This window comes from Paraburkholderia guartelaensis, from assembly GCF_004353905.1.
Classification (GTDB): Bacteria; Pseudomonadota; Gammaproteobacteria; order Burkholderiales; family Burkholderiaceae; genus Paraburkholderia; species Paraburkholderia guartelaensis.
On sequence record NZ_SMOD01000001.1, the window covers coordinates 1 to 461,373 of the forward strand.

Annotated in this window: 402 protein-coding genes and 3 pseudogenes (1 of these 405 only partly in view); 234 read left to right on the forward strand and 171 right to left on the reverse strand. The window is 63.9% G+C overall.

Going from position 1 to position 461,373, the window contains the following annotated elements; genetic code table 11:
• Nucleotides 1–85: 85 nt before the first annotated feature.
• From E1N52_RS00005 to E1N52_RS00030, 6 genes are read right to left on the reverse strand one after another with little or no spacing between them, the layout of a single operon-like run.
• Complete coding sequence (locus E1N52_RS00005) at nt 86–1,609, reverse strand: ATP-binding response regulator (RefSeq protein WP_133179022.1); 1,524 nt, start codon at nt 1,607–1,609, stop codon at nt 86–88.
• Nucleotides 1,606–3,015: a sensor histidine kinase gene (locus tag E1N52_RS00010; RefSeq protein ID WP_133179023.1), complete on the reverse strand. Its 1,410-nt coding sequence runs from the start codon at nt 3,013–3,015 to the stop codon at nt 1,606–1,608. Before E1N52_RS00010 ends, E1N52_RS00005 begins: the two co-directional genes overlap by 4 nt.
• Nucleotides 3,008–4,132 carry an ATP-binding protein gene (locus tag E1N52_RS00015; protein ID WP_133179024.1) on the reverse strand — a complete coding sequence of 375 codons (1,125 nt, stop codon included), beginning with the start codon at nt 4,130–4,132 and terminating at the stop codon, nt 3,008–3,010. Before E1N52_RS00015 ends, E1N52_RS00010 begins: the two co-directional genes overlap by 8 nt.
• Nucleotides 4,117–4,542, reverse strand: coding sequence for an anti-sigma regulatory factor (locus E1N52_RS00020; RefSeq protein WP_133179025.1), 426 nt, complete (start codon nt 4,540–4,542; stop codon nt 4,117–4,119). The genes E1N52_RS00015 and E1N52_RS00020 overlap by 16 nt, the downstream gene beginning before the upstream one ends.
• 42 nt (nt 4,543–4,584) lie before the next feature.
• Entirely contained in the window at nt 4,585–4,944 is a 360-nt protein-coding gene (locus tag E1N52_RS00025) for an STAS domain-containing protein (protein ID WP_133179026.1), read from the reverse strand.
• A 39-nt stretch (nt 4,945–4,983) separates the two neighbouring features.
• On the reverse strand, nt 4,984–5,850 hold the full coding sequence (locus E1N52_RS00030; protein ID WP_133179027.1) for an STAS domain-containing protein: 867 nt from the start codon (nt 5,848–5,850) through the stop codon (nt 4,984–4,986).
• Nucleotides 5,851–6,212: 362 nt separating this feature from the next.
• Between E1N52_RS00030 and E1N52_RS00035 the strand changes: the two genes are divergently transcribed.
• The 5 genes from E1N52_RS00035 (at nt 6,213) to E1N52_RS00055 (ending at nt 10,800) form a co-directional block, all read left to right on the forward strand.
• Nucleotides 6,213–6,443 (forward strand): hypothetical protein, encoded by a 231-nt coding sequence (locus E1N52_RS00035; protein ID WP_133179029.1) that lies wholly within the window; start codon nt 6,213–6,215, stop codon nt 6,441–6,443.
• Between the two features lie 153 nt (nt 6,444–6,596).
• The gene (locus E1N52_RS00040; protein ID WP_246088892.1) at nt 6,597–7,229 is read left to right on the forward strand and encodes an MlaC/ttg2D family ABC transporter substrate-binding protein; all 633 of its coding nucleotides are present in this window, start codon (nt 6,597–6,599) and stop codon (nt 7,227–7,229) included.
• 173 nt (nt 7,230–7,402) lie between these two features.
• A complete protein-coding gene (locus E1N52_RS00045) occupies nt 7,403–9,358 on the forward strand; it encodes an AI-2E family transporter (RefSeq protein WP_133179033.1) in 1,956 nt (651 codons plus the stop codon).
• Between the two features lie 84 nt (nt 9,359–9,442).
• On the forward strand, nt 9,443–9,694 hold the full coding sequence (locus E1N52_RS00050; protein WP_165979300.1) for a hypothetical protein: 252 nt from the start codon (nt 9,443–9,445) through the stop codon (nt 9,692–9,694).
• Between the two features lie 365 nt (nt 9,695–10,059).
• Nucleotides 10,060–10,800 (forward strand): 3-ketoacyl-ACP reductase, encoded by a 741-nt coding sequence (locus E1N52_RS00055; protein ID WP_133179035.1) that lies wholly within the window; start codon nt 10,060–10,062, stop codon nt 10,798–10,800.
• Nucleotides 10,801–10,896: 96 nt separating this feature from the next.
• On the opposite strand, the gene E1N52_RS00060 is transcribed toward E1N52_RS00055, so the two are convergent.
• Both E1N52_RS00060 and E1N52_RS00065 read right to left on the reverse strand, forming a co-directional pair.
• Nucleotides 10,897–11,961 carry an ATP-binding protein gene (locus tag E1N52_RS00060; protein ID WP_133179037.1) on the reverse strand — a complete coding sequence of 355 codons (1,065 nt, stop codon included), beginning with the start codon at nt 11,959–11,961 and terminating at the stop codon, nt 10,897–10,899.
• A complete protein-coding gene (locus E1N52_RS00065; protein ID WP_133179039.1) occupies nt 11,958–12,650 on the reverse strand; it encodes a response regulator in 693 nt (230 codons plus the stop codon). The genes E1N52_RS00060 and E1N52_RS00065 overlap by 4 nt, the downstream gene beginning before the upstream one ends.
• A gap of 158 nt (nt 12,651–12,808) precedes the next feature.
• Between E1N52_RS00065 and E1N52_RS00070 the strand changes: the two genes are divergently transcribed.
• The 5 genes from E1N52_RS00070 (at nt 12,809) to E1N52_RS00090 (ending at nt 19,863) form a co-directional block, all read left to right on the forward strand.
• Complete coding sequence (locus E1N52_RS00070; protein ID WP_133179041.1) at nt 12,809–13,024, forward strand: hypothetical protein; 216 nt, start codon at nt 12,809–12,811, stop codon at nt 13,022–13,024.
• Between the two features lie 97 nt (nt 13,025–13,121).
• Complete coding sequence (locus E1N52_RS00075; protein ID WP_133179043.1) at nt 13,122–14,327, forward strand: efflux RND transporter periplasmic adaptor subunit; 1,206 nt, start codon at nt 13,122–13,124, stop codon at nt 14,325–14,327.
• A gap of 3 nt (nt 14,328–14,330) precedes the next feature.
• A complete protein-coding gene (locus E1N52_RS00080; RefSeq protein WP_133179045.1) occupies nt 14,331–17,453 on the forward strand; it encodes an efflux RND transporter permease subunit in 3,123 nt (1,040 codons plus the stop codon).
• Between the two features lie 44 nt (nt 17,454–17,497).
• Complete coding sequence (locus E1N52_RS00085; protein WP_133179047.1) at nt 17,498–19,030, forward strand: efflux transporter outer membrane subunit; 1,533 nt, start codon at nt 17,498–17,500, stop codon at nt 19,028–19,030.
• A gap of 8 nt (nt 19,031–19,038) precedes the next feature.
• Entirely contained in the window at nt 19,039–19,863 is an 825-nt protein-coding gene (locus E1N52_RS00090) for an alpha/beta hydrolase (RefSeq protein ID WP_246088893.1), read from the forward strand.
• 69 nt (nt 19,864–19,932) lie between these two features.
• On the opposite strand, the gene E1N52_RS00095 is transcribed toward E1N52_RS00090, so the two are convergent.
• Together E1N52_RS00095 and E1N52_RS00100 are read right to left on the reverse strand one after the other, a co-directional pair.
• A complete protein-coding gene (locus E1N52_RS00095) occupies nt 19,933–20,856 on the reverse strand; it encodes a VirK/YbjX family protein (protein WP_133179049.1) in 924 nt (307 codons plus the stop codon).
• Between the two features lie 380 nt (nt 20,857–21,236).
• Entirely contained in the window at nt 21,237–21,722 is a 486-nt protein-coding gene (locus E1N52_RS00100) for an anthrone oxygenase family protein (protein ID WP_133179051.1), read from the reverse strand.
• A 148-nt stretch (nt 21,723–21,870) separates the two neighbouring features.
• Here E1N52_RS00100 and E1N52_RS00105 point away from each other — a divergent pair, with 148 nt between their 5' ends.
• Nucleotides 21,871–22,530 (forward strand): TetR/AcrR family transcriptional regulator, encoded by a 660-nt coding sequence (locus tag E1N52_RS00105; RefSeq protein ID WP_133179053.1) that lies wholly within the window; start codon nt 21,871–21,873, stop codon nt 22,528–22,530.
• Between the two features lie 31 nt (nt 22,531–22,561).
• On the opposite strand, the gene E1N52_RS00110 is transcribed toward E1N52_RS00105, so the two are convergent.
• Nucleotides 22,562–23,296 carry an alpha/beta fold hydrolase gene (locus tag E1N52_RS00110; RefSeq protein WP_246088894.1) on the reverse strand — a complete coding sequence of 245 codons (735 nt, stop codon included), beginning with the start codon at nt 23,294–23,296 and terminating at the stop codon, nt 22,562–22,564.
• A gap of 277 nt (nt 23,297–23,573) precedes the next feature.
• Between E1N52_RS00110 and E1N52_RS00115 the strand changes: the two genes are divergently transcribed.
• Nucleotides 23,574–23,945, forward strand: a complete 372-nt coding sequence (locus E1N52_RS00115; RefSeq protein ID WP_133179057.1) for a winged helix-turn-helix transcriptional regulator — start codon at nt 23,574–23,576, stop codon at nt 23,943–23,945.
• Between the two features lie 98 nt (nt 23,946–24,043).
• Here E1N52_RS00115 and E1N52_RS00120 read toward each other — a convergent pair whose 3' ends face one another.
• Nucleotides 24,044–24,655, reverse strand: coding sequence for an NIPSNAP family protein (locus E1N52_RS00120; protein ID WP_133179059.1), 612 nt, complete (start codon nt 24,653–24,655; stop codon nt 24,044–24,046).
• Nucleotides 24,656–24,771: 116 nt separating this feature from the next.
• Here E1N52_RS00120 and E1N52_RS00125 point away from each other — a divergent pair, with 116 nt between their 5' ends.
• A complete protein-coding gene (locus tag E1N52_RS00125) occupies nt 24,772–25,722 on the forward strand; it encodes a LysR family transcriptional regulator (protein ID WP_133179061.1) in 951 nt (316 codons plus the stop codon).
• Here the strand turns inward: E1N52_RS00125 and E1N52_RS00130 are convergent.
• Both E1N52_RS00130 and E1N52_RS00135 read right to left on the reverse strand, forming a co-directional pair.
• Nucleotides 25,653–26,513, reverse strand: a complete 861-nt coding sequence (locus E1N52_RS00130; RefSeq protein ID WP_133179063.1) for a class I SAM-dependent methyltransferase — start codon at nt 26,511–26,513, stop codon at nt 25,653–25,655. The two genes, E1N52_RS00125 and E1N52_RS00130, sit on opposite strands and share 70 nt — an antisense overlap.
• 34 nt (nt 26,514–26,547) lie before the next feature.
• Complete coding sequence (locus E1N52_RS00135; protein ID WP_133179065.1) at nt 26,548–27,531, reverse strand: LysR substrate-binding domain-containing protein; 984 nt, start codon at nt 27,529–27,531, stop codon at nt 26,548–26,550.
• Nucleotides 27,532–27,697: 166 nt separating this feature from the next.
• On the opposite strand from E1N52_RS00135, the gene E1N52_RS00140 reads away from it, so the two are divergent.
• The 7 genes from E1N52_RS00140 (at nt 27,698) to araH (ending at nt 36,549) form a co-directional block, all read left to right on the forward strand.
• Nucleotides 27,698–29,449: an IlvD/Edd family dehydratase gene (locus E1N52_RS00140; protein ID WP_133179067.1), complete on the forward strand. Its 1,752-nt coding sequence runs from the start codon at nt 27,698–27,700 to the stop codon at nt 29,447–29,449.
• Between the two features lie 95 nt (nt 29,450–29,544).
• Nucleotides 29,545–30,900, forward strand: a complete 1,356-nt coding sequence (locus E1N52_RS00145) for an MFS transporter (protein WP_133179069.1) — start codon at nt 29,545–29,547, stop codon at nt 30,898–30,900.
• 40 nt (nt 30,901–30,940) lie between these two features.
• Nucleotides 30,941–31,870, forward strand: coding sequence for a dihydrodipicolinate synthase family protein (locus tag E1N52_RS00150; RefSeq protein WP_133179071.1), 930 nt, complete (start codon nt 30,941–30,943; stop codon nt 31,868–31,870).
• Between the two features lie 56 nt (nt 31,871–31,926).
• A complete protein-coding gene (locus E1N52_RS00155; protein WP_133179073.1) occupies nt 31,927–32,856 on the forward strand; it encodes a Gfo/Idh/MocA family protein in 930 nt (309 codons plus the stop codon).
• A 56-nt stretch (nt 32,857–32,912) separates the two neighbouring features.
• Nucleotides 32,913–33,917, forward strand: coding sequence for an arabinose ABC transporter substrate-binding protein (locus tag E1N52_RS00160; RefSeq protein WP_133179075.1), 1,005 nt, complete (start codon nt 32,913–32,915; stop codon nt 33,915–33,917).
• 55 nt (nt 33,918–33,972) lie between these two features.
• A complete protein-coding gene (gene araG / locus E1N52_RS00165) occupies nt 33,973–35,511 on the forward strand; it encodes an L-arabinose ABC transporter ATP-binding protein AraG (protein WP_133179077.1) in 1,539 nt (512 codons plus the stop codon).
• Nucleotides 35,512–35,538: 27 nt separating this feature from the next.
• A complete protein-coding gene (araH, locus tag E1N52_RS00170) occupies nt 35,539–36,549 on the forward strand; it encodes an L-arabinose ABC transporter permease AraH (protein WP_133179079.1) in 1,011 nt (336 codons plus the stop codon).
• A gap of 63 nt (nt 36,550–36,612) precedes the next feature.
• Here the strand turns inward: araH and E1N52_RS00175 are convergent, their stop codons facing one another.
• From E1N52_RS00175 to E1N52_RS00210, 8 genes are all read right to left on the reverse strand, one after another.
• A complete protein-coding gene (locus tag E1N52_RS00175) occupies nt 36,613–37,338 on the reverse strand; it encodes a FadR/GntR family transcriptional regulator (protein ID WP_133179081.1) in 726 nt (241 codons plus the stop codon).
• Nucleotides 37,339–37,393: 55 nt separating this feature from the next.
• The gene (locus tag E1N52_RS00180; RefSeq protein WP_133179083.1) at nt 37,394–38,203 is read right to left on the reverse strand and encodes an ATP-binding cassette domain-containing protein; all 810 of its coding nucleotides are present in this window, start codon (nt 38,201–38,203) and stop codon (nt 37,394–37,396) included.
• Nucleotides 38,203–39,216, reverse strand: a complete 1,014-nt coding sequence (locus E1N52_RS00185) for an ABC transporter permease (protein ID WP_133179085.1) — start codon at nt 39,214–39,216, stop codon at nt 38,203–38,205. Before E1N52_RS00185 ends, E1N52_RS00180 begins: the two co-directional genes overlap by 1 nt.
• A 13-nt stretch (nt 39,217–39,229) precedes the next feature.
• Nucleotides 39,230–40,333: a sugar ABC transporter substrate-binding protein gene (locus E1N52_RS00190; RefSeq protein ID WP_133179087.1), complete on the reverse strand. Its 1,104-nt coding sequence runs from the start codon at nt 40,331–40,333 to the stop codon at nt 39,230–39,232.
• A 233-nt stretch (nt 40,334–40,566) separates the two neighbouring features.
• The gene (yjfF, locus tag E1N52_RS00195; RefSeq protein ID WP_133179089.1) at nt 40,567–41,706 is read right to left on the reverse strand and encodes a galactofuranose ABC transporter, permease protein YjfF; all 1,140 of its coding nucleotides are present in this window, start codon (nt 41,704–41,706) and stop codon (nt 40,567–40,569) included.
• 34 nt (nt 41,707–41,740) lie between these two features.
• The gene (locus E1N52_RS00200; RefSeq protein WP_133179091.1) at nt 41,741–42,778 is read right to left on the reverse strand and encodes an ABC transporter permease; all 1,038 of its coding nucleotides are present in this window, start codon (nt 42,776–42,778) and stop codon (nt 41,741–41,743) included.
• Nucleotides 42,775–44,298 (reverse strand): sugar ABC transporter ATP-binding protein, encoded by a 1,524-nt coding sequence (locus tag E1N52_RS00205; RefSeq protein WP_133179092.1) that lies wholly within the window; start codon nt 44,296–44,298, stop codon nt 42,775–42,777. The genes E1N52_RS00200 and E1N52_RS00205 overlap by 4 nt, the downstream gene beginning before the upstream one ends.
• 97 nt (nt 44,299–44,395) lie before the next feature.
• A complete protein-coding gene (locus tag E1N52_RS00210) occupies nt 44,396–45,364 on the reverse strand; it encodes an ABC transporter substrate-binding protein (protein ID WP_133179094.1) in 969 nt (322 codons plus the stop codon).
• A gap of 269 nt (nt 45,365–45,633) precedes the next feature.
• Between E1N52_RS00210 and E1N52_RS00215 the strand changes: the two genes are divergently transcribed.
• Nucleotides 45,634–47,376 (forward strand): IlvD/Edd family dehydratase, encoded by a 1,743-nt coding sequence (locus E1N52_RS00215; protein ID WP_133179096.1) that lies wholly within the window; start codon nt 45,634–45,636, stop codon nt 47,374–47,376.
• A gap of 46 nt (nt 47,377–47,422) precedes the next feature.
• Here the strand turns inward: E1N52_RS00215 and E1N52_RS00220 are convergent, their stop codons facing one another.
• Entirely contained in the window at nt 47,423–48,430 is a 1,008-nt protein-coding gene (locus E1N52_RS00220; RefSeq protein ID WP_133179098.1) for an NAD-dependent epimerase/dehydratase family protein, read from the reverse strand.
• A 130-nt stretch (nt 48,431–48,560) separates the two neighbouring features.
• On the opposite strand from E1N52_RS00220, the gene E1N52_RS00225 reads away from it, so the two are divergent.
• Entirely contained in the window at nt 48,561–49,463 is a 903-nt protein-coding gene (locus tag E1N52_RS00225) for a LysR family transcriptional regulator (RefSeq protein WP_133179100.1), read from the forward strand.
• Between the two features lie 8 nt (nt 49,464–49,471).
• Here E1N52_RS00225 and E1N52_RS00230 read toward each other — a convergent pair whose 3' ends face one another.
• Nucleotides 49,472–50,395, reverse strand: coding sequence for a LysR family transcriptional regulator (locus tag E1N52_RS00230; RefSeq protein ID WP_133179102.1), 924 nt, complete (start codon nt 50,393–50,395; stop codon nt 49,472–49,474).
• 133 nt (nt 50,396–50,528) lie between these two features.
• Between E1N52_RS00230 and E1N52_RS00235 the strand changes: the two genes are divergently transcribed.
• Both E1N52_RS00235 and E1N52_RS00240 read left to right on the forward strand, forming a co-directional pair.
• Nucleotides 50,529–51,299: a transporter substrate-binding domain-containing protein gene (locus E1N52_RS00235; RefSeq protein WP_133179104.1), complete on the forward strand. Its 771-nt coding sequence runs from the start codon at nt 50,529–50,531 to the stop codon at nt 51,297–51,299.
• Nucleotides 51,300–51,345: 46 nt separating this feature from the next.
• Entirely contained in the window at nt 51,346–52,464 is a 1,119-nt protein-coding gene (locus tag E1N52_RS00240; protein ID WP_133179106.1) for a succinylglutamate desuccinylase/aspartoacylase family protein, read from the forward strand.
• A 15-nt stretch (nt 52,465–52,479) separates the two neighbouring features.
• Here the strand turns inward: E1N52_RS00240 and E1N52_RS00245 are convergent, their stop codons facing one another.
• From E1N52_RS00245 to E1N52_RS00270, 6 genes are all read right to left on the reverse strand, one after another.
• Nucleotides 52,480–53,721: a sensor histidine kinase gene (locus E1N52_RS00245; protein ID WP_133179108.1), complete on the reverse strand. Its 1,242-nt coding sequence runs from the start codon at nt 53,719–53,721 to the stop codon at nt 52,480–52,482.
• A 324-nt stretch (nt 53,722–54,045) separates the two neighbouring features.
• Nucleotides 54,046–55,380, reverse strand: a complete 1,335-nt coding sequence (locus tag E1N52_RS00250) for an epoxide hydrolase family protein (RefSeq protein WP_133179110.1) — start codon at nt 55,378–55,380, stop codon at nt 54,046–54,048.
• A 145-nt stretch (nt 55,381–55,525) separates the two neighbouring features.
• Nucleotides 55,526–55,993: a MarR family winged helix-turn-helix transcriptional regulator gene (locus E1N52_RS00255; protein ID WP_028202370.1), complete on the reverse strand. Its 468-nt coding sequence runs from the start codon at nt 55,991–55,993 to the stop codon at nt 55,526–55,528.
• A 139-nt stretch (nt 55,994–56,132) separates the two neighbouring features.
• Nucleotides 56,133–56,402 carry a hypothetical protein gene (locus E1N52_RS00260; protein WP_133179112.1) on the reverse strand — a complete coding sequence of 90 codons (270 nt, stop codon included), beginning with the start codon at nt 56,400–56,402 and terminating at the stop codon, nt 56,133–56,135.
• Nucleotides 56,403–56,464: 62 nt separating this feature from the next.
• Nucleotides 56,465–56,911 carry an Ohr family peroxiredoxin gene (locus E1N52_RS00265; protein ID WP_133179114.1) on the reverse strand — a complete coding sequence of 149 codons (447 nt, stop codon included), beginning with the start codon at nt 56,909–56,911 and terminating at the stop codon, nt 56,465–56,467.
• Nucleotides 56,912–57,171: 260 nt separating this feature from the next.
• The gene (locus E1N52_RS00270; protein WP_133179116.1) at nt 57,172–57,645 is read right to left on the reverse strand and encodes an OsmC family protein; all 474 of its coding nucleotides are present in this window, start codon (nt 57,643–57,645) and stop codon (nt 57,172–57,174) included.
• A 118-nt stretch (nt 57,646–57,763) separates the two neighbouring features.
• Between E1N52_RS00270 and E1N52_RS00275 the strand changes: the two genes are divergently transcribed.
• Nucleotides 57,764–58,420: a GntR family transcriptional regulator gene (locus E1N52_RS00275; protein ID WP_133179118.1), complete on the forward strand. Its 657-nt coding sequence runs from the start codon at nt 57,764–57,766 to the stop codon at nt 58,418–58,420.
• 111 nt (nt 58,421–58,531) lie between these two features.
• Nucleotides 58,532–59,170: a GNAT family N-acetyltransferase gene (locus tag E1N52_RS00280; RefSeq protein WP_133179119.1), complete on the forward strand. Its 639-nt coding sequence runs from the start codon at nt 58,532–58,534 to the stop codon at nt 59,168–59,170.
• Between the two features lie 13 nt (nt 59,171–59,183).
• Here E1N52_RS00280 and E1N52_RS00285 read toward each other — a convergent pair whose 3' ends face one another.
• From E1N52_RS00285 to E1N52_RS00295, 3 genes are all read right to left on the reverse strand, one after another.
• Nucleotides 59,184–60,758 carry an EAL domain-containing protein gene (locus tag E1N52_RS00285; RefSeq protein WP_133179121.1) on the reverse strand — a complete coding sequence of 525 codons (1,575 nt, stop codon included), beginning with the start codon at nt 60,756–60,758 and terminating at the stop codon, nt 59,184–59,186.
• Nucleotides 60,759–60,917: 159 nt separating this feature from the next.
• Nucleotides 60,918–62,702 (reverse strand): diguanylate cyclase, encoded by a 1,785-nt coding sequence (locus E1N52_RS00290; RefSeq protein WP_165979301.1) that lies wholly within the window; start codon nt 62,700–62,702, stop codon nt 60,918–60,920.
• A 149-nt stretch (nt 62,703–62,851) separates the two neighbouring features.
• Nucleotides 62,852–63,493: an HD domain-containing protein gene (locus E1N52_RS00295; RefSeq protein WP_133179125.1), complete on the reverse strand. Its 642-nt coding sequence runs from the start codon at nt 63,491–63,493 to the stop codon at nt 62,852–62,854.
• Between the two features lie 336 nt (nt 63,494–63,829).
• Here E1N52_RS00295 and E1N52_RS00300 point away from each other — a divergent pair, with 336 nt between their 5' ends.
• A complete protein-coding gene (locus E1N52_RS00300; protein ID WP_133179127.1) occupies nt 63,830–65,317 on the forward strand; it encodes a sensor histidine kinase in 1,488 nt (495 codons plus the stop codon).
• Between the two features lie 24 nt (nt 65,318–65,341).
• On the opposite strand, the gene E1N52_RS00305 is transcribed toward E1N52_RS00300, so the two are convergent.
• Nucleotides 65,342–65,839 (reverse strand): acyl-CoA thioesterase, encoded by a 498-nt coding sequence (locus tag E1N52_RS00305; RefSeq protein WP_069265858.1) that lies wholly within the window; start codon nt 65,837–65,839, stop codon nt 65,342–65,344.
• Nucleotides 65,840–66,136: 297 nt separating this feature from the next.
• On the opposite strand from E1N52_RS00305, the gene E1N52_RS00310 reads away from it, so the two are divergent.
• Nucleotides 66,137–67,120 (forward strand): response regulator, encoded by a 984-nt coding sequence (locus E1N52_RS00310; RefSeq protein WP_133179128.1) that lies wholly within the window; start codon nt 66,137–66,139, stop codon nt 67,118–67,120.
• 18 nt (nt 67,121–67,138) lie between these two features.
• Here the strand turns inward: E1N52_RS00310 and E1N52_RS00315 are convergent, their stop codons facing one another.
• Both E1N52_RS00315 and E1N52_RS00320 read right to left on the reverse strand, forming a co-directional pair.
• A complete protein-coding gene (locus E1N52_RS00315; protein WP_133179130.1) occupies nt 67,139–68,920 on the reverse strand; it encodes a methyl-accepting chemotaxis protein in 1,782 nt (593 codons plus the stop codon).
• Nucleotides 68,921–69,070: 150 nt separating this feature from the next.
• On the reverse strand, nt 69,071–70,102 hold the full coding sequence (locus tag E1N52_RS00320) for a LacI family DNA-binding transcriptional regulator (protein WP_133179132.1): 1,032 nt from the start codon (nt 70,100–70,102) through the stop codon (nt 69,071–69,073).
• 202 nt (nt 70,103–70,304) lie between these two features.
• Between E1N52_RS00320 and E1N52_RS00325 the strand changes: the two genes are divergently transcribed.
• The 7 genes from E1N52_RS00325 to E1N52_RS00355 all read left to right on the forward strand — a co-directional run bounded on the left by E1N52_RS00325 (nt 70,305) and on the right by E1N52_RS00355 (nt 78,278).
• Nucleotides 70,305–71,477, forward strand: a complete 1,173-nt coding sequence (locus E1N52_RS00325; protein WP_133179134.1) for an ABC transporter ATP-binding protein — start codon at nt 70,305–70,307, stop codon at nt 71,475–71,477.
• Nucleotides 71,478–71,500: 23 nt separating this feature from the next.
• Nucleotides 71,501–73,501, forward strand: coding sequence for a beta-galactosidase (locus E1N52_RS00330; protein ID WP_133179757.1), 2,001 nt, complete (start codon nt 71,501–71,503; stop codon nt 73,499–73,501).
• A gap of 71 nt (nt 73,502–73,572) precedes the next feature.
• Nucleotides 73,573–74,835 carry an ABC transporter substrate-binding protein gene (locus tag E1N52_RS00335; protein ID WP_133179136.1) on the forward strand — a complete coding sequence of 421 codons (1,263 nt, stop codon included), beginning with the start codon at nt 73,573–73,575 and terminating at the stop codon, nt 74,833–74,835.
• 142 nt (nt 74,836–74,977) lie between these two features.
• The gene (locus E1N52_RS00340; RefSeq protein WP_205965554.1) at nt 74,978–75,877 is read left to right on the forward strand and encodes a carbohydrate ABC transporter permease; all 900 of its coding nucleotides are present in this window, start codon (nt 74,978–74,980) and stop codon (nt 75,875–75,877) included.
• A 21-nt stretch (nt 75,878–75,898) separates the two neighbouring features.
• On the forward strand, nt 75,899–76,750 hold the full coding sequence (locus E1N52_RS00345; protein WP_133179140.1) for a carbohydrate ABC transporter permease: 852 nt from the start codon (nt 75,899–75,901) through the stop codon (nt 76,748–76,750).
• A gap of 95 nt (nt 76,751–76,845) precedes the next feature.
• On the forward strand, nt 76,846–77,349 hold the full coding sequence (locus tag E1N52_RS00350) for a pyridoxamine 5'-phosphate oxidase family protein (protein WP_133179141.1): 504 nt from the start codon (nt 76,846–76,848) through the stop codon (nt 77,347–77,349).
• A gap of 125 nt (nt 77,350–77,474) precedes the next feature.
• Nucleotides 77,475–78,278 (forward strand): FRG domain-containing protein, encoded by an 804-nt coding sequence (locus E1N52_RS00355; protein WP_133179143.1) that lies wholly within the window; start codon nt 77,475–77,477, stop codon nt 78,276–78,278.
• Between the two features lie 27 nt (nt 78,279–78,305).
• Here E1N52_RS00355 and E1N52_RS00360 read toward each other — a convergent pair whose 3' ends face one another.
• Together E1N52_RS00360 and E1N52_RS00365 are read right to left on the reverse strand one after the other, a co-directional pair.
• Nucleotides 78,306–78,602, reverse strand: a complete 297-nt coding sequence (locus E1N52_RS00360) for a YciI family protein (protein ID WP_133179145.1) — start codon at nt 78,600–78,602, stop codon at nt 78,306–78,308.
• Nucleotides 78,603–78,637: 35 nt separating this feature from the next.
• Entirely contained in the window at nt 78,638–79,225 is a 588-nt protein-coding gene (locus tag E1N52_RS00365; protein WP_133179147.1) for an NUDIX domain-containing protein, read from the reverse strand.
• Between the two features lie 110 nt (nt 79,226–79,335).
• On the opposite strand from E1N52_RS00365, the gene E1N52_RS00370 reads away from it, so the two are divergent.
• Entirely contained in the window at nt 79,336–80,091 is a 756-nt protein-coding gene (locus tag E1N52_RS00370) for a DeoR/GlpR family DNA-binding transcription regulator (protein WP_133179149.1), read from the forward strand.
• A gap of 21 nt (nt 80,092–80,112) precedes the next feature.
• Here E1N52_RS00370 and E1N52_RS00375 read toward each other — a convergent pair whose 3' ends face one another.
• A complete protein-coding gene (locus tag E1N52_RS00375) occupies nt 80,113–81,249 on the reverse strand; it encodes a peptidyl-alpha-hydroxyglycine alpha-amidating lyase family protein (RefSeq protein ID WP_133179151.1) in 1,137 nt (378 codons plus the stop codon).
• Between the two features lie 220 nt (nt 81,250–81,469).
• Here E1N52_RS00375 and E1N52_RS00380 point away from each other — a divergent pair, with 220 nt between their 5' ends.
• The 3 genes from E1N52_RS00380 to E1N52_RS00390 all read left to right on the forward strand — a co-directional run bounded on the left by E1N52_RS00380 (nt 81,470) and on the right by E1N52_RS00390 (nt 84,687).
• Entirely contained in the window at nt 81,470–82,498 is a 1,029-nt protein-coding gene (locus E1N52_RS00380; RefSeq protein WP_133179152.1) for a helix-turn-helix domain-containing protein, read from the forward strand.
• Between the two features lie 31 nt (nt 82,499–82,529).
• The gene (locus E1N52_RS00385) at nt 82,530–82,958 is read left to right on the forward strand and encodes a hypothetical protein (protein WP_246088895.1); all 429 of its coding nucleotides are present in this window, start codon (nt 82,530–82,532) and stop codon (nt 82,956–82,958) included.
• Between the two features lie 181 nt (nt 82,959–83,139).
• Entirely contained in the window at nt 83,140–84,687 is a 1,548-nt protein-coding gene (locus tag E1N52_RS00390) for a hypothetical protein (protein ID WP_133179154.1), read from the forward strand.
• Between the two features lie 55 nt (nt 84,688–84,742).
• Here E1N52_RS00390 and E1N52_RS00395 read toward each other — a convergent pair whose 3' ends face one another.
• The 4 genes from E1N52_RS00395 to E1N52_RS00410 all read right to left on the reverse strand — a co-directional run bounded on the left by E1N52_RS00395 (nt 84,743) and on the right by E1N52_RS00410 (nt 90,001).
• Nucleotides 84,743–86,290: a methyl-accepting chemotaxis protein gene (locus tag E1N52_RS00395; RefSeq protein WP_246088896.1), complete on the reverse strand. Its 1,548-nt coding sequence runs from the start codon at nt 86,288–86,290 to the stop codon at nt 84,743–84,745.
• A 175-nt stretch (nt 86,291–86,465) separates the two neighbouring features.
• Nucleotides 86,466–87,722 (reverse strand): citrate synthase, encoded by a 1,257-nt coding sequence (locus E1N52_RS00400; protein ID WP_133179158.1) that lies wholly within the window; start codon nt 87,720–87,722, stop codon nt 86,466–86,468.
• Nucleotides 87,723–87,827: 105 nt separating this feature from the next.
• On the reverse strand, nt 87,828–89,165 hold the full coding sequence (locus tag E1N52_RS00405; RefSeq protein ID WP_133179160.1) for an MFS transporter: 1,338 nt from the start codon (nt 89,163–89,165) through the stop codon (nt 87,828–87,830).
• 77 nt (nt 89,166–89,242) lie between these two features.
• The gene (locus E1N52_RS00410; protein ID WP_133179162.1) at nt 89,243–90,001 is read right to left on the reverse strand and encodes an SDR family oxidoreductase; all 759 of its coding nucleotides are present in this window, start codon (nt 89,999–90,001) and stop codon (nt 89,243–89,245) included.
• A gap of 286 nt (nt 90,002–90,287) precedes the next feature.
• On the opposite strand from E1N52_RS00410, the gene E1N52_RS00415 reads away from it, so the two are divergent.
• Nucleotides 90,288–91,250, forward strand: coding sequence for a 2-hydroxyacid dehydrogenase (locus tag E1N52_RS00415; protein WP_133179164.1), 963 nt, complete (start codon nt 90,288–90,290; stop codon nt 91,248–91,250).
• A 21-nt stretch (nt 91,251–91,271) separates the two neighbouring features.
• Here the strand turns inward: E1N52_RS00415 and E1N52_RS00420 are convergent, their stop codons facing one another.
• Together E1N52_RS00420 and E1N52_RS00425 are read right to left on the reverse strand one after the other, a co-directional pair.
• The gene (locus E1N52_RS00420) at nt 91,272–91,541 is read right to left on the reverse strand and encodes a hypothetical protein (protein ID WP_133179166.1); all 270 of its coding nucleotides are present in this window, start codon (nt 91,539–91,541) and stop codon (nt 91,272–91,274) included.
• A gap of 332 nt (nt 91,542–91,873) precedes the next feature.
• A complete protein-coding gene (locus E1N52_RS00425; protein ID WP_133179168.1) occupies nt 91,874–92,725 on the reverse strand; it encodes an intradiol ring-cleavage dioxygenase in 852 nt (283 codons plus the stop codon).
• A 141-nt stretch (nt 92,726–92,866) separates the two neighbouring features.
• On the opposite strand from E1N52_RS00425, the gene E1N52_RS00430 reads away from it, so the two are divergent.
• Entirely contained in the window at nt 92,867–93,991 is a 1,125-nt protein-coding gene (locus tag E1N52_RS00430; protein ID WP_133179170.1) for an aromatic ring-hydroxylating dioxygenase subunit alpha, read from the forward strand.
• A 79-nt stretch (nt 93,992–94,070) separates the two neighbouring features.
• Here the strand turns inward: E1N52_RS00430 and E1N52_RS00435 are convergent, their stop codons facing one another.
• The 4 genes from E1N52_RS00435 to E1N52_RS00450 all read right to left on the reverse strand — a co-directional run bounded on the left by E1N52_RS00435 (nt 94,071) and on the right by E1N52_RS00450 (nt 98,578).
• A complete protein-coding gene (locus E1N52_RS00435) occupies nt 94,071–94,529 on the reverse strand; it encodes a PRC-barrel domain-containing protein (protein ID WP_246088897.1) in 459 nt (152 codons plus the stop codon).
• A 234-nt stretch (nt 94,530–94,763) separates the two neighbouring features.
• Nucleotides 94,764–95,702: a flagellar motor protein MotB gene (motB, locus tag E1N52_RS00440; protein ID WP_133179172.1), complete on the reverse strand. Its 939-nt coding sequence runs from the start codon at nt 95,700–95,702 to the stop codon at nt 94,764–94,766.
• A 10-nt stretch (nt 95,703–95,712) separates the two neighbouring features.
• Nucleotides 95,713–96,582 carry a flagellar motor stator protein MotA gene (gene motA / locus E1N52_RS00445; protein ID WP_133179174.1) on the reverse strand — a complete coding sequence of 290 codons (870 nt, stop codon included), beginning with the start codon at nt 96,580–96,582 and terminating at the stop codon, nt 95,713–95,715.
• Nucleotides 96,583–96,625: 43 nt separating this feature from the next.
• Nucleotides 96,626–98,578 carry a putative bifunctional diguanylate cyclase/phosphodiesterase gene (locus E1N52_RS00450; protein ID WP_165979302.1) on the reverse strand — a complete coding sequence of 651 codons (1,953 nt, stop codon included), beginning with the start codon at nt 98,576–98,578 and terminating at the stop codon, nt 96,626–96,628.
• A gap of 693 nt (nt 98,579–99,271) precedes the next feature.
• On the opposite strand from E1N52_RS00450, the gene E1N52_RS00455 reads away from it, so the two are divergent.
• From E1N52_RS00455 to E1N52_RS00495, 9 genes are all read left to right on the forward strand, one after another.
• Nucleotides 99,272–101,179, forward strand: coding sequence for a PAS domain S-box protein (locus E1N52_RS00455; protein ID WP_133179178.1), 1,908 nt, complete (start codon nt 99,272–99,274; stop codon nt 101,177–101,179).
• Between the two features lie 361 nt (nt 101,180–101,540).
• Nucleotides 101,541–102,482, forward strand: a complete 942-nt coding sequence (locus E1N52_RS00460) for a MurR/RpiR family transcriptional regulator (protein ID WP_133179180.1) — start codon at nt 101,541–101,543, stop codon at nt 102,480–102,482.
• The gene (locus E1N52_RS00465; protein WP_133179182.1) at nt 102,479–103,474 is read left to right on the forward strand and encodes an isoaspartyl peptidase/L-asparaginase family protein; all 996 of its coding nucleotides are present in this window, start codon (nt 102,479–102,481) and stop codon (nt 103,472–103,474) included. Before E1N52_RS00460 ends, E1N52_RS00465 begins: the two co-directional genes overlap by 4 nt.
• A gap of 47 nt (nt 103,475–103,521) precedes the next feature.
• Entirely contained in the window at nt 103,522–105,423 is a 1,902-nt protein-coding gene (locus E1N52_RS00470) for a dipeptide ABC transporter ATP-binding protein (RefSeq protein ID WP_133179763.1), read from the forward strand.
• A gap of 87 nt (nt 105,424–105,510) precedes the next feature.
• On the forward strand, nt 105,511–107,055 hold the full coding sequence (gsiB, locus tag E1N52_RS00475; protein ID WP_133179183.1) for a glutathione ABC transporter substrate-binding protein GsiB: 1,545 nt from the start codon (nt 105,511–105,513) through the stop codon (nt 107,053–107,055).
• A gap of 69 nt (nt 107,056–107,124) precedes the next feature.
• Nucleotides 107,125–108,045: a glutathione ABC transporter permease GsiC gene (gene gsiC / locus E1N52_RS00480; protein WP_133179185.1), complete on the forward strand. Its 921-nt coding sequence runs from the start codon at nt 107,125–107,127 to the stop codon at nt 108,043–108,045.
• A gap of 7 nt (nt 108,046–108,052) precedes the next feature.
• Nucleotides 108,053–108,946, forward strand: a complete 894-nt coding sequence (gene gsiD, locus E1N52_RS00485) for a glutathione ABC transporter permease GsiD (protein WP_133179187.1) — start codon at nt 108,053–108,055, stop codon at nt 108,944–108,946.
• Complete coding sequence (locus E1N52_RS00490) at nt 108,943–110,019, forward strand: DmpA family aminopeptidase (protein WP_133179189.1); 1,077 nt, start codon at nt 108,943–108,945, stop codon at nt 110,017–110,019. The genes gsiD and E1N52_RS00490 overlap by 4 nt, the downstream gene beginning before the upstream one ends.
• Nucleotides 110,016–110,849: a M55 family metallopeptidase gene (locus E1N52_RS00495; protein ID WP_133179191.1), complete on the forward strand. Its 834-nt coding sequence runs from the start codon at nt 110,016–110,018 to the stop codon at nt 110,847–110,849. The genes E1N52_RS00490 and E1N52_RS00495 overlap by 4 nt, the downstream gene beginning before the upstream one ends.
• Before the next feature lie 102 nt (nt 110,850–110,951).
• Here the strand turns inward: E1N52_RS00495 and glgX are convergent, their stop codons facing one another.
• The 4 genes from glgX to E1N52_RS00515 all read right to left on the reverse strand — a co-directional run bounded on the left by glgX (nt 110,952) and on the right by E1N52_RS00515 (nt 115,899).
• Nucleotides 110,952–113,129 (reverse strand): glycogen debranching protein GlgX, encoded by a 2,178-nt coding sequence (glgX, locus tag E1N52_RS00500; protein WP_133179193.1) that lies wholly within the window; start codon nt 113,127–113,129, stop codon nt 110,952–110,954.
• Nucleotides 113,130–113,354: 225 nt separating this feature from the next.
• On the reverse strand, nt 113,355–113,678 hold the full coding sequence (gene hmuQ / locus E1N52_RS00505; protein WP_133179195.1) for a heme-degrading protein HmuQ: 324 nt from the start codon (nt 113,676–113,678) through the stop codon (nt 113,355–113,357).
• 125 nt (nt 113,679–113,803) lie between these two features.
• The gene (locus E1N52_RS45225; RefSeq protein ID WP_133179197.1) at nt 113,804–115,339 is read right to left on the reverse strand and encodes a methyl-accepting chemotaxis protein; all 1,536 of its coding nucleotides are present in this window, start codon (nt 115,337–115,339) and stop codon (nt 113,804–113,806) included.
• Nucleotides 115,340–115,491: 152 nt separating this feature from the next.
• Complete coding sequence (locus tag E1N52_RS00515; protein ID WP_133179199.1) at nt 115,492–115,899, reverse strand: DUF6632 domain-containing protein; 408 nt, start codon at nt 115,897–115,899, stop codon at nt 115,492–115,494.
• 317 nt (nt 115,900–116,216) lie between these two features.
• Here E1N52_RS00515 and E1N52_RS00520 point away from each other — a divergent pair, with 317 nt between their 5' ends.
• The gene (locus E1N52_RS00520; RefSeq protein ID WP_246088918.1) at nt 116,217–118,343 is read left to right on the forward strand and encodes a TonB-dependent receptor; all 2,127 of its coding nucleotides are present in this window, start codon (nt 116,217–116,219) and stop codon (nt 118,341–118,343) included.
• Between the two features lie 25 nt (nt 118,344–118,368).
• On the opposite strand, the gene E1N52_RS00525 is transcribed toward E1N52_RS00520, so the two are convergent.
• The 4 genes from E1N52_RS00525 to E1N52_RS00540 are packed head-to-tail and all read right to left on the reverse strand — an operon-like array spanning nt 118,369 to nt 121,840.
• On the reverse strand, nt 118,369–119,538 hold the full coding sequence (locus E1N52_RS00525; RefSeq protein WP_133179201.1) for an osmoprotectant ABC transporter ATP-binding protein OsmV: 1,170 nt from the start codon (nt 119,536–119,538) through the stop codon (nt 118,369–118,371).
• A complete protein-coding gene (locus tag E1N52_RS00530) occupies nt 119,535–120,188 on the reverse strand; it encodes an ABC transporter permease (protein ID WP_069265903.1) in 654 nt (217 codons plus the stop codon). Before E1N52_RS00530 ends, E1N52_RS00525 begins: the two co-directional genes overlap by 4 nt.
• Before the next feature lie 15 nt (nt 120,189–120,203).
• On the reverse strand, nt 120,204–121,124 hold the full coding sequence (locus E1N52_RS00535; RefSeq protein WP_133179767.1) for a glycine betaine ABC transporter substrate-binding protein: 921 nt from the start codon (nt 121,122–121,124) through the stop codon (nt 120,204–120,206).
• Complete coding sequence (locus E1N52_RS00540; protein ID WP_133179203.1) at nt 121,124–121,840, reverse strand: ABC transporter permease; 717 nt, start codon at nt 121,838–121,840, stop codon at nt 121,124–121,126. The genes E1N52_RS00535 and E1N52_RS00540 overlap by 1 nt, the downstream gene beginning before the upstream one ends.
• Here E1N52_RS00540 and E1N52_RS45230 point away from each other — a divergent pair.
• From E1N52_RS45230 to E1N52_RS00570, 7 genes are all read left to right on the forward strand, one after another.
• Nucleotides 121,839–121,967, forward strand: a complete 129-nt coding sequence (locus E1N52_RS45230) for a hypothetical protein (RefSeq protein ID WP_281282590.1) — start codon at nt 121,839–121,841, stop codon at nt 121,965–121,967. The genes E1N52_RS00540 and E1N52_RS45230 overlap by 2 nt on opposite strands.
• Nucleotides 121,968–122,751: 784 nt before the next feature.
• Nucleotides 122,752–123,771, forward strand: coding sequence for a peptidoglycan DD-metalloendopeptidase family protein (locus tag E1N52_RS00545; RefSeq protein WP_246088899.1), 1,020 nt, complete (start codon nt 122,752–122,754; stop codon nt 123,769–123,771).
• 170 nt (nt 123,772–123,941) lie between these two features.
• Nucleotides 123,942–125,378 carry an ethanolamine permease gene (eat, locus tag E1N52_RS00550; RefSeq protein WP_133179206.1) on the forward strand — a complete coding sequence of 479 codons (1,437 nt, stop codon included), beginning with the start codon at nt 123,942–123,944 and terminating at the stop codon, nt 125,376–125,378.
• Between the two features lie 20 nt (nt 125,379–125,398).
• Nucleotides 125,399–126,796 carry an ethanolamine ammonia-lyase subunit EutB gene (locus E1N52_RS00555; RefSeq protein WP_133179208.1) on the forward strand — a complete coding sequence of 466 codons (1,398 nt, stop codon included), beginning with the start codon at nt 125,399–125,401 and terminating at the stop codon, nt 126,794–126,796.
• Entirely contained in the window at nt 126,793–127,593 is an 801-nt protein-coding gene (eutC, locus tag E1N52_RS00560) for an ethanolamine ammonia-lyase subunit EutC (protein ID WP_133179210.1), read from the forward strand. Before E1N52_RS00555 ends, eutC begins: the two co-directional genes overlap by 4 nt.
• 227 nt (nt 127,594–127,820) lie before the next feature.
• Entirely contained in the window at nt 127,821–128,837 is a 1,017-nt protein-coding gene (locus E1N52_RS00565; RefSeq protein WP_133179212.1) for a helix-turn-helix domain-containing protein, read from the forward strand.
• A 16-nt stretch (nt 128,838–128,853) separates the two neighbouring features.
• Nucleotides 128,854–129,624, forward strand: coding sequence for an alpha/beta fold hydrolase (locus tag E1N52_RS00570; RefSeq protein ID WP_133179214.1), 771 nt, complete (start codon nt 128,854–128,856; stop codon nt 129,622–129,624).
• Nucleotides 129,625–129,667: 43 nt separating this feature from the next.
• On the opposite strand, the gene E1N52_RS00575 is transcribed toward E1N52_RS00570, so the two are convergent.
• Together E1N52_RS00575 and E1N52_RS00580 are read right to left on the reverse strand one after the other, a co-directional pair.
• The gene (locus E1N52_RS00575; protein WP_133179216.1) at nt 129,668–130,204 is read right to left on the reverse strand and encodes a GNAT family N-acetyltransferase; all 537 of its coding nucleotides are present in this window, start codon (nt 130,202–130,204) and stop codon (nt 129,668–129,670) included.
• 19 nt (nt 130,205–130,223) lie between these two features.
• Nucleotides 130,224–130,796 carry a helix-turn-helix domain-containing protein gene (locus E1N52_RS00580; RefSeq protein WP_133179218.1) on the reverse strand — a complete coding sequence of 191 codons (573 nt, stop codon included), beginning with the start codon at nt 130,794–130,796 and terminating at the stop codon, nt 130,224–130,226.
• 253 nt (nt 130,797–131,049) lie between these two features.
• Between E1N52_RS00580 and E1N52_RS00585 the strand changes: the two genes are divergently transcribed.
• Genes E1N52_RS00585 through E1N52_RS00595 form a run of 3 tightly spaced genes read left to right on the forward strand, consistent with a single transcriptional unit; the run spans nt 131,050 to nt 135,599 of the window.
• Nucleotides 131,050–133,593, forward strand: a complete 2,544-nt coding sequence (locus E1N52_RS00585) for an EAL domain-containing protein (protein WP_133179220.1) — start codon at nt 131,050–131,052, stop codon at nt 133,591–133,593.
• A 47-nt stretch (nt 133,594–133,640) separates the two neighbouring features.
• Nucleotides 133,641–133,949: a hypothetical protein gene (locus E1N52_RS00590; protein ID WP_133179222.1), complete on the forward strand. Its 309-nt coding sequence runs from the start codon at nt 133,641–133,643 to the stop codon at nt 133,947–133,949.
• A 15-nt stretch (nt 133,950–133,964) separates the two neighbouring features.
• The gene (locus tag E1N52_RS00595; RefSeq protein ID WP_133179224.1) at nt 133,965–135,599 is read left to right on the forward strand and encodes a methyl-accepting chemotaxis protein; all 1,635 of its coding nucleotides are present in this window, start codon (nt 133,965–133,967) and stop codon (nt 135,597–135,599) included.
• 4 nt (nt 135,600–135,603) lie between these two features.
• On the opposite strand, the gene E1N52_RS00600 is transcribed toward E1N52_RS00595, so the two are convergent.
• On the reverse strand, nt 135,604–136,347 hold the full coding sequence (locus tag E1N52_RS00600) for a FadR/GntR family transcriptional regulator (RefSeq protein ID WP_133179226.1): 744 nt from the start codon (nt 136,345–136,347) through the stop codon (nt 135,604–135,606).
• 390 nt (nt 136,348–136,737) lie between these two features.
• Between E1N52_RS00600 and E1N52_RS00605 the strand changes: the two genes are divergently transcribed.
• The 4 genes from E1N52_RS00605 to E1N52_RS00620 are packed head-to-tail and all read left to right on the forward strand — an operon-like array spanning nt 136,738 to nt 141,431.
• Nucleotides 136,738–137,865 carry a sugar ABC transporter substrate-binding protein gene (locus tag E1N52_RS00605; RefSeq protein ID WP_133179228.1) on the forward strand — a complete coding sequence of 376 codons (1,128 nt, stop codon included), beginning with the start codon at nt 136,738–136,740 and terminating at the stop codon, nt 137,863–137,865.
• Between the two features lie 37 nt (nt 137,866–137,902).
• Nucleotides 137,903–139,471 carry a sugar ABC transporter ATP-binding protein gene (locus tag E1N52_RS00610; RefSeq protein ID WP_133179230.1) on the forward strand — a complete coding sequence of 523 codons (1,569 nt, stop codon included), beginning with the start codon at nt 137,903–137,905 and terminating at the stop codon, nt 139,469–139,471.
• A complete protein-coding gene (locus E1N52_RS00615; protein ID WP_133179232.1) occupies nt 139,468–140,448 on the forward strand; it encodes an ABC transporter permease in 981 nt (326 codons plus the stop codon). The genes E1N52_RS00610 and E1N52_RS00615 overlap by 4 nt, the downstream gene beginning before the upstream one ends.
• Nucleotides 140,445–141,431, forward strand: coding sequence for an ABC transporter permease (locus tag E1N52_RS00620; protein WP_133179233.1), 987 nt, complete (start codon nt 140,445–140,447; stop codon nt 141,429–141,431). The genes E1N52_RS00615 and E1N52_RS00620 overlap by 4 nt, the downstream gene beginning before the upstream one ends.
• Before the next feature lie 53 nt (nt 141,432–141,484).
• Here the strand turns inward: E1N52_RS00620 and E1N52_RS00625 are convergent, their stop codons facing one another.
• Complete coding sequence (locus tag E1N52_RS00625) at nt 141,485–142,288, reverse strand: SDR family NAD(P)-dependent oxidoreductase (RefSeq protein ID WP_133179235.1); 804 nt, start codon at nt 142,286–142,288, stop codon at nt 141,485–141,487.
• Nucleotides 142,289–142,430: 142 nt separating this feature from the next.
• Here E1N52_RS00625 and E1N52_RS00630 point away from each other — a divergent pair, with 142 nt between their 5' ends.
• Entirely contained in the window at nt 142,431–143,384 is a 954-nt protein-coding gene (locus E1N52_RS00630; RefSeq protein ID WP_133179769.1) for a GlxA family transcriptional regulator, read from the forward strand.
• Between the two features lie 14 nt (nt 143,385–143,398).
• Here the strand turns inward: E1N52_RS00630 and E1N52_RS00635 are convergent, their stop codons facing one another.
• Both E1N52_RS00635 and E1N52_RS00640 read right to left on the reverse strand, forming a co-directional pair.
• Nucleotides 143,399–144,394 (reverse strand): GlxA family transcriptional regulator, encoded by a 996-nt coding sequence (locus tag E1N52_RS00635; RefSeq protein ID WP_133179237.1) that lies wholly within the window; start codon nt 144,392–144,394, stop codon nt 143,399–143,401.
• A 39-nt stretch (nt 144,395–144,433) separates the two neighbouring features.
• A complete protein-coding gene (locus tag E1N52_RS00640; protein WP_133179239.1) occupies nt 144,434–145,831 on the reverse strand; it encodes an MFS transporter in 1,398 nt (465 codons plus the stop codon).
• A gap of 161 nt (nt 145,832–145,992) precedes the next feature.
• On the opposite strand from E1N52_RS00640, the gene E1N52_RS00645 reads away from it, so the two are divergent.
• Entirely contained in the window at nt 145,993–146,280 is a 288-nt protein-coding gene (locus tag E1N52_RS00645) for a hypothetical protein (protein WP_205965557.1), read from the forward strand.
• 20 nt (nt 146,281–146,300) lie between these two features.
• Here E1N52_RS00645 and E1N52_RS00650 read toward each other — a convergent pair whose 3' ends face one another.
• The 3 genes from E1N52_RS00650 to E1N52_RS00660 are packed head-to-tail and all read right to left on the reverse strand — an operon-like array spanning nt 146,301 to nt 150,360.
• Complete coding sequence (locus tag E1N52_RS00650; RefSeq protein WP_246088900.1) at nt 146,301–148,595, reverse strand: xanthine dehydrogenase family protein molybdopterin-binding subunit; 2,295 nt, start codon at nt 148,593–148,595, stop codon at nt 146,301–146,303.
• Complete coding sequence (locus E1N52_RS00655) at nt 148,592–149,053, reverse strand: (2Fe-2S)-binding protein (RefSeq protein ID WP_133179241.1); 462 nt, start codon at nt 149,051–149,053, stop codon at nt 148,592–148,594. Before E1N52_RS00655 ends, E1N52_RS00650 begins: the two co-directional genes overlap by 4 nt.
• Complete coding sequence (locus E1N52_RS00660) at nt 149,050–150,360, reverse strand: cytochrome c (protein ID WP_133179243.1); 1,311 nt, start codon at nt 150,358–150,360, stop codon at nt 149,050–149,052. The genes E1N52_RS00655 and E1N52_RS00660 overlap by 4 nt, the downstream gene beginning before the upstream one ends.
• A 138-nt stretch (nt 150,361–150,498) precedes the next feature.
• On the opposite strand from E1N52_RS00660, the gene E1N52_RS00665 reads away from it, so the two are divergent.
• The 13 genes from E1N52_RS00665 to yicI all read left to right on the forward strand — a co-directional run bounded on the left by E1N52_RS00665 (nt 150,499) and on the right by yicI (nt 164,857).
• Nucleotides 150,499–151,398, forward strand: coding sequence for a LysR family transcriptional regulator (locus E1N52_RS00665; RefSeq protein WP_133179245.1), 900 nt, complete (start codon nt 150,499–150,501; stop codon nt 151,396–151,398).
• 169 nt (nt 151,399–151,567) lie between these two features.
• On the forward strand, nt 151,568–152,896 hold the full coding sequence (locus E1N52_RS00670) for an MFS transporter (RefSeq protein WP_133179247.1): 1,329 nt from the start codon (nt 151,568–151,570) through the stop codon (nt 152,894–152,896).
• A gap of 34 nt (nt 152,897–152,930) precedes the next feature.
• Nucleotides 152,931–153,971: an amidohydrolase family protein gene (locus E1N52_RS00675; protein WP_133179249.1), complete on the forward strand. Its 1,041-nt coding sequence runs from the start codon at nt 152,931–152,933 to the stop codon at nt 153,969–153,971.
• Entirely contained in the window at nt 153,968–154,639 is a 672-nt protein-coding gene (locus E1N52_RS00680; RefSeq protein ID WP_133179251.1) for an RraA family protein, read from the forward strand. The genes E1N52_RS00675 and E1N52_RS00680 overlap by 4 nt, the downstream gene beginning before the upstream one ends.
• 80 nt (nt 154,640–154,719) lie before the next feature.
• Nucleotides 154,720–155,112: a hypothetical protein gene (locus E1N52_RS00685; RefSeq protein ID WP_133179253.1), complete on the forward strand. Its 393-nt coding sequence runs from the start codon at nt 154,720–154,722 to the stop codon at nt 155,110–155,112.
• 105 nt (nt 155,113–155,217) lie between these two features.
• A complete protein-coding gene (locus tag E1N52_RS44540) occupies nt 155,218–155,433 on the forward strand; it encodes a hypothetical protein (RefSeq protein WP_133179255.1) in 216 nt (71 codons plus the stop codon).
• 304 nt (nt 155,434–155,737) lie between these two features.
• A complete protein-coding gene (locus tag E1N52_RS00695; protein WP_133179257.1) occupies nt 155,738–156,883 on the forward strand; it encodes a YncE family protein in 1,146 nt (381 codons plus the stop codon).
• A 165-nt stretch (nt 156,884–157,048) separates the two neighbouring features.
• Nucleotides 157,049–158,095, forward strand: coding sequence for a substrate-binding domain-containing protein (locus tag E1N52_RS00700; RefSeq protein WP_133179259.1), 1,047 nt, complete (start codon nt 157,049–157,051; stop codon nt 158,093–158,095).
• A 210-nt stretch (nt 158,096–158,305) separates the two neighbouring features.
• Nucleotides 158,306–159,517, forward strand: coding sequence for an ABC transporter substrate-binding protein (locus E1N52_RS00705; protein WP_133179261.1), 1,212 nt, complete (start codon nt 158,306–158,308; stop codon nt 159,515–159,517).
• Nucleotides 159,518–159,603: 86 nt separating this feature from the next.
• Nucleotides 159,604–160,542 carry a carbohydrate ABC transporter permease gene (locus tag E1N52_RS00710; protein WP_133179263.1) on the forward strand — a complete coding sequence of 313 codons (939 nt, stop codon included), beginning with the start codon at nt 159,604–159,606 and terminating at the stop codon, nt 160,540–160,542.
• 19 nt (nt 160,543–160,561) lie between these two features.
• Nucleotides 160,562–161,374 carry a carbohydrate ABC transporter permease gene (locus tag E1N52_RS00715; protein ID WP_133179265.1) on the forward strand — a complete coding sequence of 271 codons (813 nt, stop codon included), beginning with the start codon at nt 160,562–160,564 and terminating at the stop codon, nt 161,372–161,374.
• A gap of 18 nt (nt 161,375–161,392) precedes the next feature.
• Entirely contained in the window at nt 161,393–162,472 is a 1,080-nt protein-coding gene (locus tag E1N52_RS00720) for an ABC transporter ATP-binding protein (protein ID WP_205965544.1), read from the forward strand.
• Between the two features lie 54 nt (nt 162,473–162,526).
• On the forward strand, nt 162,527–164,857 hold the full coding sequence (gene yicI / locus E1N52_RS00725) for an alpha-xylosidase (RefSeq protein ID WP_133179268.1): 2,331 nt from the start codon (nt 162,527–162,529) through the stop codon (nt 164,855–164,857).
• A gap of 129 nt (nt 164,858–164,986) precedes the next feature.
• Here the strand turns inward: yicI and E1N52_RS00730 are convergent, their stop codons facing one another.
• On the reverse strand, nt 164,987–165,253 hold the full coding sequence (locus E1N52_RS00730; RefSeq protein ID WP_069265932.1) for a DUF4148 domain-containing protein: 267 nt from the start codon (nt 165,251–165,253) through the stop codon (nt 164,987–164,989).
• A gap of 191 nt (nt 165,254–165,444) precedes the next feature.
• Nucleotides 165,445–166,521, reverse strand: a complete 1,077-nt coding sequence (locus tag E1N52_RS00735) for a GGDEF domain-containing protein (protein ID WP_133179270.1) — start codon at nt 166,519–166,521, stop codon at nt 165,445–165,447.
• A gap of 212 nt (nt 166,522–166,733) precedes the next feature.
• Between E1N52_RS00735 and E1N52_RS00740 the strand changes: the two genes are divergently transcribed.
• The 4 genes from E1N52_RS00740 (at nt 166,734) to E1N52_RS00755 (ending at nt 170,768) form a co-directional block, all read left to right on the forward strand.
• A complete protein-coding gene (locus E1N52_RS00740; protein ID WP_133179272.1) occupies nt 166,734–167,987 on the forward strand; it encodes a serine hydrolase domain-containing protein in 1,254 nt (417 codons plus the stop codon).
• Between the two features lie 201 nt (nt 167,988–168,188).
• Nucleotides 168,189–168,977 carry an acetoacetate decarboxylase gene (locus E1N52_RS00745; protein ID WP_425467982.1) on the forward strand — a complete coding sequence of 263 codons (789 nt, stop codon included), beginning with the start codon at nt 168,189–168,191 and terminating at the stop codon, nt 168,975–168,977.
• A gap of 31 nt (nt 168,978–169,008) precedes the next feature.
• The gene (locus E1N52_RS00750; RefSeq protein WP_133179274.1) at nt 169,009–170,292 is read left to right on the forward strand and encodes a DUF3734 domain-containing protein; all 1,284 of its coding nucleotides are present in this window, start codon (nt 169,009–169,011) and stop codon (nt 170,290–170,292) included.
• On the forward strand, nt 170,289–170,768 hold the full coding sequence (locus E1N52_RS00755; protein WP_133179276.1) for a hypothetical protein: 480 nt from the start codon (nt 170,289–170,291) through the stop codon (nt 170,766–170,768). The genes E1N52_RS00750 and E1N52_RS00755 overlap by 4 nt, the downstream gene beginning before the upstream one ends.
• A gap of 58 nt (nt 170,769–170,826) precedes the next feature.
• Here the strand turns inward: E1N52_RS00755 and E1N52_RS00760 are convergent, their stop codons facing one another.
• The 5 genes from E1N52_RS00760 to E1N52_RS00780 all read right to left on the reverse strand — a co-directional run bounded on the left by E1N52_RS00760 (nt 170,827) and on the right by E1N52_RS00780 (nt 173,925).
• Nucleotides 170,827–171,513, reverse strand: coding sequence for a type 1 glutamine amidotransferase domain-containing protein (locus tag E1N52_RS00760; RefSeq protein WP_133179278.1), 687 nt, complete (start codon nt 171,511–171,513; stop codon nt 170,827–170,829).
• A gap of 92 nt (nt 171,514–171,605) precedes the next feature.
• Entirely contained in the window at nt 171,606–172,121 is a 516-nt protein-coding gene (locus tag E1N52_RS00765) for a DUF3331 domain-containing protein (protein WP_133179280.1), read from the reverse strand.
• Nucleotides 172,122–172,208: 87 nt separating this feature from the next.
• Nucleotides 172,209–172,442 carry a tautomerase family protein gene (locus tag E1N52_RS00770; RefSeq protein ID WP_069265934.1) on the reverse strand — a complete coding sequence of 78 codons (234 nt, stop codon included), beginning with the start codon at nt 172,440–172,442 and terminating at the stop codon, nt 172,209–172,211.
• Between the two features lie 90 nt (nt 172,443–172,532).
• Nucleotides 172,533–173,243, reverse strand: coding sequence for an SDR family NAD(P)-dependent oxidoreductase (locus tag E1N52_RS00775; protein WP_133179282.1), 711 nt, complete (start codon nt 173,241–173,243; stop codon nt 172,533–172,535).
• Nucleotides 173,244–173,502: 259 nt separating this feature from the next.
• Nucleotides 173,503–173,925, reverse strand: a complete 423-nt coding sequence (locus E1N52_RS00780) for a VOC family protein (protein WP_133179283.1) — start codon at nt 173,923–173,925, stop codon at nt 173,503–173,505.
• A gap of 254 nt (nt 173,926–174,179) precedes the next feature.
• On the opposite strand from E1N52_RS00780, the gene E1N52_RS00785 reads away from it, so the two are divergent.
• The 5 genes from E1N52_RS00785 (at nt 174,180) to E1N52_RS00805 (ending at nt 179,729) form a co-directional block, all read left to right on the forward strand.
• A complete protein-coding gene (locus E1N52_RS00785; RefSeq protein WP_133179285.1) occupies nt 174,180–174,617 on the forward strand; it encodes a MarR family winged helix-turn-helix transcriptional regulator in 438 nt (145 codons plus the stop codon).
• A gap of 87 nt (nt 174,618–174,704) precedes the next feature.
• On the forward strand, nt 174,705–176,267 hold the full coding sequence (locus E1N52_RS00790; RefSeq protein WP_133179287.1) for a DHA2 family efflux MFS transporter permease subunit: 1,563 nt from the start codon (nt 174,705–174,707) through the stop codon (nt 176,265–176,267).
• A 114-nt stretch (nt 176,268–176,381) separates the two neighbouring features.
• A complete protein-coding gene (locus tag E1N52_RS00795) occupies nt 176,382–176,819 on the forward strand; it encodes a MarR family winged helix-turn-helix transcriptional regulator (RefSeq protein WP_133179289.1) in 438 nt (145 codons plus the stop codon).
• A gap of 56 nt (nt 176,820–176,875) precedes the next feature.
• A complete protein-coding gene (locus E1N52_RS00800) occupies nt 176,876–178,399 on the forward strand; it encodes an efflux transporter outer membrane subunit (protein WP_133179291.1) in 1,524 nt (507 codons plus the stop codon).
• Nucleotides 178,400–178,433: 34 nt separating this feature from the next.
• Entirely contained in the window at nt 178,434–179,729 is a 1,296-nt protein-coding gene (locus E1N52_RS00805; protein WP_133179293.1) for an HlyD/EmrA/EmrK family protein, read from the forward strand.
• Here E1N52_RS00805 and E1N52_RS00810 read toward each other — a convergent pair.
• Genes E1N52_RS00810 through E1N52_RS00825 form a run of 4 tightly spaced genes read right to left on the reverse strand, consistent with a single transcriptional unit; the run spans nt 179,726 to nt 184,468 of the window.
• Nucleotides 179,726–180,670, reverse strand: a complete 945-nt coding sequence (locus tag E1N52_RS00810; protein WP_133179295.1) for a LysR family transcriptional regulator — start codon at nt 180,668–180,670, stop codon at nt 179,726–179,728. The two genes, E1N52_RS00805 and E1N52_RS00810, sit on opposite strands and share 4 nt — an antisense overlap.
• A gap of 59 nt (nt 180,671–180,729) precedes the next feature.
• On the reverse strand, nt 180,730–181,029 hold the full coding sequence (locus E1N52_RS00815; RefSeq protein WP_133179297.1) for an ArsR/SmtB family transcription factor: 300 nt from the start codon (nt 181,027–181,029) through the stop codon (nt 180,730–180,732).
• A 28-nt stretch (nt 181,030–181,057) separates the two neighbouring features.
• Nucleotides 181,058–181,636: a GlxA family transcriptional regulator gene (locus E1N52_RS00820; RefSeq protein ID WP_133179299.1), complete on the reverse strand. Its 579-nt coding sequence runs from the start codon at nt 181,634–181,636 to the stop codon at nt 181,058–181,060.
• A 6-nt stretch (nt 181,637–181,642) separates the two neighbouring features.
• Entirely contained in the window at nt 181,643–184,468 is a 2,826-nt protein-coding gene (locus E1N52_RS00825) for a 2-oxoglutarate dehydrogenase E1 component (protein WP_133179301.1), read from the reverse strand.
• Between the two features lie 312 nt (nt 184,469–184,780).
• Here E1N52_RS00825 and E1N52_RS00830 point away from each other — a divergent pair, with 312 nt between their 5' ends.
• Together E1N52_RS00830 and mug are read left to right on the forward strand one after the other, a co-directional pair.
• Complete coding sequence (locus E1N52_RS00830; protein ID WP_133179303.1) at nt 184,781–185,746, forward strand: GlxA family transcriptional regulator; 966 nt, start codon at nt 184,781–184,783, stop codon at nt 185,744–185,746.
• Nucleotides 185,739–186,299 (forward strand): G/U mismatch-specific DNA glycosylase, encoded by a 561-nt coding sequence (gene mug, locus E1N52_RS00835; protein ID WP_133179305.1) that lies wholly within the window; start codon nt 185,739–185,741, stop codon nt 186,297–186,299. The genes E1N52_RS00830 and mug overlap by 8 nt, the downstream gene beginning before the upstream one ends.
• Here the strand turns inward: mug and E1N52_RS00840 are convergent.
• Complete coding sequence (locus E1N52_RS00840) at nt 186,257–187,300, reverse strand: LysR family transcriptional regulator (protein WP_133179307.1); 1,044 nt, start codon at nt 187,298–187,300, stop codon at nt 186,257–186,259. The genes mug and E1N52_RS00840 overlap by 43 nt on opposite strands.
• Before the next feature lie 503 nt (nt 187,301–187,803).
• On the opposite strand from E1N52_RS00840, the gene E1N52_RS00845 reads away from it, so the two are divergent.
• The 6 genes from E1N52_RS00845 (at nt 187,804) to E1N52_RS00870 (ending at nt 200,517) form a co-directional block, all read left to right on the forward strand.
• The gene (locus tag E1N52_RS00845; RefSeq protein WP_133179308.1) at nt 187,804–189,429 is read left to right on the forward strand and encodes an MFS transporter; all 1,626 of its coding nucleotides are present in this window, start codon (nt 187,804–187,806) and stop codon (nt 189,427–189,429) included.
• A 12-nt stretch (nt 189,430–189,441) separates the two neighbouring features.
• Nucleotides 189,442–190,530, forward strand: coding sequence for an HlyD family secretion protein (locus E1N52_RS00850; RefSeq protein ID WP_133179310.1), 1,089 nt, complete (start codon nt 189,442–189,444; stop codon nt 190,528–190,530).
• Complete coding sequence (locus E1N52_RS00855) at nt 190,527–192,050, forward strand: efflux transporter outer membrane subunit (protein ID WP_133179312.1); 1,524 nt, start codon at nt 190,527–190,529, stop codon at nt 192,048–192,050. The genes E1N52_RS00850 and E1N52_RS00855 overlap by 4 nt, the downstream gene beginning before the upstream one ends.
• Nucleotides 192,051–192,116: 66 nt before the next feature.
• Entirely contained in the window at nt 192,117–193,064 is a 948-nt protein-coding gene (locus E1N52_RS00860; RefSeq protein WP_165979303.1) for a LysR family transcriptional regulator, read from the forward strand.
• Between the two features lie 159 nt (nt 193,065–193,223).
• Nucleotides 193,224–198,734, forward strand: coding sequence for an ATP-binding sensor histidine kinase (locus E1N52_RS00865; RefSeq protein ID WP_133179316.1), 5,511 nt, complete (start codon nt 193,224–193,226; stop codon nt 198,732–198,734).
• Nucleotides 198,735–198,999: 265 nt separating this feature from the next.
• Nucleotides 199,000–200,517, forward strand: a complete 1,518-nt coding sequence (locus E1N52_RS00870; protein WP_133179318.1) for a CoA-acylating methylmalonate-semialdehyde dehydrogenase — start codon at nt 199,000–199,002, stop codon at nt 200,515–200,517.
• Nucleotides 200,518–200,575: 58 nt separating this feature from the next.
• Here E1N52_RS00870 and E1N52_RS00875 read toward each other — a convergent pair whose 3' ends face one another.
• The 5 genes from E1N52_RS00875 to E1N52_RS00895 form a co-directional block, all read right to left on the reverse strand.
• Entirely contained in the window at nt 200,576–201,826 is a 1,251-nt protein-coding gene (locus E1N52_RS00875; RefSeq protein WP_133179320.1) for a hypothetical protein, read from the reverse strand.
• A 241-nt stretch (nt 201,827–202,067) separates the two neighbouring features.
• Nucleotides 202,068–202,457 (reverse strand): nuclear transport factor 2 family protein, encoded by a 390-nt coding sequence (locus E1N52_RS00880; RefSeq protein ID WP_133179322.1) that lies wholly within the window; start codon nt 202,455–202,457, stop codon nt 202,068–202,070.
• Nucleotides 202,435–203,469: an LLM class oxidoreductase gene (locus E1N52_RS00885; RefSeq protein ID WP_133179324.1), complete on the reverse strand. Its 1,035-nt coding sequence runs from the start codon at nt 203,467–203,469 to the stop codon at nt 202,435–202,437. Before E1N52_RS00885 ends, E1N52_RS00880 begins: the two co-directional genes overlap by 23 nt.
• A 115-nt stretch (nt 203,470–203,584) precedes the next feature.
• Nucleotides 203,585–204,484: a LysR family transcriptional regulator gene (locus E1N52_RS00890; RefSeq protein WP_133179325.1), complete on the reverse strand. Its 900-nt coding sequence runs from the start codon at nt 204,482–204,484 to the stop codon at nt 203,585–203,587.
• A 93-nt stretch (nt 204,485–204,577) separates the two neighbouring features.
• Nucleotides 204,578–205,498 (reverse strand): LysR family transcriptional regulator, encoded by a 921-nt coding sequence (locus E1N52_RS00895; RefSeq protein ID WP_133179327.1) that lies wholly within the window; start codon nt 205,496–205,498, stop codon nt 204,578–204,580.
• A gap of 142 nt (nt 205,499–205,640) precedes the next feature.
• Between E1N52_RS00895 and E1N52_RS00900 the strand changes: the two genes are divergently transcribed.
• The 9 genes from E1N52_RS00900 (at nt 205,641) to E1N52_RS00940 (ending at nt 218,317) form a co-directional block, all read left to right on the forward strand.
• Nucleotides 205,641–206,870 carry an MFS transporter gene (locus E1N52_RS00900; RefSeq protein WP_133179329.1) on the forward strand — a complete coding sequence of 410 codons (1,230 nt, stop codon included), beginning with the start codon at nt 205,641–205,643 and terminating at the stop codon, nt 206,868–206,870.
• A gap of 75 nt (nt 206,871–206,945) precedes the next feature.
• Nucleotides 206,946–210,134 carry an efflux RND transporter permease subunit gene (locus tag E1N52_RS00905; protein ID WP_133179331.1) on the forward strand — a complete coding sequence of 1,063 codons (3,189 nt, stop codon included), beginning with the start codon at nt 206,946–206,948 and terminating at the stop codon, nt 210,132–210,134.
• Nucleotides 210,124–211,302, forward strand: coding sequence for an efflux RND transporter periplasmic adaptor subunit (locus E1N52_RS00910; RefSeq protein ID WP_133179333.1), 1,179 nt, complete (start codon nt 210,124–210,126; stop codon nt 211,300–211,302). Before E1N52_RS00905 ends, E1N52_RS00910 begins: the two co-directional genes overlap by 11 nt.
• The gene (locus E1N52_RS00915) at nt 211,295–212,719 is read left to right on the forward strand and encodes an efflux transporter outer membrane subunit (protein WP_133179335.1); all 1,425 of its coding nucleotides are present in this window, start codon (nt 211,295–211,297) and stop codon (nt 212,717–212,719) included. Before E1N52_RS00910 ends, E1N52_RS00915 begins: the two co-directional genes overlap by 8 nt.
• Nucleotides 212,720–212,746: 27 nt before the next feature.
• Entirely contained in the window at nt 212,747–214,540 is a 1,794-nt protein-coding gene (gene dxs, locus E1N52_RS00920) for a 1-deoxy-D-xylulose-5-phosphate synthase (RefSeq protein WP_133179337.1), read from the forward strand.
• A gap of 123 nt (nt 214,541–214,663) precedes the next feature.
• Nucleotides 214,664–214,864, forward strand: coding sequence for a hypothetical protein (locus E1N52_RS00925; protein ID WP_069265958.1), 201 nt, complete (start codon nt 214,664–214,666; stop codon nt 214,862–214,864).
• A gap of 296 nt (nt 214,865–215,160) precedes the next feature.
• Entirely contained in the window at nt 215,161–217,026 is a 1,866-nt protein-coding gene (gene ilvB, locus E1N52_RS00930) for a biosynthetic-type acetolactate synthase large subunit (RefSeq protein WP_133179339.1), read from the forward strand.
• 129 nt (nt 217,027–217,155) lie between these two features.
• On the forward strand, nt 217,156–217,854 hold the full coding sequence (locus tag E1N52_RS00935; RefSeq protein WP_342777814.1) for a DsbA family protein: 699 nt from the start codon (nt 217,156–217,158) through the stop codon (nt 217,852–217,854).
• A gap of 100 nt (nt 217,855–217,954) precedes the next feature.
• The gene (locus E1N52_RS00940) at nt 217,955–218,317 is read left to right on the forward strand and encodes a nuclear transport factor 2 family protein (protein ID WP_133179340.1); all 363 of its coding nucleotides are present in this window, start codon (nt 217,955–217,957) and stop codon (nt 218,315–218,317) included.
• A gap of 66 nt (nt 218,318–218,383) precedes the next feature.
• Here the strand turns inward: E1N52_RS00940 and E1N52_RS00945 are convergent, their stop codons facing one another.
• Together E1N52_RS00945 and E1N52_RS00950 are read right to left on the reverse strand one after the other, a co-directional pair.
• A complete protein-coding gene (locus tag E1N52_RS00945; protein ID WP_133179342.1) occupies nt 218,384–219,091 on the reverse strand; it encodes an SDR family NAD(P)-dependent oxidoreductase in 708 nt (235 codons plus the stop codon).
• Between the two features lie 172 nt (nt 219,092–219,263).
• Nucleotides 219,264–220,226 carry a GlxA family transcriptional regulator gene (locus tag E1N52_RS00950; RefSeq protein ID WP_133179344.1) on the reverse strand — a complete coding sequence of 321 codons (963 nt, stop codon included), beginning with the start codon at nt 220,224–220,226 and terminating at the stop codon, nt 219,264–219,266.
• A 329-nt stretch (nt 220,227–220,555) separates the two neighbouring features.
• On the opposite strand from E1N52_RS00950, the gene E1N52_RS00955 reads away from it, so the two are divergent.
• From E1N52_RS00955 to E1N52_RS00965, 3 genes are all read left to right on the forward strand, one after another.
• On the forward strand, nt 220,556–221,215 hold the full coding sequence (locus E1N52_RS00955; RefSeq protein ID WP_133179346.1) for a response regulator transcription factor: 660 nt from the start codon (nt 220,556–220,558) through the stop codon (nt 221,213–221,215).
• Nucleotides 221,216–221,218: 3 nt separating this feature from the next.
• On the forward strand, nt 221,219–221,767 hold the full coding sequence (locus E1N52_RS00960) for a response regulator (RefSeq protein WP_133179348.1): 549 nt from the start codon (nt 221,219–221,221) through the stop codon (nt 221,765–221,767).
• 216 nt (nt 221,768–221,983) lie between these two features.
• On the forward strand, nt 221,984–222,943 hold the full coding sequence (locus E1N52_RS00965) for a LysR family transcriptional regulator (protein ID WP_246088920.1): 960 nt from the start codon (nt 221,984–221,986) through the stop codon (nt 222,941–222,943).
• 571 nt (nt 222,944–223,514) lie between these two features.
• Here E1N52_RS00965 and E1N52_RS00975 read toward each other — a convergent pair.
• On the reverse strand, nt 223,515–224,966 hold the full coding sequence (locus E1N52_RS00975) for an aminotransferase-like domain-containing protein (RefSeq protein WP_133179354.1): 1,452 nt from the start codon (nt 224,964–224,966) through the stop codon (nt 223,515–223,517).
• 435 nt (nt 224,967–225,401) lie between these two features.
• On the opposite strand from E1N52_RS00975, the gene E1N52_RS00980 reads away from it, so the two are divergent.
• The 7 genes from E1N52_RS00980 (at nt 225,402) to E1N52_RS01000 (ending at nt 229,962) form a co-directional block, all read left to right on the forward strand.
• Nucleotides 225,402–225,605, forward strand: a complete 204-nt coding sequence (locus E1N52_RS00980) for a DUF2970 domain-containing protein (protein ID WP_133179356.1) — start codon at nt 225,402–225,404, stop codon at nt 225,603–225,605.
• 187 nt (nt 225,606–225,792) lie between these two features.
• Nucleotides 225,793–225,957 carry a hypothetical protein gene (locus E1N52_RS43950; protein ID WP_165979304.1) on the forward strand — a complete coding sequence of 55 codons (165 nt, stop codon included), beginning with the start codon at nt 225,793–225,795 and terminating at the stop codon, nt 225,955–225,957.
• 61 nt (nt 225,958–226,018) lie between these two features.
• Nucleotides 226,019–226,174 (forward strand): hypothetical protein, encoded by a 156-nt coding sequence (locus tag E1N52_RS43955; RefSeq protein WP_165979305.1) that lies wholly within the window; start codon nt 226,019–226,021, stop codon nt 226,172–226,174.
• A gap of 190 nt (nt 226,175–226,364) precedes the next feature.
• The gene (locus E1N52_RS00985; RefSeq protein WP_133179357.1) at nt 226,365–226,676 is read left to right on the forward strand and encodes a DUF485 domain-containing protein; all 312 of its coding nucleotides are present in this window, start codon (nt 226,365–226,367) and stop codon (nt 226,674–226,676) included.
• Nucleotides 226,673–228,343 carry a cation/acetate symporter ActP gene (gene actP, locus E1N52_RS00990; protein ID WP_133179359.1) on the forward strand — a complete coding sequence of 557 codons (1,671 nt, stop codon included), beginning with the start codon at nt 226,673–226,675 and terminating at the stop codon, nt 228,341–228,343. The genes E1N52_RS00985 and actP overlap by 4 nt, the downstream gene beginning before the upstream one ends.
• 23 nt (nt 228,344–228,366) lie before the next feature.
• Nucleotides 228,367–228,921 carry a cytochrome b gene (locus E1N52_RS00995; RefSeq protein ID WP_133179360.1) on the forward strand — a complete coding sequence of 185 codons (555 nt, stop codon included), beginning with the start codon at nt 228,367–228,369 and terminating at the stop codon, nt 228,919–228,921.
• Nucleotides 228,922–228,924: 3 nt separating this feature from the next.
• Nucleotides 228,925–229,962: an NAD(P)H-dependent flavin oxidoreductase gene (locus tag E1N52_RS01000; RefSeq protein ID WP_133179362.1), complete on the forward strand. Its 1,038-nt coding sequence runs from the start codon at nt 228,925–228,927 to the stop codon at nt 229,960–229,962.
• Nucleotides 229,963–229,986: 24 nt separating this feature from the next.
• Here the strand turns inward: E1N52_RS01000 and E1N52_RS01005 are convergent, their stop codons facing one another.
• A complete protein-coding gene (locus E1N52_RS01005; protein ID WP_133179364.1) occupies nt 229,987–230,937 on the reverse strand; it encodes a LysR family transcriptional regulator in 951 nt (316 codons plus the stop codon).
• A gap of 113 nt (nt 230,938–231,050) precedes the next feature.
• Between E1N52_RS01005 and E1N52_RS01010 the strand changes: the two genes are divergently transcribed.
• The 3 genes from E1N52_RS01010 (at nt 231,051) to E1N52_RS01020 (ending at nt 233,489) form a co-directional block, all read left to right on the forward strand.
• Nucleotides 231,051–231,716: an MOSC domain-containing protein gene (locus E1N52_RS01010; RefSeq protein ID WP_133179777.1), complete on the forward strand. Its 666-nt coding sequence runs from the start codon at nt 231,051–231,053 to the stop codon at nt 231,714–231,716.
• Between the two features lie 82 nt (nt 231,717–231,798).
• On the forward strand, nt 231,799–232,251 hold the full coding sequence (locus E1N52_RS01015) for a MarR family winged helix-turn-helix transcriptional regulator (RefSeq protein ID WP_133179366.1): 453 nt from the start codon (nt 231,799–231,801) through the stop codon (nt 232,249–232,251).
• Nucleotides 232,252–232,265: 14 nt separating this feature from the next.
• Nucleotides 232,266–233,489 carry an MFS transporter gene (locus E1N52_RS01020; protein ID WP_133179368.1) on the forward strand — a complete coding sequence of 408 codons (1,224 nt, stop codon included), beginning with the start codon at nt 232,266–232,268 and terminating at the stop codon, nt 233,487–233,489.
• Between the two features lie 33 nt (nt 233,490–233,522).
• Here the strand turns inward: E1N52_RS01020 and E1N52_RS01025 are convergent, their stop codons facing one another.
• Nucleotides 233,523–234,878: an MFS transporter gene (locus tag E1N52_RS01025; RefSeq protein WP_133179369.1), complete on the reverse strand. Its 1,356-nt coding sequence runs from the start codon at nt 234,876–234,878 to the stop codon at nt 233,523–233,525.
• A gap of 418 nt (nt 234,879–235,296) precedes the next feature.
• Between E1N52_RS01025 and E1N52_RS01030 the strand changes: the two genes are divergently transcribed.
• Both E1N52_RS01030 and E1N52_RS01035 read left to right on the forward strand, forming a co-directional pair.
• The gene (locus E1N52_RS01030) at nt 235,297–236,856 is read left to right on the forward strand and encodes a methyl-accepting chemotaxis protein (RefSeq protein WP_133179371.1); all 1,560 of its coding nucleotides are present in this window, start codon (nt 235,297–235,299) and stop codon (nt 236,854–236,856) included.
• A gap of 53 nt (nt 236,857–236,909) precedes the next feature.
• Nucleotides 236,910–238,007 (forward strand): lactonase family protein, encoded by a 1,098-nt coding sequence (locus E1N52_RS01035; protein WP_133179373.1) that lies wholly within the window; start codon nt 236,910–236,912, stop codon nt 238,005–238,007.
• A 25-nt stretch (nt 238,008–238,032) separates the two neighbouring features.
• Here the strand turns inward: E1N52_RS01035 and E1N52_RS01040 are convergent, their stop codons facing one another.
• The 4 genes from E1N52_RS01040 to E1N52_RS01055 form a co-directional block, all read right to left on the reverse strand.
• Nucleotides 238,033–239,328: an MFS transporter gene (locus E1N52_RS01040; protein WP_133179375.1), complete on the reverse strand. Its 1,296-nt coding sequence runs from the start codon at nt 239,326–239,328 to the stop codon at nt 238,033–238,035.
• 134 nt (nt 239,329–239,462) lie between these two features.
• Nucleotides 239,463–240,701 (reverse strand): MFS transporter, encoded by a 1,239-nt coding sequence (locus E1N52_RS01045; protein WP_246088901.1) that lies wholly within the window; start codon nt 240,699–240,701, stop codon nt 239,463–239,465.
• On the reverse strand, nt 240,674–241,465 hold the full coding sequence (locus E1N52_RS01050) for a DeoR/GlpR family DNA-binding transcription regulator (RefSeq protein ID WP_133179377.1): 792 nt from the start codon (nt 241,463–241,465) through the stop codon (nt 240,674–240,676). Before E1N52_RS01050 ends, E1N52_RS01045 begins: the two co-directional genes overlap by 28 nt.
• Nucleotides 241,466–241,592: 127 nt before the next feature.
• The gene (locus E1N52_RS01055; protein ID WP_133179379.1) at nt 241,593–242,627 is read right to left on the reverse strand and encodes a LacI family DNA-binding transcriptional regulator; all 1,035 of its coding nucleotides are present in this window, start codon (nt 242,625–242,627) and stop codon (nt 241,593–241,595) included.
• A 251-nt stretch (nt 242,628–242,878) separates the two neighbouring features.
• Here E1N52_RS01055 and E1N52_RS01060 point away from each other — a divergent pair, with 251 nt between their 5' ends.
• The 4 genes from E1N52_RS01060 to E1N52_RS01075 are packed head-to-tail and all read left to right on the forward strand — an operon-like array spanning nt 242,879 to nt 246,667.
• Nucleotides 242,879–243,937: a fatty acid desaturase gene (locus E1N52_RS01060; protein WP_133179381.1), complete on the forward strand. Its 1,059-nt coding sequence runs from the start codon at nt 242,879–242,881 to the stop codon at nt 243,935–243,937.
• A gap of 51 nt (nt 243,938–243,988) precedes the next feature.
• The gene (locus tag E1N52_RS01065) at nt 243,989–244,309 is read left to right on the forward strand and encodes a Rieske 2Fe-2S domain-containing protein (RefSeq protein ID WP_133179383.1); all 321 of its coding nucleotides are present in this window, start codon (nt 243,989–243,991) and stop codon (nt 244,307–244,309) included.
• 58 nt (nt 244,310–244,367) lie between these two features.
• Nucleotides 244,368–245,402 carry a sugar ABC transporter substrate-binding protein gene (locus E1N52_RS01070; RefSeq protein WP_133179385.1) on the forward strand — a complete coding sequence of 345 codons (1,035 nt, stop codon included), beginning with the start codon at nt 244,368–244,370 and terminating at the stop codon, nt 245,400–245,402.
• Between the two features lie 17 nt (nt 245,403–245,419).
• Nucleotides 245,420–246,667 carry an NAD(P)/FAD-dependent oxidoreductase gene (locus E1N52_RS01075; RefSeq protein ID WP_133179386.1) on the forward strand — a complete coding sequence of 416 codons (1,248 nt, stop codon included), beginning with the start codon at nt 245,420–245,422 and terminating at the stop codon, nt 246,665–246,667.
• Nucleotides 246,668–246,767: 100 nt separating this feature from the next.
• Here E1N52_RS01075 and E1N52_RS01080 read toward each other — a convergent pair whose 3' ends face one another.
• From E1N52_RS01080 to E1N52_RS01125, 10 genes are all read right to left on the reverse strand, one after another.
• Nucleotides 246,768–247,898: a patatin-like phospholipase family protein gene (locus E1N52_RS01080; protein ID WP_133179387.1), complete on the reverse strand. Its 1,131-nt coding sequence runs from the start codon at nt 247,896–247,898 to the stop codon at nt 246,768–246,770.
• Between the two features lie 143 nt (nt 247,899–248,041).
• Nucleotides 248,042–248,782, reverse strand: a complete 741-nt coding sequence (locus tag E1N52_RS01085) for a GGDEF domain-containing protein (protein ID WP_425467983.1) — start codon at nt 248,780–248,782, stop codon at nt 248,042–248,044.
• A gap of 22 nt (nt 248,783–248,804) precedes the next feature.
• Nucleotides 248,805–249,191 carry a DUF1987 domain-containing protein gene (locus E1N52_RS01090; RefSeq protein ID WP_133179388.1) on the reverse strand — a complete coding sequence of 129 codons (387 nt, stop codon included), beginning with the start codon at nt 249,189–249,191 and terminating at the stop codon, nt 248,805–248,807.
• 18 nt (nt 249,192–249,209) lie between these two features.
• Complete coding sequence (locus E1N52_RS01095; protein ID WP_133179389.1) at nt 249,210–249,773, reverse strand: SiaB family protein kinase; 564 nt, start codon at nt 249,771–249,773, stop codon at nt 249,210–249,212.
• Nucleotides 249,774–249,787: 14 nt separating this feature from the next.
• Nucleotides 249,788–250,903, reverse strand: coding sequence for a SpoIIE family protein phosphatase (locus E1N52_RS01100; RefSeq protein ID WP_133179781.1), 1,116 nt, complete (start codon nt 250,901–250,903; stop codon nt 249,788–249,790).
• 295 nt (nt 250,904–251,198) lie between these two features.
• Nucleotides 251,199–251,507 (reverse strand): non-heme iron oxygenase ferredoxin subunit, encoded by a 309-nt coding sequence (locus tag E1N52_RS01105; protein WP_133179390.1) that lies wholly within the window; start codon nt 251,505–251,507, stop codon nt 251,199–251,201.
• Nucleotides 251,508–251,550: 43 nt separating this feature from the next.
• Nucleotides 251,551–252,621: a fatty acid desaturase family protein gene (locus E1N52_RS01110; RefSeq protein ID WP_133179392.1), complete on the reverse strand. Its 1,071-nt coding sequence runs from the start codon at nt 252,619–252,621 to the stop codon at nt 251,551–251,553.
• A gap of 131 nt (nt 252,622–252,752) precedes the next feature.
• A complete protein-coding gene (alr, locus tag E1N52_RS01115; RefSeq protein WP_133179393.1) occupies nt 252,753–253,874 on the reverse strand; it encodes an alanine racemase in 1,122 nt (373 codons plus the stop codon).
• A 133-nt stretch (nt 253,875–254,007) separates the two neighbouring features.
• Nucleotides 254,008–254,610, reverse strand: a complete 603-nt coding sequence (locus E1N52_RS01120) for an alpha/beta fold hydrolase (RefSeq protein ID WP_133179394.1) — start codon at nt 254,608–254,610, stop codon at nt 254,008–254,010.
• A 37-nt stretch (nt 254,611–254,647) separates the two neighbouring features.
• On the reverse strand, nt 254,648–255,541 hold the full coding sequence (locus E1N52_RS01125; RefSeq protein WP_133179396.1) for a LysR family transcriptional regulator: 894 nt from the start codon (nt 255,539–255,541) through the stop codon (nt 254,648–254,650).
• Nucleotides 255,542–255,643: 102 nt separating this feature from the next.
• On the opposite strand from E1N52_RS01125, the gene E1N52_RS01130 reads away from it, so the two are divergent.
• Nucleotides 255,644–256,069 (forward strand): VOC family protein, encoded by a 426-nt coding sequence (locus tag E1N52_RS01130; RefSeq protein ID WP_069263638.1) that lies wholly within the window; start codon nt 255,644–255,646, stop codon nt 256,067–256,069.
• Nucleotides 256,070–256,090: 21 nt separating this feature from the next.
• On the opposite strand, the gene E1N52_RS01135 is transcribed toward E1N52_RS01130, so the two are convergent.
• Both E1N52_RS01135 and E1N52_RS01140 read right to left on the reverse strand, forming a co-directional pair.
• Nucleotides 256,091–257,206: a linear amide C-N hydrolase gene (locus tag E1N52_RS01135; RefSeq protein ID WP_133179398.1), complete on the reverse strand. Its 1,116-nt coding sequence runs from the start codon at nt 257,204–257,206 to the stop codon at nt 256,091–256,093.
• A 165-nt stretch (nt 257,207–257,371) separates the two neighbouring features.
• Nucleotides 257,372–257,656, reverse strand: coding sequence for a DUF4148 domain-containing protein (locus E1N52_RS01140; RefSeq protein ID WP_133179400.1), 285 nt, complete (start codon nt 257,654–257,656; stop codon nt 257,372–257,374).
• Between the two features lie 203 nt (nt 257,657–257,859).
• Here E1N52_RS01140 and E1N52_RS01145 point away from each other — a divergent pair, with 203 nt between their 5' ends.
• The gene (locus tag E1N52_RS01145) at nt 257,860–258,342 is read left to right on the forward strand and encodes a hypothetical protein (RefSeq protein WP_133179402.1); all 483 of its coding nucleotides are present in this window, start codon (nt 257,860–257,862) and stop codon (nt 258,340–258,342) included.
• Nucleotides 258,343–258,446: 104 nt separating this feature from the next.
• Here E1N52_RS01145 and E1N52_RS01150 read toward each other — a convergent pair whose 3' ends face one another.
• Complete coding sequence (locus E1N52_RS01150) at nt 258,447–258,752, reverse strand: hypothetical protein (RefSeq protein ID WP_133179403.1); 306 nt, start codon at nt 258,750–258,752, stop codon at nt 258,447–258,449.
• A gap of 353 nt (nt 258,753–259,105) precedes the next feature.
• Here E1N52_RS01150 and E1N52_RS01155 point away from each other — a divergent pair, with 353 nt between their 5' ends.
• Nucleotides 259,106–261,316: a TonB-dependent siderophore receptor gene (locus tag E1N52_RS01155; protein WP_205965547.1), complete on the forward strand. Its 2,211-nt coding sequence runs from the start codon at nt 259,106–259,108 to the stop codon at nt 261,314–261,316.
• Nucleotides 261,317–261,378: 62 nt separating this feature from the next.
• Here the strand turns inward: E1N52_RS01155 and E1N52_RS01160 are convergent, their stop codons facing one another.
• From E1N52_RS01160 to E1N52_RS01205, 10 genes are all read right to left on the reverse strand, one after another.
• Nucleotides 261,379–262,044 carry a DUF2278 family protein gene (locus E1N52_RS01160; protein WP_133179405.1) on the reverse strand — a complete coding sequence of 222 codons (666 nt, stop codon included), beginning with the start codon at nt 262,042–262,044 and terminating at the stop codon, nt 261,379–261,381.
• 158 nt (nt 262,045–262,202) lie between these two features.
• On the reverse strand, nt 262,203–262,556 hold the full coding sequence (locus tag E1N52_RS01165) for a RidA family protein (RefSeq protein WP_028202204.1): 354 nt from the start codon (nt 262,554–262,556) through the stop codon (nt 262,203–262,205).
• A gap of 55 nt (nt 262,557–262,611) precedes the next feature.
• A complete protein-coding gene (locus E1N52_RS01170; RefSeq protein ID WP_133179407.1) occupies nt 262,612–263,793 on the reverse strand; it encodes an NAD(P)/FAD-dependent oxidoreductase in 1,182 nt (393 codons plus the stop codon).
• Nucleotides 263,786–265,216: an FAD/NAD(P)-dependent oxidoreductase gene (locus E1N52_RS01175; protein ID WP_133179408.1), complete on the reverse strand. Its 1,431-nt coding sequence runs from the start codon at nt 265,214–265,216 to the stop codon at nt 263,786–263,788. Before E1N52_RS01175 ends, E1N52_RS01170 begins: the two co-directional genes overlap by 8 nt.
• Complete coding sequence (locus E1N52_RS01180) at nt 265,206–265,580, reverse strand: (2Fe-2S)-binding protein (RefSeq protein ID WP_133179410.1); 375 nt, start codon at nt 265,578–265,580, stop codon at nt 265,206–265,208. Before E1N52_RS01180 ends, E1N52_RS01175 begins: the two co-directional genes overlap by 11 nt.
• A 7-nt stretch (nt 265,581–265,587) precedes the next feature.
• Entirely contained in the window at nt 265,588–266,730 is a 1,143-nt protein-coding gene (locus E1N52_RS01185) for an NAD(P)/FAD-dependent oxidoreductase (protein ID WP_133179412.1), read from the reverse strand.
• A complete protein-coding gene (locus E1N52_RS01190) occupies nt 266,727–267,524 on the reverse strand; it encodes an ABC transporter permease (RefSeq protein ID WP_133179414.1) in 798 nt (265 codons plus the stop codon). The genes E1N52_RS01185 and E1N52_RS01190 overlap by 4 nt, the downstream gene beginning before the upstream one ends.
• A gap of 12 nt (nt 267,525–267,536) precedes the next feature.
• Nucleotides 267,537–268,409, reverse strand: a complete 873-nt coding sequence (locus E1N52_RS01195; RefSeq protein ID WP_133179416.1) for an ABC transporter permease — start codon at nt 268,407–268,409, stop codon at nt 267,537–267,539.
• Nucleotides 268,396–269,466: an ABC transporter ATP-binding protein gene (locus E1N52_RS01200; protein ID WP_133179418.1), complete on the reverse strand. Its 1,071-nt coding sequence runs from the start codon at nt 269,464–269,466 to the stop codon at nt 268,396–268,398. The genes E1N52_RS01195 and E1N52_RS01200 overlap by 14 nt, the downstream gene beginning before the upstream one ends.
• Before the next feature lie 49 nt (nt 269,467–269,515).
• Nucleotides 269,516–270,583 carry an ABC transporter substrate-binding protein gene (locus E1N52_RS01205; RefSeq protein WP_133179420.1) on the reverse strand — a complete coding sequence of 356 codons (1,068 nt, stop codon included), beginning with the start codon at nt 270,581–270,583 and terminating at the stop codon, nt 269,516–269,518.
• Nucleotides 270,584–270,774: 191 nt separating this feature from the next.
• Here E1N52_RS01205 and E1N52_RS01210 point away from each other — a divergent pair, with 191 nt between their 5' ends.
• On the forward strand, nt 270,775–271,722 hold the full coding sequence (locus E1N52_RS01210; RefSeq protein WP_133179421.1) for a LysR substrate-binding domain-containing protein: 948 nt from the start codon (nt 270,775–270,777) through the stop codon (nt 271,720–271,722).
• A 20-nt stretch (nt 271,723–271,742) separates the two neighbouring features.
• On the opposite strand, the gene E1N52_RS01215 is transcribed toward E1N52_RS01210, so the two are convergent.
• Complete coding sequence (locus E1N52_RS01215; protein ID WP_133179423.1) at nt 271,743–272,672, reverse strand: LysR family transcriptional regulator; 930 nt, start codon at nt 272,670–272,672, stop codon at nt 271,743–271,745.
• A 128-nt stretch (nt 272,673–272,800) separates the two neighbouring features.
• Here E1N52_RS01215 and E1N52_RS01220 point away from each other — a divergent pair, with 128 nt between their 5' ends.
• The 3 genes from E1N52_RS01220 (at nt 272,801) to E1N52_RS01230 (ending at nt 276,522) form a co-directional block, all read left to right on the forward strand.
• Nucleotides 272,801–273,751: a hydroxymethylglutaryl-CoA lyase gene (locus E1N52_RS01220; RefSeq protein WP_133179425.1), complete on the forward strand. Its 951-nt coding sequence runs from the start codon at nt 272,801–272,803 to the stop codon at nt 273,749–273,751.
• A 16-nt stretch (nt 273,752–273,767) separates the two neighbouring features.
• Nucleotides 273,768–274,919 (forward strand): CaiB/BaiF CoA transferase family protein, encoded by a 1,152-nt coding sequence (locus E1N52_RS01225; RefSeq protein WP_133179427.1) that lies wholly within the window; start codon nt 273,768–273,770, stop codon nt 274,917–274,919.
• A gap of 163 nt (nt 274,920–275,082) precedes the next feature.
• Complete coding sequence (locus E1N52_RS01230) at nt 275,083–276,522, forward strand: MFS transporter (RefSeq protein ID WP_133179429.1); 1,440 nt, start codon at nt 275,083–275,085, stop codon at nt 276,520–276,522.
• 49 nt (nt 276,523–276,571) lie between these two features.
• On the opposite strand, the gene E1N52_RS01235 is transcribed toward E1N52_RS01230, so the two are convergent.
• From E1N52_RS01235 to tssE, 7 genes are all read right to left on the reverse strand, one after another.
• Entirely contained in the window at nt 276,572–276,910 is a 339-nt protein-coding gene (locus E1N52_RS01235) for a DUF2322 family protein (protein ID WP_246088922.1), read from the reverse strand.
• A gap of 80 nt (nt 276,911–276,990) precedes the next feature.
• Nucleotides 276,991–278,373 (reverse strand): amidase, encoded by a 1,383-nt coding sequence (locus E1N52_RS01240; RefSeq protein WP_133179433.1) that lies wholly within the window; start codon nt 278,371–278,373, stop codon nt 276,991–276,993.
• 47 nt (nt 278,374–278,420) lie between these two features.
• Nucleotides 278,421–279,122: a DUF2848 domain-containing protein gene (locus tag E1N52_RS01245; protein ID WP_133179435.1), complete on the reverse strand. Its 702-nt coding sequence runs from the start codon at nt 279,120–279,122 to the stop codon at nt 278,421–278,423.
• A gap of 68 nt (nt 279,123–279,190) precedes the next feature.
• Nucleotides 279,191–280,498, reverse strand: a complete 1,308-nt coding sequence (locus E1N52_RS01250; RefSeq protein WP_425467984.1) for an MFS transporter — start codon at nt 280,496–280,498, stop codon at nt 279,191–279,193.
• A gap of 75 nt (nt 280,499–280,573) precedes the next feature.
• The gene (locus E1N52_RS01255; RefSeq protein ID WP_133179438.1) at nt 280,574–281,230 is read right to left on the reverse strand and encodes a DUF4286 family protein; all 657 of its coding nucleotides are present in this window, start codon (nt 281,228–281,230) and stop codon (nt 280,574–280,576) included.
• 100 nt (nt 281,231–281,330) lie between these two features.
• Nucleotides 281,331–282,401, reverse strand: coding sequence for a LysR family transcriptional regulator (locus tag E1N52_RS01260; RefSeq protein WP_133179440.1), 1,071 nt, complete (start codon nt 282,399–282,401; stop codon nt 281,331–281,333).
• Nucleotides 282,402–282,556: 155 nt separating this feature from the next.
• Nucleotides 282,557–282,988 (reverse strand): type VI secretion system baseplate subunit TssE, encoded by a 432-nt coding sequence (tssE, locus tag E1N52_RS01265; RefSeq protein ID WP_133179442.1) that lies wholly within the window; start codon nt 282,986–282,988, stop codon nt 282,557–282,559.
• Nucleotides 282,989–283,059: 71 nt separating this feature from the next.
• Between tssE and E1N52_RS01270 the strand changes: the two genes are divergently transcribed.
• From E1N52_RS01270 to tssJ, 5 genes are read left to right on the forward strand one after another with little or no spacing between them, the layout of a single operon-like run.
• Nucleotides 283,060–285,897: an ImcF-related family protein gene (locus E1N52_RS01270; protein ID WP_246088902.1), complete on the forward strand. Its 2,838-nt coding sequence runs from the start codon at nt 283,060–283,062 to the stop codon at nt 285,895–285,897.
• Nucleotides 285,894–287,477, forward strand: coding sequence for a type VI secretion system protein TssA (gene tssA, locus E1N52_RS01275; protein WP_133179446.1), 1,584 nt, complete (start codon nt 285,894–285,896; stop codon nt 287,475–287,477). Before E1N52_RS01270 ends, tssA begins: the two co-directional genes overlap by 4 nt.
• Before the next feature lie 19 nt (nt 287,478–287,496).
• Nucleotides 287,497–289,308 carry a type VI secretion system baseplate subunit TssF gene (gene tssF, locus E1N52_RS01280; RefSeq protein ID WP_133179448.1) on the forward strand — a complete coding sequence of 604 codons (1,812 nt, stop codon included), beginning with the start codon at nt 287,497–287,499 and terminating at the stop codon, nt 289,306–289,308.
• Nucleotides 289,305–290,414 carry a type VI secretion system baseplate subunit TssG gene (gene tssG, locus E1N52_RS01285; protein WP_133179450.1) on the forward strand — a complete coding sequence of 370 codons (1,110 nt, stop codon included), beginning with the start codon at nt 289,305–289,307 and terminating at the stop codon, nt 290,412–290,414. Before tssF ends, tssG begins: the two co-directional genes overlap by 4 nt.
• 13 nt (nt 290,415–290,427) lie before the next feature.
• Nucleotides 290,428–290,958: a type VI secretion system lipoprotein TssJ gene (tssJ, locus tag E1N52_RS01290; protein ID WP_133179452.1), complete on the forward strand. Its 531-nt coding sequence runs from the start codon at nt 290,428–290,430 to the stop codon at nt 290,956–290,958.
• Nucleotides 290,959–290,968: 10 nt separating this feature from the next.
• Here tssJ and E1N52_RS01295 read toward each other — a convergent pair whose 3' ends face one another.
• Nucleotides 290,969–292,435 carry an MFS transporter gene (locus E1N52_RS01295; protein WP_133179454.1) on the reverse strand — a complete coding sequence of 489 codons (1,467 nt, stop codon included), beginning with the start codon at nt 292,433–292,435 and terminating at the stop codon, nt 290,969–290,971.
• A 204-nt stretch (nt 292,436–292,639) separates the two neighbouring features.
• Here E1N52_RS01295 and E1N52_RS01300 point away from each other — a divergent pair, with 204 nt between their 5' ends.
• A complete protein-coding gene (locus E1N52_RS01300; protein WP_133179456.1) occupies nt 292,640–294,244 on the forward strand; it encodes an EAL domain-containing protein in 1,605 nt (534 codons plus the stop codon).
• A gap of 158 nt (nt 294,245–294,402) precedes the next feature.
• Here E1N52_RS01300 and E1N52_RS01305 read toward each other — a convergent pair whose 3' ends face one another.
• Both E1N52_RS01305 and E1N52_RS01310 read right to left on the reverse strand, forming a co-directional pair.
• On the reverse strand, nt 294,403–294,939 hold the full coding sequence (locus E1N52_RS01305; protein WP_133179458.1) for a hypothetical protein: 537 nt from the start codon (nt 294,937–294,939) through the stop codon (nt 294,403–294,405).
• A gap of 336 nt (nt 294,940–295,275) precedes the next feature.
• Entirely contained in the window at nt 295,276–296,703 is a 1,428-nt protein-coding gene (locus E1N52_RS01310) for an aminotransferase-like domain-containing protein (RefSeq protein ID WP_133179460.1), read from the reverse strand.
• A 366-nt stretch (nt 296,704–297,069) separates the two neighbouring features.
• On the opposite strand from E1N52_RS01310, the gene E1N52_RS01315 reads away from it, so the two are divergent.
• The 3 genes from E1N52_RS01315 (at nt 297,070) to E1N52_RS01325 (ending at nt 300,858) form a co-directional block, all read left to right on the forward strand.
• A complete protein-coding gene (locus E1N52_RS01315) occupies nt 297,070–298,401 on the forward strand; it encodes an amino acid permease (RefSeq protein ID WP_133179785.1) in 1,332 nt (443 codons plus the stop codon).
• Nucleotides 298,401–299,633 carry an NAD(P)/FAD-dependent oxidoreductase gene (locus tag E1N52_RS01320; protein WP_133179462.1) on the forward strand — a complete coding sequence of 411 codons (1,233 nt, stop codon included), beginning with the start codon at nt 298,401–298,403 and terminating at the stop codon, nt 299,631–299,633. The genes E1N52_RS01315 and E1N52_RS01320 overlap by 1 nt, the downstream gene beginning before the upstream one ends.
• A gap of 76 nt (nt 299,634–299,709) precedes the next feature.
• Nucleotides 299,710–300,858 (forward strand): branched-chain amino acid ABC transporter substrate-binding protein, encoded by a 1,149-nt coding sequence (locus E1N52_RS01325; protein WP_133179464.1) that lies wholly within the window; start codon nt 299,710–299,712, stop codon nt 300,856–300,858.
• An 18-nt stretch (nt 300,859–300,876) separates the two neighbouring features.
• On the opposite strand, the gene E1N52_RS01330 is transcribed toward E1N52_RS01325, so the two are convergent.
• Complete coding sequence (locus E1N52_RS01330; RefSeq protein ID WP_133179466.1) at nt 300,877–303,813, reverse strand: PAS domain-containing hybrid sensor histidine kinase/response regulator; 2,937 nt, start codon at nt 303,811–303,813, stop codon at nt 300,877–300,879.
• A 245-nt stretch (nt 303,814–304,058) separates the two neighbouring features.
• On the opposite strand from E1N52_RS01330, the gene ku reads away from it, so the two are divergent.
• From ku to E1N52_RS01390, 13 genes and pseudogenes are all read left to right on the forward strand, one after another.
• Nucleotides 304,059–304,928: a non-homologous end joining protein Ku gene (ku, locus tag E1N52_RS01335; RefSeq protein ID WP_133179468.1), complete on the forward strand. Its 870-nt coding sequence runs from the start codon at nt 304,059–304,061 to the stop codon at nt 304,926–304,928.
• Between the two features lie 41 nt (nt 304,929–304,969).
• Nucleotides 304,970–305,410, forward strand: a pseudogene (locus E1N52_RS45500) (DNA polymerase ligase N-terminal domain-containing protein); the annotation flags it as partial.
• 105 nt (nt 305,411–305,515) lie between these two features.
• Nucleotides 305,516–306,487 (forward strand): annotated as a pseudogene (ligD, locus tag E1N52_RS45505) (non-homologous end-joining DNA ligase); the annotation flags it as partial.
• Between the two features lie 262 nt (nt 306,488–306,749).
• Entirely contained in the window at nt 306,750–308,279 is a 1,530-nt protein-coding gene (locus E1N52_RS01345) for a methyl-accepting chemotaxis protein (RefSeq protein WP_133179472.1), read from the forward strand.
• A 90-nt stretch (nt 308,280–308,369) separates the two neighbouring features.
• Nucleotides 308,370–309,782, forward strand: a complete 1,413-nt coding sequence (gene ehuR / locus E1N52_RS01350; protein WP_205965549.1) for a MocR-like ectoine utilization transcription factor EhuR — start codon at nt 308,370–308,372, stop codon at nt 309,780–309,782.
• Nucleotides 309,783–309,891: 109 nt separating this feature from the next.
• A complete protein-coding gene (gene eutB, locus E1N52_RS01355) occupies nt 309,892–310,872 on the forward strand; it encodes a hydroxyectoine utilization dehydratase EutB (RefSeq protein ID WP_133179474.1) in 981 nt (326 codons plus the stop codon).
• A gap of 1 nt (nt 310,873) precedes the next feature.
• Complete coding sequence (locus E1N52_RS01360; RefSeq protein WP_133179476.1) at nt 310,874–311,899, forward strand: cyclodeaminase; 1,026 nt, start codon at nt 310,874–310,876, stop codon at nt 311,897–311,899.
• A gap of 9 nt (nt 311,900–311,908) precedes the next feature.
• Entirely contained in the window at nt 311,909–313,117 is a 1,209-nt protein-coding gene (gene doeA / locus E1N52_RS01365) for an ectoine hydrolase DoeA (protein ID WP_133179478.1), read from the forward strand.
• 5 nt (nt 313,118–313,122) lie between these two features.
• On the forward strand, nt 313,123–314,151 hold the full coding sequence (gene doeB / locus E1N52_RS01370) for a N(2)-acetyl-L-2,4-diaminobutanoate deacetylase DoeB (protein ID WP_133179480.1): 1,029 nt from the start codon (nt 313,123–313,125) through the stop codon (nt 314,149–314,151).
• A gap of 7 nt (nt 314,152–314,158) precedes the next feature.
• The gene (locus E1N52_RS01375) at nt 314,159–314,641 is read left to right on the forward strand and encodes an Lrp/AsnC family transcriptional regulator (protein ID WP_133179482.1); all 483 of its coding nucleotides are present in this window, start codon (nt 314,159–314,161) and stop codon (nt 314,639–314,641) included.
• A 129-nt stretch (nt 314,642–314,770) separates the two neighbouring features.
• Nucleotides 314,771–316,249: an NAD-dependent succinate-semialdehyde dehydrogenase gene (locus E1N52_RS01380; protein WP_133179484.1), complete on the forward strand. Its 1,479-nt coding sequence runs from the start codon at nt 314,771–314,773 to the stop codon at nt 316,247–316,249.
• 20 nt (nt 316,250–316,269) lie between these two features.
• On the forward strand, nt 316,270–317,664 hold the full coding sequence (locus E1N52_RS01385) for an aspartate aminotransferase family protein (RefSeq protein ID WP_133179486.1): 1,395 nt from the start codon (nt 316,270–316,272) through the stop codon (nt 317,662–317,664).
• A 263-nt stretch (nt 317,665–317,927) separates the two neighbouring features.
• A complete protein-coding gene (locus tag E1N52_RS01390; RefSeq protein WP_425467986.1) occupies nt 317,928–318,683 on the forward strand; it encodes a helix-turn-helix domain-containing protein in 756 nt (251 codons plus the stop codon).
• Nucleotides 318,684–318,763: 80 nt separating this feature from the next.
• On the opposite strand, the gene E1N52_RS01395 is transcribed toward E1N52_RS01390, so the two are convergent.
• Entirely contained in the window at nt 318,764–320,413 is a 1,650-nt protein-coding gene (locus tag E1N52_RS01395; RefSeq protein WP_133179490.1) for an alkaline phosphatase family protein, read from the reverse strand.
• 299 nt (nt 320,414–320,712) lie between these two features.
• Here E1N52_RS01395 and E1N52_RS01400 point away from each other — a divergent pair, with 299 nt between their 5' ends.
• On the forward strand, nt 320,713–321,708 hold the full coding sequence (locus E1N52_RS01400; protein WP_133179492.1) for a Gfo/Idh/MocA family protein: 996 nt from the start codon (nt 320,713–320,715) through the stop codon (nt 321,706–321,708).
• Between the two features lie 21 nt (nt 321,709–321,729).
• Here the strand turns inward: E1N52_RS01400 and E1N52_RS01405 are convergent, their stop codons facing one another.
• Entirely contained in the window at nt 321,730–322,665 is a 936-nt protein-coding gene (locus E1N52_RS01405; RefSeq protein ID WP_133179494.1) for a LysR family transcriptional regulator, read from the reverse strand.
• A gap of 138 nt (nt 322,666–322,803) precedes the next feature.
• On the opposite strand from E1N52_RS01405, the gene E1N52_RS01410 reads away from it, so the two are divergent.
• The 3 genes from E1N52_RS01410 to E1N52_RS01420 all read left to right on the forward strand — a co-directional run bounded on the left by E1N52_RS01410 (nt 322,804) and on the right by E1N52_RS01420 (nt 324,738).
• A complete protein-coding gene (locus E1N52_RS01410) occupies nt 322,804–323,640 on the forward strand; it encodes an MFS transporter (RefSeq protein ID WP_133179496.1) in 837 nt (278 codons plus the stop codon).
• A 49-nt stretch (nt 323,641–323,689) separates the two neighbouring features.
• Nucleotides 323,690–324,211, forward strand: a complete 522-nt coding sequence (locus tag E1N52_RS01415; protein ID WP_133179498.1) for a hypothetical protein — start codon at nt 323,690–323,692, stop codon at nt 324,209–324,211.
• A gap of 98 nt (nt 324,212–324,309) precedes the next feature.
• Entirely contained in the window at nt 324,310–324,738 is a 429-nt protein-coding gene (locus E1N52_RS01420) for a YybH family protein (protein WP_133179500.1), read from the forward strand.
• A gap of 79 nt (nt 324,739–324,817) precedes the next feature.
• On the opposite strand, the gene E1N52_RS01425 is transcribed toward E1N52_RS01420, so the two are convergent.
• Nucleotides 324,818–326,224: an MFS transporter gene (locus E1N52_RS01425; protein ID WP_133179502.1), complete on the reverse strand. Its 1,407-nt coding sequence runs from the start codon at nt 326,222–326,224 to the stop codon at nt 324,818–324,820.
• A gap of 483 nt (nt 326,225–326,707) precedes the next feature.
• Between E1N52_RS01425 and E1N52_RS01430 the strand changes: the two genes are divergently transcribed.
• The 6 genes from E1N52_RS01430 (at nt 326,708) to E1N52_RS01455 (ending at nt 333,482) form a co-directional block, all read left to right on the forward strand.
• Complete coding sequence (locus E1N52_RS01430) at nt 326,708–327,676, forward strand: AraC family transcriptional regulator (RefSeq protein ID WP_133179504.1); 969 nt, start codon at nt 326,708–326,710, stop codon at nt 327,674–327,676.
• Nucleotides 327,677–327,803: 127 nt separating this feature from the next.
• Nucleotides 327,804–328,862, forward strand: coding sequence for an ABC transporter substrate-binding protein (locus E1N52_RS01435; RefSeq protein WP_133179506.1), 1,059 nt, complete (start codon nt 327,804–327,806; stop codon nt 328,860–328,862).
• A gap of 60 nt (nt 328,863–328,922) precedes the next feature.
• Nucleotides 328,923–329,753, forward strand: coding sequence for an ATP-binding cassette domain-containing protein (locus E1N52_RS01440; RefSeq protein ID WP_133179508.1), 831 nt, complete (start codon nt 328,923–328,925; stop codon nt 329,751–329,753).
• 11 nt (nt 329,754–329,764) lie between these two features.
• Nucleotides 329,765–331,072 (forward strand): sugar ABC transporter permease, encoded by a 1,308-nt coding sequence (locus tag E1N52_RS01445; protein WP_133179510.1) that lies wholly within the window; start codon nt 329,765–329,767, stop codon nt 331,070–331,072.
• A gap of 34 nt (nt 331,073–331,106) precedes the next feature.
• Nucleotides 331,107–331,835: an SDR family oxidoreductase gene (locus tag E1N52_RS01450; protein ID WP_133179512.1), complete on the forward strand. Its 729-nt coding sequence runs from the start codon at nt 331,107–331,109 to the stop codon at nt 331,833–331,835.
• 18 nt (nt 331,836–331,853) lie between these two features.
• Nucleotides 331,854–333,482: an FGGY-family carbohydrate kinase gene (locus tag E1N52_RS01455; protein WP_133179514.1), complete on the forward strand. Its 1,629-nt coding sequence runs from the start codon at nt 331,854–331,856 to the stop codon at nt 333,480–333,482.
• A gap of 23 nt (nt 333,483–333,505) precedes the next feature.
• Here the strand turns inward: E1N52_RS01455 and E1N52_RS01460 are convergent, their stop codons facing one another.
• The gene (locus E1N52_RS01460) at nt 333,506–334,771 is read right to left on the reverse strand and encodes a multidrug effflux MFS transporter (RefSeq protein WP_133179516.1); all 1,266 of its coding nucleotides are present in this window, start codon (nt 334,769–334,771) and stop codon (nt 333,506–333,508) included.
• A 227-nt stretch (nt 334,772–334,998) separates the two neighbouring features.
• On the opposite strand from E1N52_RS01460, the gene E1N52_RS01465 reads away from it, so the two are divergent.
• Nucleotides 334,999–335,262: a DUF6723 family protein gene (locus E1N52_RS01465; protein WP_133179518.1), complete on the forward strand. Its 264-nt coding sequence runs from the start codon at nt 334,999–335,001 to the stop codon at nt 335,260–335,262.
• Between the two features lie 37 nt (nt 335,263–335,299).
• On the opposite strand, the gene E1N52_RS01470 is transcribed toward E1N52_RS01465, so the two are convergent.
• Entirely contained in the window at nt 335,300–336,412 is a 1,113-nt protein-coding gene (locus E1N52_RS01470; RefSeq protein ID WP_133179519.1) for a Kelch repeat-containing protein, read from the reverse strand.
• 316 nt (nt 336,413–336,728) lie between these two features.
• Between E1N52_RS01470 and E1N52_RS01475 the strand changes: the two are divergent.
• Nucleotides 336,729–337,886: pseudogene (locus tag E1N52_RS01475) on the forward strand (cysteine desulfurase family protein); the annotation flags it as partial.
• 64 nt (nt 337,887–337,950) lie between these two features.
• Nucleotides 337,951–338,757, forward strand: a complete 807-nt coding sequence (locus E1N52_RS01480; protein WP_133179523.1) for a sulfite exporter TauE/SafE family protein — start codon at nt 337,951–337,953, stop codon at nt 338,755–338,757.
• A 20-nt stretch (nt 338,758–338,777) separates the two neighbouring features.
• Here the strand turns inward: E1N52_RS01480 and gcvA are convergent, their stop codons facing one another.
• Nucleotides 338,778–339,686 (reverse strand): transcriptional regulator GcvA, encoded by a 909-nt coding sequence (gcvA, locus tag E1N52_RS01485; RefSeq protein ID WP_133179525.1) that lies wholly within the window; start codon nt 339,684–339,686, stop codon nt 338,778–338,780.
• Between the two features lie 178 nt (nt 339,687–339,864).
• Here gcvA and E1N52_RS01490 point away from each other — a divergent pair, with 178 nt between their 5' ends.
• The 3 genes from E1N52_RS01490 to E1N52_RS01500 all read left to right on the forward strand — a co-directional run bounded on the left by E1N52_RS01490 (nt 339,865) and on the right by E1N52_RS01500 (nt 342,278).
• Nucleotides 339,865–340,668 carry a hypothetical protein gene (locus E1N52_RS01490; RefSeq protein WP_133179527.1) on the forward strand — a complete coding sequence of 268 codons (804 nt, stop codon included), beginning with the start codon at nt 339,865–339,867 and terminating at the stop codon, nt 340,666–340,668.
• A 163-nt stretch (nt 340,669–340,831) separates the two neighbouring features.
• Entirely contained in the window at nt 340,832–341,101 is a 270-nt protein-coding gene (locus E1N52_RS01495; RefSeq protein ID WP_133179529.1) for a MoaD/ThiS family protein, read from the forward strand.
• Nucleotides 341,102–341,159: 58 nt separating this feature from the next.
• A complete protein-coding gene (locus tag E1N52_RS01500; RefSeq protein ID WP_133179531.1) occupies nt 341,160–342,278 on the forward strand; it encodes a WD40/YVTN/BNR-like repeat-containing protein in 1,119 nt (372 codons plus the stop codon).
• A 30-nt stretch (nt 342,279–342,308) separates the two neighbouring features.
• Here E1N52_RS01500 and E1N52_RS01505 read toward each other — a convergent pair whose 3' ends face one another.
• Nucleotides 342,309–343,664 (reverse strand): epoxide hydrolase family protein, encoded by a 1,356-nt coding sequence (locus E1N52_RS01505; RefSeq protein WP_133179533.1) that lies wholly within the window; start codon nt 343,662–343,664, stop codon nt 342,309–342,311.
• Nucleotides 343,665–344,100: 436 nt separating this feature from the next.
• On the opposite strand from E1N52_RS01505, the gene E1N52_RS01510 reads away from it, so the two are divergent.
• Complete coding sequence (locus E1N52_RS01510) at nt 344,101–345,153, forward strand: alpha/beta fold hydrolase (protein WP_133179535.1); 1,053 nt, start codon at nt 344,101–344,103, stop codon at nt 345,151–345,153.
• A 7-nt stretch (nt 345,154–345,160) separates the two neighbouring features.
• On the opposite strand, the gene E1N52_RS01515 is transcribed toward E1N52_RS01510, so the two are convergent.
• Nucleotides 345,161–346,078, reverse strand: a complete 918-nt coding sequence (locus tag E1N52_RS01515; RefSeq protein ID WP_133179537.1) for a LysR family transcriptional regulator — start codon at nt 346,076–346,078, stop codon at nt 345,161–345,163.
• A 131-nt stretch (nt 346,079–346,209) separates the two neighbouring features.
• Between E1N52_RS01515 and E1N52_RS01520 the strand changes: the two genes are divergently transcribed.
• The 6 genes from E1N52_RS01520 (at nt 346,210) to E1N52_RS01545 (ending at nt 352,941) form a co-directional block, all read left to right on the forward strand.
• Nucleotides 346,210–347,499, forward strand: coding sequence for an MFS transporter (locus E1N52_RS01520; RefSeq protein WP_133179539.1), 1,290 nt, complete (start codon nt 346,210–346,212; stop codon nt 347,497–347,499).
• 74 nt (nt 347,500–347,573) lie between these two features.
• Nucleotides 347,574–349,076, forward strand: coding sequence for a M81 family metallopeptidase (locus E1N52_RS01525; protein ID WP_133179541.1), 1,503 nt, complete (start codon nt 347,574–347,576; stop codon nt 349,074–349,076).
• Between the two features lie 208 nt (nt 349,077–349,284).
• On the forward strand, nt 349,285–349,605 hold the full coding sequence (locus tag E1N52_RS01530) for a DUF4148 domain-containing protein (protein WP_133179542.1): 321 nt from the start codon (nt 349,285–349,287) through the stop codon (nt 349,603–349,605).
• 123 nt (nt 349,606–349,728) lie between these two features.
• The gene (locus E1N52_RS01535) at nt 349,729–350,130 is read left to right on the forward strand and encodes a PPC domain-containing DNA-binding protein (RefSeq protein WP_133179544.1); all 402 of its coding nucleotides are present in this window, start codon (nt 349,729–349,731) and stop codon (nt 350,128–350,130) included.
• A 163-nt stretch (nt 350,131–350,293) separates the two neighbouring features.
• Nucleotides 350,294–350,737 (forward strand): hypothetical protein, encoded by a 444-nt coding sequence (locus E1N52_RS01540; RefSeq protein WP_133179546.1) that lies wholly within the window; start codon nt 350,294–350,296, stop codon nt 350,735–350,737.
• A gap of 89 nt (nt 350,738–350,826) precedes the next feature.
• Complete coding sequence (locus E1N52_RS01545) at nt 350,827–352,941, forward strand: phosphocholine-specific phospholipase C (protein ID WP_133179548.1); 2,115 nt, start codon at nt 350,827–350,829, stop codon at nt 352,939–352,941.
• A 426-nt stretch (nt 352,942–353,367) separates the two neighbouring features.
• Here the strand turns inward: E1N52_RS01545 and E1N52_RS01550 are convergent, their stop codons facing one another.
• Complete coding sequence (locus E1N52_RS01550) at nt 353,368–353,868, reverse strand: Spy/CpxP family protein refolding chaperone (protein WP_246088903.1); 501 nt, start codon at nt 353,866–353,868, stop codon at nt 353,368–353,370.
• A 291-nt stretch (nt 353,869–354,159) separates the two neighbouring features.
• Between E1N52_RS01550 and E1N52_RS01555 the strand changes: the two genes are divergently transcribed.
• The gene (locus tag E1N52_RS01555; RefSeq protein WP_246088904.1) at nt 354,160–355,392 is read left to right on the forward strand and encodes a phospholipase A; all 1,233 of its coding nucleotides are present in this window, start codon (nt 354,160–354,162) and stop codon (nt 355,390–355,392) included.
• A 53-nt stretch (nt 355,393–355,445) separates the two neighbouring features.
• Here E1N52_RS01555 and E1N52_RS01560 read toward each other — a convergent pair whose 3' ends face one another.
• Nucleotides 355,446–355,823, reverse strand: coding sequence for a VOC family protein (locus E1N52_RS01560; RefSeq protein ID WP_133179552.1), 378 nt, complete (start codon nt 355,821–355,823; stop codon nt 355,446–355,448).
• Nucleotides 355,824–355,976: 153 nt separating this feature from the next.
• Here E1N52_RS01560 and E1N52_RS01565 point away from each other — a divergent pair, with 153 nt between their 5' ends.
• Nucleotides 355,977–356,237, forward strand: coding sequence for a DUF2934 domain-containing protein (locus E1N52_RS01565; protein ID WP_133179554.1), 261 nt, complete (start codon nt 355,977–355,979; stop codon nt 356,235–356,237).
• 72 nt (nt 356,238–356,309) lie between these two features.
• Here E1N52_RS01565 and E1N52_RS01570 read toward each other — a convergent pair whose 3' ends face one another.
• On the reverse strand, nt 356,310–356,585 hold the full coding sequence (locus tag E1N52_RS01570) for a hypothetical protein (RefSeq protein WP_133179556.1): 276 nt from the start codon (nt 356,583–356,585) through the stop codon (nt 356,310–356,312).
• A 272-nt stretch (nt 356,586–356,857) separates the two neighbouring features.
• On the opposite strand from E1N52_RS01570, the gene E1N52_RS01575 reads away from it, so the two are divergent.
• On the forward strand, nt 356,858–357,646 hold the full coding sequence (locus tag E1N52_RS01575; RefSeq protein WP_133179558.1) for a COG4705 family protein: 789 nt from the start codon (nt 356,858–356,860) through the stop codon (nt 357,644–357,646).
• Nucleotides 357,647–357,656: 10 nt separating this feature from the next.
• Here E1N52_RS01575 and E1N52_RS01580 read toward each other — a convergent pair whose 3' ends face one another.
• From E1N52_RS01580 to E1N52_RS01600, 5 genes are all read right to left on the reverse strand, one after another.
• Nucleotides 357,657–359,327, reverse strand: a complete 1,671-nt coding sequence (locus E1N52_RS01580; RefSeq protein ID WP_133179560.1) for a tannase/feruloyl esterase family alpha/beta hydrolase — start codon at nt 359,325–359,327, stop codon at nt 357,657–357,659.
• Complete coding sequence (locus E1N52_RS01585; RefSeq protein WP_133179562.1) at nt 359,324–360,439, reverse strand: OpgC domain-containing protein; 1,116 nt, start codon at nt 360,437–360,439, stop codon at nt 359,324–359,326. The genes E1N52_RS01580 and E1N52_RS01585 overlap by 4 nt, the downstream gene beginning before the upstream one ends.
• A 245-nt stretch (nt 360,440–360,684) precedes the next feature.
• Nucleotides 360,685–361,161 (reverse strand): VOC family protein, encoded by a 477-nt coding sequence (locus E1N52_RS01590; protein WP_133179564.1) that lies wholly within the window; start codon nt 361,159–361,161, stop codon nt 360,685–360,687.
• Between the two features lie 99 nt (nt 361,162–361,260).
• Entirely contained in the window at nt 361,261–361,530 is a 270-nt protein-coding gene (locus E1N52_RS01595; protein ID WP_133179565.1) for a hypothetical protein, read from the reverse strand.
• Between the two features lie 124 nt (nt 361,531–361,654).
• Nucleotides 361,655–362,572, reverse strand: a complete 918-nt coding sequence (locus E1N52_RS01600) for an AraC family transcriptional regulator (RefSeq protein WP_133179790.1) — start codon at nt 362,570–362,572, stop codon at nt 361,655–361,657.
• A gap of 192 nt (nt 362,573–362,764) precedes the next feature.
• Here E1N52_RS01600 and E1N52_RS01605 point away from each other — a divergent pair, with 192 nt between their 5' ends.
• Nucleotides 362,765–363,664 (forward strand): DMT family transporter, encoded by a 900-nt coding sequence (locus E1N52_RS01605; RefSeq protein ID WP_133179567.1) that lies wholly within the window; start codon nt 362,765–362,767, stop codon nt 363,662–363,664.
• Nucleotides 363,665–363,671: 7 nt separating this feature from the next.
• Here the strand turns inward: E1N52_RS01605 and E1N52_RS01610 are convergent, their stop codons facing one another.
• Nucleotides 363,672–364,520, reverse strand: a complete 849-nt coding sequence (locus E1N52_RS01610; RefSeq protein WP_133179569.1) for a hypothetical protein — start codon at nt 364,518–364,520, stop codon at nt 363,672–363,674.
• A gap of 597 nt (nt 364,521–365,117) precedes the next feature.
• Here E1N52_RS01610 and E1N52_RS01615 point away from each other — a divergent pair.
• From E1N52_RS01615 to E1N52_RS01625, 3 genes are all read left to right on the forward strand, one after another.
• A complete protein-coding gene (locus E1N52_RS01615) occupies nt 365,118–365,507 on the forward strand; it encodes a hypothetical protein (RefSeq protein WP_133179571.1) in 390 nt (129 codons plus the stop codon).
• A 209-nt stretch (nt 365,508–365,716) separates the two neighbouring features.
• Nucleotides 365,717–366,220, forward strand: coding sequence for a DUF2844 domain-containing protein (locus tag E1N52_RS01620; RefSeq protein WP_133179573.1), 504 nt, complete (start codon nt 365,717–365,719; stop codon nt 366,218–366,220).
• A gap of 51 nt (nt 366,221–366,271) precedes the next feature.
• Entirely contained in the window at nt 366,272–367,582 is a 1,311-nt protein-coding gene (locus E1N52_RS01625; protein ID WP_133179575.1) for a DUF3443 family protein, read from the forward strand.
• Nucleotides 367,583–367,725: 143 nt separating this feature from the next.
• Here E1N52_RS01625 and E1N52_RS01630 read toward each other — a convergent pair whose 3' ends face one another.
• Entirely contained in the window at nt 367,726–368,598 is an 873-nt protein-coding gene (locus tag E1N52_RS01630) for a LysR family transcriptional regulator (RefSeq protein ID WP_133179577.1), read from the reverse strand.
• A 104-nt stretch (nt 368,599–368,702) separates the two neighbouring features.
• Between E1N52_RS01630 and E1N52_RS01635 the strand changes: the two genes are divergently transcribed.
• Entirely contained in the window at nt 368,703–369,776 is a 1,074-nt protein-coding gene (locus tag E1N52_RS01635) for an alkene reductase (protein WP_133179579.1), read from the forward strand.
• A gap of 79 nt (nt 369,777–369,855) precedes the next feature.
• Here E1N52_RS01635 and E1N52_RS01640 read toward each other — a convergent pair whose 3' ends face one another.
• The 7 genes from E1N52_RS01640 to E1N52_RS01670 form a co-directional block, all read right to left on the reverse strand.
• Nucleotides 369,856–371,031: an aromatic ring-hydroxylating oxygenase subunit alpha gene (locus tag E1N52_RS01640; RefSeq protein ID WP_133179581.1), complete on the reverse strand. Its 1,176-nt coding sequence runs from the start codon at nt 371,029–371,031 to the stop codon at nt 369,856–369,858.
• A gap of 9 nt (nt 371,032–371,040) precedes the next feature.
• Entirely contained in the window at nt 371,041–371,814 is a 774-nt protein-coding gene (locus E1N52_RS01645; RefSeq protein WP_133179583.1) for a siderophore ferric iron reductase, read from the reverse strand.
• Nucleotides 371,815–371,816: 2 nt separating this feature from the next.
• A complete protein-coding gene (locus tag E1N52_RS01650; protein ID WP_425467989.1) occupies nt 371,817–373,709 on the reverse strand; it encodes an IucA/IucC family protein in 1,893 nt (630 codons plus the stop codon).
• A gap of 30 nt (nt 373,710–373,739) precedes the next feature.
• Nucleotides 373,740–374,330: a GNAT family N-acetyltransferase gene (locus E1N52_RS01655; protein WP_246088905.1), complete on the reverse strand. Its 591-nt coding sequence runs from the start codon at nt 374,328–374,330 to the stop codon at nt 373,740–373,742.
• Nucleotides 374,320–375,543 carry an MFS transporter gene (locus E1N52_RS01660; protein ID WP_133179585.1) on the reverse strand — a complete coding sequence of 408 codons (1,224 nt, stop codon included), beginning with the start codon at nt 375,541–375,543 and terminating at the stop codon, nt 374,320–374,322. The genes E1N52_RS01655 and E1N52_RS01660 overlap by 11 nt, the downstream gene beginning before the upstream one ends.
• Complete coding sequence (locus tag E1N52_RS01665) at nt 375,540–376,895, reverse strand: lysine N(6)-hydroxylase/L-ornithine N(5)-oxygenase family protein (RefSeq protein WP_205965550.1); 1,356 nt, start codon at nt 376,893–376,895, stop codon at nt 375,540–375,542. The genes E1N52_RS01660 and E1N52_RS01665 overlap by 4 nt, the downstream gene beginning before the upstream one ends.
• A gap of 497 nt (nt 376,896–377,392) precedes the next feature.
• Nucleotides 377,393–377,860, reverse strand: coding sequence for a YaiI/YqxD family protein (locus tag E1N52_RS01670; RefSeq protein ID WP_133179588.1), 468 nt, complete (start codon nt 377,858–377,860; stop codon nt 377,393–377,395).
• Between the two features lie 198 nt (nt 377,861–378,058).
• Between E1N52_RS01670 and arcD the strand changes: the two genes are divergently transcribed.
• Nucleotides 378,059–379,522 (forward strand): arginine-ornithine antiporter, encoded by a 1,464-nt coding sequence (gene arcD, locus E1N52_RS01675; protein WP_133179590.1) that lies wholly within the window; start codon nt 378,059–378,061, stop codon nt 379,520–379,522.
• Between the two features lie 28 nt (nt 379,523–379,550).
• Here the strand turns inward: arcD and E1N52_RS01680 are convergent, their stop codons facing one another.
• Both E1N52_RS01680 and E1N52_RS01685 read right to left on the reverse strand, forming a co-directional pair.
• Complete coding sequence (locus E1N52_RS01680) at nt 379,551–380,141, reverse strand: dimethylsulfoniopropionate lyase (RefSeq protein ID WP_133179592.1); 591 nt, start codon at nt 380,139–380,141, stop codon at nt 379,551–379,553.
• A gap of 39 nt (nt 380,142–380,180) precedes the next feature.
• Nucleotides 380,181–381,110: a DMT family transporter gene (locus E1N52_RS01685; protein WP_133179594.1), complete on the reverse strand. Its 930-nt coding sequence runs from the start codon at nt 381,108–381,110 to the stop codon at nt 380,181–380,183.
• Between the two features lie 424 nt (nt 381,111–381,534).
• Here E1N52_RS01685 and E1N52_RS01690 point away from each other — a divergent pair, with 424 nt between their 5' ends.
• On the forward strand, nt 381,535–382,386 hold the full coding sequence (locus tag E1N52_RS01690; RefSeq protein ID WP_133179595.1) for an N-formylglutamate amidohydrolase: 852 nt from the start codon (nt 381,535–381,537) through the stop codon (nt 382,384–382,386).
• A gap of 77 nt (nt 382,387–382,463) precedes the next feature.
• Nucleotides 382,464–383,468 carry a LysR family transcriptional regulator gene (locus E1N52_RS01695; RefSeq protein ID WP_133179597.1) on the forward strand — a complete coding sequence of 335 codons (1,005 nt, stop codon included), beginning with the start codon at nt 382,464–382,466 and terminating at the stop codon, nt 383,466–383,468.
• 12 nt (nt 383,469–383,480) lie between these two features.
• On the opposite strand, the gene betI is transcribed toward E1N52_RS01695, so the two are convergent.
• Nucleotides 383,481–384,143 carry a transcriptional regulator BetI gene (betI, locus tag E1N52_RS01700; protein ID WP_133179599.1) on the reverse strand — a complete coding sequence of 221 codons (663 nt, stop codon included), beginning with the start codon at nt 384,141–384,143 and terminating at the stop codon, nt 383,481–383,483.
• A gap of 517 nt (nt 384,144–384,660) precedes the next feature.
• On the opposite strand from betI, the gene pruA reads away from it, so the two are divergent.
• The 6 genes from pruA to E1N52_RS01730 all read left to right on the forward strand — a co-directional run bounded on the left by pruA (nt 384,661) and on the right by E1N52_RS01730 (nt 394,532).
• Nucleotides 384,661–386,271 carry an L-glutamate gamma-semialdehyde dehydrogenase gene (gene pruA, locus E1N52_RS01705; RefSeq protein WP_133179601.1) on the forward strand — a complete coding sequence of 537 codons (1,611 nt, stop codon included), beginning with the start codon at nt 384,661–384,663 and terminating at the stop codon, nt 386,269–386,271.
• Between the two features lie 32 nt (nt 386,272–386,303).
• Nucleotides 386,304–387,380 carry an ABC transporter ATP-binding protein gene (locus tag E1N52_RS01710; protein ID WP_133179603.1) on the forward strand — a complete coding sequence of 359 codons (1,077 nt, stop codon included), beginning with the start codon at nt 386,304–386,306 and terminating at the stop codon, nt 387,378–387,380.
• A 153-nt stretch (nt 387,381–387,533) separates the two neighbouring features.
• Entirely contained in the window at nt 387,534–388,811 is a 1,278-nt protein-coding gene (locus E1N52_RS01715; RefSeq protein ID WP_205965551.1) for an ABC transporter permease, read from the forward strand.
• Nucleotides 388,812–388,815: 4 nt separating this feature from the next.
• Nucleotides 388,816–389,652 carry an ABC transporter permease gene (locus tag E1N52_RS01720; protein WP_133179605.1) on the forward strand — a complete coding sequence of 279 codons (837 nt, stop codon included), beginning with the start codon at nt 388,816–388,818 and terminating at the stop codon, nt 389,650–389,652.
• 77 nt (nt 389,653–389,729) lie between these two features.
• Nucleotides 389,730–393,509 (forward strand): bifunctional proline dehydrogenase/L-glutamate gamma-semialdehyde dehydrogenase PutA, encoded by a 3,780-nt coding sequence (gene putA / locus E1N52_RS01725; RefSeq protein ID WP_133179607.1) that lies wholly within the window; start codon nt 389,730–389,732, stop codon nt 393,507–393,509.
• A 33-nt stretch (nt 393,510–393,542) separates the two neighbouring features.
• Nucleotides 393,543–394,532 carry an Ldh family oxidoreductase gene (locus E1N52_RS01730; RefSeq protein WP_133179609.1) on the forward strand — a complete coding sequence of 330 codons (990 nt, stop codon included), beginning with the start codon at nt 393,543–393,545 and terminating at the stop codon, nt 394,530–394,532.
• Between the two features lie 75 nt (nt 394,533–394,607).
• On the opposite strand, the gene E1N52_RS01735 is transcribed toward E1N52_RS01730, so the two are convergent.
• A complete protein-coding gene (locus E1N52_RS01735; protein WP_246088907.1) occupies nt 394,608–395,672 on the reverse strand; it encodes a polyamine ABC transporter substrate-binding protein in 1,065 nt (354 codons plus the stop codon).
• Nucleotides 395,673–395,887: 215 nt separating this feature from the next.
• Between E1N52_RS01735 and hutG the strand changes: the two genes are divergently transcribed.
• Nucleotides 395,888–396,688, forward strand: coding sequence for an N-formylglutamate deformylase (hutG, locus tag E1N52_RS01740; protein WP_133179611.1), 801 nt, complete (start codon nt 395,888–395,890; stop codon nt 396,686–396,688).
• Nucleotides 396,689–396,816: 128 nt separating this feature from the next.
• Here hutG and E1N52_RS01745 read toward each other — a convergent pair whose 3' ends face one another.
• Genes E1N52_RS01745 through E1N52_RS01760 form a run of 4 tightly spaced genes read right to left on the reverse strand, consistent with a single transcriptional unit; the run spans nt 396,817 to nt 400,308 of the window.
• Nucleotides 396,817–397,746 carry an electron transfer flavoprotein subunit alpha/FixB family protein gene (locus E1N52_RS01745; protein WP_133179613.1) on the reverse strand — a complete coding sequence of 310 codons (930 nt, stop codon included), beginning with the start codon at nt 397,744–397,746 and terminating at the stop codon, nt 396,817–396,819.
• Nucleotides 397,747–398,496 (reverse strand): electron transfer flavoprotein subunit beta/FixA family protein, encoded by a 750-nt coding sequence (locus E1N52_RS01750; protein ID WP_133179615.1) that lies wholly within the window; start codon nt 398,494–398,496, stop codon nt 397,747–397,749.
• Between the two features lie 20 nt (nt 398,497–398,516).
• The gene (locus E1N52_RS01755) at nt 398,517–399,110 is read right to left on the reverse strand and encodes a HutD/Ves family protein (RefSeq protein WP_133179617.1); all 594 of its coding nucleotides are present in this window, start codon (nt 399,108–399,110) and stop codon (nt 398,517–398,519) included.
• A 10-nt stretch (nt 399,111–399,120) separates the two neighbouring features.
• Entirely contained in the window at nt 399,121–400,308 is a 1,188-nt protein-coding gene (locus tag E1N52_RS01760; RefSeq protein ID WP_133179619.1) for an NAD(P)/FAD-dependent oxidoreductase, read from the reverse strand.
• A 306-nt stretch (nt 400,309–400,614) separates the two neighbouring features.
• Between E1N52_RS01760 and E1N52_RS01765 the strand changes: the two genes are divergently transcribed.
• The 3 genes from E1N52_RS01765 to E1N52_RS01775 all read left to right on the forward strand — a co-directional run bounded on the left by E1N52_RS01765 (nt 400,615) and on the right by E1N52_RS01775 (nt 404,986).
• Nucleotides 400,615–402,288 carry an electron transfer flavoprotein-ubiquinone oxidoreductase gene (locus E1N52_RS01765; RefSeq protein WP_133179621.1) on the forward strand — a complete coding sequence of 558 codons (1,674 nt, stop codon included), beginning with the start codon at nt 400,615–400,617 and terminating at the stop codon, nt 402,286–402,288.
• 463 nt (nt 402,289–402,751) lie between these two features.
• On the forward strand, nt 402,752–403,828 hold the full coding sequence (locus E1N52_RS01770; protein WP_133179623.1) for an ABC transporter substrate-binding protein: 1,077 nt from the start codon (nt 402,752–402,754) through the stop codon (nt 403,826–403,828).
• 105 nt (nt 403,829–403,933) lie between these two features.
• Nucleotides 403,934–404,986 (forward strand): proline racemase family protein, encoded by a 1,053-nt coding sequence (locus E1N52_RS01775; protein ID WP_133179625.1) that lies wholly within the window; start codon nt 403,934–403,936, stop codon nt 404,984–404,986.
• Nucleotides 404,987–405,064: 78 nt separating this feature from the next.
• Here E1N52_RS01775 and E1N52_RS01780 read toward each other — a convergent pair whose 3' ends face one another.
• Nucleotides 405,065–405,991, reverse strand: a complete 927-nt coding sequence (locus tag E1N52_RS01780; protein WP_133179627.1) for a LysR substrate-binding domain-containing protein — start codon at nt 405,989–405,991, stop codon at nt 405,065–405,067.
• A gap of 268 nt (nt 405,992–406,259) precedes the next feature.
• Here E1N52_RS01780 and E1N52_RS01785 point away from each other — a divergent pair, with 268 nt between their 5' ends.
• The 13 genes from E1N52_RS01785 (at nt 406,260) to E1N52_RS01845 (ending at nt 422,216) form a co-directional block, all read left to right on the forward strand.
• On the forward strand, nt 406,260–407,519 hold the full coding sequence (locus tag E1N52_RS01785; RefSeq protein ID WP_133179629.1) for an aromatic ring-hydroxylating oxygenase subunit alpha: 1,260 nt from the start codon (nt 406,260–406,262) through the stop codon (nt 407,517–407,519).
• Between the two features lie 52 nt (nt 407,520–407,571).
• Nucleotides 407,572–408,672, forward strand: a complete 1,101-nt coding sequence (locus tag E1N52_RS01790) for an FAD-binding oxidoreductase (protein WP_165979310.1) — start codon at nt 407,572–407,574, stop codon at nt 408,670–408,672.
• Nucleotides 408,673–409,260: 588 nt separating this feature from the next.
• Nucleotides 409,261–410,550 (forward strand): quaternary amine ABC transporter ATP-binding protein, encoded by a 1,290-nt coding sequence (locus tag E1N52_RS01795; protein ID WP_133179632.1) that lies wholly within the window; start codon nt 409,261–409,263, stop codon nt 410,548–410,550.
• Nucleotides 410,547–411,428, forward strand: a complete 882-nt coding sequence (locus tag E1N52_RS01800; RefSeq protein ID WP_133179634.1) for an ABC transporter permease — start codon at nt 410,547–410,549, stop codon at nt 411,426–411,428. Before E1N52_RS01795 ends, E1N52_RS01800 begins: the two co-directional genes overlap by 4 nt.
• Nucleotides 411,429–411,508: 80 nt before the next feature.
• Nucleotides 411,509–412,390 carry a glycine betaine ABC transporter substrate-binding protein gene (locus tag E1N52_RS01805; protein WP_133179636.1) on the forward strand — a complete coding sequence of 294 codons (882 nt, stop codon included), beginning with the start codon at nt 411,509–411,511 and terminating at the stop codon, nt 412,388–412,390.
• Between the two features lie 102 nt (nt 412,391–412,492).
• Nucleotides 412,493–413,788: a serine hydroxymethyltransferase gene (glyA, locus tag E1N52_RS01810; protein ID WP_133179638.1), complete on the forward strand. Its 1,296-nt coding sequence runs from the start codon at nt 412,493–412,495 to the stop codon at nt 413,786–413,788.
• A 74-nt stretch (nt 413,789–413,862) separates the two neighbouring features.
• Nucleotides 413,863–414,750 (forward strand): dihydrodipicolinate synthase family protein, encoded by an 888-nt coding sequence (locus tag E1N52_RS01815; RefSeq protein ID WP_069263831.1) that lies wholly within the window; start codon nt 413,863–413,865, stop codon nt 414,748–414,750.
• A gap of 9 nt (nt 414,751–414,759) precedes the next feature.
• Nucleotides 414,760–416,091, forward strand: a complete 1,332-nt coding sequence (locus E1N52_RS01820; RefSeq protein ID WP_133179639.1) for an NAD(P)/FAD-dependent oxidoreductase — start codon at nt 414,760–414,762, stop codon at nt 416,089–416,091.
• A gap of 17 nt (nt 416,092–416,108) precedes the next feature.
• Entirely contained in the window at nt 416,109–417,602 is a 1,494-nt protein-coding gene (locus tag E1N52_RS01825) for an aldehyde dehydrogenase (protein WP_133179641.1), read from the forward strand.
• Between the two features lie 92 nt (nt 417,603–417,694).
• A complete protein-coding gene (locus E1N52_RS01830) occupies nt 417,695–418,465 on the forward strand; it encodes a pyrroline-5-carboxylate reductase (RefSeq protein ID WP_133179643.1) in 771 nt (256 codons plus the stop codon).
• Between the two features lie 172 nt (nt 418,466–418,637).
• A complete protein-coding gene (locus E1N52_RS01835) occupies nt 418,638–419,639 on the forward strand; it encodes a LysR substrate-binding domain-containing protein (RefSeq protein ID WP_133179644.1) in 1,002 nt (333 codons plus the stop codon).
• 76 nt (nt 419,640–419,715) lie between these two features.
• Nucleotides 419,716–420,831, forward strand: coding sequence for a GlxA family transcriptional regulator (locus tag E1N52_RS01840; RefSeq protein WP_133179646.1), 1,116 nt, complete (start codon nt 419,716–419,718; stop codon nt 420,829–420,831).
• Nucleotides 420,832–421,064: 233 nt separating this feature from the next.
• Nucleotides 421,065–422,216, forward strand: coding sequence for a porin (locus E1N52_RS01845; protein WP_133179648.1), 1,152 nt, complete (start codon nt 421,065–421,067; stop codon nt 422,214–422,216).
• Nucleotides 422,217–422,299: 83 nt separating this feature from the next.
• Here E1N52_RS01845 and E1N52_RS01850 read toward each other — a convergent pair whose 3' ends face one another.
• Both E1N52_RS01850 and E1N52_RS01855 read right to left on the reverse strand, forming a co-directional pair.
• Nucleotides 422,300–423,532 (reverse strand): M24 family metallopeptidase, encoded by a 1,233-nt coding sequence (locus E1N52_RS01850; protein WP_133179650.1) that lies wholly within the window; start codon nt 423,530–423,532, stop codon nt 422,300–422,302.
• Nucleotides 423,533–423,619: 87 nt separating this feature from the next.
• Complete coding sequence (locus tag E1N52_RS01855) at nt 423,620–424,747, reverse strand: FAD-binding oxidoreductase (RefSeq protein WP_133179652.1); 1,128 nt, start codon at nt 424,745–424,747, stop codon at nt 423,620–423,622.
• A gap of 531 nt (nt 424,748–425,278) precedes the next feature.
• On the opposite strand from E1N52_RS01855, the gene E1N52_RS01860 reads away from it, so the two are divergent.
• The 9 genes from E1N52_RS01860 (at nt 425,279) to E1N52_RS01900 (ending at nt 435,652) form a co-directional block, all read left to right on the forward strand.
• Nucleotides 425,279–425,998: a GntR family transcriptional regulator gene (locus E1N52_RS01860; RefSeq protein ID WP_246088909.1), complete on the forward strand. Its 720-nt coding sequence runs from the start codon at nt 425,279–425,281 to the stop codon at nt 425,996–425,998.
• A 256-nt stretch (nt 425,999–426,254) separates the two neighbouring features.
• On the forward strand, nt 426,255–427,148 hold the full coding sequence (locus E1N52_RS01865; protein ID WP_133179656.1) for a dihydrodipicolinate synthase family protein: 894 nt from the start codon (nt 426,255–426,257) through the stop codon (nt 427,146–427,148).
• An 18-nt stretch (nt 427,149–427,166) separates the two neighbouring features.
• Nucleotides 427,167–428,498, forward strand: a complete 1,332-nt coding sequence (locus E1N52_RS01870; protein WP_133179658.1) for an NAD(P)/FAD-dependent oxidoreductase — start codon at nt 427,167–427,169, stop codon at nt 428,496–428,498.
• Between the two features lie 24 nt (nt 428,499–428,522).
• Entirely contained in the window at nt 428,523–429,410 is an 888-nt protein-coding gene (locus tag E1N52_RS01875; RefSeq protein WP_133179660.1) for an ABC transporter permease, read from the forward strand.
• Nucleotides 429,367–430,518 carry a quaternary amine ABC transporter ATP-binding protein gene (locus tag E1N52_RS01880; RefSeq protein WP_246088910.1) on the forward strand — a complete coding sequence of 384 codons (1,152 nt, stop codon included), beginning with the start codon at nt 429,367–429,369 and terminating at the stop codon, nt 430,516–430,518. The genes E1N52_RS01875 and E1N52_RS01880 overlap by 44 nt, the downstream gene beginning before the upstream one ends.
• A 171-nt stretch (nt 430,519–430,689) precedes the next feature.
• Nucleotides 430,690–431,691, forward strand: coding sequence for a glycine betaine ABC transporter substrate-binding protein (locus tag E1N52_RS01885; RefSeq protein WP_133179662.1), 1,002 nt, complete (start codon nt 430,690–430,692; stop codon nt 431,689–431,691).
• A gap of 28 nt (nt 431,692–431,719) precedes the next feature.
• The gene (locus E1N52_RS01890) at nt 431,720–432,715 is read left to right on the forward strand and encodes a LysR substrate-binding domain-containing protein (protein ID WP_246088924.1); all 996 of its coding nucleotides are present in this window, start codon (nt 431,720–431,722) and stop codon (nt 432,713–432,715) included.
• Nucleotides 432,716–432,830: 115 nt separating this feature from the next.
• Nucleotides 432,831–434,087, forward strand: coding sequence for an aromatic ring-hydroxylating oxygenase subunit alpha (locus E1N52_RS01895; RefSeq protein WP_133179664.1), 1,257 nt, complete (start codon nt 432,831–432,833; stop codon nt 434,085–434,087).
• Between the two features lie 215 nt (nt 434,088–434,302).
• The gene (locus E1N52_RS01900; RefSeq protein WP_133179665.1) at nt 434,303–435,652 is read left to right on the forward strand and encodes an MFS transporter; all 1,350 of its coding nucleotides are present in this window, start codon (nt 434,303–434,305) and stop codon (nt 435,650–435,652) included.
• A 57-nt stretch (nt 435,653–435,709) separates the two neighbouring features.
• On the opposite strand, the gene fghA is transcribed toward E1N52_RS01900, so the two are convergent.
• The 4 genes from fghA to frmR are packed head-to-tail and all read right to left on the reverse strand — an operon-like array spanning nt 435,710 to nt 438,595.
• A complete protein-coding gene (gene fghA / locus E1N52_RS01905; RefSeq protein WP_133179667.1) occupies nt 435,710–436,540 on the reverse strand; it encodes an S-formylglutathione hydrolase in 831 nt (276 codons plus the stop codon).
• Nucleotides 436,541–436,547: 7 nt separating this feature from the next.
• Complete coding sequence (gene gfa, locus E1N52_RS01910; protein WP_133179669.1) at nt 436,548–437,123, reverse strand: S-(hydroxymethyl)glutathione synthase; 576 nt, start codon at nt 437,121–437,123, stop codon at nt 436,548–436,550.
• Nucleotides 437,124–437,156: 33 nt separating this feature from the next.
• Nucleotides 437,157–438,266, reverse strand: a complete 1,110-nt coding sequence (locus E1N52_RS01915; protein WP_133179671.1) for an S-(hydroxymethyl)glutathione dehydrogenase/class III alcohol dehydrogenase — start codon at nt 438,264–438,266, stop codon at nt 437,157–437,159.
• A gap of 56 nt (nt 438,267–438,322) precedes the next feature.
• Nucleotides 438,323–438,595: a formaldehyde-responsive transcriptional repressor FrmR gene (frmR, locus tag E1N52_RS01920; RefSeq protein ID WP_133179673.1), complete on the reverse strand. Its 273-nt coding sequence runs from the start codon at nt 438,593–438,595 to the stop codon at nt 438,323–438,325.
• 167 nt (nt 438,596–438,762) lie between these two features.
• Between frmR and E1N52_RS01925 the strand changes: the two genes are divergently transcribed.
• From E1N52_RS01925 to E1N52_RS01940, 4 genes are all read left to right on the forward strand, one after another.
• Nucleotides 438,763–442,170, forward strand: a complete 3,408-nt coding sequence (locus E1N52_RS01925) for an adenylate/guanylate cyclase domain-containing protein (RefSeq protein ID WP_133179675.1) — start codon at nt 438,763–438,765, stop codon at nt 442,168–442,170.
• A 48-nt stretch (nt 442,171–442,218) separates the two neighbouring features.
• Complete coding sequence (locus tag E1N52_RS01930; protein WP_133179677.1) at nt 442,219–443,280, forward strand: patatin-like phospholipase family protein; 1,062 nt, start codon at nt 442,219–442,221, stop codon at nt 443,278–443,280.
• Nucleotides 443,281–443,308: 28 nt separating this feature from the next.
• Nucleotides 443,309–443,932, forward strand: coding sequence for an HD domain-containing protein (locus tag E1N52_RS01935; protein ID WP_133179678.1), 624 nt, complete (start codon nt 443,309–443,311; stop codon nt 443,930–443,932).
• A gap of 173 nt (nt 443,933–444,105) precedes the next feature.
• Nucleotides 444,106–444,402: a hypothetical protein gene (locus E1N52_RS01940; protein WP_133179680.1), complete on the forward strand. Its 297-nt coding sequence runs from the start codon at nt 444,106–444,108 to the stop codon at nt 444,400–444,402.
• Here E1N52_RS01940 and E1N52_RS01945 read toward each other — a convergent pair whose 3' ends face one another.
• The gene (locus E1N52_RS01945; protein WP_133179682.1) at nt 444,403–446,265 is read right to left on the reverse strand and encodes a PAS domain S-box protein; all 1,863 of its coding nucleotides are present in this window, start codon (nt 446,263–446,265) and stop codon (nt 444,403–444,405) included.
• A complete protein-coding gene (locus tag E1N52_RS01950) occupies nt 446,265–447,386 on the reverse strand; it encodes an ABC transporter substrate-binding protein (protein ID WP_246088911.1) in 1,122 nt (373 codons plus the stop codon). Before E1N52_RS01950 ends, E1N52_RS01945 begins: the two co-directional genes overlap by 1 nt.
• Before the next feature lie 288 nt (nt 447,387–447,674).
• Between E1N52_RS01950 and E1N52_RS01955 the strand changes: the two genes are divergently transcribed.
• The 4 genes from E1N52_RS01955 (at nt 447,675) to E1N52_RS01970 (ending at nt 450,870) form a co-directional block, all read left to right on the forward strand.
• Nucleotides 447,675–448,007 (forward strand): hypothetical protein, encoded by a 333-nt coding sequence (locus E1N52_RS01955; protein ID WP_133179684.1) that lies wholly within the window; start codon nt 447,675–447,677, stop codon nt 448,005–448,007.
• Between the two features lie 113 nt (nt 448,008–448,120).
• Nucleotides 448,121–449,611, forward strand: a complete 1,491-nt coding sequence (locus E1N52_RS01960) for a response regulator (RefSeq protein WP_133179805.1) — start codon at nt 448,121–448,123, stop codon at nt 449,609–449,611.
• Nucleotides 449,608–450,240 carry a response regulator gene (locus tag E1N52_RS01965; protein WP_133179686.1) on the forward strand — a complete coding sequence of 211 codons (633 nt, stop codon included), beginning with the start codon at nt 449,608–449,610 and terminating at the stop codon, nt 450,238–450,240. Before E1N52_RS01960 ends, E1N52_RS01965 begins: the two co-directional genes overlap by 4 nt.
• Before the next feature lie 417 nt (nt 450,241–450,657).
• A complete protein-coding gene (locus E1N52_RS01970; protein ID WP_133179688.1) occupies nt 450,658–450,870 on the forward strand; it encodes a hypothetical protein in 213 nt (70 codons plus the stop codon).
• Between the two features lie 114 nt (nt 450,871–450,984).
• Here the strand turns inward: E1N52_RS01970 and E1N52_RS01975 are convergent, their stop codons facing one another.
• Nucleotides 450,985–452,016 (reverse strand): AraC family transcriptional regulator, encoded by a 1,032-nt coding sequence (locus tag E1N52_RS01975; protein WP_165979306.1) that lies wholly within the window; start codon nt 452,014–452,016, stop codon nt 450,985–450,987.
• 397 nt (nt 452,017–452,413) lie between these two features.
• Here E1N52_RS01975 and E1N52_RS01980 point away from each other — a divergent pair, with 397 nt between their 5' ends.
• From E1N52_RS01980 to E1N52_RS01995, 4 genes are all read left to right on the forward strand, one after another.
• On the forward strand, nt 452,414–454,738 hold the full coding sequence (locus E1N52_RS01980; RefSeq protein WP_246088913.1) for a beta-glucosidase family protein: 2,325 nt from the start codon (nt 452,414–452,416) through the stop codon (nt 454,736–454,738).
• 279 nt (nt 454,739–455,017) lie between these two features.
• Nucleotides 455,018–456,136, forward strand: coding sequence for an acyl-CoA dehydrogenase family protein (locus E1N52_RS01985; RefSeq protein ID WP_133179691.1), 1,119 nt, complete (start codon nt 455,018–455,020; stop codon nt 456,134–456,136).
• 16 nt (nt 456,137–456,152) lie between these two features.
• A complete protein-coding gene (locus tag E1N52_RS01990) occupies nt 456,153–457,028 on the forward strand; it encodes a phosphate/phosphite/phosphonate ABC transporter substrate-binding protein (RefSeq protein ID WP_133179692.1) in 876 nt (291 codons plus the stop codon).
• The gene (locus tag E1N52_RS01995) at nt 456,985–458,205 is read left to right on the forward strand and encodes a ferritin-like domain-containing protein (protein WP_133179693.1); all 1,221 of its coding nucleotides are present in this window, start codon (nt 456,985–456,987) and stop codon (nt 458,203–458,205) included. Before E1N52_RS01990 ends, E1N52_RS01995 begins: the two co-directional genes overlap by 44 nt.
• Nucleotides 458,206–458,222: 17 nt before the next feature.
• Here the strand turns inward: E1N52_RS01995 and E1N52_RS02000 are convergent, their stop codons facing one another.
• Nucleotides 458,223–459,182 (reverse strand): helix-turn-helix domain-containing protein, encoded by a 960-nt coding sequence (locus tag E1N52_RS02000; protein ID WP_133179694.1) that lies wholly within the window; start codon nt 459,180–459,182, stop codon nt 458,223–458,225.
• A gap of 97 nt (nt 459,183–459,279) precedes the next feature.
• On the opposite strand from E1N52_RS02000, the gene E1N52_RS02005 reads away from it, so the two are divergent.
• Together E1N52_RS02005 and E1N52_RS02010 are read left to right on the forward strand one after the other, a co-directional pair.
• On the forward strand, nt 459,280–460,524 hold the full coding sequence (locus tag E1N52_RS02005; RefSeq protein ID WP_133179695.1) for a DUF1479 domain-containing protein: 1,245 nt from the start codon (nt 459,280–459,282) through the stop codon (nt 460,522–460,524).
• A gap of 512 nt (nt 460,525–461,036) precedes the next feature.
• Nucleotides 461,037–461,373, forward strand: partial view of an ATP-binding cassette domain-containing protein gene (locus tag E1N52_RS02010; protein ID WP_133179696.1) — the 5' end (the start) only. Its footprint extends 485 nt past the window's final position; 337 of the gene's 822 nt are visible here — the first part of the coding sequence; the start codon lies at nt 461,037–461,039; its stop codon lies beyond the right edge, outside the window.

Genomic DNA, 461,373 nt, shown 5'->3' on the forward strand with positions numbered 1-461,373 from the left:
GGCGAGGGGGATGCGACGAAGCGAGGGGAAACGGGCGCGAACGGAGTTTGGGTGGCGCGAACGGTCGGCAGGCGGACCGCGCCACTCAACCCGTCGGCGCGCTTTCGATTTCCCGCAGGATCTCTTCGAACGGCGCCGGCTTGACCAGATGCCGGTCGAAGCCCGCCTCGCTCGCGGCCTGGCGGTCGCGCTCCTGGCCGTAGCCCGTGAGCGCGATCAATTGCGCGTGCGCAGTGGCCGGTTCGGCACGCAGCGCCTTCGCCAGCGCATGACCATCCATGCCGGGCAAACCGATGTCGAGAATCGCCACGTGAGGCAGGAAGCTCTGCGCGAGCGCGAGCGCGCTCGGGCCGTCGTGCGCCACACGCACCTCGTGGCCTTCGAGTTCCAGCAGCATGAGCAGCGAGGAAGCGGAATCGACGTTGTCGTCGGCGATCAGCACGCGGCGGCGCGGCGGGGCAGTTTGTTCCCCAGCGCTTTGCGTCTGATCTTGCGGCGCTTCACACTGCGGCGCCCGCGCGAGCGGCAGACGCACGACGAATTCCGAGCCGTGCCCAAGCCCGTCCGAATGCGCACTCACTGAGCCGCCATGCAGTTCCGCGAGTTCGCGCACGAGTGCGAGGCCGATGCCGAGACCGCCGTCGGCGCGCTTCACGGCTTCGCGCGACTGCATGAAAAGTTCGAACACGTAGGGCAGCTCGTCGGGTGCGATGCCGATGCCGTTGTCGCGCACGCGAATCAGGATCTCGTAGACGTCCGCTTCGAGCCGCAACGCGATCTGGCCGCCTTCGGCCGTGTACTTCGCGGCGTTGGAAAGCAGGTTGCTGATGATCTGGGCCACGCGTATCGCGTCGCCGGTTACATGGCACGGCTCGCAGTCGATCTCGACCGTGAGCGTTTGCGACTTCGCGTCGAGGAAGGGCCGGCTCGTTTCCACGGCGATCTGGACGATCTCGCGCAGGTCGAGCGTGCCCATCTGCAGCGCGATCTTGCCGTGCGAGATGCGCGAGACGTCGAGCAGGTCGTCGACGAGGCGGCCGAGATGCTCGACCTGGCGGCTCGCGATCTGCCGCGCGTCGGCGCGCATGGCGTCGTTCGCGCCGTGGCGCGGGTCGAGCAGTTCGATGGCGTTGCGAATCGGCGCGAGCGGATTGCGCAGTTCGTGCGCGAGCGTCGCGAGGAAGCGGTCCTTGCGGCGGTCGGCGTCGCGCAGCGCTTTTTCGGCCGCGTAGAGGCGCAGGAGCGCGCGCACGTTCGCCACCAGTTCGGCGGGCTCGACGGGCTCGGTGAGGTAGCTGTCGGCACCGCCGTCGAGCGCGAGAATCTTGTCGCGCGTCTGCACTGCGGCGGCGGAAGTTTGCAGTACGAGCGTGGAGTTTGTCTCCGGGTCCGCCTTGATGAGGCGGCACACCTCGATGCCGCTGATATCGGGCAGCTTCACGTCGAGCAGCACGATTGCAGGTGCCTGTTCGCGCACGGCTTCGAGCGCGGCCTGGCCTGTCGCGGCTTCGATCACGGCGTAGCCGGCGTGGCGCAGCACGCGCGACTTCACGTAGCGCGCGCCTTCGTTGTCGTCGACGTTGAGGATGAGCGTGGCGTGCGCGTTCATGGCGCCGCGTCCCCGGAGGTCTCGGGTTCGTCCTCGACGGACGTCGCGAGGCACACCGGCACGTTCAGGCGGAACGTCGAGCCCACGCCGGGCTCGCTTTCCACGCCCACTTCGCCGCCCAGCAGCGCCGCAAGCTTGCGGCACAGCGGCAGGCCAAGACCTGTTCCCTTCACACGCTGCTGGAGGCGGTTCTGCACCTGGCCGAACTCCTCGAAAATGATCTGGTGGTGTTCGGGAGCAATTCCGATGCCCGTGTCCGCAACGAAGAAGGTAATGCGCGCTTCGTCGCCGTCACCGGGCATGCACTGGGCGCCCACGCGAATCTGCCCGCGCTCGGTGTACTTGAGCGCGTTCGAGACGAAATTGCGCAGGATCTGCGTGAGTTTGGGTTCGTCGGTGTAAAGCTGCGGCAGACCTGCCGTGGAGCCGAATTCGAGCGTGACCTCCGGCGTGTCGAGCAGCGGCATGAGCATCGTGCGCAGCGCGGCGAAGAGGTCGGCGGGCTCGAACCACGCGGGCACGACTTCGGTCTTGCCGGCTTCGATCTTCGCGAGATCGAGCAGGTCGTTCACGGTTTCGCCCAGGCTTTCCGCAGACGAAAGAATCAGCTTGACCTGGCGCTCCTGCTCCACGCTCAGGTCGCCGTCGAGCCGGTTGAGCAGCAGGTTGGCGAGCGCGCGGATCGAACTGAGCGGCGTGCGCAGCTCGTGGCTCATGTTCGAGAGAAAGCGCGTTTTCATCATGTCGGCGCGGCGCAGTTCCTCGGCGCGCTCGTCGAGTTCCGCGTAGAGCGCCACCACGCCGCGGTTGGTCGCCTCCAGCTCCTGCGTGAGGCGCGAGAGTTCTTCCTGGCGTTCGCGCAGTTCGTCGAGCGCCGTCACGAGTTCGCGGTTCTGCTGCTGGAGTTCTTCGAGCGAGTCGCCGTGTGCGCCTTCCTGCGGACTGCGTGCGGCCAGTTCGCGCACGATGCGCTCGAGTTCCGGGCCGCTCGCCTCGCTGCGCTCGTGCGGCAAGTCGCGCGCCATGGTGACGATCGTGCCGCCCGTCGACGAGCGAATCTCGAAGCGGTCCATGAGGCGGCGGCTGCCCGTGATGCCGAGGCCCATGCCGCCCGGTGAGCGATAGGTGCCGTCGAGCACGGATTCGAGCTCGCGCACGCCGGGACCCCGATCGCTCACCTGCACGGCGAGCGCTTCGCGCGGCCGCTCGCCTTCCAGCGCGAAGGTGACTTCGCCGCCGCCCGCATATTCGAACGCGTTGCGGGCGATTTCGGAGACGGCGCTCGCAATGCGCGTCTGGTCGAGCGGCGAGAAGCCGAGGCCGGTGGCTAGCTCGCGCGCGCGGCGACGCGCGGCGACGACGTCCTGGGCGGTTTCAAGCCGGATGCGCAGCAGGGGCTTATTCATGATTCAACTGTACTCCGGGGCGTGCGCGCACGACGACGACGGTGGCGTCGTCGCGCCGGCGCGCGAAGTCTCGGTAGAGGACGGCCGCGATCACGACGGCGGGCTGATTGGCGAGTCCGGGCCAGGCGGCGAGGTCCCAGCGGGTGCCGATGCCGTCTGAGTGGAGGATGAGGAGCGCGTTTTCGCCCCACGTCAGCTCGAATTCCAGGGTGCCGCGCATCGTGTGGCCCACGATGCCGTTGCGCGAGACGAGTTGGTAACACTCGCGCGCGGAAGGTTCTGCGCTGGCGGGCCGATGCGCGTGGCCGGCTGAAGCGCGATTATCGATGGGGCGGCCCGCGCCATACGCGACGGCCGAGATATTGCCGGTGCCGCAGAACGCGAGTGCGCGGCGCGCGAGATCGATGCGCACGAGCGCGAGTGCCGCGCCGCGCGTGGGGCGCAGGGCCGCATGCGAGAGTTCCATGAGCGCGGCGGGCGCGAGACCGGCGCGGCGGCGCAGCACGTCGAGCGCGGCCACGGCGGCCACGTGGGCTTCGGCGCCGTGACCGAGGCCGTCGGCGAGTGCGAGCGTGAGGCCGCTCTGGTCGGCCTGCGCCTGCCAGCCGTCGCCGCTGACTTCCTCGCCTGGGTAAGGCACGCACACGGCGCCGATCTCGGGTCCGGTGAATGCCGCGTGCGCTGCGTTGCCGCCGCTCTTATGGACGAGCGCGCGCAACACCGTGCCCGCGCCCGGCTGCGAGTAAATGGCGAACTGGTTGGAGAGCCGCCGGATCGCGCCGAGCCCGGTGCCGGGCGTGCCGGTCGTGGAGTGGCCATCGGCCAGCGCAGCGCCCACGTCGGTCATACCGGGGCCGCCGTCGAGCGCGATCAGCTCCACTGCGCCGTCCAGTGCGCGCACGAGCAGCTCGCCGTGGCCGGCATGCTTCAGGATGTTGGTGGCGGCTTCTGTGAGCACGATCGCGAGGCGTCCCGCGTCGGTCTCGCTGAGCGCGGCGATGCGCGCGGCTTCGCTGGCGCCGCGGCGTGCAAAGGCGACGCTGCTGGCGTCGCCGATCTCGAAGGATCGGTGGGTGCCGCCGGCGTAACCGGCCGCGCCGTCTAGCGTACTTTCCATTTCGTGATGGTGACCGTCGTGCCGCCACCCGGAGTCGATTCGATCTTGAACTCGTCGCACAGGCGCCGCGAACCGCCGAGGCCCAGGCCGAGACCATTGCCGCTCGTGAAGCCGTCCTGCAGCGCGCGCTCGATATCAGCAATCCCCGGACCCTGATCGACGAACGAGAGCTGCAGTCCCACGCGCACGCCTTTCTCCAGCACTTCGAGGCGCGCATCGCCGCCGCCACCATGCTGCAGTGTGTTGCGTGCGAGTTCGCTTGCCGCCGTGACGAACTTGGTCTGCTCGATAAGCGAGAATCCTTGCGCGATGGCGGCGTCGCGCACGATCTGTCGCAGCCGGACGATTTCCTCGTCCGAACGCAGGCTCACTTGAGCCGCGAGCCTTCCGGTCGTGTCGTTGCTATTCATGATCGAACGCAAGAGACGTGCTAGCTAACGGAGTAAAGGGATTCATCGGAGCTGGCGCTGCTTGAGCAGCGCCATGCCTTTTTCGACATTCAGCGCGGTGCGCACGCCCGTGAGCGTGAGACCGAGTTCGACCAGCGTGATCGCCACGGACGGCTGCATGCCCACCACCACGGTCTGCGCGTCGAGCACCATCGCCATGGCGGCCGTGTTGCTGATCATGCGGCCGATGAACGAATCGACCACGTCGAGTGCCGAGATGTCGATCAGCACGCCCTTGGCCGACTCCTTCACGATGCGCTCGGTAAGGTCGTCCTGCAGTGTGATCGCGAGGCGATCGTGCATGTCCACCTGGATCGTGACGATCAGGCAGTCGCCGAGGCGCAGAATCGGAATGCGTTCCATCGTGTGCGGCTCCCGTGCGTCGCTTTGGCTCAATGGCGTTCAGGCCGAGGCCTTCGGCGTGGTGATGGTTGCGCCGATGCGCTGCAGCGCGATGACGAAGGCGTCGGCGAGCGTGGACTTGGTCGTGACGTTGCTGAGATCGACGCCCAGGTGCACGATGGTCTGCGCGATCTGCGGGCGGATGCCGCTGATGATGCAGTCCGCGCCCATGAGGCGCGCGGCGGCCACGGTCTTGAGCAGATGCTGCGCAACGAGCGTGTCGACGGTGGGCACGCCTGTGATGTCGATGATCGCGAGGCCCGCGCCCGTGTCGACGATCTTCTGCAGCAGGCTCTCCATGACGACCTGGGTGCGCGCGGAGTCGAGCGTGCCGATGAGCGGCAGCGCGAGGATGCCTTCCCAGAGCTGCACGACGGGCGTGGAAAGCTCCAGCAGCTCTTCCTGCTGGCGCGCGATGATCGCTTCGCGGCTCTTCTGGAAAATGTCGGTGGTATAGAGGCCGAAGCCGTCGAGCAGCAGGTTCACCTGCCAGCTCAGCTGGGCGAGTTCGGCGGGGTTGTGCGCATAGGCCGCGCGCAGGCGTGCGTAGAGCGGCTCCTTGAACGAGAACACGAAGGTGGCGGTCTCGACCGGCGTGTAGCCCTGACGCGCCCGATGCGCCGACATTTCCGCCAGGAAGGCGCGCACCGGCTCCCACTCCGGGCGGCCCGAATCGAAGGTTTCGGTGTTCGGCAGCGTGTCGAGGAAGACGTTGAGGAACGCAGAGAACTGCTCGCGAATTTCCCCTTCCATCGCGAGGCCGCGGCGCAGCGCGATCGGCAGATGCAGGCGCAGCCATTCGGCGAGCAGCGTGTCGCGATGCTGGCCGAGGATGTCCGCAATGCGAACCTGTTCCGGTGTGTTCATGCAATCTCCTGAGCGATGGGGGCGCGCCTCGTCGTCGAGACGAACCGCTGAACCTTACACCATCGTATCGATTCGATTCCAATTGAATCGATTACGCGGGCGTGCAAGGCGAGCGAACGGTCGGGCGTGCGGCTGCATGCTTTTTTCGTGCCCGGTTGCCTGTGCAACGGCTGCTGGGGCTGGCGTGCGCGGAATCCACCGCTTTGCCGTGACGCGCTTGTAGTTTTTACAGGCTGGAGGTGGGTGTTCGCGCGTGAGCGTTGCTGTGGGCGGGGCCGGGCACGATGGCCTGGCATGGTATGTGTCTTGCTTCACAGCTTGCGCCAATCACAGTCCGGTCCGCACCGAGGAGCACCGCAGCCATGGAGCCCGAATCCATTTCTCGCCAGCCATCGCCGTTATCGACGACGTCCGCGCCCTTGGGAGGCGCGCTCGCTTCTGGCGAGAGCGCGCTGGACGAGGGCGCCGACGATAGCGAAGGCGACCCGGTGCCGGCTGTGCTTTCGCGCCTTTCGTTTTGCGTGGCCTGGCTTTTCGGGCTCGAGGCGTTCCTCACCGAGTCAGATGCGCGGGCTCGCACGCCGCGCGCGTGAATGCACGAGCGGCACAACGATCCGACCTGAGTGCGCCTGACCCGCTAGACTGAGCGCTGGCGTGCGCTTGCGCGATGCGTGCGGCTTATCGATTTCGCGCCCGTGCGCCCCTCCCGCCATTGCCCAGAGATATCGATGACCAGGTTATTCCGCATGACCGCGCTTCTTGCGTGGTGTCTGTCGTTCCTGCCCGCTACGGCGGCGTTTGCTCAATCGGCCCAGGTGGACCAGTCGGACCCGCAGGCGCTCATCAAGACCGCCACGCAGCAGATCCTCGACGAAGTCCGCACGAAGGCCGTCGCGCCCGACGACATCGGGCGCATCCAGGATATCGTCAACCGCGACATTCTTCCGTACGTCGATTTTCGCCGCACCACGCGCCTCGCCATGGGGCCGCACTGGCGTACCACGACGCCTGAGCAGCAAGCGCAGATCGAGCAGCAGTTCCAGCTGCTGCTGATCCATCTCTACTCGGGAGCCATCGCGCAACTGAAGCCTGACCAGAAGATCGAGTACCCGCCCATGCGCAGCTCGCCAGGCGATACCGACGTGGTGGTGCGCACGCTCGCGCAAACCAGCAGCAATCCGATTGAAATCGATTACCGCCTGTACAAGACGCCGCAGGGCTGGCGCCTTTACGACCTGAACGTGCTCGGCGCGTGGCTGATCCAGACCTATCGCCAGCAGTTCAACGAGAAGATCCAGCAGGGTGGCGTGGACGGGCTCATCCAGTTCCTCACCGCGCGCAATCAGGAACTCGTGTCGGGCAAGACGCAAACGCAGTGACGCGTGGTTTTTGCGCCAGGCTCTCGCGACCTGCGAAAATCTGAGGCCGCGCCCGACACGCGCGGGCGCTGTACCATTTCGAGACGCGTCTCGTGCGCGTGGATGGGCCGCGCGCTTGCCCGAGCGAGCGCGGCCCGAGTGTTTCTTTTGTTTTTTCGCCGATCCGATCTGACATGAATTTCCCGCTGCCGCCGCAGGGCCGACGCAACCGGGTGTTTCCGCCAAGCCCGCCTACGCTGCACAGCCTCGCCTCCGTCATCACCGGCGTGGTCGTGGTGTGCGGCCTGTACTTCGGGCGTGCGGTGCTGATTCCCATTACGCTCTCGGTGCTGCTGAGCTTTCTGCTGGCGCCGCTCGTGACCACGCTGCGGCGCTTTCATTTGCCGCAGTTCCTCGCCATTCTCGTGGCGGTGCTGACCACCGTGCTCGCGCTCGCCGGCGTGGGCGCGCTGATCGCCGCGCAGATCTATCAGCTTTCGGCCTCCCTGCCGCAGTACCAGGAAGAGATCGAGCAGAAAGTGCAAACGGTGCAGGAAAAGACCGTGGGCCGCGCCGATTCACTCATGTCGCGCGCCGCCACCGCACTCCAACGCGTGACGCCCACGCCGCCGCCCGCGCCGCCGCAGCCGCGCGGGCGCGCGGCGCGCAACCAGCCGCAGCAGCCCATGCCGGTGGAGATCCACAATCCCGCGCCCACGCCGCTCACGCTCGCGCAAAAGGCGCTAGCCCCGGCGATCGCGCCGCTCGAGACGACCTTCATCGTGCTCGTGGTGACGATCTTCATCCTGTTCCAGCGCGAAGACCTGCGCGACCGGCTCATCAGCGTGTTCGGCTCCGACGACCTGCACCGCACGACGACCGCCATCAACGACGCCTCGCAGCGGCTCTCGCGCTACTTCGTCGCGCAGCTCGGTGTGAATGTGACGGTGGGCGGGGTGATCGCGCTGGGGCTGGCGGGCATCGGCGTGCCGGGCGCGCTGCTGTTCGGCGCGGTGGCGGCGCTCATGCGCTTCGTGCCGTACATCGGTATCTGGATCGCCGCGGCCATGGCGACGATCGTCGCCGCGGCCACGCAGCCGCAATGGACCATGGGCGTGACGACGCTGATCTTCTTCATCGTCGTGGATGTGGTGGCGGGGCAGTTCGCCGAGCCGATGCTCTATGGCAAGCGCTCGGGCCTCTCGCCGCTTGCCGTGGTGGTGGCGGCGATTTTCTGGAGCTGGCTGTGGGGGCCCGTGGGGCTCGTGCTTTCCACGCCGCTCACGCTGTGCATCGTCACGCTGGGCCGCTACGTGGACCGGCTGAACTTCCTCACGATCCTGCTCGGCGACCAGCCCGCGCTCACGCCCGCGCAGACCTGCTACCAGCGCCTGCTCGCCGACGATCCACATGAAGCGCTGCTGCAGGCGGACCGGCTGCTCACGAGCATGCCGCTCATCGACTACTACGAGCAGGTGGTGTTCGAGGGCCTGCGCTTCGCGCGCAACGACGCCATGCGCGGCGTGCTGCCCGGCGAGCAGGTCGCGCGCATCAACCAGGCGCTGCTCGATATCGTCGAGGATCTCGAATCCGTAGACGATTCGCGTCACGCCGCGCCCGCGGAGGAGAGCGCAAAGAGGTCCGTCGAGGGCGCCGACGAAGGCGCGAGGGTGATCGAGTTCACGCTCTCGCCGGACGCGGGCGAGGTGCTCTGCGTGCCAGGACGCGGCGCGTTCGACGACGTGGCGGTGGCGATCGTCGGCCAGTTGCTCATGCGGCGCAATATTCCCTGCACGGCCACCACCTACGACGAAGTGCGCGCCACGCGCGGCGCCATGATCGACGAGCGCTCGCCGGCCATCTGCGTGGTGTCGCTCGATGCGCCCGAGTCGGCGCCGTACCTGCGCAATCTCGTGCGGCGCCTGCGCGAGCGCGCGCCCGACGCGACCATCGTGGTGGGCATCGGCGCGGGGCTGCGTGACGATGGCGCGGGCATTGCCGACGACCCCGGCACGCTCTTCCCGATCTCGCTGCGCAACCTCGTGGAAGAATGCGGCGCGGCACTCGTGCCGGCACACGCGCCGCTTTCAGAAAAGAGGGAGCCAACGCCCGATATGCAAGATAAATATAGTGCGGGAGCGAAATTGTGACAGTCACGCCCGTGTCACATTGAACCTCGAATATATGCGGCCCTGTGCCCCTGGTTGCGGCATGAAAGTTACTGGGAGACGACATTGCTGAGCCCTAAGGAATTCGCCACGCTGATGCTGGTCCGCCATTCGCCGGATCAGATCGACATGAATCGCCAGGAACTGGACACGCTGCTCGAACGTCAGCTGGTTGCGCTCGAGCAATGGACGGAAGGTCACCGCCGGCTGTCGCTCACGATTGCCGGCCGCTCGCTGCTCGAAGCAGTCGGGCGGCTGGAGTATGTGACGGGTCTGCCCGAAGGGTTTGGCAACGAGCGCCTCGCTGCCGGCCTTTGATGCTTGTTTGATTCTTGCGCAGTGAGCCTGCGTGCGGCCCGGTTCTCCATGGAGCCGGGCCGTGTCTTTATGCGAAACACATTTGCCATGCATAAAATTATTGAGGCATGCCAGGCAATTGTGTGCTTTTGCCCACGTCTGAGGGCGTGATCGTCTTGTGTCCCCCAAAGGACGCTGATAGGCTGATTCAATTCTCCGGCGGCACCAAGCGAAGGCCGGTACACGCTGTCTTACGGAAGGATTGCGGCAGGCGTTTTCCTGTACGGGTATTTCCCCATCGCCCGGCTTGGTGGCGCTCGTCAAACTGACTCCATCCTCCAGAGTCTTTCCCAACTCACCTACCCCCTAAAGCAAAAGGAGGATCTATGGCAAAGCGTATTGCCTACGTGACCGGCGGCATGGGCGGCATTGGAACGGCCATCTGCCAGCGTCTGCACAAGGATGGCTACACGGTGGTCGCGGGCTGCGGCCCGAACTCGCAGCGCAAAACGCGCTGGCTGGACGAGCAGAAGGCGCTTGGCTACGAGTTCGTCGCGTCCGAAGGCAACGTGGCCGACTGGGATTCCACGGCCGCCGCGTTCGAGAAGGTGAAGAAGGATGTCGGCGAGATCGACATCCTGGTCAACAACGCCGGCATTACGCGCGACGTCGTCTTCCGCAAGATGACGCACGAGGACTGGGTCGCGGTGATCGACACCAATCTCACGAGCCTCTTCAACGTAACGAAGCAGGTCATCGACGGCATGATCGAGCGGGGCTTTGGGCGGGTGATCAACATTTCGTCGGTGAACGGGCAGAAAGGCCAGTTCGGTCAGACGAATTACTCCACGGCCAAGGCCGGCATTCACGGCTTCACCATGGCGCTCGCGCAGGAAGTGGCGACCAAGGGCGTGACGGTCAATACCGTTTCGCCCGGCTATATCGGCACGGACATGGTGAAGGCGGTGAAGCCCGAAGTGCTCTCGAAGATCGTCGACAGCATTCCGGTGCGGCGCCTCGGCGAGCCGCAGGAAATCGCCTCGATCGTGGCCTGGCTCGCGTCCGACGAAGCGGGCTTCTCGACCGGCGCGGACTTCTCGCTCAACGGCGGCCTGCACATGAGCTGAGTGTTGCCGCGGCTTCTCGCGCGGTGCTTGTGAGCACAACGAAGTGATCTGGCGGGAGTGGCGATATGCCGGCTCCCGCTTCGCATTTTGGGGCGCCTAATTCGGTAGTTCGATTTCAAAAATCGCCCCGCCTTCAGGCGATCGCTCATACCTGACGTCGCCCTGATGCGCCATCGCAATTGCCCGCACAACCGACAGGCCCAGCCCGGTCCCGCCTGATACCCGCGAGCGGGAGGCTTCCGCGCGCGTGAACGGATCGAACGCATGCGGCGCGAAGTCCTCGCTCAGTCCCGGGCCGGCATCCTCGATGCGAATCAGGACGCGCTCATCCGTCGTACGCACGGCAATCCGCAAATAGCCTGGCCTCGCATAGCGGCGCGCGTTGTCGAGCAGCGCGAGCACCGCCTGGCGGATGCGCGCCGCGTCGCAGTGCACGACGACCGGTGCAAGCGTCAACTCGAGTTCGAGATCCGCGCTTTCCAGCACGTTGCGCATCGACTCGACCGCGCGCCGGACCTCATGGCTCACGTCGGTCGGTGCGAGCAGCATGTCGAGCCGGCCGCTGTCCTGCAGCGTGACCACACGCAGATCGTCGACGAGGCGGCCCAGGCCTTCGACGTGCAGCAGCAGATTGCGCAACTGCGCTTCGTCCGGGGAGAACACGCCATCGATCATGCCTTGCAGGCGGCCTTGCAGGATCGTGAGCGGCGTGCGCAGTTCGTGCGCGATCGCCGCGTTCCACGCGGCCATATTCCCCACCATGTCTTCCAGCTTCATGGCCATCGAGTTGAAGTCGTCGACCATGCGCGCCGTCTCGCCGAGCGAGCGATCGCCCGGAATCGCGCGCGCCGTGAGGTCGCCCGTGGCGATGCGGCGCGCACCCTCTGCGAGCGAATTGAGCGGCGCGAGAATGCGGCGTGCGAGCCGCAATGCGATCAGTACAGCGACGATGAGTCCGCACAGCGCCACCACAGCGAAAATCAGATAGTCGGGTGCCTGGGGAAACAGCGAGTCGGGAGGTCCGGGTGTTGGTGGCGGATCGAACGCGAACATCAGGTCGTAGAAGATGAATGACCCGACGAACACGATCAGCGTCGTGATCACCGACACGAGGCCTGTCGTGAGTACGATCTGCTTGCCAAGCTTGCTACGGCGGCTCATTGCGCGTTCCCGAACCGGTAGCCGACGCCGCGGACCACCGTGATGGCGTCGCTCTTGCCAGCCTGCTCGAGTTTTTTGCGCAGGTTGCTCATGTGACTGTCAACGGTGCGCTCGAGCGCGTCGCTGCCGGGCAGACAGGCGTCCACGAGTTCGCTGCGACTGAACACCCGGTTGGGCGATTTCATCATGTGCGCGAGGATGCGGAACTCGGTCAGCGTGAGCGCAAGCGATGTGCTGCCGCCGCCCGTGTGGACACTTGCCTGGTAGCTTTCCGTGTCGATCTCGAGCGCGCCGGCGCGCAGTACACGTTGCGCACGCAGGCCGCTCGTGCGACGCAATACAGCGTGCACGCGCGCCACCACTTCGACGGGGTTGAAGGGCTTGACGATGTAGTCGTCTGCGCCGAGGCGAAGGCCCTGCAGGCGGTCGATGTCCTCGTCGAGCGCCGTCAGCATGATGACCGGCGTGTTGCCGCGGCGGCTCAGTTCGGCGAGTACCGCCCAGCCGTCACGGCGCGGCATCTTCACGTCGAGCAGCACGAGATCGGGCTTGATCGAGGGTTGAATGTCGATGGCGACCTGGCCATCGGCAGCCCGGTAGGTGCGGAACCCTTCGCGCACGAGATAGGCGTCTAGGATTTCGGCGATCTCAGGTTCGTCTTCGACGATCAGGATCAGCGCGTTCGTCATGGCAGCGATCTTGGGCAAACACATTTAAGCCAGCCATGTTCTCACATCCGCGCGGGCGGTCCGACAGTCTCCACGATATCTCCATGAATTCTCCATCTGGCGTGGAGGGCGATGGCGCACGATTTCGCGGTATCGACATTATTCCAGGGATATCTGGCATGCGTTTTCTGAAAAGAGGGGCCGCCGTCGAGGCGGAGCGCTGGTTCGGGCCCGGCGGGCATCCGCGCGTGGTGCTGCGCACTGACGGCTGGGCGGTTGCAACGCCAGAAGGCTGGCGCGAGGTCAAGTCCGGCGACTGGATCCTCACCGACGAAACCGGCAACTCGTGGCCGATGAGCGACACGCAGTTCAAGTCCCTCTACGCGCCGGCGTGAGCGCCGCCGCGCGACTGTGCGCCGTCCTCAGGCACGGCAACGCAACAGCGAGTCTGCCCGCGCGGCGGCTCGCCCGATATCAGGTGTGCAATCCACAATGAAGCATACGAGCATCGGTCTCGCGGTCGCGACCGCGATGATCCTGAGCGCCTGTGGCGCGAAGACAGAGACGCCGCGAAGCGAGGCCGCCGCCGGCCTGCCTGTGAGTGTGATCGCGCTGCGGGCCCAGGCGGTTCCCCTCACGAGCGAGCTGCCCGGCCGGGTCGTTGCGTCCGAGGAAGCGGAGGTGCGTCCGCAGGTGGGCGGCATCATCCAGCGCAGGCTGTTCGTCGAGGGCGGCGAGGTCAAAGCGGGCCAGCCGCTCTATCAACTCGACCCCGCGCCGTACCGCGCCGCGTACGACAGTGCGCGTGCGGCCCTGCAAAAGGCGCAGGCGGCAGTGCCGGGCGCCCGCGCGACGGCCGATCGCGACCGCGAGCTGGTCAAACTCAACGCGATCAGCAAGCAGGACTACGAATCGGCAATCGACACGCTCGCGCAGGCGCAGGCGAGCGTGGCCGCCGCGCAGGCCGCACTGGAGACGGCGCGCATCAACCTCGACTACACGACGATACGCGCGCCGATCTCGGGGCGTATCGACAAGTCCGCGCTCACGCCTGGCGCGCTGGTTACGGCCGGCCAGAGCACCGCGCTGACCACGATTCATCAGATCGACCCCGTCAACATCGACGTCACGCAGTCGAGCGCGAGCCTGCTCGACCTGCGCGCCGCGATCGCGTCGGGGCGCATTCATGCGGCCGGCGACCATATCCCGGTACGCGTGCGGCTCGAAAACGGCGCGCTGTATCCGCTCGCTGGACAACTGGCCTTCGCGGAGTCGAGCGTCAGTACGACCACCGGCACCTACACGATGCGCGCGATGCTGCGCAATCCGTCGAGCCTGTTGCTGCCCGGCATGTATGTGCGCGCAATCGTCGAGGAAGGGACCGTGCCGCACGGCTTTCTGATCCCGCAGCGTGCCGTGAGCCGCAACGCGCGCGGCGAGCCCACTGCGCTCTTCGTGGTCGGCAAGCGAGTGGTCGAGCGCACCTTTGCGGGCGCGCGTGAGGTTGGCAACGATTTGCTCGTGCCAGGCGGCGTGCAGGACGGCGATCTGCTGATCGTCGAGGGCAGCCAGCAGGTGCGTGCCGGCGATGCCGTGAGTGCCGTGCAGGTCGCGGTGAATCCGGCCACGGGCGAAGTCGCGCCCCAGGTGGATGCCGCCGCTAACGGCGCCAGTGCCGAAGCGCAGCACGGAGGCTGAGGCATGTCCGCATTTTTCATCAGGCGCCCCGTGTTCGCGTGGGTAATCGCCATCGTCGTGATGCTCGGCGGCCTGCTCGCGCTTCGCACGCTGCCCGTCGCGCAGTATCCCGAGATCGCACCGCCCACGATCTCGATCGCCGCAACCTATCCGGGCGCGGACGCCGCCACCGTCGAAAACTCGGTCACGCGCGTGATCGAGCAGGGCATGACCGGGCTCGACCATCTTCAGTACATGAACGCCTCGTCCGATTCGACGGGGCAGGTCGAGATCCGACTGACCTTCACCAACGCCGCGAATGCGGACGTCGCGCAGATGCAGGTGCAGAACAAGCTGCAGCTCGTCACTTCGCAACTGCCGTCGATCGTGCAGAGCACAGGCCTCACGGTCACGAAGTCATCGGCGAGCTTTCTGATGGTGATCGGTTTCGTCTCGACGGACGGACGTCTTTCCGCGACCGATCTCGACGACTACGTCGACAGCACGCTCAACGACGTGATCAAGCGGGTGCCGGGCGTGGGCAACACGCAGCTCTTCGGCTCAGGCTACGCCATGCGCATCTGGCTCGATCCGGACCGGCTCGCGCAGCACGCGCTGATGCCGGGCGATATCGAAACGGCGATCAAGGCGCAGAACACCCAGGTCTCGGCGGGCCAGCTCGGCGCGCAGCCCGCGCGCCCGGGCCAGCAGTTCAACGCGACGGTCACGGCGCAGAGCCGCCTGCGCACACCGGAGCAGTTCGGCGCGATCATCGTGAAGAGCGCGACCGATGGCGCGGTCGTGCGCCTGCGCGACGTCGCGCGCATCGAAACGGGCGCGCAGAGCTATACCGACGCGTCGGCGTACAACGGCATGCCCGCTTCGGGCCTGGGCCTGAACCTCGCCACGGGTGCGAACGCGATCGCCACCGCGAAGGCGGTGAGGGCAGCGATCGATCAGCTCGGCAGCACACTGCCGGCGGGCGTAAAGGTCGTCTATCCGTACGACACGACGCCGTTCGTGCAACTGTCGATTCACGAGGTGCTCAAGACGCTCGTCGAGGCGATCGTGCTCGTGTTCGTCGTGATGCTGGTGTTCCTGCAGAACTTGCGGGCGACGCTGATTCCCGCGCTCGCGATTCCGGTCGTGCTGCTCGGCACGCTCGGCGTGCTCGCGGTGTTCGGCTACTCGATCAACACGCTGACGATGTTTGCGATGGTGCTCGCGATCGGCCTGCTCGTCGACGATGCCATCGTCGTCGTGGAGAACGTCGAACGCGTCATGAACGAGGAAGGACTCTCGCCGCGCGAGGCGACCCTGCGCTCGATGAAGGAGATCACCGGCGCGTTGATCGGCATCGCGACCGTGCTTTCTGCCGTGTTCGTGCCGATGGCGTTTTTCTCGGGCTCGACCGGCGTGATCTATCGGCAGTTCTCGGTGACCATCGTGACGGCCATGCTGCTGTCGGTGCTGGTCGCGCTCGTGCTCACACCCGCGCTGTGTGCGACGCTGCTCAAGCCGTCTGCGGGCCACGCCGCGACGCGCGGTTTCTTCGGCTGGTTCAACCGCAATTTCGAGCGCGGCGCGCATGCGTATCGCGGCACCGTCGGGCATGTGCTCGTGCGCGGCAGACGCTTTCTCGTGCTGTTCGGCGTGCTCACGCTCGCGATGTTCTGGATGTTCGGCCGGCTGCCCAGCGCTTTCCTGCCGGACGAGGATCAGGGCATTCTGATCACGACCGTGCAGTTGCCGGCCGGCGCGATGCAGGACCGCACCGAACGCGTGCTCGCACAAGTGCAGGACTACTACCTGAAGCAGGAAGGCGACGCGGTGGAAGGCGTGATGACCGTGGCCGGATTCGGCTTCGGCGGCTCGGGGCAGAACGTGGGCATCGCCTTTGTCCGCCTCAAGGACTTCGATGAGCGGCGTGGCGAGCGTCTGGGTTCGGCGCAGGTGGCGGCCCGCGCCAACGCCGCGTTCGCGACGATCCGCGATGCGCAGGTCTACGCGCTGCAGCCGCCGGCGATCGAGGGCATGGGCACGTCCACCGGCTTCGACTTCTTCCTGGAAGATACGAACGGCGCGGGGCACGCGAGCCTGCTGGCGACGCGCGACCGTCTGCTGGCGGCCGCTGCGAAAAGCCCGACGCTCGCCAACACGCGCCCGAACGGTCAGGACGACACACCTCAGTACGCGGTCGATATCGATCAGGCCAAGGCCAGTGCACTCGGCATCACGCTCTCGGACATCAACACGACGCTGTCGGTCGCGTGGGCCAGCGACTATGTCAACGACTACATCGATCGCGGCCGCGTCAAGAAGGTTTATCTGCAGTCGGATGCGGATTTCCGCATGCAGCCGCGCGACCTCGAGCGCTGGCAGGTGCGCAACGCGAGCAGCACGATGGTGCCGTTCTCGTCGTTCGCGAGCGGCCACTGGACCTATGGGCCCGCCCGGCTCGAGCGCTACAACGGCATGGCCGCCGTCGAAATCCAGGGCGAGGCCGCGCCCGGCGTGAGCTCCGGCGCGGCCATGAGTGAGATCGACCGTCTCGTGACGGGTCTGCCGCGCGGCTATCACCACGAATGGACTGGACTCTCGTACCAGGAACGGCTCTCGGGCGATCAGGCCGCGGCGCTGTATGCGATCTCGGTGCTGGTGGTGTTCCTGTGCCTCGCCGCACTCTATGAAAGCTGGTCGATTCCGTTCGCGGTGATGCTCGCAGTGCCGATCGGCATTGTCGGCGCGCTGTTGGCGGCGCTGCTCGCGGGGCAAGCCAACGATGTCTATTTCAAGGTCGGCCTGCTGACGACCATCGGTCTCGCGGCCAAGAACGCCATCCTCATCGTCGAGTTCGCGCTGGAGCGCGAGGCGGCCGGCGCGAGCCTGCTGGAGGCGACGCTCGACGCCGCGAAGCAGCGTTTGCGGCCGATCCTCATGACCTCGTTCGCGTTCATCCTCGGCGTCGCACCGCTCGCGGCGGCGACCGGTGCGGGCTCGGGCGCGCAGAACGCGATCGGCATCGGCGTGATGGGCGGGATGATCGCCTCGACGGCGCTCGGCATCTTCTTCGTGCCGCTGCTGTTCGTGAGCGTGCGCGCGGCAGTCAAGGTGCGGCGGCGCGCCGTCGACGAGGACAGCCAGTGAGCGCGCGGGCACCCATACGCAGGGCAATCATGAACAGGCAGGCAATGAAGAATCGTAGGGATGAGGCGCACGCGCGCGGCGTCCAGTTGCGTGTCGGCGCGCAAGCGGTGCGCTCGGCGCTCGGGGCATTCGTCGCGAGCGCGTTGCTCGCCGGCTGCGCGGTCGGCCCGGACTATCACGCACCTTCGCTCGCGGTGCCGGCACGATGGTCCGCGGCGCCTGCGGATGAGCACAGCGCGGTCGTCGAATCGCCCGCGCAGCTCGCTCAATGGTGGCGGCGGCTCGGCGACCCGCAGCTCGACCGGCTGATCGACGAGGCAGTGGCGGGCAATCTTGACGTCGCGAGCGCGCGCGCGAAGCTGCGTGAGGCGCGCGCGAGCTACAGGCAGGCCGGCGCGGCGCTTTGGCCGTCATTGACTGGCTCGGGGTCCGCGAAACGCGCCGGCAGCGGCGCGCAGACGGCGAGTTCGAGTACGACGTCGGACAGCGCAACATCCAGTTCGACGCTGACGAGCGCGGGCAGCCCCTATTCGACCTTCCAGGCGGGCTTCGACGCAAGCTGGGAACTCGACCTGTTCGGCGCAAACCGGCGCGCCACCGAAGCCGCGAAGTACGGTCTCGACGCGGCAGGCTGGAATGTGCGCTCGACGCAGCTCACGCTGATCGGCGATGTCGCGACCTACTACGTGGCGGCACGCGGCTATCAGGCGCGGCTTGCACTGGCGCGCGACACGGCCGCTTCGCAGCAGGAGACGGCGCGGCTCACGCACGCGCGCTTCGAAGCGGGCGCTGCGTCGGCGCTCGACGCCGCGAATGCGCAGGGACTTGCGCAGACGACGCTCGCTACCATCCCGGCGCTCGAAAGCGCGTACGCGCAGGCGGTGCACAGCCTCTCCGTGCTGACGGGGCAGCCGCCAGACGCGTTGGATTCACGCATGGCGCAGGCCACACCGATTCCGGTGCCGCGCTTGCCGATTCCCGCCGGCGTACCCGCCGACGTGCTGCTTGCGCGTCCCGATGTCCGGCTCGCCGAGCGCCAGTACGCGCAGTACACCGCGAAAATCGGACAAGCCGAGGCGGCACGCTATCCGAGCGTGAGCCTGACCGGCAGCGTGGCGACCTCGGGCACGCAGTTCGGCGACCTCGGGCGGCGTTCGACGATCGGCTGGTCGATCGGGCCAACGCTTAGCCTGCCGCTCTTCAATGCGGGCAAGCTCAAGGCGGCGGTGGAGGTCGCCGAGGCCCAGCGCGACCAGTATTTCGTCGCCTACCGGCTCGCGGTTCTCAATGCGCTCAAGGACGTCGAGAACGCGAGCGTCGCGTTGTCGCGCGAGAGTGCGCGCGTCGAGGCGCTGCGTGCTTCCGCGGCCTCGTATCGCGAGGCATCGACGCTCGCGCACGCGCTGTATGGCGCGGGATCGACGGGCTTCCTCGACGTGCTGATCGCGGAGCGTTCGCTGTATTCGGCGCAGGACTCGCTGATTCAGAGCGAGGTGCTTGTCACGACCGAGTACGTCTCGCTGAACAAGGCGTTGGGCGGTGGTTGGGACGGCGCGGCCGACGTTGACGCGCAATGAGCATGATAGTGAATACGAACAGGGAAGCGATGCGAGACTTTACGGGCGACGAGGCCGTGCTCCTGGTTCACGGACTCGGTGGAACGCGCAACGATCTTGGCAACCTGAGAAGGAAGCTTGCGACTGAAGGCAGGCAGATCTACGACCTGCTTCTGCCCGGCCACGGTGGCAGGCCTGACGATCTGCGAGACATCGATTGCGAAGTCTGGATCGACGCCGTGCAGCGCAAGGTGTCGGAGTTGCGGCGCGACTACACGACCGTGCACGTTCTTGGCCTCTGCATGGGCGCGCTGCTCGCACTCGAAACGGCGAAGCGCGGCCTGATTGGTGCCAACGGGCGGGACCGGCTCGTGCTGCTTGCGCCGCCCGTCTTTCTCGACGGCTGGTCACTGCCCTGGTATCGGGCGATCCGGCATCTCGTCTATCGCATCCCGCTGCTTGCACAAGCGATCCGGATTCGCGAGTCATTTCCGTTCGGCGTCAAGAACCGGCGCGTGCGCGGCCTGGTGGAACGCAAGCTGCGGTGCGACGAGAGTTTCCACTATTCGTGGGTGCCCTTGCGCTCGATCCGCGAACTCGACCGGCTGCGTACGCGAGCGCTCGTCGATATCGAACGTGTCGCGTGCCCGACGCTGATCGTCCATTCAATCGATGATGAATTGACCAGCGTGCGATCGGCGCAAACGCTGCGCGACCGCATCAATAGCGGACGCAACGCACCGCCGGCACAGCTCCGGATTCTCTCGGACAGTTATCACATGATTTGCATCGACAATGAGCGCGATCACGTCGCTGGCCATGTCAAGGCGTTCCTCGCGCCAGTGCAGGCGTAAACGGGAGTCGGGCGAGGTTGGATGAATCGTGGCGGCATGCATGCCGCCCGGTTGTCCTGTATTCAGGGATTATCCGCGCCCGGATTCGCTCGACAGGACCCGTGCGATGTTGTGTTCGATTTGCCTGTTCATCTCTGCGATCAAGGCCTGGCGACGACGAAAGGCCGAGCGTTTGTTCGACGGGACTTCCGTGATTTCGCGGTGTCTTGGCGCGCGTGGCAACTCGAATAGGCCGTCGGCTTCGATCCCGCCGAGTTCACGCCAGAAGGCATCGTAATCTGCTACGAACACGTCGGCCTTGGCACTGGAGATGTGTGCGTGGCGGGCGATCGCTGTCAACCGCGCGATGCCCAGACAGCGACCTAGCGCGCAGACCGCTTCGATCACGGCTGCCTTGGGGCGTAAGCCATTGCCGGTGCGGGTTGCCGCGCGCACGCGTTCGCGCTGAGTCCCTGAAGGCCCTTGTAGCCCTCCGATAAACAGTTCAACGTGTGCGTTTGCTCGCTCGAGGAGCGTCACGGTTGCCCACGCGAGATCGATGCCGTCGGCGGCGTCGCGGAAAGCGACGGTCAGCAGGCCTTCGCGTCGACAGCGCGTGACCTTGCGCAACTCGACGCAGAACGTGTCGTGTTGTGCAAGCACGTAGGATTCCTCTTCGACATAGAGACGATGTAGAAACTGTGTGTCGAGCAAACGAGACGCGAGCGCGAAGTGGTCGCGAAGCGCCGCTGCACGCACGGTTGCGGACGCGCGTATATCGCCGAAGCTGTGAAACGGCAACTCTGCGACACGGCGGTCCCGTCGAACCAGGTCGGCGAGCAACGGATTGCCCGCGAGCGCAGCGAACCAGTGGCGTGCGGCGCGAGGATGCGCGACGGCGTAAAGCCAGATTCGAGTACGCCGAAAGTGCGCGCCAAAGCTGGAGCCCGGGATGGCTTCGCGCATCAGGGCCTGCATGAATTTGACGGTGCTGCTGGGTTCGAATGAGGCCAAGGTCGATCTTCCATGTACCCGCGACGCGCGTCTTGCTCATTGCGTCGCCACACGTGATTGCGCAACGATGGCTTTTTGATGAGCACAGCACGTGTGCCCGCGCCGCACAGGGAGAACGTCCGCGTAGCGGGGCAGCGGCTCGACGCGGCGCAGCCGGGTTGCGATGAGCAGGTGTGCAAGAGCAGAGAGGGGATTCGTCGCGCTGATGGCAGCACAGCGATCCACGTCGGGGATGGTGCAGCGAACGTCTCAAGCCTTTATCGAGATCTGGTTGAGATTCGATGGAGGCGTGAGCTGCAATTGCGATCGAGTTGATGTGGGCACAAGGACTCAGTGGTGCCCGGGCGCCGTCTTTTGCTTTTAAGTTGGGCTACGAGTCATTATCGCGTGGCGATGGCGGCAATGAGCAGTATGCACGCACTGGTAGACGCAACCGTTCGCACATGGTTCCAGACGGTCCAGTCCTGCACGTAGCGCGCCCACAGCGTGGCGCCCTCGGCACTTGAAGGGTCTACGTTTGCGAGTGCGTCATTGAGTGGCACATTGAAGACTAACGTGACCACGAACATGCCGACAACGTAGATCGCGCCGGCTGCCAGCATGGAAAACGTACCGGGTTGGCCTAAACGGAACAACGCGAGAATCACTAGCGCGACAGCGGTGAGCGTAGTGCCAAAGAAGACCGCCATGAACGGCGATTTCACGATCTGTGTATTGATCGCGTTCATCGCCGCGATGCCGGCTGCCGCCGGTATGCGTGCGAGCGACGCCATGACGAAAGTCGAAAAGGCGAAATACACGCCCGCGAGCATTCCGCAACCGATGGCCGAGAACCAGAGCAGGCCGGATGTGAGGACCTGTCTCATGACTCAGCCTTTCCACACGCCTGTTGCGACGATAAGAACGGGAAGCTCGGGCATGGGGGTCTCCTTCTCATAAATACGAGAAAGTCTCGTATTTTAAGAATACGATAGACTCTCGCATTTGGAAGGTCAAGGCATTTCTGGAGGCGGGATGGCAAAGGGAAAGGCCAGAACGGAAAGCAATGGGGACGTACCCGCCACCTCGGGCCTGGCGCGGCTCGTTCCGACTCAACAGCGCAGTCGTGAGCGCTTCGAGCGCGTGCTTGCCTGCGCCGCGGAAGTGATGGCGGAAAAAGGCAGCGAAGCTTTCCGGATGAGCGATATCGTCGACCGCACGGGTATTTCCTTCGGCTCGCTTTACCAGTACTTCCCCGACAAGACGGCGATCATCGGTACTCTGGCCGAGCGCTATAACGCGGTTGGGCATGACTGCGTGCGACGCGATCTGGCCACGATGAAGGGGATCGCAGACCTGCATGACACGCTATGCCGCATCACCGATAGCTACTATCAGATGTTCCTCGACGAGCCGCTGATGCGGGACATCTGGCATGCGACGCAGGCTGACCGCGTGCTGCAAAAGCTCGATGAAGAGGACAGCGCCATGCTTGCCGATATCTTCACCACTGCTTTGCGCGGTATTGAACCGGGTGTGCCGAAGGCAACGCTGTCCGCATTTTCGCAGTTGACGATGATCCTCATCGCGGCGGCGGTCCGCCACGCCATCACCTTGCGTCCAGCGGACGCACGTCGATTCCTCACGCTCTTCAAGAGAACGCTTCCGACCGATCTGTCGATTCTGGATGCCTAGTGCCGTCGGCCTGATCAACGTCCCGTAAGGATCACGGGGCGAGCGAATCGATCCATGTAGCCACGGCGGCATTCACGTCGTCCGTGCGGTCCTGCATGATCCAGTGCCCCGCGTTGGACCATGCGTGCACTCTCGACTTTGGGTGGGAAAACCATGGCCGCATGCGCTCGGCCTGGGCTGGGTCGACACACAGGTGATAGAAGGGGACCTGCAGGCTCGCGCAGAATTTCGCGCTCGCTTCTCCGATGCCAATCTGATCGAGGCCGAAGAACAAAGGGGCGAAGGATTCGCGAATGACGTGCAGCGGCATAGCGTTCAACCGGCTCGCATGCCGGCGCTTGTGAGCCGGATCGGTCCCGGGTCCGTAGACGCGCTCGAACAAGGCCGCAACGACCGCGCGCGGATCGGCCGCGTTCAGATCGCGCGCGGTTTCTTCGAAGACTTCAGCGGCATCGCTCGAAAAGCCGAGTGCCCCGTCAACGGAGACGACAGCGCTAACCAGGTCGGGCCGGCGCGCCGCGAGACGGGCTGCGATCTGGCCGCCCATCGAATGTCCCACGATGATGAATGGTTCGCTCGAGTAGCGCGTCGCTATTAGCGTCTCGATGTCGGCAACATAGTTCTCCGGCGCATAAGCACCGGACGGCGGGACGTCGGACGCTCCGTGTCCGCGCAGGTCGACGGCAACAACGTGATACCGGCTTTCGAAGAAAGGCAACTGCCCGCTCCAGTCCTGGGAGTCGCAGGTCCAGCCGTGCAGGAACATCACATTTTTCCCTGCGCCGCGGTCTGTTGAAGAAAGTCGTGCTGTGGATACGTCTGCTGGAATAGTGAAATCGGCTACGTCGAGTCCTGTCGAAATGCTCGGGCCTGCTTCCATTCTGTATTCTCCGTGGTGATCGAGCCGATCGAGCGCGTTGCGCGCCAGCAGCGGAATTCAGGCCTCGGGCTCGAAGCAATATGCGTGATACTCATGGTATACGTTGGAGATCTACGGTCAATTACGCACCACGAAGTGCGTAGATATACAGGAGGATATCTGCATGGCTTGCGAGGTTGACGCAGTATTCTTTGCGGACTGTGCCGCGCGTTCGTTTTTTGATCAGGTGGCCAACAAGTGGTCGGTGATGATCCTTACGCTGCTCACGGAGAAGCCGACACGGTTCAATGAAATCAAACGGCGGCTGGAAGGCATCACACACAAGGCGCTCACGCAGGCCCTGCGGCGTCTCGAACGTAATGGTTTGATCGCGCGCGAAGTGATCAATGCTTCGCCGGTGGCTGTCGAATATTCGATTACCGAATTAGGGCGCACGCTGCAGGTTCCGTTTGGCGCCGTATATGATTGGTCGATCAGGCATCTGGACGAGATCGAGCACGCCCGCGATGCCTACGACCAAAAAGAAGGCCGGTGACAAACTGGATCGCGAGGCGTACTTGCAGCTCCGGAGCATAGCCGGAGAACTCCGATTCAACAGGACTTCTAAAGGTCTCGGCAAGCCTGTGGACGATGTCAACGAAGCGGCGAATCGGCGGTCGGAATCCAGATCGTGGAAGTCGCTTCGTGGAATTGCTCCGGCCCGCCCTTCGGCGGCCAGATGCCGTCGGCATACGATTTAGCGCGAATCGCGATGCGCTCGTCGAGGCTGTTCCAGGGCCAGATATGCGTGATGCGCGGCGCACCATCGAGCGCATACATATTGAGCGTCAACGGCGAGCGTTTTGAGCGCTCGGGCATCGCCGCCTCCCATGCCTCGATGGTCGGCGTCAGTCCGCCTGGCTTGAGCCAGTAGGTGCGGAACTCGTAATATTTGCCGAAGATTCCCGGTTCGACGGCCGGGAGGAACGGAAAACCGGCGTAGCTCTCGCTCTCGAATGTACACGCACTGCTCGCGGCCCCAAACGGATCGGAATGGTGCAACGCGCGGTACCGCTCCCGCGCCAGTTCTTCCGCATCGGCGAAGCCGCGCAGAACGCGTACGCTTCCAAGCCGGCCGTTTTCCGAGGTCCAGATCCCGAGCCTGCGTCCCGTGGCCACCGGACGATTGAGCCACGTCTGCGCATTCGCGATCACCTGGGGAAGCTTCAAAATGTGCGACGACAGCGTAGTCAGTTCGTAAAGCATATCGAATCTCCTGAGTCCATGAACGCCCCTTCGGATGTCCATGACGAACGAGATTAGACTGGTCCCGTTCAGAAGCGAATTCCCTCTTTGCTCACACACTCTGTCTGGAAATAGCCATGTTCGATTGGCAGGATTTACGCTACTTTGACGTGCTCGCGCGCGTGGGGACACTCTCCGGCGCCGCGGGCGCGCTGTCGGTCGAACATGCGACCATCGGGCGGCGCGTCGCCTCGCTGGAGGCGGCGCTCGGGTTGAAACTCGTTTATCGCCTGCCTCGCAGCATTCGCCTGACCGAGGACGGCAAAGCGATCGCTGCACTTGCCGCGCCGATGGTCGAGGGCGCGCAAGCGATCGAGGCCTACGCGTTGCGTGCTTCCTCCTCGTTGTCCGGTACGGTGCGCATCAGCGTGCCGCCGACTCTCGGCAGCCATTGCATCGCGCAGCACATGCGCGCGTTCCGCGAAGCCAACCCGACTGTGAAGATCGTCATGGAAGGGGCCGCCGGCATCGCACCTTTGGATCGCGGCGTCGCCGACGTTGCCATCCGGATGGTCGAGCCGAAAGAGGGCAGTCTGGTCACGCGGCGGATCGGGGCGATCTGCTTCGGCTTGTATGCGAGCCATGACTACGCCACGCGGCCTGCAGGGCAATGGGAGTTCATCGCCAACGACGCGTCACTGGATCATGTGAGTCATCAGCGCTGGCTGCGCGCCTATCTCGACGGGCGGCCCATCGTATTCGAAACAGGCGATGTGATCGGCCAGCAGGCGGCGGCTCGAAACGGTGTAGGCGTCGCGCTCCTGCCGACCCTGATCGGCGACGGCGACACGGCGCTAGTCAGGATCGACCGGGAATCGGCCCCGCCGGAAACGCCGCTTTGGCTCGTGACCTATCCCGATCTGCGTCGCACGCCGGCAGTCAAGGCTGTCATGGCGTTTCTGGTGGAGTGTGTCGGCCGCGACCCGCACTTCTCGATGCCGGTCGATGCAGGCTCGGCTCAAACCGTCGCCACGAGAATCGACTCTCCGCTCGCAGGCCTTAGCCCATCGATACGGTCTGCGAAATAACGTGTGGTGAGATCCGCGGTCGATACATGACGCGCATCGCGCAACCCCGCCTCGCGCGCCAGCGCAAGCATCTCGTCGGGTGCGAAGAAGCTCACGAACGGCGTGCCCGCCGCCTTCGCGCGTTCATACACGGCGGCATGCTGCGAGCGCTCGGGCTCGTCGATGAGTTCGAGCGGCAGGAGGAAGGTCATGACGAGCGTCGAGCCCGGAGCGAGCTGCGCGATCTGCCGCAGCGTCGCGAGGTTCGCTTCGCGCGTGAGATACATGGAGACGCCCGTGGAGGCGATCACCGCCGGACTTGCGGCATCGAACCCAGCCGCGGCGAGCCGTTCCCACCACGCCTCACCGGCTTCGAAATCCACCGGCACGAAGTGTTGCCACGCCTGCTCGCGAAAGCCCAGCTCCATGAGCCGCTGACGCTTCCATGCCTGCGTGCCCGGCTTGTCCACTTCGTACACGTGCAGGCGCGAGGCGATTTCGGGGCGGCGCTGCGCGAACGTGTCGAGTCCCGCGCCGAGAATCACGTACTGCCGCGCAAGCCCTTTTGCGGTCTGTTCGGCCACGAGGTCTTCGACAAAGCGCGCCCGCCCGACGATCGAAGCCCGATAACCGCGCGTGCCTTCCGGGTGCATATCGGGCCGCTCGCGCCAGTTCGATTCCGGCGCGGCGATCTGCATGCCGGTTTCGTCTTCGAGCACGTGGGGCGCGTCGTCGGCCTGGACGTGCAGCGCACGCCACAGCGCGACGCGAATGGCGGTGCTGTCGGGAGCGGCGGGATGGCTGCCGGGCATGGTTCGGTCCTCTCGTGCGGGTTTCGTCGCACGATTATCGCGCGCCTTGCTCGCGGCTGTGCGTGCCGTAAATGTCGGCGCTCACCTGGCGCAACGCCTCGATCATCACGCTCGCCGCGGGCGTAAGGAGGCCATCCGCACGCGTGATGATGCCGAAGTCGTCCATCTGGCAATCCATCGGCACGGGCAGGATCGCGACCATGCCGTGCGCCGCGTAGTAGCGCGCCACGTCCTCGGTGAGCACGGCGATCATGTCGCTTTGCTCCAGCACGCGCGTGATGAAGAGCAGCGCGGGCGTTTCGACGACGTTCGAAGGGGGCGCGAGGCTCGCGCGCTGGAACATCAGCTCGAAGCGGTGGCGCAGCACGCTGCCGACCGGCGGCACGACCCAGGTGGCGCGCTCGATGTCGGCTAGCGCGATCGGTTGCGCTTTGTCCTGCGTCGCCCCGAGCATGGGATGCCCCGGCCGGACCACGGCGCATACGGGCTCGCCCGCGAGCGGTTCGTAACGCAGCTGGAGCTTGTCGTGCTCGGCGGAAAGGCGGCCCAGCACCACGTCGAGCTTGTCTTGCGCCAGGTGTTCGAGCAGCACGTTGCTGGCGTCGATCTCGACCGACACGCGCAGGTTCGCATGCGTGCGCTTGACCGCCGCGACGGCCGCCGGCAGCACGCGCACGCCCGGCGAGGTGATCGCGCCCACCGCCACGTGGCCGAGGCGCCCGGCCTTGAGCGCGCTCAGCTCCTCCTGCGCCTGGTCGAGGCTGCCGAGCACGGCGCGCGCGTGGCGGATCAGCGCGTCGCCATACAGCGTGGGCCGCATGCCGCGCGGCATGCGCTCGAACAACAGCGCGCCGAGCATGTCTTCGAGCTCCCGCAGAAGCTTCGAGGCGGCGGGCTGCGTCATGTTCAGCGCCGCCGCCGCGCGGTGAATGTTACCTTCCTCCGCCAGCGCGACGACGAGGAGCAATTGCCGCGTTTTTAGCCGCGTGCGCACGTACCAGGGGCTTGTATCCAGCATGTCTCCGCCTGATTTCCCAAATAGTTTTAGGTGTTTATACCAATGCCGATTTCGATATCGGAAGCGTCCATTATTTCATTAGAAGGTTATCAGACTTCTCCCTAGACTGTCCCGAATCCATCGCTCTATGCACTCGGCGAACTACTCGCTCTACACAACGAACACGATGTCGGATACCAAACCCAAACTGCGCTCCCAACAGTGGTTCGGCACCACGGACAAGAACGGCTTCATGTACCGAAGCTGGATGAAGAATCAAGGCATTCCCGATCACGAATTCGATGGTCGCCCGATCATCGGCATCTGCAACACCTGGTCGGAACTCACGCCCTGCAATGCGCATTTCCGCAAGCTCGCCGAGCACGTGAAGCGCGGCATTTATGAAGCGGGCGGCTTCCCGGTCGAATTCCCGGTGTTCTCGAACGGCGAATCGAACCTGCGTCCCTCGGCCATGCTCACGCGCAATCTCGCCTCCATGGACGTGGAAGAGGCGATTCGCGGCAACCCCATCGACGCCGTCGTGCTGCTCTGCGGCTGCGACAAGACCACGCCCGCGCTGCTGATGGGCGCGGCGAGCGTGGACGTGCCCGCCATCGTCGTGACCGGCGGCCCGATGCTCAACGGCAAGCACGAAGGCCGTGACATCGGCTCGGGCACGGTGGTCTGGAGACTGCATGAGGAGCTGAAGGCGGGCGAGATCAACCTGCACCAGTTTCTTTCGGCCGAAGCGGGCATGTCGCGCTCGGCGGGCACCTGCAACACCATGGGCACCGCCTCGACGATGGCCTGCATGGCCGAATCGCTCGGCGTTTCGCTGCCGCACAACGCGGCAATTCCCGCCGTCGACGCGCGCCGCTACGTGCTCGCGCACATGTCGGGCATCCGCATCGTGCAGATGGCACTGGAAGACCTGAAGCTCTCGAAGGTCCTCACGCGCGAAGCGTTCGAGAACGCCATCCGCACCAACGCGGCCATCGGCGGCTCGACCAACGCCGTGATTCACCTGAAGGCGATTGCCGGCCGCATCGGCGTGGATCTCGAACTGGAAGACTGGCAGCGCATTGGCCGCAACACGCCGACCATCGTCGATCTGCAGCCGTCGGGCCGCTTCCTGATGGAAGAGTTCTATTACGCGGGCGGTCTGCCGGCGGTGCTGCGCCGGCTCGGCGAAGCGAACCTGCTGCCGCATCCGAATGCGCTCACGGTCAACGGCAAGTCCATCTGGGACAACGTGCGCGAGGCGCCCAACTACAACGACGAAGTGATCCGTCAACTCGACAACCCATTGATCGCAGACGGCGGCATCTGTATCCTGCGCGGCAATCTCGCGCCGCGCGGCGCCGTGCTCAAGCCTTCGGCGGCCACGCCCGAGCTGCTCAAGCATCGTGGCCGCGCCGTGGTGTTCGAAAACTTCGACCATTACAAGGCGACGATCGGCGACGAGTCGCTCGATGTCGACAAGGACTCCATCCTCGTGATGAAGAACTGCGGCCCGCGCGGCTACCCCGGCATGGCCGAGGTCGGCAACATGGGCCTGCCGCCCAAGCTGCTGCGCCAGGGCGTGAAGGACATGGTGCGCATTTCCGATGCGCGCATGAGCGGCACGGCTTACGGCACGGTGGTCCTGCACGTGGCGCCCGAAGCGGCGGCGGGCGGCCCGCTCGCGGCGGTGCGCAACGGCGACTGGATCGAGCTGGATTGCGAATCGGGTCGCCTGCATCTGGACATCAGCGACGAGGAACTCGCGCGCCGTCTGAGCGATGTCGATCCGGCGGCCGCGCCTGGCGTGGCGGAGCAGCTGGGCAAGGGCGGCTATGCGCGCCTTTATGTCGATCACGTGCTGCAGGCCGACGAAGGTTGCGACCTCGACTTCCTCGTGGGCAAGCGTGGGGCGGCGGTGCCGCGGCATTCGCACTGAGCGGTTGATGCGATGAGTCAGGGCGCGCCGGCGCCCTGAGCGCGGCAAATACGAAGGGCGCACCGGTTGAGAGAAAAAACTAGCTTGGAGACACGATGACGAACCCGCAGGTGCTGGAACACGAAAGCCCCGCTGCACTGGTAAGCGCCAGCAGCGAGGAAAAGCACATCGTCGGCCATATCGCGCGCCGGCTTTTGCCTTTTCTCGCGCTGATCTACGTGGTGGCGTACGTCGATCGCACCGTGGTCGGATTCGCAAAGCTGCACATGAACGCGGCCGTGGGCCTGTCCGACGCCGCCTACGGCCTGGGCGCGGGCCTCTTCTTCATCGGCTATTTCCTCTGCGAAGTGCCGAGCAATCTCGCGCTCGCGCGCTTCGGCGCGCGCGTGTGGTTCGCACGCATCCTCTTCACGTGGGGCGTGATCACGATGCTGATGGCGCTCGTGAGCGGCCCGAAGAGCTTCTACGCGTTGCGCTTTCTGCTGGGCGCGGCGGAGGCCGGGCTCTATCCCGGCATTCTGTATTTCCTCACGCAGTGGTTTCCCATGCGCCACCGTGCGCGCGTGATCGGCCTGCTCGTGCTCGCGCAGCCCATCGCCGGCATTGTCACCGGGCCGATTGCGGGCGCGCTGCTCGAAACGCACGGCTTTTTCGGCATGTCGAACTGGCAGACGCTCTTCGTCGTGAGCGGTCTGCCCGCCGTGCTCCTGTGCATTCCCACGCTGCGTCTGTTGCCCGAATCGCCCGCGCACGCGCGCTGGCTCGACGACACCGAGCGCCACTGGATCGCGCGCGAACTCGCCGCCGACCAGCGCGCCTACCAGCTCGACACGCATCGCAACCCGTTCAGCGCGCTCAAGGACCGCCGGGTGCTGCTGCTTGCGCTGCTGTTCCTGCCCTTTCCGCTGTGCATCTATGGTTTGTCGCTCTGGTTGCCTACCATTATCAAGGCGTTCGGCGTGAGCGATTCCACGGCGGGCCTGCTTTCCGCGGTGCCGTATCTGTTCGCGGTAGTGGGCTTGCTGATCGTGCCGCGCCATTCGGACAAGCATCGCGAACGCTACGGCCACATTGTCGTGGTCTCGGGCGTCGCGGCGCTGACGATGGCCGCGAGCGCGTGGTTTCACGCGCCGGCGCTGCAATTGCTGTTCATCTGCCTGACCGCATTTTCGATCTACTCGATTCAGGCCGTGGTCTGGGCGCTGCCCGGCGAGTTCCTCACCGGCGCGAGCGCGGCCGTGGGGATCGCGACGATCAACTCGCTCGCGAATCTCGGCGGCTATCTCGGCCCCTATGGCATCGGGCTCATCAAGGACGCGACGGGCAGCCTGGCGGCCGGGCTTTACTTTCTCGCGGCCACGCTGGTGTTCGCGGTGCTCGTGACGTTCGCCGTGCGCGCGGTGCTGCGCACGCCTGGGCGCGGCACTGGAGAGCTGGCGAGCGAATCGTGAAGGCGCGGCCTGACACACTTTCTCAAGCAGGACTGAAGACATGACTACGAGCCGTACGCCCCGATTCCGGGGCATTTTCCCCGTCGTGCCGACCACGTTCACCGAAACGGGCGAACTGGATCTGGCCAGCCAGAAGCGCGCCGTCGATTTCATGATCGACGCGGGCTCGGACGGCCTGTGCATTCTCGCGAACTTCTCGGAGCAGTTCTCGCTCTCCGACGACGAGCGCGAAGTCATCACGCGCACCGTGCTCGAGCACGTGGCGGGCCGCGTGCCCGTGATCGTGACGACCACGCACTACGGCACGTCGATCGCCGCCGCGCGCAGCAAGCGCGCGCAGGAGCAGGGCGCGGCGATGGTGATGCTCATGCCGCCGTATCACGGCGCGACCTTCCGCGTGCCCGAGCAGCAGATTTACGACTTCTACGCGCGCGTGTCCGACGCGATCGACATTCCGATCATGATCCAGGATGCACCTGCGAGCGGCACGGTGCTCTCCGCCCCGTTCCTCGCACGCATGGCCCGCGAGATCGAGCAGGTCTCGTACTTCAAGATCGAAACGCCGGGCGCGGCAAACAAGCTGCGCGAGCTGATCAAGCTGGCGGGCGAGGCCGTCGAAGGCCCGTGGGACGGCGAAGAAGCCATTACGTTGCTCGCGGACCTGAACGCCGGCGCGACCGGCTCGATGACGGGCGGCGGCTTCCCGGACGGCATTCGTCCGATCATCGTAGCCCACCGCGAAGGCCGCACCGACGACGCATTCGCGCTTTACCAGAAGTGGCTGCCGCTCATCAATCACGAAAACCGCCAGGCGGGCATGCTCGCCTGCAAGTCGCTGATGAAGGAAGGCGGCGTGATCGAGTGCGAACTGCCGCGCCACCCGCTGCCCGCGATGAATCCCGCGACGCGCGCCGAGCTGATCGACATTGCGCGACGCCTCGATCCGCTCGTGCTGCGCTGGGGTAAGTAAATCATTCGTCATGCAGAATAAAAAATCTCCCTGAAAAGAAGGGGCGGAGATACGTCATGAAAGCGTCCTATACGTTGGGTATCGTCGGCGTCGGCAAGATTGCGCGCGACCAGCATCTGCCTGCCATCGCGGGCAATCCGGGCTTTGAACTCGTCGCGAGCGCGAGCCGCAACGCGCAGGTGGAGAACGTGCGCAACTACAAGGACATCGGTGCGCTGCTGGCCGCCGAGTCCGATCTCGACGCCGTGTCGCTGTGCGCGCCGCCGCAGGTGCGCTACGCGCAGGCGCGCGCCGCGCTCGAAGCGGGCAAGCACGTCATGCTCGAAAAGCCGCCTGGCGCGAGCGTGAGCGAAGTCGAGGCGCTGCGTGAACTCGCGCAAAAGCGCGGCCGCACGCTGTTCACCACGTGGCATTCGCGCTGCGCGAGCGCCGTCGAGCCCGCACGCATGTGGCTCGCCGAGCGCACCATTCGCGCCGTGCACGTGCGCTGGAAGGAAGACGTGCGCCGCTGGCATCCGGGCCAGCAGTGGATCTGGGAACCGGGCGGCCTCGGCGTGTTCGATCCGGGCATCAACGCGCTTTCCATCGTCACGCGCATCCTGCCGCGCGAAGTGCTGCTGCAGGGCGCGACGCTGCATGTGCCGAGCGATTGCTCGACGCCGATTGCAGCCGAACTCGATTGCATCGATACCGATGGCGTGCCCGTGCGCGCCGAGTTCGACTGGCGCCATGGTCCGGTCGAGCAATGGGAAATCGATGTGGAGACCACGGACGGCCTGCTCTCGATCGCGGAAGGCGGCAAGCGCCTCGCGATTGCGGGCGAGCCGGTCGCGCTCGAAGCGGAACGGGAATATGCGGCGCTCTATGAGCGTTTTCACTGGTTGATCGCCCACGGCACCGACGACGTGGACGTGCGCCCGCTGCGCCTCGTGGCGGACGCTTTCCTGCTCGGCAGGCACGTCGAAGTCGAGGCCTTCGGCCACTAAAGACGCTTCTTTCAAGCATTACACACGCAGCACACCACACCTGAGGAGACAGGAGCATGACCAGCAAGATCCGCCGTTTGACCCTTCGTGCCGCATTCGCGGCGATGTGCATCGCCCCGCTCGGCATGAACGTGGCGGCGCACGCCGACTCGCCCGTGAAGATCGGCTTCCTCGTGAAGATGCCGGAACAGGCATGGTTCATCAACGAGCAGAAGGCTGCCACGGCGCTCGGCCAGAAGGAGAACTTCTCGGTGGTGAACATCGGCACGCCGGACGGCGAGAAGGTGCTCGCCGCCATCGACAACCTCGGCGCGCAAGGCGCACAAGGCTTCGTGATCTGCGCGCCGGACGTGCGTCTCGGACCGGCCATTCAGGCGCGCGCCAAGCGCTACAACATGAAGTTCGTGACGGTGGACGACCAGCTCGTCGACTCGTCGGGCAAGCCGCTCGCCAGCGTGCCGCACCTCGGCATGTCGGCGCTCAAGATCGGCAATCAGGTCGGCCAGGCGATCACCGACGAAATGAAGCGCCGCGGCTGGAAGCCGGAAGAAGTGGGTGCGCTGCGTATCACCGACTATGAACTGCCCACGGCGAAGCTGCGCACGGACGGCGCGACGCAATCGCTGCTGGCTGGCGGCTTCAAGAAGGAAAACATCTTCGACGCCCCGCAAAAGACCACCGACGACGAAGGCGGCTTCAATGCGGCTTCGCCGGTGCTCGCGCAGCATCCGAACATCAAGAAGTGGGTGGTGTTCGCGCTCAACGAAGAAAGCGTGCTGGGCGCCGTGCGCGCGACCGAACAGCTGCACATCCCTTCGGCTGACGTGATCGGCGTGGGCATCAACGGCGCAGGCGAAGCGTTCGCCGAATTCCAGAAGAAGCAGCCTACGGGCTTCTACGGCACGATCGCTGTCAGCTCGACGAACCACGGCAAGGAAAGCGCCGAGAACCTCGTCGAGTGGATCCGCGACGGCAAGCAGCCGGCCGCCGACACGCAGACCACCGGCAAGCTGATGACGCGCGACAACTGGACGGCCGTGCGCAGCGAGCTGGGTATCTAAGGACTGCGTAGAAGACTGAGGCGAAGCAAAGGGCAGGGATGCAATGACTGAAACGATGACTGACTCGCAAGCGAACGCGAACGCGGTAAAGGGCGCTCAACAGGGGAATCGCGCGTATCTGGAGCTCGACGGCATTACTGTGAGCTTCCCGGGCGTGCGCGCGCTCGACCGCGTGGCGCTGGAAGTGCGTGCCGGCGAAGTGCACGGCTTGATGGGCGAGAACGGCGCGGGGAAATCCACGCTGCTCAAGGTGCTCTCGGGCGTGAACCAGCCGCAGGAGGGCACGCTCAAGCTGAATGGCGTGGAGCACCGCTTCACGACCACGAAGGCGGCGCTCGAAGCGGGTATCGCGATCATCTATCAGGAACTGCATCTCGTGCCCGAGCTGACGGTTGCGGAAAACCTGATGCTCGGGCAGTTGCCCAATCGCCTCGGCGTGCTCGATGAAGGCACGCTCGTCAAGCGCGCGATGGATGAACTCAAGCGGCTTGGCGAGCGCATCGATCCGCGCACGCCGGTGAAGAATCTCTCCATCGGCCAGCGCCAGATGATCGAAATCGGCAAGGCGCTCATGCGCGACGCGCGTGTGATCGCCTTCGACGAACCGACCAGCTCGCTCTCGGCGCGCGAGACGGAGAACCTCTTTCGCATCATCAACGCGCTGCGCGCGGATGGCCGCGCGATCATCTACGTCACGCACCGCATGGACGAAGTCTATGAGCTCTGTGACCGCGTGACGGTGTTCCGTGACGGCAAGCGCATCGAGACGTTCGATTCGGTGGCCGATCTCGACCGCAATCGCCTGATTGCGGCGATGGTGGGCCGCTCGATCGAGGACGTGTACGGCTATCGTCCGCGCCAGGCGGGAGATGTGCTGATCGAAGCGAAGGGCTTGATGGGGCCCGGCCTGGCCGAGCCGGTGTCGTTCACGGCGCGGCGCGGCGAGATCGTCGGCTTCTTCGGGCTCGTGGGCGCGGGGCGCTCGGAACTCATGAAGCTGATTTACGGCGCGACGCGCGCAAGCGCGGGCCACGTCGAACTCGACGGCAAGCGCGTCAATTTCGCAAGCCCGCGCGACGCCGTGCGCGCGGGCCTCGCGCTATGCCCCGAGGACCGCAAGCAGGAAGGCATCGTCGCGATCGCCTCGGTGGCCGACAACCTCAACATCAGCGCGCGCCGCCACTTCAGCCCCGCGCGCTTCCTGCTCGACGCGCGGCGCGAGCGCGATCTCGCGCAGGACTACATCAAGAAACTCGCGATCAAGACGCGCAACGGCGACACGGCCATCGGCACGCTGTCGGGCGGCAACCAGCAAAAGGTGATTCTGTCGCGCTGGCTCGCCGAACGCATCGAAGTGTTCCTGATGGACGAGCCCACGCGCGGCATCGACGTGGGCGCGCGCGCCGAGATCTACAACCTGCTGTACGAGCTCGCCGAAGCGGGCAAGACCGTGATCATGGTGTCGAGCGACCTGGCCGAAGTGATCGGCGTGTCGGACCGCATCATCGTCATGCGCGAAGGCCGGATTGCCGGCAGCCTGCCGAAGGCCGAAGCCTCGCCCGACGAACTGATCAAGATGGCGCTGCCGCGCTGAAATCCTTTTTGTAACGATGAACCAGAAATGAGTGAAGCCATGCAGCCACAGGGCACGCCTACCGTCAACGAAGCCGCCGCGCCGATTACCCCCCAGCGTGCGCGGGCCTGGGACATGATCAACAAATCGGGCATCGCGGTGGTGTTCGTGGTGCTGTTCGCGGTGCTATCCGCCACGGTGCCCGACTTCCTCACGACCCGCAACATTCAGGGCCTGCTGCTCTCCGTCACACTGATCGGCTCGATCGCCGTCACGATGATGTTCGTGCTCGCGCTCGGCGAGGTCGATCTTTCGGTCGCCTCGATCGTGGCGTTCGCGGGCGTGGTGGCCTCCACGGTCATCACGCAGTCGCATAGCGTGATGCTCGGCATTGCGGCGGGCGTGCTCGCGGGCGGGGCGGTCGGGCTCGTGAACGGCGTGCTGATCGCGCGCTTCAAGATCAACTCGCTGATCGCCACGCTCGCGATGATGGAAGCGGTGCGCGGCCTCGCGTTCCTCACCTCGAACGGCGACGCCGTGATGATCTCCGAAGAGCGCTTCTTCGATCTGGGCGGCGGCTCGTTCCTCGGCATCTCGTTCCCGATCTGGAGCAACATCATCGGCTTCGTGGTGTTCGGTTTCCTGCTCAAGAAGACGGTGTTCGGCAAGAACGTGCTCGCAGTGGGCGGCAATAGCGAAGCGGCGCGTCTCGCCGGCCTGCCGGTCACGCGCATCAAGATCACGGTGTTCGTGCTGCAAGGGCTCATTACGGGTTTTGCGGGCGTGATGCTGGCCTCGCGCATGAGCCTCGGCGACCCGAAGACCTCGGTGGGTCTCGAGCTCGGCGTGATCTCGGCTTGCGTGCTGGGCGGCGTGTCGCTCACGGGCGGCGTGGCGACGATCTCGGGCGTGCTGGTGGGCGTGCTCATCATGGGCTCGGTGCAGGACGCCATGAGCCTCATGAACGTGCCGACGTTCTATCAGTACCTGATTCGCGGCGGCATTCTTCTGCTCGCGGTGCTGTTCGACCAGTACCGTCGCAGCAAGCGGGCGGTGTGAGGAATGGGCACGCCGATGCGCCGCAATGCGTCTATAGCGCGGCGGCGTGTCGGTCTGCCCGCCTTAAGTCTCCAGCCCCGCCCCGCCCAGGATCGACTTGGCATCGGCGCGCGCATTGTCGAGCTGCACGACGCTCGCCTGGCGCGCCGCGAGCGCATCGCCGTGCTCGATCGCCGTGAGAATCGCCTTGTGGCGCGGCAACGAAAGTGCGTGGGTGTTGGGATGACGGCTCGTGAGCTTGATCGACTCGGAAAGCGCGAGCGAAAGCATGTTGCCGATGTATGCCAGCATGTTGTTATGCGTGGCCGCCATGATCGCGCGGTGGAATTCCAGATCGGGCTCGAGCAGGTCGGCGGCGGTCTGCGCCTGTTCCATGCGCGCGTAGGCCGCGGTGATGCGGGCGCGATCTTCGTCGTTTGCTGAAATCGCGGCGAGCGCCGCGGCGGCGGGCTCGATGATCTGCCGCACGGTCATGAGCGAGCGGAAGAACTCGCCTTCGGGAATGCTGTTGACGGTCCAGTACAGCACGTCGGGGTCGAGCATGTGCCATTCTTCGCGCGGGCGTACGACACTGCCCACGCGCGGCTTCGAAACCACGAGGCCCTTGGCGACCAGCACGCGGGTGGCCTCGCGCAGCACGGGGCGGCTCACGCCGTAGGTTTCGCACAGCGTGGGTTCGGCGGGCAGGCGTTGCCCGGGGGCGAGCGTGCCGCCCACGATCTGCATGCCGAGCTCCTGCACGATGCGCGCGTGCATGCTCTTGCGTTTCTCTAGATTGCGGTAATCCATGATTGTCCGGCCGGGGGCTACCCGATCGGAGCGTCCCCCCTGTTTGTAGGAACCATTACGCGCTGGTGGCGCGCATGGCCCGATATTCCCGCCGCACGATATCCATGAGTTCAGCCACCGATGTTTTGGCGCTGTGCTGCTCGTACGTCACGCGGCCTCGTTGCATCAACATGATGCGATCCGCAATATCGAGCGTCTGCGCATAGTTGTGCATGATCATGATAATCGATAGGCCGCCTTTTTCCTTCAAACGCATGATGAGATCGATGATGAGACCGGCTTCCCGCGCTCCCATCGCGGCGAGCGGCTCGTCGAGCAAGAGGATTTTTGCGTTCGAATGCACGGCGCGCGCCACCGCGATCGCCTGGCGCTGACCGCCCGAAAGCCGCTCCACAGGCAGGTCCACGGAGGGCACGTGCACGCCGATGTCGTCAAGCAGTTGCGCCGCGCGCTGGCGCATCTGCTTGTGATCGAGCAGTTTGAAAGGGCCGCGCCGCACGATCTCGCGGTTCAGGAACATGTTGTGGTAAATGCTCAGCGAATTGGCGAGCGCGAGGTCCTGATAAACGCATTCGATGCCGAGCGAGCGCGCATGGTCCACCGAGCGCAGCAGCGTTTCGCTGCCGTCGATCTGCAGCGTGCCGCTCGTTTGCTGATGAAAACCCGTGAGGATTTTCACGAGCGTGGACTTGCCCGCGCCGTTGTCGCCCAGGATGCCGAGGATTTCGCCGCGGCCGAGCGTGAGCGAAACGCCGTCGAGCGCCGTGACCGCGCCGAAGCGCTTGACGATGTTGTCGCCGCGCACCGCGAGCGGGGCGTCGGCCGTGGCGGTTGCGCCGCCAGGGGAGGCTTGCGATTCGTCCATCATCGGCTCCCTTTGCGGCGCAGGCGCCCAACGTGGATGTTGAAGACCATGGCGGCGAGAATCGCGGCGCCGAGGATGATATTGAAGGTGAACGCGTTGATGCCGATGAGCGTGAAGCCGTCGTTGAGAATGCCGAGCACCGCTGCGCCGATCAGGCCGCCCACGATCGTGCCCGAACCGCCCGTGAGCGGCGTGCCGCCGATCACGGCCGAAGCCACGGCGAGGAACATGATCTGGTTGCCGCCCGCCTGCGGGTCGATCGAGGTGATGCGAAAGCCTTCCAGAATGCCGGTGAAGCCCGCGAGCACGGCGGCAATGATGAAGTTGCCGAGGCGCAGCCGGTTCACGTGAATACCGGCCTCGCTCGCGCCTAGCGGATTCGCACCGGCCGCCTGCGTATGCAGGCCCCAGCGCGTGTGGCGCAGCAGCACGTGCATGGCAAACGCGATCACGATAGTCCAGAGGATCTCGCTATAGCCCCACGCGCCCATGAAGGCCGCGAATTCGGGCGAACCCGGCGTCTGCACCGGCGTGCCGCGCGAAATGGTGAGCGTGATGCCGTTGATGAGGAAGAGCGTGCCGAGCGTCGTGACGAACGAGGGCAGGCGCAGCCACACGGTCACGGCCCCGTTCACGAAGCCGACGATCGCCGCCGCCACGAGCCCCGCAATCACGGCGAGCCACATGGGCGCGCCCGCGTCGTTGGCGAACACCATCATGAACGGCGCGAAGGCGAACACCATGCCTGCCGACAGATCGATGTCGCCACCGATCATCAGCATGATTTCGCCGAACGCGATGATCGCCACCGGCGCGATGAACTGCGAGAGGTTGACGAGACTCGCGTTGGTGAGCAGGAAATCCCGGTTGGAAAATTCGAAGTACGCCGCGAGAATCACCGCCACGAGCAGGATGCGTAGCTCGGGCGCCCACGCGGAGAGCCATTGCCCGCGCGGGCGGGCAACAGCCCGCGCGGAGACTTCAGCCTTGCCAGTTTCGTTCACAGAGTTCATCACTCGTAGTTCATCACGACTTGATTGCGCCGCTCATCGGAACGATTTGCGGCTTGGTGGTCTTGCCTTCATAACGCGTCGAGGTGTTCAGGTACGGTTCGACGGTATCCTTCGTCACGAACTTGAGGCCCGTGTTGGTGTCGGCCGGCCCAACCAGACCGCCCGAGGCCAGCGTCACGAACGCCTGCATGACCGTATAGAAGCCTTGCACGTACGGCTGCTGATCGATCGTGAAGTCGAGGAAGCCTTCGTGAATGAGCTGGACCGTGGTGGGCAGCAGGTCGAAGCCGCCGCCGTGCACGCCCTTCGAAGGCAGGTTCTGATCCTTCATCACCTGAGCGACGCCTTGCGTGCTGCCCGCGTCGACAGCGAACATGCCTTTCACGTCCTGATGGCCGAGGTAGAACGACTTGATCTTCGAAAGTTCTTCGTTGACGGTCGCGCCCGTGGCCACGGTCTGGATGTCGATCTTCTTGCCGGACTTCTTGATGGCGTCGCTCGCGCCGTCCAGACGCGGCTGGATGTTGAGCTGGCCAGGCGTGGCGATGAAGAGCGCAACCATGCCGCTGTCGATGAGGCTCACGATGCGCTCGCCCATCTGGTAGCCGGAGAGATACAGGTCCTGCCCGATATAGGCCAGACGCGGGTTCTTCTTGCCGCGCGGGGCGTCGGCGTTATAGGCGAATACCGGAATGCCTGCGTCGAGCGCCGCTTGAATGGGCTTGTCGAAGGCGGTGGGGTCGACGATCGGCACGGCAATGGCGTCGGCCTTCGCGGCGATGGCCGAATTCACGGCGCGCACCATTTCGCCCGCGTCGGACGTGGCCGAGCCGGTCCACTGATAGTCCATGTTGAGCAGTCCGCACGCGTCCTGAATGCCGTATTGCGTCGGCACGAAGAACGGATTCGTGGTGACGTGATTGACGAACACGATTTTCCACTTCTTGTGCGAAGGGAAGCCCGATTCGGCGGCCTGTGCCGTGGAAATGAATCCGCCGCCGCCCACCGCGCCGAGCAGCGATAGCGCCGCGCCCAGTCCCGCACCCTGCATCAGGCCGCGCCGGCCCGTGTCGATCAAGCTCTTACCGTCTTTTGCGTCATCCCGATCCTGCGCCATGTTTTCCTCCGGTCTTGTCATCGTGGTCGATGTAGTCGACTTTTCGTCGAAAAGCGTGCAGATACTGGCCAGTACCGGGGGAACGCGCGAGACATCCGCAGCGAACATGAGTTCGCCAGGCGCCGACGGTACCGCAAAAAGCTTAGTGCAGCGTGATGAGGCCTCCTAATCCATGTATACCCGTAACTACTCCATAGGCCCCGCCGTGGCGAGGATCGTCCATGACAAGCGGCTTACGCACCGCCTTTCGCCTCCTGCATGTGCGGCGGCGGGCTGGCGAGCTTGGCCTGATCCATCGGGGCGGCGGCCTGCGGCCGCGTGGTGCGCGGGGCGCCGCGGCCTGTGCCGGTGGACTTGCGGCGCGCGGCGTGGCGCTCGGTGGCGCGCTGCATGAGGCAGAACGCGCAGAGCAGTGCGCCGATCACGATGCGCGTCCACCACGAGCTGAGCGTGCCGTCGAAGGTAATGAGCGTCTGGATCGTGCCCAGAATGCCCACGCCGAACACCGAGCCGATCACATAGCCCACGCCGCCCGTGAGCAGCGTGCCGCCGATCACCGTCGCGGCGATGGCGTCGAGTTCCATGCCCTGCGCCTGCAGTCCGTAGCCCGACAGCACGTAGAGCGTAAACACGACGCCGCCGAGCGCCGAGCAAAAGCCCGAGAGCGCATACACGCCAATCTTGGTGCGCGCCACCGGCAGGCCCATGAGCAGCGCGGAGCGCTCGTTGCCGCCGATCGCGTAGACGTTGCGCCCAAAGCGCGTGAAGTGCGCGATGACGATGCCCGCAGCGAGCATGGCGATGGCCGTGAGCGAACCCGTGGTGAGCGAGCCGCTGCCCACCGGAATGTTGAATTCGGAGAGCGCGTGAAAACCGGGGTCGTTGATCTGGATGGATTCGGTGGTGATGAGAAAGCAGGTGCCGCGCGCGAGGAACATGCCTGCGAGCGTGATGATGAAGGGCTGCAGCCGGAAGAAGTGGATCAGCGCGCCCATTGCCGCGCCATAGAGCGCGCCGCAGAGCAACACGAGCGGCACGACGACGAGCACGGGCCAGTGCAGCTTCTCGGTGCCCACGGCGCAGAGAATCGTTGTGAGCGCGACCACGGCGCCCACCGAAAGATCGATGCCGCCCGAGATGATCACGAACGTCATGCCGATGGCGACGATCAGCAGGAATGCGTTGTCGACCAGCAGCCCGAAGGCCACCTGAAGCGAGAAGAACCCGGTGTACATGACCGAGCCGAAGCCGAACAGCACGGCAAAGAGCACGACGGTCACGACGATGGGCAGCACGCGCGGATCGACGAAGCGGGTGGCCCCGCGCCGGCACGCTGCGAGCGTATTGGAAAAGGACAGGGCAGGGCGGTTCATGCTCGGCTTCCCCCCGAATGGGTGCGCTTCGTGCTCAGGCCCGCGCGCGGCGTGCGAGAGCAATACGCTTGAGTTGTTGGAACGCGAAGGTGCGCGCGGCAGGCGACTGGATCAGGCACACGAGCAGCACGACCACGGCCTTCACGACGAGCGTGGCCTCGGGCGGCACGCCGATCGAATAGGTGGTGTAGGTGAGCGTCTGGATGATGAGCGCGCCGAGCACCGTGCCCGCGAGACTGAAGCGCCCGCCGAGCAGCGACGTGCCGCCGAGCGTCACGGCGAGAATGGCGTCGAGTTCGAGCAGGAGGCCTGCGTTGTTGCCGTCCGCGCTGCGCACGTTCGAGCTGATGAGAATGCCCGCGATCGCCGCGGTCACGCCGCAGAATGCGTAAGCGCCGAACACCACGGCTTGCGACGACAGGCCAGCGAGCCGCGCGGCCACCGGATTCACGCCGATCGAGCGGATGAACAGGCCAAGCGCCGTGCGGTTGACGATGAGCGCGGTGAGTGCGGTCACGGCAATCGCGATCCACACGGCGCACGGGATGAGCGCGAAATAGCCGCCGCCCGCGAAGAGATAGCCGGGCGCGCCGATGGGGATGATCTGGCCGCCCGTGAGCAACTGCGCCACGCCGCGGCCCGCCACCATCAGGATGAGCGTGGCGATGATCGGCTGCATGCCGACGAACGCGACGAGCAACCCGTTCCAGATGCCGGCGAGCAGGCCTACCGCGAGCGCCGCGCCGAACGCCAGGCCCACGCGCGAAGGATCGGCGGCGAGCACCGTGGCGGCCGCCGCACCGGCAATCGCCACGACAGCGCCCACGGAAATGTCGATGCCGCGCGTGGCGATCACGAGCGTCATGCCGAGCGACACCACGACGAGCGGCGCGGCGCGCATGAGGATGTCGATGGGCGCGCCGAACAGGTGGCCGCCCAGCATCGTGATCGAGAGGAAGTTGCCGCGATGCGCGACATCGACGACGAAAAGGGCGATGAGCGTCACCGCGGGCCACACCAGCGGATGCCGGATGACGAGCGAAAGCCAGGCGGGGAGGGCGGGGCGCGTCATCGACGGTCTCCGGCAATGAGGTCGTAGACTTCGTGCTCCGAGCGCGCCGCGCCGGAAAGCTCGGCCACCTTGCGCCGGTCGCGCAGCACGGCGATGCGGTCGGAGACACGCACCACCTCGCTGATCTCCGACGAAATGAACAGAATGCCAAGGCCCTTCGCGCAGAGCGCGCGCACGCGGTCCATGATCTCGAACTTGGCGGCGACGTCGATGCCGCGCGTCGGTTCGTCGAGGATCAGCAAACGCGGCTTCGTCGCGAGCCACCGCGCGAGCAGCACCTTCTGCTGGTTGCCGCCCGAAAGCAGGCCAATGGGCTGCTCGGCGTCGCGCGCCTTGATGCCGAGCTGCTCGATATATTCGTTGGCCAGTTCACGCTGGCGCGAGCGGCGGATCATGCGCCACCAGCCGAGTTGCGCCTGCAGCGCGAGCACGATGTTTTCGCGTATCGACAGATCGGCGACGATGCCTTCCTTCTTGCGGTCTTCGGGACAATAGGCCATGCCGTGGCGCACGGCGTCGCGCGGCGAAGAAAGCTTCACGGCTTTGCCGTTGATGTGCACCGTGCCCGCATCGGCTTTATCCGCGCCGAACAGCAGGCGCGCGGTCTCCGTGCGGCCCGAGCCGAGCAGGCCGGCGAGGCCCAGAATCTGGCCCGGCTGCACTTCCAGATCGAGCGGATTGAGCACGCCGCGGCGCGCCACGCCCTGCGCCGCAAGATACGGTTCGGCGTTCGTCGCAACCGTTTCGTTGTGCACGGCTTCGGTTTGCGTGAGCCGCTCGCCTGCGTTCTGCAGGCCCACCATCTTCGCGACCAGCGTTTGCACCGGCAGATCGGCGGCGAGATATTCGCCTTCGCGCTCGCCGTTGCGCATCACCGTGATGCGATCGGAGATCGCATAGGTCTGCTCGAGAAAATGCGTGACGAACAGGATCGCGATGCCCGACGCTTTCAGTTTGCGCAGTACGTCGAACAGGCGTGTGACTTCGCCTTCGTCGAGGCTCGAAGTCGGTTCGTCGAGAATCAGAATGCGCGCATCGACGGACACCGCGCGCGCAATCGCCACCATTTGCTGCATGGCGATGGGGTAGGTGTCGAGCGACTGCGTGACGTCGAGCGAAAGATTCAGTTCCGCGAGCGCTTCTTCCGCGCGGCGATGAATCGTTTTCCAGTCGATCAGGCCGAGGCCGCGCTTGCGCGGCTGGCGGCCCGCGAAAATGTTCTCCGCAACCGAGAGGTTCGGGCAGAGATTGACTTCCTGGTAGAGCGTCTGGATGCCGGCGGCTTCCGCCATCTGCGGCGTCGGGAAGTGCACCGCTTCACCCGCGAGGCGTATTTCACCGGCCTCGGGCTGGTGCACGCCGGTCAGCACGTTGATGAGCGTGGACTTGCCGGCGCCGTTCTGCCCCATCAGCGTATGGATTTCGCCGGGGTACAGACGAAAATCGACCCGGTCGAGCGCACGCACGCCGGGGAAGGTTCGGGTAAGACCGACGGTTTCGAGTATCGGGGAAACGCTCATGGGCAACCGTGAAAGAGGCCAGAGCGCGCGACGTGCTCCGTAAGTCCTTAAAGATTGCTAAGGGTTACGAAGCACACCGCGCAGCTTGCAGCGAAGTTTAGTACTTGCGCGACGGGAGCACCTGCGCCGCCACGTCCTCCGGGAACACCGTTTCGTTCGTCACGATGCGCTTGGGCAACTGCTTGCCCGCCACGACGTCCTTCACGGCGCTCATGAGCTGCGGCCCGAGCAGCGGGCTGCACTCCACGTCGACATTCATCTTGCCGGCGATCATCGCCTGGAAGCCGCCCTTGGTGGCGTCGAACGACACGACGCTGATGTCCTTGCCCGGCTTCATGCCCGCTTCTTCCATGGCCTGGATCGCGCCGAGCGCCATGTCGTCGTTATGCGCGTAGACGACGTTGATCTTGTTTCCATACGTCTTTGCGAACGCTTCCATGACCTGCTTGCCGCCGGCCAGCGTGAAGTCGCCGCTCTGCGACGCGATGATCTTGAACTTCGGATCGTTCTTGATCACTTCCATGAGGCCCGAGTGACGGTCGTTGGCCGGCGCGGAACCCACGGTGCCCTGCAGCTCGACGATATTGATCGGGCCGGGGTTGTCCTTGTAGTGATCTTCAAGCCACTTGCCCGCGCGGCGGCCTTCTTCCATGAAGTCCGAACCGATCATCGTCACGTAGAGCGACTGGTCCTTCACGTCGATGTTGCGGTCCGTGAGGATCACGGGAATCTTGGCGCGCTTGGCTTCCTGGAGCACCGGCTCCCAGCCCGATTCCACCACGGGCGAGAACGCGATCACGTCCACCTTCTGCGCGATGTACGAGCGGATCGCCTTGATCTGGTTTTCCTGCTTCTGCTGGGCGTCCGAAAACTTGAGGTTGATGCCGGCGTCTTTGGCGGCCTGTTTGACCGACACCGTGTTTGCCGTGCGCCAGGCGCTTTCCGCGCCGACCTGCGCAAAACCTAGCGTGATCTGCTTGTCTTCGGCGTGTGCGACACCCGCCGCCAACGAAAAAGCCGCCGCCGCAGCGACCAGCCCGCTTACCATGCGTGTTGCCAGTTTCATGCGTGTCTCCGATGTAGCTCTGCGCGTTGTATTTCTTTAATTCATGGCGCTACACCCGCGTCCATCACGGCCGGACAGTATCACGAGAAGTATCGCGCCATCCCTGGCCTTCGGTTATATCCTCTCGGTATACCCGTTAGCCGCCCCTGCTGACCACAATAGACAAACTATATGCAACGGCCGGAACGGTTTCGATTAGCGTTTTCCCGATAATCGAAGTCCATATAGTCATGCTATTTATAGGACTTTCTCACTAAGTGGGCAAAGCCATGAACACCCGTAAGCCCAAGCTTCGCTCGGCCGCGTGGTTCGGCACCACGGACAAAAACGGCTTCATGTACCGGAGCTGGATGAAGAACCAGGGGATACCGGATCACGAATTCGCCGGCAAGCCGATTATCGGCATTTGCAATACGTGGTCCGAACTCACGCCCTGTAACGCGCACTTTCGCAAGCTCGCCGAGCACGTCAAACGCGGCATCTACGAAGCCGGCGGATTTCCTGTCGAGTTTCCCGTGTTCTCGAACGGCGAGTCGAACCTGCGGCCTACCGCGATGTTCACGCGCAACCTCGCTTCGATGGATGTTGAGGAATCCATACGAGGTAATCCGGTCGATGCCGTCGTGCTGCTGGTGGGTTGCGACAAGACCACGCCTGCGCTGCTGATGGGTGCGGCGAGTTGCGACGTCCCTGCGATTGCCGTGACCGGCGGGCCGATGCTCAACGGCAAGCACGAAGGGCGCGATATCGGTTCGGGCACGGTGGTGTGGCAACTGAGCGAGCAGGTGAAGGCGGGCAAGATTTCGATCCACGAGTTCATGTCGGCGGAGTCGGGCATGTCGCGCTCGGCGGGCACCTGCAACACCATGGGCACGGCTTCGACCATGGCGTGCATGGCCGAAGCGCTGGGCGTCACGCTGCCGCACAACGCGGCGATTCCGGCTGTGGACGCGCGCCGCTACGTGCTCGCGCATATGTCGGGCATGCGCATCGTGGAGATGGCGCTCGAAGACCTGCGCCTCTCGAAGCTGCTCACGCGCGCGGCGTTCGAAAACGCCATCCGCACGAACGCGGCGATCGGCGGCTCGACCAATGCGGCGATTCACCTGAAGGCGATCGCGGGACGCATCGGCGTGCCGCTCGAACTCGACGACTGGACGCACATCGGGCGAGGTACGCCGACCATCGTCGATTTGCAACCGTCGGGCCGCTTTCTGATGGAGGAGTTTTATTACGCGGGCGGTTTGCCCGCCGTGCTGCGTCGACTCGGTGAGGCGAATCTGCTGCCGCATCCCGATGCGCTCACGGCGAACGGCAAAACGCTGTGGGAAAACGTGCGCGAAGCGCCCATTCACAACGCCGAAGTCATTCGCCCGCTCGACAATCCGCTCGTCAAAGACGGCGCGCTGTGCGTGCTGCGCGGCAATCTCGCGCCGAACGGCGCGGTGTTGAAGCCGTCGGCGGCCACGCAGAAACTGTTGAAGCATCGCGGGCCCGCCGTGGTGTTCGAGAACTTCGACGACTACAAGGCGCGCATTGCAGACCCCGATCTCGACGTCACGGCCGATTCCGTGCTCGTCATGAAGAACTGCGGGCCCAAGGGATATCCGGGCATGGCCGAGGTGGGCAACATGGGCCTGCCGCCCAAGCTGCTCGCGCAGGGCGTGACCGACATGGTGCGTGTGTCGGACGCGCGTATGAGCGGTACGGCGTATGGCACGGTGGTGCTGCACGTGGCCCCTGAAGCGCGCGCGGGCGGCCCGCTCGCGATCGTGCGCGACGGAGACTGGATCGAGCTGGATTGCGAGAAGGGTGTGCTGCGCGTCGATATCGGCGACGAGGCGATCGCCGCGCGACTCGACGAATGGGCTGCGAACCAGCAGCCCATCCCCGCCGACCGCAGCGGTTATCGCAAGCTTTATGTCGAGCACGTGCTGCAGGCCGACGAGGGCTGCGATTTCGACTTCCTGGTGGGATGCCGCGGCTCGGACGTGCCGAGCCACTCGCATTGACATTCGGCATCCCGATCAAATCGCGCGCCGCCTGCGAGCGTAGCGATTAAGCCGCCTTCGGCGCCCGCTCTTCGGCGCCGAGGCAGTTCAGGCCCATGAGCGTCGCCTCGACGGCTTCGTCGAGCGGCGTATGCGGCTCGCGCCCGAGTTCGCGGACGAGGCGGGTGTTGTCGAGCTGCAACGGCTCGCTCCACAAATAGCGCATCTCCATCAGTTCACGCAGCGTCGTCACGAAGGGCGAGATGGCGCGCATGAGGGCCCAGGCGAAGGGCTTGCTCTGCGGCTTCAGTCCGTGACGCCGGGCGACGCGGCAGATCGCTTCGACGAACTGCGAGCCATCGGCGTCCCAGTGGCCGGCCATGTGGAACACCGCGAACGCGGGCAGCGTGTCGCGCCGCTCGATCAGCTCGAGCATCGTGCGTGCGACGTCGGGCACGTACGACCACGCGTGGCCCACGCCGCGCGTACCCGGCTGGCGCACGACCTGCACCGGCTCGTCACGCTTCACGATTCCTTGCGCAAACCAGCTATTGCCCACGTGCGGCCCGAAAAAGTCACCCGCACGCACGACGATCGAGCGCACGCCATGCTCGCTCGCGGCCCGCATGCGCCGCTCCAGTTCCACGCGAATCGCGCCCTTGCGGGTGTGCGGCTGCTGTGGGGAATCTTCACGCAGTACCGGGAAGGTCTCGGGGCCGAAGTTGTAGACGGTGCCCGGCAGCACGACGGTCGCGCCCACGGCGGCCGCGGCGGCGAGCGTGTTGTCGATCATCGGCAGCACGACTTCCGCCCAGCGCCGGTATCCGGGCGGGTTCACGGCGTGCACGATCACCGCGCAACCCTGCGCTGCGCGTACCACCGCTTCGCGCGAGAGCGCGTCGCCGTCGACCCATTCGATGGCGCCGGCGGCAGCCGTGCCCGGCGCGCCGCCGCGCCGCAGCGCGCGGACTTGCCAGCCGGCGTCGAGCAACTGGCGCGCGACTTCGCCGCCGATTCCGCCGCTGGCGCCGAGTACGAGTGCGCGGTTCTGTCGATTGATGGGGGTGGCGTTCATGCTGGTTCTCCTGACGGGTGAGCTGTGATGAGGGGCATTCTGCGCCGCTTGCCGTCAATAGAAAATTAGCGAAAATAGACCATAAGCTATACATTTATGCATAGCCTGTGATCTGAATTGGGGACGAAGTATGGCCGACAAGGAACCGAACTGGGAGTGGTACCGGAGCTTTCTGCAGGTCCTGGAAAGCGGCTCGCTCTCGGCGGCCGCCCGCGCGCTGGGCATCACGCAGCCGACCGTCGGGCGCCACGTCGAAAGTCTGGAGGCGGCGCTGGGACTCACGCTGTTTACCCGCTCGTCCGACGGGTTCTCGCCGACCGAGGCGGCGAATGAGTTGCGGCCGTACGCCGTCGGCCTTGCGATGACCTCGGCAGCATTGCGCCGCGCGGCGAGCGGTCACGGCTCGGGCGTGCGCGGGACCGTGCGGCTGACGGCAAGCGAAGTCATCGGCGTCGAGGTCTTGCCGCCGATCCTGGCGGCGCTGCGCCACGAATATCCGGAGCTGAGGATCGAACTCGTGCTGTCAAACAGGGCGGACGACCTGCTGCGTCGTGAAGCGGACATTGCGATACGCATGTTCCGGCCAGTGCAGGAGGCGCTGATTGCCAAACGTGTTGGCGCGATCGACGTCGGGCTGCATGCCCACGAACGATATCTGGCGCTTCATGGCGTGCCGAAGTCGATGAAAGAGCTGACGCGCCATTCGATCATCGGCTTCGATCACGAGAACGCGTTCATTCGTTCGGTTCAGCCCAGGTTCGCAGCGTACAGCCGTCATAACTTTGCATTTCGCGCCGACAGCGACCTTGCCCAGTTGGCCGCGATACGCGCTGGATTCGGCATCGGCGGGTGCCAGTCGCCGTTGGCGGCAAGAGACCCGAAGCTGGTTCGCGTTCTGCGCGACGAGTTCTCGCTGAGTCTGGATACGTGGGTCGCCATGCATGAGGATCTGCGCACGAGTGCGCGTTGCACCGTAACTTTTGCGGCGCTGGCGTCGGGGCTTAGTGCTTATATACAAGGACAAGGCGCGTAACGATTGCCTCAACGCGGCGCACGGCCTGCGCGCGCATACGAAGCGAGCATCGTCGCGAGTTCCTGTGCGGCAGGCGTGAGCGGCACGGCCGCGCGCTGCAGCAAACAGACCTGCTGCGCCGCGGGCCGCTCGGCGATCTTGATGCGCGCAAGCCGTTCGGCAAACGGGCCGCGCGTGGCGACCACCGACGACTCCAGCGCGAGACAGTCTGTCTCGCTGACCCAATGCAGCGTTTCGAAGAGCCCTTCCACCGTCGCGACGATGCGCGGCGGTGGCAGGCCGTGGTCGGTGAAGAACGTCGTGAGCCGGCTCGAAGCGAACGCGTCGGCAATATTGGGCGAGCGAGTTGCGAGCCAGTCGCAGTGCGCGAGCGCGCGCAGCGTGCGCGCCCCGGCCTTCGGATGATCGCGGCGGCAGACGACCACCGGGTCCGACGGGTAAAGCTCCGTCACCGAAAGATCGGTCGTATCGGTCTGGTCCGAAACGAGTGCGAGCGCGAAATCGAGCGTGCCTTCGCGTATCCACGAAATCATCATGCGCGACGTTCCCGTGCGCAGACGCAGCGCCACGCGCGGAAACCGCTTGCTGTACTGCCCGAGCACGGGCACGAGCGCGTCCATGAGCGGGTCGGTCGTCAGGCCAAACGCCACCTCGCCCGCGTAGTCGCCGCGCAGTTGCTGCGCCTCTTCGCTCGCGCGCTCGCATTCGCCGAGAATCGATGCCGCTCGCACCAGCATGCGCTGCCCGAGCACCGTGAGCGTCACGCCGCGGTTCGTGCGTGTGAGCAGCGGGCCGCCCAGTTCGACTTCGAGATTCTGCAACTGCTGCGTCACGCCGCTTTGCGCCACGCCGAGCGCGCGCGAGGCAGCACGCACGCTGCCGCGCTGGGCGACGGCGACGAAGACGCGCAACTGGGAGAGCGTGAGACTCATGGGCGATGATCGGCTGCGATCGGTGGAAGTGATCATGATAGACGAATTCGAGCTTTTCCCGAACGCAACGTCGTCCTACCATCGGACGGGCAGGAGACCCTCACTTTCCCTCGCCGTTCATCGTGCGCTCATCATGAAAAAAATCCCGTCGATCCTTCTTTCCCTCGCGCTGGCCCTAAGCAGCAGTGCCTTCGCGCGCGAGGGCGACACCGTGCGCCTCGGCATCGATCCGACCTATCCGCCGATGGACGCCAAGGCGCCCGACGGCTCGCTCAAAGGCTTCGACGTCGATCTCGGCAACGAGATTTGCCGCCGCATTCAAGCGCATTGCCAGTGGGTCGAGCTGGAGTTTTCGGGCATGATCCCGGCGCTGCAGGCGCGCAAGATCGACGCGATCATGTCGTCGATGGCGATCACGGCGAAGCGCGAGCAGCAAATTCTCTTCACGTCGAAGCTGTTCCAGTTCAAGTCGCGGCTCGTCGCGCGCAAGGGCGCCTCGTTCGGCGCTACCGCGCAGTCGCTGGCCGGCAAGTCGGTGGGCGTGCAGGCGGGCACGCAGTTCGAGACGTATGCGCTCGCGAACTGGGCGCCGGCGGGCGTGCATGTCGTCACCTACAAGAGCCAGGACGAAGTGTTCGCCGACCTCGTCAACGGGCGGCTCGATGCCGCGCTGCTGGGCTACGTCGAAGCCGACTACGGATTCCTGCGCACGCCGCAGGGTAACGGTTTCGCGTTTGCCGGCGGCCCGATTTCGATGGGCGACCGCGGCACGGGCATCGGCATGCGTAAGGACGAAACGGCGCTGCAAGCGCAGATGAACGACGCGATCGCGTCCATGCTCAAGGACGGCACCTACGCGCAGATCGCGCATCGCTATTTCGACTTCGATCCGTACGGCAACTGAGCGGAAACTGAGCCGCAGCACACATTTTTGAAACCGTATTGAATTCATGAACCAGCAATCGATTCCGCTCCTGAGCGCCACGCCGGGCACGCACCGCGAACTGACCAGCTTCCATTTCGGCCCCGCCGACGCGCCCCAGAAGGTCTATATCCAGGCGTCGCTGCACGCCGACGAAACGCCCGCCATGCTGACGGCCGTGTTGTTGCGTGCGCAACTTGCCAAGCTCGAAGCGCAAGGCGCGCTCGCCGCGCAGGTGGTGCTCGTGCCGCTCGCCAATCCCGTGGGCCTGAACCAGCACGTGCTCGGCCAGTTCATCGGCCGGTTCGATCTTGCGAGCGGCAAGAACTTCAACCGCCATTTCCACGCGTTTCCGAAGCTGCTCGCGCGCGCGAAAGAGACGCTCGGCGCGGACGTCGACCGCAACCGCGAGTTGATCCGGCAACTGATGCGCGAAGCACTGGACGCGCAGGAGCCGCTCACGGAATTCGATTCGCTCCAGTTGGCGCTGCTCAGGCTCTCGCACGACGCCGATCTCATCATCGACCTGCATTGCTCGCTCGAGGCGGTCATGCACGTGTACACGAGCGAGGCCGGCTGGCCCGATGTCGAGCCGCTGGCCCGCTACCTCGGCTCGCGCGCGCAACTGCTCGCCACCGACTCGGGCGCGCAGGCGTTCGACGAGGCGCATAGCCTGCTGTGGTGGCAACTGCGTCAACAGATGCCGGCCACGCAGCCCGTGCCCGCCGGACCTACTGCGGTGACGATCGAGTGCCGTGGCCAGCGCGACGTGTCGTGGGAAAGCGCGCAGCAGGACGCCGACGCGCTGATCGACTATCTGCGCTGGCGCGGTGCGCTCACCGGCGGCGAGGTGAAGCCGCTGCCGGAACTGCTGATGCCGGCCACGCCGCTCGCCGGGAGCGCGCAATTCTATGCGCCGCGCAGCGGCATTCTCGTGCACCGCGCGAAAATCGGCGACTGGATCCGCGAGAACGACCCGCTCTTCGATATCGTCGATCCGATGACGGGCGACACGACGACGGTGAAGAGCACCGCGGAAGGCGTTTTCTATATGCGAAGGGCGATTCGCTTCGTTACGGCCGGCGCGCCGCTCGGACGCGTCACGGGCACGCGTCCGATACGCAGCGGCGTGCTGCTGGGGGCTTGAGGGGCAGGGTTCGCGTCAGGCGTGCCGCGCTTTGTCCATCGGCACGATGACGCGCACCCAGAGCCCGCCCTCGGGATGATTGCCGATCTTGAGCTTCGCGTTGCACAGGCGTGCCAGGCGCCGGACGATCGACAGGCCCATGCCCCAATGCGAGTCGAGCCGGAGGCTCGCTGCGCGCGAGGCAGGCAACGGCGACGCCGGCGCGCCGCCCTCGGACAGACTCGCGGCTACACCTTCGCCGTGATCCCGCACGCTCAAGGTCCACGAGCGCGGCCCGCGCGCCGTGCAGATTTCGATGGGCGGCTTGCCGTGCGCGTGCGCATTGCCCACGAGATTGTCGACGAGCCGCACGAGTGCGGAACGCGGCAGCGCAAACGCCTCGCCGGCGTCGAGGCGCAGCACGATGCTCGCGTCCGCGTTCGCGCCATAGACGAAGCGGTCTTTCAGATACGCGTCCACGTTTATGGGCGCATGATTCGCGCCGCCCTGGCCGGCCGTGTCGACGAACTGCCGCGCGAGGTCCTGGAAGAGATCGATGTCCTCGACGAGGGCCACGCGCAAGTTCCAGCGCGTGACGTTCATGGCGTAGGCGCGCAACCGCGCAACCCGTGACTCGGTCTGCCGCAGGAAAGCGGCGAAGGTGGCCGACTGATCTTCGAGCGCGCCGCTGCGGCGGCACAACATCTCGCCGATTGCGCGGGCGAGGCCATGCAGCTTGCGCGGGCAGTCCACGAGCGCGAGCGCGGGTGCCGGGCCGTCGCCGGTCGTCGCGACGCGCAGGGTGGCGATCATGGCGAGCAGATCGTGGCGCACTGTCCGCAGCCACCAGGCGCGCAGCGCGAACAGCAGCACGCAGAGCGCCAGCATCAGCGCCGCGAATCGCGCGTCGAACCCGCGGGCGGCCATCTTCAGGCGCGTGACGCCGGACGAGCAGGCTTCGCGCAGATAGGCGGCGTTCGACGCCGTCCCGGCATGCGGCGCCCAGATGGCATCGCGCAGATGAGGCGCCACGCCGGGGCCGAGATTGACGATGTCCGGCTTGATCGACACCAACGGGGCGATCCCACGGACGCTCGCACCTTGTGCGGCCAGTTCCAGTTCCAGTTCGGCGTCCTGCTGCTGGGCGGCGTGGGGCGCGGAAGCCGGATCGAATGCCGTGTCGCCGAAATTGAGCGGCGAATCCACATCGAAATATCGAAAACCGACTTGCACCAGCATCAACGACGCCATCCACAGCAGGAATATCCGGGCAAACACAACAATCACCTTTCTTTTTTTGACATCGAAGTTTCGCTTGCGCCGGCGGGCGCATGGTTGAAATAGCCGCAAATCTGGCTATGACCCGCATTATCCGCGCATTGCCTGAACTTCTATTCGTGGAAAAGCGCCGGAATTTGCGCCGTTTTTCCCCGTTGAGCGATGCTGGCGGCCTCGCGTTGTGCAGTATTTGGGAGGTTCGCAGCCGTTGTGGCAGTCCGTCGCATGGCGCTCCGGGGGCTTATATAGCTGGCGGTGGCGTGAGCATTCGGAGTCCTAGATAAAATCGCTGGACGCCCGAAAGCTCACGCGTGCGGTATCGCCTCAGGCCGGCTGGCGCAGCGTCCTGAAGGTCGCGCGAACTTCTCCCGTGAACGCGGCAGGCTGCTCCCATGCTGCGAAATGGCCGCCTTTCGGAAGGCGGTTGTAGTGAACCAGCCTCGGGTAGGCGCGTTCCGTCCAGCTCTTCGGCGCGGCGTAGATTTCGTCCGGGAAGACGCTCACGCCAACCGGCAGCTCCACATGCTTGGGCTCGAAAAAGTTGAGCTTGTTTTCCCAATACAGGCGCGCGGAGGAGACCGCCGTCTTCGTCAGCCAATAGAGCGTGACGTTGTCGAGCACATCGTCCTTCGTCAGGCCTTCGGGCTGGCCTGCGAACACGCGCGCGATCATCGCCTGACTGCTCGCGTCGTGGTCGAGCATCCATGCAGCGAGGCCGACTGGCGAATCCTGGATCCCGTAGAGCGTCTGCGGGCGATTCGCCATTTCGAGCGCGTAGCCCAAGCCGTGCTTGTAAAAGTAATCGAGCTGGTCGTACGCGTGCTGTTCCTCCGGCGACAGTCCGGCAGGGGGCGGCGTGCCGTCCTTGAGCGACTTGGCGACGGCGTCGGGCACGGTGGCGGGCATGTTGGTATGAATGCCTACGAGCCCTGCCGGTTTGAGCAGCGCCAACTGCTCCGTCACGGCATTGCCCCAGTCGCCCCCTTGCGCGGCGTAGCGCTTGTAGCCGAGCCGGTCCATCAGCACGACCCAGGCGCGAGCGACACGCTGGGGGTCCCAACCGGTCTTCGTCGGTTTGCCCGAGAAGCCGTAGCCCGGAAGCGAAGGAATGACGACATGGAACGCATCGGATGCGCTCCCGCCATGCGCGGTCGGATTGGTCAGCGGTTCGATGATCTTCAGTTGCTCGATGACCGAACCGGGCCACCCGTGCGTGACGACGATCGGCAGCGCGTTCTCGTGCTTCGAGCGCACATGGATGAAGTGAATATCGAGCCCGTCGATTTCCGTGACGTATTGCGGCAGCGAGTTGAGCCGTGCTTCCACCTTGCGCCAGTCGTAGTCGTTGGCCCAGTAGTTGGCGAGCCGTTGCATCGTGGCGAGCTGCACGCCTTGCGAGGCGTCGTCGACCGTTTCGCGCTCGGGCCATTGCGTCGCGACAATGCGGCGGCGCAGGTCGGTCAGCGACGCTTCCGGGGCATGCACGCGAAGCGGACGAATCGAAGACGGGTCGCCGGCGGCAATCTGCGTGAGTCCGCCGGCGGACGGCTTCGATTCCGCGAAGGCGAACCGGCTCATTGCGGCGCCTGCAAGCGTGACGGCAGCGGCGCCGATGAAGCGCCGGCGCGAAAGGGGCGTGGGGTGAAGATCGTTAGACATATCGATTCCTGATGACGATGTTGGAGAGTGGCGCGCAGGAAGCATTGGACGTGCGCATGCCTTTCCCCAACTACAATATGGGTTGTAGTACTAACTATTAGTGATCGAAGCCGGCGCGCGGAAACTGTGCGCGTCGCTGCGACGGCTATTCGGTGTCGAGTGAACGAATCAGATTGGCGCGCAGGTTCACGATCGCCCTTTGCAGTTTCATGAATTCGTCGTGACCCAGCCCAGTCGCATCGGTGAGATCCGCGATTTTCAGGCTCTTTTCACGCAGCTTCCGGCCGCTGGCCGTCAGGCTCACACGCACCTGACGCTCATCCTCAGGATCGCGTCGCCGCTGCACATACCCCATCGCTTCGAGCTTTTTCAGCATGGGCGTCAGCGTGTTCGATTCGAGAAAGAGCTTCTCGCCCAGGCCGCTCACCGTCTGGTTGTCCTGCTCCCAGAGCGCGATGATCGCGATGTACTGCGGATAGGTCAGCCCGAGTTCGTCCAGGATCGGCTTGTACGCCTTGCCGAACGCCAGATTGGTCGAGTAGACCGCGAAGCAAAGGTAGTCTGCGAGCGGCGCGGGCGTGGCGCCCTGCGCCGGGTGGTCCGTCGATTTCATGGTCATCCTCTACAGGCAAAGGCCTCAATGGCTCGCAAACTTGAATAAATCGCTTGCGATTATATCGTAGGCCGACACCGGTTCCGCCGTACATCGCCATCGCGATGCCCGGCGAAACAGCCACGACGCGGTGGCGCAATCAATGGTGGGCGAAGAGGCTGTTTCGCTCCATTGCGACGCGGCTGCCCGCGTCCGAGTTCGCATCGGCCATGCCGCCGTATGCCGTTGCCGCCGTGCCGCTTTCGGCGCGCTCGGCGGCGAGCGTTTGCACGCTCTGGCCGCGTTGCGATGCCGGTGCGCCGACTTCGGGCCGATAGGACGGGGCCGGGCCGTAGCCGCTGGCGAATGCGGGGGCGGCTGCGCCGACAGAAAGGGCGATGAGGAGCTTGGCGATGAATTGGGTCTTCATGATCGGATCTCGCTAGGTAAATTGCAGTGAATTTGGGTGAAAGAGTGGATTGCGTTTGCCGCTTACGCGGTGACGACGGTCAGGCTCACGTCGATGTTGCCGTGCACGGCCTTCGAGTACGGGCAGATCTGATGGGCGCTGCGCGCGATGGCCTCGGCCACGTTTTGCTCGACGCCCGGCAGCGTGACCGTGAAGTGCGCGCCGAGGAACCAGGCGGCGCCGGTCTGGCCGATATCGACCTGAATGTCCACCGAAGCGTCCGCCGGCAGGGTGACTTTCTTCAGCGAGGCCGCGATGCTGAGCGCGGAGATGTAGCAGGCCGACCATGCGCCGGCGAACAGCTGCTCGGCGCGCGGGTGCGGTTCGCTCGCGACGATGTCGAGGGTTTCGCCGCTCGAAGACGACAGGTGGAGGTCGACCACGCCAAATTCGCCACGTTGGGCGGCCGGGTCGTGATTGATGGTGGTGTGGGTGTTGCCCGAGAACAGCACTTTGTCGATCGTTGCCATGTTGCGCTCCTTGATGGATTTCAGGGTTCGGTGGTATGCGTCGCATAAGATCGAATCGCATGCGATGCATATTGGACGAGAAATTTCACCGTGTCAAGCGCATAAGATTAAATCGCATACGATTTATATGGGGCTGCTTCGATGGGGGATCGGTCGCTAAAACCTTACCGATCGATTTAGCCGTCGCTTTCGATCGCGCCCCTTTTTTTGCCGGCACTCGTGGGAGTGCCGGCCGGGCCGCCTTTGACTTTCGCCAGCCGCTACGCAGCCAGTTCGATGGTCGGCTCGCAAACAATGGGGAAGTTCACCGAATTGGCGACATAGCACTGCTCGTGCGCCGCATGATGCAGCCGCTCGGCGAGGCTGCGGTTGTCGCTCGCGCGGATCGTCACGTGCGGGCGCAGCACGATCTTCGTGAAGGCGCCGCGCTGCGGCGTATCGGCCATCGTGCCCTCGGCCTCGTCTTCATAGGCGAGCACCGCGATGCCCGCCTCGGCGCACAGGTGCAGATACCAGAGCTTGTGGCACGCCGAAGCCGAAGCCACGAGTAGATCCTCCGGATTCCAGCGCGAAGCGTCGCCGCGAAAGGCCGGATCCGACGAGCCCGGAATGTCCGGTTTGCCGTTCGCGCGGATCACGTGATCGCGGTCGTAGTCGCGATAACCTGAGGTGCCGCTGCCGCGATTGCCCGTCCATTGCACGGAAACGTGATAGGTGTGTTCGCCATGCGCCATGCTGACTCTCCGTTCGATCGAAAAGGGGTACGTCATTATGACCGTATTTGGCATTTTGGTATACCATTATGCCGGAATGGCCCAAATGAGAAATGGGCGGAAACCGGGCATAACACGCATGGAAACAAAATTCGACTCCACGGCGGACGCGGTTGCGTCCGGGTTGCGCGACCTGATCGTCAGCGGCGAGCTGGGCAGCGGCGAGCGCCTTGTCGAGCGCGATCTCGCGGAGCGTTTCGAGGTGAGCCGCATTCCGCTGCGCGAAGCGATCCAGCGGCTCGCGCGCGAGGGGCTCGTCGAGATTTTCCGCAATCGCGGCGCGGTCGTGCGCATGCTCACGGTGCAAGACGTGGAGGAGATCTACGGTCTGCGTGTGCTGCTCGAAGGCGATGCGATCTTTCACAGCGTCAAGCGCATCGACGACGAAACGCTCGCACGCGCGGAACTCGTACACCGGCTGCTCGGTGATGAGGCGCTCGCCACGCAGAAGCAGGGCGAGCTCAACCGCGAGTTTCATGAACTGCTTTACGGCGCGTGCGGCAACGCCCGGCAACTGGCGGCGATCCGCGAATTGCGTGCGCAGGTGGAGCGCTACGAGCGGCTGCAAAACACGCTGCTTGCCGATACACCCTCGTTTCAGCACGAACACGAGGCCATCCTGGAAGCGTGCCTTGCACGGAACGCCCGCAGCGCGCGCGCCTTGACCGTGGCGCATATCGACTCGGCAAGGCGCATCGTGCTCGCGGTGGTGGAGCGTATGGCCACCCAGGACTAGCGCGCATACACCACTGCATTCACAACCATCGCGCCGGTTTTTACGAGATTTTTTCTTGTGGCCCTTACGGGTCAACCCTAGACTGGAGGCATCGAAACGACTGGAGACGCCATGTCGATCTCGCGTGCAACCCAGCGCCCGGATGAGCAGATCACCTCCATGCAGCCCGGTCTCGGCCGGCTCGTGCTGAGGCGCTTCGATCCGCGCCACGACTCATGGGAAGCGCTGACGCGCCTGCTGCATCGCGCGTTCTCGCGGCTCGCGTCGCTTGGATTGCACTGCTCATGTGCCGATCAGGCGGCAAGCCTCACGCGTGAACGCGCGCTGGCTGGAGATTGCTTCGTCGCCGTCTGCAATGGCAGGATCATCGGTACGCTCACGGTCGAAGGTCACGACAGCGATTCGCAGTGCGAACATTATCGGCAGCGCAGTGTGGCTTCAGTCCATCAGTTCGGCATCGAGCCAAAATGGCAAAGCCGCGGTATCGGCCGCGCGCTGCTTGCTTTCGCGGGGCGTTGGGCGGCTGCGCGCGGCTACACGCAGCTTGCGCTGGATACGCCGTTTCCCGCCGACCACCTCATCGCGTTCTATCGCGCACAAGGCTTTAGTCTCGTCGATGTCGTGCGTTTTGCCGGCCGTGGCTACGACAGCGCCGTGCTCAGCAAGGCCGCTGCGGCGCTCGGCGGCGCGACACTCCCGCACTTGCGCGGTGGGTTGACGCACGCCGCGTCGCCGAGTCCGCTCGCCTGAGCGTGCGCCACGCTCACGTCTCGCGCGTGCGCGCCGCTTCACGCTCCAGGTAGCGCAAGAATTCGTCGGCGGGCATGGCCTTCGCATAGAGCCAGCCCTGCGCGAACTGCACGCCACGGCCGCGCAGATATTGCGCCTGCGCCTCGGTTTCCACCCCCTCGGCGACCATCAGCAGGTCGAGGCTGCGCGCCATTTCGATGATGTGCGGCACGATCTTGTTCATTTCCTCGCCGCTCGCCAGCGAGCGGAGGAACGAGCGGTCGATCTTGATGCCATCCACAGGCAATGCCTGCAGATACGAGAGGCTCGAATATCCCGTGCCGAAATCGTCGATGAAGATGCGGTGGCCGGCTGCACGAAACGCTTCGAGAACGGGCGCGGAACTGGCCGTATCCATGAGCGTGCGCTCGATCGCTTCGAACCAGATTTGTTCGGGGCGCACGGCATATTTCGCGAGGCTCGCCTTAAGGGTTTCGAGCACGCGTGTGCCCGCGAGATCCTTCCCGGCAAGATTGAGCGAGACGTGCAGATCGCGGCGACGCGCGAGCGTGGCGCCTACGCCCTCGAACACGGATCGTATGACCTGATCGGTGATGGGCTCGATGAGATCGAGCGATTCCGCCATCGGAATGAACGTGTCGGGCGCGACAATGGTGCCGTCTTCGAGCTTCCAGCGCACGAGCGCTTCCGCGCCGACGCAGCGACCGCTTTCCAGCGAGACGAGCGGCTGCAGCCACGCCACGAACTGGCGCCGCCGGATGCCCTGCAGCATCGCGTTGCGTGGCGTTCGCAGCTTGCGGCGCCAGCGCAGGACGAGCCACGTGCCGATTGCGCTCAGGACGAGCGCGGGCGGCAGCAGCGTTCGGAGCTGCGCCGGCACGTCACGGCGCATGCGGTCCTCAGGCTCGTACGCGACCACCGCAATGGGATAACGGCTCGAGCGCTCGACGACGTAATAGCGGCCTTCGAAATACGGGCTGCTGCCGGTGCGCTTGAGCGCCGCGCGTACGAGGGCGTCGTCGGTGTGCGGCCAGCTTGAAATCACGCCGCCGTCCTGCGTTTCGAGCACGGTGAGCTTGATGGTGTCGTCGAGCGGCACGATGTCGAGGTAGAAGCGTGGATCGATCACCACGACGTGATTGCCCAGGCGCACGTTGAGCATCTGCCGCTCGTTGCCGCGCTTGCCGACTTCGGTATGCCAGGCGGTGAAACCGCCTGCATAAGCCCATTCGGGCGGCGGCAACGCGATGTCGACAGCGCCGCGCAGCGAACTGCAGCGCAGCTGCATGTCATGGGTCGAGGCGACTTCGCGAATGTATCGAAACTGCTCCTCGACCTGCTGCAGGCGCTGCATGTGGTCGTTCGTGCACGGCGTGTCGGGGTATGACATGAGCTGGCGCAGCGCAGAGTCGGCTTCGGAGGTCACCAGCTCGGCGCGCAGCAGCGCGCGATTCGAAAAGACGTCCACCTGCTGGCGCTGCTGCCGTTCGTTGACGGCGTCCGACGCATACACGGCCGCCGTGAGCGTTGCCAGGACGGCGAACGCCACGACACAAAACGTTGTCAGGGCGGTGAGTCGGCTGCTCATGGTGTACGGTCGGGCTCCGGCGTCGCGGACGAAGGCGACGCGCGGCCTTCGTCGATCGCCGCTGCCGATGGTAGCGTCTTTCCTTGAGCGACGACGCGTTGCTGTGCGGCGCGCTCATGCGTCGCGCATGAAGGCGGCCAGTGCGGCCTTCAGCACACGTCAGGCGCGCGCGGGATCGATCGATCGGGAATCCTCTGCAACGACGCGATTGCGGCCGCTTTCCTTTGCGGCATAGAGCCGCCGGTCGGCTATCTGCATGAGCGCTTCGTAGTGGGCGGGGCAATCGGCGGGGCTGGCCGCGACGCCGATCGACACGGTGAACGCAATCGCATCCGGGTTCACGGCTTCGCCCGGCATGCTGGCGGTTTGCGCGGCGTTCGCCGCGTGCGCTTCGACCGCCTGGCGAATGCGCTCGGCGACGGCCGCCGCCGTCGCGAGATCGGCGCCGGGCAGCAGCGCCGCGAACTCCTCGCCGCCCACGCGTGCGGGCATTTCCGCGCTGCGCAGGTTGCCGCGCAGGATGTCTGCGAATATCACCAGCACGCGGTCGCCCGCCGCGTGGCCGAAACGGTCGTTCACGCGCTTGAAGTAGTCGATATCGAGCATCAGCAACGCCATGGCGGGCGTCGTTGCCTCGTCGCCGCTTTCGCGCGCGGCGCGTTCGAGCGTCTCGTCGAAGGCCTCCTGGAAGCGCCGGCGGTTCGCGAGGCCGGTGAGCGGATCGCTGCGCGCGAGCGTTTCAAGCCGCGTACTCGCTTCGACGTACTGGCCGAAAATGTGCTTGACGACGCGCAGCGTGCCGATGAGCAGCACGGCGATCGCCAGCCACGCGACGATCAGCGGGCTGCTGAACACGCGTCGCGCGGCCGCGAGCGTGAGCTCCGAGTCGTCCGTATCCGTGAGCAGGATCCAGTGCGACTCCCCCACGTGCTGGAAGAGCAGATACCGGCCCGAGCGCTCGACGTACCCCTGGCCGCGCGCCATCCACGCCGCGGCTTGTGTGCGCGCCATGTCGAGCAGATACGGATCGAACCGCGCGGGACGCTGCGATGTGATCTTGCCATCGACGAAATAGACAAGGTCGCCGTTACTGTTCAGGAGGCCGAACTCGACAGGCGAATCGTCGTCGGTCAGGTTCGAGGTGGCGAGCTGGAGCGAGAGCAGGCGCGAGGGCGCGACGTCCATCACGACGGCGCCCCGAAAGCGTCCGTTTGTGTAGACGGGCGCGCTGAGCGTGGCGATCGCCTCGCCCTTTTTCGATTCCGTATATATCGGAGTCCAGACGATATCGTGTCCTGCATTCTGTCCGGTGGCATGCAGGCGGTAGTAGGGCATGGTGCTGAAGCGCCGCAACAGGTCGGGCGCGTGCGCGTCCGGGCGCTCGGGCGAGAGCACGTACAGGCCGTTGGCCGAGATGTACGCGACCGTGCTTTGCAGCGCGTCGGCGTGCTGGCTGATCGCGAGGAGCGGGCTGATCGAGCGCGCGAGCACGATGTCGGCGGGCAGTGCGGCGGCGTCGCGGTCAAAGCCATCGATTCCCGCGAGGCCCTGCGCATTGGTGCCGAAAACGCGCGGTCCATCCATGGCGCCGGGAGCGTCCCATTGCGGCTGGTCGCTGTCGCGCAGCGCGGCCTGCACCTTCGGATTCTGCAAGCCGACGCGCTGCTGGCTCGGCGAGGCGAGCAGATGTTCGGCGTAGTCGCGCAGGAACAGCAGGCGCCGGCGCTCTGCGGAAATCAGCGCGTCCACGCCCACGGCGCGCACCTCCAGGTCGCGCTGGCGGCTATGGAGGTCGTAGCGCGTCATCTGGTAGAGCTGGCGCAGGCCCACGCCGCTCACCAGCGCCATGGCCGCAAGAAAGCACACCGTCACCACGAGATGCGGGTGCCGCATCACCATGCTGGAAAAGCCGTGCGGCCGCGTGCGGCCTGGCGTGTGCTGCATGAAGCCCCCGGGACAGCGATTGGACGCGCGCGCATCGCGATGCGGCGGGGCCCGGCGGCGCGTTTCCGGGCATCGCGATGAGCATAGCATCGCCTGTCAGAATCGCGCCGCATGCCGCCTCAGGTGTCCCGGTTCGCTCCCGGCGGCGCTCAACCGCGCCAGGCCGAATGGCGGATCACGCTGCAGAAGTTGCCGGCGTGGAAATGCGGGTCCTTGTCGGCGAGCACGTCGGTCTTGACGTTGCCGAACGTGGTGGCGGGTTTGTGCTTGATGCCGTCATAGAAGGTCTGGATGATGTCCTCCTTGAAGTGCTCGCTGCGCGGGTGCGCGTGGACGACGGCCTCGCGTTCGGTGTCGCTGAAGCGGTCGTAGGCAATGCCGAGCACGTCCATTTCGACGCCTGCCGTCACGAGCGCGATCACCGGATGCATGTGCTGCGGGATGCCCGGCGTCGTATGCAGCGCGATGGCGGTCCACACGAGATCGATGTCCTGCTGCGAGATGCCGTGGCCGCGCAGGAAATCGCGTGCGGCATTCGCGCCGTCCACTTCGAAACGTTCGTGATCGCTGCTGTGCGCGTGCGTGAGGCCCATGTCATGAAACATTGCGCCGGCGTACAGCAATTCGCGGTCGAACTTCAGTCCGAGCCTGCGGCCGGCCAGCGCGCCGAAATAATAGACGCGGCTCGAATGATGGAACAGCAGCGGCGATTCGGTATCGCGCACGAGTTCGGTGATTTCGCGGGCGAGCTTGCTGTCGGGGATCGCGACATCGGCGAGGGTCGGGGTCATGAGGTGCTCCGTCGGGGTGGGTGATGAGCTCTATTCTGGGTGGCTCCAGGGTTGTCCTCAATCGACGGATGGCGTGGTTTTCTGCCAATTCGACCGAAATTGGGCCATCGGGGATTCGCGGCGCATAGCGGCGGTGCCGATAGCGGCAAAATTTCGCCGCAACAAGGGATTAGCGGCGATAATCGGCAAAATCGATTCGATCGGCGCGCATTTCATGCGCCCTGCATCGGGCGGCGAGATCCGGCCCGCGAATCGCACATTGGGCGCACGGGGAACGCTGCAGGGAACGCGCCGCGCCAACCAGGTCGGTAAGAACAAGAACCCACGCGACAGACTATGTACTCGATCCTGCCAGCGTTCGTGTCCGCATTATTTCTCGGATTCGGCGTCTACGTGCTCCTGACTGAGGGCTTCACGCGCCTCTCGGTGCCGTTCGCCCTGATGTGCGCGACCACGTTCTTCTGGCAGGGCACCTGGGCCTTTCTGTTCCAGACGTCCGACCCCGAACTGTCCGCCGTGCTCGTCAAGGTCGGATATTTCTTCATCCTCTTTTTGCCCACCACGTTCTATCACTTCGTGACGGAAGTGAGCGCCCGGCGCGGCGAACGCCCGCTCCTCATCGCCTCGTACCTGCTCAGCGTGCTGCTCGCGGCGCTGCTGGTGTTGAGCGATTCCGTCGTGGACGGCTACGGTACGTTCTTCTTCGGCAAGTATCCGAAGGCGGGCATGCTGCATCCCGTCCACGTGGCGCAAACGGTGCTGCTCGCGTGCCGCAGCGCCTGGCTGCTGTACGCCGCGCGCGGCCAGACGCACGCGCACGACCGACGCAAGCTGCTCGACCTGTGCTTCGTGAGCCTCGGCCTGTACACACTCGCCGCCACCGATTACGCCGTCAATTACGGGCTCGCGTTCTATCCCGTGGGCGCGGTGTTCATCGCGATCAGCCTTGGCATTCTCGCGGTCACGATCGTGCGTTACGGCCTCATGCGCCCGTACCTCATCGCGGCCACGGTGGCGCACGAAGTCGCCACGCCGCTCGCGGCCATCGGCATGCATGCCGAGGAAATCGGCAACGTGCTGCCCGAACTCATGCGCGGCTACCAGCTGGCCGTGCAGCACCAGTTGTGTGTGGACGGACTCTACCCTGGGCAGTCGGAGCGCCTGTCCTCGCTCGCCACCTCGATACGCCGCCAGGTGGACAGCACGAGCACCGTGGTCGAAATGTCGCTGGCTTCGTTCACGCTCGACCGGCTCGACCGCCGCAGCTTCGAGACCTACCCGGTGCGCTCCTGCGTGAATGCGGCGCTCGAGCGCTTTCCATTCCGCACCGGCGAGCGCGACATGGTCGAGGTGGCGCCCATCGACGCGCAACTGAGTTTCTCGGGATCGGATTCGCTCGTCGTGTTCGTGCTTTTCAATCTGCTCAAGAACGCGCTCTTCGCGATTCACGCGGAAATGGCCGAACGAAGCGACAAGGTGAGCGATTACGTCGGCCGCGTGCAAATCAGCGCAACGAGCGAAGTGGGATTTTGCGTGCTGCGCTTTACCGACAACGGTTGCGGCATTCCCGCCGATATCCTGCCGCGCGTATTCGATCCGTTTTATTCGACCAAGGCGCACGGGCGCGGCGCCGGCATGGGCCTCACGTTCTGCCGCCGCGTGGCGGAGGCGCTGGGCGGCACGATCGCCTGCGAGTCCGAGCCGCACGTGTACACCACCTTCACGATCCGCCTGCCCGAGCCCGGCACGAGTGCCGACCGCGCGCTGCACGATGCGCCGGCGAAACCCCGCCGCTTTCCGGCGGGGCAGGATTTCGCGGGCTAGTTCATGTAGCCGCGTTCACTACGCTCAGTTCGAACCCGAAGGCAGGACCAGCTCGTATTCCTTCACGCGCTCGATGATGCCAGGCGGAAAGCGGCGAATGCGCTTGTCGGTGCCGGCGAAAAGAATCTGCTGATAGCCGAGCGAAACGGGCCGCCCGTCCACGCAAAAGCGGAACACGAGATACGCGGAGCACTGACGCACCTGGAAGGTGTTGAGGTAGCAATCCACGCGCTGGAACGGAAAGGTTTCCTGCACGTATTCCTGGTGCGCGCGCTTGGTGACGAACACGCCGCCCGAGGCGAGCAGATTGTTGTGAATGCACTCGTGAAACCAGCGTTCGCGGCAAATGCCCTGCCATTCGAAATAGCGGGCGAAATACGTGTTCATGAACGCGTTCGAGTCCTTCAGGTAGATATCGATGACGTGATGGAACGTTTTGGTCGGCGTAGCTTCCATGATTTCGTCGGAGAATCCGGCGGTGCCACGGGACAGGACGGCGGGAATGGATTCGCGTGCGTACATCAGAGTGACTCCAGATAGGGACTGCAGGCGGCAGCCGCGCGTGCCTCCGGGGAAAGGGAGGCATGCACCATTCTCTTCGTGTTCCTCTTCATCCAATACCGTGCTCCCCACATACGCAAACCGGTTCATGCTCGCTGGGTGCGATAACGTTTGCGCGTGCTTTCGATGATCGCGCCCACGCGGCTTCGGGTTGCTGTGTCCAGGTGTCACGCCGCATAATCGACATGTTTTCCTCGCGGGGCGGCTCCAGGTGTGGAGCGCGCCGCATGAGGCGCAGTGCGCTTACCGAGATCCAGCATGAGTTCCATCGTCAGACAGCCGGTTTACCATCCCGTCTCCGTCGTTTTTCTCGACGACAGCCCCGACTTTCTCTACGCGCTGCGCGGCCTCTTTCCGGGCGCGGGCACGGACCGCTACTTCACGAGCGCGAGAGAGGCGCTGGCCTTCGTCGCTTCGCACGAGGTGCGGCAGAGTGCGCGCAATCCCGCTGCGGGCGCTGCATGGTCGGAGTTCGAAAAGAAAGGCGGCAATGCGCTGGGCGAGGACGTGATGACCGATGCGGCGCGCTTTGGCGATATCGCCGCGCTCGTCGTGGACTACGAAATGCCGGAGATGACCGGCGTCGACTTCCTGGCTGCCGCGAAGGACGTGGCGTGCACCCGCATCCTGCTCACGGCCACGGCCGACGAATCGCACGCGGTGGAGGCGTTCAACGCGGGGCTGATCGACTTCTACGTGAAGAAGTCCGATCCCGCCATGACCCGCAAGCTGCGCGGCGCGATAGAAGACGCCAAACGCAAGTTCTGCGCGCGGCGCGGCCATATCGGCGTGCATGGCGTGGGCGCGATCTACGCGAACCGGCGCATCGCCGATGTGCTGCACGAAGTCGCGCTGCGCGAGCGCATTGTCGAATACTACTGGCGCCCCGAGCAGAATGCCGTGCTCACTTTTGACGCAGAAGGCAACGCCGGCGTGTTTCTCGCGTGGGATGGCAACGACTGGGCGGCGCAATGCGATGTCGTGACCGACGAAGGCGGCCCCGAAGCATTGCGCGAGGAAATGGCGGCGCGCCGCGTCATGCCGGTCTACTGGCCGAACGAGGCGTATCGGCCGGGCATGTCGCGCGTGGAGTTCGCCACGCCGCAGCCGGTGCCGGGACTCGACGATACCTATACGAGCTGGACTCGCATCGGCGATCCGGGTCTTGCGCCCGGCTTGATCACGTTTGCCGCGTGGCGGGCGGAGCAAGGCGCGCCGGGTGAGGGCGCGCGCCTTGCGTGATCACATCTCAACCCGCGTTTAGAACGTTTCCCAGTCCGCGGTTTCGTTAGCCGTGGTGGCCACGGGGCTGGCCGAAACCGCCTTTGTCGCGACCACGGGGGCTGCGTTTGCGGCCTTGCGGGCCGGCGTGGTTTCCGTGGCCTTCGCGCGCGCGGGCGCAGGGCGCTTGAGCGGTGCAGCCGGGCGCACGGCACGCGGGCTTCGAGCCGGCGCTGCAGCCGTCGACGCAAGCGCGGACTCTGCCTGCGCCCCGACCCGGAACACCGTCACGACATCGCGCAATCCATTCGACTGCGCTGCCATCGACTGCGCCGCGGCCGAAGCTTCCTCCACGAGCGCCGCATTCTGCTGCGTCACTTCGTCCATCTGCGCAACGGCGCGGTTCACCTGCTCGATGCCGGTGTGCTGCTCTTCGGAAGCCGCTGCGATTTCGCCCATCAGGTCGGCCACGCGGCGCGCCGAAATCACCACCTCGTCGATGGTTTTACCCGCTTCGTCGACGAGCTTCGTGCCTTCCGACACTTGCGCCACCGATTGCCCGATCAGGTCCTTGATCTCCTTGGCGGCCGTCGCGCTGCGCTGGGCAAGGCTGCGCACTTCGCCCGCCACGACGGCGAAGCCACGGCCCTGATCGCCGGCGCGCGCCGCTTCCACGGCCGCGTTGAGCGCGAGGATGTTGGTCTGGAAGGCGATGCCGTCGATCACGCCGATGATCTGCTCCACGCGCTGCGAGCTGCTCGAAATCCCGTTCATCGTTTCGACCACGCGGCGCACGACTTCACCGCCGCGCGCAGCGACTTCCGATGCGTTCACCGCGAGCGTGTTGCCCTGGCGCGCGTTGTCGGTGTTGTGCTTGACCGTGGTCGTGAGCTCTTCGATGCTGGCGGCCGTTTCCTCGAGCGAGGCGGCTTGCTCTTCCGTACGCGAGGAAAGGTCCAGGTTGCCCGCCGCGATTTCCTTGGCGCCCGTCGTGATCGATTCGGCCGAAGTCTGGATGCGCTGCACGGTTTCGACCAGTTGGCGCTGCATCTGCTGCATCGAATGGAGCAGGCTGTGCTGGTCGCCGGGCGCGAGATTCACATGGGCCGTGAGATCGCCTTCGGCGATGCGCTGGCAGATCTGTGAGGCGTAGTCCGGCTCGCCGCCCAGGCTGCGGCGGATTGTGCGGATGAGCCACATGAGGCCGAGCGTCACGGCTGCGCCGATCACCGTCACGAGCAAAAGGTTGCTGATCAGCGCGCTGCGGAAGGCGTCGTCGATATCGTCGGTATAGATGCCGGTGAAGAGGTGCCAGTCCCAGCCCGGCACGAGGACGGAATACGTGATCTTTTCGACCGGCGCGCTCTTGCCGGGCTTCGGCCACCAGTAGCTGCTGTAGCCGTCGCCACCCGTGGACGAGCTTTTGACGATCTCGAGCGCGACGTGCGTGCCGCGCGGGTCCGTCGTGTTCGCCTGGCTCTTGCCTTCCATCTCCGGCTTGGGCGGCACGAGCAGCGCCATGGCGTTGCTGTCGTAAATGCCGAAGTAGCCGCTCTGATCGTCGCCGTAGCGCAGGCTGCGCAGCGTGGCGATGGCGAGGCGCTTCGCGTCGTCGGCAGTCATGTGGCCGGCGGCCGCTTCCTTCTGGTAGTACGTGACCACGCCCAATGCGGTTTGCGTCTCTTGTTCGACCAGGTTCTTGCGGTCCGTCACCATCCCCGAGCGCGTCATGAAGGCGTTGGCCACCACCATTACGACGAGCGAGATCCACAGCAGCCCGACGATCCCCCAGGCTTTCTGATTCAACGTTGTTCGCTTCACGTTCGTTCTTCTCCAGCCGTTATCGTTTTGTTTTCTCATGGCGATGCACAGGTGCAGCGCCATCGTGTTTAACGGATGGTTTGGAGGGAACCTTAACGTTTGCGTATGGGTTCTTTGCGCTGGGTGGGATTTGTCATGCCAATTCTTTCGTTAGCCTTTCGCTCGCGGCGCCGCCGTCGAAGCCCGCACGACCAGCCGCGGCGCCGGGACCACGCACACGCGCGCAGCCATGCCGGCGGCCGAATCGGGCGCTTCGACCAGTTCCGTCAGCAACTCGACGGCCAGCTCCGCCGCCGCAGTCGTTGCGACCGCAACGGTCGTAAGCGGGGGCCGCGACTCGCGCGCCAGCTGAATATCGGTGATGCCGACCACGGAAAGCTCGCGCGGCACGTCGAGCCCGAGGTCGGCGGCGGCTTGCATCGCGCCTAGCGCCGGCAGGTCGTTGGTCGCGAAGATCGCAGTGAGGTCGGGATGCCGTGCGAGCAATTCGCTCGTGGCCGCGTTGCCGCCTTGCGTCGTATCCGGCGCATAGCGCACGGGTGCGCCTGTGCCGTCGAGCCCGGCGGCCTGCATGGCCGCGACGAAGCCGTCATAGCGCGCCGCGTGGATGCCGGAAACCTTGCTCCCGACGATCGCGCCGATACGCCGATGTCCGAGCGCCAGCAAATGCTGCGCGGCAAGTTCCCCCGCGCGCCGAAAGTCCACGGCCACGCACGGCAGGCCCGGCGGGTCGAGTGGCCGCTCCCACATGCACAGCACGACCGGCGCGCCGCGCCGCACGGTGGCGCGCAGGTCGGCGAAGTCGAGATTGGCGTTCATCACGAGCACGCCCGCCGAGAGCGTGCCCGCGATCTGTTCGAGGTAGGCGCGGCCCGTTTGCGGGTCGCCATCCGTATTGCAGATGATGAGGAAGCGCCCGCTGCGCCGCAGCGCGTTCTCCACGGCAAGCGCGAATTCAGGATAGAACGGGTTCGCGATGCTCGACACCATCAGCGCGATGGTGGGCGGCCGCCCTTCGGCGAGCGCGCGGGCCGACAAATGCGGGCGATAGCCGAGCGCCTCGACCGCTTCGAGCACGCGTTGGCGCGTGGCTTCGCCCACGCGCCCGCGCTCGCGCAAGACGTTCGAGACGGTGGCCGGCGTGACGCCGGCGCGGCGCGCGACTTCGTTCAGGGTCGGCATGGGTTCTCAAACGTTCATCTCAAAATATGGGAAGGCGATTCAACATTTGCATGATCGTGACGGGCACTGCAACATTGGCCCGACAATCAAAGCGAATATCGGAGACAAGGCAGCCAGATCGCACATGCGGTCACTTTTTTATGGGCTGCTGATTAAGCGCTTAATCTCCGTGTCGCGCTGATTAGAACATGGAGACGGGACGATGGCGAGCATTTCGTTGCGCGGCGTTCAGAAGGCATACGGCGAAAATGCGCCGGTGATTCGCAACGTCGATCTGGAGATCGGCAGGAACGAGTTCTGTGTATTTCTCGGCCCTTCGGGCTGCGGCAAGTCCACGCTGCTGCGCATGATCGCGGGCCTGGAAGACGTGACCGACGGCGATATTTCGATCGGCGGCAAACTCGTGAACGACGTGCCCGCGGCACAACGCGGCGTGGCCATGGTGTTCCAGAGCTACGCGCTGTTCCCGCACATGACCGTGTACGAGAACATGGCGTTCGGCCTCAAGCTCGCGAAAACGTCGAAGGCCGAGATCGATCGCAAGGTGCGCGAAGCCGCGCGCATTCTTCAGCTCGAAGCACTGCTCGAGCGTCACCCCAAGGCGCTTTCGGGCGGCCAGCGGCAGCGCGTGGCGATTGGCCGCGCGATCGTGCGCGAGCCCGGCGTGTTCCTGTTCGACGAGCCGCTTTCCAATCTCGATGCCACGTTGCGCGGCCAGACGCGTATCGAAATCGCGCGCCTGCATCGCCAGTTCGAGCAGGCGAGCGTGGTGTATGTGACGCACGACCAGATCGAGGCGATGACGCTCGCCGACAAGATCGTCCTGCTGCATAGCGGTCAGGATACCGAACGATACGGCAGCATCGCCCAGGTGGGCGCGCCGCTCGAGCTTTATCACCGGCCTGCGAGCCGCTTCGTGGCGGGCTTCATCGGCTCGCCGCGCATGAATTTTTTGCCGGCGCGCGTGGTGGCCATCGAGGCGAACGGCGTGAGCATCACGCTCGATGAGAGCGGCGAAACGGTGCGGCTGCCGGTGCAGGGTGCGCAGCTCACCGTGGGCGCGCCGGTCACGTTCGGCGTACGTCCCGAGCATCTCGAACTGGTGGTGGATGGCGTTGCATCGCGCACCTCGCGCGATGCTCAGGATGCCTTGACGATTGCGCGTGCGATCACGCTGGTCGAGGAGCTTGGTGAGCACAGCTATGTGCACCTCGAACAGCCAGGCGGGGCAGTGCTCGTCGCCAAGGCGCCCGGCGATGCACGCCTTAAAAGCGGCGACACCGCGCAGTTCCGTGCGAACGCGAGCGCCTGCCATCTGTTCGCGGAAGACGGCTTTGCCGTTGCGCCGCTCGCCACCATCGATCAACCCGCATGAAAACAACAACCGAGGACACAGGGATGCGTCTTGGAGTCTGCTATTACCCGGAGCACTGGCCGGAGGCCATGTGGAAAGACGACGCCGCGCGCATGAAGGCGCTGGGTATCGCGCAGGTGCGTATCGCCGAGTTCGCGTGGAGCCGCATCGAGCCCACGCCAGGTGAATTCGACTGGGGCTGGCTCGATCGCGCGATCGACACGCTCGGCGCCGCAGGACTGCAGGTGGTGATGTGCACGCCCACGGCCACGCCGCCCAAGTGGCTGATCGACCAGCATCCGGACATTCTGCCCGTGGGCGCAGATGGACGCGTGCGCGGGTTCGGCTCGCGGCGGCACTACGATTTTTCATCGCCGGCGTATTACGAGGCTTCGCGGCGCATCTGCGAGGCGGTCGCCGCGCGTTATGGCCAGCATCCCGCCGTCGCCTACTGGCAAACCGATAACGAGTACGGCTGCCATCAAACGGTGGTGAGCTACTCGCCGGCCGCGGTGCAGCGCTTTCGCGAATGGCTCAAGGCGCGCTACGGCAGCATCGACGCGCTCAACACCGCCTGGGGCACCGTGTTCTGGAGCATGGAGTACCGCAGCTTCGACGAAATCGAAGCGCCCGTCGGCACGGTCACTGAGGCGCATCCGTCGCACCGGCTCGACTACCAGCGCTTCGCCTCCGATGAAGTGCAGCGCTACAACCGCATGCAGGTCGATATCCTGCGCGCGCATTCGCCGGGCCGGCCCATTGCGCACAACTTCATGCAGCTCTTCATGGAGTTCGATCACTACAAGGTCGCCGCCGATCTCGACGTCGCGACGTGGGACAGCTATCCGCTCGGCGCGCTCGACCAGCAGTGGTTCGCGCCCGACGTGAAGGCGCGCTATCTGCGCACCGGGCACCCGGACTTCGCCTCGTTCAATCACGACGTGTATCGCGGCATGTCGAAGCTGCCGTTCTGGGTCATGGAGCAGCAGCCCGGCCCCGTGAACTGGGCGCACTGGAACCCCGCGCCGCTGCCCGGCATGGTGCGTCTCTGGAGCTGGGAAGCGTTCGCGCACGGCGCAGGCTGTGTGTCGTATTTCCGCTGGCGCCAGGCGCCGTTCGCGCAGGAGCAGATGCACGCGGGCCTGAATACGCCCGACAACCGTCCCGACCTCGGCAGTGCGGAGGCGGCGCGCGTGGCCGAGGAAATCGAGGCCGTGCTCGCGGCGGCGAAGGGCGGCCGCGACTTCGACGTGAAAACGCCTGTTGCACTCGTGCTCGACTACGAGGCGAAGTGGCTCTTCGAGATTCATCCGCAGGGCGCGGATTTCCACTATCCGCGCTTTGCTGTGGAGTACTACTCGGCGCTGCGCGCGCTAGGCTTCGACGTGGATATCGTTTCGGTGCACGCGCCGCTCGACGGCTACCGGCTCGTGGTCGTGCCGCCGCTGCCCATCGTGCCAGACGACTTCGCGCAGCGCCTCGCGAATTCGGGCGCGCAGGTGGTGATCGGGCCGCGCACGGGCTCGAAAACCGCCGATCTGCAGATTCCCGCCAACCTGCCGCCGGGGCCGCTCGCGGCGCTGCTGCCGCTGCGCGTGTGGCGCGTGGAGTCGCTGCGGCCCAACATCAGCGAGCCGGTGCGCTTCGACATGGATGGCGCGCACGAAGGCCACGCGCGCCACTGGCGCGATCTGATCGAACTGGGCGCCGATACCGGCGAAAACGAATGGGCCGTGCCGGAAGTGCGCGCAACGTTCAGCGACGGCCATCCCGCCTATGTGAAGAGCGGCGCGGTCCACTACCTCGCGAGCCTGTTCGACGAGGTGAGCACGCAGGCGCTCTTTGCGCGCGTTGCGCGCGAAGCGGGCCTCACGCCGCAGCCGCTTGGCGACGCGATCCGCGTGAGCCGGCGCGGCGGCTTCACCTGGGTGTTCAACTACGGGCCGGGCACGCACACGCTTTCTGCGGATATTCCCGACGATGCATACGTGATCGGCTCGCGTACGATAGAGCCGCAGGGCGTGAGCGCCTACCGTTCGCAATAGACGCAAATAGACGTATTGCGCAGTTCCTGACGATGCAGCACCGACAACGACGTATAACCAAGGAGACACGCATGATCGGCAAGACCTTCAGACCACGTACCCTGCTCGTTGCTGCGACGCTGGCGGCGGGCGCGCTTGCAGGCACGTTCGCGAGCGCGGCACAGGCCGGCACGCTCGAAATGAACATTGCCTACAAGGGCGCAAGCCAGCGCGCCGTGTGGGAACAGGTGATCGACGAGTTCAAGAAAACGCACCCCGGCACGGACGTGAAGGTGTCGTTCGTCGACGAGGAAGCCTACAAGGTCCAGTTGCCGAACTGGCTCACGACCGCGCCGCCCGACATCGTGAACTGGCACGACGGCGAGCGCATGGCCTACTACGCGAAGCGTGGCCTTTTCGCGGATCTTTCGGACGACTGGAAGAAGAACAACTGGGACAGCATGTACGCCTCGACGAAGGAGGCTTCGTCGTACCAGGGCAAGCAGTACGCCGCGCCCACGGTGTATTACTCGTGGGGCATGTTCTATCGCAAGGACCTGTTCGACAAGGTGGGCATCAAGAGCGAGCCGAAAACGTGGAATGAGTTCCTCGACGCCTGCAAGAAGCTCAAGGCCGCGGGCATCGCGCCGATCGCCGTGGGCGGGCGCGACGCGTGGACGCTGGCGGGCTGGTTCGACTATCTGGACCTGCGCCTGAACGGCAATGCGTTCCACCAGAAGCTGATGGCCGGCGAAGTGCCGTACACCGACCCGCGCGTGAAGAAGGTCTACGTGACGTGGAAGCAACTGCTCGACGACGGCGACTTCATTCCCAATTCGCTCTCGTACGATCTCGATGCCGCGCAGCCGTTCCTGTTCCAGGGCAAGGCCGCGATGATGCTGATGGGCACGTTCATCACGGGCGGCTTCAGCCCGACGGTCAAGCAGCAGATGGGCTACTTCCAGTTCCCGATCATCGACCCGAACGTGCCGACCGCCGAAGACGGTCCGGTCGAATCGCTGCATATTCCGGGGAAGGCGAAGAACAAGGCCGATGCGCGTGCGTTCCTCGCATTCGCGGAGACGCCGGATGTCGGCGCGCAGCTTGCCAAGGGGCTGGGTTCGCTTTCGGCCAACAGCAAGTCACCGGAGCCCGAAGACCCGATTTCGAAGATCGGCTTCCAGATCCTCTCGAACACGAAGGGCGGCATTGCGCAGTTCTATGATCGCGACATGACGAAGGAAATGGCTGACGAAGGCATGAAGGGCATGCAGCAGTTCGTGTCCGATCCGACGAAGCTCGACTCGATTCTTGCGCAGCTCGAGCAGACGCGTCAGCGGATCTACAAGAAGTAAGGTGTTCGAAGTGAAGGCGGGCGGTGCGTCGGCGCTGCCCGCCGGGTAATCAAGTGGGGGTTTTGCCGTGAGACAGGCAGTGAGTCACACCGTTGCGCAACGCGTGGATGGCGCCGCGCCAGCCGGTGGCGAGAACGGCGGCATGCCGCACGCGAGCGGGCGGGGCATTCAGCCGCGCCGCCGCGCGTCGCCCACCGCGCGTCGCCAGCGCCGCGCCGCGTGCTTCTTTCTCGCGCCCGCGGTCATCATGTTCGCGGTGTACGTGATCTGGCCGATTCTCTCCACGCTGCGTCTCTCGCTCTACAACTGGGACGGCATGACCGAAGCGAGCTTCGTGGGGCTTGCGAATTACATCGAGCTGTTCCACTCGCCCACGTTCTACACGGCGCTCAAGAACAACGTGATCTGGCTGGTGCTGTTCCTGCTCGCGCCGCCCATGGGTCTCGCGATCGCGCTGTACCTGAACCAGGCCGTGGGCGGCATCCGCATCGTCAAGTCGCTGTTCTTCGCGCCGTTCGTGCTTTCGGGCGTGGTGGTGGGCCTCATCTACTCGTGGTTCTACGACCCCACGTTCGGCCTGCTCGCGCTCATGCTGGGCCGTGGCATTCCCGTGCTCGGCGACCCGAACTACGCGACGCCTGGCATCATCTTCGCGGCGCTCTGGCCGCAGACCGCGTACTGCATGATCCTCTACCTCACGGGCCTTACCACCCTCAACAGCGAGCAGATCGAGGCCGCGCGCATGGAAGGCGCGAAGGGCTGGACCATGCTCTGGCACGTGATCCTGCCGCAACTGCGGCCCGTCACGTTCATGGCCGTGGTGGTCACGGTCATCGGCGCGCTGCGCAGTTTCGACCTCATTTCCGTGATGACGGGCGGCGGGCCGTTCGAAAGCTCGACGGTGCTCGCGTACTACATGTACGACCAGGCGATCAAATACTACCGGCTCGGTTATTCCGCCGCGATCGCCGTCGTGCTGTTCGCGATCATGCTGCTCTATATCGTCTATCACCTGCGCCGCCTGCTGCGCAGCGAGCACTGAATCCGCTACGAGGAGCCCCACATGTTTCCGATTCCGGTCGACAAATGGAAGCCCGCGTCGCGCCGCCTGTACAAGCTCTCGCTGCCCGTGGCGCTCGTCATCTGGCTGCTGCCGCTCATTGCCGTTCTGGTCACTTCGGTGCGCTCCACCGAGGAACTGAGCGAAGGCAACTACTGGGGCTGGCCGAGGCACTTCGCGATGATCGAGAACTACCGCGACGCGCTCACGACTTCGCCGATGCTCCATTATTTCTGGAACAGCGTGCAGATCACGCTGCCCGCCGTGGCCGGGGCGATCGCGCTCGCGGCGCTGGCGGGCTATGCGCTGGCCATCTACCGCTTTCCGGGCAATTCGGCGCTGTTCGCGACCTTCGTTGCGGGCAACTTCGTGCCGATCCAGGTGCTGATGATTCCGGTGCGCGACCTCACGCTCAAGCTCGGGCTCTACAATACCGTTGGTGGCCTGATCCTGTTCCATCTTTCGTTTCAGACGGGTTTTTGCGCGCTTTTCCTGCGCAACTTCATCAAGCAGCTGCCATTCGAACTCGTGGAGGCCGCGCGCATCGAGGGTGCGAACGAATGGACCGTGTTCGTGCGCATCGTGCTGCCGCTCATTCGCCCGGCGCTCGCAGCACTCGCCATTCTCGTATTCACGTTCGTCTGGAACGACTACTTCTGGGCGCTGTGCCTGACCCAGGGCGACGACGCCGCGCCGATCACGGTGGGCGTCGCGGCCCTCAAGGGGCAATGGACGACGGCGTGGAATCTCGTTTCCGCAGGCTCGGTCTTGGCTGCCTTGCCTTCGGTGATGATGTTCTTCGCGATGCAAAAGCACTTCGTGGCGGGGCTCACGTTCGGCGCGACCAAGGGTTGAACGGTCGATGAAAGGCGGGGCGATTTGACTTCGGCGCGGCGCTACGGTCCAATTTCAGACGACCCGACGCAAGTCACGCCCGCAAGGAACGCCCCATGCAGCAAAACGAACCGGCCCCGCGGCCGACGCAGCCCGCATCGCCCACGCAACTCCCCGAAGCGCTCGTGCGCGAATTCGACGGCGACCACCTCGAAGCGCGCCTCGCCGATGCAGTTCGCCTTTCTACCGTCAGCGAGGACGGCTGGCCGCACGGCGCGCAACTGAGCGCGGGCGAGATCCTGGCCGTGAACGCCACCACGCTGCTCGTTGCAATCTGGCCGCAATCCAGTACCACAGCGAACCTCATGCGCGACGGGCGCCTCACGCTTTCGCTCGTGCATGACGGTGCGCTGCTGGAGATTCGCGCACGCTCGCACGCCGTGGCGCAGCGCCAAACGGCACTCGGACTGAGCGTATTTCGCGTGGAAATCGAATCCGTCACCGAGCATCGCGCGAAGTATGCCGAGGTGCTGAGCGGCGTGACGTTCCGGCTCTACGAGCCCGCGCTGGTGCTGGCGCGCTGGCGCGAGCAGATCGCGATGCTGCGTACATTCGCCTGAGTTTGCATGCAGCGCGCGGCGAAAGCTTCGTGATGTTGTCATTGTCGATGTGCTAGCGTGTCCAGCGGGGGCGCGCGCTTCACGCGACCTGGCGCAACGTCCAAACAAACGCTACCGGAACCACGATGCAAACCACGGTACTCACAGACTGGCAGCAGTTCATGGCGCTGACCACGCAGCTCGACGGCTGGGCGTTTCGCGGCCAGCAGAACGCGCAGTGGAACCTCGAAAGCTCGCTCACGCGCTACATGCGCGACTACGTGGGCGACCGGCTGCAATGGCGCCAGCGCGAGGAGCGCGCTATTCGCGTGTTTCGCCGCAAGGCACACAATTTTCTCGCGCATCCGGACCTGCTCAAGGACGACCTGCGCTGTCTCGCGCTCATGCAGCACCACGGCGCACCCACGCGGCTGCTCGATTTCACCAAGAGCCCGTTCGTCGCGGCCTTTTTCGCGCTCGAACGCGCCACCGGCGACTCGGCTGTCTACGCGCTGAACACGCCGGCGCTCTGGAACAGCCGCGCGCTGCCCAAGGCCAACCCCACGCTGACGCGCGACGTGATCGACCCGCGCGCGCACGACAACTTCGAGCGCTACTTCTTTAGCAACACGAACGAAATTCTCTGGTCGGGCGAGCCCACGGAGATGGACGACCGGCTCGTCGCGCAGTCGGGCACGTTCGTCGTGCCGGGCGTGATCGACAAGCCGTTGCAGGCCATTCTGGAAGGCTACGAGAGCCACGAGGAACTGCTGCACAAGATCGTGCTGCCCGAACGCATCCGCATGGACGCGATGAAGTGGCTCTACCGTATGAACATCACGAATGCGTCGCTGTTTCCAGGCCTCGACGGTCTCGCGCGCTCCATCGCGGTGGAACTGGAGATCGTGTGGTCGGGCATGATCGTGCCGGTTGCGGGCGCGGCGAATTGAATCGTCCCGGGCCCGCAGCGGCCACATTTACGGCGTTTCGGGCCGCGGCAGATTGAGGCCGGGCGCGAGCCGCGTGGCCTTGAATTCCGTTACTTCGTAGGTGGCGACGCCCTGTTGCGCGAACGGATCGGCGGCGAGCAGCGCATCGAGCCGCTCACGCGGCATATGCGAGGCGATGATCACGCCACCGTCGCGCGGCATTTTCGGGCCGGCGGCAATGAAATTGCCGGTTTCGAACTGTGCGTCGAGGTACGCGCGATGCGCGGGAAGGGCGTCGTCGATGCGTTCGAGCGAAGCGATATAGGTCAGCGAAACGATGTACATGGGTGGCCGATAGAAAACGGGTGAAAGCGCCTATGTTAGCGTGCGAGACCGCCTAGTGCCGCGTGCTGTAGCAGCATGATCGTCTTGCCGTCCACGATCTCGCCGCGCTCGATCATCCTTAGCGCCTCGCCAAGCGGCACTTCGACCACTTCCAGATCCTCGCCTTCTTCTTCGACACCGCCGCCCGCGCCCGGCCGCTCGGCGGGGTCGTATTCGCCCAGGTAGAAGTAGAGCTTCTCGGTCACGGAGCCTGGGCTCATGTACGCCTCGAACACCTTGCGCAGGTTGCGCACGCGGTAGCCCGTCTCTTCCTCGACTTCGGCGCGAATGCGCTCGTCGGGCGCGGCGTCGTCGAGCAGGCCGCCCGGCGCCTCGATCATCATGCCGTCGTGTCCGTTGACGAACGTCGGCATGCGAAATTGCCGCGTGAGCACGACGTTGCCGCTTCGCGGGTCGTGCAGCAGGATGGTCGCGCCGTTGCCGCGATCGTAGGTTTCCCGGCTCTGGCGCTGCCACGTGCCGTTGCTGCGCAGGAAGTCGAAGGTCACCTTGCGGAGCACATACCAGTCGTCGGACAGCACGGTGGTTTCGATCATTCGCACGCGGTCTTTCGTTGCAGTCATCTCGTTCCCCTCGGTCCTTGGTCAGCAATCGCCATTCATGGTATCGTGCAGTTTCGTGCAAAATCAAGAAAATTCGTGCAATCCCGTGTAACCCGGCTGGTGCCCTTTACATGCTCACAGATCAACGAAAGAAAGCGATACTCGCGGCGCTCAAGCGCGACGGCCAGGTGCTCGCAGGCGAATTGAGCGCGCAATTCGGCGTTTCCGAGGACACAGTGCGGCGCGATCTGCGCGAACTGGCGGCCGAAGGCCTCTTGCAGCGCGTGCATGGCGGCGCGCTGCCGGCTTCGCCGGCGGTGGCGCCCATTGCCGAGCGGCGCGGCATGGAAGTGGCGGCCAAGCGGCGCATTGCGCAAAAGGCCGCGGACATGATCGCGCCGGGGCAGGTGGCGATCGTCGATGGCGGGACGACCTCGGCGCTTCTGGTCGAGTGCCTGCCGCGCGATCTGCAGGCAACCATCGTCACGCATAGCCCCGGCGTCGCGGTGGCGCTCGCAGAGCATCCCGCCATCGAGGTCGTGCTGATCGGCGGCAAGCTCTACAAGCATTCGGTGGTCACCGTGGGCGCGGCGGCCGTGGAGGCGATTGCACACATTCACGCAGACCTTTACTTCATGGGCGTGACGGGCGTTCACGTGCAAGCCGGGCTGAGCACCGGCGATTTCGAGGAATCCTACGTAAAGCGCGCGCTGGCCGCGCGCGCGGCTGAAACGGTGGTGTTGGCGTCGGCCGCGAAGCTCAACGCCGCATCGCCGTACTGCATCGGTCCGATCGGCATGGCGCAGACCATCGTCGTCGAGCGTTCGACGGATGCGAAGCTGGTCGAGCCGATCGAGGCGGCCGGCGTGACGGTGGTGCGCGCTTGATTGCGTGAGCGAGCCGTCACGCTACGCGTGTAGCACGAGCTTCTGCACGCGCCAGTTCAGCAGTTCGGCGACGAACAGCACGTTCTTCGCGGGACACGCCATTTGGTGGATCCAGCCGAACTGTTTCAACTGTTTGCCCGATTCGCCCAATACGCCGAGCAACTGCCCGTCGAGCGTCAACTTGTAGATGCGCCCAGGGTAAGCGTCGGAGCTGTAGAGCACCTGATCCGGCCCGGGTGAGATGCAGATTGCCCACGGCGAGCCCGGCGCGAGCGTGCCCGCGGCGATCGTCGCTTCATCCGGCACGTTGCCGATGGCCGGTCGCGCGCCGGGCGGCACGGGAACATCGATCGTGAATTGCCGCAGGAACTTGCCATCCGTGTCGAACACCTGAATCCGCCGGTTGCTTCGGTCTGCGACATAAATGCGGTCCTGCGCGTCGACCGCAATGCTGTGCGGCGTATGGAACTGTCCGGGCCCGGTGCCGCGATCGCCCCATGACTTGAGCCAGTTGCCGTCCTTGTCGACCTTCGCCACACGAGAGTTGATATAGCCGTCGCTGATGTACGTGTTGCCGGCGGCGTCCCAGGCGACGTCGGTGACCTGACGAAAGCGTCCGGGCTCGGCGGGCAAGGGCGGGTTCGGATGCTTGAGCGGCGCCGTTTCTTCGTCCGCCGCTTCCTGCTTGCGGCCGAACACCATCGCGACGCGCCCTTCCGGCGTGAATTTGATCACCATGTCCGAGCCCTTGTCCGTCACCCAGATGTTGTCCTGGCGGTCGATCTTCACGGTGTGGGCAAACGACCACGCGTACAGGTTATGGCCGATCTCCCTGACAAACTGTCCATTAGCCGAGAATTCCAGCAATTGCGCGGCGGCGGCGCCATAAGCAGGCCCCGTGGTATTGCCGCGCGACAGCACGAAGATATGTCCGTGCGAATTCACTGCGACGCCGGAGCATTCTCCGAAATACATGTCCACCGGAAGCCGCACCGGGTTGGGAATGGAGTCGTAAGCGATGGACGGAACCGTTTGCGTCTGGCCGAAAGCCGGCGCGGTGGCCAGGGCGGCGGTTGCCGCGAGGAACTGGCGACGCGTGAATGCACCCTGTAAAAGGCCGCCGCAGCATGGGCAGCCTGTGGAATGAAGCGGGCTCATCGAACCTTCCTCCTCTTGCTCGAAGACGGCGGCGAGCGTTGTGCATTGCAACCCTTGCGGCGCATCGAACGGTCGCCCGTCTTGCGCGTAGCAAGGCGCATTCCCCCTACTCGTTATCCCTTGCGCCGCCTACCCTAAAGAATTTGCGCGCGCAACCGATAGCGCAGTAGTCGAGTGGAGGATACCGATCCCGTAGTCATTTCGCATACCAAGGTGGCCCATGAGCCCAACGCCGAATTCCCTGCCTCATTCCACGTTCGATACCAGCGTCCTGCCGCGCGATCAGCAATTTTCCGCGTGGCGCGAGGCGGTGAGCGTCATCTTCGACACCCAGACCGCCGATTCGCGCGACGCGGGATTCGGCACCAGCGTGACCGGCTATCTGTTCGGCGACGTGGTGCTGGGTTCGATCCGCACCGGCGCGCAGCGCTACGACCGCTCGAATGCGAAGATCGGACGCGACGGCCACGATCAATATGTTCTGCAGTTCTATCTAGGCGGCCATTGCCGCGCGCGCGACGGCGGCCCGGAAGTGTGCACGCAACCGGGCGACATGTTCATCGTGGACGCGGCCCAGCCGCTCGCGACCGAAACCACGCAAAGCGAGTTTCTGAATCTGGCGGTGCCGCGGCGCTTGCTCGCCCCTTTGCTGACTGCGCCCGACCAGCAGAGCATGCGCGTGATTCGCGGCGCCGATCCGACGGTCGCACTGTTGCGCGAGCATCTGGCTGCGCTCTATCGGCACGCCCCACAGATGACCATCGCCAACGCCCAGGCCGTGATGCCCGCAACGCTGCAGCTCGCGGCCAGCGCGCTCAACGCGAGCGTGAGTCCGGAGCACATGCCGGCCGTTCAGCAATGCGCGTTCGTGTCGATATGCCGCTATGTGGAGAAGCGCCTGAACGATCCGCAACTGAACGCGGAGTGGGTTGCGCGTGCATTCGACATGTCGCGCGCCACGCTGTACCGCCTTTTCGAGCAGGAGGGCGGCTTCGCGACGTATGTGCGCGAGCGCCGCTTGCGGCGCTGTCGCGAGATGCTCGCCGACCCGGCGCGACGCAGCATGTCGATTGCCGACATTGCCGCCGCGCACGGATTCACCGACGCCGCGAACTTCACACGCGCCTTTCGCCGCTCGATCGGCCTCTCGCCGCGTGCGGTGCGCATGCTGGCGCTCAGTGGCGATACCGAAGTGGCGAAAGAGGCGAGCGCGGACGACTGGCGCTACTGGATGGCTTTGATGCGTTGAGCATGAATCGCACGGATCACGCAAGCCGCGTGTGAGACAAAACAACAAGTATTTGAGACATAACGACAGATTTGGCCCCAGACAGTACCGATTCATTGCCGCGTCATGCGCCGCCTGCAAAGATGCAGACGCCTGCGAGATCCAGGCAAACGGGGGAAACATGAAAAAGGCCCAGAAAAGGCCGCGACAAGGCGGCCTGTACTACTACGAAGCGGCGTATTCACTCGAACTCGCGCGCGGCGCGTCGCATATTTCCAGCATGCTTTCGACGGCGACACAGGAAGGCGCCGTGCGTGAAGTGATGCACGAATTCATTGCGACGCACGGCAGGGCCGAGCTGGACGTGTTTAGCTGGCTGCTGGCCGAGCGGCTGGAGAAGCGCGGCTGCGTGGCGGCCGCCATGAAAGCCCGGGACTTCGACGCGTCCCGCCGCATGCCGGAGCTGGCCTGCGCAAGCTGAGCCGCAAACGGCTCGACACACCAATGCGCCTGTATGGGCAAGTGAAAGGTCAAACTAAAGATTTCGTAATACCTGACGATAAAGCGATGGAGCAGTTGGCCGCGCCGGCATGCTGGCGTGCGGCGCCTTTTTGCGAATGGCCCGGCGAACCGCCTGGCGAACAACAAGAACGCATTGAGCCATGACCACGCTATCGTCCCTGAATGCCGCCACGACCCTCGCGCTCACGCCGCTCGTGAGCAGCGTGAATCCCACCGCCGAGGCCGGCGCCGACGTGTCCCGTCTCGCGGCGCTCTCGCCCTCGACCATCGTCACGATTCCTTCGGCAGATGGCATTGCCGTGCTGCAGACCTACACGCCCGAAGGCACGCTCACCTGCACGGCGCCGGTGTTGAGCTGGGCGAGCGACACCAGCGACACCGTTTCGCTCAGGATGATGGGCAACTACGCCGCGCAGACGATGGCGGGCCATTTCACCGGGCTTGGCAGCGCGCTGCTCGATCGGTTCAAAACGACGGGCAGCGACTATGCGCAGTCCGTGAGCGTTTCGTCCGCAAGCGGCCTTGCGCCAGTGGGACAAGGATCAAATGGCGCAGTGGGTCAGATCGGCCTGACGATTCGAACGAAGAGCGGCGTGACGGTCGAAATCGAACTGGGCAGCGAAGACGGCGGCCTCTCGGTGAGCATCAAGAGCAGCGGCGCGCTTAGCGAGAGCGAGCGCAGCGCGCTGGCGAAACTCTCGGACGGGTTCCAGCAGGCCATCGACGGCCTGAGCGCAGTGCCGCCCAAACTCGATTTGAACGGCCTCGCGCAGTTCGACACGTCGGCGCTCGCCTCGGTGAATTTCCATTACAGCGTGACGGGCGACGGCAACGCCAATATTTCGGCCAGCTATTCGCAGGACAGCTCGGCGCGAAGCCTGAGCGTGACGAGCGCCACCGGCACGATGAACGTCAAGGTGGACACAAGTCATTCCGCGCTCTGGGGAACGGGCGCGCAGCGCGCGGCTTCGATAGCGAGCTATCTGCAGCAGTTCGACCATGCGAATTCGCGCGGACACGGCAATGCCGCGCTGATGTCGATGTTCGAAGATGGCTTTACGCAAATGAACGAGGACTATGGCACGCCTTCAGGCGAGACATTGCCGGGCGCCGCGTACTCGCCGACGCTGCAGCAGTCGGATCAGGCGATGCTCACGGGGCTCGCAGACTTCAGCGCGTCGATCACGGACACGAGCACGTCGCCCAATCCGATGCGCCCCGGTGAAGTCGATTCATTCTCGTATCAGGTTGCACAGAGCACGCAGCTCGAAGGCACGGCGCGCGAGGGCAAGATCTCGCAGACCCAGCAATCCCATTTGAGCGCGAGCTACCATCAGGCGCTGCAGGGTGGGGGTGCGCCTGTCCTCACATCGTCGAGAGATTCGCAGAACTACGATTACGTGCGGATCGACGATAGCGCCGAGAGCACGGTGCAAATGGCGACGGCGCGCGGCGTGCTGCTGAATGCCACGCTGAGTCAGTCGTCCGCGCAGAATACGCGTGATTCGAAGTACGAACGAGGTTTGCTCGTCTCCGACGTGAACACGCCGGAAAATACCTCGCGCTCGACGGACCTGCTTTCGATGCTCGAACCGCTGATCGACAAAGGCGACGCCACGCGCGACACCCCCGCGTGGCAGCAAGCGCTCTCAAAGATCCACGCAATGATCTTGCTGAACAACGCATAGCATCGAGGCGGCCGGTTCGCCGGCAACGCCTCGATCGATCGCCCCTGCGCTGCGCTCAGCGCGCGAGCCTGAACGCCCCAACGGCGTCGCGCAGCGAGTCGGCCTGCTCGCTGAGCGCCATGGCGGCCGCGGCCGCTTCTTCCACGAGCGCGGCGTTCTGCTGCGAGACCTGGTCCATCTGCGAGACCGCGAGATTCACTTGCTCGATGCCGTCGCGCTGCTCTTCGGACGCATTCGCGATCTCGTGCATGATGGTCGTCACGCGGCCAATGGACTCGCCGATCTCGTTCATCGTCTCGCCGGCCGAGCGCACATACTCCGAGCCCGACGAAACGTGCTCGACCGATTCGGCAATCAGCGTCTTGATCTCTTTGGCGGCCGCCGCCGAACGCTGCGCAAGCGAGCGCACCTCGCTCGCGACCACGGCGAAACCGCGGCCCTGTTCGCCGGCGCGCGCGGCTTCCACCGCCGCATTGAGCGCGAGGATATTGGTCTGGAAAGCAATGCCTTCGATGATGCCGGTGATATCGGCGATCTTCTGCGAGCTGCCGTCGATGCGCTCCATCGTCTGCACCGCGTTGCTCACCACTTGCGAGCCGCGATCGGCGACTTCCTGCGCGCTGTTGGCGAGCGTCTGCGCCGTGCGCGCGTTTTCGGCGTTCTGCTTGACCGTGGCGGTGAGCTGCTCCATGCTCGCGGCCGTTTCCTCAAGCGAGGCTGCCTGCTCTTCTGTGCGCTGCGACAGGTCGTCGTTGCCGGCGGCGATTTGCCGCGTCGCCGTGGAAATGGACTCGGAGCTGTGGCTGACTTTGCGCACCGTCTGGGAGAGCGCGTCCTGCATGGCCCTGAGGCTCGTCACGAGGCGGCCCATTTCGTCGGTGGAACGCGTTTCGAGGTTGGCGGTCAAGTCGCCGTCCGCGATGCGCTGGAGCGCGCCCTGCACGTTCTCGAGCGGTGCGGCGATCGCGCGGTGCAGTCCCGCGGCGCATACGCCCGCCACTGCGAGGCCGAAGACGATCAGCGCGATGCTGCCGGCCCGCAGCCATGAATAGCGGTCCTGCGCGCGGTCGAACGCCTGTTCGCCATGCGCCTTCTGCCATGCCTCGAGCGCGGTCGAAGCCTTGGTGAGCGCGACCGAGAGCGGCGGAATCTGCTTCATCGCGATGTCGTCCTGAGCCTGGCGGTCGCCTTGCTTGATCGCGGCCATGAGCGGCTGGATGCCTTGCTCCAGCATGCCGGTGAGGGCGGCCTGAACGCCGTCGGCGAGCGCCTGTTCTTCGGGCGCGTGCGGCAGGGAGCGGTAGACCTCCCAGGCCTTGTTCGAAGTGGCGAGATAGTTCTGCGCCTTGTCGAGCAGCGGCTGGACGTCGGGTGCGTCGGGGTGCAGGAGGATGCGGTCGAGCGTCGTACGCGCGATGGTCAGATTCAGGTTCGTCTTGCCGATGTTGATGGCGGCGACCAACTGGTTCGAGTAGGCATAGCCGAGCGCCGTATTGGTGCGCGACATGCCCGCGAGGCCGGAAACGCCGGCTGCCACGATCAGCAAGGCCAGCACTCCGACCGCGATGCGCAGACGGACAGAGATAGAGAGTCGTGCAAACACGAAGAGGGCTCCAGAACGCGAGGGGCAACGTAGCAGAAAAACGATCGTGCTTTGCGCGTGAGACGGCAAAGCACTGAACATGTTTACGGCGCTGGGCGAGGGAACTGAAGGTCGGCGCGGGAACCGTTGCGCAATGGTGGTTTTCCCCAGTCAATCGGGAAAAATTGCGCGCGCCTCAGCGCGCCACGGACTTGAAGAGGCGGTTCTTGTCGAGTGTCGCCGCGTCGGGCGTTTTGGCGTTTTCTTCCGCGCTTGTGGGGGCGCCGGCGTCTTCGAGCGCGGGCCCGGTGTAGCGGCCGCGCGGGCGGATCACCTTGCCCACCCTGAGCTGCTCGATGCAATGCGCGAGCAGCCCCACGCAGCGCGCCGTGGCGAACAGCGCGAACGACGCGTCGCGCGGCAGCTTCAGCTGCGCGGCGAGGGTGGCGAGCGCCACGTCGATATTGGGCTTGAGGCCCGTGAGCGCCACGACCTTCTCGATGAAGGAGGCGAGTTCCGCGGGCGGGTCCAGCACTTCCAGCAGGGCGTCCGCGCGCGGGTCGCCGTCAGGGTAGAGATGGTGCCCGAATCCGGGAATGGGAATGGCCGACTGCAAATGATGGGCGACGACAGGCTCCGCGCCGAGCCGGCCCACGTCGTCGAATACCGCGCGCACGCGGCCCGAGGCGTCGCCGTGCAACGGGCCGGAGAGCGTGGCGAGGCCCGTGAGCAGACAGCCCGGCAGCGAGGCACCGGTGGACGCCGTGATGCGCGCGGCGAACGCCGAGCTGGTGATCTCGTGATCGGCCACGAGCACCATGGCGCGGCGGATCAACTCCGCGCCCTCGCGGCCCTGGCCCCAGCCCAGCGCGAGGCGCTCGTGAAGCGGCGGTGGGGTGGGGTTTGCCGATGGCTCGCTACGCGCGCCGAACGCATGGGCGATGATCGCCACGAGCCGGCCCGCCTCGACGTGCAAGGCCGTGTCGGTGCGCCCAAGCGTCGAGTGGCCGCGCGCCGCGATGGCCGCAAGCGAGGTGAACGCGCATTCCCGGCCGCGCTCGTCGCCGTGCAGGCGCACATCGGCGGCTTCGAACGTCACGTCCGCGCGCGCGTTCCAGAGGAGAGTGGCCACGTCTTCGAGCGTGGCCGACTGCGCCATGGCGATGCTGTCGCGTCCCCGGTAATAGGGGCGGCCCTTCGAGAAGGTGGTGATGCTGCTGTAGATGCACGGCTCCGCGCCGAAGATCGTGCCCGCGGCGAGCGCCTCGCGCTTGCGGCCCACCTGTTTCTTGCGGCACAGGCTGGCGACGTCTTCGGCGCGGTAGAGGCTCTTGCGCGGGTCGTGCGGATCGGGCATGACCGCGATATTGCCGCGGCTTGCGTAGGCATAGACGGTCTGCGCCTGCACGCCGAGTTGTCGGGCGGCTTCAGTCAAGGTGATCCAGTTCGGCATGGCAGACGGGGCAGTGCGAATATCCAGCGGCAATATTGAAGGCTTTTCAGCGAAATGTCATCCCGGCGAGCGCGCGCACGAAGCAGGCGCGCCCGCGAGCGAGTGTCAGAGTTCGATGCGCGAGAGCTTGCCGAGCAGCAGCGAATACGAGAGCGTGCCAAGCAGACAGATTGCACCCATGAGATTGAGCGCCCAGTAGAAGTGCCCGGTGTGCTGCGTGATATAGCCGATCATGAGCGGCGTGGTGACGCCCGCGATATTGGCGGCAAGACTCGTGATACTGCTCGTGAGGCCGACATACTGACGCGGCGCGATTTCGGAAACGGCGGCCCACGACATGGAGCCGATGCCCTGCGCGAAGAAGGCCACGGTGAGAATGGCGATCACGACTTCGTTCGACTCGACGAAATTCACGAGCACGATCGAGGCGCCGAGCATCGTGCCGATGATGAGCGGGGCCTTGCGCGCCGCCGAGATCGACACGCCGCGCCGGATAAAGAAGTCAGAGAGAAAGCCCGCCGAGAGAATGCCTATCGTCGCGCCGATGAAGGGCATGGCCTGGAAAATGCCCACCTTGATCATCGACATGTGGCGCGCTTCGATCAGGTAAGTCATGAACCACGTCGTAAAGAACACGAGCAGCGTGTTGTTGCAGAACTTGCCGAGGCAGATGGCGAGAATCTGGCGATAGCTGAGCAGCTTGAGCGCCATGCGCCAGTCGAACTTCTCGCGCGGCTTGCGTGCAGCAGGCGTTGCGCCCTCGTTGATGTATTGCAGCTCAGCGGCGTTGACCGAGCCATGCTTGTGCGGATCGCGATACATGCGATACCAGACCATGCTGAAGAGAATGCCGAAGCCGCCCGTCACGAAGAACACGGTGCGCCAGCCATAGGCCGAAGAAATCCACAGCAGCAGGCCGGTGAAGAGGGGCGTGCCGATGTATTGCCCCATCACGTACACGCTCGTCGCGAAGCCGCGTTCCTGCACGGGAAACCACAGCGTGACGGCGCGCGTGTTCGAGGGAAAGGCCGGTGCTTCGAGCGCGCCCATGGTGAGGCGCGAGCCAAGCAGCATGTGATAGCCGCTCGCGAGGCCCTGCGTAAGCGTGGCGATCGACCAGCCGACAAGCGAGAGCGCATAGGCCAGGCGCGAGCCGAGCACGTCGGTGAGAATGCCGCCCGGCAGGAGCGCGATCGAATAGGCGAGGCCGAACGCTGCGAACAGCTCGCCCATCTGCATCTTGTTGAGCGCGAGGTCTTTCGAAAGCCCAGGCGCGACGATCCCCAATGCCGAGCGGTCGACGAAGTTGAGCACGGTCGCCACGAGCAGCATCGAGAGCACGAAGTACCGGACCCTCGTGCGCTTTGCACTTTGCGCACTTTCCGCGCTTTGCTCATAAGCCTGGCTTTGCGCGGGCAAGGCTTGTTCCTCTACGACTTTCATCGGTGTCTCCAATATCAGTTCTGACGCCTGCTTTTTTATGTTGGGCGTTCAATACGGGCGCAGCGTTGTGCTACCGGTTATCCGCGGCCGACAAACGGCATGGCGCTCGCCATGATGGTCATGTTGAGCACATTGGCTTCGAGCGGCAGGCTCGCCATGTGCACGACCGCGTTCGCGACGTGCGTCACGTCCATGCGGGCTTCGGGCGCGAGGCGTCCGTCGGCCTGCAGCACACCCTTGTTCATGCGCTCGGTGAGCGGCGTAGCCGCATTGCCGATATCGATCTGGCTGCACGCGATGTTGTATGCGCGGCCATCCAGCGCGATCGATTTTGTGATGCCCGTCACAGCGTGCTTCGTGGCCGAGTAGGCGATGGTGTGCGGGCGCGGCGAATGCGCGGAGATAGAGCCGTTGTTGATGATGCGTCCGCCTTGCGGTGACTGCGCTTTCATGAGCCGGTACGCGGCGCGCGCGCACAGAAACACGCCGGTGAGATTGGTTGCGACGACATCGTTCCAGAAGTCGACCTCGTAGTCTTCCAGCGGCACGGCGCCCGCATTGCGACCCGCGTTGTTGAACAGCACGTCGAGGCGGCCGAAGGTCTGCACGATTTGCGCGAACGCGTGTTCGACCGATGCCGCATCGGCCACGTCTGCGGAAAACGCGTGCGCTTCTCCACCCGCATTGCCGATGACTTCCTTCGTCTCCAGCAGCGGCTCGATCCGGCGGCCGATCAGCGCAACCGCGAATCCGGCATTGGCGAGCGCCACGGCGGTGGCGCGGCCGATGCCGGAGCCAGCGCCCGTTACGGCGGCGAACTTCTTCGATGCAGTCATTGCGCGTCCTCTTCCCGATTCCATTGCACATGGGAAAAGAATTGCATTCGTGTAAGGCGCACAGCAATCTTGATTCGTTGAATCAACATCCGGGCCCCTGATAACTGGGCGCCGGATCAGGGTTTTCCTGATGCGTGGGAAGTGCAGAGCGGCGTGTGCACATGCGTTGAAGCGAATACAGGGACACAGCGTTCGCCAGGACTTGATTCACCGAATCAACATTGACCGGCCGGCAGACGCTTTCGTAGTCTCTCGACGTCTGTCCATACTCAAAGGGAAAAACACCATGCCGGAAAATCAACGCACGAAGCTCCTGATTGCGCGAAAGGTGCCTGCCGCAGTGGCGAAACGCGCCGTGGCCGAGTTCCATGCCTTCGTGACCGACGCCGATATGGACGCGTGGTCCGTGGTCGACTTCTGCAAGCAGCATGCAGTGCCGGCGGTGCTCATCGGCAAGAAGTCGGGCTTGCAGGTGGAACACATCGCCGCGCTGCCTGAGTCGGTGAGGATCATCGCCAATGCGAGCGCGGGCGTCGATCACCTCGACGTGGCCGCTGCGCGCGAACGCGGCATCGTCGTCACGAACGCGCCCGACGCGTTGACCGAATGCACGGCCGACTTCACCATGCTGCTCGTGCTGGCGGCCTGCCGGCGTGCATCGGAGTACGAAAGAATCATGCGCAGCGGCTGGGGCAAATCGTTCGGCATGACCGACATGCTCGGCACGCGCGTGAACGGCAAGTCGCTGGGTATCGTGGGGTTTGGCCGCATCGGCCGGGCGGTGGCGAAGCGCGCGCTCGGCTTCGGCATGCGCGTGATCTACACCGACATCAACCGTGCCGCGCCCGCCGTGGAGAACGGCGCGACGTACTACGCGAGCTTCGGCGAGATGCTGCCGCACTGCGAAGTGCTCACGCTGCATGTGCCGGGCGGCGGCGCGCCGCTGATGACGAGAAAAGAATTCGAGCGTCTGCCGAAAGGCGCGGTGTTCATCAACGCCGCGCGCGGCGGCCTCGTGGATGAAGATGCGCTTTACGATGCCTTGACCTCGGGGCATCTGTTCGGCGCGGGCCTAGACGTGTATCGCAACGAGCCCAATGTCGACCAGCGCTTCGCCAGCCTCGACAACGTCTTTCTCTCGCCGCACATGGCGAGCGCCACGGTGGAAACGCGCGACCAGATGGGCTTTACGGCGCTCGATAACGTGGCCGCCGTGCTGGACGGCCGGCCCGCGTTGAATCGCGTTTGATGCGGGTGGGCGCGGTTCGCTTTAGCTGCGCCCCGAATGCCTGAGGCGCTTGAGCACGAGCACGCAGAGCGCCGGAAGGTGCACGACGCCCATGCCGCATGCGATCACCGCCCACGGCGGCGCGACCGTGCCGGACATCATCGCGCCGATCACGCCGAAGCACAGGCCAGCCAGCAACAGCGTGGTGTGCGCGAGGAGGCGCTTCGGGCCGCGCTCGGTGAAGTGCGGAATGTTCGCGTGGACATACACGACGATCAGCAGGGCGACGGTGGCAACAGCGGGGAACAGCATGTTCGAATCCTCGATTTCAACAGCGATGACGGTAAGGTCTTCGACTGTAGTGGAGGATTGCCGTTGCGTCGATGGCTAGATGGAATCGGGATGGGTTAGCACCAAACCACGCTGTCGTATGCCACCGTACGGCGATATACGTTCTTGCCGCGCCAGCTGGAAAACTCCATATACGCGCATTCCAGCACCAGAATCCAGTTCGTGACCCGCATCGCCGCCCCCAAGGTGTTCCCAGTTGTTCGTTCGACTGCGAGACCAGTCTATGACCGGGGAGCGGCGGACAATGCGGCGAGCAAGGCGCGATATCGCGTCCAGTTCGCCGCATTGCTGAATCATGCGTGCGGCGCGAGCGGCATGAGCACGAAGTCGAACGTGGAGTGCCAGGGCGTGGCGCTGTCGGCCACACGCTCGTACGGCGCGACGAGCGATGCTTTCACGCCGAACACGGCGTCCGACTGCAGGTAGGGATCGTCGCCCACGAAGGTATGCGTGACCACCTTCTGGAAGCCCGGCGCGGTGATGAGGAAATGCATGTGCGCGGGCCGGTACGGGTGGCGGCCGAGGTTTGCGAGCATCTTGCCCACCGGGCCGTCGTGCGGGATCGGGTACGAGACCGGCTTGATGCCGACGAAGCGATAGGCGCCGTCCGCGCCGGTCGTGAAGATGCCGCGGTTGTTCCACCTGGGCTGCACGCCGGGCTGCTGCACGTCGTAGTAGCCGTCGGCGTTGTCGGACCACACGTCGATGCGCGCGCCCTCCACCGGGCGGCCTTCGAGATCGAGCACGCGGCCTTCGAACAGGCAGCGCTCGCCTTTGCCGTCGGCGGTGATGCACGCGCCCATCTCGCGCTCGGGCGCGCCGGCCACGTGGAACGGGCCGAACACGGTGTTTTCGGTGGCGTCACCCGGGCGGCGGTTGTTGATCGCGTCCACGAGCATGGAAAACCCTAGCGTGTCCGAGAGCAGGATGAACTCCTGGCGCTCGGCGCTGCAGAGCTGGCCTGCCGTGGTGAGGAAGTCGATGGCGCTTTCCCATTCCGGCTGCGTGAGCTGCACTTCTTTCGCGAATGCGTGCAGATGACGCACGAGCGCGCTCATCACTTCGCGCAGACGCTCGTCGGCGTCTCCGCCGATACGCGCATTGACGGCCTCGGCGGAGGCGGCTTCGCTGAAGAACTGGGTCATGGTTCGGGGTTACCTGTAGGGTTGCCGCGTGAGCGCGGTGACGTAGAGGCCGGGCCGTAACAACGCGTATTGTGCGCCTGTCGCCATCGGGACCCAAAATCTGGTCCAATGGGCCGATTCGATTCGCTGTTCCCATCCGCCATGCTGAAAAACCTCTGGTACGTCGTCGCTGCCGCCGCGGACCTGCGCGAGCAGTTGCTGCCGGTCACGCTGCTCGGCCACCGTTTCGTCGCGTTTCGCGACGCTCAGGGCCGCGCGCAACTCCTCTCCGATATCTGCGTGCATCGCGGCGCCTCGCTCGCGGCCGGGCGCCGCGTGAACGGCGAGGTGCAGTGCCCGTACCATGGCTGGCGCTATGGCGGCGACGGCGTTTGCACCCACATCCCCGCGCAGCCACAGGCGCGCATTCCGGCGCGGGCGCGCGTGGACGGCTACCCCGTGGTGGAGCGTCACGGCTGGATCTGGGCGTTCGTGGGCGACCTGCCGGAAGCCGAGCAGCCGCCGCTGCCCGATCTCGCCTGGGCCGACGATCCGGGTGTGCGAGTCGTGCACGGCACTTACGCGTGGGAGGCGAACTGGGAGCGGGTGATCGAGAACGGACTGGATTTCGCGCATGCGCCGTTCGTGCACGGGAGTTCGTTCGGCGCGCCCGACCGCCCCGAAATCGACGCGGTCAACGTGAACGCCGACGCCTGGAGCGGCCACGCGCGGCTCGTGATGCGGAGGCCGGTGCGCAAGGGCTGGCTGCGCCGCACACCCACGGGCGACCATGTCGACGTGGTCACGCAAACGGGCTTTCACCTGAGCGGCCCGTGCGCGACGCTCGAACTCACGCTGGCCAACGGCTGGCGCATTCATATCGCGTCGGCGCATGTGCCGGTGGACGCGGGGCGCACGCAGACGTTCTGGATGATGGGCCGCAGTTTCCTGCGCAATCCGCTGTTCGACGGACGTTTTCGCGCGCGCAATCTGCGCATTTTCGAGGAAGACCACGCCGTGCTTCGGCGCATCCGGCCGGTTCGCGTGCCGGAGAGTTGGCAGAACGAGGTGTCGGTGAAGTCGGATGCCTTGCAGATCGCGTTCAGGCAGCGCGTGCGGGCGCTGGCGGAGAGCGGTTGGAGCGTGCCGGAGGTGTCGCAGGCGAGCCGCGTGGCCACGGTGATCGCCTGCCCGATGCGGCGCACGGTGAACACATGGGCGCTGGAGGCGGCCGAGGCCCCCGAGGCACCGTCAATCGCGGCGAACGCCGGGACCACGCCGCCGTGAACTCCGGTATGCCCGCGGCGCGAGTTGCGGCTCCGAACGCCCGTTTACCCGCTCGGAGCCGTCTGCTGGACGACTAAGCTCAGTGACGCGGCGTCACCGGTTCGACCGCCGCCCAGTACGGCTCAGCGCCGTAGTACGCGTGCAGCGTGCTGCCCCAGCTCGCGTCGGCCATGGAGGGCCAGCTGTCCCGGTCGAAGCCTGGCGCTTCTTTCACGCGCTCGGACGACACATTGAGCAGGAAGCACTTGCGGCTCGTGTCGAGCATGAGCGCGCTCCAGGGAATGGCGAGCAGCTTGTCGCCGATGCCGAGAAAGCCGCCGCTCGACATCACCACGTAGGCGACGCGGCCGCTCTGCACGTCGAGCATGATTTCCTTGATCTTGCCGACTTCCTGGCCGTCCGAACTCAGCACGCGGTCGCTGTCGAGCGTGCTGGCGGCCATCACGTCGGGGCCCGGCCCCGCGGCGCTCACGCGGCCCTTGCCGATGATGCGCACGCCATTGCCGGTTGGCATGGGCGGAGGAATGAAGGTGGGCATGATGGTCTCCAGATATGAGGGGGAACAATGTTGAGTCCGGCCAGACTCCCGACGATTCCCGTGTCAGGCGGCAGGCGATGCCGCGGCGGTTCTGGCCGCCTGCTGCGAGATACAGCAAGCGGCGTACCGCGTCGCACCCCTCGATTTGATGCGCCGGCGCGAGGCGCATCGGGGGCGTTCCTGCCTGTTTGGAGACCGCTTTGGAGACCCATGCTGGGCCGCGCCGTCGATGCCTTACGAAGCCGGCTTGGCCGCCATTTGCGCGGTGTCGACGTCGTAGCGCTTCGCCTGCTCGAAGAACGCGCGCTCGGCCGCCTTGTTCATCACCAGAATGCTGATGCGCCGGTTCAGCGGGCTGTCCGCCGTGTCGTGGTCGAGCGGCAGGACGTCGGCGAGGCCGCGCACCTGGAGCAGTTTCTCCTCGCTCAGGTGGCCGGCCACCAGCGCGCGGCGGGCGGCGTTGGCGCGCTCGCTCGAAAGCTCCCAGTTCGAGTAGCCGGCGAGGCCACCCGAGTAGGGCACCGAGTCGGTGTGCCCCGCGATCGATACGCCGCTGTCCACGTCGTTCAGTGCGCTGCCGATCTGCACGAGGATCTCGTACGCGTAGTCTTCGAGCTTCGCGCTGCCGGTCGCGAACATCGGGCGCTTGAGCGAATCGACCAGCTCGATGCGCAGGCCTTCGTCCGTGATCGACATGCGGATCTGGTCGCGGTACGCACGCAACTCCGGCTTGCGCTCGATGAGCGCAGAGAGTTTTTCCTTGAGCTGCGAAAGGCGCGTCTTGTCGACCGCTTCCACGGGCACGGCGTGCGAGAGCGTGGGCTGTGCGTTCGAGCCGCCCACGGCGGGCGTCTTGCTCGAAAGGTCACGGCCGCCGCCTTGCACCACGCTCGGGTTGGGGTTCGCGGCGTCGGGTTTGCTGACGAGCATGGCCGAAAGCGGCGTGTTGAAATACTTCTCGATGCCGTCGCGGTCGTACTGCGACGTCGAGCCGAGCAGCCACATCAAAAGGAAAAATGCCATCATCGCGGTCACGAAGTCGGCATAGGCGATTTTCCATGCGCCGCCGTGGTGGCCTTCGTGGCCGCCTTTCTTGACGCGGCGCACCACGAGCGTGGTCTTGCTGCCCTCGGTGTCGCGCGCGGCGCGCGAGCCTGGAGTACGTTCGGCCATCTCGGGACTCCTAAGCGGCCTTCGGCGTCTTAGTGGCGCGCACCGCTTCGTCGAGCTCCTGGAAGCTCGGACGGTCGGCGGTGAACAGCACCTTGCGGCCGAATTCGACGGCCACGGGCGGCGCGTAGCCGGCGAGCGACGCGAGCAGCACGGCCTTTACGCACTGGAACGGCTTGCTGGCGGCGCGGCCCTTGGCGTTGAGCATGTCGGCGATCGGACCGACAAAGCCGTAGGCGAGCAGAATGCCGAGGAACGTGCCCACGAGCGCACCCGCGATCATCTCGCCGAGCACGGCGGGCGGCTTGCCGACCGAGCCCATGGTGTGCACCACGCCCATCACGGCGGCCACGATGCCGAAGGCGGGCAGGCCGTCGGCCATCTTCTGGATGGCGTTCGGCGCAATCGACACCTCGGAGTGATGCGTGTCGAGTTCTTCGTCCATGAGGTCCTGCATTTCCATGGGATTCACGTTGCCGCTCGACATCATGCGCAGATAGTCGACGATGAAGTCGAGCAGATGATGGTCGGCGAGCACACGTGCGTACTTCTGGAAAATCGGGCTGTTATCGGGCGCTTCGATGTCGGCTTCGAGCGCCATCATGCCTTCCTTGCGCGCCTTTTGCAGCAGTTCGTAAAGGAGGGCGATCAGCTCCAGGTATTGCGCCTTCGTGTAGCCGCCGCCCTTGAAACAGGTGGGCAGCGCCTTGAGCGTCTTGCCGAGCGTGGCGGTGGGGTTGCTCACCACGAACGCGCCCAGCGCCGCGCCGAAAATACACAGGAGTTCGAACGGTTGAACGAGTGCGGGCAGGTGTCCCCCCACGCCCACGAAGCTCCCGATCACCGATCCGAGCACGACGATCCAGCCAATTGCTACAAACATGATGTCTACCTTTTCATTCTCAAAGTACTACGGGTCAATCTGGTCAGGCAGGCTCGACGAGACGCTTGAGCAGCACCTCGTTCGCCGCACGATCCACGTTCAGCAAGGCATCGATTTCACGCGCCGCCATTGCTTTGCCGAAGAAATAGCCTTGCGCGTAGTCGCAGCCTTTCGCTGCCAGCGTGCGCGCGAGTTCCGCGGTTTCCACGCCTTCGGCCACGGTGCTCATGCCGAGGTTCGTGGAGAGCGCGATGATCGCGTCGACGATCTTGGCGCTCTCATTGCACGACGACATCGAAAGCACGAAGGAGCGGTCGATCTTCAGCTTGTCCACCTTCAGCTCGCGCAGGTGCTGCAGGCTCGAATAGCCGGTGCCGAAGTCGTCGAGCGACATGCGCAGCCCCGCGTTGCGGAAGTCCGCGAGCACGGCGCGCGCCGCGTCGAAGTCGTACATCAGCGCCGATTCGGTGATCTCGATCTCCATGCGCTCGGGCGGCATGCCTTCGTCGGCGAGGATCCTGAGCAGCAGCGCCGCGAGTTGCGTATCCTTGAACTGCGCAGGCGATAGATTGAGCGCGAGGTGGTAGCGCGAGGGCCAGCACAGCGCGTCGCGGCACGCGCGCCGCAATATCGAAGCCGTGAAGGCCGGCGAAATACCCATCTGCTCGATGAGCGGCACGAACACCTCGGGCGAGATCCAGCCGCGCTGCTCGTGATGCCAGCGCGCGAGAATCTCGAAGCCGGTGGTCTGGCCGTCGGCGAGGCGCACGAGCGGCTGGTAGAACGGCCGGATCTCGCCGCCCGCGAGCGCTCGGCGCAGGTCCGATTCGAGCGAGGCCTGCAGGCGGAGTTCGTCGTCCATCTTCTGCTCGAAGAAGCGGTACGTACCCTTGCCTTCGCACTTGGCGCGGTACATGGCGATATCGGCGGCGCGCAGGAGCGTGTCCGGGTCGCCGCCGTCGCGCGGGCAGCATGCAATGCCGATGTTCGCGTCCACATTGATGCGCAGCTTGCCGATGTCGATGGGCGCGCGCGTGGCGGCGAGCAGGCGCTGCGCCAGTTCGCTCGCGGCCTCGATGTGGTCGTCGCGATGCACGCGCGCGAGCACGGCGAACTCGTCGCCGCCGAGGCGCGCGACCGTGTCGCCGTCGCGCACCACGCGGCGCAGGCGCGCGGCGATCTCGCACAGCACCGTGTCGCCCGCGGCGTGACCGTGAAAGTCATTCACAGGCTTGAAGCGGTCGAGGTCGATCACGAACACGAGGTAGTCGGGCGAGCGGTGCTGCGTGCGCTCCAGCGCCGCGCTCATTTCCGCCGCGAGCAGCCGCCGGTTGGGCAGGCCCGTGAGCGGATCGTGGCGCGCCAGCGCCTGGGCGTGCGCCTCGGCGGCGCGCGTGGCCTCGTGGGCGATATGCAGCTCGCGGGACTTTTCGCACAACGTATCGAAGGCATGCGCCATCGCGCCGATCTCGTCGGTGCGGTTCATGTCGGGCAATGCGCGCATGTCTTCGCCGTGCGCGAGGCGCACGAGCGAATCGGTCAAGGTATGCAGAGGACGCAGCAGCGTGCGCTCGAGGTAGTGCAGCAGCACGAGGCCAAAGGCGAGCGTGGCGAGCGCGATCGCAAAGGCGGCTTCGAGCGTGTGATGCACGCGCAGGATGCCGCGCTGGACCTGGCCGTGCAGGTTCTCGACAGCCAATTCGCGCGGCGCGGCGGAAACGGTATGACCGTGCGGCGCTTCGGTTTCCCGCGCGGCGCCTTCGTCGTGCCAGGTCGTATCCACGCGTTCGAAGGCATGGCCAAACGCGATCAGCTGGCTTGCAAGCAGCGTGGTTTGCGTGGCGAACAAGGCAAAGAACAGGCCGATGAAGAACTTCGTGCGTGCGCGGATCGAGGCGCGCAACGTTGCGCGCGCACGCACTATCCACGGAAGCGCCGCCGGGGGATTCAAGGCAGCGGCGGGATTGGGCATGGCCGCCGCGGTTTCCTGTCTCATGTCTCGATGTCCGTGTGGCGTTAGATTCTGCGCGTGCGCACCTGCGCCGCGAGGCGGCGCACGGCGTAGTGACGCGACGTGCCAGTAGGCGCATGAGCGCTGCGCGACGGCGCGCGACGCGCACGGGGCGCAGCGCTCATGCGCTCGCTGGCGCCGCAGCCGGCGGCAATACGCGCCGCGGTGGCGATGCGGAGGGTCTGTTTCAGTCGCAGTGTTTGCGCGAGGGTTCTCATGGTGACACCGGAAGGGGTGGAGCTTTGCCCTTTTTACGGCGGTGAAAAAGCGTTGCTGAAGTCGCCAGACATGTTTTTTTTGGGGGCTTGATCGATTTCGCAACACGTTAACCATCCGGTTAAAAACGGCATGTATTTCGGATGGCGAAGCAATTCCGCATCGGTGAAATTACAGGCAGAAGATGCATAACGCCCGTGGGGCCGGGCCACGCGAGCAGCACGGATAGGACGGCCGTGGCGCTCGATGATTGCGCATCCACGCGTATACCGAACGTTCGTGCGCTTAAATTGCGGTTCCTGCATAAGGGAAATGCCTGGCGCGCAAGGCTTTTGCGACATGCGTGGTTCGGGCCTTCCCGCGCTTCAGTTTTTGCTTATTCCGGCCGTAAACCCAGGTAAGGCGCGCCGGTACGGAAAGCGCCATGCAAACCGTATCCGTCCTGCCGGGCCCCCCCACACGATGATCACTGCTCCGCTTCCTCTGGATGAGGACGTCCGCCTTCGGGCGTTGCGGCAACTCGACATACTCGACACCGATCCCGAAGAGGCGTTCGACCGCATCTCGCGGCTCGCCGCCTTCGCGTTCGGCATGCCGATCGTGCTGATCTCGCTCGTGGACGAAGACCGCCAATGGTTCAAGTCGCACCACGGGCTGGCCGCGTGCGAAACGTCGCGCAGCGTGTCGTTCTGTGCTCACGCCGTGCTGAGCAAGCGCATGCTCGTGGTGGAAGACGCCTTGGAAGACGAGCGATTTATCGACAATCCGCTCGTCACGGGCGCGCCGAACATCCGCTTCTATGCGGGCTCGCCGCTGTGTCTCGCCGACGGCCAGGTGGTCGGCACGCTGTGCCTGATCGACGAAAAGCCGCGCACGTTCGATGCAGGACAGGCCGCCGTGCTCGCGGATTTCGCGCACCTCGTCGAACGCGAGCTGGAATTGCGCCGGCAATTGAACCGCTCGCGTACGGCGCACGAGCGCGACCGCCGTTCGCTCGCCATCAGCGAGGCGCGTTTTCGGACCGTGTTCCAGCAAACGCCGATCGGCAAGGCCGTGGTCGATCTCGACGGCCGTTTTCTCGACGTGAATCAGAAGTTCTCGGAGATCATCGGCTACGAGGAGAGCGAGCTGCGCCGCCGCACGTTCGCATCGGTCACGCACCCGGCCGACATCGCCGCCGATCTCGCGCAAGTGGCCGAACTGCTCGCGGGCCGTCAGGCCACCTACGCGATCGAAAAGCGCTATCTGCGGCCCGACGGCCAGGCCGTATGGGTCAATCTCGCGGTGTCGCTCGTGCGCGACGTGTCGGGTACGCCGCTGCATTTCATCGCGGCGGTGCAGGACATTACGAGCCGCAAGAAGAGCGAAGAGGCGCTGCGCAACTATCACGTCGAACTCGAAGAGCGCGTGCGCGAACGCACGGCAGAACTGCGGCGCAGCCGCGACGCGCTGCAGACCATCACCGACAACGTGCCGGCGCTGATCGCCGTGGTTGATCGCGACCTGTGCTACCAGTTCAACAACGAGACCTTCAAGCGCGTGTTCGGCGCGGAGCCGGCGGCGCTGCGCGGGCGCAGCCTGAGCGAAACGCTGCGCCCCGAAGTGTTCGAGCAATTGCAGCCGCTCTTTGCGCGCGCGCTGGCCGGCGAACGCGTGACCTGCGATGAGGTGCGCTATCGGGCCGATGCCGACCGCGTGTGGTCGGCCACCTACATTCCGGCCAAGCGCGAAGGCAAGGTGACGGGCTTCTACGTGATGGCGCACGACGTGACCGAGCAGCGCCGCACCGAGCAACGCCTGCGCGAGGGCGCGCTGATCGACCCGCTCACAGGGCTCGCGAACCGGCGCGCGCTGCAGGAAACGCTGAGCGAACTGCGCGCGAGCGCTGAGCCGTTCGCGCTCTTTTTCATGGACATGGATGGCTTCAAGTCCATCAACGACCGCTACGGCCACGATGTGGGCGACGCCTTGCTCAGGGAGGTCGCGCGCAGGCTCGTCGCCACCGTGCGCACCGGCGACGTGGTGAGCCGCCTGGGCGGCGACGAATTCGTGATAGCGAGCCGCGGCGTGAACGACGCGCGCACCGGCGAGCGCATTGCGGCGGCCATTTGCCGCGAGGTGTCGAAGGCGTTCGTCGTGGCGGGCCGCGTGATCGAGACGAGCGCGAGCGTCGGCGTCGTGCTGACTGGCGCGGGAGGTGCGGCGGGCGTGGTGGACGCAAGGAGCGCCGTGCTCTCGGTCGAGGCCGGGAACAAGGCGCTCGCTGACGATCCGCTTTGTCTTGCCGATGCGGCCATGTATGAAGCCAAGCGCGCGGGGCGCAACACGTGGCGGTTGGCGGCGAACGCTGAAACGATGGCGACGTCGTAAAGCTGCGCAACCCGTTTTCACGTGAGTGATTCGATTGCCGCTAGCGTCTTGCTGGCGGCAAGCGCGGCTCCGCTTCCCTCGCGCGTTCGCTCGCCTTATCTCGCCTGCGGCCTGCGGGCGCCATGCCTTTCCGGCCTCCGCTTCTGCCGGCTTCTTCCTCCAAAACTCAGCAACGTGTTCGATGCGAGCAGCTTCGCTGCCTCTTCGCGCCTCGTTGCGCCAGGTCAAGCTAGTTTTCTCCTGCTTTGCTCGAATAGGGTAAACCCAGGGCGCGATGAAAATTAATTTTCACTAAGATCCGGCCATGTAATTTCATTTACGGCCGCGCCGTCTCACTTACCGTCCCAATTTCCACACACGCATGTCAACCCGACCGTCAACTCCCGACACGCCCGAAGCCGAGATCGTCGCGCGCATCACTGCCGCGATGCCCGTTCTCACGCCGGGCCACCGGCGCATGGCCGAGTACGTGCTCGCAAACCTGTTCCATGCCGCGACCATGCGCATCGACGAACTGGCGGACGCGGTAGGCGCTTCGGTGGCCACGGCCAACCGCTTTGCGCGCGCGCTCGGGTTCGACGGCTATCCGCAGTTTCGCGAGGCGCTCGTGCGAGGCTTCGAGGCCACGCTCGCGCCGGTCGAGCGGCTGCGCAGCGCGCAGGAATCGCCGACCAGCGGCGCCGGGTTGTTCGGCGCCTCGCTGGAGCAGGCCGAGTCGAACCTGCGTTTGTCGCGCCAGTCGATCGACAGCGACGCGGCCGCCGCTGCCGTGGACGCGATTCTTTCGGCGCGTCGCGTCTACGTGATCGGTTCGGGCACGAGCGCGTTTCTCGCCGGGATCATGGAGAACGCGCTGCTGCCGTACCTGGACAACGTGCAGGCGCTGGCTTCGGTCGGCGGCCCCACGCATTCGGCGCGCAGGCTGCTCGGTGCGAACAAGGACGATCTGGTGATCGGCATCGCGTTTCCGCGCTACGTGGACGACACGATCAAACTCTCGCGTCACGCGGCGAAGCTGGGCGCGCGCGTGCTCGCGCTCACCGACAGCATCGACTCGCCGCTCGCACGCTTCGCCGATCTCACGCTGCTGATCCGCTCCGAACGTCGCCTTGCGGCGAACTCGGAAGCCGCCGTGCTGGCCGTCATCGAGGCGCTTTGCGACGCCGTGGCGTTGCGCGCGAAGGATTCCGTCGTCGCCGCGGCGGCCATCACCGAATCGGTGCTGCCGTGGCTCAGCTCGACCTCGGCGCAGGCATCAGCCGCGCCTGGCGCTCCGTCTTCCCCAACGAAAAAGAAGTCATGAAATCGAACGCAGTCATTGCTATTCACGGCGGCGCCGGCACGATCCTGCGCGCATCGATGGCGCCCGAAGTCGAAACCCGGTATCTCGACGCGCTGAACCGCATTCTCGCGGCTGGCCAGCGCATCCTCGCAGATGGCGGCAGCGCGCTCGACGCAGTCGAGGAAGCGGTGCGCCTGCTCGAAGACTGTCCGCTATTCAACGCGGGCCACGGCGCAGTGTTCACGTCAGCGGGCACGCATGAACTCGACGCCTCGATCATGGACGGTCGCACGCTCGAAGCGGGCGCCGTGTGCTGCGTGAAGCGCGTGCGCAATCCGGTGCTGGCGGCGCGCCGCGTACTGGAGAAGAGCGAGCACGTGCTGTTCACGGGCGAAGGCGCGGAAGCGTTTGCGGCGGCCCAGGGCCTCGAATTCGTCGATCCCGCCTACTTCCACACCGATGCGCGCTACCGCCAGTGGCAGCTCGCGCGCGGCGAGGCGCGCGCGATGCTCGATCACGATGGGGCAACGCTCGAAGCGAAGGCGGCAGCAAACGCATCGGCAGACAGCCTGCCGCACGAGCCGATCGACCCGAATCGCAAGTTCGGCACGGTGGGCGCGGTGGCGCTCGACGCGCACGGCCACCTCGCGGCGGCGACTTCAACGGGCGGCATCACGAACAAACAGGTGGGCCGCGTGGGGGACGCGCCGCTGATCGGCGCGGGCTGCTATGCCGACGACGCCACCTGTGCGGTATCTACCACGGGATCGGGCGAAATGTTCATGCGTATGGTCGCGGCCTATGACGTGGCGGCGCAAATGAAATATCGTGGTGTTTCGTTATCCGAAGCATCAACGAACGTCGTGATGGAGCAATTGCCGCGCATCGACGGCCGGGGCGGCCTGATCGCCGTGGATGCACAAGGCAACGTGGTCCTGCCGTTCAACACCGAAGGCATGTACCGTGGCTACGCGCGCGTGGGCGAAGCGCCCGTTGCGTCGATCTACGATTAAGCGGCGCATCGTTTTGCGCACCAAACGAAGGAATCCTCATCGTGCAGATGTCCTCGAAGCCTCCTGATATCGCGCCGGCCGGCGGAAAGGCTGCGCTGCCGCCGAATCGCGTGATCGACGTCCGCGATCTCAGCGTGTCGTTCAAGCGCGGCGCGGGCGCGTTCGAAGCCGTGCGCAATCTGTCGTTCCACGTCGACCGGGGCGAGACGCTCGCCATCGTCGGCGAATCGGGCTCGGGCAAGTCGGTCACATCGCTTTCGCTGATGCGGCTCGTTGAGCACGGCGGCGGCCGCATTACGGGCGGCAGCATCGACCTGCGCCGCCGCAGCGGCAGCGTGCTGGATCTCACGCGTGCGAGTGGCTCGACCATGCGCTCGGTGCGCGGCGCGGACATCGCGATGATCTTCCAGGAGCCGATGACTTCGCTGAACCCGGTGTTCACGGTGGGTAACCAGATCAGCGAGGCGATCGCGCTGCATCAGCAGATGAACGCCGCGCAGGCGCGCGCCGAAACGCTGCGCCTGCTCGACCTCGTGCGCATTCCCGAGGCGCGCCGCGTGATGGACCGCTTCCCGCATCAGCTTTCGGGCGGCATGCGCCAGCGCGTGATGATTGCGATGGCGCTCTCGTGCAAGCCTGCGCTCCTGATCGCCGACGAACCGACCACGGCGCTCGACGTGACGATCCAGGCGCAGATCCTGCAGCTCATTCGCGGCCTGCAGGACGAGATGGATATGGGCGTGGTCTTCATCACGCACGACATGGGCGTCGTGGCTGAAGTGGCGGACCGCATCCTCGTGATGTATCGCGGCGAGAAAGTGGAAGAGGGCGCATCCGATGCGCTGTTCGCTGCGCCTTCGCATCGCTACACGCAGGAGCTGCTCGCCGCCGTGCCGAAACTTGGCGCGATGCAGGGTACCGACTTGCCGGAGAAGTTCCCGCTGCTTTCGACGAGCGAAGCGGCACGCCCGGTTGCTACGTCAGACCTTCCGGCGAACGCGCCGAACACCCAGGCGGCGCCGGTCCTGCGCGTGCGCGATCTCGTCACGCGCTTTCCGGTGCGCAGTGGTTTGTTCGGCAAGGTCACGGGCCGCGTGCATGCGGTCGAAAAAGTCAGCTTCGATCTTCACGCTGGCGAAACGCTCGCGCTGGTGGGCGAATCCGGTTGCGGTAAATCGACCACGGGCCGCTCGTTGCTGCGGCTCGTAGAGAGCCAGAGCGGCACGATCGAATTCGGCGGCCGGAATATCAGCACCCTCACTGGCCCCGCGCTGCAAACGTTGCGCCGCGATATCCAGTTCATTTTTCAGGACCCGTTCGCCTCGCTCAACCCGCGCCTCACGGTGGGCTTCTCGATCATGGAGCCGCTGCTGGTGCACGGCATCGCGAAGGGCGCAGAGGCGCAGGCCCGCGTGGAATGGCTGCTCGATCGCGTGGGCTTGCCGAAGTCGGCGGCGGGGCGCTATCCGCACGAATTCTCGGGCGGCCAGCGTCAGCGCATTGCGATTGCACGCGCGTTGTCGATGAACCCGAAAGTCGTGGTCGCCGACGAATCGGTGTCGGCGCTCGACGTATCCGTGCAGGCGCAGATCGTCAACCTGATGCTCGACCTGCAACAGGAGCTTGGCGTGGCGTATCTCTTCATCTCGCACGATATGGCGGTGGTGGAACGCGTGAGCCATCGCGTCGCGGTGATGTATCTGGGGCAGATCGTCGAGATCGGCCCGCGCCGCGCCGTGTTCGAGAACCCGCAGCACGCCTATACGAAGAAGCTCATGGGCGCGGTGCCGATCGCCGATCCGGCACGTCGCCACGCGAAGCGCGTGCTCGCGGCCGACGAACTGCCGAGCCCGATTCGCGCACCCGGCGACGAGCCGCAGGTCCTGCCGCTCGTGGCGGTCGGCCCCGATCACTTCGTTGCGAAGCATCGGGTGGGCGGCGCGTACTGAATACGCCGCCATGCCACGCAAGTGTTCGCTGTTTAGCTGGAATATTTCGCCGAGTCGTCAAGATTCATTGCTATGGAGACCTGATTGATGAAAGAAGTCAAAACATGGATGAAGGGCAGCGCGCTCGCACTCGCGCTGATCGCGGGCGCGACTGCCGTACAAGCCGCCGAGCAGCGCGCCGTGATGGCCGTCGATTCGACCTTCTCGACGCTCGACCCGTACGACGCCAACGACACGCTCTCGCAGGCGGTTTCGAAGTCGTTCTACCAGGGCCTGTTCGGTTTCGACAAGGATCTGAAGCTCACCAATGTGCTCGCCACGAGCTATGAAGTGAGCGGCGACGGTCTCGTCTATACCTTCAAGCTGCGCGAAGGCGTGAAGTTCCAGGACGGCACCGACTTCAACGCGGCGGCTGTGAAGGCGAACTTCGACCGCGTGACGGATCCGGCGAATCACCTGAAGCGCTACAACATGTTCCGCCGCATCGCGAAGACCGAAGTGGTCGATCCGTACACGGTGAAGGTCACGCTGAGTGCGCCGTTCTCGGCGTTCGTGAACGTGCTCGCGCATCCGTCGGCGGTGATGATCTCGCCTGCGGCCATGAAGAAGTGGGGCAAGGACATCGGGCTGCATCCGGTGGGCACGGGCCCGTTCGCATTCGTGAAGTGGGACCCGGCGGGCGACCTCGTCGTGCACAAGTTCGACGGCTACTGGAAGAAGGGCTACCCGAAGATCGACGAGATCGACTGGAAGCCGGTGGCCGACAACAACACGCGCGCGGCGCTCATGCGCACCGGCGAAGCGGACTTCGCCTTCCGCATTCCGTTCGAGCAGGCGAGCGCATTCCAGTCGAACCCGAAGGTGGACCTGATTGCCACGCCCTCGATCATCCAGCGCTATATCAGCCTGAACACCGCGAAGAAGCCGTTCGACAACCCGCTCGTGCGCCAGGCGCTGAACTACGCGATCAACAAGGACGCGCTGGCCAAGGTGGCGTTCGCGGGCTATGCGCTGCCTTCGGACGGCGTGCTGCCGCAAGGCGTGGATTATTCGGTGAAGCTCGGCCCCTGGCCGTACGATCCGGCCAAGGCGCGCGAACTGCTCAAGCAGGCCGGTTACCCGAACGGCTTCGAAACGACGCTGTGGTCGGCGTATAACAACTCGACCGCGCAAAAGGCCATTCAGTTCGTGCAGCAGCAGCTCGCGCAAGTGGGCGTGAAGGCGAACGTCGAAGCGCTCGAAACGGGCACCGCGGTCGCGCGCGTGGAAAGCGCGCAGGACCCGGCAACGGCGGGCGTGCGCATGTATTACATCGGCTGGTCGTCGTCCACGGGTGAGGCGGACTGGGGCATCTCGCCGCTGCTTGCTTCGGCATCGTGGCCGCCCAAGCTCATGAACACGGCGTACTACAAGAACCCGGCGGTCGATGAGGACCTCGCGAAGGCGCTCGAAACGACGGACCGCGCGCAAAAGACGGCGCTTTACGCCGACGCGCAAAAGCGCATCTGGGCCGACGCCCCGTGGGTGTTCCTCGTGAAGGAGAAGGTCGTGTACGCCCGCAGCAAGCGCCTCGCCGGCGCGTATGTGGCGCCCGACGGCTCGTTCAACTTCGACGAGATCTCGATTCGCTAACGCGTTGCGCGCCGCGCCGGAACGTTCGAGTCCGGCGCGGTGCAAACGCCCCGATGCAGTAACGCGCTCATGCTGAATTTCATTGTCAAACGCTCGCTGGGTCTGCTGCCGACGCTCCTGATCGTCGCGGTCCTTGTGTTCCTGTTCGTGCACCTGCTGCCGGGCGACCCGGCGCGCCTCGCGGCCGGTCCCGAAGCGGACGACGCCACGGTCGCGCTCGTGCGCGCCGATCTCGGCCTCGACCAGCCGCTGCCGCAGCAGTTCCTCCATTTCTTCGTGCGCATCGCTCACGGCGACTTCGGTGTTTCGATGCGCAGCAAGCGCCCCGTCATCACCGAAATTGGCGAGCGTTTCATGCCCACGCTGCTGCTCACGCTCACCAGCATGGTCTGGGCCGTGGTGTTCGGCATGGCGATCGGCATCGTCTCAGCCGTGTGGCGCAATCGCTGGCCCGATCGCATCGGCATGGCGCTCGCGGTGTCGGGCATTTCGTTTCCGGCGTTCGCGCTCGGCATGGCGCTCATGGAACTGTTCTCGGTGCACCTGGGTTGGCTGCCCGTGGTGAGCGACGGTTCGTGGCGCAGCTACGTGCTGCCGTCGGTCACGCTCGGCGCGGCGGTGGCCGCGGTGATGGCGCGCTTCACGCGCGCTTCTTTTGTCGAGGTGCTCAACGAGGACTTCGTGCGCACGGCGCGTGCGAAGGGCGTGGCCGAACAATGGGTGGTGATCAAGCATTGCCTGCGCAACGCGATGATTCCCGTCGTCACGATGATGGGGCTGCAATTCGGCTTCCTGCTGGGCGGCTCGATCGTCGTGGAGGTGGTATTCAACTGGCCGGGCCTCGGGCGGCTGCTCGTCGATTCGGTTGCGATGCGCGATTACCCCGTGATTCAGGCCGAAGTGCTGTTGTTCTCGCTCGAGTTCATCGTCATCAATCTGATCGTGGACGTGCTGTACGCGGTCATCAATCCGACCATTCGATTCAGGTGAGCCCGTCATGAGCACGACCCTAAACGTTGACGCACGCGCAGAAGACGAAGCGATCCGCACGCCGTGGCGCGAATTCTGGCGCAAATTCCGCAAGCAGCACGTCGCGCTCGGCGCGGGCGCGTTCGTGCTGCTGCTGGTGGTGATCGCGGTGTTCGCGCCGCATCTCGTGCCTTACGACCCGGAAAATTACTTCGACTATGACTCGCTCAACGCGGGTCCATCGGCGGCCCACTGGTTCGGCGTGGACGCGCTGGGCCGCGATATTTTCAGCCGCATTCTCGCGGGCACGCGCATTTCGCTCGCGGCGGGCTTTCTTTCGGTGGCGCTGGGCGCCGTGGTCGGCACGTTCTTCGGCTTGCTCGCAGGGTACTACGAAGGCTGGTGGGATCGCATCACCATGCGGGTAGCCGATGTGCTGTTCGCATTCCCAGGCATTCTGCTCGCCATCGGCGTGGTGGCGATCCTCGGCAACGGCATGATCAACGTGGTCTGTGCCGTGGCGGTGTTCAGCATTCCGGCGTTCGCGCGGCTCGTGCGCGGCAATACGCTCATGCTCAAGCACCTCACGTATGTCGAGGCCGCGCGCAGCATTGGCGCGTCGGACTGGACGATCATCATGCGCCATATTCTGCCGGGCACGGTGTCGTCCGTGATCGTGTATCTGACCATGCGTATCGGCACGTCGATCATCACAGCGGCGAGCCTGTCGTTCATCGGCCTTGGCGCGCAGCCGCCCACGCCGGAGTGGGGTGCGATGCTCAACGAGGCGCGCGCGGATATGGTGACGGCGCCGCATATCGCGCTGTTCCCGAGCCTCGCCATTTTCCTCACCGTGCTCGCGTTCAATCTCTTGGGCGACGGCCTGCGCGACGCACTCGACCCGAAACTGGACCGCGCATGAGCGACTATCGGGGAGATGCCGCGCCGCATGTCGGCACACTGGCGAGCGGCGCAACGGGAACGATTGCCGACGTCAGCGGCGTGCGCGTCGGCCATTGCACGCTCGATGCGGGCGACGTGCAAACCGGCGTGACCGTGCTGCTGCCGCATGCAGGCGACCTCTTTCGCGAGAAGGTGCCGGCGAGCGCTTGTGTGATCAACGGATTTGGCAAGAGTATAGGGCTCATGCAGCTCGAAGAATTGGGCGTGCTCGAAACGCCGGTTGCGCTGAGCAACACGTTTGCGGTGGGCGCGCTCGCGCAGGCGCAGATTCGCGCGGCGGTCGCGGCGAATCCGCAAATCGGGCGCGGCCTGCCGACCGTCAATCCGCTCGTGTTCGAGTGCAACGACGGTTACCTGAACGATATTCAGGCGCTGGCGGTTCAAGAGGAACACTATCTCGCGGCTTGCGCCGCCGCGAACGCCGACTTCGCGCGCGGCAGCGTGGGCGCAGGCCGCGGCATGTCGAGCTTCGACCTGAAGGGCGGCATCGGCACGGCGTCGCGCGTGGTGCAGGCGACGGGCGTGCAGTACACCGTGGGCGCGCTCGTGCTGGCGAACTTCGGCCGCTTGCCGATGCTGACGATTGACGGCGTGCCCGTGGGGCGCGAGCTTGCGGCGCGCGCCGCATCGAATCGCGCGACGCAGGAGCCCGAGAAGGGCTCGATCATCATGCTGATCGCCACGGACGCGCCGCTCGACGCGCGGCAGCTTCGGCGCGTTGCGATGCGCGCGGCAGCGGGTCTTGCGCGCACGGGTTCCGTCTATGGACACGGCAGCGGCGATATCGCCATGGCGTTCAGCAACGCGTACACATTGGCGCACGACGCGCCGACCTACGCGTTGCCGCCGTTGCTCGCCGACTCGCAGCTCGACCCGCTGTTTCAGGCAAGCGCCGATTGCGTCGAGCAAGCGATTCTCGACGCCTTGTGGAGCGCAAGCACCGTGCAGGGCCGCGATGGCCACACGCGTCTCGCGCTGCGCGAAGCGGCGCCCGATCTCGCCGCTCTGCTTTCAGGCGGAGCGCAAGCGTGAAGGTCCTCATTTCGGTCGATATCGAAGGCATCGGCGGTGTCTTCAACGTTCAGCAAACGCGTGCAGGCAACGCCGAGTACGAACAGGCGCGCCGCTGGATGACGCTCGAAGCGAACGCGGCCGTGGAAGGCGCGTTCTCGGGCGGTGCGAGCGAAGTGTGGGTCAACGATTCGCATGGCGGCTTCAACAACCTGCTGCTCGACGAGATCGATGCGCGAGCCCGCGTGATACTCGGCAAGCCGCGCACGCTTGGCATGATGGCGGGCCTCGAGCACCGGCCCGCGCTCGTTTTCATGATCGGCTATCACGCCATGGCGCAAAGCCGCGGCATGCTTGCGCACACCATCAACAGCTTTGCGTTCGCGCGCGTGCTTGTGGATGGCGTGGCGACGGGCGAGGCGGGGCTGTATGGCGCGCTTGCGCAGGAGTACGGCGCACGTGTGGCGCTGCTGAGCGGTGACGATGTGTTCGAGGGCGAAACGCGGCCCGCTTTTCCCGATGCGAAATTCGTCGTAGTGAAGCGCGCCGGCGGCCACGCGAGTGGAGACCTGCTGACGCCCGCCGCGAGCCGCGAATGGATTCGTGATGCGGCGCGCGAAGCCGTCGGGCGGGTCGCACGCGACGGCGCGTGGTGGGACCGCGCGTGCGCCGCGCAGCGTGTGCGCACGTGCGAGCTGCACACGCAGACGACTGCCCTGGCCGACCTCTTTGCGCAGTGGCCGGATGTCGAGCGCACGGCGGGCTGCGTGATCCGGTTTGCGGCGCCCACCGCCGAGTTTCTCGTGCGCACGCTCAATAGCTTGTCGGCGATGTCGGCAGTGCTGCGGTGAAGCGGCCGTTGTTCCTCAGATTGTGCAACTAACTGTCAGCCCCACCACACGTCACCCAACGGACCGGCGGCCTCGCCGCCAATCCGCGAAAAAGCCTGTCGCTCAACCCGTGAGGTCTTCCTCCAGGCGGTCGAACACCCGCTGCGTCGCCCCGCGCGCATGCAGCGCGAACAGCAGCAGCGAGCGGCCCGTCACCTGATACATATCGCCGGCCTCGAATTCGGGCAACTCGTCGCGCACGGGCATATTCGTGTCGATGAGGCAGTTCCACTGATCGTTGCCCGGCACGGAAGGTAGCGTGAATTCCACCACGTCGTGATAGGCGTTGAGCACGATCAGCATGGTCGCATCCGAGGCGAGGCGCATGATGCCACTCGTTTGCGATCGTCCATCGATCAGCATGCCGAAGCAACGCATGGCCGAATCGTCCCACTGCTCCTGAGCGAGCGGCACGCCTGCGGGCGAGAGCCATTCGACGTCGGTGACGTCGAGCGTAGCGTTGTGCTCGCCGATGAGAAAGCGGTTGCGTCGCAGCACCGGCAGCGCATGGCGCAGCGCGGTGAGCTTGCGCACGAAGTCGGCGAGCGCGCGGCCCGTGTCGTCGATGCCATCCCAGTCTACCCAGCTCACCTCGTTGTCCTGGCAGTACGCATTGTTGTTGCCGCGCTGCGTGCGGCCGAACTCGTCTCCTGCGAGCAGCATCGGCGTGCCCTGCGAAAGCAGCAGCGTGGCGAGGAAGTTGCGCTTCTGGCGCTCGCGTAGCGCGCGGATTTCGGGGTCGTCGGTCGGGCCTTCCGCGCCGCAGTTCCACGAGAGATTGTCGCCGTGGCCGTCGCGGTTCTCTTCGCCGTTGGCTTCGTTGTGACGGTCGTTGTACGAAACGAGATCGTTCAGCGTGAAGCCGTCGTGCGCAGTGACGAAGTTCACGCTCGACCATGGTCGCCGACCGCGCCGGTTGAAGCTGTCGCCCGAAGCGCACAGGCGCGTGGCGAGTTCGGGGGCCTTGCCCTCGTCGCCTTTCCACCAGGCGCGCGCGGTGTCGCGAAAGCGGTCGTTCCACTCCATCCACCCGGGCGGGAAGCCGCCCACCTGGTAGCCGCCCGGGCCGCAGTCCCAAGGCTCGGCAATCAGCTTCACACTCGCGAGAATCGGGTCCTGGCGGCAGCTGTCGAGAAAGCCGCCGCCTTCGTCGAAGCCGTAGGGCTCGCGCCCGAGGATCGTCGCGAGGTCGAAGCGAAAACCGTCCACGCCCATCTCCAGCACCCAGTAGCGGAGGCTGTCCGTAACCATCTGCAGCACGCGCGGGTGCGAGAGATTGATCGTATTGCCCGTGCCGGTGTCGTTGATGTAGTAGCGCCGGTCTTCGGGTAGCCGGTAGTACGAAGCATTGTCGATGCCGCGAAACGAGAGCGTGGGACCGAGTTCGCTGCCTTCGGCCGTGTGGTTGTAGACCACGTCAAGTATTACTTCGAGCCCCGCCTGGTGCAGGCGGTCGACCATGTTCTTGAACTCGTCGATCGAGCCGTGCGCGCCCACCGAGTAGCGCGGGTCCGGCGCGAAGAAGCCGATGGTGTTGTAGCCCCAGTAGTTCGTGAGACCGCGTTCGAGCAGGTGCGAGTCATTCACGAAGGTATGGATGGGCAGCAGCTCCACGGATGTCACGCCTAGCCCGCGGATATATTCGAGCACCGGCGTTTGCGCGAGCCCCGCGAAGGTGCCGCGCTCTTCGTGCGGCACATCGGGATGGCGGATCGTGAAGCCGCGCACATGCGTTTCGTAGATGATCGTGCGTTCGCGCGGCACACGCTCGCGCATCGGGTGGTGCCATGTGAAGCCCTGATCGACCACGCGGCAGCGTGGCACATAACGCGCGCTGTCTCGCGTGTCGAACGAAAGATCGCCGTCGGGACTCCCGATCGTGTAGCCGAACACGGCCGGATGCCAGCGCAATGCGCCCACGTGCGCCTTCGCATAAGGATCCAGCAGCAGCTTGTTCGGGTTGAAGCGATGGCCCGCCTGCGGATCGTACGGCCCATGTACGCGATAGCCATAGATGGCACCTGGTTCGAGCTCGGGCAAATAGACGTGCCACACCTCGTCGGTGTATTCGGGCAACTCGATGCGTTCGAGTTCGCGCAGGCCGCTCTTGTCGAAGAGACACAACTCGACCTTGGTAGCGTTCGCGGAGAAGAGCGCGAAGTTCACGCCGCGGCCGTTCCAGGTGGCGCCGAGCGGGAACGGCTGTCCTTCTACGATGCGGGTGGCGGTTTTTTTCTTCATGGGCTCGTCGATTGGGGACGCGATGGTGCGCGCCACCAATGCCGTTGCGCGCGAGGGCGGGGCTTGTATCAAGCAAGGTTTGGGCCTGAGCGCCCAACGCAGGGGAAGACGACGAGAGAGGGGCCGGATGCGCGGGCACCGCGGTGGTGCGCGCTGCGAGCGTGTAGCTTTGGCGCAGCGCGTGCACAGATTTACCGATTCTTTTTACGACTTCGCGTGCATCGCCTATTTCACGGTTTGCACGACTTCGAAGCCTTCGAATTCGGGGTGGCTCAAATAAACCGGACGGTTTTCACCACCCGCATTGCCTGCATTTCGATGCGCCGCGCGAAATGCGTCGGAACGCGTCCAGTCTTCGAAGTGCGCGTGGCTTGCCCAGATGGTGTGGCTCGCGTAGAGCACGTGGTCTTCACGCTGCGGGCCTTTGAGCAGATGAAATTCGATGAAGCCGGGCACTTGCTCCAAGTGCGTGTCGCGTGTGGCCCAGACTTCCTCGAATGCGGCCTCGGAGCCCGGCGCGACCTTGAAGCGATTCATGGCGATATACATTGCGGCGTTCCTCTTCGCGTACGAAAAATCGATCTGCGAGACGGCGGGTGACTATGCCCGCCGCCGCTTCGAGTTCCGATTATAAGAGGCCGCGAAGGCGCTCGCGCCGCGTCGGTCCGTCGGCCTCAGGACACGCGGAACACCTGCACGGTGCCGGCGAGTTTGGTGGATTGCGTATCGAGCGCCTGGGCGGCGGCGGTCACCTGTTCGACGAGCGCCGCGTTTTGCTGCGTGACTTCGTCCATCTGCGTGACGGCGGTGTCGACCTGCTCGATGCCGCTTTGCTGTTGCTCCGAGGCGGAGGCGATCTCGTTCATGATGGCTGTCACGCGTTGCACGGACGTGTGCAACTCGGACATCGTCGCACCCGCGGTGGAAACGAGTTCCGTACCATGCGAAACGGTGGCCACCGAATTCGCAATGAGGTCCTTGATTTCCTTGGCCGCCGCGGCAGAGCGTTGCGCGAGCGAACGCACCTCGCTCGCGACCACGGCGAAGCCGCGGCCTTGCTCGCCCGCGCGCGCCGCCTCGACCGCCGCGTTGAGCGCGAGGATATTGGTCTGAAACGCGATGCCTTCGATGATGGCCGTGATCTCCGAGATCTTGTGCGAGCTGCCTTCGATCTCGCTCATCGTGCTCACCACGTCCTGCACGACATCGCTCCCGCGCGACGCCACGTTGGCCGCCGTTTGCGCGAGCGAGCTGCCCTGGCGGGCGTTGTCGGTGTTCTGCTTCACCGCCGACGTCAGCTCGTTCATGCTCGCGGCCGTCTCCTGGAGCGACGCGGCCTGTTCCTCGGTGCGCGCCGAGAGGTCGATCATGCCTGCCGCGATCTGCCGCGTGGCCACCGAAACCGATTCGCTGCCCGAGCGCACCGCGCCCGTGACCGAGCCCAGTTCCTTGCGGGTCTTTTCGATGTTTTCCAGCAGCAGGCCCATTTCGTCGCGGCGCTGCGCACGCACGGTCTGGCTCAGATTGCCCGAGGAGATTTCATCGAGGCTCTTGAGCGCGTAATTGAGCGGCTCCATGATCGCGCGGCGCAGCATCACCCAGCCAAGGCCCGCGCCGAGCAGGCCGAGCACGACCATGGTGGCGCTGACGCCCGAGAACAGATGGAAATTTGCTTCGGCCTCCTCATAACGCACCTTCGCGTTGTTGTAGAGGTGCTTCTTGACCTCGTTGTTCGCGGCGCTCATGGCGCTGTAGAGGTCGGAGAGCTGCGTCATCGCGATGTTGTCAGCGCTTGCCTTGTCGCCCGATTCGAGCGCCTTCGTGAAGTCCGACACCGCGTTGCGCATGGCGGTGCGGCGCTCGGTGGTCGCCGCGATGAGCGGCAGCTCGTCGCTCTCGTGCGGCATCTGTGTGAACTTCGTCCACCACTCGTCGGAGTTCTTGAAGAAGCCGGCGGCGCGCTGCAGCTGGTCGGGCACCGAGGGCGCGTCGGGGTGCAGCGCCACGCGGTCGAGCACGAGACGCGTGCGCGCGATGTAGATTTCCGCGTTGTCGATGGCCGTGGATTCGGCGAGCTTGTTGCGATAGGTGTCGCGGTTTGCGCTGTTGGCCTTTTCGGTGCTGATGAAGCCGAGAACGCCGGAAACCGTGAGCAGGAGGGCGAGAAGCGCGAACGTGAGGGCGATGCGCGCCCGAATGGTGAGTGTCATGCGTCTGTACCGTATTGACCAAGGGCAACGCACGCGGGGCGGCCGATCTTTGCGGGCTGCCGCCGACGGGCGTCACCTTACATATCGACAGCTTGCCGCCTGGATTTAGGGGTGAGCCCAGAGATTTTTAAGAAACTACAGAATATCTTTGATCAGACCCCGGTAACTACGGCCGGAGCACGGACGTTCGTGTGGCGCGGTGTGAGCAGGGCCAGCACGGCGGCGACGATGAAGAGGGCGGGCACATCGCCGAGCAGGTGGCCGAGATGGCCGGGCGACGCCAGCGACTGGGCCGTCATGATCGCGCCGTGCACAAGGCTCGACCACACCGTGAACCAGATCAGGCTCAAATGCTCGAGCGGACGGCGCGCGGCGCGCATGAGGAACACACCCAGCGTGGCGTAGATGCCGACGATCATCAGCGGGTAGTCAGAGTGGCCCGAGTGCCAGGTCCAGCCGGACGGCCAGAGCACCATCAGCGGGTAGATCGTGAAGGTGGCGATCGCACCGACCGCGTAGAGGGCGATGGAGAGGCTTTTGAGCCGGGTCGAGTCGTCCATGGCGCATCCCGTTGTGTCCGTCTGACAGTATGGGGAATATGCGCGCACGTGGTGCCTCACGCAAGTCCCTCGCGATTAGCGCGCCAGTTCGTGCGTTTTCGCGGCGTGATCGGCGATGTTTGGCGAAACCCTGATCGCGCGCGGCCGCAGGGAACTGAAAGCCATCCGTCAAAATCTTCTTCACAATTAGTAATGTTATAACGTAACATTCGCGTCGAGCTGCAGCCACAACCTCTGTGCGGCGTACGTCCACCTGGGCCCCGGACGTTCGCCGCCCATCAATCCGACGACGCAAACAAGAAAACATCGTGGCGACCATTCCTCTTACGTCCTTGTCCGCGCTGGTGGCGGGGCTGCGCTTCGCGCGCGTCCTGCCGCTCGCTCCCTTGCCGCTCGCGCTTTGCGGTGCGCTTGCTCATGCCCAATCACCGGCTACGAACGATGCCAATGCGGTGCCTGGCGACACACAGCCGGGCGGCGCAACGCTCACGCCGGTGTTCGTCACCGCGAACCCGCTCGGCAGCGCCGACCTCACTGCGCCATCCACCGCGCTCTACGGCGACGCGCTCGTCCTGCGCCGCGCGAACTCGCTCGGCGAAACGCTCAACGGCCTGCCGGGTGTTTCGACGACGACCTACGGCCCCATGGTCGGGCGTCCGATCATTCGCGGTATGGACGGCGACCGCATCCGCCTGCTGCAGAACGGCGTGGCGGCGTTCGACGCCTCGTCGCTCTCGTACGACCACGCCGTGCCGCAGGACCCGCTCTCGATCGAACGCGTCGAGATCGTGCGCGGACCGGCCGCGCTGCTGTACGGCGGCAATGCGATTGGCGGTGTGGTGAACACGATCGACAACCGCATTCCGCGCGAGCCGATCTCGGGCGTAACCGGCGCCGTGGATGCGAGCTACGGCGGCGCGAACGACGCGCGCGCCGGCGCGGCGCAGGTGGAAGGCGGCAACGGCGGCTTCGCCTTCCACGTGGACGCCTTCGCACGCGACACGAGCAACCAGCGCATTCCCGGCTACGCACACTCGGCGCAGCAACGGGCACTGGACGGTCCCGACGCCGAAGAGCCCTACGGCAGCATCCCGAACAGCGACGGCCGCTGGCACGGCGGCGCGGTCGGCTCCTCGTACACCTGGGCCGACGGCTACGCGGGCATCTCGTACAACGGCTTCGACGCGAACTACGGCTCCGTGGCTGAAGACGATGTGCGCCTGCGCATGCATCAGGACCACGTGGCGCTCGCTTCGGAAGTGCGTAACCTGCCGGGGCCGATCAGCCAGCTCAAGTTCGATTTCGGTTATACGGACTACGAACATCGCGAGATCGACAACGGCGAAACGAGCACGACGTTCCGCAATCACGGCTATGAAGCGCGGATCGAGGCGCGCCACGCGAAACTCGGGCCGCTGGAGGGCGCCTTCGGCGTGCAGGTGAGCCAGAACACCTTCTCGGCGCTAGGCGATGAGGCGCTCGTGCCGACCACGCAGACCACCAACGTTGCGCTGTTCGGTCTGGAAGAGTGGAACGTGACGCCCGCGCTCAAGCTGAGTCTGGGCGGGCGCATCGAGCACGTGAAGCTCGATCCGGTGGCGGGCGAAGACGGCACGAAGTTCGCGGGCGTACAAGCACGCGACTTCAACGCGGGCAGCCTTTCTGCGGGCGCGCTCTACAAACTCACGCCGGTATGGTCGGTGGTGGGCAACGTGGCGTACACCGAGCGCGCGCCGACCTTCTACGAGCTGTACGCAAACGGCCCACACGACGCGACCGGTCAGTACTTGATAGGCAACCCGGACGCGCAGAAGGAAAAGGCCGTTTCCACGGATCTTTCGCTGCGCTATGAAAGCGGCCCGAACAAGGCGAGCGCGGGCGTGTTCTACAGCCGCTTTCGCAATTACCTCACGGAGTACAACACCGGGCGCCTCGTGGACGGCGAGGACACGCCGGTGCCCGCCGGCACCGCGGATGCGCTCAACGAAGCCGTTTATCGTGGCGTGCCCGCGGAATTCTATGGTGTGGAACTGGAAGGGCGCTGGCGCGTGCTGGAGCGCGGCGCGCATCGGCTCGATATTGGTCTCGCCGCCGACTACACGCACGCGCGCAACGTGGACACGGGCGCGCCGCTGCCGCGCATTGCGCCGTTGCGCGCGACGCTGAACGCCGATTACGGCTACGGCCCGTTCGGCGCACATGCCGAACTCGTGCACGCATGGGCGCAAAACCGCGTGCCGGAAGACGACTTGCCGACCGCAGGCTACACCACGCTCGCCCTGGCGCTCACCTACAAATTCCATGTAGGCGCAACGAACTGGCTTGCGTACGTGCGCGGCGACAACCTCACGAATCAGGACGTGCGCTATGCAAGTTCCGTAGTGCGCGACATCGCGCCCGAGGGCGGGCGCAGTGTCATGGTCGGATTGCGCACTACGTTCTAGCGCGCGTTCTGGCGTGACCCGCCGCTTACACGGTCGCAGCCGCCGGGCGCGCCGCCGCGCTCGGCGGCTGTCCGGTCTGCTGCCGCGAGCGGCCCGAGCTTAGATAGTCGGCGATCGAATCCTGCGTGATCTCGCCCACGTAGGCGCCCTCGGCATCGAGCACCGGCATCCACGAGGCGCGGAACTGGTACATCTTCGAGAGCACGATGCGCAGGTTGTCGTCGACAGAAACCGTCGCGGGGAAGGGCGTGATGCGATCGCCGCAGACGCCTTCGACCCCGCGCGCGGCGCGGCGCGCCACGAAGCCGAGCGCATGCTGCGCGTCGTCGAGCACGGTGAGGTAGCGCGAATCGCTTTCGTCCATCGCGGCGAACGCATGCGAGAGCGGCGTTTCGGCGCGCGCCGTTTCGGGCTGCGTGGCGGCGTCGCCAGCCTTCACGAGCAGCAGGCGCTTGAGCGTGCTGTCCTGGCCTACGAACTGCGCGACGAAGTCGTCATGCGGGCGCGCGAGCAGCGTATCGGGATGATCGTATTGCACGAGCTTGCCGCGCCGGAAGACCGCGATGCGGTCGCCCAGCTTGATCGCCTCGTCGATATCGTGGCTCACCATGATGACGGTCTTCTTCAGTTGCCGCTGCATCTGGAAGAACTCGTTTTGTATAGCCTCGCGATTGATCGGATCGACCGCGCCGAACGGCTCGTCCATGAGCAGCACGGGCGGGTCGGCAGCGAGCGCGCGAATCACGCCGATACGCTGCTGCTGCCCGCCCGAAAGCTCGCGCGGATAACGCTTCAAATACAGCTTCGGGTCGAGCGCGACCATCGACATCAACTCTGCCGCGCGCTCGGCGCAGCGCTTCTTGTCCCAGCCGAGCAGGCGCGGCACGACCGTGATGTTTTCCTCGATCGTCATGTTCGGAAAGAGGCCGATCTGCTGGATCACATAGCCGATGCGGCGGCGCAGATCCACTTCGTTCAGGCCCGTGGTGTCCTCACCGTTGATGAGCACGCGGCCCGAGGTCGGCGCGATCAGCCGGTTGATCATCTTGAGCGTAGTGGTCTTGCCGCAGCCCGACGGGCCGAGGAACACGCAGATCTCGCCTTCGGCCACCGAAAGGCTCACCGAATCGACGGCGCGCACGGCCTGGCCGTCTTTCTGCGTGAAGGTCTTCGTCAGTTGGTCGAGTTCGATCATGTCTTCTGTACTCCTTTCGGTGTCAATGCGCGCTGCAGCATCTGCAACAACAGGTCGGCGACGATCGCGAGCACGCTCACGAGCACGGCGCCCACGAGCAGCTTCATCATGCTGCTCTGGCCAATGGCGCGAATGATCAGCGTGCCGAGGCCGCCCGCGCCGATCACGGCGGCAATGGTCATCACGCCGATGTTCATCACGACCGCCGTGCGCACGCCCGCAAGAATCACGGGCACGGCCAGCGGCAAATCGACTAGACGCAGCCGCTGCCACGACGTCATGCCGATGCCGGTGCCGGCTTCCTTGATGCCCGCATCCACGTTGCGCAGCGCGAGGTAGGTGTTGCGCATGATGGGCAATAGCGAGTAGAGAAACACCGCCGTAATGGCGGGCACCGCGCCAATGCCCTGTCCGAAGCGCGAGAACACCGGGATCATCAGTCCGAACAGCGCGATGGAGGGCAGCGTGAGGATGATGGTCGCCAGTCCCAGCAGCGGCGCCGCGAGCCAGTCGTGGCGGCTGATGAGCACGCCGAGCGGCACGCCCGCGATGATCGCGCAGCCCACGGCGATGCCCACGAGGTAGAGGTGCTGGAGTGTGAGCTGCAGTAGCTCCGGCCAGCTCGAAGCGAGATAGTCGAATACGTTCATATGACGTGGCCTCCTTCAGGGGAGCGTATGCGTGCGCAGGAACTCCGCCGCGACTTGCTGGGCGGACTTGCCGTCGAGATCCACGGCCTTGTTCATGTCTTGCATCACGTCGTTGTTGAGGGCGGCGGAAAGCGCGTTGAGCTGCGCGGCCAGTTTGGGATTGCGCTCCAGCACTTCCTTGCGAACCACGGGCGTGGCGTTGTACGGCGGGAAGAAGTGCTTGTCGTCTTCGAGCGGCACGATGCCGAAGCCCTTCACGCGGCCATCGGTGGTGTAGACGAGGCCGATCTTCAACTGGTTGTTATGCAGCGCCGTGTAGACGAGGCCAGGGTCCATCTGCTTCATCTGCGAGCGGCGGAAGCTCATGTCGTAGGTGGCGAGCAGGGGCTTGAGACCATCCGGACGATTCGCGAACTCGGCGTCCATGCCGAACACGTAGCGCTTCGCATCGGGGTCCGTCTTCAACCGTTGCGCAAGCTGCGAGACCGTGGTGATGCCCGTTTCCTCGGCGAATTTGCTTGGCAGACCTAATGCATACGTGTCGTTGAGCGGCGAGGCGTTGAGCCAGACGAGACCGCGCGGCGCATCGAGCGCCTTCACGCGCTCGTACATCGCTTCGGGAGAAAGCTTTTCCGTCAGCTTGTCGTAAACGAGCGCCGCCGTGCCCGTGTAGTCCCAGACGAGGTCGAACTGGCCGTTCTCCAGCGCGCTGCGCATGAGCGTGCTGCCAAGGCCGGAGCGCACCTCCACGGTATAGCCGCGCGAACGCAGGTATTGCGCGGTGACTTCGGCGAGCACGTATTGCTCGGTGAAGTTCTTCGCTCCCAGTACGAGCTTGGGCTGCGCGAACGCGGGCGTGGCGGCGGCAACGAGCGCTGTTCCGATCACACAGGCCTGAACGAAGCGGCGCAGGGATTTGAAGGGAGACGCGAACATCATGCGAGCCCTCCGTGACGCGAGAGCCACTGATGGCTGCCGGCGGCGACCACGCCATCCAGCACGAGCGCGAGCGCGGCCGTGAACGCGGCGCCAAGCAGCAGCAAGGGCTGATCGTTCAGATAGATGCCGGGGAAAATGAGCGAACCGAGGCTGTCCGCACCGATCAGATAGGCGAGCGGCGCCGTGCCCACGTTGATGGCGAGCGCGGTGCGCACGCCGCCCACGATGATGGGCAGCGCACCCGGCAATTCCACGCGCGTGAGCGATTGCCAGCCCGTCATGCCGATGCCGCGCGCGGCTTCGCGCAATGCGGCCGGCACGTTCTTCACGCCCTCATATGTATTGCGCGTGATGGGCAGCAGCGACGCGAGAAAGAGCGCGACGATCGCGGGAACGTCGCCGATGCCGAACACGCCGAGCGCAATGGCGAGCACCGCGAGCGAGGGAATCGTGTTGCCCACGTTGAAGATCTGCATGAAGCGTTCGGCCTGGCGCGAGAAGCGCGGCCGGCTCAGCAGCACGCCGGCGGGCACGCCGACCACGATGGCGAGCGCCATCGAATAGCCGACGAGCAGCAGGTGCCGCCCGGTGTAGTAGGCGAGGTCGCCTGCGTGGCTGTGCCACGTATCGGCGCCGATGGCGCGTGAGAGTGCCCACGCAATGACGGCAAGGGCGATCAGGCTGCCCGCGAGCAGGGCAGAGCGTCGAGTCATGAAGGTACGCCTCCTTGTTTTTGTGCCGCGCGGCGCAACGCTGCGCAGCGGGGACGCCCATGAGGATGCTCAAGGCGCCGCGAAGGAAGTTCGTGATCCCGGCATGGCCGCGATTGGAACCGACTAAAACAACGGACAGAAAGCGGACAAAGGAACGGACGAAAGCCAGTCCGCACGCGCACGATGGCTACGTGGCCGCAGTGGTATGAACGCGCTTCTCGCGTTCTTCTGGTTGTCATGTTCAGCTCAACGGCACCGAGCAGATCGACGCGCGCTGGAGCAGGAAACCGCCTGATGGCGGCCTGGATGCGGCGGCTTTGGGCCGCTACGCGAGGGCCGGAGGCCCGCTTGAATGGCGCTTGCGACACAGTGGACCTTTAGTGTGGACCCTGTATCTCAATGCGCACGAGAACGACTTCGTTGTGATCGAAACGAGATGAGTATAGATCATTCGATTAGGTGCGTCTACCTTGGGGAACGATCGCGCGTTGATGGATAAGACGCCTGGTTGCATTCGGTATGTCATTTCGGGAAATTAATCAGTTATCCGGATGAAAATATTTCGGTAGCATTTCCCGTTTTTAAAAGTGACAGAAAGTGACGTACAGGTACGCATTTTCTGCATCGTGACGCTTAGCAAGCGGTGTTCCCGGGATTCGACGATAGCGCTGCGGCAGAATGTTCCGATCTTTGACGAATCTTAAGATTCGTTTAAGAAGCGCCATTTATTTTGAACCGCTTCGCATCATCGATGCTCGCCGATTCAACGAAGCGGCCATCGATCTCACTTCCGAATTCACCTCGAGAAGCGCGGCGCGCGTTCGCGTTTCTCTGCTCTGCAATCCGTCATTCGATTCATGGCATTTCGTGCAATAGCGGCCTCCCCCGGCCTCGCGGGGAAACTCATCGTTGTGTCCGCAATCGGTTTGACGAGCGCCGCGTGGCTCGCACATCGGCACGCGAACATTGCCACCGACGATCCGCTTGCCGACGCGGCGACGGCGACGTCCGCAGCGCCGGCGCAAGATGCGGCATCGCGGGTGGCGGCAAGCGCTGCGCCTGCGAGCGAAAGCGAGCCCGCGTTTCGTGTGGAGACCGCTGTGGTCGAACACAGCTTCTCCGAAGCCGCCCAGCGTCTCGGCGTGGATGCAGCGACGACGGCCAGGCTTGCGCGCGCCTTCTCGGGCCGCCTCGATTTCCGGCGCGATCTGCAGCGTGGCAGCGAAATCCGCTTCGTGTTTCGCAACGACACAAACGATGCGAACGGTGTGAACGAAGCAAAAGATTCAAGCAACGTAAGCAGTGCGAACGCCGGCGCGTCACAAAACACATCGTCCTCCGGCGACACGCCTGTCGCGATCCGCATCTCGAACGGCAACGTCTCGCACGATCTCTTTCTCTACCGGAATCTTGCGGGCAAGGCGTTCTATTATTCCGCCGACGGTCATGCTGCCGCGCCGTCGTTCCTGCGCTATCCCGTGAAGTTCACGCGCGTGTCTTCGCATTTCTCGATGCGACGGCTCGATCCGGTCACGCATCGCGTGCAGCCGCACGAAGGTGTCGATCTCGCGGCGCCCGTTGGCACCCCCGTTCACGCGACCGCGCGCGGCACCGTGAGATTCGCCGGTTGGCAGACGGGCTACGGCAAGGTCGTGAAGCTCGAGAATTTCGGCCCTTACTCCACGACCTTCGCCCATCTTTCGCGCTTTGCGAAGCACTTGAAGGTCGGGCAGACGGTGAGCAAAGGGCAGGTGATCGGATACGTGGGCGCGACGGGTTGGGCGACGGGCCCGCATCTGCACTATGAGGTGCACGTGGATCAGGTCGCGCAGGATCCGCTGACCGTCGACCTGCCGCATCGCGATCCCTTGCAGGGCGAGGACAAGCAGCGCTTCGCGCAGCAGGTCGCGCTCATCGACCCGCTGCTTTAGGCGCGACGTGCGAAAGGCTGCCGCAAGGAAGCGGGCAAAACGGCCTGTGCTGCGCCGCAGCCACGAATTGCCGATTTTCGATAACACGTCGATTAATGACTCAATAGCATGGTTCCACTCAACCGTGGCGGCCAGGGCCGGCCGCCCGGGCCACCCAGAGGGAGAAAACCATGCAAAGCGAGTCGAACGCACGCCCCGCTGCAGTCGGCACGACAGTTGGCAAATCACCGGGCAAGCCGGGCGCGCCGGCGCTCAATCAAACGCTCGGCACGTGGCAGTTATGGGGCATCGCCGTCGGCCTCGTGATATCGGGCGAGTACTTCGGCTGGAGCTACGGCTGGGCCAGCGCCGGCACGCTCGGCTTCGTCGTCACGGCGCTGTTCGTCGCGGCGATGTACACGACGTTTATCTTCAGCTTTACCGAACTCACTACCTCCATTCCGCATGCGGGCGGGCCTTTCGCCTACGCCCGCCGCGCGTTCGGCCCCGCCGGCGGCTATCTGGCGGGTGCGGCCACGCTCGTGGAATTCGTATTCGCGCCGCCCGCCATCGCGCTCGCCATCGGCGCGTACCTGCACGTGCAGTTCCCCGGGCTCGAGCCCAAACACGCGGCCATGGGCGCGTATCTCGTGTTCATGGCGCTCAATATCGTGGGCGTGCAGATCGCCGCGACTTTCGAGCTGATCGTCACGCTGCTCGCCATCTTCGAACTGCTCGTGTTCATGGGCGTGGTGTCGCCGGGTTTCGCATGGACCCACTTCATGAAAGGCGGCTGGTCGGGCAACGATCACTTTTCGCTGGGTTCGTTTCATGGCATGTTCGCCGCGATTCCGTTCGCGATCTGGTTTTTCCTCGCGATCGAAGGCGTCGCCATGGCCGCCGAGGAAGCGAAGAACCCGCGCCGCTCGATTCCCATCGCCTATGTGGCCGGCATTCTCACGCTCGTTGCGCTCGCCGTGGGCGTGATGGTGTTCGCGGGCGGCGCGGGAGACTGGACCAAACTCGCGAATATCAACGACCCGCTGCCGCAAGCCATGAAGTTCATCGTGGGCGAGCACAGCGGCTGGATGCACATGCTCGTCTGGCTCGGGCTGTTCGGTCTCGTGGCCTCGTTTCACGGCATCATCCTCGGCTACTCGCGGCAGATCTTCGCGTTGGCCCGCGAGGGCTATCTGCCCGCGTGGCTCGCGAAAATCCATCCGCGCTTCAAGACGCCGTATCGCGCGATTCTCGCGGGTGGCGTGGTGGGCATCGCCGCGATCTATAGCGACGAGCTGATCCAGTTCGGCGGCCAGACGCTCACGGCCAACATCGTCACGATGTCGGTGTTCGGTGCGATCGTGATGTACATTGTCAGCATGGCGGCGCTCTTCAAGCTGCGCCGTATGCAGCCGGCCATGGACCGGCCGTTTCGCGCGCCGCTGTACCCGTATTTCCCGGCGTTCGCGCTCGTCGCCGCGCTCGTTTGCCTCGGCACGATGGTGTATTTCAATGCGCTGGTGGCGGGGGTGTTCGTGGTGTTTCTCGCGCTCGGCTACGCATATTTCCTCGCCACGCGCACGCAGCGCGAGGGGGTGGTGGCCGCCGAGGGGCTGCTCGAGGAGTGAGCTTTGCAGGAGTCCAACGCATGAACTATACGGAGACAATCGGCGCGCGCACCTACCGCTTCGCGGACCTCAAGACATTGCTCGCCAAAGCCAGCCCGCTGCGCTCCGGCGACCAGCTCGCGGGCGTCGCAGCGGCGAGCGAAGAGGAGCGCGTGGCCGCGAAAATGGCGCTCGCCGCGGTGCCGCTCAAGGTGTTTCTTTCCGAAGCGCTCGTGCCTTATGAAGACGACGAGGTCACGCGTCTTATCGTCGACGATCACGACGCAGCCGCGTTCGCAGCCGTTGCGCACCTCACCGTAGGCGACTTTCGCGATTGGCTGCTTTCCGGCGCGGCAACGACCGAAGCGCTTGAACGCCTGGCGCCGGGCCTCACGCCCGAGATGGTCGCGGCGGTGTCGAAGCTCATGCGCAATCAGGACCTGATCGCCGTGGCGAAAAAGCGCTCCGTGGTCACGCGCTTTCGCAACACCGTGGGGCTGCCGGGCCGCATGTCGGTGCGCTTGCAGCCGAACCATCCCACCGACGACGTGAAGGGCATTGCCGCCTCGATGCTCGACGGCTTGATGTATGGCTGCGGCGACGCGATGATCGGCATCAATCCCGCAACGGACAGCCTGGCGGCCATCGTGAAGCTGCTCGCGATGATCGACGGCTTTCGCGAGCGCTACCGCGTGCCCACGCAGTCCTGCGTGCTCACGCATGTCACCAACACGATCGCGGCGATCGAAAAGGGCGCCCCTGTCGATCTCGTGTTCCAGTCGATAGCGGGCACGGAAAAGGCGAACGCGAGCTTCGGCATTTCGCTGGCGCTATTGCAGGAGGCGCGCGAGGCGGCGCTCTCGCTCAAGCGCGGCACGGTCGGCAACAACCTCATGTACTTCGAGACGGGGCAGGGCAGCGCGCTGTCGGCGAACGCGCACTACGGCGTGGACCAGCAAACCTGTGAAGTGCGCGCCTATGCGGTCGCGCGCAAGTTCGAGCCGTTTCTCGTCAATACGGTGGTCGGTTTCATCGGCCCTGAATATTTGTACGATGGAAAGCAGATCATTCGCGCGGGTCTCGAAGATCACTTCTGCGGCAAGCTGCTGGGCGTGCCCATGGGTTGCGACATCTGCTATACGAACCACGCCGAAGCCGATCAGGACGACATGGACACGCTGCTCACGTTGCTGGGCGCGGCCGGCATCAACTTCATCATGGGCGTTCCGGGCGCTGACGACGTGATGCTCAACTACCAGAGCACCTCGTTTCACGATGCGCTGTACGTGCGCGATCTGCTCGGGCTGCGCCGCGCGCCTGAGTTCGAGGAGTGGCTGGAAACCATGGAGATCGTCGACGCGAAAGGCGCGCTCCTGCCAGGTTCCGCGCGCGTGCCGCTGCTCGCGGGCGCGCACGAATGGATGGGGATCGACGCATGAGCGACGCCGTCGAAAAGAACCCGTGGGGAGGTCTCAAGGCTTTCACGAACGCGCGCATCGCGCTTGGGCGCGCGGGCAACGGCTTGCCCACGGCGCCGCTGCTCGCGTTCAATCTCTCGCACGCGCAGGCGCGCGACGCCGTGCATCATCCGCTCGACGCCGAAGCCTTGCGGCGCACGCTCGAAGCCGAAGGGTTCGCCACGCTCGGCGTGGAAAGCGCGGCGCCGGACCGTCAGCATTATTTGCGCAGGCCGGACCTGGGGCGGCGCTTGTCGGAGGCGAGCCGGGCAGCGTTGGCCGAAGCGGCGGGTTCGGCCAGCGCTGCGCGTGACGAGCCGCCCGAAGTCGTGTTCGTGATCGGCGACGGCCTTTCGGCGATCGCTGCCGCGAAACAGGCCGCGCCGTTGCTCCTCGCAGTGCGTGCGCGCCTTGCGGACTGGCGCATCGGCCCAGTGGTGGTCGCGCGCCAGGCACGCGTGGCGCTCGGCGACGAGATTGGCGAGCTGCTGGGCGCGAAGCTCGTGGCCATGCTGATTGGCGAGCGGCCTGGGCTGAGTTCGCCAGACAGCCTCGGCGTCTATCTGACCTACGCGCCGAAGGTGGGCTGCCATGACGCGCAGCGCAACTGCATCTCGAACGTGCGTCCCGAAGGGTTGCCGTATGAAGCGGCTGCGCACAAGCTCCATTACCTCCTCACGCATGCGCGGCGGCTCGGGCTGACCGGCGTCGGACTGAAGGACGATAGCGATGCGACGCTGCCGGGAGTCGGAGCGGCTGGGCAGATCACGTCTGCTTGAGGGTCCACACGCGCTGGCGCGGGCCGCATCCGCCGCACCCGCTAAGGCATGCGACGCACCGCCCCGGTGCCGCCGCCTGTGCAGGGATTGAGCACTCTTCTCATCGCCATTGCGCCGCCGTGGAGCAGCGCGGCACCTGGCACTGCCGTTTGGCATAGTGTTCTCGCTGGCCCGACTCTTGCGTCATTCGACGATCGATCGAAGCAAGCGCGTGCTGGGAGGCAACCATGAATGAAACGGCGGAGCGGACCGAAGCCACGGCCGGGCAAGCGCAATACAACGCGCCTGGCAGCCGCACCGTGGTGAGCGTGGCGCACGACGCCGACGAACAGGCGCGCAACCTCGTGGGCTGGCGGCAGACCTACGACCAGCTCGCGGCGGGCCGCTTCGTCGGCACGCTCACGGAGCTGCCGCTCGACACCATGAAGGTGTTTCGCGAGACCACGAGCCATACGCTGCGCCAGGCGTGCGAAGTGCGCGGCGACGCCTGGTGGTTCGGCATACCGGTTGCGCGCGAAGGCGAGGCGCGTATCGACGCGCAGCCCTTCGGCGCGCAGGCGTTTGCGCTGCGCCCGGGCAACGTCGAGTTCGAGCTGCTCACACCGGCGCAATTTTCGATCTACGGCGTGGTCGTGCGCGGCGACGTGCTGCGCCACTACGCGGCCACGGTCGAGCGTACGGCGCTCGAGGAACGTCTCACGGGTGCGCCTGTCGTGCAGTCGGGCGCTGCGTGCATCGAGCGCCTTTGCGCACGGCTCGCAAGGTGTCTCGACGATGGCGGCCATGCGCATGAGAACATGCCGGACGCGCCGCTTTCGGACGCCGAGCGCGGTGCATTGCAGGCGGAAGTGCTCGCTGCGCTATTCGACGCCTGCGCAGGCACCGAGGATGCGGTTGCCGAGCCTGCATCGCGGCGCCGCTGGATCGTGGCGCAGGCGCGCGATTACGTGCTCGCGCATCGCGCGCGGCCGGTCGGTGTGCCGGAGCTATGCGAGCAGTTGCACGTGAGCCGGCGTACGCTTCAGTACTGCTTTCAGGACGTGCTTGGCATGGCGCCCGCAACCTACCTGCGAGCGCTGCGCCTGAACGGCGCTCGCCGCGACCTGTGCGGGCGCGCGGCGGGTTCGGTGCAGGACGTTGCGGCTGCCTGGGGCTTCTGGCATCTGAGCCAGTTCGCCACCGACTACCGGCGCATGTTCGGCATGCGGCCTTCGGAGGCATTGCGCGCGGTGGCAATGCCTTGAATTCCCGGACGAGAATATGCACCCATTCACCATTGATGACAGAGGGAACGTTCTTCGCTACTTCGATTTATATTCCGGCACGAATCCCTCCGAGCCGCTTCTGTTGATTCATGGTTTGGGTTGTGCGTCCAGCAGTGATTACCCACCGGTAGTAGGCTCGAATTCTTACGCAAAACGCAGATCGCTCCTCGTCGATCTCATGGGAGCGGGGTTCAGCGATAAACCAGAGGACGGCAAATATGATTCGGACGCCCAGGCGAATGTCCTCTCAAACCTTGTGACTAGGGAGCGCTTCACGCAGGTCGATATCTTCGGCCATAGCGCCGGCGCGTTCATCGCGCTGAAACTCGCAAAATGTTTGCCGATCCAGGTGGGTAGCGTGATTCTATGTGCGCCCGGTCTGAACGAGTACGGCAAAGCGATGTTGTCGGAAATCACGTCGATGTCCGAGGCGCAATTCGCAACCGTTGGTTTTTCGCAGCTTCTGGCGCAGTTGAAAGCCGCGGGCGGCAACGACGCATGGCTGGGACCATTTTCCGTCGCATCGCCTTATGCCATTTACCAATGGGCAAAATCCGCGCTGGACGATAACGCGCAAAACTGGCTCGAAGATCTCGCCAGGCTGAGTTCGAAAAAAGGGGTGATTCTTGCTGATACGGCGGCGAGTGAAGAAATCACCCAATTCGAGCAAGCCGGCTGCACCGTTGAACTCGTTGCCAATACCGAGCACATGATGGCGTACGACAATCCGGATGGCCTCGCGCTCGCCATCAGCAATCTTCTTTGAGCCGGCACTTGAGAAGCCGGCTGCGCCTCACCGGCCTGCCGGTTTAGTGGTTCACCAGTTGCTTGTGATAGAACGTTGTGCCGCAAAGTGCGCCGTCCGGCATCAGCGCGTAGTTCGGCACGGCGCCCACACGCACCCATCCCGCACGCACATAGAGCCGTTCGGCCGCGCCGCCCGTCACGGTGTCGAGCACGAGCACCGACTTTCCGGCTTGCCGTGCCGCCTCGTCGATCGCGAGCATGAGGCGCAGCCCCACACCGTGCCCGCGTGCGTCGCGATGCACCAGCACCTTGGCGACGTCGGCGCGATGCGGCTGATTTTCCGGTTGCGCCGTCACGAGCTGCGCCGTACCCACGATGCGCTGCTGCAGGTCTTCAGCCGCGAGCAGAATGCGTTCGCCGCGCGCGACGTCTTGCGCCACTTCGCGCCAGAACGCGAGCGCCGTCTCGCGCGAAATCGGCAGCATGAAGCTCACCGAGGCGCCACCCTCCACGCAGTCGATGAGTACGTCCGCAAGCGCGGGCGCGCAGGCTTGCGCCTGTTCGGCGGTCAGGCGGCGTACCTTGATGGCTTCGCTCATGTGAATGTGAACCCGTCAGTCAGTTAGTGGTCCTGCAGAGCGCGACGACGTAGCGCGCCGGCTCGCTCGTGGGATTGCGATAAACGATAGGGCAGTCGAGGCGCATCGCGAGGCAATCGCCGGTTTCGAGCCGCCACACGCGCTCGCCCACCGTCATCTCCATCACCCCTTCCATCACCCAAACCTGCTGATAGATCTCCGCGTCGCGCAGGCTCGTGTCGTAGGCCACGCGCTGGCCAGGCGGGAAGTGCACTTCCACGAGCTGGATGGGCGACCATGCGGGCGGCGAGAGGTTGCGGCGCACATAGCCCGACTCGGGGTCGGTCCATACCGCTTGATCGCGGGCCGCGGCGTGCGGGGAAGGGGCCTGCCGCGCATCGTCGCCTGGCGCCTCGAACAGCGACGCAAGCGCAACGCCAAGCGCCGTGGCGAGCTTGTCGAGCACGATGGCTGTGGGGCTGCTTTCCCCGCGTTCGATGAGCGAAATATTCGAGCGGCTTACCGAACTGCGCTCGGCCAGCGCTTCGAGCGACCAGCCTTTGGCGTCGCGCAGTTCGCGCAGACGGCGGGCGATGTTGGTGTGGATATCCATGGTGTCCAGTTTAATGGATTTATCCATCCAGTAAACTAGATTGTGCGATTGCACATATAAAAGTTTATGCGCATCAAGTTTGTCGCAGGCGTGCGACAGGTGATGCTGCCCTGATATCCCGGTTAGCCGACACGCAAACGTTTGCGTGATCCTGGGCGGTTGAAACCTTGATTTTCGTCAATTGCCGGCCTCCGGCCCGCTGTTAGTTTCCCGCTATCTCACAAAGACATCGCAGGGCGGTTCGGGGCGCAACATGCAACACCACACGCTGGACCTGGAAATCGGTCAGCTTCTTTCAGGGCCGCCGCTTGCCTGCGGGCCCGACGTGCCGATACGCGAAGCCGCGCGCATGATGAGCGAACGGCGCTATAGCGCCATCGTGATCACCGAAATGGGGCGGCCCGTCGGCATCTGGACCGAGCACGACGCGCTCGCGCTGGGCGAAGACGCCGCCGCGCTCGCGCTGCCCATCCGCCATGCCATGAGCCATCCGGTGCGGGCGCTGCCGGCGAGCACGCGTCTGCGCGACGCCGCCCTGCGCTTCAAGCGCGAGGGCATTCGCCATTGTCTCGTGGTGGATCAGTCGGGCCGCTCGCTCGGCATCGTCACGCAAACCGACCTGGTCATGAACCAGGGCCTCGAGTGCTTCCTGCGGCTGAAGACAGTCGGATCGGTCAACGCGGCGATGCCGCTCGTGGTCGACGCGCGCATGTCCATGCACGAGGCCATGCAGCGCATGCGAGCGCGGCGTCTGAGCGCGCTCGTCGTGAACTATTCCGACGGCGACTTCGGCATCGTGACCGAGCGCGACGTGGTGCGCCTCGCTGCCGACGGCGCGCTCGACGGCATGGTCGGCGCGCGTGCGAGCCGGCCGCTGCGCTCGCTCGCGCATTCGCAAAGCCTCTTTGCTGCGCGCCAGTATCTCGTCGAACACCGCATGCGCCACGTTGGCGTGATCGGCGAAGACGGAACGCTCACGGGGCTGCTCGACCTCTCGCATATCCTGCACGACATCGAAGACGGCTTCGTGCGCGAGTTGCAGATGGCGCTGCGCGAGCGCGATGACGCGCTGCTCGCCTCGCGCGCGAACCTGCGCCTTGCCGACCAGGTCGTGGAGTCGACGCTCGATGGCGTGATGATCACCGACCTCGACGGCACCATCGAACGCGTGAACCCCGCTTTTACGCGGCTCACGGGCTATACGGAGCACGAGGCGCTGGGGCGCAATGCGAGCCTGCTCAACTCGGGCCGCCAGGGCGCGGCGTTCTACAGCGCGCTCTGGCGCAGTCTGCAGCAAAACGGCCACTGGAAGGGCGAAATCTGGAACCGCCGCAAGGATGGCGCGCTTTACCTGGAATACCTGACGATTTCCAGCATCTGCGACCCGGGCGGCCGCTGCACGCATTACGCCGCGATCTTCGCGGACATCACGCAGCGCCGCGAGACCGAGGAGCGCCTGAGCTACCTCGCGACCCATGACGCCTTGACCGGTCTGCCCAATCGCACGCTCTTCACCGAGCGCCTCACGCTTTCGCTCGCGCGCGCACGTCGTTCGGGCAAGCGCGTCGCGGTGATGTTCCTCGACCTCGACCGCTTCAAGCTCATCAACGACACGATGGGCCACGGCGTGGGCGACGAGGCGCTCACCGTGATCGCCGCGCGTCTGCGCGAAGCGGTGCGCGAGACCGATACCGTGGCGCGCCTCGGCGGCGACGAGTTCACACTGCTGATCGAAGATATCGAAGACATTCGGCATGTCGGCCAGATCGCCCAGGGGCTGCTCGTGCGCGTGGGCGCCGCGATGCACATCGGCGAGCAACTGCTGTTCGTCACGCCCAGCATCGGCATCAGCATGTATCCAGACGATGCGCGCGACCCGCGGCAACTGCTCATGCAGGCTGACCGTGCGATGTACGAGGCCAAGGACGCGGGCAAGAACAATTTCCGCTTCTTCGCCACGCCGATGACGTCCTCGGCAATGGAGCGCATCGTGCTCGAAAGCGAGCTGCACCACGCGCTAGAAGCCGGCGAACTCGTGCTCCACTATCAGCCCGAATTCGATGTGGCGAGCGGGGCGCTCGTCAATATCGAGGCGCTCGTGCGCTGGCAGCACCCGCGCCGCGGGCTCGTGCCGCCCGACCAGTTCATCCCGATTGCCGAGGAATCCTCATTGATCGTGCCGCTCGGTGCGTGGGTGTTGCGCGAGGCTTGCAGGCAGGCGCGCGAGTGGCTCGACGAGGGCTTCGACTTCGGCCGTATCAGCGTGAATCTTTCGGCGCGGCAATGCCTGCATGACGGCTTTCTGCATCAGCTCACGACCATACTCAGCGAAACGGGCCTGCCAGCCACGCGCCTGCAACTCGAACTCGTGGAGAGCATGGCGATGACGTCGGGCCGGGGTGGCATCGAAGCGTTGCTGCAAGAACTCGCCGCGCGCGGCATCAGCCTCGCGATCGACGACTTCGGCACGGGGTATTCGTCGTTCAAGTATCTGCAGTCCTTGCCGGTCGACACGCTCAAGGTGGACCGTTCGTTCCTCGCGGACATGGCCGAGCTGGGGCCGGGCTTGTCGCCGCGTGTGAAGAAAAGCGCCGCGCGAGACCGCTCGATCGTGCGCGCGATCGTCGCGATGGCGCGCTCGCTCGGCGTCACGGTGGTGGCCGAGGGCGTCGAGACGCCGCGGCAACTCGAGTTCCTGCGCGAGATCGGCTGCGACCGCGCACAAGGCTTCCTGCTGGCGCGTCCCGCGCCGGCTGAATTGATGCCACGCGCGCGCGAAGCGTGCGTGGCCGGCTGAAGACCACCTTTTCTTTTCCCCTTTAGCCGAAGTATCCGGAGAATCCCGTGAGCACCAGTGACGAGATGCTGTTGAACTCGATGACCGCGCTAGTGAGTGCGCATGGCAAGGCCATCTCGCGCTTCGGCGCGAGTGTGGTGGTGATGACGAAGTTCGTCGAGGCAGTGCTGCCGCAATTGTCCACGGCGCAGATCGAACGCACGATCCTTGCGTTTCGCGCGCAGCTCGGCGAAGCGATGGCCGTGGCCGACGACGTGCGGTTGCCCGGCGAATACCGCGCCACGCTGATCGAACAGGCGAACATGCTGCTGGCCCGGCTGGGCAGCGATGCTGTCCCCACCACGTTGAGGACTTGAAGCGGGAATTAGGCAATGCGTAATCTGACGATTCGAAAAGGGCTGCTGCTCGTGCTCTGCACGTTCGCGGCGATGCTGGTGGTGGGGGCAGCGGTAGGTGTCCTGATGATTGGCCGCGCCGACGATTCGGCGCGTTTCATCCACGAAGTCGCGCGCCAGGACGCGCTCGCACTCGCCTTGCGCGAGGACGCGGCGCTCGCGCAAACGGCGCTGGCGCGTGCTTATCAGGCCGAGAAGGAGAAAGGCGCCGCCGAAGCACAACAGCGCGCGCAGCAGGAAGCACGCGATCTCCTCGATCAGGCCGCGAAGCACAGCACCGCGCTGCGCGAGAGCGCGCCGTTCGATGCCGATGCGGCCCAGCAGCGCGACGCCTTGCTCGGCGCGTGGAGCGCGCTCGCTCAGGCGCTGCAGCGCGCGGCCACGGTGCTCGAATCCGGCGACACGGCAACCTATGCCACGCTTGCCGCCGGGGATGTCGCCAATGCGAATACGCAGTTTTCGGCCAGCGTGGCCGCATTGCGCGCGAACGCCGATGCTGCCACGCGCGCGACGCTCGACCAGTCCGAGCGTGAGCACAACTGGGTGATGGCGATGGTGGCGGTGGGCCTGCTGGGCGCGCTGGCGCTCGTCGTCGCGACCCATATGGCGTTGCGCCGCCTCGTTACGGCGCCGCTCAAAGAGGCGGTGGAAGTGCTGAATCAGATCGCCGCGAACGATCTCTCGGTTCACATCGAAGGTGGCGGGCGCAACGAAATCGGCCAGTTGCTCGGCGCGATGCGGCGCATGCAGGGAGGCCTGAGCCACACGGTGCGTAGCGTGCGATCGAGCTGCGATGCGATCAACACGGGCGCACGCGAAATCGCCGCGGGCAATCTCGATCTGTCGAGCCGCACGGAACAGCAGTCTGCGTCGCTCGAGCAGACGGCGTCGAGCATGGAGCAGCTCACGTCGAGCGTGCGCCAGAACGCCCAGCATGCGAACGCCGCGAGCGCGCTCGCCATGGGAGCAGCGGATGTCGCGCAGCGCGGCGGGCGCGTGGTCGAGCAGGTGATCGACACGATGGAGGAGATCAGCCGCAGCTCGGGCAAGATCGCGGACATCACGGGCATCATCGACGGCATTGCGTTTCAGACCAATATTCTCGCGCTCAACGCTTCGGTCGAGGCCGCACGCGCGGGCGAGCAGGGACGAGGCTTCGCCGTCGTCGCGGGCGAGGTGCGCATGCTCGCGCAGCGCAGCGCCTCCGCGGCGCGCGAGATCAAGTCGCTGATCGACGCCTCCGTGCACGACGTGCGCAACGGCCGCTCGCTCGTGGGCGAGGCGGGCGCGACGATGGCCGAGATCGTCGCTTCGGTGGACAAGGTGTCGGGCCTCATGAAGGAGATCGCCTCGGCCACCGTGGAGCAGAGCGCCGGCATCGAGCAGGTCGAGACCGCGGTGAGCCAGATGGATCAGGTCACGCAGCAGAACGCGGCGCTCGTGGAAGAGGCGGCGGCTGCCGCCGAATCGCTCGAGCAGCAGGCGAGCCAGATGGCCGAGGCCGTGGCGACGTTCCGCGTGAGCGAGACGGAGGACACGTTGCCAGTGGTGCCGCCCGTCACACCGATGGCGGTTGCGCACGAGGAAAGCGCGCTGCTAGCCGCCGCATGAAGGGCTAACGCCAGGCCTGCGTGAATTCGCCGATCACGCGTGCGAGATGCGCCTGCATCGCCGCACGCGCGGCGGCCGCGTCGCGCGCCATGATGGCCGAGAAAATGCGCTGATGGTCTTCCTGCGAAGCCGCGCGCAACGCGGGCGTATGGAAGTGCTCCTCGATCTTTTGCCACAACGGGTCGGCGCGCGAGTTGTCCCACATCGCGCTCACCACGTGCCGCAGCATGTCGTTTCCGGTCGCGCCCGCAATCGCCAGATGGAACTCGCGGTCGGCGGCCTCGTTTGCGGCCTTGTCGTCCATGTTTTCGCGCATCGTGCGCAACGCGGCAAAGATGCGATCGAGGTCCGAATCCTTGCGTTCGGTCGCGGCGAGCGCCGCGATGCCGCTTTCGATCACTTCCCGCGCGCGCAGCGTCTCGATCGGGCCCGGCCCGCGTGGCAGTTCGAACGCGATGGAGCGTGCCTCCTGCGCGTCGGCCACATAGATGCCCGACCCCACGCGCACCTCGACCACGCCCTGGACTTCGAGCGCGATGATCGCCTCTCTGACCTGTGTGCGGCTCACGCCGAAACGCTCGGCGAGCGTGCGCTCGGAGGGCAGGCGGCCGCGAGGCGCGCCCGGTGCGCGCCCGACGTCGCCCGCCGCGATCAGGTCGTAGATCTGTTTCGCGAGGCCGACGTAGGAGCGGTCGGTTGCGTCCGCATCGGCGGCACGACCGGTTGGCGTGTGCGAAAGATCGGCCATCCAGGATTCTCGAAAGCATGGAAGCCGCCGGGAGGCGGCTGAAGTTCGCCAGAATGGTACACCAGTTGCCGCGCAATCAAGCCTAGGGATGGCGCGGGTTTCCGCCCGCTTGCAGGCCAATCGGGCCCGCGCCGGGTCCAGTGGTAAACCACTATCGCGCGCGGATTGGTATGCCAGTACTGTCAGACGGGGAGGCGTTCACGCATGCCCGTCGTTTTGCTTCGAGGGGACGCCTTTGAAGAGGTCATTCCGCTGGTCCGGCGCGTCCGTTCCAGTCCCGCTGCAGCACATCCAGCAAGATTCCCTGCGTCACGCACACGGTGTCGGCCATTCCCGACGAGCCCGTTGCGCCGGCTTTCAGTAAGTTCTATCCGACAAAAAGGAGACAACATGCTTTCAGGAATCCACGTGCTTCGAGCGGCGGCGACCGCGGCAATGGCGTTGTGCGCGAGCGCGGCATTCGCGCAGGCATCGATCGTTTCCGGTCCGTCCAGCGACCCCACCTGCATGGTCCCCTGGAAGACCGACACGAAATTCATCAAGTATCCGAAGAAGAGCGGGCCGTATCGCGTTGCGCTCGTGAATGGCTATATCGCGAACACCTGGCGAATCCAGATGATCAAGACGGCCAAGGCCTATACGGCGGAACCGGCCGTCGCCGCCAAGCTCAAGGAGTTCAAGGTCGTCTCGACGGGCGAGGACGTGCCCGCGCAGATCTCGGCCGTCAACAACTTCATCGACGCCGGCTACGACGCGATCATCGTCGACGCGCAGAATCCCGCCTCGTTCGGACCCGCGATCCGCCGCGCGAAGAAAGCCGGCGTCGTGCTGGTCGCGTTCGACAATACGCTCGACAGCGAAGACGCGATCAACGTGGACGTCGACCAGTACGGGCTTGGCGTGCTGTGGGCCAAGTGGCTCGCGACTCATGTGCCCAACGGCGGCAAGGTGCTGGAAGTCCGCGGCGTGGCCGGCACCTCGGTCGACACCGATCGGCACAATGGCTTCACGAAGACCCTCGACGAGACCGGCAAGAAGTGGAACGTCGTGCAGGTCTACGGCAAGTGGGACGACGCGGTCGCGCAGAAGGCCACCGCCGACGCCATCGCCGTGCAGGGCCATTTCGACGGCATTTCGGCGCAGGGCGGCGACACGGGGGTGGTGCGCGCGATGATCGATGCGAAACATCCGTTCGTGCCGTTCGGCGGCGAGACGGAGAACGGCTTTCGCAAGTTCTGCGCGCAGTACGGCGCCCAGGGTCTGAAGTGCACGTCGGCGGGCACCGGTCCCGCGCAGGTGGCCGTGGCGATCAAGACGGCGCTCGCGGCGCTCGATGGACAGACCATTCCCGTGGCGATCAAGCTGCCGCTGGACGTCACCGACGATTCGATGCTGAAGGCGGGCGTCAACTATTTCCCGAACGAGTCGGACAACTTCTTCGTGGGCAACTCGTTTCCCACTTGCGGCATCAACTTCTCCGCTCAGGCAATCATGAAGCAGAGCCAGGGCAACCAGTGACCGCGTGATTGCCGCGTGACGTGACGGGAGGCGAAGCATGCAGCAGGGTGGAGAGCAGCCGTTCTTTCAGATGTCTGGAGTGTCGAAGAGCTACGGCGGCGCCGTCGCGCTGGATCACGCGGAACTCGCGGTGCGAAAGGGCCGCATTCACGCGATCCTCGGCGAGAACGGCGCGGGCAAATCCACGCTGCTGAAGGTGATGTCCGGCGTGGTGCAGCCGGACGAGGGTGTGATGCACCTCGATGGCCGTAAAGTCTCGTTCGCCTCGCCCGCCGAGGCGAACGCGGCCGGCATTGTCTGCGTGTATCAGGAGCTTTCGCTGATCCCCGACCTGAGCGTGGCCGACAACATCTTCGCTTCGAACCCGCCGCGCCGCTTCGGCATGATCGACCGCCGTGCCCAGCGCCGCCAGGCCGAGGAAGCGCTCGCTCGCGCGGGCGCGGCCGACATCAATCCGCTTGCGAAAGTGCGCGATCTGCCGCTGTCGCGCCAGCAGATGGTCGAGCTGGCCAAGGGGCTCGCGCACGAACCGCGCATCCTGATCCTCGACGAGGCCACGTCGGCGCTGACCGCCGCCGACGTGGCGCGCGTGATCGAGGTGCTCAAGCGCCTGCGCGAAGAGGGGCTCGCACTGCTTTTCATTTCGCACCGCATGCACGAGGTGAAGGCGCTCGCGGACGAATGCACGGTGTATCGCAATGGCCGTCACGTGATGAGCTTCGAGGCGGGCACGCGAACGGACAATGAGGTCATCGAAATGATGATCGGGCGGAAGTACCAGCATGTCTTCCCCGACAAACCCGCGGAAAAGGCCGAGCGCCCACCGGTGCTCGCCTGTCACGATCTCGCGTGGAGCGACACGCTGCAGGGCATCAGCTTTTCGCTGCAGCCCGGTGAAATTCTCGGGCTGGGCGGTCTCGACGGGCAAGGGCAGCGCGAACTGTTGCTCGCGCTGTTCGGCGTGCTGCGCGGCTGCGCGGGCAAGATCGAGATCGACGGCAAGGCGGTGTCGATCGGCAGCCCCGTTGCCGCGCGCGCAAAGGGAATCGGTATGGCGCTGATACCGGAGGACCGCAAGACCGAAGGCTTGATGCTGCCGATGTCAGTGCGCGAGAACCTCTCGTTTGCCGCGCTCGACCGCATGTCGACCGCAGGCGTAATCGATCGCAATCGCCAGCAGTCCTTCGTTGACCGAATGATGGAGCTTCTCGCGATCAAGTCGCACGGCGTCGACGCGCCCGTGGGCTCGCTGTCGGGCGGCAACCAGCAGAAGGTGGTGATCGCGAAGTGGCTGATGCGCAAGCCCAGAATCCTGCTGCTCAGCGACCCGACGCGCGGCATCGACGTCGGTACCAAGCAGGAGCTTTATCAGCTGCTCAGGCGCCTCGCCGACGAAGGCGCCGCGATCCTGTTCTATTCGACCGACTACGACGAGCTGATCGGCTGCTGCGACCGCGTACTCGTACTTTACGAAGGCCGGATCAAGAAGGAACTCGTCGGGCCGGCGATCACCGAACAGAACCTGATCGCCAGCGCACTGGACCTGCCGGTTGGACAAGTCGGACAGGTTGCGCAGGGTTCGCCTTCCACGGGAGTCGCGCCATGAGCGGGCTGCGTTACTGGTATGCGGAAAATCGCGGAACGGTGTTCGCGTTCGGCCTGTTCGTGCTGATGTTCGCGATTTACCTCATCAACTATCCGTCGAGCTTATCGGCGAACGTGTTTCAGACCGCGGCGAACAAGGCGGTGCTGCTCGCGCTGGTGTCGATGGGGCAGGCGCTCGTCGTGCTCACGGCCGGCATCGACCTCTCTATCGGCATGATGCTCGTGCTGACGAATTGCATCGGCTCGTGGATCGTCACGGGTGACGCGCTGCACAGCGCGCTCGGCATCGTTGGCGTGCTCGCGGCGGGCGCGTTGTGCGGCGCGCTCAACGGCGTGATCATCATTTTTGGCCGTCTGCAGCCGATCGTGACGACGATCGCGACAGGCGCTGTGTATTACGGGCTGGCGCTGCTGCTGCGCCCCGTGCCCGGCGGCACGATCAACGAAGATCTCGCCGACGCCCTGACCGGCAAGGTCGCGGGTGTCGTGCCGGCGAGTCTGCTGATCCTGATCGTGACCGTGGTGATCGTCTGGATTCCTTTCAAACGCTCGGCGGTGGGCCGCGCGGCGTATGCGACCGGCTCGTCCGAACCTGCGGCCTTCCTCTCCGGCATGCCGATTCGCCGCGCCAAGTTCGCGAGCTATACGCTGGCGGGCCTGCTCGCCGCAATAGGCGGCCTGTTCCTGACCTTCTTCACCGACACCGGCGAAGCGAGCCTCGGCAGCGCGAACTCGTACACGCTCTTTTCGATTGCCGCCGTGGTGATCGGCGGCGTGTCGCTGCTCGGTGGCAAGGGCAGCGCGATTGGCGCGATCTTCGGCGCGTTTGCATTTCGCTCCATCGGCGACCTGCTGTTCGTGTTCAACGTCGACGCGCTCTGGCAGCCGCTATTCCAAGGCGTGATTCTCCTGCTCGCTGTCGCGATCGGCGCGTGCGGGCTATTCAGGGTGCGCAACCGTCTGGAGTGGTTCCAATGAGCGGCGTCTCTGCAAGCACCCGCACCACCTTTGTGTCGCGGCTCACGCGCAGGATCGACAAGCCGATCCTGATTTCGTTCGGATGCATCGTTGCGCTGCTGCTCGTCGGCGGGATGTATTCGCGCAACTTCACGTCGCCGGAATACATCCTGCTGCAGCTGAAGGTTGGCGCTTTTCTCGGCATCATCGCGACCGGCTTGATGATGGTGATTCTGCTCGGCCACATCGACCTCTCCTTGCCATGGACGATCACGGTGGGCGCGATGATGGCCTGTGCCGTCGCCGGGCATGGCGAACTCGGGCAGATTCTCGCGATTCCGGTCGGCATCGGCTGCGGCGTGCTCATCGGCATCGTCAACGGGATTCTCGTCGCACTCCTGCGCATTCCTTCGATGATCGCGACGCTCGCGACCAACGCGGTCGCGCAGGGCATCATGATCGTCTATACGGGCGGCTCGTCGCCGCAGGATTCCGCGCCGCACGTCATGCGCTGGCTCGCCGCGGGCTGGCTCTTGCCCGGCGTGCCGAATGCCGTGGCGCTGTGGGTCGTGATCGGGGCCGCGACGATGTTCCTGCTCTCGCGCACGACCTTCGGCCGCACGCTATACGCGATCGGCAACACCGAGCGCGCGGCGTATCTTTCCGGCATCGATACGCGGCTCGTGACGGTGGCCGCGTTCGCCGTGTGCAGCGCCTTCGCCGCGTTCGGCGGCGTGCTGCTCGCGGGTTATGCGTCGAAGGCGGCGCAGTCGATGGGCGACGCTTACCTGCTGCCCGCCATCGCGGCGGTGGTGCTGGGTGGCACCTCCATTCTGGGCGGCCGCGGATCGTACCTTGGCACGGTCGCCGGCGCGATCCTCATCACGCTGCTGCAGTCCATTCTCTCGGTCGCGCAGATGCCGGAGGCCGGGCGGCAGATCATATACGGCGTGGTGATCGCGGCCATGCTGCTGCTATACGGGCGCAGCAAGCGGGAAGTGTAGGGTGCGGGGAGCGAGCCCCCGCTTCACTCAATCCATCTAATCGAACGAGAACGTCACTGCGCGATGCGATAGCGCGGCGCGGGCGTGTTGCTCGACAGCTGCGTGGACATCGTCCGGCGAGCCGTCTCGAACGCGTTCCATTGCTCCACGTCGTGCAGCGAAGGAATCGTCACGGTTTCACCGCGCTCGAAGCCGGTGAGGGCGGCGCTCACCATGTCCTGCGCGGACATCACGATCGCGCTGTCGAGATGTTCGAGCGGCAGGCCGCCCGTCTCCCAGAACTCCGTGGCCGTGGCGCCGGGCAGCACCGCCTGTACGCGGATGCCCTTGCCCGCCAGTTCGTGATGCAACGACTGGCTGAACGCGAGCACGAAGGCCTTGGTGCCGCCATACACGCCGTTGAGGATCTCGGGTGCGATGCTCACGATGGAGGCGATGTTGATGATCGCCCCCTGGCCGCGCGCGACGAAACCCGGCACTGCAGCATACGTGAGCCGTGTGAGCGCGGTGACGTTCAGCTCGATCATGCGCGTCATGTAATCGACGTCGCTCTCCACGAGCGGCGTGTGCGTGCCGATGCCCGCGTTGTTCACGAGCAGCGTGAGGCTGGCGTCGTCGCGCAGGCGCGCTTCGATGGCGGCGAGATCGTGACGGTCGTTGAGATCGGCGGCGAGCACTTCCACGTCGCGCCGGGTTTCGCTCGTGATGCGTTCAGCGAGCGCGGCGAGCCGGTCGCGATTGCGCGCGACGAGCACGAGGTCGTAGCCCTGGCGTGCGAGTTCCACGGCGTAGACGGCGCCGATGCCAGACGATGCGCCGGTGACGAGCGCGGTGCCACGATGAGTTTGCTGGGTCATGATTGCATTCCTTTGGGTAGCGGCGCGAGTGGTTAGGTAACGTGCAAGTGGCGCTGCTGTGAATGCATTCTGGCCGCGATTGACCGTGGCGCAAATGACGTATATGGTCGTGTTTCAGGACATGCAGCGACAGGAGCAGGACATGCACCGCATCGGCTACCTTTTGAGCGACGGATTCCAGGTGATGGCGCTCGCGACGCAAAGCGTTTTCGAATACGCGAACATGATGGCCGGCTCGTCGTTCTACGCGATCGAGAACTATTCGGTGGAGGGTGGCGCGGTGCGTTCGTCGCTTGGCATGAGCGTGGAGACGCTGCGCACGCCCGCGCCCGCGCGCAGCCGGGTGGACACCTGGATCGTGGCGGGCGTGAACGACCCGCGTACCGTGGACGCGGAGCCCGCGGTGCTGGCGTTCCTGCGCCGCGCGAGCGGCCGTGCGCGGCGAGTGGCGGGCATCTGCACGGGCGGTTTCGTGCTGGCCGAGGCGGGCCTGCTCGACGGCCGCCGCGCCACCATGCACTGGTACTACGCGCGCGATCTGCAGCAGCGCTTTCCTGAAGTGCGTGTGGAAGACGACCGCATCTATATCGTCGACGGGCCGGTCTGGACGTCGGCGGGCATGACGGCGGGGCTCGATCTGGCGCTTGCCATGGTCGAGCGTGACCTCGGCGCGGAGGTGGCGCGCTCGGTTGCGCACAACCTCGTCATGCATCAGCGGCGCTCGGGCGGCCAGTCGCAGCATTCCGAAATGCTCGCGCTCGCGCCGAAATCGGACCGCATTCAGAACGCGCTCGACTACGCGCGCCGCAATCTGAGCAGTGCGCTCACGGTGGAACAGCTTGCAGAGGCCGTGCACCTGAGCCCGCGCCAGTTCAGCCGCGTGTTCACGGCGGAAACGGGGCAGTCGCCCGCGCGCGCCGTAGAGGGCCTGCGCCTCGAGGCGGCGCGGCTCATGATCGAGCAGAGCACGCATCCGCTCGATGTCATCGCACGCGAGACCGGCTTTCGCGACCGGCGGCACATGCGCGAGGCGTTCGTGCGCGGCTTCGGTGTGCCGCCGCAGGCGGTGCGGCGCGAGGTGCGTGCGGGAGCGTAGACGCAAAAGCGCGACTACGAATTCGCTTTTGCGGTGCGTTTGGCCTTTGCGGTGACAGCGCCGAAGTGCGCGCGATATTGCTGCGGCGTGGTGCCCAGCTTGCGCTTGAATGCCACGCGCAAATGGTCGGCGTCGCGCATGCCGCATCGAAAGGCCACTGTTTTCAACGGCGCCGTGCTGTTTTCCAGCATCACGCGCGCCGCGTCGATGCGTGCGCTTTCGACGAATTCGGCGGGCGTCACGCTGGTGTCGCGCACGAAGATTCTCGCGAAGTTACGCTTGCTCATCTTCGCGACGCCGGCGAGCACTTCCACACCCAAATCTTCATTCAAATGCCCGAGCACATACTGCTGCACCTGGGCGATGGGCGACGTCGCCTCCGCGTAGGGCGTGAGATACGGGCTGAACTGCGACTGGCCGCCCGCGCGCTGCACGAACACCACGAGCCGTCTCGCCACCTGCAGCGCGATTTCCGGGCCGTGATCCTGAGCCAGCAGATACAGCGAGAGATCGATGCCCGCCGTCACACCCGCGGAGGTGTAGAGATTGCCGTCCTGAATGAAGATGCGGTCGAATTCGACGTTCGCAGTGGGGCACATCGCGGCGAGCGCGGCCGCGTCGTTCCAGTGTGTCGTCACCGTGCGTCCGTCGAGCAAGCCTGCGCGCCCCAGCGTCAGCGCGCCGTTGCAGATGGAGCCGAAACGCCGGGCGCGCGCGCTGGCTTCGCGCAACCATGCGTGCGCCGCATCGGGAAGCGGCTGCTCAACGAGCGACGGTCCACCAGCTACGAGCAGCAAATCGTAGTGGCCGCCTGCTTCGTTGAAGTGCCGGTCCGCACCGATGCGCACTCCGCTGGAACAGCGCACGGTGTCGCGTTCCGTTGCGATCAGTTCGAGCTGGTATTGCGCCTCGGGCGGCAGCAGGCGATTGGCCTCCGAGAAGACGTCGGTGGGCCCGAACACGTCGAGTGCCTGGACGCCTGGGAAGACGAGAAGCGCAACGGTCAGCATCGTTTTGGAAGAGGAGCGGAGTCAGGGGTCGGAGGCTCGCTAGCGTCGCGCGAGAATATGCGCGCCTGCACTGCGCGGCAGCAGCACGCTGTCGACCACGCCCAGCGCCGCGAGCGCCGTGATGAACCAGAACGCGAGATGGAAGTCGGCGGCGCTCGCAGTGCCCGCATGGGTGCCGCGCAGCGCCTCGGCAACCGAAAGCGCCAGCGCGCCCACGGCGATCCCCATGCCGGCGTTCATCTGCTGCAGCACGGAGAAGAGCGTCGTCGCGTCGCGCATCTGCGCCTGGGGCACGTCGGCGAAACCAATGGTGTTCAGCGCGGTGAACTGCATCGAGCGCACGAGGCCGCTGAAGAACAGCAACGCGGCCACGACGACGCGTGGCGTATCGGCCCCGAGCAGCGTGAAGCCCGCGAAGCCGAGCGCGACCAGCGTGCCGTTGCCGATCAGCACGGTGCGAAAGCCGAAGCGGTTCATGACCCACGTGGTGCCCGGCTTCATGCACAGATTGCCGGCGAACAGCCATAGCAGCAGCGCGCCCGACGCCACGGCGCTCCATCCGAACGCCACCTGGAACATGAGTGGCAGCAGAAACGGCGCGGTGCCGATGGCCGTGCGAAACAGCGAGCCGCCGAACACGGTCACGCGAAACGTGTTGATCTTCACGGGCGCGAGATCGAACAGCGGATGCGGCACGCGCCGCAAATGCACGACGGCCGCCGCCAACAGCGCAATGCCCGCTACGCAGGTGCCAATCGACACGGGCGCAGTGACGTCGGAGCGGCTCGCCATCTCGATGCCGCTCATGATGAACGCGAAGCCGAGGCCGCTCAGCACGAAGCCGAAGGTGTCGAAACGCCGGGGTTGCGTGTGCTCGTCGCGCAGGAGCAGCAGGGCGGCCACGAGCGCGGCCACGCCGAGCGGCAGGTTGAGCAGGAAGATCCAGTGCCAGCTCCAGTGCGTGCTGATCCAGCCGCCGAGTGGCGGCCCGAGAATCGGCGCGACCAGCGCGGGCCAGGTCAGGATCGCAATGGCGCGCACGATCTCGTGCTTCGGCGTGTCGCGCAGCACGACGAGCCGGCCTACCGGCACCATCATCGCACCGCCCAGCCCTTGCAGCACGCGCGCGGCGGTGAAGGCGAACAGGCCCGTGCTCAGCGCGCACAACAGCGAGGCCACGCTGAACACCGTGATGGCCGTGGCGAACACGCGCCGCGCGCCGAAGCGCTCGGCGAACCAGCCGCTCACGGGGATGAACATCGTCAGCGCGACGAGGTAAGCGGAGACGCCGATCGAGAGATACGCGGGCGCCGTGTGAAAGTCGCGCGCGATGATGGGCAGCGAGGTGGTGATGACGGTGGCGTCGAGGTTCTCCATGAAGAACGTTGCGGCCACAAGGAATGCGACGGCGGTGCGGCGATCGAGGGCGTGCGGCATCAGGCGTGTTCCAGGATTTTCCGGGCGTGATTCTTCGTGGGCCGCCGGATTCGGCGCGGAGTGTCCCTCATTCTACTGAAGTTGGCCCCTCTTCCGCTGGCACGGTCCCTGCATGATCTGGATGGACCATGCGATATCCATCGCGAAGGGAGGTCGATACGATGAGCAACCAGTCCGACGAGTCCGAACATCCCGAACAGCCCGACGATGCACCGGAACCGCGCGGCACGGATCTGCCCAAGCCAATTGGGGACGCTGTGCCTGCACCCACCGAGCCGGGTCTCGATCAGCCGTTGCCACCCAAGACTTTGCCAACCGAGGAGGCGGCCGAGGACCCAGGCGAGAAAGATCGGGCGCCGAACAACGACATTTCCAGGCCGCTGGGCGACGCGGTGCCCACGCCGGTCGAGCCCGGCCTCAACCAGCCTCTGCCGCCTAAAAAGCACTAGCGAAACAAGCGGCGGTTTACCTACGCCTTGAGCGCATTCCGCGACTTCGGCGCGAGCAGCGGCAAGTCGCGGATTCTCACACCGGTCGCGTCGGCAATCGCGTTTGCGAGCGCCGCCGCTGCCGGTCCTTGCGCCGCTTCGCCCACGCCGAGGAACGGCAGGCCGGGGCGGTCGATCAACAGCACCTCCACGCGCTTCGGCACCGACGCAAAACGCATGATCGGGTAAGTGCTCCAGTCGAAGCTCGTAATCCGTTCACGGTCGAAACGCGTCTCCTCGAAGAGCGTCCAGCTCGTGGACTGCAAGATGCCGCCTTCGACCTGGTTGCGCACGCCATCCGGATTCACGATCTGGCCGCAGTCGATGGCCGCGATCACGCGCTCGATACGCACCTCGCCCGTATCGCGCATGACGGTCACGTCCATTGCAATGGCAAGGTAGGCCATCAGGTTCTTGTATTGGGCGAAGGCAAAGCCGGAGCCGGACGCGCGTGAGTCCGTTGGCGTCGCACGTGCGGCATGCGCTTGCCAGGCGGACCGATCCGCCACGGCATGAATGACGGCTTGTGCGCGCGGATCGTCGAGATGCTTGAGGCGGAATGCGACAGGGTCCGCATGCGCGGCACTCGCGAGCTCGTCGATAAAGCTCTCGATGGCGAACACGTTCATATGCGCGCCGAGCGAGCGCATGGCCGAAACGCGTATCGGCATATCGGGCAGGAAGTGATTCTGCACGTGCACGCTCGGCACGCGGTAGAGCGGAATGCTGTTGCGGTCGCCGCCGCCTTCCGGCATGGGAATCGACTTGGGCGGCGCGGGCGTGAAGGGTTGCGCGAGCAGCTGCGCGGGCAACAGACGGCCCGCATTCTCGACGCGGTTGTTATGGGTATTGCTCCATAGTTCGTATTGCCAGGCGATTATCGATCCTCCGGCATCGAGCGATGCGCTCGCATCCACCGTCATCGCGGGACCGAACGGCTCCCACATATGTTCCTGCTCGCGCATGAACTGCACGCGCACCGGGCGGCCCGGCAGCTCGCGGGCGATGAGCGCGGCGTCCCCGGCAACGTCGTCCGCACCGTTGTGTCCGTAGCAGCCCGAACCTTCCACGTGAACGCAGCGCACCTTCTCGCGCGGCATGCCAAGCATCTCGGCAATGCCGGCGCGCAGAGGGTAGACGCCTTGCGTATGTGTCCAGACCGTCATGACGCCGCTGTCGAGTTGCGCGAGCGCGCACGAAGGCCCGATCGATCCGTGCGTCAAATAAGGCTTCGAATAGCGGGCTTTCAACGTCGCTGCCGGCTGGCCTGCGGGCGCGCCCTGATCCGCCACCACGATCTCCTGTGCGGGCAGGCTCATGAGAAACGCGTGAATGCCGGCCGGATCGGGCAGCGCAGGGCCCGGCTGCCACTGTGCCGCGAGTGCGAGTTCGCGCATCGCGACGATGGCGCGCCATTCGTCGTCGGCGACCACGGCGAGGTAATCGCCGTTGTTCACGACCTTGACGACGCCGGGCAGCGCCGCCACGCGCGCGCTATCGACGGCAACGAGCCGCGCGCCATAGGAAGGCGGCCTCACGACGCGCGCATGCAGCATTCCGGCGGGCCGCAGGTCCTGAACATAGCTCGCGCCGCCCGTGACCTTGCCTGGAATATCTACGCGCGGCAGCGTGTGCCCGATCACGGCGTAGTGCGCGGGCGGCTTTTTCGCGGCGTTCGGTTGCGCGTCCTGATGCAGGTTCGCGTGCTGCACCGCTTCGCCATAGGTGACGCGCCTTCCGTCGGCGGTGAGGATCGCACCGTCGCGCGTGGTAAGCGCAGCGGCATCGACGCTCAACTGCTTCGCTGCACTTTCGACGAGCAGCGTGCGCACCTGGGCCGCCGCGTTGAGGATGGCCGTGCCGCTGTCCGCCATCGTGTGGCTGCCTGCCGTGTATCCCTCGTTTGGTGTAGCGGCCGTATCGGCCGTGATCAGTTCGATCGCGTGAGGCGCGAGGTCGAGTTCTTCGGCGGCGAGTTGCAGGAGCGCCGTGCGAACGCCGGTGCCCAACTCCACCTTGCCCGTGAACACGCTCACGTGGCCGTCTGGTGCGACCTTGATCCACGCGTCTAGCGATGGCGTGGTCTTGAGGCCGCCGGGTAGCTTCGGGGCGCTCGCATGGAAGGTGCCCGCTTCGGTGGTGGTTTGCGCGAGCGCCGCCATGCCCGGCACGATGGCGAAGCTCACCATGAGCGAGCCGCCCACGAGGAAACGGCGGCGCGCGGCGTCGTCGGGGCCGCTATGGTCGAACAGGGGAGAGGGGCGGGCGCGGCTCATGACTGCGTGCCCGCCGACACTTGCCGGATCGCCGCGAGAATGCGCATATGCGTTCCGCAGCGGCACAAATTCGGCTGCATATACCGGCGAATCTCGTCGTCGGTGGCGTGCGGCGTGCGCTCCAGAAGGGTTTGCGCGCGCATGATCATGCCCGCGATGCAGTAGCCGCATTGCGCGGCCTGCTGGTCGATAAAGGCCTGTTGCAGCGGCCCCGGATGATCCGCGCTACCGAGTCCTTCGACGGTGCGCACGGGCCGCTCACCCACCGCCATGACCGGCAGCAGGCACGAGAACACTGGTTCGCCGCCCACGCTCACCGTGCACGCGCCGCATTGGCCGAGCCCGCAGCCGAACTTCGCGCCATTGAGCCGCAACTGGTTGCGCAGCACATAGAGCAGCGGCGTGGACGGATCGGCATCGACGGTATGGCTGACGCCGTTGACGTTGAGCGTAATCATCGTGATGGGCTTTCCTTGCGAAGACGCGCCACGGCGTGAGCGTCGAGCGCGGACCACGGGCCGAACGCGGTGAAGCGCACGCGCGTGTAGTTGGCAAGCTCCGCGATCTGCGTGTCCGTGAAAGTGCCGGCGAATGGCGGCATGAAAGACGCCGCCTCGCTCTCGTGCCAGGCAATGCCGTCGAGCATGATGCGCACCATGTTGCGCGGGCTGTCGGCGTTGACGGCGGTCGAGAGCGACAGCGACGGACGATGGCCGTCGATCGACATCGCCGCGCCTTCGCCGTGGCACGACGCGCAGGCCGCGGCAAACAGCGTAGCGCCGTTGGCGGGCGCGGTCGAGACATGGACGCTGGCTGTGGAAGGCGGCGTGGCGGCATTCGGGTTGGACTGCAGTGTTATCAGATACGCGGCGATCGCCTCGACGTCTTCGGCAGACGCGTCGCCGAGTGAGCGTGTCACCGTCCGCATCGGCCCGGCCGCCGCGCCGTGCTCGCTGGCGTAGCCCGTACGCAGATAGTTCGTCAGTTGTGCTTGCGTCCAGGGTCTTGGGCGTGCCGAGAGGTCGGTCAGCGCAGGCGCGTCCCAGCCCTCGAGGGTGCCGCCCTGCAACGCATGGTCGCCGCGCTCGGCGCCGAGGCGGTTGAGCGGCGTGTGGCACGCGCCGCAATGACCGAGGCTTTCGACGAGATAGCGGCCGCGCGCGACGTCCGGCGTTTGTGTGTCCGTCGAGGTATCAGACGTAGTGGAAACAGCAGACGCAGGCGGCAGATAGAGTTTATTCCACACGGCCATGAGCGGCCGGAACCCCAACGGAAAAATCAGCGCATTGTGCGGCGCCGGCGCGTTGACGCTCGCGCGGCTCATTAGCCACGCATAGAGCGCGGCGATATCGGCGTCGCTCATGTGCGCAAAGTGCGGGTAGGGAAACGCGGGATAGAGCAGATGCCCGTCGCGCGAAACGCCGCGCCGCATCGCGCGCGTGAACGCATCGAGCGACCAGTCGCCGATGCCGGTGCCCTTGTCCGGGGTGATGTTGGTCGAGTAGATCACGCCAAAGGGCGTTTGCAGCGGGAGGCCGCCCGCAAGCGGCTGACCGTCCGTCGCGGTATGGCACGTCATGCAGTTGCCGATTGCCGCGAGCTTCGCGCCGCGCGCGATGGCCGCGGCGTCGCCAGCCGGCGGCGAGGGTGCGGCCACGGGTGCGAGTCCTTGCTCCCAGGCATGTGCAACATGGCCGCCATAGGCGGCTGCGAGAGCAAGAAGGACAACGGCCACGCCCGCCATCCGTACCCGCCTGCCTTTCATCGAGCCTCCAGAGCCGAGAGGGCCATCGCTCAACATGGCGATCGGCATGCGCCGTTCGATCGCGAGCAAATGCCGTGCCTGGTCCGCGGGTTGTTCGCTGTATTACGATGCTGGGCAAATCGATACGGAGATGACGAGATGAATGAGCTTCGGGGCCTGCAGTGTTTCGTGACGCTCGCCGAGGAACTGAACTTCAGCCGCGCCGCCGAGCGTCTGCACATCGCGCAGCCGGCCTTGAGCCAGCAGATCCGCTCCCTCGAGGACCGGGTGGGCACGCAACTGATCGATCGCACGCGCCGCCCGCTGCGCCTGACGGAAGCGGGCCAGTACCTGGCCACCGAAGCGCGGCAGATTCTCGGCTCGCTCGCCGAGGTGACGCACGGCGCGCTGGAGATCGGCGTGGGCCGGCGCGGCTGGCTCAGTGTCGGCTTCACGCGCTCGTCGATGTACAGCGTCCTGCCGCCCGCGCTCAAGGCGTTTCATCAGGCGTATCCGCAGGTCGAGCTCAAGCTGTTCGAAATGCTGACCGACGAGCAGACCGACGCGTTGCGCGACATGCGCATCCATATCGGCATTGGGCGGCAGCCGCTCGCCGTGCCCGGCTACACGACCTTGCCGCTGCTGCGCGAGCGGCTTGTGGTATTGATGGCGTCGGATCACCCGCTCGCCAAACGAAAGAAGGTGCGCATTGACGAACTCGCCGATACGCCGTTGATCCTTTACCCGAAGCATCAGAACGCGCAGTTCAAGCGCACGGTTCAAGCGCTCTACCGCGACGCGGGCGTGACGCCCTTCGTCGCGCACCAGGCCTATGAGATCCAGACCGCCATTGCGCTCGTGGCAGCGGGGCTCGGGGTGACCGTGGTGGGCGAGTCGGTTGCGCGGCATGGCCGCGTCGACGTCGTGGCGCGCCACCTCGATGGCCCCGGCGCTTCACAGCGCACCGTGCTGGCCGCGACGTTCCGCAGCGACGACGCCTCGCCGCATCTGCGCGCCTTTCTCGAATGCCTGCCGCCGCCGCTCACCGGCACACTATAAGCGCACGCTTATAGAAACATAAGTATCGCGTCTTGGACTCGACGCTCCCTGCTTCTTATTATCGAAACTTGAGCGCCCTCACTCGCGGGGCGCCGCCGGCAACGGTCATGTCTGCCGGCCGATAACTATGCAGCGACGGCACCGCCCGTCGCCATGAGGCGGAGACAGCATGAGTCACTTCGATGAAGCAGCAACCATGCGAAAGGTTTACAAGCGGCTCGTGCCGCTCCTTTTCTGCATGATGTTTTTCAATTATCTGGACCGTATCAATATCGGTTTCGCCGCACTCGACATGAACTCGGACATGGGCTTCGACCCTGCCGTGTTCGGCTTTGCGGGCAGCATTTTCTTCGTCGGCTACATGCTGCTGGAAGTGCCCAGCAATCTGTTGTTGCACCGCGTCGGCGCGCGCCGCTGGATTGCGCGCATTCTGCTCACGTGGGGAGCCGTTGCGGCGGCAACGGCCTTCGTGTTCAACGCGTCGAGCTTCTACGTGCTGCGTTTTCTGCTCGGTGTGATGGAAGCCGGTTTTCTGCCAGGTATCGCCGTGTATCTGACCTACTGGTTTCCGGAGCGATACCGCGCCCGCGCCGTGGGCGGATACATCATCGCGGGGTCGTTCTCGGCCGTGCTGGGCGGCCCGCTCTCGACCACCGTGATGACTTACGCGAACGGCCTGCTCGGCATGCACGGCTGGCAGTGGATGTTCATTATCGAAGGCGTGCCCGCCATGCTGCTCGGCCTCGTCACGCTGCGCATCATGACCGAGCGCCCCGCCGACGCGGACTGGCTTTCCACGGAAGAGAAGCAATGGCTCGAAGCCACGCTCGCCACGGAGCGCGAGGCGCTGGGCGGCCATCGGCATTTTCCGCTGCTGAAGGTGGCTGGCGACATTCGCGTATGGAGCCTCGCGTGTCTGTTCGGCTGCGCGCTGGTCGGCATTTATGGGCTGTTCCTGTGGCTGCCGCAGATCGTGAAAAGCCTGGGTCACCTCAACAACATCGAAGTGGGCTTCCTCTCCGCCGCGCCGCCGCTCCTGGGCGTGTTGGGCACGTACCTCGTGAGCCGCAGCTCGGACCGCACCGGCGACCGTAAATACCACCTCGCATTCGTCTACGGCATGAGCGCGCTGGCGATTGCGGGCAGCGCGTATGCGCCGAATCCGCTGCTTGCGTATGCGCTGCTTTGCGTGACGGGCCTCTTCATCTATGCGGGCAACCCGCTGTTCTGGAGTCTTGCCGCTTCGTTCAGAACCGGTGCGGCGGGCGCGGCGACGATCGCGCTCATCAATACGATCGCGCAGTTCGGCGGCGTGGTGGGGCCGTGGAGTATCGGACTCGTGCGCCACGCCACCGGCAACTTCAAGCTCGCGCTGCTCACGATCGCCGCTTTCCTCGTGATCGCCACGCTCATCGCGATTGTGATGCGCGTGCAGCCTGCCGAGCGCGACGCCTTGAACCCGGCGCTCGTTGGCCATGACGAAGCGACGGAAAGCTGAATTTATTCATCCGTTCACCTGATGGAATTGCTACATGATCATTGATTGCCACGGTCACTACACGACCTCGCCGCCCCAGCACGAAGCCTGGCGCGCCAAACAGATCACCGCGCTCAAGGACGGCACGCCGGTTCCGCCGCGCCCGTCGATCACCGACGACGAGATTCGCGAAAGCATCGAAAACGGCCAGCGCCGCATTCAGCGCGAGCGCGGCACGGACCTGACGATCTTTTCGCCGCGCGCTGCGGGCATGGGCCACCATCAGGCGGGCGCAGAGGCAAATGCACTTTGGTCCGGCGAATGCAACGATCTCGTGCATCGTGTGTGCTCACTTTTCCCGCAACATTTTGTAGGTGTTTGCCAACTGCCGCAGGCGCCGGGCGTGACGCCGGAAAACTGCATTCCCGAGTTGCGCCGCTGCGTGGAGGAACTGGGGTTCGTCGGCTGCAACCTCAACCCGGACCCCTCGGGCGGTCACTGGTCGGGACCGCCCGTCACGGATCGCTCGTGGTATCCGCTTTACGAGGCCATGGTGGAACTCGACGTGCCCGCGATGATTCACGTTTCGTCGTCGTGCAATCCTAACTTTCATGCGACGGGCGCGCACTACCTCAACGGTGACACCTCGGTGTTCATGCAGTTGCTGCAGGGCGACCTGTTCGCCGACTTCCCAACCTTGCGCTTCGTCATCCCGCATGGCGGCGGCGCGGTTCCGTATCACTGGGGGCGCTATCGCGGCCTGGCGCAGGACATGAAGCGGCCGCTCCTGAAGGACTACCTGCTCAAGAACGTGTTCTTCGATACCTGCGTCTACCATCAGCCGGGCTCCGACCTGCTCGCCAAGGTGATTCCGGTAGAGAACATTCTGTTTGCCTCGGAGACGATCGGCGCGGTGCAGGGCATCGATCCGGAAACCGGCCACCACTACGACGACACGCGCCGCTATATCGATGCGATCGAATGGCTCAGCGACGCCGACCGGCAACGCATTTACGAAGGCAACGCGCGTGCGGTGTACAGCCGTCTTTCCGCGCAGATCGAACGACAAACCGCACTGGAAGGGATAGCGAAATGAATCAGATTGGCTGGCGTGAACACGAGTCCGCCCCGCAGGCCGGCGCAGCGACGCTCGCTGCGTTGCGCGAACTGCAAGTGTCGCTCCTGAGCGACAACATGGCGCGCTCGAGCGGCATTCTCGGCCTGCAGCCGTTTCATCAGCCCCGGCCGATGGCGGGCACGGCCGTGACGGTGCGCACGCGTCCCGGCGACAATCTCGCCATCCATCGCGCGTTCGACTTCTGCCGGCCGGGCGACGTGCTTGTGATCGACGGCGCGGGCGAGGTGACCCAGGCCCTGATGGGCGACATCATGTCGAGCTATGCGGAAAGCCTCGGCGTGCAGGGGCTCGTGATCGACGGCGCGATCCGCGATGTCGGCGCGATTCGCCAGCGCGACTTTCCGGTGTATGCGCGCGGCGTGACGCACCGCGGGCCCTACAAGAACGGGCCCGGTGAAATCAACGTGCCGGTGACCATCGGCCGGATGGTCGTCAATCCCGGCGATATCATCGTGGGCGACGAGGACGGCTTGCTCGCCATCGCGCCCGCGGATGTGGAGGCCGTCATTGCCGGCGCGCGCCGGCAGGGCGAAAAGGAGGCCGCGGCATTGCAGGCGATCGCCGAAGGGCGCTTCGACCGCGCATGGGTGATGCCCCACATCGAGCGCATGAGAAGCGGCGCATGATGAACCCACACGGCGTCAAGCGTTAAGATGCGCGCTGGAGCCCGTGCTCCCTCGCTCAACCGCAGATCCACTCTTGTTCCATGACCCGATACCTTGACGCTGCCGCGCTGCGCGAACTCGCCGAACAGGCGGAGCAAACCGACCCGCCGCCTTGCACCTGCACGAAAACGCCGCTGGATGGCTGGCAATCGCAGCCGCTTTCGCTCGACGAGCGGCAACTGGAACAGATCGGCACGCTCGTTAGCGCAGACGAAGCCGAACCGACCTTCGCCGAATATTTGCCGGGAGAGGCGGGCTACTGGTCGGAAAATGCGCCGATCGCGCCGCGGTACTTTCCGTATAACCGTTGCGGCGTGTGGAAATGCACGCTGTGCGGACGGCTTTACCTTCGTTATACGGAAGGCGGCGGCTATTTCGTCGATCAGCGTATCCGCGCGTTGAAAGCGCGTTTGATCGAGGATGTGCCGCTTTGAACTTCTGATTCCCGCGCGCTTATATTCCTGGTGAATCAAACAGAGGTCAGGCTTTTCCCTGGCCTCTATTTCATTTCTAGCGGCTTGGTCTTCGAATGCCCGCCAATGTCGCTTTCGACTTCACAACCGAACCTTACATGCGTGTCCCGCTCGCGCGCGGCGCAACCGACGCCGCGTCAAGCCCCTCATATCGATGCGGCCGCGCATCAAAACCTCGACAACAAGCTGAAGCTCGCGCTCCAAGGTCCTCGCGGCATTGCAGTGCAGGAAATGGCGCGGCGCAGCACGTCTAAATTCTTTTCCCGATCTGATCAATTCTGAGTTTCATTCCACAAATAAAGGTGTGAACCGAAACTTACTGAGCGCGATGGTTCTATTCGTCGATAAGTTTCTATAGCCATACATTCATACGCGCTTTTAAATAGAAACGATCAATTTCTTTGCTGTGCATTATTACCGCTCCTTGCGCATCCTTACGTCCATATCGAAGCCCGCCATTCGGCCGCTTCAAGAAAATGGATGACGTGAGCCGCAGCGCGATGAGGATTCATCGAGGCGCTCCCGCTGATTCCGAGAGGCATTCGCGTGTTGACCCACCTGTTCTGCTGCTCAAAGGAGCCGACTGATGAATAAACCCTTATTGGCCTTTCTACTCGCGGCGACGGTGGCCGTTGCCGGTTGCGGAGGCTCGGACTCCTCGAGTTCCAACCCGGCGTCGGCCGCGGCCACACCGTCCGCGCCCAAACTGCTCTCGAACATTACCGTGCCCAATACGACGAGCCCGGCGTTCAGCTTCGATATCAGTTATGTGGAAGCGGGCCGGTACTATCTGGCCGATCGCAACAACAAGTCCGTCGATGTCGTCGATACCAAAACGAAAGCGCTGCTCGCGCAGATTCCGGGCAACTTCACCGGTGCGGGCGCGAGCACCGATGCGTCCGGGCCTGACGGCATCGTGGGCGTGACGGGAACGAATACGCTGTACGTAGGGGACGTCGACAGCGTGAAGATCGTCGACACGTCCGCGATGCAAACGGTCAAGACGATCCCCATCAGCACGTCGGGCTCGCGCGTCGATGAGGGCTGCTACGATCCCGACGACCATCTCGTCATGTTTGCGAGCCCCGGCGACACGCCGCCCTATGTGACTTTCATTTCGACCACGACGCAAACTGTCGTCAACAAACTGGTATTCAACGGCTCTTCAGGCCTCGAAGCCTGCGTGTACGATCCGGCCTCGAAGAACTTTCTCATCAACAACGACGGAACCACCGCCAATCCCGACGGCGAACTCGACGTGATCACCGCCAGTTCGGTCACGTCGGGCGCGCCTGCGGTGAGCAAGGCGTTTGCGCTTGGCAAATGCGGCCCCGCCGGCATTGCGCTCGGTCCCAACAGCGACGTGCTGATTGGTTGCGATCCTTCTGCGGGCGATCCGCTCATTACGCTGATCCTCGATCGCAATACGGGCACGCAACTCGCGTCCGTGCCGTTCGGCGGCGTGGACCAGGTCGCTTACGATCCCGCGTCGAACCGCTACTTCCTGCCTGCACGCCACTACGTCACGAGCGGAACCGCGGCGTCTTCGGGCTATACGCCGACCATGGGTGTGATCGACGGCGCGACGCGCAAGCTCATCTATACCGTGGCGGTGGGGACAGGCGCGCACTCGGTTGGCATCGACAGCAGCCTTGGTGAGGTCTTCGTGCCGTACCAGCCCGGGTCGGCGGCATTCCCGAATGGCGGGATATCGGTGTTCTCGACGCAGTAGCCGCAAAGTCTCAGGCCTTGGCGCAAAGCCGGCGGATGTGAAAATCGTCCGCTGGCTTTTTTGCTTTTTCGATTCCATCGGCCCTTCGCGAACTTACGGTTATGATGTTTCGCACCGTGCGGGCTCCGCGAGTCCGCACACATTCCAACATCATTCAACCAGCGCATGGGTATTCGGGAACTCGCCAAAGTACTGAAGCTGTCCGTCTCGACTGTGTCGCGCGCCTTGAACGACAGCGACGAGGTGAGCGCCGAAACGCGCGAGCGCGTGCGCGCCGCCGCACTCGAGCATGGCTATGCGCCAAGCAAGTCGGCCGCGAGCCTGCGCCGGGGGCGGCTCGACATCGTCGGGCTGATGCTGCCGGTACGGCGCGAAGAAGAGACCTACACGCTCGGCATTTTCATGAAGCTGGCGGACGGTCTGCAGTCGGTGCTGTCGCGGCACGGCATGGATCTCGTCATGTATTCGAGCGAGTCGTGGGACGACGAGTTCGCGCGGCTGCGGCGCATTGTCGAGCGCCGTCATGTGGACGGCGTGATTCTCGCAGGCACGCGGCGGCACGACGAACGGCTCGATTACGTCGCGAGCCGCCATTTCCCGTTCGTGGCGCTCGGCCGCAGCGAGTCGGGCGGCGAGCACGCTTGGGTCGATCTGGACTTCGAGGGGGCCGTCGCCGAAGGTGTCGAACGGCTCGTCGCACAAGGGCATCGCCGTATTGCGCTCGCCGTTCCCGGCGGCGACGCGATGCAGGCGCACATCTACCTGCACGCATGGAAGAAGGCGATGAAAAAGCACGGGCTGCCCGTGCCCGAAGGCTTCGTGCAGCGCAACGAGCTCTCCGAGCGCGGCGGTTATCTCGCGACCGAGGCGCTGCTCAACCTGGGCACGCCGCCGGACGCGCTCATGTTCCAGAGCGACTGCATGGCGATCGGCGCGTACCGCAAGCTGCACGAAACGGGCAGGGCGCCGGGCCGCGATCTGGCGATTTCGGGCGGCGTGCTGGCGGGCGAAGTGTCGGAATACCTCGCGCCGCGCCTCTCCGGCTTCACGCTCGATGCCTATGGACTGGGGCAGCGCCTCGCGCAGGCGCTGCTCGCGCAGTTCCCGGATATTGGCGAGACCTACCGCGCCGCGCGCGAGCCGCTGCTATGGCCGCTCACGCTGCGCGAGCGCGACGACGATGCGGTGACGTCCGAGGCCGCTCGACGCTAGTCTGCACCCGCTGCCGTCGGCATTGCGGTTTCCGCGAATCGGCATTGCGATTTTCGCAGGCAGCTTGACAGCGCTATCTGCAGAAGCAACTATTTGCCTGTTTCCGGAAACGTTTCCGGACAATGCGGTTGCAGCGGCACGGGCCCCGCCTGGCCCCAGAAAAGAGCCTGAAAGAAAGCGCGATTCCCAACGCGCGAAAACGGAGACAGCATGAAGAAGCTACTTGCCGCATCCGCGGCCATTGGTTTGGCATTCTCGCTTTCCTGTACGTCGCTGCATGCCGCGACGCTCTCGGTCTGGGCCGTGGACGAGCCCGACGACTACACCGCGAAAATGGCGCAGGAATTCGGCAAGCTGCATCCCGATGTTCATGTGCAGATCCGCAAGGTGGGCTTTGCGGCGCTCAACGACGAAACCATGCGCGCCGTGATGTCCGGCAACATGCCCGACGTCGTGCCGATCGACAACCCGAACACGGCGATGTTCGCTTCGAAGAACGCGTTGCTCGATCTCGACCCGTACCTCGCGAAGTCGAAGGTCATCGACGCGAAGCAGATCTTCCCCGGCCCGCTGAAAAACGCCACCTGGAACGGCAAGGTGTATGCGATTCCCCGCGGCACGAACACGCTCGCGCTGTATTACAACAAGGACATGTTCAAGGCCGCCGGGCTCGATCCCGAGCATGCGCCGCAGACCTGGGACGAACTCTATACGGACGCGCAGAAGCTCACCGACGCAAAGAAAGGCGTGTACGGTCTCGCGTTCTCCGCCATCAACACGGAAGAGGGCGTGTTCCAGTTCCTGCCGTTCGTGCAGGCCGCAGGCGCGGACTGGGACCGCATGAGCGACCCGGGCGCCGTGCGCGCGGCCGCCTTCTGGCAGAAACTGCTGGACAGCAAGGTGGCGTCGCAGGACACGCTCACGCATAGCCAGTCAGAGGCGGCGGCCACGTTCATCAACGGCAATGCCGCGATGGACATCGACGGTCCGTGGGAGCTGGGCGCCGTCGAAAAGGGCGCGAAGTTCAAGTGGGGCGTGGCGCTCCTGCCGGTCGAGAAGGCGGGCGGCCCGCGCGCCTCGGCGCTCGGCGAGCAGAATCACGCGATCCTGCGCGGTGCGAAGAACCCGGACGTGGCCTTCCAGTTCCTCGAGTACATGTATGCGCAGCGCGGCCGCGACTGGAACGAATTCGGCATGCTGCCGCCGTCCAGGGACACTGTGACGCCGAACCCGAAGTGGCCGCAGGCGTACAAGGTCTTCAACGAGCAGATGCAGTACGCCCGTCCGCGTGGTCCGAACCCGAACTGGCCGAAAATTTCGAAGTCGATTTCCGACGCGATCCAGTCCGTGCTGACGCATCAGGCCACGCCACAACAGGCCATGGCGGCCGACGCGCAGACCGTTCAGGCCGCAGCCAAGTAAGCAGACCGAAGTATGGCATCGAGGTCGTTGCCGCCCGGGGAACATCGGTTCTTCGGGCGCCGTCCCGCCTTTGAGCAAAGAACGCCATGAACACTCTTTCGCGCCGTGCTCCGCGCGACCCGGCTGCGGGGCTCCTGCGCCGCTTGCCGCGCGCCCACGCCTTCGAGATCTCGCTGGCCGTGTTCGCGCTGTTGTATCTGCTGGTGTTTGCGGGTCTGCCGCTGATCTACAACATCGTGCTGTCGTTTCAGCAGGTCGATCTGATGGCGCCCGCCACGCTGTTGCGGCCGTTCGTCGGGCTCGCGAACTATCGCGATGTGTTCAGCCGCCCTGAGATGCACCAGGTGATCGTGAACACGGTGCTGTTCGTCGGTCTCTCGCTCGTCTTCCAGGTCGTGATCGGTTTTCTGCTGGCGCTGCTGTTCGCGCAGGATTTTCCATTCGCGAGCCTCATGCGCGGCCTGTTTCTCGCGGGCTGGATCATGCCTGGGCTCGTGGTCGGCGTGATCTGGAAGCTGATTTTCGCAGGCGATTATGGCGTGCTCAATCATGTGCTGATGCAAACGCACATCCTGCAGGAGAAGATCTTCTGGCTTTCCGATCCGCACTGGTCGCTCTATGCGGTGATCGCCGCGAACGTGTGGCTCGGTGTGCCGTTCAACATGCTGCTGCTTTCCGTCGGGCTCGCGGCCATTCCGGCCGACCTGTACGAAGCGGCCGAACTCGATGGCGCGAATGCGCTGCAACGCTTCGTCGGCATCACGCTGCCGATGATGAAGGCCACGCTCGGCGCCGTGATCGCGCTGGGAGCGATTCTGACGATGCAGCAGTTCGACCTGATCGCCGCTCTCACGCAAGGCGGTCCGGCCAACTCTTCGCTGGTCGCGCAGTACTGGTCGTGGCAGCTTTCCTTGCAGACCTTCGAGGTGTCGGCGGGCTCGGCAGTGGCCACGGTCATGCTGGTGCTCGTGCTGATCGTCGCGGTGATCTACGTGCGTTCCACGCGCAACGAAAGGATGGTCTGAGATGAGGCGCTCAACCAGGATGAAGCGCTACGTACTGTTCGTCATCGCGCTGTGCGTCACGGCGGTTTATCTGTTCCCGCTGTACTGGATGTACATCACCGCATTCAAGAGCGCGAGCGAGATGTTCCGGTATCCGCCTACGTTCTGGCCGCAGCATCTCCAATCGCACCTGTGGCAGGTGTTCAGCAGCAGCGGCATGGGCAACTTCCTGTGGAACTCGTTCGTGACCGCATGCGGCACAGTGGCGGTGACCGTGTTCGTCGGTACCGGCGCCGCTTACGCGCTCGCGTTCGTGCAGAACCGTTGGACCAGTGTCGCGATCTTCGCGGTGCTCGTGCTGCAGGCGCTGCCGTCGAGCCTCATGGTCACGCCGATCTTCACGGCGTTCAAGATGCTGGGGTTGCTCGACACGCCGCGCCTCGCCGTGGTGCTCGCGCAGATCACCAAGACGCTGCCGTTCTATATCGTGCTGTGCCGCCCAAGCTTCGTGCAGGTGCCGCGCGAACTGCGCGACGCGGCGCTCGTGGACGGCGCAACGCCGGCGCGCGCGTTCTTCGGCGTGATCTTGCCGCTCGCGGTGAACGGCATTCTCGTCTCGGCGATCCTCGTCTTCCTGCAATCGTTCGGCGAGTACGTCTACGCCCGCTCGCTGATTCTCGACGATCAGTATCAGACCGCCACGGTGGGCCTCTCGGCATTCGTCGGCGCGACCAAGGTCGACTGGATCGGCATCATGACCTACTCGGCCATTTTCGTTACGCCCATCCTCGTGGCGTTCATGCTGCTGCAACGCAAGATCGTCGCCGGACTGACGGCCGGCGCGCTCAAGTAACGCATACGGAGAATCGTTGTGGATCGCATACAGATCGAGCGCCTGAGCAAGAGCTACGGAGCCGTGCAGGTTTTGAAGGACATCGATATCAGCGTGCCCGAAGGGTGTTTCGTCGCGCTGGTCGGGCCGTCGGGATGCGGCAAGTCCACCTTGCTGCGGACCATTGCCGGGCTCGAACCGATCACGGGCGGCACGCTGCGCATCGACGGCCAGGTCGTCAACGACGTGCCGCCGCGCAAGCGCGACGTGGCGATGGTGTTCCAGAGCTACGCGCTCTATCCGCACATGAACATCGAAAAGAACATGTCGTACTCGCTGCGGCTGCGTCGCGCTGCGCCGAAGGTCATTCGCGAAAGCATCGATGGCGTGGCGCGCACGCTGGGCCTCGATCATCTGCTCGAACGCATGCCACGCCAGCTTTCGGGCGGTCAGCGGCAGCGCGTGGCGATGGGGCGTGCAATCGTACGCAATCCGAAGGTATTTCTGTTCGACGAACCGCTCTCGAATCTCGATGCCGCCCTGCGCGTGCATATGCGCACGGAAATCCGCAAGCTGCATCAGCGACTTGCCGCGACTTCGGTGTACGTCACGCACGATCAGATCGAGGCGATGACGATGGCTGACCACGTGGTTGTGATGCGTGCCGGCGAGGTCGAGCAGCAGGGCGCGCCGCTCACGCTGTATCACCGGCCTGCCAATCGCTTTGTCGCGGGCTTCATCGGCTCGCCGTCGATGAACTTCATCGAGGCCGTAATTGGACCAGACGGGCGCAGCGCGCGCTTCGGCGGCATGCAGGGCGGGGCCGCGCAGACGCTCGACCTGGGCCGTACGCTGCCAGCGGGCTCCGAGGTCTGGATCGGCCTGCGTCCCGAGCATCTGCAGTTGCACCGCGAAGCGCGTGGGTTGCGTGGCGTGATCGACACCGTGGAGACCACCGGCTCCATGAACTTCATCGCGGTGAAACTCGACGCTGTTGCAGCGCCCGTGATGATCGCGCAAGCGGGCGTGTGCGGTATCGGCAGTGGCGAGGCGATCGGACTCGGCATTGCGAGCGAGCACATTCACGTATTCGACAGGAAGACCGAGCGGGCGCTATAGACACACCGCAGGTGCTTACGGATTTGCTGTTCAATAAGCTATGAGTAGATCTAAATGAAAATCAGCGATGGCAACTGGTTGATCCGGGACGGCCTGAACGTCTCGTACTCGGCGTCGCCGCACAGCGTGGAGATCGTCGGCGACGAACTGCTCGTGCATGTGGCGCCCCGCGACGTATCGAACCGCGAACGGCAACTCGACACGGGCCTCTTCACGTGGCGCTTCTTTTCACCGCAAAGCGGCGTGATCGGCGTGCGCGTCGAGCATTTTGCGGGGACGCTCGATCGCGGCCCGCATTTCACGCTCCAGCGCACGAACACGGAAGTGGTCACGCACAACACTGAGACGGAGGCGAGCCTCACCAGCGGCTCGCTGACCGTGCGCATCGTCAAGTCGGGTGACTGGTCGGTGGGTTTCCTGCGCGACGGCGAATGCATCACGGGCAGCGGCTTTCGCGCTAGCGGCCAGGTCCACGACGCCAATCAGCAGGGCGCCGCGTTCATGTTCGAGCGGCTCGATCTGGGCGTTGGCGAGAACGTCTATGGACTCGGCGAGCGCTTTACCGCATTCGTGAAGAACGGGCAGGTGGTCGAAAGCTGGAACCGCGACGGCGGCACGGGCACCGAGCAGGCGTACAAGAACGTACCGTTCTATCTGACCAACCGCGGCTACGGCGTGCTGGTGAATCATCCGGAAAACGTTTCGTTCGAGGTGGCCAGCGAGAAGGTGGCGAAGGTGCAGTTCAGCGTGGCGGGCGAGCGGCTCGAATACTACGTGATCGACGGCCCCACGCCCAAAGCTGTGCTGGAGCGCTTCACGCAGCTCACCGGGCGGCCGGCGCTGCCGCCCGCGTGGTCGTTCGGCCTGTGGCTCACCACGTCGTTCACCACGAATTACGACGAAGCCACGGTGAATCACTTCATCGAAGGCATGGCTGAGCGCGGCATCCCGCTGCATGTGTTTCACTTCGACTGCTTCTGGATGAAGGCTTTCCACTGGTGCGACTTCGAGTGGAACCGCGAGACCTTTCCTGATCCGCAGGGCATGCTCGCGCGGCTCAAGGCGCGCGGGCTGAAGATCTGCGTGTGGATCAACCCGTATATCGCGCAACCCTCGCCACTCTTCGCCGAGGGCATGGCGAAAGGCTACCTCCTGCGCAAGCCCAACGGCGACGTGTGGCAGTGGGACCGCTGGCAGCCCGGCCAGGGCATCGTCGACTTCACGAATCCCGCTGCGGCGCAGTGGTATGCGGGACATTTGCGGCGTCTGCTGGAAATGGGCGTGGACTGCTTCAAGACGGATTTCGGCGAGCGCATTCCCACCGACGTGGTCTATCACGACGGCTCCGATCCGCAAAAGATGCACAACTACTACAGCTACCTCTACAACAAGGTGGTGTTCGACGTGCTGCGCGACGTGCGCGGCGAGGGCGAGGCGGTGGTGTTCGCGCGCTCCGGCACGGTGGGTAGCCAGCAGTTGCCCGTGCATTGGGGCGGCGACTGCAGCGCGACTTACGAATCGATGGCCGAGACGTTGCGCGGCGGTCTCTCGCTGGGCTTGAGCGGCTTCGGCTTCTGGAGCCACGACATCGGCGGATTCGAGCACACCGCGCCCGCCGACGTCTACAAGCGCTGGTGCGCGTTCGGGTTGCTGTCGAGCCACAGCCGCCTGCACGGCAGCAAGTCGTATCGCGTTCCATGGCTGTTCGACGACGAAGCCGTGGACGTGGTGCGCCATTTCACCGAATGGAAGTCGCGCCTCATGCCGTACCTGTTCGACGCCGCACAGCAGGCGGTCGATCACGGTACGCCGATGCTGCGCGCGATGCTGCTGGAGTTTCCCGGCGACCCGGCCTGCGAGCATCTGGACCGCCAGTATCTGCTCGGCGATTCGCTGCTGGTGGCGCCGGTATGCAACGCCGCGGGCGACGTGGACTTCTGGCTGCCGGCGGGGCGCTGGACGCATCTGTTCACGGGCCGGCAGGCCGAGGGCGGCCGGTGGGTGCGCGAGCGGCACGGGTTTCTGAGTCTGCCGGTCTACGTGCGGCCGAATACGCTGCTCGCGATCGGGACCGAGGACCGGCGCCCCGACTACGACTACGCGTTGCACAGCGAATTGCATCTGTTCGAACTGGCCGATGGCGCGAGCGCGGCCGCGACGCTGCGCGACCCGCGCGGCGAGCGTGTGACGCACGTGAGCGTGACCCGCCGCGGCGATACGCTGAACGTGAGCTACGAGGGCGTGAAGGGAACGTTGCCGCTGACGCTGCGGAAATGGCCCGAACTGCGCGATGCCGGCGGGCTGAAGTCGCAAGCCGGTGAGTTGGGCGTGCAGGTGCAGTTGCCGGCGGGTGACGGAGAGGTCGTGTTGCGCATTCAGGCTTAACGAGGCGCAACGCGAGCCGTTGCGGACGCCAGAAATACGCCAGAAATGCGACTGGCCCGCCATCGCAAGACACTGCGATGGCGGGCCAGAAGGCAACAACTACAAAGCGCGGCTATTCAGCCGGGCAGCTTATTGCGCTGCCTGACCGGCTTGCGACGAACCGTTGTTCACGCCGCCCACTGCGCTGTTTTGCGCAGCGACGCGAGCTTCGGCGGCCTGGACGTTCGCCGGATATTCATTGGGGTTCGAACGTGCCGGATTGAAGCCGGCCTTTTCGACCTGAACCATGTCTGCACGGACTTGCGCGCGGGTCACGGGCTGGTTCGACTGGGCGAACACGGCAACGGGAGCGGCGAGGGCGGCAGCGATAACGACAGCTTGGACGAGCGATTTCATGACTAACCTCCAGATTTACTTTCTTCTTGAACTGCCTACAGGGTTGTAAGCAGCAGTGAAGTCAGTGTAGGAGGGTCGGGAACTAGGGTAAATACCTAATAGCCGAATTCACTGTTTCCGCCAGGAGAACAATCCGGGCACGACCGCAGCGCAAGCCGGCGATTTCGCGAACGCGGCGGGTGCGAGTGGGGTCAGACCATGCTGGGCGCGACGCCGACCGTATCGACGAACTCGGTCTTGCCCATGCCGCGCGACTTGGCCCGATACATGGCGCTGTCCACGGCGCGCATCAAGGTACGCGCATCGAGCGAGCGGCTGCCGCTGCCTTCCGTGAGCAGGCATACACCGATGCTGCACGACACGGTAACCGGGTAGCCGCCCACGGTGCGCATGTTGGCGAGAATCGCGTGGATGCTGTTGGCGACGGTAAGCGCGTCGTTCTTGTCGTAGACGTGACGCGCGAGCACGACGAATTCGTCGCCGCCCAGGCGTGCAAGGGTGTCGCCGCGCCGCATGCGCCGCACCAGCGCCGCGGCGAAGCTGCGCAGCAGTTCGTCGCCCACCGCGTGCCCGAAGGAATCGTTCACTTCCTTGAAGCCGTCGAGATCGACGAGCAGCATGGCGGTGCGATCGACTTCGGCGGTGCGCGTAAAGAGCGTGCGCCCAATGGCTTGTTCGAGCCGCACGCGGTTGTAGAGCCCGGTGAGCGGATCGGTCGAGGCCTGGCGTTCCAGCCGGTGGACGAGCACCGCCAGATAGATGGACGTCGCAACGATGCTGAGCGCAATGCCAAGCGCGGCCGTGATATTGGCGCCCCACCACGCTTGCCAATGCATCAGGCCCATGATGCCGACGAGCGCCACGAAGCAGGAAAGGCCCAGCATGCGCTGGCCATAGCGGCAGCCCGCGCCGACCAGAAACCAGAAGGCCACCCACAGGAGCGGCAGCGCGGCCGTTCCGCCTACGGCCAGCGCGCCGGTGACGATGGCCTGATCGGCGATCGTGGCGAGCGTGAGGCGCACGAGAGAGCGCGCTGGCGCGACGGTGACTGCCACATACGATATGACGCCGAACGCCACATAAGCGGTGACCGCCAGAAGCGTTGCGTAGACGTGGGTCGAGCGATAGATCGAGCAGGCAACGAGGTAGGCGAGAAGAACGACGGAACCGAGCGTGATGCGCAGTACGGCCTGCTCCTTCTCTGGGTCCTTCGGAAATGCACGAAACAACGCTTTCCCGGGCCAGGAATGTGTTTCCGTCTCGCCCATGGCAGCCCCCCGCTGTAATTCTGTATTTTGTCGCCCGGTAGTGTACCCCACACATACTGCGTGTCGAGGCGCTAAAAAAACGAAATTTCGACGCGCATGGCACCGATACGCAATGCAATGCGACTTCGCGCCGAATGACCGATACTGTGACGCGCATCGCGTGCAATCCATCGGTTCCGAATACGCTCGGTCAATCCATTCAAGGAGGCGTCATGGGTAGGGAAGGTCTGGAAAAGCAAGGCATGTCGTGTGAGCGGCTCGCGCGGATCGAACGTTTTCTCGACGAGAACTACGTTGCGACCGGAACGCTCGCCGGCGCCGTCACTCAGGTGTGGCGGCGTGGCGAACTCGCGCTGAATTCGGTGCTGGGTCTCGCCGACCGCGAACGGCGCACGCCGATGGCCGAGGACTCGATCTTCCGCATCTACTCGATGACCAAACCCGTTACGTCGGTGGCGATCATGATGCTGGTCGAAGAGTGCAAGATCGCGCTCGACGACCCCGTCAGCAAGTACATCCCGGCATGGGAAAAGCTTGGCGTGTACGCGGGCGGCTTCATGGAGAGCTTCCAGACGCGCGCGAGCGCGCGCCCGATGCGCGTGGTCGACCTGTTGCGGCATACCTCCGGCCTGACCTACGGGTTTCAGCAGAACACCAATGTCGATGCGGCCTATCGCAAGCTGAAGGTGGGCGAGCTCGCGACCGCGGGCACGCTCGACGAAATGATCGAGAAGCTGGCCACGCTGCCGCTGGAATTTCCGCCCGGCGATGCATGGAACTATTCGGTTTCCACGGACGTGCTCGGCTATCTCGTCGGCAAGGTCAGCGGTATGGCCTTCGAGGACTTTCTGAAAACGCGGATCTTCGAGCCACTCGGCATGGTCGACACGGCCTTTTACGTGCCGCCGGAGAAGGTGTCCCGCTTCTGCGCCTGCTATGCGATCGGCGCGCTCGGTTCGAAGGTCGTTTCCGAAAAAGGTCCGGAGCTGCAGGACGATCCTCAAACGAGCCCTTATCGCGAGCCGCCCTCGTTCGTTTCGGGCGGCGGCGGCCTCGTTTCCACGGCGGCCGACTACATGCGGTTCGCGCGCATGCTGCTGCAGGGCGGCGAGCTGGACGGCGTGCGGCTGCTGGGGCCGAAGACCATCGAGCTGATGACCGCCAACCATCTGCCGGGCGGTGTCGACTTGCCGCGCCTCTCGCGCTCGATGTTCACGGAAGCGGCTTATGAAGGCGTGGGCTTCGGGCTCGGCTTCGCCACGACGATTGCGCCCGCATCCACGCTGATTCCGGGCAGCGCGGGCGACTTCTTCTGGGGCGGCGCGGCCAGCACCTTCTTCTGGGTCGATCCGCGCGAGGACATGATCGTGCTGTTTCTCACCCAGCTTCTGCCTTCGACCGCGTACCCGATTCGCCGGCAGTTGCGCACGCTCGTTTACAGCGCGATTACGGAGTGCGAACGCTGAGGATCGCGTCTCGCGGCTGCGAACGGCAGTGAAATCGTAAGAGGCTGGCTGGCCGGATTGCTGGCGGCCTCTTCAACTTCCCATCACCTCAATACCTTCCCGGTAACTGGAAGATAGATTCCTGATATCGACGGATTCTCTCGTGATTCGTGAGTGAGTAGCATCAGCTTCGGTGCAACTCAATCTCTAAGAGAGAACGTCATGACCCGTCTGAATCTGGCTTCGATTCGCAAAGACGCCTTTGCGATGCCTGTCCACAACCCCGCGTATCCCCGGCCGCCGTACCGTTTCATCAACCGGGAATATTTCATCATTACGTACGAGACCGATTTCGATGCGCTGCAAGCCATCGTGCCGGAGCCGCTTCGAGCAGAAAACAATCTTGTGCACTACGAATTTATTCGTATGCCGGATTCGTCGGGCTTCGGTGACTACACGGAAACCGGTCAGGTCATCACGGTGCGCGATCAGCAAGGGCGCCTCGGCAACTACACGCATTCGATGTACCTCGACGACGAAGGCCCCATCGCCGGCGGCCGGGAAATCTGGGGCTTTCCGAAGAAGCTGGCGCGACCGACCTTGAGCATCGATGGCAACGACACGCTGCTTGGCACGCTCGACTATGGCACCCAACGCGTCGCAACCGGCACGATGGGCTACAAGCACGTGCCGCTCGATATCGAGGCCGAACGCAAGAAGCTCGCTGACACGCCCAATTATCTGCTGAAGGTCATCCCGCATGTCGACGGTTCGCCGCGCGTATGCGAACTCGTGCGTTTCTATCTGCGCGACGTGAGCGTGCTCGGTGCATGGACTGGTCCGGCGGCGCTCGAATTGCATCCGCATGCGTTGGCGCCCGTGGCCGATTTGCCGGTGAAGCGAGTCGTGAGCGCGCGGCATGTGGTTGCCAATCTCACGCTCGATATCGGCGAGGTTGCGCTCGACTATCTGGCTCAAACCGAAACTGTGAAGCTCGCGGTCAACGAATAAGGCTGCGCGGATCTACGCGAAGGAAAGCAACATGTCTTTGAACAACAAAGTGGCGTTCGTGCTGCCGCATTACGACGAAGTCGCTCTGGTGCTTCAGGGCGGTGGTGCGCTTGGGTCGTATCAGGCCGGCGTGTACGAAGGCCTGGCCGAGATGGGTGTGCATCCGGGCACGATCTCCGGCATTTCGATTGGCGCGCTCAATACCGCCATCATCGCCGGTAATGCACCGGAAAACCGCGTGGCGGCCTTACGTGGTTTCTGGAACCGGATTTGCCATCCGCTCGACTGGGTCGGCGGCCTGAGTGCCTGGATGCCACCCATGTTCGGCACGCAGGACGTCTCGCGCAAGTGGGCCAGTGTGTGGGCGGCCGCACGCGCCTTGACCGAGGGCCAGCCGGGATTTTTCTCGCCGCGCGTGCCGTTGCCGCTAGCCGGATTCGGTAAGCAAAATCCGAACGTGGTCAGCTACTACGATACAGCCGCGTTGAAAGAGACACTGTTGGCGTTCGCCGACTTCGATCGGATCAACGACGGCGACGTCCGTGTTTCGGTGGGCGCGGTGAATGTGCGAACCGGCAACCTGGTGTATTTCGACAACACGAAAATGCGCCTGAAGCCCGAGCATTTCATGGCTTCCGGGGCGTTGCCGCCCGGTTTTCCGGCAGTTGAGATCGACGGCGAGTACTACTGGGACGGCGGCCTCGTGTCGAACACACCGTTGACCGAGGTGCTGCGCGACGCGGACCATAAGGACGCGCTGGTGTTTCAGGTCGATCTCTGGAGCGCACGCGGCAATGCGCCCGGAGACTTCTTCGACATCTCCGCGCGCGCCAAGGACATCCAGTATTCGAGCCGCACCCGCGCGGTGACCAGCATGCTGGCGGATCGTCAGAAGCACGCCCGTTTTATCAAGGAGCTGCTCGCGCACATTCCCGCCGATCTGCGCAGGACCGATCCGCTCTTCCGCCTCGCCGAGGAGGCGGCCGACGGCAGTGCGATCAATGTGGTGCACCTCATCTACAAGAACAAGCCCTATGAAGGTCACTATAAAGACTACGAATTCAGCATCGACACGATGCGGGAGCATTGGGAAAGCGGCCTCGAAGATATTCGCGATTCGTTTTCCCATCGCGAGTGGTTCGACGTGCCAAGCCGCGAGCAGGGTTTCGTGACGCACGACGTGCATCGCTTGCCCGGTTCCGTGCCGCAGTGTGATCGTGACGCGCTCATAGCCCCGCTCGCCGAAGAACGAAAAATCAGCGATGACGGGCGGGCGATCGAGGCCCGCGAATGGGCTAGAGAGAGCGTATCGTGACTAAGGAGTCTTTCAGCTGCACAGTGGATTACCTGTGCGAGGAAACCCTGCGGATGCCGTGGGGCTATATTTTTCGCAGCATCGCCATGATCGCGCTGGCGGTTTCTCCCGCGATCGTATGCGCCTGCCTCGCACAGGCTTCAGCACGCTGGGATCTGTTCGAGCGGTCTGGATCGGTCATCACGATCACGGGCCTTTTGCTCGCGTCGCGCCGCTATCTCGAACATACCGTGACGGATCTGGTGGTCGCCCACGCAAACAACGACGCTGGATTCAAGCCTCATCACGCGTTGAGCGAGGTCCTGGCGGCGAGGCGCGGACTCACGCTTTCGGCGTTCGGTACGCTCATTTGGGGATGGGGAATATTCCTGCGGTGGTGGAGCTTCGGCGTGCTGGCGTTGTGGATGGCGTTCGTGGTCTACCGGGCGTTTCACGACTCGGTATTGCAACGCGCTAGCGATGACGAGTTGCCATGATGAGTTAAGGCGGCGCCCGCGCAGGGCAGCCGCCACTTTCCTGCGCGAGCGCTGAGTTTCAATGACGCTTGTTCAACTTCTCCAGCAACGCCTTGGCGGCCGGTCCCGACGAAGCGGGATTCTGCCCGGTGAGCAGCAGGCCGTCTTCGAGCACGTACGGCTGCCAGTCGGGGCCCTTCGAATAGTTGCCGCCCTTCGCCTTGAGTTCGTCTTCAACGAGGAACGGCACTACCTTGGTCAGGCCAACCGCTTCCTCTTCGCTATTCGTAAAGCCCGTGACCGACTTGCCATTGACGAGCGGCTTGCCATCGGGACCCTTCACGTGCCGCAGCACTCCGGGCGCGTGGCAGACGAGATCGACGGGCTTGCCGGCCGCGATCGTGCGCTCGATCAGGCCAATGGAGTCAGGGTCTTCAGCGAGATCCCACATCGGACCGTGGCCGCCGGGGTAGAAGACCGCGTCGAATTCGTCATGCGCGACATCCTTGAGCTTCGCCGTGCTGCTTAGGGCCGCCAACGCAGCCGGGTCGGCTTCGAAGCGACGCGTCAGGTCAGTCTGAAAGTCCGGCTCATTGCTCTTTGGATCGAGCGGCGGTTTGCCGCCCTTGGGCGACGCGAGCACGACCTGCACGCCGGCGTCCTTGAACACGTAGTACGGCGCGGCGAGTTCCTCGAGCCAGAACCCGGTCTTGCGTCCCGTATTGCCCAACTCGTCGTGCGAAGTCAAAACCATCAGAATCTTCATGACGTTCTCCTTGAATGCGTTTACACAACTTCCGGTTGCAGAGAATTCCGGTCAACGCCCCTGGCGTGCCGAATCAGACTACTGAACTTCCATCAAGCCAAAGCAGCAAGATGAATCATGGCGTTTACGTTCACGGGAAGGACAGGCGTGCGGGTATAGGGCCGGTAGATGATATCGCCGCGACGGATTGCTTTGCCGCTCACTGCGCACACGCCGGCCCGGCGCGCCTTTGCGCAGACCCAGATCTGATAGCCGTAGTGGCATGAGGCGGAGCACCAGCGCAGCGCAACAGTTCGGGGGGAGAGGCGGTCGAGGAGCGTGACGACGGCGGCGCTGGATGCGTCGTCGGTCGCATCGCTCGCTTTGCGGATGTCGCGGCTTTTGCGGCACCTTCCGTCGTGGCGGTGTGGCCCGGTGATTCGCGGGCCGGGTGCGAGTTCGTCGGGGTTCGGGGTCTGTGCGTGTGGTTCCGTCGCGCACAGCCTGTCGAGCAGCAGGAGTGTCTGCTCCCATGGGTCCGGGCGCGAGGCGTGTGTGTCGCCCGCCACTGCGCCCGCGCACGCGCCGCGATTGCGCGAGCGTGTTCGAAGTCCTTCGTCCGTGTTCATGCGAGGCCTCAGATGAAGATTGATAGCGCCACGATGCAACCGGTGCATTGGCGCGCGAAAGCCCGCTCTCGAGCGGGCCGCGCGCGTTTACTTGATGAGTCCCTTCTGTCGTCGATAGACGTCGGTCGGCAGGCCGCCCCATCCCCAGTTTTCCGTTGGTACCTCTTCGATGACGACGAAAGTCGCCTCCAGCGGCTTGTTCAGCACGTCGAGCATGAGCTGGCTCGCGCCCTTGATGAGCAGCGCCTTTTCTTCCGCCGTGACGGAATCCGTGCCGGGCCGTGTGCCCTCGCGCGTAACCTGAATTGTGACGATCGGCATTTCGCTTTCCTTGATGGTGATCGTTGGAAGGAGCGCCGGCGAGCGGCGCTCCTCCTCGGCCCGGTGGGGCCCTGTGGAGCGCAGTGCTCTTTAGTGGCCGGCGACCTGACCGCCGTCGACGTGGAGGATTTCGCCCGTCACGAAGGGCGCCGAGTCGAGATAGAGGATGGCGTTCACGATGTCGCTCATCTCGCCCATATGCCCCATCGGATGCAGCGCGCCGAGCGCAGCGTGGGTTTCGGGCGCGTGCATCGGCGACTTGATGATGCCGGGCGAAACCGCATTGGCGCGAATGCCGCGCTTCGCGTACTCGATCGCCAGCGAGCGCGTTGCGGCTGCGAGACCGCCCTTGCTCAGCGAGGCCAGCACCGACGGGACGCCGTCGATTGCGTGATCGACGAGCGTCGTCGTGATGGTGAGGACGTGGCCGCTCTCGTGCTTTTCCATCTCTGCAATGGCGAGCTGCGTGATATGGAAGAAGCCGTCGAGGTTGGTGCCCTTGATCGCCGCGTAGTCTTCCGCGGTGTATTGCGTGAACGGCTTCGCGATGAAAATGCCCGCGTTGTTGATCAGCGTATCGACGCGGCCAAAGCGCGAGACAGCCGTTTCGATGACGCGGCGAGCCGTGGCCGGGTCGGCGATATCGCCGGCCACTGCGACGAGATCGCTATCTTCAGTCTGTTTGATGTTGCGCGACGTCGCGACCACCTTGTGGCCGAGTGCGCGGAATGCCTTGGCGGCTTCGGCGCCGATGCCTTGCGATGCGCCCGTGATCACGATGACTTTGGGGGATTGACTCATATGAACCTCGAATTAAGTTGGACTCTGTTTCTGATCGGGCTTGCTGCTCCGATGTCGATCAATTTACGCATCCACGCCCCCGCTTTGAATACAGGACGCGGACAAACAGTTGTGAGTCGCAGGAACAAATGAGAGCAAGCAGGGCGCGCCGGCGCGCGGCGAAAAAGGTCATGCGAACGACGCCTATTTCGATTTGGATAGCTGAATAAATTGGAGCGGCCTGACCGCGTGAGTCCTCACACGCGGTTGACTGCGAGGCTCAGGTGGCCTGCGTGCGCGGATCGTGGTCAAACTCGAGCCTGATTCCGCCCGGTTCATACACCATGGTGTGGCGTTTCGGCCCCGGGCCGAGGTTTTCCGGCGCAAATTCAGTTTTCACGCCGGGCCAGGCGGACACGCGCGAGAAGATATCGTTGAGCGCTTCTTCGCTGCCTACGCGCAGGGCAAGATGATGCAGGCCCACATGGGTCTTGCGGTCGAACTCGACCAGGCGGCTCGGGTCGGTCACTTGCCAGAGGGTCAACATGACATGCCCGTCCGAAACAAACGCAGCGGGGTAGCTGGGTCTTTCGCCAACCTGTTTCCAGCCCAGGCAGTTCACGAAGAAGTCACGGGTGAGGTTCAGATCGCGCACGGTCAGCCCGACATGATCGATGCCCAGCGTAAGCGGTTTGTCAGTCATGCTTCGATTCTCCTGAATAAAGTGCGCGCCGATCTCACGGAGCCAATCTCCGCCGAAACAATATAGCTGCCAGCAACGACGCCGATCATTGCTTGCCGTTCACATCACTTTTTACATGGTGTATCGCGTCGCGCGCAGAGGGCGGTTTGGCGCCGTACCTGGGCGCTCCCGCGTCTCGCGCGGCCTCGGAAACGCGCTTGCACACATCTGCAAGGTCAGATATAGTCCGCATCAGATATCGAGGAGGGCAATCGATGAACGATCCCGTCAATGAAGATTTCGAGCGGACGCAGAAGCTGGTGTTCGCGCTGGGTCAGGCGCATCACCTGATGGCCACCGAACTCAGGGCAGGCCTCAGGGACGCCGGGCTGAACCTGCAGGAGCGCGGCATTGTGCTGACGCTGGCCAGCGGCAGCGCGAACACGCCGGCGGCACTGGCGAAGCTGCTTGGCGTCCATCCGGCCCGGATGACTCGCGTGCTGGACAAGCTCGAAGCCAGCGGGCTCGTTGAGCGTGCGCGCAATGGCACGGACCGGCGGCTCGTGGACGTTTCGTTGACGCGGGAGGGCCACCTGGTCGCGGCGCGAAATACAGACGTCGCGCCTGGCGCCTGGAGCGAGCGGCTCTCGCACCTCTCGAAGTCCGACTTCGACGCCTTGAGCACGCTGCTGTTCAGATTGCTTCATGGCTAGGACGGCATTTTTTTGCCCAATTATCAGACATGTCAGATAACTGCCCGTGGTTGACGGGGCATTCCCATCCAGACGAGAGAACCTAACATGAATTCATCGACCAACCCAGGCGGGCTGCCCCAGCTGACTGGCGCGAAGTTCGCACTTGGCACCTTCGCCGTGGCGCTCGCCACCTTCATGAACGTGCTGGATTCGTCGATCGCAAACGTTGCGATTCCCACGCTCTCCGGCAACCTCGGCGTGTCGATCGACGAAGGCACGTGGGTCATCACGCTCTTCGCCGCGGCCAATGCGGTGTCCATTCCGTTGACCGGGTGGCTCACGCAGCGCGTGGGCCAGGTCAAGCTGTTCGTCTGGGCGATTCTGCTGTTCGTGCTTTCGTCGGCAGCGTGCGGCATGGCCCCGAACCTGCTGACGCTGCTGGTCGCCCGCGTCATTCAGGGCGCCGTGGCGGGGCCGCTGGTGCCATTGTCGCAAGCCTTGCTGCTCGCTTCTTTCCCCAAGGAAAAGAGTTCGAACGCGCTGGCGCTATGGGCGATGACCGCAACCGTCGGACCGATCGCGGGCCCGGCGCTCGGCGGCTGGATCACCGACAGTTACAGCTGGTCGTGGATCTTCTACATCAACGTACCGGTCGGCCTCTTTGCCGCCGGCGTGGTATGGGCGATTTACCGCGACCGCGAGTCGCCGGCACGCAAACTGCCCATCGACAAGGTCGGGCTGATCTCGCTCATCGCGTGGGTCGCGCCGCTGCAGATCATGCTCGACAAGGGCAAGGATCTCGACTGGTTCAGCTCGCCGGTGATCTGGGTGCTCACCATCGTCGCCGCGGTCAGCTTCGTGTTCTTCCTCATCTGGGAATTGACTGAGGAAAAACCGATCGTCAACCTGCGGCTGTTCGCGAAACGCAACTTCCTCGGCGGCACGATTGCGATTTCGGTCGCGTATGCGATCTTCTTTGCAAACCTCGTGATCCTGCCGCAGTGGATTCAGGGCTTTCTCGGCTACCGTGCGGTGGATGCGGGGCTCGTCACCGCGCCGCTGGGGATCTTCGCCGTGATCCTGGCCCCCGTGATGGGCAAGGTCATGCCGCGCTCCGACCTGCGGGTGCTCGCCACGCTGGCGTTCGTTGGCTTCGCCGCCGTGTTCTTCATGCGCTCGAACTACACGACCGGCGTGGATGCGTGGACGCTGATCTTGCCGACGCTGCTGCAAGGCATTCCCACGGCGCTGTTCTTCACGCCGCTCACCGGCATCATCCTCTCGGGTCTGCGGCCCGACGAGATTCCGGCGGCCGCGGGTCTGTCCAACTTCGCACGCATTTTCGCAGGCGCAGTGGGCACGTCGCTCATGAGCAACGCCTGGAACGACCGCACGATCCTCCACCACGCCAGGCTCGCCGAGCAAACGAGCGTCGAGAATCCCGCGTTCACCGGCGCGATTGCGCACCTGCAGGCTACGCTGGGCGGCGGCGTTCCCAAGGCCACGGCCTTTTACGAGGCCTCGCTCAACGCGCAAGCCACCATGCTGGGGTTGAACGACATCTTCTGGATTTCGGCGGTGATCTTCATCGTCATCATCCCGCTGATCTGGGTGACGAGGCCGGTCAAGGGTGGTGGCGCGGGCGCGGCAGCCGCTGGCGGACACTGAATACTGCAGTTGAACCCGGTTCAGAGGGCATCCTGAAGGCAATGTGCTGACGTGTTTATCTTGACAGTATCTGATAATGCAGATATTGTGCTGTTCAACACGGAGGATGTCGCGATGGACCACTACACGACGAGAAATTTCATGCTTACGGAAAGTGTCGGTTTCAGGATCGTCAAGGCACGCAATCTGATCGTCGCGGAGATGGACGCGGCGCTCAAGGACCTCGACATCACGGGCCAGCAAATGGGCATTCTGCTTTCGCTGAAGCAGGGTGTGGCGACCACGCCGTTCGAACTGTCGAAGCTGCTCGGGATCGATACGGGCCTCATGACGCGGATGCTGGACAAGCTGGAAACGAAGGGTCTGCTCGAGCGTTCCCGCGACGCAGACGACCGTCGTGTGGTCAATCTGAACCTCACTGCAAAGGGACTGGAAACGGCGGAGCGGATTCCGGACGTCGCGCCACAAGTGTTGAACGCACGCCTGCGCAAATTCACGAAGGCAGAGTTTGCCGAACTGAACCGCCTGCTTCGCAAGTTCACAGACGACTGAACGGTGCGGCCCCGGTGCCGCGCTTTTTTTCGACCATTAATCTGATTTGTCAGAAAATGAAATCGCAGACTTCTGAATCAAGCATCGGTGCCCGTACGCTGAAGCTGGGCGTATCGGCGATCGCAATGGCCGCGCTGGCGGCATGCGCCAACTATGCGGGTATCCACAGCGACAAGCAGATGGCCCAGCCGCAACAGTTCGAGACGGCGCAGAGCCTGCCTCAGGAACAGGGGCACTGGCCGTCCGCCGATTGGGTGGACCAGTTCGGCGACGCGCAGCTCAAGGCGCTGATTGCCGAAGCGCTGCAAGGCAGCCCGAGCGTCGAGCAGGCCAAGGCGCGAGTCGCTCAAGCGCAGGCCTATAGCGAAACCGCGAAGGCGGGCACGCTGCCGCGCGTGGACGCCAGCTACACGCTCACGCGCCAGCAGTTCAGCAGCACGGCGCTGATTCCGCCGCCGTATGCGGGCTCGTGGCAGACCGAAAACAAGGGGCTGCTCACTGCATCCTACGATCTCGATCTGTGGGGCAAGAATCGCGAGGCGCTGCGTGCAGCCGTTTCGGAGACGGCCGCGAGCGAGGCCGACGAGGAAGTGGTCAAGCTCACGCTGGATACCTCGATCGCACGCACCTACAACGAACTGGCGCGGCTCTACGCGCTGCGCGACATCGCGCAGGAAGAAGTCACGCGCCGCGAGCAGATCGACCGCATCACGGCGGGCCGCATTGCCACGGGTCTCGACACGCAGGTGGAACGCAAGACCGCGCAGGCGAACCTGGCGACGAGCCGCTCACGCGTGAGCGCGCTCGACGGCAGCATTCTGACCACTCGCTACCAGTTGGCCGCGCTGATGGGCAAGGGCCCCGACCGCGGACTCGCGATCACGCGGCCGACGCTCGGCGTGGGCGACGAGGTGCGTTTGCCGGACAACTTGCCCGCCGACCTCGTGAGCCGGCGTCCGGATATCGTCGCGGCGCGCTGGCGCGTGGACGCGATCACGCATGAAGTGAAGGAAGCCAAGGCCGAGTTCTATCCGGACATCAACCTGAGCGCTGCGCTCGGTCTCGACGCGTTCGGCTTCGGCCGCTTCCTGACCGCCGCGAGCCGCACGGCTTCGGTGGGCCCCGCGATCCATCTGCCGATCTTCGACGGCGGCGAGTTGCGCGCACAGTTGAAGGGCCGCTACGCGGAGTTCGACTACGCGGTGGCCACTTACGATCAGACGCTCATTGGTGCGCTGAGCGGCGTCGCCACGCAGCTTGCGCAGATCCACTCGAACGATGCGCAACTCGTCGATGCGCAAACCGCGCAGCAGGCGGCGCGCGACGCCGATCAGCTCGCGATTACGCAATACAAGGGCGGCCTGACCAATCAGCTCACGGTGCTCAACGCCGACGTCACGGCACTGAACGCAGACGAAGCGATCGCCAACCTGAAGATGGATCGCCGCGACGAGCAGATCGCGCTGGCCTCGGATCTGGGTGGCGGCTATGTCGACACTTCGGCCGATACCGGTCACGGCGCCGACGTTGCCGCGCAATCCAATCCTCAAACCCATTCCGTTATTGCTGCCGCGCGTTGAACGGCACGTTTGCAAACCCGTCAGGAGAACTGAAATGAGCGAAACGATCACGACCGACCGCGAGCCGGTAGATCAACTCGACGAGAAGAAAGGCGGCGCGCAAGCGGCCCCGGCCAACAACGACCAGCAGGCCACGCCCCCGGGCCGCCGCAAGCGCCTGATCGCGCTGCTCGGCGCCGTGACGTTGATTGCGGGCGCGGCGTATGGCGCGTACTACTTCACGGAAGGCCGCTTTCACGAATCGACCGACGACGCCTACGTGAGCGGCAATCTCGTGCAGCTCACGCCGCAGGTCACGGGCACGGTGGTGGCCGTCAACACCGACGATACGCAGATCGTGAAGCAGGGCGACCCGGTCGTGACGCTCGATCCAGCCGACGCAAAAATTGCGCTGGCCGATGCCGAAGCGATGCTCGGGCAGACCGTGCGCCGAGTGAGCGGCCTCTATGTCAACAACGACTTCTATGCGGCAAACGTGGCGCAGCGCGAATCGGACCTGGCCCGCGCCAACGACGATCTGCGCCGGCGCATGGCCGTCGCGGACTCGGGCGCCGTTTCCGCCGAAGACATCGCCCACGCGCGCGACGCCGTGCAGGCCGCACAGGCCGCGCTCGATGCAGCACGCCAGCAAGGGGCGGCGAATCACGCGCTGACCGATCGCACGTCGGTCGAACAACATCCGGACGTGCTGGCGGCCGCCTCGAAAGTGCGTGCGGCGTGGCTTGCGTATGCGCGCGATACCTTGCCCGCGCCCGTGACGGGTTATGTGGCGCAGCGCCAGGTGCAGGTGGGCGAGCGCGTGTCGCCCGGCACGCCGCTCCTGGCGATCGTGCCGCTCAATGGGGTGTGGGTCGACGCGAACTTCAAGGAAGTGCAGCTCAAGCACATGCGCATTGGTCAGCCGGTCACGCTCACTGCCGATGTGTACGGCTCGAGCGTGAAGTATCACGGTCGTATCGAAGGCTTTTCGGCGGGTACGGGCAGCGCCTTCGCGACGCTGCCGGCGCAGAACGCCACGGGCAACTGGATCAAGATCGTGCAGCGTCTGCCGGTGCGTATCGCGCTCGATCCACGCGAACTCGCGGCGCGTCCGTTGCGCATCGGCCTCTCGATGACGGTGGATGCCGATACGCGCGACGAATCGGGCTCGCAGCTCGGCGCGGCGCAAAACACGCGCTATCGCACCGATGTATTCGCACAGTACGACGCGCAAGCCGACGGCGAGATCGAAAAGATCATCAAGCAGAACGAAATGGCTTCGCCTGTGGCCGCGTCACAAACGTCGCCGCAACGTATCGCTTCGCACGATCACAAGGCAGTCGCGGGCTAAGGTTGTCTGGCGGCCCGGCTCAACGCTTGCGCATCGGCGGCAAGCGCTTTGGGCACCGCCTCGCGCAAGTAATCCATGAACGTCTTGACTTTGGCGTCGAGGTACTTTCGCGAGGCGTGCACCGCATAGGCGGTCAGCTTTTGCAAACGATACGCCGGCAATACGCGAACCAGCGCGCCGCTATCGAGCATGGCGAGTGCCGTCGACATGGGCAGCGCGCCGATGCCCACGCCTTCGCGAAGGGCGACACTGAGTGCATCGGGGAGGTTGATTTCGACGGGCGCATTCGGGAACGCCACCGTTTCCCGCCCGTTGGGACCGTTCAGATGCCAGCGATCACGCGGAAAAAACGACGTGACGAACTGCAGGCATGTGTGAGCTTCCAGGTCCTGTACCGTATGCGGCACGCCGTGTGTTTTCAGATAGGCAGGTGCCGCGCACAACACGTTATGAACCTCGCCTAGCCGGTGCGAGACGAGCCGCGAGTCTGGCAGCTCAGTCGTACTCAATTGCAGCATGACGTCGTAGCCTGCTTCGATGATATCGGGCGTACGCTGCGATAACGTCAATTCGACCGACACCGCCGGATAACGCTCGCGATAGCGCACGAGCGCCGGGACCACATAGGCCTGGCCGAAGCTCGGCGACGCATGTACGCGCAGCCGCCCGGAGGGATCGACCTGCGCATTGGCTGCTTCTGCGTCGGCCTCGTCGACACACGCGAGGATCCGCTCGCATCGCTCCAGATAGCGCTGGCCCGCCTCGGTCAGCGCGAGCCGCCGGGTACTCCGATGCAGCAAGCGCGTGCGCAATTGCGACTCGAGTTGCGAGACCGCCCGCGACGCATTGGCGGTTTGAATATTCAGGCGCGAGGCCGCGCCCGTGAAGCTTCCTTCTTCCGCTATGCGGACAAATATCCGCATCATGTCCAGCTTGTCCATTGCGTGTTTTCCACGGATCGATTTGTCTCGCACGCAGATCTGCGCAACGCCAGATTCTCCTATAAATGCAGGGAAATCTGTTCGGCAAATGTCCGTATCACCTCTTCATTGCGTGAAAGAAACATCCATTGTCCGACTCGCGTCGAAACGAGCAGGCCCGCTCCGACCAGTACGGCAAGGTGTGCCGATACGGTGGACTGCGAGAGCCCGCTGCGTGCCTGAATGGCGTGCGCGGGCACGCCGCGGCCCAGATCGACATAGCCGCCGGGAAAGGCATCGGCGGGGACCTTCAGCCACGCGAGGATCTCGCGCCGGTGTGGATTGGCGAGTGCCTTGTGAATCAGATTCGCGTCTATCATGGTGTTCCTTGCGCGCGCTCGCCGTGCTTCAACGCGGCTGCATCAACAATGTTCCGGCGATCGTATCCGCCGCAGTTTCTCCAAGGTCTTCCCGCACGATCGACAGCGCCAGATGAATACCGGCGCTTGCGCCGCCCGATGAATAGAGGTTTCCATCCTTCATGCAGCCAGGATCGGAACTCACGTGCACCCGTGGAAATTCGGCTGCGAGGCGGTGAGCGTCGCGCCAATGCGTGGTCAGTGAGTGATGGTCGGCAACACCGGCGCGCGCGAGCAGAAACGCGCCATTGGAAATGCAGGCTAGCCTGCGCGTGCTCGGACCGGCGTCGCTGAGCCACGCGACGAGTTCGCGGTGCTCACGCGTTGAACTCACCATCGGAGACCCGGGCACCACGACGACGTCGAACGGCGTGCTCGTTTCGGCCAGGCATTCTGTCGTGCCCACCGCCGTGCCGTTGGAACACAGCACCGGCCCAGGCGAGGTCCCGATGAGGTGCGATTCATAAAACGTTCTGCCGTACAGGCGATTCGCTTCATGAAACACATCCATCGGGCCGCTCACCTCGAGCAGTTGAAAACCCGCGTAGAGCATCATCGCGACACGCATGCGCCGCTACTCCGTGAACGCCTGCTCGACCAGCGCGGATTGCCGCGCGACGTGGGCCGCGTGGTATCCCGGCGCTGTCGATGCACCCGCGTCGGGACCGGCGTAGACCAGCTTCGCATCCGTGGGCAGAAGGTCGCGCAACTGTGGCTCGACGAAACTCCATGCGCCCTGGTTGCGCGACTCCTCCTGGCACCAGACGACGGTTTTCAGGTTGGGATAGCGCGCGAGTTCGGCGGCCAACTGCTTTGCGGGAAACGGATAAAGCTGTTCGACGCGGATGATCGGCGTGTCCGTCGGGTTCGCGCGGCGATGTTCGAGCAACTCGAAGTACACCTTGCCCGTGGCCACGATGACGCGCTCGACGCTGGAAGAGTGTGACGCCTCGACCTGCGTATCCGGCAGAACCTCGCGGAATTCGCCCTCGCTCAACTCCTCGAACGTGCTGACCGCTTCCGGGTGCCGCAACAGCGACTTGGGCGTCATGACGACGAGCGGGCGGCGATCGGAGGCGAACGCCTGCCTGCGCAGCAGATGGAACAGCTGCGCGGGCGTGGTCGGCTGGGCGACGCGCATGTTGTCCTGCGCGCTCAGCTGCAGATAGCGTTCGAGTCTCGCCGATGCATGCTCGGGTCCCGCGCCTTCCTGCCCGTGAGGAAGGAAGAGCGTCAGGCCGCTGCGTTGCCCCCACTTGGCGGCGGCCGCTGCAATGAACTGGTCGATTACCACCTGAGCGCCGTTTGCGAAGTCACCGAATTGCGCTTCCCAGATCACCAGCGCATCGCGGTTCACTGTCGTGTAGCCGTATTCGAACGCGAGCACAGCCGCTTCGGAGAGGATCGAGTTCGTCACGCTGAAGCGGCCTTGCGCTTTGCCACTCGCATCGCCGAGATGATCGAGCGGAATATAAACGCCATCCGGGCGATTCATCCGCGTTTGATCGTGCAATACGGCGTGTCGATGATTGAACGTCCCGCGCGCGCTATCCTGCCCGCTCAGTCGAACGCTGACCCCGGCGCCGAGCAGTGAAGCGAAAGCCAGATGCTCGCCCATGCCCCAGTCGAGCGCCCGCTTTCCCGACGCCATTTCCTGGCGCCCGGTCATCATCTTCTTGACGAGCGGATGAAGCGCGAGGCCTTCGGGAACGGTCGAAATCTGATGCGCGAGACTGCGCAGCGTGTCAGCCGAAGGGGTAGGGGAAGAAACCGGGTTCGCCGCTGCCTCGCGTGAAGCGGATGCATCGGAGCCTTCGGCTTCATTCGCACGCTTGAGCAGTTCACGCCGTTCGCCGACGTAGCCGTCTGCTTCTTCGGCTGTCAACACGCCTTGCTGAATCAGCTTCTGTGCGTAGAGCGTTCTCACGCCGGGATGACTTGCGATCGCGCGATACATCAGCGGCTGGGTGATGCCCGGCGTGTCCTGCTCCTGGTGCCCGTATTTGCGGAAGCACACGAGATCGATGACCACGCTCCGCTTGAACGCGGTGCGATAGTCGAGAGCAAGGCGCACCGCCATCGCGACGGCTTCGGGGTCGTCGCCATTCACATGCAGAATGGGCGCCTCGATCATCTTCGCGACGTCCGTGGTGTAGAACGACGAACGCGTGTCGCGCGGATCGGAAGTCGTGAAGCCGATCTGATTGTTGACGACGATGTGAAGGGTGCCGCCCGTGCCGTGTCCGCGCGTATAGGAAAGGCTCAAGGTTTCCATCACGACACCCTGGCCTGACATCGCCGCGTCGCCGTGAATCTCGACCGGCAGAACTTCGACGCCGTCGTCGCTGCCGAGGAGTTCGCCCTTTGCGCGCGCCATGCCTTGCACAACCGGGTTGACGATTTCCAGATGCGACGGGTTGAACGCGAGCATCACTTCAACCGGCCCATCGGGGGTATCGACCGAACTGGTAAAGCCCTTGTGATACTTCACGTCACCTGCGGGCAGTCCTTCGGGATCCTTGCCATCGAACTCGTCGAACAGTGCGCGCAACGGCTTGCCCACGATATTCACCAGAACATTCAGGCGTCCGCGGTGCGCCATGCCCATCACCACCGTGCGCAGCTTTTTCGAAGCACCGTAGCGGACGACTTCGTCGAGCATCGGAATCAGCGATTCCGCACCTTCGAGAGAGAAGCGCTTTTGTCCGACATAGCGTGCATGAAGGTACTTCTCGAGGCCTTCGGCTGCGCTCAAGCGTTCCAGCAGCCGGCGTTTTTCCGCGGCCTGCAGCGACGGCCTGGCGCGCGTGGATTCGAGCTGCATCTGCCACCAGCGCCGCTGTTCGGCGTCGGTAAGATGCATGAACTCGGCCCCGAGCGTGCCCGTGTAAGTTTGCTCCAGCGCCGTAACGAGTTCTTGCAGCGTGGCGTCGTCGTCGAACAGGAACGTGTCGGCGGTGCTGAATCTCGTCGACATGTCCGCTGCCGTCAGGCCATAGTAAGCCGGGGTCAACTCGGCGTAGGCGCGTGGCGGCGTCCAGGTCAGCGGATCGAGATCGGCCGTACGCGTGCCGATCATCCGGAACGCGGCGATGAGCGACTGCACTGCGACCTGCTTGCGCGCGAGGCCAAGGCCGGAGTCATTCGCCAGGGTAGTATCGGCATGAACGATCGCGCGAGGCGGCCGCTTCGCAAGCTCGACAAAGCTGGAAATGACGGGAGCGTGCGGTTCGTCGTCGCGATCGCTGCCGTCGATAGCCGGCGTTTCGCGCAGTGCATCGAACCACGCCCGCCATTCACTGGTGACCGCATCCGGGTCAGCCAGGTAAGTTTCATATTGCTCTTCGACGTAAGGGGCGTTGCCCCCGAAGAGGAAAGAGCTCTGACGTTCTTTCAACATGATCAATCTGCCTTTAGTCGGTGTGCGGTTCAATGTGGGGCGCAACACGTGGAGTGACGGCGATTAACGCCTTCCGGTCCGCCCGGGTTGTTTGCCCAGCCGCAGTCGTGAACACAGTCTAGTTATGCGGGGCAGCGGGCGAAATGCGCGCGTGGTGCCGGGGCCTGCCAACTAGTGGACGTTTTGGGCCACGCTGCCCATTTGTTACACCGACGCAAAATACTTTTTCCGGGGACAGACTGCATGCGCTAACGACGATGCGTTAAGCTGCGCCACGGTCCTGGTTGGGACACCACCTCTGAAGGTCACGGCATGAAAGTCGCCATTGTTGTATTCGATGGTGTGCAGGCGCTAGATGTTGCAGGCCCACTCGACGTGTTCGCCGAGGCGAACACGTTCCTCTCCGAGCATCAGCGCTACGAGGTGACGCTCGTCGGGCAAGAGGCGGGCGCCGTGACCTGCTCGAACGGCATGCAACTGGCGGTCTCGCTTGGCTATACCGACCGCGACGTTCAATGGGACCTGCTGCTCGTCGCCGGCGGGCCGCAGTTGCCCGACGTTCATCCGTCGAACGAGTTTCTGGCCTGGCTGCAAAATCAGGCGCGCAGTGCAAGCCGCTTTGGTTCGGTATGCAACGGCGCGTTCGTGCTGGCGCATGCGGGCCTTCTCGATGGCAAGGAAGTGACGACCCACTGGTCGGATGCCGGGCGCCTGTCCAATGAATTCCCGCACGCCAATGTGCAGCCGGACCGGATTTTCGTTCGCGACGGCCGGCTCTTTACGTCGGCGGGCGTGACCGCGGGCATCGATCTGTGCCTCGCGCTGGTTGCGGAAGACTGGGGACACGAGCTGGCGGTGCGGGTCGCGAAGCGGCTGGTGGTGTATATCCAGCGCGAAGGTGGCCAGTCTCAGTACAGCCCATATATCGGCGCCGGCAAGGACGAGGACCCGATACTCAGCAAGGTGTATCGCTACGTGAGCGAACATATCACCGATACGCTTTCGATCGAGGCGCTTGCGAGAGCGGCTGCTGTGAGCCGGCGCACCTTGTCGCGCATATTCGCCAAAAACGCGAAGGTCACGCCCTCTGTATTCGTCGAGCAGGTTCGCGTCGATACCGCGAGGAAACTGCTGGAGGACACGGACGCGCCGCTCAAGACGGTTGCATTCAAATGCGGCTTTCATAGCGCCACGCATATGCGCACGACGTTCTCGCGGCGCCTGAACGTTACGCCAAAGCAATATCGCCTGCGATTCCGCGGGGAGGCGAGTGCATAGCGATGATTCCCTGGCGGAGCTGGCGAACGCCGATTCCACGCCATTCCTTCCCGATATCATCGAGCCTGGTTTGTCGATATTGTTTTGCGGGATCAATCCGGGCATGCGTGCGGTGGCCACGGGGCATCACTTCGATGGCAGAGGGAACCGGTTCTGGCGAGTGCTCCATCGCGCCGGCTTTACGCCGGGAGAGTTTCGCCCCGAGAACGACCGTGAGCTGCTACAGCATGGCTTTGGTCTGACTACGGCAGTCTCGCGCGCGACGGCACGCGCGGACGAATTGTCGAGAGCGGAGATTCAAGCTGCCGCGGCGCAATTCGAGCTGAAGGTTCAACATTACGCGCCACGGTTTATCGCCTTTCTTGGCAAGATGGCGCTTGCCGAAATGTCGGGCAAGCGGGATATCGAATGGGGGTTGCAATCCAGCAAGTTCGGCGGCGCGCGCGCATGGGTTCTGCCGAACCCGAGCGGCTTGAATCGCGCATTCAGCCTCGACGCACTCGTGAGCGCCTACCGCGAACTGCGCATCGCGGCTGAGTTGTCGAGTGACTGAATCAATGGCTGCAGATACTGCATATGCGTTTCGGAGTGACCTGCGAGTTCGCGACTGCCTTGACGCGGCGTACATTCGCCTTCGGTTGTCAGGCCGCTCTCGCATTGAAGGTGCGGGTTGTTTCGCAGCGTTTCGGTAACGAACTCCACGAAGGACCGAATCTTTCCGCTCGTTCCGCGCCGTTCGACATGAAGCAGGTTGACTGGCGTTGATTCGGGTTCGTAAGCCCGCAAAATGGGCACGAGGCTTCCGGAAGAGACTTCAGTTGCGGCCTGATAAGACAGCAACTGCGTGATACCCACGCCGTCTTCCGCCGCCGAAATGGCGGCGGGCGCCAGATTGACGATCAGGCGCGGCTGCAGCCGCACGGGAATCTTTGAATTATTTTCGTAGAACATCCATTCGAGCGGTTGGGAAACGCCGGTAAAGGAAACGCAATGGTGGCTGGCAAGGTCTCGCGGATGCCTGGGTTCGCCATGCTCGGCGAGATACGCGGGCGACGCAAAGGTTTGACGGCGTACCGATCCCAACCGCACCGCGTATGTCGACGAATCTTCGAGATGACCAATGCGTATGGCGATATCCACGCCTTCCTCGAGCAGGCGCGTGGGCCGATCGAGATAAACAGCGTTCACGCTGACGTCGGGATAGCGCAGCGTGTACGCGTTGATGAGCGGAGCGATGACGCGCTGGCCGAGTTGAACCGGCGCCGTAATCGTGAGCGTGCCCACAGGGTTCGCGAGATCCGTAGCGATATGCGACTCCGCGTCGGTGATGCCATCCAGCAACTTGCGGCAGGCTTCGACGTAAGCGACGCCCGCGTCCGTGGGCCGGACCGAGCGTGTCGTGCGCGCAAGCAGCTGGGCGCCCAGGCGCGCTTCGAGTGAGTTGACCGCCCGCGAAACCGCCGCTCGTGACAAGCCAAATTTTTCGGATGCGGCGCTAAAACTGCCGCGTTCGATAATGGCTACAAAAACCTCCATCTCGCGTAATCTGTCCATCTTGACTTCCCAATCCGAGTCTCTTGCAAACGAAACGCAAAAGTAAAAACCGTTTGGCGCTCACCGTTGCTGCTTCGTTTTCAAACCTTCATTAATCGTATCTACCGCGATGAATCCGCGGCCTGAATGCCTATGGCGCGATTCTAAGCATCGTGTGCCGTCTGGTATCGCGACGCAAGCCGGATTGGCCCAAAAGCGTGCAGAAATGACCCATGCGCAACCAGTGACGTTTGTGTCGAAACAGCGCGCACGTGCCCCGCGGATCGCGACCGGCCGCCCTGGCAAAATTCTCGTACTAGATGGCCCAAAATCAGACCAGGCGAGACTTTAAGAAATTGGGTTCATCTCTGACAATAAAGCCGTCAGTGAACAGCAACAATGCGCGGCGAAACCGATGGTGTGGTCGTCGCATCGCGTGAGGATGCAGGGCACTGAAACGACTCACAGTGAACTAGCCACATCAAACAGTACAGCTAACGAAACCAGAGAAGTTGCTGATCGCCATGACAAGTGCGAACCCTTTGACGACTGGAACGGAAGCGGCAACGGCCCCACAGGCGCTGGAGCCACGCCCTGTGCGCGAAGCCGCGGCCCCGGCGCAGCCTGCCCCCGCGCAAGTGGCGTTCACGGGACGCATTGTGGTGGGCCTGCTCGGCATGTTGTTCGCTTCGTTGCTGGCCATCCTCAACGAACAGGTGACTGCGGCGGCGATGGCCGATATCCAGGGCGCGTTCCTGATCGGGCATGACGACGGGACGTGGCTCACCTCGCTCTTCGAAGCCGCCAATGTCGCGACGATGGTATTCGCGCCCTGGTTCGGCATCACTTTTACGCTCAAACGCTTCACGATCGGCGCCGTGCTCGCCACGATGTTCTTCGGATTGTTGTGCCCGTTCGCGCCGAATCTGGCGACGCTTTACGTCTTGCGTATCTTCCAGGGAATCGCGGGCGGATGTCTGCCCCCCATGCTGATCATCGTGGCGCTGCGTTACCTGCCGCCGAAATTCAAGCTGTACGGGCTCGCTGGTTATGCGCTCACGGCGACTTTCGGGCCGGCGCTCGGCACACCGCTCGCCGCGTTGTGGACGGAGTTCGTGAGCTGGCGCATGGCGTTCTGGCAAATCATTCCGCTCGGCGTGCTGTGCTGTATCGCGATTCAACAAGGGCTTCCCGCCGATCCGCTCAAGCTCGAACGTTTTCGTTCGTTCAACTGGATCGGGTTGATTACGGGCTTCCCTGCGTTTGCCATGCTCGTGACCGGGCTTTTGCAAGGCGACCGGCTCGACTGGTTGGAATCGGACTTTATCTGTGTGATGTTTGGCGGCGGCGCTCTGCTGCTCGTGGTCTTCCTCGTCAACGAGTGGTTTCAGCCCGTGCCATTTTTCAAGCTCCAGTTACTCGAGCGCAGGAATTTTACGCACGGACTCTCGACCTTGCTCGGCACCGTCATTTTGCTGGTGGGTGTCGCGGCAATACCCGGACAGTTTCTCGCCAAAGTGCACGCGTACCGGCCGCTGCAGACGGCGCCGCTTTCGCTGCTGCTTGCCATTCCGCTGCTGATTACGCTCCCTTTGACAGCCGCATTATTGAATACGCGGCGCGCCGATCATCGCTGGGTGATTGCAATCGGTCTGTCGCTCATGTTCACGACATGCGCACTCGGCAGCTTCATGACGTCCGAGTGGATTCGCGACAACTTCTATGTGCTTCAGGCGTTGCAGATCATTGCGCAGCCCCTGGTGATCATGTCGATCCTCATGGGCGTCACGACAGGTTTGCCGCCAACGGAAGGCCCGTTCGCTTCGGCCATGTTCAATACGGTCAAGACGTTCGCCGCCGCCATCGCGACGGGCCTGATCGAGGGTGTAGGCACCGCGCGCGAACATTTCCATTCGAGCATGCTCGTCGACCAGCTCGGCAACCGCGCGCTGGTGGCAAGCCCGGGTCTCGACACACCCTACGCGCTGGGGCAACTCGCGCACCGCATTCACGAGCAGGCCGTCGTGCTGACTTCCGCCGATCTGTATCGAGTGATGGCGTGCGTTGCGCTCGCGCTGCTTCTTCTTGTTCCCGTGCTGCCAGTGCGTATTTATCCGCCGTGGAGCACGACGCCGCCCGCTTCGAAATGAGGTCCGTTTTCCATGTCATCGACTAAACCCGCCCCCGCACCGTCCAGGTTGAAGTGGCTTCGTATTGCAGCAGTCGTCGCGGTTGTCGGCGTCGCTGCGTGGGGCGGCACGAAGCTCCTGTCGCACTCCAGTTCGGAATCCACGAACGACGCCTACGTCACCGCGGATTTCACGCTCGTCGCGCCGCGAGTCGCGGGGCAGATCACGGACGTACTGGTGAACGATAACGAGGACGTGAAGGCGGGTCAGTTGCTGGTGCGCATCGATGACCGCGACTATCGCGCCGCGTTGATGAGCGCCGAGGCGGAGGTGGCGGGCGCGAAGGCGTCGGTTGCGAACTTCGACGCGCAGATCGCGCGTCAGCCCTCGCTCGTCGATCAGGCGCGCGCCACGCTGCGCTCCGACGACGCGTCGATCGGTTTCGCGCGGGCCAACGCTGCGCGCTACCAGAATCTTTCGACGGCGGGGGCGGGGACCGCGCAGGAGCAACAACAGGCTTCGAGCACGCTCGCCGAGCAGCTTGCGCAGCAATCGCACGACCAGGCGGTGCTGACGGCCACCCAGCAGAATCTGGACGTTCTGCGCACTGAGCGCGACAAAGCTGCTGGCGCACTTCAGCACGCTGAAGCGGTGCTCGAACAGGCGAAGCTCAACCTTTCCTATACAGAAATTCGCGCGGCGGTCGACGGCAAGGTGGGACGACGGTCGGCGCGGGTCGGCGCATTCGTGACGCCCGGCGCCCCGGTGCTGGCAATCGTGCCGCTTTCGGATGCGTATGTCGTCGCCAACTTCCAGGAGAGCCAGATCACGAATATGAGGCCTGGCGAAAGCGTGCGCGTGACGGTCGACAGCCTTCCCGGCGTCGTGATTCATGGGCGTATCGACAGTCTCGCGCCGGCGACCGGCGTGAGCTTCGCGCCGATCGCACCCGACAACGCAACGGGCAACTTTACAAAGGTCGTGCAACGCGTGCCCGTCAAGATCACGATCGATCGCGGGCAGCCTGCTGCAGCGGCATTGAGTGTCGGACTTTCGGTGGAAGCGGAAGTGGCCGTTGGCCGGGGCGCAGAAGCGACGGCAGAGGGAGCGGAAAGAAAATGAACACGAGCCAATCTTCTATCCGCGCGATCCTCCTCACGGTTCTCGCATGTCTCGCAATGGCTGCCTGCACGGTCGGTCCGAACTTCGAACCGCCAAAGTCGCCGACGCCTGAGGTCTTCAACCGCACGCAAACGGCGCAGGCGCCGAGTAAAGCCGTAGAAGGCCAGTTCGGTCCGGAATGGTGGACGCTTTTCAACGATCCGGTGTTGAACGGCCTGGAAAAGCAGCTGGCCGATGCGAACCTCGATGTGGCAGCCGCCTCTGCGCGCCTGCTGCAAAGCCGGGCCGAGCGCCGCGTGGCGGGCGCAGCCGAATATCCGACACTTGAGGGCGCCGCATCGTATAACCGCGAACGCGGCAGTGAAAACGGCATTCTCTCGCTGCTTGGCGTGACGCCGACGCAGAGTCAGCCGCAGTCGGCATCCGGCAGCGCGCCGCTCGGCGTGGCGGCGATGCCGGGCTCCAAGGGTTCGCCCGCCTATAACCTGTATCAGGTCGGTTTCGACGCTTCGTGGGAGATCGATATCTGGGGCCGCGTGCGCCGCAGCGTGGAAGCGGCGACGGCGCTTTCCCAGGCGTCGTATGAGGACCGGAACGCGGTCTTGCTGAGCGCACGCGCGGAGCTTGCACGGGACTATATCGAACTGCGCGACACGCAGGAACTGCTGCAGATCGCGCATCAAAACCTGGACATCGCCAACGACGCGTTGAAGCTCACGCAGGTGCGTGCGCATGAAGGCGTCACGACGGATCTCGATGTTTCGAACGCTTCGGCGCAGGTGCAGAATATCGAAAGCCTGATTCCCACGCTCGAAGCGCACTCCGAAACGACGATCAATGCAATCGGCCTGCTGCTCGGCGAGGAGCCAGGCGCGCTGCGGCAAACACTGGCTGCAACGCAGGAGGTGCCCGTGCTGCCCGCGCAGGTGCCGATCGGCTTTCCTTCCGAACTCGTACAGCGCCGGCCCGATATCCGCAAGGCGGAAGCTGAATTGCACGCGGCGACGGCGTCGATTGGCGTGGCGAAGGCCGATTTTTATCCGCGCATCATGCTCAACGGAAGCGCGGGCTTCCAGAGTCTTCAACTCTCGAGTCTGGCCAGTTGGGCGTCCGGGCAGTTTGTCGTGGGCCCTTCCATTACGTTTCCCATCTTCGAGGGCGGCCGCCTGAAAGGCACGCTCCAGCTGCGGGAGGCGCAACAGCAGGAAGCCGCGATTGCCTACAAGGAGACGGTGCTGCGCGCGTGGCAGGAGGTGGACGACGCGCTCGTCACCTACGACGCCGAACAGCGCCGCCGCGACCGGCTGGCCCAGGCCGTGACCATGAACGAGCGCGCGCTCTCGGTCGCGCGGGAGCGGTACAAGGCCGGGGCGCTCGATTATCTCGACGTACTGAACGTGCAGAAGCAGTTGCTCGAAGCGCAAAGCAGTCTGGAGCAAAGCAGAGCCACGGCGGCCACGAATCTCATTACGCTTTGTAAAGCGCTGGGAGGTGGATGGGAGTCGACATATGGCGGGTAACCGATAGCCCGAATGCGCGCTTGTCATTCGGAAAGCGCGCCGTTTCCAACGATAACAATGATCCGTATGTCCGAGAATGACCCCGTATGGGAATCGACATCACGACGCCGGCCGGGGATTGCGCGCAACTTTTCCGGCGTGATTGGATTCATCAACGTCGCGCTCACAGGCAGTCTTGCCGAAGCTTCACGTCAACTGGGCGTTTCCTCGCCGTCGTTGAGCAAGAGCATTGCGCGGCTTGAATCCCAGTTGAATGTGCGCTTGCTGGAGCGCTCGAATCGAAAGATGACGTTGACGGCGGAAGGTACCCTCTTCTTCGAAGAGTGCTTTCCCGCTGTCGAACACATCAATCGTATTGCCGGCGATCTGGCGGGGTCTGCCGCTGAGCCCGCCGGCAACCTGCGAGTGAGCTGCTCCATGAGTTTCGGGCGCATGTATATCGCGAAGATGCTGCCAGCGTTTTCCACGCTGTTCCCGGGCATCCAGATCGACCTCGATCTCAACGACCGCAGTGTCGACCCGGTACGCGACAGCGTGGATGTGGTGATCCGGTACGGCGAAGTGAGCAAGGGCGATTTCGTGGCGCGCCGTCTGTGCGATTCGGGGCTCGTGGTCTGCGCCTCGCCCGCCTATCTCGCGCAATTCGGTGCGCCGCTTGCGATCGACGATCTGCTGCGGCACAGGCTGATCTTGCAGAGAAACGCAGATTCGGGCCGGCCCGCCGAATGGGTGTTTCATCAGAACGGCGAAACCGTCAAACGTCGCTTCAACGGCTACACCGTCGCCAACGATGCCGATCTGATCCGGCAGGCCGCGCTTGGCGGGTTGGGTCTCGCACAGCTGGACAGCCGGCAGATCGGCCAACACCTCGATAGCGGGGCGTTGCACCCGGTGTTGACGGGCTACGCGCCACCGGCCAGCGGCTATTTCGTCTGCTATCGCAACAGGCCGCGCACGCCTTCGAGAGTCAAGGTGTTCGTCGACTATCTCTTCAGCTATCTGGCGGGCTGTTGATGCCTATGTTGCCTTACGTCGATGCATCGAAGGTTAGGTGCATCCGCTCATCATTGTTCAGGACAATCGATGACGCTGCTGCGCTCGCATGGCGCAAAGACAGGCGCGCGTGCAAAATCATTTCCGGATGAAGTTCGCATCATGACAGGAGCGTCCGTCGTGGATCTCGCTGGATATGAGCTGGAGCCGCTGCGCGACGACGGCGATTTTTCACTGTATCGCGCCCGCAAACGCAGCCATCCCGTCTCGGTGCTCGCGCTGGTCGCCACGCGGGCAGACCCGGTCGGCGTGAAGCGGCTCGAGCGCGAATACGGGCTCGCCGCGCTGCTCGATTCCAGCTGGGCGGCGCGGCCGCTTGCGTTCTACCGGCACAGAGAGCCGCCCATGCTCGTGCTCGACGACGATGGCGGCGAACCCCTCGATCGCACGCTTGCCGGCCCGTTCGAACTCGCGCGCCTGTTGCGTATTGCCGTCAATCTGGCGAAGGTGGTCGGCCACGTGCATCGGTGCGGCCTCGTTCACAAAGACATCAAGCCAGCGAATGTGCTCGTCGACCGTAGCGGCAACGTGCGGCTCACCGGCTTCGGCATCGCTTCGCAACTGCCGCACGAACATCAGCCGCCCGCGCCGCCCGAGATCGTCGCGGGCAGCTTTGCGTATATGGCGCCCGAGCAGACCGGCCGCATGAACCGGTCGATCGACACGCGCAGCGATCTCTATGCGTTCGGCGTCACGCTGTACGAGATGCTTACCGGGGCGCTGCCGTTCAAGGCGTCGGACGCGATGGAGTGGATTCATTGCCATATCGCGCGCAAGCCGACGCCGCCCCGGGCGCGCCACGACGCGATTCCGCAGGCGCTCGAGGGCATTGTGCTCAAGTTGCTCGCAAAGGCCGCCGAGGACCGCTATCAGACTGCGGCGGGACTCGAAGCCGATCTGCGTTCATGCCTCGCGGCATGGGAGGCGCACCATCGCATCGATCCGTTCCCGCTGGGCGAGCACGACGCATCCGACCAGTTGCTGATTCCCGAAAAGCTGTACGGGCGCGAGGCGCAAATCGAAGCACTGACCAGCGCGTTCGACCACGTGGTGGGCAGCGGAGCGGTCGAACTGGTGCTGATCTCGGGCTATCCGGGCATCGGCAAGTCGTCGGTCGTGAACGAGCTGCACAGGGTGCTCGTCCCGCCGCGCGGTCTGTTCGCTTCCGGCAAGTTCGACCAGTACCGGCGCGGCATTCCGTATGTGCCATTCGCGCAAGCCTTCCAGACACTGGTGCGCAATCTGCTGAGCAAGCGGGAAGCCGAGGTCGAGCCGTGGCGGCGCGCGCTGATGGAAGCGCTCGGGCCCAACGGCCAGCTGATCGTCAATCTGATTCCTGAACTTGCGCTCATCATCGGCGAGCAGCCGGCCGCGCCGACGCTGCCGCCGCAAGACGCGCAAAACCGCTTCCAGATCGTGTTTCGACGTTTTCTCGGCGTATTTGCACGGCCGGAGCATCCACTCGCCTTGTTTATCGACGATCTGCAATGGGTGGATACGGCGACGCTCGATCTGCTCGCGCATCTCGCCACGCATCCGGACGTGCGGCACGTGCTGCTCGTGGGCGCCTATCGGGACAATGAGGTCGACGCTACGCACCCGTTTGCGTGCACGCTCGAGTCGATTGCGCGCGCCGAAGGCAAAGTGCAGCAGATCGAGCTTGCGCCGCTCACGAGGGACAGCGTGACGCAACTTGTGGCGGATGCGCTTCACTGCGAGCGCGCGAGCGCCGCTCCGCTGGCGCAACTGGCGCATGAGAAGAGCGGTGGCAACCCGTTCTTCACGATTCAGTTTTTGACCGCGCTCGCCGATGAAAACCTGCTCGCATTCGACCCGCGCGCCGCGAAGTGGGGCTGGGAACTGGCGCGCATTCGCGCGAAGGGCTACACCGAGAATGTCGCCGATCTCATGGCGGCAAGATTGAGCCGGCTGCCGCCCGCGGTGCGCGACGCATTGGGCCAGTTGGCGTGCCTTGGCAACGTCGCCGAAGTCGCCGCGCTGGCCTGGGTTCAGGGCGGCTCCGAAGAGAAGTTGCACGCGGACCTGTGGGAAGCTGTGCGAACGGGCCTCGTCTTTCGCGAGGCGAATGTCTATGAATTCGCGCACGATCGCGTGCAGGAGGCAGCGTACGCGCTGATTCCCGCCGACGAGCGCGCTGCCGCGCATCTGCGCATCGGCCGGGCACTGGCGTCGCGCACGCCGCCGGACGCACTCGAAGCTGCGATTTTCGACATCGTGAACCATCTCAATCGCGGCGCGGCGCTGATCGCCGACGCAACGGAGCGCGAGCAGGCGGTTGCCTTGAACCTCGTCGCGGGCAGGCGGGCCATGGGTTCGACGGCCTATGTGGCCGCGCGCGGCTATCTTGCGCAAGGCGTGGCGTTGCTGTCGCCCGATGCGTGGACGCAACGCTACGAGAGCACGTTCGAACTCTATCTCGCGCTTTCTGCGTGCGAATATCTGGTGGGCGACTTTGCGAAAGCAGATACCCTGGCGGACATGATGCTCGCGAGAGCCCGCTCCAGTCTCGATCGCGCTAAGGTCTACAGCTTGCGCATCGAGTTGTATCAGCTTGCCGGACGATATGACGAAAGCTTCGCGGTCGCGCTCGTTGCGCTGCGCGGCTTCGATATCCATTTCCCCGAAACCGATGGGGATATTCAGGCGGCGTTCCATACCGCCCTGTGCGACGTTCGCGTCAATCAGGCGGGTCGCGCCATCGGCGAACTCGTCGAGGCGCCGGTGGCGACGGACCCCGCGATCCACGCCATCATCAATCTGCTCCTTCAGGCGATGAACTGCGCGTTTGCCGCGCGGCCCGCATTCTATCCGCTCATCACGCTCAAGGCGGTCAATCTCTCCCTGCAGCACGGCATGACCGATAACTCGAGTTTTGCGTTCGGCAATTACGCGCTCATGCTGGTTTCGCTGATCGGCGATATTCCGACGGCGGTTCAGGTTTCGGAGATGTCACTGAAGCTCAACGAGAGGTTCGGCAATCGGCACCTGAATGGAAAGCTGCTTCATCTGTATGGCGCCCACGTCAATTTCTGGCGCCACCATATCGCCGCGAATCTCCCGGTGCTGGAGCGGGCGACAGCCGAGTGCATGGAAGTGGGCGATTTCGTTTTTGCCGGCAATGTTGCATTCAATGCCGTCTGGCAGGCGCTCGAGAGCGGGGCCGCGCTCGAAGACGTGCAGGCGATAGCCGAAAAGTACGCAGCGCTCATGCGCCAAAGCCACAACGACGCGGTCTACGAACTGATTCGGGTCGAACGGCAATGCGTCATCAGTCTGCGGGGCAGGACCACCAAACCGTTCGATCTGAATGACGAGACGTTCGACGAAGCCGACTGTTTCGAGGCGATCGTCAGGTCGAATTTCGGTTGCGCCATTGGCGTCTATCGAATCATCAAGGTCATGCTCGCGTTTCTCGATGGCCGCTACGTCGACGCGCTGGCGGCGGTGCGGCAGGCTCAGGCCGTGCTGAGTTCGGTGATGGCGCTGGCGATCGAACCGACCTTTCACTTTTTTCATATGCTCACCTTGACGGCGCTTTATCCCGAGTCTTCTCCCGAGCAGCAGGAAATGTACAAACGCATGCTCGCAGAGACGCTCGAGAAGTTTGAAATGTGGGCTGGACAGTGTCCCGAGAACTATCAGAACCGCCACGCGCTGCTCAACGCGGAACTCGCGCGTCTGGAAGGCCGCGAACTCGACGCCATGCGTCTGTACGAGGAGGCCATTCGCTGTGCCCGCGAGAATGGCTTTGCCCATCACGAAGGCATGGCAAGCGAACTGGCTGGCCGTTTCTATTTGCGCATGGGCCTCGCGACGAGCGCCGAAGGTCATTTGCGCAATGCGCGCCGGTGCTTCGACGCGTGGGGTGCGCAAAGCAAGATCATGCAGCTCGACAGCGAATTCCCTCGCCTGGCCGATCTGGAAGGGAGCACGCTGACGTCGACGCACAGCTTCGACTGGCGCGAATTCGACGCGGCAACGCTGCTCAAAGCCTCGCACGCGCTTTCCAGCGAAATTGAGCTGCAGCGTCTGGTCGAGCGCCTGATGACGATTGCGCTGGAAACCGCAGGCGCCGAGCGCGGTCTGCTGATCGTGCCCGAGCAGCCGGACGGTTACCGCATCGAGGCGGAGGCGCGTATCGACGCTAACGGGATCGAAGTGAAGCGCTTGCCGGACACCGGCGCGGCCACGCCCGCCGCGCTGCTGCGTTACGTCATGCACACGGGCAAGCGCGTCATCATCGACGATGCCGTGACATCCAGTCTCTTTCCCGAAGACGGCTATCTGGCGAGCGGCGCCACGCGTTCCGTGTTCTGCCTGCCGCTCGTCAGGCAGGGAAAACTCAGTGGGCTGCTGTACCTGGAGAACACCGAGACCTCGCATGTCTTCACCGCACGCCGCTCCGCGCTGCTCGATTTGCTCGCGTCGCAGGCGGCCATTTCTCTGGAGAATACGCGCCTGTACGCCGATCTTCAGGAGCGCGAAGCAAAGGTCCGGCGCCTCGTGGACTCCAATATCATCGGCATCCATATCTGGGACTTCGAAGGCAATGTCGTCGACGCCAACGATGCGTTTCTGCGCATTGTGGGTTACACCGCCGCAGATCTGAGATCCGGGCAGATTCGCTGGCCCGACCTGACGCCGCCGGAATGGCATGAGCGCGACGAACGTGTGAAGGCCGAATTGCAGGCCACGGGAAGCGCCAAACCGTTCGAGAAGGAATATGTTCGCAAGGACGGGAGCCGCGTGTCCGTCATGGTCGGCGCCGCAGCGTTCGGCGACCGCGAGGGGCAGGGCGTCGCGTTCATACTCGACCTGACCGACCAGAAGCGCGCTCAACAGGATGTGCAAGACAGCGAACGACGCTACCGCGAACTCCAGACGGTGTTGGCGCATTCGAACCGCGTGGCGACCATGGGCCAGTTGTCGGCATCGATCGCGCATGAAGTGAAGCAGCCGATCACGGCCATCGCGGCGTACGCGAGTGCGGCCCTGCGATGGCTCGCGGCGCGCCCGCCGAATTTCGACGAGGCGCGTCTCGCGCTGACCCGCATCGTTGCGGACAGCGACCGCGCCAACGGCATCGTCGACAGGACCCGCGCCTACTTCAAGAAAGAGCCGCTGCGCACCGATGGCCTCGACGTCAACGACATGATTCGGGAATTGATCGCGCTCGTGCGCGGCGAAGCCAGCAAGTTCGGCGTCGAACTCACGGTGCAACTCGCCGAGGGCTTGTCGCGCGTTCAGGGCGACCGGGTGCAACTGCAGCAGGTCATGCTCAATTTGATGATCAACGCGCTCGAAGCGATGAGCGAAGTGAAAGCCGGCGAGCGCACGTTAGTGATCCGAACCGGCAGGAATGACGAAAACGAACTTTGCATTACCGTGCAGGATTCCGGGCCGGGACTCGCCGCCGGCAATCTCGAGGGCGTATTCGAGGCCTTTTTCACGACCAAGCCCGACGGTCTCGGCATGGGGCTGCCCATCTGCCGCTCGATCGTGCAAAGCCACGGCGGGCGCCTATGGGTGACGCCGAACGACACCGTTGGCGTCAGCTTCCATTTCACGCTTCCGGCACAGGGTAACGCTTCGCTGCCAGCACGTATTTAGCGCTGCCGCGCGAAGCCATTCGACCCTTCGGATCGCCGCGATTTCCGCCTTGTCGCGATGGCCGGAAACGAGCCGGGAATGTCCCCAAACCGTCGCAGCTAGTCCCTCGGCCGAGAGCCGCAAAACGTAGACTGTTCTCGTTGGCGGTCAATGACTGCCGGTCCTGGCGGGGAGTCATGGAGATGCCCGGCCACTTGACTTGACGCGCGCTGCGGCGCGGACTCTCTTCCGCGCGCAGTGCCCAGATTCCCTAAAGGAAGGACGTATGAGCGAAGCAAACCAGGGCGCGGTGCGCCAACTGAAACATTTCATCGACGGTCAATACACCGCTGGCGTGAGCGGGCGATTCAACGACGTCTACGATCCCGCGCAGGGCCGCATTACGGCGCGCGTGCCGGTTGCGAATACCACCGAAGTTGCCGCCGCCGTCGCGGCCGCCAAAACCGCGTTTGCAGCCTGGAGCGAAACCGCGCCGCTCAAGCGCGCGCGCCTGATGTTCAAGTTCAAGGAACTGCTCGAGGCACACCTCGACGAAATCGCCGAACTCATTACCCGCGACCACGGCAAGCTTTTTTCGGACGCCAAGGGCGAGGTGATGCGTGGCATTGAAATCGTCGAATTCGCGTGCGGGATTCCGAACCTGCTCAAGACCGATTTCACTGATCAAAGCAGCAGCGGTGTCGACAGCTGGAATTTGCGTCAACCCGTGGGCGTGATTGCGGGCGTCACCCCGTTCAATTTCCCGGTGGTGGTGCCGTGCTGGATGTTCGTCATGGCCGCCGCGACCGGCAACACGTTCATTCTCAAGCCCTCGGAGCGCACGCCGTCTTCGTCGATCCGGTTGGCGGAACTCTTCATCGAGGCGGGCTTTCCCAAGGGCGTCTTTAACGTGGTGAACGGCGACAAGGGCACCGTCGATGCGCTGATTCAGCATCCCGACGTGGCCGCGATGTCCGTCGTCGCTTCCACGCCGGTGGCCGAATACATTTACGCAGAGGGCGCCAAACGCGGCAAGCGCGTGCAGGCGCTGGGCAGTGCGAAGAATCATCTCGTCGTCATGCCCGACGCGAATCTCGATCAGGCCGTCGATGCGCTGATCAGTTCGGCATACGGCTCGGCGGGCGAGCGCTGCATGGCGACGTCGGTCGCGGTGGCGGTGGGCAGCATTGGCGACGAACTGATCGAGCGTCTCGCGCCGCGCGTGCGCGCACTGCGCATCGGTGCGGGCATGGAGCCCGATCTGGACATGGGGCCGCTCATCAGCGCCGCGCATCGTACCAAGGTGCTGGGTTATATCGATGCGGGCGTCGCGGCAGGCGCGAAGCTCGTCGTGGACGGGCGTGGCCATACCGTGGCCGGGCACGAAGAGGGCTTCTTCCTGGGCGGCTCGCTCTTCGACGACGTGAAGCCGGATATGAAGATCTATCGCGAAGAGATTTTCGGGCCGGTGCTTTCGGTGGTGCGCGTGCCGGATCTCGCCAGTGCCATCGAGCTTGTCAACGCACATGAACTCGGCAATTGCGTGACCTTGTTCACGGCCGATGGCGCCGCGGCACGCACGTTCACGCGGCAGATCCAGATCGGCATGGTGGGCATCAACGTGCCGAGTCCGGTGCCGTCGGCGTGGCATTCGTTCGGGGGCTGGAAGCGCTCGCTGTTCGGCGATCATCACGCCTACGGCGAGGAAGCCGTGCGCTTTTATACGCGCTACAAGAGCGTGACGCAGCGCTGGCCCGACAGCATCGAAAAGGGTGCGGAATTCGCGATGCCCGCGTCGAAGTAAGTCAAGCGCGGCGTGAGAGCGCTGCGCTCTCGAAGATAGCCGGCGCGAGTATGGCCGGCTATCTCTCGCTTTGCAGTTTGCGTAGCAGATCTGTCGAAGCGGACATATTCCATGGCGTCGTGACATCGGATACGAGCTTGCCATCGACATACTCTGAATTGCGCGTGGATTGGGTGGATGACTGCGTGAGCGATGCGTGTATGAGCACGCCCTTTTCCATCGCGAGTTTGACCGTGCTGCTTGCGTCGTCGTCGACGACCACGTCGTCATACGCGGACGACGAAAGCACCTCGCGATAACTCGCCTTCAGATGCGACTGCTGTACCTGCGAGACTGCGTCGCCATCGGTGCTGGTGCTCTGGGAAACCTGATAAGAGAAGGTGTTCGCTTGAGTGCCGACCGTATCGCCGGCATCGGAAATCGAAGCAGTGAAATCACCGAGTCCCGTCAGCATGGCCTGCTCGGGCTGCCCGAGCCACGGCGTTGCGGCCTGCGAGGCGGTCCCAACGTTGCTGTTCAACTGCGTGAATGCGTCCTTGAAAAGCCCCATGAACGCGGCGTTTCCGTGGCCTTGCGTGTTGGCGTTATCGAACTGTTTCAGATAGCTGGCAATAGCCGCACTGCGCTGCGCGCCCGATCCCCAGAGTGCGGACTGACTCGTATCGACCTTGAGGTTCATCGTGCCTGCCCAGTCCGTCAGGCTCACACTCCTCGCCGAATTGTTCGCGGAAAAATTGCCTGAGACGCCGAACAACGTGTTGCCGGCCAGCTTGAACTGCATATTCACCGACGACAACACCGAAGGATCGTATTGCATCAAACCGCTCAGATCGAGCGTGGGCGGCTGAACGCTCAGACCATCGATCGCCTTCTGAAAGCCGTCCGCGAGACCGGCGAGCGCATTGCGCTCTGTGCCCGTGAGCGTCCCGCTGCTGTGGATGGTGACGCCGAGCGTGCCGTTTCCGCTCTGGATTTCGATGTCGACCTTCACGCCGCTCGCGGTCTGCACCGTCAGGTTGATATCGCTTTGAGGGCTCTGCGTTGACGACGCGATCGATTGCCCGACTGAGCCGACCGAAACCGATTGCGAGTAATCGCTGCCGGTGGTCATGAAGCGATCGAGCAGGGCGCTTCCCAGGTTGTGGAACTGACCGGACACGGAGTCGGCCAGGTAATCGGACGCCATCACCTGGGAGATCGCGTCGCTGTTGTCGCGCGCCCAGGTGGTGATCGGCGGCGCGCCTGCCATCGCTCCATCAGGCGTGTAGATGACGAGCGATTCGACCCCAGCCGAGGGAATCGTGACCATTGCCGAGGCGGATTCAGCGGCTGCCTCTTCTGACGCCACGCTGCCAGTAGAAGCGGTGGCGGCCGTATCCGCTAGCGACGTAACGGCGAAAGATGAGGTGGAATTCAATGACGACAACGCGGTCATGGCACAGTGTCCGATGAATAGGGTCGGCGCACTTGGCCTTCCGGTCGTCGCGAGTATGCGTGCATCCCAGGCCCATTGGAACGCGTCCAGAGGCTAACGTCATGTTAGCTATTGGCTAACGGGTCGTGATCTTCTGAACCCATTGGCTGCGCCAGGCGGGCGCTTCAAAGGGATCCGAAAAATATTGGGTCTCGTGAACGACCTTGCCGTCACGGAATTCCATGATGCTCACGGTGAAAGCGGATCGCCCCTGGTAAGCGATGATGTATTCGGTCACCCAGAGATTGCCTTCGCCCTGCATGCGTCTGACTTCGAAACCGGACGGCTTGCCGGGATGATGGCCGCGCAGGGCCTGCAAATTCTTGCGCCCGAGAATGCGTTCGCCGGATTGAGGGTAGTCGCAGATGGCGTCGTCGGCGTAGATGTCGTGTTCGGCTTCGAGATCGCCGGCCGCCGACGCCTGCCAGTGCGCATTGAGCGCTTCACGTAGATTCGCGTGTTGCATGAAACACCTCCGGGATAAAGTAAGGCAGCACTTCGCTGTGCAACTCGTCGAGTACGTCGGCGTACGGGCGCGGCGTAACTTTCGGATTCAGCGCGACGTGGCTCACGCCCGCTTCGCGTGCCGCTTCGAGAAAATGTCTGAGCGAACGGCTGCCGATAGCGAAGCCGCCCTTGATGGCGCGAAACGGGTAGTCGGGCCGCGGATGCAGATAGAGGTACCCGCCAAAGGCAACCGGCTTGAAGGCTTCGCGGCCCATCGACCGGGCGACCTGATCCTGCCAGCTGCGCACGAATGCGTCGAGCGCGGCGGGGCCGGGCACGAAGCCGAGGTAGCCGTCCATATGTGCCGCGATCCATTCGAGGCTCTGCTGTGCCCGGCCGACGGCAATGGCCGGGGTGCGTCCGTAAGGCGGCTTGGGCAACATGTCGAGCGTGCCGCCCGATTTGCCGAAACGGGGCGAGGAAAACACCGGAAAGGGCTGCTCACTCACTGTCCGATAGGTCTCGAACGCGTCGCGAAACCGCTCGCCACGCGTATCGAAGTCGATGCCGAAAACGGGATACTCGGAAGGTCTATCGCCGGAAGACATCCCTAACAGGAGCCTTCCATTCGTCAACTGGTCGAGTGAATTCACCTGCTTGGCCAGCAAAAGCGGTTCGCGCATCGGCAAGACGATGCCTGTCGTGCCGAGCGCGATTTCCTTCGTCACTGCCGCGAGGCTGGCGATATACACCAGCGGTTCGAAGATCTGGCCCGCATCGCCATACGCAGGATCGTAGAAGGGAATGTCGCGCATCCACAGCGCGGCCACGCCCATCGACTCGGCGCGCTGCGCCATGGCGACGTGATCGCGCATGGTCGGGACGGGCGAGTCCGGATGCGTTTCGAGCGGCAGGATCAGTCCGACCGTGAGCGCGTCCTCGCGAAACACGCGGCGCCACGCGGGCTGCTGCGAAAGCGCATGTTCGATGGGCGCGGAAGCCTTCATTGCGGTGATTGCTGACATATCCATTGCGTTTCGCCTTGCGTTTTCCCAGCTTGCCAGCCAAGGTTACGCACGAACGACGCTGACAAAAACCACCTGCGATGAACAACAGTTGATACTCGCGCTCAATAACGCGGGGAATTCAAACAGCGGACAGACGCGCCTTGAGGCGCGGCGACATGAAGTCGAGAAACGCGCGCAGCTTGAGCGGCAGCGGCGTTTGGCCGGCATGGACGAGATGGATCGGCATGGGCGCCAGCCCGAAGGTTTCCAGAACGAGCTGCAAGCGGCCTTCCTGCACGGCGTTCGCGACCTGATAAGACAAAACCCGCGTCAAACCGGTCCCGAGCGCCGCGGCGTCGATGGCCGACTCCGCTGTGTTCGTCACGAGCCGCGCGCGGATCGGCACGTTCTGTTCCGACTTTTCGCCGGCAAACGTCCATGTGCGCGACGCATTGATTCCCTCGAAACCGATGCACGCATGATTCGCGAGATCGGCCGGGTCATGCGGCGTGCCGCGCTCGGCGAGATACGCGGGGCTCGCGCACACCACGGGGCGGGTTTCGCCAAGGCGTATCGCCACGAGGCTGCTGTCCGGCAACTGGCCGATGCGCACCGCAACGTCCACGTGGTCTTCGAGAAAATTGACGTTGCGATCGGTCAGCACGAGGCGGGCGTCGATCTCCGGATAGTGCGCGAGAAAGGCCGCCATCACAGGGACCACATGCAGCCGCCCGAAGACCACGGGCGCCGTGGCCACGAGCGAGCCTTTCGGCGCCGCGTATTCGCCGGTCACGGCGCGCTCGATTTCGCCGATGTCCTCGAGAATGCGCCGGCACGACGCGACATAAGCCTCGCCGGCCTCGGTGAGCGAGAGGTGTCGTGTGGTGCGATGGAGCAGGCGGGTCTTCAGGTGCGCTTCGAGATCGCCGACCTTGCGGCTGACTGTCGCCAGCGGCTGGCCGAGTTGCCGGGCCGCGGCTGACAAACTGCCTGCATCGACGACTGCGACCAGGATGGACATCCCTTCGAGACGGTCCATGGTCTTCTCGATCACTGGAAGGGAGATTCCCGATGTTAACGGATTCTCTTTCCGCGCGAGCGCGCAGCGCCTTTGCGCGCGCGGCTCAGGCCGTCATGCGCTCTCGGCGTTGACGAGTTCGCCCGCGGTGCGCTCGCGCAGGCGCGGCGATGCGAAGTCGAGGAACGCGCGCAGCTTCAGCGGCAGGGGTGCTTGCCCCGCATGCACGAGATTGACGGGCAGCGGCGCGGCTTCAAATGCGTCGAGCACGACGCGAAGCTCGTTGGCCCGAACGGCGCGTGCAACCTGGTAGGACAGCACGCGTATCAAACCCACGCCGAGGATCGCGGCTTCGATGGCGGCGTCCGCCGTATTCACGGCAAGCCGCGAATGAACGGGCACGGACTGCTCCGACTTGCCGGAGCCGAAAGACCACGCGCGCAGCGACGCGAGCGCCTCGAAGGTAATGCATTGATGGCCTGCCAGGTCCGCGGGTTCGGCGGGCACGCCGTGCTTCGCGAGATAGGCGGGGCTGGCGCAAATGACCCGGCGCACCGTGCCCACGCGCGTTGCGATCAACGTGCTGTCGGGCAGCTCGCCAATGCGCACCGCGACGTCCGCGTGTTCATCCATCAGATGAACGACACGATCGGTCAGCAGGAGATTGATGTCGATCTCCGGATACTGCGCGAGGAATTCCGCCACCACCGGCACCACGTGCAAGCGGCCAAACGCAACGGGCGCGGTAACCACGAGTTCGCCTTTGGGCGCGGCGTATTCGCCCGTGGCTGCACGCTCGGCTTCGCCGATGTCTTCGAGAATGCGCCGGCAGGCGGCCACGTATGCGGCGCCGGCTTCCGTCAACGAAAGCTTGCGCGTCGTGCGGTGAAAGAGACGCGTCTTCAGGTGTGCTTCCAGTTCCCCAACCTTGCGGCTGACCGTGGCGAGCGGCATGTCGAGATGCCGCGCGGCAGCCGAGAGACTGCCCGCATCGGCGACCGAAACGAGGATAGCCATGGCTTCGAGGCGATTCATGGACCCTATCAAATAGTGGAAGGATGAATCTTGATCGTGAGGGATTCTCTTCGTAAATGCAAGCGCGTAACGTTCGACCTCAATCTGGATCGCGGCAATCCGCTGCGAAGACCGGAGAAATTCAACGAATAAGGAGGTTGTCGTGAGCGGCTTATCCAGCACCCCAGAAAGTGCAGCAACGCCCGCCGTCGCATCGCGCGGCAAGATCGTCATGATGGCGGTCGTCGCAGGAGCAGTGATCACAAACATCTACTGCACGCAGCCGATCCTGCCGCTGATCGCAGCGGGTCTGCAGGTCAACATCACAACGGTGGACCTCGTCGCAGCGGCGGCGCTGCTCGGCTTCTCGACCGGTCTCGCGTTGCTGCTGCCGCTTGGCGACCGCTTCGACCGGCGCAAGCTCGTGCTCACTCAAATCGCGCTCGCACTCGTTTTCGCGGCGACAGCAGCGGTGGCGCCTGGCATCTGGGCACTGATCGCGGCTTCGTTTGCGCTTGGCATCGTGAGTTGCGTGCCACAGCAGCTTGTGCCCTTCGCCGCCGTCATGTCGTTGCCGAGCGAGCGGGGGCGTAACGTCGGCACCGTCGTGAGCGGCATCATGGTCGGCATCCTCGTCGGCCGCACGATCGCGGGCGCAATTGGCGCGGCGTGGGGTTGGCGCGCGGTGTACGGCGTGGAAGCCGCGTTCATGGTGCCGGTCTTTATCGCCGCCGCTGCGCTGCTGCCGAAAGGCGTGCCCTCCACGAATCTTTCGTATGGACGTCTGCTTGCTTCGCTGTGGCCGCTCGTTCGCGACAATCGTCCGATTCGCGAATCGATGATTATCCAGGCGCTGCTGTGGGCCTGTTTCAACGCCTTCTGGGTCAATCTCGCGGCGCTGCTCAAGAGCGGGCCGTGGCACCTCGGCAGCGCGTGGGCGGGGGGCTTCGGCATCATCGGCGCGGCCGGCGCGTTCGCCGCATCGCTGGGTGGCAATGCCACCGACCGCGTGGGCTTTCGCAAGGTCATCGGCGCGAGCATCGTCATCGCGACGCTCGCCTACGTGCTTCTTTCCGGCGCGGCCACGTCGCTCACGCTGCTGATCGTGGGCGTGATCGTGCTCGATATCGGCGTGCAGTCCGGTCTCGTTTCTAATCAGACTCGCGCTTTCTCAGTCGATCCGAAAGCACAAGGCCGAATCAACAGCCTCTATATGACGGCCACCTTTTTCGGCGGCGCGGTCGGTGCGACGGTCAGCGGCTGGCTCATGAGCCGCTTTGGCTGGTCTGGCATCGTCGCCTTCGGCGTTGTGCTCGGAATTGTGGCTTCCGCCATCCACTGGATCGGTGCGCCTCGCGAGTCCGCGGGCCGGATCCCATCAAACGCAGATTGATTCAAGGCATCGAGAATCTGCTTGCTGGAATCCGCCGCGGTTAGGGGCGATGCCAGCTTCAATACTGGAATTATCATGATTGGCATCGTGCGCGTTGCGCTGAAACGGCCTTATACATTCGTCGTTCTGGCCGTGTTTATCCTGATCGTCGGCGTTTTGTCGGCGTTTCGTACCCCTACGGATATTTTTCCTCCGATCAATATCCCGGTGATTAGCGTGGTATGGCAGTACACGGGGCTTTCGCCCGACCAGATGGAAGGTCGCGTGATGGCTCCGTACGAGCGGGTGTTGACGACCACCGTGAATGGCGTTCAGCACATCGAAGGCACGTCGCTTACCGGCTACGGCATCGTCAAGATCTTCTTTCAGCCTGGCACCAACATTGGTACCGCGAATGCGCAGGTGACCGCCATTTCGCAGGAGATTTTGAAGCAGCTGCCGCCCTCGGCGACGCCGCCGTTCATCATCAATTACAACGCTTCGACCGTTCCGATTATCCAGCTCGCGCTTTCTGGCAAGGGCCTTTCCGAACAGAATCTGGCGGACCTCGGCAAGAACCAGTTGCGGCCGATTCTCGCGACCGTGAACGGCGCTGCGATCCCGTTTCCGTTCGGCGGCAAGGACCGCCAGGTTCAGATCAACATCAAGCCGTCCGAACTCGAAGCCCGCTCCTTGTCGGCCGAGGATGTGCTCAACGCGTTGACGGCGCAGAACCTCGTGACGCCGGTCGGCACCGAAAAGATCGGCAACTACGAGTACACGCTGCAGCTGAACGACGCGCCGGAGACGATCGCGGCCATTGCGAACCTGCCGATCAAGTCGGCCAACGGCACCGTTGTGCATATGCATGATGTCGCCGACGTGACCGACGGCAGCCCGCCGCAGCCCAATATCGTTCACGTGGAAGGCAAGCGTTCGGTGCTGCTCACCGTGTTCAAGAACGGTTCGGCATCCACCTTGTCGATCATCGGCGGCATTCGCCAGAAGGTTGCCGATGCGAAGGCCTCCTTGCCCGACGCGCTTCAGATCGATGCGATCGGCGACCAGTCGATCTTCGTGCGCTCTGCGATCAAGGGCGTGGCGCGCGAGGGCTTGATTGCCGCATTGCTCACGAGCGTGATGATCCTGCTGTTTCTGGGTAGCTGGCGCTCGACGATCATTATCGCGACCTCTATTCCGCTCGCGATTCTCGGGTCGATTTCCGTGCTCTCGGTGCTCGGCGAAACGCTCAATATCATGACGCTCGGCGGGCTCGCGTTAGCGGTGGGGATTCTCGTCGACGACGCCACCGTGACCATCGAGAACATCAACTGGCACCTGGAGCAAGGCAAGGACGTCGAAAGCGCGATTCTCGACGGCGCGGCACAAATCGTGACGCCTGCATTCGTCTCGTTGCTTTGCATCTGCATCGTGTTCGTGCCGATGTTCTTCCTGAATGGTGTGGCGAGGTTCCTGTTCGTGCCGATGGCCGAGTCGGTGATCTTCGCGATGATTTCCTCGTTCATTCTCTCGCGCACGCTCGTGCCGACGATGGCGAAGTACCTGCTGAAGTCCCATGCGAATGAGCAAGGACATCACGAGTCTGCCGGCGTGTGGGCGCGCTTTCACCGCGGATTCGAGCAGCGCTTCGAACGCGTGCGTGCGAACTATGCCGCGATGCTCGAACGGGTGCTGGAACGTCGCCGCACGTTCGTGATTGGCTTCTTTGCATTCGTCGTGGTGTCGTTCGCGTTGATGCCGCTGCTCGGGCGCAACTTTTTCCCTGACGTCGATGCGGGCCAGATCCTGCTGCACGTGCGTGCGCCCGTGGGTACGCGTGTGGAGCGAACCGCCGAGATCTTCGCCGAGGTGCAAGCGCAGGTGCGCGCGACGATTCCGCCCTCCGAACTGGGCACCGTGGTGGACAACATTGGACTTTCCACCAGCTCCATCAATACGGCCTACAACAACACGGGCACGATCGGCCCGCAGGACGGCGACATCCAGATCTCGCTGAAAGAAGGCCATGGGCCGACGGCCGCTTATGTGCGCAAGTTGCGCGAATCGCTGCCGCGTGCGTTCCCCGGCGTGACGTTCTCGTTCCCGCCTGCGGACATCGTGAGCCAGATCCTGAACTTCGGTTCGCCCGCACCGATCGACCTGCAGATTCGCGGCAACAATCTGCCGGCCGACTTCGCCTACGCGAACTCGTTGCTGCGTCAGATCCGCCACGTGCCCGGCGTTGTCGATGCGCGCATCGAGCAATCGCAGGCCAATCCGCAATTCAATATCGATGTCGATCGGGACCGCGCATCGCTTCAGGGCCTCACCGAACGCGATGTGACCAACAGCCTCGTGGTGCACATGGCGGGTTCGAGCCAGATCGACCCGACCTACTGGCTCAACGCGGCCAATGGCGTGGAGTATTCGATCGTGCTGCAGACGCCGCAGTACAGCCTGGATTCGCTCTCGTCTCTGGTGAATCTGCCGGTGAGCGGCGGGGCCGAGGCCAACGATGGGCAAATTCTCGGCGGGGTCGCGAGCATTCACCGCACGGCCAGCAACGAAGTGGTGAGCAACTACAACGTGCAGCCGATGGTCGAGGTGTTCGCCACGACCCAGGGCCGCGATCTCGGCGCCGTCGCCGCCGACATTCGCCACATCGTCTCGGCCAATGCCAAGGACGCGCCCAAGGGGGCGAAGGTCGTTCTGCTTGGCCAGGCGCAGACGATGAACAACGCCTTCGGCGGCTTGTCGTTCGGGATTCTGGGCGCCGTCGTACTGATTTACCTGCTCATCGTCGTCAATTTCCAGTCGTGGTCCGATCCGCTCGTGATCGTGGCCGCCTTGCCTGGTGCGTTGGCCGGCATCGTCTGGATGCTGTTTGCGACGGATACCACGCTCTCGGTGCCCGCACTGACCGGCGCAATCATGTGCATGGGCGTGGCTACGGCCAATTCGATTCTGGTGGTGAGTTTCTGCCGCGAACGTCTGGCCGAGCACGGCGACGCGTTCAAGGCGGCATTGGAAGCCGGTACGACCCGGTTTCGGCCGGTCCTCATGACGGCACTCTCGATGATCATCGGCATGGCGCCGATGGCATTGAGTCTTGGCGAGGGCGGAGAGCAAAACGCGCCGTTGGGCCGAGCGGTGATTGGCGGACTGCTGTTCGCCACTGCCGCAACGCTTTTTCTCGTGCCCGCTATTTTTTGCATGATCCACTCGCGTCGGGGTCGCACATCGACGGCCGCGCAGCTTACCGGAGATTCGATCCATGTCCTCTGAACCCACAACGCGCGCTGCACTCGCGCAGCGTCAGCTTTCTTTAACAGGCATCGTCGGCGGTGCGCTCGCCGTCCTCATCGTGGCTGGTGGCGTCTCGCTTCGCATGAAGCATGAGCATCAACTCAAGGACTGGACCGAGGCGCAAGCCGTGCCGTCCGTGAATGTCGTCGTGCCCGCGCCGGAGGCGCCGGGCGGCGCGCTGGACCTGCCCGGTAGACTGGAGGCCTTCGAAAGCGCGCCCATCTATGCACGCGTGAGCGGATACCTGAAATCGTGGAGCGTCGACATCGGCACACCGGTGAAGGCAGGCCAGACGCTCGCCGAGATCGAAACGCCCGAACTCGATCAGCAGTTGATTCAGGCGAAGGCCGACCTCGCGAGCGCGCAAGCCGATGCCGCGCTCGCGAAAACGACCGCCGCACGCTGGCAAAGTCTTCTGGACTCCGATTCAGTGTCGCGCCAGGAGGTCGATGACCGCACGCAGGACTACGTGGCGAAGCAGGCCCGTGTGGCGGCAGCGCAGGCCAACCTGGACCGGCTGGTCGCGACCAAGAGCTTCGCGCGAATCGTCGCGCCGTTCGACGGCGTGATCACCGCGCGCAACACGGACGTTGGCGCATTGATCAATGAGGGCGGCGGTACGGGGCCGCAACTCTTCTCCGTATCGAGCGTGGACAAGCTGCGCGTGTACGTACGCGTGCCGCAGGAATACGTGCCGGCGGTCAAGCCCGGTGGAACGGGCACCTTCACCGTGCCGGAGTATCCGGGCAGGACTTTCGCCGCCACGGTCGTGGGTCTGGCCGACTCGGTGAACGCCGCATCGGGCACGTCGCTCGTCCAGCTGATGGTCGATAACCCCGGTCATTTGCTGTTGCCGGGCGACTTCGTGAATCTGCATTTTTCGCTGCCGGCGCGCGCCAACGCACTGCGGGTGCCAGCTAGCGCGCTGATATTCGACAACCGGGGGCTGCGGCTCGCCACTGTCGATCGCAGCGACACCGTTCACTTCAAACCCGTTTCGATCGTGCAGGACCTCGGCAACGCGGTCGATATCGGCTCGGGGCTGGCGCAAAGCGACCGCGTGGTCGACGCGCCGCCCGATGGTCTCGTCGAAGGCGACCATGTTCAGGTGATCGCGCCCACGGCCAAAGGTGGCAAGCATGACTAAGTATCTGAAACTCGCCACGCTGGTGAGTGCTGTGGCGCTCGCCGCGTGCTCGCTCGCGCCGCACTACGAGGTTCCGGAAACACCCGTGGCGGCGCAGTACCAGACGCAGGGACCATGGACCGTGGCCAACCCCGCGGACCAGCTCGATCGCGCGGGATGGTGGAAGCTGTACAAGGAGCCGGAACTCGACGACCTCGAGCAACGGCTGATCGCGAATAACCCCGACCTGAGCGCGGCGCTGTTTCACTATGAGCAGTCGCAGGCGTACATCAGGCAGGTCAAGTCGCAGATGTACCCGCAGGTTTCCGCTGTGGGCAATGTCCAGCGCGACCGCGAGTCGGACACGCGGCCGTTGCGCAGCCCGACTGGGCCGACCGACTACAACTCCGCCACGCTGGGTGTCGAAGTCGACTACGAAGTGGACCTTTGGGGACGCGTGCGCGATTCCGTCGCAGCAAGCAAGGACGAAGGGCAGGCGTCGAAAGCGGATCTCGCCTCGACGCAGTTGAGCCTGGAAATCGAGCTGGCCCGAAGCTATATCGACATGCGGGGTCTCGATCAGCAGATTCAGCTGATCGAGGGGACCCAGGAGGCGTACCAGAAGGCGCTCGACTTGACCCGCAACCGGCATGGCGCGGGCATCGTGTCGGGGCTCGACGTGGCGCGCGCCAGCAACCAGTTGTCATCGGTCGAATCCGAACTCACCCAGATCAGAGCAAGGCGCGCATTGCTCGAACACGCGGTGGCGGTGCTGGTCGGCGCTTCGCCTTCGGAGTTCCAGCTTGCCCCGAGTACCGATTCGATCGCGTTGCCCGTGATTCCGGTCGGGGTGCCGTCGACGTTGTTGCAAAGGCGGCCTGACGTCGCCGCAGCCGAGCGGCGCATCGCGGCGGCCAATTCAAAAATTGGCGTGGCGCGCGCGGCGTACTTCCCGACGCTCACGCTCAGCGCGCAGGGCGGCGTGCAAAGCTCGGTGCTCGGCAATCTGCTCAGTCTTTCCAGTTCGTACTGGGCGATCGGTCCGTCGCTGGCGGTGTATCTGCTGGACGGCGGCAAGCGCCACGCGCAGCTGGATTCGGCGAAGGAGGCCACGGCCGAAGCCGGCGCACGCTATCGCAGCGTGGTGCTGGCGTCGTTCCGGCAGGTGGAAGACAACCTCACGTTGCTCGACGATCTGGGCACCGCAACGAATCAGCAGCAGGACGCCGCCAACGCGGCCCAAACCGCGCTCAACCTGGCGCTCGCGCGCTATCAGCGCGGCGCGGTGAGCTACCTGGACGTGGTCGAGGCGCAATCGGCCGAGCTTGAAGCGCAACGCAGCGTCATCGCGCTGCGCACGCGGCAACTGGATGCGAATGTCGACCTCATTCACGCGCTCGGCGGCGGCTGGACCACGGACGACCTGAAGGCCGGTTGAATTTCATACAACAAGGACAGCAACGTCATGAACCTGCTTGACATGATCGATTTCCCGAGCAATCTGCGCGATCTGGATGAGCGCGAGCTTCAGCGCCTCGTGGACGAGGTTCGGGAATTCGTGATCGAAAGTGTGTCGAGTACCGGCGGCCACCTGGCATCGAACCTCGGTGTGGTGGAGTTGTCGGTTGCCCTGCACTATGTATTCGACACGCCGCAAGATCGCCTGGTGTGGGACGTGGGGCACCAATGCTACCCGCACAAGATCCTGACGGGCCGAAAGACGCAAATGGCAAGCGTGCGGAAAGTGGGCGGGATGGCCGGTTTCCCCGCGCGCGAAGAGTCGCCTTACGATGCGTTCGGTGTCGGGCACGCCGGTACGTCCATTTCGGCGGCAGTCGGCATGGCGTTGGGGCTGCGCGGTCGGGACGCCCGCGTCGTTGCGGTGATTGGCGATGGCTCATTGTCCGCGGGGATGGCGTATGAAGCGCTGAATCACGCGGGATCCTGCGAAACGCTGCCGCTGACGATCATTCTGAATGACAACCGCATGTCGATCTCACCGGCGGTCGGCGGACTGAATGACCATCTCGAGGCGCTGGTTACGCGCTGGCGCGACGAAGAGAACATCCCTTTATCCACGCTATTCGAAACGCTGGGTTTGGACTATGTCGGTCCCATCGATGGCCACGATATGGCGAATCTACTCGCCACGCTGCGGGACGCGAAGACACGCAACCGGCCGCACGTCATCCACGTGGTGACGAAGAAAGGAAAAGGTTATCGACCTGCGGAACTGGAGCCCGTTGCGTACCACGGGCCGAGCCCGTTCAAACCCGATACCGGGTTGGTGCGCAAGAAGGGCGGCAAGCTGACCTATAGCCAGGTATTCGGTCAATGGTTGTGCGACGCGGCGGCAACGGATGAACGCATCTTCGGCATCACGCCCGCGATGAGCGAAGGGTCCTGCCTGACCGGATTCGAGCGTCGTTATCCGGATCGCTACATCGACGTGGGTATCGCAGAACAGCACGCCGTCACGCTGGCGGCCGGCCTCGCCGTCGAGGGAATGAGGCCCGTCGTCGCCATCTACTCGACGTTTCTTCAGCGTGGCTATGACCAGCTGATTCACGACGTCGCCCTGCAGAATCTGCCGGTTCTGTTCGCGCTCGACCGCGCGGGGATTGCCGGGGGCGACGGCGCCACGCATCTGGGTGCGTTCGACATCGCGGCCCTGCGTTGCGTGCCGAATATGGTGGTGATGACCCCGTCCGACGAAAAGGAATGCTATCGCATGCTGAACACCGGCCTTGCGTGGCCTGGACCGTGCGCCGTGCGATACCCGCGGGCGACAACGGGATCTGAAGTCATTGAGCAGACGAAAGAGACGCTGCCACTCGGAAGAGGCGTGGTTTGCCGCGTCTCCGGCAAGCGGGACAGCGCGCGGGTGGCGTTTCTGGCGTTCGGGCCCTTGCTCTCGGTCGCGATGGAAGTCGCAAAGGAGATCGATGCGACCGTGGTCGATATGCGCTTCGTCAAACCGCTCGATGAAGACTTGTTGCTGACGGTTGCCAACGAGCACGAGGTGATCGTGACGATCGAAGAAGGCACCGTGCTCGGCGGAGCGGGCGCCGCATGCGCCGAGCGGATCGCGGCGGAAGGGTGGGCCGTACGCATGCTGCGGCTCGGACTTCCCGACGCCTTTGTCCCGCACGGCGACCGTGCCGAACTGCTCCGTTTGAATGGTCTCGGAGTCTCAGGCGTGCGGGAAGCCGTCCTGGCGTTTACCGAAGCGGTAGACCTGCTCGACCCGGTTGAATGACTGCCCCGCGCCTCCGGTTTGGGTTACGCGATGTAAAGAGTGAATTGAGGCTGGCCTGGTTGGTGGCGTGGGGCGTTGATCCTATAGTTATCGAGACTGGTTATCCAGACAGAGAGGTGAAAAATGAAGTTCGCGATGAAAACTGAAATCCGCCCGGACGATCTTTCGACGATCGTCCATGCGATGAAGTCGGTCGACGCCGACGCGAAAGTCGATGTCGATGTTGGCGCGCAAACCGTGAGTGTCGATTCGTGGTTAATGCCCGAAGAGTTTCTGGTTGCGTTCTACGACGAGGACATGGATGTCGGCATTGCCGAGTGGTAGGAAACGGTCGGCCGTCAGCCACGGTGGCCCGGATGCGATACATCCTGGCCCATAAACACCCGTATTGCTGACGCGCGCCGCTTCAATCGTTGTCAGAATTCTTGGAACCCTTTCTCACAGTATTTCTAGGCGCACGTCAAAAGAGTGCAGGGTGGACTGTGCTTCATGCGGAGAACCCGCTGAAGCCGTCGTCCACGCGCTGGTAGGGGACATACGCTGTTCTTGAGTCGGAAGGGAAATGATCCGTTGTGTTTGGCCGCTGATCGCATCAGCGCCCGTTTCCGTACGAGCCTCGTATGTCCCAGAACCCGAAAATTGCTCCAGAAAGCTCCCAGAAAGCGCCACTTCCCGGCGAACCGATGTCGGGCGCCGACATCATCTTGCGCGTACTTAGCGAACAGGGTGTCGATACCGTGTTCGGCTATAGCGGCGGCGCGATCCTGCCGACCTACGACGCCGTGTTCCGTTTCAACGAACTGCACGCCGACGAGCCCGAGCGTCAGATCAACCTCGTCGTACCCGCCAACGAACAGACCGCCGGCTTCATGGCCGCGGGATACGCACGCGCGAGCGGAAAGGTCGGTGTGTTCATGGTGACGTCCGGTCCCGGCGCGACCAATGCGGTGACGCCGATTGCCGATTGCAATGGCGACTCGGTCCCGGTGGTTCTCATCTGCGGGCAGGTGCCACGTGCCGCGATTGGCAGCGACGCTTTCCAGGAAGCGCCGGTGTTCAACATCATGTCAGCGTGCGCCAAGCAGGTGTTTCTCGTTACCGACCCGGACAAGCTCGAACAAACGCTGCGCACGGCGTTCGAAGTCGCGCGCACCGGCCGTCCCGGGCCGGTTGTGGTGGATGTGCCCAAAGACATCCAGAACTGGACCGGCACCTGGCAGGGGCACGGCACGCTGGCGTTTCGCGGCTACTCCGACCGCCTTCGCAAGGTGGCGAAGGGAGCACGTCTCGAAGCGGGCAAGCGCGACGAATTCTTCGATCTGCTGGCGCAAAGCAAGCGCCCGCTGCTGTATGTGGGCGGGGGCGTCATCACAGCCGGCGCCACGGCGGAATTACGTCAGTTCGCCGAGCGCTACCGGATTCCCGTGGTCAACACGTTGATGGGGCTCGGCACAATATCCGTGAAGCACGAGTTGGGGCTCGGCATGCTGGGCATGCACGGCGCGGCCTGCGCAAACTACGCGGTGGAAGACTGTGACTTCCTGATTGCCGTGGGCGCGCGATTCGACGACCGCGTCGCCGGTGGTCGCCCCCATGCATTTGCTCCGCGAGCGCGCCATGTTGCGCACATCGATATCGACGAAGCGGAAATCAACAAGGTGAAGCGCGCGCACTGGACTCACGTGGGCGACGCGAAAGACGCATTGCTTTCGCTGATGCAACACGAAGCGCACGTGCAAGCGCCTTTGGCGTGGCTCGACCATATCAAGGAGCTGAAGCAGCGCTACGGCATGAATTATGACCGCGCGAGCCCGCTCATTCAGCCGCAGTTCGTGGTGGAAAAGCTGAGCGAGATTACCGGCGGCCGGGCCGTTGTCACCACGGGCGTGGGCCAGCACCAGATGTGGGCCGCGCAGTTCTTCGATTTCGTGGAGCCGCGCAGCTTTCTCACCTCGGGCAGCATGGGGACGATGGGCTTTGGCCTGCCCGCTGCGATCGGCGCCCAGATGGGGCGCCCGGATGCCCTCGTGATCGACATCGACGGTGACGGCAGCATGCGCATGAATATCGGCGATCTCGAGACCGCGACCACGTATGGCGTGCCGGTCAAAGTGCTGCTGTTCAACAATGTCGGTGACGGGATGATCCGGCAGTGGCAGCGTCTTTTCTACGACGGGCGCCTGTGCGTGAGCGACAAGTCGCTTCATCGAAAGGACTTTGTCATGGCCGCGCGTGCCGACGGGTTCGAATTCGCGCAGCGCGTCGAGGTCCTGAGCGAAGTCGAGGAAGCACTCCGGGCTTTCGTGGCGTTCGACGGTCCGGCTTTCCTCGAAGTCATGATCGATCAGGATGCCGATGTGTTTCCGATGGTTGGGCCCGGCATGAGCTATTCGGAGATGATCACCGGCCCGTTCATCCCGTCGAGGGATGGCGAGGAGTCGGGGGGCGCGCGTGCAGGTCATCAAGCGGCTTCTGACATGTTCTAGGCCAGCATGGCAACGCCACTCTGCTTGTGAAGAGCCTTTCGTCTTTCCGCCATGTAACAAAAGAAGTTCTGGCTACGGCGTTTATCGAGTGAGGCCAGAAACCTATAGTCACTCTGATGGCTGGGAGCGATGCGGGGCATGGGGTCCTGCGGGCCCCGCGTTGTCTCTTCACTTGAGCGAGCAAGAATGAAATTGATCTATGTTGGCGATCCGATGTGTTCGTGGTGCTATGGCTTTGGCAAAGAGCTGTCGGCGCTCGTCGCGCGCGTGCCGGATCTGAAACTGGAAATCGTGGTCGGCGGTATTCGCGCCGGGGCGACCGATGTTCTCGATGCAACCGGCAAGCGTTTCCGGTTGCAGCACTGGCAGCGCGTCGAAGCGCTGAGCGGCTTGCCGTTCAACCGCGAAGCGTTCATGGCGCGTGAGGGGTTCGTCTACGATACCGAGCCGATTTGCCGTGCCGTTGTGGCGGCGCGCCGCTTCGCCAGTGGCGATGCCTTGCTTTCGGTGTTCCGTGCGCTTCAGAACGGCTTCTACGTGCAAGGGCTGGATACGACCGATGGTCGCGTGCTGAGCGATATCGCCGTGACCGCGCTGGATGCTGTAGGCGTTCAGGTAAGTGCCGACGCGTTCTACCAGGCGTGGGAAGCAGCGGAAACGAAGGAAGAAACGCAGCGCGATTTCGCCCGTGCGCGAGCGCTTGGCGTCGCGTCGTTCCCGACCTTGATGCTTGAAGAACAGGGCCGGACGTACGCCGTGCATTCGGGCTATGCGAGCGTCAACGTACTCGAAGAAAGGCTCAACGAGATCGAGGGGCCGCTTGCCTGATCGTTCTGATCCGGGTTGTTCGAAGCGGGCTGCGCAAGCGATTGCGCAGCCCGCTTCGAATTGACGGACCGAGTCGGGAATCAATAAGGAGTGTGATGCAATGAACGACAGCAACGAAATCGTCGAACTCGTGCAGCGCTATTTCGATGCCACCTGGCGCGGCGATGTGGAACAGCTGAGAACGGTGTTCGACGCGCGCGCGATCGTAGCGGGGGAGGTGAATGGCCAGCCCTACTACAAGACGATCGACGAGTATCTTGCGGGTGTGGCAATCAGGAAATCGCCGGCCGAATTGGGCGAGCCGGTCGAAACAGAACTGCTGATGCTCGATGTCCAGCAGAACATCGCAACGGCGAAACTGCATGTGCGCATGCTGGGTTTCAATTACTACAATTATTTTTCGATCATGCGCCAGCGCGACAGATGGCTCGTCATCACGAAGACGCTGACCAACGTGCAATAAGCGGCCGCCACGCGCCCGCGCCCCGGCGAGCCATCGAGGCCGGGGGCGCGGGTAATACTCAACCGCTTAGTGACCTGCGCTCTGGCCGCCGTCCACGTGCAGGATCTCGCCCGTCACGAACGGTGCCGAGTCGAGATAGAGAATCGCATTGACGATGTCGCTCATTTCGCCCATGTGACCGACCGGATGCATCGCGCCGAGCGCGGCGTGCGTTTCGGGAGCGTGCATCGGCGACTTGATGATCCCAGGCGAAACCGCGTTGGCACGAATGCCCGCGCGCGCATATTCGATTGCGAGCGAGCGCGTTGCCGCGTTCAAACCACCCTTGGTGAGCGACGCAAGAACGGACGGGACTTTGCTGTTCGCCTTGTCGGCAAGCGTGGTGGTGACGTTCACCACGTGGCCGCTGCCGTGCTTCTGCATCGCTTCGATCGCATATTGCGTGATGTGGAAGAAGCCGTTCAGGTTGACGTTCAGGATCGCGGCGTAGTCATCGGCGGTGTACTTCGTGAAGGGCTTCGCAATGAAAATGCCCGCGTTGTTGACGAGCGTATCGACACGGCCGAAGTGCTCGATGGCGGCGTCCACCACGCGGCGAGCCGTGGCGGCGTCGCCGATGTCGCCGGCCACGGCGACATAGTCGGCCTCAGCGGCCGGCGTGATGGAGCGGGCCGTGGCGACCACGCGATGGCCCTGCGCGCGGAAGGCCTTGACGGTTTCAGCGCCGATGCCTTGCGATGCTCCGGTGACGATGACGACCTTGGAAGTGCTCATTGTGTGTCTCATAGTATGGGTGAGTCGGCCGGGTGGCCGTTCGAATCGATGGATCCGATGGAGAACCACTGTAGGCGTATCCGTTGCGAGTGCGAACACACACCATGGACAAAGAGTCTTGCGCCGCGAGAACAAATCGCGGCGGGATGGCGGTTGCGCCCGTGGCAATCACTCAGGCGGCGGCCTCGGTCGTGTGGGACTGTTGGCGGTATTGCCGGGGAGTGAGCTTGAGGCGCCGTTGAAACACCATGCGCATGTGCGCGGCGTTATGAAAGCCACAGTCGAACGCGACGGTTTTCATCGGCATGTTGCATTCCTCCAATAGCCGCTTTGCGGCACCGACACGGACCTGGTCCACGAATGCGGAAGGGGTCGTGTGGAGATACTTCGCGAAGATTCTCGATAACGTGCGCCGGCTTACGTAGACCGCGTCGGCGAGCTGCTCTATCGAAAGCACATCGGAAAGATGGTCGTCGATATGGCGTTGTACCTTTCCGATAATCGAACTTTCATCGCTTGGCGGTGCAACGTGCGGATGACGTTGGCAGGGCTCGCTCCGCAGTTTGGCGCCTAGACGTCTCGCCACCTGTTCGGCGAGCTTCTGGCCCCAGTCTTGCGCGATGAGCGAGAGGCCAAGATCGAGCCCGGCGGTCGCGCCGGCAGAGGAGATCAGGCGTCCATCGCGGATCAGGTTTTTGTCGGGACGTATGCGGGCACGCGGAAATTCGCTGGCCATCCGGCTCGCGTCGGTCCAGCGCGCGGCGATCTCCTTGCCATCGAGCAGGCCTGCGCGCCCGAGCAGCCATGCACCGTCGCAAACGCAGCCGTATCGCTTCGACTCGAGTGCGCGTCGCCGCAGCCAGTCCAGAAAATCCGGTTTCGGCCGAACGTGCGTTCCGTGTGCGGCGCCCGTCACCAGCAGCACATCGACGTTCGCGCGAAAGTCTCCATAGACCCACGGCACGCAGAGCTGCATCGCATTCGAGCAGGCGAGGGCACCTGCGTGCTCTCCAATGAGGGGCACCTGATACTGGCGCGTCTCGCCGAGCAAACGGTTCGCTTCGGAGAACACGTCGAGCAGGCCTGCGATATCCATGGCCTGTACACCGTCAAGTACCACAATAGCGACTTTCATTTTGCGCACCCAACTTGACCAATGATCCCGATAGCGCGATGACCCGCTGGAAAAAGGTTAGGCGTGCAACGCCTGGCTGACCATTCTCCGAACGGCTGAAGCTGCATCTTGCCGGCATGTGGTCCCTCATACGCAGGGATGACCCGTGTAGCCCCGAGGCGTGGTGCGCCAAAAGGGGCGGGGCTGAAAAGCATGATTTATGGGGGCGCCTGCTTCAAAGGAAGGCAGCGCTTACAGCGTGCAAGCGGTGGCGATAAGTCTTGCTATTGCATACCATATGGCGAGCGTGGGCACATTTTCGCCATCACGAATTCTTCGAAGATCGAGCGATGAAACACGATAGCGTTGGGACGCGAAGTGAACAACTACCGGACTCGCTCGTGTACGTGATCGACGACGACGAGTCCATTCGTGGTGCGCTGACCAGTCTGCTCATGTCAGTGGGCATCGAGGTCCGTGCGTTCGAATCGGCTGACGAATTTCTCGCCGTGAAAATGCCGGACGTGCCGAGCTGTCTCATTCTCGACATTCGATTACGCGGCGAGAGCGGCCTCACGCTTCAACAGGAAGCCTTTAAAGAGAGCATTCGATTTCCCATCGTCTTCCTGACGGGACATGGCGATATAGGCATGACCGTCAAGGCGATGAAAGCGGGCGCTTTCGATTTCATGACGAAGCCATTCAAAGATCAGGATCTGCTTGACACGATCGCCGCGGCGCTCAAACGCGATGGCGAATTGCGGCGCCAGGCGAGGCTCGTGGCGGGCATTCGTCAAGCGTACGATTCGCTCACGGCACGCGAGCGCGAAGTGATCGGACTGGTGTCGGAAGGCCTGTTGAACAAACAGATTGCCGACCTCCTGTGCCTGAGCGAGGTCACGGTCAAGATCCATCGGGCGCAGGCCATGCACAAACTCAATGCGCGCTCGGTGGCCGAACTCATCAAGAAGTTGCAGCAGGTTCAGCCGGCTCCTCAGGGCGCCAGATAGGCATTGGCACATTCGCTGCGCATCGGCTGCCTGCGTCAGCGCGCGGAACTCGCTCCGCTAATACGCGCTGCCACAAGAATCATCCGAAGGTGTGATTGCTGGCCCCTCGGCGGGCTTGTATTTTGCAGAAAGATTCAACCTCTCTGCATCATTTCGATGTCCACCGGACCCCAGATAATACCCGCGCGCTCGTCTGCGACCATCGCGATGGTGGATGACGATGAATCCGTCCGGATGGCGCTGTCCAGTTCGCTGCGTTCGGCGAGCTGGAACGTCATCGACTATGCGTCCGCCGGCGAGCTTCTGGGCGACACGCGCCGCTCGAAACTCAAACTCGTCGTTGCCGACATCCAGATGCCGGGCATGGACGGCTTTGGGCTGCTCGAGTCGATCAAGCGCTGGAAGCGTCCGATCCCCGTCATTTTCGTGACGGCGTATGTGACCGAGGACGTGCGCGAGCGGGCAAAAAATAACGGCGCCGCCGGTTTCTTTTCGAAGCCCGTGGATGACGCAGGACTTCTCGCACTGGTTAGTGAATTGCTGAAAGAGTGATGCGGCCGAACGTTTGATATTCGGGCGCTGCCGGGCCTGGCGAATCTGCAGCTATGCCGGCCGCCCGTGCAGGCCATCCGGATGTATTAGACGCGCACGCGCCTGCATAAGGCATCACACCACATCGGACGATACCGTCGCGCGGCTTGCGCGCCTACGCTTTGAATCGTCGGGCAGGGCAAAACACTTGTGAGGTGCGAGATGGATCAGCTTTACATGTTGCGTGCATTCGTCGCCGCTGCGCGGTATCAGAGTTTCAGCAAGGCCGCCGAGTCATTGAATGTGACGACAGGGTCCGTGTCGAAAGCGATCGCAAAGCTCGAAGAATGCGTCCAGACGAGAGTCTTGCTCAGGACCACGCGGTCCGTTTCCTTGACTGACGCCGCGCAATCGTACTACCTGATTTGCTGCCGTCTGCTCGAAGAACTGGACGAAGCGAACCGGCGCATTGCGATGGAGCATGAGGTCAATGGCGGAAAGTTGCGGCTCGTCGTGCACCCCACGCTGGTGAACGGCGCGTTTTCGCGGTTGGTCCGGCGCTATCGCGCCATCGCGCCTCATGTGAGTCTGGTGGTTTCCGTTGAGGACCACGTCACGAACCTGTTCGACGGCCGTTTCGATATCGCCATTCTTCCGCCTCAGCTCGTCGAGCAGTCCACCGTGATTCGCCGCACGCTATTGCGCTCGCCTCGCATTCTCGTAGCTGCGCCCGCGTATCTCGAGCAATACGGTGTACCGGAATCCACTGCGGAGCTCGCCAACCATTTTCTGCTCATCGATCCGGAAACGAGAAAGAAGAGTGCGGACTTCATCGAACTTCATGAGGGCGGCCGGAAAGTGAGTATTTCGCCCAATTCGTCGATGGAAGGCAACGACGTGCTGCTGCGCGCGGCAGCGCTCGACGGCACCGGCATTGCCACGCTGCCTGAAACCATGATTCGCGAAGATATCGATATGGGACATCTCGTGCACGTCCTGCCGGAGTGCACGGCATCCGATAGCCGCGTTGAACTATGCCTTTTTTATGCTCACCGGGAACTGATCCCGGCACGGTTCAGGATGTTCGTCGACTTTTGCACCGAGTTCTTTCGGGCGCCTGCGAAGGCGGGTGCCGATGACGTGATACGCATACCGCAAACGATGAAGCGAAGTGAAGCTCTCGCGATGATGTCGTGACGGTTTGCCGCGAGAGGCAAACGAATTCGTTCTACGCCGAAGAGGTAGCGATGTCTTACGTATTGCACAACTGGATATTCGTTGGCAGTACTGCTTATGACGAATACACCTTCGTTCCCTGGCTCAACAGGAATGTCTATCGCCGCACGGTGGACTTGAGCCGTGTTTGTCTGCTATGAGCGTCCGCGCGTTCTGCGCGAGCCGGGTTCTCGATACTCCCATGGAATGGAAGGATCATTCCCGCGGTTGCAGGATTCTCTTGAGTAGTGAAAGTGATTAATCTGGCCAGGCTGTTTCCCCGGAGGCGTCGCCTCCATCACCTTGCTAGAGAGACTGAAATGAAATTGCTTACTGCTGTCGTGCTCGCGTGTTCCCTGTCGGCTAGCTTCGCCGTCCACGCAGAACCCCTCGCTCCCGCCCACGCGGATGTTCAACAAACGGCCCAGACGAATACTTCGCAGGCGAATACGTATCAGGCGCCGCAGCGTCCCGCCAGAACGCCGGCAAGGGACGCCAACGCCTGTGTGGGCCCGGCGAGTTTCTGCAACCTGTTCTTCGGTAGTTAAGGTTGCTATGGGTTGGCGCCGCGCGCATCGATTGACAGCGATTGGGCGCACACATCGGGATGAACGAGCAGTTCACCGAGCGTGCGGATTGCTTCATCGATGCGCGCCGACCAAGGATGGCCGTAATTGAGCCGTATGCAGTTTTCGTATGCACGTGACGCGGAAAAAATTGGACCGGGCGCGACACTGATACCGCGTTCGATCGCGAGACGATGGAGCGCCATGGCGTCGATGCGCTCGCGAAACGTAAGCCACAGAAAATAGCCGCCCTCGGGCCGCGTGTACTGCGTGCCATCAGGCAGCCACCGGCGGATCGCCTCGATCATCGCATCGCGCTGCGTTTGCATGGCGAGCCGGATCTTCTTCAAATGACGCTCGTAGCCGCCGTGCTCCAGATAGTCGGCAATGCCGGCCTGCGCGGGAATACTCGCCGAGATCGTCGTCATGAGCTTCAGGCGCTGCACGCGCTCTGCAAAGCGCCCGGCGCTCGCCCAGCCCACGCGATAACCCGGCGCCAGGTTCTTCGAAAATGAGCTGCAGTGCATGACAAGGCCACGCCGGTCGAACGCGATCGCGGGCGGCGGATAGTTCGGCGCGTAGTGCAGCTCGCCGTACACATCGTCTTCGATGAGCGGGACTTCATGTTTCGCAAGCAGCTCGACTAGCGCTTCTTTCTTCGCCGCCGACAACGTGACGCCCGTGGGGTTCTGAAAATTCGTCATGAACCAGCAGGCGCGGATAGGGTGCTTGTCCAGCGCCTGCGCCAGCGCGTCGAGGTCGAGCCCCGTGTCGGTATCTACCGGAATTTCGACGGCGCGCAGGCCGAGCCGTTCGATCGCCTGAAGCGCGGCATAAAAGCCCGGCGACTCCACGGCGACGATATCGCCGGGCTGCGTGACCGCCATCAGGCAAAGATTGAGCGCTTCCAGCGCGCCGTTGGTGATGATGATGTCCTCGGCCGGCTGCGAGATGCCAACCCGCATGTAACGCAGCGCAATTTGCCGGCGCAGGTTCTCGTTGCCGGGCGGCAGATCGACCACCGTGCTCCACGGGCTCACGCTGCGCGCGGCCTGGCCGAGCGATTTCGCCAACCGTGACAGCGGGAAGAGCAGCGGGGAAGGGAAGGCGGAGCCGAGCGGCACGATGCCGGGGCGCTTGGCGGCGTCGAGCACCGAAAACACCAGCTCGCTGATATCGACGGTGGCGGACTCGCCCGTCGTTGCACGCGAATCCGTCTTGCTGGGCTTCGAGAGCGGCGCGACGTAGTAGCCCGAACGTTCTTCGGCGCGCACGAGGCCCCATTGTTCGAGGACGTAGTAAGCACGCGCGGCCGTGGACTGACTGACACCGTGCTGCGCAATGATTTGCCGCAGCGACGGCATGCGCGAGCCCGGCTTCAGGTTGCCGGAGCGAATCTCGGCGGCCATGCTTTGCGCGAGGCGTTCGTAGCGTGTCATGCGTGCCGGTTCTTCCAAAGAGGTCAGGGGTGGACTCGTGCTACGAGCGATTTTCTCATGGTGCGCGTGACTGCGAATCCGATCTGCTACGGTCAATTATGCGTCGACTGCTTCTATACGCGCTTGCTGCGAGGGCGGATCATTGCGGCCAGTGCGCATCGCAGTCCGGGTCTGTTCTCCCGGGATGCGCCGGGATAACTGCGCGAGTGCCTGGATCATCACCTAAACCCGCAGAGCTTGCGGCTCTTTTTGCCTGTAGCGTGGCAAGCCTTTCGCCCCGGTGCGCGAGTACCGGGGCGTTTCTTTGTCGGGTTCTTCCGGCGCGTGAATCGGCTGCATCGCTCAAATCGTTCGCAACTGCTGCTTTTTTTGGCAACGCGCAAGGTTGAAGATCAGGCTATCCGATCGACCTGATCGACGTAACCGGAGTCAATGATGGAACTCGTTCAAATGATGCGCATGGTTCTGTGGAGCTTCTTTGGCGTACGCAAGAGCGCGTCGCACGAAGCCGATCTCGCAAGCGTGAACTTCAAGTGGCTGCCGTTCGTGGCGGTGGTGCTGGCCGCGATGATCGGGGCCTGCATACTGGGTGTCGTGCTGCTGGTCGCGCATTCTACGGGAACTGCACAGGGCTTCTGAGCATCCGGTGCCGCCGAAAACTGGGGGCGCCAGCGAATCATCGTCAGATGCGAGATTGTTCGGCATTTCATAACGGTGATTTCGCCCGCGCCGCGTTGATCTTTGTGGTGCCGCGCGTAATCTGACTATCAGGAAGCGCTGCATTCACGCGACGCGATTCACCCAGTTTTCAGGCAAGGAGTGTGAGATGGATATCCTCAATCTCGCCCGACAGTCCGGCATGACAGTTGTGCTCGACGCACGCATTGGGCAGCAGGAATACCACTCTGTTCACAGCAGCGTGGCAGCGCTGGAACGGTTCGCCGCGCTGCTCGAGGCGCAGAGGCAAGCCGAATCCGGCAAGCGCATCTGATTGGCTTCATGACCGATTTCAATGGAGCCATATCGTGAAAGATGATGCACGGGACTTTCGTATGATCGAAGCTGGCGATAGCGCAGGCGACGCAGCAGCAGGTCGGCAAACGCGGCATGCTGCACCGTCGCGCAACTGGGCGTGGGCTTACCACGGTGAGTCGTACGACTGGATGGATTCGGCGGGACCCTTCCCGCTCGATGACCCGCTCGAGTAAGCATTCGGGAATCGTGACGGGAAGCGCCATGCTTCACTCAAACAGATTGCAGACATCACGAAACATCATTTGAGGAGATTTTTGGTTCGACCTATTGTGAAGTTCACGAGAAGCGGCAGCCCCCGGTGGATCAATCGCGATATCACGGGCGAGGGCATGCCGGACCCCTTCCATGGACGGAGACAATCGGATGAACCCCACGACCTTGCATGGGATTCGTAGCAATCCCCTGTTCGCCACGCTGGTCAAACGCCGGCGCAGATACATCGCCTGGCTGACGGCCATTACGCTGATTCCCTATTGCGGGTTCATCGTGCTGGTTGGATTCGCCCCCGCTTTACTGGCAATCCGGCTTTCCGCAGACAGTATCGTCAATATCGGCTGGCCGATCGGCGTCGCGCTGATCGTCGGCAGCTGGTGCCTCACGGGCTTGTACGTTCGCCGCGCCAATGGCGAATTCGACGCGCTCACCGCCCAGATCCTTGCGGGAGCGAAGTCATGAAGCGCGCCGGTCTTGCTCTCGTTTTCCCGCTCCTGCTGGGCGTCGCGACGCACGCTGCGGCCGCGGAGGTCCTGCACGGCGTCGAACAGCGTCCCCTCAATCTCACGGCGATCGCGATGTTCCTCGTCTTCGCCGTGGCGACGCTGGGCATCACGTACTGGGCGGCGTCGCGAACCCGTTCGATGGACGACTTCTACACCGCCGGGGGCGGCATCACCGGATTCCAGAACGGCATGGCGCTGGCCGGCGACTATATGTCGGCGGCGGCGCTGCTGGGCGTGACCAGCATGATCTTTTTCCACGGCTACGACGGCGTGATCTACGCGATCAGCTTTTTCGTTGCGTGGCCGCTGCTGCTGTTCCTGTTCGCGGAACGCATCCGGAATCTGGGGCGCGTGACGATTGCCGACATCGCATCGTACCGGCTCGACCAGACCCGGATCCGGACGATGACTGCCTTCGGCTCTTTGACCGTCGTCTGCTTTTACCTGGTTGTCCAGATGGTCGGCGCGGGGCAATTGATCCAGTTGCTGTTCGGTCTTCCCTATAACGACGCGATTGTCGTGGTCGGCCTGCTGATGGTGGTCTATGTGACCTTCGGCGGCATGGTGGCCACCACGTGGGTGCAGATCATCAAGGCCGCGCTGATGCTGTTCGGCGGCACATTGCTGGCCGTTCTCGCACTGTACCGGTTTGGTTTTTCGCTGAACGCGCTGTTCGAGCAGGCGGTCGCCGCGCACGGGAGCGGCACGCACATTCTGCTGCCGAGCAAGCAGGTGTCCGATCCCATTGCACTGATTTCGCTCGCGATCGGATTGGTGTTCGGCACGGCGGGGCTGCCGCACATCCTCATGCGCTTTTTCACCGTGCCGGATGCGAAAGAAGCGCGCAAGTCGGTATTCGTTGCCACGGGCTTCATCGGCTTCTTCTATCTGGTCATCATGGTGCTCGGCGTGGCGGCGATCGCGATTGTCGGCAGCAACCCGTCGTTCTACGTGGGTGGCCTGACCGGGGGCAAGCTGATCGGCGGCAGCAACATGCCGGTCATGCATCTCGCCCAGGCTCTCGGCGGCAATCTGCTGCTGGGTTTCCTCTCGGCTGTTGCGTTCGCGACCATTCTTGCCGTCGTGTCCGGTCTCACGATGGCGGGTACGTCAGCCATCTCGCACGACCTTTACGTGATGGTGCTCAAGAAGAACCGGGCCGATCCCGCGAGCGAGCGGCGCGTGTCCAGAATCGCGTCGGTCGGCATTGGCGTGGTGGCGGTGCTGCTGGGCATCGTGTTCAAGGATCAGAACATCGCCTTCCTCGTTGCGCTGACTTTCGGCGTCGCCGCCTCGGTGAATTTTCCGATCCTCGCGCTTTCGATGTACTGGAAAGGGCTGACGACGCGCGGCGCGCTCACCGGCGGCATCGCGGGCCTCGTGAGCGCCGTCACGCTCGTGATTCTATCGCCTGCCATCTGGGTCACCGTGCTGGGCCATGCGAAGGCGATCTTCCCCTACGACTATCCGGCCATCGTGTCGATGAGCATCGCGTTCCTGTTCGCCTGGCTGGGCTCCGTCACCGACCGCAGCCACCGGGCGCAGCGAGAGCGGGACGACTTCGGCGAGCAGGCCATCCGCGCGCAGACCGGCTTCGGTGCGTCCGGCGCCGTCAGCCACTAGACAACGCCAACAAGGAGACAATCATGCAAATGCGTGACAACGGTCTGGGCTTTTCGCCCATTACGATCGCGCTGCACTGGGTCGTGGCAGCGCTGCTGTTGTCGATCGCCGGATGCGGCATCGCGCTCAGCTTTAGCGCGGACGACGCGCAACGACTGAGCCTCGTGCATACGCAGAATCTGCTGGGCGCCGTGCTGTTCGTCGTGTCGATCTATCGGCTCTGGGCACGGCTTTCTTCGTATCATCCGCTGCCCGTGGGCACGCCGAACCCCGTCGAGGTGATCGTCAGCCGCTCTGTTGCGGTGGGCCTCGCGCTCGCCATGGTGCTTCTGCCGGTTGCCGTATGGCTTTCCCGGGCGGCAGCCGGTGTCGCCGTCGAGTTGCCGGGAGGTTTCGCGATCCCCACGCTCATTGATCCCGACGTAGCGGTGCAACGGGTCGTGGATATTCTCTTCGATATCGGCTCGACGGCCTTTCTCCTGGGTCTCGCGTTGCATCTGTTCGGAGCACTGAAGAATCATTTCGCTTTGGGCAATGACGCCCTCAAGCGGATGCTTGGCAAACATGTGGAGCTTTGAGCGATGAGCGAATTCAAATCGGCCTTTGGCGGGAACGCGGTCACGCAGCTGTGCGGCGTCCGGTATCCCGTCTTTCTCGGGGGAATGGCGGCGATTTCCGGCCCGAAGCTGGTTGCCGCGGTGGCGAATGCCGGTGGCATGGGAACGCTCGGCGGGCTGCGTTTGCCGCCGCTCGCGCTGCGCAAGTGGATACGGGAAACGCGGGAGCAGACGGACAAGCCCTTTGGAGTGAATCTCGTGCCGAAGTTCGGCGGCCCGACCGTGTTCGAAGCCCAGTTCCAGGTCGTCTTGCAGGAGCGGCCGCGCATGCTGTCGTTGTTCTACGCCGAAGACTATGCGGCGGACATGATTCCTCGCGCCAAGGATGCAGGCATGATCGTGATGGTCCAGGTGGGCTCGGTTGCGCTCGCCCGGCACGCGATCCGGCACGGCGCGGATATCGTCGTCGCGCAGGGCAGCGAAAGCGGCGGCCACCTCAACCGTGGGACGATCGGCGTCATGTCGCTGTTGCCTGCGATCTGCGAGGTCGCGCAGGGGCGTCCCGTGCTGGCGGCCGGGGGCATCACGACTCGCGACGATGTGCGGGCCGCGATGCTGCTCGGCGCATCGGGTGTGCTCGTGGGCACTGCGTTCGTTGCGACCGACGAGTCGAATGCGCATCCGCTCTACAAGCAAAAGATCGTCGAAGCCAGCGTGGACGACATCGAGTATCGCACCGGGTATTCGTTCGGCTGGCCCTACGGCACGCCCCACTGCGTGATTCCCAATCGCGACAAATGGAGCCTGCTGCGCTTCGTTGGCGGCGGCGCACGCATGATCGACAAACCGCGCATGGCGCAGAAGCTCTCGCTCTATGCGGGGCAGGGCGTCAGCAAGATCGACAGCGTGGTGCCGGCGGCCGAGCGCGTGGCGGAGCTGGTGGCGGGCCTGCCGCCGTCGACGGTTGCGGCAAACGCCCAGGCGATGCTCGATGGTCTGGCATACGGCGCAAGCCGTGTGTTGCAGCAAGTGGAGCCGGTCGACTGCCGCGCCGCTTGCTGACCCTGATGCGTTCGACGGCGGTGCTCAGGCCGCCGCCGTCGAACGCCGCGTGCTCTTGCGATTCGGCGTATTCGTGCGCTTCGCTTTCGTGTCGTCACTGGAAAGTGCGAGCTGGTCGCGTGCGAGCGCGACAAACGCGCTCAAAGCCGGTGTCGCGAGTGTGTCGTTGCGGCGGATGAATACCGTCTTGACGTTGGAGAACTCGCGCGGCAACGCGTGAAGGGCGATGGGTTGGCGCGCTGAGTAGTTTTGCGCAACGGCCTTTGGCAACAGCGTCACGCCCATGCCCGCGGCTACGCATGACAGGATGCCGTCGAGCGTGCCTAGTTCGAGCACCTGGTTGGGCACGAGCCCGACCTGATAGAACCAGTGTTCGAGCGTGGAGCGATAGAAGCAGCCCGTGCGGAAGACCAGCACCGTCTGCTGTGGCATGACGTGGATGAGTTCGCCGAGCGAGGCGAACTCGCAGCTGCTCACGAGCACGAGTTCCTCCTGGAAGACCTCGTCTTGCGCAAGAACCGGATTCTGGTGCAGACCGCCGACGAATGCACCGTCGAGGCGATGACTTTCGACGGCCTTGATCAGCTCGGCGGTCGTGCCGGTGAGCAGCGACAAGTGGACCTGAGGATACTGCTCGCGGTATTTGGCCAGCACCTGGGGCAGGCGGATTGCGGCGGTCGTCTCCATCGAGCCGAGCCTCAACGTACCTGCAGGTGTTGCGGTATCGAGCAGCGCGTTGCGGCTCTCTTCAGTGAGCTGGAGGATGCGTTGGGCGTAGCCCAGAAACGTCTGCCCGGCCGAAGTGAGCACCACGCCGCTCTTCTGCCGGATAAACAGTGGTTGACCGAGCTCGGCTTCGAGTTCCTTGACCCGCATCGTGACGTTGGACTGCACGGTGTGCACTTTCTCGGCCGCCGCTGTGAAGCTGCCGTGTTCCGCCACCGCACAGAAAATCTTCAGCTGACGCATCTCCATGGCAAATTCCAAGAATCACAAATAATGATGGATTTCATCATTCACCATCACTTTACTGGATTGAACGGCGCGAGCACAGTGTCGTAAACGCGAACGGGAGGACGCACGTGGTGATGGTGTCGACTACGAACATTGAGTGCCTGTTCGCCGGGGGGATGGGTTATCTCGATCACGAAGGGCAGCGCAGCGGCATTTTCAAGCGGCGCATGGAGGGTCCGGTTCGCGTTGAAGTGCAGGGGATTGTCGGCGACGAGCATGGCGACCCGCGCATCCACGGCGGTCCGGAAAAGGCCGTTCATCACTACGCGGCGCAGAACTACGCTTGCATCGCGCAGGCGTTCGCGGAGTGCGCAGAGGCCCTGGTGCCCGGCAGTCTCGGCGAGAACATCTCGGCTTGGGGGCTGTCCGAACGCAACGTGCACATCGGCGACATCTACCAGGCCGGCAGCGCCATGCTGCAAGTCTCGCAACCGCGCAGCCCGTGCTGGAAAATCAATCATCGCTTCGGCGTCGAGCGCATGTCGATGCATATCGCCGAGGGGCGAATCACCGGCTGGTATTACCGTGTCCTGCGCCCCGGCATGATTGCGCCTGGCGACGCCATCACGCTCGTCGACCGGCAAACGGAGCGCTTCTCCATCGACGAGTTCTGGAGGGTGCAGTTGTCGCATCGTCCGTCCATCGATGCGTTGGTTGAACTGATGGCCGTTCCGGGACTCGCGCCTGACTGGAAGCGGCGCCTGGGCGAGCGGGAAAAATGGCTGCGTGCGCGCCGGTGACGCATTCGGCCCTGCTTGCCGCTCCGCAGGGGATGTGAAGGTTAGCTTTGCAGTTTACCTTCACATCTCCTAGAATGCGGGGATGACCGAACGCGCCCAAACTCCCTCTCCCGACCTCGCCGCGGCGCTTGCCGGCGACCTGCGCGCACTGGTCGGGCAGCTGCGCCGCCGTTTCCGCGAGCAGGCGATCCTCGGCGACTTCACACCTTCACAGATGGCCGTGCTGCAGCGGCTCGAACGCGAGGGGCCGTCCACGGTGTCGAGCCTCGCGCGCGCGGAGGGCATGCGTCCGCAGTCGATGGGCACGCTCATCGCGCCGCTCGAGGCGGCGGGCCATATCAGCGGCGCACCGGACCCGAATGACGGACGCCAAACGCTCTGGTCGCTTACTCAAGCCTTTCGCGAGTGGCTCAAGGAGGGGCGGGCGGCGCGCCAGGACTGGCTCTCGCGCAGGATAGAAGCGCGTCTTTCCGGCGCGGAGCAGGAGCAGCTCGCCGCCGCGGTCGAACTGCTCAAGCGGCTCGTGGCCGACTAAGGCGAGGCGGTCACATGGGCGCTCCAGCATCCGGATTCTTTCGTTCGCTCAGGACTTACAACTATCGCGTGTGGTCGGCGGGCGCGCTCGTTTCGAACGTCGGCACGTGGATGCAGCGCACGGCGCAAGACTGGCTCGTGCTTACGGGCCTCACGCATCACAGCGCGGCGGCGGTCGGTATCGTGATGGGCTTGCAGTTCGGCCCGCAAATGCTGTTCATGCCCTGGTCGGGCTTCGCCGCCGACCACTTCGACCAGCGCAAGCTGCTCATGGTCACGCAGGCGCTGCTCGGCACGCTTGCGATTGCACTCGGTGTGCTCACGGCAACAGGGCTCGTGCAGCTTTGGCACGTGTACGTGTTCGCGTTCCTGTTCGGCTGCACGACGGCATTCGATTCGCCGGTGCGGCAAACTTTCGTCTCGGAACTGGTGGGCGACGCCGATCTCTCCAACGCCGTCGCGCTCAATTCCACCTCGTTCAACGCCGCGCGCATGATCGGCCCGGCCGTGGCGGGAATCGTCATTGCGTCGGTGGGCGTGGGCTGGGCCTTCCTGCTCAACGGTCTGTCGTTCGTGGCCGTGCTGATCTCGCTCACGCGTCTGCGCGTGGACGAACTGCGTTCGGCAAGACGTACGCAACCCGCGAAGGGCGGGATTGCTGCGGGGTTCCACTACGTGTGGGCGCGACCGGACCTGCGGGCCATTCTCGTCATGCTGTTCCTGATCGGCACCTTCGGGCTGAACTTTCCGATCTTCATCTCGACGATGGCCGTGAACGTCTTTCACGCCGACGCGGGACGCTACGGACTCCTGTCTTCCATGATGGCGGTGGGCACCATGAGCGGCGCCTTCTTCGGCGCGGGGCGCAGCCATCCGCGTTTCATCTCGCTGCTGTTCGCGGCGGCGGCGTTCGGAGTGGGATGCGTGCTGGCTTCTGTTGCGCCGGGCTACTGGTGGTTCGGCGGCGCGCTCGTGATGATCGGCATCGCGGCGCTCACGTTCACCACCGAAACCAACAGCCTCATGCAGCTTTCTACGGAGCCCGGCATGCGTGGCCGCGTGCTGGCAATCCGCCTCGCCGTGGCGCTGGGCGGCACGCCCATCGGCGCGCCGATCGTGGGTTGGATCGCCGACCACTGGGGGCCGCGCTGGGCCTTGCTGGTGGGCGCGGCTTCGGGCTTCGCGGCGGCTATCGTCGCGGCCCGCACGCTCGCGCGGCGGGCGCACGAGAAGCCATAGCGCGTAGAACTATCACGCGCAATCGCGCCAATATCAGGCGGGCTTCAACTCCACGCGCTTGATGTCCTTCACGATCACGAGATAGCTGATCACCGTAACGATCGCGTTGATGCCGACAAAGGCGAGCGCGCCGTTGAACGAGCCGGTTTCCGCCACGAGATAGCCGATCACGATCGGCGTGACGATGCCGGCCACATTGCCGAACATGTTGAAGATCGAGCCCGAGAGGCCGATCGCTTCGCGCGGCGCGGTATCGGCGATCACGGCCCAGCCGAGCGCGCCCAGACCCTTGCCGAAGAACGCGAGCGACATGAGCGCGACCACGATCCAGTCGCTGTTCACGTAGTTGCAGCCGACGATGCACGACGAGAGCACCATGCCGCCGACGATCGGCACCTTGCGCGCCATGGTGAGCGAGCGGCCCGAGCGGATCAGGGCGTCCGAAGCCACGCCGCCCAGCACACCACCCAGGAAGCCGCAGATAGCAGGCAGCGAGGCAATGAGCCCAGCCTTCAGGATGGTCATGTGGCGCGCCTGCACGAGGTAGATCGGGAACCACGTGAGGAAGAAGTACGTGAGCACGTTGATGCAGTATTGCGCGAGATAGACGCCCAGCAGCATGCGGTTGCCGAGCAGCTGGCGGATGACCGCCCAGTTCGCGCCCTTGCGGTCCTTGCGCTCGCCGCGCGCTGCGCGTTGATGCCCGTTCACGATGCCGCCGCCCGCCTCGATGTATTCGAGTTCCTGCGGGTTCACGCCCGGATGATCGGCCGGGTTCTTCATGAACCGGATCCACGCGAAGGCGAGCACGAGGCCGCCCACGCCCATCACGATATAGACGTGATGCCAGCCATACGCATGCGTGAGCCACGCCATGAGCGGCGTGAACACGACGGCCGCGAAATACTGCGCTGAATTGAAAATGGCCGAGGCCGTGCCGCGCTCTTTCGCCGGAAACCAGCTCGCCACTACTTTCGCGTTGGCGGGGAAGGCGGGTGCTTCGGCCGCGCCCATCGCGAAGCGCAGTGCGAAGAGGCCCGCAATCGCGGCGCCCGCGCTGCCGAGCAGGCCGATCGAGCTTTGCAGCAGCGTGAAGAGCGACCACAGGAAGATGCTGCCCGCGTACACGCGTCGCGCGCCGAAGCGGTCGAGCACCCAGCCCGCGGGAATCTGCGCGAGCACATAGGCCCAGCTGAACGCCGAGAAGATGTAGCCCATGTGGATGGCGTCGAGACCGAACTCGGTGCGCATGGCCGAGCCCGTGACCGAGAGCGTGGCGCGGTCCGCGTAGTTGAGCGTGGTGATGATGAAGATCAGCGAGAGAATCAGGTAGCGCACCTTGGTGCGCCTGGCGACATCGGACTGCGTGGCGGTGCGGCTCAACGACATGTGGATCGACCTCTCTCGTGCGCTAGACGCAGGCCGTTTCGGTCACGATGCGGCCTGAATCTACTGTCTCCAAACGGCGCGCCTCGTGCACGCCGCCTCTACTTACGCAAGAACGCGCCTGACTCGCGTCAAGCGCGTTCCGTTTGCGGACCTGATTCACTGCTTGTTCAGCCAGTTGTCAGAATGTTGTTTGACATCATGGCTGGTTGTCTGAGCTAATCGTACAACGCCCGGGAAGCCGAGGCAACCAGACTGTATGCCTCTTGAGTCGATCTCAGGGTAAACTCGAATTTCAGGATAGTCGCGCGATTATGGGATGATGCGGCCAAGTTGTTGGACAACATGGCGATTGGCCCCTCAAGACTCCGGCATTTGAGCCGTAAAGAAGAACACCATGGAAACCGGGGATTGAAGCAACATGCGCAACACGACGGTACGAGCCAGCCTCCTTGCAGTGCTGGTGATCTTTGGCGTGATGATCCTGATTGGCGGCTTCGCGGGCGTGTTCTCGCTCAAGGAGTCGAACGCCAGCGCCCAACGCCTGCATGAAATCGCGCGTCAGACCATTCTGGTCAACGACGCCTACAAGGACACCACGCGCACGCGTTCGGCGCTCGTGCGCGGCTATAGCGCGCTCAAGGAACGCAACGACACGGCCACGCGCGACTCCGCGCTGAAGAGCGCGGCCCATAGCTTCGAGCTTTCGGCGAGCGAGACGCAGGCCTTCGCCAACGCGCCGGCGTTCGACGGCATGGACGCGGACCTCAAGCGTCAGTTGCTCGAGTCGGCGGCGCAACTCTCGAACACGCTTACGCGCGCCACCGACGCGCTGCGCAACGGCGACACGGCCGCTTACGTTGCGGTCAACGACACCGACATCACCGCCGCGGGCGCAGCCTATTCGGTGAACGTGGAGAAGTTCCAGAAGCTCGCCAACGCGCTCGCCGAGGCAACGCTCGACGACGGCAACTCGCGCTACACATGGATCGTCACGCTCGTTGGCGTGGGCGTGGCCATCGCGTTGGCGCTCGTCGTCGTCACGCACTTCGCCTTGCAGCGTATCGTGTCGCGCCCGCTGGCCGACGCCGCGGCGGTGCTCGACCGCATCGCCTCGAACGATCTCACCGTGCGCGTGCCCGAAGCAGGCCGCAACGAAATCGGCGTGCTGTTCGCGGCCATGCGCCGGATGCAGGCGGGGCTCTCGCACACCGTGGCCGGCGTGCGCGACAGCTGCGACGCGATTCACACGGCCGCGCGCGAGATCGCAGCGGGCAATCTCGATCTGTCGAGCCGCACGGAAGAACAGTCCGCCTCGCTCGAAGAAACGGCCGCGAGCATGGAAGAACTCACCTCCACGGTGAAGCAGAACTCCGTGAACGCATCCGAGGCCAGCACGCTCGCCACGGGCGCGGCCGAACTCGCGCAGCGCGGCGGCGATGTGGTGGGACGCGCCGTGCAGACCATGCAGGACATCAGCGCCAGCTCGCAGAAGATTGCCGAGATCACCAGCATGATCGACAGCATCGCGTTCCAGACCAATATTCTTGCGCTCAACGCCGCCGTGGAATCGGCGCGCGCGGGCGAGCAGGGACGCGGCTTCGCCGTGGTCGCGGGCGAAGTGCGCACGCTCGCGCAGCGCAGCGCGGGCGCCGCGCGCGAGATCAAGGAACTGATTGGCGCTTCGATGGAAGACGTGCGCAACGGCAACGCGCTCGTCGCGCAGGCAGGCGAGGCGATGAACGAGATCGTCAACTCGGTGCGCAATGTCGCCACGATCATGGCCGAGATCACGACGGCCACCGCCGAGCAGAGCACGGGCATTCAGCAGGTGGGCATGGCCGTGAGCCAGATGGATCAGGTCACGCAGCAGAACGCCGCGCTCGTCGAGCAGGCGGCCGCCGCTGCGAGCGCGCTGGAGCACCAGGCGCAATCGATGAAGGAAGCAGTTTCGGTGTTTCGCGTCGGCGCGCTTGCGTGAGGAAAGCAGCGCGCGAGACCAGTCAATAGAACTAACGAAGCGGAAAGGACGACATGAAGAAGAAGGCAATCTTGCGCAGCGTGGTGGGTGCTGTTTTCGGGCTCGCGGCATCGGCGGCCGTGCATGCGGCTAGCTACGTGTATGTGTCGAACGCCGACAGCCAGGACATTTCGGTGTTTCGCCTCGATGTGCAAAACGGTGCGCTTGCCGCGGTCGAGACCGTGCCGGTGGGCGGCACGGTGATGCCGATGGCGTTCTCGCCCGACCATCATCACCTGTATGCAGCGCTGCGCTCGAAGCCGTATCGCGTGGTGAGCTTCGCCGTGAATCCGCTCGACGGCCGTCTCGCCGAACTCGGCCGCGCGCCGCTCGCGGAGAGCATGGCCTATGTTTCCACCGACGGTACGGGTCGCTATCTGCTTTCCGCTTCGTACGGCGGCAATTTGCTGGCGGTGAACCACATCGGCGAAAACGGTGTGGTGGGCGACGTGCAGCAAACCGTGAAGACGGGCCCGATGGCGCACATCATTCGCACCTCGCCGGATAACCGCTACGCATTTGCCTCGGTGCTCGGCGCCGACGCATGGCTGCGCCTGAAATTCGACGCCTCGACGGGCGCGCTCACCGAAGACGCGAAGCCCGCGTACTCGCTGCCCAAGAATTCCGGCCCGCGCCACTTCCAGTTTTCGCCGGACCAGCGCTTCGTCTATCTGATCGACGAACTCGACGGCAAGCTGCACGTGCTCGCCTTTAACGCGGCGAACAACACGGTCAAGCCGATCCAGACGATCTCGATCCTGCCCGCCGGCTTTTCCGGCGACAAGCCGTGGGGTGCCGACGTGCACCTCACGCCCGATGGCCGCCACCTGTATATCTCGGAGCGCACGTCGAGCACGCTGGGCGCGTACCGCGTGAACCAGCAAACGGGCAAGCTCACGCGCATCGGCACGTACGCCACCGAGAAGCAGCCGCGCGGCTTCAATATCGATCCTTCGGGCCAGTATCTGCTTGCCGTGGGCCAGCTCTCGCCCACGCTGAGCGCGTACCGCATCGATGCGAAGAGCGGTGCGCTGCATGAGCTTGGCAAGTACCCGGTAGGCAAGGGTGCGAACTGGGTCGAAGTGGTGGATTTCGACGGTTCGAACGACTAAGCAATAAGGGGCGGCTTCGGTCGCCTTATTCCTGATGGCTCTCTGCCGCGAAGCGCATTGCCTTCACGTTGCGCGGCTCGGCTCGCGCTTCATCGAGGCCTTCGATCGAGCGCAGCCGCGCCGGCGCCGACAATACGATGATCGCGAGCTGAAGTGCGAATCCGCACGCGGCGCCCACGAGGCAGCTAGTCATGCCAAGGCGCGTGCTCAGGAACGCGCCGAGCAGGGCGCCGAGCGGACGCGCGCCGAACGTCGCCATCATGATGACCGACGAGACGCGCGCGATCAGATCGCGAGGCGTGACGACCTGGCGCAACGCTGTGGTCGAGATGGTCCAGACGATCGGCCCGAAGCCGAACAGAAAGAAAGCCAGAAACACGGTGGCGCGCGAATGCGTGAGGGCCGTGCTCGCCATGAGCAGCGAGGCAAGCGCGGCGCTCGTCGGGCCGAGCAGGATTTGCCGTCCGAACACCAGGCGCTTTGCGATGATCTTGTAGAGAAACGCGCCGCCCACCATCCCGAAGCCATACACGCCGAGTGCAACGCCTACTGCCGATGGCGCGAACGCGAGCCGGTGTATCGCGTACCAGGCAAATACGGCGAGCAACAGATACCACGACGTATTGAAGACGAAGGCCGTCGCCACGATCGGCCGCAGATGCGTGCTGCGCGCGATGAACTGCACGCCATCGAAGAGTTCGCGTGCGAGTGCGCGACGCGAACGCGGACGTGGTGCTTCCGCAGGCAGGCGTGCGAGACACCATGCGCTGGCGAGCGACAGGACGAACGCCGCGAGAAACGCGAACACGCCCGACGCCCAGCCCGCAAAAATGCCGCCCACGGAAGGCCCCGCCGTGTAGGCGATGCTGCGCGCGATTTCGAGCCGCCGGTTGGCGGCGAGCAGGTCGCCCGTTTCGACCATGGCCGCAACAAGCGAGGGCGCAGTCACGCTGAACACCACCGTGCCGGTTGCGATGGCGAAGCCCAGCGAGCCGAGCGTATAGAGCGAAAGCACGCGCGCATGGAACAACGCGAACAGCACGAAGAGCGCGGCGGCGCGCAGCAGTTCGGTTGCGATCATGAGCGGCTTGCGCCGGCTGCGATCGGCAATGAGGCCAGCGGGCAGCGAGAGCAGCAGGAACGGCAGGGTGTTGATGGCCTGGAGCGAGGCGCTTTGCTGGGCCGTAGCGCCCAATGCCACCACGGCGACGATCGGGATGACCGCAATGGCCATCTGCTCGCTGAATTGCGCCGCGAGACTCGCGTGCGAAAGATTGACGACGACACGCTGTGGCGTCGAGCTACCGGTTGTGATGCCCATTGTCGATGTCCCGAAGATCGCTCCGGCGTGAGCCGGATGCGGTGGTTTGAGCTTCGGGATCGAGTCTACGCAGGGCGCCTGGGTGGAGATATCCGGATCTTGTGGTGATATTCGATGCGCCGGGCGAACGCAGGTCAGTCCGCTTCGATACGATCGGCGTCGCGCGAATCTTTGTGCACCGGCGCATGCGTTGCCGAGTCGCCGCGCGACGCGTCGACATCGCGCACCGCACGACTACCCGCAAAGCACACCGCGAGCGTCGCGAGCACCAGCACGCCGAGCGCGAGCTGCAGCCCGACCACCCCCGCGCCGAAGCCGATGATCGGCGGGCCCACGAGAAAGCCCGCGTAACCTGCTGTGGCTGCCATCGACACGCCGGTCACGGGTGGATCGGTCGTACGCCCGGCCGCACTGAAAATCACCGGCACCACATTGGCGAGCCCAATGCCGACGCAGATGAACCCCACCACCGCTGTAGCGAGCGCTGGCGCAGCGAGTACGGCGGCGAGGCCCGCGGCCGAAAGTAGACCGCCCAGCGCGACCACGCGCACCGCGCCCAGCCGCCGTACGAACGCGTCGCCCACCACGCGGCACGCCGCCATGGCGAACGCGAATGACGTATAGCCGATGCCCGCGCTATCCGCATGAGCGGGCAAGGCGGTGCGCAAGTACACGGCGCTCCAGTCGGCAATGGCGCCCTCGGTCATCATGCACAGGAACGCGAGCGCGGCGAGCTTCACGACCCCCGCCTGCGGCAGCGCGAAGCCGCCGCCCGACGCAGCCTCCGGGCGCGTGCCCACGTCGCGCAGCGAGAACAGCGCCGCGCCGACGATCAGTACGGCAATGGGAATGGCGGGCAGCGCGAGACCGCTCAGCACACCGAATCCTGCTTTCTGCAGCACCGTGCCAACCGCTGCACCCGCCAGACCGCCCGCGCTCCAGGCCGCGTGGAACGACGACATGATCGGCGCGTGCCACACTTTTTCGATCGCGCTGGCATGGCCGTTCATGGAAACGTCGAGCGCGCCGTTGAGCGCGCCGAGCAGCAGCAACGCGGCACAAAGCAGCGGCGCGTTGGGCGCGAGCGCAGGCAAAGGAAACGCGGCGACGAATAGCACGCCGAGCAGGGCGGTCGCGCGCCCGCTGCCGACCTTCGGCGCGAGACGTCCCGCAAGCGGCATGGCGACGATGGCGCCGAGCGCAAAGGCAAAGAGCGCGACGCCGAGCAGGGAGTCGCCAAGGAGCAGCTTGTCCTTCACGCGCGGCACCTCGACGGCCCACGCGCCAATGCCGAAGCCGTTCGCCAGAAACACCGCCGTGGTGGCGTAGCGTTCGCGCAGGGGCCTCATCGCGCCACCGTCACGTCGCCGCATGCGGCTTTCAGTTGCTTCAGATGGAGTTTCGGCACGTCGGTATCGACGACCAGATAGTCGAGCGAAGCGCACGGCGCGATGACGTAGGGCGCGGATGTCATGAGCTTTTCCGTGGTGACTGCGGCGGCGATCTGGCCGCTTGCTGCGACCATCGCGCGCTTCATTTCGGCATCCTCTGCATCGAAGGCCGCGATGCCTTCGGAAGGATCGAGTGCGCAGGCGCCGAGAAAGCAGAGATCGGCCTTGATCTGCTGAATCTGCACGAGCGCTGTCGCGCCGAGTGCGCCCGCGGCCTGTGCGCTCACACGCCCGCCGATCAGGATGACTTCGATACCTGGGCGCTCGAGGAGGCGCACACAGGCTTGGGGCGAAGTGGTGACGACCGTGAGGCCAGCGTTCTCGGGGAGTGCGGCCGCGATCTCGACATTCGTGGAACCCGCGTCGAGCAGAATCACCTGGTTGGGCTTGACGAGCGCGGCGGCGGCGCGCGCAAGACGCGCCTTGGCCGGCAGGTGCTCGCGCATGCGCACGGACGCGGGCTTGTTGGCGGGTGAGGTGAGCAGCGCTCCGCCATACACGCGCTTGCAGTGGCCCGCCTCGGCCAGGTCGCGCAAATGGCGCCGGATCGTGTGCTCCGAGGTGTCGAGCTGCGCGGCGAGTTCGGCGGCCAGCACACGGCCCTCGGCGCGCAGCTTTTCGAGGATCAGGCGCTCGCGCTCGTCGGGGAGCAGGCCTTCGCTGGCCTCCTGGCGTGTTCGTTGCATGGGGTTCGGCTCCCGCTTGCTTGTTGGCTTGCTCGTCGAATCGAGCAAAAACGAGCATAACGTATCGTAAACGGGCGATGCATGCAACCGACGGCGGAGTGTTCTGGACGCAGCCGCCTCGGCCGCTTCAGGGCAGGGAATAGCGCGAATACGTTTCGATCGGCACGAGCGCCTGCGTTGGAGGCGTGCCGCCGGCCACCGCGTTGCGCATCTGCTCGACGGCCGTGCGCAGCAGCAGACGCAAATCTTGCGAGAGCAGGTAGTCGATCACGTCCGCGCGCAACAGCGGCTCCGTCACGGCGTTCACCTCATGCGTCACATAGAGCGTGCGGCCCGCAAGTCCGCGCTCGCGCAGCGCCGCTGCAAGTCCTTCGTTGCCGCCCGCCACGTTGTAGATGCCGTCGAGCGCGCCGTGCATTTCCATGCAGCGCCGCGTGGCCTCGTAGGTCGCCGCGCCCGAGTCGGCGCCCTTGATCACTTCGACGACATTCACGTGAGGAAAGCGCTGACGCAACAGCGAGCGAAAGCCGATCTCGCGGTCTTCGTGACAGGTGTACGAGAACGTTGCGACCACAACGGCCACGGAAGGCGAGGGGCGCCCCACCAGGTGCCGGCCAACGAGGAACGCGGCCGACTGGCCCGCGGCGCGGTTGTTCACGCCCACGTAGGTGTGGCGCGCATCGGCGTCGACATCGGTGATGAGCGTCACTACGCCCAGGCCCCGCGCCATGCATTCGCGCAGCGCCGACGTAATGGGCGGCGTGTTCGTGCAGATGATGCCGATGGCGTCGGCAGCGCCTTGCGCCGACTCGCGCACGCGCTGCGCGACGTCCTCGTCGCTGGCGCCCACGCAATTAACCACCTCGACTGTCACGCCCGCCGCCGCGAATTCCGCTTCGAGGCTCGCTGCCGTGCGCGTGAGTTCGGCGGTGAAGGCGTCGCCGGCCTGGAGGAGCAGACGCACGCGCAACGCATTGGACGAGGTATGCGATGCAGAGGGCAACGTCTCGCCGTCGCCCGCGCCCAGTTGCCTGAGCGCCGCTTCCACGGCGCTGCGAGTGCGCGGGTGCACGCCGGGCCGGTCGTTGAGCGCCCGGTCGATGGTCGCGCGGCTTAGCTGCGTGAGTTCCATTAACTGCTTCAGCGTAGGGCGGCTCTTCATCGGGGCTCCGCAGCGGGTGAGTATGGACTCATTTTGACTCAAAATGAGTCTTTCGTCGCACATATTTGGATTTTATCTCCACGTGGAGAACGTTTTCAGACGCCCGCGGTTTAGGTAAAAACCCTTTAAGGCTCAAAATGAGTCATTTTAGTCTTTGACGATGGCTCATTTAGAGCCTGTAATTCGACTCAAGGATGAGCGAAATCAAAGCGGCTCATCAGCGTTCAATGTCATGCACGGGAGTTCGACTCATGTCCGCACAGCCAGGCTCGCCACAAGTCATCACGATGGACGATTGGTACCGTTGTCCGCTCGACCGCAAGGTGCTCAAGGAGGTCACGCGGCGCAACGACCGGGTTGCCCTGATGTATTTCGGCGGCTTCATGGCGCTCGTGCTCACCACCGGCGCGCTCGCCTGGCTTTCGTTGGGCGCGCTCTGGTGCATTCCTGCCTTCCTGCTGTACGGCACGATCTACGCGTTCGCCGAGGCGATGGAGCACGAGCTGCGTCATCGCACGCCGTTCAGGAGCGAGTGGCTCAACGAGTCCGTGCACTGGGTGATCTGCTTCATGACCTGGCGCGAGCAGATCTATAGCCGCTGGTCGCATGCGCAGCATCACACCTATACGCACCTCACGGCCACGGTGCCCGCCGACGTTGAGATCGCCGTCAAGCGGCCGCCCAATTACCTCAAGCTCGCCACCGACTTCGTGCGCGTTTCCCATGGCATTCATCATCTCGGCAACATCGTGCTGCATAGCCTCGGCATTGTGACGAGGAGCGCGAAGGCCGTTGTGCCGGTGGTCGAATATCGGGCGATGCGCCGCAATTCGCGCATCATGCTCGCGCTCTACGTGGGAGTTGGCGTGTGGGCCTTCGTCGCGCATAGCTGGCTGCCCGTGGTGTTCCTGCTGCTGCCCCGCGCCTACGGTGCCTGGCTCCACGAACTGCTGGCCATTACGCAGCACACCGGCCTGCGCGAGAACGAACTCGATCACCGTTTCTCCACCCGCACGCTGCGCCTGAATCCCGTGCTGCAGTTTCTCTACTGGAACATGAACTATCACGTCGAGCACCACATGTTCCCCAATGTGCCGTTTCATGCGTTGCCCAAATTGCGCAAAGCGATCGAGGCCGACTTGCCGCCCGCTTGCGACGGTCTGGTCGACGCGTGGGCCGAGATCCTTTACGTGTTGCGCATGCAACGCCACGACCCGGACTACATGATCACGCCGCAGGTGCCCGGCAAGACGGCGGGCGTGATGCGCGAGGCCGCCGGTGCGAATGCCTTCGTTGCCGATACGCAATGACGCGCCGGCTACCCGCTAACTTTTCGAAAGATGACGATGGAGGAGACGACCATGAACATTCTTCAATGGCACGAGGTGTGCGCGAGCGACGAACTCGAAGAAGAGGACGTGATGGAGTTCGAGCACGAAGGCGAGCTTTACGCGATCTACCACACGCCCACGGGTTATTACGCTTCAGCCGGGGTCTGCACGCACGAAACGGCGCGTCTCGCGCAAGGCCTCGTGTTCGGCGACATCATCGAATGTCCGATGCATATGGGACGCTTTCACATTCCCTCGGGCGCGGCCAAGGGGGCGCCGGTCTGCGTGAACCTCGCGACGCATCCGGTCAAGGTGGAGGCGGGCACGATCTATCTCGGCCTCGCCGCGTAATGATTCGGCATACGAATCATTGAATTACCACGATAACGACGCAACTTAGGAGACAGCCGTGAACGTTCCTTTTCTGAAAGTGTTGCCGCTGGCGGCGACGGTATTGGCACTCGCGCTGAGTCCCGCGGCGCATGCGGACCCCGTCGCGCATTTCGACTTCATTTCGCACGCGCCCGATTCGGATGCGTGGTGGAACACGGTCAAGAACGGCATCAAGCAGGCGGATCAGGACTTCAATGTCCAGACCGATTACCGTAATCCGCCCAATGGCGATATCGCCGACATGGTGCAGCTCGTGAATCAGGCTGCCGCGCGCAATTACGATGGCGTGGTGACGACCATTGCGGATTTCGATCTGCTCAAGGGCGCTGTGTCACGCCTGAAAGCTAAGAACATTCCCTTCATCACCGCGAATACGGGCACGGAGCAACAGAGCGCGGAGCTTGGCGCGCTCATGCACGTGGGCCAGCCAGAATATCTCGCGGGCAAGGAGGCGGGGCTTCGCGCGAAGGCGGACGGCGTGAAGACGTTCCTGTGCGTGAACCATTACGCCACGAATCCGCTTTCGTTCGAACGCTGTCGCGGCTTTGCCGACGCCATCGGCGCTAACATGAAAACCTCGGTGCTCGATGCGGGCACCGACCCCACGGGCATAGAATCGAAGGTGAGTGCGTATCTGCGCAACCACCCGGACACCCAGGCCGTGCTCACGCTCGGTCCGACCTCGGCCGATCCGACGATACGCGCGGTGAAGAGCCTCGGTCTGGCGGGCAAGATCTGGTTTGCGACCTTCGATATCGACTCGGACGTCGCGAAGGGCATCAAGGACGGCACGATCAAGTTCTGCACCGACCAGCAGCCGTATTTGCAGGGCTATATTCCGGTTGCCCTGCTGGCGATCATGCATCAGAACCACAACAACGACGTGCTGCAGGCGCGCACCGCACTCGAGCAGAACCCGAAGTTCCAGCAGCGGCTGAAGGACTACGGACTCAAGCCCGTGTATGAGGCGCGCAATATCAGCTCCGGGCCGGGCTTCATCACCCCGCAGAATATTCAGCAGGTGTCTGCGCTCGCGGGACAGTATCGTTGAGTGCGCAAGGAGTCAGCATGAGTGCGGGCGATGCCATGGTGGTGATCGGCGGCGGCCAGTGCGGCGCACGCGCCGTGCAGGTGCTTCGCGAAGGCGGCTGGCAAGGCGCGATTACGCTGATCGCCGACGAAGCCGCACCACCGTACGAACGGCCGCCGCTTTCCAAGGCGGTGCTGCTGGGCGAGCGCACGCCGGAGCAGGGCGCAATTCACCGCGAGGCGTTCTATCGCGAGCAGGGTGTCGATCTGCGCAGCGGTTGCGCCGCGAGCGCGATCGATCGCGCCGCCCACACGGTAACGCTCGCGAACGGCGAGACGCTTGCCTACCGTCGCCTGCTGATCGCGACCGGTGCCGGGCCTCGCCGCATGAGCGTGCCCGGCGCGAATCTCGCGGGCGTGCACGTGTTGCGCAATGCCGGTGACGCACTCGCCATCGCGGGCGAACTCGGGCCGGGGCGCCGCATTGCGGTGGTCGGCGCGGGCTTCATCGGGCTCGAAGTCGCGTCCTCGGCGGTGCAGCGCGGCTGCGAAGTCGTCGTGTTCGAAGCCGCGCCGCGCGCGTTGATGCGTGCGGTGCCCGCGGAGGTGGCGCAGTGCCTCGTGGACCTTCATCGCGAGCGAGGCGTAGACGTGCGCTTCGACGTACAGGTGCAGCGCTTCGAGGGCGAAGGGCGCGTCAACGCCGTCGTGCTCGGCGACGGAACCGTCGTGCCTTGTGATGCCGTTGTGATCGGCATTGGCGTTGTGCCGCGTGCGGCGCTCGCACAGCAAGCGGGTCTCGCGATCGACAACGGCATCGCCGTCGATCCCACGCTGCGTACCAGCGATCCGGATATCTACGCGGCGGGCGACGTGTGTTCGTTCGTGCATCCGCTGTACGGGCAGCGTATTCGGCTTGAATGCTGGCGCAACGCCGAGGATCAGGCGCGCGTGGCAGCGCTCAACATGCTCGGCCATGACGAGGCGCACAGCGCCGTGCCGTGGTTCTGGTCCGACCAATACGACATGACGATCCAGATCGCGGGCTTGCCCGCGTTCGGCTCGACGAAGGCCGTGCGTGCAACGGGCACGGCATCGAAAGTGTTTTTCGCGTTCGACGAAACGGGCGTGCTGGTGGGCGCGAGCGGCGTGGGACAAACGGGCGAAATCGCCCGTGACGTACGGATTGCGCAGGAGCTGATTGCGCGCCGAGCGCGCATCGACCCCGGGTGTCTTGTGGACAGCGCGACCAAACTCAAATCGCTGCTCGCCGCAGGCGCGCACTGAACGACCGGATCGATCTGCTCGGCCGGTGGCTCCACCCGCCGGCTTTTTTCCACTGCGGTTCGAGTGGGGCGATAGGGGCTTCGTGCTCTATCGCTTTCTTTTATTCTTCGTCCGCGCTGTAGACGCTGAGGCCTTCTATCGGGTCCATCGGGGCATCCCAGGGCCTTGCGTCGATCGCCCGCATGGCGGCTTCGTAGCCCGCGCGCCGGCGCGCGGCAATGCCGGACGGCGTGAAGTCGATGTCCTTCAACTGGTCGTCGCCGTCGAGTCGTGGCGCCGCGAGCTTGATGAGCCGCATGGTGGTCTCGCAGCCCCATGCCGCCAGTTCCTTCACATCGAGTGCGTCGCGCTCGTCAACGGGCACGCGCTTCGCCAGTTCGCGGATCACGTGGCGCAAGCGGTGAATCTGCTGTTGACGCGCGATATGGCTTTCCGTGCGGCTCGCGTACTGAATGTCCTTTTGCCGTTCTGCGATCTGCCAGATGCTTTGTGGCTCCGGGCCCGCCGGATTCCACACTTGCACCGAGAAGATGACCGAACTGTGGCGCGGCTTGTCGTCCAGCACGACCTCGACCGGCGTATTGGAATAGATGCCGCCGTCCCAGTACGGCTCGCCGTCGATGCGCACCGCCGGGAACGCGGGCGGCAGCGCGCCCGAGCTCATGATGTGTTCGACATTCAGGCGCTGGTCGCGCGAATCGAAGTAGCGCATCGCACCCGTGCGTGCGTTCACCGCGCCCACGGTGAGGCGCGGGTGCCCGGCGTTCAGCAATTCGAAGTCGACCAGTGAAACGAGCGTGTCGCGCAGCGGGGCGATCTTGTAGTAAGACGCGCGATCGACGCCGAGGCGCGCGAGCGGACCGAACCACGATGCCGGGTTGGGCTGAAAGAACCCCGCAATGCCGCCGCCGATGATCATCAGCTTTGCAAACGTCTTGTCCCACCCGGGCGCGAAGCCAGGCCACGTTGCCGCCACGTCGAGGCGAGTATGGTCGGTGACGCGGTGCCAGAATTCGTCCAGGCGCTCGAAGCGGTGCTCCGGCGCGTTTCCGGCGATCAGCGCCGCGTTGATGGCGCCAATGGAGGTGCCGATCACCCAGTCCACCTGGATGCCGGCTTCGTGTAACGCCTCATAAACGCCGAGTTGGTAGGCGCCCAATGCGCCGCCGCCCTGCAACACGAGTACGACTTGCCCTGGCAATGCCAGGCTTGCCGGCTGCTTCGCTGTCATCGATCGCCTCGCTGTTTTGCTCTACCGACGCGCGATTTCGTGACATGCATTCTTCATACGCGTCGCCGTTTTCTCCGCACCATTGTAGTGGCGTTCGGAAAAGACGAGCGTTGCGTGGCAACGGCCCAACCAGCCGCCGTCCCTCAACCAGCCGAGGCGATTTGCCCTTCGAACGTCACGCAGTTTCGGCCGCCGCGCTTGGCGGTGTACAACGCGGAATCGGCGAGTCCGTACGCCGTGTCGAAATCGGTGCCGGCCGGGTTGTCGCTTACGCCGAAGCTGGCGGTAATGGGGCGGCACACCGGCGCGGGGAACGCGTGATTCGCAATGGCTGCGCGCATGCGCTCGGCGAGTAGCAAGGCATCGGCAATGTCGAAGCCCGGCAAGACGACCGTGAACTCTTCGCCGCCCACGCGTCCGATGATGCCGGTCTCGCCGAGAATGCGCCGCAGGCAGTTCACGATGCCGGAGATCACGCTGTCGCCGGCCGGGTGCCCGAAGTCGTCGTTGACCTTCTTGAAGTCGTCGATGTCGAGCAGGATCATCACTGCCCGATTCGCACGCAGCGCCTTTACCGTGCGCTCGATCACGGCGCTGCGATTGAGCACGCCGGTCAGCGCGTCGTGCGTCGCGCGATATTGCAGTTGCTGCGTGAGCGCCTGCATTTCGCGCTCGGCACGATCGCTGCGTCCGATCAGGCGGCGGGTTTCGCGCATCAGGCGCTCGTAATGCTGGATCAGCTCGATGAGCGCCTCGCGATGACTGTGCGCGTACGCCTCCGGAGCCTCGGCAATCATCCGGGCACGCTCCAGCGCCTCGCTTTCGCTGCGGAACAGGTCGAGGTAGTGATCCTTCATTGCGTCCCGCAAGCCAGTCGTTTCCACGCGCGTCGTCCTCAAAGCATCCTCACGTTGCAACCGGGCAGTCATTGAACTTGATTGCCGTGAAGTCGGTTTGCAGTTCCTCGCCGAATTCGAGGATCGTTTCGTCTTCTTCGTCGCGATACCAGTTCACCTGCACCTGGTTGCCCGCCGCTGCGGCGCGATCGAGTGCGTCGAACACGCTGAACAGCATTTTCGTGCTCGAGCTGTTGAAGTAGGTGAGCGTGACCTCGACCGTGATCGCGGCGTTTTCGCAATCCTTGAGCCAGAGATTGAGCCGCTCGATGATCGGTGCATAAAACGCGGCGGCATGCTCGGGATACGATTCGCCTCGCAGAGACAGCACGTTTTCGTCGAAGCGGAAGTCGATCTCCGGCGACGTTGCCGTGGCGGCGATAAAAAGGTTTTCCATTTTGTACGCGTGCCCTGGTCAGATGATGGTCTTGAGGCAAAACAGTGTGGTGCCCGTGTCGTCTTCGCGTGGATGAAACGCGAATTCGAGCGGCGCACTGGCGTCGCGCGCCATCGTCAGAAAACCCAGTCCCGCGCCTTTGCTATCGGCAGGCGTGTCCGCGCGCAGCGACATCTTGTAGGCCTGCTTGATTTCTTCGATCGACATGTTGCGCAGCGGCTCCAGCTTCTCGCGCAAGTCGTCTACGGCCGCCGTGGCGATGGGATTCACGCATACCATGAGATGGCGCTCGCCTTCGGCGGAAATGCACATCGCGCCTTCGCGTATTGCGCCGCCCTGGCCTTGATCTTCCGAGAGCGCGTCGCACGAGTAGTGCACGATATTGTGCGAAAGCTCGATGAACGACGAAAAGATCCTTCTGCGCGTGGACGAGCTCAGTCCCGCCACTTCCAGTTGCAGTTTGACGACCTCGCTCATCGCCGCGACGATGCTGTGCGAGAAATAGCCTTTGTGATAGAAGAGCAAGCTGCGCTTCTGTGCGATTTCGAAGAAGCAGCAGTTTTGATCCAGAATTCCAGACATATCGGTGAACTACCTCAAACTCGTGCGAAGAAAAGCGTGACGTCGTCGCGACGCGCCTGTGAGCCTTGCCATTCGGCGAAGGTTTCGAGCAAGCGTGCGCAGATGAAAGAAGAAGCGTGCTCGCGCTCAGCGAGAATCCGGTCGAGCGTCCGGCGTTTGCCGAAGCCGATTTTTCGCGGGCCGCCAATCTGATCGGTCAGGCCATCCGTGGAAACGAACAGCAGGCTGCCGTGCGGCAAGGCTACGGCGTGCTGGCTCCACGTGTAATCGGCGAGGCTGTCGACATAGCCCACGCCCATGCGGTCGCCGGCAATGCTTTCGAACTGTTCCGCGTCCGCACGCAAGACATGCAGCGCGACGCGCGCACCCGCGAAGTGCAGCACCTGGGTGGCGGCGTCGAACCAGAAGAACGCTGCATCCAGACCGTCGTTGGACTGCGGGGCGTCGCCCGTGCCGTTGATTTGCCCGAGCAGACCCTTCACGTTGCGATTGACGGCTGCCAGCAGCGCGGATGGGTTGCGCGGGCCGATCTGTTCGAGCGCCTGCGAGAGCGACGCCGAGGCGAGCAAGGTCATGAATGCGCCGGGGACGCCGTGCCCCGTGCAATCGGCCACCGCGCCGAACCAGCCGTCGGCGAACGCCGCGAAATGGTAGAAGTCGCCGCCCACTACGTCGCGCGGTTCCCAGACGAGCGCGGCATCGGGCAGCATGGTCGCAAGCGTTTCGCGCGAGGCGCGCAGCATGGCTTGCTGGATCACGCTCGCATACTCGATGCTCTGCATGATCTGCCGATTCTTTTCCGCCTGCATTTCCGCGACGATGGAGAGCAAGCGCAAGCCGTTGCCCACGCCAACGAAGCGGCCGTCGCGCGTCACGATGAAACCGTCGACCAGCGCCTTTTCGCCGACCTCGACGGTTTTGAACGTGAGGGCCTCGATGCTCATGGCCGCGTCGACGATCAATGGCTCTTTGTCCATGAACGCGATGCAGCTCTTTTTGTCGTATAGCTCGCGATGAAACGGCTTGCTCATTTGCGACAGGAAAATATCGCGGTTGATGAGCCCGATCGGGCGATCGTTTTCGATCACCGCGAGACTGGCCATGTCGCGCCTCGAATAGAAAATCTCCATGACGAGAGAGTTCGAATCCGAAGCGTCGATAGCCGGCACTTCCAGAGCCAGTTCTCCGGCGCTGCGCGGGCCTACGGGTAGACCCGGACGACGAAACTGCGCGAGCGCGGGGTGCATGACTATCCATTCCGATTAATATGGAGAATCAGCACGCTAATGGCTATTTATGTCATTCTCGTTACATGAGCGAGAGTAAGCGTTCAAGTTGGCTTGTTTAATACACCGTAATGATCGGCGAGTGCCACGCTAACGTTTGCGCATTTTTTTCGCTTCCCTCGCGCAGGGTTTCGGTGCTTCACACTTCTATATAGATGCGTCCGCCTTCGACCCTGGCCGGGTACGTTGCGAGCTTCTCACATACTGGTGCGCAAAGCGGTTTGCCGTCGCGCACGTCGAAGCGTCCATTGTGCTTCGGACACTCGATCACATGACCCATGACGAGCCCGTCACTCAGGTGCACGTGTTCATGTGTGCAGAGCCCGTCGCTCGCGTAGACCTGATCTTCTACGCGGTAAATTGCAAAGGTGCGTCCGCCGTGGTCGAAGCGCATGACGTCTTCGTCTTCGATATCGTCGAGTGCGGCTGCGTCGATCCATTGGGTCATCGGGTGTCTCCAGATTGGTATTGAAAGTTGTGCGCGCAACGGATCAAGCTTCGGCGTGGCCCGGTACCGGGCGCGCCACGTGATAGTAGGGGTCGCGTGTTTGCCGCACGAGCGCGGGAATGATTTCCGCGTAGGCGGCAAGGCTGCTGCGATAAGGCGGCGGCATATCCATTTTCACCACTTCGTGCAGACGCGGCAGCGCGTGAAAAGGAACCATCGGAAACATGTGATGCTCGACGTGATAATTCATGTTCCAGTAGAGGAAGCGGAACACGGGATTCATCATCACCGTGCGGCAGTTGCGCCGGTGGTCGAGCACGTTCTCGGGCATGCCCGCATGCTGCGTGAGGCCGAAGTAGAGATAAAGCCACGCGCCGTAGAGGCTCGGCAGGCCGATATAAAGCAGCGGCAGGATAGTGCGAAAGCCGATGCACGCGCCAATCACAATTGCGTAGACAAAGAGGCTCAGGCGCGCTTCGCGAATGGCCTTGGGCCATTCGGAGGCGGGCACGAAGCTTTGTTCTTCCGCGCCCAGACGTCCGCATGCTGCGGAGATCATGCGCGGCAGCTCGCGCGAGGCGTGCTTGAGCGCGAAGACGTTGAGGGCGAGCGAGAACCAGTCGGTGGGGCGCGGCGCGGCGATCTCGGGATCGCGGCCCACCACCAATGTGTCGGTGTGATGGCGCGCGTGGCTCCAGCGCCAGATTGTCGCGCAGCGGAATATCTGGAACGACGCAATCTGATAGAGCACGTCGTTCATCCAGCGCGTCTTGAATGCGGTGCCGTGCCCCGCTTCGTGCCAGCGCGAATCGGCGGGGCTGCAATAGAGCGTGCCGTAGAGCAGGAACGCGGGTACGGCCCACCACGAATGCGCGTGCCAGAGAAACCCGGCGAGCACGCCGCTTGCGACGATGGCCGCATACCAGATCACGGTGTCGCGTATCGCGCGCGCGTCGCTGCGCTGCATCAGCTGCTTCATCACGGGGCGCGGCACGGCGCACCGATACCAGTCCGCGTTGACGAGGCCCGCTGCGCGCGCGCGTTCGCCTGCACCGCCGATGAGCCGGTAGTCCGCATGATGCGGCGCGTAGGCGTGAGTCTCCTGGTCGGCCACGAGTGTCTCCTTGAAGTGTTGGCAGCGCGCGGCGTGCGATGCGCGGCGCGTTTCAACACAAAAATAGGTGACGCAAGGCCCGGGCTCAACCGGAAGTTTGACGAAATTTCGTCAGCGAGCTTTCGGCGCAGTCAGGCTGCCACGCGCTCGCCGCTTGTTTGCGCAGCGCGGGACGTCAGCGCATCGTCGGCCACGACCACCGGCACGCGCAGCGCGAGTGCGCACATCAGCTCATAGCCGATGGTGCCCGACGCTTCGGCCACTTCGTCCACGCGCACCTGGTCGCCCCACAGCTCGACGCTCGAACCGATGCCCGCCTGCGGGCAGGGCGTGAGATCGACCGTGAGCATGTCCATCGACACACGGCCCACCACGCGCGTGCGCACGCCATCGATGGCAATCGGCGTGCCGGTGGGCGCGTGGCGCGGATAGCCGTCCGCATAGCCGCACGCCACCACGCCGATGCGCATGGGCCGGTCGACCGCGAAGGTGCGGCCGTAGCCGATGGTTTCCTGCGGCGCGAGCGTTTGCACGCCGATGATGCGGCTCGTGAGCGTCATGGCCGCGCGCAGGCCGAAGCCTTCCACGTGCCGTGCCACGCCCGTGGGGGACGCGCCATATAGGATCGTGCCGGGGCGCACCCAGTCGCGATGCGCGCGCGGGTGCCAGAGCACGCCCGCCGAATTCGATACCGACTGCTCGCCGGGAAGGTCCTGCACCACCGCGTCGAACGTGTCGAGCTGCCAGTCGATGTGGCCGTCGTCAGCGTTCGCGAAGTGCGTCATGAGTCCGATTGCGCCGATCGACGCGATGCCGCGTGCGCGCTCCCATGCGGCGCGATAAGCATGGGGGCGGAAGCCCAGGCGGTTCATGCCCGAGTTCATCTTCAGCTGGATATCGATGGGACGCTGCGGCTTCGCTGCCGCGAGCAGATCGAGTTGCTCGTCGCAGTGCACGGCCACGGTGAGCCGGTGCGCTGCGGCCAGTTCGACGTCGGCGGGGTCGAACACGCCTTCGAGCAGCAGCAGCGGTTTGGTCCAGCCCAGTTCGCGAACGCGCACGGCTTCATCGAGGTCGAGCAGCGCGATGCCGTCGGCGCCCGCGAGCGCCGGATAGATGCGCTCGATCCCGTGTCCGTACGCATTGGCCTTGATCACGGCGAAGGCGCGCGAGCCGGCGGCGAGCTGCTTCGCCAGCTGCAGGTTGTGACGGATGGCGTCGGGTTGAATGCGGGCGACGATGGGGCGCGGCATAGGCGTTCCTGTGGGTTGGACGGCGACGGTCTAGTGATTTGTGCAATCGTATTGATTTTCGTCCAGTTATTTTTAATGTATTTTTCGACGAATTTGGTTGAAACGACTGTCGACCGTCTCGCCATGCAGCCGATCAGTCCGCCATCAAATGCGCATCCACGAGCGGCGCCAACGCTTCTGCATGGACGCTCGCGAGATCGTGCTCGCCGCCGCGCACCACGTGCAGCGTGGAATTGGCGAGCAGGGCGTTGAGCCGCTCGCCAACCGCGACAGGACTCAACGGATCGTTGTCGCCCCAAAGCAGCAGAGCCGGCTGGGTGACGCTGGCGATCTGGTTCGAAAGGTCCGTATGGAACGAGACGAACCACTCCGGGAAGGCGCTCGTGTCGCCGGCGCGCCAGTTCTGCGCGCCGAGCGCCGCAGTGTCGATGCCGCCCGACGTGACCGAGAGCACCAGATGCGTGACGAACTGCGGCTTTTCGAGCGCCGCGCGCACGGCGATGACGCCGCCCATCGACTGGGCGATCAGTGCCGTGGGCTGATCGAGCATGGCCAGCACGCGCTGCACGATGGCGTCGATGCTCGCGACTGCCGGGTCCGCCGGTTCGCCGCCAAAACCCGGATAGCCCACGAAGCGGCGCGCCACCGGCGTGGCGAGGCGACCGGACAGCGGTTGCCAAAAGGCCTTGTTGCCGGAAGCGCCGGGCAGGAAAAGCAATTGTTCGGGAGTGCTCACGTGTGTTTCTCCAGTGGGCCTGCAAGGAATGATGTGTTCATTGTGCGTCGCCCGCCGGCTGCTGCTCGCGAGCGCGCGATTCGAGCAGCTGGATCAGCAGACGCGCGGGTTCGCTCAGCGTGCCCGGCGCGCGATGCACGAGGCCGACGTCGCGGTGGAACGTGTGCTGTCCGAGATCGATTGCGCGCACTTTGGCGGGCCAGCGCCGCCATGCCGATGTTTGCGGCACCAGCGCGACGCCCACGCCGTTCGCAACGAGGCCGACGATAGCCTCCAGTTCGTCGAGTTCGCTCAGGTCCTGCACGGTGTAGTGCATGCGGCGCAGGAAGCGGTCCACCTGGCGTCCGCCGAACGATGCGCGGTCGTAGCGGATGAAGGGTTGCGTCGCGAGCAGTTCGGCCCAGTCGTGGCCTTTCACATGGCGCGGCACGATGAGGCGGAACGGCTCGCGCGCGAGCGTGGTCCAGCGCAAATCGCTTTGCAGTGCGAAGGGTGGCCGGATGATGGCCGCCATGTCGATTTCGCCCGCATCCACGAGATTGTGAAGCTCCATCGAAACGCCGGGGATCACGCGCGTGCGGCAGCCGGGACAACGGCGGTGGAATTCGGCGAGCGCCTCCGGCACCAGCGCGCGCTGCACGGAAGCGATTGCGCCGAGCGTGACGCGCTCTGTCGCTGCGGGGCCAGCTGCGCTCGAACTCAGGTTTTCATAGAGCCGGATGACTTCCTGCGCCTGGGCGAGGATCTGCTGGCCCATCGCGTTCAGGCGCGCGTTGCGCCCCTCGCGGTCGAACAGCGCGAAGCCCAGCTCAGCTTCGAGGCGCTGCATTTGTGCGCTCACAGCGGCCTGGGTCAGGCCGATCTTCTGTCCCGCCGCGGCGAACGTGCCTTCTCTCGCCACCGCAACGAGGGTTCTGAGTTCGCGTATCATTCATCAAAAATATTTGTGTATTGGAAAATTATATATTGATTTTGTTTTTGCTTCGGTCTGTCTACCATGGCGGGATCGCTTTCGAAGACAGTGGAGACACGCATGTCGCTTTCCCCCTTTCACCTCGCCATTCCCGTTTATGACCTCGCTGCCGCGCGCGACTTCTACGGCCGTGTATTCGGGCTGGCAGAGGGGCGCTCCAGTGCGCAGTGGGTCGACTTCGACTTCTTCGGCCATCAGCTCGTGATTCACGAGCACCCGAAAACGGCCTCGCAGGACCACGCGCACACGAACCCCGTGGACGGCCACGACGTGCCGGTGCCGCACTTCGGCGTCGTGCTGAGCTGGAGCGACTGGGAGGCGCTGGCCGAGCGCCTCAAGACCTTCGGCGTGAAGTTCGTGATCGAACCTTACGTGCGCTTCAAGGGACAGGTGGGCGAGCAAGCCACGATGTTCTTCCTCGACCCGTGCGGCAACGCGCTCGAATTCAAGGCGTTCAAGGATATCGGCCAGCTGTTCGCCAAATAAGCGTGAATGGCCGCGAGGCGATCAAGGTGCCGGCGCAGGCATGAACTTGAACGACGGCGTCGCCACGAAATTGCCCGCCACCTCGTCTGAATAGACCTGGCCCGAATCGATCGTGAGTTTCATCACGGGCGCGCCGGGCTTGAGGTTCAGCTTGCTCAGCGAGACCCAGAACGTATCGGGGCGCGTGGCGGAATCGAAGTAATAGACGCGGTTCGTCTGATCCGCCACCGTGCGCCAGATCGTCGACGAAAGATTCGGCATGTTGGGCGTGGTAATGCCGAGCGGCACGCTTACCGAACGCATGAGGCTCATCACGCTCGCCACGGCCTGATAGTTGGGGTTCTGCTGTGGCACACCCGCCATATAGGCCGGGTCGGGCTTCCTGGGAATCGCGTCGAGCAGAAATGAGGTGCGCACGAAACGATCGGCCGCGCGATTCGTGCCGGGCAGAAAGGCGAGACCGCCCACACCTTTCCAGTACGTATCGAGTGCGAGCTGTTCAGGGTAGATCGGCGAGTTCGTCATTACCTTGTACGCCTTGTCGTGCATGATCACGAGCTTGCCGTCGATATATTCGAGGATGGCCGAGTCGCCTTGCGAATCGGAAAGCGCGAGGTGGATCGTGATCGGTTTGCCGTCCGGCAGCGGCGGCGCAATGATCTGGAATGGCTCGTGGCCAAGCGCATCGACGGCCTCGCCAACCGTGGCGAAATTGTCGAGCACGTATTGCGCCCACAGGCTGATGGCGAGCGGCTGCCGCCCCGAATTGGGCTTGCCGTAATCGGTTTCGGCGAGATAGAGCGCGTTGGCCACGAGGCCGCGCTCGTTCATGCCGTCCACACTGCCGATGTCGTAGCCCGAGACCACCACGCTGCCGTATTTCGAGCGCCAATGCGGCGAGCGCGGGCCCGCGTTGCCGTCGCGTTCGATCCCGGCCGGAAAGACCCAGAGGTTCGAGCGCATGTCCTCGGACCAGTCCATCGAACGCCCTGTGATGACGAGACCGCTGTCGCCCACGTAGAGCGCGCGTGTGCACGCTTGTGCGGGGTCGATGACGAGCGGCGCAGCCAGCAAGGCGAGCGAAGCAGCCAGCACGCAGACTTTCAGGCGCAGTTGCGAACGAACCAGACGGGACATGATGGCGTTCCAGTTGCAGGACGCGCCGATCATGTCATGGAACGCGCTTTCAGCCGTTCCAACATGGCCGAAGCGCAACCGTGCCCCCGCGCGCGCTATGCGGCGCGGATATCGAGGTGCGGTTGTCGCCGGACGGCTGGCGGTTTATCGGTGGTCTATCGCGGCTCAGTGGTGCAGATAAAGCACGGCGCGCGTATGCGAGTGCGCGCCCATGCCCGATTGCGACATGCCGCCCGGCACGCCCCCCACGCCCCACAGCGTGGCATCGTCGGCGCCGCTGCGCGTCGCGACGCGTGCTTCGGCGGCGTGCACGTCTGCGGGAAGTTGCGCGTGCGCCGCGGGGCCGCTGTTCAAATCGACTTGGGCGTAGGCGTTGCCGGTTTGCGCGAAGGCAGCCGCCGGCAAGGTGAGCGCTGCAATGAGCGCGGTTGAATAGATTCCGGTTTTCATGATCCGAACCTCCATCGTGTTCGCCGCGATGCCGTCGGCGAAGGGCCTGGCGGCTCGCAAAACGAGCATAGGAGCGGATTCTTAATCGTGGATTAATGCGAACGCACCGGCGTGTTTTAAGCGAATTTTAATTCTCGCTCGACATAGTAAAAGACGCCTCCCGGCGCAAACCGCGCGTCGAGGCTCGAACAATGGAGGATGAGATGCGTTTTCGCACTGCTATGGCGGCGGCCGCACTGGTGTGCGCACCGGCCCTCGCATTGGCGGCCCAGCCGCTTTTCGTCAACGTCGATGGCCACCTCGTTCCGGCTCAGGGCGAGACCCATGTGGTCCAGACTTCTGCTGGCCCAGTCAAGATCAGCACGTGGAGCTGGCATAGCCCGAACGGCGCCAGCAGCATTCAGGTTCAGAGTAGCAGCGGCGGACCGCCGCCCGCGTGGGCGCTGCAGCAGATGCGCGCGATGACCACGCAGATGTGGGCCATGCAGGCCCAGATGCAGCAGCTCCAGCAGGCGGCATTCAGCGGCGAGTTCGCGATGCCCACACCGATGCCTGTGCTGTTCGCGGTGCCCGCATGGGCAATGCCGGGGCCTGTGATCGTCGTCTATCCGGGGCATGCGCCGGCGCCTGCATCGGGACAACCGCCCGCGGTCGCACCGCCGCATGCGCCAGCGGTGAAAGCGTAAGCACGCGCATCAGCAGAGAGCCGCCAGTTCATTCTGGCGGCCGGCAAATATAATCAGGAAGACTGAATATCGTAAGAGCGTAAGCGTGCTGGGCTGAACAGGCGCTAGGGCTGCTGCCAATGGAAACGATCGCCGCGCAGGGGCGCGCCTTCGTCGTCGAGCTTCTTATCGTCGCCCGGGAGCGTATCGAAATACGACTTGTCGTCTTTCTGGGGCCCCGTATGCAACGCAGCGCGCGAAATGCCAGGCGGGATAGACGAGGGCGAGGCAGGAGGCCAATGCAGCGTGGCAGGCGCCGCGCTCTGGGGAGAGGGCAGACCCGTGTTTTCGTTCGCCGAGGCGAGGCCCATGGCCCATGCGGCCGGGACCGAAGCCAGAACGATCAGCACGGGGAACGTAGCGTGTCTCATACGCGGTCACCACGTGAATGAACTGACTGGGCCTGTATTTTATGTCGCGGCTTAGCGAATTTCCAGGCGCCGACATCACGCAAAGCAGCAAGGCGGGCGCGCCCCCGCGCCACGTTTGGTGCGACTGTCCGTTCCAGACAATTTCCGGCGATTCTTGCGCCAAATAGACGTTATCTGGCCGCTTCGAGTCCGTTTTGAACAGTATTTCGAGGGAATTCATCAAATCTGACGAATGAGTCGGGGGTTCTAGGAAAAGTCGTAAGGGTTTGTTAATATCGCCCGCCAGTGAAAATGAGAATGCTTCTCATTGAAGTATCTGGCAAGCACTGGCGAGACGACCCTTCCAAAACGACATGAACAACCGACAACACGCGCGGCAAGCGCGACGCACGCTGCCGCGGCCGTTGCATATTGCGGCCTGGCTTACTTTCGCGGCGGCTCAGGCCGCTGTTGCCCAAACATCGACGCAGGACAGCGCCGCGACGAGCACAACCCAGAAGGCGCCGCCTCAGGCGGCCGCCACCGGTACGGCCGGCACGGACCAGGCGCTGCCCGCCGTGAAGGTGAGCGCGAGCCAGGTCGCCGATTCGCCGCTGAACCTGAACACGCCGGTGAACAGCGGCGCGCTCGGCACGCGCTCGCAGCTCGACACGCCGTTCTCGACCACGGTCGTGACGGGCGAGAATCTGGCCGAGCGCCAGGTCTACAAGCTCGGCGATGTGTTCGCCGGCGACGCCTCGGTCACCAACAACAGCAACGCCTATAACGCGTGGGCCACCTACATCACCATTCGCGGTCTACCCGTGGACTGGCAAAACGGCTTTCGCATCGACGGTAATCCGTTCATCTCGTACGGCATCACCATGCCCTACGAGCAGCTTGAGCGCGTGGAACTGCTCAAGGGCCTGGGCGGCTTCATGTACGGCTTCGCGCAGCCTGGCGGCCTCGTCAACTACGTGACGAAGCGGCCGGAGAAGGACCCCGTCACGAGCCTCGACGTGGGCTATCGCATGGACGGCGTGCTGAGCACGCATGTGGACCTGAGCCGCCGCTTCGGCCCGGACGACATGTTCGGCGCGCGCCTGAACTACACGAAGGAAGCGGGCAAGACCTATAACGCCGGCGATATCAACCGCAACTCGGTTTCGCTCGCGCTCGATGGCCAGCTCACGCGCGACCTGCAGGTGTGGTTCAACGCGCTCTACCAGACGATTCGTTCGAGCGGCCAGACGCCCGCGATCTACACGGGCAGCTACACGGCGTCGAGCCTGCCCGCGGTGATCAGCGGCGGCAGCAACCTGCTCGGCGGCACCGACCAGCACATCAACACGAACCTGCAGCTCTACACGGCGGGCGTGCGTTACCAGATCACGCCCGACTGGTCGTTCACCACTTCGGGCAGTTACAGCAAGTCGGCGCGCGATCGCAACGAGAGCACGCTCACGCTGCTCAACCAGGCAGGCGACTACACCGACGCGCGCTGGAACGGCGACGAAGCCCATCAGGACATCTACTGGCAGGGCATGTTCGAAGGCAAGGTGAAGACCGGGCCGTTCACGCATCAACTCGTGATTGGCGGCGCGTACCAGCATCAGACCAACAATTACGCGTTGAACTCGATCTATACGGTGCTCGGCAACGGCAATCTGTATCAGCCCAACCCGTGGCGATTCTATTCGGGCGGCGGGCTCGAAACGTACCGCACGAGCGATATCACTCAGGCCTCGGCGTTCGTGAGCGACACGATGCAGATCACGAGCCGCTGGTCGGTGCTCGCGGGCCTGCGTTACACGAACTATAGTCAGAACAACTACGCAACCACGGGCGAAAAGACGTCCCAGTACAGCCAGAACGGCGTACTCACGCCGACTTTCGCGCTGATGTACAAGCTCGAGCCGAACACGACGCTGTACGCGAGCTACGTCGAGGCGCTGGAGCAGGGCGCGATCGTGGACAGCATCTACGCGAACGGTGGGGCGATGCTGCGTCCGCTGCGCTCGCGTCAGTATGAAATCGGCATCAAGAGCGAACACGAGCGCTGGAGCGCGACGGCGGCCCTGTTCCGCATCGAGCGCGGCGCGGCCTATGCGAACGCCGACAATGTCTACGTGCAGGACGGCAATTCGATTTACGAAGGCGTCGAGGCGGCCGGAAGCGTGCGGCTGGGCCGCAGCTGGCAGGTGGCAGGCAGCGTCACGCTGCTCGATACGTGGTACGCGAAGGGCCAGTCGTACAACGGCAATCGTGTGGCCGGCGCGCCGACCTTCGTCGCCGCGGGCCGCGTGACTTACGACGTGCCTTACGTGCAAGGCCTGCAACTGGGCGCAGATGCGAAGTTCACGGGCAGCACGCAGGTGCGCCCCGCCAACAATCTGGAAACGGGCGGCTACATGCTCGTGAACGTGGGCGCGAACTACTTCACCCGCATTGGCGGCCACGACGTGACGCTGCGCGCGGCCATCGACAACATCACGAATCGCCGTTACTGGATGTACCAGTACTCCGATTACATCGCGCCGGGCGATCCGCGCACGGTCAGCCTCAACGCGAAGATCGACTTCTAAACGTTCGATTCGCTAGAACGCGCGGGCGCATGGCTGGATTCCGGCATGCGCCCGCGTGCCGTTTACGAAATCGGCTGCGAGTCAGGCGTCGGGTTGCCGAGATTGTCGGTGGGCACGTATTGCTGATCGAACGCCGCCACATACAAGGCCCATTCGGGGTCGCCCAGATCCACGAGCAGCGCGCCGTCCTGCCAGATGTCGTTGTGGTCGTTCGCGTCGTTGCCCGCTTTGTGGATGAACTCGCCCTTCGAGCCCTGGTTCATGTGGACGTCGTGGATGCCGTCGCCTTCGCTGTAGAAGCGGCCGAACACGTAGACGTCGAGCGACGATTGTTGCGCGCGCAACAGCAGGCGTTGCAGCGAGGCGACGGGCTCCACCTGGTCGGAGCCGTCCATGACATCGCTGTTGCGCCATGCGCCCGTATTGGCGAGAAAGTCGCTCCGCTCGAAGTCGATGGCCGGCAGCGCTTCGGTGCCCGTGAGATCGGTCGAGCCTTCGGCCGCGCCCTCGAGCGTGGTGAGCACGTTGTGGTTGAAGTCGTACACGAGTTTGTACTTGAGCAGGTCGTCCGCGTCCGTGGTGCCGACGTTCACAGCGATGTCCCAGCGCGCGCCGTTGACCGTCACACCGAAGTGCAGGTGGTACTGGACTTCGTGTGGCCGCCGCGTCGCCTTCAACTGCGGTGCGGAAACAATCTTCGCCTTGACGTAGCCGTAAGGAAGGGCCATCGCGCGCTCCTCGTAGTTCAGGTGGACTCGCCATTGTGCCGCGCGAACGTGAACTTGCGCTTACAGCGTGCGCGCGATGCCGTGCCCATCGCTTTACGGTTGCTCGACTGCGGCTGTCGGCGCGCTTTCACGGCGGCGCCGGCAGCCTCACACGGCGCTCAGCCCAGCGCCACGACCGCGATTTCCACGAGCAGTTGCGGCGACGCCAACTGCGCTTGCACAGTCGCACGTGTGGGCGCGCAACCTTCGGGCACCCACGCGTCCCATACCTCGTTCATGCCCGCGAAGTCGCGCGCGATATCGGCGAGCCAGACCTGCGCGGAGACGAGCCGCGTCTTGTCGATGCCGGCCTTGGCGAGAAAGCCGTCGATTTTCGCGAGCACGGCGGCGGTCTGGATCTTCACGTCGGGCGACGGATCCGCCGACGTTTGTCCGCCCACGAACACGAGTCCGGCGGCTTTCACGACTCGGCTCATCCGTTGATTGGTTTCGATACGAACGATATCGTTCATGTGTCTGCAAGCTCCTTCGCCGCAAGGGCGATACAGGGTGAGGGAATCGAAGGCGTCAGTGCGCGGCAACGCCGGCCAGCGGCGCTTGCACCGAGGCGCGCTCGAAGCGGTCGATTACAAACGCATCGAGCGAAAGCGAAGGCGTGCCGTCGAGGACGAGTTCGGAAACGAGCCGTCCGCACGCGGGCCCGAGTTGAAAGCCGCTGCCGCAATAGCCGAATGAGTAGTAGAGATTCGCGGCGCGCCGGCTTGCCGAGATGATCGGCAGCGAGTCGGCCGTGAACGCTTCCACGCCGGCCCATGCGCGGTTCACGCCCAGATGGCGCAGATGCGGAAACAGATCGACGACGGTCTGCGCGCTTTTCACGAGCCGCATGAAATCGACTTCGCCGTGCCGGCCCGGCAGATCGGCGATGCCGATCAGCTTGCCGCCGATCACCACGGTGCCGTTGTCGAACTGCTTGAACGAAAGCGGCCGGCCCGTTGCGCCGAGCGTCGCGCGGCAGAAGGGCGCCACGCGGTGTGTGACCATCAGCATGAGCCCTTCGGGGTGCACGGGCACCGGCTCGCCGGCCTGGCGCGCCAGTTCGCCCGACCACGCGCCCGCCGTGACGAGCAGCTTGCGCGCGGCAAAGGTGCCGCGCGGGGTTTGTGCGATCCAGCGCTCGCCGCGCGGCTCGATGTGCGTGACTGCCGTGCCTTCGTAAAAGCGCGCGCCGTGCTTCTGCGCGGCGAGGCGAAACGCGGTGGTGGTGCGAAAGGGCAGCGCATAGCCGTCGCGTTCGACCCAGATGCCGCCCGTCACGTGCTTCGCCAGTGCCGGTTCGAGTTCGAGCACCGTCTCGCGGTCGATCAGCTTTTCGTGCGTGAAGCCGTGCGATTCGAGCAGCGCGACGCGTTCACGGCACTCCTCCAGCTCGGCCACGGTTTCGGCAATCTTCAGTTGTCCGGACGGAACGAAGCCGCCGTCGTCGCCGATGGTCTCGGGCAGCGCGTGCCAGATTTCGCGCGACATGAGCGCAAGCGGAATCTCGGGGAGCGGGCGGCCGAGCGTGCGCACGCCGCCCGCGTTCACGCCCGACGAATGGCGGCCCACGTAGTCGGCTTCGAGCACGATCACGCTGGCGCCGCGCCGCGCCATGTGGAAGGCGCTGCTCGAACCGTGCAGGCCGCCGCCGATCACGAGCACGTCCGCTTCCTGCAGGGCGCTAGCAGGGGGAGTTCGGGCGTCATTCACCGGCGAGTTCTCCGAGCGTGAGCGGCTTGATCGGCGGGCGGATGCGGTAGTAGCCCACCTCGGCTGGCGGCACCTTGCGTGCATCTGCGATCACTTCGGTCACGGTAAGGCCGCACATGCGGCCCTGGCACGGACCCATTCCGCAGCGTCCGAACGACTTCGCCTGGTTCGGGCCGAGGCAGCCCAGGCCGACGAAGCCGCGCAACTCGCCCGCCGTCACTTCTTCGCAGCGGCAGACGATAGTGCTGTCGGCGGGGATGCGGTTTGCGTCGCGCGGGCGGTAGAGGCTGTCGAGGAAGGGACGAATGCGCATCACGCGGTCGAGTTCCGCGCGATGCGGACCCGCCTCGCGATCGCGCGCGGCTGCATCGATCGAGCCTAGCTGTGTGGCGGCGGCAAGCGCCGCAAGCACGCCCTGTTGCGCCGCCGCCTGGGCTCCGCCGATGCCCGCGCCGTCGCCGGCCACGAAGATGCCCGGCACGTCCAGCTCTCCCCATGCATCCGTTTGCGGTGTGAAGCAAAGCTGCCCGTTGTCCCAGCGATGCGTGGCGCGTAGCGCCTGCGTGAACTGCGTGTTGGGCACCACGCCCTGGTGCAGCAGGATCACATCGGCCTCGGCGCGGTGCGCGCGGCCTTGCGACGTGAACGTGAGCGCAGCGGCGCGCTGCACCCCGTCGCTGCCCTGGCGGCCTTCCACGGCGAGGTCGTCGGCGGCTTCGAAAATGGGCACCCTGGCTTCGCGCAGCGTGCGGATCAAATGCAGGCCTTTGCTCAGGAACGGCCATGAGCGCAGTGCGGCAAGCAGGTGGCGTTTCGCGCGCCAGCGGTCTTCGTGGCGCGTGGTGTCGACGAGCGCGCGAATCGGCACGCCTGCCCGTACGTATTGCCAGCCGAGCAGGTAGAGCAGCGGTCCGCAGCCCGCGAGCACGGGCGGCGAGGCGGGCACTTCGCCCGCACTTTTCAGCAGGATTTGCGCGGCGCCCGCTGTGAGCACGCCGGGCAGGGTCCAGCCCGGAATGGGAAAGGGCCGTTCCAGCGCGCCGCTCGCGAGAATCACGCGCTTGGCCTGGAAACTGCCTACCTTGCCGTCCTTGAGGTAGTGAACGACATGTTCGCGCGTGACCTGCCATACGCTGGCATGGGCGACATGGCGCGCGCCGGAATGCGCGAACGCCTGGGCGATGGCGTCGCCCGCCGCGTAGTCGGGGCCAAGTATCTCCTTTCGGCGCGCGTCGGCGCGGCCTATCGCGCGATAGATCTGGCCGCCCACGGCGTCTTGCTCATCGATCAGGACGACTGAGAGTCCGGCGCGCGCCGAACGGGTCGCCGCGCTCATCCCGGCGGGACCCGCGCCGACCACGACGACATCGACGGCTTGCGCATTGAAATCGGTTTTGGCATCGCCTTGATAATCACCGGGCATGAGCGTTCTCCTCGAGCGTGTCGGCATTCGCGCCGGGTTCGGGCGGCAGGTCGCGCGCGCCTTCCTGTGAGCGGATCTGCATGCCCGCGCGCACGGGCACCATGCAGCTCTGGCGGCTCGGCACGCCGTCTATCTCCACGAGGCATTCGAAACATGCGCCCATCATGCAGAACGGCGCGCGTGGCGCACCCGAAACGGGCGTCGCGCGAAAGCGCGATACACCCGCGGCGAGCAGCGCGGCGGCGACGGAGCGGTCGGCGGGCACGGACAGCGGCTGGCCGTTGAACCAGATATCGACGCGCGTTTCGGCGTCGGAGAGCGTCTTGAACAGCGGCGCAGGCGCTTGGGTAGATTGGGCGGTCATGGCGGGGTTAGTGAGCGAGGATCGGTTCGGCAGCCGCATCGGTTGCGAAGCGGCGCGCGGAGAATGCGGGCAGTTCAGCGGGCATTGGGCCACCCGTGATCCACGGCGCGATGCGCAGCGCGTGGGCCGCGGCGAGCGTCACGCCGCTATGGCAGGTGACGACGAAGGCACCCGGATGCGCCTCGGACTGGTCGTAGATCGGAAAGCCATCGGGGCTGTAGACGCGCAGCGCGGCCCACATGCGCACGAGCCGCACATGAGCGAGCATGGGAAACGCGCGCACGCCGCGCGCCGCGATCTGGCGCAGGATCGGCGTGGTGGTGAAGTCGTTGAAGCCGGCTTCTTCCATCGAGTCGCCGAACTGCACCGTGCCTTCGTCGGTCTGCCGCACGTTGATGGTCGGGTAGCGCAGAAACGGCTCGACGCGCTCGCTCACGAGCACCTGGCCGCGATTGGGCGCAACGGGGGCGTCCAGGCCCACATGCGGTGCCAGCGCGCGATTGCCTAGGCCGGCTGCGAGAACGACACGCGCAGCGCGATACACGCCGCGCCGGCCTTGCACGCTGAACCCGCCCGGCCCGGCGACGATACGCTCGGCGCGCTCGCCCGAGACGAGCCGTACGCCGCGCCGCTGCATCGCGACATGGAGCGCGCGCAGCAGCTTGAGCGGATTGACGTGGCCATCCATCGGCGTATAGCTTGCGCCGACGACCGCGGGGCCGATGCCGGTCAGCCGCTCGCGCAGCTCGCGATGATTTAGTAGTTCGAAAGGATAGTCGCCGATCTCGGCCTGCAAAGTGGAGAGCCGTTTATGGCGCTCGGCGAGTTCTTCGTCCGAGAAGCAGATGTGAAAGCCGCCAGGCTGGCGCAGCGCGACGTCCACGCGCGCCTCGTCGGCGAGGCTTTGCGCGAGCAGCGGCCAACGCTGCGCCGAACTGCGCGACCAGCGCGCGTACGGCGAAAGGCCGTAACCCTTTCCCTGAATCCAGACGAGGCCGAAGTTGCCGCGCGAGGCGCGAAAGCCGCCGTCGTCCTCGTCGAGCACGGTCACGCGCGCGCCTTCGCGGGCGAGCCCATAGGCCACGGCGGAGCCGACGAGGCCGCCGCCGATCACGAGCACGTCGGGGCTCGCGGTGGAGTTTTGTGTCATCGGGCTTCTCCGATCAGGATGCGGTCCAGCCCGACCATGCGGTCGAGCAGCAGCATCAGCAGGATCGTGCCGACGATCAGCACCGCCGACACCGAGGTGACGAGCGGATCGATCGTCTGCGCGATCTGGTTGTACATGGCGACGGGCAGCGTGGTGGTGCCGGGCGTCGCGACGAAAATGGTCATGGTGAGCTCGTCGAAGCTCTGGATGAACGACAGCACCCAGCCGCCTGCCACGCCCGTGCGGATCATCGGCAGCACCACGCGGCGGAATGCCGTGAAGCGGCTCGCGCCACAGGAAAGCGCCGCGCGCTCGGCGTCGCGATCGAGGCCGACTGCCGAAGAAAGCGCGAGACGCAGTGCATACGGCAGCACGATCACCACGTGCGCGGCGACGAGCGCCCAGAACGACCCGTTCAGGTTGAGCAGCGAGAGAAAGCGCAGGAACGCGATGCCGAGCACGACGGCGGGAATCATCATCGGCGAGAGGAAGAAGCTCACCAGCGCGCCGCGGCCTGCAAAGCGGTAGCGCGCGATGGCGAGCGCGGCGGGCACTGCGAGCGCCACGCCGATGGTGGCGGCGGCGAACGCAAGGCGCACGGAGAGCCAGAACGCCGAGACGATGTCGCCGTTCTGCCAGATCGCGCGAAACCAGCGCAGCGAGGCGCCGTCGAACGGCATCGAGATATAGCCCTTGTCCGTGAAGGCCACGAGCAGCACGACGACGATGGGTGCGAGCATGAAGGCGAGAAAGAGCGCGTTGAACGCGAGCCCGAGGAATCCGTTGCGTTTCATGGCGGGGCCCCTTCAGTCGAAGATATGCTTGAAACGGCGTTCGGCGAGACGGCTGCAGCCCATCACGATCGCCACGTTGGCGATCAGCAGCAGCACGGCAATGCTCGCGCCGAGCGGCCAGTTCAGGGTGCCGAGGAACTCGTCGTAGGCGGCCGTGGCGACGACTTTCAGGCGCCGTCCGCCGATCAGCGCGGGCGTGGCGAACGCGGAGGCCGAGAGCGCGAACACGATGATCGAGCCCGAGAGCACGCCCGGCATGATCTGCGGCAGGATCACGCGGCGGAACACGCGCAGCGGCGAGGCGCCGAGCGAGCGCCCGGCCCATTCCACTTGGGGATCGAGCTTTTGAAGCGTCGCCCAGACCGACATCACCATGAACGGAACGAGCACGTGTGTAAGGGCGATGATGGTGCCCGTCATGGTGAACACGAGACGAATGGGCTCGTCGGTGATGTGCAGCGCCTGCAGCGCGTTGTTGAGCACCCCGTTATTGCCCAGCAGGATTTGCCAGCCGAGTGTGCGCACCACCACCGAGATCAGCAGCGGGCCGAGCACGATTAGCAGGCAAACGGATTGCCAGGGCCTGCGCATGCGCGCGAGCACCAGCGTTTCGGGCACGCCCAGCACGATGGAAAGCAGCGTGACGGCGAATGCGAGTCCCGCCGTGCGCAGGAAAATTTCGCCGTAGTAGGGATCGCTCAGGACCTCCAGGTAATTGGTGGCGGTCCAGCCGCGTTGTACGCCCGCGATGTCGCTGAACACATGAAACGAGAGCACGAAGGTGAGCAGGAGCGGCACCAGCAGGAGCGCGAGAAAAAGCAGCAGCGCAGGCGCGGAGAGCAGCCACGGCGCGGCGCCCGCGCGCGAGTCGTCAAGCGTTGCCATGAGTGCCCTCCCGCGTGAGCACGCGCAGATCGTCGTCGGTCCAGGCGAGGCCCACTTCGTGGCCTTCCTCGGGCGGCGGCGCGCCATGGTTCGGTTGGGCGACATGCAGCTTGCCGAGCGAGGTTTCCACCGCGAGCAGCCATTGATTGCCCACGAACACGCGCGTCGTCACGCGCCCCGTGAGGCGCGCGTCGCCATTGGCCAGATGCACTTTTTCAGGGCGGATATAGACGTTCACGGCGCCCGCCACCTCGCGGCCTTCGTGCGGCACGTGCAGCATCGTCCCGGCGACCTCGACCTCGGCGCAGCGCGGATTGCGGCGCAGCACTTCGCCCGCGAGCGTATTGGTGCGGCCAAGAAAGGTGGAAGCGAAGGGCGTGGCCGGGCGCTCGTAAGCGTCGAACGGCGTACTCAACTGCGCGATGGTGCCGCGGTGCATGACGGCAATCCGATCGCTCATCGTCATCGCTTCCACCTGGTCGTGCGTCACGAGAAGGGTCGTGATGCCAAGGCGTTTCTGGATCGCGCGTAGTTCTATATGCATCTCCTCGCGCAGCTTGGCGTCGAGGTTCGACATCGGCTCGTCGAGCAGCAAGAGTTCGGGCTGCATCGCAAGTGCGCGGGCGATCGCCACGCGCTGGCGCTGGCCGCCCGAAAGCTCCTTCGGGTAGCGCGCGTCGAGCCCGCGCAAACGCACGAGTTCCAGCGCCTCGGCAATGCGCTCCGCGCGTTGCGCGCGCTTCATCTTCTGCATCTCCAGACCGAAGCCCACGTTACCGGCCACGGTCATGTGCGGAAAGAGCGCATAGCTTTGAAACACCACGCCGATGCCGCGTTTCTCCGGCCGTTCGTTTGTGATGTCGCGGCCATCGAGCGTGATGCGGCCGGTGCTCGGCGTGACGAAGCCCGCGATCATCTGCAGTGTGGTCGTCTTGCCGCAGCCCGAGGGACCGAGCAGCGAGAGAAACTCGCCACGCGCGACCGTGAGGTCGATCTGCTCGATCGCCGTGAAGTCGCCGTAGCGCTTCGATATGCCTTGCAGGGTGAGGAAGCTCATGAGCGTCGGTCCTCGCTGTGCGTTGCGTGCGGGTCAGGGAGCGCGCGCATCAGCGCTCGACCGAACGGTTCCAGCGCTCGGTCCACTCGGTGCGATGCTCGTTGATGGTGGTCCAGTCCATCGCCGTGAGCTTCGAGATCTGGTCGGGACCGTAAGGCACGCGCGCGGCCACTTCAGGCGTGAGCTTGACGTTCTTGTTGACGGGGCCGAGGCCGATGTCCGCGGCCTGCTGGGCCTGCACTTCGGGGCTCAGCAGGAACTGGATGAACTGCTGCGAGAGCTGCGGCTGCGCGTTCTGCGCGATAGAGCATGCGGCTACCTGCAGCGCCACGCCGCCTTCCTTCGGGTAGATGAACTTGAGCGGGAAGCCGGTGTTTTGCAGCGCCACCGCGCGACCACTGCCGTAAGGCGCGATGATCACGTCGCCGGACTGCATGAGGCCGTCCATTTCGCCAGGCGTGGGAGCCCACGAAAGCACATTGGGCGCGACCTGCTTCGTCATCGCCTTGAAGCCGGGGTCGATGTCCTTCTCGCCGCCGCCGTTCAGGCGCGCGAGCATCACGAGCGTATGCAGGCCGTAGGTGTTGGTGATGGGCGGCACGCCGAGCTTGCCTTTCACGCGCGCGTCTTCGAGCGACTTCCACGAATCGGGCGCGGGCAGGCCGAGCTTTTTGAACGCCTGTTCGTTATAGCCGATGCCGGTCGCCACCATGCCCACGCCCACCGCGGTCGGGCCAATGTGCGCGAGCGGATAGAGGTCCTTCATGACCGGGGCGTCGTCGAGCTTGCCGCACAGGCCGAGTTGCATCGCCTGGTACATCGGGCCGTCGTCCATCACGGCGACGTTGATCTGCTCGTGTCCCTTTTGCGCCTGGAGCTTGGCGAGCGTATCGCTCGAATTGCCCGCCACGTAGACGATCTTGACGTCATGCGCCTTTTCGAACGCCGGGATGATCTTCTGACGATAGAGCTGCTCATTGGAGCCGCCGACGTTGGCGACGTACAGCGTGGTTTCGGCCTGGGCGAGCGAGGCCGCGGCGAGCGTGCCGGCGACGGCGAGTGCGACGAATGCGGCTTTGGGGGAGAAGGTTGAACGACGGCGCATCGCGGCTTTCATGACGACGATCTCCATTCGAGTGTGGGGAACGGCGAACCGGACAGTGCGCCGATGCATCGCAGTCTGTGCCGCGCTGGCCATATCGTCCAATACGAATAAAATGCCAACCTATACGGGAATGATATGGACCAGGGTTAGGCCCTGGCGTATGGACCAGGCTCAAATCAGGGTTAAGCCCAGGAGAGATCACCTTGAATCTGAAGCACGTCGAGGCGTTTCGCGCGGTGATGGTGTCGGGCTCGATGACGGCCGCCGCGAAGGCGCTCTACACCTCCCAGCCCAACGTGAGCCGCCTGATTGGGCAACTGGAGCGCGAGACCGGCCTCACGCTGTTTCAGCGTGTGGGCATCCGCCTCATTCCTACGAGCGAGGGCAATGCGTTTTTTCGCGAAGTCGAGCGCGCGTATGTGGGCCTGCAAGGACTCAGCACCGCCGCCGCGCAAATCCGCAATCTCGGCAGCGGCCGTCTGCGCATTGCCGCAATGCCTTCGGCTGGGCTCACGCTCGTGCCGCATGCCATCGACAAGTTCCGCCGCCTCTTTCCCGGCGTGACGGTCTCGTTGCACGTGAATACATCGGGCACGGTGAACCACTGGACCGGTTCGCAGTTCTGCGATCTGGGTGTGGCGGTGTACATCAGCGAAGCGTCGAACTGCGAGGTCGAATTGCTTTCGAAGGTCGCGGCCGTCTGCGTGATGCCGGCCACCCATGCGCTCGCGAAAAAGGCCATGATCCGGCCTGCCGATCTGGAGGGGGAATCGTTCATCTCGCTGTGCCATGGCGACGGCACGCGCACGCAAATGGACGAGGTGTTCCAGCGCGCGGGCGTGGAGCGCGTGCTCGCCATCGAGGCCCAGTACACGGCGATCTGCTGCGAGATGGTCCGCTGCGGCATGGGCGTGACGCTTGCGCATCCCATCGTCGCGCGTGATTTCGCGGGGCCGGACATCGCGATCCGGCCGTTCTCGCCGGCGGTGCTGTTCCCGACGTACCTGCTGTTTCCGCCGAACCGGCCGCGCGAGCGTCTCGTGGCCGAATTCGTCGAGGTGCTGCGCGAGCACCACGACGGTCTGATTGCTCAGATGAAAGCGCCCGATCGCGAGCCCGCGCGCAAACGCACGAAGAAAGCGGCGGCTTGACGGTGGCTTGAGGCGCGCGATCAGGCGTTGCTTTTTGCGCCGCGCTTCTTATGCGCCGCGCGCTCCACGAGATGCTCGACCATGCGCTGCGCCGCCGGCTGAAGCGTGTCGAACGCACGAAAGCAGACGATGAAACGCCGCCGCGCCCAGGCGTCGGTGAGGGGGATGGTGTGCACGTCCAGGATGCGCCGGTAAGTGTTGCTCACCTCCTGGGGCACGACGCTGATGCCGAGATTGGCGGCCACCACGCGAAACGCCGCGTCGAGCGTCGACACCACCGCGCGATAGGCGACCGTGCGCCCGCTGCGCGCCGCCGACTGCCGTAGCATCGTATGCACGGCGGTGGAGGTCGGCAGGCCCACGTGCTCGTAATCGAGCGTTTCCTCGAAGGCAATGGTGCGGCGTTTCGCGAGCGGGTGCTCGGGATGCACGGCGAGCACCAGCCGGTCTTCGCGCCAGGGACGCGATTGCAGTCCCCCGAGTTCCACGTTGTCCCAGCACACGCCGAGCGACGCCGCGCCGTCGCGCACGCGCTCCACGAGTTCGTGCGAGGTGCGCTCTTCCACGTTCACGCGAATGTTCTTGTAGGCCGGCAAGCGCATGAACGACGCGAGATCGTCGAGCAGCGCCTCGGCGATCGCGGAGGCCGAGGCGCACACGCTCACGCTGCCCGAGAGGCCGCTGCCGAGCGCGGCGACGTCGCTGGCCGCGCGCTCGAGCGTGAATATCACGCTGCGCGCGTGTTCGAGCAGAGCGACGCCCGCCGCGGTGGGCTGCACGCCGCGGCGCGAGCGCGTGAGCAGCGGCACGCCGAATTCGCTTTCGAGCTGGGCGATGCGCTTGCTGATGGCCGAGGGCTCGATGTGCTCCTCGCGCGCCGCGCGCCCCATGTTGCCGTGCTCGCACACGCTCACGAGCAGGCGCAGGGTCTTGAGGTCGATGTCGTGCACGGTGTCTCCTGACTGCGTTTCTGTATGTTTCCAGATTGGAATCTTGAAGCTTGCAAAATACCGCTTTATGTATTTTGCGGAATGCCTAAAGTTAGCACATCGCTGGAGACAAAAACGGAGACACCTTCATGCCCCCATTACCTCAGTGGGCCCAGACGCGCGCCGTGATACGCGAGGTCGGCCTGCGCGACGGCCTGCAGAGCATCCAGACGGTGCTGCCCACCGAACACAAGATCGACTGGATCCGCGCCGCGCACGAAGCCGGCCAGCGCGAGATCGAGGTGGGCTCGTTCGTGCCTGCGCGCCTGCTGCCACAGCTCGCGGACACGGCGGAACTCGTCGCCTATGCAAAGACTCTGCCGGACCTCTTCGTCTCGGTGCTCGTGCCGAACCTGAAGGGCGCCGAGCGCGCGCTGGAAGCGCAAGCGGACCTGATGCTCGTGCCCCTTTCCGCGAGTGAAGCGCATAGCCTCGCGAACCTGCGCAAGACGCCCGATGAAGTCGTGGCCGAAGTGGCGCGCATACGCGCCGCGCGCGACGCCAGCGGCGCGAAGACGCTGATCGAAGGCGGCATCGGCACGGCGTTCGGCTGCACGCTGCAAGGGCGCGTCGAGCCCGCCGAGGTGCTGCGCTGCATGCAGGCGCTGCTCGACGCGGGCACGGATCGCGTGAGCCTCGCTGACACCGTGGGCTACGCCAACCCCGCCGCCGTGCGCGAACTCTTCGAGGCCGCCCGCGAGATCGCGGGCGAGCGGTTGTGCTGCGCGCACTTTCACGACACGCGCGGCCTCGCGCTCGCCAACGTTTATGCCGCACTGGAGGCGGGTGTGACCCGCTTCGACGCCACGCTCGGCGGCATCGGCGGCTGTCCGCATGCGCCGGGCGCGAGCGGCAATGCGTCGAGCGAAGACCTCGCGTTCATGCTCGCCGACATGGGCATCGACACCGGCATCGACATCGAACGGTTGCTGGCGCTGCGCGCGCGCGTGGCCCAGTGGCTGGAGGGCGAAACGCTGCATGGCACGCTCTGGCGTGCCGGTCTGCCGAAAACCTTTGGCGCAATCGCGCGTCACGCCTGATTAGTTTGAGATCCTTATGAATACGCAAAACCGTTTGCCGCTCGAAGGCGTGCGCGTCATCGAATTCACGCACATGGTCATGGGGCCCACCTGCGGAATGATCCTGGCGGACCTGGGCGCCGAAGTCATCAAGATCGAACCGCCCGGCGGCGACAAGACGCGCAATTTGCCGGGTCTCGGGATCGGCTTTTTCCGCTCGTTCAACCGCAACAAGAAGAGCGTGGTGCTCGACATCAACACCGAATCGGGCCGCGCGGCTGCCGTCGAGCTGATCGGCGAGTGCGATGTGATGCTGGAAAACTTCCGGCCCGGCCTCATGGAAAAGCTCGGGCTCGATTACGCCACGCTCTCGCAACAGTATCCGCGCCTCATCTACGTCTCACACAAGGGCTTTTTGCCGGGCCCCTATGAAAAACGTCTCGCGCTCGACGAAGTCGTGCAGATGATGGGCGGCCTCTCGTACATGACCGGGCCTGCGGGGCGGCCGCTGCGCGCAGGAACGTCGGTGAACGACATCATGGGCGGCATGTTCGGTGCGATCGGCGTGCTGGCCGCGCTGCGCGAGCGCGACGCGACCGGGCGCGGACAGGAGGTGCAGAGCGCGTTGTTCGAGAACTGCGTGTTCCTGAGCGCGCAGCACATGCAGCAGTACGCGATGACGCACGAAGCGCCGCCGCCCATGCCTTCGCGCGTGTCGGCGTGGAGCGTGTACGACGTGTTCACGCTTGCCGAGGGCGAACAGCTTTTCATCGGCGCGGTGAGCGACAAGCAGTTCGTGACGCTGTGCGACGTGATCGGCTGCCCGCAGCTCGCCGACGAGCCGCACTTCGCGAACAACGCGCTGCGCGTGGCGGTGCGGCCCGAACTGCTCGAGCGCCTCGGCACCGTGCTCGCCACGCAGCAGGTGGCCGAACTCATGCCGCGTCTCGAAGCGGCCGGCATTCCGTACGCGCCGATCGTGCGCCCCGACCAGTTGCTCGACGACCCGCATCTCAAGGCGAGCGGTGGACTCGTGCCGATGCAGACCGACGACGGCGGCATGACCGAAGTCGTACTGCTGCCGCTCATGATGGGCGGCCGCCGTCCCGGCGTGCGTCAGCCGCTGGCAAAGGTGGGCGAGCATACCGAAGAGGTGCTGGCGGCCCTGAAGTCACACGCAGCGCCCTGAGCAAGCGGCAGAAGAAGTAGCAGCAGCACGTTCGCGGTTCCCCCGCCGGCCTGCCATACGGTTGCGCGTGCCACGAGCCGCCAGAAGCTCGCACGCGCCGCTCGCTCGTGGGCCCGGCGTTCACAAGAATGACGCCCGGTGAGGCGTCGTCACGGAGACAAGCATGCAACGAACCCTCGGCGCGGACGCCCCGCTCGACGCCGTCACGGCCCCACCCGTAGGCAATCGCGCAGCGGCAGCGCTTTCCGCGCGGCTCGACCGCCTGCCCGCCACGCGCCAGCTCTGGATGCTGGTCATGCTGATCTCGCTGGGCGGCTTCTTCGAGGTCTACGATCTCATCTTCACGGGCTATATCGCCCCGGGCATGGCAAAAAGCGGCATGCTGCAAACCACCACGCATGCATTCTTCGGCTTCAACGGCATCGGCGCCTTCGTAGCCGCGACTTTCGCGGGTCTTTTCATCGGCACATTCTGCTTCGGCTGGTTGCCGGACCGATTCGGACGACGAAGCGTTTTCACGTTCTCGCTGCTCTGGTATTCGGTGGGCTCGGTGGCGATGGCGTTTCAGCATACCTCGCAGGGGCTGATCCTGTGGCGCTTCATCACCGGCATCGGCGTGGGCATCGAGATCGTCACCATCGACAGCTATGTCACGGAGATGGTCCCGCAGCAGATGCGCGGCCGCGCCATGGCGCTGAATCAGGCGATCATGTTCGCGGCGGCGCCCTTTTCGGCGTTGCTTTCGTGGTGGCTCGTGCCGCAGGCGCCGCTCGGTCTCGACGGCTGGCGCTGGGTCGTGCTCGCCGGCTCGCTCGGTGCAGCGATCGTCTGGTTCGTGCGCCGTGCCGTGCCGGAAAGCCCGCGTTGGCTCGTCACGCATGGTCAAACCGAGGCGGCCGAACGTGTGATCTCGCAGATGGAGCAACGCGCGGTGATTGAAAACGGCAAGCCCTTGCCGGAGCCTTCGCCGACGCTCGTGCTGCCCGCACACCGGCGCGCTTCACTCGCGGAACTCTGGAAGCCGCCGTATCGGGCGCGCCTCATCATGCTGATCGCGTTCAACCTGTGCCAGGCCGTGGGCTATTACGGCTTCGCGAATTGGGTGCCTACGCTCCTGATCGGGCAGGGCGTGACCGTCACGAAGAGCCTGCTCTATGCGGTCGTGATCGCCATTGCGCTGCCGTGCGGGCCGCTGCTCGCGATGCTGGTGGCCGATCGCATCGAGCGCAAGTGGCTCATCGTCGGCTCAGCGTTCGCGGTGATCGTGTTCGGCTTGCTGTTCTCGCAGGCACGCGGGCCGCTCGCGCTCATTTCGCTCGGTGTCCTGATCAGTCTGGCGGGGCAGACCATATCCGTGTGCTATCACGCTTACCAGGCCGAGCTTTTCCCCACTGCGGTGCGATGCAGTGCGAACGGCATCGTCTATTCCGCAAGCCGCGTGGGCGCGATGATGTCGGGTTTCATCATCGCCGCGTTGTTGCGCGATTTTGGCGTGAGCGGTGTGTTCGCCGGTATCACCGTGTGCATGCTCGCGGTGATGATTTCCATCGGCGGATTTGGGCCGCGCACGAATGGCGTGCGGCTGGAAGAGCTTTCGGCTTGAGTCGCCAGGGAAGGAGGCGTGCCGGCTGGCACGCCCGCTTGTGCAACGCTCAGGCTGCGGCGATCACGTCGATGCGCAGCGTCGGGCCGCCTGCTGCGATTTCGAGCAGACGATCGACGTTCGGGTGCGCGCCCGGACGATTGCGTGCGTCGACGGTGTGCTCGGCGAACACGGCGAGGCCATGCTCGGCCGCGTTGGAGTCGAGCGTGCCGAAGGCTTCGCGCAGATAGTGGTAGACCGCGAGCGAGCCCTGCTTGCCGGGCTTGTTTTCGATGCTCGCGGCGACGTTGCCCTGAGCGTCCACGAGATCGATGCGCTCGATGCCGTCGATGCCCGGCAGCAGTGCGAGATTGTCTTTGAAGACGGCGCCCGGTTGAATTGCCTGAATCACTGAAAACACTCCGTTGGTTCGATAAATGGCTTTTGTGGAGCCGTATCTTAGCTGATCGGGGCGGGCGGCGCCGGGCATCAGGCGGCGTTCGCGCTCTGCAACACGCTTTCAATCGCGGCGGCGACGCTCAGCACGTGCGCGTCGCTGTCGGCGAGCCCCGCCACGCTCAAGCCCACCGGCGCCTCGCCGCGCGGCGCGCACGGCAGCGATATCGCGCAGCCGTCGAGGAAATTCACGATCGATGGATTGCGCAGGACGAGTGCGTTCGTTGCCGCGAAGTGTGCCGGGTCGGCTTCGAGCGCCGCGATGGCGGGCGGCACGATCGGCACGGTCGGCATGAGGAAGGCATCGAAGCCCGCAAGTGCCGCGCGCGCCTGCGCGATCGTGGCGGCGCGCGCGGCGAACAGGTCGATGTAGTCGGCTGCGCTCGCCGTTTCGCCCAGGCGGATGCGCGCGAGCACGCGCGGATCGTAGCGCTGAGCGTGAGCATGGAGCCGGCTGCGGTGCGTCGCGTAAGCCTCGATCGGCGAGAAGCCGAAGCGGTTGATGGCGGGCAGCGCCTCCAGCAGCGGCAGGTGCAGCGGGGTAAGCTGCATACCCGCTCGCGAGAGGCGCGTGAGCGTGGCTTCCCACGTGCGGGCGACATGCGAGTCCATGCCTTCGGTCACGTAGTTCGAAAGTACCGCGAGGCGCAGGCTCCTGGGCGCCGCGGGGCGCACGCGCGCGGCGTCGCCGTCCGTGGGCAGGCCCGCAAGCACGCGGTCCACCAACGCGCAGCACGCCACGCTCGGGGCGATGGCGCCTATCGAGTCGAGCGAGGTCGAGAGCGGGAACACGCCCGCTGTCGGCACGCGACGAGCCGTGGGCTTGAAGCCGGTGAGGCCGCAGAACGCGGCGGGGATGCGCAACGAGCCGCCCGTGTCGCTGCCGAGTCCGACCGCGGCCATGCCGCCCGCCACCGAGGCTGCCGCACCGGACGAGGAGCCGCCCGCCACACGTGCCTCGTCGCCGTCGCGCCACGGCGAGCGCGGCGTACCGCGCCACGGATTGAGACCGAGCCCCGAGAACGCGAACTCGCTCATGTTGGTGCGCCCGAGCGGGACGGCCCCGGCGCGGCGCAGGCGCGCCACGGCGGGTGCGTCGAAGGCGGCGGGCGGTGTGTCGTCGAGCACGCGCGAACCCGCGCGCGTGGGTTCGCCCGCCACGTCGAACAGGTCCTTGATGGAGACCGGCAGGCCCGCGAGCGGCGAGAGCCGCACACCCGCGCGGCGCAGCGCGTCCTGGGCGTCAGCCTCGCGCCGGGCACGTTCCGAGTCGAGGGCAATGAACGCGTGGCCGCCGTTGCCGCCAGCGGCTTCGATGCGTTCCAGCGCGGTTTCCACGAGCGCACGGCTCGTCGTGCGGGCCGCATCGAGGTCGGCGGCGAGTTGGGAGAGGGGCGCGGCAGGGAGGAATGACATGGGTGCGTTACGCGTGTTCGGGGAAAAGGATGAGGGCTTGGGCCGCTTCAGGCGACAACGGGCAGCGCGCGAACCGCGTAACGCGCGCGCAGGCTGCGTTCGAGCACCGGGTCGTGCAGTTCGAGTTCGAACGCGTCGCCCGAGTCCATCGCCGCCATCTCGCCGTTCACGGCGAGCGTGCCGCTGTACATCGCGCTGCCCGGCGGCAGCGCGCCCGTTTCCGTGTAGCGGCGCCACAGGTCGGCCGGCGGCAGGAGGCCGTCCACGGCGCCGCTCTGGTAGGCGCGCGTTTGCCCGTTCGCGGCGACGAGTGTGGCGCGCATCGTCAGGCGGTCCCAGTGGCCGGCCACGTCCTCGTAGCGCCACGCCTCGCGGCCCAGCGGCTTCGGGCATACCTGCTTGGACACCGCCACGCTGTACGCCTCGGCCTTGCGGTCGGTGTGATCGGAGCCGATTGTCACGAGCGTGCCGAGCGGACTCGCCACGAGCACGCACTCGATCTCGCCACTCGTGTGGGTGCCGAGCACGTCCACGGTCTCGGTCTGGTTCAGTTGCTCCGCACCCACGCGGTAGAAGAGCGGCGTACTCGAAGGCGGCGCCACGCCGAGCGCGGCGAGTTCGTCGATGTGGTGCTGGATCGCGTGGGCATCTCGGCCGGCCCAGCCGGCGATCACGAGCGTGTCGATATCGAGAGAAAGCGGCGTGGCTGTGCCACCGGCCGGAAGGACGGTGAAGGAAAGCGTCGTCATGATGGTAGTTCGAGAGAGGTGGAGCGCACCCGGCGCACTTCCTGGTGCGCCGGGAGGAAAGCCGGAGGTCAGTCCTGCAGCGGGCGATGCGCGGTTTCGCGTGCGGCGATCAGGGCGATGCCGGTGACGATGAGTGCGCCGCTCACATAGAGTGAGACGGCTGCGGTGCTGTGCCAGCTGCGGAACAGCGCAACGATGATGAGCGGCGCGAAGCCGCCGCCGAGGATCCCGGCGAGCGTATAGGCGAGCGAAGAGCCGGCATAGCGCACGCGCGTCGGGAACTGCTCGGTGACGAAGGCGGCCTGCGGACCGTACATCACCGCGTGAATGACGAGGCCGATCATGACGGCGAGCACAATCAGCGCGGGTTGTGAGGTGTTCATCAGCATGAAGAAGCCGAACGCCCAGACGATTCCCGCGATCACGCCGCCGAGGTACACGGGCCGCCGCCCGAAACGGTCGGAGAGCGCGCCGAAGAACGGCACGGAAAGGGCGTTGCAGGCGGTGCCCGCGAGCACGGCGGTGAGCGCGAGCGGACGCGAGAGATTGAGTACTGTGGTCACATAGGTGAGCGTGAACACGACGAGCAGTGCGTACAGCACGTCGGAGCCGATGCGCGCACCGCCTGCCACGATGAGGCGACGCCAGTGCTGCGAGAACACTTCGAGTACGGGCACCTCTGCCGTGGCGTGCGCTTCGTTGAGCTTTTCGAATTGCGGCGTTTCACCGACGCTGCTGCGCACCCAGATACCGAAGGCCACGAGCAGCAGGCTCGCGAGGAACGGAACGCGCCAGCCCCACGAGAGGAACGCATCGGACGACACCGAGATCGTGATGACGGCGATGAAGCCCGTGCCGAGCAGCGTGCCGAACGAGGGCCCGACTTGCGCCCACGAAGCGTTCAGGCCGCGCTTCTTCTGGTCGCCGTGCTCCACGGCGAGCAACACCGCGCCCGCCCATTCGCCGCCGAGCGCGATGCCCTGCACGAAGCGCAGCGCGACGAGCAGCACGGGGCTCAGAATGCCGGCCGTGGCATAGGTGGGCAGCACGCCCATCAGTGCCGTGGTGATGCCCATGAGCACGAGGGTGATCATGAGCACGGCGCGGCGCCCGAGCCGGTCGCCGAGATTGCCGAAGATGAAGCCGCCGAGCGGCCGTGACACGTAGCCCACGGCATAGGTCGAGAACGCGAGCAGCGTGCCTGCAAGCGGATCGACCGACGGGAAGAACAGGTGATTGAAGACCAGCGCGGCGAGCGTGTTGTAGACGGTGAAGTCATACCATTCGAGCGACGTGCCGATCATGCTGGCGCTCGCAAGACGGCCGCGTCCGGCGCGGGTGCTGCCGATCGTCGAGGCCTGGGCGAGAGAGTTCATCGGGGTCTCCATAGTCGTTGGACGGGCCGTGTGTTGCGTGTAGCGTTGTGTGAAGCGCCTGGGGCCTCTGTTGCGTCACGCCGCGAGGCGCCAGAGCATGTCGAAGCTGCACACCGTTTCGCGCGCAACGCCCGCGGCTTGCGCAAGCTGTTCGGCGGCGGCGCGCGCCGCGGCGTTCGAACTGCCTTCCACGAACACGACCGCATCTTCCTGTACGGCGCGCGCCGTGCTCGCATCGTCGCCGGTTGCAAGCGACGAGGAGAGCGTGCCTTCGGTGCGGAATACGCGCACCGCATGGACGCCGGGCTCGTGCGTGGCGGTATCGGCCGCATCGCGCCAGTTGGCGGCGGCGAGCGCCTGCGGCGCGGCCACGAAGATCGCGACGTGAGCGCCTTCGCCTTCGCCAGCCTCGAACGCAAGCTCGCCCACGCGGCGCTGCGTGTCGCTCATGCGCGCGAAGTTGCGCAGCGACCAGTCGGTCTGCACCGTGAAGGCCTGCCGGTAGGCGTCGCTGCGAAACACATCGAGCGATTCCGTCACGTAGAGCGCGAGATAGCGGCGCGCGTGACCGTCGTTGGCGAGAAAGCGCCGCGCATGGCGAAAGCCGCGAATGCCCACGCGCTCCTGCATGTGCTCGCGGTCGTACCACGCGTTGAAGTCGGCTTCGGCCTGCGGGTCGGTGTCGGTCCAGATGCAAAGCTGGCCGGGCTGGGCGTTCGGTGTCGTGCTCATCGGGTCTTCCTGCGCATGCGTTGAATCGGATAGACGCAGTGTGGCGAGCGCGGGCCGCTTCGGTCCAACAAGAAAAAAAATACGCTGTGAACAGGTTTTCTTATCGCCTGTTTTTGGCGCTGGGGGCGCGTGACGGGTTTGCCGCGCGCTGGCGCGAGGGTTTCGTGGACTCTGCAGCGGTTTTTGTGGCGGACTTTGCAGCGCCTGCGGCGCGGGCTGGGGTTTTCGGGCGGCGCGCGATGCTGGCGGATCTGGCTGGCTCCCCGCCGCCGAGTTCCGACCCTAAAGTGAGCGCAAACGCTTGAGCCTGCTCCGCGGCCAGTTCGGCGATGCGCGCGGGCAACGGATGAATCTGCAGGCGATAGCTCGCAACGAGCGGCAGCGGCACGAAGCCACTTTCCACGTCAAGCACTTCGAGCGTCCCCTCGCGCAGTTCGCGCTGGATGATAGCGGGCGGCAGCACGCTAACGCCGAAGCCATCGGCCACGAGCCGGATCATGGCTGCCACCGAACTGATGCAGTTGATACGCACTGGGCGTTCCACCGCGCGCGCAAATTCGCGTTCGAGGGCGATATGCGGCCCTGAGTTCCTCGAGAAGCTGACGATGGGAAATTCGGCGAGCCGCGCAAGATCGACGCTTTGGCCCGAGAGCCCGAGCGTGGGGCTCGCCACCCAGCGCATGGGAAATTCGCACAGCGACAGGTCGGCGAACTCGCGGTCGCCTAGCGCGTGCGTTTGCAGGATCAGATCGACGGCGTCGGCTCGCAGCAATTGCGTGAGGTGGATCGTGGTGTCGCTCGTGACCTCGATCTCCAGATGCGGAAAGCGCTCGCGCACGCGCGCCATCAGCGCAGGAAACCAGCTATGCACGATCGACTCGACCACGCCGATGCGAATGAGGCCTCCACCTCCGCTGGTGTCTTCTACTTCGCGGCGCATCTCCTCGCCGAGATTCACGATGCGTTCGGCGTACGCGAGCATCTTGCGGCCCGCGGGCGTGAGCGTAGCTGAGCGCGAATTGCGGTCGAAGAGGCGCACGTCGAAGCTCTCCTCCAGCGAAGCGATGCGGCTCGACACGGCCGCCTGCGTGGTGTGGAGCTTTTCCGCGGTGAGGCGGAAGTTCTGCAGGCGCGCTAGCCAGATGAATGTTTCGAGAAACCGGATATTCATGATCAGGTGAAGGGCGGACGGCGAGGACGCATGATAGCGCGTTGCAGGGTGTTTATCGTTCGTGCGCCTGGATCAGCTGGCGATGTATAACCTGGCTTGCATTGGACTGCAAAATAAAGTGATCGTTGAAGGACTTTCCGTTGATCGAAAACGAACTAGCACTCAGGCTCGCGAATGACGAGCCGCTCGACACGCATGCGCCCGGGAGGCTCGAAGTAGGTTCCGAACCGAACCAGCCCGGCTTTCCTCAGATGACAGACCATAGTGAAGCTCACGAGGAGCCCTGGATCGGGCTTGTCGCTGATCTCGATGTCGATCGAACGCAGACGTGGCTCGAACTTGAGCAGCGTGTTTTCCATCTGGTTGCGCAAATCGTGGACTGACGCTGGCAAGTTCTTGTAGAAGTCGGTCAGGTCCGGCAATCCATATTCGGGCACATGCTTGAGCGCACCCGCTCGCGTGTTCAGGATTCGCCCTATGTTTGCCTGGACGCTCAGAATTTCGAGCGTATTGGCATCGTGGTTTTCGAGTGCCTCGCCATTGATGTGGCCAAGCAGCATGTCATAGAGAGACGGGCCTGTCGGCATGGCAAGGTCCCCATTACCCGGATGTTGCGGTCATGGCCGCGACAGGCTCGGCCCGATCCACGAAATCGATCGTGAGACCGCCTTCGGTCGCACTCGACAGGATGATCTTCGCCGGGGTTATTGATGCATCGCTCTATAGTCTCACCCGCACCCTAGCCGACGTCGGCGTTGCACGCCTTGCCCATGACAATCGGGACCGCTATCCGGCTGAGCTTTCGCAGCATATCGAAGGGGGGAGCAGCGCGTTGTCGGGACTCGTCTTGCGCACAGCCCAGCATTGGCGCCACGCCGTACACGGCCTCCTGTTCGCGCCGCTCTTCAAGGAGCGCGAGCTGGACCTACGAACCGAGAAGAATGAGAGCGACGGCAAGTCCGAAGCGGAGACTGCATTGCCGCAGCACCATTCGATCTGGCAAACCATCGCGGACCACAGCCGCAAGGTGCACGGCCGGCGCGTCGGCTTTTCATTTTCGACGACAGCCGCATGGATCGCCACGGCAGTCGTTGGCCTCTTCACCGTGGGCACCATCGTGTCGGGTTTCACGAACCGCGCAACGATCAGCGCCGCCAATGACACGGTTGCCAGACTTTCAGGCACCCAGAACCCCACGCAGCCAATGCAGACACTGGACAGCCTCGACAAACAAATCGATACGCTCGAAGTGCGCCAGCGCGAAGGCGCGCCGTGGACATCGCGCTTTGGCCTGAATCAGGACCGCACACTGCTAGCCGCCCTCCGGCCCGCCTATGCCGATGCCGCGGGCCGCATACTCGTGAGCCCGATTCGCCACAAGCTGGAGGACCGCCTGCGCCAGCTCGCCTCCATGTCCGATGAGGAAATCGCAAGCGGCGGTAGCGCGCAGGCACAAGCCGCCTACGATACGCTCAAAGCCTATCTGATGCTTGCGAGGCCCGAGCGTGCCGCGGCGTCCTTCCTGACACCGCAATTCCTCGCGACCGCGGTTCCGGCACGCCCATTCAACTCGTCGGTTACGTCGGGCACATGGGAAGATCTGCGTCAGCACACCGTCGCGTTTCTGGCGAGTCACATCGGGATGCAAACATCGGCCGGCGCCCGTGCGCTTGCCATTACGGCAGATAGCAGCCTGGTCGCGGCCGCCCGTCAGACGATCATCGGCGTTCGCGGCATCCAGAATTCGACGGAGGCGGTCTACCAGCAGATCCTTGAGGACGCGAAACCGAAGTACCCGCCAGTTTCCCTCGCCACACTGCTCGGAGACACCACCGGTCGCGGACTCTTCAACACGCCGCAGACGATCCCGGGCATCTTTACGCGCGACGCGTGGGAACAGCGCATTTCGAAGGCTATAGACGAAGCGAGCGAGCAGGGCAACATCGCTGGCGACTGGGTGTTGTCGGATGCGAAATCCGACAACCAGGCACCGTCGACACTGAGAGCCGAACTGCGCCAACGCTACTTCGATGACTACGCGCGCGCATGGGAGCTGTTCCTCAACAGCCTGCGCTGGCAGTCCACCCCTACACTATCGGCGACCGCCGATCAGCTCACGCTTCTAGGTGATCCGCAACGCTCTCCGCTGGTTGCGCTCATGACCGCAGTCGTGTATCAGGCAGGCGCGGGCGCAGCAACGCAATCGCTTTCGGATTCCCTGATCAGCAAGGCGCAACTGCTGGTCGGCCGCGACGAAAAAGATCCGTCGAAGCAGGCACAGCCCCAACTCGCCCCGCTCGCGGACGCGTTCGGGCCGATCCTGCGTCTGACCGGCAGCGATCTCGTGATCGGCACGTCGCCACAATCCGCCAAGGGCGCCGCGCAAATGGCGTCCACTGCGGACCTGAGTCTCGCCCGCTATCTCGAACGCGTGACGTCGATGCGGTTGAAGCTGCAACAAATGGTGAACAGCGCCGACACTGAGGCGATGGCGCGTGTGGCCGCGCAGTCCGTGTTGCAGGGCAAGACGTCCGACATCGCGGACAGCCGTGAGTACGCGAGCCGCGTGGCCGCCAGTCTCGGCGAGCAATGGGCGGGATTCGGCCAACTGCTGCAGGCACCGTTGAACCAGACCTGGCAGGCAGTTGTGCAGCCGGCGGCGGCGAGTCTGAATGACATCTGGCGCAATTCAATCGTGGCCGACTGGAACCAGGCTTTCGGCGGTCGCTATCCGTTCGCAGACTCGGACAACGACGCTTCGATACCCGACATGGTTCGCTTCATGCGCCCGGACAGCGGCGTGATCGCGCAGTTCGTTGCGATGCAGTTGGCCGGCATCGTCGAGCGGCAGGGAGACAGGTGGGTGGCCGCGCAAGGTCCAGATCACGGCACGCTCATCCTCGATCCGGGCTTCCTCGACAGTCTGAACCGGCTGTTGCGCGTTGGGATCGTACTGTTCCCGTCCGGCGATGCCCATATCCGGTTTGATCTGCGCGGCGTCGCAACACCGGGCATCGCGGATATGCGGATCGTGTTCTCGAACAACGATCTGCACTACTTCAACCAGAGGGAAGAATGGGTGCCGTTCGAGTGGCCGGGCCAGTCGCTGGATAACCTGTCGCACATCGAATGGCGGACGGAGCAGGCCGGCCTGCGCTCGGCCCTCGACGCACAGGGGCGGTTCGGGCCGATCCGCTTGCTGGAGCGTGCGAAGGTGTCCCAGCAGGACAACGCGCGCTATCTGCTGACGTGGACGCCGGACTCGAGTCAGGGCATCCCGCTCAAGGTCCAGTTGCGCAGCGACGGCGGTGCCGGGCCGCTCGGCGTGCTGCAACTCCGTCACTTCACGCTGCCCACCCGGATTTTTGCAGGTGGCGGAAAGTCGGGGCCCACGACTGCCACGAGCAATCCTCCGCCGTTGCCGCCGGCCGCACTGGCCACAGCGAAACAGGCGGCCATGCCATTGCCCCACGGTTCCGTGCCGGAGGCCCAATGAAGCTCGGAGAATTGTTTAGAAGCCTGTTCCCGGCGCGTGAAGACGCTGGGGAACTTGTCCGCGCGCGTCTGGATGCGTGGGCGCCGTGGCTGCAGCCGCTCGCGGATGAGGCCGGCGTCGGCCGCGATCCCGGCTACGAGGATGCGTTCTTCGCCCTGAAGGACGAGGCGAGCAAGCTTTCGGATATCGACGAGAGTTTGATCGTGCGTTCCTGCGAACAGCTTTTGAAGGAGACCGGCAAGGATCTGCGCCTGGCGGGCTACTATGCGTTTGCGCGGCTGCGCCAAGATGGGTCAGCGGGCTTCGCGGACGGCCTGGAACTCGTCGCCGCGCTCGTCGATCGTTTTGGCGAAGGCGTGCTGCCCGCGCGCGCCGAAGCGAAGAAAGGCGCACTTGAAATGCTGGCCACCACGCGCGTGATGGAACTCCTCAATAGCCGCGGCGAATTTGCACCTGTCGACCTCGAGCGCTCGCTCGCAGCACTCGACGTACTGGTGACGCTCACCAGTGCATGGCCTGAGACCGCGCGACCCAATCTGGCGCCGCTTATCTCGCGCTTCGAACGCAAGGAGGGTTCGGATTCCTGCGAAGGAGCGATTTCTGCGCCCCCATTGCCCGCTATGGCGAGTCCATCAACCGGACCGATCACCTCGACACGTGACCTGCTCGATCAGGCCCGCACGATGGCCACATGGCTGCACGACCAGGAGAACGGCTACCTGCCGTCGGTGCGCCTTGTGCGCAGCGTGCGCTGGGACACGTTGCACGAAGTGCCACCGTCGGATGCCGCGTCGCACACGCGACTCACAGCCCCGCGTTCCGAACTGCGTCAGCAAATGAAGCGGCTCGTGCTGCAAAAGCAGTGGCATGAACTGCTGGAACGTGTCGAGGGTACGTTCATGGAAGGCGTCAATCATCTCTGGTTCGATCTGCAGTTCTTTCAGCATACCGCCCTCGACCACCTTGGCGCGCCTTACAGCGCATGGCGCGAGCTGCTGCGTGCGGACTTCGCCCTCTTTCTCGAAAGACTTCCCGGGATTGAGCGGCTCTCATTCAACGACGGCACACCGTTCGCGGACGATACGACGCTCGAATGGATTGCGCGCCACGCTGTGGTGCGCGACCTCGAAGCGGGCGAGGGCATGGCTTCCTTGCCGGTGTCCGCAGACAACGAAGAAGAGAGCGCCGGCGATTGGCCGGAGATCGAGGCGCAGGCGCGGGATCTGGCCAGTCGAGATGGCATCGAAGCAGCGTTTGCGTGGCTCGAAGCGCTGCCAGGGATGCGGACCGAACGGCACCGTTACCTGCAGCGGTTCGTAATGGCACGCCTCGCCGATCATGCCGGTCGTGCGGATACGGCAGTTGCGCTGCTAGTCGAGCTGGACACCGCCGCACAGTCATTGCCGCTCATCCGCTGGGAGCCTTCTCTCGTATTCGAGGTGAAGTCCCAGTTGCTGCGGGCGCTCAAAGCGGCAAGCAACCGCAAGGATGCCGACAAGCCCGTTCTCGCCCGCCGTATCGGTGAACTGCAGGCCGAATTGATCCGGCTCGACCCGGCCCGCGCGCTGACGATCGCGTGAATCTGCTCCGGAAAAATAGATGAACAACGACGACCCCATCCTGCGCTACTACGAAGCCGAGATGCGTTACCTGCGTGAATCCGGCAAAGAGTTCGCCAAGGCCCATCCCGATCGCGCGCGCATGCTCAACCTCGACCGCGTCGGCGACCGCGATCCCTATGTCGAGCGTCTCCACGAGGGATTCGCGTTTCTGGCAGGGCGTCTTCAGCAGAAGCTCGATGACGAACTGCCGGAGCTCACTGAAGGGCTCGTGAGCCTCCTGTGGCCACATTACCTGCGAATGATTCCGTCGCTCTCGATCGCTGAACTCATTCCCCTGCGCGAGAAACTCCAGCGCACTGAAGTCGTGCCCGCCGGCGTACCGGTGCGTTCGGCGCCAATCAGCGTGCAGCCCGCGGGCAGCGGGAGCACGACGGCACGCACCGTGCAATGTCTCTATCGGACCACTCAGGCGGTCATGCTGCAGCCGCTTGCTATCACGCATGCGGGACCTGCCGTGCGCCATGATGGCCGCTCGGTCATCCGGCTGGGCTTCGAGTTGCAGCATTCGGCGCGCCGCGAAGAAACCGACCTTTCGCGCGTGCGCTTGCATCTGAACGCCGATTTGCCGGTGGCGTTCTCCATGCACCTCGCACTCACGCGCCGGGTCGACACGATTCTCTGGCGAATTCCACAGGTGCGTGACGGCGAGCCTGTGCCGCTGCCCGGCATCACGATCGAACCCGCGGGTTTCTCGACCGACGAACGGCTATGGCCCAAAGCCGATGCCGCATTTTCTGGGCTCCAACTACTGCTCGAATATTTTTCGTTTCGCGAGAAATTCCTTTTCGTGGATCTGTGCGGCTTGGACGTCGCGAAGCTCCCCGTGCAAGCGACTCGCTTCGAGCTGGAATTCGTGCTCAATGAGGCTTACCCGTCAGACCAGCGTTTCACTAGCGAGAACATTCGATTGTTCTGCGCACCGGTGATCAACCTTTTTGAACTCGACGCGGAACCCATCGAAATCGACCATCACGAAACCGAGTATCGCGTCGTGCCAGCCGGTCATCACGGGGAGCACGTCGAAACGTATTCGGTCGATGCGATCGAGACGTTCGATCATGACACGGCCGAGCGCTACGAGTACGTCCCCTTTGCTACGTTCCGGCATCGCGGGGGCATGCTCAGGCACGAGGCGCCGGAGCGGTACTTCCATGGACGCGTGCGGCGCGGGATGTCGGGGCTTCACGAGACCTGGGTGATCCTGGGTGGCCACGCCTGGGAGACACTGGAGACGCTACCGGAAGAAAGCCTATCGCTACGCGTGACGGGTACCAATGGCATGCTGCCGCGCAAGGGATTGCGTGAGGCGAGCATCAGCGAACTCGCCGCGAGCACACCGAACGTCGCGGGCGTGCGCAATCTCGTCGCGCCTACGCTGCCGCTTTATCCGCCCACGGGCGACCGGTTCCAGTGGCGCGTTCTTTCCCATCTCGCTCCGAATTTCCTCTCGATGATGAATGCGGAGGTGCTGCGCGGCGCGCTCGCGCTCTACGACTGGACTGACGATGAATTGAACCGCCGGCGCCTTGCCGCCATTCTCTGGGTCTCGCAGGAATTGCTCGAGGAAGTGTCGGGCGGCGCGGTCGAGCGCGGGGTGCTGATTGAGGTGACGCTCGATTCGCAAGCGTTCGCCGGCGAGGGCGACGTCATGCTCTTTGGTGAACTGCTGCACCGGTTCTTCGCACTGTATGCGGAAATCAACCTGTTCACTAAGCTCTCCATCGTGAGCCTGCCGTCGCAGACCCGCACCGTCTGGCCACGCAGCAAGGCACAACGCGCACCGCTATGAAGCCTCAGGATCTTCCCAATCTCGAACCGCTGGTTGCGTCCCTGCTGACTCGAGCGCCGCAGATGAGTTTCATGCAACTGTGCCGCCTGTTGGAGGTCGGCGCCCCCGATCGTCCCGGGTTCGGAACACGCGATACACCGGAGCATGAGCAGGTGCGTTTCGGCTCGTGGCCGCGCGCCGGGTTTCCCGCAGGAGAAGTTGCCACTGTCGATTTCGGTGATGCATGGGACGAGTCACGACGACACCACACGCCTGTCGTGCGCACGACGTTCATGGGCCTCTACGGCGTCGATGCGGCGATGCCGTCACACATGATCGACGACATCGTTTTGCGAGAAGAGGGGCATGAGGTCGTCGAGTCATTTCTCGACCGCTTCAATCACCGCTTCGTCACGATGCTCTATCGGGCGTGGAAAAAGTACCGCTACGTGGAGAGTTTTCGTCCGGGTGGAACCGACCCGCATTCGCTCAATCTGTTGTGTCTGGTTGGGTTTGGCTGGGGAGACAAGCCCAAACGCGCCGGGTTGCCCGATTCACGGATGCTCGCACTGCTGGGCCTGTTGACCCAGAAGACACGTACGCCGGAAGGACTCGCGGGCGTCATTGCACTGGCCTTGCCCGGCGTGGACGTTCGCGTCGACGAGTTTTTTCCGGCGATCACGGGGACCGGAAAACCTCGGCCGCTGACTTCACGCCCGGCGTCACCGGAACCCGTGACGGCCGGCGTGCAAAAAGGGCTAGGGGGCGGCTACGTGCTGGGCAAGCGACTGACCTATCGCAGTCGTGCTGCACGGGCCACGCTGCGCCCCTGCAACGCACAGCAGGCTCACGACCTGTTGCCTGGAGCGTGGCTCAACCGCGAACTGCTGGCTTTCGTGCGGCTGTATGCGGGCGTGAAGGCTGACATCCATCTGCGCATGCAGGTGTCCTCAAGGATTGCGCCGTTGCCGGCAATCGGCTCGGTGGCCGCCGAACCCGCGCCGCGGCTTGGCTGGACAACGGTACTGCCCGCCAAAGAAGACCGCATTATCACTATTCCACTCGGGATCGTCGAGGCGTTTCCCGCCCCCGCGCCGAACCCACATCTGAGTCCGCAACGTGCATAACCGGGCATCTCTTATGTTTATTCGTCTGGCCGTTACCACCGCTGCATCCGTCTTCCTGCTGTCGGGTTGTGGCGCGTGGCAGGCAGTTTCCGACACCACGTCGAATGCTTTTCACGCGGTTTTCTACAAGAAGGTCAAGATCCTCAATGTCGATCTGGCCGCGCGTCAGGCATTGAATCCGGATGATGCTGGGCGTCCGACTTCGGTCGCCGTGCGCGTCTATCAGCTCAGGGATCGCAAGATCTTCGACGCAGCCTCTTACGACGATCTGCTCAAGAACGATCGCAGCGTCCTCGCGCAGGACCTGCAGGACAGCATGGCAGCCGCGCTGAATCCAGGGGCTTCCGCCAGCCTGACGCAGGCGATGAAGGGCGATACGCAATACGTGGCCATCGTCGCGTTTTATCGCAATCCGGGTAGTGGCAATGGGTGGAAGTACGTGATCGAAAAGAAAAAGCTCGATCCGGAAAAACCGCTCAAACTCGAACTCGTGAACCAGCTACTGCTCGCGGACGACGCTCCTTCACAGAAGGCAACGCACTAACGCAGCGAACTCACTCCTCCCCCACAGCCGAAAGCGGCGCGGCCACGTGCTCGAGCGACTTGCGCTCCGCGTCGACGCCCCAGATCGCGGCCACGAGCGCAGCCGCGATCATGAGCGCCGATCCCACCACGTAGCCCGTGAACACCTCGCTGCGCTGGTGCGTGTCGATCAGTCGTCCGAAGAATGCCGGACCGATGATGCCGCCCAGCGCCGTGCCGAACGCATAGAAAACAGCGATGGCAAGCGCCCGAATCTCCAGCGGGAATGATTCACTCACGGTCAGATAGGCAGAACTCGCAGCGGCGGAGGCGAAAAAGAAAATCACCATCCACGCGCCGGTTTGCATCGTCGCGGTGAGCATGCCTTGCTCGAACAGCCAGCCGCTCACCGTGAGCAGCACGCCCGAGAGTGCATAGGTCGCGGCGATCATCTTGCGCCGGCCAATCACGTCGAAGAGCCGCCCCAGCACGATCGGCCCGAGGAAGTTGCCGAGTGCGAACGGTAGCAGATAGAGGCCCACATCGCCGCCCGGCACGTGATAGAACTCGGTGAGCACGAGCGCGTAGGTAAAGAAAATCGCGTTGTAGAAGAAGGCCTGTGCCGTCATGAGCGATAGACCCACCAGCGCGCGACGGCGGTGGCGCACGAATATGGCATGAAACACCGCGCCCAGCGGTGTATGGCTGCGCGCATGCAGACGCAGCGGGTCGTTAGGCGGGTCTTCCAGCGTGTGGCCCGCATCGCGAAAGCGCGTTTCGATGCCCTCAACGATGTGCTTCGCCTCGTCGTGCTCGCCGTGCGTGAGCAGCCATCGCGGGCTTTCGGGTATCCAGCGGCGCATGGGCAAGATGATGAGCGCGAGTACCGCGCCGATGAAAAAGCACACGCGCCAGCCCCAGTCCGCGGGCAGCAGGTGCGGGTCGAGCAGCACGACTGAGCCCGCCGCGCCGATGGCTGCGCCCACCCAGAACGTGCCATTGATGCTGAGGTCGGTCCAGCCGCGTACGCGCGCGGGCGTGAACTCCTGGATCGTCGAATTGATGGCCGCGTACTCGCCGCCGATGCCCGCGCCCGTGATCGCGCGAAACGCCACGAAACTCGCGAAGCTCCATGAGAACGCCGTTGCGGCGGTGGCAATCAGATACACGGCGAGCGTGATGAAGAAGAGCTTGCGGCGGCCCAGCCGGTCCGTGAGCCAGCCGAAGCCGAGCGCGCCGCACACCGCGCCCGCAATATACGCGCTGCCGGCGAGGCCCACCTGCGCATTGTCGAGATGCAGCACCGGGCTCGTTTTTAGCGCACTCGCTACCGCACCGGCCAGCGTGACTTCGAGGCCGTCGAGCAACCAGGTGACGCCCAGCGCCACGACGATGAGCACATGAAAGCGGCCCCACGGCAAGCGATCGAGGCGCGCGGGCAGCGTGGTTTCGATGATGGGAGGCTTGTCAGTCGTCTCGGTCGTATTGGGAGGATTCATCGGGCAAGGCTGGGTTCAGCACGCGATGCCTTGTAGCATGCGCCGTTCCTGAAATGAGGGCCCGCGTGAAAACAGAAAAATCAGCATGTGAGGAAACGGCTGACGTAACGTATCATCTGTTCATACAAAAGCGGGTGACGTGCAGGGAGCCTATATCCGGATCATGTCCGGAACGGGGCGCGCCATCCATGCACAGGTGTGCCCATGACAAAACCAGCTACGTGGTTTCCGGTTCGCAAGTCCCTTTGGTCGGGCCTGACGCCCACGCTCACCGCCATCGTCACGTTCGTGTGCGCCGCCAGTTTGCTGTTGCTCGCGGCGGCCGCCGGCGTGAGGGAAGGCGACAAGTCGATCCGCAAGCATGAAGGTCTGATCGCGCAGGATATGGTGTCCGCGATCGAGCACATTCTCGATAGCGTGCTCACCGCGCAAAGCGCCGCGTTGGCCGCGCTTCCGGGGCAACCCTGCGAGCGTGTGGCGCGGCAGTTCGCCGAGTTGAGAACGCACGTCAACTATGTGCGCGGCATCAATCTCGTGGCGAACGGGCGGGTCTACTGTTCATCCGCGCTCGGCCCCTACGACCTGCCGCTTGCCCCGTTCTTCACGCAAGTACCGGCAAGCACTGCGATCACGCTGATCGGCGGCTCGCCCTGGCAGGCGCACGTGCCGGTCATGCCGCTCTATGTACCCACCGGCGAGAACGTCGGCCTGCTTTACGTGATCGAGTCGGCGTATTTGGCCGATGCGCTTGCGCACGGCGTGCGCTACGGCGCGGGCCGCGTCACGCTTTCCGTGCCGGGCGCTGCGGCGATAGACGACCGTGGCGCGCTGCTCGCCGCCGGCGACCTTGCGCGCCACGCGGGCGCGCGCGCCACGTCCTCGCGTTGGGGCTTCGCCGTCGACGTGGCGTTCGCGGCAAGCGCGTATCGCGACGCACGCTGGAAATATGGTCTGCGCTTTGGCGCGGCGGCGCTGCTCATCGATCTGCTGATTGGCGCGGCCTGGCTCATCGCGTTCGCGCCGCGCCGGCTGCTGCTCTCGGCGGTGCGCCGCGGACTGCGGCACGGCCAGTTTCATGTGGTCTACCAGCCCGTGGTCGAACTGGCGACAGGCCGCGTGAGCGGCGCGGAGGCGCTCATTCGCTGGACCCATCCGAAATTCGGCGCGGTGAGTCCCGCCGTGTTCATGGCCGACGTGGAGGGCAGCCGCCTGCTCGGGCCGGTCACGCGTTTCGTGCTCGAACGCGCAACCACGGAGATGGTACGCGCGACCGCAGTGCGTCCGTTTCACCTCGCCGTCAACGTTGCGCCGCTGGACTTCGAGCGCAAGGACTTCGTTGCGGACGTGCTCGGGGCAGTCGAGCACCTGCCGCCGGACATCATCCTGATTCTCGAAGTGACCGAGCGTTTCCTGCTCGAACAGCGCGCCCGCACGGAGGCGGTGTTCGAGACGCTGAAGGCGCGCGGCGTGAAATTCGCCATCGACGACTTCGGCACGCACCACAGCAACCTCGACACGCTCGGGCGCTTTCCGTTCGACTACGTGAAGATCGACGGGCAGTTCGTCCGGCAACTCGAGCGGCGCGGCGATCAGCTCGTCAAGGGGATCGTGGCGCTGGCCAGTCACTTCGACATGGAGATCATTGCGGAGGGCGTCGAGACCGAGGCGCAACACGACATGTTGCAGCGACTGGGCATTCGCTATGCGCAGGGGTATTTCTACCGGCGGCCGGGCTCGGCTGCGAGTATTGCCGAAATGCAGCGCGACGCGAGTCTCGTGCGTTATGCGTTGTCTTCTCCCGTGCGTTAGTACGAATATGCATGAATTTGTCGTGCATAACGAATCACGTAAGCCGTTGCGAAATACCGGCTTACGGGAAGTCTGCAATCCTTACCTAAACTTGACTGCAAAAGCGCACTTAATTCCGGTTAAGCTTTTTCCACGACGGTTAAATAAAGTACGCGGATTTAGAAGCCGCGCCGAACCGTAACTGTTGCGCCTGTACTATGCGAATGAAGAACGGCGACGCGTGCGGTCGCGGAAAACACCCACTCGTCAACGGTCAGCGAAAGCCTGCGCTGAGGCTGTGCGCCGATGTTCAACGTGCTGTCCGGCACCTCAAGAATCGAGATTTGCGGCGCTGTCGAAGGGCCCATCTGCAAATAATCTGAAGTTGGCCGCGCAGCCTGCTGCGCACTGTAACTGCTTCCAGGCGCGGATTTCACGAAGTCGTAATGGTATTTGTCTCGTGCCACAGGCGCGCTATAAAAACTTTCGACTTGCGCGTAAAACGGCTTTGGCTGATTCGCCTGATATTCCATTTCGTACCGGTGCAGGTACGCCAGAGGCTCCGGTGGCAGCACTGGAACCACTTCCATAGGCATGGACGGGATATTGGCGACCGTCATGGTTTCGGGAATGTTCACACCGGTGCTCTGAGCGAATGCATAACCGCTCAGCATAAAAAAGGCTGCACCGACAATCTTTTCGTTCAGGCACGTCATGAGCATGCCTCCAATGACGAACTCGAAACATCAAACTGTCGAACGTTCCTGCCGAACAGACTGCCTTTGCATCACGTGCACCAATGCATTCTAGTACCTGATTTGCTTCCTGCTAGCCTAATGTGTGCGCACGTTATTCAGATGGATGCGAAGTCCACCAGCTAACAGGTGACGTGCAACGTCGTTGCCTAACATCGCAGACGTTATGACCGATTCAGGCGGCGGGAAGACCACCCGCGGCGGAAGAAATTGCGGATGGCCGTGCGGATATCCGATGTGCCGGCGCCAGGTTCGCGCGAACGAGCGCCAACCCATTGGGGAAAATACGAGTGCGGCCTAGATCGTGCCGAAGAGCGCGCGCGGCCGGTCCTGCAGTGTGCGAGCGAGAACCTTCAGTGCGCGCGCGAGTTGCTCCCGCGAGGTTGCACACGCGAGGTTGATACGCACGCCGTGTTCGAGCGTCGAGCGGTCCACTGCGAACGCCGAGGCGGGCATGGTGTTCACGCCGCGCGCGAGTGCGTTGGCGGCGAAATCGTCGGAACGCCACGGCGCCGGTACACGCAGCCAGACGAACATGCACGCCGGGTCGCTGTTGAGCAACTCGCGCGGCAAGATCTGGAGCGCGAGTTCCTGCCGTGCCTGCAGCTCCGCACGCTGCGCTTCGAGTATGAGGTGTGCGGTGCCGTCCTCGATCCAGCGCGTGGTGATGAGCGTGGTGAGCGGCGCGGGCATCCAGGCCGTCGTGCGCACGGCTTCGGCAGCGAGTGCAGCGCCATGCGGCGGCGTGAGCAAATAGCCGATGCGCAGCCCCGGCGCGAGCACTTTCGAGGTGGAGGCCACGTGGAGGGTCAGCTCGGGGCACAGGCTCGCGATGGTCGGCAGGCGCTTGCGCAGCAGCGGCCCATATACGTCGTCCTCGATGATGGCAACGTGATGCCGCCGCGCGATCTCCACGAGCGCGAGGCGCCGCTCGAGGCTCATCGTGACCACACTCGGGTTCTGCAGGTTCGGCACTGTGAAGATGGCCTTCACCGGCATGCGGCGGCAGGCGTCTTCGAGCTGATCGGGCAGGAGGCCTTCGGCGTCGCTCGGGATACCGACCAGCTCGAACTGGAACACGGGGGCGAGCGCCTTGAGGCCGTAGTAGGTCAGCTTGTCGGAAAGGATCACGCCTTCGTGTCCCATCAGGCTGCTCAGGACCGCATAGAGGCCGTGCTGCGCGCCGCTCGTCACGACGAGATTCTCGGGCGAGGGCGTGAAGCCCGGCGCGGCAATCCACTGCGCGCCCGCCGCGCGCGCCCATTCGGCGCCTTGGGGCGGCTGGTATTCCTGCGTTTCCGCAAAGCGCGGGTCGCGCGAGATCGACGCCATCGTGCGGGCGAGCTGCGCGAGAAATTCTCCGGTTGCCGGCCGGTTGACAGTGAGGTCCACCACGCCGCTCGCTTCAGCGTCGCTCGTCTGCGCGCCGCGCTGCGCCGCCGCGCCGACGGCAGGCATGGCCCCGCCGGTGACGATCGAGCCGCGCCGCTTGCTCGCGACTATCAGCCCGCGCGCCTGCAACTCCTTATACGCGCGCGATACGGTGGAGACGTTGATACCCAGTTCCACGGCCAGATCGCGCTGCGGCGGCAAGCGGCTGCCGGGCGGGTACTGGCCGCTGCGCACCTGCTCCTCGAGATTGCGGGAGACCTCCAGATACGTGGCTTGACGACCCTTTGTCTGGATATTGTCATCCGATTTTGTCTGGTAATCGTCGGCTTTCATGCAAGTATTAACTCCATACAAAACTCGATCGTCTGCCCCATTGCCATGCTCACGTGAGATGCCTCATCTGCGCCGCTGCCGTGCCTTTAGCCTAATAATACGATATCTGGCAAGGACTTGGCTGCTTCTGTCGTGGGCCGAAAGACCATCCTCCAGGGAAATTCCTAGTCTCCGTACAAAGCCTTTTTAATTGCACACAAAAAATTATTGTGTGAGTATGAATTCAAGGTTTTGTTCGGCCAGCAGCTCGGCGCAACACGCACTGTATTACAGGAGGACAGGCTCGTGGCAACCCGGCAACCCACATCCGCTTCAGGCAGCACATCCACACCCCTCGGACATTCGCTGCGCAAGCGGCACGTCACGATGATTTCGCTCGGCGGCATTATCGGCGCGGGACTCTTCGTCGGCAGCAGCGCCACCATCAACGCGATGGGGCCGGCTGCGTGCCTGAGCTATCTGCTGGCGGGCATCGTCGTGCTGTTTGTCATGCGCATGCTCGGCGAGATGGCGCTCGCGCATCCGGGCGTCGGCTCGTTCACGGAGTTCACGCGCATTGGCCTTGGCGACTGGGCCGGTTTCACGAACGGCTGGCTCTACTGGTACTTCTGGGTGATCGTGGTCGCCGTGGAGGCGGTGGCGGGCGCGGGCATCCTGCAGCGCTGGATTCCCGCGCCGGTCTGGGTGATCGGGCTCGTGCTCCTTTCGTTCATGACGGTCGTGAACCTGCTCTCGGTGAAATCGTATGGAGAATTCGAGTACTGGTTCGCGTCGATCAAGGTGGCGGCGATCATCGTGTTCATCGTGGTGGGCGCGAGCTACCTGTTCGGGTTCAGTTCGTGGCACCAGACTGTGAACAACCTGAGCGGCGACCACGGCTTCATGCCGTTCGGCGCGATGTCGATCTTCGCGGGCGTACCCACGGTGATCTTCGCCGTGGGCGGCGCGGAGATCGCGACCATCGCCGCGGCCGAATCCGACGATCCGGGCCGCAACGTGGCTTCGATGACGCGCTCGGTCATCCTGCGCGTCATCACGTTCTATGTCGGCTCGCTCTTCGTGATCGCGTGCATCGTGCCGTGGGCGAGCATCAAGGTGGGCTACTCGCCGTTCGTGGCGGCGCTCGAAACCATGCATATTCCAGGCGCTGCGGACATCATGAATGCGATCGTTCTGGTGGCCGTGCTCTCCGCGCTGAACTCCGGGCTCTATGTGTCCTCGCGCATCGTGTTCCGGCTCGCCGAGCGCCGCGACGCCCCGCGCGCGCTGCTCACGCTCTCGAAGAGCCGCGTGCCGCGTCTCGCCGTGCTCGCGAGCAGCATCGTCGGCTACGTGGCCATCGTCGCGGCGATCGTTTCGCCGCAGGGCGTGTTCCTCTATCTCGTCAGTGCATCCGGTGCGGTCATGCTGTTCGTGTATCTCTCCATCGCCGTTTCGCAGATCGTGATTCGCCGGCGCCTGGAGGCAACGGAGCCCGAACGGCTCACCTTCAAAATGTGGCTCTTTCCCTGGCTTTCGTGGGCCGTGGTGGCGGCCATTGCCGGCGTGCTCTGCGCGATGGGCTTCGATCACGCTCTCTCGGGCCAGCTCATGGCGAGCCTCGCGAGCCTGGCGCTGGTGTCGGCGGCTTACCTGCTCACACGCAAAAGGACTCACGTGCAGGAATTCCGTGAGCCTGCAACCAACTGGAAGAAGTAATGGCGCAAGTGGCTGTCATCGGCGCGGGCTTCGTGGGATTGTCGTGCGCGTACTGGCTCATGCGCGACGGGCACAGCGTGACGCTGTACGACGCGCAGGGGCCGGGCGAGGGCGCGTCATACGGCAACGCGGGCACGTTCGCGAACTATGCGTGCATTCCCGTGAACAACCCGGACGTGTTCCGCAACATCCCGCGCTTTCTATTCTCGTCGACGAGCCCGCTGCGCATCCGCTGGGGCGACGTGCCGGCGCTCGCGCCATGGCTCACGCGTTTCCTGCTGAGCGCCACGCCGCGCCGCTACGCGGGCAGCGTGAACGCGCTCGCGCAACTGCTCTCGCGCGCATTCGAAGGCTATCGCGAGCTGCTCAGCGTCGACGCGCTCGCGGCCTTCGTGCGTGAACGCGAATGCCTCTACCTGTATTCGAGCGCAGCGTCGTTCAAGGCCGCGCAGCCGGCGCTTGAGCTACGGCGCTCGCTCGGCGTGGCATTCGAAACGCTCTCGCGCAGCGAGATCGCACAACTGGAGCCCGGCCTCGCGCCACTCTTCCCCCAAGGCACGCTCTTCAAAGGCAGCTGGTTTCTGAGCGATCCGCGCGGCTTTCTGCAGGCCTTGCATGCGATGTTGACGCAGAGCGGTCTGGTGCACCGGCGCGTGGCCGTCGAAACGCTGAAGCCTGCGCCTGGCGCGGTGAAGCTGATCGATACGGCGGGCGAGGCGCATGACGCGGAACAGGTCATTGTGTGCGCGGGCGCGTTTTCGGGGCGCCTCGCGCGCCAATGCGGCGACGCGGTGCCGCTAGGCATCGAGCGCGGCTATCACGTGCGCTTTCCTGGCACCGCTGATCGAATTTCGCGTCCGTGCGGCTGGGCCGAGCGCGGCTTCTACATGACGCCGATGGACGGCGGCATCCGCGCAGCGGGCACCGTCGAGCTGGCGGCCAACGGAGCGGGCAAGAATGCGGACCTGCTGCGCCTCTTGACGCGCTCCGCGCAGGAGGCGCTGCCCGGACTGCCCGAGCCGGACAGCGACTGGCTTGGTTTCAGGCCGAGCCTGCCTGACGCGCTGCCCGTGGTGGGCGCGTCGAGCCGCTCGCCGCGCGTGATCTATGCGTTTGGGCACCAGCATCTGGGCGTGACGCTCGGCGGCGTGACGGGCAGCGTGGTCGCCGATCTCGTTGCAAAGCGTGCGCCCCCCCTCGATCTCACGCCTTATAGTCCGCGACGTTTTTAACCCATGATTCAAGCCACGTTCCAGCCAACAGCCACGTAACACCCACCGCAACAGTCTCCCAGCGAGGATGAGCATCATGAATCGCCGCACTCTCGTACTAACGATGGCCCTCGGGCTGATGGGCTTGCACGGCCCCGCGCAGGCGGCCGAGCCCGAGGTTGTGAAGATCGGCTTCGCGGGTCCGCTCACCGGCCCGGTGGCACGTGTCGGCAAGGACTTGCAGTACGGCGCGCAGCTCGCGATCGACGAGGAGAACGCCAAACATCCTGTGATCGCGGGCAAGCCGGTGAAGTACGTGCTCGACGTGCAGGACGACCAGGCCGATCCGCATGTTGCCGTGCAGGTGGCGCAAAAGCTCGTGGACGACGGCGTGGTCGGCGTGATCGGCCACTACAACTCGGGCTGCAGCATTCCCGCTTCGGCGGTCTATCACAACGCAAACGTGGCGATGATCACGCCGGGCTCGACCAACCCGGCGCTGACCCAGCAGGGCTACGCGAACGTGTTTCGCACCATGGGCAACGACGGCATAGGAGGCGTCATCGCCGGCAAGTTCGCAGTGGAGCAGTTGAAGGCGAAACGCATCGGCATCATCGACGACCGCACGGCCTTTGGCCAGGGGCTCGCCGACGCCTTCGAAAAAGGCGCGAAGGAAGTCAACGGCAATATCGTCGACCGCGAGTTCACCAACGACAAGGCCGTGGATTTCCGTGCCATTCTCACGACGCTCAAGCAGAAGAACGTCGACGTGATTTTCTTTGGCGGCCTCGACGAACAGGGCGCGATGCTCGCCAAGCAGATGCGCACGCTCGGTATGCCGGCGCGGCTCTTCGGCGCGGGCGCATTGAAAAGCAATGCCTTCCTGCAGATCGCGGGCCCGGCGGGCGAGGGTACGCAGGACCTCGAACCGGGGCCGGCGCTCGACAAGCTGCCTTCCGCGCAGGCGTTCGCAAAGCGCTACAAGGCGCGCTTCAATCAGGATGTCGAACTGTATGCGCCATTCGCCTACGATGCCGCGCTCGCCATGCTGAAGGCGATTCGCGACGCCGATTCGCTCGACCGCGCGAAGATCGTCGCGAGCTTCCCGAAGGTGACCGTGGTAGGCGTGACGGGCAATATCGCGTTCGATCCGCACGGCGACCTCATCAAGCCGCCTTATACGCTCTTCGAGGTGCAGCAGGGGCAGTGGAAGAGCCTCAAGACGCTCGGGGGCAATGGCGTGTGAAGCGCGCGTAGGGGCGTTTCAGCGCGCGTCCAGCAGCTCGAACAGCGTGTGGAAATCGACGGGCTTCGTGAGATGCGAGTCGATGCCGCTCATGCGCGAGCGCAGCCGGTCGGCGTGCTGGCCCCAACCCGTCAGCGCGATGATCTGCAGGCCGACGTAGCGCGGGTTTTGACGAATCTGCCGCGCGATTTCGTAGCCGTCCATGCCGGGCATGCCGATGTCGAGCACGACCGCGTGTGGCACCGACTGCCCGAGCGCGCCGAGCGCGGAGGCGCCGTCGTAGACCACGCGCACTTGCGCGCCCTCGCTCGAGAGCACCATGGCGAGCGAATCGGCGGCATCGCGGTTGTCGTCGACCACGAGAATGCGCTTGCCCGCGAGCGGCTTCGCGGCGCGCGCCACGGTCGCCGGGGTCTCGCGCGCTTCGGCGGGCGTTTGCTGAGAGAGCGGCAGGCGCACCGTGAAGGTGCTGCCTTTGCCGGGGCCGGCGCTCGCCGCCTCGACCGTGCCGTCATGCATGCGCACGAGATGGCGCACCATGGTGAGGCCGATGCCCAGACCGCCCTGATTGCGGTCGGCAGGGCGGCTGACCTGCGTGAACATTTCGAATACCTGATCAATCTGCTCCGCCGACATGCCGATGCCAGAATCGCTCAGTGCGACGACGACCCACTCGCCTTCGCGCGTGGCGTCGAGCCGGATCTGGCCGCCCGTTTCGGTGTAGCGCGCCGCGTTGTTGAGCATGTTTGCGAAGACCTGCGTGAGCCGCACGCGGTCGGCGTCGAGAACGAGCGGGGCGTCGGGCAGCGTGATGCTCAGTTCATGGTGCGCCTGATCGATGGCGGGGCGGCTCGTTTCAACGGCGCTCTCGATGATTTCCGCGAGCGCAACGGGCGCCTTCACGAGGCCGATCTTGCCGCGTGTGATGCGCGACACTTCCATGAGATCGTCGATCAGCCGCACCATGTGATGCACCTGGCGATCGAGCATGTCGAGTATCGGCGCGGAGTCCGCGGGAAACGCGCTGCGCCGGATGAGGTGCAGCGCATTGGCGATGGGCGCGAGCGGATTGCGCAGCTCGTGGGCGAGCGTCGCGAGGAATTCGTCCTTGCGCCGGTCGGCTTCCTTGAGCGCGTCTTCGGCGGTCACGGCTTCGGTCACGTCGATCGAGACACACACGTGGCCGCGAAACTCACCGTTCGCGGAAAACCACGGGGCACAGCAGGTTTCGAACCAGTGCCAGCTTGCGTCCTTGACTCTCACGCGCAGCCGGCTCTGGAATGCGCAATGGTCCTGCTGCGCCGTTTGGACGCGCGAAAGAAAGCCGGGCAGGTCGCGCGGATGCACGATAGTGTGCCAGCCGGTTTCGAGCAGTTGTCCGGGCGTGAGGCCGATCGCCGCGAGATAACGCTGGTTCAAATAGACCGTGTTGCCTTGCGTGTCGATTTGCCAGATCAGCGCGGGCGACGCGTCGGCTAGCGCGCGAAAGCGCGCCTCGCTCTCGCGCAGCGCTTCCTGGGCGCTGCGGCGGTCGTCCACGTCGATATTCATGCCCACCCACTTGCGCACTGTTCCGTCCTGATTCCAGATCGGCGCGGCGCGCACGTTGGTCCAGCGCCAGCCGCCTGTTGCGACGTGCAGGCGGAATTCCGCGTTGACCACGCGCTGCGCCGCAATCGCGTCTTTCCATTGACTCAGCGCGTAGCCGCGGTCGTCGGGATGAACGGCGTTCGCCCAGCCTTCGCCGAGCCATTCTGCGCCGGGCTGGCCCGTATATTCCGACCAGCCCGGCGAGACCGATTCGGCCTGACCCTGGGCATCGGCTTCCCATACGGCCTGCGCAAATCCTTCCACCAAAGCGCGAAAGCGCTCCTCGCTTTCCACGCATTCGGTTTCCACGCGCTTGCGTTCCGTAATGTCCAGCGCGAATTCGGCGCACTTCGAGGTCATGCCCGAGCCCGATAGCCGGGTCGGCGCGAAAAGGCCCCACCAGCGCGTGCCGTCCTTGCGGATCAACTGCCGCTCGTAGGGCTGGGTGCGTCCGGTGGTGGCGAGGTCTGTGACCGCGCGCGTCGTGACGCCGAGGAATTCGAGCGGCACGAGCCGGTCCCAGTGTGCCGCGGCGCGCAAATCTTCGCGGCTATAGCCGCTCATCTGCTCGAATGCGCTGTTGGCGTCGGCCATGGAGCCGTCGAGGTCGAAGAACAGCACTCCGACGGTTTCGATGGAGATGGCGGCCTGCAGGCGCGCCTCGCTCTCGCGCAGCGCGTCTTCGACCTGCTTGCGCTGCTCGGCTTCGTCGTGGAGCTTCGTATTGATGTTCTGTAGCGTGCGCGAGCGTTCGGCCACCTGCTGTGCGAGATTGCGGCCTGCGTCCTGGGCGTCGCTCAGTGCGCTCGTCAACTGGTGCGCGGCGCTCGCGCAGGAGGCGAGGCTTTGCAGCAGACGCGCGTCCTCGGCGTCGAAATGTCTTTCCTGGCCGTGCGTCACGGCCCAGACCGTGCCGACCACCGTGCCGTTGACGCGCCAGGGCACGTGCAGCGCTTCGCGGATGGGCGGATCGATCGTGCGGTACGAAGCAAAGCAGCGTGCTGGGCGGTCGAACAGGAGCATGCTATTGCGCCCCTCGGTCACGCCGCTGGGGCAGTCGTCGCCGGGAAGCGTCCGGTCCACTTCGCCGGCCAGTTCGCCGGCCACCGCGCCCCAGCGGAACTGGGCCGTGGCGCCGTCGCGCTCGGGCACGCTCACGCCCGCCGACTCGGCGCGGCAAAGCGCGAGGGCGAGCCGCGCGAGCATATGCAGTACACCTGAAGGATGACACGCCATTTCCTGCGTGAGTGCAGCAAGCGCACGGCTCTCGCCCTGGTAGTCGGGCAGCCGGTTGGGGCGGTTCACCAGAGCCTCGGTGATCAGCGTTTCCTCGACCGTGAGCGCAGGTGCGCCGTTGTCTTGCATGCTGCCTCCGCTTTAGTCGTCCGCTGCGCCTGCGTTCGCATCTTCGGTGCAAGGTGCGAACGCAGGCGGAGCCCATTGTGTTTGTCGGTGAGCATCGCGTATTCCCGTAGATGAAAACCGGGAGATGCCAGCGCGTTTTGTTGCGTCCCTTTGAACGCCGCGCACGCCTGAGCCGGCCGCAAAGCGCGGCGGGCATTGCGTTTGCTTGAAGGCCGCACGGTATGGAAGGTGAGGAGGATGCGATCATGCCACGCGCGATATGGAAAGGTGCCATCACCTTCGGGCTCGTGTATGTGCCGGTCGAATTGTTCCCGGCTACGCAGAGCGAACGTACCGGCTTCAACCTGCTCGACCGGCGCACGCTGGACCCGATCGGCTACCAGCAGATCAACAAGCGCACGGGCAAACCGGTCCAGCGCGACGACATCGTGCGCGGCTACGAGTATGAAAAGGGCGCCTACGTCGTGATTTCCGACGAGGAGATCAAGGCCGCGAGCCCCGAATCGACACAGACGGTCGACTTGCTCGCGTTCGTGGAGGCGCCGCAGGTTTCATTTCTTTACCTCGACACGCCGTACTGGCTCGCCCCCGACAAGCGCGCGGGCAAGACTTACGCGCTGTTGCGCGATGCGCTCGCGGCGAGCGGCAAGATCGGCATTGCGAGCGTCGTGCTGCACAGCCGGCAGCATCTCGCGGCGCTCGTGGCGGCGGGTCCTGCGCTTGCGCTGCAAACGCTTCGGTGGGCCACCGAGGTGCGCGAGTTCGATGCGGTGCGGAGCCTGCCCAAGAGTGCAAGAGCGGCGGGCGTGAGCACACATGAGCTGCAAATGGCGCGCAAGCTCATCGACGACATGAGCGCGGACTGGGTCCCAGAGTCGTATCGCGACACCTACCGCGATGCCATTCTCGAACTGGCCGAGCGCAAGGCGCGCGAAGGCAAGGCGCACGAACTCACGCACGTCGAAGCGCCCGCGCCCGAGCGGCGCGGCGCGGATATCGTCGACCTCTCCGAGTTACTCAAGCGCAGCCTCGGCGAGCGCAGCGAGCGCGGCGCAAGTGCGTCGCCCAGGAAAACGGCGAAAACGGCGCCGAAGCGCGGACGGCGCGCGGCATGATGAACGCAAATGCGGCTCTGAGAGCGCAACAAGGGTGAACGATGAAGCACAAGCTCGAAGTCTACGAACAGAAGCGCCGCTTCGATGAAACTCCGGAGCCGCGTGGTCGCACTGCGCGACGCAGTGCGAGACCACGAGAAGGTGAAGGTTCATTCGTGATCCAGCGTCACGACGCGCGGCGGCTGCACTACGACTTTCGCCTCGAACTCGACGGCACGCTCAAGTCGTGGGCCATTCCCAAGGGCCCGAGCCTCGACCCAACGGTGAAGCGGCTCGCCGTGCACGTGGAGGATCATCGGCTCGAATATGGCTCATTCGAGGGGCGCATTCCCGAAGGCAGCTATGGCGCGGGCACGGTGGCGATCTGGGACCACGGCGTGTGGCGTCCCGAGGGCGGCTTGCGCGGCGCGCGCGAAGGGTATGCGCAAGGCAAGCTCAAATTCACGCTCGAGGGCGAGCGACTGCACGGCGGCTGGACGCTCGTGCGCAGCCCCATGCATGACGGCAAACAGGAGAGCTGGCTGCTCATCAAGCAGCGCGACGACGAGGCCGTGCCCGAGGACGAATTCCACGTAGTCTCGGACGAACGTGCCGCGTCGAACGCGTCGAACGCATCGAAAGTGTCGAAAGTGTCGAAAGCATCGAAAAAGCGCGCCCGGGCGAGCAACGAAGCCGAGGTCGCAGGCGTGCGCATCACGCATCCCGAGCGTGTGATCGACGCACAAAGCGGACTGCGCAAGATCGATCTCGTTGAGTACTTCGAAGCGATTTCCGCATGGCTGCTGCCGCATGTGCAAGGGCGCCCCGTGGCGCTTGCGCGTGCGCCCAAGGGCGTGGGAGGCGAGCTGTTTTTCCAGAAACACGCCAAAGCGTTGCAGATTCCCCATGCCACGCAGCACGCCGGTCTCGATCCAGGCCATGCGCCGCTGCTCACGCTCGAATCCACCGAAGCGTTGGTCGGCGCGGCGCAGATGGACACCATCGAACTGCACACCTGGAATGCGCTCGCGGCGAGCATCGAAAAGCCCGACCGCATCGTCTTCGACCTGGACCCCGATCCCTCGCTTCCATGGGAGCGCATGCTCGAGGCCGCGCAGCTCACGCGCGAACTGCTCGACGCGCTGGGCCTGCGGGCATGGTGCAAGACGAGCGGCGGACGGGGCCTGCACCTGGTCGTGCCGCTCACGCGCCATGCCGGCTGGGAGGAGGCGAAGGACTTCGCGCGCGCGGTGGCGAGCCACATGGCGGCGACGCTGCCCGAGCGCTTCAGCGCGAAGATGGGGGCGCAAAACCGCAAGGGCCGGATTTTCGTGGATTATCTGCGCAACAACCGCGGCGCGAGCACGGCCGCGGCTTACGCGCCGCGGGCGCGGCCCGGTCTCGGCGTGTCGGTGCCCGTGGACTGGGACGAACTGCACACGCTCACAAGCGGCGACCAGTGGAATGTCGCGAACGTACGCGAGCGGCTCGAAGCGCTGCGCACCGATCCGTGGAGCGGCTACGAAAAGGCACGCCAACGCATTACGGCTGCGATGTGGAAACAACTCGGCGGAAAGTGAAAGCGTATCGTCAGATTGGCTAAATTTGTCAGGCAACAAGGCTTGACAACGCAAGCTTGTCACACAAAAATTGTGCCTCCTCCCTCAAGACGGCGCGCAATGCGCCGTTATCGGGAAGGAGAAACAACGCTGGCGCCCGCAGTGCGCCAACGAACAAGGTCGGCAGCGCGTCAAGGTACCTTCAGTCAAGCCCCGGGGACAGGGCTGGCCGCCAGAGGCGACGCGCGCCGCACATAAAACTGATAAGGCGTACGAACGTTTCATGCGAATTTCCACACGACTCCTTCTTCTGGTCATCACGGCGCTGATCGGGTTGATCGCCATTGGCGGCTATGGGCTCGTCAGCCTCAAGCGGGAAATGCTCGACGAAACGCGCGGCAAGATCACGAATCTGCTGCAGATGGCTGAGCATCTCGCGACCTTCTATCACGACCAGGAAGCTGCCGGGAAAATGACGCGCGAACAGGCGCAGGCGGCCACGCAGCAGGCGCTCAACCAGCTCAACTATTCCGATCGGAGCTACTTCTGGGCGCGCCTGCCCGATGGCACGACACTGGTTCACCGCAATCTGGCGTCGATCGGCAAGGTCAATGTAGGCAAGGCGCCCGACGGGCGGCCCGACACCGATCTCTACCGCGAAATGCTCGCGCGCGAGCACATCCCCGTGATGATGACGATGGCGAAGCACCCCACCACGGGGCAGTTGACGGCGAAGATGAACGGCATCGTGGAGTTCGCGCCGTGGGGCTGGTGGATCGGCACGGGCTTCTTTCTCGACGATATCGACGCCACGTTCTGGCGCACCGGCCGCGTGCTGCTTGCACTCATCATCGCGGCGGTGGCGGGTATCGGCGTGCTGTCGTGGCAGATCATTCGCAATCTCGTGGGCACGCTCGGGGGCGAACCGCATTATGCGGTGGCGGTCACGCACCGTATCGCGACGGGTGACCTGACCGGCAACGTCGAGTTGCGGCCCGGCGACAACCGCAGCTTGCTGGCGTCGATTGCGCGCATGCAAACGAGCCTCGTCACCATGATCAGCGAGATCCGCTCGGGCGCGGAGTCCGTGACGGCGGGCGCGGGCGAGATCGCCGCGGGCAATACGGACCTCTCGTCGCGCACCGAAGAGCAGGCTGCCTCGCTGCAGCAAACCGCGGCCAGCATGGAGCAGCTCACATCGACGGTGCAGAACAACGAGGCCAACGCCAACCAGGCTCGCCAGCTCGTTTCCACGGCCAGCACGGCGGCGGCCGATGGCGGCGCGGCGGTGGCGGCCGTGGTGGATACGATGTCGGCCATTCAGAACTCGTCGGAAAAGATGGTCGAGATCACGGGCGTAATCGAAGGCATTGCGTTTCAGACCAACATTCTCGCGCTCAACGCCGCCGTCGAGGCCGCGCGTGCGGGCGAGGAAGGACGCGGATTCGCGGTCGTCGCCTCCGAAGTGCGTTCGCTTGCGCAGCGCAGCGCGAGCGCGGCGCGCGAAATCAAGGTGCTGATCGACGCATCGGTCGGGCAGGTGCGCGAGGGGTCGGAGCGCGTGCGCGCGGCTGGCGCCACCATGGAAAGCATCGTGCGCTCGGTCGAAAACGTCACGGACATCATTACGGGCATTTCCGAGGCGTCGTCCGAGCAGCGTCTTGGCATCGAGCAGATCAGCCGCGCCGTCACACAGATGGATGAGGTGACGCAGCAGAACGCGGCGCTCGTGGAAGAGGCCGCTGCCGCCGCCGATTCGCTCTCGGGGCAGGCGCACCGGCTATCGCAGGCGGTGTCGATTTTCCGGACCTGATTGTCCTTTTTTACCCGCAATTGTCCTGAGACAATTATTTTCCGCCCCGTTTCTGAGCGACCATGAACGCTTACCGAGGAGCGGATCGAGATGGCGTGGGCGACGATTTCGGGCGAGTGGCGTGACGCGGTCGGGGCCGCGCACGGCGCGGAGTCCAAATACAAACGGCTGGTCAAGGCGATTGCACAGGACATCGAGCGCGGCGCGCTCGTTTCCGGCGTGCGCCTCGCGCCGCAGCGCGAGGTGGCCGCGGAACTGGGCGTGAGCGTGCAGACGGTCACCAATGCCTACAAGGAACTCGAAAGGCAGGGCCTGATTCGATGCGAGGTGGGGCGCGGCAGCTTCGTCGCCGCGCGCGTGACCGAGTCGATGTCGAACTATATTCTCGACACGGCCGAGCGCGAGATCGTCGACTTTTCCATTGCGCGCATTGTCCACACGCCGCAGCACGACGCCGCGTGGCGCGACGTGTGCGCCACGCTCGCGACGCTCGACGATCAACCGTGGATTCGCTCGTTTCGCCCTATCGCGGGCTTCGAGCATCATCGCCAGGCGGGCGCGGCATGGCTCGCCTCGCTCAACATGCCTGTGAAACCCGAATCGCTCCTCATCACCAATGGCGCGGCGCACGGCATTTTCCTTGCGCTCGCCTCCACGGTCGGTCCCGGTGACACCGTGCTCTGCGAAAGCCTCACGGACCACGGCGTGATCGGCTCGGCAAACGTGCTGGGCTTCACGCTCAAGGGGCTCGAAATCGACGAATACGGCATACGTCCCGAGCATTTCGAGGAGATGTGCGACAGCGAGCGCGTGAGCGCGCTCGTGTGCACGCCGACCTTCAACAATCCGACCATGGCCGTTTTGCCCGATTCGCGCCGCCGCGCGATTGCGCGCATTGCGGAGCGCTATGGCGTGTACGTGATCGAGGACGATGTGTATGGCGCGCTGCCCGCGAAAGCCAACACGCCTATCGCGAGCCTGATTCCCGAGTTGGCGTTCTATTGCACGAGCATGACCAAATCGGTGCTGACCGGCCTGCGCACAGGCTATCTCGCCATGCCGCGCCGCCTTGCGCTGCGCGTGGAAAGCGTGCTGCGCGTGAGCTGCTGGATGGCGACCTCGCCGATTGCGGAAATTGCCACGCGCTGGATCATGGATGGTACCGCGCGGCGCCTCGTGGAGCTGCAGCGCGAGCGGCTCGCGGCGCGACAGGCGATGGTGCGCGAGGCGTTGGGCGACTATGTGCTCGGCGCGCATCCCAACGCGCTTTCTGCCTGGTTGCGCGTGCCCGATTACTGGCAGGCGGATCGCCTCGTGCGCGAGTTGCGCAATCGCCAGATTGCCGTGACCTCGCCGGACCCATTTCTCGTTGGCGGCACAGCGCGTCCCAATGCGGTGCGCATCTGCCTCGGCGCGGAAGCGTCGGACACCGCGTGCCGCAACGCGCTCCAGACCATGGCGGGCGTGTTCGAGCAGTATCCGCACGTGCACGATTTCAACTAGACGATTGGGTTTGCCGATCCGGGCGCGCGGATTGTACCAGGACATTAGAAAGCCCGTTTTGGCTCATTAGACTGGATTGCACAGATTCACTGGAAGGAACGTGCATTTCATGTCGTCGCTTTCGCTTTCGTCACTTTCGCTTGCCGATGTCTACCGCGCGCGCCAGCGCCTCGAGGGCCGCGTAGCGCACACCCCGCTCGTGGCGTCTCCCACCTTGTCGGCGCGCCTGGGCGCGCCGGTCTACTTCAAGCTCGAAACCGTGCAGCCCACGGGCAGCTTCAAGTTACGCGGCGCGACCAACGCGCTGGCGCATCTCGCCGAGTCGGGCGTGAAGCGCGTCGTCACCGCATCCACCGGCAATCATGGCCGTGCGCTCGCGTATGCGGCGCACGCGCTCGGCATGGAGTCGGCCGTCTGCATGTCGTCGCTCGTGCCGCCCAACAAGGTCGAAGCCGTGGCCGCGCTGGGCGCGCGCGTGGTGATCGCGGGCAAGAGCCAGGACGAAGCGCAGATCGAAGCGCAGCGCCTCATGCGCGAGGAAGGCTATGCGTTCGTGCCGCCTTTCGACGACCTGCGCGTGATCGCCGGGCAGGCCACCATCGGCCTCGAAATTCTCGAAGCGCTGCCCGACACCGCGACCCTCGTGGTGCCGCTGTCGGGTGGCGGACTCTTCAGCGGCGTGGCGTTTGCAGCGAAGCAGATCCGGCCGGACGTGCGCGCCATCGGCGTTTCGATGGCGCGCGGCGCGGCCATGCATGCGAGCCTCGAGGCAGGCCATCCCGTCGACGTTGAGGAAAGCGAAACATTGGCCGATTCGCTGGGTGGCGGAATCGGCCTCGACAATCGCCACACGTTTGCGCTGACTCGCGCGCTGGCCGATGAAATCATCCTGCTCGGCGAGCCTTCGATCGCGCACGGCGTGGTCCATGCGTACCGCGAAGAGCGCCTCGTGGTGGAAGGCGCGGGCGCGGTGGGCATGGCGGCGTTGCTCGACGGGCACATCGAGTGCAACAAAGGCCCGCTCGTGATCGTCGTGAGCGGCGCGAACATCGACATGACGGTGCACCGCCGTCTCGTGACGGAGGTTTGAGATGCATCCCGAGCTGTCAACTGAGTTGCCACCTGTCACGTTGCTGGGCGCACAGCAACTGCGAGAACTGGTTCCGCTCGATCATGCGGCCGTCGATCAGGTCGAATCCGCATTCGTCGCGCTCGCAACCGAAGCCGTTGTCATGCCGCCTATCCTGAACCTCGCGCTGCCCGAGCGGCATGGCGAGGTCGATGTGAAGACGGCGTATCTGCCGCGCTTCGAGCAGTTTGCCATCAAGATCAGCCCCGGATTTTTCGACAATCCATCGCTCGGATTGCCGAGCCTCAACGGACTGATGCTCGTGCTCTCTGCGCGCACAGGTCTTACCGAAGCCGTGCTGCTCGACAACGGTTATCTGACTGCCGTGCGCACCGCCGCGGCGGGCGCGGTGGCCGCGCGCTGGCTGGCGCGCTCCGACGCGCGCCATGCAGCGATTATCGGCGCGGGCGAGCAGGCGCGCCTGCAACTCGATGCGCTCGTGCTGGTGCGCAAGATCGAGAGCGTGAGCGTTTGGGCCCGCGATACGGCGCGTGCTTCGGTCTTCGCCGCCGACACCGAACGCCGCCACGGCGTGCGCGCTCGCGTTGCCGCTTCGGTGCACGACGCGCTCGCGCAGGCCGATGTGGCCGTGACGACCACCCCGAGCCGAGAACCGCTCGTTCACGCGGCGGACCTGCACGCCGGTTTGCACCTCACGGCCATGGGCTCCGACGCCGAGTACAAGAACGAACTCGCGCCCTCGGTATTCGAATCGTCGCGCTATGTCTGCGACCGCTTGCAGCAAACGCGCGTGCTCGGCGAACTCAGGCACGCTATTGAAGCGCACAAGGTTGCGCCCGAGCGCGGCTTCGCGGAGCTGGGCGAAGTGATCGCGGGCCGCCGCGAGGGCCGCGTACACGCAAACGACATCACGATCTGCGACCTCACCGGTACCGGGGCGCAGGACACCGCCATTGCCGTTCTCGCCTTGCAGCGCGCCCGCGCAGCCGGTGCGGGCGCGGTGTTTCACAACGCAGTCACGCCTTGAGAGGGAAAGATGCCCGCAGCAACTGAAAAAAGTGAGGTGGCGCCGCGTCTTGTGTTCGCACGCAGCGAATACGATGCGCGCATTGCGAAGACGCGCCGCGCGATGCAGGACGAAGGCATCGATCTGCTGATCGTCACGGACCCGACCAACATGAACTGGCTGACCGGCTACGACGGCTGGTCGTTCTATGTCCATCAATGCGTGCTGCTGACCATGGACGGCGAACCTGTCTGGTTCGGTCGGGGCCAGGACGCGAACGGCGCGAAGCGCACGGCGTTCATGTCGCACGGCAATATCATCGGCTATCCCGATCATTACGTTCAGTCGCCCGTGCGTCACCCCATGGACTATCTGAGCACGGAAGTCATCGCCGCGCGCGGCTGGGACACGCTGCGCATTGGCGTGGAGATGGACAACTACTACTTCAGCGCGGCGGCCTACGCGTCGCTCCAGCGCCATTTGCCCAAGGCGCGCTGGACGGATGCCACCGCGCTCGTGAACTGGCAGCGCGCGGTCAAGTCGCCGCGCGAGATCGAATACATGCGCGTTGCGGCGCGCATCGTCGAGAAGATGCACGCGCGCATTCTCGACGTGGTCGAGCCAGGCATGAAGAAGTGCGACCTGGTTGCGCAGATCTATGAAGCGGGCATTACCGGCGTGGAAGGCCACGGCGGAGACTACCCCGCCATCGTGCCGCTCCTGCCCACCGGCGCCGACGCCGCCGCTCCGCACCTCACGTGGGACGACTCGGCCTTCACGGCGAACGCGGGCACGTTCTTCGAGATCGCGGGTTGTTACCACCGCTATCACTGTCCGCAGTCGCGCACGGTCTATCTCGGCAAGCCGCCAAAGCACTTTCTCGACGCGGAGAAGGCCGTGGTGGAGGGCATCGAGGCCGGTCTCGCCGCCGCGAAGCCCGGCAACGTGTGTGAGGACATCGCCAATGCGTTCTTCGCAGTGCTGCGCAAATCGGGCATCGAGAAGAACAGCCGCTGCGGCTACCCCATTGGCGCGAGCTTTCCGCCCGACTGGGGCGAGCGCACCATGAGCCTGCGCCCCGGGGACCGCACGGTCCTCGAACCCGGCATGACGTTTCACTTCATGCCGGGCCTGTGGCTCGATGACTGGGGCCTCGAAATCACTGAAAGCATTTTGATTACCGAAACCGGCGTCGAAACGTTCTGTACTACGCCGCGCAAACTGTTCGTGAAGGAGTAGGGCCGATGCGTGCGTCACCGATTACGCCGACCGTCGATTACGACGCCAATGGCGTGCAACACGGTTTTTTGAGGCTGCCTTATTCGCGCGACGACTCCGCGTGGGGCGCGATCATGATTCCGCTTACCGTCGTCAAGCACGGCGAGGGGCCGACCGTGCTGCTCACGGGCGGCAATCATGGCGACGAATACGAAGGGCCGATCGCGCTCGCCAAGCTGGCGGGCTCGCTGCAAGCCTCGGACGTGAATGGCCGCGTGATCATCGTGCCGTACATGAACTACCCTGCGTTTCGGGCGGGCACGCGCACTTCGCCGATCGATGCGGGAAATTTGAACCGCAGCTTTCCGGGGCGCCCCGATGGCAGCGTGACCGAGAAGATCGCCGACTATTTCCAGCGTGAGTTGCTTGCGCGCGCCGATTACGTGCTCGATATTCACGCTGGCGGGCGCACGCTCGACTTCGTGCCGTTCGCGGCGATTCACGTGCTGCCCGATGGCGATCAGCAGGCGCGTTGCGAGCGTGCGATGCGTGCATTCGGCGCGCCGTACTCCATGCGCATGCTGGAACTCGACAGCGTTGGCCTGTTCGACAGCGCCGTGGAGGAAGCGGGCAAGGTGTTCGTCTCGACCGAACTGGGCGGCGGCGGCACTTCCACCGCGCAGAGCGTGGCGATTGCGGATCGCGGCGTGCGCGGTTTTCTTGCGCACGCAGGCGTCATCGAGCGCAAGGCCGGCGAGCGCAGCGTCAGCACGCGCACGACCACCTTGCTCGATATGCCCGACGGCAGTTGCTACACCACGAGCGAGCATCGCGGCATGCTGGAGATGTGCCGCGATCTGGGCGATACCGTCGAGGCGGGCGAGCTGCTCGCGCGCGTGCACGATATCAATCGCACCGGCGCGCGCCCTCTGGAATATCGGGCGCAACGCGGTGGGCTGCTCGCGGCGCGCCATTTCCCAGGCCTCGTGCAGGCGGGCGACACCGTGGCCGTGGTTGCCGACGTCGTCGAACGCAACCTGCCCGTGGCGGCATGAGCGCGCTGTGATCAAGCTCGACCGTTACGATCTGGCCATCCTGCGCATCCTCGAGCGCGATGGGCGCATCACGAAATCGAAGCTTGCCGAAGAGGTCAATCTCTCCATTTCGCCGGCCTGGGAGCGCGTGCGCAAGCTCGAGGAAAGCGGCGTAATACGCGGCTATCACGCCGAGGTGGACTGGGTCGGCGCGATGCGTGGCAGCCGTATCGTCGTGGAAGTGACGCTGTCGCGCCATACCGCGCCCGAGATGCGGCGCTTCGAAGAACGCGTGAGCGCGGCCGAAGAAGTCATGCAGTGCTATGCCACGGGCGGCGGCGTGGACTACGTGCTGCACGTGATGGCGCGCGACATCGACCATTACCAGCGCTTTATCGACGCGCTGCTGATGGAGGACCTCGGTATCGAGCGCTACTTCACCTACATCGTGACGAAGGTGGTGAAGTGCGCGCCGAATCACGCGCCTGCGTGGGCCCTGGAAAGCGCGTGAATTTTTCGCGCCCGCGCGGGGTGGTTCAAAAGAAACCGCAAGCGTGCGGGGCCGAAAACCAAAAAAATCGCGACGCCGCCGGCCCCAGAATGGATTGCATATCGACAGACCTGACAAGGAGTAGACGAGATGCTGCCAGGACACCCCATTCTGTTCAAATCGCTGTGCTACGTGGACGGCCGCTGGGTACATAGCGACAGCGCGGCCACCGTTGCCGTGCAGAACCCTGCGGACCAGTCGGTGATCGGTCACGTGCCCATGCTCGTGCGCGCACAGATCACCGGTGCAGTCGACGCCGCGCAGCGCGCCTTCGAATCGTGGCGCTGGGTCTCGCAAACGCAGCGCAGTGCGGCGCTCCTGCGCTGGCACGAACGGATCGTGCGGCACCAGGAGGACCTTGCGGCGCTGCTCTCGCTGGAGCAGGGCAAGCCGCTTGCCGAATCGCGCGGCGAAATCCGCTATGCGGCGAGCTTTGTCGAATGGTATGCGCACGAGGCGAAACGCCTGGCAGGCCGTACGATTCCCACGCACATCGACGGCGCACATCTGGGCACGGTGATGGAGCCGGTCGGTGTCGCGGCGCTCATCACGCCATGGAATTTCCCGGTGGCGATGATCACGCGCAAGGCCGCCGCCGCGCTCGCTGCCGGCTGCACCGTCGTCGTGAAGCCGGCGCACGAAACGCCGTATTCGGCGCTCGCTTTGGCGCAACTCGCGGAGGAGGCCCGTTTTCCGGCCGGCGTCTACAACGTGGTGCTCGGCGAGCCCCAAATGGCGATGGAAACGCTGGTGAGCGACACGCGCGTGCGTGCCGTGAGCTTCACGGGATCGACGCGCGTGGGCTCGCTCGTCACCCAGGCGGCGGCGCGCGCGGGCATCAAGAAGGTGGCACTCGAACTGGGCGGAAACGCACCGTTCATCGTCACGGAAGACGCCGATCTCGAGCAGTCCGTCAGGATTGCCGTGGGCGCGAAGTTTCAGACCTCGGGTCAGGACTGCTGCGCGGCGAACCGCATTTTCGTGGCGCGCCCGCTTTACGAAGCGTTCGTCGAGCGCTATGCGGATGCGGTGCGCGCGCTCAGGACCGGCCCCGCGTTCGAAAAAGACGTGGACGTGGGGCCGCTCATGCACCAGGCCGCGTTCGACAGCACCGCAGCGCGCGTGGACGATGCGCGCGAGAAGGGCGCACGCATCGTGGCGGGCGGCCAGCCGCATGCGCTGGGCGGCTGGTACTACGAGCCCACAGTAATCGCGGATGCCGCGCCCGGCATGCGCGTGTACGACGAAGAAAATTTCGCGCCCATTTCGGCAGTCTGCGCGTTCGATACGCTCGACGAAGTAATCGCCAAGGCGAACGACACGGAACATGGCCTCGCGGCTTACGTGTGCGCGACGCGCATGGACACGATTTTCCAGTTGGTGCGGCGGCTCGACTTCGCGATGGTCTCCGTGAACGGCGTGAAGTTCACGGGCGCACCCATTCCATTCGGCGGCATGAAGGCCTCGGGCCTTGGCCGCGAAGGTGGCGCGGAGGGCTTCGAGCCCTTCGTGGAAACCAAATATTTTTGTCTTGGCAATCTCGGCCTGCCGCTCGCGGCCATGGCCTGAACCGGAATCAGGAGGACAACATGACTCAACGCATCGACGCACTCTTCGAGCAGGACCGCGCGCACTTCATGCACCCGTCCACGCACGCCTACGATCACGAGAGCGGCGCGCTGCCGGGCAAGATCGTGCGCGGCGGCAAGGGCATCCGCATCGAGGACCATCAGGGCAAGCAGTATATCGACGCCTTCGCGGGCCTCTACTGCGTGAATATCGGCTATGGCCGCACCGAAGTCGCCGACGCCATGTACGAGCAGGCGAAGCAGCTCGCGTACTACCACACCTACGTGGGTCATTCGTCGGATGCGATCATCGAGCTGTCGTCGCGCATCATCGACTGGGCGCCTGCTGGCATGAAGAAGGTGTACTACGGCATGTCCGGTTCGGATGCGAACGAAACGCAGGTCAAGATCGTCTGGTACTACAACAACGTGCTGGGCCGCCCGAACAAGAAGAAGATCATCTCGCGCGATCGCGGCTATCACGGCTCGGGCATCGTTACGGGCAGCCTCACCGGCTTGCCGAGCTTCCACCAGCATTTCGATCTGCCGATCGATCGCGTGAAGCATACGGTCTGCCCGCACTGGTATCGCAAGGCGCCCGCGGGCATGAACGAGGCACAGTTCGTCGCGTACTGCGTGGAAGAACTCGAAAAGCTGATCGCGCGCGAAGGCGCGGACACGGTCGCCGCATTCATCGCCGAGCCGGTGATGGGCACGGGCGGCATCATCGAGCCGCCCAAAGGCTACTGGCCGGCCATCCAGGCGGTGCTGCGCAAGCACGACATCCTGCTGATCTCCGACGAGGTGGTGTGCGGATTCGGGCGTCTGGGCTCGAAGATGGGCGCGCAGCACTTCGGCATCGAGCCGGATCTCATCACGGTCGCGAAGGGCCTCACGAGCGCGTATGCGCCGCTTTCCGGCGTGATCGTGGGCGAGAAGGTGTGGGACGTAATCGCGCGCGGCTCGCAGGAGCACGGGCCGATGGGCCACGGCTGGACCTATTCGGGGCACCCGGTGTGTGCCGCTGCGGCGCTCGCCAATCTGGCGATCATCGAGCGTGAAAAACTCGTGGAGAACGCCGGGCAGGTCGGCTCGTACTTCGGCGCGAAGCTGCGCGAGGCGTTCGGCGCGCATCCGCTCGTGGGCGAGGTGCGCAGCGTGGGCATGCTGGCGGCGCTGGAATTCATGGCCGACAAGGAAGCGCGCAAGCCGTACGACCCGGCGCTGAAGATCGGGCCGAAGGTTTCGGCGGCGGCGCTCGAGCGCGGCGTGATCGCGCGCGCCATGCCGCATGGCGACATCCTGGGCTTCGCGCCGCCGCTCGTCATGACGCGCGCCGAAGCCGACGAGATCGTCGGGATCGTCAAGCAGGCCGTGGACGAGGTGGCCGAGCGCAATCTTGTCGCGGCGGGGTAAGCCGCAAGGCACGCGTCAACCGTTAAAGGTGCAATGCCACGAGCCGCCGGACGTCAGTACGGCGGCTTTTTTTGTTCCCGCTGGGGTCGCGCAGGTGTTGCTTTTAGGTCGCTTGCGCTGGCTCAATAGCCCGTGAAACCGTTGCCTGATAAGGCTCAAAGGCGCGCGGTTCTAGTGCGCGGCATTTTGCCACCACATTGACGCACGCGCATGGTGTGACAATGCGTCGAAATCTTAAAAAATGTTAAAGAAGGAGTCGTCCGATGCTCTCACCCGTCGCAGGATCCGCTACTGTCGTGCGCCAAAGCAGCCGTGCTCCTCTCGCTGGAACGCCGCCCAGCGCGCGCTGCTCGGGGTGCGCCATGCGCCACCTTTGCATGCCGCAAGGCTTGCCGGACGAAGACCTGCCGAGGCTCGAAGCCCTGATCTGCGGGGCGCGCAAGGTGCGCCGCGGCGAGGCGCTCTATCGCTCGGGCGACCGCTTCGACAGCCTGTACGCCGTGCGCTCCGGCTCGCTCAAGACGCTGATCGTCAACCGCGACGGCCGCGAGCAGATCACGGGGCTGCGTCTCGCGGGCGACGCGCTGGGGCTCGACGGCATTGCCACCGATGTGCACGCGTTCAGCGCGGTTGCACTCGAAGACAGTTCGATTTGCACGCTTCCCTACGCCGCGCTCAAGGGCTTGTGCCGCGAAAGCGGCACGATGCAGGACCGGCTGCACCGGCTCATGGGCGACCAGTTCAATCAGGAAGCTTCGCAGATGATGGTGCTGGGCTCGCTCACCGCCGAGGAACGCGTGGCCGCCTTCCTGCTCGACGTCTCGTCGCGCAACTGGCAGCGCGGCTATTCGCAGGCGGAGTTCCGTCTGCGCATGTCGCGTGAAGATATGGGCAGTTACCTGGGCATCACGCTCGAAACTGTGAGCCGGATTTTGTCGCGCTTCCAGAAGCGCGGTCTGATCGACGCGCAGGGCAAGCTGATCCGCATCTGCGATATCGAGGGGCTGCAGACGGTTTGAACGGGCCGCTGGCGCGGCAGCCATCGCACCTCCGATGACTGCCGCAGCCAGCCGCTCCTTGCGCTACGTCCCGGCTCTCCTTACTTCTCGTCGAGACCCAGCCCCGGCAGGCGATGCGTGCCTTCGAGCTGAACCGCATGCAGCAGATGCGGATCCAGGTCGAGCGCGCTCAGGATCGTCGGCGCAACCTGGGTCGTGAAGACGTAGTGGTCGTCCGTGCGGCCGGCGTGATGAATGCCGGGGAACGACACGACGAGACCCAGGTGGCTGTCGTCGGGCGCGTTGCCGCCGTGCTCTTCATCCTTCGCCGTGCTCGACGTATAGATCACGCCCGGGTTCGGCTGGACGATGATGTCCGGCGTGCGGCCGTTCGACGGATTGCCGAACCAGTCTGCGAGGCGATCGCCCGTGAGGATGTACGCCTGCGGGCCGTCCGCGCAAATGCCCGGCGCGTTACAGCTCAGGTTCGCCTGCAGCGTCTTCACCACGGCGTCCTTCTGGCTCTGATCACGCAGCCAGATCAGGCCCACGTCGTCGGTCTGCACCATGCCGGTGCCCGGAAGGCCCGAGCCGTCGTTCAGGTTGCCCGTCTTCGTGTTGTTCTGGCCGAAGTTGCCGGTCGAGTCCAGATAGTTGTTGGCCTCGAGCAGCTTCGTGAGCGTGTCGCCGTTCTTCACCAGCTTCGAGTGATCGGTCGGCGACTGGCCGTGCTTGGCCGTCACGATGATGAGCGTCGACGAGTAGAGGTTGCGCTGCTTCAGTTCCTGCACCACGCGGCCGAGCGAGTTGTCCAGGTACGTGATGGCGGCCGCGACTTGCGGGCCCGGCGTGAAGTCGGCGTCGAGATAGCCGCCTTGTTGCGCCACCGGCGACTTCTGCGCGACGCTAAGCGTCTGGAAGTTCGTGCCGAACATCGTGGGCACCGACGCGCTCATCTTGCCCGTCGAATCGAGGCCGTCGATTTCGTTGATCAGCGCCTGCACGTGGATGTTGTCGAAGACTTCGGTATGCGTGTAGGTGTCCAGATAATACGTGCCGGTCTTCGGGTCGATCGAGTTGATCTCGGTGCGCGCCAGATCGTCCACGCCCTTGCCCGAAGGACCGTTGACCCAGTCGTAGCCCCATGCATGCTTGTCCGCCCACGCCGTGCGCGCGCCGTGAATGTTCTGCTTGATGACTTCGAAGACGGTGTTCGTCTTGATGTAATTGTGCGGGTACACCGGCGTGCAAACGCCATTGATCTTCGCGTAGGGAATGGCTTGCGGATTGAACGCGCCGCCGCCGTCGAGGTGGATCAGCGCGCCGCCGTTCTCGCCGTCGATGCCGGTCGTTTCGTCGAACACGACGTTCCAGCCTTGCGGGCCCTTGCACTTGGAATCGAGCGGTGCGTAGAGCGTACGGTCATATGACACGTCATAAAAGAGGCCCGCGCTCTTCGGCGAGCCGCCCGTCACCAGTGCCGTGAGGCCCGGGAACGAGTCGGACAGATGCGGCGTATGGGCGTTCGTGTAGGTCACGCCCGACTTCGCGAGCAGCGCGAGGTTGGGGCAGGCATTGCTGCCGATGCAACGGGCCACGTCCTGTTCGTGCAGGCCGTCGAAACTGATGAGCAGGACGTGCTTCACATCCTTCATGTCGCCTGCGTAAGCCGTTGTGTGCACACCCGCAAGTGCCATTGCACCCGCGCCAACGACTGCGCCTAACCGCGACCACCGGGTCGTATTCTCCATCATTCACCTCGTTTTTTGTAATGCATTGTGGGGAACTGCGAGGGACCTGCGCACAGCCCGAGCAATGTGGGGCTGGAAGGCGAATCTCTCGTGACGTGATCCTTTCATCTCGCCGTCAGTTGTTATGAGTTGTTGCAAGGCGCATTCGCGAGCGAGTGAGATGAGGGTTTTCGCGGGTGTAAACTCCTGCATTCGAGTGTTTGCAATGCTCGTTTGCAATTCTCGTTCGCAGTTTTGATTAATAGTGAGTTCCATTCAGTCCATTCCGGCATCACATAATCGAATTCAAAGGGAACGTCATGGCAAAGGATGAAATCGTCTGGGGTATCCTGGGTACGTCGAAGATCAACGACAAAGTGGTCGTGCCCATGCACCACGCACCGAAGTGCCGCGTAAAAGCGATTGCTTCGCGTTCAGCCGGGAAGGCCCAGGCTGCCGCGCAGAAATATGGACTCGCGCAGGCGTACGACAGTTACGAAGCGCTGCTGGCAGACCCGGAAATCGATGCGGTCTATATACCGTTGCCCAATCACCTTCACGTGGAATGGACGATCAAGTCTGTCGAAGCGGGCAAGCACGTGCTATGTGAAAAGCCGATCGGGCTCAATGTGCAACAAGCCGAGCGATTGATTGCTGCGCGCGACAAGAGCGGCCGGTACATCCAGGAAGCCTTTATGGTTCGCACACATCCGCAGTGGCTTAAGGTGCGGGCGTTGATCGAAGAGGGCGCGATAGGAGAATTGCGGGCGGTGACCGGCGGCTTTACTTACTACAACACCAATGCTCAGGACATTCGCAACCACAGCGAAATGGGCGGCGGCGGCTTGCTGGATATCGGCTGTTATCCCATCACGACGTCGCGCCTCATTCTTGGGCGTGAGCCGAAACGCGTGGTCGCGCTGATGGAGCGCGATCCGTCGTTCGAAGTAGACCGTCTGGGTTCCGTGCTGATGGATTTCGACGGCGTGCAAGCGAGCTTTTTCTATTCCACCCAAACTTATCCGTATCAGCGTATGCAGTTTCACGGCACGACGGGGCGAGTCGAGGTCGAGATTCCATTCAACGCACCGAATGACCGGCCTACGCGGCTGCTGTTGAGCAAGCAGGGAGAAGCGGATCGCTGGCTTGAGCTTCCCGTATGCGATCAATACGGCGTGGCCGCGGCGGTCTTTGCCGAAGCGATATTGAACGGAACGCCCCAGGCGATCGCGCTGGAAGACGCCCGCGCGAATATGCAGGTGATCGACGCCGTGTTCCGCTCGGCCCGATCGGGCGCCTGGGAGAGCGTCGCTTGACGTTGAAGTGCGCGGGTGGGCTCAACGCCCCTTGGCTTGACCCGCACCCGCCTTGCGGCTCTTCACATGGTCGATGAACGCGCGCAGCTTGGGCATGATCTGCCGGCGGCTCGGATAGCAGAGAAACACGCCCGGCAGCATCGGCGCGTAGGCGTCGAGCACGCGCACGAGCTTGCCCGCATTCACCGCGTCGGAAACCATCGGCTCGGGTAGCTGCGCGAGGCCGATGCCTTCCAGCGCCGCGCCCATCATGGTCGGGAAGTCGCTGGCGATCAGCGGTCCTGAGACGGCGATCTCCACGGCGTGCCCGTGGTCGTCGAATGACCACGAAGCCAACGCGCCGTTGGAGCGCCGCCAGCGCAAGCATGCGTGCTCGCGCAGATCGTCCGTGCGGCGAGGGCGTTTGTTGCTGGAGAAATAGGCAGGACTACCGATGACAACGAGACGAAACGGCGGTGTCAGCGGCACCGCCACCATGTCCGCGGCGACGAGCTGGCCGAGCCGGATGCCGGCATCGAAACCTTCCGCCGCGAGATCGACCACTTCCTTGCTCACGGCGATTTCCACCTCCACTTCGGGATAAGCCTGGCAGAACGAAGCGAGCAGCGGCTCCAGCAGAAGCGGGACGACCGCGCGCGGCACGGAGAGCCGCAACAAACCCGTAGGGCGCTGGCCGAGATCGCGCGCGACTTCGCTCGCGGCGACCAGCTCCTCGAAGGCGGGCTTTGCGCGCGAAAGAAACCGTTCGCCGGCTTCGGTCAGGCCGACGCTGCGCGTGGTGCGCACAAAAAGCGCCGCGCCGATGCGCTCTTCGAGCACACGCACCGCCTGGCTGATAGCCGAAGGCGTCACCCCGAGGTCCGCTGCCGCCTTGCGAAAACTGCGGTGCCTGGCAACGCACAGGAACGCCTCCACGCCATCGAGCGCTCCTTGTCTGACTGTGAAGTTCTGCTTCATAGCGCATCAACATTGTGATGAATAGTCGCTCGCGGGAATCGATGGTACACCTAACGTGCCAGCCGATGACGTACGCAAAACGCGTCGCGCGCAGGCAGGATCCACCGCGAAGTCCGGCATTCATCTGGAGAACCGTCGATGAGCACGCCCGCCGTTCCCGTTGGCATCATCCCGCCGCGCCCGGCCTGGCGCAGCCTGCGCTGGATAGCGCCGCTCACGTTGCTGTGGATTGCCGTGATGTACTGGCTGCCGGTGATTCCGGGCAGCGGTCTTCAAACGACGGCGCACCAACTCGTAGCCCAGATGTTCATGGCAGTCGGATTGTGGCTCGGCCTCGAGCGCACCGGCCTGCCGCTGAGCCAACGTCGCGCGACGTGGCTGGTGATTCTCATGGCGCACGCGCTTTGGTTTGCAGTCGTCTGGAGCGCGGCGATCCATGGCGTCTTTCGACTGAGCGCCGTACCGCCGCTGTTGCCCTTGCTGCCGTTGGCGATTTTCCTGCCGGTGATTGTCGGCGCGCCGCTCTTGCTGCTGTCGAAGCGGGTCGGGCAAGTGCTCGACGCGATGCCGGCGGCCTGGCTCATCGCGCTGCAGTTTTACCGCGTGTTCGGCAGTTGGGCGATTGCCGCGTGGCTGCACGGCGCGATGGCCGGCGTGGACGCATTGCCGGCCGGTACCGGCGACTTGCTGACGGGCCTCTTCGCCGTGCCGGCGGCCATCGCGGTGGCGAGCGGTACGGCGCAGGGGCGCAAGACCGCCATCGCCTGGAACATTTTCGGGCTGGCCGATTTCGCCGTCGCCGTGACTCTGGGGATGATCACAGCGCCCGGCCGATTCCAGTTGATCGCGCCGGATATGCCGAGCCTCAACGCGGGCACCTACCCGTATGTACTGACGCCCGCGTTCGTCGTGCCTGGTTCGATCCTGTTGCATGCGCTCTCGCTGCGCCAGGTGTTCCGGCGTCGCGCCGCATGAACTCCCTTCCTTTCACCCACACATCGCAAAGCACTTTGCAGGAGGCAACATGTCACCGGAATCGATCTTTCGCTTGCATCTCGCGCTAGGGTATGTCGCGTGGCTCCTTTGCTTTACCGTGTACGTCTGGCCCTGGCTCAAGTCGATGGCCCCCTTCGACGCACAACGCGCGATTGCCACGCTGCACAGTTTCCGCTTCTTCGGGCTGGTCTTCATCCTGCCGGGTGTCGTGAGTCCCGATTTGCCCGCGAGTTTCGGCGTGCCCACAGCCTATGGGGACCTCGCAACGGGCGCGCTGGCCATGCTGGCGCTGCTCGCGGCGAGAAAGCGTCCCGTGTTCTGGTTCTTCGTCGTGGCGTTCAATCTCGTGGGCGCGGTGGATCTGGCTTTCGCCTACTACCACGCCATCCAGGCCGGCGTTCCTGTGCACGCGGGAGAATTGGGCGCAACGTACGTGATTCCCGTGATCGTCGTGCCGCTGTTGGCGATTACGCATGGCGCTGCCTTTTATTTGCTGCTGCGTCCGCAGCGCAAGGCCGCCCGAGTGCTCGCTAATGCTTCGCGCACCTGAAAGGCAACGCGGCAAATTCACTGGACAGAGGCCAGGCGGCGTTGCTTTAATAAGCAGCCGTTCGTTCGCCAACGCAACCTGGTTCAGGAGACAACACAGTGGAAAAAGCCGCCGATCCGATCCTGCAGGTGCTGCAACAGTACAAAGCCGCGGTATTGGCCAAAGACGTCGATGCGTTCGTCGCACTCTATGACCCGGACATCCTCGCCTTCGACATGTGGGGCGCCTGGACGTACGAGGGCATCGCGTCATGGCGCAACATGGTGGAGGGCTGGTTCGGCTCGCTGGGTGCCGAGCGCGTGATCGTGGATTTCAGCGAGGCGCAGACCACCGTCTCCCAGGACCTTGCCGTGGTCCATGCCTTCGTGAGCTACAAAGCGGTGGCGGCGGACGGCGAGGAATTGCGCTCGATGGACAATCGCATGACCGCGACGCTCAGGCAAACGGGCGAGGGCTGGAAGGTCTTCCACCAGCATTCGTCCTCGCCAATCGACCCCGCGACGACGAAGGTCATTTTCAAACGTTAGTCGCTGCAAAGAAAAATGCCCGACACGCGGTCGGGCATTTCGATTGGAGCATGACGGGCGCGAGCGGCCCGCCATGCCATTACTGCTGCGCCTTGCCAGGCACCTGTTGCCCGCGCAACGAGCAGCCCTTCGTCTCGATCACGAAAAACAGTGCAATGGCGCCCACCGCGCACGCGGCCATCATGTAGTACGCCGGAACGAGCGGGCTGCCAGTCTTGTCCACGAGCCAGTCGCTCACGATCGGCGCGGTGCCGCCGAACAGCGAGGTCGAGACGTTGTAGGCAATCGCCATCCCCGCATAACGCACCTGCGTCGGGAACATGGCAGGGAACATCGCCGAGATGGTCGCGAGCTGCGGCGCATAGAGCAGGCCGAGCACGGCGAAGCCGATCAGCGCGCCGCCCACGCCGTGGCGCATCAGCATGAACATCGGCACGGCGGCGACGAACAGCCCGACGAGCGAGAACCACCAGAGCGTCTTGCGGCCCACATGATCCGAGAGCCGGCCCGCGAACGGCAGCAAGGCCATCATCGCGAGCATGCCGATGAGCGGAATGAGCAGCGACATGTTCTCGCTCACGCCCAGTTCCTTGTGCATGTACGTCGGCATGTACGCGAGCAGCACGTAGTTCACGACATTGAGCGCGACCACGAGCCCGCCCAGCAGCACGAGCGGCACGCGATGTTCGCGCAGCAGGGTGCGCAGCGAAATGGCCGGGCGCTCCCGCTCCTGTTGCTCGAACTTCTCTTCCATCTCGCGGAATACCGGCGTGTCTTCGATGCGCGAACGCAGATAGAAGCCGATCAAGCCCAGCGGCGCCGCGACGAGGAACGGCAGACGCCAGCCCCACGCATGCATCGCATCGTTGCCGAGCGCGAGCGACGCCGCGAGCATCAGCAAGGCGCCCAGCGAAAAGCCGGCCAGCGTGGCGAACTCGAGGAAACTCCCGCAGAAGCCGCGCCGCGCGTCGGGCGCGTATTCGGCCATGAAGGTGGCCGCGCCGCCATATTCACCGCCAGTGGAGAAGCCCTGGATCATGCGCAATACGATGAGCGCGGCGGGTGCGATCCAGCCTGCTTTCGCATAGGTCGGCAGCAGGCCGACGAGCAGCGTGGCGCCCGACATCAGCAGCACGGTCAGTGCGAGTACCTTCTTGCGCCCGAAGCGGTCGCCGAGCGGCCCCCAGAACAGGCCGCCGAGCGGGCGAATCAAAAATGAAATGGCAAACGTGCCGAGCGCGAACAGCGTGGCGCTTGCGGTGCTGCCCGGAAACAATGCCGCGGAGATATAGGCGAGCCCATAGGCATAGATGCCATAGTCGAACCACTCCGTTGCGTTGCCGAGCGCGGCGGCGGTAATGGCGCGGCGTGGCAGCGTGTGTGCGCTGCCGGTGGGGGCGGCGTGCTGGTCGTGGTCGGGAGTCGACGTATCGTCCCATAGGGACCGGCCCGGCGTGGGGGAATGCCAAGTTTCGGCGAATCGCATAAGACGTCCTCTTGTCAGGAACCGCGGCCCGAATGGCGCGCTTGAGCGATCAAGTTAGTCCCGTCAATTTCTGTTTCCGATGTCATAGGACGATTTCGCATCGGGACTTTCCCTGCCTGCGCATCACGAGTACCCGTCGCGCGGGTGGCGCGGCGCTTTTTGACCGCCCTTCAGGCTTCGCGGCGAATCGAGCGGCAGCAACATTTGCCGTTTTTCTGCCGATCGGCCCGTTTCGCTGTTCTCCGGCGAGGGCTGTTGCTTTGCACAAAAGTTGACTTCCGGCACACTGGAATCGGCCCAGGACTAACCCGAATGCAAGAAAGTATCAGTCTGCGGTCTGATTTTCAGTGGTGGATACGTACCGCGCCGGTTAATTTTCAGTCATGGCGGCGCGCGGTTTGAGGCCAGGTCCACCGTATCAGGTCCAGCGTATGTGCGAGCAACCGTCGCAGAACTAGAAAAAACCGTGCAGGAGGAGTCGAGATGCTAACCATTGGGGCTGCCACGGCGCGCGCAAGCGCGCCCCGCGCCACACATTCCCAGCCTGACCTCGAACTGGTCGCCGTGCCGCGCGACGAGTCGTTCAAGGTCTGGTCGCATGGCTACCCTTATCGGACGGTGCGCTGGCACTTCCATCCCGAGTACGAGATCCACCTCATCACCGCGACCACGGGCAAGTATTTCGTGGGCGATTTCATCGGCAGCTTCATGCCCGGCAATCTCGTGATGATCGGCCCGAATCTGCCGCACAACTGGGTGAGCAGTGTGCCGCACGACGAGCCGGTGGACGAACGTTGTCTTGTCCTCCAGTTCGATGCGGATTTCATCGCACGCGCGCTCGATGCGTTTCCGGAATTCAGGCGCGTGGAGCCGCTGCTCGACGCGTCGCGCTGGGGGCTCCTGTTCACGCCGGAAACGGGCGCGGCCGCTGAGCCGATCCTGCGCGAGATGCTCGGCGCACAGGGCATGCGGCGTGTCACGCTCTTCATCGACTTGCTCGAGCTGCTCGTGCAAAGCGAGGAGCCCGCGGCGCTCGCAAGCGAGGCGTATCGCGCCGACCCGGCCCGCTATGCGGGCACGCGCATCAATCACGTGCTCGCCTTCATCGGCAAGAATCTCTCGCAGGAGCTGCGCGAAACGGAGCTGGCGGAACTGGCCGGGCAGAGCGTAAGCGCGTTCTCGCGCTATTTCCGCCGCCATACGGGCGTGTCGTTCGTGCGCTACGTGAACCAGCTGCGTATCAATCTGGCGTGCCAGCTGTTGATGTCAGGTGAACTGAATATCACGGACATCTGTTATCAGGTGGGTTTCAACAACCTCTCGAATTTCAACCGCCAGTTCCTGCTGCTCAAGGAAATGTCGCCGTCGCGCTGGCGATCGTATCAGCGGCTCAACGCCGCGAGCGCGGCCAGCAAGAGCGAAGCCGTGTACGGCACGCCCGCGATCGGCTAGCGGATCGCCCAGCAAAAGAGGTTCAAACGCAATGCGCATTTCAGGCACTGCGCAGGACGAACTCACACTTTCACAAGGCAGCAACGGCAACCCTACCAGGCATTCAACCAAAAAACGGAGACACCCAATGACCCGACTTCACACCCAACTGATCGGCGCCGCCGCGCTCAGTCTCGCCCTCGCGGGCATCACGTCGGCCTACGCCGCGCCGAGCGGCACGGTCGCGTTCCTGATGCCCGACCAGGCCTCCACGCGCTACGAGCAGCACGATTTCCCCGGTTTCAAGGCCGAAATGGGCAAGCTCTGCCCCGACTGCAAGGTCCTCTACCAGAACGCCAATGCCGATGCCTCGCAGCAGCAGCAACAATTCAATTCGGTGATCGCGCAGGGCGCGAAGGTCATCGTGCTCGACCCGGTGGACTCCACGGCTGCGGCTTCGCTCGTGCACATGGCGCAGAGCCAGGGCATCAAGGTCATTGCGTATGACCGGCCCGTGCCGTCCACGCCTGCCGACTACTACGTTTCGTTCGACAACGAGGAAATCGGCAAGTCCATCGCCCAGTCGCTCGTGCAGCACCTGAAGGAGTCGGGCGTGGCCGCGAGCAAGGGCGGCGTGCTCGAAGTGAACGGTTCGCCGACCGACGCCGCTGCAGGGCTCATCAAGAAGGGCATTCACGAAGGGCTGCAGGGCAGCGGCTACAAGACGCTCTCCGAGTACGACACGCCGGAGTGGGCACCGCCCAAGGCGCAGCAGTGGGTGAGCGGGCAGATCACGCGCTTCGGGCCGCAGATCGTGGGCGTCGTGGCCGCCAACGACGGCACGGCGGGCGGCACCATCGCGGCCTTCAAGGCGGCGGGCGTGAATCCGGTTCCGGCGGTCACGGGTAACGATGCGACGACCGCGGGCCTGCAACTGATCATCGCGGGCGACCAGTACAACACGATTCTCAAGCCCAGCGAGATCGTGGCGGGGGCGGCGGCGAAGGTGGCCGTGGGCTTCCTCGACGGCAAGCCTGTGAAGGGCGAGACGACGCTCTTCAAGACGCCCACGCAACTCTTCAAGCCGGCCGTCATCACGCAGAAGAACATCAAGGCCGAGGTGGTGGACAAGGGCTTCGCGAAAGCGTCGGACCTGTGCACGGGCCGTTACGCCGACGGCTGCAAGAAGCTCGGCATCGGCGGCTGATACGCATGACTGCGCCCGGCGCGCGCCGGGCCCTGAGAGCAACGAAGAGGTACCCATTTCATGACTGAAGAATCCACCAACCGCGCAACGAACCGCGCAACGACACCCGGCGCACCCGGCGAGCTGGTGCTGAGCCTGCGTGGCATCTCGAAGCACTTCGGCGCGGTTTCGGCCCTCACGGATATCGAGCTGGACGTGCACGCGGGCGAGGTGGTCGCCCTCGTCGGCGACAACGGCGCGGGCAAATCGACGCTCGTGAAGATTCTGGCGGGCGTGCACCAGCCGAGCGCCGGGACCATCACGTTTCGCGGCCAGCCGGTGAACCTGTCCGATCCGGGCACGGCGCTCGACCTCGGGATCGCGACGGTGTTCCAGGACCTCGCGCTGTGCGAGAACCTCGACGTCGTCGCGAACATCTTCCTCGGCCGCGAGTTGAGCCCCTACCGGCTCGACGAGGTCACGATGGAAGTGAAGGCCTGGACGCTCCTCAACGAGCTTTCGGCGCGCATTCCCAGCGTGCGCGACGTGGTCGCCTCGCTCTCGGGCGGCCAGCGCCAGACCGTGGCGATCGCGCGTTCGCTGCTGCTCGACCCGAAGCTCATCATGCTCGACGAACCGACCGCCGCGCTCGGCGTGGCCCAGACCGCCGAGGTGCTGAACCTGATCGAGCGTGTGCGCGACCGCGGGCACGCCGTCATCATGATCAGCCACAACATGGAAGACGTGCGCGCCGTGGCCGACCGCATCGTCGTGCTGCGCCTCGGCCGTAACAACGGGATTTTCTATCCCGACTCGTCCAACGCCGAACTCGTGGCGGCGATCACCGGGGCGACGGAAAACGCGGTGTCGCGCCGCGCAGGCCGCCGCCAGGCGCAACAGGACGTGCAATGAAAGGAACGATCATGAGCAAGACTATCCATGGCGCTCCGCAGCCTGAAACCCAGGACACCTCGAAGCCGGATTCAAAGCCCGATGCGACGCCATCCACGCTGCTCGACCGCAGCGACGTGCGCGTGAAGCATGCGAGCGGAATCGGCGAGAGCGTGTCGGCATTCGTCGATCGCGTGCGCTCGGGCGACCTGGGCTCGCTCCCGGTGATCGCGGGGCTCGTGATCATCTGGACGGTGTTCACGAGCCTGAACCCGGTGTTTCTCTCCGCCGACAACCTCGTGAACATGCTGTTCGACTGCTCGACCGTCGGCGTCATTTCGCTTGGCATTGTCTGCGTGCTGCTGCTCGGGCAGATCGATCTCTCGGTGGGCTCGATGAGCGGCTTTGCGTCGGCGCTCGTCGGAACGTTGTGGGTCAACGACGGCTGGCCGGTGCTGCTCGCCATCGTCGCCGCCATCGCGGTGGGCGCGGTGATCGGCGCACTGTATGCGCTGCTGCTCAACTGGATAGGCATGCCAAGTTTCGTCTCGACGCTCGCGGGCCTGCTCGCCATCCTCGGCATGCAGCTCTACGTGCTCGGTTCGACGGGCTCTATCAATTTGCCCTACGGCTCGGCGATGGTGAATTTCGGGCAACTGATGGTGATCCCGCCGATCGTCTCGCACGTGATCGCGCTGCTGCCTGGTATCGTGCTCCTGCTGCTCGGCATGCGTACGCGCACGCGCCGCCATGCGGCCAGGCTTTCGGCGCCGTCGGTCGCGGGTCTGCTCGGGCGCGCGGTGGCGCTGACCGTGTTCCTCGAAATCGTCGTGGCCTATCTCAACCGCGGGCGTGGCGTGCCGCTGATGTTCGGCCTCTTTCTGGGTCTCGCGGTCGTCATGCAGTACGCGCTCACGCGCACGCGCTGGGGCCGTTCGATGCACGCCGTGGGCGGCAATCACGAAGCCGCGCGGCGCGCGGGTATCAAGGTCGGCGCGATCTATACGAGCGCCTTCGTGCTGTGCGCGAGCCTTGCCGCAATCGGCGGCGTGCTGACCGCAGCGCGTCTCGCTTCGGCGAGCCAGCAGGCCGGCACCGGCGACGTCAACCTCAACGCCATCGCGGCGGCCGTGATCGGCGGCACGAGCCTGTTCGGCGGGCGCGGCAGCGCGTGGTCGGCGGTGCTCGGCATCATCGTGATCCAGTCGATTGCGAGCGGTCTGACGCTGCTGAACCTGTCGTCGTCGCTGCGCTTCATGATTACCGGCGCCGTGCTGGCCATTGCGGTGATCGTCGATTCGCTCGCCCGCCAGTCGCGTGTTTCGCATGGCCGCGCCTGAGGCGTTCGAACCTGATTCAAGGAGAAAGTCATTCATGTCTGAATCGATCAAGGGAAAGGTCGCCGCCATTACGGGCGCAGCGTCCGGCATCGGCTTCGCGTGTGCGCGCGCGTTCGTGGATGAAGGCGCGAAAGTCGTGCTGATCGACCGCGCAGAGGACCGGCTCGCGAAATGTTGCGCGGAGCTGGGGCCCAACGCGCTGCCGCTCGCCATGGATCTGCTCAACCCGGCGGACTATGCGGCCATGCTGTCCAGAATCCTCGATCTCGCCGGCGGGCTCGATATCTTCCACGCCAACGCGGGCGCGTATATCGGCGGCGAGGTGGCGAACGGCAATCCCGACGAGTGGGACCGCATGCTCAACCTGAACATCAACGCCGCGTTTCGCTCGGTGCACGCGGTGCTGCCGCACATGATCGCGCAGAAGTCGGGCGACATCGTTTTCACGAGTTCGGTGGCGGGCGTCGTGCCGGTGGTGTGGGAGCCGATTTACACGGCCTCGAAGTTCGCGGTGCAGGCCTTCACGCACACCGTGCGCCGCCAGGTCGCGAAGCACGGCGTGCGCGTGGGCGCGGTGCTGCCGGGCCCCGTGGTCACGGCCTTGCTCGACGACTGGCCCAAGGCGAAGATGGACGAAGCGCTGGCCCAGGGCAGTCTCATGCAGCCCAAGGAAGTGGCCGATTCTGTGGTATTCATGCTCACGCGGCCGCGCAACGTCACCATTCGCGACCTCGTGATCCTGCCGAACAGTGTCGATCTGTAAACCCACAGCCAACGAGCCATGACCTCAAATAACCATGCCGGCGGCGCACGCCATACCGTCGGTGTCGATGTGGGCACGGGTAGCGCCCGTGCGGGCATTTTCGATTCCGCCGGACGCATGGTGGCGTCGGCGAAGCACGACATCACCGTGTTTCACGAGAGCGGCGCGATTGTCGAGCAATCGAGCACGCAGATATGGAACGCCGTGTGCCAGGCCGTGAAGGAGGCGCTCGCGCAGGCCGCGATCTCGCCGGAGCAGATCGCCGGTATCGGCTTCGACGCCACCTGTTCGCTCGTCGTGCTGGGCGAGGGCGGCAGGCCGCTGCCCGTTGGCCCCTCCGAAGTGGCCGAGCGCGACATCATCGTGTGGATGGACCATCGCGCCGTGGAGCAGGCCGAGCGCATCAACGCCACGGGCCACGATGTGCTGCGCTTCGTGGGCGGCAAGATATCTCCCGAGATGGAGACGCCCAAGCTGCTGTGGCTGCTGGAAAACCGGCCCGAGGTGTTCGCCGCGGCCTGGCAGTTCTTCGACCTGACCGACTTCCTCACGTGGCGCGCCACGGACGATCTTTCGCGCTCCACCTGCACCGTGACCTGCAAGTGGACCTATCTCGCGCATGAGCAGCGCTGGGACGAGAGTTACTTCCGCACCGTGGGTCTGGGCGTGCTTGCCGACGAAGGCTTCGCGCGCATCGGCCGCACGATGGTCGAGCCCGGGACGCCGCTCGGCAGCGGACTCACGCCCGAGGCCGCCGCGCAGCTCGGCCTGCGCGCGGGCACTGCCGTCGCAACGGGCGTGATCGACGCGCACGCGGGCGGCATCGGCACGGTCGGCGCGCAAGGGCAGCCCGAGGCGTGCCTCGCGTATGTGTTCGGCACCTCGTCATGCACGATGACGACCACGCGCGACCCCGTGTTCGTGCCCGGCGTGTGGGGGCCGTACTACGCGGCGATGGTGCCCGGGACGTGGCTCAACGAAGGCGGACAGTCGGTGGCGGGCGCGGCGATCGAGCGGTTGCTCACGATGCATCCGCTCGCTGCAGAAGCCGCGAGCCGTGCGGCGAGCGAAGGCCAGTCTCTGCCGACGATGCTTGCCGGGCTGGCGGTTCAGGCTGCGCAGAGCGAATCGGGCGCGGTGCGCCTCGCGCATGATGCAGGCCTGCACGTCGTGCCGGAATTCCTCGGCAACCGCGCGCCGTTCGCCGATCCGCACGCGCGGGCAGTCATCGCGGGACTCGGCATGGAGACGGACATGGAGAGCCTCGTCGCGCTCTATGTCGCGGGCATCGGCAGTATCGGCTATGGGCTGCGGCAGATCATCGAGGTGCAGGCCCAGGCGGGCGCGCCGATCGAGCAGGTCGTGATCAGCGGCGGTGCAGGCAGGCTCGACCTCGTGCGCCAACTGCTCGCGGACGCAACGGGCAAGCCCGTGCTGGCCACCCACGCCGAGGAGCCCGTCCTGCTGGGCGCGGCCATGCTGGGCGCCGTGGCTGGCGGGCTATACGAAAACGCGCGCGAGGCGATGGCGGCGATGTCGCAAATCAGCAAGGTCTACGTGCCGGCCACAGGCGAGATCGCGGCGCTGCACGAAGCGCGTTACCGTGCTTTCACGCAGTTGCAGGACGTGGCGCGCGCGATCCGATAATGGCCTGATTGGTAGCTAGCGGCTCACGCCGCCTCGCCGCTGCGCTGCGCGAGCGCGGCGGCAGCCTGACTCTGCGCGAGGTGGCGCAGCAGCTTCGTCACCATCACGACGACGGTGAGCGCGAGCAGCACGAAGAACACCGCGAGCGGCGTGAGCACGTGCACGGAGACGAAACCGGCCAGCCCCATCATCGCCGAGGAAACGAGCAGCAGCGCGCAGCCGAGAATCGCGCTCGTCAAACCCGCGATATGCGGGAACAGCGAATTGCCCTTGGCCATCAGCGTGGGGTACATCGCACCCGCGCACAGACCCATCACGAGTACCGGAACGGCGAGCGTCCACACGCGCAGGCCTACCGTGAGCGCGAGCACGAGCATGGCGATGGCGGCGCCCGCCATCACGCGCGCGCCCACACGCAGACGTTGTTCCGGGGTAGGCAGGCGCGGGCCGTGGAGCCGGTTCGAGAGGCCGCCCAGGAAATACATCAGGCCGATGCCGAGCGCGAGATAGCCGAAGAAGGTGGGCGGCCTGTGCAGCGTGTTCTGCACCATGAACGGCCCGACGACGTTGAAGACGAGCAGGATGCTGTAGCACAGGCCCTGGGCGAGAAAGCAGCTCTGGAACACGGGGCTCGCGAGCACCTTGCCCGCGTTCGCGACGAGCGTGCGCGGCTCCAGCCGCACCGGTTGCCGCAAGGTCTCGCGAAAGCGCCAGAGCAGCGCCCACATCACAAGCGAATACACGAGCAGGAACACGAGGCAGGCCTTCCAGCCGAACAGCTCCTGCAGATGCGCGCCGATCACCGGCGCGATGATCGGCGCGAGTCCCCACGTAATCGACATGTAGGTGAACGCGTGCATGAGCGCGGTGCCCACGAACGAGTCGGTGATGATGGCTTTTGCGAGCAGATTGGTCGCGGCGATGCCGAAGCCTTGCAGGCAGCGCGCCAGCACGAAGGTTTCCAGATTCGGCGCGGCCAGCGAAAGCAGACAGCCGATCGTATAGATCACGAGCCCGAAGGCCAGCACGCGCTTGCGTCCGAGGGCGTCGGAAATCGGCCCGAAGATGAGCTGGCCGAACGCGTAGGCGGCGAGATAAACGGACACGCTCGACTGGATCGCCTGCGGCGACGTTGCGAAGTAGCGCGCCATGGCCGGCAGCGCGGGCACGTAGATGTCGATGGCGAGCTGGCCGGCGGAGGCGAACAGGCAGATCAGGAACAGCAGGAAGCGCGGCGAGTTCGCCGGGCGAGCGGCGATGGCTGGACGTTCGGGCAGATCGTGGGTCATGACAGCGTGAAAAGGGCGGGTTCCGGTGCGGCGGCGCGGGAGCGAACGGGCTGCATGGTCGGAAGGCGCGTTCGAATCGCGAACACAGCGTCCGGCGCGGCGGCGTAGGCGCGTATTGTGCCTGTTATCGCCGACTTCCGTGCGACGCGCCGTGCGACGCCCCTCGCAGGCGCGGCGCTTGCTGAGCCATCCGCATATCTCGCCCTGGATATTTGCGGAGTGCCGACATGCCAGAGAAAAGGCCGAAAGAGGCCGTGCGCCGCCCGACCACCGCGGAAGACTACGAAGTCTTCTGCGGCGAGCAGATCGACGGCGCGGGCCGCTACTACGGATTGCTGCGTATTCGCCGCAGGACCGATGGGCGGCTCATCTATCCGTTCGACGGCTGTCCGCGCCCGGGGCCGTGCGCAACGGGCCCGCAGGCAAGGCAACAGGCACTCACGCTCGCGGATGAGCTGATCCGCGCGGACATTGCCACGCCCGAAGGCTGAGTCGGCCCAGCGCGCCGATGATGGAGCATGCCCAGACTCAAAGCGAAAACACTTCGTGCACCGAAGACTGAAACACGCCGCCATTCATCGTGCCGCCGCCCGCCACATGAATCGCATCGCCCACGACCGCCGCGCCCATGCCATGACGCGGCGTGAGCATGGGCGCGTAGGCTTGCCATGAATCGATGGCCGGGTCGTAGCCTTCGTTCTGTCCGAATACCCGCCGCGTGCCTTCGCCACCCATGCAGAAGAACCGCCCGCGCCACGCCGCGCCGCCGTGGCCTGAGCGCGGCGTGGGCATGGGCGCGCGTTCTTCCCAGGCGTCGCGCTTCGCGTCGTAGGCCACGTGCATGCCGGTGTTGAAGTCGAACGTATCCATGCGCCCGCCCGCCACGAGTATCCAGCCCGCGAGCGAGACGGCCGCCGTGTGGTCGCGCGGACCGGGAATGGGCGCGAGCGTCTTCCAGGTGTCGCTCTTCGGGTCGTACGCCTCGTGCCAGTCCACCGAGCGCGTGTCGCGGCCGCCGATCGCATGCAGCATGCCCTCGTGCGCCACGACGGAAATCGCGCCGCGCGAGCCGCGCGAAAGCGGGTGAATCGCGTGCCAGCGGTCGTCGGCGACGACGTAGGCGTAGCAGTCGGGCACGGCAATGCGGTTCTGCTCGACGAAACCGCCCATCGCGTAGACCACGCCGTCGAGCGCCGCCACGCCGATATGATTCGCGCCGCGCGGAACGGGCGCGGCGTTGCGCCAGGCGCCGCGCGCCGCATCGAATACATGGTGATAGGGCCGCGCGACCTGGCCTGCGCCGTAGCCGCCGATCACATGCATGCGCTCGCCTTCGCTCGTCGCCCACGCCATTTCGCTGCGCGGCAGCGGCAAGGGGGGCGCCGTGGTCCACGCGCCTTGCGGGGTGGCGCTCGGCGCACTCGAGTAGAAGAAGCGCTGCGTGAACGCTTCGGGCGGCAACTGCGTGGCGTTGGGGTCGCGCAGGCTCGCGTAGAGCCCGCCGCGCTGGGCGGTTTGCATCGCTTGCGGGTCTTCGGGCATGGCCTGCATGTCCGCGGCCATCGCACCGCGCCGCGCGTACCAGGCGGTGCTGCTCGCGGCGAGGCTCAGTTCGAGGAAGCGGCGACGGGAGAGCGGCATGGCGAACCTCGCGGAGGTGGGCGGGACGGCATCGGACGCGCTTTTTCGGGCGTTTTTCTCATTCGCGCAGCGCGCAGTGGACACGGTACACGCGAACGCTGTCGCCCACCTTGTGTGAGTGCGCGCCCGATTCAGGGTGCGATCGGCTTCGCGTTGCTACGCTGCCTCGCGGAGCGTGCCGAGAATTTCATTTCGCTTGAGGCCGGTCGAGGAGAAATGGATACTCCGCCCTTTGGAGAATCCGCTTAATTTTGGAACCATTTTTTAGTGCCCGACGCGTAGCATTTTTCGAAATTCCGTTGTGCGAGAAACGAAGATGAGCGAGAAGGGCGATTTGCGTTACTTTGACTATGCCGCGACCACCCCGGCGGACCCGCGGGTGATCGAGGCGATGTTCGGCTGTCTGGGCATGGAAGGCGACTTCGGCAACCCTGCCTCCAGCTCGCACGGCGCGGGCCAGCGGGCGCGGCGGCTCGTCGAGCAGGCGCGCAAGGACGTGGCGGCGCTCATCGGCGCCGACGCCACGGAAATCGTCTGGACTTCCGGCGCGACCGAGTCGAACAATCTCGCACTCAAGGGCTACGCGGACCGCGCAACACAAAAGCGCCATCTCATCACGAGCCAGCTCGAGCACAAGGCCATTCTCGATACGATGACGAGCCTCGAAGCGCGCGGCATGACCGTCACGCGGCTCGCACCGGACGCGCCGGGCGAAATCACGGCAGAGGCCGTGGCCGCCGCGCTCACGCCCGACACCGGTCTCGTGTCGCTCATGCTGGTCAACAACGAGCTGGGCACGCTCACGGACGTCGCGTCGATTGCGCGCGTGGTGCATGCCGCCGGCGCGCTACTGCACGTCGATGCGGCGCAGGCGCTCGGCAAGACGCCCATCGACGTGAAAGCGATGGGCATCGACCTCCTCTCGATGTCGGCGCATAAGGTGTATGGGCCGAAGGGCATCGGTGCGATCTACGTGAGCCACGAGGCGTTCGAGCGCATCGCGCCGCAAATGCACGGCGGCGGTCACGAGCGCGGGCTGCGCTCGGGCACGCTGGCCACGCATCAAATCGTCGGCATGGGTGTGGCGTGCGTGATCGCGCGCGAGGCGCTGCAAGCGGACAGCGAGCGCATTGCGCGCCTGGGCGAGCGCCTGCTGGCCGAGGTGCTCGCGTTGCCGGGCGTCACGCTCAACGCCGCACGCGCGCAGCGCATTCCCCACACGCTGAGCCTCACGATCGATCTGCCGGGCTTCTTTCCGTTCCTGCTGACCGGTGACCTCGCGATCTCGTCGACATCGGCCTGCAACTCGGCGGCGGGCACGCCTTCGCACGTGCTCACGGCAATCGGCGTTGGCGAGGAGGCGGCAAACCGCACGGTGCGCTTGAGCCTCGGGCGCTTCACGAAGCCCGAAGACGTCGATTTCGCGGTGGACTGCATTCGTCGCGCTGTGGCGCCGTGTCTGCCGGCCGAAGCGGCCGAAGCGGCCGCAGTGCCCGCCTGATCCCGCAGGTCTAAGTCACGTTGAACATCGAAACCGGATGATCGTTTCACTCGTTCTTGGCGCCATGATCGGCGCGTTGCTGGGACTCACGGGCGCAGGCGGCGGCATTCTCGCCGTGCCGGCCATCGTGGTGGGAATGGGCTGGCCCATGCAGCAGGCCACGCCGGTCGCCCTGATCGCCGTGGCGAGCAGCGCGGGGATCGGCGCGCTCGAAGCCTTCCGAAATCGTCTCGTGCGCTATCGCGCGGCGTTCTGCATGGCGCTCGCGGGCGTGCCGACCACCTGGCTCGGCGTGCGCCTCGCTCAAGCCATGCCGCAACGCCTGCTGCTCGCGCTCTTTGCCGGCGTGATGCTGTTCGTCGCCGTGCGGTTGCTGCGTCAAACCATCGGGAAAAAGCGCGCGCTGCAGGAAGCGTCGCCGCTTTGCGTGGGCCGCGTCAATCCCGACACCGGCCGCCTCGTGTGGTCGAAAGCGACGGCGCTCGCGCTGGCGTCGACCGGCGCGTTGACGGGTCTGATGACGGGCCTGCTCGGCGTGGGAGGCGGCTTCATCATCGTGCCCATGTTGCGCAAGCTCACGAACATTTCCATGCACGGCATCGTCGCGACGTCGTTGATGGTCATCGCGCTCGTAGGCTCAGGCGGCGTGGTGGCGACGGTCCTGCACGGCGTGCCGCTGCGGCTCGACCTCACGCTGTGGTTCAGCGTCGCCACCGTCGTCGGCATGATGCTGGGGCGTCACGTTTCGCACCGCGTTTCCGCGCGGCATACGCAGATGGGCTTCGCCGCCATTCTGGTGTGCGTGGCGTGCGGCATGCTCGCCAAGGTGGCGCTCGGTTATTGAGCCTTGCGCTTGATTCGCGCTCAACCGGCCTCGGCGAGAAAGACGCGGATTTCGTCGGCGAGCCAGTCACGCACGGCGCGCACCTTGGGGTCGTCGCGGCTGCCGATGCGGTAGACGAGATCATGCCCGCGCTCGGACTCGAGACGCAACTGCGGGAACGGCGCGACGAGCCGTCCGGCCGCGATGTCGTCAGCCACGATCACGCTGCGCCCCAGCGCGACGCCTTCCCCGCGGATTGCCGCTTCGATCGCGAGGCTCCCATGGCTGTATGCCGTGCCGCGATCGCTGCGCACGCCGCTCAATCCCGCCAGCGCCAGCCATTGCTCCCAGTTCGCGAGCATGCCGCCCTCGTGCAGCAAGGTGCAGCGCGCGAGACTCTCGACCGATGCCATGCCGCCCATCTTCTCCCGATAGTCAGCACTGCAAACCGGCGTCACGGTTTCGTCGAGAATGCGCTCGGCCAGCACGCGCGGATAGCGGCCGCTGCCGTAGCGTATCGCCACATCGACATCCGAGTCGTTGAGATCGACGTATTTGTCGGTCACGTCGAGGTGGACGTCGAGTTCCGGATGGCGCGTCTTGAGGCGATGCAGACGCGGCGCGAGCCAACGGTTCGCGAAGGACACACTGGCGTTGATCTTCAGGCGCGTGACGCTGTCGTGCGTGCGCAGGCGCTCGGACTCCTTGGTCAATTCAGCGAGCGCGCGGTTCACGGCCAGCAGGAACTCGGCGCCCGCTTCGGTCAGGACGATGCGACGCGTGAGGCGCTGGAACAGCGCCACGCCCAGATGGCTCTCGAGCGTCTTGATGTGCCGGCTCACGGCGCCATGTGTGACGTGCAGTTCCTGCGCCGCCAGCGTCATGCTGAGGAGCCGCCCGGTGGCTTCAAAGGCGCGCAGGGTTTGCAGCGGGGGAAGGCGGTCGAACATGGAGCGGGATGGGTGTCGTACGTGTGAGTTTTGCTCACGCATTATATGACGACAAATGGTTTGTCAGCCACGTCGACGGCCTTCAATATGGGCATAAAGCCGCAGGACGTAACGTAACCAGTGCTACGCCCGCGGCGCATTCCTGAAAGTTGGCATTCTCCGCATTGCGTCGCTCATCATGGATCTTCTGCTTTTCAAGCTCGTCTTTACGCCCTTGTTGCTGATGGCCGCCAGTCTCGCTGCTCGCCGCTGGGGCGAAGCGGTCGGCGGGTTGCTCGTGGGCCTGCCGCTCACATCGGGGCCAGTCTCGGTTTTTCTCGCGCTCGAGCACGGACCGGCGTTCGCCGCGCAAGCGACGGCGGGATCGCTCGTCGCAACGGCCGCGCAGGCGGCGTTTTGCGTCGTCTATTGCAGACTCGCGGCGCGCGGGTGGAAGTTGGCGTTGGCAGGCGCAGGCGCAACATTCGCCCTCGTGGCCCTCGTGCTGCAATGGAGCGCGCTGCCTACGCATGGTCTTTATCTCTTCGCCATTCTGGCCATCGCTCTGGCGCTGAACCTGATTCCCAACAAGCCGGCAAGAACGGTGCGCCTTTCGCCGCCGTGGTGGGATTTGCCGTCGCGCATGATGCTCATTGCGGGCCTTGTGGTGAGCGTCACGCTGATCGCGCCTTACGTCGGACCGGAGGCGAGCGGCGTGCTCGCGTCGTTCCCGTTCATGGCGATCATCCTTGCCGTGTTCGCGCACCGGCTGATCGGCCATGAAGCGGCGCAGCAACTGATGCGCGGCATGACTACGGGCTTGCTGGGATTTGCGTCCTTCTTCTTCGTGCTGAGCCTCACGCTCACGCACTGGAATCTGCTGGCCGCCTACGGGACAGCGATAATCTGCGTGCTCACGATCCAGGCGATTTCCCTGTACCGCATGCGTCTGCCGACACCGTGCCTGCACGGCAAGGCCAAGCCCGAAGGCAGCACGCCGTAACGGCTGGCTCCATGTCTCCCGGGCCTGGGCGGGCGTCGCCGCGCTTGCTGCGCTGCATCGCAGGACTTTGGCTTCGGGGGCGGGCCAACGACTCATAGCCCATGGTGGATGGCCTACACTACAAAACCGGCGGATGCGGCCACTTCCGCGCCGCCGGCCCGCCATGGCGCACATCTTCTTCGCAGCTTCGATTCAGCGGCACGTCGCGACGCCCGAGCGCGAGATCGACGCGCACACGCTTCGCGAAGCGTTCGATGCCGTGTTTGCCGAGCAGCCGCGTTTGCGCGGCTATATCCTCGACGATCAGGGCGCATTGCGAAAACATCTGGCGGTATTCGTGGACGGCGTTCGGCTACGCGACCGGGAGCATTTGAGCGATGCGCTCGACGAGGAGAGCCGGGTGTACGTCGTGCAAGCGCTATCCGGCGGATGAGCCACAGCTTCGCATGAGACCAGGGCGCTGACTCTGGGTCGACAGGAGGACACGCGAGATGAGCGATCGATTGCTAGTCGCAACCCGCAAGGGACTGTTCGTTCTGCAAGCCGATGGAGAGGGCGGCTGGACAATCGGCGAACCTGAATTCGTCGGCGAGCCGGTGAGCATGGTGATGCCCGACGCGCGCGACGGCTCGCTCTATGCCGCACTCAACCTGGGTCACTTCGGCGTGAAGCTGCATCGCCGGCGTGCGGGCATGGCGGACTGGGAAGAATGCGCGGTGCCCGTCTATCCGCCACAGCCTGCCGAGGAGATCCAGGCCAGCGAACCGGATGCATTGGGCCGCCTGCCCGCGCCGTGGTCGCTCCAGCAGATCTGGTCGCTCGAACCGGGCGGCGCGGATGAGCCGGGCGTGCTGTGGGCGGGCACGATACCGGGCGGCCTGTTCCGCTCCGCCGACGGCGGCGACACCTGGGAACTCAATCGCCCGCTGTGGGACCGCCCGGAGCGGCGCGAATGGGCGGGCGGCGGCTACGACTCGCCGGGCATTCACTCGGTGATGGTCGATCCGCGCGACAGCCGGCACGTGACGGTCGGCGTGTCGTGCGGCGGCGTCTGGCAGACGGGCGACGGCGGCGCGACCTGGCGCCTCACCGCCGAGGGCATGGAAGCCGACTACATGCCGCCCGAGCGGCGCGGCGAACCCAACGCGCAAGACCCGCACCGCGTCGTGCAATGCGCGGCGAATCCGGATGTGCTGTGGACACAGCATCACTGCGCGATCTTCCGCTCGACCGATGGCGCGGCCCACTGGCGCCGCATCGAAGCGCAGCCGTCCAGCTTCGGATTCGCGGTCGCGGTGCATCCGCGCGAGCCGGACACCGCGTGGTTCGTGCCGGCCCAAAAAGACCAGTACCGCGTACCCGTGGATGGCAAGTTCGTCGTGACCCGCACGCGTGACGGCGGGCGCACGTTCGAGCGCTTCTCGAACGGGCTGCCGGGCGCACCGGCGTACGACCTCGTATACCGGCATGGACTCGACATCGACGATACCGGCACGCGCCTCGCGATGGGCTCGACGACGGGCGCGCTGTGGACCTCGGACGATGGCGGCGAAAACTGGCAGCTCGTTTCGGCCCACTTGCCGCCGGTGTATTGCGTGCGATTCGGGTGACGGCGCGCAGCCGCACCCGAACCCGCCTCGCTACGCGCGCAGCGGCCTCAACCCCGCTCGCACTTCCGCAGCGAACAGTTGCGGCTGCTCCCATGCCGCAAAGTGGCCGCCCTTGTCGGGCCGGTTGTAGTAGATGAGGTCGTGATAGGCGCGCTCGGTCCAGTTGCGCGGCGCCTGGTAGGTCTCGCGCGGGAACACGCTCACTGCGGCCGGCACCGATACATCGGCGGCCGCGATGAAGTTGAAATGCGACTCCCAGTAGAAGCGCGCGGCTGAGATGCCCGTATTCGTCAGCCAGTAGAGCGTGATGTCGTCGAGTACGTCGTCGCGCGTCATTGCCCCCGACGATTCACCGTTGACGTCGCGCCCATACACAGCTGAAGTCAGCGCCGCTGCCGGCTGGATATAGCCGTCGCCGTGATCGAGGAGCCAGCTGGCCAGCGCGATTGGCGAGTCCGAGAGTCCATAGAGCGTCTGCGGGCGCGTGCTCTGTTCGAGCAGGTAGGCGCGCCGCGATTTGGCTGCGCTCGCGAGCTGCTCGTAAGTGCGCTTTTCTTCGTCGCTGAGACTGGCTGGCGGCGGCGAGCCGGCTTGCAGCGCCTTGGCGATTTCGGGCGGAATCGTCGCCGGGAAATTCACGTGAATGCCGAGCAGTTCCGGCGGCGCCTGCTTGGCCATCACGTTGGCGACTATGCCACCCAGGTCGCCGCCTTGCGCCGCGAACTTTTCGTAGCCAAGGCGCTTCATCAGCACGACCCATGCACGCGCGGTCCGCTCGGGACCCCAGCCCACCTCGGTCGGCCTGGCCGAGAAGCCGTAGCCCGGCAGCGACGGAATCACGAGGTGAAAGGCGTCTGAGGCGCTCGCGCCGTAGGCCGTGGGATTGGTCAGCGGATCGATGATCTTGAACTGTTCGATGACGGAGCCCGGCCAGCCGTGCGTCACGATGAGCGGCATCGCGTTCTCGTGTTTCGAGCGCACATGTATGAAGTGGATGTCGAGTCCGTCGATTTCGGTCATGTAATTCGGCAGCGAGTTCAGTTTCGCTTCGCAGCGCCGCCAGTCGTAATCGGTCGACCAGTGGCGCGCGACCTCCTGCATCATCGCGAGCGGCACGCCTTGCGACTCGTCGTTCACGGTCTCCTTGTCGGGCCAGCGCGTGGCCTTGATGCGGCGGCGAAGATCGACGAGCTGTGCCTCGGGCACGTGCACGCGCAGCGGACGAATCGCGGTCTTGTCGCCGTTCGCCGCCGGCTTCGCTTCGGTCATGTCTTGCTGGGATTGTGCGAACGCGAGCTGGCTGAACGAGGCCGCCGCCACGGCGGCTGCAGTCGCGCCAACGAAACGGCGGCGTGATAGCGATTGAAGCAAAAGATTGTCAGACATAAGAACTCCAGTTGCTGGCATGAAAGGCGGCGGCGCTTGTCGATACCAAGTGCCGTCGCGGCGATGAGCGCATGCTGGCGCTTGTCGCGAGGTGAGAGCAGTCAGGGTGTGGGTGAATCAGCATCGCAACTGCATTGTTTGGATAACTTAATAATTAAGGTGCGCACTAGCGGCGCGAAGTATCCCGGTCAGATGCGGCGTGTCATATTCGTGAACGTTCGCGATTGGCGGCGGGGTCCGCGTATTGGAGCGTCCCGATGTATCCCCTGCGTGTCGGGCGGGACCACTTTGTGTATGCGCATGTGTCTGTGCGCCACGCAGATACGTAGCGATACAAGGCCCGGCGCGGCGCACTGCGCAAACCGATGTAACAGCGCTCCCCTATACTGCCCGGGCCCGCCGTACACCACGGCGCAAACAAGGAGCGAGAGCGAAAATGCCCGAGAAAATCGATACGCGCCGCCGCAGCTTGCTGGGAACGGGAGCCTTGATGCTCGCTGCCGCGCAGCTCGGCACGCCGGGCGCGGCGAAGGCGCAGAGCGCCACACCGAAAGCCGCGCCGTTACCGCCCGTCAAGCCCGGCAGCCACACCTCGTTCGCGGCGCTCAAGCAGGTCAATGCGGGGCTGCTCAACGTGGGCTACGCCGAGGACGGTCCCGCCGACGGGCCGCCGGTCATCCTGCTGCACGGTTGGCCCTACGACATCCATAGCTTCGTCGATGTCGCGCCGCTGCTCGCTTCGCGCGGCTATCGCGTGATCGTTCCGTATCTGCGTGGCTACGGCACCACACGCTTTCTCGCCGCCGATACCTTGCGCAACGGTCAGCCCACCGCGGTGGCGACCGATATCGTCGCGCTCATGGACGCACTCAAGATTCGTCAGCCGATTCTCGCGGGCTTCGACTGGGGCGCGCGCACGGCGGACATCATCGCGGCGCTCTGGCCGCAGCGCTGCAAGGCGCTCGTTTCGGTGAGCGGCTATCTGATCGGCAGCCAGAAAACGGGCATGACGCCGCTGCCGCCCGAAGGCGAGTTTCAGTGGTGGTACCAGTTCTACTTCGCGACCGACCGCGGCCGCGCCGGCTACCACGAATACACGCACGATTTCGCGAAGCTGATCTGGCGGCAGGCCTCGCCGAAATGGCAGTTCGACGACGCCACGTTCGATCGCAGCGCAACCGCCTTCGACAATCCCGATCACGTGGATATCACGATCCACAACTATCGCTGGCGGCTGGGACTCGCGCCAGGCGAAGCAAAGTACGACGAATACGAGGCGCGGCTCGTGCCGGGGCCGACCATCGGCGTGCCCGCGATCACTCTCGAAGGCGACGCGAACGGCGCGCCCCATGCGCCGCCCAGCGCCTATGCGAGCAAGTTCACCGGGAAATACGAGCACCGGGTGATCACGGGCGGGATCGGGCACAACCTGCCGCAGGAAGCACCGCAGGCCTTCGCGCAAGCCGTGGTCGACGTGGACGCCTTCTAGCCCGCATTCATCCCGCAGGCTGGAACATCGTCATGCGCTGCAGGATCCAGTCGAGCAGCTCATGCGCGGCCGCGACGAGCGGCCGCCCCGACTTCACGAGCACGCGCGCCTTCGTGCCTCGAAAGAGCGCGTGCTCGATCGGTATGGTCACGAGTTCGCCGGCTTGGATCTCGCGCGCGGCGGCAAACTCGCCGATCAGCGTCGCGAAGTTTTCCACGGCGACAAAACGCTTGAGCGCGGTAAGCGAATTCGTGGTGAGCGTCGCGCGTATCTCGACGTTCTCCGCGAATGCCAGCATTTTCGCGAGATGCCCGATGCCGAACGTGCTGGGCATCAACGCGAGCGGCCACGCGAGGAGATCGTCGATCGTGACGGGCGTGCCCCGCAGCGCGAGCGGATGGTCGCGGCGCACCAGCAGCACGACGGGCTGCGCTGAACTCGCTCGGTATTCGATGCGCTCATGCGGCGGCGGATTGAACGCCAGGCCGATATGCGCGCGGCTTTCGGCAACCTCACCCAGCACGTCGTCGACGGGGAGCATCGTGAGGCTCACATCGAGCTTCGGATATTGCGCGCAGAACGGCGTGATGACCTCGTCGACGAGCGCATCCACGTAGCCTTCGCTCACGGCCAGATCGACGCGGCCTTGCTGAAGCCCACGCAACGCGTGTAACTGGTCCTCGAACTTCTCCTGCTGCGCGCGATAGCCGCGCCAGAACTCCAGCAGATGCGCCGCCGCTTCGGTGGGCTTCACGCCGCGCGCCTGGCGCTCGAACAGTTGCGCGCCCAGTTCGTCCTCCAGCAGCTTGATTTGCCGCGTAATGACCGAGGGCGATGTGTTCAGGCTGTCCGCCGCGCCGCGGATCGTGCCGTGCGTGAGCACCTCGTGGAAATAACGCAGCCGCTGCTGATTGATTTCGCGCATCGCGCCCTCGTTCGCGTAAAGGGACTGTTGCCTGAAAAAGAACGATATGTGAACTTTGTTGCTCTTGCTAGCGAAGTATGCCCTGGCCAGGATGGTATTGCGCACGACGCCCACCAAACAGGAGACAGGACATGGCCGCCATTCTTCCCAGCGCGAGGAGCCTTGACGCTTCCACGCTCTACAGCAAGATCAACGCGCGTTTGCTGCCGTTTCTGCTGATCTGCTATTTGTTTGCTTACCTCGATCGCGTGAACGTCGGGTTCGCCAAGCTGCAGATGCAGACCGACCTCGGCTTCTCCGATGCCGCCTATGGCGTGGGCGCGGGCATTTTCTTCATCGGCTATGTGCTGTTCGAATTGCCGAGCAATCTGCTGTTGCCGAAGATCGGCGCGCGCAAGACCTTCGGGCGCATTCTCGTGCTGTGGGGCATCACGTCGGCGTGCATGCTGTTCGTGCGCAGCGTGCCCGCGTTCTACGCCATGCGCTTCCTGCTAGGCGTGTTCGAAGCGGGCTTTGCGCCGGGCATGATCTTCTATCTCTCGCGCTGGTACGGCCCCTCGCGCATGGCGCGCGCCATTGCGATGGTGTTTCTCGCCGGGCCGATCGGCGGCATTGTCGGCGGGCCGGTTTCGGCGGCCATCATGAGCACACTCGCGGGTAAGGCGGGCCTCGCGGGCTGGCAATGGATGTTCCTCGTGGAAGGCCTGCCGTGCATCGTGCTCGGCATCGCGACGTTCCTCTATCTGCCGGACCGTCCGGCCGACGCCGCGTGGCTGAGCGACGCCGAGAAACACCGGATCGAAGCCGAAGTCGGCGCGCCCGAGGCGCACGCCACCTCGTTCGGCAGCGTGCTGCGCGATCGCAAGGTCTACGTGCTGGCGTTTGCGTACTTCTGCATCATTGCGTCGATTTACGCCATCAGCTTCTGGCTGCCCGCCATCCTCAAGGCGCAAGGCGTGAACAATCTCATCACGCTGGGCTGGTACACGTCGATTCCGTATGTCGCGGCGGCAGTGGGCATGCTCTATATGGGCCGCCGTTCGGACCGGCTAGGCGAGCGGCGCTTTCACTGCGCCGTGCCTGCAGCCGCCGCCGCGCTGCTTTTCGCGGTGTGCGCGGCCACGGGCAATCATCTGGCGCCCACGCTCGCGCTGCTCACGCTCGTGACGATGGCGTTGTGGATGGCCTACACCGTCTTTTGGGCGATTCCGCCCGAGTACATCAAGGGGCCGGCCGCGGCGGGCGGCATTGCGCTCATCAACACCATCGGGCTTTCCGGCGGATTCTGGGGGCCGGCGGCCATCGGATGGATCAAGACGGCGGCCGGCAGCCTCCAGCCGGCGCTGCTCGCCATGGGGGGCGTGTCGCTCATCGGCGCGCTGCTGATTCTTTCGGTCAGGCTCTCGAGCGCGAAGCCCTGAACGTACAGGGTGCCTTCACGGCACTGCGCGAAATTGGTTTGATCAGTCATCCTATGCAAATGAGGTAAGGGAAAATGAAGATTCTCATCGCAGGCTTCCAGCACGAAACCAACACGTTCGCTCCGACGAAAGCCAGCTATCAAAGCTTCGTCCAGGGCGAGGGTTTTCCGCCGCTCACACGCGGCGCGGACGTGCTCTCGCTGCGCGACGTGAACGTGCCTGCCGGTGGCTTCATCCAGGCGGCGGAAGCGGCGGGGCATACGCTCGTGCCGGTCATCTGGGCCGGGGCGAGCGCTTCCGCGCACGTGACCGAAGACGCGTTCGAGCGCATTGCCGGCGAAATCGTCGATGCCGTGCGGCGCGGTGGCTTCGACGCGATCTATCTCGACCTGCACGGCGCGATGGTCACCGAGCATCTGGACGATGGCGAAGGCGCGCTGCTCGCGCGCGTGCGGGCCATCGTGGGCCGCGAGATGCCCGTCGTGGTCTCGCTCGATCTGCACGCCAACGTGACCGAGCAGATGTTCACGCACGCCGACGCCATGGTCGCGTATCGCACCTATCCGCATGTCGACATGGCCGAAACGGGCGCGCGTGCCGCGCAGATCCTCTGGCGCCTCGTCGCGGAGCCCGGGCGCAGGCTCAAGCGCTACGTGCGCCGCATTCCGTTCCTGATTCCCGTGAACGGCATGTGCACGCTTGCGGAACCGGCGCGCGGAACGTACGCGCATCTCGCGCAGCTGGAGGGCGATTCGGTTGTCTCGCTTTCGTTCGCGCCGGGTTTTCCGGCCTCCGATTTTCCCGAGTGCGGCGCGGCCGTGTGGGGTTACGGTTTCGACGAGGCCGCCGTCATTGCGGTAGTGAACGAATTGGCGTCGGCCATCGTCGAGCAGGAGCGCGACTGGGAAGTGCGCTTTCTCGACCCCGACGCCGCCGTGCGCGAAGCCATGCGCCTCGCCGAGCACGCCACGCAGCCGGTGGTCATCGCCGATACGCAGGACAACCCGGGCGTGGGCGGCGACTCGAACACGATGGGCCTCGTGCGTGCGCTGTTGCGCCAGGGCGCGCGCGACGCGGCCGTGGGCCTGATCTGGGACCCGCAGGCGGCCGCGAAGGCGCATGAGGCAGGCGTGGGGGCGACGATCGAGCTTGCGCTCGCGGGCGGCACGGGCGTGCCCGGCGACGCGCCGCTTGCCGGGCGCTTCGTCGTGGAGCATCTCGCCGATGGGCGCGTACGTTTCGACGGCCCGATGATGAACGGCATGTGGACCGAGATCGGGCCGGTGGCGTGCCTGCGCATCGACGGCGTGAGGATCGCGGTCAGCTCCGTGAAGATGCAGATATTCGACCGCAATCTGTATCGCGCGGCAGGTATCGAGCCGGAGCGCATGAAGATTCTGGTGAACAAGAGTTCGGTCCACTATCGCGCCGATTTCGACGCGATAGCCTCGGCGCATCTGGTGGCGAAGGCGCCTGGCCCCATGGCCGCCGACCCCGCTGACTTGCCGTGGCAGCGCATCGATACGCGCTTGCGCCTGCGGCCGAACGGGGTGTCGCTGAGCGAGCTGCGGGAGTAGCGAGGGGTTTTGTATCCTTGTGTATTCACCGTGGCAATGGACAAGGAGGCTTGCAAAAGCAGGGGTTCGCGGAAACAAGCGGGATACGTGCGGGCGTTCAAATACACCCATGCCAGTCAGCGACGTCGCCAGGCAGACATCGAAAAGACTGGACGCACGAGCCACGCAATCGTGGTCCGAACCAACTCATTGCTTACAGGTGGATACCATGAAACTCATCAAGTCGCTGATCGTTGCCGCTGTTGTCGCTGTTCCCGTCGTCTCTTTCGCGCAGTCGGCCGAGCCGCTCACGCGTGCCCAGGTCCGCGCCGAACTGGTGCAGCTCCAACAGGCCGGCTACAACCCGGCGGCCGACTACAACGACTATCCGCAGCACATCGAGGCCGCCGAAGCGAAGGTGAGCGCGCAGAACGGTGCGGTGGCATCGGCGTTCGGCGGCGTGGCGGATGGTTCGTCGGCAGCGGGCGCGTCCACGGCTTCGGCGCCGCACGACATTCCCGGCCTGGGGCCGATCTACGCGCATCATTGATGGACGAGTGAAGGCGCGAAGGCAAGAGCGGCCCGCTTCGAGCGGGCCGTTGCACATGGCGCGACTTGCCTCATTGTGCGTCCCGGCCTAATCTGTGCCGGATACGACGACCCCGAGGCCAGCATGCAAATCCATCCTGTACGGCTGTCTCCTGGCGACGATCTGCGCGTCGCCGTCGAAAGCTTGCTGGGCCAGCAAGCCTCGCATGCGGCGTTCGTCGTTCAGGGCGTCGGCAGCCTGAGCGTTGCGCAGTTGCGATTCGCCGGCGTCGATACGCCGACCGAATTGCGCGGCGACCTGGAAATCCTCACGCTCGCGGGCTCGGTATCGCCCGATGGCGCCCACCTGCATATGTCCGTCTCCGACGCACAAGGCCGCGTGTTCGGCGGCCACGTCGCGCGCGGCTGCACAGTGCGCACCACGGCGGAACTGCTGCTGGTACTGCTGCCCGGCCATCGTTTCTCACGAGAGCTCGACTCCGCGACCGGATTCGCGGAACTGCAGATCCGCAACGCGCCAGGCTGATCCGCCTGCGCCGCCATTCGCGCGGCCCCACGCGCCGTCACAAAATTTAAAAGGGGCTTCGCTATGCTTCGGCGTTGCCTCGCTCCTGTCTTTGCTGCGTGCGAGGCCCCGCTCGGGCCGCTCCTCGAGCCGTTGTTGTGCCTCTATCTGGACGGAGACTTCGATGACGGTCGAATCCGCGCCGGCGCGCTTGCCATGGCAAAGCGCGTCGCGCAGACGTTTGAGCCTGCCCGCTGCATTCACGACGATGCGTGCACCCGCCATGCTGCTTGCATGCGCAGCCGCGCTTTGCACGCTTGACGCATGCAGCGAACGCGATAGCGACGCGCGCGCCGCGCTTACCACGAACGCCGCACGCGAACTTGCGCAAGCGCAGCCTGGCAGCGATCCACAGCGCCCTCAGCTAGCCAACGCATTCACGCTGGCGTCGGATGCGGCCGCATCGAATCTCCCAGATAGTGCGAACAGCATGGCAAACGCCGGCGTAGCCTTGCCTGCGAACGCCGTGCGCTCGCCGGCAAAGCCACCCGCCGGCGGGAGCGCGCAAGACACACAAGCCGCGCAGATCGAACCGCTTGTCACACCCGTAATCCACACCGCTGATTGACGTCCCCGGCCGCGCGGCCTTGCCGTCTGCCGCCCGTCAAGGCGGCGTGCCGTGCGTGCCTTTCTCAACCTGAAGATGGAAACCACAAGATGACATCGAGAAGCCGCCGTGACTTTCTCCGCACCGCCGCGATGAGCGCCGGTTCGGCCACCGCCCTGACGATGCTGCCGCAGGGCATCCGCAATGCGCTCGCGATTCCCGCGAACAATCGCACCGGGAGCATCCGCGATGTCGAGCACATCGTGATCCTCATGCAGGAGAACCGCTCGTTCGACCATTACTTCGGCACGCTGCGCGGTGTGCGCGGCTTCGGCGACACGCGTACGATCACGCTGCCCACCGGCAAGCCTGTGTGGAACCAGCCGCTTGCGGCCGGTGTGGGCGAAGTGCTGCCGTTCCATCCCACGGCGTCCAACCTGGGCCTGCAGTTCATCCAGGATCTGCCGCACGACTGGACGACGACGCACGCTGCCTGGAACGGCGGCCGCTACGACCAGTGGGTGCCCGCCAAGGGCACGACCACGATGGCCTACCTGACGCGCGACGACATTCCGTTCCACTATCAGCTCGCCGACGCTTTCACGATTTGCGACGCGTACCACTGCTCGACGATGACCGCGACCGACCCGAACCGCTACTACATGTGGACGGGCTGGGTGGGCAACGACGGCAGCGGCGGCGGCCCGGTGATCGACAACGCGGAAGCGGGCTATGGCTGGTCCACGTATCCCGAAGTCCTGCAGAGCGCGGGCATCACGTGGAAGATCTATCAGGACGCGGGCGAAGGCCTGGATGCCAAGGGCTCGTGGGGCTGGACGGGCGACAACCCGTACATCGGCAATTACGGCGACAACTCGCTCCTGTATTTCCATCAATACCAGAACGCGCAGCCCGGCAATCCGCTGTATGACCGCGCACGCACGGGCACGAACGTGCTGGCGGGCGGCGGCTACTTCGATGTCCTGAAGCAGGACGTGGCGAACAACGCGCTGCCGCAGGTTTCGTGGATCGTCGCGCCCGAGGCGTACTCGGAGCATCCGAACTGGCCGGCGAACTATGGCGCGTGGTACGTCGACCAGGTGCTGCAGATTCTCACGTCGAACCCGGACCTGTGGAGCAAGACCGTGCTGCTCGTGAACTACGACGAGAACGACGGCTTCTTCGATCACCTGGCGCCCCCGTTCCCGCCGGCTTCGAGCGCGAACGGCCTCTCGACCGTCGACACGACGAACGAAATTTTCCCGGGCAGCAGCAAGTACGCGGCGGGCCCGTATGGCCTCGGGCCGCGCGTGCCGATGCTCGTGGTCTCGCCGTGGTCGCGCGGCGGCTGGGTGTGCTCGGAGACGTTCGACCATACTTCCGTGATCCGCTTCATCGAGAAGCGCTTCGGTCTGCATCACGACCTGCGTGAGCCGAACATCACGCCGTGGCGCCGCGCCGTATGCGGCGACCTCACGTCGGCGTTCAACTTCGCCACGCCTAACGCGGCCATTCCCGCGCTGCCTTCCACGACGGGCTACGCGCCGCCGGACAAGCTCCGTCACCCCGACTACGTGCCGGTGCCGCCGGTCGTGGGCAGCGTGCCGAAGCAGGAAGCGGGCGTGCGCAATGCGCGGGCGCTGCCGTACGAGCTGTTCGTGCGCTTCGATGCGAACGCCAACTCGGGCGCCGTCACCACACGCTTCGTCAATTCGGGCCGCGCCGGTGCCGTGTTCCTCGTCTACACGGCGGGCAGCACCGATGCGCCGCGCACCTATACGGTCGAAGCCGGCAAGCATCTGCAGGACAAGTTCGCGATCGGCGCCAGCGGTGCGTACGACTTCACCGTGCATGGGCCGAACGGGTTCCTGCGCCGTTTAGCGGGCACGCAGGTCAAGTCGGGCTGGTTCGGCGGCAACGAAACGGCGCGCCCCGAAGTGGCCGAGGGCTACGACGTGGCGAACGGCAACCTGCAACTGCGTCTCGAGAACAAGGGCGGCGCGCGTTGCCAGTTCACGATCGTCAACGCGTATGACCCGAGCACGAAGATCCAGCGCACTGTGCCCGGCGGCGACACCGAGCAGCTTTATCTCGACCTGCGCAACGCGTACGGCTGGTACGACCTGACGATCACGGTCGATAGCGATTCGACGTTCGTGCGGCGCATTGCAGGCCACGTCGAGACGGGCCACCCGAGCTATAGCGATCCCGCGCTCGGCGCCTGATGTAGCCTAATCCGAGCAGGAATTCGAGCCACGGCTTTCGCGAGCCGTGGCTTTTTTGTTTACCGCGCAGTTATGCAGACGCGCCTCTAGCGCCAGCGTGGCGGCGGTGGTCCCCAACCGGGATGCCGGACGTGTCTCGGACCCATGAAATGCGGAGGACGGTGCCACGGAGAAAAGCCGTGGCGCGAATACACAACGGGAGGCGGCCACATCGGCGCGGCGGGATGCATGAAAAATACGGGCGGCGGCGGCGCGTAGAACGCTCCCGGAATTCCGATGCCCACGCCGACATTGACGTTCACGCGCGCCTGTGCGGTTTGCATCGCGCACAGCGTCGTCGCGATACAAAGGAATGCAAACTTCAACACACGGAGTTTCATCGCCGATCCTCCGTCGCGAGCGCGCGTTGCGGGCGCTCGCGGCTGGTTATTTCGTGTGCGCTTCAGTGGGCCGGAAAGCGGCGTCCGCAAGCTTCTTCTGCGAGTCGGGCATGGTCGCGTAAAGCGCCGAGAAGGCATCGAGCATCGCCTTGCTGCCATCGGCATTCGCCTGGGCAATCTCGTTCCACGATTGAAGATTCTCCACCGCGGTTTGTTGCTGGGCATTATCGTGCCGCTGCTGGATCAGATCATCCACCGTTTTGGCGTTATTGCGCATGACGTCGGCCACTTTCGCCCACTGATCCTCTTCGGCGGGAGTAATCTTCAGTTCGGCATGCAATTCTTTCACGCGGTCGTCGACAGTTTCAACGTGATGCTGATGCGACGACGCAGCCGGAGCGCTGGCCTGCGCCCAGCACGTGGAAGCGCCGAGCAGGGCTAGCGCAAGCAGGACAGGTTTCATTGTCAGCCCTCGCGAAAAGCGTTTGCCGGCAATGGCCGGCAAGTCGGAACGAAGCATTTTGATCATAGCAGCGGCGGCAACCAATTTCGGCATCCTCTATGTAACAGCGAATAACAGGGAATATCAGGGAATAGGGCACGATTCCCGAAAAGCACCACGCTTCACTCACGCAGAAAATCGGCTTGGCTTGCCCGGCAGCGAGTCATTCTGACGATACAAGGAGGCAACGTGGCGATTCGATTGGCATTTCAGAGGGCATCCCATTCGCATTCCGCTCCCGTCGCCCGGTTAGCGTGGGGAAGACTGGCGTGCGCCACCCTGGCCGTTGCAACTTTGGCGGGCTATGTGCCTGCGAGCCGCGCCGCGGTGTCCATCATGCGCCCGCCCCGCGAGGCGAGATCCGACGAACCGCTCGTCGTGACGATCGTGTATTCCGGCGATGCGCCGACCGGCAGTTCGATCGACGTGCCGCGCGACTTGAGCATCACGCTGACCAACGGCGAGGCGTTGCCGAAGGCCGTGCTGCTCGCGCGCGAACCAGGCGCACCCGAGCATTTGCGGCTCGCCGCCGGAGAGATGAAGGCCGTGAGCTATAGCGCGGCATGGCCCAAGTGGGCGCGCGGCGCGTTGAGAGTGGATGTGCCGGGCGTGGACGTTTCGCCTTCCGTGGTCCTGCTCACGCGCATGCCGGCCTCGGCAACGGCGAACGCCGCGGCTCCTGCCTCCGCGCCTTTGGTGCCGGCGGCAACGGTTGCGTCCGCATCGGAACCGGTCGCCACGGCGCCAGTTGAAGGACCGATGGCGGGCAATGCTTCGCTTGCGGCGCAAATGCCGCCTTCCACCGTAAAGCCCTCGAATTCGCTGGTGCCTGATATTGGCACTTTCCTCGCGGGCCGTCTTTCGTTCTACCAGCCAAACTATTTCGCGGACGGCTGGTCGTCGAGCGACGCGGATCTCGCAAGATTCCAGATCAGTATCAAATTCCGCTTCATATTGCCGGACGATCCGCGTTCACGCGGTTTCCTCGACAACCTCTATTTTGCTTATACGCAGACTTCACTTTGGGATGTCCGCGGGGACGAGTCGCCGTTCCACGATACGAGCTACATGCCCGCGCTTTTCTACTACCTCGAGGACACCGGTTGGAGGTCCAGCTGGTTCACCCGGATGGGTATCGAGAGCGGCTACGAGCACGAGTCGAACGGGACCGCCGGTTCAGGGTCGCGCGGCGTCGACATCGTGTACGTGAAGCCGATCTGGGATTTCGGCGACCTCAACGCCAACCACCTGACCATCGAGCCGAAAATCTACGCCTACGAGCACATCCAGGAGTCGAATGGGGATATTGCCCACTATCGCGGCTATGTCGATCTGCTGTTCAAATATGGCAGCCCCGACGGCTGGCAACTCGCAACGACCTTGAGAAAGGGCACGAGATCGACCTATGGAAGCGTCGATGTGCAATTTACATACCCGCTTGCCAAGCTATTCGGCAATGCATGGGGCGGGTATGTGTTCCTCAACTATTTCAACGGCTACGCCGAAGATCTGCTCTATTACAATCAGCACCGCTGGGCTGCGCGTATCGGTTTCGCCGTGTCGCGCTAACTGACTTTGGCGTGTGAATGTTGGGAAACGTCATTCGTCCGGCGCGCGTCGGGTCACGTAATGCTTTGACCCACCACGAACCGGTGGCCATCCGGTGTAGCGACGGTGCATTCGCGCATGCCGTACGGGCGATCGACCGGAGGCTGCAGGACAATTGCACCTCTTTGCGCGATTTCATCGTGGAACGCTTGAACGTCGTCGACTTCCAGATAGCCGAAGTAGCTATGGTCGCCCGTCGCCGCTGGGGACAACGCATCGGGGCAATGGCCGAGCATGATCCGCACGCCGCCCCTCGTGACGATGCGCCAGTCGGTCGCGTCGGCCCAATCCACGCGAAAGCCGAGCACGTCGCGAAAGTATGCGGCGTTGCGCTCGAGGTCCTGGACGGCAAGGACGAAAGCGAAAGGGCGTAGCGTGTTCGTGTCGGTCATGGACTATCCTCCCTGGCAGCATTCGATGATCGCGGCGTGAGTATGACGCACGCGTCGGGCACCGTGTTTGCTCGCTGCACAAGCAGTGCGCCATCCGCAGTCGCGGCTAGCCGGTTGCCGCGCTGTACACGCGCGCACATCGGAGGAATGACCATGAATGAGCAACGGGAAGAGCGCGTCCGGCGACGCGCTTATCAACTCTGGGAAGACGACGGCGCGCCGGAAGGTCGGGCGGACGAATACTGGGGCCGTGCCGAAAAACAGATTGCCGCCGAATATGACGCAGAAGGAGAAACGTCGAGCATCGCCAGCGACCAGGCCGGCAAGCGCCGGCATGCCGGTGAACCCCTGCAGGAAAGCGACGCCATGCCGCCGAGCGAACTGGCGCGCGACAAGCGGCGCGGCGGCGGGTGAAATCACGCGTTGATCACGCATGTGCCGCGCTTCAGGCTACAGTCACGCCAGCCGGTGCGACCTGTTCGCACATCAATGATGCGCGAACAGGTCGTTACGGCCCTCGTGTGACATGAGTGCGTCGTGGCGCGACGTTTGCGCAACCGACGCATTCGAGGTGCCCGAGCTTTCCATGCCATAGCCGGAGTCGTCGGTGCGTTGCGTGCTGGCGTGCTGCGGGTTCGCCGGTTGCTGCATTTGCATCTGCATCTGCCTGGTTTGTGCCGCGGGTTCGGTGTCCTGTGCGAACGCGGCGGCCGGCAACGCGACGGCGAGCGAGACAATAGCAGTAGCAAGTAGAAGTTTCATGATGCATGGCTCCAGATAATAAAATCGATTCGGATGACTAAAGAAATGCGCGAATTGCAAAACCGTTTTTGCAGACGCCCATTCAATCTTGCGCAGTCCGGTCACTACAGCGCATGTCCCCAGACTACGCAGCCAACCTTAGAGTTTGCTTATGCGCACGCAACGGTTCGCGTCTAGCGCATTTTCGTTCGTGGTTAAGGCTTAGTTAAGCAACGGCGGCATATAGTGCCAAGCTGTTTTGTTCCGCCCGTCATGCGGCGCAAGGAGTGTTCATGTCCACCACCACTCGAAGTCTCATCGAAGATACGGTCAGCAAGGTCCCCGCCGTGACGCTCGGCTTCTGGATCATCAAGATTGCTTGCACCACGCTCGGCGAAACTGGCGGTGACTGGGTGACGATGTCACTGAATCTGGGCTATCTGGTTGGCTCCCTCATTTTCCTTGCATGTTTCGTGGTGCTGGTTGCGGCGCAGATCCGCGCGCAGCGCTTCTACCCGTGGCTCTATTGGGCGACGATCGTTGCCACGACCACGCTAGGCACGACGCTCGCCGACTTTTGCGACCGCTCGCTCGGCGTAGGCTATCCCGGCGGCGTATCGATCATTCTTCTGTTGCTCGTGGCCAGTCTCGCGATCTGGTACCGGGTGGAAGGCACGGTTTCGATCGAGAGCGTCGCGACGCCGCGCGTCGAGTGGTTTTACTGGATTACGATCCTGTTTTCGCAAACGCTCGGTACCGCGCTGGGCGACTGGGTGGCGGGCGAAGACCGCGGCGGCCTTGGCGTGGGCTACGAATACGGCGCTGCGATCTTTGGCGCGGGCCTCGTTGTCGTCGCACTGCTGTGGCTGTGGCCGCGCGTTTCGCGCACGGCGCTTTTCTGGTTCGCGTTCGTGCTCACGCGTCCGCTCGGCGCGACACTGGGCGACCTGCTCGACAAGCCTGTCGCCGATGGCGGCTTGCACTTCAGCCGCTTCTATGCATCCGCGCTGCTGGTGATCTTTATCGTCGGCTGCATCGTGGTGCTGCCTCAGCGTGCCGCTCGCCGCTCGCAAAACGCGTAGCGTGCATGGGTCATTGCGGCATCACGCACGTGAAATTGGTCGCGCGATTCATATTGCCCTTGCCTAAATAGCGCGGAAACGCCGGGTAGCGGCACAGCGGCCGCGTCCGGCCGTTCGTCGCCTGGGCAATGTCGGTCGCGAACAGCGTTTCCGGCGCGCTGCCGTGCGTGACCCAGTCGTCGAGCGCGCCGAGCAGATCGACGGATGGAATGAACACGCCGTTGCCGTGCTGGTAACCCGGCACCATGTAAAGCCGCATGAAGCTGTCCACGCGCTCTTCGCCGTAGCGACCCATCAGCGCCTGGTAGTACGCGATGGTCTGGTTCGGGCTGATGACCTCGTCGGCGAGCCCCTGCAAGGTGATGAGCTTGCCGCCGCGCGCGATGTAGCGCGAGATGTCCGGGTTCATCGCGCCGATCGTTGTCGACAGCGTAAAAAGCCGCTCGCGATAACGGCCGGGATGCATCACGTCGAAGTTCGTCGAATCGAAAGTCGGGTCGTGCGTGATGAAGTACTTGAGGTACGCATCGCCCTGCGCGTACAGGTAGCCATTGGAGACGAACCCTGGTTGACTCAGCCGCTGCGGTGAATGCGCAAGGCCCAGCATGCTCGTGAAACGCGTGCCCTGGAACACGTTGTAGCCGCGATAGCTGTCCGTGTTCCAGGCTAGCGCGTAGGGCAGGCGCAGGCCGTCGCGCAAGCTCGTAAGCGTCGCGATCTGCGGTGGCGTGAGGCAGTCATCGTTGGCCTGCTGGCGATCCGCTTGATCCTGTGCGGGGCAACGCAGCGAGTCAATGATCTCCGGCTCTTTCGCGCGGCAGGACTCGACGTCGCTGATGATGCCGTCCGCGGCGCCGTCGAGCGCATCGCACACCTGCATCACGCGCTCGTACACGTGCTCCAGCAACTGCGGCGAAAGATAGCCGCCCGGCGTGCGGTATTCGTGCTGGCCCACCACGACGCCTATCAAACGCACGCCCGAGAAGTTCAGCGCGGGTGAATTCGCGATCACGCCGTCGTAGTCGTCAGGATAGCGCTGGATCACGGTGTAGCCTTCGCGGCCGCCCGTCGAGCCGCCCGCGAAATACATATGCTCCGGCGGCCGCCCGTAGCCGAGCGTGATCAGTGCGAGCGCAACGTCGTGAGCCTTCTTCAAATGCGCGTAGCCAAAGTTGGTCACGGCCTCTTCGAGCAGGCCGAAGTTGGCCTCCGACGACGTGCCGTTGTGGCCGGAGTCATCGCCGAAGGTCGCATAGCCGCGCGCGAGCGGCGCGCGGTCAGGCGAGAATGGCATCGGGCCGGTTCCTGTCACCACGACGCCGCTGTAGCCGCCGCCGCCGAATTGCAGCGCGCGGCCGTTCCAGCGGCTCGGCAGGTTCACCTCGAAGCGGATATCCGGCGTCCCGGCGCTCTGGGCGCGGATCACGCCGGTCAAGCGGCAGAAGTCGCCGTTGAGATTGCCCGTGGCGGTCGCGGGGATCATCGCAGCGCTTTGCACGAGCGCACCGTTGGTCGGCAGGCCGATGCTCGCGGGCGGCAGCAGCGCGCCGGCAAGGTCGATGCAATGCAGCGGCAGGGAAGGCGTGTGCTGGGCGAATGCGTGGCCGCTAGCGATGAGCGTCAGCGTGGCGATGACGATCGCCTTGAGGGATTCGAGTGCACGGTTGCCCCGACGTATCATCCGCAGCCGGCTCCGTTGACGGTCGCGCGGGCCTTCTCCTTCTGGCGCCCGAGCGTGCTGCGCCACGCCCTGGCGAGCATGAGCGTCGCGCCGATCGCGACGATGTCGCCGGCCAGCGCCGCCGCGAACGCCGCCGTGCCGTGCAGCGCGTGTGGCGTGGCGGTGTCGACGATCACCGAGATCAGCGTGCCGCCGACGAAACACACGAGCCCCGTGCGGCCCACGGTCACGACGGCGGGCACGCGCGCGGCGATCCGCGCGATCGTGCCGCGATGGACGAAATACGCCGCCACCATGGCAATGCCGATGAAGTTGACGACGCGCGCGAAGGCCAGATGCTGTTTCATTGTCCCAGGCATGGGTTGAGTCAGGACGAACCATTTAGTCGCCGCGAACAGCGCCACCGCGGCGAACGCGCATCGTACCAGCCAGCGCGCGGTTTCCGAGGTCTTGAAACCGGGCGGAACCGGGTGCAGCCGGCAGAGCATGCCGAATACGAACATCAACTGCCAGGCGAATGGGTTGAACGGCCAGTTCGCGAAGGTGCTCGCGCCGACGAGCACAGCCAGCAGCGGCGCGAAGGCCCAGAGCAGCAGGCTGCAGATCAGCGTGGCGAGCGGCGCGCGGCGAGCGAAGGGCACGGCTGCGGGCACGCACAGCGCAAATATGACATACATCGGCAGCACGCTCGATAGATACGGCTGGCGTGCGAGCAACAGGACGTGGAAAGTCTCGCGCATGGGATGCGTGGCAAACGACGCCCAGCCGCTCAGGTCGGCGGCAGCGGGGTTCAGGTGCAAGAGCGCGAGTATTGCGCCCGAGAGCAGCGTGAGCAGGGCGGTCAGCAGATAGGCGCGGTAGATTTCCCAGCTGCGGCGCAGGAAGCGCCCTTGTGCGGCGCTCATGCCACGGTGCGCGCGCACGGCCATAAAGGCCGCGGCCGACGCGTAGCCGCCGAGAAACACGAACACTTCGGCGGAGTCGCACAGTGCGTAAGCGTGCAACGTCACCTGCGACAAGGCGCTGCCCGGAATGTGATCGAGCACGATCACGATCAGCACGACGCCGCGGAAAAAGTCGACTTCGATCGAACGCCCCTGGCGAGACTCCATGGTGCCCTCGCAAGCATCGCGGCGGCGCCGTTCAGGCTGGCGTCAACCGCTCGATGAATGGCAGGGCGGCTCACTGATCGTGTCGCCGCCCTTGTGCGTACGAGAGCATCTCGCAGGTATCGTTCCCTGCTCGCGGCGTGGTTAGCGCTTTACGCGCCTGATATGACGCGCACGCCATGTTGGCGCCATCCGCATGCCAGCTATGTGGCAGCTGGAATGGCACCTGCGCGTGTCCGGTGTGCCGCTTACTTCGCCGCAGCGGCGCGCTCGATCCCGGCGATGTCGATCTTGCGCATGGTCATCATCGCTTCCATCGCGCGCTTGCCGGCTTCGCGATCGGCACCGAAGACGCATTCGAGCAGGCGCTTTGGCGTGATCTGCCACGAAAACCCCCAGCGATCCTTGCACCAGCCGCAGTCCGATTCCTCGCCGCCATTGCCGACAATGGCGTTCCAGTAGCGGTCGGTCTCTTCCTGGCTGTGGGTCTCGACCATGAAGCTCACGGCCTGGTTCGCCTGGAAGTTGGGGCCGCCGTTCAGGCCCACGAAGCGCCGGCCGAGCACCGTGAATTCGACCACCAACTCCGCTCCCGCACCGATGCCTGGTATCGGGGAAACATGGCCAGCCCCGACATGGCTGTCCGGAAACGTCGCGGCGTAGAACTCCGCCGCTTCGCGTGCTCTACCCTCATCGAACCACAGGCAAGTCACAAGCTCCGCCATCACGATCTCCTTTGACAAGGCGCCGCATTGTCGACGCGTACCGCACATTGTGACAAAGCCTCGGCTGTGTGTGGGATTTTTGCTGGCGGAGCGTGGTGGCTAGTCGATACAACGCTCGATTGCGAGGGACTGGGCGGACTGAGCGCTGTACGAATCCAGCTTGCCGTGTTCCGAAGGTGATTCGGACTGCGATGCAACACAGACCGCAAGATTGGCGCGGGTGCTGTGCGGCGCGACCATGAGCGCAAGCATGAGCGCCATGAGCGCTGCAACCAGAATACCGACGCCGCGCAAGCTCGCGCGCAGCACGGGCGACAAGGGGAAAATGGCGCTAAAACGCGAAGTCTGTTCGACGATGGTTCGGAACATGGCGGCCTCTTTGCAGTGAACGTCGAGGGTATGACGTCACGATAGGCAGGCCACGCAGCCGCGACAAGACCCAACCGCGCCTCAAAACATGGGGCCACGCGCGGCGGGACAGAAGGGCATACGATTACTTCAGGAATGCTTGACGATAGACATTCGGCGCGGCGCCGAACGCGTCGCGAAAGCGATGGCTGAAGTGGCTCGCGTTCGCGTACCCGCACTCTGCCGCGATCTGCGCGAGCGGCAGAGCGGTCGTGCGCAACAGGAGACGGGCGCGCTCCAGACGCTGGGCCGCGATCCACGCATGCGGCGGCAGCCCGAACGAGGCGCGAAACATGCGCGCGAGGTGGTATTCGGAAAGGCACGCGACATCGGCCAGCGCGCCGAGCGTCAGTGTCTCGCCCAGGTGGGCGTCGACATAGTCGCGCAGACGCCGCCGTGTCGATACGGCAAGGCCGCCTTTGAGGGCCGCGCCCGCGCGCCGCACGCCCTGGCTGCGCAGCAGCAGGCTCAGCATTTCGTGCGCCGTTTCGTTGCTGCGCAAAAGGCCGTCTGGATCGGTCCAGTTCTCGTTGGCCAGCGACTGGCAGAGCACGGCAATGCGTTCGTCTTCGAAATACGTGCGATCGGCGAGTGTGAGTTCGCGCGGCTCCCGGTCGAGTTCGCGCACCGCGCGCTGCGTGAAGTGCTCGGGCAGGAAGTACAGATGCATGAAATGCATGTGGCCGCGCACCCACCAGCGCGATTCATGATCGCCGGGAAGCGCGCAGAGGCGGCTTGGCGCGCCGTACACGCCGGGCAGTTTCTGCCGCTCAGTGCGATAGCCGCCGTCGAGATAGCACGACAGCGTGTGATGGCCCGGCCGGTCATAGACGGTTTCGGCCTCGCGCGTTACGCGCGTCCACACGGCGGCCGCAAACTGGTCGCCGAGCCACGCAAAGCGCTCCAGCGTCGCATTGGCCTCGCTCAGCGTGCGGCACACCGAATGCAGCCCAAAGGGCGTATTGGCGAGGGCGGGCGCGGGAAGCGGCACCTGGGCGTTCATGGTCGGGGCGACGGGCTGCAAGGCGGTGATGGGGTCCACAAAGCGGGTTGTCAAAGCCGGTTTCAAGTATACGCTCGCGCCCCCGCTATTGCCGGCCGTGGCCGGGCGCAGGCAAGAAATGCGCAATCCTGGACAAGTCCGCGCCGGCCCCGTGCGCCATAGTTGGGGCATCGACTCGAGGTTTTTTCGGCAATGAATCTTTTACTCTACGTGCTCACCGTCCTGATCTGGGGCACCACCTGGATCGCTATCAAGTGGCAGCTTGGCGTCGTGCCTGCGCCCGTTTCGATCGCCTGGCGCTTCGGGCTCGCGGCGCTCCTGGTGTTCGCGCTGCTGGGCGTGATGCGCCGCCCCATCTGGCCGCCGCGCGCGGCGTGGCGCTATCTCGTCGCCCAGGGGCTGGCGCTCTTCTGCCTCAATTTCCTGTGCTTTTACTATGCCGAGAACATCGTGCCGAGCGGGCTTGTCGCCGTGGTGTTTTCAACCGCGCCGCTCTTGAATTCGATCAACGGACGCATTTTCATGGGGCGGCCGCTGCAACCCTCCGCCGTGGGCGGCGCCGTACTGGGCCTGATCGGGATCGTTTGTCTCTTCCTGCAGCAGATGGCCGGCCATATCGGCGATCAGACCGCGTGGCTCGGGCTCGGCGTCGCGTTTCTCGGCACGCTGTGTTTCTCCACGGGCAATCTGCTGTCCAGCCGCATGCAGTCGATGGGGCTCAATCCGCTCGTGACGAACGGCTGGGCCATGCTGATCGGCACCGCGGTGCTCGTGGCCGGCAGCGTCGTCGCCGGATTGCCGTTCAGGCTCGAAATGGATGCGCGCTACCTCGGCGCGCTGGCCTGGCTTGTCGTGGCGGGTTCGGTGATCGGGTTCACGGCCTATCTGACACTGGTGGGCCGGATCGGGCCCGAGCGCGCGGCGTATTGCACGGTCTTGTTCCCGATCGTCGCGCTGGCGGTCTCGACGGTCTACGAGGGCTACCGCTGGTCGTTGCTCGCCGTCGTCGGGCTTTTGCTGGTCGTATCGGGCAACCTCGTGGCGTTCGATCTCACGCGGCGTCTGTTCGCGCGGCGCGCGCCGGCAGCGTAAGCGGGCCTCAGCGCGCCAGGCTCGCCATCAGGGTGTTGCCATAGCGCCGATACAGCCAGGCGGAACACGGGGCGCCCAGATAGAGCGCGCCGAAAGCGGCGAGTGCGGTGCCCAGCAGATTGTGGGGGTTGAGCGAAGCGAGAGCCTGGTGCCGCGTCGCGAGGCCGGATGCGGCCACGATGACCGAGGCCGCGAGCGTTGGTAGTCCTGCGCACAACTGGATGAGCCAGATGCTCCAGCAATGCCCGCGCGTATCGGTCCACACTTCCCGTATCCTCAACGTGCCGCCAATGGCGACATGCGTGTGGAGCAGGCTCAGCCTCGTGAGCACGAAACAACTGATGCCTCCGGCAAACAGCACGAGACCTGCGCCAACGATCATTATCGGGAAGCGCGCCTCCACAGGATGCTGCACAATCGCGGCTTTCGTTGTGGGGTCGAGCGCGATCATCAGCGTGACACACAGCGCCAGGGCCAGGCCGACGAGCGCCAGCACCAGGCAGACGAGCACCGGTGCGAGCATGGCCAGTCCCCAGGTGCAGCCAAGATATCGCCAATAGCTCGGGCCTGAGATCGGCTGTGCGTTCGCCGAATCATTGTCAAGCAATACGAAGCGTATCGCGTGAATGATGAGAAGCGAAAATAGCGCGCCCTCCAGTAGTGTGAAGACGCCCAGCGGAACGTAAGTGAGGAGCCGAAACGGCGGCGTGCGGTCCGGGCGCAGGGCGTTCATGGCGGACGACGACAGCCACGCGTAGGGCAGCAGCAAAACCGCAAATGCGGGGCGGTGGCAGAGGTATCGCCAGCCATCGCGCCATGCGCCCTTCACGCACTGACCAAATGTGATCGATTCCATTCGAACCCCTTGCGCGTTGTTATTTGCGGTCGCCTCGAAGGGCCAGCGGGGCGTTTATGTGTTTTGCATCATTCGCCGATGGCCGCGCGGCCGCGTCGATTGTGACGGGCTGTGAGCGGCGAGTATGTGGGATGGCACACTGAGATTTTCGGTGAGTTATTCAATTCAATTTCAAATCCCTACATTTTTATTACGACTGCGTAAATGCAGCATTCATAAACTAATGGTTTGCACTAAAGATTCGTCTAAAGGTTGCCGATAGCCTTTTAAGAACAGAATTAATACGATTGCAAACACGCGGCACGCCGGCCGCTCCGGGGGTTACCGCCAACGCATGCGCGCGCGGGGAATGAACGAATGCAAAGCAGATGGCCCATCTCAGCGTGCAGCACACGCCTGCACACGCAATTCACGCTCCGGACGAGCGCGGTCCTCACGACGGGATTTACGTTCGCGGGCGCTATCAAGCGCAACGGCACGGACGCGACTCTGGATCGCGGGTGTCGGCATGACATGGCAGACGCCGCGAAATCCGTTCAGTGCATCGTGTGATCTTCGCCGGGGACAGGGACAAGACAAGGACGGGAGAGGCCTGCAATGAAGGTTCACGCTAGTGCGCTTACGCTGCTGCACTGGTTGGCGCAACGCGAAAGCGCGTCGGTCAGCGAAATTACTGCGTCGGGGTTGATGAATTCGCGCGAAGCATCGGATGTCGTGCGCTACGCCATGCGCAACGGGGCTGCCGAACGCATCAATAAGGGCGCGAGTGCGCGAGGATCCGCGCGCTACCGTTCTACCGGCGTCCCACTGCCGGAGCCACGGACGACGCCGGCCGGTGCGTCGTTTGACGGCTTGTTGAGCGCATGGGGAATCGCCCAGGAGCCGCCTGAGCTTCCCGCTGTGCGAACGCGCGTGTACCAGATCGAAGATAACAGCCAGGATAATCGAGGCGGAGATCGCCTCGGCAAACTAAAGCTCAATGATTGAAACCAACTGCGAGCAAATTGGGGCGACTGGGGAGACTGGAGAAATAGATACACCGTTCAGCGGACCCCGCAGGGCATTCCGGGTAGTTTCCGGGACGCCCTGGCCTGAAGTGAGGGTTCGATTCTCGCCGTTGATTTTCGCAAGGATGGCAACGGCAAACCTGCGCCGATGTGCGCGATAAAACCAACCATAAAAAGGGTTCTCTCCTGATGTCGAAACAGATCTTGCACGTCGCGCTTTGCGCGGCGTTCAGTTGTGCTGCGCTCGGCGCGGCGGCACCTGCCTCGGCTGCACTCGGCGGCATGCCCACGCCCGCGCCGGCTGGAGCTGTCTCCAGTTCGGCCAATGCGGCCGTCGTTCATGCTGCATCGGGCGTCTCCGGTACCGCGAGCGCCGCCTCGTACACGGTGACGCAAACGACTTTCGCCACCGGCACGGTCGTCCGTGAGTACGCCTCGGCGGCGGGCACGGTATTCGGCATCGCCTGGAGCGGCCCGATCATGCCGAACCTCCCCGTACTGCTCGGCACCTACTTCACGCAATACGACAGCGCGCGCGTCGCGCAGCGCACCGCTAATCCTGGCCGTGGTCCGCTGGCCGTCGAGCTTCCCAATCTCGTCGTCCATTCCGGCGGCCATATGGGCGCGTTCTCCGGACAAGCCTATCTGCCGCAGTCGTTGCCAACGGGCGTGAGCGCCACCGACATCCAATAACAAACAAAAACAAGGCGAACCATGTTGAGTATCAATGGGAAACTGGCCCGAATGCTGGCCGCATTCGGTTTGGCGGCAGCTGTCGCTCTCGTCGCGGGTTGCGGCGGCGGCGGCGGATCGGGGAATTCGTCGGCGAGCACGTCGACAGGCAGTGGTGGCTCGGGCGGCACCGCAAACAGCACGGGCGGCACGGTCCTCGCTGCCGGCGGCGCGGTATCGAGCTTGCCCGCTACGCTCGCGAGCAACCAGGTTGCTGTGACCGTGGCGTCGGGCGTCAAAAACGCTCCGAACATTCCGACGGTCAGCGTGACGATTTGCGCTCACGGCACGACCACGTGCCAAACGATCGACAACATCCAGGTCGATACCGGGTCATGGGGGTTGCGCCTCACGCTGGATGCGCTGAACAGCAACATGCAGTCCGCGTTGCCGGTCGAGACAGTGAGCGGCAAATCCGTTGCCGAGTGCTTCGGTTTCGCCGACGGCAACGCCTGGGGCTCCGTTCGCACGGCGGATGTGACGATCGGCGGGGAAACGGCTTCCAGCGTGCCCATCCACGTCACGGGCGATCTGCCGCAAACGGCAGCCGGCGGCACTAACGACAGCTGCGCAACGGGCTCGCTCAACGACACGTCGTCGTCAATCGCCGCGCACGGCATTCTCGGCATCGGCCCCGCGGAATACGACTGCGGCAGTGGTTGCGCGACCACGCCGAACGGCGTCTATTTCGGCTGCACGGGGTCGGGAACTTCGACGAGCTGCACGGACCTCGCGGTAGTGGAAGCATCGCAAGTGACGAATCCGGTCCGTATGTTCTCGACCGACAACACGGGCGTGATCCTGAACATGCCGGCCGTGACGTCATCGGGCTCGACGAGCGCGACCGGGTTCCTGACGTTCGGCATCGGTACGGAATCGAACAACGTAGTGCCGACTTCCGGTATTCAGAAGCTCACAACCGATCATTACGGCAACGTGCAAAGTGCATCGCTGAGCGGTACGAGCGTGTCGTCGGCATTCTTCGATACGGGCTCAAACGGGCTGTTCTTCCCCGACAGCACGTTGTCATCGACGATGTGCAAGCTCGCGATCGGCTTCTACTGCCCCGCTTCGACGGTGTCGCGGACGCCTTCCGTCACAGGGTTCAACGGCACCAGCGTTTCGGCCGGGCTTAGCATCGCCAACGCGCTGAATTTGTTCGAGGACGGTGGCTTCGCGTACGGGAACGTCGGCGGGCTCATGACGGGCGTCGCCTTCGATTTCGGCATGCCGTTCTTCTATGGCCGCACTGTGTACGTCAACTACGATCCGAACACTGACGGCAATCCAGGCGTCGCTACTTCGGCCTACGTCGCCTTCTAACCTGTAGCACCGTAATCCACCCTTCATCCGCGAGCGGCGCACCGCCGCTCGCGGATGTCTCAGAAGCATTGCGGACCGCTCGAACGGCGGCCCGCATCGCATCACCGCTCGGTCGGGTAGCCTCAACTGTCCTCGGCGCCTTGCTACCGCGCCAACCGCTCCCGAAGAAACTCAATAAAGCGCTGCGTTTTCGCCGGCAGCAGACGCGTTTCCGTAATCGCGTAGACCGGCGTCGGCGTGCCGTGCCACTGCGGCAAGATTCGCCGCAACGCGCCGCTGGCCACTTCGTCGGCCACGATTTCCTCCGGCAACAGCACGATCCCCAGATCGAACGTAGCGAGGCGGCGGATCATGCCGACGCTGTTGAGCGTGAAGCGTCCGTCCACCTTCACCGTGCTCGTGCGCCTGGCGTCGTGCAAGGTCCACGTATCAGCCCTCAGGATTCCCAGGCATTCGTGCTGTTCCAGATCGGCCGGTTTGCCAGGCTCGCCGGCCCGTTCGAGATAGCCCGGCGACGCATAGAGGTAAGGCGTGAGCGACGCTAGCGGTCGCGCAATGAGTTGCGAGCTTTCGGACTCCCCCATGCGAATCGCCACGTCGAACGGGTCGCTCACGAGATCCACACGCCGCGGATTCAGTTCGAAATCGAAGGAGATGGCGGGGTACAGGCCGGCGAATTCGGCGATCAGGGGCGCGAGGTACGTGACGGCGAAATCGACCGGAAACGAGGCCCGCAGCACGCCGCTGGGCTGCGCGACCATGTCGCCTAACTGCTCGTGCGCGAGCCGGGCTTCATCGACGATGCGCTTGCAGCGCTCGAAGTAGATCTGGCCCGCTTCGGTCAACTCGATCTTGCGCGTCGTGCGATGGAGCAGGCGCAGCCCGATCGCTTTTTCCAGGCCGCTGATGCGGCGCGAAAGGGTGGAGTTCGGCATGCCTGTCACGTCTGCGGCACTGCGAAACCCTTTGGCTTTGACGACCTCCACGAACAAGGCCATGTCGTTCAGTAGTTCCACCTTGACTGCTCCATCAACGGATCAATGATATCCAAATTACCATATTTATCCCAATCGTGAAGCAGGCGATGATGCAGCCATCCAAACCAGTCGAGGTGATCATCATGAGCAAGCTTTTCGATTCCGTGCGCGTCGGGCGTTACACGCTGCAAAACCGTCTGGTCATGGCGCCCATGACCCGTTCGCGCGCGCTGGCCGACGGCACGCCCGGAGAACTGGCCGCCGAGTATTACGCTCAGCGCGCGAGCGTTGGCTTGATCGTCACCGAAGGCACGCAGCCTTCGGAAGACGGACAGGGCTACGTGACCACGCCGGGCGTTTATAGCGACGCGCATGTCGCCGGATGGAAGAAGGTCACATCGGCCGTGCATGAGAAAGGCGGCCATCTCTTCATCCAGCTCATGCACGCCGGCCGCATGTCGCATCCCGACAATACGCGGCACCACCGCGTGGGCGTCGCGCCTTCCGCCATCGCGCCGGGCACGGCCATGTTCACGGCCAGCGGCATGCAGGATATTCCCGTGCCGCGTGCCTTGACCACTGAGGAAATCCGCCGCACCGTTCAGGGTTTCCGCAGCGCGGCCCGCCACGCTGTCGATGCCGGCGCGGACGGTGTCGAAATCCACGGCGCGAATGCCTATCTGGTTCAGCAGTTCTTCGCGCCGAGCGCCAATACGCGCACCGATGAATACGGCGGCCTGATCGAAAACCGCGCACGCTTTGCGCTCGAAGTCGCGGCCGCCATTGCCGGGGAAATCGGCGCGGACCGCACGGCCATCCGCCTCTCACCGGGAACGACGCTGTGGGGCATCGACGAAGGTGCGCAAGGCCCCGATCTTTATCACTATCTGGTGGCCGAACTAGACAAGTTGGGCCTCGCCTATCTGCATATCGCGCATCAGGGCAACGAGGCACTGCTGAGTGACATTCGCAAGCTGTGGAAGGGCACGTTGATCGTGAATCGGGCTGGACGCCCGCGCGAACAGATTGGCGCCGATCTGGTCACGGGGCTGGCGGATCTCGAGTCCTACGGTCAGATGGTGCTGGCGAATCCGGATTTCGTCACCCGCCTGCAGCGCAACGCGGCGATGAACGCGGCGGATCGCAACGGCTTTTTCGGTGGCACTGCGCAAGGCTATACGGACTACCCGAGCCTGAGCGAGGTGGCTGACGCATGACGTGACGAGCAGGCGCGGGGCGTGCGTTGAACGCGCCGCGCCAATGCGAAACCGCCTGTCGCACGCGGTTTCGCATGGCTCATTCGAGCGGTCCCGCGAGGGCGCGCCGATACCACGCATGGAAATGGCGCATGCCGTCTTCGAGCGGTGACTGATACGGCCCGGCGTCGCTGATGCCGCGCCTGTGGAGCCGCAGTCGTCCCGCGTCCATGCGCTCGGCGATCTCGTCGTCCTCGATCATCGTCTCCAGATACGCAGCGCGCTGGGCTTCGATGAACTCGCGCTCGAACGCCGCGATTTCTTCGGGGTAGTAGAACTCCACCACGTTGAGGGTTTCCTGCGGGCTCTTCGGATACAGCGTCGAGACCACGAGCACGTGCGGATATAGCTCGATCATCTGGGTGGGGAAATACGCGAGCCAGATGGCGCCGAACTCGGGCGCCTCGCCGCCGCGATAGTCGAGCAATCGATCGTGCCACGCGCGATAGATTTCCGAACCCGGCTGCGCAAGCGCCGCGTGTACGCCCACGCGCTGCATGCTGTACGTCTCGGCGAATTCCCAGTCGAGCGTTTCGCAGGTCACGAAGCGCCCGAGCCCGGGATGGAATGGCGCGACGTGATAATCCTCCAGATAGACTTCGATAAAAGTCTTCCAGTTGTACTGGCAGGTATGCGTTTCGACGTGATCGAGTACGTACTCGGAGAAGTCGAACTCGGGCCGGGCGAACACGCGCGCCATGTCGCGCGCAGGCTCGCGTGGTCCTTCATAGAGCAGGCCATGACAATTTCGCAGTTCGAAACGTTCGAGATTGCGGCACGGTTTGCGCTCGAACTCGGGCGCGCCGATCAGCTTGCCGCCGGGCGCGTACGTCCAGCGATGCAAAGGGCACACGATGTTGCTGCCGCTCGCGGCGAGATTGCCTTGCGCGGGGGGGCCGCCGCTCGCAGCGACGTTGCCGGCCACGCCACCCAGCATGAGCGACTGGCGATGGCGGCAGACGTTCGAGAGCAATTGCACGCCGTTCTCGCCGCGCACCAGCACGCGCCCGCCTTCGTCCTGTGGCAGGTGCCGCCAGTCGCCGCGCTCGGGCACCGACTGTTCGTGGCCCACGTATAGCGCCGAGTGCGCGAAGATACGCGCCATCTCGCGCTCGAACAGCGCCTCGTCGAAATAGGCGCTCGCGGGCAATTGCACGTGCGCTTCCTCCGTATCGGGCGGCAGCGCGAGATGCGCGAGGTCACTGATATCGTTCATCGGTCGGTTTCATCCTGTTTCGTGTTGCGCATTCAGGCGCACGATGCGTTCATGCTTTGCGAGCCGCGGGCAGGTGCTGCAGAGTTCGCCGTCGCGACGGCGATAGTGGTAGCAGCAGGTTCGGCGCTCCAGCGCGAGCGCTTTTGCGCCGTCCGTGCGCGAAAACGGGAAATAGCCTGAGCAGTCTTGCAGGCCGAGCGCCGCGAGCCACTGCCGGCCATGTGCCTCGACCTGTGCGTCACTCCATTCGGGCCGCGCCTTGCGTGCCGCGAGCAGTGCGGCTAGCACCACGTCGGCTTGCGTGCCGCGCGCTGATGCTGGATTCAAGCGGATCACCGGCATCAGCTCGTCGTGCATTTGCTCGCAGCACGAGACGATTTCGCGTGCGGCGTGCGCGATCAATGCGTGCGTGTCGCCCTGCGCCGGTTCGTGATCGCGAATGCGGACCTCGCTGGTCCAGCCCTCGGCAATGGGCTGCGCGATGTCCGCAAGCGACAGCGACACGCCAGCCGCATGCACCCCGATCACGCTCAAGTAGAGCGGTTGCCAGATCAGGATGCCCCAGCAGCGCGACGACCAATAGGGGCGCCCCGCTTCGGGGTAGGTGCGCGACCAGAAGGCAAGGAGGGCATCGAGCGCAGCGCGATTGGCATCGCCGTTGGGCGGCGCCGGGCGCGTATGCACGATGCCTTGTGCGGGGTGCGCTGCTACCACACCCTGCAACCCCGGTACGAGCCGCGCGGCGAGTTGCAGCGTGTCGTCGAGCGCGCGGTTTGCCGCCATGCTTATGCCGCGACCGCTTCGGCGTTCATGCCGTTCGCCTGCGCGGCGTCTCGCTGCGCACCGCGCCTGCCAGCCAGCGGATTTTGCAGATTGCCCGCCATCTTCAGATTGCCCGCTGGGTCGGACAGATTGACCATCTGCAGGTTGTTTCCGAGTTGCAGACGGTTCAGGCACGAGTGCAGGAACTCGGGCGCGAAGAGGTCGTATTCGGCGTATTTGCGCGCGAATTGCGGATGCTCGTCCTGATAGCGCGCGACGCAGCGCGCCACTGTGTCCCAGAACACGTCTTCCGTGCAGCACTCGTGCTCGACGAGTACCTGATTCATGTAGCGGAAAAAGCCGTCGAACACGTCGATGAAGATCGCGAGCAGCTTGACGCGCTCGGGCACGTCCACGGCGAGGCGCTTGACGTTTTCCGGAAGCTGCGCGTCCTTGTTGAGGATGGCGGATTCTTCCGCGATGTCCTTCATGATCGCGCGTACAGGCACATGATTTTCGAGCACGAGAATGAGATTCTCGCCGTGCGGCATGAACACGAGATCGTGTGCGTAGAAGCAATGGACGAGGGGCGCCAGATACGCCTCCATGTAGCGCTCGAGCCAGGCTTGTGCCGCGAGCCCAGAAGCCTCGATCAGCGCGGGCAGCAGCGCCTCGCCATGGCGGTCCGTGTGCAGCAGCGCAGCCATGGTCATGAGCCGCTGGCCGTCTCCCGCGAGGCTGAGCGGATTCTCGCGCCAGAGCGCCGAAAACATCTTCTTGTACGGGCTATCCACCTGGACGGCCGCTTCGTAATAGCGATTGCGAAAGCCGATGGACGCGACTTCGCGCAGTATGGTGAACCCTTTGCCTTCCAGATACGGGTCGCTCGCCACGAGGCCTTTGATGAAGTCGTTGATGGCAGGGGTGCCGGACATGTAGTACGGCGAGAGTCCGCGCATGAAGCCCATGTTGAGAATCGAGAGCGACGTTTTTACATAGCGTTTCGAACGGTCCGAGAGATTGAAGAACGTGCGGATCGACTGCTGGGCCTGATAACGGTCCTCGCCGAAACCGAGGCAAATGATGCGGTTGGTCGCGACATAGCTCGCAAACGCGATCGAGAGTTTGTTGAACCACTGCCACGGGTGCGCCGGCATCAGTCGATAGTCGGCAAAGTCCACGCCGCGCGCTTCGACCATCGAGCGAAAGCACGCGATGGTCTCCGCGCCCAGTTCTTCTTCCATGAACTGCTCGTAGTCGAGGTCGGCTGAGCTGTGGAACGCGGCGTTCTCCTTGTGCACGGCGAGCCAGACGATCTGGAGCGGCGAGCCCGCCTCGGGTGCGAACGCGCGATAGTCGCCCGCGTCGAAGCCGAGCCTGCCGTTGTTGGCGACGAAGCCCGGATGGCCCTCGCTCATCGCGGTTTCGAACGCCTGGAAATCGGCGTCGAGGAGCTCGGCCGTATCCGGGCCATCTTTCACGGCCTTGTAGGCCGCGCCATACAGCGTGCTGCTGATTTCATCGAGGTAAATGGGCAGCATTTCCTCCTTGATGCCAAGCCGCGCTTTCACGTCGAGAATGAAGGCGAGCGCGTCGAGCGGTTGCGGCGCGCCGTCTTGCGAGCACACGATGGTCTCGGGGCGAATGCTCCAGTGGCGCAGCGCGAGCAGGCGTGCGTCGAACGTGTAGACGCGGGTGCCGTCGTCGGATTCGAGCGCATAGCGCGCGTAGTGGTCACCCGGCGCATCGCCCACGCGCTGCGGCTCGACGATCAGCTCGTGTGCGTACTCGGCAATGGCCTTGCGCACCAGCATGCGGTTCGCGCGCTGCCACACCCCGGGTGTGAGGTGGGCGGTTGCCTCGTGGGGCGTGAGGAGAACATGTTGCATGGAAGGCTGCGTTGCGACGTGATTCATGTTGCGATGTCCTTATGGAATTTAGTGATCCTACGTAATGGCAGCGTAAAAATCGGCTCGTGTGCAGAACGCAAGCGAGGCGGTTTTCTCGCGAAACCCGACGTCTTTCGTATACACGAAGCCCATCGCGCGATTCAGGGCGTGTATGCGTGCGTTACGCGCATCCGGCTCGACGACCACACGTTGTGCGCCAAGGCGCTCGAACAGGAACGCCATGAGCGATTCGAACACGTGGCGCGTATAGCCGGAAGTGCGCCTGGTAGCGGGCCCGACGAACAGGTGCATGCCGAGATCGCCTGCGCACACGTCGTAGTGCTCGCCGATCTCTTCGTGAGCCGGGTCGTAGCTTTCGAACAGGAAGGCGGGTACGTCGTCCTGCAACCCGAGCCAGGCTCGCGCATGCCCCGAGTCCTCGATCGCCTGGTAAAACGCGGCCACGTCCGCCACGCTCTTGTCGCGCATGTTCCAGAACGCGGCGCGTTCTTCGATGAACCAGCGGTGCAGCGTGGGCGCGTCGTGTTGCGCGTCGAGCGGGCGGATGAGAAAGGCCTCGGGCCTGGCCATGCGTGCACCCGGGACATGACGCAGCGCGATTTCGTCGGCAGCGATTTCAGTTCGCACGGGCGGTGACTCCTGTTTCGGCAATCGGATTGGAAAGGGCCGCGTCCTGGGCGCGCGGCCGGGCGAGCAGCCAGACGCTTGCGAGCGCCGTGAAAACGAGGCCCACGGACGCCACGAAGAACGGCGCACGCAAGCCTGCTTCGTCGACAATGGCGCCGGCCGCGAACGAGGCCAGCAGCACGCCAAGGTTCTGGAAGAAGTTGATGACGCTGTAATCGGCGGCATACGAGGCGGGCGTGCTCAGTGCGAACATCGTCACGTCGAGCTTCACGACGATCTGGAACAGCGCCCAGCCGAACATCACGCGTCCCACGACGATCCATAGCGGCGCCTCCACGCCCTGCAGCAGCATGCCGGCGGTACATAGCAGCAGGTTCGCGAGCATGTGGTCGGGCACGCGCTTGCCCTGGGTGGCGAGCCGCTTGTTCAGGCGCAGCGCGACGAGCGCGACCATGCCGGGAATGGCGAACACGAGCCCCGGAACCAGTTCGCCGGGCGCATGGGTGACTGCTTGCCAATACGACGCCATGAACGGGCGGATGAGATACACGCTGAAGTCGAACGCAAGCATGAGCAGTGCGAGGCGCAGGATCGGCATGCGCGCACGCAGCCCCGGCTTGACTTGTGCTTCATCGACAGAGTCCGCAAACCGGCAGCGCCGCGAAATGCCATGCGTGCGGATCAGTGCGAGGCAGATCGCCATCTGCACGAAGTCGCCGGCGGCCATCGCGAAGATGCAGTGATGCGCGTCCCAGACCTGCATGACGAAACCGCCCGCCACCGCGCCCGCAATCGCGCCGAAGTGCACCACCACTGAAAGCACGCCGATGGTATGCGCATGCGATTCTTTGGCTTCGAGCCGCATCATGTACGGGTACATGAGCAGATAGCTGCTTTTGCACATGAACATCGCGAGCGAGAGCACCCAGAAGAGCGGCACCGTTGCCGCAAAATAGCTCGCGACCGAAAGCACGCCCGCGGCGCACTGCGTATAGACGAGCAGATGCATGGCGTCGAGGCGCTTCGCAATGCGCGCCCAGAGCGGAAGCGTGAGCATGACGACAATGGAGATGAACGCCACGTAAGCGCCCGCATGCACAGGGCTCGTCACGCCATAGCGAGCCGCGAAGAATTGCGGGTAGAACGGAATCAGGATCGCATCGCTGATAACGGCGAAGGTCGTCATCAGGATGATCGTGCTGCGCAGCTTCATTGCGCCTCCAGCGGCGTCTTGACGAACGCTTCCGTGTCGGGCACCGAGAAGTCCTGCAGCGCGATGCGCCGCTCGATCTTGTAGTGCTCCACGCCGGTCAGCTCGCGCAGAATGCAGGAGTTGCGATAGCAGCTCATGCCGAGGTCGGGGTTGGTCAGGCCGTGGCTATAGAGCCCCGCGTTCTGCACGAAGATCTCGCGCCCGCTCACGTCGATCGCATAGTTGCGCGAGAGCCGGTAGCGCCCCTTGTCGTCCCAGCGGATGCGAGCGCGAACGCCGTCGATGAAGCCGGGCACGTTCTGCCCATAGCCGGTCGCGAAGATCGCGCCGTCCGTGACGTGCGTGTATTGCACGCCTTCGTCGCGTTGCACGAAACGCAGGTGAAAGCGGTCTTCGATGCGGTCGTGATGACAGGCGCTCAGCTCGGAATTGGTGATGAGACGCGCACGGTTGCTGCCGCGGCTGCGGCGGTCGTCCAGCAGGTCGTAAATCTGGTTGATGAGCGAGGCGTTCACGCCTTTGTAGAGACTGTCCTGCTTGGCGATGATGTTTTCGCGCACGCCATCCGGCAGGTTGTAGAAGTAGTCGATATAGTCGGGCGAGATCATTTCCAGCGTGAGCTTCGTGTTTTCCATCTGGAAGAAACGTGGCGAACGCGTGATCCACGTGAGCGTGTAGTCGTGCTCGTCGCTTTCCTTGAGCAGGTCGTAGAAGATCTCGGCTGCGCTCTGGCCGCTGCCGATCACGGCAATCGAGCGCTTTTGCTGCAGCTCGGCTTTGCGCGCCACGTAATGCGCGCTATGGATGCAGTGCTCGTGCAGCTCGCCGCAGCACGGCGGCAATTGCGGCACGGAACCCACGCCGATCACAAGGCGCGCGGCGCGATGCATGAACGGCTGGCCGGTGCGCACGTGCCGCCCGCGCACCACGTAATGGCCTTGCTGCGCGTCGTATTCAACGTGCTCCACGCTCGAGCCGAACGCGATGCTCGACAGTTGGCTGATAGCCCATTTGCAGTAGCGGTTGTATTCGGCGCGGCTCAGATAAAAGCGCTCGCGAATGTAATACGCATAGAGCTTGCCTTCCTGCTTGCAGTAGTTGAGGAAGCTGAACTTGCTTTTGGGATCCGCGAGGCTCACGAGATCGGCGAGAAACGGGTTTTGCAGCGTGGTGTCGTCGATCAGCATGCCTGGGTGCCAGTCGAAGTCCTCGTTGCGTTCGAGAAAGAGGCCGCGCAGATCGCGGATCGGATCGGCGAGGCAGGCGAGACTCAGATTGAACGGCCCGAGGCCGATCGCCACGAAGTCGAGCACGGGCGAGGGCGGACCTGGCTTGACATTAGTTGTACTCATGATTGAACTTTCACCTGTGGCGGAAAGGACCATGTCGGGTTACCTCATCGAAGGGCGAAGACGGCGAGAAGGCTCACGAGACGCAACCGCGCAACCGTTTGCGCGGGTGTGTGGCGTTTCGATGCGAATGAGAGTGATTCGCGTTTGATGATCATAGGAAAGACGCCGCCCAATGGCAAGAGCGAAACGCAGGGCGTTGAGGATGCCGAAATATCGTGCCTGCCCAATACGCATCAAGGCTGGTATGCGCGACCGGCGGCAAAGTCCTGCTGCGCCGGGGCGGGCGGGGGATTGGCTACTTTCGGGAAGCGGCGGGGGCGCGTTCGCGCCGCCCCATTTTTGGCGTCAAATCACCTGACAAAAACCCTGAACTTTGCAGGGGTTAGATGCGCGCAGCGAGAATTTCGGCTCTAATCGCGCGCGATTCGCGGGTGCGAGGCCACGGCTTGGGGGCATTCATCACGCGATGATCCCAAACGTGTCGCGCCTTTCCGCCTTCACTCAGCCTTGCGCGGCGGTGGGCTATGCCGCGCGAGAAATCGATCGAGCTGGCTAGCAAACGCCTTGCTGTCACGCGCGCTGAATGGCGCCGGACCGCCCGTTTCGATGCCTGCGTTGCGCAGTTGATCCATGACGTCGCGCATCGTCAGCCGTTCCTGAATGTTCTCGCGCGTGAACCAGTTGCCGCGCGGATCGAGCGCCTGCGCGTTCTTTTCGAGCACCGCGGCGGCAAGCGGTATGTCGGCGGTAATCACGAGGTCGCCCGCCTCGACGAGTTCGACAATGCGGGCGTCAGCCGCGTCGAATCCCGCCGGCACCTGAATCGACTTGATGAACGGCGACGGCGGTGTGCGCAGATATTGGTTTGCCACCAGCGTCAGTTGGACTTCGGCACGCCGCGCGGCTCGAAACAACATGTCCTTGATGACGGCGGGGCAGGCGTCAGCGTCGACCAGCACTTGCATGTAGGGATTCCCGGCACAGTAAAGCGCGATCATAACGCAATGCCGGTGATGCTCCGCGCATTGCGCGACGTTTCCTGTCGTTTCCTGTCGCATTCCGAATGCACTGCGTTTTCCTTGCATTTGCCCGCATACCTGCCAACATTGATTTCGCAATGGAGCCGGATGCCCCCGACCAGACACTGCGAAGACGGAGCGGATATGAGCGACGCTACCCACGGGTTCGATGCCGCTGGGGAACACAGGGATGCAAACGGGCTGCGGCTGGGCGCGCTGGTCGCCCTCGTCGTGGGCTCAATGATCGGCGGCGGTATCTTTTCGTTGCCGCAGAACATGGCCGCATCCGCTGGCGTGGGCGCCGTTCTGATTGGCTGGGTGATTACGGCCTTCGGCATGCTGGCGCTTGCGCTCGTATTTCAGACACTCGCCAACCGCAAGCCGAATCTCGATGGCGGCGTCTACGCATACGCCAAGGCCGGATTCGGCAATTACATGGGCTTCGCCTCGGCCTGGGGCTACTGGATCAGTGCGTGGCTCGGCAACGTCGGATACTACGTGCTGCTATTCAGCACGCTCGGGTATTTCTTCCCCATCTTCGGCGAAGGCAATACGCTACCCGCCATTGCCTGCTCCTCGGCGCTGCTGTGGAGCGTGCATTTTCTGGTGCTGCGCGGCATAAAAGAAGCGAGTTTCATCAATCAGATCGCGACGATTGCGAAGATCGTTCCGCTCGTCCTTTTCATTCTCATCTGCCTCCTCGCGTTTCGGCTGGATGTTTTCTCGGCCGATATCTGGGCGCGCTCGAATCCGGCGCTCGGTGGTGTGCTGGATCAGGTGCGGAACATGATGCTCGTCACGGTCTGGGTGTTCGTCGGCATAGAAGGGGCGACCGTTTTCTCGGCACGCGCCGCGGATCGCAAGAGCGTCGGCAAGGCCACGGTGATCGGATTTTTCGTCGTGCTTCTCGTGCTGGTGCTCGTCAACGTGCTGGCGCTCGGCATCATGACGCAGCGTCAACTCGCGGGGCTGAAGAATCCCTCGATGGCAGGCGTGCTCGAACACGTTATCGGACATTGGGGCGTGGTGCTGGTGAGCGTGGGACTCGCCATTTCGCTGGCGGGCGCGCTGCTTTCGTGGGTCATGCTGTGCGCGGAGATTTTGTTCTCGGCAGCGCGTGACCGCACGATGCCCGCCTTTCTGCGCAAGGAAAACGCGAGACAGGTGCCGGCCAACGCGCTGTGGCTGACCAACGGCATGGTGCAGATATTTCTGCTCATCACGCTGGTGTCGAAAGGCACGTACCTCTCGCTCATCTATCTCGCCACCTCGATGATTCTCGTACCTTACTTCTGGTCGGCGACTTATGCGCTACTGCTTGCCATTCGCGGCGAGACTTACGAGTTGTCGCAAAAGGAGCGCCGCAGGGATTTGATGATTGCTGCGGTTTCCGTGTTTTACGCGGTCTGGCTGCTTTATGCGGGCGGCGTGAAATACCTTCTCCTTTCGTCGCTGCTCTATGCGCCGAGCGTCGTCTTGTTCGCCAAGGCGCGGCGCGAGGCCGGGCAGAACGTGTTTACGCATTTGGAGAAAATCGTATTCGCAGCCGTGCTCGTTGCCGCAGTCGTGGCTGGCTTCAGTTTGTATCGCGGTCTGCTGAGCCTTTGAATGAGCGGCGGACAGTCGATGTGCGCTCTCATACCAGGAGGCACCATAGCGCGAGGAGCGGAGTGCTTCCCGAGCGCATTGCGTGCATGCTGTTGGGCGTATTGTGCAGGCCGCCGCCGACAGCCGGATCGAACCAGTCTCCGTCGCGCTGGCGGAACTCCCCTGCGCTGAGCAGCACATAGGCTTCTTCAGGCGGATGTTGATGATCGGGGTATCGTGTATGAGGCGCGAGCAGCGAAAACCCTAGCTGCACGTCGTATCGGCTTTCCATGCCGCCGGGGCCGCAAATCATGCCGTTCACGTGCTTCTCGACATAGTCTTTGCTTCCGTTCGTCCCGGATGTTCGCCGCTGCCAGCCGATAGCGGGTTCGAGCGTTTTGATGGCGCGGGCCGCTTCGCCGAGACTGGTTGTGTCGTCAAGCAACGGCGTCAGCGCTGAATCGAGGAGGTCGCAGGCAGGGTAGCGTTCGCGGTTGCGCTTGCCGTCGTCGGACGGCTGTTCGAGACGCTCGAATACTTTCACGGCCATCTGGCGACCATCCTGCGGCAGCGCGGGTGCCTGAAACAGCGTTCGTGCAACGCGAATGAAATGTTCGAGATTCTCATGTCGTTGATACATGGGGGCTCCGGTAATGACGTTGCGGCGCTATGCCCGTGATCACTCAATAGTCATGGCGCTCTGAACAGGCGTGATATCGCTTTGAACGGTCCGCTGCCGCCCGAATTCGAGCATGGCGATGCTGCCGAGTATCAAAAGCATCGCCACGATTTCGAGCTGACCCACGTGCTCTCCCGCCGCCCAGCCTATTAGAAGCGCAATCACAGGGGTGATATAAACCGCACCGGAAGCCGCGACGGCGCCTAACTCCTGCAACAGAAAGTAGTAAAGCAGGAATGATGAGCCCGTACCGAGCAAACCCAGGCCGATCACCACCCCGGCCGCTGCGCGCCCGTTCTGCAAAATCTGGCCGGTACCATGGAGGTCGGTCAAGGCAAAGAGTATCAGCAATGCGAGGCCCATTTGCCAGGTCACGATCGCCAGCGGGGCGAGGTTGATCGGGGAGAGAAAGCGCCGGACGTAGATATACGACAGTCCAAAAACGATCGCGCCCTCGATCGTCCACGCGACGCCCACGAGGCTGATCGGGTCGTCGCTACTCATCACGGACCACGGGCGCGCGATGAGCGTAATACCCGCCATGCCCAACGCAACGCCGCACACCATCAAGCGGTTCATTTTCTCATTGCGCAGAAACACCGCCGAAGCGATCGAGGTGAAGATGGCAGGCGACCCGCCGAGCACGCCGGCAATACCGCAAGGAAGCAGAGCGGTGCCTTTTGCCATGGCGAAGTAGCTGAAGGCTGTGGCGAGCGCCGCCATCATCGAGAAGTGATGCAGATAGCGGATCTGGCCGAGTCTCAATACGCCGTTGCGCCACGCGAGAACGGCGAGCGGTATGAAACCGAAGAGGACGCGCAAGAACGATATCTGACCTGGGCTGATGAATGGCGCCGCCCATTTCATGTAGATGAAATTCGATCCCCAGAAGAGTCCGAGGAGCAGGAAGGCGGTGTAGGTCCGTATCACGGTACGATCCAGGCAGGGTTGTCAGCCACGGGCAAATCGGCGCTGCCAGCATAGCGAGCGGCATCCGCGCAAGCGGTTGCTTCAATTGCGCTTATAGATAGCAGAAGCGGCGTTCGCCAGGTTTCTCTTTCTCATTCGATATGCCAGGTGATACATAGAGAATGCCGGGCCTCGTGAGTGCGGCCTGCGTGCACGGCTGTCCGCTGAGTATTGGATCGGCAAGAAGACGCGTCAATGTGCTTTATTTTCACGCTGACATTCCTTGAAGTCATTCGTGCTTCGTGACGCATTCTGCGTTTGATTAAGGCGCGGTTATGAAAAGTGAAAGCGTGGCTTACGCTAGTGCGCGCAGCCCGGAATCGATGTACGTTCGCATGAGGACCGCAGCCTGGACGCGGTCGCGCATCGTGACGGGGGTGAGTGCATGCAGAGCGAAAATTTCGGGGCCATTGCTCGCGGCGATATGCCGGTGATGGTGGTTGCACCCCACATCGGCAGCCGCGTGCCCGTGGAGTTGCTGTCGAATCCGGCGTGGGCGCCAATCGATGGCCGTCTTTCGGACCCGGCAGGCGTTGCCTGGATCGAGACTGCGCGCGAACGCGGCATGTCGAGCGTTGCGGCGGCGGTGCATCCCTGTGTGATCGACTTCAACGTGGCAACCGACAACCGGTCGCTTTCGCCACGTTTGAACCGTGTGGGACTGTGCCGGACGCACACGTCGCGCGGCGAGCCGCTCTATCCGCAGGGCTGCGAACCGGACGAGGCCGTGGTCGAGGCGCGGATCGCCGCTTACTGGCTGCCATTTCATCAGACGGTGACGGCCGAGATCATTCGCCTCAGAAAGATTCACGAAAATATCGCGGTGCTGGTTTCGCACGCGAGTTCGTGGCTCTCGCCGTACCGCGATCAGGCTGGCGGAACCGACTTCAATCTCGGCACACACCAGGGCGCGGCGTGCGATCGTCTACTCGTTGCTGCGCTTACCGACGCCGCCCAGCAGCACGCGCGCTCGTGGGTGGTCAACGGGAAGCTGGGTGGCGCCTTCGCTGCGCAGCACTATGGTGTGCCCGAGAGTGGCGTGCATGTCGTCGAGGTCGAGATTGCCGGCAAATGGCGTAGCGAACTGGAGGCAAGCGGTGAGGCGGGCCTAGTTTGCAATTCGCCCCAGCGTGACATGGCGGCGCTTCTGGATGGCGCTTGCGCTGCGGTTCGCAAGCTCCCCGCTGGCGCCGATAATGTGCTCGCTGCGCTTGAAGCCGTGAGGTGCGCAGACTAAGAATGCAAAGCGGCCTGAATCGCGCAAACGCCGCGTCTGAGACGTGTTAAATTTTGGGGAAGCATTCGTCCACAGCCATGAAAGACAACGCGTCGCCAGAAAAATATCCTGATTGGGACCTCCTCGCCAGCTGGGTCGCGGTGGTGGAGGCCGGTTCGATTTCGGATGCTGCCAATCGCCTCGCTATCTCGCAGGCCGGAGTTTCGCAACGCATCAAGGCGCTCGAAACTCTGCTGGACACGACCTTGCTTGACCGGGCAACGCGCCCGGCACGGCCAACAGCGGCAGGTCAGCGCCTGTTCGAGCACGCCACCGTGTTGCTGCAGGGCGCGGACCAGATGGTCGAGAGCGTGCGCAACGTGACGCGCGCAAAGCGCGTGGTCGTGCGTCTGGGGTGTGTGGATTCGTTTGCGGCGACGATCGGGCCGATCGCCATCAAAGCGTTGTCCGGCACATCGCACCATATTCGCCTGTGGTCCGGCATCACGCCCACACTCGACGGGCAGCTCGAAGCCCGGCAACTCGACATGGCCGTGACGACCAGCAGTGCCTCGCATGCTGCCGGCATCCGCAAGAGAAAGCTGTTTTCCGAGCCGTATGTCGTCGTGCTGCCGGGCAGCTTTGAAGTCGACCGCTTCACGACGCTCGCCGAATTGAGCACCCATCTGCAATTCATTCGATACAGCGCGCGCTCGGTCATTGGCCAGCACATCGACTCGTATCTGTCTTCGCACGGCGAAAACATCGAGCGCACCTGCGAATTCGACGCCACGGACCCCATGCTCAGTCTTGTCGCGGCGGGCCTTGGCTTCGCTATCACGACACCATTGTGCTTGTGGCAATCACGTCACTATGTGCCCGAAGTGCGTGTGGTTCCGTTGACTGCGTTTTCCCGCCACGGCCGGCCTTATGGACGGCTGACCCGATCGTTCTTTCTCTCGTATCGGGAAAACGAACTCGGCCATCTGCCTAACGACCTCTACGATCTCATTCGACGTGCGTTCGAGAGGCAGGTCGCGCGTGATATCGCCAAGGCCCTTGCGCTGAAGCCGGATGAGGTCGGCGACATCGACGACGAATAGCGCGAGGTTTCGTTAGTGTCGTGAGGGGGGCAGGCGCCGAAAGCTCGCTTTCCACCCTTGATTCGTCGCGTCATCGATCATGCCGTGAAATATGCCTAGCACCTCGTCGATCGAAATCGTGCCGGCCACGCGATGTTCGATCCACAGACCATGCACCAGCGCCAACGACTGAATAGCGTAGATGTTCGCCATCGTCGCATCGCAACCGGCCTGTCGATAATCGTGAACGAAGTTCGAGCGCAGGCGCCGCGAAAACGCTGCACATAGGCGTTGAACCTGGACTTCGTGGGCCGACGAACTCCACATGTGCGGCCAGACGTTGGCTGCGCCCGGGCTCATGACCTCGTCGCTAAAGCACAGGTCGACCATGAATTTCACGCGCTCGATCGGGTCGCGAATATCGCGCCGGCCCGCGACGAGCTGATTGCGAACGCTTCGGATCATGTAGACGAAGGTCTTGTAGACGAGATTGCTCTTGTTCTCGAAGTGATGATGCACGAGGCCCACTGAAACGCCGGCGTGTTCGCTCACCTTCCTGATCGTCAGGTTTTCCAGGCCGACCTGTCCCACGACGTCCAACGTTGCGTCGATCAGTTTTAGACGCATGCCGTCGTACTCCACGGGCTCTTCCTTGCGCGTATCGGCCTTCAGGGCGGGTTCCGCGTCGTGACGCATGGTGCTGTCCTCAGTCAGGGAAAGGGCGCTGCGGCGCCACATAAAAGCTGAACATTCGTTCACGGGAAGCAGCAGTATAGCGGCTTCCATTATCCACAAAAGCTGAACGAATGTTCATTGATGCGCTATCGATTTGCGCTCCGTGCTTACCCTTTTCTCGCCAGTTAGTCAGATATTGTCCGTAAAAACCCTTATCAATTCCTTTTTGACATCTCACCGAACGCATATATAGTCGTTCTCACGCATCTTGTGCTGAACATATGTTCAGTGTTGACGAGAGTTCAGACTGATATGTGTTCAGCGTTGTCGCCCTCGGCTGCCGTTCATAAGGGGCAACGATCCACAACATAAAGCCAGGTTAAATAAGCAGCCGTTCTTTTTGCACCCCCTAGTCTGGACACTGAGCGTCGCTGGTGCCTTGAGAACCCCGCAAACCTGCGCCAGGTAAGGGTTCTCCCGGGGTGAACCCCGGTAGGTTCCTGGGCGACTCGTCCAACTTTTCTGGTAAGGAGCAAGCGTGATTTCAGGTCCACAATTTCCGTTGCCGGCGAACGAAGCCGAAGTTCAATTTGGCGAAGGCACCGAATCGGGCGCCGCGCTGCGCCGTGCGCTCGAGCAGCGTGAAGTCGTAGAAATCCCCACCGTCATCGGCGGCAAGCGGTACTTCTCCAACGAGGTTATGGAGGTTCGGGCTCCTCACGATACGCAGCGCGTGCTCGCGCGTATTCATCGCCCGTCGGAATCGCAGATCAAGGAAGCGATTGCCAGCTCGAAAGGCGTTGCGCGTGATTGGGCCGGCCTCACGCACGCGAGCCGCGCGACGATTCTTCACCGCGCAGCCGATATCGTCGCGACGCGTCTGCGCGCAAAGATCAACGCAGCCACGATGCTCGGTCAAAGCAAGACGCTCGACCAGGCGGAGCCGGATAGCGCATGCGAGCTGATCGACTTCCTGCGTTTCAACGCCTACAACGCGCAGCGCGTGTACGCGGAGCAACCGATGTCGGTCCCGACCGCGGTGAACCGCGCAGACTGGCGGCCGCTCGAAGGCTTCGTTTATGCGGTGTCGCCGTTCAACTTCACGGCGATCGGCGCGAACCTGACCACGGCTCCGGCCATCATGGGCAACACGGTGCTGTGGAAACCGTCCGAAAAGTCGGCGCTCGCGAACTACATCTTCTTCGAAGCGCTCGAAGAAGCCGGCTTGCCGGCGGGCGTGATCAACTTCGTACCCGGCGAAGCCGAATTGACAACGCGTGTCGCGCTTTCATCGCCGGATCTCGCAGGCATTCACTTCACCGGGTCGTCCGCGGTGTTCCAGTCGCTGTGGAAGGGCGTGGCCTCGAAGGTGGATGCGTTCCGTACGATTCCGCGTCTCGTGGGCGAAACGGGCGGCAAGGACTTCGTGCTCGCCCATCCGTCGGCCAACGCGTCCGAGGTTGCCATCGCGCTCGTGCGTGGCGCGTTTGAATATCAAGGCCAAAAGTGCAGCGCCGCTTCGCGCGCGTACATCCCGCGCAGTCTGTGGCCCGCGGTCAGCCAGCAGCTTCGCGAGCGCCTCGCAGAACTCAAGGTAGGCGATGTCGCCGATTTCAGCACTTTCATGGGTGCGGTCATTTCGCAGGCTTCACACCAGAAGCTGAGCCGCGTGATTGACGCTGCGAAGGACGACGCCGCGGTGAAGCTCGTCTCGGGCGGCAAGACATGGACGGAGCCGGGCTGGTTCGTCGAGCCGACGGTGTTCGAAGTGAGCGACCCGCAGCACGCGCTGATGAAGGAAGAACTCTTCGGCCCCGTGTTGTCGGTATTCGTCTACGAAGACACGAAGTGGGACGAAACGCTCGAACTCATCGATTCGACGAGCCCCTATGCGCTCACCGGCTCGATCTTCTGCACGGACCGCTTCGCGCTACACCAGGCCGAGGGCGTGCTCGTCAATGCAGCGGGCAACCTCTATCTGAACGACAAGCCGACGGGCGCGATGATCGGACAGCAGCCGTTCGGCGGCGGCCGCGCCAGCGGCACCAACGACAAGGCAGGCTCGTATTTGAACCTCCTGCGCTGGGCCTCGCCGCGTGTGGTGAAGGAAACGTATCTGCCGGCTCGCGACTGGAAGTTCGGCGCCTGACCACCGAGTATGGCTTCTCCTGGAGAGTTGTGATGTCGACCATTGTCTCTTTCAAGAACGTTCAAAAGACCTACGACGGCGAGACCCTCGTGGTGAAAAACCTCAACCTCGATATTCGCGAGGGCGAGTTTCTCACAATGCTTGGACCGTCCGGGTCGGGCAAGACGACATGTCTCATGATGCTGGCCGGCTTCGAGACGGCAACGCACGGCGAGATTCTGCTCCAGGGGAAGCCGATCAACCGTATTCCGCCCGAGCGGCGCAATATCGGCATGGTCTTCCAGAGCTACGCGCTTTTCCCCCACAAATCCGTCGCGGAGAACCTGGCGTTTCCGCTGAAGGTACGCAAGGTCGCGAAGGATGAAATCGCACGCAAGGTGAGCCGTGCGCTCGCGATGGTGAACATGGAGAAGTTCGCGAACCGCATGCCCGGCCAGCTTTCCGGCGGGCAGCAGCAACGCATTGCCGTTGCTCGCGCCCTGGTCTTCGAGCCCGCGCTCGTGCTCATGGACGAGCCGCTCGGCGCGCTGGACAAACAGTTGCGCGAGCAAATGCAGTATGAAATCAAGCAGATTCACGAGCAAAGCGGGCTGACGGTCGTGTACGTGACGCATGACCAGAGCGAGGCCATGACGATGTCGGACCGCATCGCGGTCTTCAACAACGGCATCATTCAACAGCTTGCGCCGCCCACCGATCTGTATGAAAAGCCCGAAAACGCCTTCGTTGCGCGCTTTATCGGCGAAAGCAATGAACTGAAGGGAATGGTGGCATCGGTCGAAAGCAAAGCGTGTACCGTCAAGCTCGATGGCGGGGCAACGATTCGCGCGAGCACGGGCGCCGCAATTCGCGCCTCCGGTTCCGCTTGCGTATCGCTCAGACCCGAGCGCGTGGCGGTAGGCGAGCAGGCACGGGTGTGTGACAACGTGTTCAACGGCGGCGTGAAGGACCTCATCTATTACGGCGACCACCTGCGCGTGGTGATGCAGGTGTGCGGGCGCAATGACTTCATCGTGAAGCTGCCCAATGACGGAGCGGCTCGACAGCTGCGTATTGGCGATTCCGTGCAGATAGGCTGGATGGCCGAAGCCTGCCGCGCCTTGCAGTAGTCATGGCGTAGACCGGTTCTCCGACGCGGATGGCTTCGGATCAATACGAAGCGAATCCGCGAATTCATCAGGCATCCTGATCGGATGAGCCACGCATAAACGTATCTGAAGTTGCATTGACGAGGAGGGCGCGGTCGCTACCGCTGGACTACGATGATTCTACCGACTGATATGGTTATCCCGACAGGCGACGCCGCACAGGTTGTCGTCGCAGACTCGAAAAGCCTCAAGGCGAAACTCCGTAGCGCGGAGCGCACGGAGCGCACGAAGGCCATGTTGCTGGTCTTTCCGTTGTTCGCATTTCTTCTCGTCACCTTCATCGTTCCCATCGGCAGCCTTCTGACGAAGAGCTTTCGCGACCCGACCGTCTCGCAGGAACTGCCGCATGCCGCAGCGCTGCTGCGCGCATGGGACCCCGCAAGCGGCCAGTTGCCCGGCGAGCAGATCTACGCCGCGTTCGGGCAGGACCTGAGCGCCGCGAAGGGGACGGACGGTATGAGCCGCGTGGCTTCGCGCCTGAACTACGACGAGAGCGGCATGCGCAGCCTGATCATGAAGACCGCGCGCCACATCGACGAGAGCACTGATGGAACGTGGCGCGAGCGTCTGTCGAACATCGATTCACGGTGGGGCGATTTGCAGGCGTGGTCGACGCTCAAGTACGCTTCGTCGCCGTGGACCTTCGGGTATTACCTGAAAGCGTTCGATTTCGAGCGCGACGAGCACGGCGCCATCGTGCGCCAGCCGGATGGCGAGCGGCTTTACGTTGGCGTGTTTCTGCGCACGGCGTGGGTGAGCCTCGCGGTCAGCCTGCTTTGCCTCCTGCTCGGCTATCCCGTTGCCTATTTTCTGGCGAACCTGCCGGCGAAATACAGCAACCTCTTCATGATCATGGTGCTGCTGCCGTTCTGGACGTCGATTCTGGTTCGCACCACGGCATGGGTTGTCGTGCTGCAAACGCATGGTGTCCTGAATGACCTGCTGATTCACCTGGGGCTGTCGAAGCACGGCGTGTCGCTTATCTATAACCGCTTTGGCGTGCTGGTGGCGATGACGCACATTCTCCTTCCATACGCGATTCTTTCGCTTTACAGCGTGATGAAGGGCGTGCCGCACATCTACATGAAGGCGGCGCGATCGCTCGGTGCCGGGCCCGTGCGTTCGTTCTTCCAGGCCTATTTCCCGCAAACGCTGCCGGGCGTCGGCGCCGCCGGGATGCTGACGTTCATTCTCGCGGTCGGCTACTACATCACGCCGGCGATCGTCGGCGGCCCCGATGACCAGCTCGCGAGCTACTACATTGCAAATCACGTCAATACGACCTTGAACTGGGGACTCGCGAGCGCACTGGCGTCCATCCTGCTCGTGGGCGTGCTCATCATCTACGGCCTCTTTGTGAAGCTCACGGGCGGCGGCATCAAACTGGGGTAATCACATGTTCAATTTTCCAGCCTATGTGACGGTCTGGGGCCGTCTTGGACGATTCGCTCACCTGGGTGTCTCGCTTGCCGTGCTGTTGTTCCTCGTGCTGCCTGTGCTCGTGGTGATGCCGCTTTCGTTCAGTTCGCAGCCGTACTTCACCTACCCGCTGCCGGGCTTGAGCCTGCGGTGGTATCAGGACTTTCTCGGCAGCCCCGACTGGATGCTGGCGCTGAACAACACGCTCATCACGGCATTTTCGTCGACGGCAATCGCGACGGTACTCGGCGTGACGGCTTCGCTCGGGCTGACGAGCCCGCGCCTGAAGGGCCGAGCCGTGATTACCGGTCTTCTCGTGTCGCCGATGATCGTGCCGCTCATCATCACGGCCGTGGGCGTGTATTTCGCGTTCAGCCCGCTGGGCCTGACGAGTAGCCTCACCGGGCTGATTCTCGCGCACGCGGCGCTGGGTGTGCCTTTCGTGATTGTGACCGTGACGGCGACGCTGGCCGGGTTCAATGAAACGCTCTCGCGAGCGGGCCGTAGCCTCGGTGCCTCGCCGCTTCGGGTGTTCCTGCAGGTGAAGCTCCCCATCATCGCGCCGGGCGTGATTTCCGGTGCGCTCTTCGCCTTCGCGACTTCATTCGATGAAATCGTCGTCGCGCTGTTCCTGACCGGCCCGGATCAGAAGACGATCCCGCGGCAGATGTGGTCGGGCATTCGCGAACAACTCAGTCCGACGATTCTCGCCGTGGCGACCATTCTGGTCGTGATCTCGACACTGCTGCTCGTGACGCTCGAAATGCTGCGGCGCAGAACCGAACGCCTCAGAGGCACGGCCAACGCGGTTTAACAAGCTTGATCCGCTGCCGGTAGAAACCCGCTGCTTGTCATTCGTTATCCGAAGCAAACATACCAGGTCATCAAATCATGTTGTCAGAAATAGAAGTCACTCAAACTGGCACGGCGAACCTGTCCGTCCTGCGTCAACGCATTGCCGAGGCGTCTGCGCTTCCCGAGGAGGCGGTGGTCCAGACGCTCATGCGCCGCGCGCAAATGGATGCTTCAACGCTTGCGAAAGCGCAGGAACTCGCTGCGCGCCTGGCGCAAGGGGTGCGCGACGCGCGCATCGACGCGGGCGGCGTCGATCTGCTCACGCAGGAGTTTTCGCTGGACAGCCGCGAAGGCATTGCGCTCATGTGTCTCGCCGAGGCCATGTTGCGCATTCCGGATACGGACACGCGCAACCAGCTCATTCGCGACAAGATCGTCGACGCCGACTGGCGCGCGCACGTCGGCAAGTCGCCTTCGATGTTCGTCAATGCAACGGCCTGGGGTTTGCTCGTCACGGGAAAGTTGTTGAAGCAGCCTGATGAAAACGCGCTCGCCGAAGCGCTGACACGCGTCGTGCGTAAGGGAGGCGAGGCCGTGGTTCGCGCGGGTGTCGCGTACGCGATGCGCATGCTCGGCAAGCAGTTCGTGACCGGCCAGACTATCGAAGAGGCGATCGGCGCGGCGAAAGGGCGCGAGAGCGGCGGCTACCGCTATTCGTACGACATGCTGGGCGAAGCAGCGCTCACCGACGAAGATGCGCAGACCTATTTCGAGTCGTACCGGCACGCCATCGAGGCAATCGGCAAAGATGCGCAAGGCCGAGGCCCCATTGACGGGCCGGGCGTTTCCGTGAAGATCTCAGGCCTCCATCCGCGCTACGAACTCGCGCAGCGCGAAAGGGTGCTCGCGGAACTCTACCCGCGTTTGCTCGAACTGGCGCAACTGGCGAAGCAGTACGGCATTGGTTTTCACCTCGACCAGGAAGAGTCCGCGCGCTTTGAACTGACGCTGGAGATGCTTGAAATGTTGTGCAACGATCCTTCGCTGCGCGGCTGGAACGGCATCGGCATTTCGCTGCAGGCGTACCAGAAGCGCGGCCACGCAGTCGCGGACTGGATTGTTGCGCTTGCCCGCTCGACGGGCAGGCGCATCAATATTCGTCTTGTCAAAGGCGCGTACTGGGACACGGAAATCAAGCTCGCGCAGGACGCGGGTTCGCAGGGCTATCCGGTCTTCACCCGGAAAGTGCATTCGGACGTGAGCTACATTGCGTGCGCGAAGGTGTTGCTCGATGCGCCGGACGCCATCTTTCCTCAATTCGCATCTCACAACGCCTTCACGATTGCGGCAGTGCATACGCTCGCAGGCAGCAAGGACTATGAGTTCCAGTGCCTGCACGGCATGGGCGAAACGGTCTACGACCAGGTGGTCGGTGAATCAAAACTGGGCCGACCGTGCCGCATTTATGCGCCGGTTGGCCCGCATGCAACGCTGCTCGCGTATCTCGTGCGCCGCCTGCTCGAGAACGGCGCGAATTCGTCGTTCGTGAACCAGATCGTCGACCCGGCCGTGAGCATCGCCGATATCGTCGAAGATCCGGTTGCGAAGGCCGCGCGCACGCATGGCAAGCCGCACGCGGGTATCGCGAGCCCGGTCAACGTACTCCCCGGGCGTGTGAACGCGGCCGCCATTTCATATGGCAATTCCACGGCATTCGACGCCGCTGTGAGCGCCATTCGCACCAACCGCATTTCCGCACAATCGCTGGTGGCCCCGCTGGCGGCCGGTGTCGGCGAGATCGAATCCGATTCGACGCATCTCGTCTACGGCGCGGGCGATACGACCGAAGTCGTCGGCAGCGTTTCGTTCTGCCGTCCGGCAACGGTTGCGCGGGCCATCGCCGCAGCCAGGGAAGCGTCGGCGAACTGGGCGCAATCCAGTGTCAATCAGCGCGCCGACATGCTCGAAAGGATGTCCGCCGAACTGGAAGCGTCAAGCATGCATCTGGGCGCGCTGCTGGTTCTGGAGAATGGCGCAACGCTCGCGGAGGCCGCAGAAGAAGTCCGCACCGCGATCAATCTGTGCCGGCTCTACGCGCTGCAGGTTAAGGCCGACGCGCGGCTGCGCTCGCGTACCGGCCTCGGCGTCGTCGCGAGTGTGACGCCGGTCTCGTCACCGCTCGCGACGTTTGTCGGACACGTTGCGGCATCGCTTGCCGCGGGTAACGTCGTCGTCGCGAAGCCTTCCTCGAAGGCCTCGCTCGTTGCCTATGAGGCGGCGCGCGTGTTCTATCGCGGTGGCCTGCCCAAAGATGTGCTCCAGTTGCTGCTCGGCGCGGGCACGGTGGTAGGCCGCGAATTGCTGGTCTCTGAAGAGGTGGCGGGCGTTCTGTTTGCCGGATCGGCGGAGTCGGCGAGAGCCGCCGCACTGTTGCTCGCGAAGCGCACGCGTCAGCCCAGGTTCCTTGCGCAGGCGGGCAGCGTCAACGCGATGATCGTGGACAGCTCGGCGCTGCCCGAGCAAGTCATTTCCGACGCCACGGTTTCCGCATTCAGTCGCGCCGGGCAAAGCGCTTCGTCGCTGCAACTGCTCTGTCTGCAAGACTCGACGGCTGAGAAAGTGCTGAAGATGCTCAAAGGCATGCTCAGCGAACGCAATACCGGCAATCCGCTCTCCATCGGCACGGATATCGGGCCGCTGGCGACGCGCGAGGCGAAAGATCGCACCGAAGCTTATATCGAGCGGATGCGCCGCCTCGGTTATGCAGTCGTTCGCGGGAATGTCTCTGCGGAGCCGGCAAAGGGCAACTTCGTCGCCCCGGCCATTATCGACATACGCGATGTAGGCGCGCTTGCTGCGGTCAACGCCAGGATCTCCGGCCCGGTGCTCCATGTCGTCCGATACAAGACTGGTGAGATGGACGCATTGCTGGCAGCCCTGAATGCGATTGGCTGTGGTGTTCAGGGCCTGCATACGCGGATCAACGAAGCTGCCGGAAAGCTGCTGTCGGCATCGAATGCCAACAGCGTGTGTGTGAACCGTGCGATGCATGGCACGGTTCCCGGGATGCAGCCGTTCGGCGGCGTGGGCGCCTGCGGGAGCGGTCCGATGCTCGGTGGACCCCTCACGCTGTACGCGCTCTGCGCGTCGCCTGCGCCGGCTTTCAACGCAGACGCAGGGCCATTCGCGCAAACGGCTCGCGCGGTCAGCGAAAAGTTCTTCGAATTTCCGGTCGAGTCTGCCGGCGGCAAGCTCAAGAGCCGCCAGGGGGAAATGGCCAGGGCGAAGAAGTCCGGCCTTGATCGCGTGAATGCGCTGTTCGCGCTCGCGACGGCACGAAGCATCGATTCCGGCCAGCGCGCGGCACTCGGAAAGTGCAAACAGCGCCTTGATGAACTGGTGAGCCACACCACGACACTCAGCTTGCCCGCACTGACCGGCGAAGAGAACACAGTAGAACTTTTGCCGCGCGGTCAGGTGCTCTGTACCGGCGAAACGCCCGCTGTCCTGCTCGAGCAGGCGATGGCTGCGAGTGCGTTCGGCAATACGGTGCTGCTGTTCAGGTCCTCGGTGTCGGACGACATGGCTCAGGTTCTGGGCGCTGCGTGTCGCGTGGTCAACGCGACCGATGTAGCGGTGCTGCTCAGAGGAGAGGTCGCTGGCGTGAAGCCGGATGCCGTCATGGTCGCTTCGAACCACGCTGCGCTCTCGGACCTTCGCGTGGCCGCGGCCGAGTCGATGACGACGCTGGTTCAGCCCGGCGCGGACGGGCAATACGACTGGACGCAACTCGTACGCGAGCGTGTCACGACCGTCAACGCAAGCGCCGCGGGAGGCAACACGCAACTGATGGTATTGAGCGAAGACGCGGTGTAGATTGCGGCTGTGGGCATACGCTACACGTTCTGAATGTTCCGCTACATCAATCGCAAGGAAGTGACTGTGCGCCTCGAAACACACGAAGCCCACGATATCGCCCGGCGCGCGGCTGTTAAAGCCGGCGCGAGCGATGACGTCGCCAATGCACTGGCGAATGCGGTCGTGTCCGCCGAATGGGCCGGCAGTCGTGCGGTGGGGTTCGCCCACCTGTTCGACTATCTCGACGGCTTCGTCAAGGGACGCATCGCGAAAGACGCGAGACCCGACGTGACGTTTCCCGCCCCGGCCGCCGTCGCGGTCGACGCGAAACGTGGCATCGCCCAGCTCGGATTCGATCTGGCATTCGACGAACTGGTTCGCCGCGCGAAGGACTACGGCGTGGCGGTGCTGCTTCAATCGAATAGCTTCACGGTTGGCGAACTCGGCTATTACACGCGCCGTCTGGCCGAAGCGGGACTCGTTGCCATCGCAACGACAAATGCCACGGCGCAGATGACGACGCTGGAAAGCCGCAAGGCCGTCTACGGCACCAACCCTTTGTCGTTTGCCGCACCGCGCGCGGGTGCAAAGCCGTTTGTCATCGACCAGGCGTCGAGCGCAACGGCCTTCGTGAACATCCGCGAGGCTGCGGCGCGGGGAGAGTCGATTCCTGAGGGCTGGGCCGTCGATGCGCAGGGTAGTCCCACGACTGATGCGCGCGAAGCGGTAAAGGGGCTCTTGCTGGCGTTTGGCGGTGCGCGCGGCGCCAACATTGCGATGATGCTGGAGTTTCTGGTGGCGGGGCTGGCCGGCAGCAACTGGTCGATGGATGCGCCGAATTTCGCCGAAGGCAGCGAGTCTCCCGGCGTTGGCCTCTTCGTGCTGGCCATCAAAACGGAACTCGTCGTGGAGGACTTCACCGCACGCCTGTCGTCGCAAATCGAGCGGTTGGCCGCGCAAGGCGTGCGCATTCCCGGCAGTCACTTGCACATCACCGAGATCGATGTGCCGGATGCGCTGCTCAAAAGGCTCGAGGACTAACGGCCACTATCGTTGACAAGCGCCTGCCTCACCGAAGCTTCGGGAGGCAGGCGCTTTTTTGCATCAGTAATGACTTCAGTTCTGACCGAGCCAGACTGCGAAACGCTGGTTCAGATCGTCGGTGTGATCGGCCCAGAAGGCGACATCGGAGTCGACCGCGCCTTTCTCGTTGACAGGTGCGGTCGGAAGGTAGGGCAGCAGCTTCGGCGGCACCATCGAAATCGAAGATTTGCGCGTCGGACCGTAAGCGGTGAGCGGCGCGAGTTTCGACAGTACGTCGGGTTGCGTCGCATAGCGCACGAAGTCCTGCGCGGCTTTCAGGTTCTTCGTGCCCTTCACGATGGCGTAGCCTTCCAGGTATTTGACCTGGCCGTCCCAGATAAAGCCGAAGGGCTTCTTGTCGTCGGCGATCGCGCTGTAGATGCGGCCGTTATACGCGCTGCTCATCGTGACCTCGCCGTCGGCGAGCAGTTGCGCCGGCTGCGCGCCGGTCTCCCACCAGACGATGGACGACTTGATCGTGTCGAGCTTCTTGAATGCGCGGTCGACGCCGGCACGCGTGGCGAGCACCTTGTAGACGTCGCCCGGCGCGACGCCATCGGCAAGAAGGGCCCATTCCAGCGCGCCTTCCGGCGACTTGCGCAGACCGCGCTTGCCGGGGAATTTCTTGAGGTCGAAGAAGTCGGCAATCTTCGTCGGCTCGTGGCCTTTGTATTTGTCGGTGTTGTAGGCAATGAGCGAAGACCAGACGATGTTGCCGGCCATGCAACTGGACACGGCGCCCGGCACGTAATCCTTCGCTGCGGGCGTGCCGTCCGGCGCGGGGGCGAGCGCGGCGGGGTCGAGCTTTTCGAGCAGGCCTTCGTCACATGCGCGGGTCACGTCGGAAAGCTGCAGGTCGACTACGTCCCACGTGACGTTTTTCGTTTCGACCTGGCTGCGAATCTGGGCGATACCGCCGTTGTACGAGTCGTTTTTGACCTGAATGCCTTTGGCTGCCATGAAGGGCGCTACAGTGGTCTTGTCTTGCGCGCCCTGGTACGAGCCGCCCCAGGAGACGAAGGTGATTTGCGCGGCAGCCGCAGAGGCGCTCATCACGCCGCATGCCAGCAGCATTCCAACGTTGATTGAAGTTTTCACTTTTTGTACCCGACTAGAGAGTTGAGAAGGTCCCGATCGCACCGTGACGCTACGGTGAAGACTGACCTGGACAAAATCCACTGCAGCCAGGATCAAGCCCTCTTATGACGAGATTCACTGCGGTTGATATTCGGGTCGCAGAGGGGGCGATTCACTATGTTCGGGAGAGGGGCCGGTGGTATCGGCCGGCGAACGCTTGAATCAGGAGAAGAACCTTGAATACCGCGGTATATGAATTCCATGAGGGCACGCTTCCGCTGCTGGTATCCATCCCGCATCTGGGAACCGGAATTCCCGACGAGGCGCGTGCGCAGTTAACGGAGATCGCCGGTGAGGTCGCCGACACGGACTGGCATCTGGATACGTTGTACGACTTCGCGCGCCGTGCCGGTGCGTCTGTGCTCGGCGCCATGATTTCCCGCTATGTGATCGACCTGAATCGCCCGTCTACGGGGGAGAGTCTCTATCCCGGGCAGACGACAACGGGTCTTTGCCCCACGGAGACCTTTCGCGGCGAGCCGCTCTACCGTAACGGCTCGGGCCCATCGGAAGCTGACAAGGCGCAGCGGCTCGAACGCTACTGGCGGCCGTACCACGAGAAGTTGCAGGCGGAACTGGAGCGCTTGCGGGCCATCCACGGCCGCGTGCTGCTGTGGGAGGCCCACTCTATCGCGAGCGTTTTGCCCCGGCTGTTCGAGGGTAAATTGCCCGACTTGAATCTGGGCACGAATTCGGGACTCAGCTGCGATCCGCGCATCATGGAGGCAGTATCAGCCCGACTCGCCGGCCACCAGCCTTTTACATGGGTGCACAACGGACGCTTCAAGGGCGGCTTCATCACGCGTGAATACGGACGGCCCGAGCATGGCGTGCATGCGATTCAACTGGAGATGTGCCAGTCGACGTACATGAATGAAGCGGCGCCGTTCGAGTACCGGCCTGACCTGGCGGCCAAGGTAAAGCCGATCGTGCAGGGGATGGTCGATGCGGCGCTCGGGGCGCTCGAAAATCTGTAGCGCTCACGCCTTTCTCGTCGCCAAGAAAGTGCAAACAAAAAAAGCCGCCATAGCGTGATCTCTCACGCGAGGCGGCAAGGTCCTGCTGAGAAGCCGATCTCCGTCGTGCAAGCCGGCGCCTGGCGTCCTTAGAGCGCCTTCACCAGTTCCGGCACGGCGTTGAAGAGGTCGCCAACGAGGCCATAGTCAGCCACGCCGAAGATGGGCGCTTCGGCATCCTTATTGATGGCAACAATGACTTTCGAGTCCTTCATGCCTGCAAGGTGCTGGATGGCTCCGGAAATGCCAACGGCAACGTAAAGTTCCGGTGCCACGATCTTGCCGGTCTGACCGACTTGCAGGTCGTTGGCCGCGAAGCCGGAATCCACGGCGGCGCGCGAGGCGCCAATGGCGGCGCCCAGCTTTTCCGCGAGCGGATCGAGGATCGCGAAGTTTTCGGCGCTGCCAAGACCGCGGCCGCCGGAGACCACTACGCGCGCAGACGTGAGATCGGGACGATCGCTCGTGGCGATCTCGCGGCGGATGAACCGCGATCGTCCCGTGTCGGCAACGGCGGGCACCTCCACGACCTCCGCGTTGCCGCCGGTCGCCGCGGCCGCGTCGAACGCCGTCGTGCGGATCGTAGCGACTTTTACGGTGTCCGCCGATTGCACGGTTGCGATGGCGTTGCCCGCGTAGATGGGGCGCTGGAACGTATCGGCGGCGTCGATCGCGATGACGTCGGAGATCTGCGCGGAATCCAGCTTCGCGGCTACGCGCGGCGCGGCATTCTTGCCCGCTGCCGTTGCCGGGAAGAGGACGTGCGAATAGTCGCTGGCGAGCGCCACGATCTGGGCCGCGATGTTCTCCGCCAGTGCGTCGGCGAAATGGGGCGCGTCGACGAATATGACTTTGTCCACGCCCGCGACCTTGCTGGCAGCGTCGGCTACAGGGCGTGCGCCGCTGCCGGCGACGAGCACGTGCACGCCATTGGCAAGCTGCTGCACGGCGCTGATGGTGTGGAGCGTGGCAGCCTTGAGCTGCGCGTTGTCATGTTCTGCAATAACAAGCGTCGTCATTTAAATCACCTTCGCATCGTTCTTGAGTTTCTCGACCAGTGCCGCGACGTCCGGCACCGTCACGCCCGCCTTGCGCGCGGCGGGCTCGACGACCTTGAGCGTCTTGAGCCGCGGCGACGGGTCGACTCCCAGTGAATCCGGGGTAACGGTTTCCAGCGGCTTCTTTTTGGCCTTCATGATGCTCGGCAGCGTCACGTAGCGCGGTTCGTTCAGGCGCAGGTCGGTCGTGATGATGGCTGGCAATTGCAAGGCGATCACTTCGAGGCCGCCGTCGACTTCGCGCGTCACGGTGGCCGTCGAGCCTTCGATTTCGATGTGGCTGACGAACGTCGCCTGCGGCCAGTCGAGGAGCGCCGCGAGCAACTGGCCGGTCTGGCCGGCGTCGTCGTCGATCGCCTGTTTGCCGAGGATCACCAGCTGCGGTTGCTCTTTTTCGATGACGGCCTTGAGCAGCTTCGCGACTGCGAGCGGCTGAAGCTCGGCGTCCGTCTCGACCAGCACGCCGCGGTCGGCGCCGATGGCGAGCGCGGTACGCAGCGTTTCCTGGCTCTGGGCCACGCCGCAGGAAACGGCGATCACTTCGCTGGCTTTGCCCGCTTCCTTCAGCCGTGTCGCGGCTTCCGTTGCGATTTCATCGAACGGGTTCATCGACATCTTCACATTGCCGATGTCGACGCCGGTGTGGTCGGATTTCACGCGCACCTTCACGTTGTAGTCGACGACACGTTTCACTGCGGTAATCACTTTCATTTCACCTTCCTCAGATTCAATCATTCGTGCGTGTACGCGGGCTCGATGGTCACGAGCACGGGAAGCCCCGTGCGCGGCGGCTCGTCAAGGGCGGGCATAACCGGCGATAACTGCATGGCGCGATCCAGCCTTTCGGCGATCAGAAACTGACCCGCTTCGACAGTGCCCGATGCATGACCCTCGCTGGCGCGCCAGGCGCAGCCGGCGCGAAGCGTAACGACGACGACCGCACGACCTGGCAACACACTGACAGGCTCGGCAATCGCCCGGATGCTCGTGCGATAGCGGCTCCTGGCGGCCATGACGTTGAGTGCAGTCACTGGGCCGTCGATGAGCGTCGCGTGCCATTCGAGGCCGCCGTCGTATTCGACGGCTTCATACGGCTTGAGCGTCACGACCGAATTCGCCTCGCGCAGCATGACGCCAGCGCCTCGCAACACGCAAGACAGCCGGTCGATTCCCTCGAATCGCGAATAGGGCCCGTCGCGTTCCACCTCGGCGAGACTGATCCGCCAATGGCACCCATCCGATGCAATCGTCCGCGTGACGCCGCCACCATTGCGCCAACGCTCCACGGGCAGCGAGTCGAGCGGATGAACTTCGATCGCTGACATATCCAGCGCCTCAGGACACCGCGCCGAGGCCGTATTTGCCCGTGAGCAGCTCGCCCGTTTCGAAGCGCTCGATCGAATACGGCTTGAGCGAAACGTCGGTCGGCAGGCCCAGCGCTTCCTGCGCGAGCACGCGGCCCACCGTGGGCGAGAGCTTGAAGCCATGGCCTGAGAAGCCATAACCCACGACCAGTCCTTCGATGCCCGGCAATTTCCCGAGCACGGGGTTCCAGTCGGGGGTCACGTCGTACACGCCGGTCCACGAGGAGGCGATCCCCGCGGTCTCGTACTCGGGGAAGCGTTCGGCGACCTGTGCGCCGACTTCGACGACGTAGTCCATCGGAATATCGCCTTGCTCGGTTTCCGCCGTGTTCAGCTTTTCGCCGACTACACCTTCGCTAACGAGCATCTGATTGCCGCCGTAGCTTCGGTAATAGAGCATGCCGGTGGAGGCGAGGTCCTTGAAGACGGGCATATTGAAGGTGTATTTGGCTGCGTCGCATTCCAGCGCGAGCACTGCATGGCGTTCCGGCATAATGGGCAGCGTGCGGCCGGTCCAGCCGGAAAGTTCCGGAGTCCAGATGTTTTGTGTGCTGATGACCATCGAAGTCGCGAAGTCGCCAATGCTCGTCGAAACACCGACGACCTTGTTGCCTTCGAGCAGAATCTTGTTCACCGAAGCGTTCTCGCGAATCGTCACGCCGCCGCGGCGCGCGGCGCGCGAGAAGCTCGTTGCCACCAGGTATGCGTCGGCGAAACCGGCTTCCGGCTCGTAGCCGATCAGCGCGGCATCGTCGAAGCGCGCGATGGGCAGCAATTCTTTCGCCTGCTGCGGGTTGAGCAGTTCGAGCGGAATGCCTTGCTCCTTCTGCTGACTAAGCGACGCGCGCAACGGTTCGAGCTTGTCGCCTTCGCTCGCCACGATCATGTAGCCGCACTTCACGAGGCCGCACGATGCCTCTTCATCGCCCAGATAGCTGGCGAAGTTGTTGAAGACGTCCCACGATTTGCGCGCAAGCTCCACGTTCTCCTTGACGGAGTAGTGGGTGCGGAGAATGCCCGATGACTGCGAGGTCGTTCCGGCCCCAATCGTTCCACGGTCGAGCACCAGAACGTTCTTAGCGCCGAGCTTCGAAAGCTGGAACGCTACCGAACTGCCGATAACACCCGCGCCAATCACCACCACATCGTATGAGTTCACGATTCCGCTTCCTTCGTTGGTCAAGTCGTGGACACAGTGTGACGGCGATGAATCGACGGGATGGAAATATAAGAGCGGGCGATCTTTAGCAAAAGCGAGCATCAGCCCTGGCGCGCGGCTGCAGCCGGGCAGGCCGTTGCAAGCGGCGAATGCAACGCCTCGTTGTGTGGAGCATAAGCAGGCGTTATCTCACCGGGACGCAAATTTTTTCGGTCTTACGATGCGTTGCACGTGACGCATTCCCGCGTCGCGCAGTTTCGGGGCTGTCTCGCCGAGGTTGCCAGCTGCCCGCATACGGTTATCGACATGAATACACAGTCCCTCGTTGAGCAATACGGTCCGCGCGAATCCATGGAGTACGACGTCGTCATCGTTGGCGCCGGTCCGGCGGGCTTGTCGGCGGCGATTCGCCTGAAGCAGCTCGCCCACGAACAGGGCAAGGACGTGAGCGTCTGCGTGCTGGAGAAAGGTTCCGAGGTCGGGGCGCATATTCTTTCGGGCGCGGTCATGGACCCCAGAGCGCTCAACGAACTCATCCCCGACTGGAAGGCGCAGGGAGCGCCGTTGAACGTCGAGGTGACGGAGGATCGCTTTCTCTTTCTCTCGGAGCGCGGCGCGCGAAGCGTTCCCAACTGGCTGCTGCCCGAGAACTTCAAGAACCACGGCAACTATGTCGTGAGCCTCGGCAATGTCACGCGGTGGCTGGGCCAACAGGCCGAATCGCTCGGCGTGGAAGTGTTCGCGGGTTTTCCGGCTGCTGAAGTGCTCTATGGGGAGCGCGGCGAAGTGCGCGGCGTCGCCACCGCAAACATGGGCATCGGTAAAGACGGTAAGCCGGGCGACGCGTTCCAGCCTGGCATGGAGCTGCATGCGAAATACACGCTCTTTGCCGAGGGCGCGCGCGGCCACCTGGGGCGGCAACTCATGGAGCGCTACGCATTGCGCAAAGGGGCCGATCCCCAGGTTTATGGGCTCGGCATCAAGGAGCTTTGGGAAATCGACCCGAAGCACCATGAGCCCGGCCTCGTAATTCATACGGCGGGTTGGCCGCTCGAGCGCGATACCTATGGCGGGTCGTTCCTTTATCACCTCGATAATAACCAGGTGGTGGTGGGCTTCGTGGTCGGCCTTGGCTACACCAATCCCTACTTGTCTCCGTTCGAGGAATTCCAGCGCTACAAGACCCATCCGGCGATCCGCAAAATTCTCGAAGGCGGCAAGCGCCTGTCTTACGGTGCACGCGCCATTACGGCAGGCGGGTTGATGTCATTGCCCAAGCTGGTGTTTCCAGGTGGCGGGCTCATTGGATGCGAGGCAGGCTTCCTGAACGCCTCGCGCATCAAGGGGAGTCACGCGGCTATCGCGACCGGCAAGATGGCGGCCGAAGCGGTGTTCGGCGCCGTGTGCGGCGGCCGCCGGAACGACGTGTTGATTGAATACCCGGAAGCGTTCGAGCGCTCGTGGCTCAGAGACGAGTTGCACCGCGCCCGCAATTTCAAGCAATGGATGAGCAAGGGCTTGTACACCGGCACGATGATGGTAGGCATCGAGCAGAAGTTATTGGGCGGCCGGGTGCCCTGGACGCTACATCACAAGCACGCGGACCATCAAACCTTGCGCCCGGCGAACCAATGCAAGGAAATTGTCTATCCGAAGCCGGACGGCAAGCTGACATTCGATCGGCTCTCCTCGGTCTTCCTCTCGAATACCAATCACGACGAAAACCAGCCGGCGCACCTCACCTTGAAGGATGCGTCTGTGCCAGTGCGCCTCAATCTGGCGGTCTACGGTGGAGCGGAGTCACGCTTCTGTCCCGCGGGTGTCTATGAGTTCACGAGTCATGCCTCTCTCGGCAGCCAGTTGGTGATCAACGCGCAAAACTGCGTGCACTGCAAAACCTGCGATATCAAGGACCCTTCGCAAAACATCGTCTGGGTGACGCCGGAAGGAGGCGGCGGGCCGAACTACCCGAATATGTAGCCGCGAGCCGGGCTGGAGCATGTTCATAAGGGACGGTGATGCTTTATATAATCGAATTGAACATGCGTTCAATCTGGTTGCCGGCTAAGCATCGTGATTTTCCCTAGGTTATCGGAAAAATCGTCGAAAAACGCGAAAATTGCGCGTTGCACACAAATTTGACGCGCTACTATGCGGTCTAACAGCGCTCTCTGCCTGATTTGTCATTGAACCAATGTTCAGTCATGGTGCAGGGGAAATCAGGGTTCGCACGCGGTTCGTGAGTCGCGTCTGTCCCTTACGGGCGGCGGACGAATGTGAGGGCGAGCAACAACGATCGGGTGAGGATCACAGCGATTTAATTAGTAAGCATAGCGAAATAATCAGTTTTTAGTACCTGGATGCGTCGCACGAGAAGTCTTCTTTAAACCTGAAAGCGATTGACGCCCAGCGCGTCATTTGATGTCGTCAAGGAGTGGATGGAATGGAACTGCACAAGAAGTTGACCCCGAAGATTGTGGCGCTTGCTGCAGTCGCCACGGTCAGTACGGCCGCCTCTGCAAGCAACCTCATCTTCGCCAGCTGGGGCGGGTCCTATCAGGACACGCAGGTGGCCACGGCAACGAAACCGTACGCCGCGAAGACCGGAACGAACGTCCAGGTCGATACATACAACGGCGGCATCGCACAGATCCGCAGCCAGGTTCAAACGAAGAACGTCACGTGGGACGTGGTGGACATGCAGTTGGCCGACGCCGCGCGCGCCTGTGATGAAGGCCTTCTCGAGAAGGTGAATCCCGCTTCGCTGCCTGCGGGAAAAACGGGTGCTCCCGCGAAGTCGGACTTTCTGCCGGGCGGCTTGTCGGACTGCATGGTCGGCAATGTCGCGTGGTCGACGATGATCACCTACAACAAGGACGCGTTCAAAGGCACCACGCCGACCACGATCTCGGACTTCTTCGACCTCAAGCGCTTTCCGGGCAAGCGCGGGCTCAAGAAGTCGCCTGAAGGCGCATTGGAATGGGCGCTGCTCGCCGACGGCGTGAAACCCGGCGATGTGTACAAGGTGCTCGCGACTCCCGCAGGCGTGGACCGCGCGTTCAAGAAACTCGACACCATCAAGCCTGCTATCGTGTGGTGGGAAGCGGGCGCTCAGCCGCCGCAACTGCTGGCCGACCGCGAGGTGACGATGACGAGTGCGTATCCGAATCGCATCTGGGTGGCTGTCGAGCAGGACAAGAAGCCCTTTGGCTTCCTTTGGGACGGCGAGGTGAAGAACATCGAGGGCTACGCGATCGTCAAGGGTACGAAGAACCTGCAGGCCGCCGAAGACTTCGTGAAGTTCGCGACGTCGACGGAACAGCTTGCGAAGCTCTCGACCGATACGGCGCTCGGGCCGATGCGCAAATCGTCGATTCCGCTGATCAATCCCGCTGTTACGCCCTATCTGCCGACGAATCCGGCGAATACGAAAGACGCCGTCGATGTCGACGTGAACTTCTGGGCCGACCACGGCGACGATCTGAATCAGAAGTTCGCCGTCTGGCTTGGCAGCAAGTAAATCAAAACAATATCTCCAGCTAGCGCACTTTCGACGCAGGGTGTCGAAAGTGCGCCTTGCCATTGAAGGGCGATACGACACCTCGCGAATGTTTTAGAGAGAACCATGACTTTCAAGCGCACCTTTCATGCTGTTGAAACTCACGCTGGCGAACCCATGCGGGTCATTACCGGCGGCGTGCCTCATATTCCGGGCAATACGGTGTACGAGCAGATGAACTGGCTCCGGGAGAACGACGACCAGATCCGCAAGCTCATGCTGCGTGAGCCGCGCGGCTACCCTCCGCTTTGTTGCAACCTGATCGTTCCGGCCAAACATCCGGACGCCGCGGCGGGATACATCATCATGGAGCAGGTGGAGTATCCGGTGATGAGCGGCGGCAATACGATCTCCGTTGCCACGGTGCTGCTCGAAACCGGCATGCTGCCGATGCAGGAACCCGTTACCGAGTTTCAGCTCGAAGCCCCGGCCGGGTTGATCGGTATCCGCGCAGAATGCGCGAACGGCAAGGTCACGCAGGTGACGTTCAGGAATGTTCCGGCCTTCGCGCCCTACGTCGATACCGTGATCGATGTGCCTCACCTTGGCAAGGTCACGGTCGACGTGGGTTGGGGCGGCATGTTCTATGTCATCGCCGACGTGCGGCAATTCAAGGGGCTCGAACTCATTCCAGAGCACGGCCGCGAAATCACGCGCATTTCGGCGCTCATTCTCAAGGCTGCACAGGAGCAGTTGCCGGTTAAGCATCCTCACTATCCCGGCTACGGCATCACCATTGCCCAGCTTTCCGGCCCGACCACGAACCCGAGCGCGGACTGGAAAAATGCGGTCACGGTAGCCAGTGGAGAGATCGATTTCGATAATCCCGCCACGTGGACAGGCGCGATCGATCGTTGCCCGTGTGGCACGGGAACGTCCGCGAAAATGGCGACGCTCTTCGCCAAGGGGCAACTGGATCTGAATCAGCCGTTCCGTCACGAGGGCATACTCGGCACCGTATTCACGGGGCGCCTCGTGGAGCAGGTCGCGATCGACGAAATCAAGGCCGTCGTGCCGACCATTTCCGGGCGTTCGTGGATCTACGGATACAACACCTATGTCCTCGACCCGGACGATCCTTTCGTCAACGGCTTTACCGTAGGCGATATCTGGGCCTGACCGACTGAGGAGAATTCCCTGCGAGTGGCGGTGCACCCGTTCGCAGGGCTCTCGTGCTGGCGGCGTGGCGCGTCGGGGCTATCGCCGCGCCGGATCCCCTCGCAGCCACTCGATAAGCTGCGTAATGACCGGGGTAATCGTCCGGCCGTGAGGCACCACGACGAAATAAGCGTCGCTGGGCCGGAACGTCGCGAGGTCGATGCGAACCAGGTCTCCTGTTTGCAGCAGGTCATCGACCAGTCTGTTCCACCCGAGTGCTATTCCCTGTCCGTATCGCACGGCTTGAATGGCGTCGGTGTAAAGGCTGCACCGGAGCACCTTGTTCAGGCGCGCGGGCCGGTACCCCACGGCGCGAAACCATTCGTTCCAGCCCATCCATCCTTCGGACGTGGCATCCGACTCCACGAGCGCCATCTTTGCGAGGTCATCGAGCGAGTGAGGCGTACCGTATTCCTCGAGGAACTCCCGCGAGCAGACGGGAAAGACTTCGACATCGAACAGCAAGGTCGACGTCCCGTCCGGCCAGTTGCCGTCCCCATAGCGCACGGCGACATCCACTTCCACATGCCGAAGGTCTGCCGTAAACATGTCGGTCGACAAACGCAGCTGCAAAGGCGGATCGAGCTTCTTCAGCTTCGCGAGCCGCGGCAAGAGCCGGAACTGCGAAAACGCAGCCGTCGAAGCCAGCACCAGTTCTCTTTGCTCGGTTCCGGTCACCAGTCGATCGAACACGCCGGCGATCTTCTGCATGGACTCCGCGACCACCACGTAAAGCGCTTCGCCTTCACTCGTCAGATCAATCGAGCGGTGCAGGCGGTGAAAGAGCTGGACGCCGAGCGTTTCTTCGAGGAACCGCACCTGTCGGCTCACGGCGGACTGCGTGACACCCAGTTCGCTTGCGGCGTAGGTGAAACTCCCAAGGCGCGCCACGGCCTCGAATTCGACGAGGGCGGTAAGCGAGGGAACGATCCGACGATAGCCTTTCGTTGCTTTGGTGGTTTTCATCCGCTTTCACATGTGTCGACGGGTACGGCAAGTGGGGTTGTGCCTGCTTTGACGAGCATTCTTTTCAGGGGAAACCCTGGCCTGGCATTCCCTGCAAATCGGCCCGCGAGGCCCTTTTCGGGTGCCGCATTTCGGGCGCATTTTCGCATGATTTAAATGAATGTGAAGCAGCTTATAAAGCGCGTTGACGGTGGGATTTGACGGTCCAATACTTCACGCCATATCAGTGTCCCGAACGCTATGCAACGTTTTCATCAAGAGGCCCACCATGTCTGAAGTCCAGATTCAAACGCACCGCGAACTCATCGATAGCCGCAAGAAAGGGCACGGCATGCCTGGTGAATTGTTCGGGCGTCAGGATGTGTTCGAAACGGACGTCGAGGTGTTTTTTCACAAGCTCTGGATTCTGGTCGGCGTGACCGCCGACGTGCCGGAACCCGGCGATGTACACACGGTGGATATCGGCAAGGCTTCGATCATCATCGTGCGCGACGACGATGAAAACGTGCGGGCTTATCGCAACGTTTGCCGTCATCGTGGCTCGCGCATCATGAAGAAGGCCGGCAAGGCAAGCGTCGGGATGCTCGTGTGTCCGTACCATCAGTGGACCTACGACCTGGACGGCAGCCTCAAGCATTCGACGCATATGGGCAAGGACTTCGACGCAAGCTGCCACAGCCTGATTCCGGTTCATGTGAAGACGGTGGGCGCGCATATTTTCGTTTGCCTTGCCGACGAACCGCCCGCGGACTTCGAGAAGCTCGAGGCTGTGATGGCGCCGCGCTTCGCGCCGTACGACCTCACGCGTACGAAGATCGCCTACGAAATGGAGATCGTCGAGAACGGCAACTGGAAACTCGTGATGGAAAACAACCGCGAGTGCTACCACTGCGCGGGCACGCATCCGGAGCTGACGAATTCGTTTCTCGCGGAAGACTTCGGCTTTTGTCCGGACGGCCAGAGCGAAGAGTCGCTGCAGGCCTACGACGATTACCTGAAGCGCAACGCGGCGTGCCTGGAGAACTGGGAACAGGACGGTTATGTCTGCGGCACAGTAGAGGCGCTCGACGAGAGCGTGGATACCAACTTCCGCACTCAGCGGCTCGTCATCTCGGGCGCAAACGAATCGCAGACACTGGACACGAAAGTGGCCTGCACGAAGCTGCTGGGTGGCGTCACGCGTCGCGATCTCGGCGACGTCCACATGTGGGGCCATCATTCGTGGACTCACGTGATGAGCGACCATGCCGTGATCGCCTATAGCCTGCCCCTCGCGCCGGACAAGACGCTCGTGCGCACGCTCTGGCTGGTCCATGCAGATGCGGTGGAAGGCGTGGACTACGACCTGAAGCGGCTCACTGAAGTGTGGGTCGCGACGACGACCCAGGACGCGGAGCTCGTCGGGAACACGCATGCGGGAACGCAGGATCCGGCCTATATTCCGGGTCCTTTCTCGAACTTCACTGAGGCAGCGCTCGACCAGTTTTCGCGCTGGTACGACGCGAAGCTGAAGGCACACGGAGTTTGAGGTCGCCATGAACGTCGCCGCAGATTCATGTTTCATCGGACAAGGTCAGGAAATGCTTGATCGCTTTTGCAGTGCGAGCACGTGGGAACGCGCTGATGCACAGTGGCCGAGTCACGAGCAGCGCACGCTGACGTGCATGCGCGTGTGCGCTGAGACGCACGACGTGCGGACTTTCGTGTTCAGCACGCGGGAGGGCCATTTCAGTTTCGAGCCGGGCCAGTTCATTACTGTGTCTGCCGAAATCGACGGCAAGGAGGTCAGCCGCTGCTACACGATCTCCTCGCCGCCCACGCGTCCCTATACGCTTTCCATTACGGTCAAGCGCACGCCGGGCGGCGTCATGTCGAACTGGCTGCACGAGAACATGAGAGAGGGCGTCGAGTTGAAGGCCTTCGGGCCGTCGGGGGTGTTCACGCCGTCTTCGGGACCGGCTGCAAAGAGTCTCTATCTTTCGGCGGGATCGGGTGTGACGCCGTTGATGTCGATGACGCGCGCGGCGCTCGACCTGGGGCTGAACCGCGACATCGTGTTCATTCATAGCGCAAGAACGCCGGAAGACATCGTCTTCCGTAACGAGCTTGCCGGCTTGTGCGCGCTCTCGGACAAATTGCGCGTGGTTCATGTCTGCGAGGCGCTCGGGAGCGAACCGGACTGGCAGGGGCCGGTGGGGCGCCTGAGCCTGGATCTGTTGATGGAGCATGTGCCGGACTACCGCGAGCGCGAAGTGTTTATCTGCGGCCCGGGTGGCTATATGGACGCTTCCAGAAAGATGCTCGCGGATGGCGGCCATGACCCGGCCCGCTACCATCAGGAAAGCTTCAACTTCGCGGAGACCGTGGAGTGTGCCGACGCGCCAGTCGGCGAGGTCGGCGCCGAGACGGCCGCGCAGGCCGGATTTACGGTGCAACTGGCGCGCTCGGGCCGCTCGTTCACGATGGACGCCTCGCAGACGGTGCTCGTCGCCGCGCGCAAGGCCGGTGTGCCCTTGCCATCGTCATGCAGTCAGGGCATATGCGGGACCTGCAAGACGAAGGTGCTCGAAGGGTCCGTGGACATGAAGCACAACGGCGGCATCCGTCCACGCGAAATCGAGAAGGGAATGCGCTTGATGTGCTGCAGCCGCCCGACTTCAAACCTCGTGCTCGATTTGTAGCAGCGGGACTGCAGTATGAACGGCTTCGGCAGACGTTCAGCTTGAATTGAAATGCTCCAGTGCCCTGTCGTGGCTCGCAATGCGTTGCGTGCCGCGCCGGGGCAATTCTTTTTTGTCGTCTGATTTTTAACCCAATTCCTCGCAGTTTCCTGCATTTTTCGCGCATTTTCCTGGTAGTTTCCCTGACTAAATCCCCCCCAGGACTTTCCCTTGTTCCATGCGGCGTGCGCCGCTTCTCGATCATTGGCCAAACGCAGCCATTTCCGACACTCAATTGCCCGCAAAGCCCCCACCTATATGGCATCCGCGCGCCGTTCGCTTATTCGCTAAACGTTTCATTGCTCACCGGGCGCTTTGCATGCATTACCAAAGGTATGGGAAAGGGCCGAAAAAATGTAGCTGGAGCGCGCAATTTGGATTGCTACGCTGCAATCACTGCATCAGTTGCTGCACCAGAACGGAATTCACCGAAATAGTGAATTCGAAGCCGGGTAAGCGGTGATGCAAGCTGAATCGCCACGCTAGAACTTCAGGCCGTACCGGAGTTCGCCAGCGCCACTTTTCTGAACCATCCAGTTGGGATGACAAATGGCCCCTCATCTGACGTTCGCACCGGGCGACACATTGCCGCCAGGCGCAATCAACACAGCGGGTACGCCTTCCGTGGCCCGGCCCATTGCCATATCAGGAACCGACATCCTGACGGTCAAGAACCTGTCGAAGATCTTCGGCCCGAAGCCCGAGGTTGCCGCGCAACTAGTCAAGCAAGGCCTGGGACGCGATGAGATCTTCAAGCGCACCGGCAACATGGTGGCGGTCAACAACGTCAGCCTCAACGTGAAGGCCGGCGAGATCTTCGTCATCATGGGACTCTCGGGTTCCGGCAAGTCGACGCTCGTGCGGCTGCTCAATCGTCTGATCGAGCCGACGTCCGGCCAGGTCGTTCTCGAAGGCCGCGACATCGCGCCGATGTCCACACCCGAGCTGCGTGAAGTGCGCCGCAAGAAGATGGCGATGGTGTTCCAGTCGTTTGCGCTGCTGCCGAACCGCACGGTGCTCGACAACATCTCGTATGGCCTGGAAGTCGCGGGCATGAAGAAGGCCGAGCGCTATGAAATCGCACGGGCCGCGCTCCAGCGCGTGGGACTCGGCTCGTACGAAAAGCTGCTGCCCGGCGAACTCTCCGGCGGCATGCAGCAGCGGGTCGGTCTTGCCCGCGCCCTGGCCGTCAATCCCGCCGTGCTGCTGATGGATGAAGCCTTCTCCGCGCTCGATCCGCTGATCCGCTTCGAAATGCAAAGCGAACTGCTGCGGCTCCAGAAGGAGGAGCAGCGCACCATCGTCTTCATTTCGCACGATATCGAAGAGGCCATCAAGATCGGCGGCCGTATCGGCATCATGAAAGACGGCTGCCTGATTCAGGTTGGCACGCCTGCCGAACTCATCCAGTCTCCGGCGGACGATTACGTGCGGGACTTTTTCCGTCACGTCGACGTCTCGCGTTTCCTCAAGGCCGAGAGCCTGCTGACCCGCGTCGAGCGCGGACTGATTTCCGGCGACGTCGGCGCGCCCGCTGAGCGTTACCTCAATCAACTGATCGATAGCGGTGCCGAATGCGGTTACGTTTGCGATCAAGCCGGCCGCTACCAGGGCTGCGTCACGCCAGCTTCGCTGCACAAGGCGGGTGCCCAACCCCTACGCGAAGCGTTGCTCAAAGACTTGAGCACGGTCTCGCTGGACACCGACCTGCACGAACTCTCCGCGATCGCACTGAGCCAGCAACACGACGTGCCGGTGACGGACGCGGCAGGCAAGCTCGCGGGCGTCGTGTCGTGCCGAACGATACTCAAACAGGTTATGGAGCGGAGGGCAGCATGAATTCGTCAGTCATCGGCAAGTTCGCAGAGAACGCCGTCAATTTTCTCTTCAATCACTTCCAGGGCGGATTCAACGCGTTTTCCGCGGCGCTGGGCGCAGTCGTCAAGCTGCTCGAAGACGGCCTTGGGGCGATTCCCTTCGTCGCGATGCTCGTGTTTCTCGTGGCGTTCGCATTGTGGCGCCGCGGTATCGCCTTTGCGGTGTTCGTCGGCATTGCGCTGATGCTCATTCACTACATGGGGCTGTGGCCGCAAACGGTCGCGACGCTGGCGCTTGTCGTCGCCGCGACGGTATTCAGTCTCATCGTCGGCGTGCCGCTCGGCATCTGGGGCGCGCGCAACAAGCGGGTCGAAGTGATTCTGCGCTCGCTGCTAGATTTCATGCAGACGATGCCGGCGTTCGTTTATCTGATCCCCGCCGTGATCCTGTTCGGCCTTGGTCGCGTGCCTGCCGTGATCGCCACCGTCGTGTTCGCCATGCCGCCTGTCGTGCGCCTCACGACGCTCGGCATCCGCCAGGTTCGCGAGGAATTGCTGGAAGCGGGCCGCTCGTTCGGCAGCACCGACGCGCAACTGCTCTGGAAGATCCAGCTGCCGAATGCATTGCCGTCCATCATGGCCGGCGTGAACCAGACCATCATGATGTCGCTTTCGATGGTCGTGATTGCTTCGATGATCGGCGCCGGCGGCCTCGGCGAATATGTGTTGAGCGGCATCCAGCGCCTTGATATCGGCATCGGCTTCGAAGGTGGCCTCGGCGTCGTGCTGCTGGCCATCGTGCTGGACCGCCTGACGGAGACGTTTGGCGTGAAGTCGAAGAAGAGGAGACCCGTCACGAAAGTGGGCAAAGCTGGCACCACCGAAGCGGCGCATAGCTGACTAGCCGGATGCCTGCCTGAAATCACAGGCAGGTCATCCGTGACGAATGGGTAGTTTCAATATAAATCCGGAGTACTAACATGATTAGCGATACTTTCAAATCACTCGTGACGAAGCTGGCGCTATCGACGGTCGTCGTGATGAGCGTCGGCGTCGGGTCTGCGGTAGCGGCGGAGCCGATCAAGCTGGCGATCACCGACTGGGCCGACGTGCTCGCCACGGCCAACGTCGCCAAATACGTGCTCGAAACGAAACTGAATCAGCCGGTCAAGTTCGTCAATGCGGACATCGGCATTCAGTTCCAGGGCGTGGCGCGCGGCGACCTGGACATCATGGTGGGCGGCTGGCTGCCAGTTACGCACGCTGTGTACTACGCCAAGTACAAGAACGATCTGGATGATGTCGGCGTCATTTACACGGGTGGCCGAAACGGCTGGGCCGTGCCCGCCTACGTGCCGGAGTCGGAAGTGTCGTCGATTTCGGACCTGAACAAGCCGGACGTCAAGAGCAAGCTCGACGGCACGATCCAGGGCATTGGTCCGGGCTCGGGCCTGATGCAGGCCTCCCAGAAGTCGGTTCAGGCCTACGACCTGAACGGCTACAACCTGCAGTCGTCGAGCGAAGCCGGGATGCTCGCTGCCGTGTCGCGCGCGTATCAAACGAAGCAGTGGGTCGTCGCCACGGTCTGGAGCCCGCACTGGCTCTGGCAGAAATGGCAGATGCGCTATTTGAAGGACCCCAAGGGCACGCTGGGCGGCGAAGAACAAGTGCACGCGTTCGCGTCCAAACAGTTCGCCACCAAGTTTCCCCGCGCCGATGTGTTCTTCAAGCATTTCAAGCTGACGCTGGCTGATGTCGAAGCCATCGAACTCGAAGGCAACAGCACGAACGACTATGCGACCGCCGCGAAGAAGTTCGTCGACGCGCACCCGGACAAGCTGAAGGCCTGGCTGCAGCAGTAACCAGAAGGTTCGTATTCACGGGGGCAGGAAAGGCCCGCTGCCCCCAACGATTTTCATGTTCCATCAGGGCCTGCTTGACACGATTACTTCCTGGAGTGACCTGTGAGCGAATACTCGTGCTTCTTTTCTGAAACGCTCCAGAGCCGTGACCCGGTCATTGCATCGGAGATCGCGCTCGAATTGCGCCGGCAACAAACGCAGATCGAATTGATCGCTTCCGAAAACATCGTTTCGGCGGCGGTGATGGAAGCGCAAGGAACGGTGCTGACCAACAAGTATGCCGAGGGTTATCCGTCAAAGCGCTATTACGGCGGCTGCGAGCACGTCGACCGCATCGAGGCGCTCGCGATCGACCGCGTGAAGGCCCTGTTCGACGCCGAATATGCCAACGTGCAGCCACATTCCGGCGCCCAGGCAAACGGCGCCGTCATGCTCGCGCTGGTCAAGCCGGGCGACACGGTGATGGGGATGTCGCTGGACGCCGGCGGCCACCTCACGCATGGCGCGCGCCCGGCGCTTTCCGGCAAGTGGTTCAACGCCGTGCAGTATGGTGTGAGCCCGCAAACGTATCGCATCGACTACGACGCGGTGCGGCGGCTCGCGCAAGAGCATCGGCCGAAGCTCATCATCGCGGGCTATTCGGCTTATCCGCGCGCGCTCGACTTTGCGGCTTTCCGCGAAATCGCCGATAGCGTTGGCGCGCTGCTGATGGTCGATATGGCCCATATCGCCGGCATCGTCGCGGCAGGCCGCCATGAAAACCCGATCAAGTACGCGGACGTGGTGACGTCGACCACGCACAAAACGCTGCGCGGCCCGCGTGGCGGCTTCATTCTGACCAACAACGGCGACATCGCGAAGAAGATCAATTCCGCGGTGTTCCCCGGCTTGCAGGGCGGTCCGCTCATGCATGTTATTGCGGGCAAGGCCGTGGCGTTCGGCGAAGCGCTGCGTCCCGAATTCGCGGGCTATATCGACCGCGTGATGCGCAATGCAGAGGCGCTCGGCAACGTGCTGCAATCGGGCGGGCTCTCGCTCGTCACGGGTGGCACAGACAACCATCTGCTGCTCGTCGATCTTCGCTCCAAACGCATTACGGGCACGCAGGCCGAGAAAGCCCTTGAGCGCGCGGGCATCACCTGCAACAAGAACGGCATTCCGTTCGACACGGAAAACCCGACTGTGACTTCCGGCATCCGGCTTGGCACGCCAGCCGGTACGACCCGCGGATTCGGCACGGCTCAATTCGAGCAGATCGGCGAAATGATTCTCGAAGTGCTGGCGGGCCTCGAGCGCGAGCCGGGCGGCGACGACCACGTCGAGCGCGCCGTGCGTAGCCGCGTGCGGGATCTGTGCAACCAGTATCCGATTTATTCGCACGCCGACGCGCTGGCATAAGCCCAGGCACTCAGCGCGCGAATGCAATGAAGACCCGTTTATCTGTTTGAAGATTACTGAAGAGAGGAATCGAAATGAGCTTCGAGGGCGTACATACTCCGCTGGTCACTCCGTTCAAGGAAGACGGTGAAATCGACCATGCGTTGCTCGGCAAGCATGCAGCGAATCTCGCGGGCCGTGTATCGGGACTCGGGATCGGCGGCACCACGGGCGAATACTACGCGTTGAGCTTCGAGGAACGCGTCAAGACTTTCAACACCGTTGCCGAGGCGGCGGGTGGAAAAACCTATTTGACCGCGGGCATCAACGCGACCACGACGAAGGAAGTGATTCGCCTGGGTCTCGAGGCGAAGCGTGCAGGTCTGTCGTCGCTGCTGGTGGCCGCGCCGTACTACGCGCAGCCTACGCAGGAAGAACTGCTCAGCCACATGCTGAAGGTGGACGACGCGCTCGACATGCCGATCATGCTGTACAACTTTCCGGCCCGCACGGGCACGGAGATCAGCGATGGCGTGCTGGCAACGCTGCTCGAGCGCCCGAACTTTATCGCCATGAAGGAGAGCACCGGCGATATTTCGCATCTGCATCATCTCGTCACGCACTTCAAGGACCGGCTGGTGCTCAGCTGTGGCATGGACGACCAGGCGCTCGAATTCTTCGCCTGGGGCGCGAAGAGCTGGGTAGGCGGCGCCTCCAACTTCCTGCCGGAAGCGCACACGGCGCTGTTCGACGCGTGCGTCAAACAGAACGATTTCGTTCTGGGCCGCAAGCTGATGACGCAATTGCTGCCGGTGCTCGAACTGCTCGAGCGCAGCGGCAAGTTCATCCAGTACGTGCGCTACGGCTGCGAATTGGTGGGGCTGCCGGTTGGCGTGGCGCGTGCACCGCTCGGCTCGCTCACGCAAGAGGAGCGCAGCGCGTTTGCGCAGCTTGTGCAACCGCTCATTCGCAACGCCCAGTAATCACCGAAAATGGTCTCGAACCTGGAATTCGCGCGGTTTCCTGCGCCAGACGGCGTCAACGGCTGGTGGGAGAGTCTCCCGCCGGCGGGGCCTGCCAAAACCGTGTCGTCGGAGCATCGATACGACTGGGTCGTTGTGGGCGGCGGCATTACCGGGCTTTGCGCGGCTCGCCGGCTCGCCGAGCTGGCGCCCGATGCATCGATCGCGCTAGTCGAGGCTGATCGCATCGGGCGCACCACGGCTGGACGTAATTCCGGATTCTTCGTCGATCTGCCGCACGACATCAGCAGTGAAAGCTATTCGCGCAGCGTGGCAGAGGACAAGGCTGACGTGCGGTTCCAGCGGCACGGGATCGACTACGTGCGTTCGATCGTACGTCAGCACAACATCGATTGCGATTGGCGCGACGACGGTAAATTCCACGCCTCGGTCAACAAGAAGGGACTCGACGCGCTCTCGCACTTTGCGCAGGGCCTGACGCGCATCGACGAAGCTTTCGAATGGCTCGATCAGGCGGCCATCCGCAAGGTAACGGGCACGGACTTTTATCAGGGGGCGCTGTTTACGCCGGGCTGCAGCACGGTGCAGCCGGCGGCGCTCATGCGCGGCCTCGCAGCCACGCAGCCGGAAAACGTCACGGTCTTCGAGCTGAGCGCAGTCACCGAAATCGAGCATCGCAGTAACGAGAAAGTCCTGCATTTCGCCAGAGGAAAGATCGTCGCCAAACAGGTGATTCTCTGCACGAACGCTTATGCCGCGACGTTTGGCATCCATCCCAATGGCTTGCTGCCTGTCTACACCTTTGCATCGATGACTCGCGTCATGAATGCCGGCGAGGTCGAGAAGCTGGGCGGAACGCGGTCATGGGCGCTGATCCCGGCGGACCCCATGGGCACGACCGTGCGCCGTCTTGCTACGGACCGTATCTGCGTGCGCAACCATTTCGCGTTCAGACCAGGGCTGCAGGTGTCCGAAGCCGATCTAGCGAAAGCGAAAGCGCTGCATCAGCGCTCGTTCGACCGGCGATTTCCGATGCTCGAGGGCGTCGAGCTCGAGTACACGTGGGGCGGTCCACTGTGTCTGTCCGCGAACAACGGTGCACTGTTCGGCCGCCGTGACGACGGAATTCTGGAAGCGGTGGGATGCAACGGCCTCGGACTGAGCAGAGGGTCTTCGTCGGGCAAGCTGATCGCCGAATACGCGCTTGGTCAGAACAACGAGCTTGTCCACCAGCTTCTGAATCAGCCCCATCCGCGCTCGCTGCCGGTTCGGCCCATTGTGGACATGGCGGTGTCGGCCACGATCTGGGCAAAGGAAATGTCGGCTGGAGCCGAGCTTTAACTAACCAAGGACACGAGATGACGACGCATCAGCAATGGAAGCAGAAAGCCGCCGAACTGCCGCTCGACGGGCGGGCATTCATCGCCGGAGAGCGGTGTGGAGCGGTGTCGGGAGAAACGTTCGCCACGCTCAATCCCGCATCGGGCAAGGTGCTGGCGGAAGTGGCGAAATGCGATGAAAAGGATGTGGACCACGCAGTCGCCGCTGCCCGCAATGCATTCGAATCGGGCGTCTGGTCGAAGGCAGCGCCCGCACATCGCAAAGCGGTTCTGCTTCGCCTTGCGCAACTGATCGACGAGCATACGGACGAACTGGCGCTTCTCGAAGCGCTGGAGGCGGGCAAGCCGATCAGCGAATGCCTCGCGCTGGATATTCCCGAGTCGGCAGCGTGTATTCGTTGGCATGCCGAAGTGACTGACAAGCGTTACGACGCGCTGTCGCCTTCGGGCGCAGATGTCGTCAGCATGATTACGCGTGAGCCGATTGGTGTGGTTGGTGCGGTGCTGCCCTGGAATTTCCCCGCGCTGATGCTGGCCTGGAAGATCGGTCCGGCTTTGTCGGTTGGCAATAGTGTGGTCGTGAAGCCTGCGGAGCAAACGTCACTCTCGACCTTGCGCATTGCGGATCTCGCGCTCAAAGCCGGCGTGCCCGCGGGCGTGTTCAGCGTCGTCACGGGCTTCGGCGCTGGCGCCGGACAGGCGCTGGGCCGCCATCCCGATGTCGATCTCGTCGCGTTCACCGGCTCGACCGCCACCGGCAAGCGTTTCTTGCACTATTCCGCGGATACCAACCTCAAGCGTGTGGTGCTCGAATGCGGCGGGAAGAATCCGCAGGTGATTCTTCCCGATGTCGCGAATCTCGATACGGTCGCCGAACAGGCCGTTGCCGCTGCGTTCTGGAACATGGGAGAGAATTGCAGCGCCGGTTCGCGCATTCTCGTTCCTTCGAGCAAGCGGGCGGAACTGGTCGAGAAAGTTCAGGCCGTACTCGCGGGCTGGAGGACGGGCGACCCACTCGACCCGGATGCCAAGCTCGGCGCGCTGATCGAGCAAAAGCACTACGAGAAGGTTCTCGCGCACATCGAGAAAGCGAAGGAGCAGGGGGCGCGCGTGGTTTGTGGCGGACGTGCCGCGCTAACCGAAACCGGCGGATGGTTCGTCGAGCCCACGATCTTCGATCAGGTCACGCCGGATATGGCCATCGCGCGCGAAGAAGTGTTCGGGCCGGTCGTGTGTTTCATCGAATACGAGGATGTGGAAGACGCGATCCGCATCGCGAACGACACCTGCTACGGATTGGCGGCTTCGCTGTGGACCGATAACGTGAACAGTGCGCATAAGGTTGCAGCGCGTATCCGTGCGGGCACGGTCACGGTAAACTGCTTCGGTGAGGGCGATCTTTCGACGCCATTCGGCGGCTTCAAGCAATCGGGCTTTGGCGGCCGCGACAAGTCTGTCTACGCACACGACCAGTATTGCGAGCTGAAGACCACCTGGTTGAAGCTCACGTGAACTGGCAACTGTAAAGTGCGCGAGCGGGGCGTCAGGTCCCGCTCGCACTCCGTGGCGAGACTACGCCATATCTGAACAGGACTTGAATGCTAATGCGCATCGGATTCGTTGGAACGGGAGCAATCACGAAGGCCGTTGTGACCGGGCTGCTGCGCTCTGGCATGTCATTCGAGCGGATCACGCTTTCTCCGCGCGGCGAACAGACGGCTGCCGAGCTGGCGGCGCTCGACCACCGGATCCGCATTGGCGCGAACAATCAGGACGTGCTCGATGCGTCGGACATCGTGTGTCTCGCCGTCGTGCCGCAAATCGCGGCCGATGTACTCAGCGAGTTGAAATTCGACTCGCGCCATCACGTGATCAGCTTCGTCGCCGCGATTTCAGTCGACAAGATGGCGAACTTCGTTCGCCCGGCCAGCAAGGTCGTGCGCACCATTCCATTGCCCGCCGTTGCACAAGGCAAAGGCAGCACGGCGATCTGCCCGCCGGATGCGATCGCGAAAGCGCTGTTCTCGGCAATGGGTGAGGCCGTCGAAGTCGAAGACGAGCAGAAGTTCAATGCCATATCCGCGGTGACCGCGACCATGGCGAGTTTCTATGCGGTGCTGGAAAGTCAGGCGGCCTGGCTCGTGCGGCAAGGCGTTCCGTACGACGACGCAAGGGCGTTCCTGTCCGGCTATTGCGTGGGTCTTGCCCATGACACGACGCTCACGGCGGAATCCTTTTCGTCGCTGGCTGAGCACTGCATGACGCCGGGCGGCCTCAACGCGCAATTGCACGCCGAGCTAAATGAGCGCGGCACCTACAAGCACTATGAAGAGGCGCTCGACAGAGTGTTGAAGCGGGTCGTCGGCGGGGCGTAAGCCAGACGACACATCGGAGGGGCGGCGCTGTGCCATTTATAAGACCCTTATTATGGATCACCTTACTTGCCACCGGGCAAACGGACTCGCAAACTATTCTCATCCGAATCCCTTTCTGGTTCGTGGCGCGCTTGAATGCGCCATGCGAGCACCCGTTTAAAGAGCGCAAGCCATGTTAAAGAAGCAGCTATTCGCAGACAGACTCCTCGCCCAGATGCCGTCGCTCCGTGCACTCCGATGCTTCGTGACGGCGGCGAGATACGAAAGCTTCACCCAGGCGGCGGAGGTGCTCTGCGTGACGCAGGCCGCAATCAGCAGACAAATCAAAGAGCTTGAAGATTCGCTCGATGTCGCGCTGTTCGAGCGCACCGGCCGGCATATCGCGCTGACGGATGCTGGACGCATTCTGTACAACGCGTCATATCTCTCCATCATGAATATCGCCGAAGCGGCGGAGGCGGTGCGGCGCACGGACCGCCACGCGCTGACGATTTGCGTCTCGCATACGTTCTCGGCGTTGTGGTTGTCGCAACGCCTGCCGGCATTTCGCGCGCGCTTTCCGGATATCCGCCTGCACGTGATGGTCACCGAGCACTTCATGGAGTTGGACGAACTCATGGAGCCCGACATCATCATCACGAAGAATCCGCCGCGTGAGCCGGAATACGAAGTCGAGCCGCTGTTTCATGATGTCGTTTATCCGGTTTGCAGCCCAACGTTTTACGACCGGTATTTTCGCGGCAAGAAACTCAAGCCACTCGACCTGCTTTCCGAACCCACGTTGAATCTCTCGTTGCTCGGGCGCGCCCAGGTGTGTGAACACGTGGATTGGCGGGTGTGGCGCAACTGGTTTCAGCAGGGCGACGGCACGGACATTCTGGCTGAGAACCGGAACCTGGAGAGCAACGACTATCGGCTCCTGGTCGCGCAGGCGGAAGCCGGTGAAGGGACGCTGCTCGGCTGGCATCATCTGCTGCATCTTCAGGTCGAGCAGGGACGCCTGATACGGCCTGTTCCGGACGCGCTTGTCTTTAGAGACCGCTACCACTATCTGATTACGCACCGCAATGCGCGGCCTCGTACCGAGTATCTGCAGTTTAGAAACTGGCTCAGCGAAGAAGCCGGCGCCATGATGCGCGACTGGCTCGACGCCGGTGTTGCGGTCACAGGCTAGGTGTCACGGGCTGATCAACGGGCAACGGATATCGACCGTATCGATTGTTTGGAATGCATTGACTGAGGCGGTCCCCATGGTTCACCACGCGATTGACAGCGAAGCGACGGCCGCGAGGCGGCTGCGTTTCGGGATCGTGCTACTGCCGAACTTCACGTTGACCGCGTTCTCCGGCTTCGTCGACCTGCTCAGGCTCGCGAGCGACGAAGGTGACATGAGCCGGCCGGTGCGGTGCTCATGGACCATCGTCGGAGAAAATCTCGTTCCGGTTCGTGCCAGTTGCGGAATCCAGATCACACCGTGGACGACGTTCGACGACGCCGAAGCGTTCGACTATGTCGTGATCGTAGGTGGACTGCTGCATTCGGGACCGCCGGCCAGCGACGCCACGCTCTCCTTCATCCGCGCGATGGCTGAAACACCGGCCACGCTCGTGGGCCTCTGCACGGGTGCGTTCGCACTCGCCAGAGCCGGCGTGATGACCGGATATCGCATTTGCGTGAGCTGGTTTCACTACTGGGATTTCGTCGAGCGCTTTCCGCATGTCGATGAGCGTGACCTGGTTGCCGACCGGCTCTTTGTGATCGACAGAAGGCGCATTACGTGTTCCGGCGGCCGTGCGTCGATCGACGTTGCCGCGGCGATTCTGTTGCGCCATGTCGAGGCCACGATCGTGCGCAAGGCGCTGCGTATTCTGCTGGTGGACGATGCGCAGAAAGGCAACGCGCCGCAACCGCATCCTCCGGGCCTCGAGCCCGCGACGCATCCCAAGGTCAGGCGCGCGATTCTGCTGATGGAGCAACACGTTGGCCAGCCGCTGAGTCTGCCGGACCTGGCGCATCGGCTCGATGTTTCGGTTCGCCAGCTCGAACGCCTGTTCACGACGGAAACCGGCAAGTCTCCGGGCGCGTACGCAAGGCAGATTCGCATACGCATGGCGTCGTGGCTGTTGACGAGTTCGGACCGCACGGTTGCGGATATCGCCTCGTCATGCGGTTTCTCCGATGCCTCGCATCTCGGCCGCGAGTTCCGCAAGGAATTCGGCGAGTCGCCCAACGAATATCGTACGACGCGGCTGCCGAATGCTCATGAGGCGCTGCTGGGCACGCCGGAGGCGGAGCTGCCGTTGGCCGACGAATATGTCGAGGCACCGGTGCGGCAACTGCGAAGCGAACCGAATAGATTGCGGTAGCGATGCTGGGGTTTCGCATAATTTAAAGTCATCCGGGAAGGAAAATAAATCACGTTGACAGTCTGCGGTGTTGCTTCATACTCCGCGCACCGGTTCCTCGTCGTTCCATAGATTGACTACAAAAAAGGAGACTATCCGCATCGATAATATTTAGGTTTACTACGCATTTAATAAATCAGAAATCGTACATACGAACATTCGCTAGCGAATGAAAAACAGGTTTGGAGGACTCGATGAAAGGACGCAGTGTAATCGCGGCATCGATATTGGCGGCATTTGCCGCTCCCGCGATGGCTCAAAGCTCGGTGACGCTCTATGGCGTGATCGACGAAGGCTTCGACTTCACTAACAACGTAGGCGGCAGCAAGGTGTACGAGCTGCAGAGCGGCTATGTTCAAGGCAGCCGTTGGGGCTTGAAAGGCGCGGAGGATCTCGGCGGTGGATTGAAGGCCGTGTTCCAGCTTGAAAACGGCTTCAACGTCAACAACGGAAAACTCGGGCAGGGCGGCTTGATGTTTGGCCGGCAGGCCTACGTGGGCGTGGCGAGCGACACGTATGGTACGGTCACGCTGGGGCGGCAGTACGACTCGCTGGTCGATTTTCTCGCACAGACTACAGCGAACGGAAGCTGGGCAGGCTACCTCTTTTCGCACCCGTATGACAACGACAACACCGACAACACGTTCCGCGTAAACAATACGGCGAAGTATACGAGTCCGTCGCTCGCCGGCTTCCAGTTCGGCGGCACGTATAGCTTCAGCAATGACACGAATTTCGCCAACAACCGGCAGTACAGCGTCGGTGCTCAGTACACGACTGGTTCGCTGTTGATCGCGGCGTCGTATCTGCAGGCCAACAACCCGTCTTCAACGGCCACTGGCGCGATCAACAACGGCGGCGACGAAAACTTCCTGGCGCAACGCCTGCGTATCTTCGGCGCGGGGATCAACTATACGATCGGCTCGGCAACGCTGGGCTTTGCGTACACGAACACCGACGTCACGCAACCGGTCAGCAACGGCTATGTTGGCGCGATCACGCCTCCCGCTGGATCGACTCTGTCGTCGCTGCGCTTCCAGAACTTCGAAGTGAACGGGAAGTATCAGTTCACCCCGGCGTTCTTCGTTGGTGCGATGTACACCTACACGCGCGCGGATTTCAATGCGACCACTGGCAAGCTGCATCCCAACTATCAGACGATCGGCTTGATGGCGGACTACAATCTGTCGAAGCGTACGGATCTCTATCTGCAGGGTGCATATCAGCACGTTGGCGGCGACAAGACCCAAACCGTGCTCGACGTCGCCTATGTTCCGGGTGCGGCAGACGTTTCCTCGAACTCGAATCAGCTGGTGATTCGCGCTGCGATCCGTCACAAGTTCTGACCACCCGCGCAATAGCGGACGGCGTGCTGGCGGGCACGCCGTAACGAGCGCGACGCGCGGCCATGAACGCCGCACGCCACATGTCACAGCCAATCAGTCTCGAAGGCGCAACCGGTCAAAGAAGCGCAGCCGTTCTCGGTCAGCACCACTTGCTGCTCGAGCTTGACGCCCTGCGTACCGCCTTCTGCGCCGATATAGCTCTCGACACACACCGTCATGCCCACTTCGAAGCCGCCGTCGTAGCCCGCGCTGTCCCAATCGACCTGGTGCGCAATCGAGGGATATTCGTCGACCATGCCGATGCCGTGGGCAAGGCAGCAATAACGGTTCTTGACGAACGGATCCGGAATTTTCCACGCCTTTTCCGAGAACTCGCGAAACGTCATGCCGGGCTGCAGAAGGTCCATGTTGAAATGAACCTGTGCATACGCATACTCGTAGAGCTTGCGCTGCTCGTCCGAAGGACGGCCGTCGCCAACGAGCCATGTGCGGGAGATGTCCGAGCAATAGCCGTTGGGTCCGACCATATCCGTGTCGAAGGCCAGAAGGTCGCCTTTCTGTAGAACGCGCGACGAAGATTCGTGCATCCACGGGTTCGTGCGATCCCCGGAGGCGAGCAGACGAGTTTCAATCCACTCGCCACCGTGCCGGATATTCTCGTAATGGAGGTTCGCCCACAGGTCGTTTTCGGTCATTCCGGCGCGTAGCTCGCGTTTCATGCGCTCGATTCCCAATTCGCAGGTGCGCAGCGATTCGCCAATCAACACGAGTTCGCCGGACGACTTGATCAAACGGGCCGTCTCCATCAGCGCTTGCCCGTCGAGCAGCAAGATGCCGTGCTTTTCCAGGTATGCGGCCCCGAACGGATCGAGCCGGTCGACGGCCAGCACGCTTTCGCCGGGTGCATGCTGACGCAATACGTCGACGATCTCGGCGCCCCATGCCTGCGCGCGGCGCTCCGCCTCGTGGCCCGCGTTGAAGAATGTCCAGCTGAGCGCGCCGCGCAATTCCACATCGAGATCCAGCCCGTCCCAGACATGCTCGCTGCTATGAAATTCCCAGGCGATGACGCGACCGTCTGCGAAGACCATGACGTATCGCGCGGGATTGCGGCCGGCCCACACCTGCATATTGGAAGTGTCGGTCGCGTAGCGGATGTTCACGGGGTCATAGAGCAGGATGGCGGGCACATTTTGCTTGCGCAGTTGCTCCTGCACGCGCGCGAGCCGCCAGGCGCGGACGTCGCGCAGAATCGCGTCTTTGCCGTTCGGCTCGATCGTGTTGTGTGCCTCATCGAAAAGCGGGGCGCTCGTCATCCTCTTTCTCCTGGATTGGTCTATATGTCGTGTTGCATTGAATGGGGGCTGGCTGGGGCAATCGTGTCGCGCGCGCGTGGCGGCGGATTAAAGCTCTAACACCAGGTCCGACGTCGGACGGCTGCAACAGAGCAGACGGAATCCTTTCTGGACTTCTCGCTCGCGAATGCCGCCGTTGTGTTTCATATCGACCGTTCCTTCGAGCACCTTGGTCTTGCATGTGCCGCATATGCCCTGACTGCACGACGACGGGATGGCGACGCCAGCCTTTCTCGCGGCTGAAAGCACGGTTTCGGATGCGCTCATCGCGAACGCCTTCGAGGAACGTGCGAGCTTCACGGTGAAGGTGTCGTGGGCTGCCGTGCTTTCCGGGGCCGCGGGCTCTGCGGCGATACCCGCGCCGATATCGAAGCTCTCCTGGTGGTATCGCGCCGGGTCGTGCCCGCCTTCGCGTAGCAGTTCGCGCACGGCGTTCATGTAGCCCGCGGGACCACACGTGAAGACCTCGCGTTCGGCGTAGTCCGGCACCCATTGCGAAAGCAGTTGCAGACTGAGCCGGCCGGTCGGTCCCGACCAACCTTCGTCGCCAGCGCCTTCGCAAACAAAATAGGTGCGAAGGCGGGGTGAGAGTCCGACAAGTCGGCGCAATTCCTCGCGGAAAATAATGTCCGCCGGCGTTCGCGCGCTATGCACAAATACGACGTCGCGGTTGAGCCCGAGGTCGATGCTTGCGCGCGTCATGGACATCAACGGCGTCACCCCCGAACCTGCCGACAGGTAAAGTGATTTTGCGGCCGGTGCTGCAGTGGGCGTGAACGCGCCAGAAGGACCGTACGCGCGCAACAGCGTGCCAGGCTTCATGTTCTCGTGAAGCCAGTTCGACATCACGCCGTCGGGTACGCGCTTCACGGTAATTGAAACGAGCCAGGGACGCGTGGGTGGAGAGGAGATCGTGTAGCAACGCTCGACCGCTTGACCTTGCACGATTGCCGACACGGTCATGAATTGACCGGGTTCGAAACGTACGGGGAGTCCGTCACCCACGCGGAATTCAAAGGTCTTGACGTCGTGGGTCTCGTCAACCACACGACAACAGGTGAGCGTGCGCTGCTCGTTACTTGCCCAGAGTTGGCCGCCACGCTCCCATGTGCTCGCGTTTGAAAACGAATCGTCTGCTTCTGACGCCAGGGCGAACATGCTTTCCATCGAGTTCATCGCATCAAATCGGTTAGGACGCCGTGTGGTTTCAGTTGGCTGTCAACCAGCGCAAGAACGGCTCAACGTGCATTTGGGGGTCGCGAGGGCAGCGCGATTTAAAGCGGCTGCGTTGGCGTCTTTCTGATTGTCATCTGCGCGCGTGGACTGCCTTCACTGTGCGTCGAGTATTGGGGGGCGGGGGACACAGCGTCAATGCGCTTTATTTTCCCGCTCGCATTACATTGGGTTATGCGTAGCGTCCGGACATGCGCTCGCTGACGCCCCTTGGCCTGTCGCGCATGAAATTCATAAGAATGCGAGGTCGCAGAAGGATGAAATCCTGCGAAACTTTCCCGAGCGGGAAATAGTTCTATTTAGTCCGGGTATGGCAAGATAATTTTCCGGTTGCGGTGACTTAGCGAGGAACACCACCGCGTCCAATCCATACGAGGCCTATCCTCACTCTTATCGGTGACTTCCCTTAGTCGTCACATTGTCGTCTTGATTTATACAATTTGTAGACTCAGAATGAGTTCAACAGGAGAGCACATGAAGTCGAACATCGTTGAAATCGACCGCGAGGAAACGCCATCGCTTGATCGCAAGACAGCGCTGGGGCAGGCCCTACGGCAACGCATTCTCAGCATGGAGCTTGCGCCGGGATCGACGCTCGATGAAGTGGCGCTCGCCGAAGAGTTCGGGCTCTCGCGCCCTCCCGTGCGGGAACTGATGCGGCAAATGGCGGCCGAGGGCTATATCGAGCTCGAGGCGAATCGCGCCGCGCGCGTGGCCTCCATGAACTACGACTCGCTGCGCAGCTATTTCCTGGCGGCGCCGCTGATTTACGTTGCGACGACCAAGCTCGCGGCGGCGCAGGCGACACAGGCAGACGTCGACCTCCTGAAACGCATTCAGGAGCGATTCCGCGCCGCGGTGGAGGGCACGACGGTCGACGAACGCGTACTGGAGAACGACCAGTTCCACCTCGCAATCGGCAAGATGGCCCGCAATGCGTACCTGCTGCCAAGCTTGTGCCGTTTGCTGATCGACCACGCAAGACTCGGCAAGACGTTCTATCAGCCGAGCAACGAGCGAATGGAAGCCGAACTCGCGATCGCAGTGCAGCAGCACGAAGACATCATTGATGCCATTCAACGCCGCGATGTCGAGACTGCCGGAGAAGTTGTGCTCGCGCACGTCAATCTGGCGCGGCGCAACATGGCGGCCTACGTTGCGCCGGAAGGCGTGAACGTGCCATTCGAGTTTTAGCAATGCAAAGCAGATGCATGGTTCGGTGTTTCACGAAAAACTGCGCCACTGAGAGATTGACATGACCGACTCGCAGTCCAGCAATGCGTACAAGACGGTTTGTGAACTGACGGTGCCGGCCATTGCGGTCTTCGTCGGTTCAAGCAGTCGGGTTCCGGTACACGGGACAATTCTCTCGTCGCTAATGATCAGTACATCGAACTGAAAGCGATCTGACTGGACCTGAACGACAACGAAATGGAAGGCGAGTAAAGACATGAGCACTTTTTCTTTTTCTGGCATCAATCTGGCAATTAGTACTCCTTTTAATGATGATGGAAAGGTGGACTACGCGCGGATGGAGACGCTGATCGAGCGCTATCTCGCGGCGGGCATTCGCGGCTTCGTGCTGAGTTCGGGCACGGGCATGCACGTCTACCTCTCGCAGGAGGAATCGAAAAAACTCGTGGCGTTTGGCGCGAAGATTATCAATGGCCGCGCAAACATCATCGCCCAGACGTCGGCATTGCTCGTCGAAGACGTCGTCGAGCGCACCCGTCACGCCGCGGACATCGGTGCGGGAGCAGTCATGGTGCTGCCGCCTTTCTTCGAAGGGCCGGCGGACGATGACGGCGTGTTCGAGTTCTATGCTTCGGTTGCGCGTGCCGGCTTGCCCATTGTTGGCTACAACGTACCGCAAGCCGTTGGCGTGGAGATCACGCCCTCGCTATTGCGCCGGCTGTGCGAGATTCCTGAATTCCTCGCAGTGAAGGACAGCAGCGGCGATCTGGCGAAGCAAGCGGCGCTGGTCCGTACCGGACTCCCGGTGATGAATGGCGCAGACCCGCTCGTGCCCTATGCGATGTATGCCGGCGTGCGAGGCTTGATCTGGGGCGGCGCGAATTTCGCGCCGAAAACTTGTGTCGAGTTGGTCGCAGCGGCCCAGGAACATCGGTGGGACGTCGCCCGCGAAATCTGGCGTGTGCTGGAACCCGCCATGTCGCTGATCTGGCAAGGCGACTATGTGCAGTCCGTTTATGCGGCCTCGGCGATGACAGGTTATGGCGCGGGGAACCCGCGGCGCCCGCTGTCGCGTCTTTCGGCTGCGAAGAGCGACGTCCTGCGCGGGGCGCTCGGCGAGCTGGTCGAGCGCGAAAGGCTCGCGTTTTAACGAACTGGGCGAAATATCATGTTCGTAGCGAGCAAACTCCCCCAGCAACTCGACCGGTCGGGTTGGGTCGCCATGCTGCCCGCGAGGACGCCTCGTCCTTCGCTGAACCGCACGTTGAACGCCGATGTTGCCATCATCGGCGGCGGCTTTGCCGGGCTCTCGGCAGCAAGGCGCCTGTCGCAACTCGACCCCACACTCAAGGTCGTGATCCTGGAGGCCGGGGAAATTGCCGAGGGCGCTACGGGCCGCAACTCGGGCTTCATCATCGACTTGCCTCACGAGGTTTCCTCCGAAGACTACGGTGGCACGGATAGCGACGAGCGGCGACACGACATCAAGATTCACCGTATGGCGATCGCGCTCGCGCGCGACCTGGCAGTGGAAAAGGGCTGGGGCAAGGATATTTTCGACCCGTGCGGCAAGTACAACGTTGCGATGGGTCCGCAGGGCGACAAGCATGTCGCGTCCTATGCCAGACAACTGGATAGCGTGAAGGAAGAATATCGGCTGCTCGATTCGGAGGAGATCGGCGAAGTAACCGGGACACGCTCATTCACGTCGGCGATCTTCACGCCGGGCACCGTGATCATCCAGCCCGCCGCGTACATCAGGGGCCTGGCCGATTCTTTCGGAGGCTCGGTCAAGCTCTTCGAGCATAGCCCTGCATTGTCTTTCGACCGGCAAGGCGCATCGTGGCGCATCAAGACACCCAACGGCGCCGTGAATGCGGGGAAGATCGTCCTGGCAAACAACGGACATGCGCAGAGTTTCGGCCTTTTTCGCGGCGTGCTCCTGCACGTCTACACCTACGCCTCGATGACGGAGGCCTTCGACCCCACACGCCTGGGCGGTCAACGCTCGTGGGCCGCAACGCCCGCCTTCCCGATGGGGACGACAGTGCGCAGAGTGCAAGGCGACAAGCGCGATGGCGACCGCATTTTGATTCGCTCCCGCTACACGTACAACCCACGCATGCAGGTCAGCGATGGGGCGATCACTCGCGCCGGCCGCATCCACGATCGCAAGTTCGAAGCACGCTTTCCCATGCTGAAGGGGGTGCGAATGCAGTATCGATGGGCAGGCGCCATGGCGCTCACGTGGAATGGGGTTCCCGCATTTGGGGAGGTCGAGCCCGGAATCTTCGCTGCGATTGCATGTAACGGCGTTGGCGCGACGAAAGCCACCGCTGCGGGTATCGCTGCTGCCGAGGCAGCGCTCGGCATGGATTCATGGCTCGTGCAGGTCTTCCGCGGTTTCGCCACACCGAAGCCGCTTCCGCCACAACCCTTCCTGACGATCGGCGCCACGGCGAATCTGAGCGTCAAGGAATGGTCCGCGGGCATGGAGTAGGGCACAGGAGAGAAGGAGGAGCAAATGGACTGGATAACCAAGTTTCCGCACATGCAGGATGACGTACTCCTGCACGTGAAGCGATCGATCGACGACGGCTTTCGAGCCTTCACTGCCGCGTACGGCGACCCTATCGATGCGGCGTTCGATCCGCTGCAGCGTTTCCTGGTCGCCGCCGAGCATTTCATGACGCGCACCCCGTGGCCCGTCATCATGCTGCTCGTTCTCGCCGTGGCGTGGGTCGCGAGCCGCAACTGGAAAATCGTTGCCGGGTGTCTGGTCACGCTCGCCGCAATCGGCTATCTCGACATGTGGGAAGACACGATGCGTACCGTATCGATGATCTTCGTCTGTACGGTGCTGTCCATCGTCATCGGCCTGCCAATCGGCATTCTGATGGCGAAATCGGACCGTGTTCGCAAGCTCGTCGATCCGGTGCTGGACGTGATGCAAACCATGCCGAGCTTCGTTTATCTGATTCCGGTGGTGATGTTGCTGGGTATCGGCCGCGTGCCCGGCCTGATCGCAGTCGTCATCTATGCGATTGCGCCGATGATTCGATTGACCAATCTCGGCATTCGCCTCGTCGACAAGGACATCCTCGAAGCCGCAGACGCGTTTGGCTCTTCAGGCTGGCAACGGCTCCTGAAAGTTCAATTGCCGCTCGCGCTGCCGACCATCATGGCAGGTGTCAATCAGACCATCATGATGGCGCTGGCGATGGTCGTCGTGGCTGCGATGATCGGTGTTCAAGGCCTTGGGCAACCCGTGCTGAAGGCCATTGCGAACCAGTATTTCACGCTCGGCATCTTCAACGGTCTCGCTATCGTGGGTATCGCGGTCATCTTCGACCGTGTGAGCCAGGCGTATGGCAAGCGGCTCCAAAAGCATCAGGAGGTCGTCCATGGATGATATCAACGCCGGCGGTATCAAGATCCGCAATCTGTACAAAATCTTTGGGCCCAAGGGCGCGTCGTACGTCGACGCGGTGAAAGGCGGCCTTTGCAAGGCCGATCTGCTCGCACAAAGCGGCCATGTGCTCGGCCTCCGCAATATCAATCTGGATATTCCTGCGGGATCTATTCAGGTGATCATGGGCCTTTCCGGTTCGGGCAAGTCGACACTCATCCGGCACATCAATCGCTTGATCGATCCGACGGCGGGGGAAGTGCTGATCGGTAGTGTCGACGTGTGCAAGATGAAACAAAAGGATTTGCGCGAGTTCCGCCGGCGTCAAACGGCGATGGTGTTTCAGAAATTCGCGCTCCTTCCGCATCGCAATGTACTCGACAACGTCGTGTACGGACTCGAAATTTGCGGCGTCGCCCGCAAAGGGTCGGTCGAGACGGCGATGCGATGGATCGAACGTGTGGGCCTCAAAGGATTTGAGCAGCGCTATCCGAATCAGTTGTCTGGCGGGATGCAGCAACGTGTGGGGCTGGCGCGCGCGCTGGCGATGGATGCACCGGTTCTTCTGATGGACGAAGCGTACTCGGCGCTCGACCCGCTCATTCGCATGGACATGCAAACGGTGCTGCTGGACCTTCAGAAAGAAATCCGCAAGACGATCGTCTTCATTACGCACGATCTCGACGAAGCGCTTCGTCTGGGCGATCAGATTGCCATTTTGCGTGACGGAAACATCGTTCAGCAGGGCACGAAGCAGGACATCGTCATGCGACCGGCTGACGACTACGTGACCAGTTTCGTGAAGCAGGTCAATCGCGGACGCGTGGTGTGCGTCGAAGCTGTCATGTCGCCATTGCGCTCGGGAATCACGGCAGTCGGTGAGCAGGTCGCGGTTGGCACGACGATTGACGATGCGATTTCGATCCTGACACATGACGCGCGAATCGATCAATTGACCGTGGTCGGAGCGGGGAATCAGGCGCTTGGCACCGTGAATCTGCGTCAATTGGCGTGTGCGCTGACGACACCCGAGGACGCGCCGGACATGGGTCATGCACCGGCCAATGAGCGTGCTTTCGTGGCGCGACCCGCGGCCGTATTCCGAGCATAGGCAACACGTCAGTTCTGGAGTGGAGAAGCCTCAATAACCGCGTAGACAAGTACGCGATGCAGGAAGAGTAGTCACAAGAAAATGGTTAGGTTTCCGATATAAATCGGAATATGGACGACACTTACGCCAACGCATACCGGGCTAGGTCCGGCAACTCATCAGGAAACGGCAATGAAACTGAAATTTCCAGGAGCACTTGTTGCAGTCGGTGTGTTCTGCGGCAGTTCGCAAGCAAATGCCGCCGGTTGCGGAGGCGTGACGATTGCCAGCATGAACTGGCAAAGCGCCGAACTCGAATCAGCCGTTGACAAAGTCATCCTTCAGGAGGGCTACGACTGCCAGGTGAATATGGTCATTGGAGACACGGTTCCGACGATCACTTCCATGGTCGACAAGGGCAAGCCCGACATCGTTTCGGAAGGCGCCATCGCCTTGCTGCCTGTAATCGTGCAGCGAGGCCTCGATGAAAAGAAGATCGTCAAGGGGGCGAAGACCATTCAGGAGGGCGCGGTCTATGGGTGGTACATACCCAAGTATGTCGCGGACGCGCATCCGGAAATTAAAACGATTCCCGATGCCCTGAAACACCCGGAACTCTTTCCCGACCCGGAGAACCCCGGCAAGGGTGCGATCTATAACGGCCCGCAGGGCTGGGGCATGACAGTCAACACTGCGCAACTGTTCAAGGCGTACAACGCCGCGAGCGACGGCTTCCGTGTCGTCGACACCGGCTCGGCCGCGGGTCTGGATGGATCGATTGCCAAGGCCTACGAACGCAAGCAGGGTTGGTTGGGCGTGTACTGGTCGCCGACTTCGCTTCTCGGCAAGTACAAGATGGTGAGGCTCGAAGCAGGCGTTCCGGTCGACGAGGCCGAATGGAAGCGGTGTACGACTGTTGCCAGCTGTCCTGACCCGAAGCCGACGGCGTGGCCGGTCGGGCAGTTGTATACGTTGGTGGCGAAGCCGTTTGCAGACCACGCGAGCCCGGACGTCATGAAGTATCTGGACACGCGTACATTCAAGACCGCCGATCTTCAGGCAATCATGGTGTGGATGACCGACAACCAGGCCACCGGCGAGGATGGCGCGAAACGCTTCCTCAAAGAGAAGCAGGATGTCTGGACGAAGTGGGTCACGCCGGCCGCGGCCGAGAAAATCAAGGCGTCGTTGTAATCCCCCTCGATGGCCACGGGACTTCATGATGAAAGTTGCGATGGAGCGTGCAAAGGGCTATCGGCGACTGATTCCTTCGCTCACGGCACTCGTCGAATTCGAGGCGGTTGCGCGGCTGCGAAGTTTCACGCATGCGGCTTCGGAACTCGGTGTGACGCAGGCCGCCGTGAGCCGGCAGATCCGGCTGCTCGAGGAGTTGCTCGGCGTGCGCTTGCTGGACAGGCTGCACCGCACGACGTTGCCGACCAGCGAGGGCGAGGCGTTATACGGAGTCGTCTCGGAGGCGATGGGGAAGATCGCGGGGGTATTCGATCGCCTCTCGACCGGCGTCGAGGACAACGAGGAACTCGTGCTCGCGACGACCGCCGCGTTCTCGCATTTCAGGTTGATGCCGAGTCTCGCAAGACTGAAACTACTTCACCCGAATCTGCGCGTTCGCCTCACCACGACGATGTTTACAGGGGACCTTCGTCACAGCGAAGTCGATGCCGAGGTGCGCTGGGGCAACGGCAAGTGGAGTGACGGGACCTCGTATTTGTTGTTCGATGAGCACGTGTTTCCGGTGTGTTCCCCTGCGTGGAGAGACGAATACGGTGTGCCGGAGTCACTCGAAGCGCTGGCGAACATGACGCTCATTGCCGACGACCCAACGTCTGAGGGCTGGTTGACCTGGGCGGAATGGTTCAGGGCGAAGGGCGCGCAACCGGCCAGACTGAATTACGGCATGCGCACTTGCCTTTACACGGATGCCGTTCAGGCCGCACGGTTAGGGCAGGGTGTCGCGCTCGGCTGGGGAAGGCTGCTCCATGAGCATCTCGCATCGGGCGAGCTGGTCCGCCTCACGAGCGCTTCGCTCCCGCTGCGTGACGCGTATTACATGGTGGTACCTCACGGTCGAACCGTCACGCCGACCCTTCAAACGCTCATGGAGTTGCTGAGAAGCGCTGCTGGAGCCAGCTCGTCATGCCCAGATAGTCAGGATGACGTGAGATCGGAAAACAGGGAAGCACAATCCATAATCTGAAGTTATACGTTGGCGAAAATAAAGCGCATTGACGCTGTCTTTTTGCAATTCAACACTGCAATTGACGCGGGAACATTCGAAGTCCCGCAATCCCCATCAATGTTGGAGAGAGTCAATGTCTGAAGTTCAGTTGAAAACCCTTGGCGAGCTGATCCGGAGCCGCGAGGAAGGATGCGGATTGCCCGGCGAGGTTTTCATCCGGCAAGATGTGTTTGAAACCGACGTTGATGTTTTCTTCCAGAAGCACTGGATCCTGGTCGGCGTAACGGCGGACATACCGGAGCCGGGCGATGTTTCCGTTGTCGATATCGGCAAGGCATCGGTCATTCTCGTGCGGGACGACGACGAAGGCATTCGCGCCTTTCGCAACGTATGCCGTCACCGTGGCGCGCGCTTGAAGGAAGCCGGGAAGTCGACGGTCGGCAAGCTCGTTTGCCCGTACCATCAGTGGACGTACGATCTCGACGGTAGCCTGTGCCATACGAAGCACATGGGTAAGCATTTCGACGCGACGTGCCGCAGCCTGCTGCCGGTGCATGTCAAAGTCGTCGGTACGCACGTATTCATCTGTCTCGCTGACGCACCGCCCGCCGATATCGCCACGCTGGAAGCGACGATGACGCCGCGCTTTGCCTCATACGATTTGCGCAACACGAAAATCGCGCACGAAGCCGAGATCATCGAAAACGGCAACTGGAAGCTCGTCATGGAGAACAACCGCGAGTGCTACCACTGCGAAGCGGGGCACCCGGAGCTGACGGTCTCCTTTCTGCCGGAGGACTTTGGCTTCAGCACCGACGAAATGACTGAGGAGTCGTTGCGCGCGCTCGACGACTACCACAAGCGCAATGCCGCCAGCCAGGCGGGTTGGGAGCAAGACGGATTGCTGTGCTCGCCGGTGGAAGAACTGGGCGCAGACGTGGCCACGCAGTTCCGCACGCAACGCCTCGTCATTGCCGGCTGCGGCGAATCGCAAACCATGGACACGAAGGTGGCGTGCCAGAAGCTGCTCGGCGATTCGTCACGACGCGATCTGGGCGATACACACATGTGGACGCACAACTCGTGGACCCACGTGATGAGTGACCACGCCATGATCTCGTACATCATTCCGCTCAGCCCGGAAAAGACGCTCGTGCGCACGAAGTGGCTCGTCCACGCCGACGCCGTCGAAGGCGTGGATTACGACGTCGAAAAGCTAACCGAAGTCTGGGTCGCCACCAACGCGCAGGACGCCAGTCTCGTCGCTATCAATCACCGGGGCGCGCAAGATCCCGGTTACATTCCCGGGCCGTATTCGCCGTTCACGGAAGCCTATGTCGACCAGTTCGTTGGCTGGTACGCGTCGCGTCTCAAGGCCCACGGAATCTAAAGCGTTGAAAGGTGGTGCAGCCCATTGCGGATAGTCCCCAATCCCGGGCAATCCGCAATTGTTCATGAAGCGCAGCCGGGCGCATACTCGACCGGAGTACCCGGAACAAGACCGCGTTTGCTGCTGGCATATCAACCTTCTTGGGAGACGGGGTGCTGAAAGGTTTCGCCGGTGTCGAAGGCGCAACCCGGGCGGCGCCCATTCAGGACATCACCATGTCAAAGGCTTTCTCGCATACCGTTGCTACGCCCGATGTTTCCGCGGCCTCGCTGGCGGGCAAACAGCGCAGGTTCATCGCGAAGCTCACCGGCGTGATTTCCGGCGGCATGTTTATCGATGGCTTTATTCTGGGCTGCATCGGCATCGTCATGCCGGCCATCACCCAAGACCTGCAGCTTTCGCTGATGTGGCAGGGGTTGATTGGGGCGTCGGCGCTAATCGGCATCTTCATTGGTGGCCCGCTGGGCGGATGGCTGGCCGACAGGGTGGGCCGCCGGCCGATGTTCACCGTGGACCTTGCCGTCTTCCTGGCGGGCTCCGCTGCGCAGTTTTTCGTGACCGAAGCGTGGCAACTCTTCGCCGTTCGCGTGTTGATGGGCGTGGCAATCGGCGCGGACTACTCGATCGGCTGGCCGCTGCTTGCTGAATTTGCACCGGCGCGCATGCGTGGCAAGCTGCTCGCGATGATCGAAGTGGTCTGGTATGTAGGCTACCTCGTCTCCTACGCGGCCGGCTGGGCACTGACCGTCTCCGCTACGGCAGGCTGGCACGTCATCCTCGGACTGAGTACGGTGCCGTCCGCAATCGTCTTTCTTCTGCGCCTCGGAACGCCCGAGTCCCCGCGCTGGCTCATGAGCAAGGGCCGCGTGACCGAGGCCAACGCGCTCGCCTCGCAATACATGGGGTACGAAGAGCAGCGCGATTTGCAATCGCCTGCTTCGAGGGAAAAGCTGGGTTTTCGCAGCCTCTTTTCTCCGGGCTACCTCAAAACCACGATCTTCGTGTCCGTGTTCTGGGTGTGCAACGTGACGCCGTACTTTGCGATTGGTGCATTCGCGCCGATCGTACTGGAGAAGCTGGGGCTCAAGGAGGGATTGACCGGCGGTCTGGTGCTCAACGCGTTCGCCGTACTGGGGACGATCGTCGCCGTGGCGTTTATCGAGCGAGTGGGCCGGCGCAAGCTGGCGATTCCGCCGTTCTTTATTTCCACTGTCGCGTTGACGAGTGTCGCCGTGTTTGCGCACGTTTCATCTGCGATCATCCTCGTCTCGTTCTTCACCTTCTCGTTGTTCAACGCCGTTTCCACGACGCTAACAGGCGTCTATCCCGGCGAGGTGTTTCCTACCGAAATCCGTGGCGTAGGCGTGGGGTTCGCAACCGCCGTTTCCCGCGTGGGCGCCGCGATGGGGACCTTTCTGTTGCCGGTGGCGATTGGGTCGCTTGGAATCGGCGCAGCGCTGCTCATCGCCGCGGCGATCAGCCTTGTCGGCGGGATCGTTTCTTTTGTTCTCGCGCCGGAGACCAAGGGCAAATTGCTCAGTGAGGCCTCGGCGCCTCGCGTATAAACGACTTTAGAAAACGCGCCCGGCCGCTGAAACAAGCGGCCGGGCGCCGGGCGCGCTTCAAGCCAATGCTTTGGCGTGAAAGGCCATATGCTCGCCGATGAAGCTGGCGATGAAGTAATAGCTGTGGTCGTAGCCTTCGCGAATCTTGAGCGCCAACGGTTGCCCCGCCTTTTCGCAGGCCGCCTGCAGCAGTTCAGGCCGTAGCTGCGTATTCAGGAAGTCGTCGCCGCCGCCTTGTTCGACGAGTAGCGGCAAGCGTTCGCTCGCGTGGCCGACCAGCTCCACGGCGTCATACTGCTTCCACGCCGCGCGGTCATCGCCGAGGTAGGCGGTGAGCGCCTTCTCGCCCCACGGCACCTGGCTTGGCGCGACGATCGGCGAGAACGCGGATACGCTGCGATAACGGCCTGGATTGCGCAGCGCAACCACCAGCGCGCCGTGCCCGCCCATCGAATGTCCGCTGATCGAGCGCGCCTCGCTCGCTGCGAACCCGGCTTCGACGACTGCGGGCAATTCGGAGACCACGTAGTCGTACATGCGGAAATGCTTCGCCCACGGTTCCTGCGTGGCGTTCACGTAGAAGCCCGCGCCCTGGCCGAGATCGTAGTCGGGCGAATCGGGCACATCGCCGCCACGCGGACTGGTGTCCGGCGCGACGACGATGATGCCGTGTTCCGCCGCGTAGCGTTGCACGCCCGCCTTGGTGATGAAATTCTGCTCGGTGCAGGTCAGACCCGAAAGCCAGTACAACACGGGGCATTTCTGCCCGCGCAGCGCGGCCTCGGGCAAGTAGATGCCGAACTTCATTTCGCCGCCAACGGCGGAAGAGGCGTGCTTCCAGACCTCCTGGCTTCCGCCGTGGCTGACGTGTCGTTCAATGCGCTCCATAAGCGTTTCAGGCCTCCCGGTAAGTGCCTTTGGCCTTGGCGGCCTGGGTGGAGAGAAGGTCCATGAGCGCGGGGCTCAGGCAGTCGTACGGCTCGAGGCCCTTGTCGCGCAGCGTCTGGCGCACGTCGGCCATGGCCGAAGGCGGCGTGCCGCTCTCGATGATCGAGGAGACGAAGGCCGCGAAACCGGGGCCGTCCCAGCCCGTATCTTTCGATAGCTCCGTGTGGATGAAGTCGAGACCGTAGAATGCGTGATCCTTCTTCTCGATGCGGCCATACAGGTGCGTACCGCAGGCCGTACAGGCGTGACGCAGGATCGTGGCTTTGTCGTCCACGACCTTCAGCTTTTCACCGTGCGCCGTGACTGTCACCTTGTCGCGCGGCACGACGCCCACGACGGAGAACAGCGCCCCTGCGGGCTTCCAGCACTGCGTGCAGCCGCAGGCGTGGTTGAACAGGACCTGCGAGTCGATGCGGACTTCGACCGGATCTTGTGCGCACTGGCAGCGCAGCGTGCCGCCCGCGAAGTTCTCGGCGCCTTTCTGGATGCCGCGGTCAACCGTGGGGTGAATGGCTGAGGCCATGGTCTCTCTCCTTCGATTTGTGTCAGTTCAGTGTCAGTAGTGAACGACGCTCCGGATCGATTTGCCCTCGTGCATCAGGTCGAAGGCTTCGTTGATGCCCGTGAGCGGCATCGTGTGGGTGACGAACGGCGCGAGCTGGATCTTGCCCGCCATCGCGTCTTCGACCATGCCCGGCAACTGCGAGCGGCCTTTCACGCCGCCAAAGGCCGTGCCGAGCCAGCGGCGGCCCGTCACGAGCTGGAACGGGCGCGTGGAGATCTCTTGACCCGCGCCGGCCACGCCGATAACGACCGACTGGCCCCAGCCACGGTGCGCGCATTCGAGCGCCGCACGCATCACGTTGACGTTGCCGATACATTCGAAGCTGTGATCCACGCCCCAGCCCGTCATGTCGACGATCACCTGCTGGATGGGCTTCTCGTGATCCTTGGGGTTCACGCAGTCGGTGGCGCCAAAGGCGCGCGCCAGATCGAACTTGCCCGGATTGGTGTCGACGGCGATGATGCGGCCGGCCTTGGCGAGCTTCGCGCCCTGGATCACGGCGAGGCCGATGCCGCCCAGCCCGAACACGGCGACGGTGTCGCCTTCCTGCACCTTGGCGGTATTCTTCACCGCGCCCAGACCCGTGGTCACGCCGCAGCCCAGCAGGCACACCTGCTCGGGGTTGGCTTGCGGGTTGATCTTCGCGAGCGAGACTTCGGCCACCACGGTGTACTCGCTGAACGTGGAGCAGCCCATGTAGTGATAGAGCGGCTGGCCGTTGTAGCTGAAGCGGCTCGTGCCGTCGGGCATCACGCCCTTGCCCTGGGTCGCGCGCACGGACACGCACAGATTGGTCTTGCCGCTCTTGCAGAACAGACACTCACCGCATTCGGCGGTGTAAAGCGGGATCACGTGATCGCCCGGCTTCACGCTGGTCACGCCTTCACCCACTTCCACGACGATCCCGGCGCCTTCGTGGCCGAGCACGACGGGGAAGAGGCCTTCGGGGTCGTCGCCGGAGAGCGTGAAGGCATCGGTATGACAAACGCCGGTATGCGTGATCTTGACCAGCACCTCGCCCTTGCGGGGCGGTTCGACGTCGATCTCGACGATCTCGAGGGGCTTGCCCGGCGCAAACGCAACTGCAGCACGCGATTTCATAGTAGTCCTGTAAAAAAGAGGGTTGGCCAGATCGGTGCGGGAAATCCCGCGGCGAGCTAGCGTAAATAGGTTCGAACGAGGGTCACCACATCGTCGATCGATCCCGGAGACTCCGCTGATCCCGCAAGGTGGGTGAATTCTTCACGCAGGTGGCTTTCGAGCACACCGGCCATCACGCCGTTGATCGCGCCGCGAATTGCCGCCAGTTGCTGGAGCACCGGCGCGCAGTCCGCGCCTTGCTCCAGCGCGCGCTCGAGCGCGTCCAGCTGGCCGCGGACCTTGCGCACGCGCGTGAGCACGCGCTTCTTTTCTTCGGGGGAATGAGGCATGACGGCATCGATTGAGGATACTGTGGGGCAGTATAGGCGAATACTGGCAGGGAGTATACGTTTGCATTGATGTCGCCGACGTGATGCCTGGTGAATATCGGGGCTGTTCCCTCAGGACATGCGGCGCATAATGAACCCATGTTGGTCCCTGGCCGCGACGAGGTTGTATGCGCTGCACAAACTGCGGATTCGAGAATCTCAACCAGGCCAGATTCTGCGAAGCATGCGGGACCATGCTCACGCGCACGTGTCCCCGGTGCGGGCACGAGGCCGCCGCAGCCGCCCGATTCTGCAACGAGTGCGGGGCGCAACTCAGTGGGGCGCCGGAGTCTGCGCAATCCGCTGCGGAACCACCGCCTGCGCCAATTCATTACACGCCCCATCACCTGGCTGAGCGTATCCGTGCCGAGCACGTGGCCATGGAGGCAAGAGGCGAGACCGCGGGCGAGCGCAAGACCGTCACAGCGCTGTTTGCCGACATGGCCGGCTCCACGGCCCTGATTCACGGCCTCGATCCGGAAGAGGCCCACCATCTGATCGAACCCGTCGTCGCATTGATGATGGAAGCCGTCCACTATTACGAGGGCTACGTCGCCAAATCGCTGGGTGACGGCATCCTCGCGCTGTTTGGCGCGCCGATCGCCCACGAAGACCATCCGCAACGCGCGCTGTTCGCGGCGTTGCGGATGCAGCAGGCCATGCGCTGGCATGGCGACCGCATTCGGCTGGAAAAAGGCATTCCGCTGCAGATTCGTGTGGGTGTGCACACCGGCGAGGTCGTCGTACGCTCGATCCGCACCGACGATTTGCACACCGATTACGACCCGGTTGGCCACACGATCCACATTGCGTCGCGCATGGAGGGCATCGCCACGCCCACGTCGATCCTGGTGAGCGAATCGACTCACAAACTCGCCGAAGGCTATTTCGAGTTCAAGGCGCTGGGGGCAGCCCAGGTCAAGGGCCTTCCCGAGCCGCTTCCCGTCTACGAGGTGCTGGGTCCGGGCGCACTGCGAACACGACTGCAACTGGCTGCACATCGCGGCCTCGCGCGCTTCGTCGGACGCGAGGCGGAAATGGCGCACCTGAACCAGGCGCTGGAAACGGTGCGGGCGGGGCGAGGGCAGGTTGTCGGCGTGGTCGGTGAAGCCGGTGTCGGGAAGTCACGGCTCTTTCACGAATTCAAGGAGCGTTCCCGGCGAGGGTGTCTGGTGCTGGAAACGTTTTCAGTCTCGCACGGCAAGGCGTTCGCCAATCTGCCGCTGATCGAACTCTTGAAGAGCTATTTTCAGATCACCGCACGCGACGATGAGCGGCGTTGCCGCGAGAAAGTCGTCGGCAAGGTCTTGACGCTCGAGCGCAGTTTCGAGGACCTCGTGCCTTACCTGCTGTATCTGCTCGGCATGGGAGAATCGGCTTCGGCGCTGCCGGACATGGACCCGAAGATTCGCCGCGATCGGACGTTCGACGCCATCACGCAACTTCTCACGCGTGAGAGCCAAAGCCAGCCTGTCGAGCTGCTGTTCGAAGACCTGCAATGGCTGGACCGCGAGACCGAGGCGTTCCTCGTCTATCTTGTCGAGCGCGTGCCGGACACGCGTATCCTGCTGCTCGTGAACTTCCGGCCGGAGTATCGGCCGGCATGGGAATGCAGCCAGCTTCGGCTCGAAGCGCTCGGGCCGGGCGAAGCCCAGGGACTCCTGACGGTCCTGCTCGGCGACGACGCCTCGCTCCTGCCCCTCAAGCAACGCATCCTCGAAAAGACGGAAGGCAATCCGTTCTTCATGGAGGAGGTGGTGCAGACGCTCGCGGAGGAGGGCTCGCTGCTCGGCGAGCCGGGGCGCTACCGGATCGAGCGGACACCGGCCGCGCTGCACATTCCGACGACGGTGCAGGGCGTGCTCGCCGCGCGTATCGACCGGCTTCCGCTCGCGCAGAAGGAACTGCTGCAAACGCTCGCCGTGATCGGCAAGGAGTTTCCGTTCAGCCTGATGCAGCGTATTTGCAGCGGACAGCTCGCGCGCACCGACGACGACCTGCGCGGGCTGCTCGCGCACCTCGAAGCCGCGGAGTTCATTTACGAGCGGCCGGCTTACCCGGAGGTCGAGTACTCGTTCAAGCACGCGCTGACGCAGGAAGTGGCGGGCCATTCGCTGCTCACGGAACGTCGCAGCGCGTTGCACGAGCGCACCGCGAAGGCGATCGAAGCGCTGTTTCCCACGCGTATCGCGGACTACTGCAGCGAACTGGCGCATCACTACAGTCTGAGCGGCAATATTCCGAAGGCGGTGGAATATCTGCACCGCGCGGGGCAGCAGGCGCTCAGGCACGCCGCCGATCCCGACGCGATGCATCACCTCGGCGCCGCCCTGGGGCTGCTCGAGCGATTGCCCGATACGCCCGCGCGCGCCTCCCGCGAGCTGACGTTGCTGCTGGCGTTGGGGCCGGCCTTGATGAACGTGCGCGGCTATGGCGCGCCCGAGGTCGCTGCGACCTACACGCGCGCACGGCAATTGGGCGAGCAGCTCGGCGAGACACCACAGCTATTTGCGGCGCTGCTCGGGTTGAGAATCCATAACATGACGCGCGCGAATTACGCGGTGGCGTGCGAACTGGGCGAGCGCATGCTGCGCATGGCGGAGCACGCAAAGGATCTCGACTGGCTGCTGGAGGCCCACGGCGCACTCGGCGCGTGCCTCTTCCTGCAGGGGGAACTGGACGCGGCTGCCGCGCACCTGGAGCAGGCGCTCGCGCTCTACGATCCCGAGCGCCATCAGGCCCATGTGTTCGCGCATGGCGTGGATCCCGGAAGCCGCGCGTTGAATTTTCTGGCCTTGATCCGCTGGCTTCAAGGCTATCCCGATCAGGCGCATGCGCGCAGCATGGAGGCGCTTGCGCTCGCGCGCAAGCTCGCCTACGGGCCGACGCTCGCATTTACGCTCGCTTATGTGGCCGAACTGCATCAGATGCGGCGCGAGGCGCCGCTGGTGCGGGAGCGCGCCGAAGCGACGCTCTCGGTCGCGAACGAACACGGCTTGCCGTACTGGTTCGCCTGGGGAAGCATTTTGTCGGGCTGGGCGCGCATCGAACCGGGCAGCTTGCAGGAAGGCATCGCCCAGTTGCGCAAAGGCTTGCACGCCGAACAGTCCGCTGGCGGCGAGGAACACCGCTCGTACTTTCTGGGCTTGCTGGCCGACTGCCAGGGCAGAGCCGGCGACATGGAAGGTGGCCTGCGCACGCTGGAGCAAGCCATGGCGATCGTGAACGCAACCGGCGAGCGTTTCTACGAGGCCGAATTGCATCGGCTCAAGGGGACCTTGCTGCAAGGCGCGTCGAGTGAAGAGGCGCAGGCGTGCTTTGTCAAAGCGATGGCTGTGGCTCGCGCGCAAGGCGCCGGGTCGCTGGCGTTACGCGCGGCTTCGAGTCTGGCGCGCCTGTGGCAGCGTGCAGGTCGATCGGACGAGGCGAGACAGGTGCTGTCCGAAGTGCTCGACACGTTCACAGAGGGTTTCGACACCGCCGACCTGCGAGAAGCCAGGACATTGCTGGACGCGCTCGAATCGAGCGATGCGTGAGCGGTCGATGACGTGCATGGATGAGCGTACCGCCCGAGGAGGCGACCCATGGCGACGAAGCGAACAAGAAGCCAGAAAAGCGATCACGATTCCGCGGCGCCCAGGCCGATCGCGCTCGCCTTGCAGGGCGGCGGGATGCACGGCGCGTTCACATGGGGCGTGCTCGACCGCCTGCTCGAAGACAAAAGGCTCGCGATCGAAGGCGTGAGCGCAACGAGTGCCGGCGCGATGAATGGTGCGGTGCTCGCGTACGGACTGTTGCAGGGAGGCGTGGGCGGAGCGCGCCAGGCGCTGCACGACTTCTGGGAAGCGGTGGCCGAGTCGGCCGAGCGCCACAATCCGCTGCGCTGGGTGCCGTGGCTCAAGGGCTCGCACAGCTTCGGGCTCGATCATTCGCCGCTCTACGCGGTGGCCGACATCATGCTGCGCGTGTTCTCGCCCTATCAGTTCAATCCGGGCAACGTGAACCCGCTGCGCCAGGTGCTCGAAAACCAGGTCGACTTTGCCGCGCTGCGCAAGGCGTGCCCCATTCTGCTGTACCTGTGCGCGACCAACGTGGAGACGGGCAAGATTCGCCTCTTCAGCGGTGAGGACATCTGCGCGGACGCCGTGCTCGCCTCCGCATGTGTGCCGACGCTGTTCCATGCCGTCACGATCGCAGGCGAGCACTACTGGGACGGCGGTTATATGGGCAACCCGGCCATTTATCCGCTGATCTATCACTGCCAGACGCGCGATGTGGTGATCGTCCACATCAATCCGCTCGTGCGTCCCGGCGTGCCGGTCACGGCCGCCGACATTCTGAATCGCATCAGCGAGATCAGTTTCAATTCGTCGCTTATGCGCGAAATGCGCGCGATTGCATTCGTCACCGAGTTGATCCAGCAAGGCAAGCTCGCTCGCGACGAGATGAAGGAAATGCTGATTCATTCGATCCGCTCCGACGCCGCGATGTGCGCGCTCAGCGTATCGAGCAAGTACAACGCGGATTGGGATTTCTTGTGCGAACTGCGCGACAACGGCCGCAAGGAAGCGGATGCCTGGCTCGCGCAGCACTACGCGGATATCGGTCAGCGCTCGAGCATCGACATCCGCGAGGAATTTCTCTGAGCATCGCGCAGTGCGCAAAGGAGCAGGCGTGAACCGCACGCAGGCACGCTTCGTCGAGTTATGGTCGCGCAGCGGGGGCGCGCGCGCCGAGGCCGTCTTTGCCGATCTCGCGCGGCATTATGGCGAACCGGGGCGGCACTACCACACGCTGCGTCACGTGCGCCGCTGCCTGCGCGATTTCGATCGGGCGCGCGAGGCCATTGCGGATGGCGATCTCGTGGAACTTGCGTTGTGGTGCCACGACGTGATCTACGTTCCGGGTGCTCAGGACAATGAACAGCGCAGCGCGGAGTGGCTGCGGCGCTGCGCAGACGATCGCATCGCGGCTTGCGAGCGCATTTGCGAAGCGATTCTCGCGACCCGGCATAACCGCGCGCCAGACGAGCTGGATGCGCGCTTCGCATGCGACATCGATCTCGCGTCACTGGGCGCACCGCGCCGCCAGTTTCAGGACAACGGCATGCGCCTGAGAGCCGAACGCCCGGACCTCGACGACCATGCGTACGCCTTGCAGGAGCGGCGGATGCTGGAAGTCCTGCTCGCGCGGCCGCGCATCTACCTGACCGATTACTTTCATTCGCATTGCGAAGCGGCGGCACGCGCCAATCTCGTCTGGCGGCTCGCTCAGCCGGTGCCGGGCGCGGCGACTTGAGGCCAGGCAGGCAAATCAGGATTTCCTGACCCAAAAATCAGCAAACCCGCGCGCCAATTTACGGCTTAATCGCATGTAGCCGTCTGATGCCCGTGCCGTTATGCCAGTCATGATGCACACGCGCGAGAGTGGCGAGTGCATACCCATCCAATGAACCTGGAACACGCGTGATCATGGCGGATAGCAAAGACGTGTTGAGCGTGCTCAAGTCACAAGTGGCGGAAACGACCATCAAGATTTCGCATCTCGCGGCAAGGTCGCTCGTCATGCAGAAGTTCATCGAACTGGCGTTGCCGAAACTCACACCGGCGCAATGCGGCGAGATCCATGGGGTGCTCAGGCAAGTGCTCGAAGACGTCATGACGGTGATGGACGACGTCACGCTGCCCGGCGCCTATCACGCCGCGTTTCTCGACAAGACCAACGAGATGTTGCGTGCGCTCGAAAAGCGCCAGGCGGAAGGGGAATAACTACCCGAGTTCGTTGTCGGTCGACAAGGCCCGATTGGCGTTTTCCGGCGTCTCGTTGAACACGATGCGAACCGTCGAACCGGGGCCGTCACGGCTACCGATATGAAACTGCGCGCCGATCATCCGCGCGCGCTCCTGCATGCCCTGTAGCCCGTACGAATCCCCGCGGATCGCTTTCGCCACGTCGAATCCGTTCCCGTCGTCGTGGACCTCGAGTTCGAAATGGTTATGGATGCAGCGCAGGACAACCTCCGCATGCGAGGCCTGCGCGTGCCGGCTGACGTTGGTGAGCGCCTCCTGGACGATACGGAAAACCGCCGTCGCGCGGTCGTCGCTCAATGAAGGTTCGCGACCTTCGAGCCGGAACGTGCAGACCGTTGCGTTGTGTCGCGTGAAGTCATGAACGAGCCATTCGAGCGCCGAAAGGAGGCCGAAGTTCAGCGCGGCCGGCCGCAAGTGACTCGCGACGTTGCGCACGATGTCGATGGTGCGTTCCGCCAGCCCGCCGATGTCGCCCACCTTTTGTTGCCACTCGGCGCCCTGGCTCAGGGCGAGCTTGAGCAAGGACACATTGATCTTGATCGCGGTGAGCAACTGGCCCAGTTCGTCGTGGATCGTCATGGCGATCTGCCGCCGCTCTTCTTCGCGGATCGATTCCTGGTGCGACGAAAGCTGGCGCAACTGTTCGCGCGAATGGCGCAGCAACTGCTCGGTTCGCGTGCGTTCGCGCACTTCCTCCTCGAGCTGATCGCGATGGCGTGTGAGGATCTCCATCGCCTGCTTGCGGTCCGAGATATCAGTCAACTGTCCTTCGAGATATCGGGGGCCTGCGCCGTCGTAGCGTATGCCGCGGGCATTGAGCTGACACCATACCGCGGTGCCGTCGGCGCGGGTCAGCTCGATTTCCAGCCCCGCGATCTTGCCGGACACTTGCAGCATCGCGAAGAGTTGGGCGGTTTTCCCGCTGGAGAACGGCTGTGGCGTAGCATGAACTGCGCTCGCGTCGTCGCCCGGCACCGTCGTCATGCCGTGGACGTCGCGATAGCCGAGCAACTGAGCCATCGCGGGATTGGCGTCGCAGAGTTTGCCGTTGCGATCGAGCACGAAGAATCCTTCGAGTGAATTCTCGATGATGCTGCGGTATTTGCGCTCGCTCTCCCTGAGCGATGCCGTCGAGTCGCGCAACCGCTCCGCCATCACGTTGACGCGCGCGGCGAGCCTGCCAAGCTCGACGCTGGATTCGATTGCGCACCGGCTCTCCAGATCGCCGGACGCGATGCGGTCGACCATTTCCTCGAGGCGCCGGATCGGCTCGCGCACCAGGTGCTTGATGAGCAGAAAGGTCGTGACGTAGACCACCGCGAGCACGAGCGCCAGGGTTCCCAGCACCGCCGCGCGCGCGGCCTCGAAACCGCGGTCGGCAGCGGCCCTCGTCAAGACCACGCGGACCTCGCCGATCTTTTCGGGCGGCGCGTCGCCCGGTGGCGTGAATTCGATCGGCCGCACGCGGACCACGCGCGCCTGCGGGTCAGGCATAGGCGCGTTGCTCGCGTCGGCAAGCACGCCATAGTTGGTCGCGGTCACGGTGAAGCTCACCACCTCCGGATTCGGTTTGAGCACATTCAGTTGCCGCGCAATCGCCTCGCGATCGACATTCCAGAGCGGTTGCGCAAGCGACTGACTCAGGAGATCGGCAATGCGGTTCGCTCGTTCGTCGAGTTCCGCGATCCGGCGTTCGCGCGCATGCTCCAGCAGGAAGAAAGCCGAGGTGCCCGCCACCAGCGTACAGAGCACCAGCAGCGAGAGTATGAGCTGCGCATGCAGACTGCGTGGGAAGCGCGCGCGCAAAAGGGATTGCAGCATCACACGCCCTTTGAATGGGAATTGAGCAGGGTGTCGAGATCGAACGTGTAGGCGCCCGCACGCCGGCTTTGAATGCGTGAGAAGCCGCTGAAATCGGGGGACGTGCGGCCGTGAAAGGCAATCTCCGCGTAACGCACGGCGTCGCTGCCGTCGAGCACCTTCAGGTAGTCGAGCCGCTGACGCGGTCCGCCCACTTGCGCAAAGTCCGCGCCGTAATGGTAATCGTGAATGAGGACCATCGCGCATGCGCCGATGAACTGATCGCCGGCAACGATCGCGGCCAGTTCGCCGCGAATGACTGAAGCCACGGCTTCGGGCAGCGCGCCGAGGCCGCCGACGATGGTGGACAGATGCCGTTCCTCCACTGCGCTCAATGCGCCAAGCGTCATCGTATCGTTCGCAGCCCAAAGGATATTGGCATCCGGGTAGCGCGCGAGCAGCACACGCGCCTTGTCCCGGCCGTCGGAAAAACTCCAGTCTCCGTAGACGAGCTGATCGATATGGTCCTGCGGCCGGCGCGCCAGCGCCTCCTGCACCCCGGCCGCGCGCTCGCCCGAAACCGGCGTGGCAGGGTCGCCGGTAATGCCGATTACGTGTGCAGGCCCGCTGCCGTTCAAACGGATCAGGTATTCCATGAGGCGAAAGCTTCCGCGCTCGGCATCGGCGGTGACGGTGCCGATCCAGTTCGCGATCCGGCCGCGCTCGTTGCCGGTCTGCGTGCGCTGGGCTTCGGTCAGATCGTTGTGGATCAGCAGCACTTTGGCGGGCGAGCGCGCCAGCGTTTGCAGCATCTGGGGCGCGGCCATCTTCTCGTTGACGATCACCACATAGTCGGGTGCCGTTGAACGCGCAGCCACCGATTCGGCCTGGCGCAGCATCAGCAGATGATCGCGCTCCGCGTAAAGCACTTCGAGTTGCATGCCGAAGCGTATCGCAGTCGCTTTCATGAAGCGCGACACGAGTTGCCAGTGTTGGCCCGTATCGTGTTCGACGCTTTCGCCCGGATTCAAAAATACGACGCTTGCCGGCGGGCGGCTGACCGGCAATGCCATGGTCGCCCGCATCGTTACCAGGCTCGCGCCTAGAGCGACGCACTGCGCGATCATCTGTCTTCTGTTCATACGAAATCAGCGGATGCCATGCGGGGCATTGTGTGGAACGGAAGGGGCAGTCGCGCGCAGCATAACGCGACGTAATCTCGCCGACAATCCGCTTTACTTCGGGCGAGAAGCGTCATTCGTTGTGGACATTCAAGGGCGCGATTGCCGATCGAAGTCCGGGATTCAGGATTTCCTGACATGAAATTCAGGGTTCCCCTTTCCTGTTTGCAGTCGAAGACGACTGCACGCGATCATTGGCGGGATCATCATGTCGTCAGCAAAATTTCGAAGCTGCAGAGGCGACGCGCGATGATTTCGGAGTGGGGCGACTGTAAGGCGGGCGTTCAGGACGTGAACACGATCTGCATGCGCCTGTTCGATACATGGTGCGAGTCCCGCAATCTCACGCCGCTGGCTTACTTGATGCACTGCTGGCCGCTGCCGGACAGCCGCGCGGGCACGATACGGCGTTTGCAGGAAAGCATGAAAGACTTGCGCCGCAACCATGCGGACAAACTCGATCTGTACGCATTATCGGCGCTCGGCGAACTCGCCCGCAGTCTCGACGAACTGATCGACCGTGCGGAAATCTCCGCGACGCATTCGTTCGCCACGCAGGGCATGCACGGCATGGAGGGCTAACGGGGCGCGGGAATCCGTATTACCTGAATACGTGATAAAGGGTTGCCGAAGGGCCATGGCTTTGGCGACGAGGACAAAACAAAGGAACCAGGGCCGGAGCAACCGTGGGCACGATGACTGACTCGCAGGCCGCGACAACGATCCCCTGCACGATTCTGGTCGCGGGCGGTACGCCGAACGAGACCCGTTTGATCGCCGATCACCTCGGATGGGAGGGCTTCGAGGTGCTCGCCGCGAACAACAGCCTCGAAGTGCTGGAGCGCGCGTGCACTTCCCAGCCCGAACTGATTCTGCTCGATGCAGAGGCCGCCAGTGTGCGCGCCCTGGCGACCTGCCGCAGCCTGAAGTCAGACGAGCGAACGCGCGATATTCCGGTGCTGCTCATGATGCCGGCAGGCAATCATCGAAACCTGGCCGACGGTTTCAGCGCCGGGGCAGCCGACCATGTGCGCAAGCCCGTGCGCGTCGAGGAACTGATGGCCAGAGTCCGTACGCACATCGCGCTGCGCTCGGCCTCCCGGCAGATCGCCATGCAGCAGCGCGGCCTGAATGCGTGCGAAACGCGCTTTCGCGCGATCGTCGAAGCAGGGCCGGTGGCGATGGGGATTACCTCGATGCCCGACGGCGATCTGCTTTATTCCAACGCGCGGTTTCGCGAACTGTTTCGGCTCGACGAAGCGGCGAGCGCGAACGTCAATATCGTCGATTTCTACGTCGATCCGATGGAGCGCGAAAAACTGGTGCGCTGTCTCGCTGCGCAAGGCAGCTTCGGCGACGCAGAGGTGAAACTGCGCCGGCCGGACGGAACCCAGTTCTGGGCCATGGCGACAGCCCGGCTGTCGAACTATGACGGCGCACCGGCCATCTACGTGGGTCTGCACGATATTTCCGGCCGCAAGCGCGTAGAGGACGAACTCTTGCGCTCCCGCGAGCAGCAGCGGGCCCTGTCGGCCTATCTGGAAGGGATTCGCGAAGACGAGCGCAAGCGCAGCGCGCTCGAGATTCAGGACGAACTGGGGCAGTTGCTGACTGCGCTGAAAATGGATGTCTCGCTGTTGAGGATGCGGCTCACCGACGATCCGGAGGCGATCGGGCGCGCGGACGACATGCGCGAACTGGTCGAAGGCACGATCTGGATGGTCCGCAACGTGGCAAGCCACCTGCGGCCTGCTGCGCTAAACTTCGGTCTCGTTTCGGCGCTCGAATGGCTGACCAGTCAATGGAGCCGGCACAACGCCATCCCGTGCGAGCTGCACATGGCAAGCGGCGAGCCCGCCTTGTCGGACATGCAGGCCACGGTGCTGTTCCGAATCGTGGAGGCTGCGTTGACGAACGTCGCGCGCCACGCGGCGGCGCAGCGCGTCGCGGTCACGCTCACCACCGGGCCCGGCTCGCTCGACTTGCGTATTCGCGACGACGGCCGCGGATTCGACGTGGCCGCCGCGTATGCAAGGTACGCATACGGCCTGCTGGGCATGACAGAGCGCGCGAGGCTGATTGGTGGTACGTTGAGAATCGACAGCCAGCCTTGCAAAGATCCCACCATCGGCATTGCGTCCGGCACCACGATTTCGATCCACGTTCCGCTTGAAAGCACCCCATGATCAGGATACTCATCGCCGATGACCATGCCATCGTGCGTGGCGGACTCAAGCAAATCCTCGCGACGACTGCCGACATGGTCGTGACGGCGGAGGCCGGGCAGGGCTCGGAGGTGATCGAAAAGCTGAGGACCAGCGAAGTCGACCTCCTGTTGCTGGACATGACGATGCCGGGCATCAGCGGCGTCGATCTCATCCGCCGCGTGCGCGCCGAAGAACCTGCGTTGCCGGTGCTCGTGCTCAGCATCCACAACGAAGCCCAGGTCGCGTCACGAGCGCTGCGGGCCGGCGCGACTGGCTATGTGACGAAGGACAGCGATCCCGAAGTGTTGCTTGCCGCGATCCGCAAGCTCGCGGACGGTGGGCGCTTTATCGACCCGAAACTCGTCGACGCCATGGTGTTCGAGAAGCACTCGGGCGATGTGCCCCCACACGAGGTGCTCTCGGACCGCGAGTTCCAGGTGCTGCAGATGCTGGCGTCGGGCAAGAGCATCAACGATATCGCCGACGCGTGCGCGCTCAGCGCCAAGACGATCAGCACACACAAGATGCGGCTGATGCAAAAGCTGGGGCTGGGCAACAACGCGGAGGTGATCCGCTATGCGATCCGGCATGGCCTGGTCGGCGAGTAACGAGCGGCCATGCACAGCGAGAAGGAAATCCTGACAAACGAACCAGACAATCCCGAGGGAACTATCTACCCGTCCCGATGGCGGCCGGTTTAACGGCTGTCTACGATGATTTCACCTAAAGCGTGGGGGGCGGCGATGGCGGTGCGGCAGTCGTTAGGGGCAGCAGTCGTGAAGTGGCTGAACCCCACCAGCAGGCAGACAGTGCGGGTCGTGACGGTGCATCGTTCCCCGTCCGGGAGGATCGCGAGCGTCTTCATCGAGGCGCAGACAGCGGACGGACCGCGTGCGCTGTTTTTCTTCCGCCATCCCGACCGTGGCTGGCAAGTGTTTCCACCCGATATCCTGCGTCCCTCGATGGGCGCAGCACGCATCGCGACAAGAATATAGCGGCTGATCGGCCGCGAGCGGAGATTGCGCATGGAAGAGAACGCGCCAGACGAATTGCCGTCCCCCTATGAAACGAAGCTGCGCGAATGGATGAGCCGGTGGTACGACCACGCCATTGAGCAAGGGCTGGTACGTCCGCCGTTTCTGCTCGACGACGCCAAGGCCGAGCGCCTTGAAGGTTACTTCGCCGCCGGATTGACGCCATCGGAAGGTGCGCAGGCGTTCTTTGGACCCGCGCACTGACTGGCGCCTTCGTCACGGTGTGTCGAGCGCGCGTGCGTCCTTTAGCTGATCCAGCAAGTGCCGAAGTCGCCGGGCCTGGACGCGCTCGAGCCAGCAGCCTGTCCAGAAAGCTCACTAGAACCTGCAGTTTTCAAACTTGTAGCGCGACGGGGACTTGCCGCTGTTCTCGAGAAAGAAACGCGAGAACGCGGAGGGAGAAGAAAAGCCGAGAAGATCGCTTACCGCAGCAACCGAATAATCGGCCAGCGGCAGCAAGCGTCTTGCCTCTTCGAGCCGCGCATGGGCCAGGATCGCCTGAAAGTTCGTTCCTTCACCCTGCAGGCGCCTGTGCAGCGTCGAGCGTGAAATGCCAAGGCGGCCGCAGACTTCTTCCATGGGGTTCGCAAACGGCAGGCCGGCATGCGCCTCACGAATCATCTTCGTCACGAAATCTTCGATTCTCGAAGAAAAGGAATGGCCGACAACAAAGCGCCTGATATCGGCGTCGGCCTGACCGCAGAGAATATTTTCAGTGATCTCGTTGTACTTGCGATACGGCAAATCAGCGGAGCCGGTTCTCATCAGCATGCGGTTGCGGCTTTGCCTGAATTTCACCGTCGCGCCACACAGGTGCGAGAGCTGGGAGACGGGCGCAAACGAATCCCCAGTCAGCTCGATCTGGGTGGGAAAGGGCTCATCGTCGTTGTACTGTTCGGCGAGGCGAACGAGCAGCAGAAAATTATAGAAAGCGCTCGATGAACTTCTGCCCGCGCCGTCCAGAACGTATTCGAATTCGAACGTCTGGCCTGCTCGCTTGACCTTCACGGTATCGACATTCCCTATCAACACCCGGTAGCGCAGAAACTGGTCAAAGGCCTTCGTCAAAGTCGGGCTATTCGTGACGATGGCCAATAACGTGCTGATGGGGGCGCGAAAGGAATAACTGGAAAAAATCTCGAGCCGCTCCGAAGCCTGGTAGCCAGGCTCCAGCAGATTGAGCATCGCAATGTGCTTGTGAGCGGGTATGCGCCCGTCTGGATGGGCGAGCTCGGCCTCTGTGATTCCGGTGAGGCGCATGAAGTCATTTGGCGCCATGCCGTGTTCAATTGCGGACTTGAGCGAAAGTTGGGCAAGGACGTTTGAAACGGTCTTTTGATCGGTCGTCATGGGAGACACCATGGAACGGAGAAACGTCGCCTCGGCTAACCGCTGGTAGCTGGTGACTTTAGCATCCTTGCTTCAATCCTCAAACGGCCCGATACGCTCGAATATTGATTCCGCATGCATCGATATCCGGTGGCCTGAATCTGCGCGACGACTCCGTAAACTCCCTGCAAGGTGGCGCCAAAATGGCGGACGGCGCGGGGTTAAGGCAAACCCTGATGTCGCGACACACGGTTAAGTTCCGCGACGCCACGATAAGCGCAAACGTTTCTCTGGGTGCTATCGTCATCTCGCTACGTAGGGTAATTCAACATAAAACTAGAAGAAAAATGTAGTCCGATTACGGCCCCGCAATCCCGCGGGTCATCGTTCATGCAATCGGCAAAACAGGAGAGACACCGTGAGGAATGCGAAGCAAATAGCGGTTGCCGTCGCCGGCGCATTGTGTGCCGGCTCTGTGGCGTACGCGGATCAAGCCGCCACCAGCAATACATGGGGCAACAGCCCATTTTCGATTGTGTCGCAGTTCTTTTCCCAGGCTTCGGGCGCGTCACAGCCGGCCGTCGACTGGAAAGCGAAGGGCGATCAGGCCGACAGGCGCGCGGCAGTGCTGGTATCGCAACTGACGCTCGACGAAAAGATCCAGCTGGTGCACGGAACGGGCATTCCCACCGTCGGTCTGGGCGGGCCTTTTCCATCGTGGGTGCAGGGCGCCGGTTATATCCCCAGTGTCAGCCGTCTGGGCATCCCCCCGTTGGCGACGGCGGATTCGGCTGGCGGCGTGAACGTGCAGAACGCGCATACCACGGCCTTTCCCGCACCGATCGGGCTCGCCTCGAGCTGGGACGTGGCGCTCGCGGGCGCCTACGGGGCGCGTATCGCCCGTGAACTGCGCGTGCTCGGCTACGCGGAAGGACTGGGCGGCGGCGTCAATCTCGCTCGTGAACCGCGCGACGGCCGCACGTTCGAGTACATGGGCGAAGACCCCGTCCTCACCGGCACGATGAGCGCCGCGCGCACCATGGGAACGCAGTCGCAGGATGTGATCGCAACAGTGAAGCACTACGCGATGAACGACCAGGAAACGAACCGGATGACGAGCAATTCCGTGGTCGACGAACGGACGATGCGGGAAACGGAGTTGCTCGCATTCGAGATTGCCGTGCGCGAGGGACATCCTGGCAACGTGATGTGCTCGTACAACCTCGTCAATGGCGTCTATGCCTGCCAGAACCCGGAACTCCTCACGACCATCCTGAAGAAAGAGTGGGGATTCAAGGGCAAGGTTCAGTCGGACTGGACGGCCAACCATAGCACCGTCGCTTCCGCGATGGCGGGACTCGATGAAGAGCAGCCAGGCGATCTCGGAACAGCAGGGGCAGGCTTCGGCATTCAGTCTTACTTCAGCAGCGCACTCAAGGCCGCGGTCCAGGCCGGCAGCGTGCCGGTTTCCCGTCTGAACGACATGGTCTTTCGCAAGCTTCGCACCATGATCGCGCTTGGCGTCATGGACAATCCGCCAACGCCTGGCGGCTCGGTCGACCAGACGGCAGGCAACCGCGATGCCCTGACGGTCGCGCACGAGTCGATCGTTTTACTGAAGAATGGTTCGGCATCCGGCAGCAACCAGCCGGTCCTTCCGCTCGCAGCAAACGGCCTGCACTCGATCGTCGTGATCGGCGGACATGCCGATGTCGGCGTGATGTCCGGAGGCGGGTCGGGGGGCGTGCCCGCGGCAGATGGCAACGCGGTGTCGGGATGCCAGTCCGGCAATCCGCTGCTTTCGAGTTGCGCGACCTGGTACAAGTCCTCGCCATACAACGCCATCAAGGCCAAGGCGCCGCAAGCCACGGTGACGTACTTCGACGGCACGAACGCGGCTGCCGCAGCCAGCGCAGCCGGCAACGCCGATGTCGCGATCGTGTTCGCCACGCAGTGGGAAAGCGAGGGCACGGATCTGGCGAACCTGTCATTGCCGGACAACAAGGCGGACCCGAGCAATCAGCTGTACGACCAGAATGCGCTGATCAATGCGGTGGCGGCGAAGGCCAAACGCATCATCGTCGTGCTGGAGAACGGGAGTCCCGTCACGATGCCTTGGCTCGACAGCGTTCACGGCGTAGTGGAAGCGTGGTATCCGGGTGTGCAAGGCGGCCAGGCGATCGCGGACATTCTGTTCGGCGACGTCAATCCGTCCGCCAAGCTGCCGATCACCTTCCCGCGTCAGGAGGCCGATCTGCCGCAGCCGACCATCGACCCCAACAACCTGAACGTCGTCTATAGCGAAGGACTCCTGATGGGATACCGCTGGTACGATGCGAAGAACATCGATCCGCTGTTTCCGTTTGGGTATGGCCTTTCGTATACGACCTTCTCGTACTCGGGGCTCAGGACGCATGCCGATCAGGGCGGCAACGTGATCGCCACCTTCACCGTTGCCAACACGGGCTCGCGTGCCGGCGCCGAAGTGGCCCAGGTGTACGCCACGCTGCCGCCGGGGCTGGGCGAGCCGCCGCAGCGTCTGGTAGGGTGGGCGAAGGTCGCTTTGCGCCCTGGACAGTCGCAACAGGTGAGCGTCGTCATCCCGGCGCGGCGCCTCGCGACGTGGAACGTCACGACGCACTCGTGGCAGGTTCATGGCGGAAGCTACGTGATCCGTGCCGCGTCGTCGTCACGTGATACGAATGCGTTGTCTGCACGCGTTGCCGTTGACGATATGCACTGAGGTATGGGCGGCCTGGGCGTATCGAGCGCCCAGGCCTCGTGTGCAAGCCCGGACGCCCAGCATCCAGACAAAATCGGCCAGTGCAATAATGTGCGGGCCTGCGGCACTGCCGATGCGCTGCGGGTTCCTTCAAGTGCGAGAGTCGTTGTTGCAGGTCTGCATGCGACAGATGCACCGGAGTGGCGCACGCGCGCGCTCCCTTATCGGCTGCGCCATATCCGCGCGGCTTCAGCACAGACCGGACGATCGTCTTCGCCAACTCAGTCCGGGAGAGATCCGATGTCCTTGATCGACGTGCTGGAACCGCTCGTTCGTACCACTATTGCCCCCGAAGCCCCCCAAACGGATCAGAGCGCGCGCTTTCCACGCGCGGCGCTCGACGCATTGGGCGAGGCAGGCCTGCTCGGGCTCGTCAGCGCCGAGGAAGTCGGCGGCATGGGGCTCGGCGTCGCGCAGGCGTGTCAGGTGGTCGAGCGCATTGCGCGGGATTGCCCGTCCACCGCGATGGTCGTCACCATGCACTACGCCGGCGCGATCCTCATCGAAAAATACGGCCCCATCGAAGTGAGGCGCGCCATTGCGCAAGGCGAGCACCTCACCACGCTGGCGTGGTCCGAGACCGGCTCGCGCAGCCACTTCTGGGCGCCGGTCGGCACCGCGCGGCCCGACGGCGACGATTTCGTGCTCAACGGCAGCAAGAGCATGGTGACGTCCGCCGTCGAAGCCGACTCCTACGTCTGGTCGTCGCGACCGGCGCTGGCCGCCGAGGGCGCCAGTACGCTATGGCTCGTGGACAGCCGCGCGCAAGGGCTGCACTGTCCGACACCCTTCGACGGCCTCGGCTTGCGCGGCAACGCGTCCGCGCCGATCCAGGCCGAAGGCTTGCGTGTGCCGGCCAGTGCGATGCTCGGCCCTGATGGGGGCGGCGGCGACATCATGAACGGCGAAGCGTTGCCGGTGTTTGCAAACCTCGTTGCGTCGACATCGATCGGCATCGCCGATGGCGCGCTTGAACGCGCCATTCCGCACGTGACCGCCAGCCGTTTCGCGGAAAGCGGCAGTGCCCTTGCCGACCTGCCTACCATCCGCGCCTATCTCGCCCGCGCGCAGCTTCGCGTCGATCAGGCGCGCGCGCTGCGCGACGATACGCTTGCCGCGCTGGCCTCGGGCCGGCCCGACGCGATGCTGCGCGTACTCGAAGTGAAGGCGGTGGCCGCGGAAGCCGCGCTCGCCGTGACCGATACGGCGATGCGCATTTGCGGCGGCGCGGCCTTTCGCAAGGAGGTGGGCATCGAGCGTCTGTTCCGCGACGCGCGCGCCGCCTCCATCATGGGGCCGACCTCGGACGTCCTTTACGAATTCATTGGCCGCGTGCTGTGCGGTCTGCCGCTCGCCTGACGGGGAGAAGCACATCATGTCCTCAAGCACACGCAATGCCCCCCTGATGCTCGGCGCCGTTGCCTACGCGCCCAAGGTCGTCACGATCTGGGAGGGCTTCAAGGCATGGTTTGCCGAACGCGGACTCGCGATCGACTATCTGCTTTATTCGAACTATGAAACGCAGGTCGAGGCGCAGTTCGCAGGAGATATCGCGTTCGCGTGGAATTCACCGCTTGCCTGGATACGCGCGAACCGCATCGCGCAGGCGCGCGGCGAAGCGGTGCTGCCGCTCGCCATGCGCGACACGGATATCGATCTGCATTCGGTGCTGGTCGTCCGCCGTGACAGTCGCGTCCAGACACTCGCCGACCTGCGCGGCGGCACGGTCGGTTTCGGCGCGATCGACTCGCCTCAAGCCACGCTGATTCCGCTGGATCATCTGCGCCATGAGGGCGGCCTCGTCGCGGGTCAAGACTATCAGGCGCAGCGCTTCGACGTGCTGGGCGGCAAGCACGGCGATCACATCGGCGGCGAACGCGAAGCGGCGAGCGCGCTCGTGCGCGGCGAAATCGACGCCACGTGGATGATCGCAGGCAACTACCGGGCGTTTGCCGACGAAGGGACGCTGCCGGCGGGCGAGTCGCGCATCGTCGCCACGACGGGGGCATTCGATCACTGCAACATGACGGTCAGCCCCGGCGTGCCGCAGGAAGCGGCACAGCGCTTTGGCGACTTGCTGCTTTCGATGGACTGGAATGACGCGCGGGTGCGCCCGTTGCTCGAACTGGAGGGGCTCAGGTCGTGGCTGCCGGGCCGCACCAGCGGCTACGCATTGCTCGAGCGCGCGGTAACGGAAGAGGCTTTCTATGACGACCAAGGCCGAATCGTCGAGCCCGCTTATCGATATTGAGTCGCTCGGCTTCGACGCCGGCGCTCATCTTCTGGTCAGACATGCACTGGACGCGCTGACGCCGGGCCAGACGTTGCGCGTGGTGGGCGCGGCGCCCGGCTGGGAGGTCATGCTCGAGCACTGGTGCCGCGGTCAAGGCCATCTCGTGCAGTGGCAATTGGTCGAAGGACAGCGCTTCGCCGTCATCGAGCGCGACCGCAGGTACGGCCGCTGGCGCGACGCGCAGCAGACCGGCCGCAGCGACCCGCGCGTGGCAGAGGCGGTTGCATCACACGCATCTCCGGCCTGGGGGCTGGCGGCCAGAGGCGCACAGGTGGAAGCGGGCTCGCCTGAATTCGCCTTTCGGCTGGACCAGAAAGCGGAGGTCTGGACCGAAAACGCCGCCGATCTCTATGCCCAGGCGGTCGCCGCACAATGGGATCCTGACGTGGCAATCGACTGGCAGGTGCCGTTCGAATTGCCTGCTCCGGTGGAAGCCGCTGTCGTCCAGATCATGACCTATCTGGTCGAGAACGAGAACGCCGCGCTCATCGTGCCCGCACGCTTTCTCGGGCAACTGCATCCGCACTATCGCGAACTGCAGGCCGCGCTTGCGATCCAGGTAGCCGACGAGGCGAGGCACATCGAGGTATTCACCCGGCGCATTCGCCACAAGGGCCACGAGCCCGCGTTATCGACGGCAGGCGGGCAGGCATCGCTCAAAACGCTGCTCGACGAACCCGACTTCTCCGTCGCGAGCTTTTTGCTTTCTGTCATGGGCGAGGGCACCTTCGTCACGCTGCTGCAATTCCTCCAGAATCACGCGCCCGATCCGCTGACGCGCCAGATCGCACGCCTTGCCGCTCGTGACGAGGCCCGTCATGTCGCGCTGGGCATGTCCCATCTCCTTTACCGGCTGAAGAGCGAGCCGCGCCTGCGTTCGCGTCTGGCCCACGCGGTCGAGCAACGTCATGACGCGCTGCAGGGCACCGCGGGTCTGAACGAGGAGGTATTCGACGCGCTGATCCTGCTCGCCGCGGGCGAGCTGACGCCGGCGGCCGTGGCGCGCGGCTATGCGCAGGTTCAAACCTTGATGCGGGAGATGGCCGATGGCCGCTACACGAGGCTCGTGCGTCTTGGCTTCGAGCAGGCTCAGGCGAAGCAACTTGCCGCACTGCATACGCGCAATTTCATGTAGCCGTTGGCGCGATCCACTCACGCTTCGACCTTGACGCGACGCTTTTCGAGCCTCTGAAGCGAGGGGGAGCGCTCGGTGAGTCTTGCCGCCGATTCTTCTTCCGCACTCCGTGCACCTGCGAACTGCTGTCTGAATTCGAGCGGCGTCATGTTCTTCGACGCCTTGAACTGACGGTTGAAATTCGCCACGTTGGGAAAACCCGAGCGCGTTGCGATCACGGATATCGGCGTCTGTGTGTCGGTGAGCATCCGGCAGGCATGCCCGATTCGAACGCGGGTAATGTATCGCCCGACACTCTCGCCCAGATGCTGAGTGAAATGCCGCGTCAGGGATCGCTCGGATAGCCCCGATGCCCTGGCGAGGGTCGAGAGCCGTAGGGGACGCGAAAACTGCGTTTCGATCAACGCGAGCACGCGATTGATCTGTTCGGGTTCATGGCCGGTCGGCGTGCCGGTTCGCGCGTCAAAGCCGCTCGGCGAAGCGAGTGGCGTGGCCGGTAGTTCCGAGAGGAAATCGAGGACATCGAGGGCGGCTTGCAGCCGCACGCGCGGTTTGTCGGACAGCAGGCGCTCGATGTGTTCTCGCATGCGCGTTCCGGCGCCGTCTTCGAACGCCAGCCCGCAGGCCGCGCGCCGCAGCAGATCGCACAGGCCGTTGTATTCCGGGCAAACGTCGGCCAGCCTGCGTACCCACGCACCATCGAACCATATGACGATTGCGACCTCAGGCTCTGCGTCGTCGATCGAGCGGTTGGATGCCCAGGTATGCGGCAGGTTGGGTGGCACCAGCACCAGATCGTCCGCGCCATAAGAGGCGACCGAATCACCGATATACCGCTTGCCCTGACTGTTCATAGTCAGTGTCAGTTCGAATTCGGGATGGTGATGCCACTCGAACGGTATGCGGCGCAGCCGCCGGTGGTAAACCCTTATCGAACAATCGTGGCCGAAATCAACGTGTTCGTAAGCTGCTTTCATGTCCTGAATTAAGAAATCTTTGACCGGATAGTATCACGCAACCGGTCACGCCTCGCGTACGCTCCATGTATCAAAAACATCACCTGGAGACGATGTAATGGCATTGCAAATTGACGACCTGCCGGCAGCCATCCGCCAGGCGAAGCGAGCGTTGCGGGCGGCGCTCCCCAACTACCGGGAAGTGTTCGCCGAGGTCGAAGCGGCGATGATCAAGGAGGCGCAGCACATCGCGGCGCTGCGCGACCGGGGCGAGTCCGTTATTCCGGAAATCCAGTTCGAGGACATCGTGGCGAACCGGGTCACCGACGCGCAGATAGCGCTCGTCAAGGCCCGAGGCGCCTGTGTGATCCGCAAGGTCTTCGACCGTTCGCTCGTTGAGCAATGGGACAACGACATCGCCGACTATGTCGAGCGCAACAACCTGGACGCCAGGTTGCTCAATCGCGCCGAAGACAAATACTTCGGCCAGCTCGCGTCGAGCAAGCCGCAAATCTACGGCGTGTACTGGTCGAAGCCGCAGGTGCTCGCGCGCCAGTCGACTGAACTCACGCAGGCGCGCGTGTTCCTCAACCGTCTCTGGCGCACGCAGAGCGAAGGCCGGGTGCATTTTGACCCGGACCACGTTCCGGTCTACGCAGACCGTCTGCGTCGCCGACCGCCCGGTTCGGAGTCGCTGGGTTTGTCGGCGCATTGTGACGGCGGTTCGGTTGAACGCTGGATCGAGACGAACTTCCGCAAGGTCTATCGCCATGTGTTCTCGGGGAACTGGCGCGAATACGACCCGTTCGATGCCGCGTGGCGGACTGACGTCGAGGAGATTCCTTCGCCGGCCGTCTGCTCGATGTTCCGCACGTTTCAGGGATGGACGGCCCTGACGCCGCAAGGCCCCGGCGACGGCACGCTGCAACTGGTGCCGATTGCGAACTCGATGGCCTACATTCTCTTGCGCGCGCTGCAAGACGACGTCGCGGAGGACGACCTTTGCGGAGCGATGCCGGGCCGCGCGCTGTCCATCAAAGCCGAATATCACGCACCCCTGTTCCATGCGCTCTCTTCGATCCCGCTGATGCAGGCCGGCGACACGGTTTTCTGGCATAGCGACGTCATCCATGCGGTCGAGGATGCACATCGCGGCAAGGGCTACAGCAACGTGATGTATATCGCCTCGGTGCCGGCCTGCGCGAAAAATGACGCCTATCTGAAGCGGCAGCTTCCGAGCTTCCTGGAAGGGAAGAGTCCGCCGGATTTCCCAACGGACCATTTCGAAGTGGACTTCGTCGGTCGCGCCACAGCAGAAGATCTCACTGCGCTTGGCCGTTCCCAGATGGGCTTTGATTTGTAAGCGACAAGGGCAGTAGGGCGGGTCTGTCGGCGATACGTCGACGGCCCCTCAATACTGGAAATAAATTAGGAAACTTAAATGAAAAGAAAGCGTTGAATGTTGCCGTTGCTGCTGTAGCTCAACTGGCTACGAATCAACAGGGCGGCGCGCGACAAGGTTGGCGGAAACCTCTGGCCACATGGCTTGAATTGCTGCGCTGCAGGTGCTCGATGTCGGCGGGAAGTTTGCTATCAACCGCGAGATTGAACATCTTCGAATCGCCTGGATTTCCAGAAGCTTGCCGACGCTTCGATCCTTACGTTTCGTTATTCAGATGCCCAGGATTAGGTGGTTTCCCGAGGAAACAAGCGGTCTCGCGAGGCGATTCTTGAACTAGACTTTGACTGTTAGTCTTACTATATTCCAGAGACTTTTCTATGTAAGTTGATGCGGCGAGCGATAAGCAAAGGGGAAAGTTTTATGGCTATCGTCGTACACAACATCTCTGTGGTTCATTCGAGCCGGAGCGCAGCGTGACGGCGAGCGATGCCGCGTCCGCTACGAGCGGCTGGCGGCATATCGTGCGCGCCCAGAGCATCAGCCTGTCTTACGGCAAGATACGCGCGCTTTCCGGCATCGACCTCGCCATTGGCCGCAACGAGATCGTCGGCCTGATCGGCGATAACGGCGCGGGTAAATCGACGCTCATCAAGGTGCTGACCGGTGTCGTGCGGCCGAGCACGGGCAAGCTGTTCATCCGGGACGAAGAGGTCGACTGGAGCCGCTTTTCCGTGCGCGAGGCGCACCGGTTGCGCTTCGAGACGGTCTATCAGGAAAAATCGCTGGGCGAGAAGCAGCCGCTGTGGCGTA

Coding starts and splice junctions, on each gene's coding strand:
- E1N52_RS00800 (WP_133179291.1), top strand. CDS start 176,876: ATGAAATCGCAGACTTCTGAATCAAGCATCGGTGCCCGTACGCTGAAG.
- E1N52_RS01865 (WP_133179656.1), top strand. CDS start 426,255: ATGAGCACTTTTTCTTTTTCTGGCATCAATCTGGCAATTAGTACTCCT.
- E1N52_RS01870 (WP_133179658.1), top strand. CDS start 427,167: ATGTTCGTAGCGAGCAAACTCCCCCAGCAACTCGACCGGTCGGGTTGG.
- E1N52_RS00435 (WP_246088897.1), bottom strand. CDS start 94,529: ATGCCCACCTTCATTCCTCCGCCCATGCCAACCGGCAATGGCGTGCGC.
- E1N52_RS01145 (WP_133179402.1), top strand. CDS start 257,860: ATGCGTTTTCGCACTGCTATGGCGGCGGCCGCACTGGTGTGCGCACCG.
- E1N52_RS00015 (WP_133179024.1), bottom strand. CDS start 4,132: ATGGAAAGTACGCTAGACGGCGCGGCCGGTTACGCCGGCGGCACCCAC.
- E1N52_RS01565 (WP_133179554.1), top strand. CDS start 355,977: ATGAATGAGCAACGGGAAGAGCGCGTCCGGCGACGCGCTTATCAACTC.
- E1N52_RS01175 (WP_133179408.1), bottom strand. CDS start 265,216: ATGCCCGGTGATTATCAAGGCGATGCCAAAACCGATTTCAATGCGCAA.
- E1N52_RS00670 (WP_133179247.1), top strand. CDS start 151,568: ATGAGTCACTTCGATGAAGCAGCAACCATGCGAAAGGTTTACAAGCGG.
- E1N52_RS00740 (WP_133179272.1), top strand. CDS start 166,734: ATGGGTAGGGAAGGTCTGGAAAAGCAAGGCATGTCGTGTGAGCGGCTC.
- E1N52_RS01880 (WP_246088910.1), top strand. CDS start 429,367: ATGGCAAGCGGCTCCAAAAGCATCAGGAGGTCGTCCATGGATGATATC.
- E1N52_RS00300 (WP_133179127.1), top strand. CDS start 63,830: ATGTACTCGATCCTGCCAGCGTTCGTGTCCGCATTATTTCTCGGATTC.
- E1N52_RS01165 (WP_028202204.1), bottom strand. CDS start 262,556: ATGAACGATATCGTTCGTATCGAAACCAATCAACGGATGAGCCGAGTC.
- E1N52_RS01625 (WP_133179575.1), top strand. CDS start 366,272: ATGCTGGCCGCATTCGGTTTGGCGGCAGCTGTCGCTCTCGTCGCGGGT.
- E1N52_RS00180 (WP_133179083.1), bottom strand. CDS start 38,203: ATGGACGAATCGCAAGCCTCCCCTGGCGGCGCAACCGCCACGGCCGAC.
- E1N52_RS45230 (WP_281282590.1), top strand. CDS start 121,839: ATGAAGGTACGCCTCCTTGTTTTTGTGCCGCGCGGCGCAACGCTGCGC.
- E1N52_RS00730 (WP_069265932.1), bottom strand. CDS start 165,253: ATGAAATCGCTCGTCCAAGCTGTCGTTATCGCTGCCGCCCTCGCCGCT.
- E1N52_RS00285 (WP_133179121.1), bottom strand. CDS start 60,758: ATGAGCAGCCGACTCACCGCCCTGACAACGTTTTGTGTCGTGGCGTTC.
- E1N52_RS00600 (WP_133179226.1), bottom strand. CDS start 136,347: ATGGCCGATCTTTCGCACACGCCAACCGGTCGTGCCGCCGATGCGGAC.
- E1N52_RS00650 (WP_246088900.1), bottom strand. CDS start 148,595: ATGAGCCGCGCCCGCCCCTCTCCCCTGTTCGACCATAGCGGCCCCGAC.
- E1N52_RS01295 (WP_133179454.1), bottom strand. CDS start 292,435: ATGAATCCTCCCAATACGACCGAGACGACTGACAAGCCTCCCATCATC.
- E1N52_RS01415 (WP_133179498.1), top strand. CDS start 323,690: ATGTCACCGGAATCGATCTTTCGCTTGCATCTCGCGCTAGGGTATGTC.
- E1N52_RS01005 (WP_133179364.1), bottom strand. CDS start 230,937: ATGGAGATGCGTCAGCTGAAGATTTTCTGTGCGGTGGCGGAACACGGC.
- E1N52_RS01400 (WP_133179492.1), top strand. CDS start 320,713: ATGGCAAAGGATGAAATCGTCTGGGGTATCCTGGGTACGTCGAAGATC.
- E1N52_RS00895 (WP_133179327.1), bottom strand. CDS start 205,498: ATGAATCGCCTCGAAGCCATGGCTATCCTCGTTTCGGTCGCCGATGCG.
- E1N52_RS00875 (WP_133179320.1), bottom strand. CDS start 201,826: ATGGTCACGATTCCCTCGGCTGGGGTCGAATCGCTCGTCATCTACACG.
- E1N52_RS01995 (WP_133179693.1), top strand. CDS start 456,985: ATGACGACCAAGGCCGAATCGTCGAGCCCGCTTATCGATATTGAGTCG.
- E1N52_RS01555 (WP_246088904.1), top strand. CDS start 354,160: ATGCGCCCGCCCCGCGAGGCGAGATCCGACGAACCGCTCGTCGTGACG.
- E1N52_RS00240 (WP_133179106.1), top strand. CDS start 51,346: ATGAACCAGCAATCGATTCCGCTCCTGAGCGCCACGCCGGGCACGCAC.
- E1N52_RS01385 (WP_133179486.1), top strand. CDS start 316,270: ATGACTCAACGCATCGACGCACTCTTCGAGCAGGACCGCGCGCACTTC.
- E1N52_RS00815 (WP_133179297.1), bottom strand. CDS start 181,029: ATGATAGACGCGAATCTGATTCACAAGGCACTCGCCAATCCACACCGG.
- E1N52_RS00155 (WP_133179073.1), top strand. CDS start 31,927: ATGAAAGCGTCCTATACGTTGGGTATCGTCGGCGTCGGCAAGATTGCG.
- E1N52_RS00645 (WP_205965557.1), top strand. CDS start 145,993: ATGAGCAACCAGTCCGACGAGTCCGAACATCCCGAACAGCCCGACGAT.
- E1N52_RS01470 (WP_133179519.1), bottom strand. CDS start 336,412: ATGCCGCTCTCCCGTCGCCGCTTCCTCGAACTGAGCCTCGCCGCGAGC.
- E1N52_RS01360 (WP_133179476.1), top strand. CDS start 310,874: ATGCATCCCGAGCTGTCAACTGAGTTGCCACCTGTCACGTTGCTGGGC.
- E1N52_RS01670 (WP_133179588.1), bottom strand. CDS start 377,860: ATGCAAGTGCTGGTCGACGCTGACGCCTGCCCCGCCGTCATCAAGGAC.
- E1N52_RS01620 (WP_133179573.1), top strand. CDS start 365,717: ATGTCGAAACAGATCTTGCACGTCGCGCTTTGCGCGGCGTTCAGTTGT.
- E1N52_RS00785 (WP_133179285.1), top strand. CDS start 174,180: ATGAACGATCCCGTCAATGAAGATTTCGAGCGGACGCAGAAGCTGGTG.
- E1N52_RS01380 (WP_133179484.1), top strand. CDS start 314,771: ATGCTGCCAGGACACCCCATTCTGTTCAAATCGCTGTGCTACGTGGAC.
- E1N52_RS00810 (WP_133179295.1), bottom strand. CDS start 180,670: ATGGACAAGCTGGACATGATGCGGATATTTGTCCGCATAGCGGAAGAA.
- E1N52_RS01320 (WP_133179462.1), top strand. CDS start 298,401: ATGGCGCAAGTGGCTGTCATCGGCGCGGGCTTCGTGGGATTGTCGTGC.
- E1N52_RS01310 (WP_133179460.1), bottom strand. CDS start 296,703: ATGAAAGCCGACGATTACCAGACAAAATCGGATGACAATATCCAGACA.
- E1N52_RS01800 (WP_133179634.1), top strand. CDS start 410,547: ATGAATTCGTCAGTCATCGGCAAGTTCGCAGAGAACGCCGTCAATTTT.
- E1N52_RS00525 (WP_133179201.1), bottom strand. CDS start 119,538: ATGATCGAACTCGACCAACTGACGAAGACCTTCACGCAGAAAGACGGC.
- doeA (WP_133179478.1), top strand. CDS start 311,909: ATGCCCGCAGCAACTGAAAAAAGTGAGGTGGCGCCGCGTCTTGTGTTC.
- E1N52_RS01850 (WP_133179650.1), bottom strand. CDS start 423,532: ATGACGAGCGCCCCGCTTTTCGATGAGGCACACAACACGATCGAGCCG.
- E1N52_RS01965 (WP_133179686.1), top strand. CDS start 449,608: ATGATCAGGATACTCATCGCCGATGACCATGCCATCGTGCGTGGCGGA.
- ehuR (WP_205965549.1), top strand. CDS start 308,370: ATGGCGTGGGCGACGATTTCGGGCGAGTGGCGTGACGCGGTCGGGGCC.
- E1N52_RS00410 (WP_133179162.1), bottom strand. CDS start 90,001: ATGACTGCATCGAAGAAGTTCGCCGCCGTAACGGGCGCTGGCTCCGGC.
- E1N52_RS01915 (WP_133179671.1), bottom strand. CDS start 438,266: ATGAAATCGCGTGCTGCAGTTGCGTTTGCGCCGGGCAAGCCCCTCGAG.
- E1N52_RS01840 (WP_133179646.1), top strand. CDS start 419,716: ATGGTTCACCACGCGATTGACAGCGAAGCGACGGCCGCGAGGCGGCTG.
- alr (WP_133179393.1), bottom strand. CDS start 253,874: ATGCCGCGCCCCATCGTCGCCCGCATTCAACCCGACGCCATCCGTCAC.
- E1N52_RS01890 (WP_246088924.1), top strand. CDS start 431,720: ATGAAAGTTGCGATGGAGCGTGCAAAGGGCTATCGGCGACTGATTCCT.
- E1N52_RS00665 (WP_133179245.1), top strand. CDS start 150,499: ATGAATGAGCTTCGGGGCCTGCAGTGTTTCGTGACGCTCGCCGAGGAA.
- E1N52_RS01775 (WP_133179625.1), top strand. CDS start 403,934: ATGACTTTCAAGCGCACCTTTCATGCTGTTGAAACTCACGCTGGCGAA.
- E1N52_RS00935 (WP_342777814.1), top strand. CDS start 217,156: ATGCGGGGCATGGGGTCCTGCGGGCCCCGCGTTGTCTCTTCACTTGAG.
- E1N52_RS00955 (WP_133179346.1), top strand. CDS start 220,556: ATGAAACACGATAGCGTTGGGACGCGAAGTGAACAACTACCGGACTCG.
- E1N52_RS00260 (WP_133179112.1), bottom strand. CDS start 56,402: ATGAAGACCCAATTCATCGCCAAGCTCCTCATCGCCCTTTCTGTCGGC.
- E1N52_RS00055 (WP_133179035.1), top strand. CDS start 10,060: ATGGCAAAGCGTATTGCCTACGTGACCGGCGGCATGGGCGGCATTGGA.
- eutB (WP_133179474.1), top strand. CDS start 309,892: ATGTCGTCGCTTTCGCTTTCGTCACTTTCGCTTGCCGATGTCTACCGC.
- E1N52_RS01755 (WP_133179617.1), bottom strand. CDS start 399,110: ATGTCAGCGATCGAAGTTCATCCGCTCGACTCGCTGCCCGTGGAGCGT.
- gcvA (WP_133179525.1), bottom strand. CDS start 339,686: ATGTTCGACCGCCTTCCCCCGCTGCAAACCCTGCGCGCCTTTGAAGCC.
- E1N52_RS00100 (WP_133179051.1), bottom strand. CDS start 21,722: ATGAGACAGGTCCTCACATCCGGCCTGCTCTGGTTCTCGGCCATCGGT.
- E1N52_RS43950 (WP_165979304.1), top strand. CDS start 225,793: ATGGATATCCTCAATCTCGCCCGACAGTCCGGCATGACAGTTGTGCTC.
- E1N52_RS00040 (WP_246088892.1), top strand. CDS start 6,597: ATGACCGCGCTTCTTGCGTGGTGTCTGTCGTTCCTGCCCGCTACGGCG.
- E1N52_RS00405 (WP_133179160.1), bottom strand. CDS start 89,165: ATGAAAGTCGTAGAGGAACAAGCCTTGCCCGCGCAAAGCCAGGCTTAT.
- E1N52_RS00770 (WP_069265934.1), bottom strand. CDS start 172,442: ATGCCGATCGTCACAATTCAGGTTACGCGCGAGGGCACACGGCCCGGC.
- E1N52_RS01020 (WP_133179368.1), top strand. CDS start 232,266: ATGGGCGCTCCAGCATCCGGATTCTTTCGTTCGCTCAGGACTTACAAC.
- E1N52_RS01530 (WP_133179542.1), top strand. CDS start 349,285: ATGAAACTCATCAAGTCGCTGATCGTTGCCGCTGTTGTCGCTGTTCCC.
- E1N52_RS01065 (WP_133179383.1), top strand. CDS start 243,989: ATGAACATTCTTCAATGGCACGAGGTGTGCGCGAGCGACGAACTCGAA.
- E1N52_RS01445 (WP_133179510.1), top strand. CDS start 329,765: ATGAGCAAGACTATCCATGGCGCTCCGCAGCCTGAAACCCAGGACACC.
- E1N52_RS00310 (WP_133179128.1), top strand. CDS start 66,137: ATGAGTTCCATCGTCAGACAGCCGGTTTACCATCCCGTCTCCGTCGTT.
- E1N52_RS01860 (WP_246088909.1), top strand. CDS start 425,279: ATGAAGTCGAACATCGTTGAAATCGACCGCGAGGAAACGCCATCGCTT.
- E1N52_RS01040 (WP_133179375.1), bottom strand. CDS start 239,328: ATGGGCATCACAACCGGTAGCTCGACGCCACAGCGTGTCGTCGTCAAT.
- E1N52_RS00775 (WP_133179282.1), bottom strand. CDS start 173,243: ATGAGTCAATCCCCCAAAGTCATCGTGATCACGGGCGCATCGCAAGGC.
- gfa (WP_133179669.1), bottom strand. CDS start 437,123: ATGGCCTCAGCCATTCACCCCACGGTTGACCGCGGCATCCAGAAAGGC.
- E1N52_RS01925 (WP_133179675.1), top strand. CDS start 438,763: ATGCGCTGCACAAACTGCGGATTCGAGAATCTCAACCAGGCCAGATTC.
- E1N52_RS00790 (WP_133179287.1), top strand. CDS start 174,705: ATGAATTCATCGACCAACCCAGGCGGGCTGCCCCAGCTGACTGGCGCG.
- E1N52_RS00870 (WP_133179318.1), top strand. CDS start 199,000: ATGAGCGAAGCAAACCAGGGCGCGGTGCGCCAACTGAAACATTTCATC.
- E1N52_RS00280 (WP_133179119.1), top strand. CDS start 58,532: ATGTCGATCTCGCGTGCAACCCAGCGCCCGGATGAGCAGATCACCTCC.
- E1N52_RS01330 (WP_133179466.1), bottom strand. CDS start 303,813: ATGCAAGACAACGGCGCACCTGCGCTCACGGTCGAGGAAACGCTGATC.
- E1N52_RS01205 (WP_133179420.1), bottom strand. CDS start 270,583: ATGAAAGCCGCGATGCGCCGTCGTTCAACCTTCTCCCCCAAAGCCGCA.
- E1N52_RS01710 (WP_133179603.1), top strand. CDS start 386,304: ATGTCGACCATTGTCTCTTTCAAGAACGTTCAAAAGACCTACGACGGC.
- E1N52_RS00035 (WP_133179029.1), top strand. CDS start 6,213: ATGGAGCCCGAATCCATTTCTCGCCAGCCATCGCCGTTATCGACGACG.
- E1N52_RS01885 (WP_133179662.1), top strand. CDS start 430,690: ATGAAACTGAAATTTCCAGGAGCACTTGTTGCAGTCGGTGTGTTCTGC.
- E1N52_RS01325 (WP_133179464.1), top strand. CDS start 299,710: ATGAATCGCCGCACTCTCGTACTAACGATGGCCCTCGGGCTGATGGGC.
- E1N52_RS01540 (WP_133179546.1), top strand. CDS start 350,294: ATGACGGTCGAATCCGCGCCGGCGCGCTTGCCATGGCAAAGCGCGTCG.
- E1N52_RS00365 (WP_133179147.1), bottom strand. CDS start 79,225: ATGACTGCAACGAAAGACCGCGTGCGAATGATCGAAACCACCGTGCTG.
- araH (WP_133179079.1), top strand. CDS start 35,539: ATGAGTGAAGCCATGCAGCCACAGGGCACGCCTACCGTCAACGAAGCC.
- E1N52_RS00925 (WP_069265958.1), top strand. CDS start 214,664: ATGAAGTTCGCGATGAAAACTGAAATCCGCCCGGACGATCTTTCGACG.
- E1N52_RS00555 (WP_133179208.1), top strand. CDS start 125,399: ATGAACTATACGGAGACAATCGGCGCGCGCACCTACCGCTTCGCGGAC.
- E1N52_RS01825 (WP_133179641.1), top strand. CDS start 416,109: ATGACGACGCATCAGCAATGGAAGCAGAAAGCCGCCGAACTGCCGCTC.
- tssG (WP_133179450.1), top strand. CDS start 289,305: ATGAAGCCTCAGGATCTTCCCAATCTCGAACCGCTGGTTGCGTCCCTG.
- E1N52_RS01465 (WP_133179518.1), top strand. CDS start 334,999: ATGCCAGAGAAAAGGCCGAAAGAGGCCGTGCGCCGCCCGACCACCGCG.
- E1N52_RS45225 (WP_133179197.1), bottom strand. CDS start 115,339: ATGACACTCACCATTCGGGCGCGCATCGCCCTCACGTTCGCGCTTCTC.
- E1N52_RS00115 (WP_133179057.1), top strand. CDS start 23,574: ATGGCTTGCGAGGTTGACGCAGTATTCTTTGCGGACTGTGCCGCGCGT.
- E1N52_RS00200 (WP_133179091.1), bottom strand. CDS start 42,778: ATGACGCGCCCCGCCCTCCCCGCCTGGCTTTCGCTCGTCATCCGGCAT.
- E1N52_RS01535 (WP_133179544.1), top strand. CDS start 349,729: ATGCAAATCCATCCTGTACGGCTGTCTCCTGGCGACGATCTGCGCGTC.
- E1N52_RS00005 (WP_133179022.1), bottom strand. CDS start 1,609: ATGAACGCGCACGCCACGCTCATCCTCAACGTCGACGACAACGAAGGC.
- E1N52_RS00715 (WP_133179265.1), top strand. CDS start 160,562: ATGAAGCGCTACGTACTGTTCGTCATCGCGCTGTGCGTCACGGCGGTT.
- E1N52_RS01095 (WP_133179389.1), bottom strand. CDS start 249,773: ATGTCTGGAATTCTGGATCAAAACTGCTGCTTCTTCGAAATCGCACAG.
- E1N52_RS00915 (WP_133179335.1), top strand. CDS start 211,295: ATGACTAAGTATCTGAAACTCGCCACGCTGGTGAGTGCTGTGGCGCTC.
- motA (WP_133179174.1), bottom strand. CDS start 96,582: ATGTTTGTAGCAATTGGCTGGATCGTCGTGCTCGGATCGGTGATCGGG.
- E1N52_RS00640 (WP_133179239.1), bottom strand. CDS start 145,831: ATGCCGCACGCCCTCGATCGCCGCACCGCCGTCGCATTCCTTGTGGCC.
- motB (WP_133179172.1), bottom strand. CDS start 95,702: ATGGCCGAACGTACTCCAGGCTCGCGCGCCGCGCGCGACACCGAGGGC.
- E1N52_RS01545 (WP_133179548.1), top strand. CDS start 350,827: ATGACATCGAGAAGCCGCCGTGACTTTCTCCGCACCGCCGCGATGAGC.
- E1N52_RS00735 (WP_133179270.1), bottom strand. CDS start 166,521: ATGGGCGAGACGGAAACACATTCCTGGCCCGGGAAAGCGTTGTTTCGT.
- E1N52_RS01560 (WP_133179552.1), bottom strand. CDS start 355,823: ATGACCGACACGAACACGCTACGCCCTTTCGCTTTCGTCCTTGCCGTC.
- E1N52_RS00255 (WP_028202370.1), bottom strand. CDS start 55,993: ATGAAATCGACGGACCACCCGGCGCAGGGCGCCACGCCCGCGCCGCTC.
- E1N52_RS00145 (WP_133179069.1), top strand. CDS start 29,545: ATGACGAACCCGCAGGTGCTGGAACACGAAAGCCCCGCTGCACTGGTA.
- E1N52_RS00615 (WP_133179232.1), top strand. CDS start 139,468: ATGAGCGGGCTGCGTTACTGGTATGCGGAAAATCGCGGAACGGTGTTC.
- E1N52_RS01490 (WP_133179527.1), top strand. CDS start 339,865: ATGGATCTTCTGCTTTTCAAGCTCGTCTTTACGCCCTTGTTGCTGATG.
- E1N52_RS00110 (WP_246088894.1), bottom strand. CDS start 23,296: ATGTTCCTGCACGGCTGGACCTGCGACTCCCAGGACTGGAGCGGGCAG.
- E1N52_RS00820 (WP_133179299.1), bottom strand. CDS start 181,636: ATGCGTGTCGCGATGATGCTCTACGCGGGTTTTCAACTGCTCGAGGTG.
- E1N52_RS01260 (WP_133179440.1), bottom strand. CDS start 282,401: ATGAATATCCGGTTTCTCGAAACATTCATCTGGCTAGCGCGCCTGCAG.
- E1N52_RS00470 (WP_133179763.1), top strand. CDS start 103,522: ATGTCCTCGAAGCCTCCTGATATCGCGCCGGCCGGCGGAAAGGCTGCG.
- E1N52_RS01975 (WP_165979306.1), bottom strand. CDS start 452,016: ATGACGACCGATCAAAAGACCGTTTCAAACGTCCTTGCCCAACTTTCG.
- E1N52_RS00695 (WP_133179257.1), top strand. CDS start 155,738: ATGAATAAACCCTTATTGGCCTTTCTACTCGCGGCGACGGTGGCCGTT.
- hmuQ (WP_133179195.1), bottom strand. CDS start 113,678: ATGTATATCGCCATGAATCGCTTCAAGGTCGCGCCGGGCTCCGAGGCC.
- E1N52_RS01500 (WP_133179531.1), top strand. CDS start 341,160: ATGAGCGATCGATTGCTAGTCGCAACCCGCAAGGGACTGTTCGTTCTG.
- E1N52_RS01665 (WP_205965550.1), bottom strand. CDS start 376,895: ATGAGTACAACTAATGTCAAGCCAGGTCCGCCCTCGCCCGTGCTCGAC.
- E1N52_RS00655 (WP_133179241.1), bottom strand. CDS start 149,053: ATGATTACGCTCAACGTCAACGGCGTCAGCCATACCGTCGATGCCGAT.
- E1N52_RS01045 (WP_246088901.1), bottom strand. CDS start 240,701: ATGCGGCGACGTGACGGTGGCGCGATGAGGCCCCTGCGCGAACGCTAC.
- E1N52_RS00370 (WP_133179149.1), top strand. CDS start 79,336: ATGCTCACAGATCAACGAAAGAAAGCGATACTCGCGGCGCTCAAGCGC.
- E1N52_RS00350 (WP_133179141.1), top strand. CDS start 76,846: ATGCAGCAAAACGAACCGGCCCCGCGGCCGACGCAGCCCGCATCGCCC.
- E1N52_RS00105 (WP_133179053.1), top strand. CDS start 21,871: ATGGCAAAGGGAAAGGCCAGAACGGAAAGCAATGGGGACGTACCCGCC.
- E1N52_RS00515 (WP_133179199.1), bottom strand. CDS start 115,899: ATGGACGACTCGACCCGGCTCAAAAGCCTCTCCATCGCCCTCTACGCG.
- E1N52_RS01745 (WP_133179613.1), bottom strand. CDS start 397,746: ATGACGACGCTTGTTATTGCAGAACATGACAACGCGCAGCTCAAGGCT.
- E1N52_RS01940 (WP_133179680.1), top strand. CDS start 444,106: ATGGCGGATAGCAAAGACGTGTTGAGCGTGCTCAAGTCACAAGTGGCG.
- E1N52_RS00205 (WP_133179092.1), bottom strand. CDS start 44,298: ATGAGCGTTTCCCCGATACTCGAAACCGTCGGTCTTACCCGAACCTTC.
- E1N52_RS00265 (WP_133179114.1), bottom strand. CDS start 56,911: ATGGCAACGATCGACAAAGTGCTGTTCTCGGGCAACACCCACACCACC.
- E1N52_RS00490 (WP_133179189.1), top strand. CDS start 108,943: ATGAGCGACTATCGGGGAGATGCCGCGCCGCATGTCGGCACACTGGCG.
- E1N52_RS01585 (WP_133179562.1), bottom strand. CDS start 360,439: ATGGAGTCTCGCCAGGGGCGTTCGATCGAAGTCGACTTTTTCCGCGGC.
- E1N52_RS00825 (WP_133179301.1), bottom strand. CDS start 184,468: ATGTTGAAAGAACGTCAGAGCTCTTTCCTCTTCGGGGGCAACGCCCCT.
- E1N52_RS00320 (WP_133179132.1), bottom strand. CDS start 70,102: ATGCCGACCCTGAACGAAGTCGCGCGCCGCGCCGGCGTCACGCCGGCC.
- eat (WP_133179206.1), top strand. CDS start 123,942: ATGCAAAGCGAGTCGAACGCACGCCCCGCTGCAGTCGGCACGACAGTT.
- E1N52_RS01770 (WP_133179623.1), top strand. CDS start 402,752: ATGGAACTGCACAAGAAGTTGACCCCGAAGATTGTGGCGCTTGCTGCA.
- E1N52_RS01680 (WP_133179592.1), bottom strand. CDS start 380,141: ATGTATCAACGACATGAGAATCTCGAACATTTCATTCGCGTTGCACGA.
- E1N52_RS00275 (WP_133179118.1), top strand. CDS start 57,764: ATGGAAACAAAATTCGACTCCACGGCGGACGCGGTTGCGTCCGGGTTG.
- betI (WP_133179599.1), bottom strand. CDS start 384,143: ATGCGTCACGACGCGGAACCCGCCCTGAAGGCCGATACGCGCAAGGAA.
- E1N52_RS00345 (WP_133179140.1), top strand. CDS start 75,899: ATGTTTCCGATTCCGGTCGACAAATGGAAGCCCGCGTCGCGCCGCCTG.
- E1N52_RS00340 (WP_205965554.1), top strand. CDS start 74,978: ATGCCGCACGCGAGCGGGCGGGGCATTCAGCCGCGCCGCCGCGCGTCG.
- E1N52_RS00380 (WP_133179152.1), top strand. CDS start 81,470: ATGAGCCCAACGCCGAATTCCCTGCCTCATTCCACGTTCGATACCAGC.
- E1N52_RS00330 (WP_133179757.1), top strand. CDS start 71,501: ATGCGTCTTGGAGTCTGCTATTACCCGGAGCACTGGCCGGAGGCCATG.
- E1N52_RS01090 (WP_133179388.1), bottom strand. CDS start 249,191: ATGGAAAACCTTTTTATCGCCGCCACGGCAACGTCGCCGGAGATCGAC.
- E1N52_RS01580 (WP_133179560.1), bottom strand. CDS start 359,327: ATGATACGTCGGGGCAACCGTGCACTCGAATCCCTCAAGGCGATCGTC.
- E1N52_RS00045 (WP_133179033.1), top strand. CDS start 7,403: ATGAATTTCCCGCTGCCGCCGCAGGGCCGACGCAACCGGGTGTTTCCG.
- E1N52_RS01715 (WP_205965551.1), top strand. CDS start 387,534: ATGATTCTACCGACTGATATGGTTATCCCGACAGGCGACGCCGCACAG.
- E1N52_RS01015 (WP_133179366.1), top strand. CDS start 231,799: ATGACCGAACGCGCCCAAACTCCCTCTCCCGACCTCGCCGCGGCGCTT.
- E1N52_RS00765 (WP_133179280.1), bottom strand. CDS start 172,121: ATGAACACGGACGAAGGACTTCGAACACGCTCGCGCAATCGCGGCGCG.
- E1N52_RS01765 (WP_133179621.1), top strand. CDS start 400,615: ATGAATACACAGTCCCTCGTTGAGCAATACGGTCCGCGCGAATCCATG.
- frmR (WP_133179673.1), bottom strand. CDS start 438,595: ATGCCTCATTCCCCCGAAGAAAAGAAGCGCGTGCTCACGCGCGTGCGC.
- E1N52_RS01430 (WP_133179504.1), top strand. CDS start 326,708: ATGCTAACCATTGGGGCTGCCACGGCGCGCGCAAGCGCGCCCCGCGCC.
- fghA (WP_133179667.1), bottom strand. CDS start 436,540: ATGGAGCGCATTGAACGACACGTCAGCCACGGCGGAAGCCAGGAGGTC.
- eutC (WP_133179210.1), top strand. CDS start 126,793: ATGAGCGACGCCGTCGAAAAGAACCCGTGGGGAGGTCTCAAGGCTTTC.
- E1N52_RS01405 (WP_133179494.1), bottom strand. CDS start 322,665: ATGAAGCAGAACTTCACAGTCAGACAAGGAGCGCTCGATGGCGTGGAG.
- E1N52_RS01220 (WP_133179425.1), top strand. CDS start 272,801: ATGCCCCCATTACCTCAGTGGGCCCAGACGCGCGCCGTGATACGCGAG.
- E1N52_RS01515 (WP_133179537.1), bottom strand. CDS start 346,078: ATGCGCGAAATCAATCAGCAGCGGCTGCGTTATTTCCACGAGGTGCTC.
- E1N52_RS01155 (WP_205965547.1), top strand. CDS start 259,106: ATGAACAACCGACAACACGCGCGGCAAGCGCGACGCACGCTGCCGCGG.
- E1N52_RS00710 (WP_133179263.1), top strand. CDS start 159,604: ATGAACACTCTTTCGCGCCGTGCTCCGCGCGACCCGGCTGCGGGGCTC.
- E1N52_RS01610 (WP_133179569.1), bottom strand. CDS start 364,520: ATGGAATCGATCACATTTGGTCAGTGCGTGAAGGGCGCATGGCGCGAT.
- E1N52_RS43955 (WP_165979305.1), top strand. CDS start 226,019: ATGATCGAAGCTGGCGATAGCGCAGGCGACGCAGCAGCAGGTCGGCAA.
- E1N52_RS01010 (WP_133179777.1), top strand. CDS start 231,051: ATGGTGTCGACTACGAACATTGAGTGCCTGTTCGCCGGGGGGATGGGT.
- E1N52_RS01190 (WP_133179414.1), bottom strand. CDS start 267,524: ATGAAACGCAACGGATTCCTCGGGCTCGCGTTCAACGCGCTCTTTCTC.
- E1N52_RS00910 (WP_133179333.1), top strand. CDS start 210,124: ATGTCCTCTGAACCCACAACGCGCGCTGCACTCGCGCAGCGTCAGCTT.
- E1N52_RS00610 (WP_133179230.1), top strand. CDS start 137,903: ATGCAGCAGGGTGGAGAGCAGCCGTTCTTTCAGATGTCTGGAGTGTCG.
- E1N52_RS00700 (WP_133179259.1), top strand. CDS start 157,049: ATGGGTATTCGGGAACTCGCCAAAGTACTGAAGCTGTCCGTCTCGACT.
- E1N52_RS00530 (WP_069265903.1), bottom strand. CDS start 120,188: ATGAACGTATTCGACTATCTCGCTTCGAGCTGGCCGGAGCTACTGCAG.
- E1N52_RS00880 (WP_133179322.1), bottom strand. CDS start 202,457: ATGCAACACGCGAATCTACGTGAAGCGCTCAATGCGCACTGGCAGGCG.
- tssJ (WP_133179452.1), top strand. CDS start 290,428: ATGTTTATTCGTCTGGCCGTTACCACCGCTGCATCCGTCTTCCTGCTG.
- E1N52_RS00705 (WP_133179261.1), top strand. CDS start 158,306: ATGAAGAAGCTACTTGCCGCATCCGCGGCCATTGGTTTGGCATTCTCG.
- E1N52_RS00120 (WP_133179059.1), bottom strand. CDS start 24,655: ATGCTTTACGAACTGACTACGCTGTCGTCGCACATTTTGAAGCTTCCC.
- E1N52_RS01410 (WP_133179496.1), top strand. CDS start 322,804: ATGAGCACGCCCGCCGTTCCCGTTGGCATCATCCCGCCGCGCCCGGCC.
- E1N52_RS00375 (WP_133179151.1), bottom strand. CDS start 81,249: ATGAGCCCGCTTCATTCCACAGGCTGCCCATGCTGCGGCGGCCTTTTA.
- E1N52_RS01480 (WP_133179523.1), top strand. CDS start 337,951: ATGATCGTTTCACTCGTTCTTGGCGCCATGATCGGCGCGTTGCTGGGA.
- tssE (WP_133179442.1), bottom strand. CDS start 282,988: ATGCCGACAGGCCCGTCTCTCTATGACATGCTGCTTGGCCACATCAAT.
- putA (WP_133179607.1), top strand. CDS start 389,730: ATGTTGTCAGAAATAGAAGTCACTCAAACTGGCACGGCGAACCTGTCC.
- E1N52_RS01990 (WP_133179692.1), top strand. CDS start 456,153: ATGTCCTCAAGCACACGCAATGCCCCCCTGATGCTCGGCGCCGTTGCC.
- E1N52_RS00455 (WP_133179178.1), top strand. CDS start 99,272: ATGATCACTGCTCCGCTTCCTCTGGATGAGGACGTCCGCCTTCGGGCG.
- E1N52_RS00025 (WP_133179026.1), bottom strand. CDS start 4,944: ATGGAACGCATTCCGATTCTGCGCCTCGGCGACTGCCTGATCGTCACG.
- actP (WP_133179359.1), top strand. CDS start 226,673: ATGAAGCGCGCCGGTCTTGCTCTCGTTTTCCCGCTCCTGCTGGGCGTC.
- E1N52_RS00780 (WP_133179283.1), bottom strand. CDS start 173,925: ATGACTGACAAACCGCTTACGCTGGGCATCGATCATGTCGGGCTGACC.
- E1N52_RS01590 (WP_133179564.1), bottom strand. CDS start 361,161: ATGGCGGAGCTTGTGACTTGCCTGTGGTTCGATGAGGGTAGAGCACGC.
- E1N52_RS00595 (WP_133179224.1), top strand. CDS start 133,965: ATGCGTAATCTGACGATTCGAAAAGGGCTGCTGCTCGTGCTCTGCACG.
- E1N52_RS01985 (WP_133179691.1), top strand. CDS start 455,018: ATGTCCTTGATCGACGTGCTGGAACCGCTCGTTCGTACCACTATTGCC.
- E1N52_RS01315 (WP_133179785.1), top strand. CDS start 297,070: ATGATTTCGCTCGGCGGCATTATCGGCGCGGGACTCTTCGTCGGCAGC.
- E1N52_RS01395 (WP_133179490.1), bottom strand. CDS start 320,413: ATGGAGAATACGACCCGGTGGTCGCGGTTAGGCGCAGTCGTTGGCGCG.
- E1N52_RS01970 (WP_133179688.1), top strand. CDS start 450,658: ATGGAAGAGAACGCGCCAGACGAATTGCCGTCCCCCTATGAAACGAAG.
- E1N52_RS01820 (WP_133179639.1), top strand. CDS start 414,760: ATGGTCTCGAACCTGGAATTCGCGCGGTTTCCTGCGCCAGACGGCGTC.
- E1N52_RS01185 (WP_133179412.1), bottom strand. CDS start 266,730: ATGACACAAAACTCCACCGCGAGCCCCGACGTGCTCGTGATCGGCGGC.
- E1N52_RS00855 (WP_133179312.1), top strand. CDS start 190,527: ATGAACACGAGCCAATCTTCTATCCGCGCGATCCTCCTCACGGTTCTC.
- E1N52_RS01025 (WP_133179369.1), bottom strand. CDS start 234,878: ATGTCGTTGAGCCGCACCGCCACGCAGTCCGATGTCGCCAGGCGCACC.
- E1N52_RS00215 (WP_133179096.1), top strand. CDS start 45,634: ATGAACACCCGTAAGCCCAAGCTTCGCTCGGCCGCGTGGTTCGGCACC.
- E1N52_RS00635 (WP_133179237.1), bottom strand. CDS start 144,394: ATGCTGACCGTTGCGCTTCTCGTCTTCCCAGGCGTCCAGGCACTCGAC.
- E1N52_RS00945 (WP_133179342.1), bottom strand. CDS start 219,091: ATGAGCACTTCCAAGGTCGTCATCGTCACCGGAGCATCGCAAGGCATC.
- E1N52_RS01105 (WP_133179390.1), bottom strand. CDS start 251,507: ATGACCCAATGGATCGACGCAGCCGCACTCGACGATATCGAAGACGAA.
- E1N52_RS00625 (WP_133179235.1), bottom strand. CDS start 142,288: ATGACCCAGCAAACTCATCGTGGCACCGCGCTCGTCACCGGCGCATCG.
- E1N52_RS01250 (WP_425467984.1), bottom strand. CDS start 280,498: ATGAACTCTCTCGCCCAGGCCTCGACGATCGGCAGCACCCGCGCCGGA.
- E1N52_RS01440 (WP_133179508.1), top strand. CDS start 328,923: ATGACTGAAGAATCCACCAACCGCGCAACGAACCGCGCAACGACACCC.
- E1N52_RS00620 (WP_133179233.1), top strand. CDS start 140,445: ATGAGCGGCGTCTCTGCAAGCACCCGCACCACCTTTGTGTCGCGGCTC.
- dxs (WP_133179337.1), top strand. CDS start 212,747: ATGAACCTGCTTGACATGATCGATTTCCCGAGCAATCTGCGCGATCTG.
- E1N52_RS01390 (WP_425467986.1), top strand. CDS start 317,928: ATGCTCTCACCCGTCGCAGGATCCGCTACTGTCGTGCGCCAAAGCAGC.
- E1N52_RS01750 (WP_133179615.1), bottom strand. CDS start 398,496: ATGAAAGTGATTACCGCAGTGAAACGTGTCGTCGACTACAACGTGAAG.
- arcD (WP_133179590.1), top strand. CDS start 378,059: ATGAGCGACGCTACCCACGGGTTCGATGCCGCTGGGGAACACAGGGAT.
- E1N52_RS01240 (WP_133179433.1), bottom strand. CDS start 278,373: ATGTCATTCCTCCCTGCCGCGCCCCTCTCCCAACTCGCCGCCGACCTC.
- E1N52_RS01000 (WP_133179362.1), top strand. CDS start 228,925: ATGAGCGAATTCAAATCGGCCTTTGGCGGGAACGCGGTCACGCAGCTG.
- E1N52_RS01600 (WP_133179790.1), bottom strand. CDS start 362,572: ATGAACGCCCAGGTGCCGCTTCCCGCGCCCGCCCTCGCCAATACGCCC.
- E1N52_RS01605 (WP_133179567.1), top strand. CDS start 362,765: ATGAATCTTTTACTCTACGTGCTCACCGTCCTGATCTGGGGCACCACC.
- E1N52_RS00660 (WP_133179243.1), bottom strand. CDS start 150,360: ATGAAAGGCAGGCGGGTACGGATGGCGGGCGTGGCCGTTGTCCTTCTT.
- E1N52_RS01030 (WP_133179371.1), top strand. CDS start 235,297: ATGCGCAACACGACGGTACGAGCCAGCCTCCTTGCAGTGCTGGTGATC.
- E1N52_RS00185 (WP_133179085.1), bottom strand. CDS start 39,216: ATGAACTCTGTGAACGAAACTGGCAAGGCTGAAGTCTCCGCGCGGGCT.
- E1N52_RS01650 (WP_425467989.1), bottom strand. CDS start 373,709: ATGAATCACGTCGCAACGCAGCCTTCCATGCAACATGTTCTCCTCACG.
- E1N52_RS01795 (WP_133179632.1), top strand. CDS start 409,261: ATGGCCCCTCATCTGACGTTCGCACCGGGCGACACATTGCCGCCAGGC.
- E1N52_RS01615 (WP_133179571.1), top strand. CDS start 365,118: ATGAAGGTTCACGCTAGTGCGCTTACGCTGCTGCACTGGTTGGCGCAA.
- gsiD (WP_133179187.1), top strand. CDS start 108,053: ATGAGCACGACCCTAAACGTTGACGCACGCGCAGAAGACGAAGCGATC.
- E1N52_RS00995 (WP_133179360.1), top strand. CDS start 228,367: ATGCAAATGCGTGACAACGGTCTGGGCTTTTCGCCCATTACGATCGCG.
- E1N52_RS01570 (WP_133179556.1), bottom strand. CDS start 356,585: ATGAAACTTCTACTTGCTACTGCTATTGTCTCGCTCGCCGTCGCGTTG.
- E1N52_RS00605 (WP_133179228.1), top strand. CDS start 136,738: ATGCTTTCAGGAATCCACGTGCTTCGAGCGGCGGCGACCGCGGCAATG.
- E1N52_RS00540 (WP_133179203.1), bottom strand. CDS start 121,840: ATGACTCGACGCTCTGCCCTGCTCGCGGGCAGCCTGATCGCCCTTGCC.
- E1N52_RS00150 (WP_133179071.1), top strand. CDS start 30,941: ATGACTACGAGCCGTACGCCCCGATTCCGGGGCATTTTCCCCGTCGTG.
- araG (WP_133179077.1), top strand. CDS start 33,973: ATGACTGACTCGCAAGCGAACGCGAACGCGGTAAAGGGCGCTCAACAG.
- E1N52_RS00390 (WP_133179154.1), top strand. CDS start 83,140: ATGACCACGCTATCGTCCCTGAATGCCGCCACGACCCTCGCGCTCACG.
- E1N52_RS01950 (WP_246088911.1), bottom strand. CDS start 447,386: ATGAACAGAAGACAGATGATCGCGCAGTGCGTCGCTCTAGGCGCGAGC.
- E1N52_RS01160 (WP_133179405.1), bottom strand. CDS start 262,044: ATGGCCCTTCCTTACGGCTACGTCAAGGCGAAGATTGTTTCCGCACCG.
- E1N52_RS00950 (WP_133179344.1), bottom strand. CDS start 220,226: ATGAAAGTCGCTATTGTGGTACTTGACGGTGTACAGGCCATGGATATC.
- E1N52_RS01035 (WP_133179373.1), top strand. CDS start 236,910: ATGAAGAAGAAGGCAATCTTGCGCAGCGTGGTGGGTGCTGTTTTCGGG.
- E1N52_RS01785 (WP_133179629.1), top strand. CDS start 406,260: ATGTCTGAAGTCCAGATTCAAACGCACCGCGAACTCATCGATAGCCGC.
- E1N52_RS00940 (WP_133179340.1), top strand. CDS start 217,955: ATGAACGACAGCAACGAAATCGTCGAACTCGTGCAGCGCTATTTCGAT.
- E1N52_RS01150 (WP_133179403.1), bottom strand. CDS start 258,752: ATGAGACACGCTACGTTCCCCGTGCTGATCGTTCTGGCTTCGGTCCCG.
- E1N52_RS00250 (WP_133179110.1), bottom strand. CDS start 55,380: ATGTCTAACGATCTTCACCCCACGCCCCTTTCGCGCCGGCGCTTCATC.
- E1N52_RS00985 (WP_133179357.1), top strand. CDS start 226,365: ATGAACCCCACGACCTTGCATGGGATTCGTAGCAATCCCCTGTTCGCC.
- E1N52_RS00805 (WP_133179293.1), top strand. CDS start 178,434: ATGAGCGAAACGATCACGACCGACCGCGAGCCGGTAGATCAACTCGAC.
- E1N52_RS00840 (WP_133179307.1), bottom strand. CDS start 187,300: ATGGACAGATTACGCGAGATGGAGGTTTTTGTAGCCATTATCGAACGC.
- E1N52_RS00360 (WP_133179145.1), bottom strand. CDS start 78,602: ATGTACATCGTTTCGCTGACCTATATCGCTTCGCTCGAACGCATCGAC.
- E1N52_RS01845 (WP_133179648.1), top strand. CDS start 421,065: ATGAAAGGACGCAGTGTAATCGCGGCATCGATATTGGCGGCATTTGCC.
- E1N52_RS01635 (WP_133179579.1), top strand. CDS start 368,703: ATGAGCAAGCTTTTCGATTCCGTGCGCGTCGGGCGTTACACGCTGCAA.
- E1N52_RS00745 (WP_425467982.1), top strand. CDS start 168,189: ATGACCCGTCTGAATCTGGCTTCGATTCGCAAAGACGCCTTTGCGATG.
- E1N52_RS00125 (WP_133179061.1), top strand. CDS start 24,772: ATGTTCGATTGGCAGGATTTACGCTACTTTGACGTGCTCGCGCGCGTG.
- E1N52_RS01345 (WP_133179472.1), top strand. CDS start 306,750: ATGCGAATTTCCACACGACTCCTTCTTCTGGTCATCACGGCGCTGATC.
- E1N52_RS01895 (WP_133179664.1), top strand. CDS start 432,831: ATGTCTGAAGTTCAGTTGAAAACCCTTGGCGAGCTGATCCGGAGCCGC.
- E1N52_RS01180 (WP_133179410.1), bottom strand. CDS start 265,580: ATGACCGCCCAATCTACCCAAGCGCCTGCGCCGCTGTTCAAGACGCTC.
- E1N52_RS00860 (WP_165979303.1), top strand. CDS start 192,117: ATGTCCGAGAATGACCCCGTATGGGAATCGACATCACGACGCCGGCCG.
- E1N52_RS00750 (WP_133179274.1), top strand. CDS start 169,009: ATGTCTTTGAACAACAAAGTGGCGTTCGTGCTGCCGCATTACGACGAA.
- E1N52_RS01660 (WP_133179585.1), bottom strand. CDS start 375,543: ATGAAGCTGCGCAGCACGATCATCCTGATGACGACCTTCGCCGTTATC.
- E1N52_RS00415 (WP_133179164.1), top strand. CDS start 90,288: ATGCCGGAAAATCAACGCACGAAGCTCCTGATTGCGCGAAAGGTGCCT.
- E1N52_RS00420 (WP_133179166.1), bottom strand. CDS start 91,541: ATGCTGTTCCCCGCTGTTGCCACCGTCGCCCTGCTGATCGTCGTGTAT.
- E1N52_RS01955 (WP_133179684.1), top strand. CDS start 447,675: ATGATTTCGGAGTGGGGCGACTGTAAGGCGGGCGTTCAGGACGTGAAC.
- E1N52_RS00885 (WP_133179324.1), bottom strand. CDS start 203,469: ATGGATATGTCAGCAATCACCGCAATGAAGGCTTCCGCGCCCATCGAA.
- E1N52_RS01730 (WP_133179609.1), top strand. CDS start 393,543: ATGTTCCGCTACATCAATCGCAAGGAAGTGACTGTGCGCCTCGAAACA.
- E1N52_RS01060 (WP_133179381.1), top strand. CDS start 242,879: ATGTCCGCACAGCCAGGCTCGCCACAAGTCATCACGATGGACGATTGG.
- E1N52_RS00220 (WP_133179098.1), bottom strand. CDS start 48,430: ATGAACGCCACCCCCATCAATCGACAGAACCGCGCACTCGTACTCGGC.
- E1N52_RS01640 (WP_133179581.1), bottom strand. CDS start 371,031: ATGAACGATATCAGTGACCTCGCGCATCTCGCGCTGCCGCCCGATACG.
- E1N52_RS00400 (WP_133179158.1), bottom strand. CDS start 87,722: ATGCCGAACTGGATCACCTTGACTGAAGCCGCCCGACAACTCGGCGTG.
- E1N52_RS00270 (WP_133179116.1), bottom strand. CDS start 57,645: ATGGCGCATGGCGAACACACCTATCACGTTTCCGTGCAATGGACGGGC.
- E1N52_RS01140 (WP_133179400.1), bottom strand. CDS start 257,656: ATGAAAACCGGAATCTATTCAACCGCGCTCATTGCAGCGCTCACCTTG.
- E1N52_RS01900 (WP_133179665.1), top strand. CDS start 434,303: ATGTCAAAGGCTTTCTCGCATACCGTTGCTACGCCCGATGTTTCCGCG.
- E1N52_RS00890 (WP_133179325.1), bottom strand. CDS start 204,484: ATGGACCGTCTCGAAGGGATGTCCATCCTGGTCGCAGTCGTCGATGCA.
- E1N52_RS00585 (WP_133179220.1), top strand. CDS start 131,050: ATGCAACACCACACGCTGGACCTGGAAATCGGTCAGCTTCTTTCAGGG.
- E1N52_RS01790 (WP_165979310.1), top strand. CDS start 407,572: ATGCTTGATCGCTTTTGCAGTGCGAGCACGTGGGAACGCGCTGATGCA.
- E1N52_RS00975 (WP_133179354.1), bottom strand. CDS start 224,966: ATGACACGCTACGAACGCCTCGCGCAAAGCATGGCCGCCGAGATTCGC.
- E1N52_RS00630 (WP_133179769.1), top strand. CDS start 142,431: ATGCACCGCATCGGCTACCTTTTGAGCGACGGATTCCAGGTGATGGCG.
- E1N52_RS00290 (WP_165979301.1), bottom strand. CDS start 62,702: ATGCAGCACACGCCAGGCCGCACGCGGCCGCACGGCTTTTCCAGCATG.
- E1N52_RS00575 (WP_133179216.1), bottom strand. CDS start 130,204: ATGAGCGAAGCCATCAAGGTACGCCGCCTGACCGCCGAACAGGCGCAA.
- E1N52_RS00140 (WP_133179067.1), top strand. CDS start 27,698: ATGTCGGATACCAAACCCAAACTGCGCTCCCAACAGTGGTTCGGCACC.
- E1N52_RS01305 (WP_133179458.1), bottom strand. CDS start 294,939: ATGACGTGCCTGAACGAAAAGATTGTCGGTGCAGCCTTTTTTATGCTG.
- E1N52_RS01780 (WP_133179627.1), bottom strand. CDS start 405,991: ATGAAAACCACCAAAGCAACGAAAGGCTATCGTCGGATCGTTCCCTCG.
- gsiC (WP_133179185.1), top strand. CDS start 107,125: ATGCTGAATTTCATTGTCAAACGCTCGCTGGGTCTGCTGCCGACGCTC.
- E1N52_RS01245 (WP_133179435.1), bottom strand. CDS start 279,122: ATGACGACGCTTTCCTTCACCGTCCTTCCGGCCGGTGGCACAGCCACG.
- E1N52_RS02005 (WP_133179695.1), top strand. CDS start 459,280: ATGGCATTGCAAATTGACGACCTGCCGGCAGCCATCCGCCAGGCGAAG.
- E1N52_RS00905 (WP_133179331.1), top strand. CDS start 206,946: ATGATTGGCATCGTGCGCGTTGCGCTGAAACGGCCTTATACATTCGTC.
- E1N52_RS00850 (WP_133179310.1), top strand. CDS start 189,442: ATGTCATCGACTAAACCCGCCCCCGCACCGTCCAGGTTGAAGTGGCTT.
- tssF (WP_133179448.1), top strand. CDS start 287,497: ATGAACAACGACGACCCCATCCTGCGCTACTACGAAGCCGAGATGCGT.
- E1N52_RS00980 (WP_133179356.1), top strand. CDS start 225,402: ATGGAACTCGTTCAAATGATGCGCATGGTTCTGTGGAGCTTCTTTGGC.
- E1N52_RS00430 (WP_133179170.1), top strand. CDS start 92,867: ATGCTGAAAAACCTCTGGTACGTCGTCGCTGCCGCCGCGGACCTGCGC.
- E1N52_RS00335 (WP_133179136.1), top strand. CDS start 73,573: ATGATCGGCAAGACCTTCAGACCACGTACCCTGCTCGTTGCTGCGACG.
- yicI (WP_133179268.1), top strand. CDS start 162,527: ATGAAAATCAGCGATGGCAACTGGTTGATCCGGGACGGCCTGAACGTC.
- E1N52_RS01505 (WP_133179533.1), bottom strand. CDS start 343,664: ATGTCTGACAATCTTTTGCTTCAATCGCTATCACGCCGCCGTTTCGTT.
- E1N52_RS01525 (WP_133179541.1), top strand. CDS start 347,574: ATGAAGATTCTCATCGCAGGCTTCCAGCACGAAACCAACACGTTCGCT.
- E1N52_RS01815 (WP_069263831.1), top strand. CDS start 413,863: ATGAGCTTCGAGGGCGTACATACTCCGCTGGTCACTCCGTTCAAGGAA.
- E1N52_RS01225 (WP_133179427.1), top strand. CDS start 273,768: ATGAATACGCAAAACCGTTTGCCGCTCGAAGGCGTGCGCGTCATCGAA.
- E1N52_RS01230 (WP_133179429.1), top strand. CDS start 275,083: ATGCAACGAACCCTCGGCGCGGACGCCCCGCTCGACGCCGTCACGGCC.
- E1N52_RS00230 (WP_133179102.1), bottom strand. CDS start 50,395: ATGAGTCTCACGCTCTCCCAGTTGCGCGTCTTCGTCGCCGTCGCCCAG.
- E1N52_RS00020 (WP_133179025.1), bottom strand. CDS start 4,542: ATGAATAGCAACGACACGACCGGAAGGCTCGCGGCTCAAGTGAGCCTG.
- E1N52_RS00135 (WP_133179065.1), bottom strand. CDS start 27,531: ATGCTGGATACAAGCCCCTGGTACGTGCGCACGCGGCTAAAAACGCGG.
- E1N52_RS00085 (WP_133179047.1), top strand. CDS start 17,498: ATGAAGAATCGTAGGGATGAGGCGCACGCGCGCGGCGTCCAGTTGCGT.
- E1N52_RS00795 (WP_133179289.1), top strand. CDS start 176,382: ATGGACCACTACACGACGAGAAATTTCATGCTTACGGAAAGTGTCGGT.
- yjfF (WP_133179089.1), bottom strand. CDS start 41,706: ATGAACCGCCCTGCCCTGTCCTTTTCCAATACGCTCGCAGCGTGCCGG.
- E1N52_RS01690 (WP_133179595.1), top strand. CDS start 381,535: ATGCAGAGCGAAAATTTCGGGGCCATTGCTCGCGGCGATATGCCGGTG.
- E1N52_RS01075 (WP_133179386.1), top strand. CDS start 245,420: ATGAGTGCGGGCGATGCCATGGTGGTGATCGGCGGCGGCCAGTGCGGC.
- E1N52_RS01930 (WP_133179677.1), top strand. CDS start 442,219: ATGGCGACGAAGCGAACAAGAAGCCAGAAAAGCGATCACGATTCCGCG.
- E1N52_RS01455 (WP_133179514.1), top strand. CDS start 331,854: ATGACCTCAAATAACCATGCCGGCGGCGCACGCCATACCGTCGGTGTC.
- E1N52_RS00760 (WP_133179278.1), bottom strand. CDS start 171,513: ATGAAGATTCTGATGGTTTTGACTTCGCACGACGAGTTGGGCAATACG.
- E1N52_RS01695 (WP_133179597.1), top strand. CDS start 382,464: ATGAAAGACAACGCGTCGCCAGAAAAATATCCTGATTGGGACCTCCTC.
- E1N52_RS00680 (WP_133179251.1), top strand. CDS start 153,968: ATGAATCAGATTGGCTGGCGTGAACACGAGTCCGCCCCGCAGGCCGGC.
- E1N52_RS00830 (WP_133179303.1), top strand. CDS start 184,781: ATGAAAGTCGCCATTGTTGTATTCGATGGTGTGCAGGCGCTAGATGTT.
- E1N52_RS00305 (WP_069265858.1), bottom strand. CDS start 65,839: ATGTACGCACGCGAATCCATTCCCGCCGTCCTGTCCCGTGGCACCGCC.
- ilvB (WP_133179339.1), top strand. CDS start 215,161: ATGTCCCAGAACCCGAAAATTGCTCCAGAAAGCTCCCAGAAAGCGCCA.
- E1N52_RS01125 (WP_133179396.1), bottom strand. CDS start 255,541: ATGATACGCGAACTCAGAACCCTCGTTGCGGTGGCGAGAGAAGGCACG.
- E1N52_RS01130 (WP_069263638.1), top strand. CDS start 255,644: ATGTCGCTTTCCCCCTTTCACCTCGCCATTCCCGTTTATGACCTCGCT.
- ku (WP_133179468.1), top strand. CDS start 304,059: ATGCCACGCGCGATATGGAAAGGTGCCATCACCTTCGGGCTCGTGTAT.
- doeB (WP_133179480.1), top strand. CDS start 313,123: ATGCGTGCGTCACCGATTACGCCGACCGTCGATTACGACGCCAATGGC.
- E1N52_RS00565 (WP_133179212.1), top strand. CDS start 127,821: ATGAATGAAACGGCGGAGCGGACCGAAGCCACGGCCGGGCAAGCGCAA.
- E1N52_RS00965 (WP_246088920.1), top strand. CDS start 221,984: ATGTTGCGTGCATTCGTCGCCGCTGCGCGGTATCAGAGTTTCAGCAAG.
- E1N52_RS01050 (WP_133179377.1), bottom strand. CDS start 241,465: ATGCAACGAACACGCCAGGAGGCCAGCGAAGGCCTGCTCCCCGACGAG.
- glgX (WP_133179193.1), bottom strand. CDS start 113,129: ATGAAGAAAAAAACCGCCACCCGCATCGTAGAAGGACAGCCGTTCCCG.
- E1N52_RS00210 (WP_133179094.1), bottom strand. CDS start 45,364: ATGAAACTGGCAACACGCATGGTAAGCGGGCTGGTCGCTGCGGCGGCG.
- E1N52_RS01450 (WP_133179512.1), top strand. CDS start 331,107: ATGTCTGAATCGATCAAGGGAAAGGTCGCCGCCATTACGGGCGCAGCG.
- E1N52_RS01495 (WP_133179529.1), top strand. CDS start 340,832: ATGGCGCACATCTTCTTCGCAGCTTCGATTCAGCGGCACGTCGCGACG.
- E1N52_RS00160 (WP_133179075.1), top strand. CDS start 32,913: ATGACCAGCAAGATCCGCCGTTTGACCCTTCGTGCCGCATTCGCGGCG.
- E1N52_RS02000 (WP_133179694.1), bottom strand. CDS start 459,182: ATGAAAGCAGCTTACGAACACGTTGATTTCGGCCACGATTGTTCGATA.
- E1N52_RS01255 (WP_133179438.1), bottom strand. CDS start 281,230: ATGAGCACGACACCGAACGCCCAGCCCGGCCAGCTTTGCATCTGGACC.
- gsiB (WP_133179183.1), top strand. CDS start 105,511: ATGAAAGAAGTCAAAACATGGATGAAGGGCAGCGCGCTCGCACTCGCG.
- E1N52_RS01805 (WP_133179636.1), top strand. CDS start 411,509: ATGATTAGCGATACTTTCAAATCACTCGTGACGAAGCTGGCGCTATCG.
- E1N52_RS01435 (WP_133179506.1), top strand. CDS start 327,804: ATGACCCGACTTCACACCCAACTGATCGGCGCCGCCGCGCTCAGTCTC.
- E1N52_RS00450 (WP_165979302.1), bottom strand. CDS start 98,578: ATGAGACAGGAAACCGCGGCGGCCATGCCCAATCCCGCCGCTGCCTTG.
- E1N52_RS00130 (WP_133179063.1), bottom strand. CDS start 26,513: ATGCCCGGCAGCCATCCCGCCGCTCCCGACAGCACCGCCATTCGCGTC.
- E1N52_RS01425 (WP_133179502.1), bottom strand. CDS start 326,224: ATGCGATTCGCCGAAACTTGGCATTCCCCCACGCCGGGCCGGTCCCTA.
- E1N52_RS00010 (WP_133179023.1), bottom strand. CDS start 3,015: ATGAATAAGCCCCTGCTGCGCATCCGGCTTGAAACCGCCCAGGACGTC.
- E1N52_RS00460 (WP_133179180.1), top strand. CDS start 101,541: ATGTCAACCCGACCGTCAACTCCCGACACGCCCGAAGCCGAGATCGTC.
- E1N52_RS01510 (WP_133179535.1), top strand. CDS start 344,101: ATGCCCGAGAAAATCGATACGCGCCGCCGCAGCTTGCTGGGAACGGGA.
- E1N52_RS00325 (WP_133179134.1), top strand. CDS start 70,305: ATGGCGAGCATTTCGTTGCGCGGCGTTCAGAAGGCATACGGCGAAAAT.
- E1N52_RS00845 (WP_133179308.1), top strand. CDS start 187,804: ATGACAAGTGCGAACCCTTTGACGACTGGAACGGAAGCGGCAACGGCC.
- E1N52_RS01135 (WP_133179398.1), bottom strand. CDS start 257,206: ATGTCCCGTCTGGTTCGTTCGCAACTGCGCCTGAAAGTCTGCGTGCTG.
- E1N52_RS00175 (WP_133179081.1), bottom strand. CDS start 37,338: ATGGATTACCGCAATCTAGAGAAACGCAAGAGCATGCACGCGCGCATC.
- E1N52_RS01300 (WP_133179456.1), top strand. CDS start 292,640: ATGACAAAACCAGCTACGTGGTTTCCGGTTCGCAAGTCCCTTTGGTCG.
- E1N52_RS01080 (WP_133179387.1), bottom strand. CDS start 247,898: ATGACAGCGAAGCAGCCGGCAAGCCTGGCATTGCCAGGGCAAGTCGTA.
- E1N52_RS01595 (WP_133179565.1), bottom strand. CDS start 361,530: ATGTTCCGAACCATCGTCGAACAGACTTCGCGTTTTAGCGCCATTTTC.
- E1N52_RS00535 (WP_133179767.1), bottom strand. CDS start 121,124: ATGTTCGCGTCTCCCTTCAAATCCCTGCGCCGCTTCGTTCAGGCCTGT.
- E1N52_RS01575 (WP_133179558.1), top strand. CDS start 356,858: ATGTCCACCACCACTCGAAGTCTCATCGAAGATACGGTCAGCAAGGTC.
- E1N52_RS00295 (WP_133179125.1), bottom strand. CDS start 63,493: ATGACCCCGACCCTCGCCGATGTCGCGATCCCCGACAGCAAGCTCGCC.
- E1N52_RS00580 (WP_133179218.1), bottom strand. CDS start 130,796: ATGGATATCCACACCAACATCGCCCGCCGTCTGCGCGAACTGCGCGAC.
- E1N52_RS01055 (WP_133179379.1), bottom strand. CDS start 242,627: ATGAAGAGCCGCCCTACGCTGAAGCAGTTAATGGAACTCACGCAGCTA.
- E1N52_RS01835 (WP_133179644.1), top strand. CDS start 418,638: ATGTTAAAGAAGCAGCTATTCGCAGACAGACTCCTCGCCCAGATGCCG.
- E1N52_RS00685 (WP_133179253.1), top strand. CDS start 154,720: ATGACCCGATACCTTGACGCTGCCGCGCTGCGCGAACTCGCCGAACAG.
- E1N52_RS01720 (WP_133179605.1), top strand. CDS start 388,816: ATGTTCAATTTTCCAGCCTATGTGACGGTCTGGGGCCGTCTTGGACGA.
- E1N52_RS00030 (WP_133179027.1), bottom strand. CDS start 5,850: ATGAACACACCGGAACAGGTTCGCATTGCGGACATCCTCGGCCAGCAT.
- E1N52_RS01460 (WP_133179516.1), bottom strand. CDS start 334,771: ATGACCCACGATCTGCCCGAACGTCCAGCCATCGCCGCTCGCCCGGCG.
- E1N52_RS01645 (WP_133179583.1), bottom strand. CDS start 371,814: ATGGCGGCAAACCGCGCGCTCGACGACACGCTGCAACTCGCCGCGCGG.
- E1N52_RS00570 (WP_133179214.1), top strand. CDS start 128,854: ATGCACCCATTCACCATTGATGACAGAGGGAACGTTCTTCGCTACTTC.
- E1N52_RS01960 (WP_133179805.1), top strand. CDS start 448,121: ATGACTGACTCGCAGGCCGCGACAACGATCCCCTGCACGATTCTGGTC.
- E1N52_RS01945 (WP_133179682.1), bottom strand. CDS start 446,265: ATGCTGCAATCCCTTTTGCGCGCGCGCTTCCCACGCAGTCTGCATGCG.
- E1N52_RS00080 (WP_133179045.1), top strand. CDS start 14,331: ATGTCCGCATTTTTCATCAGGCGCCCCGTGTTCGCGTGGGTAATCGCC.
- E1N52_RS01200 (WP_133179418.1), bottom strand. CDS start 269,466: ATGAGCTTCCTCACCCTGCAAGGCATATCGAAGCGCTACGGCGACTTC.
- E1N52_RS01195 (WP_133179416.1), bottom strand. CDS start 268,409: ATGGCAACGCTTGACGACTCGCGCGCGGGCGCCGCGCCGTGGCTGCTC.
- E1N52_RS00065 (WP_133179039.1), bottom strand. CDS start 12,650: ATGACGAACGCGCTGATCCTGATCGTCGAAGACGAACCTGAGATCGCC.
- E1N52_RS00190 (WP_133179087.1), bottom strand. CDS start 40,333: ATGGCGCAGGATCGGGATGACGCAAAAGACGGTAAGAGCTTGATCGAC.
- E1N52_RS00070 (WP_133179041.1), top strand. CDS start 12,809: ATGCGTTTTCTGAAAAGAGGGGCCGCCGTCGAGGCGGAGCGCTGGTTC.
- E1N52_RS00075 (WP_133179043.1), top strand. CDS start 13,122: ATGAAGCATACGAGCATCGGTCTCGCGGTCGCGACCGCGATGATCCTG.
- E1N52_RS00060 (WP_133179037.1), bottom strand. CDS start 11,961: ATGAGCCGCCGTAGCAAGCTTGGCAAGCAGATCGTACTCACGACAGGC.
- E1N52_RS01100 (WP_133179781.1), bottom strand. CDS start 250,903: ATGGAGATTTTCTATTCGAGGCGCGACATGGCCAGTCTCGCGGTGATC.
- E1N52_RS00675 (WP_133179249.1), top strand. CDS start 152,931: ATGATCATTGATTGCCACGGTCACTACACGACCTCGCCGCCCCAGCAC.
- E1N52_RS01520 (WP_133179539.1), top strand. CDS start 346,210: ATGGCCGCCATTCTTCCCAGCGCGAGGAGCCTTGACGCTTCCACGCTC.
- E1N52_RS44540 (WP_133179255.1), top strand. CDS start 155,218: ATGTCGCTTTCGACTTCACAACCGAACCTTACATGCGTGTCCCGCTCG.
- E1N52_RS00225 (WP_133179100.1), top strand. CDS start 48,561: ATGGCCGACAAGGAACCGAACTGGGAGTGGTACCGGAGCTTTCTGCAG.
- tssA (WP_133179446.1), top strand. CDS start 285,894: ATGAAGCTCGGAGAATTGTTTAGAAGCCTGTTCCCGGCGCGTGAAGAC.
- E1N52_RS00465 (WP_133179182.1), top strand. CDS start 102,479: ATGAAATCGAACGCAGTCATTGCTATTCACGGCGGCGCCGGCACGATC.
- E1N52_RS00355 (WP_133179143.1), top strand. CDS start 77,475: ATGCAAACCACGGTACTCACAGACTGGCAGCAGTTCATGGCGCTGACC.
- E1N52_RS00235 (WP_133179104.1), top strand. CDS start 50,529: ATGAAAAAAATCCCGTCGATCCTTCTTTCCCTCGCGCTGGCCCTAAGC.
- E1N52_RS01855 (WP_133179652.1), bottom strand. CDS start 424,747: ATGAACTCGATGGAAAGCATGTTCGCCCTGGCGTCAGAAGCAGACGAT.
- E1N52_RS01830 (WP_133179643.1), top strand. CDS start 417,695: ATGCGCATCGGATTCGTTGGAACGGGAGCAATCACGAAGGCCGTTGTG.
- E1N52_RS01875 (WP_133179660.1), top strand. CDS start 428,523: ATGGACTGGATAACCAAGTTTCCGCACATGCAGGATGACGTACTCCTG.
- E1N52_RS00425 (WP_133179168.1), bottom strand. CDS start 92,725: ATGACCCAGTTCTTCAGCGAAGCCGCCTCCGCCGAGGCCGTCAATGCG.